The sequence below is a fragment of the Kaistella solincola genome (genome assembly GCF_000812875.1).
Lineage (GTDB): Bacteria > Bacteroidota > Bacteroidia > Flavobacteriales > Weeksellaceae > Kaistella > Kaistella solincola.
Window position 1 is genome coordinate 461373 of sequence record NZ_JSYK01000003.1, and the last position, 461373, is coordinate 922745.

The following is a 461373-nucleotide window of genomic DNA, read 5'->3' on the forward strand; positions in this document are numbered from 1 at the left end:
TTTATCCCGAACCGGCGACGGATAAGAAGGTATATTTTACAAGCTACGACATGGTTCAAACTGAAATCAGCAGAGTGGCGAAAGGTCCGAATGTGAACATCCGAAACTTTGGAAAAGTAAATGTTTTTAATGAATATTTCGGGCGCGGACTGTCGTCAATCGTTTTTCAGGAAATTCGCGAAAGCAAGAGTTTAGCGTATTCGGCTTATGTTTCCTATTCTGCGAACGGCGAGCTCAATCATCCGGATTACATCACCACATACATCGGAACGCAAACCGACAAACTGGCGGAAGCGGTGAATGCGATGGAAGATTTAATGGCAGATTTACCACAAATTCCGGCGCAGTTTCAGAACGCTAAAAATTCGGCTTTAAAACAGATTGCGGCGGGAAGAGTTAACCGCACCAACATATTTTTTAACCGTTTAAACCTGAAAAAATTGCAGATTGACTATGATTTGCGGAGAGATATGTATCAGGAAATTCAAAGTTTAACACTTGAAGATCTTACGGATTTTTACAATAACCAAATGAAACCGCTGCAATACAATACCGCGATTTTAGGTAAAAAAGAAAACCTGGATTTTACGGCGCTGAAAGGTTTAGGAGAATTTCAGGAGCTGACTCTGGAAGAAATTTTCGGTTATTAGAAGAGAAAAATTAGCCGTTAAAAGCGGCTTTTTTTTTAAAATTATAAAATGGGTGATTTCACTTTAAAACTTTGGGCGTTTTTCGCTAGAGCCGTCACTTCTTTTTTGACGAAGTTTGTAAGGCAGTAGAGGTATCTTTTTAGATATTGCACAAAAAACACAAACTGATAGTGATGAAAACCACGATTCCGGATTATTATCCGGAATTTTTTTTGGCAAAATCTGGTCATTTAAGGCCGAAAAAACCTCGAAGAAAATCTTCGAGGTTTTATTAAATTGTGGAAATGGTTTATTTTACAATTTTCATTTCTTTTAAAAGCCATTTTGCATCAGCGTATTTATCAACGATGAACAGAATATATTTCGTGTCCACCATGATATTTCGGCTGAAACGCGGATCGAAATTAATGTCGCTCATCGTTCCTTCCCATTGTCTGTCGAAATTCAGTCCGATTAAATTTCCGTTCGCATCAAGCGCCGGACTTCCGGAATTTCCACCGGTTGTATGGTTTGTCGCGGTGAAGTTCACCGGAACATCGCCGGTTTTGTCTTTGTAGACGCCATAATCTTTCGCGTTGTATAAATTCACCAATTTTTTCGGTACATCAAATTCATAATCTCCAGGCACATATTTTTCCATCACACCTTCAAGATGCGTCTGGTAGCCGTAGTATACTGCGTCTCTCGGGTTCGAACCTTTCACCTGACCGTAAGTTACACGCAAAGTAGAGTTCGCATCCGGGAAGAATTTTCGGTCTTTGTCGGTTGCCATTTGCTGCGTCATAAACTTTGTTTGCAAAGCATCAATTTTAGTCTGAAGTTCCGCGTATTTTCCGTCAGTTGTCGTCATATAAGCTTCGCGCATTGCAGACGCCCACTGGATAATCGGATCATTTTTCAGGTTTTTAATGAGCTCTTTCGGGTTTTCAAAAACCTTATCGATATTCGAAATTGTAGTCGCACCGTTGATGCTTCCGCGTCCCGTAACCACCGAGTTTTTAGACCAACCCTCGACGATTTCGAGATTTCGGTTGACATCTTTTAGCTGGCTGAAATTGTTCGGAAGGAATTTTTCCGGAGTTTTTGCCGCATAAAGCGCCAATAATTCTGCAGTTACTTTAGCATCGAGCTCGCCGCTGTAATCCTGGTAGATATTAGATAATCTGCTTTTAAAACTTGCCATTGCCTGATCCGTCATTTTTCCTGCTTCATACGTTTGAATGAAATTCAGGAAATGATTCGCCAATGCCAAAGTTTCCGCATTTCGCGTAACTTCAGAATAATAAGCGCGGTTCAGAGCGTACGGCGCCTGCTCGGTGTACAACTGGTTCAGCTGATCGATGGTGGTTTTAATCTGAGGATTTTTTGCGATCAATGATTGTTCATATTTCTGCTTTTTACCCACCGCGTCAGATTTTTTCAAACCTTCCACTTCACCAATCCATTTTTTCCAGTAATTGGCTACAGAAGCGTATTTTGAAGCATATTTAATGCGCGTTTCGTTGTCGGTACGCATTTTTTCATTCAGCGTTTTCAGCGCAACTTCACGAACGGAAATCATTGCAGGATCAATTTCGGTCATGATTTTTTCTACCGCAATTGCCGGTAAATATTCGGTCGTTCTGCCCGGAAAGCCAAAAACGAAAGTAAAGTCGTTTTCCTGCTTGTCTTTAATGGAAACCGGCAGGAAATATTTCGGTTTGTACGGAATGTTGTCTTTGGAATATTCCGCAGGTTTGTTGTTTTTGTCGGCGTAAATTCGGAACATCGAAAAATCTCCGGTATGTCTTGGCCAAACCCAGTTATCGGTGTCGGAACCAAATTTACCAATGGAGCTTGGCGGCGCGCCTACCAAACGGATATCTTTGTAAGTTTCAATGATATACGCGTAATATTTATTTCCGTAATACACCGGTTTTATGACCACTTTTTGCCACGGTTCCAGCTTAAAACCAGCTTTTACATTTTCGAGATTTTTATTGATGAGGTCTTCCGCAGCTTTTCCGGTAAGCTTTTGCGTTCCAGCCAAAACGGGACCTGTAACTTCTTTGATGTCTGCGATGAAATCTACCGTTACACCGGGATTCGGCAATTCACCGTTCATATCTTTAGCCCAGAAACCGTCGGTCAAATAATCGTGTTCTACCGAAGAATGCTTTTGAATTTGACCGTAACCACAGTGGTGATTTGTTAAAAGCAAACCTTGTGGTGAAATAATTTCGGCGGTACAACCTCCATTAAACTGCACAACGGCATCTTTAATACTCGGTTTTGAAGGATCGAAAATATCTTTAGCAGAAATTTTCATTCCTAAATCTTTCATTTCTTTCTCATTAAGCTCTGTCGGAATCCACATTCCACCGTACTGTTGCGCAAAAGCCATCACAGCCGGAAAAAGTATTGCCGAAAGCAAAATATTTTTTCTATTCATTATTAAAAATTTCCCTAAAAATAAGAAATTTATATTTCACAGAAAATACCTGCTTTTTGCCCCAAATTTTCGGTTTTGCAAAACCAAAAAAAACACCGTTTTAAGCCGGAATTTTTTTAGTGTAAATCTTTTGCACAATAATTGGTGCTTCATTAAAACCGAAAAAACCATCATTTAACACCGAAAAAAATGGCAGAACTTTTATCGCAGCTTGTTTGGCTTTTTGTGCTTGCAATTCCCGTCGCGTGTGTCGCGTGGACCGTTACCCATGAAGAAATTTTCCGTGAACCGCGGGAATTTTGCGTGGAAAAATCGAAAAATTCCGACACGCTTTTAAAAAGGAAATTCTTTTACCTTTTCACCTGCGAATATTGCTTCAGCCATTATGTGACGGCGATTTTTCTTATTATTACCAAATATCAACTTCTGTTTGATGACTGGCGCGGTTATCTTATTTCTTTTTTCGCGCTTGTGCTGGTTGCCAATTTATATATGACGCTTTTTGGCTTGTTGAGACAGAATTTAAAAGCTGAAAAAATTGAAGCTAAACTGAAGGATAACGAGTGGCGCGAGGTGAAAGAAGAGAAAAATCTGTAAACGAGCGAGGTTAAAATTTCGCTTTTTTTGCTCAAAAAGCTCCTTTTTTTTAGATATATTTGATGGTGCAATTAATGTTGTACCAAAAAGCTCCTGTTTCAGCTGAAAATAACCTTTCAAAATTCTTTTGTCATGGAAAATGTACTTCCTTATTCCTTATTTACCGACGATGATATTTATCTTTATAGGGAAGGAACGCATTACCGCCTGTACGAAAAATTTGGGTCACATTCCGTAACTGTTGATGGCGCTGAAGGTGTATACTTTGCTGTGTGGGCGCCATTTGCAAAAGAGGTTTCGGTAATCGGTGATTTTAATGAATGGAACTCTGAAACGCACCGTTTGTTTCCGCGCTGGGACAGTTCCGGCATTTGGGAAGGTTTTATCGAAGGTTTGAACTGGGGTGATACTTACAAATACGGTATTCGCACCAAAGATGATATTTTGCTGGAAAAAGGCGATCCTTTTGCGCTGAGCTGGGAACAGAATGTTCAGGCAAGTTCTCTAATTTCAACAACATATTTCGATTGGACCGATAAAAATTGGCTGGAAAAACGGCAAAAAAGAAACTCGCTGGAAGCACCGATTTCTGTTTATGAAATGCACTTGGCTTCCTGGATGCGCGGAACGGACGATCCCGACCGGTTTTTCAGCTATCGTGAAATTGCGGAAAGACTCGTGCCTTACATCAAAAAAATGGGCTTTACGCACGTAGAATTTATGCCGGTGATGGAGTATCCGTACGATCCGAGCTGGGGATATCAGGTGACCGGTTTTTTTGCGGCAACTTCGCGTTTCGGTTCGCCGCAGGATTTAATGTTTTTAATTAACGAACTGCACCGCAACGATATCGGTGTTTTTTTGGATTGGGTGCCGTCTCATTTTCCGGGCGATGCTAATGGTCTTCATTTTTTCGACGGCACTTTTTTATATGAGCACGAAGATCCGCGCAAAGGTTTTCATCCCGACTGGAAATCATATATTTTTAATTACGGCCGGCCTGAAGTAAAATCTTTCCTCATCAGCAACGCCATGTTTTGGCTGGACCGTTATCACGCTGACGGTTTGCGCGTTGATGCTGTTACCTCAATGCTTTATCTGGACTATTCCCGAAATGAAGGTGAGTGGGAACCGAATATTTATGGTGGAAATATCAACCTGGAAGCGAAAGCTTTTCTGCAGGATTTCAATAAAGCTGTGTACGGCGCTTATCCCGATATTATGACCATTGCGGAAGAAAGTTCAGATTTTCCGCTGCTTACAAAACCTGTGCACGACGGTGGCGTTGGTTTCGGTATGAAATGGATGATGGGCTGGATGCACGACGCGCTGGATTATTTTAAAAAGGAACCCGAAAGCCGAAAATTTGAGCATAATAAACTCACTTTCAGTTCGGTGTATGTATATAATGAAAATTACATGATGCCGCTTTCGCATGACGAAGTGGTGCACGGCAAAGCGAGTCTCATCTATAAAATGCCTGGCGACGAATGGCAAAAATTTGCCAATTTAAGGGCGTTATTTTTACATATGTTTACCAATCCAGGAGCAAAACTGCTTTTTATGGGGAACGAATTTGCGCAGACGAGCGAGTGGAGGTTCCGCCATAGTTTAGATTGGCATTTGCTGGAATATCCGCTGCACAAAGGAATGCAGACTTTGGTGAAAGATCTTAATCATCTTTATCGAACGGAAACTTCGCTTTACGAAAACAATTTTTCACCCGAAGGTTTTGAATGGGTGGAAGCCAATGACGACAACAATTCCGTTTATATTTATTTGCGAAAAGCGAAAGCGGAAGCTGAGGTCATGATGGTTGTACTAAATCTTAAACCACATGTTTATCCGTACAAAATTGGTGTAAATGAAGGAACAAACTGGAAAGTCTTGTTGAATTCCGACGACGAAAAATATGGTGGAAGCGGCGTTGAGGCAACCATTTTAGACGAGCAGGATGATGAATGGATGTTTAGACCAAATTCTATAATTTTAGAATTACCGCCTTTGGCCGGTGTTATTTTAAAGCAAATTTTACCTGCTAAAACAGCAGAAAATCCGGAATTGGAAAAACCTGAAAAAACCTGATTTTAGACGTCAAAAAAATTCAGCTTGTACTTTTATGAAGATTTTCCACCTCTCTATCGAATGTTATCCCGTTGCCAAAGTTGGAGGTCTGGCAGATGTGGTGGGAGCTTTACCGAAATATCAGAATCAAATTGAAGATGTGGAAGCAAGCGTCATCATGCCGTGGTACAACAAACCTTTTGTGCACGAACATGAGTTTGAAACTGTTTTTACCGGCTGGATTCATGAATTTGACCAGACTTTGGAGGTTAATATTCTGAAAGAAAAATCGAAAGTTTTAGGATTTGACCTTTATCTCGTAAAAATTCCTGGGCTTTTAGACCGTGACAATCCGTACGGTTATTGGGATGAAAGTCAGCAGTTTCTGGCTTTTCAGCACGGCGTTTTGCATTGGCTGTCACAGATGAAAATCCGGCCGGATGTTTTGCATTGCCACGATTACCACACGGGTCTGGTGCCTTTTATGGTGGAACATTGCCCGGAATTTTCGTTTTTAAAAGGTATAAAAACCGTCGGAACCATTCACAATGGCGAATATCAAGGTCATATGACCTGGGAAATGGCGAAGTTTTTTCCTTGGTTTGACGGTACAAAACGTGGCTTGCTCGATTGGGATGGTTTGATAAATCCTTTGGCGACGATGATTAAATGTTGCCATGCTTTCAACGCGGTTTCTGTTGGTTATCTGGCGGAACTTTACCATAATTTCCGCGGTTTAGAAACTCTTGTTCAGCACGAACACGCCAAAGCTTTTGGTATTATTAATGGCATCGACACCGAAGTTTGGGATCCCCAGACCGATGCTTTTCTGGATTTTAATTACGGAAAACAAACTGCCGCACACGGAAAATTTCAAAATAAAAAAGCGCTGTGCGAAGAATATGGTTTAAATCCCGACTTGCCGCTTATTTCCTTTATCGGGCGTTTTGCCATTGAAAAGGGAGCAGATCTTTTACCTGAAATTGTGCGAAAAAGTATTCAGGAAACTTTCGGTGCGGTGAACATCATGATTCTCGGTTCCGGCGATAAAAATATCGAAAATCAGCTTTCCGGATTGTCTTATCATTTCTCGAATTTCGCGCTGGAATTGGGTTATAAAGAATCTCTGTCACACACAATTTACGCTTCATCCGACTTTCTTTTGATGCCGTCGCGCGTGGAGCCCTGCGGACTCAACCAGATGTATGCAATGCGCTACGGAACGGTGCCGATTGTGCGTTACACCGGCGGTTTACGCGACACTGTAGAAGATGTTTCCACTGGCGGCAGCGGCTTGAATTTTACCGAAGCCAACGCTAATTCTGCGGTGCACGCCATCCATCGGGCGTTGCATATTTTTTATCAAAGAGATTTGATGAGAAGTTTGGTGCATTCCAACATGAGTTTTGATTTCTCTTGGGAAAAATCTGCTGAGAAGTATTTGGAAATGTATAAAATTTAGGCATTTTAACGGCAAATTTTTATTAAATAAAAATTGGAAAAAAAGCCCGAAATAACCCGGAAAAAAGGCTTTTAAAAAAAGTTGTGGTACCAAAATTGCAAATCCGAAAGCTAAAATTTGATAATGCCAGTGATTTCTTTTAAAAAATACCTCAAATACCCGCTTTTTTTTCTTGTACTTTCCGCCGTTTGGCAATGCAACAAAGAATCCGCTCAGGAAACGAAAAAAACTGTAAACACCGATTCTATAGCTGCTGCTGAAAAAGCAGAATTCATCAAAGATTCCATCGAAAAAAATAAAATCACTTACACAACTTTCATTTTTCCCGAAAAAAAGAAAGATTCGGCTATGGAAGTTTTTACCGAGAAATTTTCTAAAGACGAGCAATACCTTATTTTAGCGCTGAACCGCCTTGACACCAAAAATAAATGGCGCGCCGATACTCTTTCAATTCCGGATAAATTCGACAAAACGCTGATGATTTACTCGCCGTTTCCACGCACTTTAGAAATTTTGAAAAAAGTGGATAAAATGGTGCTGTTTTCTTATCCGATTCAGGCCTACGCGCTTTACGAATTCGGAAATCTTATAAAATGGGGACCCACGAGTTTAGGTAAAAAAACGGCGCAGACAAAACGTGGTCTGATGTTCGCGAACTGGAAAAAGGAACTCGCGATTTCTACCGTGGACAGCGAGTGGAAGTTGCCCTATAACTTCAATATTCATAACCTTCTCGGCATTGGTTGGCACGAATATGATTTGCCCGGCTTTCCGGCCTCGCATTCCTGTTTAAGGTTGCTTCGGGAAGATGCGAAATTTCTTTATAAATGGGCCGACACCTGGAGATTAACCGATAATGGTGAAACGGTAAAAACCAACGGAACGCCTGTAATTGTTTTTGGTGATTATGCCTGGGGCAAAAGAAAACCGTGGAAATACCTGAAAAACGAACCGAAACTTACCGATATTTCAGCTGAAGAATTAACTGAAATTATTGAACCACATCTTGAAAAAATTCTCGAAGAACAGCAAAAACGGTTAGATTTTAAGAATGCTCAGGAAACTTCCTCATCCGGAATTTCATAATCTTCAAACTTCCTGATGGATTCTTCAGCAAAATTGCGAAGTTCCTCCATTTCATTTTTTGCCTGAAATTTCCCGATTCTGGCGGCTAAAAAAGTGAGTCCGAGACATGCCAGCATCACAAATGAAACCGGCAGTGCCCAGGTAAAATCGCTGCTTTTAATCTGCTTTTCTACATACCAAAGCGTAATTGCGATCATCCATAAAATTCCGAAAATGAAATTAAGGAACATGAAGAATGTCCAGACGGCGGAAGTCGGCCCGAAAATTCCGCGCACCAAAGTTTTGTTTTCCTCCGGATCGATTTCGGTTCTTAACGCGAGACATGGTTTCCAGTAATGGTTATTTGCGCTTTTTACGGTGATTATTACCGATTCGTTATTCACGTTTCCTTCAAAGCGGTCCGCATTTTCGTTCAAAAAATTTTTCAGATAAACCGTGTACTGCTCGCGCGAGATATCGGTAAAAATTTTAAATCGCGGGCGCGAACGGATTTGATCAATGACGGTTTGTTCAATTTTCATTCGTGATAAGGTATTGGATCTTCTAAAATTATGGTGAAAGTCATTATTTTGCCGTCGCGTTCTATTTCCAGATTCACCTTTGTGCCATCTTCCTCTTTAAACATGCTGTTTATTTTTTCCAGGTTTAAATCACCAACTTTTCTTTTATTTATAGAAATCAGCTGGTCCTTTTTCTTGATCCCAGCTTTTGAACAAGGCGAATCCGGGCGGCAGCCGGCGACCGAAAATTTCGGCTTTAAAACAAATTTATATTTGAAACCTTCAGAACGATCCAGCACAAGAATACCTTCAGTGGTCGTAGTCTCGCGCTTGGTTTCCACATTTACAAGGTCTTTCTGCCATTCCATGCCGTCGTGCTGAACATCGAGTCCGCTGCTATTGAAGAGAAACGGATCATTAAAATGGGTATTTTTTCTCAGAAAAACACGCTTGCCCGGATAATCAAAAATTATGGTAAACCGGCGGAGAATATCGTTGCCAATAGAACCTTTGCGGTCGGGAACCAGTTTTAAACTTTGAATTGAATACTCATCCGGCATGGCGGTCAAAGGTTTTTTAAAAACGAAATTGCCCAGGCTAATTTCATGAATCCGGCTGCGTTTACCGAAAATATCACCATTAAAGCCGCGTCCGAGATAATCATCAATATTCGGGCGGTTATACTCAAAATTTTTGATAAGCTTCGGAAAAAGCCAGACTGCATCGCTATTTCCTAAATCCAAAAGCATTTTAGATGAGGCTTTTTTTGAATTCATTTCAACATCAGCCATAATATATGGTTTTGAAATTTCGACTGAAATAGGAAATTCAGCGAATTTTTTCTGCCTTTTTTCGAAGGTTTTTTCGTTGTTATAAACCGTGATTTTTTTGCTGATGTAATTGATTTCGACCCCATGATCTTTAAAAAAATGATAACCCATAATTCCATTCACCGGAATGCCGACATGTGAAGAAAAATTGATGCTTTCATCGAGAATAATAAAAATAGCGTGGTTATAATCGGTAAAATCTTTCCCGATGCGCACCAGATTATTTTCCGAGCTTAAACCAACAATTTTTCCAGTTCCGCCAAGGCCGGAAAATGTTGTCTTTTCAACATCATTAAAGTTTACTTCTTTGCTGTCCAGACTGAAAAGTATGGTTTCCTTAACACCCGAATCCAGAAGAAATGTAAGATCCACACCATTAATATTCACCGGAATAAAAATGAGGTTGTTGATAAGCTGAAAAGAAATCACCGTTTTTTTTGGATTTTTAATTTCAAAATTGCCTTGGCAAAATGAAATAGAAAACAGAAAAAGAAACAGCATGCTGAAAAATTTCATCTAATGAAGATACGATTTTCCTATAAAATTGATAATTTTTTACTTGAATTTTTACAATGTCACGGCAAAATTTAACTTAAATTTGTGAAATGCAATACGAAGTTCAAACAGAAAAATTCCGCCAGTTAGTAGCCAATAAATTCCAGATTTATAACTCGCTCTTCATGAGTTTGCCTTACGACAAAATGTCAAATATCGGTATGTTGCTGCCGTTTTTATATGAGGAAAGCAAAGCCGGTTATGAGGGGGAAAAAAGTCCTGAAGAAATTGTGGAAGAATTTTTCCGCAAACACACCGATTTGAAAACCGAAGAGCAGAAAATCGAACTGCTTTTTAAAATCATACAATACGTTGAAAGACAGGTTGTTTTATACGACAGCATCGAGGACGCGGCTTTTCCACAACTTCATTCTGAAAGCGACGCTGGAACAATTTTGCAACTGCACGAGCGCGCGTTGCAGGAACATCAGCTCGGCGCAACACGAAAAAAGCTTGCTGATTTTGCTGTAAAAGTGGTATTCACCGCGCATCCGACACAATTTTATCCAAATTCGGTTCAAAGGATTCTCCACGATTTGCGATCTGTTATAACCAATGATTCCGTAAGCGAAATCGATATGCTGCTGCAGCAACTCGGCAAAACACCTTTCTTAAATATCGAAAAACCAACACCGCTGGACGAAGCGCTGAGTATTATTTTTTACCTGCGTTATGTGTATTACGACACTATTGGCGAGCTTTTCAAAAAGATAAAAAATGCCTTTGGAACGCGCAATTTTTCACCGGCGCCAGATTTAATTCAAATGGGTTTTTGGCCCGGCGGCGACCGCGACGGCAATCCGTTTGTGACGGCAGAAATCACCCAAAAAGTGGCTCACGAGCTGCATATTTCTATTTTAAAATCTTATTATGCACACTTGAAAAAGCTGCGCCGTCGTCTGAGTTTCCGCGGTGTTTCTGAGGTTTTAGATGGATTAAGCGATGATTTATACGCCGCTATTTTTGCCGGAAAATCCAACGTTACCGACGTACATATTTTAGCAAAAATAGAAGCAGCTGAAAAAATTCTGATAGAAAAGCACAACGGACTTTTTAAAAATATTTTAGATGATTTTAAAGACCGGGTGAAAATTTTCGGAACGCATTTCGCGACTTTGGATATCCGCCAGGACAGCAGAATTCATCAGGAAATCATCGATGAGATTTTAGCAAAAAAAGCCGGTTTTAGCGGCGAAAATTTTAGCTCCGAAGAAAAGCTGAATTGGCTGTTGACCACAGATACAGTGCTGAATCCAAACGATTTCGAAGGTTTGACCAAAGACACGCTCCAGAACGTTTGCAATATTAAAGAAATCCAGCAGAAAAACGGTGAGCGCGGTTTGCATCGCTATATCATTTCAAATTCCGAACACATTAAAGATGTGCTGAATGTTTTCGCACTTTTCCGGCTTTGCGGTTATAAAGATGAGGAAATCAACATCGATATCGTTCCGCTTTTTGAAACGATGGACGGTCTGGACGCCGCAGAAAATGTCATGAAACAATTGTATGAACTTCCGGTTTATAAAAAACACCTCGAAAAGCGCGGAAAAATTCAGACTATTATGCTGGGTTTTTCCGACGGAACCAAAGATGGCGGCTATCTGAAAGCCAACTGGGAAATCTATGAAACCAAAGAACAGCTCACCAAAATTTCCGACGATTTCGATTTAAAAGTGGTATTCTTCGACGGCCGTGGCGGTCCGCCAGCGCGTGGTGGCGGTAAAACGCATGATTTCTATGCTTCGCAGGGAAAAACCATCGCGAATCACCAGATTGAACTCACCATTCAGGGGCAAACAATTACGAGTGTTTTCGGGAATAAAGATCAGGCGAAATATAATTTTGAACAGCTTTTAACCGCTGGAATTGAAAACGATGTTTTCAAAAATTCTAAAAAAGATTTGAATCAAAACGAGCGAAAACTCATCGAAGAACTTGCGGAAATAAGTTTTAAAAAATATTCGGATCTGAAAGCGCATCCGCGGTTTGTGCCGTATTTGCAGGAAATGAGCACGCTGGAATATTACGGAAAAACCAATATCGGCAGCCGACCGACGAAACGCGGCGCAGGCGGAGCTTTAAAGTTTGAAGATTTGCGCGCCATTCCATTTGTAGGTTCGTGGAGCCAGCTTAAACAAAATGTTCCTGGATTTTTCGGGTTTGGTTTTGCACTGAATGAACTTAAATATGCCGGCAGATTTCAGGAGGTTAAAGACTTATATAAGGGTTCCGATTTCTTTAAAACCTTGGTTTTAAACTCGATGATGAGCATGAATAAATCCTATTTTCCGCTGACTTCATACATGAAGAAAAACGAAAAATTTGGTGAGTTTTGGGCGATAATTTTTGAAGAATATAAACTTTCGGAAAAGTTGATGCTGGAACTGACGGGTTTTGAGACTTTAATGGAAGAAGAACCGCTGTCGCGTTTATCAGTGAAAATGCGCGAAAAAATTGTTTTGCCGCTTTTAAGCATTCAGCAATATGCTTTAATTAAAATTCAGAAAGAAGAAGGCAACCGCGAAGCTTACGAAAAGCTCGTTATGCGGTCGCTTTTTGGAAATATCAATGCGAGCAGAAATTCAGCATAAAAAAGACCTTCAGTAATGAAGGTCTTTATGTTTATTGTTTAATCAGCTTTTCGACGTACTGGTTTTTGTCGGTTTCCACCTGTACGAAATAAAGTCCAGGCGGGAGCTGCTCAATATTATTAAATTTTTCCTGCTTAAAGCCGTAAATTTTTCTACCGGTAACATCAAATAAATTTACAGATTTAATTATTTCATCAGTTTTAATGGTAAAAGTTTTCACCACCGGATTTGGATAAATCTGAATTTTCCCGGTCTTGTTTTGGTCTCTGGTTGAAAGTGCTGCCTGCAGCGTTTTGGAAAAGTTTAATATTCCATAACCCATTTGGGGTGTAGAATCAGGATAAAGCGATGCATTTTCCCGCAAAAACTGGCTGATTTCGTCAACTTTTTTTTGTGGTAGCGCCTGCAAAAGACACGCAATTCCACCCGCTGCCAACGGCGCCGAAAAAGATGTGCCGCTGCTTGAAACCACTGAATTGTCATAGCCCATATAAGTTGCCGTTCCGCGTGCGCTGGCATCGGGTTTTACATGTCCTAAAGCATTCGGTCCGAAAGATGAAAACGACGAACTCGTACCACTTTCCGTAACTGCACCAACGGAGAAAACTTTTTCGTTATCAGCTGGTGTGATGATGTAATGCCAAGGTTTCAGCGCTTCATTTCCGGCGCTTGCAACCACGAAAATTCCTTTTTCTGTTGCGATTTGTGCCGTACGAGCAATGAACGAGGTTTTACCGTCCATATCGGAATATACAAGATTATAGCGTGGATCATCAAATTCATAATAACCGAGCGAAGTCGAAATAATATCAACGCCTTTACGGTCAGCTTCTTCAGCGGCTTCCGTCCAGTACAGTTGCTCTTCCGGGACTTCATTATCAGCATCTTCGGTTGCGTAAAGGTAAAAATCCGCATCCGGCGCGGAACCTACAAATTGGTTTTCAACATAAGCACCAATTACGCCCAAAACATAGGAGCCGTGATTGTTCAAAGTGTTGCTGTAAATAAAATTATTCTTGCCAATGAAGTTGTAACCGCCTTTAATCTGGCCGTTATTGCGAAGTCTGGCGTATACCGAACCTGTATCAACCTGTGGAAAACCGGTGTCAATCAGAGCGATCGTCACGCCTTTTCCCGTAAAACCAGAAATATGTAAGGGACGCAAATTAATTTGGTTAATCTGCGCCAGACCAACACCATAATTGAAATCGGTTTTGGCTGTGGCTTTTTTGAATTCCGCGAATTTATCTACTTTTTGCGCGATTAATTTCGCGGCCGCTGGATGTTTAATGAAACTTTCAACGGATTGTACATAGCTTTCCGCTTTTAAAGTTTCAATTTGCTCCCGCGTCGCGTGCAACGCCACACCGTTCATCCATTTCGAATAATCCTTGACGGTAAAACCTAAATCGGTGATGTTTTTAATATAAGCCGCTTCAATTGGCGCGTCCTGATCGTTCAGCGGAATGCTTAAACGTGCGCGCCGGTCCAAAGATTTTTGGGAAAGTTCAGAAGTTGGATTCGCGTAAAACGCGGCTTTGTTCGGTTTGTCTTTAAAATAAACAAAAACCAATTCAGTTTGTGCCGCAACGAAGTTGAAAATCAGTAGGATAAAAACCGATAGTACTTTTTTCATATAATGTGTTGAAGGAATAAAATTAAAGAAAAGTTCGTATTTCCTCCTATTTTATTTTTAAATAAAAATTGGCTGCTGTTTGAGCATTTTTTTGGAGTTTTTCTTTTAGTATTTCTAAAAAATTTGGTGCTTTAAGGGCATTTTTTTCTTTTTTGGCTAAATAAGATTTAGCTAAAATTTTTGCTTCCGTTTTAAAAAGCTTGGGAATATTAAGCTGAGGTTTACTTTTTTTGAAAATTTAATTTTGCTAAATTTGAGGAAATATTTTTTATGAAAAAAATTCAAATGGTTGACCTTCAAAGTCAATATTATAAGATAAAATCCGAGGTTGATAACGCAATTTTAAACGTAATTGATTCCGCTGCTTTTATCAACGGCCCAGAAGTCAAATTTTTCCAGTCTGAATTAGAACACTATCTCGATATAAAACATGTTATTCCGTGTGCGAACGGAACAGACGCGCTTCAAATCGCGCTTATGGCGCTGAAGTTAGAAGAAGGTGATGAAATTATCACCGCAGATTTCACTTTTGCGGCCACCGTGGAGGTCATTCACCTGCTTAAATTAAAAACAGTTTTGGTGGATGTAGATTACGGTACATTCACCATGGATACAGAGAAATTAAAAGCTGCTATTACCGACAAAACCAAAGCTGTTATTCCGGTACACCTGTTCGGGCAATGCGCGAATATGGAAGAAATCCTGAAAATTGCCAAAGAGCACAATCTTGCAGTTATTGAAGACAACGCGCAAGCGATTGGTGCTGATTTCACTTTTTCCGACGGAACGGTAAAAAAATCCGGCACGATGGGAACTATAGGGACAACTTCCTTTTTCCCGTCGAAAAATTTAGGTTGCTACGGCGACGGCGGCGCAATTATGACCAACGATGATGATTTGGCGCACCAAATCCGCGGCATTGTAAACCACGGAATGTACGAAAGATATTACCACGATGAAGTTGGTGTAAATTCTCGCTTAGACAGCATACAGGCGACGGTTTTACGAAAAAAACTGCCGCTTTTGGACAGTTATAACGAAGCAAGAAGAAAATCTGCTGATTATTATGACGAAGCTTTTTCGGGCCACGAAAATATTTTGACGCCTGAAAGAGCCGATTATTCCACGCACGTTTTTCACCAATATACTTTACGAATTCTAAACGGAAAGCGCAACGAACTGCAGCAGTTTCTGAGCGAAAAGGAAATCCCTGCCATGATTTATTATCCCGTGGCTTTGCGCAAACAAAAAGCCTATTTTCAGGAAAGCGACGATGCTGATTTTGAAAACACCGATAAATTGCTGGAAGAAGTAATTTCTTTGCCGATGCATACAGAGCTTGATGAAGTACAGCTGAAATATATTTCGGAAGCTGTTTTAGAATTTATGAATAAAGATTAAACACATTTTATGAAAACAATATTAGTTACGGGCGGGCTCGGTTACATCGGGTCACACACGGTTGTGGAACTTTTACAGAATAATTTTGAAGTCATCATCGTTGATGATTTATCCAATTCCGAAAAATTTATTTTGGAAAATATTGCCGAAGTAGCCGGTAAAAAACCCATTTTTTATCCTTTCGATTTAAAAAGAAAAGAGCTTCTGGCGCAACTTTTTGATGCTCATCAAATTGACGGCTGTATCAACTTCGCAGCTTTTAAAGCAGTTGGTGAAAGTCAGGAAAAACCTTTGGATTATTACGAAAATAATTTGTTTTCACTCATCAATATTTTGCAGGAGTTTAAAGCCAGAAATATTTCAAACTTTATTTTCAGCTCCTCGTGCACGGTTTACGGCCAGGCAGACGAGCAACCGATCGATGAAAATACGCCGCTGAAAATGCCGGAATCCTCCTACGGAAAAACGAAGCAAATGGGCGAAGAAATTCTGAAAGATTTTGCGGTCGCCTATAAAAAGAAAGTTTCATTGCTGCGCTATTTTAATCCGATTGGGTCGCACCCAACGTCGCTTTTAGGCGAATTGCCAATTGGTGTTCCGAACAATTTGGTCCCTTACGTGACACAAACCGCCTCTGGAATTCGTGAAAAACTGTCGATTTGGGGAAATGATTATCCTACTGAAGACGGCACCGCGATCCGCGATTATATTTATGTGGTAGATTTGGCAAAGGCGCACGTAAAAGCTTTGCAGAAACTTTTAGCCGAAATAGAAGAAACGGTTATCGATATATATAATCTTGGAACTGGCAAAGGTTCTTCGGTTTTGGAAGTGGTAAATGCCTTTGAAACTGCGAATGACGTAAAAGTGCCGTATCAGATTTGCGAGCGTCGTGCCGGTGACATTACCATCGCATATGCGAATGCTGATAAAGCCGAACGGGAACTGGGCTGGAAAGCCGAAACAACTTTGGAAGAAGCCTTACGAACAACTTGGGAGTGGCAGAAGTATCTGGAAACAAGAAATTAATATTAAAAAAAATGCCGTTTTAGCGGCATTTTTTTGAATTTGTATAATAGAAATTTGGCGGTAAAAACAGTGTTTTTTTGTTATTTAAAGAATTGAAAAAAATGTCGTTTTACCTTCTTTTTTTTACAGTCTTTAGTAATTCTTTGATCATTTTATTGATAAAAATACTTTGATTGTCCTGCAATTCTTTTTCGGCGTCGCCGGTAATTTTTTTTGACAGAATTATTTTCGAATTTTGAGCAAGCGCAATGTAAGCAAAGCAAGCGGGGACATTTTCTTCCGGAACAGGCCGCGCAAAACCCGTGATGCTGTAACCAAGCTCGGCGTTGAATTTTTCCGCGACTTCAAGCGCCATTTGCTCCGCGATTTCTTTGGATACCGCGTTGTTTTCTTCCGCAAAAATAGGGTTAATGTTGAGCTGTTTCGCTTTTTGTCCTACGTTATACACCGTCATTCCGCCCTGAAAAAAAGACATCGCCTGTTCTGCTTGCGATAAGGTATTTTGCAGAAGTCCGGCGGTGCAACTTTCCGCTACCGCGATGGTGAGCTTTTGGTCGCGCAGTACTTGTGACAATTCGCTTAATACTTTCTGGTCGGCAGTTTTCATTTCTTAAAAATTAGTTAAGCTTTTTAAATCTTGAAGTTATATGCTGTGGTTTGCCCAATTATTGCTGCAAAAGTTTTTTACAATTATGGTTCCAAATCCATGGTTGCGCCGTAAAAAATCACACCTAAATCCAAATAAATTATGAATCAGGCAGGAAATACCAAAAGCTTCTGGGAAAATCACATCAGCCCGGAAAAAACCAATGTGGACCACCAAAAATTTGATGTAATCATCATCGGCGCCGGAATTACGGGAATTACTTTAGCTAATGAATTACAGCAAAACGGCAAAAAGTGTTTAATCATTGAAAAAGAGCATCCTGGTTTCGGGACGACCGGCAGAACTACGGCGCATATCAATAATTTTTTCGATTCTTCCTACGATGATGTCATCAGCAATTTCGGTGAAGACAATGCAAAAGTTTTAGCAGACGCGGCGAAGGAAACCGTGAAATACATCAAGCGAAATGTACAGAAATATGGCATTGCCTGCGAATTTGCCGAAGTTGATTTTTACCTTTTCAGCAGTGAAGAAAATCAGAATAAAAAGCTTGAGGACATTCTGGAAGCACACCAAAAAGTTGGTATCGAAACAAAACCTACGCAAAATATTCCCTTTAACCTTCCGTTTGTAAAAGCTGTTGAAATCCACGGTCAGGCACAGTTTCATCCTTTAAAATACATCAGAGCTCTTTTAAAAGAATATGAGAAAAAAGGTGGAAAAATTTTAAACCAAACTCAGGTTAAGGATTGTACAGAAGAAAACGACGTTGTAAAAGTGGAAACTTCAGACGGAAAAACCTTTGAAGCAAAATCGGTGGTTTGGGCTACACACCACGCCACGGGTGACAGCCGCTTTAATCTACTTGTAGCGCCATACCGAAGTTATGCGATGAGCGCGAAGCTTTCCGGTCCGCCAAGCAAATTAGCGCAAACAGCTGACCTGGAAGAGCCATATCATTACCTGCGTTACCACAAATCCGACAACCAATATTATTTGATTGCGGGCGGATTTGACCATAAAACCGGTGAAGAACCGGATACCGAAAACCGTTTTAAAGAACTTGAAAAGTATGTGCGCGACCGCATAAAATTTGAGCATATCGAAAACCAATGGTCAGCGCAGTATTATATTCCGGCGGACGGTTTGCCGTACATCGGGAAGATGCCGGGCGAAGAAAACATTTACCTGTGCACCGGCTATAACGGAAACGGAATGAACTTCGGAACAATGGTTTCATTAATTATCCCGGATTTAATAAATGGTGTAGAAACTGACCTTTCAAAAATGCTGTCTCCGTCGCGCATTAAACCTGTCGCGAGCGCGAAGCAGGTAATTAAAGAAAATGTGGACACCGTTTCCAACCTTATAAAAGACCGTTTTAATCCTGACGAAATTTCAGATTTAGACCAAATTCCAAACGATGAAGGAAAGCTTGCAGATGTTGATGGTGACGCGTGCGCAGTATATCGGGATAAAAGTGGCTCACTGCATTTCTTCGATGCGAAATGTACGCACATGGGCTGCCACGTGCAATGGAACCCAAGCGAAAAATCCTGGGATTGCCCGTGCCACGGCTCACGTTTCGACGCGCTGGGAAAAGTGCTGATTGGTCCGGCGCTGAAAGATTTAGAACAGATAAATGCGGCACACGATAAAAATCATAAATAGCTGAATTTTAACCTACATCAACGTCCAACCATTTATATAGCGGTAAATTTGAGTAAATCTTAAAACAATTTATTATGAAAAAGTTACAGGATAAAGTCGCAATTATTACAGGCGCCGGATCTGGAATTGGACAAGCAACCGCATTGCTTTTCGCGAAAGAAGGTGCAAAAGTGACGGTGAGTGACATTAATGAAGAGCACGGAAATGAAGTGGTGGAAATGATAAAGAAAGAAGGTGGTGAAGCACTTTTTGTAAAAGCAGATTCTGCTAATATCGAAGATCACAAACGACTGGTTAAAGAAACGGTAGAAAAATTCGGTGGACTGCATATCGCGGTAAATAACGCCGGAATTGGTGGTGAAAGCAATAAAGTAGGAGATATGTCAACCGAAGGTTGGGAAAAAGTAATTTCGATCAACTTATCCGGAGTTTTCTACGGCATGAAATATCAGATTCCCGAAATGCTGAAATCAGGGAAAGGAAGTATCATTAATATTTCTTCCATTTTGGGGCAAGCTGGTTTCGGTGGTTCTGCCGGTTATGTTGCCGCGAAGCACGGCGTCGTAGGTTTAACGAAAACTGCGGCGTGGGATTATGGTAAAGATAATTTGCGTGTAAACGCTATCGGGCCAGGATTTATTTACACCGGATTGGTCAGTGAAGAAACTATGGGTAAAGAGGCGCTGAATATGCTGGAAGGCAAACACGCTTTCGGGCGCTTAGGTCAGCCGGAGGAAATCGCCAACATGTGTCTTTTCCTTGCTTCAGATGACGCTTCATTTGTCACCGGAAGTTATTACGCGGTGGACGGCGGTTACCTCGCTGTTTAAAAAACCTTTTAGAAAATTGAAAAATCAGGCTGTTCATGCCTGATTTTTTTTGGCTTAATGAGTTCAATTAAAATTTAAAAAAGAAAAAAATGCTGTCTTTAAGCGGAATTTTTTGAAAATTTTTAAAACAGAAAAATTCCGTGCTTTAGCAGCAAATTTTTGAAAAATTTAGACTGAAAAAAATGCCCTTTTAACGCCTAAAAAAAGTCCCGCAAAAAACGGGACTTTCATTATAATTTAATTCATCAATTACATTGGTGGACCTTGTTCTTCGTCACCGGCTGTATTGCTGTTAATGTCTTTTTTACGTTTCGGACCATCCACTTTATCACCTTGCTTGAAACGGTAGCTCAGTGAAATGCTGAACTGGCGCGGCTGCCACTGCATAAAGCTGTACTGCGAATACGTTGGCGTGGTGGTTAAATTCTCACGCGTTCTGGTGTTGAAAATGTCCTGAATGTTGAAGGAAATTGTGCCGTCGCCTTTCCAAATGGTTTGGCTCGCACCAAGATTCACAGCATACATTGGCTCTCTGGTTTGCGAAACGGTATTTTCAGCACCACGATAGAAGCCCTGGATTTGGAAACTTGTAGTTTTTGTTGGTTTGAAAGTACTTGTCAAACGGAATCTGGTAGAAAATCCGTCTCCGGAGAAATCGAAATTTTCATAAGAACCCTCGTTTTTATATCCGTAAAGATCTGCACTCGCCATCAATTTCCACCATTTGAACGGATCAAAAGTCGCATTGATGTCTACACCATATTGTGTTTCTGTACCAGCGTTCACCGGCATGGTGTAAATTACGGTATTTCCATCTGCGTTCAGGCCGCTGTATTGGTAGAAGTTAACTTCGTCCTCAGACTTTTTGTAATATAAAGTTGGGTTAAAAGTCACCTTGCTTTTCGATAAGCTGTAACCTAATTCGAAAGAGTTTTCGTAAGTCGGGTTCAAATCCGGATTTCCGCTGAATAAGTTTCTGTTGTTATTATACGACATAAACGGAATTAGGAAAAACGAGCGCGGACGGTTGATTCTTCGGGAATAATTTAAAAGCAACTGATTGTTTTTGTTTAAATCATAGCTTAAAAATGCACTCGGGAAGAATTTAAGATAATTCTTATCAACACTGATTTTTTCAGCATCGCTTACACGCTGGAAATCTACGCTGATGTCCGTATTTTCAGCTCTTAAACCCAATTGATAACCGAAATTATTGATTTTGCTTTTGAACTGTGCGTAACCTGCAAGCACGTTTTCGTTATAAGAAGTGGTACTGGTGAAATTTGGTAAAATTTCTACCGGACCATTATTTCTGCTCTCGTCTACGAAGTAATCGTAATCGTTTTTGTTCGCATCGAAACGCGCCCCCGCTTCAATTTTAGATGATTCACCAATCGGCAATTCATAATCTGCTTTTGCTAAATATTTGGTGTTATCCGAAGTGGTAAGAATGTTATTAAAACTGCTTGTAGCAACGTCAAATTCATTATCATAACCGTTTTCTGTAATGTAAGACGTTCCGTCGCTTTTGCTTTTCTGATAACTTCCCGCCAAAGAGATTGCCTGGCCGTTATCGTCGATTTTTAAGTCGTAACCCAAATCTCCCTGGAAAGAGTTGTTTACGCTGTTTCCGGTATTCAAACGGTTGGTAAACTGTTCCTCAATAGTGTACGGCACGTTTGGATAAGTTGCACTGTTGCGGTCTTTTTTAATAACGCTGTCGAAGTAATTGGTTTCGCCTGTAGATTCATTATTGAAAGTTCGAAACATTACCGACGCATTTAGCGAAGATTTGTCGGTTAAATCAACCACAAATCCTGTCGTTACGTTGTAATTTTTATTTTCACCATCGTTGCTTCCGCGCTGAATGGATTTCATTGAAAAACCGTCGTTCAATCCTGCAGGATCGAGGAAAGAATTAAATTCGGAATTATTTTGAGATTTATTTCTGCTGTAGCCGCCGCCACCATTGATGTAATACGTCCAGGCGCCTTTTCTCCAGCTTAAATTGGTATTCAAACGCGTTGTCGGCAAATAACCAACAGTTCCTTCAACACTACCGTTAAAACCAACTTTTTTTGATTTTTTCAGAATGATATTCAGGATTCCCGCAGTTCCGCTCGCTTCGTATTTTGACGACGGATTTGTAATTACCTCGATTCTTTCAATCTGGTCTGCTGGTATAGACTGTAATGCGTTAGCACCGTCATCAATTCCTAACATTGAGGAAGGTTTTCCGTTAATCAAAAATCTGATATTGGAATTTCCACGCATGGAAACGGTTCCGTCTGTATCAACATCCACGGAAGGTACGTTTGCTAAAACATCCTGAAGATTTCCGCCTTTTGCTACGATGTCCAAAGATGGATCATACACTTTTTTATCGATTTCCACGCGGTAAGCTTTGGTCGCCTGCGCGGTAATTACAACACCCTGAATGTCTGAAGTTTTGGTGTTGGTGATGGAAGCTTCCGGCTGCACGGTAAAGTTTCCGAGGTTGCCCGATGTAGAAATTTGCTTGTTAAGCGTTGATTTTTTAAAATCGATAGCTTCAACGATAATGTCGTAGTTTCCGGGAGTTAAAGCGATTTGGAAAGCGCCCTGTTCATCTGCCAAAGTGGCATCGCTGAACATTTTGTTCGCTTTGTTGCTGAAAGTTACTGATGCGTAAGGCACTGCCGCGTTTTGCGGTCCTACTACTTTTCCGCTTACGTTTATTTTTTCCTGTGCAAAAGCTAAACTTGCTGCACCTAAAACGAAAGCTAGTCCTAAAGTTCGTTTCTTAATGATGGATGAAATCTCAATCCTGTTCCTCATAATATTAGTTTATCCTTGTACTGATTACTTATTTCTATAAAAGTTAAAATAAATGTTTGTTTGAAAATTATCAAATTCAAAAAAAAACGGCTTAAAACACCGAAATTTCTCATTTTTTAAATTATCTGATGTTTTTAGAATTCAACCACTGTTGATAATCCTTCGCGTTTTTTGCGTGTTCGGTGTCACTTGCGGTGAAGCGGTGAAAACCAAGCCTGTCAGGATCTGCCGCCATGAAAATAAAATCATTTTTTTCAGCATTCAAAACCGCGTCTACCGAATTTTTATCGACCATACAAATTGGTCCCGGCGGAATACCCGCTGAAAAGTAGGTGTTGTATGGCGAAGCTTCGCGCAAATGCTTATATAAAACCCTTTTTATCGGAGTTCCTTCGAAATTATTCGCCTTGTTTACCGCGTAAATTACCGTCGGATCACTTTGCAGTTTCATACCTTTTCGGTGGCGGTTCAAATATAATCCTGCAACGGTTTTCATTTCATCCGGTTTACCTCCGGTTTCTTTGTAAACCAGCGATGCGAGGGCATAAATTTGGTCTCTGCTTAAACCGAGTTGCTTTTCTTTTGCTTTTCTTTCCGGAGTCCAGAAATCGTTATACTCATCTTCGAATTTCTTAAAAAATACTTCCGGCGTCACGGTCCAGAAAAAGTTATAGGTGTCGATGAAGAAATATTTTTTCAGATCTTCGGCGTTATTTAAACCTTTGTCTGCCGCAATTTTATTTAAATCTTTTGCAAAACGTAAGGAATCCAGCTCCGTTTTTTTTGCCACTTTTCCGATCATTTGGTAAACCGTAAAAAAATCCCCAATCCGGAAGGAATTTTCTGTTTGGTTCCCCGCTTTAATCATATTTACCAAATGCGTATTGTCTGTTCCGGTTTCAATTTTATAACGTCCGGCTTGGAAAAAGCGGTCCATATTCTTGTTTCTGGCAACTTCCTCGAAATCTTCTTTATTCTTCAGGAAAGGCGAAATTGAATCTAAAATCGATTCAAAATTTGCGCTGTGCGGAATTAAAACATAGCCTTCTTTCACCACATTATTGCCGTAAAATTTCTGGTAATACTTGTAGCCGAAAAAACCGCCGACCACCAAAATCAGAATTGCAATAATTGAAATAATTCGCCCGTTTTGTTTCATTTTTTTGTTGATATCTTATAAATCGAATTTTCCTTTAAAAACCTGTTTTGCAGGACCTTCGAGCCAAATATTTTTAAAGCCTTCACCGTCACGTTCCGCATAAACTTTCAGGTTTCCACCTAAAACTTTCACCTTCACCGAGGGCAATTTTTTATCTTTCAGGAAAACCAGTGCTGCTGCGGTAGCGCCTGTCCCACAGCTGAAAGTTTCATCCTCCACGCCGCGCTCGTAGGTTCGGATGAAAATTTCGTTATCCGCAACTTTTTGCACGAAATTTACATTGATTCCTTCCTCACAATAAGACGCTGAATTTCGGATTTTGTTACCCTTTTCCAAAACTTTATAATCTTTTAACATTTCTACAAACGTCACGAAATGGGGCGAACCTGTATTTAGCTCAAAATCACCATCAATTTTTTTAATGGAATCCACATCGATCATTTTAAGTTTAACCGTTCCGTTGTGAATTTCGGCTTCATGTAAACCATCGATGGCGTTAAAAGTGGTGTGATTCTCGAAAATATCCAGAAAGTGCGCGAAAGCCACGAGACAGCGGCCGCCGTTCCCGCACATGGTGCTTTCATTTCCATCGGAGTTGTAATACACCATTTTGAAATCCGCTTTGGGATCGTTTTCAAGCAGAATAAGTCCGTCGCCACCGATGCCGAAGCGTCGGTCGCATAAATTTTCGATGATTTCGCGCTCTTTCGGGAAAATAAGATCGCGGTTATCGATCATGACAAAGTCATTTCCGGTGCCCTGATATTTAAAAAATTCGATGGTATTTTGCATAAAAATTGTGGTTTTAAGCCCGAAATTTTGGGATTGCAAAGATACTCAATTCTTTATCAAAAGCCGAGCAGACGCATAGATTTCGTCAGTTGGCGTGATTGGCTTTAGGAGCCTTTTTCCATTCGATCAGGCCGGCGATGGCCATCACTGTAAAAACTACGTACTGAATAGAAGTGATTCCCAAACCTTTGTAAATCATCATCGGAATGCAGATAATGTCGCCGATGATCCAGAAAATCCAGTTTTCGATTTTGCGTTTTGCCATGAGCCACATTCCGACGAGGAAGATTGCCGTAGTGAAAACATCCAGCCAGTTCGCCCAATCTAAATGATATAAACCAAGTTGCACGTTTTGCATCGAAAATTTGTTGTCTATGAACGGCTTGTAATAATAAACCAAAGTGACGAGAATTAAACTCAGCGCAAATAAAATTCCGGCAAAAAACCACTCTTTTTTTGTAGCCCAGGAAACGTCAACATGAATGTGATCTTCGGAGCTTTTAGACCAAAGAATCCAGCCGTAGATGCTCATCACGGTGTAATAAAAATTGATCATCATATCGCCGAGCAAACCGAATTTGAACAGAATATAAACGTATAAAACCGTAGAAATTATCCCGGTCGGATAAACCCAAATATTTTTTTTAATTGAAAAATATACGCTTAAAACACCGAAAATTGTCGCAATGGCTTCGAGTGCAATTTGAAAATTATCGTAGGATTCGTAAGGTTTCAGGAAGAGTTCGTAGAAATTCATGACTTCAAAGATAAGTTTTTAGAAAAATAAATTTCAACTTACGAACAGAATTCTAAATAGCTATAAAAGAAAAAATGCCGTTTTAGCGGCATATTTTTACTTTAAAAAGAACGCGTCATTTTTTCGGCGCATTTTGGGCATATTTTTATATTTTCTGGTTTAAACTTGCCCAACCGCCGCCATTGTGCACATCTGTAAAACCATTTTTCTGAAGGATGGTTTTCGCTGAAGCGCTGCGCATTCCGGAAGCACAACAGGTGATAATGGTTTTATTTTTATCCTTCAGTTTGCCCAAATTATTTTCAAGCTGATCCACCGGGATATTCACCGAACCTTTAATATGTCCGCCTGCGTATTCGCCTTTGCTGCGCACATCTACGATTTTTGCACCGTTTTTTACCAGTTCGGCATAATCGGTTTTACTGAAACCCAAAAAATTATTAATTAGTTCTAACATTTTTTTAAAATTTAAGTTGTTTTGATGCAGCAAAAGTACAGCATCAAAATGCGGCGTACCGTAATCTTTATCACAGAAGCTGAATTTTGTTGCGCGAAAGCTTCAGAATTTTTTCTTTTTCCATTTGCTTTAAAACGCGGCTTGTGGCCTCGCGCGTAATGCCGAGCTCATCCGCGAGCTGCTGATGCGTCACCGAAATTTCTTTGGAATTATAAAGCTGCGCTTTCTGTCTGATGAGGTGCAGCAAACGCGCATCTGCTTTCTGAAAGGCCACGGAGTTCACCACATCCAGCAATTCTTCAAAACGCTTCTGATACAAATCGAAAATAAATGCCGTCCAGGCAGGATATTTTTTCACCCATTCTTTGGCTTTGTCTGTCGGAATCAGCATGATGTCTGCATCTTCTTCCACAATCGCTGTGATTTTTGAAGTTTCATTTTTCATTCCGGCCAGAATTGAAACGATGCAACTTTCGCCTGGCGTCAAATAATAAAGCAAAATTTCTCTGCCGTCTTCTTCGCTTCGGATTACTTTGATGCTGCCCGAAACCACCACCGGAATACTTTTGATATAAGCATCCATATTTACGATGGTTTCGCCGGCGGTAAAATGTTTCAGGTTTCCCGATGCTTCGATTTCCTTTACCAATTCTTCTTCAAAAATATCTTTTAAAATCATCCAATAAAGTTAACCAATTTTCAAAAGCAGCTTTTACCATTAAATCTTTTAAGTTTTAAAATGAAAAATGCGCAAATTCATTCTTTATCATGAAAGTCAGCTTTTTACTACTTTCAGTTGGCGATTGTAAAAGTTTTTTGAGGTAAAAACGTTAATAATTACTAAATTTTTATATTTTTGGAAATCTTAAACAAATAAAAAATGTCAAATCTTTGGAAAACGAAATCCCTCAGTCAGCTTTTAGAAACTGCCGAAGAATCAGAAAAAGGTCTTAAGAGAACGCTCAGCGCGACTTCTCTTGTAGCTTTAGGAATCGGTGCAATTATCGGAGCCGGACTGTTTTCTCTTACCGGAATCGCCGCTGCAGATAATGCTGGTCCTGCGGTAACTTATTCTTTTATTTTAGCTGCGCTAGGTTGTGCGTTTGCAGGTTTATGTTACGCTGAATTTGCCTCCATGATTCCGATCGCGGGTAGCGCATACACGTACTCCTACGCAACAATGGGTGAATTTATCGCCTGGATTATCGGTTGGGATTTGGTGCTGGAATATGCCTTGGGCGCCGCTACGGTAGCAGCTTCGTGGTCACAATATGTGGCGAAATTCCTCTTGACATTTGGCATCGAGTTACCAAATTCAGTTCTACATGGTCCTTGGGATGAAACTCCGGGTTATGTAAATTTACCTGCGATTTTAATTATTTGCCTACTTTCATTGCTTCTAATTAGAGGTACTAAAGAATCTGCATTTATCAATAACGTTCTCGTAATCCTAAAAGTAACCGTAGTTCTTGTGTTTATCGCACTTGGTTGGGGTTTCATCAATCCCGAAAATCATACGCCGTTCATTCCCGTGAATCAAGGTGAAGTTTTGATGAATCAAGGTCAAATGGGCTTTTTTGAGTTTTTCAACAGTGAATATTTCGGTCATTACGGCTGGAGCGGAATTTTACGCGGTGCTGGAGTTGTATTTTTTGCTTTCATCGGTTTTGATGCCGTAAGTACCGCTGCGCAGGAAGCGAAAAACCCGCAAAAAGGAATGCCAATCGGTATTATTGGTTCCCTGATCATCTGCACCATTTTATATGTATTATTTTCTTACGTTTTGACAGGTTTAGAAAATTATCTGAATTTCAAAGGTGATGCAAGTCCTGTAACTACAGCTTTTGCGAAAACCGGCTATACTTTCCTTAATTCAGCATTAACCATCGCGATTATTGCGGGCTACACTTCGGTAATGTTGGTGATGCTGATGGGCCAAAGCCGCGTTTTCTACAGTATGAGTATCGACGGTTTGTTGCCAAAATTCTTCAGCGATGTAAGCGAAAAGCGACACACTCCTTGGAAAACCAATCTTATTTTTATGGTCTTCGTAAGCTTGTTCGCAGGATTCGTACCGGTTTCAGATTTAGGTCACATGGTAAGTATAGGAACTTTATTTGCGTTTGCTTTGGTTTGTATTGGCGTCATCGTGATGAGAAAAACCAATCCAAATGCCGTGCGTGGTTTCCGCGTTCCTTTTGTCCCATTATTACCGATTCTCGGGGTCATAATTTGTGTAGCTTTGATGGCAGGTTTACCGATCGAAAGCTGGGAGCGTTTAGGAATTTGGCTCTTGCTCGGCTTGATAATCTATTTTGTTTACAGTAGAAAGCATTCGAAAATGAATCAAAAATAAAATTAGATCCCGCCTTTTTAGCGGGATTTTTTAAAAATAATCAACAATGAAAAAATTTTTGCTGTACATTTTTGCTTTTTTAAATATGTGGACTTTCGCTCAAAAAGTTGAAATTCAAACTTTGTTAAATGACAATATTTCCATTCGTGCTTTAGAAATCTGGGATGGAAAAGTTTGGTATTCCGGAACGGATTCAAAATTTGGTTATGTAAATCTATGCGATTCAACCGACAAAGAACAGGTGAAATTGTTCGAAAAAAATCTGCAGTTCCGGACTTTAGCTCAAAACCAAACGCATTTTTACGCCATCAATATTGAAAGTCCGGCGTACTTTTTTAAAATCCATAAGAAAACAATGCAGTCGGAAATCATCTACACCGATTCTGCAAAAAATGCCTTCTACGACGCCTTATTTTTTAATGGTGAAAACTTTTTCAGCTTTAGCGATCCCGAAGAAAATTTAAAGTTAAAACTGGCAAAATTTTCAGATCACAATAAGTTCGAAATAAATTTTCTTCACGATGAGGTTAAACTTAAAAAAGGCGAAGCCGCTTTTGCTGCAAGCAATACAAACATTGCCGGCTTTAAAAACAACATCTGGATTGCGACCGGCGGCATTGCTTCAAGGATTTTAAAACTAAACCTTACAACGGGAAAAATTCAAATTTTTGAAACGCCGTTCGTTCAGGGAACTTCTTCGCAGGGAATTTATTCCATTGATTTCTTAGATGAAAATTTTGGAATTGCTGTAGGCGGCGACTATACGAAACAAACGGAAGACATCAACAATATCGCGACGACAAAAAACGGCGGAAAAACCTGGCAAATTCAGGCTTCCGGAAAAAATGGCGGATACAAAACCTGCGTGAAATTCCGCCCGAATTCTAAAGGAAAAGATGTCATCGCCGTCGGCGACCAGAACATCGAATTTTCTGAGGACTACGGCAAAACCTGGAAAACCATTTCAGAAGAAAAAGGCCTCTACGTGTGCGATTGGATTGATGAAAATAACCTTGTTTTTGCCGGTAAAAACCGCATCATCAAGATGAAAATCAACGCAAAAACTAAATAAATTCTTTTCCAAAATTTATTTTAAACCTGACTAAACTCATTATCGCGCGGTAGAACTTTCGGTGTTTCCTTTCAGCATCGTTAACTTATTTTGTACTTTTGCACAGTGAAATTTCAAAACGAAATTCCGAAATAAAATCTACTTCCGATGAATTCTTTAATCGACAAATATAATATTCCCGGACCGCGCTACACCTCGTATCCAACCGTTCCTTTTTGGGACGACGCGAGTTTTACTGGCGATTTGTGGCAGCAGTCTGTCATCAAAACCTTTAATGAAACCAACGATACCGAAGGTATTTCGCTTTATATTCACCTGCCGTTTTGCGAGCAGTTATGCACTTTTTGTGCGTGCCACAAGCGAATCACGAAACAGCATTCCGTAGAAACGCCGTATCTGGAATCGGTTTTAAAGGAATGGGATTTATATTTAAAAGTATTCGGCAGAACACCGAAAATTAAGGAACTTCACCTCGGCGGCGGCACACCGACATTTTTCTCGCCCGCAAACCTCAGAATTTTGCTTGAAGGTATTTTTGCAAAAGCAGAAATCGCTGAGCATCCGGAATTTTCTTTTGAAGGTCACCCGAATAATACAACGCGGGAACATTTACAGACTTTATATGATCTCGGTTTCCGCCGCGCAAGTTTTGGCGTGCAGGATTATGACCCGAAAGTTCAGAAAGCCATCAACAGAATCCAGCCTTTTGAAAATGTAAAAAATGTGACGGAAATGGCCCGAGAAATTGGCTACAGAAGCATTTCTCACGATTTGGTTTTCGGTTTACCTTTCCATACCTGGGAAAAAATGGAATTTACCATTCGCAAAACTTTGGAGCTGAAGCCGGACCGTTTGGCGTTTTATTCTTACGCGCACGTGCCGTGGATTAAAGGCGTTGGGCAAAGAGGTTTCGATGAAAATGATTTGCCAAGCGGCGAAGAAAAACGTAAACTGTATACCAACGGAAAAAAACTGCTCGAAGAATTGGGCTACATTGAAGTGGGAATGGACCATTTCGCTTTGCCGCACGATGACCTTTACCAATCCATGATTTCAGGCGACATTCACCGGAATTTCATGGGTTACACGTCCAGCAAAACCAAACTGATGGTTGGTCTGGGAATGTCTGCGATTTCCGATTCCTGGTACGCGTTTGCGCAAAGCAATAAAACCGTTGAAGAATACCAGAAACTCGTGGAAGAAGGCATTATTCCTGTGGTTAAAGGTCACGTTTTAAATGAAGAAGATTTAATTATCAGAAAACATATTTTGAACCTGATGTGCCGTCTGGAAACTTCCTGGGATTTGCAGAACAGCTTCCCCGAAATTGAAAATTCACTGAAAGCTTTGGAAGAAATGGAAGCCGACGGTTTGGTGGAAATTTCAGGAAATTCCATTAAAATTACCGAAAAAGGCCGCGCTTTCACCAGAAATGTCGCCATGACTTTTGACCTTCGCATGCTTCGAAACAAACCTGAAACGCGGATTTTTTCAATGACGATTTAAAATAAAAGCGGCTGAAAAGTCGCTTTTTTAATATAATTATTTTTAAATGCCTCGTTTTCCTTTCCTTATATTTACTAAAAATTTGCCCAAATAACGCCCAAAAAATGTCATCAGAAAAAAATATAACTAAAAAAGCACGCCTTCACCCGCGAAATAAAAACCGCGAAAAATATGATCTGGAAGCTTTGCTTAAAGTTCAGCCCGACTTGGAAAAGCATATAAAGCCCAATAAATACGGCGAAAAATCGGTGAATTTTGCCAATCCCGCCGCGGTGAAACTTTTAAATAAAGCATTGCTTCACCATTATTATGGCATTGAAAAATGGGATTTTCCGAATGAAAACCTCACGCCGCCAATTCCCGGCCGCGCCGATTATATCCATTTTATGGCAGATTTGGTGGCGCAAAGCAATTTCGGAACGATGCCCGACGTTGAAAAAATCACCTGTCTGGATATAGGTATTGGTGCGAGCGCGGTTTATCCGATCATCGGTGTTGCGGAATATGGATGGAATTTTATCGGTTCAGATATTGACGAAAAATCCCTCGATTCTGCCCGGAAAATTGTAGAAGCTAATCCAAAGTTAGAAGATAAAATCACGCTTCGGCTTCAGCAAAATTCTGAGAATATTTTCACCGGAATCATTAGCGATTCCGAGAAAATTGACTTGACCGTTTGCAATCCGCCATTTCATGCAACACCCGAAGAAGCGGAAAAGGGTTCGCGTAGAAAAGTGCAAAATCTGGTCAAAAAGCAGGTAAAAAAGGCTGAGCTAAATTTTTCCGGACTTCAAAGCGAGCTGATTTACGAAGGTGGCGAAGCGGCTTTCATCCACAAAATGATGACCGAAAGCAAAGAATTTTTGGGAAACTGCTTTTGGTTTTCGACTTTGGTTTCGAAACAATCGAATTTGAAGGGAATTTATAAAACTTTAAATGACCTTGAAGTCACCGGGCTGAAAACTATTCCGCTCGGCACCGGCAATAAATCCAGCCGCATTATCGCCTGGACTTTTCTCACCAAAGAAGCGCAAAAAAACTGGCGCGAGACGCGCTGGCGTACAAAATAAATTGTCGGCTAAATGGGTGTTTTTTTCAAAATAAATTATTGATGAACACCGACGAAATTTTATTAAAACTAATTGAGTTAAATAAAACCAGCCAACTGCCGAAATTGAGCGCTCGGAAATGTTTAATGACGTTTCGATCTACGCCAATCATTTTATCGAAGGACTTTCTATGGTAAAAGCTTTTCGGGATAATGAAGTCGATTCGCTAAAAGATGTCTGGAAAAAGTGAAATAAATTTTTAAATTTATCATCAGCAAATCAAAAAAAATATGCCCCTAAAGCGGCATATTTTTTCATTTTGATGGACGGAAATTTAATTAAAAAAATTCCCGGTTAGAAGCATGAAATTTTTTAATTAAATTCCGGCGCTTTATTTTTGGTTGCTGCATTTACAAGTAAAAATCCGAGTGCGACACCGGCAGCGGTCATCATTAAAGTCTGCGTTTTTTTCGATGGTAATTTTACCGCCATTTCACCGTAAATCCGGTGCGGATCTTTCGATGGTCGTCGCACATTTCCGTCAGTGTTGGTATTTGCGTCGGGTTTCATATTGAGACGCAAAAGCGCCGATGCTGTATTGATGATGGTTTCCGGAAAAAAGCTATACATAATTTTCGCCATTTTCGCGTAACCGTCGGTGATCATGCTTTTTTGCGGATTTTTAGCCGCTTCTACCATATGCGCTGCCAGCTGTCGCGGATCTACGGAAAAAGGCGGAATTTTAAAATTGAGGCCGCTGTATTTTGCGGAATGCATATTTCCGGTGGACCGCTGAATTCCGGGATATAAACCGACGATGTGAATATTTGGTTCATTGGAAAGTTCGCCCTGAAGACCTTCCACCATACCGCGGATGCCAAATTTTGCTGTCGAATAAGCGGTGGAATAGGGCGCGGGCATCCAGCCGCCGATGGAAACATTATTGATTAAAACACCTTCGCCCTGCTTTTTAAAAATCGGAATGACGGCGTGTGCGCCGTGAACAAAACCCAGAAGATTGGTTTTAATGACCTGGCCGGTGGTTTCAATGGGAATTTCTTCGAATTTTCCGCTTGCCATTACTCCGGCATTATTCACCCAAACATCAATTCTGCCATTGAACTGCAAAGCTTTTTCAGCTAAATCCTGAACCTGCGAAGCATCGGAAACATCGGTTTGAACACCGAGAGCGACAACGCCCAAATCGTGGCAGAGCGAAACTGTTTCATCTAATCCCTGCTTTCCGCGCGCCGCGATAACGACGTTGCAACCTTCTAAAGCGAAAGCTTCTGCAGCTGCGCGACCGATGCCGCTGGTGCCGCCTGTAATAACCACCGTTTTGCCGTGTAAAGCGCCGTAACTGATGTCTTTATCTTTCATAATACCGGGTTTTTGTTTGTAAAAGAGGCATCAATTTTTATGCAACTTTCTGTTTTTCAGCTTTCGGAAGTTTTGATATTAAATTTAAACGCGAGAAAATTCGGCGTTAAAACGGTAAAATTTTCAGATTTAGCTGTTTTAAAAATTTAAAAAAAATGCCATTAAAGCAGGAAATTTTTAGCTGAGGGAATTTAAACCTGAAAATAGTTCTACTTCCAGATCGGAAAAATTTGCCCAAACACCGGCAAATTTTTCTGGTTTTATACTTTAAAATTAACAGGTACAAGTTTATATTTTAATTTCGAAAGGAAATTGTTAAAACATTCTTAATTATATTGAAAATCATTATATTTGCCGACTATAATTTTAATGTTGTAAACTATTAACAATGCAAGGAAAAGGACTTATTACGCTGGTTGCGATTATTCTGGGACTTATTTGTCTAAATGAATTGTTACCAACATGGTATGCTGGTAAAATCGAAAGGCAGGCAACTGCACTGGCTGGCGGTGACCCTGTAAAATATCAGAAAGAAATGGCTCGTCTTTCTAAAGACACGCTGAACCTGGGTTTTACAAAATTGTATTATTCGCGGGCGAAAGAAAGAGAAATGAAGCTGGGTCTGGATTTGAAAGGTGGTATTAACGTGCTGTTGGAAATCAATCAGAGAGATTTGGTTAATGATTTAACACAATACTCTACCAATCCAATTCTTCTGGAAGCCCTTGACAGAACGGATAAAGCGCAGAAAAATTCAACCAAAAATTATATTGATAATTTCTTTATTGAGTTTGATGCGGTAAATAAAGAAAAAGGTACCAACCTGAAACTGGCAGATCCGGAAATTTTCGGGAACACCAATCTTACCGAAATTAAATACAACTCTACCGACGAAGAGGTGAAAAATGTGGTAAGGGAAAAAATCAGTGCTTCGGAAGCTGCGGCGTATGAAGTTATCCGAACCCGTATCGATAAAATGGGTGTTACGCAGCCAAACGTGCAGCGTGTACCCGGAACCGGAAGAATTTCCGTGGAAATGCCGGGAAGTACAGATATAGACCGTGTAAAGAAAATGCTGGCAACCTCTGCAAAACTGCAGTTCTGGGAAGTACAGACTGTTCAGGAAGCAATTCCGTATTTGCAGCAATTGTCGACAGTAGTTCCGTTAAAAGCAGATTCTATTGGCGTGGCGAAAAATACGGATTTGATGAGTATGCTTCAGCTGAATTCCTTGCGTTCCAGCGGAGTTGGTAACGTAAAATTATCTGATACTGCAGCTGTAAATAAAATTTTAAATTCTACTGTTGCGAAAGAACTTCGTCCGGCGAACATTAAATATACCCAGTTTATGTGGGGATATAAACCGGAATCTAAAGACCCCAATAATTTAACGCTGTACGCGATCCGTGGAAATATCAACCAGAAAGCGCCGGTTGATGGTGCTGTAGAATCTGCGCGTGTAAACTACGACGAAATGGGTAGAGTAGTTGTCGACATGCAGATGGACTCCAAAGGATCTAAAGACTGGAAAGCCATGACTGCGAAAAACGTAAACAAATCTGTTGCGGTTACGCTGGATAATGTGGTGTACACCGCACCGAATGTAGTGAACGAAATTCCGAACGGAAGAACCCAAATTTCCGGAAACTTTTCTCAGGAAGAAGCTCAGGATTTGGTGAATGTTTTAGATGCCGGGAAACTTCCTGCGAGCGCGAAAGTGGTTCAGGCAGAGGTGGTAGGGCCATCACTTGGAGCAGAATCTGTAAGTGCGGGAATGTATTCATTCATCATCGCTTTCCTTATTATTATTTTATATATGTTGTTCTACTACGGTGGAGCCGGTGTTTACGCGATTATTGCCATTTCCTTTAACCTGTTCTACCTGATGGGAATTATGGATTCGGTAGATGCCACGCTCACACTTCCCGGTATCGCAGGTATCGTGCTTTCCATGGCGATGTCCATAGATGCGAACGTAATTGTATATGAAAGAACCAAGGAGGAACTCTTTGCCGGAAAAAATATTCGTGAAGCTTATAATGAAGGTTTCAAATCCTCGCTTTCTGCGATTATCGACGGTAATATTACCTCACTGCTTACTGCGGTGGTTCTCTATATTTTCGGAACCGGACCTATTCAGGGATTTGCGGTTACATTAGGAATCGGTATTATCCTTTCGATGTTTACGTGTGTACTTCTTACAAGAGTTCTTATTTTTAGCAGATTGGAAAAAGGAAAAACACTTTCAGTTTGGACTAAATTCAGTAAGAATATTTTTAGAAACTCATGGTTCGATTTCATTGGAAAAAGAAAATACGCTTATATTTTCTCCGGAATTCTAACCATAGTCTGTTTAGTTTCCATTTTCACGCAAGGGTTTAAATTTGGAGTAGATTTTCAGGGCGGAAGAAGTTATGTAGTACGATTTGTGGATCCGGTGGTGGCTGATGAGGCCGCTGTAAATTTAGAAAAACAATTTGTAGACGCAGAAGGGCAGAAAAATGCAGTCGACGTTAAAACATACGGAAATAGCAGCCAGCTGAAAATTACAACCGATTACAGGATTGATGAGGAGAGCCTCGAAGCTGATCAGGATGTAGAACGTAAACTCTTCGCTGGTCTCAAACCTTATCTCCCGACCAATGCAAAGCTTAGCGAATTCAAAGATTCGGGTAGTAATTATGGAATTATCAACTCAGTGAAAGTAGGACCGACGGTGGCAGATGATATTAAATCAGGCGGAGTAATTGCTTTGCTGGTCGCACTTGCCGGTATTTTCCTTTACATTCTTTTGCGATTCAAAAGATGGCAGTTTTCTACAGGAGCTATTGCATCTTTACTTCATGATGCCATCATAATTTTAGGAGTTTACTCACTTTTGAAAAACGTGATGCCATTCAATATGGAGATCAACCAGGATTTTATTGCAGCGATCTTAACCGTACTAGGTTATTCCATCAATGATACTGTAATTATCTTCGACAGAATCCGGGAATATTTAGGTGAGAAAAAAGCGGTTACTCTTGAAGGTTTGTTTAATGATTCCATCTCGAGTACATTAGGTAGAACCTTTAACACCGCCTTTATGACCTTCCTCGTTATTCTCGCTATTTTTGTCTTTGGTGGAGAAAATTTAAGAGGCTTTATGTTTGCGCTTCTGATCGGAGTCGGCTTTGGTACCTATTCCACCTGGTTTATTGCTTCTGCTGTATCTTATGATCTGCTTAAGAAAAAGGGTGTGGAAGGAACCAAGAAAAGTCTTATCGCTGAAAAACCTGTAGTGGTAGAAACTGGCGAGTAATCTTAAATTTATTATATCTGAAGTCCTTCATCCGAAGGACTTTTTTTGCTTAAATAGCAGCCTATTTTTTCAAAAAAAAGCGATATTTACTTCCGCAATGCAAAAAAAACAGAAATCTGCCGCAGTCGGTTTTATTTTTATCACCCTCATCATCGATATTACGGGGTGGGGAATTGTCATTCCGGTCGTTCCGAAACTAATCCAGGAGCTCATCCATAATTCCGATCTCAGCGTTGCGTCGCAATATGGAGGTTGGTTAAGTTTTGCTTATGCGGGGACGCAGTTTATTTTTGCTTCAATTTTAGGCGGACTCAGCGATAAATTCGGCCGACGACCGATTATTTTATTTTCGCTGCTCGGATTTTCAATAAATTTTTTGATTCAGGCATTAGCGCCTACCATTTTTTGGCTCTTTGTCGGCCGTATTTTTTCGGGTGTCACCGGCGCCAGTATTACAACAGCGAGTGCTTATATTGCTGATGTTTCCACCGAAAAAGACCGCGCGAAAAATTTCGGCTTAATTGGTGCAGCTTTCGGTATTGGCTTTATTGTGGGACCGGTAATCGGTGGTTTTCTCGGTCAGTACGGCGCGCGTGTGCCGTTTTATGCAGCTTCCATTTTGTGTTTGGTAAATTTCCTCTACGGCTGGTTTATTTTGCCCGAAAGTTTAGAAAAAAAAGACCGGCGAGAGTTCAACTGGCGCCGCGCAAATCCTGTCGGTTCGCTGTTGCAGCTTCGGAAACATCCGGAAATTCTAGGCTTAATTCTAACCTTGGTTTTTGTTTATATCGCCGGACACGCCGTGCAAACCAACTGGACCTTTTTTACCATGTATAAATTCGGCTGGACCGAAAAAATCGTCGGACTTTCTCTCGGAGCAGTTGGTGTAATGGCGGCGCTGGTTCAGGGTTATTTAATTCGTTTCATTCAGCCGAAACTGGGCAATGAGCGAACCATAATTTACGGTTTGTCACTTTACGCAGTGGGAATGATACTTTTTGCTTTTGCCAGTGAAAGTTGGATGATGTTTGCATTTTTAGTTCCATATGGATTGGGTGGAATTGCAGGCCCGGCGCTACAGTCCGTTATTTCAGCACAGGTACCGAAAAACGAACAGGGCGAATTGCAGGGTGCTTTGGCGAGTTTGGTGAGTTTTACCGCGATAATCGGTCCGCCGTTGATGACGAATATTTTCTATTATTTCACGCACGACGATGCACCTTTTAAATTCGCCGGAGCTCCGTTTTTCCTCGGATTTATATTAATGTCCATAAGCGCTGTGATGGTTTATTATTTATTTGAAAGCAGAAAAAAGCTTTAAACAGCGGCAAATAAATTTCATTTTTTAAAAACTGAAAGCTTGGTTTTCCCGTAAATTCTTTAAAATTAAAAGCCTTAATTTTTGCAATAAAATTTAAAAATGAAATCAGATATCATAATCTTTTGTAATTTTACGCCATGGAATTAAGCTTAGGAGAAATGCTTATGATTGCGCTGGCAATCGTGGTTTTATTTGGTCCCGATAAGTTGCCGCAAATCGCGCGCGATCTTGGTCAGGGAGTTCGGAAAATGCGCGGCGCCGTGGAAGACGTGAAAACCGAAATTTTAAAAGAAACCGATAATCCTGTAGCCGAAATTAAGCGCGAGATCGATAAAGTTAAAAAAGCCGCTCAGGATTACAACCCGATGGCGGATTTACCGAAAGATACAAACGCTGTTCCTGCAGAACCAAAAATTAACCTTGCTGACGACGATTCCCACGACGGACCGGTAAGCCGCTAAAATGTACGAGCTTATTCAGCAAGATAGAAAACTGTTCTTGGAACTCAATAATTTGGGTTCCACTTCTTTCGACCAGTTTTGGATTATGATGTCTTCAACCTGGATTTGGGTACCGCTTTATGTCATATTTTTTTACCTTTTATTAAAAAATTTTTCCGTCCGAAATCTCGTATTTATTTTAATATTCGTCGCGCTTGGCGTTACGGTTTCCGATCAGCTGGCGGGAGTTTTTAAATCCGGAATTGGGCGTTTGCGGCCGTGTCACGATCCGGCATTTACAGGTTTAATGCGCGCCGTAAAATGTGGCGGAAAATTAGGTTTTTATTCCAGCCACGCTTCAAACACTTTTTTCATCGCTACTGTGATGAGTTTTCTACTTTCGAAAAAAATGCCCGTTTTGCCCTATATTTTATTCTTTTGGGCAGCCATGGTTTCTTTCAGCAGAATTTATTTGGGTGTACATTTTCCGATGGATATTTTAATGGGCGCTGCAGTGGGATTTTTACTCGGCGGTTTTTTCAGCACACTTTGTTTTAAAGTCATTCACCGCCAGAAATCGGTTTAAAAAATACCTGCTTTAACGGCAAATTTTTCGGTTTTGATTAAATTTTCAGCACAGCGTAAGAGCGTTCTTTCTTTTTCCTATCTTTGCTTTTATGTCAGAAAATAACGATAAAAGGCTTTTCCTCATTGATGCTTACGCGATGATTTTTCGCGGCTATTACGCGCTGATACGCAGTCCGCGTATTACAAGCAAAGGCCAGGATACTTCCGCAATTTTTGGTTTTACCAATTCTTTAATTGAACTTATCCGGCGCGAAAGACCTTCGCATTTAGCCGTGGTTTTTGATGTTGGTCAGGCAAGTGTCCGCACCAATGATTTTGCCGAATATAAAGCCAACCGAAACGAAACGCCGGAAGCCATAAAAACCGCGATTCCTTATATTCACCGCATTCTCGAAGCCATGCATGTGCCGATTCTTGGTCTGGAAGGTTATGAAGCAGATGACGTCATCGGAACCATCGCCTGCAAAGCTGAAAAAGAAGGTTATCAGATCTTTATGGTAACGCCGGATAAAGATTTTGCACAATGCGTTACCGAAAATATTAAAATCTATAAACCGGGTTTAAAAGGCGCGGAATTTGAAATTCTGGGCGTTGAAGAAGTAAAAGCGAAATACGAAATCGAAGATCCGAAACAGGTCATCGATTTTCTCGCGATGATGGGCGACGCCGTTGATAATATTCCCGGTTTGGAAGGTGTTGGTGAGAAAACGGCTAAAAAATTCCTGAAAGAATACGGCAGCATCGAAAATCTTCTCGCAAATACGGCAGATTTAAAGGGTAAAATTAGAGAAAAAGTTGAAAATTCTGCGGAACGCGGTATTCTTTCCAAAAAATTAGCTACCATTATTTGCGACGCGCCCATTGATTTTCATGAAGAACAATATGATTTGGAAGAGCCTGATTTTGAAAAAGTTAAAGAAGTTTTCGATGAAATAGAATTCCGACGTTTATACGAAAATCTCTACCGCGCTTTCGCTCCAAAAACCGAATTTGAGACGCAAAGCATTAGTCCCGTTCAGGCAAAAACGCAAAAAAGTGGAGAACAGTCCCTGCAGCTGGATTTATTCGCGAATTTCGAAGAATTGAATGAGGCGATGACCACCAAAGAAACAGCTGCGGATAATGATCATTTATACCAATATATAAATTTGGAAAAAGGGCAGTATTTGCTCGCAAAAAATTTGGTGGCACAAAAAGCAGTTGCTTTTGATGTTGAAATTTCTTCGCTCAACGAAATGGAAGCAGAAATCATCGGCATCAGTTTTTCCTATCGAAAAGGTCTTGCGTATTATGTTCCGCTTTCGAAAAACCGCGACGAAGCGTTGGAAACTTTGGAAATTTTCCGGCCTTTTTTCGAAAAAGAAGAAATTTTAAAAATCGCGCATCATCTGAAAGAAGATTATAAAATTCTGGAACTGTACGGTATTTCGGTGAAAGGCGCTATTTTCGATACGATGATTGCGCATTATTTGCTGAATCCGGACGGGCGCCACACCATGGATTATCTGGCGGAAATGTTCCTGAATTACAAACCGATTTTGCTGGAGTCTTTAATCGGAAAAAAAGGTAAAAATCAGGGAAGTTTCGATTCGCTTTCAATTGAAGAACAAACGCAATACGCTGCTGAAGATGCTGATCTGACCTTTCAGCTTTACCAACTTTTCGCACCACAGCTGAAAAAAGAAAATCTCGAAGATTTATTTTTTAAAGTGGAAATGCCTTTGATGAAAGTCCTGGCGGATATGGAACTTGCGGGAATTTCACTCGATAAAGATTGGCTGGAGCAGGAAAGTAAAGACCTTGAAAACGATTTGCGAATCCTCGAAAAAACGATTTTTGAAATGTCGGGTGAAGAATTTAACATGAACTCACCGAAACAGTTGGGCGAAGTTTTATTCGAAAAAATGCAGCTTGACCCGAAAGCTAAAAAAACAAAATCCGGTCAGTACGCAACCTCCGAGGATATTTTGCAAAAACTTGCCGCGAAGCACGAAATAATTCCACATATATTAGAACACCGAACTTACCAGAAATTAAAATCCACTTATGTCGATGCTTTGCCTTTGCAAATTGACAAAGATGATAACCGGGTACACACCAATTTTTCGCAGACTACGGCCGCAACAGGACGATTGGCAAGTGTAAACCCAAATCTCCAGAACATTCCGATCCGGACGGTGCGCGGACAGCAAATTCGTGGCGCTTTTGTCGCCAATCCCGGAAACAAGATTATTGCAGCGGATTATTCTCAGATCGAATTGCGCTTAATTGCAGCGATTTCCGAGGAAGAAAATATGATTAAAGCGTTCAAGGACGGTGAAGATATTCATGCTTCAACCGCTTCCAAATTATTTGGTATTCCGTTGGAAGAAGTCACCAAAACGCAGCGTTCACAGGCAAAAACGGTGAATTTCGGAATCCTGTACGGTCAGGGCGCATTTGCTTTGGCGGAGCAAACCGGACTTTCCCGCAAGGAAGCCAAGGAAATGATAGAATCATATTTTGAAACTTATCCGAACTTAAAAAAATACATGGGCGGACAGGTTGTAAAAGCGCAGGAAATGGGTTATGTGGAAACGATTCTGAATCGTAAACGACATTTAAAAGACATCAATTCCGCTAATTTTGTGGTAAAAGCACACGCTGAAAGAAATGCGGTGAACGCGCCAATTCAGGGCAGCGCTGCCGATGTCATTAAATTAGCGATGATTAAAATCCACGAAGAACTTAAGAATCAAAATCTGAAAACCAGAATGTTGCTGCAGGTTCACGATGAGCTTGTTTTTGAAGCTCCGGAAGACGAGCTGGAAACTGTGACGGCTTTAATTAAAAACGAAATGGAAAATGCCTACCAAACCAGCGTGCCGCTTTTGGTGGAAGTTGGCGTGGGCGATAACTGGCTGGAAGCACATTAAAATTGAATTTTCGAGCTTAAAGCACGGAATTTTTTGATTATAAAAAGTAAATAAATTCTTCAAATTTAAATTCTGAAATTATGAAAGCAGTAGTTCTTTATGAAAATCCGGAATCCAATATGGAGCAGTTTATGGAAGCTTTTCCGCGTCATCAGGCGGTGGAAGATGAGTTTGTAAAAGCCGGAAAAGTCCTCGGCATCGGTGTTTTTACAAATCCGGGTGAAGGTGCCATGGCGATTTTCGTAGACAGAAATTCTGCTGAAGAATTTGTAAGCCGCGACCCTTTCGCTGCGGAAGGTCATTACACCAAAGTCACCATCAGAGAGTGGGACGACGAAATGGCGAAGTAAATGAGATTTCTGATTGTAATTCCCACGCACAACGAAGAGAAAAATATTCTTTTCACCCTGAAATCACTGGAAAAACAGATTTTCCGGGATTTTTTCTGCGTGGTCGTGAACGACGGTTCCACCGACAAAACGCGAGAAATCGTGCAGGAATTTATTCAGCAAAAGGAAAATTTTAAGCTTTTAAACTTAGAAAAATCACAACACGAACCAGGCGCAAAAGTGGTGCGCACTTTTAATAACGGTCTGGACAGCGTTGATATCAACGATTTTGAGATAATCTGCAAATTCGATGCGGATATTGTTTTTCCTGCAGATTATCTGCTGAGAATCAACAAAGTTTATGAAACACACCCGAAAGTGGGAATGGCTTCGGGCTTGGTGAAAATTAAAAAGGCGGTATTTGAAATCGCTTTGGCTTTTGATTTTAAAGATGAAAAACATCAGTGGAAATTTGAAAATCTGTCTTCAAAAAATCATGTCCGCGGACCGATAAAATCCTATCGGAAAGAATGTTTTCAGCAAATGAACGGTTTGCGGCCGGTGTTAGGTTGGGACAATATCGATGTGATGCTCGCGAAAAAAAACGGCTGGGAAACTTTTACAATCAAAGATTTGTGGGTGAAACATCTGCGGCCCACCGCATTTCAGTATAAAAACCAAAAAGCTGAAAAACTGGGCGAATATTTCTACAATATTGGTTTAAATTTGCCTTTGACCATAATTTCTTCCGGAAAATCAGCTTATAAGAACAAATCGGTTTCCGAATTTTTCACCACTTTAAATTCTTTTTTAAAGCAAAAAGGAAAAAAAAGCCTCTCGGAGGAGGAAATAAAATACATCAGAAAATTACGTTGGAACCAAATATTTCAAAGAAAATAAAAATGAAAAAAATTATATTTTTTAGCGCGGTATTTTTTTCGCTGTTGTTTTCAGCACAAAAAAATGCAGATTTAATCATCACAAATGCGAAAATTTATACTGTAAACGACAAGTTTGATATCGCGGAAGCCATGGCGATTTCAAACGGAAAAATCCTTGCTGTCGGTAAATCTGCAGAAATTTTAAAGAATTATAAATCAGCAAAAACACAGGATTTACGAGGAAAAATTGTATTCCCGGGTTTAATTGATGCGCACTGTCATTTTACTGGTTTTGCGACTGATAAATGGAAAAGCCAGCTATGGGGCACAAAATCCTGGGACGAAATCGTTGGCAGAATCACGGAATATGCTAAAACTGCACCACGAGAATGGATTTACGGCCGCGGTTGGGATCAAAACGATTGGGCGATGAAAGAATTTCCAACTAAAGAAAAACTCGACCAGCTATTTCCCGATCGTCCGGTTTTCCTGAAAAGAATTGACGGTCACGCGGCGGTTGTAAACCAAAAAGCTTTGGATATTGCCGGAGTTACTGTAAAAACTAAAATTACCGGCGGAGAAATTGAGCGAAAAAACGGCAAATTAACAGGAATTTTGGTGGATAACGCCATGGATTTGGTTGAAAAACATATTCCGGCTATTGAAGACGAAATGGCAATCCAATATTTTGATGAGTTGCAGAAAGAGTGCTTTTCTTACGGTTTAACTTCGGTGCACGATTGCGGAATTACCGAAAAGACACTTGAACTTCTTGAAAAGGCGCAGTCGCAAAACGCTTTACAAATGAAAGTTTTTGCTTTGCTGGAAGACAATCCCAATTATTACGACCGTTGGGTAAAAAAAGGACGTTACAGCAACCAAAATATTACTGTTGGTGGTTTTAAAGTGTATTCGGACGGCGCGCTTGGTTCGCGCGGCGCCTGCTTGATCCACGATTATTCCGATAAAAAAGGCTGGAAAGGATTTCTGTTAAGCGACCAGGAACATTTCCGCGCGTTAGCGAAAAAGCTTAAAAACAGCAATCTGCAAATGGCGACGCACGCAATTGGAGATTCCGCAAACCGCGTAATTCTTCAGATTTATGGTGAAGTTTTAGGCGCAAAAAATGACCGAAGATGGCGAATTGAGCATGCACAGGTTGTCGATAAAAATGATTTCGCGCTGTTTGGAAAATATTCCGTAATTCCTTCTGTGCAGCCGACACACGCGACTTCCGACATGTATTGGGCTGAAGACCGTTTGGGAAAAGAAAGGTTGAAATTTTCGTACGCGTATGAAGATTTATTGAAGCAAAACGGTTGGCTGCCGCTGGGTACCGATTTTCCAGTGGAAGAAATCAGTCCGCTGAAAACGTTTTATTCCGCGGTGGCGCGAAAAGATGCTGAACATTTTCCAGCGACTGGATTTCAGCCTGAAAACGCGTTGACGCGCGAGCAGGCGCTACGCGGAATGACAATTTGGGCGGCAAAAGCAGCTTTTCAGGAGAATGAAATTGGAAGTCTGGAAGCCGGAAAATCTGCAGATTTCATCATCGTTGATCAGGATTTAATGACCGTTCCGGAAGTTAAAATTCTGGAAACAAAAGTTCTGGAAACCTTCAGCAACGGTAAAAAAGTTTTCTAAAAGCTTTGAAAAAAATCGCTTATATCGAGCTTGATACGCACGCTGAAATTGCGCGAAACTTTATGGATCTGATGCAGGATTCCAGTGAATTTTCGGTGGATTTTTACTTTTCCGAAAAAATTTTCAAGCTAATTGGCAAAAACGATTCGCATATTTTTGTCGTTAAAATTGATGAGCTTTTAAGAAGTTTAAAAGAGAAAAAGTACGATTTGGTCATCATCGGAACGGTACATCGGTATTTTAATTTGTTTAATGCAATCGCGGCGAATTTCAACGCGGCGATCGTTGTTCATAACGTGAATTTTACGAAAATTTCGCCTTTTCAGCTGCTAATAAATATCTTTGAAAAAGACGTCAAATACCGGCTAAAATTAGCTTCAAAGGAAGGTTTGTTTTCTGCGCCGGAAGTCTTTAGAAATGCAAAAAAACTGCTGGTTTTGGACCAAAATTTAATTCAAAAAAATTCGGTCTTTTTACCCGTTTTTTTTACAAAAAAATATGATGATTTAAAGGCTGAAAAGTTCACCATTGTTATCCCAGGAGCGGTTTCGCAAAAGCGGCGCGATTATAAAAAAATATTGGGTGAATTGGGCAAATTTTCTGATAATAATTCAAAGCAAAAGCTGGAAATTATTTTTCTCGGAAAAGCGGAAAATGAAGAACTTTCCTGGATTCAAAACTTTGAAAAGACAAAAACAGAATATATTTCACTTCACTATTTCACCGGAAAAGTTCCGCAAAATATTTTTGATGAATGGATGCGGAAAGCTGATGTTTTGTGGTGTCCGATTCAGCGCGAAACGGAATTTTTCAGCAACCGCGAAATCTACGGCGAAACCAAAATGAGCGGAAATATTGGCGACGCAATTAAGTTTGGAAAAGTTGCTTTCTTCCCGGAATATTATCAATCGAAGTTTGAATTCATTAAAAATGATGATTCGCTGGAGAAAATTTTCGGCTTTAAAATGGCAGATTTTTTCGATTTTCAAAGAGAATTCAACCGCGAAAAAGTGGCCGCGGATCTGGAAAAAGTTTTAAATTCTTTACTTTAAAACTTAAAAACACTGCGGAAAAATCTGGCGTTCAGATACTCTTCGAGCGGGAAAATTTTCATGACGTGATTCGCGCCGAAAATAACCATCAGGACAAAGCCGGGTTTGTACATCAAGTTCAGGAAATTGCTGTCGGTTTCCGGTAAAATAATCGCAACGGTGCTCGCCAGTGTGCAGATGATAAAAACGTACATCATTTCGATGGTTAGCGGAAAAACATTGAATTTTACGTAATTAAAATAGATTTTTATCAAGTTAAATAAAGTGAGCGAAATAGCCGTTGCCATTGCGATACCGATGATTCCCAATTCGGTTTTTGTGAGGAAAAGGTAGTTTAAAACAATGGTGGTAATCGCTAAAAACAGCATCACCACAATGTTGAAACGATAGTATTTCGAGAGCGAAATGATGTGTCCGTTGAAGCCGGTAGCAAGATCGAAAACCATCGCGAAACCTAAAATCCAAACGACCGGTTCGGCCTGACGAAGCTGCTCGCCGTTTTTGATAAAGTTGCTTAAATACGGGAAGCCAACGAGAATGCAGGAAAATAAAACCGCTCCTAAAAAGAATAAGGTCAGTGATGTTTTTTTATGAAAACGGTCCAATTCCTCGAAAGCGTTGTCGGAAATATTTTTATTGATAATCGGCGCTGAAATATTGAAAATTCCCATTTGCGGAATTAAAATAAAGGACAAAATCGATAAAATAATGCTATAGACGCCGTTTTCTTCGAAGTTTAAAAATTCGCCGATCATGAAATTATCAACGCGGAAAGCGATGTAATTTCCGATGTTTCCGAGAAATCCGTAGAAGCTGTAATTCAGGATTTCTTTCCACAAATGGTCTTTGCGAATATAATCTTTGCTAAAATCCGGTGTAAATTTTTCAAGCTTATTGGCGTAAAAAAAATAGCCCACAAAGGATAAAATAAACATTCCGATAAAAAAACCGTAAGCGCCTTTTTCGGAAATTCCTAAAAAGAAGAAGAGAACAAAAGCCCCTAAATTTGCGATTTTTGGGAAAAGATTTTCGAAAATATTCGGAACAACAATCCGCTTAAAATTGGTGATATATTTATTGAAAACCGCGGAAAGCGCCATTATTAAAATGAGCGGCAAAATGAGCCGTTTCATCTTCCAAAGTTCCAGCGTTTTAAAACCAGGGAAAAATTGGAAAAAAAGAAAGAAAAAGAGGCTAAAAATTAGAAAGTTAATTACAATCCCGACGAGCGAAAGTGAGAGCAAATTTTGATTTTTACCCGCTTTTTTAGCCTGCAGAAAAAATTTAACATTTGAGAAAGAAAGTCCGAAAACCACGACGGGTAAAAGCATTTCTGCGGTCGGCATAATGTAGCGTAGTTTTCCGTAAAATTCCATGTCATACGGAAAAACGAAAATCGCGGAAATGGTTCCGAGTAAAAAACCGAAATATCCAATCAAAGAATATTTAAATCCTTGCCTGGCAACTACGCTCATCGTTTCATTCTATTTTGAGTGGTGAAATTGCCTATGAGCAGCGCTTTTGCGATGAATTTTTGGTGAGAACCAAATGTTATTAAACTGAAAAAAAATGTTTGCGGCATTAACTGCATTTTCAAAAGCAAAAAACAAATATAGTAAAATATGTTAAATATTTGTTAAAATGGAAGACTTGCCACAGAATATTTCGTGGTTACGGGCAATTACTTTATTTTTAAAGATTGGAAAAATACCTGCTAAAATGCCACTTTTTCTTATTTAAACGTTAAAAAAATACAATGAAAAAATATTTATTTTTACTGCTGATTGGCCTTTTAAGTTCATGTTCTGCGCTGAAAAATACCAGCGAAAAACCATTTGTCTGGGAAGGCGCCAATGTATATTTTCTGCTGACCGACCGTTTTAAAAATGGAAATCCGGACAATGATGTGAATTTTAATCGCACAGAAAAAGCTGCTGTTTTACGCGGTTTTGAGGGAGGAGATTTACGCGGAATTATCCAGAAAATTGATGAAAATTACTTTACTGACTTAGGTGTAAACGCCATTTGGATGACGCCGCTTGTGGAGCAAATTCACGGTGCGACAGATGAGGGAACGGGAAAAACGTACGGTTTTCACGGCTATTGGGCAAAAGACTGGACCGCGCTTGATCCGAATTTCGGTACAAAAGCAGATTTGCAGGAATTGGTTGAAAAAGCGCATAAAAAAGGTATTCGAATTGTTTTAGATGCCGTAATCAACCACACCGGACCGGTAACAACAGTTGACGCGGCTTACCCAAATTCCTGGGTTCGAACTTCGCCAACCTGTACCTACAATAATTATCAAAATACGACGGCCTGTACTTTGGTCGCCAACCTTCCGGATATTTTAACCGAATCTGACCAACCGGCGGAACTGCCGCAAATGTTGGTTGAAAAATGGAAAAAAGAGGGGAGATATGAGGCAGAAATGAAATCGCTTGACGAATTTTTTGCGCGCACGGGCTATCCGCGTGCGCCGAAATATTATATTATGAAATGGCTGGCGGATTATGTGGAAACTTTCGGGATCGACGGTTATCGCGTAGATACAGTAAAACACACGAACGAAGATGTCTGGAAAGATTTCCAGAAAGTTTGTCAGGAAGCTTTTGATATTTACAAAAGAAAAAATCCGGAAAAAGTGCTGGATAACAACTTATTTTTCACCGTTGGCGAAGTTTACGGTTACGGAATTTCCCAAAAGCAGGATTATAATTTTGGCGATAAAAAAGTGAATTATTATCAAAATGGCTTCAAATCATTAATCAATTTTGATTTTAAAGGCGACGCCAATAAACCCTACGAAGAACTTTTCTCAAATTATTCAAATTTGCTGAACGGCGATCTGAACGGAAAAACAGTCATGAATTACCTTACTTCGCATGACGACGGTTCGCCTTTCGATAAAGATCGAAAAAGAACCTTCGAAGCAGCCACAAAACTACTTTTAACACCGGGAATTTCCCAAATTTATTATGGTGATGAAAGCGCACGCGATTTAACAATTGAAGGCGCTGAAGGCGACGCTACTTTGAGAAGCAATATGAACTGGAATGATTTGCAAAATAATGCGGCGACGCAAAAACTCGAAGAACATTACCAGAAATTAGGGAAATTCCGGGCGAATCATCTGGCGGTGGGAGCGGGCGTTCACAAAAATTTAGGAAATAGCGCGCAGTATTGGTTTTCCAGAAGTTTTACGAAAGACAATTTCACCGATAAAGTTGTAGTTGGATTGGATTTGCCAAAAGGTGAAAAAATGGTGAATTTGGGCGGAATTTTTCCTGCGGGAACCAAATTACGCGACGCATATTCCGGGAAAACAACCGTGGTTTCTAAAGGTAATTCAGCAAAAATAAATACTGATTTTACCATTGTCTTATTTGAGAAAATTTAAAATAATTAAAAACTAAAAAGTTTTAGAATACAAAAAATGAAATTAAAAATAACAGTTTTAAGCATACTTGTTTCAGTGTCGCTTTTTGGTCAAAAAGTTCCGACCACCAGCAAAACTGAGTTTTCAAAAGAAGCTTTAGCGCAAAAAATTACCGCTTTAGACGGCAAAAAATTGCAGATTGCAGAAATCCTGAAAAAACATGAAGGCAGAATTTTAATTATCGATTTTTGGGCAAGCTGGTGTCGTGACTGCATTTTGGCTTTGCCATCTACGAAAGAATTAAAGGAAAAAAATCCCAAAATTGATTTCGTTTATTTTTCGCTTGACCGTTCGCATGAGCAATGGAAACGCGGTTTAGAAAAGTATGAGATTATTGGCGAAGAAAATTATTGGTTTGATGAGGGCTGGAAAAATAATTTCAATAATTACATCGATTTGAATTGGGTGCCGCGTTTTATGGTCATCGACCAAACAGGAAAAATTGCAAAATATTACGCAATCAGCCCGAACGATCCTGATATTCAGAAAAAAATTGATGAACTGAAAAAGTAAAAAAAAAAGCGGATATTTTTCCGCTTTTAATTTGGTATTTATTTAATAAAAATTCGGTGCTGTTTAGGCAGATTTTTTTGTTTTTCTAAAAACTTATTTTATTGAAAAGGTTCGCCCAAAAAATCGTTTAAAGGTTTCATGGCTTTGTAAACTTTAGCAAAGTTTTTCGCGGCGCCGGTTTTCATCAAAACTTCATCGGAAACCGGATGACTTACGGTGAAACTTTTCAGTTTCAGAAATTCTGCCATTGGATGGTCTTTTTCAAAACCGGTCGGAATTCTTTTCAGTTTGCTTTCTACACTCAAGCCGCGGAAATTATTTCGGAAAGTTTCTTCTTCCAGAATATTTTGAAAAATCTGGTCATTTAGCTCGATATTTTTTCTAATTTCTTTTAATACCGCTGATTCCGGTTGGTAAACCCCGCCGGCAAGAAAAGATTTTCCCGGCTCGATGTGTAAATAATAACCGGCTTTTTTACCTTTTCCCATTCCTAAACTAATGCCGAAATTGGTTTTGTATGGTTGTTTATTTTGTGAAAATCGCGTGTCGCGATAAATTCGGAACAAGGCTTTGTTCGCGTCAATTTTCAAGATGTCTTCATCAAATTCACCAATTTCCGTGATGAGTTCATCGACAAAATCAACCACGTTTTCTTTGGCTTTCAGGTAAAGTTCTTTATTTTCATTAAACCAGTCGCGGTTGTTATTTAGCTTTAATAAATTTAAAAAACTGAGGGTGGAACTTTTAAGCGATTTCATGATGAATTTTAATCTTTAAAATTAATAAAAAAAATAGCCGCTAAAACGCCCAATTTTTTCAATTATTGAAAATTGAAGAAAAGCGCGCTAATATTATCAATTTTAAAAACGTATCTTTGCACCCAATTTATAGACGATCTTTTACATGAATTTATTTACGGAGACCAATTTAAGTCCTGAAATCTTGAAGGCAATTGGCGAACTGGGCTTTGTGAGCCCAACAGAAATCCAAAAACAGACTATTCCTTTTATCTCTACAGATATACGCGATCTTATCGCACTTGCGCAGACGGGAACAGGCAAAACAGCAGCTTTTACGCTTCCGATTTTGGATATGATTGACGACGGGAGTCGCAAAATCCAATTATTGGTGCTTTGTCCAACCAGAGAACTTTGTTTGCAAATTACCAAAGACATTACTAATTATTCGAAATACATGCGAAACATCAAAACTACAGCGGTTTATGGTGGAAGCAGTATCACTGATCAGATCAGATCGTTGCGGGACAAACCACAAATTGTGGTGGGAACTCCGGGACGTGTTATCGATTTGATCAACAGAAAAGCACTTGATTTCTCGGAAATCAGATGGATGATTCTTGATGAAGCTGATGAAATGTTATCAATGGGTTTCAAAGATGATTTGGAAACAATCTTACGCGAGACGCCTGATACAAAACAAACTTTCCTTTTCTCGGCAACGATGAACAGAGAAGTTGAAAGAATTTCTAAAAACTATTTGACCGATCCGCACCGTATTGTTGTGGGATCGTTGAATGAGGTGAAGAAAAACATCAAGCACGAATTTTACGTGGTAGGTTACCGCAATAAAAAAGAAGCCCTGAAAAGATTGATCGATGCAAATCCGAATCAATATTCAATTATCTTTTGCCGAACCAGAATGGAAACTCAGGAAGTCGCAGATTTTTTGATGCAGAACGGTTATGCTGCAGATGCGCTTCATGGTGATTTGTCACAGGCGCAGCGCGACACGGTTATGAAAAAATTCCGACTGAAAAACATCGATATTTTGGTGGCGACTGATGTTGCTGCGCGAGGTTTGGATGTGAATTCACTGACTCACGTAATTCACTTTTCGTTGCCTGATGATCCGGAAGTTTTTGTTCACCGAAGTGGTAGAACTGGCCGTGCCGGAAAAGACGGAATTTCAATTGCTTTGATTAAACCGGAAGAATCAAGAAAATTAAAGCAGATTAAACAATCTACGAAAATTGAAATCGTAGAGAAGAAAATTCCGACAGGAAAAACGATTATCGAAGCACAGGTTGCCGGCGTTTTCGAAAAACTCTTTACCGAGCACGAAAATTTGGTAGAATTTGATAATGAATTAATCCCAGATTTATCTGCTTTTACAAAAGAAGAATTGGTGCACCAAATGTTGCAGCTGCAGTTGAGAGATATGGCGCTATATTATAAAGATAAAGACGATTTGCTGGAGATTAAATTCAACAGCGATGACCGTGGCAGCGATAGAGGCCGTGACCGTGGCAGAGGAGACCGCGACGGAAGAGGCCGCGACCGCGATCGTGGTGGTGACAAAAGAGATGGTGGAAACCGTTTTTCTTCAAACAGAGACGGCGGAAGTCGTGAATTTAGCAGAGACCGTGATGGTGGAAACCGTGAATTCAAGGAAAGAAAGCCGCGAAAAAATAACGGCGATATGGTGCGTTTTTTCTTTAATCTCGGAAAAAGAGATCATCTGAAAAAAATCGATATGTTGGAAATTATTAATAAAGCGACGACAAAATCGAAAAAAAGACCAGACATCGGTGATATTGAAATTTTAGAAAAATTCTCCTTCTTTGAAGTAGAAAAATCTTATAAAGATGAAGTTTTGAAAGGTTTGGAAACGCAGAAATTTAAAGGTAAAGAGCTGCGCGCAGAAGAATCGAAATAATTCCGCTTAAAATTATAATGAAAACCAGTTGCTCTGCAGCTGGTTTTTTTTGTTTTAAATTATAATTTCAATGTTAAGGAAACTTAATATAAAAAGGTACATCGTATCAGTCTTTTTCCGAAATTTGCAAAACTAATCTCTAAACGAAATAAAATGGGAATCGGAAATATTTTTAAAATGTTCCAGCCAAAAGACAAAGTGTTTTTTGTACTCTTCGAAAAAGTAGCGGCAGAACTTGTTGCCATGTCAAAAGAATTTCATGAAAGTTTGCTGGATTTCGATATCAATGACGACACGATGTTGCAGCACATGAGCGATTACGAACACCGTATGGACGATTTAACCCACGAAATTTTCGTGCAGTTGGGCGAGAATTTCATCACGCCATTTGACCGCGAAGATATCAGCCATTTGGCAAGCGGTTTAGATGATATTGCCGATTATATGTACGCATCAGCAAAATACATTTACCTTTATAAAGCGCCACTTGATCCGGCTTATACAGAATTTACGCTTTTGATTTACAAATCGTGTCTAGAAGTTCAGAACGCAATTAAAAACCTAAATGATTTCAGAGATCCGAAAGCGGTGAAAGAATCTTGTATTAAAATTAACTCCTTTGAAAACATCGCAGACGATGTCCTGAGCCAGGGAATTGTAAAATTGTTTGAAACCAATGATGCGATTACCATTATTAAAGTAAAATCTGTTTTTGAATATCTGGAAATAGTGACCGATAAAGCAGAGGATGTTGCAAATACGATTGACAGTATTTTAATTAAATACGCTTAGTCTATTCCCTAAATTTTAATAATAAAGAATGGATTTACCAATTCTACTTGTAATCATCATTGTTTTAGCTTTAATTTTTGATTACATCAATGGTTTTCACGATGCTGCGAATTCAATCGCGACCATCGTTTCAACCAAAGTTTTAACGCCGTTTCAGGCGGTTCTTTGGGCTGCAGTCTGGAACTTTGCTGCTTTTTTCCTGGCCGCTTATGTTATCGGTGAATTTAAAATAGGTAATACAATTGCGAAGTCGGTGAACGAAAATTTCATCAATCTTGAAGTGATTTTTTCCGGGTTAATTGCGGCAATTTTTTGGAATTTGCTAACCTGGTGGTTTGGCATTCCGTCTTCGTCTTCACATACGTTGATCGGTGGATTTCTCGGCGCAGCGCTTATGTTTGCGTTGGTTTCAGATTATGATGCGGTCGCGCTTGCCAATCCTGGTTTGGGATTCTGGGATAACCTGATGCTCGCATTTAAGCAGCTGTTTACCCAGAATGTGGTGAAATATGACAAAGTAATTCCGATTTTCCTCTTTATATTTTTAGCACCAATGATTGGTGGAGTCATCTCGATTTTAATTACACTATTCATCGTAAATGTTTCTAAAAAGGCCAGTCCACGTAAAGCGGACAACGTTTTCAAAAAGCTACAGTTGGCATCTTCGGCACTTTTCAGCTTGGGACACGGTACCAATGACGCGCAAAAAGTAATGGGGATCATCGGTGCGGCGGTAATCTACCACCACACGCAAACTTTGCAGGATCCGGCATATTTGAACTTAGACAGCACACACCAGTTTAATTATTTCGTAGAACATTATTTCTGGGTGCCTTTTACCTCATTTTTAATGATTGCTTTGGGAACCATGAGCGGTGGTTGGAAAATCGTGAAAACTATGGGAACCAGAATTACCAAAGTTACGCCATTGGAAGGTGTTGCCGCGGAAACTGCCGGTGCAATTACGCTTTTCATTTCGGAACATTTCGGTATTCCGGTTTCTACAACGCACACCATTACCGGTTCAATTATCGGTGTTGGCGTTACAAAACGAGTTTCCGCAGTTCGCTGGGGAATTACCGTAAGCTTGCTTTGGGCGTGGATTTTAACCATTCCAATTTCAGCTTTCGTGGCAGGAATAACTTATCTGATCGTTACTTTCGTCAGCTAAAAATTTTAAATAAATGTTACAAGCCGCTTCATCCGAAGTGGCTTTTTTGTTGGCATTTTAATAAGCAAAGAATTATTTTAAATTGTATTTTTGCACAAAGAAGAATTTTATGCAGTTTTTAGATGAATATCAGGCGATGGTCGCGAATGCTATTGAAAAATATATTTTCAAAGATAAACCTGAAGAGCTTTACGAACCGATGAATTATATCATTTCGCACGGTGGCAAAAGGTTGCGCCCCATGATGGTTTTAATGGCTTGTGAAATGTTCGATGGCGATTTAAAAAAAGCCCTGAAGCCTGCTTTAGCAATCGAGTTTTTCCATAATTTCACCTTGATTCATGATGACATTATGGATGAAGCGCCGCTGCGCCGCGGGAAACCTACCATTCATACTTTGCATGGAATAAACGTCGGAATTTTGTCCGGTGATGCATTAATGTTCAAAGCGCTGAAGTTTTTCGAAAATCTTGAACCGCATTTGTACAAAGCGTGTATGCGCGTTTTTATCCACACCGGATTGCTTCTGTGCGAAGGACAGCAATACGATATTAATTTTGAAACTCAGGAAGAGGTAACCTTCAACGATTACATTCGGATGATTTCTTATAAAACCGGGATTTTAAGCGCTTCTTCGTTTGAAATCGGCGCATTAATCGCCGGTGCAGATTTTAAAGATGCAAAAGCTATTTTCAATTTCGGGAAACATGTCGGGATAGCTTTCCAGATTATGGATGATTATCTGGATGTTTTCGGAAATCAGGAACAAATCGGGAAACAGCACGCCGGCGATATTTACGAAAATAAAAAAACAGTTCTTTATCTTCTTGCCAAAGAACACGGGACTGAAGAAGAACGAAAAGAACTGGAATTCTGGTATTCGAAAAAAACCGATAATATTGATAAAGTTTACAGCGTTGAAAAGATTTTCCGTCGTACAAAAGTTGATGAAAAAGCCTTGCAACTGATTCAAAAACACAATGAACTGGCGCAGGAATATTTAAATAAAATCAGCGTAACCGACGCGAAGAAAAAACCGTTCATCGAACTGGCAAATTATCTTTTACGCCGCGAAAGCTAAAATGTAAATTCAAAAATTACCGCTTAAAACACCTAATTTTTAAGATTTAGCAAAATGAAATTCCGCACAGAAGTAGAAATCCAAAATTCCGAAACAAAAATAGAAATTGAAGACCAGGTGTTTTCAATAGGTTCCTGTTTTGCCACGGAAATAAACGATTTGCTGCAGACCGGTCAAATTCAGACATTCAACAATCCGTTCGGGACGATTTTTAATCCGTTTTCCATAAATAATTCGATAAAAAGGTTGCACGATGCCCGATTTTATTCCGAAGAAGATTTAATTAGTTTTAATGAAGAGGTGATTTCGCTTGATCATCACACTTCGTTCAATTCGCGGTTTTTACACCAGACTTTAGACAAAATAAACTCGCAGATTGAAGCCGGAAACCAATTTCTGCAAAATACAAATTGGGTGCTGATAACGTACGGAACTTCATTTATCTATGAATTTCTGCCGAAAAAAAAATTAGTTGCTAATTGCCACAAAATTCCCGGAAAATATTTCGAGAAAAGGTTGCTCACGCATCTGGAATTGACGGATTCTATTTACGAAACCATTGTGAATTTAAAAGATATCGCGAAGCCGAATGTTCAGATTTTATTTACGGTTTCGCCGGTTCGGCACACCAAAGACGGTTTGGCTGAAAACAGTTTAAGCAAAGCGAAACTCATCACGGCGATTCACGAAATTTTACCGCAGTTTGAAAATTGTCACTATTTGCCGGTTTACGAGATTTTAATGGATGATTTGCGCGATTACCGTTTTTACAAAGAAGATTTGATTCACCCGAATACTCAAGCTATCAATTATATTTGGGAAAAATTCGGAAATGCTTATTTTTCCGATGAAACCATGGATTTTGTGGAAGAAAATTTCAAAATAAATAAAGCTTTAAGTCACAGAAATTCCGACAAAAAGAACCCAAAATACCAGGAATTTTTGGAAAAGCTCAATCAAAAAATTGCAGCACAGCAAACTAAAGTGAAGCATAAGATTTTTAATCAATAGTCAGTAATTAGTGGTCAGTAATCAGTAATCAGTAATCAGAAAAAGACGGTATGCATATTCTGAAATTCGAAGATATTATTGCATGGCAAAAGTCGCAAATATTTGCTGGTGAAATTTATGATGCTTTTGGCGATTTAAAGGATTGGGACTTTCGAAACCAGATTTGCCGTGCAAGTGTTTCGATGTCAAATAATATCGCGGAAGGTTTCGACCGCAGCAGCAATGCGGAATTTGTTCGTTTTCTGTACTTTTCCTTAGGTTCTGCAAGCGAGGTGAAATCAATGTTGTATTTATCGCTTCGATTAAAATATCTAACTATTGAAAAGCAACAGATTCTTCTCAATGACGTCACTGAAATCTCCAAAATAATCACCGGCTTAATTAAATCTCTTAAAAAATAAGTACAGTACTATTTTGTATTTTTCTGACAACTGACAACTGACAACTGACAACTGACAACTGACAACTGACAACTACTATTATGATCGATACACACACTCACCTATATTCTGAAGAATTCGATGAAGATCGAAATGAAATGATTGACAGAGCGCTGAAAAAAGGTGTTTCTAAATTTTATCTGCCAGCGATTAATTCTGAAACTCACGAAAAAATGCTCAATTTAGAAGCAGAATTTCCCGGAAAAATTTTTTCGATGATGGGACTTCATCCGTGTTATGTGAAAAACGAAAATTGGGAAGAAGAACTGGAAGCGGTGTATAAATACCTGAACCAACGAGAATTCGCCGCAATTGGCGAAATCGGAATTGATTTGTATTGGGACAAAAACACGCTGGATGTTCAGGTAAAAGCTTTCGAGCAGCAGATCGACTGGGCAATTGAAAAAGATTTACCAATTGTCATCCACACGCGCGAAAGTTTTGCTGAAACTTTCGAAGTGCTAAATCGTAAAAAACACCCTAAATTACGCGGAATTTTTCACTGCTTTTCCGGAACTCTGGAACAGGCAAAACAGGCAATTGACCTTAATTTCCTTCTCGGTATCGGTGGAGTAGTAACTTTTAAAAACGGAAAAATTGACCAGTTTTTGGGCGAAATTCCTCTAGATAAAATTGTGCTCGAAACAGATTCGCCCTTTCTCGCGCCAGTGCCGCACCGCGGAAAAAGAAACGAAAGTTCTTACCTCGATTTGGTTGTAGGAAAACTGGTGAATATTTACAACAAAGATTTCTCCGAAATTGACCGAATTACAACCGAAAACGCAGAAAAGTTGTTTGCATAAATTTCATTTAAAATCAAAAAAAACCGGCTTTTAACAGGTGAAAAAGCCGGTTTTTATTTTTGAAAATTTCTATCTGTTCCGCGTAAAATTGCTTTTGTTATTCGGCTTTTTACTGTGGCTGTTATTTGCAGGAGCCTGAGTTCTCGGACGGAAAGGTTTATTGTTGGAATCTCTTTTTTCTACCACCAAATTATCGGTGTGAAACGGATGATTTTTTTCCACCGGAATTTTCTTACCGATGAGTTTTTCCGTGTTTTTCAGGTTCAAAAGATCCAAACCATCAACAAAGGAAATTGAACTTCCTTCCGCGCCTGCTCTTCCGGTTCTGCCAATTCGGTGAACATAGGTTTCGGAAACATCGGATAATTCAAAGTTTACGACATATTTCAAGTCATCGATATCAATTCCGCGCGCGGCGATGTCGGTTGCGACCAAAATTCGGGTTTTCCCTGATTTAAAGTTGGTCAGCGCGTTTTGTCTTTGATTTTGCGATTTATTTCCGTGAATGGCTTCCGCAGAAATTTTATGACTTTGCAGTTTTCTTGCAATTTTATCGGCGCCGTGTTTGGTGCGTGAGAAAACCAGAACAGATTCTTTAATATCCTGCTGAAGGATATGCGTTAAAAGTTCCAGCTTGTCATTTTTATCGACAAAATACACTTTCTGCTGAATGGTGTCTGCCGTTGCGGAAACCGGCGCAACTTCAACCTGCACAGGATTTGTCAGCATGGAGTTTGCGAGTTTATTAATTTCTTCGGGAAAAGTCGCGGAGAAAAACAAAGTTTGTCTTTTTGCCGGAAGCAATTTGATAATGCGCTTTACATCGTGAACAAATCCCATGTCCAGCATTCTGTCGGCTTCGTCTAAAACAAAAACTTCAAGATGTTTTAATGAAATAATACCTTGTGAAATAAAATCCAATAAACGTCCTGGTGTAGCCACCAAAATGTCAACACCACGACGAAGTGCAGTTTCCTGTGCGCCCTGCTTTACACCACCAAAAACGACAAGATGTCGCAATCTTAGGTGTCTTCCGTAGGATTTAAAACTTTCGTCGATCTGTATTGCTAATTCGCGCGTTGGCGTAAGAATCAGCACTTTGATATTATTATTTTTTTGCTGCTTTTGCGCCAAATTTTGTAAAATCGGAATTGCAAATGCTGCAGTTTTTCCGGTTCCGGTTTGTGCGGTACCAAGCAGATCTTTGCCCTGTAAAATATGCGGAATTGATTTTTGCTGAATGGGTGTTGGTTGTGTGTAACCTTCTTCCTGAAGCGCTTTTGCGATAGGATCAATTAAGTTTAAGTCGGAAAAATTCAAATGAAATGTTTTTAATTAAAATGAAACTCGTGTCATTCTTTTGGTATGTGACGAAGAAAATGAAGTAAAAAACTTTTAGAGTTTTCAGTTCCGCAGGAAAGCGGATTCATTAAGAATGACTACGTCCATAAAAAATCCTTCCGCGAGGAAGGAATTTGGTGGTGCAAATATAGTTTAAATATTTTTAGCAGCGATTATTTGGGAATTATTCAATTTTAGACCAGGTTTCGCTGGTTCTTAAACTATCGAAAAACTCATACAACTTTTGCAGTTGCGGTGTGCCGTGCTTTCCATAATCTTCAATTTTTTTCACTGTTCCGTCCGGGTAAGTTATCGTTAAATAAGCAGTTGGTAAATCGGTCACGTTTTTATTGCCGTAGAAATTTTTCAGATTTTTTGCCTTTAAAGCGGCGAATTTTTCCATCAACTCTGAATATTTTTCCGCATCAATTGTTCCTTTAAAATTTCCTTCATTTTCCTGCGAATCTGTATCCCGCGAAAAATTAAATCTTTCAGCCTCGAAAATTGCTGATCTGTCGGCATTAATTGTCATTTTATAAATCGGACAAAAACCGAAACACGCGCCGCTTTCATACTTAATGGTCATATATTCGGTATTTTTTCGCGAAGTACAGGTTGTTAAAAATAAAAGTGAAAGCAGACTGAAAAGGTATTTCATAAAGTGTTTTTGGTGGAAACTCAACTATTATTCCAAAAAAAAAAGACCTGCGCGATGCAAGTCTGTATTTTTAAAAAAAATGCCGTTTAACCGTGTAATTTTTTCCAGATGGCATCTTTCAGTTCCATCAAACCTTCCTGCGTGACCGCGGAAAAGAAAATCGGTTGTCGATTTTCCGGAAATTCCTTTAAAATTTCGGTTTTAAGTTCGTCATCAAGCAAATCAGCTTTTGAAACCGAAATGATGTAATCTTTATCTACAAGCTCCGGATTGTATTCTTTAAGCTCGTTTTCTAAAATTTTAAATTCCTGAAAATGATCTTCAGAATCAGCCGGAATTAAAAATAAAAGAATGGAATTTCGCTCGATATGTCTTAAAAAGCGGTGTCCTAAACCTTTTCCTTCGGCAGCTCCTTCGATAATTCCGGGAATATCTGCCATTACGAAAGATTTGTAGTTCCGGTAATCTACAATTCCTAAATTTGGTGTTAAAGTGGTGAAGGCATAATCTGCAATTTTTGGTTTTGCTGCGGAAACTGCTGCCAATAAAGTCGATTTCCCAGCATTGGGAAATCCAACCAAGCCTACATCTGCCAAAAGTTTCAATTCAAAAGTAACGTAACCTTCTTCGCCGGGCAATCCGGGTTGCGCGTAGCGAGGAGTTTGGTTGGTGGAGGATTTAAAATGCTCATTTCCTTTGCCGCCTTTACCGCCGTGCATGATGATAATTTCCTGCCCATGCTCCATGATTTCAGCAATTATTTCACCTTCTTCATTTTTTGCAATGGTTCCCAAAGGAACATCGATGTAAACATCTTCACCGTAAGCTCCGGTAAGTTGGTTTTTGCTTCCGTTAACGCCGCGTTCAGCTTTAATATGTCGGGTATAACGCAGCGGAAGTAAAGTCCACTCGTGGGAATCACCTCGTAGGATAATGTGACCGCCGCGGCCGCCATCTCCACCATCGGGACCGCCTTTTGGAACATATTTTTCCCGGTTAAGGTGTGCGGAACCTGCGCCGCCGTGACCACTTTTACAATGGATTTTTACGTAATCTACGAAATTTGACATTTTGTGTTTGTTTTCTAGCCGGACTAAATCTTTAAGTAAGATTTTAAATCCTTAATCCTGCACTGAGGATTTATTTTTCAGTTTTGTCACTTCGGCAAAAAGTTTTTCGGAAATTTCGGAAATATCACCAACTCCGTTTATTTCCACATATTTTCCCTGTTCTTTGTACAATTCTGCAACTTCGGCAGTTTTAGAATAATATTCAGCGATTCTGTTTGCAATAATCTCTTTGTTGGAATCATCTTTTCTACCGCTTGTTTCGCCTCTTTTTAGCAGTCTTTCTACTAAAATTTCATCATCTACCACAAGCGAAAGACAAATATCGATGGAACTGTTTAAGACTTCTTTTACAATGGTTTCAAGCGCTTCGGTTTGTGTTGCGGTGCGTGGGAAACCATCAAAAATATATCCTTCTGCGTCGCACGGTTTGTTTAATTCATCAATCAGCATATCGATGGTTACCTGATCTGGAACGAGCTCACCTTTTTCAATATACGATTTTGCCAAGGTACCTAAAGCCGTATCATTTTTCATATTGTACCGGAAAAGATCGCCGGTTGAAATTTGCTTCAGGTTAAATTTTTCAATTAAATTCTGCGCTTGTGTACCTTTTCCGCTTCCGGGAGGACCAAAGAGAACGATGTTTATCATTTTATCAGATTATATTAGTGATTGATTCTTCCTTCTGCCAGTTGATATAAATCCGGAAGATTTCTACCCAATTCATCGTAATCAAGACCATAGCCAAGGACGAATTTGTTCGGAATTTCCTTTGCCACATAGTCAATTTTAAATTCCTTTTTATATACATCGGGTTTCAGTAAAAGCGAAGCAATACGTAAAGATTTTGGGCGCTGCGTATTTTTAAAATATTCAAATAAACTTTCAATCGTATTCCCGGTGTCCACAATATCTTCCATAAGGATGATGTGTCGGCCTTCAACTTCTTTGGTCAGGTCCATTTTTTTATAGACAATTCCGGTAGAAGTGGTGCCGGAGTATGAACTCATCTGGATGAAAGCGATTTCACATTTTCCCGGATAATGCTTTAAAAAATCGGAAAAAAACATGATCACACCGTTTAAAACTCCAATGAAAACAGGCGTTTCATCTTTGTAATCCTCGTAAACCTTTAAAGCGAGATCTTTAATGATGGTTTGTATTTCATCATGAGTAAGATAGGGTACGAATTCTTTATCGTGAACTTTTACTACTTTCATTTGATTTTTAAAGCGCAAATTTACGGAATTTATTCGAAACGTAAGTTTTCTAAATGCATTCAATTACAGCGTTTCTGCCGAAATAGCGCCATTAAATTTGTTCACCTTTATTATTAAATCTATTTTTGTAGCAATCTAAAAAAAGTAAAAATATGGCAACTTACGTTGTGGTTGGTCTTCAGTATGGTGATGAAGGCAAAGGTAAAATTACGGACGTACTTTCGGCAAAATCCGATTACGTGGTGCGCTTCCAGGGAGGTGATAATGCGGGACATACTGTATACGCCGGAGAGGAAAAATTTGTCTTGCACCTTCTTCCGTCCGGGGTTTTACAATGTCCGGGCAAATGCATCATCGCAAACGGAGTGGTGGTAAACCCAAAAGCTTTCATGCACGAAATTTCCCAGATTGAAGAGAAAGGAATGCGCACCGACCACGTTTTTATCAGCCGCAGAGCACACGTAATTATGCCTTACCATATTTTGCTGGATACTTACCGCGAAGAGGAAGAAGGTGGAACACAAATCGGGACCACAAAAAAAGGAATCGGGCCTTGTTATGAAGATAAAATTGCTCGCGTCGGAATCCGGATGGTGGATTTGCTGAATCCTGAAGTTTTAGCCGAAAAAATCCGCAAAAACCTTAAAATTAAAAATTCACTTTTTGAAAAATATTTCGAAAAACCAGGCATTGAGTTCGAAGAAATTTATAAAGAATTCCTGGAAATCGGTCAGAAATTAAAACATAGAATTGTAGATACCGAAGTTGAATTAAATCAGGCAATCCACGAAGGTAAAAATATATTGTTTGAAGGCGCGCAGGCTTTAATGCTTGATATTGATTTCGGTACTTATCCTTACGTAACGTCGTCATCGCCTTCTACTGGCGGAGTTTGCACAGGCGCAGGTGTGCCGCCGACAAGCCTTCAGAACTTAATCGGTGTTGCAAAAGCATATACTACGCGAGTTGGTAACGGACCTTTTCCAACGGAACTGAATGATGAACTTGGAGAAAAAATGCGCAAAGTAGGGCAAGAATTTGGTGCGACTACTGGAAGACCAAGAAGAACTGGCTGGCTCGATTTGGTTTCATTAAAGCACGCTACAATGATTAACGGAATTAACAATCTTGTAATTACCAAACTCGATGTGCTTTCCGGGATTTCTTCTTTGAAAATCGCGACAAAATATAAAACCGAAGACGGTAAGATCATCGATTATTTCACTTCTTCCACCACAAAGCTTTATAATTACGAACCGATTTATGAAGAATTGGAAGGTTGGGATGAAGATATTTCCCACGCAAGAACTTACGATGAACTTCCAAACAACGCGAAAAAATATATCGAATTTATCGAGGATTATTTAGGAATCAATGTTTATTTGGTTTCCGTGGGCCCGGAGAGAAGTCAGAATATTATCCGAAAAGAATTATTTTAAGCTAAAAGGCACTTTTTTTTCGATTTTTCAATATAAGCCACCAATTCCTGGTGGCTTTTTGCTGTTTTTTATTGAAATTATTTATTCGTTATGTATTGCTTTATTTTATTTAAAATTTGGTAAAAAATTGGTTTAAAATTTGATAAATATTTAGCAGTTATTTTATATTTCAACAAATACAATAATCCGTAGTTTTTTAGCAAATTTTTAAACGTTTTAAATTTTAAATGATGAAACCTCTACTTCAAAACCAGGAATTTCAGCTCGACGAAATCCTCTTCGAGAACCGAAACAAAGCGTACGGTGCTTATGTTTTAAGACATGACGCTGACCGGATTTTAACCAAAGCATTTTTTTTAGGAATTGGGCTTTTTGCCGCGTTCGCGATCACGCCGTTGGCAATTAGCGCATTTTCTGCTCCCGCAGTGGAAGATATTCTGACAACAGCTCCGCCAACAATTTTAAAAAATGTTGACCGTGTGGAGGATCCTGAAGTTCAGCCGGTTAAACCTGAAATTAAAGTGCCCGTAAACACCGTGGATTCTCGCGTAGTGACACCCACAAGAAATGCAAAAGTTGAAACCGTGATGCCAAAGCAAACGGAAAAAGTCGATGCTGTTTTAGGAACTGAAAATATCAGCGGTAAAGCACCGGAAATTTCCTATCAGGCGCCGCCAACAACAACAATCGGTACTGCGACTCCTGAAATTACTGTCCCAAAACCAGTTGATAATTCACCAAAAACGCAGGTTGATGTTCAGGCGGTTTTTAACGGTGGAATTGATGCTTTCCGCAACAAGGTCATCAACAATTTTGATACTTCCGTGATGGAAGGAACGGGCGAAGTGGTGAGAACAACCGTGGTTTTCATCGTTGAAAAAGACGGAACCATCAGCGAAGTAAAAGCAACCGGACCAAACGTAGATTTTAACCGCGCCGCAGAAAAAACCATCCGTTCAGTGAAAGGAAAATGGACACCGGCAAAAATAAAAGGCGACAATGTGAGAAGCTATTTTAAATTTCCAATCTCCATGCAGTTTGAATAAATTCCGGGCTAAAACGGCATTTTTTTACTTATCCACAAAAGATTAACTTTTGTGGATAATTATTTGGTGCTGTAACGTGCTTTTTTACAGCATTTTAACTTTATCTTCAGCATTGTCATTTCTTTAAAAATGATAAAAAAGTGTATTTTTGGAAATTAAATTTTTATAATGGCGAAAATCATCGGAGTTGCTAATCAAAAAGGTGGTGTAGGTAAAACCACCACGGCGGTAAATCTTGCTGCAGCATTGGGCGTTTTAGAGAAGAAAATATTGCTCATTGATGCAGATCCGCAGGCGAATGCAACCTCAGGTTTGGGTATTGATGAGGCAAATTTTTCCACCTACAATTTATTGGAACACAGCGCAGATGCGCAGCAATGCATACAGAAAACGGCTTCGCCGAATTTGGATATCATTCCGTCACATATCGACTTGGTGGCAGCTGAAATAGAGCTAGTCGATCGCGAAAACCGCGAATATATGCTTCGTAAAGCATTGAATACAATTCGCGATCAGTACGATTATATTATTATCGACTGTGCGCCGAGTTTAGGTCTCATTACAGTAAACGCTTTAACAGCAGCTGATTCGGTGATTATTCCAATTCAGTGTGAATATTTCGCGCTCGAAGGTTTAGGGAAACTATTGAACACGATTAAAAATGTTCAGAAAATCCATAACAAAGATTTGGATATCGAAGGTTTATTGCTCACGATGTTCGATTCGCGTTTGCGACTTTCAAATCAGGTCGTGGAAGAAGTTCACCTGCATTTTCCCGAAATGGTTTTTGAAACAATTATCAGCAGAAATGTACGTTTAAGTGAAGCACCGAGTTTTGGTGAAAGTATTTTGAATTACGATGCCGAAAGTAAAGGCGCGATTCAGTATTTGCAGCTTGCCGAAGAGGTTTTGCTTAAAAACACAAAAAATTAATGAATTTGTAACCAAATTTGTACATTGGATTTTGCTTCACAGCAAAACTCCGGAAAATACTCTAACATGAAAGATAAAAAAAGAGCAATGGGCCGCGGTTTAGGTGCAATTTTAAGCGCCGAATCACAAGCCTCTGTAAATTCAGCGACAGACGAAGGTGCAGATAAATTTGTTGGAAATATTATGGAAGTGGCGTTGGACGACATTGATCCCAATGCTGCGCAGCCACGAACTTATTTCGATGAAAAAGCTTTAAATGATTTAGCACAATCCATCAAAAACTTAGGTTTAATTCAGCCGATAACGCTTCGGAAAGAAGGCAGCCGCTTTATCATTATTTCCGGTGAAAGACGTTTCCGCGCCAGTAAATTGGCTGGTTTAACCAGTGTTCCCGCGTATATCCGTTTGGTGAATGACCAGGAATTGCTCGAAATGGCTTTGGTGGAAAATATCCAACGAGAAGACTTGGACGCGATTGAAATTGCGTTGACTTACCAACGTTTGCTTGAAGAAATCGGTCTTACGCAGGAATCCTTAAGCCACCGAATTGGTAAGGAAAGAAGCACCATTACCAATTCCATCAGATTACTAAGACTTTCACCAGACATTCAAAACGCGATTCGCAGCGGTGAAATTTCCGCCGGACACGGTCGGGCGCTTGTCAGCATTGAAGATGCGGAACTTCAGCAAAATTTATTCAAAAAGATTATTGCCGGAAATTTAAGCGTTCGCCAAACCGAACAGGAAGCTGCAAACCTGAAAAATCCGAAAACAGCAAATCCGAAAAAAACAGCTGTTTTGCCCAATATTTATAAAAAAGCAGAAAAAAATCTGGCTGATATCTTAGACGTTAAAGTTGAAATTAAAACGGCTTCAAACGGCAAAAAAGGTAAAATCGTCCTGGATTTTAAAAACGAAGAACAGCTGGAACAAATTCTTTCACACTTTAATTGATGCATAAAAACTTTGCTTTTTTCTGTTTTTTAATTTCATCAATGCTTTTCGCGCAGATAAGCCCAAAGGATACCATTCGGGTAGAAAATTACCCAACCGATTCGGTTTCTACGGTGAAAAAACCAAGCGAAATCGAAGTATATTCAGACATTAAAGCAGCGAACGCTCCGACCAAGACCATGAAATTTAACCCGACACGCGCCGGCTTGTATTCTGCGGTTTTACCTGGTTTAGGACAATATTATAATAAGAAATACTGGAAAATCCCGATCGTTTGGGGCGCAATTGGTACCGGAGTAGGAATTACGATGTGGAATCAAAAACAATACACACGCTACCGAAATGCTTTTGTAGCCGAATTAAACGGCCAAAAGCACGAATTTTCGGATATCCCAGGTGTTACAAAAGAGGTTTTGGGCCGTACGCAGGACCGGGTGAAAAGACAGCGAGATTACGCCATTGCCATCACCAGTCTTTTATATGTTTTAAATATCGTAGATGCCGTCGTGGATGCGCATCTTTACGAAGGTAGAAAAGATCCGGATCTGGCGGTAAAACCTACGGTGATTTTCGATGAATTCGGAAAAAACGCCTCCAACGCAGGTCTTAGTTTGAGTTATAATTTTTAAAGATCTTTTTGATATAAAATCATGAAAATAGCATTAGTTGGATACGGAAAAATGGGCAAAATCATCGGAGAAATTGCAGAAAAAAAAGGTCACGAAATTGTGGCGCGGCTGAACGAAACTCCGACGGCTGTAAATCTGAATAAACCAGATGTTGTGATTGAATTTTCGAATCCCGAAGTTGCTTTTGAAAATATAAAGATTTGCCTTGAAAACCAGATTCCAGTAGTTTGCGGAACAACCGGCTGGCTGGACCGCAAAAGCGAAATTGAGGAAATTGCAAAGCAAAATCACACCGCTTTTTTATACGGTTCAAATTTTTCCTTGGGCGTTAATTTATTTTTCGCTTTAAATGAAAAATTAGCTGCTTTAATGAAAGATTTTCCGGAATATCAGATCCAAATGGAAGAAATTCATCATACCCAGAAAAAAGATGCGCCAAGCGGCACCGCGATTACTTTAGCTGAAGGAATCATTAAAAATGATTCGCGCTTCAGCAGCTGGAAGCTCGAGGAAACTAACGAAAGTGAACTTGGAATTTTTGCCGTTCGGGAAGATGAGGTTCCGGGCACGCACAGCATTTTTTACCGAAGTGAAGTTGATGAAATTGAAATAAAACATACCGCTTACAACCGAAACGGTTTTGCTGTTGGTGCGGTAATCGCCGCTGAATGGATTGTCGGTAAAACCGGAAATTTTTCAATGCAGGATGTACTTTTCAGCAAGTAGATTTGCTTTCTGTAACAATATATCGCTTTTCTAAACTAATAGCGTAAGCAAAACAATATGAATTACTTTCTTACTTATTTGATCTATGTGATTATCCTTTCCGTTTTAATGGGGATTTCTACGTGGAAGCTTTTCAAAAAAATGGGCTACAACCCACTTTTTTCTTTTATACCGTTTTACAATTATTATATCATTCAGAAAGAAACCGGTCACCCGAAATGGTGGGTAGCGCTGGCATATTTACCGATTGTAGGTCCAATTATGATGACAGTTTTCCATTTGTTTTTAATGAAACATTTCGGTAAGTCAAGTTTCGTACAAAAATTATTGACGGTTATTTTGCCATTTTTTTACATGGCGTACGTAAACTATTTCGAGAAACCGGAGGTTGAAACTGAAGATGATTTATATTTAACAACTGAAGAAAAAGAAGACAAGAAAAAGGAAACTTTTGTTGGTTCCATCACTTTTGCGGTGGTTTTCGCAACGGTAATTCATGTTTTCGCTACGCAGCCTTTTGGTATTCCGACAGGTTCTATGGAAAGAACGTTAATGGTTGGTGATTTCCTTTTTGTAAATAAATGGACCTACGGTTTTCGCCTGCCGATGCGGCCTTTAGCAATACCATTTTTGCAGGGAACCATTATGGATACAGGCGAAAAAGGAAATCCGAAAGATGATCCAAAATCTTACGTTGAAGCTGTAAAATTACCTTACCAAAGAATTTTTCAGTTTAAAAAGCCGCAAAGAAATGACATTGTGGTTTTCAACTATCCGCAGGATTCCGTGCACATCGCCACAGACCGAAAGGATCCGTATGTGAAAAGATGTGTGGCCGTTGCGGGCGACGTTTTGGAAATGCGTGCCGGTAGACTTTTCGTGAACGGAAAACCTGAAGTGGTTTTAGGCGATCAGCAAAAACAGCATAAATATATCGCAACTACCGGCAGCCAACTGGACATTCCGGCTTTGTATAAAATTTACGGTTTTCTGCCGGTGCAGGAAATTCAGACCGAAAGCGGCTTTATTTATGATTTTCAGGGACTTACAGATAAAACTGCTAAAGAAATTGGTGAGCTTCCGCAAATCATCGATTTAAAAGAACATATATGGGACAAGGATTCCGCTGCAATTTCTTATAAAATTAATGCTGAACGCGATGCCTACACCAAAAATATTGACACTACACAATCTATTTTCCCGATTAGCAAAAAATGGAATCAGGATTGGTACGGACCGTTAAGAATTCCGAAAAAAGGTGATGTTGTGCAGTTGAATCAGGAAACTTTGCCGGAATACCGCTGGATTATTTCGGAATATGAAGATCATCATTTGGAAAATAAAAATGGTAAAATTTATATCGACGGAAAAGAAACCACGCAATATACCATCGAACAGGACTACTATATGATGATCGGTGACAACCGCGATGCCTCTTTGGACGCCCGTTTTTTTGGATTCGTGCCGGAAGAAAATATCGTGGGTTCGCCAATGTTCACCTGGTTAAGTGTGGAAGGACTTTTCGCGGATAACAGTTCTACTTACCAACCGGCTGGAAAAACCATTCGCTGGGACCGCATGTTTAAAGCCACAAATACCGGGGAAGCAGAAAAAACTTCCTATTGGTGGGTCGCCGCGCTGCTGCTGCTCGTGTTCTTTGGCTGGGATTACATCATGAAGCTTTTTAGAAAAAAGGAAACAGAAGATTAAATAAAAGCGCGGTTATTCGCGCTTTTTTTACCTTAATTTTACAAAATGAAAATTTTATTACCCGTATTTTATTTACCGCCAATTTCCTGGTTCAGTGTTTTTTTAGCGCCTGAGAATGAAATTATTTTTGAACAGTTCGAGAATTTTCCGAAACAGACTTTCCGTAACCGTACAAATATTTATGGTGCAAACGGCAAATTATCGCTGATTATCCCGATGAATCATAATGGCACTCGCGTGATTAAAGATATTGAAGTTTCAACGCGGGAAAAATGGCAAAAACTGCACTGGAAGTCGGTAAAAACTGCTTATCAAACCACGCCATATTTCGAATTTTATGAAGATCAGCTTGAAGAAATCTACACTTTTAAGACAAAATCTCTGCAGGAATTTAACTTACACGCGCTGAAAGTCATCCAAAAGATTCTGAAAACTGAAAAAAAATATGCTTTTAGCTCGGAATATTTTGCTGAACCGGATGCTGTGGATTACCGCAACCACTTTTCAGCAAAACAGGCTTCAGAGCAGGTTTTTGAAGAATATTTCCAGTCCTTTTCAGATAAATACGGCTTTCTTCCGGATCTTTCAATTCTGGATTTAATTTGTAACAAAGGTCCGGAATCTCTTACTTATATTAAAATTCAACATAAATCAATCATATGAAAAAAATACTTATTGCGGCGTACTTCATGACAGGTTTCGCCACTTTCGCACAAACAACGGAGACCCCTTTGGATCCGATGAAGGACCAAAAATTAATGACCTGGTATCATGAGGATTTCGGTTCTTCCAATGTTTATGGTGTGAATACACAGAACGCTTATAAATATCTGGAATCTAAAGGTTTGAAGCCAAAACCTGTTATTGTTGGTGTTCTGGACAGCGGGGTGGAAGTGGATCATCCGGGTTTGGTAAAAAATATGTGGAAAAACCCAAATGAAGTTCCGAATAACGGTAAAGATGATGACAAAAACGGTTACATCGATGATGTTTATGGCTGGAATTTCAGCGGCGGAAAAAACGGTGACATCGACGTAGATAATATGGAAGTAACGCGGGTGGTGAAAAAGTATCAGTCGGTTTTTGAAGGTCCTGACTCTGCGAAAAATAAAGAAAATCAGGCTAAAATGCCGGAAATTTTTGACATGTATATGAAGTCAAAACAAATTTTCACCAAAAAAAGCATCGACGCAAAACAAAACTACGAAACTTATAAAAGAATCAGTGATAATATTCCGGCCATCATTTCAATGTTGAACGGACAGAATTTAACTCCGGTCGCTGTTGCTGCATTAAAGCCAACAACACCGGAACAGGCGATGGCAGTTTCTGTTTTAAGTCAAGTTGTGCGTGATCCGGAAATTACCGGAAAATCACCTGCTGAAGTTCAGACTTTTTTAACTGCTGAAATGAAAGAAGCTTTGGATTATTATGGTCCGCAGGCAACAAAACAGTATAATTTAGATTATGATCCGCGTGCTGAAATCGTGGGCGATAAATACGACGATTATTCTGAAAGATATTATGGCAATAACCATTTCGAAGGTCCGGACGCTACTCACGGAACCCACGTTGCCGGTATCATCGCCGGATTACCAAACGGTGAACATGTACAATATGGTGTAGGATATAAAACTGCCAAAATCATGACCGTTCGCGCTGTGCCGGATGGTGATGAGCGTGATAAAGATGTTGCAAATGCCATTCGATATGCGGTAGATAACGGTGCTAAAATTTTAAATATGAGTTTCGGGAAACCTGTTTCACCCGGGAGAGATGTGGTGTGGGATGCTTTTAAATATGCAGAAGACAAAGGTGTTTTGCTTGTAAAAGCCGCAGGAAATGAAAATGAAAATATTGCAGAAAATGTGTATTTTCCTACGAATTATAAAAAAGCAACAGACGAAAAACCGTTCATCAATAATATGATTGTGGTAGGTGCGTCAACAAACGATAACGAGTTTTTGCGTGCAGATTTCTCTAACTACAACCAGAAGATGGTAAATGTTTTTGCACCAGGTTCAAAAATTTATTCAACCGTTCCGGATGGTAAATATGATTATTTGCAGGGAACGTCAATGGCTTCACCTGTCGTTGCTGGCGCAGCTTCGATTTTAATGGCTTATATGCCGAATCTTACGCCGCCGCAAGTGATTGAATCACTGGTGAAAACCAGCAATAAATCTTCAGTTAACGCAATGATTAATTCAAACGAAAATAACAGATTTGATTTAATTTCAGAATCCGGTGGTGTGATCGATGTTCGCAAGGCTGCAGAATATGCTTATACGCATTTCTATAAGCCAACGCCAACGAAAATAATTCCGGCTCAAAACAAAAGAGCGAAGGTGAAGAAATAAAAATTCCGAGCTTAAATTACCAAAAAATCCGATTCGTCGGATTTTTTTGTTTATTTATTAATGGCACGGTTTTTTGTAGTTAGAAAGCACAATTAATTTTACACTATGAAAAATTTACTATTAGCCGGAATATTTGGAGCAGCTCTTACTGTTTCCTGTTCCACTGCAAAAACCGCACAGGCAAACCGTGCAGAGTTTATGAATTTGAAAGGAGATTGGGAAATAACCAGCGTTAATTACGATAACAACTATAAAGTAAAACCATTTGATGAAAACGCTGATGCCCAATGTTTCGTTGGCAGCCACTGGACTTTAGTTCCTAATAACTGGACCGGAACATACATGATTAACGGAGGTGCAGATTGCCCAAGCGTTATTCAGCCTATCAAGTTTGAAGTGGTAAACGGCAACGAATTTAAATTTAAAAAACTGGTAGAAGGTTCAAAAGCGAAAGAAGTAGTTTCGGGATATTCTTTGAATTTAATAAACCAAACCGATAATCAGTTCAGTCTGGAACAAAGTGTTCCTGCAGACGGACAAAATGTAAGAATCGTTTACAACTTCGAAAGAACTTCAGCGAAATAATCTATAAAAATACAATTATGAATCTTTTTAATAAAACAAATATTGCAGCGTTATTCATCTCAACATCTTTAATGATGACCAGTTGTGACACTGTAAAAAACGCAAATAATCAACAGAAAGGTACCGTAATCGGAACAGCTGCAGGTGCAGTAATCGGAGGTATTATCGGTAATAATGTAGGAAAAGGTAAAAATGCACCCGTAGGAGCAGTTCTTGGTGGTATAGTTGGTGGAGTTGCCGGTAACGTAATCGGCGGAAAAATGGACAAACAGGCCAAAGAAATTAAAGAAACTTTACCTGGTGCCGAAGTAGAAAGAGTTGGCGAAGGTATTAAAGTAACCATGAAAGAAAATATGGTGAACTTTGGTTTCGATTCTTCTACGCTTTCATCCGCTGCACAGATGAACCTTGATAAACTAGCTGAAGTGCTGAAAAATAACCCGGATACCAACATTAATATTTATGGGTATACAGACAGCAAAGGTACAGACAGCTATAATCTTTCACTTTCAGATCGTAGAGCAGCAGCTGTAAAAGCCTATTTGGTTTCCAAAGGTCTTGACGCATCCCGAATGATTACCATGGGACGCGGCGAGCAGGAACCTGTTGCTACGAACGATACTGAAGAAGGAAGAGCTCAGAACAGACGTGTTGAATTTGCAATTACTGCAAATGAAAACATGATTAATGACGCTAAAACCGGAAATTAATTTCCGAAAAACATATCACTTTTAAATCCGCTTCGGCGGATTTTTTTATTATAAAATCACTATTTTCGCAACTGATTCTAATTGAATGAATAAATATCTAAAACTGCTGCGCGTGGAGCAATGGGTGAAAAACCTTTTTGTTTTCGCACCTTTGTTTTTTTCCGGAAATATTACCAACGTAGAGCTTTTAACTAAAAGCATTTTTGCTTTTATTACCTTTTCTTTTGTTGCCAGCAGTATTTATATCATCAATGATTATTCGGATATTGAATCAGACCGCAAACATCCCGAGAAAAAAAACCGTCCGCTCGCCAGTGGAACCATTTCCAAAGCCACCGCAAAGGTTTTTCTGATAATTTTACTTGCACTCGTTGTTATAACGATTTTCACCATGCAAACGTTATTCGCTACAGATTATTGGCAGTTTGCGGTGATTATTTTGTTCTACTTTGTTATGAATCTTGCGTACACTTTCAAGCTGAAGCATGTCGCAATTGTTGATGTCTGCATCATTGCAGTTGGATTTGTTTTGCGGGTTCTTGCCGGAGGTTATGCCAGCGGAATTTTGATTTCACAATGGGCAATTTTGCTGACTTTTGTATTAGCCCTGGTTTTGGCCCTTGGAAAACGACGTGGCGAACTTGTTAATGCCCAGGTTTCCGGGCGAACCAGAAAATCACTGGACGGTTACAATGTTCAGTTTGCAGATATCGCGCTTTCGATAAGTTGCGCGCTTGCGATTGTGTGTTATTTAATGTTTACCTTGTCGCCAGAAGTGCAGCAGCGCTTTCATCCGCGCGTTTTTTATACCGTTTTCTTTGTGGTTTTTGCGTTTTTACGTTATCTTCAGCAAACTTTGGTGTACAATAAAACCGAATCTCCGACCAAAATTATCTACAAAGACCGTTATATTCAGGTGACATTGGTTTTTTGGCTCGCGGCATTTTTACTTCAAATTTATTTTAAATAAATAATTACAGATGAAACCGAATTTCAAGCGACAGGTATCGAATTGGGGTAATTTTCCCGTGGTGGAAAAAGAAATGCGGAGCGAAAATTCTTTAGCAAAAATTCAGGAATTTGTGCGGAATAACCACGAAATTATCGCGCGTGGAAACGGCCGCTGCTACGGCGATGCAGCTTTGGCTGAAAATATTTTTTCCACCAAAAGATTAAATAAATTTATAACTTTCGACCGTTTGAACGGTATTATTGAATGCGAATCTGGTGTTTTGCTTTCCGAGGTTTTAGAAGTTATCATTCCGCAGGGTTATTTTCTGTATGTAACGCCCGGAACCAAATTTATCACCATCGGTGGTGCGATTGCGTCCGATGTTCACGGAAAAAATCATCACGCAGAAGGATGCTTTTCGGAATATGTTCTGGAATTTTCATTATTAAATGAAAACGGTGAAGTTCTGAATTGCTCGCGCAGCGAAAATGCTGAAAAATTTTGGGCTACCATAGGTGGAATGGGACTTTCCGGAATTATTCTTTCCGCGAAATTCAAACTGAAAAATATTGAAACTTCCTACATCCGTCAGGAAAGCATTAAAGCCGAAAATCTCGATGAAATTTTCCAGCTTTTTGATGAAAGCGAATCCTGGACATACAACGTCGCCTGGATTGATTGCCTGCAAACCGGTGAAAATTTAGGCCGCAGTATTTTAATCCGCGGCGAACACGCTTTTAAACAGGAACTGCCGAAAAGTCTTCAAAAAAATCCTTTAAAGCTCGAAAAAAAAATATCCCCTAAAATCCCCTTTTTTTTCCCGGGTTTCGTTTTGAATAACCTCACGGTGAAACTGTTTAATTTCTTCTACTTCAAAAGACAAAGGCCGAAGGTGGTGAAAAATTTCGTGCATTATGAGGCATTTTTCTATCCTCTGGATGTGGTGACGGATTGGAACCGCATTTATGGTAAAAACGGATTTATCCAATACCAACTTGTTTTACCCAAAGAAACCGGCAAAGAAGGCATGAAAATAATTCTTGAAACCATCGCAGAAAGTGGCAACGGCTCTTTTCTGGCGGTTCTGAAACTTTTCGGAGAGCAAAATAAAGAATCTTACAACTCGTTCCCGATCGAAGGTTACACTTTGGCGCTGGATTTTAAAATGAATGCAAAACTGAAAAATCTGGTTGAAAAGCTCGATAAAATTGTAGAAAGTTATGGCGGCAGAATCTATCTCACCAAAGATTCCATGAGCAAGCCGTCCCTTGTAAATTATCTGAAAAACGTGAATAATTCGAAGTTTGTGTCACTTCAGTCGAAAAGAATTCACAATGGTTAAAAGCGGAAAATTTGCCCAAAAAGCCGTTAATTTTTTAAAAATGAAAAGAAAGATATGATTGTTTTAGGAAGCAATTCCGACGTTGCGCAGGCCTTCGTAGAAAAGTTGCTAAATTCGGGTGAAAAGCACTCCAAAATCTTTCTGTTTACCTCTAACCGCGAAACCACGGAAAAATTCGCGAAACACCTGGAAGTAAAATACGTTCAGCAATCTGAAATTATTGAACTTGATTTGCTTCAGCCAATCGATTATTCGATTTTTGAAAATATCAGTTCGAATTTGCTTTTCTGTGCCACCGGATTTTTAGGTTTAGGAACCGAAGAAGGTCTTTACGACAACCGAAATACGCAAAATATCATCGATATAAATTACGCAAAATTAATTCCGGTTTTAAATTATTTTGCTGATAAAATGGAAAGAAAACGTTCCGGAATGATGATCGTGCTTTCTTCAGTTGCGGGCGATCGCGGCAGGCAAAGCAATTTTATTTACGGCAGCGCAAAAGCTGGTTTGACGGCGTATCTCAGCGGTCTGCGAAATTATCTGCATTCTAAAAAAGTTCACGTTTTAACTGTAAAACCTGGTTTTATGGCAACAAAAATGACCGAAGGACTTCCGCTGAATCCGAAATTAACTGCAACACCAAAACAAGCCGCCGACGCAATTTATAAAGCGTATAAAAACGGTCGAAATACTGCTTATGTTTTGCCGGTTTGGGGTTTAATAATGTTGGTTATCAGGAATATACCGGAATTTATTTTTAAGAAATTAAAACTTTAATATGAAAAAATTATACTGTTTTGATTTCGACGGAACGTTAACTTACAAAGACACCATGTTTTTGTTTTTGAAATTTTATAATTCAACCAAATTTTACGTTCAGTTTGCGAAACATATTCCGCTTTTTGTTTTGTTAAAATTAAATTTAATGGACGCTGAAAAGGTGAAAAAAAGTTTTATTTCTTCTGTTTTAAAAGGGGAAAGCCGGAAAAATATCGAGCTAAAAAGCCAAATTTTCTTCGATTTATTTCACGGAAAAATTCTGCGCGAACATGCGTTGGAATTCATTAAAAATATAGACAGAACACAAACGGAAAGTTTTTTAGTTACGGCTTCGCTGGACATTTGGGTAAAACCTTTTGCAGATTATTTAAAAATGAATTTACTTGCCACACAAGGCGAATTTATCGATGAGAAATTCACCGGAAATTTCCTCGGAAAAAACTGTAATGGTGACGAAAAGGTAAATCGGATAAAAATGGCTATTTCGGGCCGAAAATTTGACAAAATAATTGCCTTCGGCGATACCGAAGCGGACCGGCCCATGTTGAACTGGTCAGATGAAGGTCATTATAAATTTTTTCATTAAATTTAACCTCCGAAAAATATATTAAGAAAAAGGCTCAATGAATAAGATTTATTTGGATAATGCAGCTACAACACCGCTTTCCGAGGAAGTTATAGATACGATGGTGGCGGTATTGAAAACCAATTACGGCAACCCGTCTTCCACGCACAGTTTCGGTCAGGACGCGAAAATTCTCCTCGAAAATGTCCGCCGGGAAGTTGCAAATTATCTGCACGTTTCGCCGGCAGAAATTATTTTCACCTCGTGTGGAACCGAGTCGAACAATATGATTATTAAATCGTGCGTCAACCATTTGGGTGTGGAGCGCATCATTACTTCGCCGCTGGAACATAAATGTGTCGCGGAAACGGTGCTCGACATGAAGAAAAGAAAAGGTGTTGAAGTGGTTTATCTTCGCCCGGACAGCAAAGGTGATATCAGCTTAAATGATTTAACCGAAGCGCTTCAGAAATCTGAAAAGAAAACCTTGGTTTCGCTGATGCACGCAAATAACGAGATCGGTAATTTGCTGGATATTAAAAAAGTTGCGGAAATCTGCAAAGAAAATAATGCGCTTTTCCATTCAGATACCGTACAGTCTATGGCGCATATGGAGCTTGATTTTTCCGATATTAAAGTAGATTTTGCTTCTTGCAGCGCGCATAAATTTCACGGTCCGAAAGGCAGCGGATTTGCGTTTGTGAGAAAATCTTCAGGTTTAAAAGGGATTATTACCGGCGGACCGCAGGAAAGAAGCTTGCGTGCAGGCACCGAAAATGTGTGCGGAATTGCCGGGCTTGGTAAAGCGCTGGAACTTTCCGTAAATCATATGGAAGAATATTCCACCCATATTAAAGAAATTAAAAAATATGCGATTGAGCAGCTAACGCAAAAAATCGAGGGTGTAAAATTCAATGGCAGAAGCGCCGAAATGGACGCGAGTTTATATACGGTTTTAAGCGTACTTTTACCTTTCAAAGATCCAATGATAGGTTTAAAGCTCGACATGAAAGGCATCGCGATTTCGCAGGGTAGCGCGTGTTCGTCAGGAGCTTCAAAACCTTCGATGGTGATGATGATGATTTTGGATGAAGAAGAAATGAATAATACAACTCCGCTCAGAGTTTCCTTCAGTCATTTGACGACGAAAGAGGAGATTGATGCTTTGGTAATGGCACTTGAAGGCATTGCGGAAAGTTTCAAAATAGAAAATCATGATATTGAACATAGATAGGGACATCGTGCAATTAAAGGGAAAATTGTAAATTTGTCTTTCGAAATAACTTAAAATATAATAAAAATGGCATTAGAGATTACAGATCAATCGTTCAAAGAAACGGTATTGAATTCAGATAAACCGGTGTTGGTAGATTTTTGGGCAGTATGGTGCGGACCGTGCAGAATGTTGGGACCAATTATCGAAGAGGTTGCTACAGACTTTGATGGCCGTGCAATCGTAGGAAAAGTAGATGTAGATAACAATCAGCAGGTTTCTGTGGATTATGGAATCCGAAATATTCCTACCGTTTTGATCTTTAAAAATGGCGAAGTGGTGGATAAAATCGTTGGTGTTGCATCGAAAGAAGTGATCACCGAGAAATTATCTGCACATTTGTAGAAAATAACAACCTTGAAAATGAGTGCTTTCCTAATAAGGAAAGCATTTTCTTTTAAAAATATTTGTAGGCTGTTATAAAAAGTGTATTTTTGCACTCACCAAAAAGAAAGAAGTTCTTTTTATTCTAAAGATCCGGTAGTTCAGCTGGTTAGAATGCCGCCCTGTCACGGCGGAGGTCGCGGGTTCGAATCCCGTCCGGATCGCAAAAAGTTTACAATTACTTTTCAAAAAATTGATCCGGTAGTTCAGCTGGTTAGAATGCCGCCCTGTCACGGCGGAGGTCGCGGGTTCGAATCCCGTCCGGATCGCGAAAATCTCTCAATTTAATGGGAGATTTTTTTGTTCTAAAAAGTTTTCTGAATTTTGATATTTCTTCCTGCTATTTGGGCAAATTTTTCCGTTTTTAATTTTTCCACTTTTCTACTAAAACCGTTTTGGAAATTCCATAAAAATTTGCTGCTTTTCAGGCATTTTTTTTAGTTTTAAATTTTTTTAGCTTCAAACGATTTTATTTTAAAATTCATCGAAAAAAATACTGTGCTGTTTAGGCAAATTTTTACCTTTTAAAATTTGCAACACTTTGTTTCAGAAATTACATTTTAAATTGTTTTGAAAAATACCGGCCTAAATGAGCAGATTTTTTCATTTGGCAACGTGCGTTAATTTTTCTTAAAGCCCGATTATTCCGCGGTTTTTATTTGTAATTCTTGCCAAAATTGACTAATATTGTTAGCAATCACACCATCTAACAAAAAAGTCTTCTATGAAACCCAGTGTAATATCGATAGTTCTCGGCGGCGGTAGGGGAAGCCGATTGTTTCCGCTCACCAATACCCGGTCAAAACCCGCGGTGCCCATCGCAGGAAAGTACCGCCTGGTGGATATCCCGATTTCCAATTGCCTGAATTCTGGGTTCAACCGAATTTTGGTGCTTACGCAGTTTAATTCGGCTTCGCTTAATTCGCACATCAAAAACTCTTTTCACTTTGATATTTTCAGCAAAGGTTTTGTTGATATTTTGGCCGCTGAACAGAACGTGGAAAATGACCAGTGGTACCAGGGGACAGCCGATGCGGTACGCCAGTCCATGAAACATCTGGATAAATATGAATATGATTATATTTTAATTCTTTCCGGTGATCAGTTATATCAGATGGATTTCCGGGAAATGATCGATTTCCACTGTCATAATAAAGCAGATATCACTATTGCAACAATTCCGGTAAACGGGCAGGACGCGACAGGTTTTGGTATTTTGAAATCTGATGATGACGGTAATATCACCTCTTTCATTGAAAAACCAAATGAAAATGTGCTTCACGAATGGAAATCTGAAGTTTCTGAAGAAAATAAAACCAAAGGCAAAGAATATCTGGCTTCGATGGGAATTTATGTTTTCAGCAAAACCGTTCTTAAAACCATGTTTGAACGAGACCCTGGCGACGATTTTGGTGGTGAACTTATTCCGAACGGCATCGGGACGTATAAAACTTTAAGTTTTCAATATGAAGGTTACTGGACAGATATCGGAACTATACAGTCTTTCTTCGAGGCAAATTTAAATCTAACCAGAAATTTCCCTGATTTTAATTTATTCAGCAACAGACCCATTTATACACGCGCGCGGATGTTGCCGCCGTCGAAAATTCTGGGTTCGTACGTAAGTAAAGCTATTTTTGGTGACGGCTGTATCGTAATGGCCGATAAAATCGAAAATTCAATTGTTGGAAACCGAAGTCGAATTGATAAAGGAAGCACTTTAGTAAATACCTATATGATGGGCGCGGATTTTTATCAGGACACCAAAGAAATTGTGCAGAACGATGAGAACGGGAGTCCAAATGTTGGTGTAGGTAAATACTGCTACATTGAAAGAGCTATTTTAGATAAAAACTGCCGAATCGGTGATAATGCGCGGATTATTGGCGGTAATCATCTACAGGATGGTGATTTTGAAACCCATTCTATTAAAGACGGAATTGTAGTGGTAAAGAAAAATGCAGTTATTAATCCGGGAGTGCAAATTCCATAAAAATTTTTAAATAAAACTGAACGGCGGTTATTTTACCCCCGTTTTTTTTCTGCGTACGTTTTATGTATTTTTGCGCCATGCGCTGGATAAAAATTGCTCTTTTTCTTATAATGCTTTTAGGCATCGTTTATGCGGTGTTGATGTTTTTCGCTCCTGAGAATAAAAATTTTACGGTAGAAAAAGAAATAAATTATCCTGTCGAAAAAGTTTTTCCGCAGTTTAATAATTTGCAAAATTTTGCCCTTTGGAACAGCTATTTTTCTGATAATAAAAATCTGTCGTTGGAGTTTTTTACGCCATATGACGGAAAGGGAAGTTCTTTTACGTTTCACGATCCAAAAGACGAAGACGTCAGCGGCGAACTTTTCATCAGATATTCAAACCCACATAAAACTTTAAAATTTCAGCTTTATGAAGGCAAAAAAAATACGCCTTACCAGCTGAATTTTAAATTTGTGCCTTTGGGCAACAAAACGAAAATCACCTGGTTCATCCACACACCAAAACAATCATTTCTTAAACGTTCACTGAATTTAATTTCGGAAGATGTCTGGCTGGAATCTGTCGATAAAAGCATGACCAATTTATCGAATTTACTTGGCAAAAAAATCCAGAAAGAAGCGCAGCGCGAAAACCTGAAATTCGACACCATTACCGAAGAAAATCAGGAAAGCCTGATTTTGGTCGGGATCAATGTTTCCACTAAAAACAGCAGAGATGGTTTTTTCAAGAATATCGTTGTTAATCACAACAAGGTTTTAAACTTTGTGAAGATGGATTTAGGTAAAAAAGATGACGAGTTTGGCGAACCAGTTTTAATTGCGACTCCGGAATATTATAAAGATAAAGAGGTTTCTTATTTTTATGGCGTTCCGTTGCCGAAAAAAGAGTCTGTTTCGGACAATAATTTTACCTTCAGAACTTTAAATCCTACGCGGACATTTGTAACTTATTATCGCGGAAGTTACGCCGGGCGCGTGAAATCTATACAGCAACTCGTCAGCAAAGCAAAAAAAGACACCTTACGTAATGGAACGTTACAGGAGACTTTTTTAGAAGAGCCAAATTCCGCTTCGGAAGTGGTGCTGAAATTATCTTTGCCGGTTTATAAATAAAAGCGCCGCGCGCCTTTTTATCTGCGGATTGCCTTCGGTACTTCACTTATTTTTGTTAATTTTGTTCTTTAAATAAAAACCAACAGTTAATTTGTAAATAATGGACAAATTTTCATTCCTAAACGCTGTACACTCGCAGTTAATAGAAGACTTATATCAACAATATTTAAAATATCCCGACTCGGTGGAGCCCTCCTGGAAAGCATTTTTCCAGGGATTTGATTTTGCACTGGAAGGTTACGGGGAAGATATGATAGCCGATTCGTCGGAAAAGGCAGTTTCTGCTCCGGTTCAGATGGCAAACCAAGCGGCGGCAAATGGTAAGATTCCGAATGAAATAGAAAAAGAGTTTAAAGTTTTAAACCTCATTGAAGGTTACCGTCATCGCGGTCATTTATTTACGCACACCAATCCTGTGCGCGAGAGAAGACAGTACGAACCAACTTTAGCTATTGAAAATTTTGGTCTGTCAAAAGCAGATTTAGGAACGAAGTTTAATTCTGCAAAAGAAATCGGTCTTCCAACTGCGGTTACTTTACAGGAAATTATCGACCATTTAGAGCAAATTTATTGCAAATCCATTGGTGTGGAATATATGCACATCAATAACGTTGAAGAGCGCAAATTTATCCGTGAGTTTTTGCAGGTGAATAAAAACCGTCCGCAATTAAATGCCGGTGAAAAGACTGAAATTCTGGAAAAATTAAACCAGGCTGTCGCTTTTGAAAATTATCTGCACACCAAATTTGTGGGTCAGAAAAGATTTTCACTTGAAGGTGGCGAATCATTAATTCCGGCACTTGATCAGTTAATCACAAGATCTTCTCAGCATGGCGTGGACGAAGTGGTTTTGGGAATGGCTCACAGAGGCCGTTTGAATGTGCTGACGAATATTTTTGGAAAATCCTACAAACAGATTTTTTCCGAGTTTGAAGGCAAAGAATTTGAAGAAGACGTATTCTCCGGCGACGTAAAATACCACTTAGGTTCTTCGAAAAAAATTAAAACCGCAAACGGCGAAGAGGTTGCAATTAATTTAACACCAAATCCGTCACATCTTGAAACGGTTGGTGCGTTGGTTGAAGGAATTTGCCGCGCAAAAGTTGATAATAAATATAAAGATTTCGCGAAAGTTTTACCGATCGTCATTCATGGTGACGGCGCTATTGCGGGTCAGGGAATTGTGTATGAAGTTGCGCAGATGATGACTTTGGAAGGTTACAGAACCGGCGGAACGGTGCATATCGTTGTAAATAACCAGGTTTCGTTCACCACCAACTATTTGGATGCAAGATCATCAACGTACTGTACCGATATTGCAAAAGTTACAGAATCTCCTGTGATGCATGTAAACGCAGACGATGTGGAAGCTGTGGTTCATTCGATGAGGTTTGCGGCAGATTTCCGGGCGAAATTTGGTAAAGACGTATATATCGATCTTTTAGGCTATAGAAAATACGGTCATAATGAAGGTGATGAGCCAAGATTTACCCAGCCACATTTGTATAAATTAATTTCAAAACATCCAAATCCAAGAGAGATTTACAAAGAGCAGCTAATCAGCGAAGGTATTGTTTCAAAAGAAATTCTTACCAAAATGGAATCGCAGTTCAAAGAACTTTTGGATGCAGATTTTGATGCTTCGAAGGAAATTGAAAAAAACACCATGGACCTCTTTATGGCTGATGACTGGAAGCAATATCCAACTTCGGTAAAAGGTGCAATGGTGGCGAAAATTGATACCACATTTGATATTTCCAAGTTAAAAGAATTGGCGGTTCAAATGTCCACTTTACCAAAAGATAAAAAATTCATCAGCAAAGTTTCGCGGCTGTTTGAAAACAGGTTGAAAGCTATTGAAGCTGATAATTTGGATTGGGCACTTGCGGAATGGTTGGCGTACGCTACTTTGCTAGCCGAAGGTAACAACGTACGAATTTCCGGTGAAGATGTAGAAAGAGGAACTTTTTCTCACCGTCACGCTATAATCAAAACTGAAGATGCCGAAGAAGAATATATTCCACTTCGTCACATTTCCGAAAACAGATTTGATATTTACAACTCGCACCTTTCAGAATATGGAGTTTTAGGCTTTGATTATGGTTATGCGATGGCGTCACCTAACACGTTAACGGTTTGGGAAGCACAGTTTGGTGATTTTATGAACGGAGCGCAGATTATTATCGACCAATATTTGGTTGCTGCCGAAGAAAAATGGAAAATTCAGGCTGGTTTGGTCATGCTTTTACCACATGGTTTTGAAGGTCAGGGTGCAGAGCACTCGTCCGCGAGACTGGAAAGATTTTTGACACTTTGTGCAAACGATAATATTGTGGTGGCAAATGCCACGACACCGGCAAACTATTTCCACCTTTTGCGTCGACAAATGAAATGGAATTTCCGCAAACCACTTGTGGTAATGTCTCCGAAATCCTTGTTGCGTCACCCGAAAGTGATTTCAAACTTTGAAGAATTGGCAACCGGTCATTTCCAGCCGATCATCGATGATGCGACTATCGACGCAGCTAAAGTGGAAAAATTAGTGCTTTGTTCCGGTAAAATTTACTACGAACTTTTGGCTAAAAAAGAGGAATTAAACTGCGAAAATATTGCATTGGTGAGATTAGAACAGCTTTATCCTTTACAGAATGATCAAATTGAAGAAATTTTAAATAAATACAGCTCCAGAAAACAATTGCTTTGGGTTCAGGAGGAACCGGAAAATATGGGCGCGTGGAGCTATATTTTACGGAATTTCCGAAACACCGGAATCGATGTTATTGCACCGGTTCAAAGCGGAACGCCGGCGCCGGGAAGTCATAAAATGTTTGAAAGAAACCAAAATGACGTGATAAACCGGGTTTTCGGCCGTCAGGATGCACCCGCGAAAAGACCTGTAACGGCTTAATTCAGAAAAAAAATTACTTCAATAAATCATTTTAAATAAACTAAAAAAAATATATCCGATGTCAATATTAGAAATGAAAGTTCCATCTCCGGGAGAATCAATCACAGAAGTTGAAATCGCGACGTGGTTAGTTAAAGACGGCGATTATGTAGAAAAAGACCAACCCATCGCAGAAGTAGATTCAGATAAAGCTACGCTGGAACTTCCGGCAGAAGAAAGCGGTATTATCACCCTTAAAGCCGAAGAAGGTGAAGTGGTAGCAGTTGGTCAGGTTGTTTGTCTGATTGACCGTGATGGTGCTAAACCTGCGGATTCGGCGCAAGAAAAAACCGAAACTAAAGCTCAAGAACCTGCAAAAGAAGCGCCGAAAGCTGAAGCTCCAAAAACGGAAGCTCCAAAGGCTGAAGAAAAACCGGCAGCTACTTACGCAACAGGAACTCCAAGCCCGGCGGCTAAAAAAATATTGGACGAAAAAGGCGTAAAAGCTGATCAGGTAAACGGTTCCGGAAAAGATGGAAGAATCACCAAGCAAGATGCGGAAACTGCATCAATTCCGGCAATGGGTTCTGCAGATTCTACTTCGGGTTCCAGAGCAAGCAGCACAACCAAACTTTCTGTATTGAGAAGAAAAGTGGCGGCACGTTTGGTTTCAGTGAAAAATGAAACTGCAATGCTGACAACTTTCAACGAGGTTGATATGTCCGAAATTTTCCGCCTTAGAAAGCAATATAAAGAAGAATTTGCACAAAAGCACGGCATTGGTTTAGGCTTTATGTCATTCTTTACAAAAGCCGTTACACGCGCCTTGCAAATGTATCCGGATGTGAATGCGTCTATCGATGGCGATTTCAAAACTAATTACGATTTCTGTGATATCTCAATCGCAGTTTCCGGACCGAAAGGTTTAATGGTTCCGGTTTTGCGAAACGCAGAAACTATGTCTTTCCGCGGAGTGGAAAATAATATTAAAAACCTTGCAGAAAAAGTACGCGACGGTAAAATTACCATTGATGAAATGACCGGCGGTACATTTACAATCACCAACGGTGGAGTATTTGGTTCCATGTTGTCTACACCAATTATCAACCCGCCACAGTCTGCGATCTTAGGAATGCACAACATCATTCAAAGACCGGTTGCTGTAGACGGACAGGTTGTTATCCGCCCGATGATGTACGTGGCAATGTCTTATGACCACAGAATTATCGACGGCCGCGAATCCGTAGGATTTTTGGTTGCAGTGAAAGAAGCAATCGACAATCCGGTACAGTTCTTAATGGATGGTGATGAGAAAAAAGGTCTTGAACTTTAAGATTTTAAAATATTTTTTCTAAATAAATGAATCCCGTCTATAAAGGCGGGATTTTTGTATAATCTGAATCTAAATTTTTGCCATGTTTTCTACTATATCTTTTGACATAAAGGTTTCTGTTTTTCCTCAATATGATATAAAGAACAGCTTTCCTTCTGAAAACCGCTTTGTTTTCCGGTATAACATTACAATCGAAAACCTCGGCAAAGAGCCAATACAGCTGCTCCGCCGAAAATGGTTAATTTACGATCTTGGTTTTGGATTTACGGAAGTGGCAGGCGAGGGCGTCATCGGTTTAACTCCCGAAATTCTGCCTGGCGAAGATTTCACCTACTTTTCCAATGTCATGCTGCGCTCCGGCGTAGGAAATATGAGCGGAATTTATTACTGTAAAAATCTCGCGAACAACGAAGAACTGGAAATTGCAGTTCCGAAATTCAGTCTTGTGGCAGATGTTCTCACCAATTAAAATTCAAATTTTACCGGTTATTTACCTATAAAATCTTCAAATTTTTTTTCAGCACTTCGTGCACTTCATCGTTTCTCGTCAGCATCAGTTGGTTGAAAGCCAACAGAGAAATTTTCGCACACACTTCTGCATCATCGCCCGCGCGGTGATGGTTAAACGAAAGGTTGTGCTGTTCCGCTAAACTTTTTAGCCCATATTTTGGCAAATTTTTCCAGGATTTCTTGGCTAAAGAAATACTGCACAAGTACGTCAGTTTAGGTTTAAAGAAGCCATAATGGTCCAGACAGCTTCGCAAAACTCCAGCGTCAAAACCGGCGTTATGAGCGATCATTAAGTTTCCGTACATGAGATCCTGTGCTTCGTGCCAAATGTCCTCGAAAGTCGGTGCGTCTTTTACTTCTTCCGGACGAATGCCGTGAACATCAATATTTCTTGGGTGAAAATAAGGGAAACTCGGGGGTTTGATAAGCCATGTTTTGGTAGAAACTATTTCGCCGTTTTCTACCACGCAAACGCCCATCTCGCAGGCAGAATTCCTTTCGTGCGTCGCGGTTTCAAAATCGATGGCGCAAAAATTAAGCATGTAGATAAGCGTATTTTTCTATTAATTTCATTCGGAATTTTTCTTTGAAATTATTTTGTTGATGAACTTTTAGAAATCAGGATTTTATCCACGCGTTGCTTGTCCTTACTGATGATTTCCAGCTCCAGATCATCAACATTAATTTTATCACCAACTTCGGGCGAGCCGCCGCGTTCATTCAGAAAAAAGCCTACGAGAGTGGTGTAATTATCTTTATTATCGAACTGATAATCGAGGTCAAAATATTTCAGGAATTCAACCAGCGGAAACTGCGCATCAGCAATCCAGGAATTTTCATTTTTCTTTACAATTCGGTAATCGAAGTTTTCGGATGTCGCCGTGTTTCCAACCAAAGCGTCCAGAACATCGTGCATTGTGGCGATTCCCAACGTATTTCCATATTCATCGATAACAATTCCGTGGTGATTTTTTTCTTTTTTAAATATTTCCAGCACGCTGTAAGCGTAAGAATTTTCATTAAGGAAAATCGGCTGCCGCAGCAATTTTTTAAGCTGGAAATTTTGCGCATCCGCAACCGGAAAAATATCTTTCATCGTCACAATACCGATGATGTCATCCAAATTATTTCCGCTTGTAACCGGATAAAAATTGTGTTTTTCTTTCGTTATTTTTGCTAAAATTGATTCCAGATTTTCTTCGATGCTGAAAAAAGTAATCGCAGTTCTGTGCGTCATCAGCGTGTTGATTTTCCGGTCGCCAAGTTCAAAAACGCGTTCAACAATATTGTGCTCAATTTTATCAATTTGTCCTTCCATGGCGCTTTCACGCACGATAGATTTTATTTCTTCTTCGGTTACAATGCTGTCCGATTTGCTGTCGATTCCGAAAATTTTTAAAAATATATTGTTTGAAGTGGTCAATAACCAAACAAACGGCGACGTTATTTTGGACAGAATATCCATGGGTTTTGCCAGAGTAGTGATGATTTTTTCAGGAAAAGTCATCGCAATTCTTTTCGGCAGCAATTCACCTAATAAAATCGATAAATAAGTGATGAAAATTACGATTCCAACGGTTGCTAACGGTTTCGAATATGGTGCTAAAAAAGAAAACTGATCAAGGAATCCTTTAAAATCATTGGTTAGCGTATCGCCGGAATACACCCCAAGCAAAATCCCGATTAAGGTAATTCCAATTTGAACGGTCGATAAAAACTTGGTTGGATTTTCACCCAGTTGAAGCGCTTTTTTCGCGCCGGCGCTGCCTTTTCTTTCCGCGCTTTCGAGCTTGAATTTCCGCGAAGAAACCAGCGACATTTCCGACATCGCGAAGATACCGTTCAGCAGAATAAGTAAAATAATGATGAGTAATTCCATTCAAATTTTTAATTATCACAAAGATAATTTTTTTGATCTTATTAAATTTCGGCTGGATTATTAGCTTTTAAATTTTGAAAAATGGAACTTCTAAAATTTTTCCGTGCTAAATGACCAATTTTTTCAAAAAGAAAAATCTTGTTGGAAACAAAACAGAAAAATTCCGTGCTGTTTGGGCGAATTTTTCCGATTTAGCTTTTAAGGAAATTTTTAAAAACCAACCATTTAGCCTGATAAAATTTCGAAATCTGGTTTTTTTGGCGTCTTTTCAATGTTCCGGGAACTTGCGCATAAAATGAAAAATGTGCCCGAATAACCGCCAAAAAATGCAAAAAACCATTTTTTAAACCGAAATAAATTCCAGCAAATCCATCTAAAATGAAGCGTAACAGTAAAATCCAAAACGCTTTCGGAAAAGGCAGATTTTTCAGCAACATCGATAGATTGTTCCGGACATTCAGGAAAGTTTTTTGTGAACTTTGTTTATTTAATGTTCCTCCTCCTACGTGATAAACGGTGGACTTTCCAGTGTAAAATATTTTTCGTCCGGAATTTTTCAAGCGCCAGCACAAATCGATTTCTTCCTGATGTGCGAAAAATCTTTCATCAAAACCATTGTGTGCCCAAAAATCCGCTGAACGAATAAAAAAACAGCAGCCCGAAGCCCAGAAAATTTCGGTTTCATCGTCGTACTGACCTTCGTCTTTTTCGATGTTTTCAAAAACGCGCCCGCGGCAGTACGGAAACCCGAGATTGTCGATCAAGCCGCCAGCGGCACCGGCAAATTCGAAATATTCACGGCGGTTAAAATCTAAAATTTTCGGCTGTATAGCGGCAATTTTTTCATTTTTTTCAAAAAGCTGAAGAACTGGCTGCAGCCAGTTTTCGGTAACTTCAACATCCGAATTCAGCAAGCAGTAAAATTCGTGCTTAATCTGTTTTAAACCGTTATTATAGCCGCCGGCAAAACCATGGTTTTCGGTATTTAAAATAACTGAAACCTCCGGAAATTCAGCTTTTAAAAATTCGACAGAATCGTCGGTAGAATTATTGTCGATGACGTACAAATCGGCGCCGGCAGAATGCTGAATGACGTTGGACAGAAATTGTTCTAACCAGGATTTTCCGTTCCAGTTTAAAATTACGATTGCTAAATTCAATTTTTTAAAATTTTCAGGGCAGTTCAGGCAATTTTTTCCATTTCTTTTATGGCGTGCTGATATTTCCAGCGCCGGTGCGACCACAGATAATTATCCGGTCTTTTTTCGATGGTATTTTCAAGCAGATTGTAGAACTTTTTCACCACTTCGTGTTCCACGAATTTTTCGCCGTCGGGGTAAATCCGGTAATAATTAATCTGATAAAAACCTCGCTTCACTTTTTTCATTTCACAAAAAACAAACGCAAGATCCATCCGAGTGGAAAGTTTGTCATAACCCACAAAAGCGGGTGTTTTTTGGTTTAAAAAATTCAAACCGTACGTCACTTCCGAATGATGCGGCGTCTGATCGGCCACGAACATGTAAATAGAATCGCCGTCATTAGGATTCCGGAAAATATGTCGGATGACTTCTTTGGCTTCCAGTGCCGTGTTTCCAAAGCGGCTTCGCAGGTTTTTCATCTGCTCTTCCCAAAAACCACTGTTCACTCTTCGATACACCGGAAAACTGTTTTTTTGCGGAACAATCAGCGCCAGCGTATTGTACCATTCCCAGTTAAAAATATGTCCGGAAAGCAGAATTACATTTTTATTTTCGGCCACTGCCTCTTTAAAAATATCCTGGTTGAGGTGCTGAACCCGGACGCGCAGTTCCGTAGCAGAAATGGTAAAAGTCTTGAATGTTTCTACAATATAATCGCAGAAATTGATATAAAATTGTTTCTGAATTTTTTTGAGCTCTTCGGCAGATTTTTTCGGGAACGAGTTTTGCAGATTGGTTAAAACCACTTTTTTTCTGTACCCGATGATGTGAAAACTGAGCAGAAACAATACATCGGAAACGACGTAAAGTACGCGCAGTGGCAAGCGGGAAAAAAGTAAAATAATCTGGAAAATAAACTTCATAATGGAGTGCAAATTTAATGATAATAAAGTTTATTCTTTAACCAAAATTTGGTATTTTGCAGAGATTAATAATTATCAATCACGATGAAAAAACAAACTTTACGAAGCCTTCTGCTTGCCGGGCTTTTAATTTCCGGAATTGCATGTTCTCAAAAAAGTGAAAATACAGCAGTAACAGAAACTTCTAAAGACACCGTTACGCAAACTTCCGCCGATTCTGCGACAGCTCCTGTAGATAGTGTAGCGTTGAAAGAAGCGAAAAAGAAAGCGGCAGCAGCAGAAATTGCAAAACTTCCGAAACCATATAATGATAAGGAAAATGCCGAGGCGAAAATTGCAGAGCTTGTAAAACAGGCAAAAGCTGAAAATAAAAATGTAATGATACAGGCCGGCGGAAACTGGTGTATCTGGTGTTTACGTTTTAACAATTATGTGCAAACCACGCCGGAACTGAAGCAGGTTGTTGACAAAAACTATATTTATTACCACCTGAATTATTCGCCGGAAAACAAAAACGAAAAAGTTTTTGCTAAATATGACAATCCAGGCGAGAAATATGGATATCCAGTTTTCATCGTTCTAGACCAGAATGGCAAGATGATTCATACGCAGGACAGCGCGGTGCTGGAAGAAGGAAAAGGCTACAGCCTGGAAAAGGTGAAAGCATTTTTTGAAAAATGGGCGCCAAAAGCTTCCTAAATATTAAAAATCCCGCCAATTATGACGGGATTTTTTTATAACAATTTTTTAATCCACTCCAGTTTTTTCTCGCTATACGGCGGATATTTCAGGTCTGGTTCTCCCCATGTTGCACGCGACAAAACTGCTTTTTTATGTGAAAAGGCGTCGAAACCATATTTGCCGTGATAATTTCCCATTCCGGAATTTCCTACGCCGCCAAACGGCAAATGGTCGTTGCTTAAATGCATCACCACATCATTAATACAGCCGCCTCCAAAAGAAATTTTGGAAACAAACTGCTCTTTTTCCTCGGATTTATCCGTAAACAGATAAGCTGAAAGTGGTTTTTCATAAGCAGCAATTTGGCTTAAAGCATCATTAAAATTTTTAAAGGTCAGCACCGGAAGAATCGGTCCGAAAATTTCTTCCTGCATTACCGCGTCGTTCCAGGTAACGTCAGCTAAAATTGTCGGCTCAATGAACCTTTTTTCTGCATTTGAATTTCCCCCGATATAAACTTTTTCGTGATCAATTAATTGAAGCAGACGCTCGAAATTTCTATCATTAATTATTTGCGTATAATGCTCAGAATCTGGCTGATAATTGTATTTCTGAATGTAAGATTTTAAAGAATCCAAAAAGCTAACTTTCACTTTTTCATCAACCAGAATATAATCCGGCGCCACGCATGTTTGTCCGGCATTCAGGAACTTGCCCCAGACAATTCTTTTTGCTGCGACTTCGAAATCGGCAGAAGACGTTACAATTGCGGGACTTTTTCCACCTAATTCTAGCGTTACCGGTGTTAAATGCTTCGCCGCAGCTTCGTAAACGATCTGACCAACACGCGGACTGCCGGTAAAAAATATTTTATCGAATTTCAGTTTCAAAATTTCAGTAGTTTCCGCTACACCGCCTTCAGCAACGAAGAGAAATTCTTGCGGAAAATTTTCATTGATGACTTTCGCCATCGCTTTCATGGTATTTTCCGCAATTTCACTTGGTTTCACGATACAGGTATTTCCTGCAGCAATCGCTGCCACGACAGGAGATAAAGAAAGCTGATACGGATAATTCCACGCACCGATTACCAGACAATTTCCGAGCGGTTCAGAATAAATTTTGCTTGAACCGAGCTGATTGGCGAGATTCGTTTTCGCATTGTCGGGCCGCATCAACGATTTTAGATTTCCCAGAAAATAATCAATGTCTTTTAAAACGAAAGAAATTTCGGTGGTTAAAGTGTCGAATTTCGACTTTCCGAAATCAGCGTAAATCGCTTCGTAAAGCAAATCATCATTTTTTACGAGCAAATCGCGCATTTTTTCCAGATTTCTCTTTCGGAATTTATAAGCCTTCGTTTGCTGACTGTTAAAAAATTCTTTCTGCGCAGCTAAAATATCTTGAAAATTCATTACTTTTAGTTTCTGTTTATAACAAATTTACCGTAAAAATTTTACATCGTCCGCAAATGGATTTTAAAAATAAAACTGTACTCATAACCGGAGCTTGCTCTGGAATCGGAAAAATTATGGCGAGAAAATCGCTTGAACGAGGCTGTAAAAAATTGGTAATTTGGGACATCAGCGAAGAAGGTTTAAGCAAAACCAAAGAGGAATTTGCTAAAATCGGTGGTGAAATTTTCACGTACCAAATAGATCTTTCAAATTTGGACAGCATTAAAATCCAGGCGCAGCGCGTTCGAAACGACGTTGGCGCCGTTGATGTTCTCATCAATAACGCGGGAATTGTGGTAGGAAAATATTTTCATGAACATACGCACGATCAGGTTCAGAAAAGCATGTCGGTTAACAGCAATGCTTTAATGCATACCACTTTGGAATTTTTACCCGGAATGATGGCTAATAATTCTGGTGCAATCTGCAATATTGCGTCATCCGCCGGTTTAATTTCAAACCCGAGAATGTCGGTTTACGCGGCATCAAAATGGGCAGTAATTGGCTGGGGCGATAGTTTGCGTCTGGAGATGAATCAGTTAAACAAAAATATTTCGGTAACCACCATCATGCCGTTTTTCATTAATACCGGAATGTTCGATGGTGTAAAATCGAAATTATTGCCGATTTTAGAACCTGAAAAAACCTCCGAAAAAATAATTTCCGCAATCGAAACAGAAACCAAAATGCTGGCGATGCCGCTTCCGTATTGGTTTATCCGTTTTTCGCAGGGGATTTTACCAATTCCGACTTTTGACTGGGTAATGGAAAACGTTTTCGGGATTTACGACACGATGAAGGGATTTACCGGGCGCAAATAAGTTTTAAGGCTCGGATTTTTTACTTAAATTTGTGCCAGTAAAAGTAAAAAGAAAGAATGAATTCCTACAAAAATCCTCTCGAGGAACGCTATTCAAGCGAGGAAATGCTCTATAATTTCTCTCCCAACAACAAATTTCGGAACTGGCGAAAACTTTGGATAGCTTTGGCTGAAATCGAAAAAGATTTAGGCCTCGACATTTCCGACGAGCAAATCATTCAACTTAAAGAAAACGCGGAAGAAATAAATTACGAAAAAGCCGCAGAATACGAGAAAAAATTTCGTCATGATGTGATGGCACACGTTCATACGTACGGCGACGCGGCACCTTTGGCAAAAGGAATTATTCACCTCGGCGCGACTTCCGCTTTTGTTGGAGATAATACGGATTTGATCCAGATTCGCGACGGACTTTTGTTACTTCGGAAACAAATGGTGAACGTGATGAAAAATCTTTCGGATTTTGCTCTTCAGTACAAGGATTTACCGACTTTAGGTTTTACACATTACCAGCCGGCGCAGCTTACGACCGTAGGAAAACGTGCAACTTTGTGGCTTCAATCACTACTTTTGGATTTCGAAGAACTTGAATTTTTCATCGAAACTTTAAGATTTCGAGGTGTGAAAGGAACTACCGGAACGGCGGCAAGTTTTTTAGAGCTTTTCGACGGAGATTATTCCAAAGTAAAACATCTGGATAAGGAACTTTCAAAGCGTTTTGGTTTTGACAAAGTTTTCGGTGTTTCCGGCCAAACTTACGACCGAAAAATTGATGCGAAAGTGGTAGCGTTGCTGTCGAATATAGCACAGTCCGCCCATAAATTTACCAATGATTTACGGCTTTTACAGAATTTAAAAGAAATTGAAGAGCCTTTCGAGAAAAACCAAATCGGTTCTTCGGCGATGGCTTATAAAAGAAATCCAATGCGATCTGAACGGATTGGTGCTTTGGCAAAATTCGTGATGTCTTTATCTACAAGTTCGGCTATGGTTGCTTCTACACAATGGTTTGAAAGAACTTTGGACGACTCAGCCAACAAGAGATTAACCATTCCACAAGCATTTCTCGCGGTGGACGCGATTCTGATGATTTGGAACAATATTATGAACGGAATTGTGGTGTATGAAAACCGCATCAAGAAGCATATTATGGAAGAACTTCCGTTTATGGCGACGGAATATATCATTATGGAAGAAGTGAAAGCCGGCGGCGACCGTCAGGAAATTCACGAAACCATCCGCGTTCATTCGATGGAAGCTTCGAAAAAAGTGAAGGAGGAAGGCAAAGAAAATGATTTGCTGGAAAGAATTTTAAATGACCATTCGCTGAAACTGGACAAATCCAAATTAATGGAAGTCCTCGATCCGAAAATGTTCATCGGTTTTGCGCCAATTCAAACTGAAGAATTTATTGAAAATGAAGTCACGCCGATCCTGAAGAAGTACGCCGACCTTATCGGGCTAAAGGCCGACCTTAAAGTTTAAAAAATATGCAGTCTTTTGGCTGCTTTTTTTTTATAATTTTATTGAAAAATTTGCCCAAAAAGCGCCCAAAAAATTAGTAAAGACAAATTCCTGTTATAAAAAGTAAAAATGAAAAAAAGAATCTTCGTAGAAAAAAAAGGAATTTTCGATGTTGAAAGTCCTTTGATTTTTAATGAAATAAAAAATATTATTCCCACGATTGAAAATGTAAAAATTTATAATATTTACGATGTTTTCGGAGTGAATGAGGAGGAATTTTCGAAAGTTATTACGAACACTTTTGTAGATCCGGTGACCGATATTCTGCACGACGAAAATCCGGCAAAAAATGCCTTTTTTGCCACGGAATTTTTACCCGGACAATATGATCAGCGCGCCGATTCCGCGCAGCAGTGCATTGCACTACTGACTGGAAATGAGAACGGTAAAGTACGAAGTGGCAAACTCTTCGAACTTTTTGGTGTTTCTAGTTCAGAGGTTGAAAAAATCAAAGATCATTTGATTAATAAAGTTGAATCCCAGCTTAAAGATTTATCGAAACTGGAAATTCCAAAGGAAGAAACGCCGGATCCGGTTTTGGTTCACGAAGGATTCATCGATTTTTCTGCCGCGGAATTGGCAAATTTTTACCAAAATCATGGTTTTGCTTTAGGTATTGATGATTTAGAATTTATCCAGAATTATTTCAAATCAGAAAGCAGAAATCCGACTGAAACGGAACTAAAAGTTCTCGATACGTATTGGAGCGACCATTGCCGACACACCACTTTTGAAACTGAATTGACAGATATTCAGTTTAATGGTGAGTTTAAATCGACTTTAGAGAATATTTTTAATGACTATTTAGAGAAAAGAAAATTTTTAGGTCGGGAAGCAAAACCAATTTCTTTAATGGATTTAGCTACTGTTTGCGCCAGATATTTTCATAAAATGGGAAAACTGGAAAATTTGGTCATTTCGCAGGAAATAAATGCGTGTACCATTGAAATTGAAGCAGAATTCGACGGAAAAAAAGAACCGTGGTATCTGCTCTTTAAAAATGAAACCCACAATCACCCCACAGAAATTGAACCTTTCGGCGGTGCATCCACGTGTTTGGGCGGCGCCATCCGCGATCCGTTGTCCGGCCGTGCCTTCGTTTATCAAGCGATGCGTCTTTCCGGCGCAGCTGATGTTTTGGAACCGATTTCTGAAACTTTACCCGGAAAACTTCCGCAAAGAACAATCACGAAACAGGCCGCAAACGGCTATTCTTCCTACGGAAATCAGATTGGTTTAGCCACAACTTTGGTGAATGAAATTTACCACGACGGCTATAAAGCAAAAAGAATGGAAGTTGGTTTTGTCGTGGGTGCGGTGAAAAAAGACTGGGTGAAAAGAGAAGAACCAAAATGCGGTGATCTTGTAATTTTGCTTGGTGGTGCAACCGGAAGAGACGGCGTGGGCGGCGCGAGCGGAAGTTCTAAAGTTCAGGACGAAACGTCGATTCACACCTTGTCAACCGAAGTTCAGAAAGGAAATGCGGTTGAAGAAAGAAAAATTCAAAGACTTTTTCGAAATCCGGAAGTAACCAGATTAATTAAAAAATCGAATGATTTTGGTGCAGGCGGTGTGTCCGTGGCAATTGGTGAAATTGCTGATTCACTGGAAATTAACCTTGATATTCTGCCTTTAAAATATGAAGGTTTAAACGGAACTGAACTCGCTATTTCGGAATCTCAGGAGCGAATGGCGGTCGTCATTGAAGCTGCCGACAAAGAAAAGTTCATCAGTTTTTGTGAAAAAGAAAATATTAAAGCAGTTGAAGTTGCAAAAGTAACCGATTCTGGCAGGATGCAGATGTTTTGGCAAAACCAAAAAATTGTCGATTTAAGCAGGAAATTTTTAGATACCAACGGCTGCGCGAAAAGACAGCATGCTGAAGTTTGGCATTTGAAACCGGTTGAAAATAAAAATTTAGCCTTTAATGAGGCAAATTTCTTTAAATTACTTTCAGCTAAAAATGTGGCTTCGCAAAAAGGTTTGGCGGAAATGTTCGATGCTTCTGTGGGCGGAACAACCGTTGCGATGCCGTTTGGTGGAAAGCATCAGCTGACCGAAATGGAAGGAAGCGTGCAAACTTTGCCGGTTTTAAATGCGAAAAACGTAGAAACCGTGTCGCTGGCAAGCTGGGGTTTTGATGCTGATATTTCCGAGCAAAATTCTTTGGTTGGCGCTGCAAATGCCGTGGTAGAAAGCGTTGCCAAAATTGTGGCCATGGGCGGCGATTATAAAAATATTAGATTAAGCTTTCAGGAATATTTCGAAAAACTCGGAAATAACCCGGAAAAATGGGGAAAGCCACTGGCATCTTTGCTTGGAGCTTATGATGCGCAGATGAATTTTGAACTGGCTGCAATCGGTGGAAAAGATTCGATGAGTGGAAGTTTTCATGATATTCACGTGCCGCCAACTTTGATTTCATTTGCGTGTGCAAATGGTGAAAAGAAAAATATCATTTCACCAGAGTTCAAAAAAACGGGTAATAAACTGTATTTATTTCAGCATATTCCGCAGGAAAATGGATTGCCGAATTATCGGGATTTGAAACAGATTTTCGATTTTATTTTTGAAAATATTAAGTCGAAAAAGATCGTTTCGGTAAAGACGGTTAATGAAGGTGGAGTTGCAGTTGCTTTAGCAAAAATGAGTTTTGGAAATCATTTGGGAGCAGAAATTAACGTTTCGGAAGATGTACTTTTAACGAAAAATATTGGCAGTTTAATCGTTGAAAGTTCTGATGATTTAGTAAGTAATTTACTTCAAGCTATTGGTGAAGTTTCAAATTCAGAAACTTTGAAAATCAATAGTTTAGATTTCAATATCGAAAAATTACTTGAAGTATGGATGGGAACTTTCGAAGAGCTTTTCCCAACTACGGAAAAAACAAAAGTTGTGGTTGAAATTGATTTAAAACTGAATTCAGTTCAGCCAAGAACAATTCATATTTTGGAACACAATTTAGCTGCACCGAAAGTTTTTGCACCTATTTTTCCGGGAACAAATTGTGAAAATGAAACGCAAAATGCTTTCAGAAAAGAAGGTGCCGAAGTGTCATCGTTGCCGCTCATTAATCTTAATCATCAGCTTTTAAATGAAAGTTTGGACGCCTGGATTTCGGAAATTAATCAAGCACAAATTTTGGTTTTGTCGGGCGGTTTTTCGGCGGGTGATGAGCCGGACGGTTCGGCGAAATTCATTGTGAATGTTTTGAAAAACGAGAAAATGAGAAATGCCGTTCATCAATTATTGGAACGCGACGGAATGATTCTCGGGATTTGTAATGGTTTTCAGGCTTTGGTGAAATCCGGTTTGCTGCCGTATGGTGAAATTCGGGATTTAAATGCAGACTCGCCAACATTAGCACACAATGCAATCGGCCGTCATATTTCGCAAATGGTGGATGTGAAAGTAGCTAATGACGATTCACCGTGGTTGAAAGGCATGAAAGATCAGGTTTTTACCATTCCGATTTCGCATGGTGAAGGCCGTTTTATGGCATCTGAAGCGGTGATTAGGGAACTATATGAAAATGGGCAGATTGCCACACAATATATTGATGATGCTGGAAATATTGCGCACGGGATGCCGTTTAACCCGAATAATTCTTTGTTTGGAATTGAAGGAATTACCTCAAAATCGGGCAAAATATTTGGGAGAATGGGACATCCGGAACGTTTTGCCGAAGGTTTAATGAAAAATATTCCGACTGCCAATTACCATAATATCTTTAAAAATGGGGTGGAATATTTTAAATAGTATTTTTTATAAGTATTTTTGCTTATAATTACAATTTATTAGTAATTTAGCTTATATTTTAAAAGCTCATCCAGTTAAAAATTATTAGGTAAAAACCTTATATTTTCAGTTTATTAGGAGAATTGCTTATATTTGTCTTATGATTGCAATTATTACCGGTGACATCATTAATTCCCAAATGTCCGATTCGGAACTTTGGCTGCCCAAACTGAAAGATTTGATGGCAAGCTGGTCCGAAAGCCCCGAAAATTGGGAAATTTACCGCGGCGATGAATTTCAGCTGAAATGCAGCGTGGACGAAGTTTTCCGCAAAGCACTATTGCTAAAATCACTCATCAAAACTTTTGAAAATCTGGATGTCCGCCTTGCAATCGGTATTGGAAATGAGGTTTTTCTTTCTGAAAAAATTACAGAATCCAACGGTTCTGCGTATGTAAATTCCGGAAGGTTGCTCACGGAAATAAAATCGCAGGGAAAAACACTCGCAATACAAACCGAAAACGACAAAGTTAACCGCGATCTGAATATTTTGTTCAAATGGGCGGCAATCGATTTTGACAACTGGACAGCCGCAACCGCAGAAATCATCCATCAACTTTTAGTGAATCCCGCGCTTACACAGGACGAACTCGCCAAAGCGCTGAATATTACACAATCGTCAGTAAGTCAGCGGCTTAAAAGGGCGAATTTTGATTTGTTACAGGAAACCGACCAGTTTTTCCGAAAGAAAATCGCCGAACTATAAATGATTTTTATTCCTCTCATAATGGCACATTTAATTGGAGATTTTATTCTCCAGCCCAATTCTTGGGTCGCCGATAAAGAGCGGAAAAAAGGGCAAAGCATTTACCTTTACCTTCACGTAATTTTACACGTTTTTCTCACCTATATTTTGCTCTGGGATAGGAATTTATGGTGGATTGCCCTGACTATCGGCGTTACGCATTATCTTATCGATTGGGCGAAACTGCAGTTTCAAAATCCAAAAACCAAAAGAACCTGGTTTTTTATCGATCAGGCCGCGCATATTTTTGTAATCGCGATATTATCCGTTACTTATTTTCCGTTTTTAAGGTGGGAAGACTTTATAAATTCCCGAAATTTGAGCTTAATAACGGCGATAATTTTTCTCACCGTACCTTCGTCGATATTTATCAAAAACATAATTTCCATATGGACGCCGGTAACGGTGGAGCACAGCAAATTACAGACGGAATCGCTGGTGAACGCCGGAAAATACATCGGAATTTTAGAAAGACTGCTCGTTTTTGTTTTTATTCTTGTGGATCATTGGGAAGGCGTCGGTTTTATGATCGCGGCGAAATCAGTCTTCAGATTCAGCGATTTGGCAGAAGCAAAACAGAGAAAACTCACCGAATATGTGCTGATTGGAACCTTGTTAAGTTTCGGAATAGCAATTTTAACGGGTATATGGGTTAAAATTTAAAAAAAATAAAATCTAATAAAAAGTAAAAATGACAAAAGGAGCAATGCTTTATGAAGGAAAGGCAAAGCAGGTTTTTGAAACAGATAATCCCAACGAGGTAATTGTCCGTTTTAAAGATGATGCAACCGCCTTTAATGCACAGAAAAAAGGAAATGTGGACCTTAAAGGTGAAATGAACAATGCCATAACGACATTGATTTTCGAATACCTCAACAAAAAAGGAATTCCTACTCATTTCATCCGGAAAATTGATGAAAGAGAACAGCTGGTGAAAAAAGTGCACATCATTCCTTTGGAAATGGTGGTGCGCAACTATTCTGCCGGAAGCATGGCGCAGCGTCTTGGAGTTGCAGAAGGTATCAAATCGCCGGTTACCATTTTTGATATCTGCTATAAAAAAGATGAGCTCGGCGATCCGCTGATTAATGATCACCACGCGGTTTTTCTAGGTGCTGCCACTTATGAAGAACTTGATGAAATGTATGAATTGACCTCTGATATCAATGATATTCTGATTGAACTTTTTGATGAAATGAATATTATTTTGGTCGATTTCAAGATTGAATTAGGGAAAGATTCCTCCGGCAAAATAATTTTAGCCGACGAAATTTCTCCCGATACTTGCAGACTTTGGGACAAGGACACCATGAAAAAACTGGATAAAGACCGTTTCAGACGCGATCTGGGTGAAGTTACCGAAGCATATGTGGAAATTTACGAACGATTAAAAAAGGTCTTAGTGAAATAAATTATTTCAGAGACACCAGAAATGAAAGATATACAACAGCACAGAGAAGATTATTTAAACCATTTTAAAGACGATGTCTACGAGCGGAATATCTTAAAAAAAGAAGATCCGTTCGATGCTCCGCAGGAGGAATGCGGAATTTTCGGGCTTTATTCCGATAATGATGTCGATACTTTTTCGCTTTCGCAGTTTGGGCTTTTCGCGCTGCAACACCGCGGTCAGGAAGCGTGCGGAATTTCTGTGATGAATCACGGCAAAATTTTCAATATTAAAGACGAAGGTTTGGTGCTCGATGTCTACAAAGACATCCGCCACCCCGAAACTTTTATGGGAAATTCTGCCATCGGGCACACCAGATATACGACCGCCGGCGACAAAAAGAAATATAATTTTCAGCCATTTTTCGCCAAAAACGAATATGATCAGATTATTCTTTCTATTGCGCACAACGGAAATCTCACCAATGCTTATGAGCTGAAAAAGGAACTGGAAGCTGAAGGTGTTGTTTTCAAAGCAACTTCCGATTCTGAAGTTATTTTAAGGTTAATCCAGAAAAACCTCGATTTAGGTTTACGTGCAGCAATTAAAACCACAATGGAAAAAATTGAAGGCGCTTATTCCGTTGTCGGTATGACACGGAATAAATTCTTTGCTTTCCGTGATTTTCACGGGATACGCCCGCTGGTTTTAGGTGCAATTGATGAGAAAACTTATGTTGTAGCTTCGGAATCTGTAGCTTTAGACGCGGTCGGAGCGCAGTATGTGAGAGATATTTTACCGGGCGAAATTGTTTACACCAACGAAAACGAAACCGGTCTGCACAGCTTTTTGGTGAAGGAAAACTGCGAAAAAAGAATCTGCGCTTTTGAATATATTTATTTTGCGCGACCCGATTCGGTAATGGAAGGTATTAATGTTCACGAAATCCGGGAAAAATCCGGAGCTAAAATTTGGGAACAGGCGCCTGTTGAGGCAGATATTGTCATCGGCGTACCGGATTCCGGTGTTCCTGCGGCAATCGGTTTTTCAATCGCATCGGGGATTCCATTCCGTCCGGTATTGATTAAAAACCGGTACATCGGCAGAAGCTTCATCGTTCCCACGCAGGAAATGCGCGAGCGGATTGTCAACCTGAAATTAAATCCAATTATCTCTGAAATAAAAGGCAAACGTGTAGTAATTATTGATGATTCCATCGTGCGCGGTACAACATCCAAACGTTTGGTGAAAATTCTGAAAGAAGCCGGTGTGAAAGAAATTCACTTCCGAAGTGTTTCGCCACCGATTATTGCACCATGTTATTTGGGAATTGATACGCCGTCGAAAGACGATTTGATTTCAGCCAACATGAGCGTGGAAGAATTGCGACAATATTTAGGCGTTGACACGCTGGAATTTTTAAGTATGGAAAATCTAAAAATCATTCTGGGAAGTTCCAACCACTGTTTCGGTTGCTTTACGGAAGTTTATCCGGTTCCGGCAGGCCCGGTTCCTGATTATACAGACGAATAAAATGCAAAAAGGTTGGAAATAATTTCCAACCTTTTCTTTGATATATATGGAGTGTTTTTTCTTAGAACTTGTAAGCCAAACCTACTTGGAATACGTTGTTTTTCACAGCGTCACCACTTGCTCTGTCTTTCATAATGTCTGTTAAACCTGCAACATATCTCGCAGTTAAACCAACTTGCGGAGTGAAATAATACCCGGCACCTAAACCAATACCTGCGTTAAATGAGTTGAAATTGTCTTTGTCTAACTCGCTTTTCACACTGTTTTGAGTTGTACCATTTTCAGTATTTTTTCTCTTATCTCGCGCGCTAACTAACAATCCGAATTCCGGACCAGCTTCTAGATAAAATGATGGAGTTGCGTTATATTGGAACATCACCGGCAATGCTACATAATCTAAATGTCTTGCATACTCTGTTCTGTATGTTGTGTTGTTCACATCAAATTCATTTAAAGTAACTTTAGATCCCAAGTTGTTATAAATTAACTCCGGCTGAATGCTGAAATTTTCTGCAATTGGCGCATTCATAAAAATACCTGCATTATAACCTATTTTTGATCCCTGGTCGCTTAAGTCAGCATCTTTTGATAAAGATGAAACGTTCATACCCGCTTTAATACCAAATTGTTGTGCAAATGTTAATGAACTAACTACTACTGCTGCACTTAAAAATAACTTTTTCATAATCTTAAATTTTCGAATTAAATTTTTGTTTTCGATAATAAACTTTTTAGTTATTAAATTTTAAAATTCTTAAAATTTTTCTCACTAAAAATATTCACTACCACTTCATTTTTTTAAATTGTTTTACGGCAGAGTATTGACAAACGCTGTGCCAAAAATTCGAAATTTCCTTGAAAATTAAACGTATGTTTAAAATAGTAGTTGTGTAATTACCTGATTGACAAGTACTTAAAGATGTAATTTTAACATTTCCAGCACGGGTAATTGATGTTGTCTAAATAAAAAATTTGCTGCTTTTTAACCCAAATTTTTATAAAAATTCAATGCTTGGAGAATATTTTCGGTCAAAACCGACACGTCAAAAGTAGATTTTCCGATCGAAGTTACTAATGAAAATTTAATGCTTCCAGCAGCATTTTTTTTGTCATTCTTCATTAAATCCACAATTTCGTTATCATTAAACTGCGCAATCGCAATAATTGGGAAAAACTTCAGAATTCCTGCTATAATTTCTTCGGTTTCTTCTGCAGATAAAAGGTTTTGAAGAAAAGAAAGCTGCGTTTCGCAAATCATTCCAAGCGCTACCGCTTCGCCGTGAAGAATTGGCGTAGTGTTTTTCAGGAAAAGACTTTCCAGCGCGTGACCAATGGTATGACCGAAATTTAAAGTCTTCCGGATATTTTCTTCGCGAAAATCTTCAAGGACAACGTTTTCCTTAATTTTCATCGAAGTTTCAATAAATGGATATATATTTTCTGGCAGCAATTCGGGCAAATTTTTCAATTCTTGCCAATGCTTTTTATCGGCGATCAAACCGTGTTTCAGCATTTCCGCAAAACCGCTGCACAATTGCGCAAAAGGTAAAGTTTTCAGAAAATCTGGATAGACAAAAATTTCTTCCGGCTCTGCAAAAGTTCCGATGATATTTTTTAAAAACTGATGGTCAATACCGGTTTTTCCGCCAATGGAGGCGTCGCACATTCCCAAAAGCGTTGTGGGGATGTTGATGAATTTAATTCCTCTCTTATATGTCGACGCCACAAAACCGCCCATGTCGGTAATCACTCCGCCGCCCAGGTTAATCATCAGCGCTTTGCGGTCGGTATTAAATTCCGTCAGGATTTCCCAAAGCTGCGCTGCCGTTTCCAGCGTTTTCATTTCTTCGCCGGCTTCGATTTCAATGATTTCAAAAGAAATTTCGGTTTCCAGATTTCCCAACAAAACGGGCAAACAAAATTCGTGTGTATTTTCATCCACCAAAATCAAAAGTTGGGTCGGATTTAACTGCTGAATAAAAGTATTAAGCTGCGTGAAATTTTTGTCTAAAACTGAAATCATTGACCTGAATTTTATCACAAAATTAAACTTTAATTTAGTTTAGCAATTCACCGAGTATTATTAAATTTGTTTCAATTAAAAATCAATATGAGCATTTTCGATAATACCCAAATTGCCTTTGCCGACAGAACCGACGCACAGCTGAAAAAAGCCTACTGGATGTTCAAAGCTATTGAACAGCCTGCTGTAACCAACATGGGAATCTCTGTGCTGAATTTTACCGTAAAAAACAACGTTCCTTTTGTGAACTCAATTGTGCGCAATACACTCTTTGAGCAGTTTTGCGGTGGTGAAACCCGCGAAGAAAGCATGAAGGTGGTAAAACAGATGTTCAAGCACCACGTGGGCAGTATTTTCGATTATGCGATTGAAGGAAAAGCCGAAGAAGCGGTTTTTGATCACACTTGCGAAGAAATTAAGGAAAATATCAAATTTGCCGAAGGAAATCCTGCTATTCCGTTTGTGGTTTTTAAGCCTACAGGTTTTGGCCGTATTGAAATTTATGAAGAAGTTGGTAAAAATGTAGAACTCACCACTTCTCAGAAAGAAGAGTGGGCCAGAGTGGTGAGAAGATACAACGAGGTTTGCCAAATGGCTTACGACCGCAATGTGGTTTTGATGATCGATGCTGAAGAAACCTGGATGCAGGATTCTACCGATCAGCTCGTAACCGATATGATGGAAAAATTCAACAAAGAAAAAGCCATCGTCTGGAACACACTGCAAATGTACCGTACTGGCAGACTGGAATATCTTGAAGAAGATTTGCGTAAAGCAAAAGAGAAAAATTACTTTTTAGGTTACAAGTTCGTGCGCGGTGCTTATATGGAAAAAGAGCGTGAGCGCGCGGCAGAAATGAATTATCCGGATCCAATTCAGCCCACAAAACAGGCGACAGACGATAATTACAACGCGTCCATCGAATTTGTTTTGAATAATTTAGATGTTGTTTCCGGCTTTTTTGGTACACACAACGAAAAATCCACCGAACTAGTGATGGACAAGATGAAAGCTGCCGGTTTGCCAAATGATCACCGACAGATTAATTTTGGCCAGCTTTACGGCATGAGCGACAATATCACCTATTACCTCGGCGCAGAAAAATATAATGTTTCCAAATATTTGCCTTATGGCCCGGTGAAAGATGTGGTGCCGTATTTAACCCGTCGTGCGCAGGAAAATACTTCGGTTGCAGGACAAACCGGACGTGAACTCGCGCTGATCGCAAAAGAATTAAAAAGACGGAAAAAATAGGAATTACAGTTTTTTCCAAAATGAAAAAAAAGCGGGTTTTAGCCCGTTTTTTTTGCTTTTAATTAATGAATTTTTGCCGTAAATAATTCTTAAATTTGTAATTCACCGAAGTTGAAGTTTCAAAATTCTTTACTGTCACTTGAAATTTGCCCAGATCATTTTACCGCTTAATCTGAAAGGAACTTTTACCTATAAAGTTCCCGATGAGCTTGTGGAGGTGGTACAGCCGGGAATGCGCGTGCTGGTTCCGTTCGGTGGCAAAAAAATCTACACGGGCATTATTCAGAAAATTCATGCGGACAGACCGGAAAATTTCGAACCGAAAGAGCTCATCAATATTCTGGATGAATCGGCGATTTTACCGCCTGAACAGCTGAAATTTTGGTCCTGGCTTTCGGAATATTATTTGTGCAATATCGGCGAAATTTACCGTTTTGCTTTTCCGGCTTCATTAAAACTTGAAAGCGAAACCTATTTAAAATTAAAGCCGAATACGGCCATAGATTTTCAGAATCTGGATGTAAACGAAATGTATCTCATTCAGGCGCTGGAAGTGCGTCAACTCATTAATCTCACCGAGATTGAAGCTTTTATCCCGAAGCGAGATATTGTAAAAACCATCAAATCGCTCATCGATCTGCAGTACATTGAAATTGATGAAAAAATTGCGGAGAAATATAAAGCAAAAGAAGTTTCGTTTGTAAAAATCAATACCGAAAAAGTTGCGATTGATGATTTGGCGCAGGTACTTTTAAAACTAAAAAAATCGCCCAAACAGCAGGAACTTTTCCTTATAATCCTCGAAAAGGAAACCGAAAATCCACAGCAAGCCATCCGGAAATCTGAGCTTTTTGAAGACGGAAATTACGCGCATGCGCAGCTGAAAGGTTTAATTGAAAAAGAGCTGGTCATCGAGTATGTTTTGCAAAAGGACCGATTGCAGGGTTTTGAAGGTGAAGTTGAAGATTTGGAAACGCTTTCTGAAACGCAGCTCAATGCAAAATCCGAAATAGACCAAGCTTTTGCGGAAGGTAAAAATGTACTGCTTCACGGCGTTACATCTTCCGGAAAAACGCATATTTATGCCGAAAAAATCGAAGAAACTGTCGCTGCTGGAAAAAATGCGCTTTTACTGCTGCCCGAAATTTCGCTGACCAAGCAAATCGTTCAGCGTCTGGAAAAAAAATACGGGCAAAAACTGGGCTTTTATCACCAAAAACTCACCGATTTCGAACGTGTAGAAGTCTGGCAAAAAATTAAAAACAACGAGATTTCGGTTCTCATCGGAACGCGAAGCGCGCTTTTTCTGCCTTTTCAGAATTTAGGCTTAATCGTTGTCGACGAAGAACACGATTCCGCTTATAAACCAAAAGAAGTTTCACCGTATTTTAATGCTAAAGATTCCGCGCAGATTGTAGCCGATTTTTATAACGCGAAAGTAATTTTAGGTTCCGCAACACCGTCAGTGGAAACGTATTACGCGGCGCAGAAAGGAATTTTAAAATATGTGCATTTAAAAGAGCGTTTTGGCGCGGTAAAAGTCCCAACTTTCGAGCTGATTAATTTTAAAGAAGCACAAGACTCCAAAAATACAGTCGGAAATTTCTCTTTTAAACTCATTGAAGAAATCCGTTCGCAGGTAGAGAATGAAAAGCAAACCATGATTCTCCATAACCGCCGCGGCTACGCGAATGTGGTGGAATGTGAATCTTGCGGTTACGTAAATTATTGCTCAAACTGCGATGTGGTGATGACTTACCATAAGTTTTCGAATGAGATGAAATGTCATTATTGCGGCCAGAAAGCTGCAAAACCTAGAACCTGTCCGAAATGCAATTCTGAAAAACTGAATGTCCGTGGCGTCGGTGTGGAACAAATTCATGAAGAAATTTCGAATATTTTTCCCGAAGCTGAAATCGATCGGATGGATGTTGATTCCATGCGCCGAAAGTTTGCCTACGAAAAACTTTACGAAAAATTAGAAACCGGCGAAACTGATATTTTGGTTGGGACGCAAATGATTTCTAAAGGTCTCGATTTCGATAATATTGAACTTGTGGCGATTCCAAAAGCAGATTCTATGCTTTATGTACAGGATTTCCGTGCTGAAGAACGCGCATATCAGCTTATTACGCAGGTTTCCGGCCGTGCGGGAAGATTGTCGGGCGAAGGAAAAGTGCTGATCCAGACTTTTAATCCCGAACATTCGGTTTTCCAGATGTTGCAGGAAAATGATTCAGCAAATCTGTTTGAACATTTGCTCACGGAACGCCGAAAATTTAATTATCCGCCTTTCGTAAAGCTGATTATGATTGAGCTGAAGCACCGCCGCGAAGACAAAGTGGACCGTGCTTCGCAGTTTTTAGGTTCGGTTTTGCGGAAATATTTGCCGGAAGAATGCATTCTTGGGCCGGAAAAAGCACCTATTGGAAAGCTTAATTTAATGTATCAGTACCAAATTCTTTTAAAATTACCGCGCGGTAAGAAATATGAGGAATTTAAAAATTTACTGTTAAAAAGTCTGGATGAATTTGCTGAAATTAAGGCTTATCACTCCATCAAAAAGCTGATATTTGTTGACTTTTAACAAATTTTAACAGAAAATCGGTTCTTTTACAATTCCTAATTCATTGTTAATCAACAATATTTTATATTTTTGAGCGTTCCTAAAATGACTTTTCAAAAGCTGCTTTTGACAAGTCATTAAAACTCGATAATCAAATAATTTTTTAAATGATTAACCTTAAAAAAACGCTGGTTTCATCCGCTCTCGCAATTTCTGCAATTGCTTTCGGACAGGGAACCTTTACTTCTTCCAATTATCCGCAATCTTACGACAACCTAAACGCCAATACTTCCGCTGAAAAACTTTTAACCGCAAAAGAACTCGTCGATATTAAAATAAATTCGATGATGAACGACCCGGTTTTAAGAAATGCTGACTGGGGTTTTGTCATCTTCGATCCGAAAACAAAAAAAATCGTAAGTTCTTACAACGAAAATGCTTCTTTAATTCCGGCTTCCACGACAAAATTGCTTACAACCGATACTGCGATGGGTTTGCTTGGTGAAAATTTCCGTTGGGTAACACAACTGGAGTACTCCGGTACTATCGATGAAGCAGGTGCTCTGGAAGGCAATCTTTACGTGGTTGGCAGTGGCGATCCGTCGCTTGGCACCAATAAAGCGGGTGCTTATTCTTACCGCGAGATCGTTGCCGATTTTATTGGGGCGATGTCTGCAAAAGGAATTAAAAAAGTCAACGGAAATATTATTATCCAGACGGCTTTATTTAAATTAAATAAAACCCAAAATCTCCCGGAAAATATCGTTTGGTTAGAAAACGGCAGCTATTATCTCCCGGTTGGTACCACGAAAGAAATAAATCCGCAAAATGAGCGGCTCATCGCAAAACAGGCAAATCCTTTTGCTGAAAATAAAAACTACTATTACATTTCACCATACATTGGTAAAATGGTGTACGCCGATAAGTTTGACGGTGGTTATTTAACCACAAAATTACCAGATGCACCTGCATATTTAGCAAATACTTTAAGAACTACAATGCTGAAAAGCGGCATTGGCATCAGCGGAAAAGTCGTTACAAAGATGGCTGATCCGGAACCGGAAAGCAGAAATCTCCTAACCTCATACCAGTCCCCAACTTTAGCTGAAATCGTGATGTACACCAATCAGCACAGCGATAACGCTTTGGCAGAAGCAACTTTGCGAATGGTCGGTTTCCAGAAATTTGGTGACCAAACTTTGGAAAGTGGTAGAAATGCCGTGATGACGCATTTAAAAAGTGTTCACTTCGATGTTGAAGGCTTGAATTATTACGATGGAAGCGGCCTTTCCCGCAGTAATGTGGTGACGCCGATTTCGCAGGTGAAATTTCTTACCAACCTGATGGGCGAGAAATACTACAGGTCGTATTTCGATTCTTTGCCGATTGCCGGACAAACCGGAACATTGAAAAAAATGTTTTATTCCGTGGGAAATGGGCAGATTTTTGCAAAAACTGGAACTTTAAATAAAGTGAAAACACTCGCTGGTTATATGAAAACTAATTCCGGTAAAACCTTGGTTTTCTCCTTATTGATTAACAATTACGCAGGTTCGGTGGACCAGGTGAAATCCAGAATGGAGCAAATTCTGGAACCGGCTTTAAGTCTGTAAATCAAAAAAATAAGTACAAAGACCTCCCAATTTTTATTGGGAGGTTTTTTTTATCTTTATATAAAATACAGCGATGAAAAAACTTTATTTATTAACAGTCATTTCCATTATTAATTTAAGTTTTGCGCAGACAGCAAATTCTGCTATAAAAGACCTAAGTAAAAAAGAAGGTGAACAGTATTCGAAAATGATTAATTATAATGTAAATCCAAATACATTAAATTATAATCTCACTTATCAGCGGCTGGAACTCGATTTGGATCCAGCCGTGCGTTATGTAAGCGGAACTGTCACCAGCCATTTTGTTCCGACCGAAAATATTTCCTCTATTTATTTCGATTTTTCCAATACGCTGACGGTTTCGGAAGTGAGATACCACGGCGTAAATCTGAAGTTTACGCAGCTGCCAACCAAAGAAATTAAAGTAGATTTTTTAGCTGCTATTTCGGCTAAAATTTCCGATTCTCTGTCGATAACGTATTCAGGTGTTCCGGATACTTCTGGAAGTGCCGGCGATGCTTTTACCGTTTCACTTCAAAGCGGAACTCCGGTACTGTACACACTTTCCGAACCGTACGGAGCGCAGGAATGGTTTCCGACGAAACAGAGCATGAATGACAAGATTGAAAAAGTTGACCTTAAGATCACAACGCCTAATCAATACAGCGTTGCGTCCAACGGAAAATTGTTTTCCGAAAAGCTTACTGGCGGCAAAAAACTCACCTTCTGGCAAACCAATTATCCGATTCCCGCTTACCTCATTGCGCTCGGAATTACCAATTATACCAAGTTCAATGACACAATGGGAAATCCGCCTTTTCCCTTTGTGAATTATGTTTATCCGTCCACAGCCGCGAATTCAACGACGATGAGCAATATCAACTGGACCAAAGACATGATGAACCTTTATGAAGAATATTTTGGCGCTTATCCGTACCGAAACGAAAAATACGGTCATATGCAGTTCGGCTGGGGCGGCGGCATGGAACACGCCACCATGTCTTCCATGGGATCTTTTCAAAAGTCACTCATCGCACATGAACTCGCACATCAGTGGTTTGGCGATAAAGTGACCTGCGGCCAGTGGAATGATATCTGGCTTAATGAAGGTTTTGCGACCTTCGGTGCACACCTCGCTAATGAAAAATTACTGATGACAAGCGACCAGTTCCGGAGTTTTCTGAGTTCAGAAATTAACTATATTACAAGCGCGCCGGGCGGAAGTGTTTACGTGCCGGAAAGCGACTTAGGAAATGTTAACCGGATTTTCGAGAGCCGTTTGAGTTATTCCAAAGGAGGTTTTGTGTTGCGGATGTTGAAATGGATTTTAGGTGAAGAAGTTTTCTATCAGGCACTGAAAGATTATCATAGTCAACCCAATTTGGCTTACCAGTACGCGGTTACCGAAGATTTTAAAAATTCATTATTAAAATCTACCGGCAAAGATTTCACCGGATTTTTCCAGGACTGGATTTACGGTGAAGGCTATCCTTCTTACCAAATTAAATGGAACCAAACTTCGGATAAAATACTTCGGTTTAAAGTAGGACAAACACAAAGTCATCCTTCAGTAGATTTCTTTGAATTGCCATTGCCAATAAAAATTACCGGCTCTTTGGGCGAAATTTTAGAAATTTCTTTGGATAATCAGTTTAATGATCAAACCTTCAGCATTCCGGTGAATTTTACAGTGGCATCAGTAGAGTTAAACCAAAGCAAACAAATTATTGAAGACAATTCCACGGTGGTGAAAGATGCTTCAATACTCGGAACTGTGGAGCCAAATAAAAAAGCTTTGGTTTTATATCCCAATCCAGTTCACCACACGCTTTCAATTTCCGGGTTGGAAAAAGTGGAAGATTTTCAGATTTACAGCCTTGATGGTAAACTTTTAAAAACCGGAAAAGTGTCAGCGGAGCAGTCCATCGATGTTTCAAAACTTCCGAAAGGTGGTTATGTTTTAAAAATCACCTCTAAAAGCTTTAAATTTATTAAAGATTAAATTCACCATGAATTCATAATATAAAATTCAACCACGGAAAAATAACCCGCTAAAAGGGCATTTTTTCTTAAATTAGCCATTGTAAAAAATAAATTATGATATCTACTCAATTTCTGGAGAACCTGCAAAATGAATTGCAAAATATAAAAAAGGACGGTCTTTTTAAAACCGAACGAATCATCACTTCGCAGCAATCTGCGGTGATTGAAGCCAACGGTAAAACTTTGCTGAACTTCTGTGCCAATAATTATTTGGGACTTTCAAACAACAAAGAAGTGATGCAGGCGTCGAAAGATATGGTGGACAGTCACGGTTACGGAATGTCGTCGGTGCGTTTTATTTGCGGAACTCAGGATATTCATAAAGAGCTGGAAGCTAAAATTTCTAGATTTCTCGGTCTTGAAGACGCGATTTTATACGCGGCGTGTTTTGATGCAAACGGCGGAGTTTTCGAACCGTTGTTTACCGAAGAAGACGCAATTATTTCTGATGAGCTGAACCACGCATCAATTATCGATGGTGTGCGCTTATGTAAAGCAGCACGTTACCGCTATAAAAATAACAATATGGAAGATTTGGAAGCGCAGTTGATCGAAGCTTCCAAAAAAAATCATCGTTTTAAAATTATCGTGACTGACGGCGTATTTTCAATGGACGGAATTGTTGCCGATTTGAAAGGCGTTTGCGATCTGGCCGATAAGTACGGTTGTTTGGTAATGGTGGACGATTCGCATGCCACGGGATTTATCGGAAAAACCGGCCGCGGCACGCACGAAGCTAACGACGTGATGGGCAGAGTAGATATCATCACCTCAACTTTAGGAAAAGCTTTGGGTGGTGCTTTGGGCGGATTTACCTCCGGAAAAAAAGAAATTATCGATATGTTGCGCCAGCGTTCGCGCCCTTATTTGTTTTCGAACTCATTAGCTCCCGGAATTGTAGGTGCAGCAATTAAAGTTTTGGATATGATTTCCGATGATACTTCGCTTCGCGATAAAGTCATGGAAAATGCGGAATATTTCCGGACTGAAATGAAAGCCAAAGGTTTTGATATTCCGGATGGCGATGCAGCAATTGTTCCCGTAATGCTTTACGACGCGCCTTTAGCACAGAAAATGGCGGAAAAACTAATGGATGAAGGCATTTATGTAATCGGATTTTTCTTTCCGGTTGTGCCTCGCGACAAAGCAAGAATTCGTGTGCAGCTTTCCGCAGCGCATACCAGAGAACAACTGGACAAAGCGATTGCAGCTTTTGAAAAAGTTGGGAAGGAGCTCGAAGTTATTTAGTTTGAATTAAAGTCATAAAATAAAACCTTCATTTTTTGAGGGTTTTTTATGGTTTTTTTTGAAATTTTCTGAAACGGAAAGTTTTTTCAAAGCTGAAAATTTTGACTATGTTAGCGCAATAAAATCAAAATTTAATGTTCAGCAAACACGAAGCACAGCAGCTGCGAAAAGAATTCTGGATTGCTTTTGGCAAAAGTTTTCCAAGAAAATGGATTTTGTATGATACAAAAATCAAGGATTTTTCCTTTAAATTTTATGCAGATAACAAAAAAGCTGAGGTCTCGCTGGACATTGAAATGAAAGATGAACTTTTCCGGAATGCCTATTTCGAAAAATTCTGGTCGTTGGAAGCTTTGCTTGAAGAGCGTTTAGGCGAAGTTCAGAAAGACGAATTTTACACACTGGAAAACGGCAAAATAATTGCGCGATTCTGGGTAACCAAACAAAATGTTTCCATTCTAAATAAAAATACCTGGCAAAGTATTTTCGAATTTTTCGTGGATAAAATGGCAGGCTTTGAAGAAATTTATTACGAATACGAAGATTTCATCAAAGACGTTTAAGAAATTTCTATTCAAAAGTTCTTTTTCGCCACCAATAAAAAATTCCGCCTAAAAAGGCAATAATTCCTAAAGGTAAAAGCAAATTCAGCCATTGCCAATAGGATTTTTCTTCATCGATAAGATTCCGGTCCAGCAGGCGCGCTTCGATGTCGCGGTTGCGTAATTCCATTAAATTGGCGTCATCAAGCAAAAAATCAAGCGCATTTCGCAAAAACTGCGCATTGCCATAGGTTTGCTTCGTAAGCATATCTTCACCCAGCGGCAAAGGATTTCCTTTGTACATTTGGTTTCGACCAACGTCGCCATCGGAAATTACAATCATTTTATTTTCCGGGCTTTCTGACCTAAAATTCGGAAAATTGTTTCGTTCACTTCTCGCGGAATACGCAGATTTGAATTTACCTTCCAAACTCACCGCAAAAATTTTCGGTGTTGTTGGTCTTTCAAACTCGCTTAAGGAATCGGTGCGCACAATTTCGCCAAGCGCGACATAATTCGGAACCTGTTTTACCGTAGTGCGTTCGCTGGATTCAAACAAAACATTTGTTTTAATATTGGGTCGGCCTAAGGTATCGATTGGCGTTGGAAATTCAAATTTAACCGGATTGATGTTTTTGGTGATCGGGTTATTATTTTCAGCAATTCCCAAAGCAAAATACGGCCATAAAAAGCTGCTGTATTGCGGATTCCCGGCAACTTCACCAGAAACAATGCGAATCAGCGCCGATTTTTTAAAATCCTTAACCAAAGCAGAATTAATCCGGATTCCGTAATTGAAAAAGAAATCCGTCATATTGATGTCGCTCGGGTACGCCATGATTTTCTTCGCCTGAAAAAGCGTGTCCATTTCAGCATTTACGGCATCAATCATCCAAAGCGTTTTACCGCCGTTCATAATATATTGGTCCAATAGCACTTTTTCACCTTCGGTAAAAGCTTTTCGCGGCTTTGCAATAACCAGCGCGTCCATATTTTTCAGCACTGGCAAATCTGCGTAGGTGAGTTCGGTTTTATTTTGTGGAATAATCGGTCCTGCGTTGTAATTTTCCAGCGCGATTTCCATAAAGCCGGAAAACTGGTCAGGTCGCAATTCATCTTGATTTATCAGCACACCTACATTCTTTTTGCTTTCGGTAGTTAAGCTTTTAATGGTCGAAATGAAATTATATTCCAGATTTTCTACCGAACGTGTCAGCTGTTCATCAGCATTAATGCCTGACTGCGTGATGATTAGCGGAATAGAAGTGCCGTGCGAATTATATTTCAGCGCAGCGTACGGAAACATCACGATTTCGGAAATTTTTCCGTCTTTCATGTCCGGCAGAATAGAAGGCTGCATGCCCATCGCGAGCAAAGTGTCTTTCGACATTTTTGTTTTTATGGGATCGATGAAGCGGAAATCAATTTTTGGATTGATTTTACGGAATTCTTCGAGCATAAAGCGCGTTTCATTTTGAATCTGGCGAAAACTTGCCGGAAAATCGCCTTCCAAATAAACGTCGATTTTCAGCGGATTTTTTACCGATTCTAGAACTTTTACCGTGGAATCAGATAAGGTGTATCTTTTTTCCTGTGTTAAATCTATTCTTTTACCAAAAATACCGAAAGCTCCCAACACCAAAATCAGGGCAAACAGCAGGTAAAAAATTTGTTTCTTTTTCATTGATAACAGCACTAAAAATAGAAGTTACTTTTTCTTTTCCACGATGATTTTCGCAGAAAATAAAAAGATAAAAATAAAAAGCAAAAAGTAAAAAACGTCTCGGGTGTCGATCAGGCCACGCGTGAAAGACAGAAAATGTTTGTAAAAACCGATGTTTGAAAGGTAATAATCTGCGGCGCCAAGCAATTTATAACTCGCCAGCTGTTCAATCCCAAAATAAAGCAGAAAAGACAAAAGTACGCCGAGCAAATACGCCATAATTTGGTTCGGAGAAATAGCTGAAGCAAAAGTTCCGACGGAAGCAAACGCGCCAATCAGCAAAATTGTGCCGAAATAGCTGCCAAAAGTTGCGCCCATATCAATATTACCTTCGGTGATACCCAAAACGTACACCGTGTACAGGTAAATGATGGAAGGAATTAAGCATAAAATTCCGAGAACCCAAACTGCGAAAAATTTGCCCAATATAAGGTCAGAAATTTTCAAAGGTTGAGAAAAAAGCCAGCTTAAAGTTCCGGACTGTTCTTCTTCAGCTAAAGTTTTCATCGAAAGTGCCGGAATTATTAAAAGCATCAACCATGGAACCAGCACAAAATAACTTTGTAAAGTCGCGGTACCAATATCGAAAATATTGAAATCGTTTTCGAAAAAAAACAGGAATAGAGTGCCGATTAAACTGAAAGCTGCGATGATGATCCACGCGCTCCAGTTTCCAAAATACGTCCAAAGTTCTTTTTTAAATATTGCAAACATAGTGCAGCAGCGCTTTTTAGCTTTAGTTAGATTTCTTTTTATTTACCAGTTTCACCGTCATCATGATGCTTCCGACCAAAACGACAAAACCGAGAATTAATTGCCACCGATATTCAATCACCATCGATTTTAAAATAACCGTAAAAACCACCAAAAAAAGAATAAATGTCGCTATTTCATTCGCCTGACGAAGCTTTATATTCGCCATCGGGAAATTTTCGCCGTTCAGTGATTTCATTTGTAGCACTTTTTTCCAGCACCAAAAATGATAAGCCGCTAAACCGAGCAAAAAGGTAAGTTTAAGGTGAAACCACGGCGTTTTCATCAATCCAAAATTCAGGAAAATCAATGTAAGTCCCGAAGCCAGCATGATGACGCCCGCCGGAACGGTGATGATGTTCCACAAACGCGTCGTCATAAAAACGTATTGCTCGCGAAGAATGGCTTTTTTCTGGTTTTCAAATTCGTCGGTGTCCTTATAATATACAAAAAGCCGGACGAGATAAAAAATCCCGGCAAAATAGCTTACCATAAAAATGATATGAACAGCTTTGAGTATGGTATATAACATGGAAAAATTTGAGCACAAAGATAATATTTATCTGAGGAATAAAGAACTTCAGCACCTATAATAAAAACGAAAAAATTTGTCCTTATAATGGCAAATTTTTCGGTGTTTTATTTTTAAAAAAAAGCGCAAAATAATGCCGAATTTTTTCGGTCACTTTAATTCTGAAATTCCACGAAAATCTTTTCCCCGACCTGAAGGCCGAATAAAGTTCGCGCGCCGTTATCGCGATTTCCTTTATAGATCGTGAGTTCCAGCAAACCGGCATCGTTGAAAACTGCCGCAGCCCGACCGTGAAATTCATTTTCGCGGCTCCAGTCGTAGACAATATCGGTATAACGCGTATGAATTTTCGGCAGTGCGAGATTGCGGAATTTAACCATGAAATTATCATAGCCGATACTGCATTTTTCGAAAAATTTCCGGTTAATGTTTGATACCACATTTCCGAAATTATCCACATACAGAATTTCGCCCACCACAATTCCTTCGCTTTCATTAAAAACTGCGTGAGGAAATGAAAGCTGTTTGGGGTTTTTAAACTTGCGTCCGATAACTTCCGGCAAACCACCGTTTTGAAGGTGAACTGCAACCGGCGCGAAAATATCGGTAGAGGTGAAGTGAATATCATCTTCGTAGCCGCTGTTAAAGGTTATTTCATACACCGAATCGGGTTTAACATCGTAAAAAATCAAACTTAAAATTCCATTGTCCGCGGCAATGAAATAATGGTCGCCGGATTTGTATAAAATAAACTTGCGTTGCGGCGTATGAAAACTATCCACCGAGATAATATGCACGGTGCCTTTCGGAAAAAAAGGATAAGCGTTCCTTACGATATACGCGGTCTGCAGCAGGTTATAAGCCTGGATTTCATGGGTGATGTCTACAATGTTAACATCTGGTTTCAGAGTTAGGATTTTACCTTTCACCGCGGCCACGCGATGGTCAACCAGTCCATAATCGGAGGTAAAAGTGATAACTGCCATGTATGTTTTTTGGGATTCACAAATTTAGTTTAAATATAATATTTTAGGCACCATTGTGGATAAGTAACAGTTTTATTTAAAATAAAAATGATACTTTTATTAAAAATTTATTCAAAAATTCTATTTATATGTTTGAACTCAGCTACGAAATTACCGGAGTAGATTCTAAAAATTTTTACGGCGTAAACAACCAATATTTTAATTTGCTGAAATCGCAGTTTCCTACTTTAAAAATTACCGGCCGAGACCACTCAATTTTTGCAAAAGGAAATCAGGCCACGTTGGACATTTTCCGCCTGAAACTCGATGATATCGTCAGCTTTTTGGCTCAAAACCATTCCATGACTTTAAAAGATGTTGAGGGAATTCTGAACTTCAAAGACGAAGAGGAAAAACAGCTGGTATTTGACCAGGATTTTATTGTAAAAGGCGTAAACGGCAAAATAATAAAAGCCAAAACCACCAATCTGAAAAAACTGGTGAAAGTTTCGGAAACCAAAGACATGGTATTTGCAATCGGGCCCGCAGGAACCGGAAAAACGTATACCAGTGTCGCGCTCGCGGTGAAAGCTTTGCGCGATAAGGAAGTAAAACGAATTATTCTGACGCGACCCGCGGTAGAAGCTGGTGAAAGTTTGGGTTTCTTGCCAGGCGACCTCAAAGAAAAGCTCGATCCGTATTTACAGCCGCTTTACGACGCGCTGCGTGATATGATACCGCATGAAAAACTGGAAGGTTTTATGGAAAAGCGAGTGATTGAAGTGGCGCCGCTTGCCTTTATGCGTGGCCGGACCTTGGACGAAGCTTTTGTAATCCTGGATGAAGCGCAGAATACCACCCATTCTCAAATGAAAATGTTCCTGACCAGAATGGGAATGAACGCAAAATTTATCATCACCGGCGACCCAAGTCAGGTAGATTTACCGATGCGGCAGAAATCCGGCTTAAAAGAATCCATGAGGATTTTGAAAGATGTGAACGAAATAGGTTTTGTACATTTAACTGAAGAAGATGTTGTCCGTCATCCCGTGGTTCGAAAAATTATCAATGCTTACGGAAAAGAAGAAGCGCGTCAGCGGGAAGAATAAGATTTTAATTTGAAAATTTGAAAATTTGGGAATTTTGAAAAAAAAGGCTGAAAAGCAGCAAATTTTTCCAATTTTCTTTTTCAAAATTTTATCGAATTAAAGTAGAAAATTTCATTTTGAAAAACTGAATTTTTTGCCGTTTTAACACGGAATTTTTTCCAAATCTGGGTTTTCGTCCTCAAATTAAAAATGATATTTTTGAAGAAAATTAATAGTTTATGAAAAAAGTATTACTTGCTTTTGCCATCATTTTTTGTGGATTGGCCAATGCGCAGGTGAAATTCGGGATTAACGGAGGTTTTTCTTCGGCGACGGTTTCCGATGATTTTGCGGATCTCAGCGCAGGATATTACGCCGGCGTTTTTACCGAATTTGGAATTCGAGGTTTTGCAACGATGCAGCCCGCGCTGAATTATGTAAGGTTTAACGACGATTCTTTCGTGCAGATTCCCGTGATGGCGAAATTTTATTTTCTACCAAAAATCAATGTACAGGTCGGGCCGCAATTTGCCTTTCGTCTCGGTGATGTTCCCGACACGATAAACAAAACAAATTTTGGTGCAGCAGTAGGATTTGGGGCTGATCTTTTTTCCGGATTGCTAATTGAAGCGCGTTATGCTTTTCAGCTTAATAATGCATTTAAAAGTCCGGCAAGCGGGCAGAAACTTCATTTCAATCTTTTTAATGTAGGTTTAGGTTTAAGACTTTAATTTAAATATTTAAACAAAGAAATCCCGAATTTAGCAATTCGGGATTTTTATATGTTTTAGCTCGGTATTTTTTCTGAAAGCTATTTTCCGAAAAGATTTCCACCCATTCCAGGCATTTTCGGCATTCCTTTGCTCATCATTTCCATCATCTGTTTTCCTTGTGGTCCCTGCATCATCTTCATCATTTTGCCCATTTGCTCGAATTGTTTCATCAAAGCATTTACATCTTCAATTTTTCTTCCGGCTCCTCTTGCGATACGGTTTTTTCTGTGGGTATTGATGATTGACGGTCGGCGTCTTTCTTCTGGCGTCATGGAGTGGATAATTGCTTCGATGTGTTTGAATGCATCGTCCTGAATATCAACATCTTTCATGGCTTTTCCAACTCCGGGAATCATTCCCATCAAATCCTTCATATTACCCATTTTTTTGATCTGATTGATTTGCTTGAGGAAATCATCAAAACCAAATTCATTTTTGGCAATTTTTTTATGAAGTTTTTTTGCTTCTTCTTCGTCGAACTGTTCCTGCGCGCGTTCTACCAAAGACACAACATCACCCATTCCAAGAATTCGGTCTGCCATCCTTTCCGGATAAAACACATCCAGGGCTTCCATTTTTTCGCCGGTAGAAATGAATTTTATTGGCTTTTCTACCACCGAACGGATGGTTAATGCAGCACCACCACGCGTATCACCATCTAATTTTGTGAGGACAACACCATCAAAGTTTAAAGCTTCGTTGAATGCTTTTGCGGTGTTCACAGCATCCTGTCCGGTCATGGAATCTACCACAAAAAGCGTTTCATCTGGTTTGATGAAATAATGAACCGATTTAATCTCGTTCATCATTTGCTCATCAATCGCCAAACGACCTGCGGTATCCACAATTACGACATCGTGGTTATTTTCTTTGGCAAATTTTACGGCATTTTCTGCAATTGAAGACGGATTTAAAGCGCCTACTTCGGTGTAAACAGGAATCCCAACCTGCGATCCTAAAACTTTCAGCTGCTCAATCGCGGCCGGGCGATAAACATCACACGCTACCAAAAGCGGCTTTTTATTGCGTTTTTGCTTTAGAAAATTCGCGAGCTTTCCGGAGAAAGTGGTTTTACCGGAACCTTGCAGACCAGCGATAAGAATGACGCTTGGTTTTCCGGAAAGATTAATGCCTTCCTGTGTGGAACCCATCAATTCCACCAATTCGGTATGAACGATTTTGGTCATCAACTGTCCCGGCGTTAAACTGGTCAGAACATTTTGACCCAAGGCCTGGTCCTGAACTCTTTTCGTAAGGTCTTTTGCTACTTTATAGTTAACATCGGCATCTACAAGCGCGCGACGGATTTCCTTTACCGTTTCGGCAACGTTTATTTCGGTGATTTTTCCGCGCCCGGAAATATTATGAAGCGCTTTATCTAATTTATCCTGTAAACTGTTGAACATAATTTATCTTTAAGAATTGCAAAAATAAGGATTTTCGTTCAATTATGGTAAAGTTGCTTATTTTTGAACCATGAATATTACGGAATTTATATTTTTAATCATTTCTGCTGCAATTCTTAATGTCGCGGTTTTTTTTCTGTTCAAAAAATACATTTTCCGCATGGAAAATCCTGCGATGAAATTTTTGGGACTTAATATTATCAAAGATTTGATTTGGGTGGTTTTTTGGCTGAGCAGACTGGAAAATACCACGGAGAGTTTTTTGGCGGTAATCGGGGTGTTTTTGGTGATGTCTATTTTCCTTTATTTTAAAGTAATACAGATGCTGAACAGGTCATAATTTTTTCCTGATAAAAATCAATTTTTAGTATTGGTAGGTTTTAATTAATTCAATATATTTGCAAACCGATAAATTTGACTTATGAACAAGAGAATTTCTTCTTTATTTTTGGTTTTATTTCTAACGCTTTCAGGTGTTTCTACTTTTGCACAGCAGCCGGCAGAAGCACACGGAGCGGAAACTTTGGAGCAGAAAATTCAGGAAGATAATAAGGAATTCAATGCCAAAGATATGATCATGAGCCACATTAGCGATGCTAATGAATGGCACCTGTGGACGCTGAATGAAGGAACGCCGGACGAAAAACACGTTTCTATTCCGCTACCGGTAATCATTAAAGATAAAAACGGTATTCATACGTTTATGTCAAGCGCTATCGCACACGGTCATGAGCACGACGGTTACACTTTGGATCACGGAATTGTAAAATCCACCCAAGGTTTAGAGCAAGCTAAATTATTTTCGGTTTTAAGCGGAAAACATACTTCAGAAACTGCTTTTTACGATTTTTCAATTACAAAAAACGTAGCAGCGATTTTTATTTCTGTTATCTTCATGTTGTTGATTTTTGTCGGAATGGCGAGAGGTTATGCTAAATCATTGGTGCCGAGTGGTGCTGGAAGATTTATGGAGCCTTTGATTATCTTCATCCGTGATGAAGTGGCGATCCCAAATATCGGTGCGAAAAAATACAAGAAATACATGCCTTATTTATTGACGGTATTTTTCTTTATCTGGATTAACAACATGTTTGGTTTAATTCCGTTCGCACCGTTCGGTTATAACTTAACCGGAAATATCGCAACAACGGCGGTTTTAGCAATCATTACACTTTTAATTACCATTTTCAGCGCGAACAAAGATTACTGGAAGCACATTTTCATGCCGCCAGTGCCGTTATTGCTGTATCCGATTATGGTTCCGATTGAGATTATCGGTGTTTTCACCAAACCATTTGCCTTGATGATGCGTCTCTTTGCGAACATTACTGCGGGTCACATTATGATTTTGGCGATTATGTCTTTGATCTTTATTTTTAAAACGCCGTTGTTAGGTTTTGCTTCCGTTCCACTGGGATTATTTATCTCAATTCTGGAATTGTTGGTAGCAGCTTTACAGGCATATATTTTTACGGTTCTTTCGGCATTATTTATCGGAATTGCTGTGCAGGAGCACGAGCACGAAGGAGCACATTAATTTTAGAAACATTTTTTTAACCTATATATATTTTTATTATGGAAGAGATTTCACAAGGGGTAGGACTTATTTACGTAGGAATCGGTTTAGCAGTATTAGGCGTAGGTCTAGGTATTGGTAAAATCGGTGGACACGCAATGGATGCTATCGCAAGACAACCGGAGCAAGCAGGTAAAATCCAGGGAGCAATGCTTATTGCTGCTGGTCTTATCGAGGGTGCTGGTTTGATCGCGATTATCTTCGGAGCGTTCGTAAAATAAGAAACCTCAAAAACAAATTCTTAGCAGCGCGGTTGGCTCTGCTAAGGATTTTTTAAAATTCCATATAGAAAAAAAATTAAAAAATTACAATTATGATAGAACCGGGAATAGGCTTATTGTTTTGGATGACTTTAACCTTCTTAATCCTTTTACTGATATTGGCGAAATTTGCATGGAAACCAATTTTAGGTGCGATTAATGAAAGAGAAGTTACGATTGTAGATTCACTAAACCAGGCTAAATTAGCGCGTCAGGAAGTTGAAAACCTAAAAGCTGAAAACGATATCATCATCCGCGAAGCGAAAGTTGAGCGTGATCAGATCTTGAAAGAAGCAAGAGAAATCAAAGACCGTATTGTAGGTGAAGCAAAAGATGCAGCGAAAAATGAAGGTGATAAAATGATTGAAGCGGCACGACAAACCATCCAGGCAGAAAAATCTGCTGCGGTTGCCGACATTAAAAACCAAATCGGTACTTTATCTGTTAACATCGCCGAATCTATCTTGAAAAAGAATTTGGATAATGACAGCGCACAGGATGATTTGGTAGCAAATATCCTTAATACTTCTAACTTAAACTAAAATGGTTACCAGTAAAGTAGCAAAAAGATATGCTCAGGGTCTCCTGAATTTCACGCAGGAAAGCGGCATTACTGCTTCTGTCTTGCCGGAAATGAAAGATCTTGTAAATACCATTGAGAAATCGCGCGAGTTGCAGAACTTTTTCGGCTCTCCAATCGTGGATTTGAAAAAAAAGGTCAGTATTGCACGGGAAATTTTTAAGGATTTTTCGCCGGTAACGCGCAATCTTTTAGAGATGGTGATCAAGCACGGCCGGGAAGCTCATTTGCGCAATATCGGCCAGGAATTCATCAATAAAGTGGAGGATATGAACGGTGTACAAAGAATTACTTTAACATCGGCGACAGCACTTTCACAGGAAAATATTCAAAATATTTTGAAATCCACTGATTTAGTGAATCATCAAAATCAGTTTGAGGTAAAATCCATCATCAACCCAGAAATTTTAGGAGGATATATTTTACGCGTTGGTGACCAGCAGGTTGATGCATCGGTAAAATCGAAATTGAACCGACTGAAAAAAGAATTTCAATTAAACTAAAAGACAAAAAAAACCATAAAATGGCAGAAATAAATCCGGCAGAAGTATCTGCAATTCTTAAACAACAGCTCGCCAACTTCGAGACACAATCAAATGTAGAAGAAGTAGGTACCGTATTGACAATCGGTGACGGTATTGCCTTGGTGTACGGTCTGGAAAACGTACAGTACGGGGAATTGGTAAAATTCCAGAGTGGTGTGGAAGGTATCGTTTTGAATCTTGCAGAAGACAATGTAGGGGTCGCTCTTTTGGGTGAATCTAAGTTGGTGAAAGAAGGTGATACAGTAAACAGAACCAACAGAATCTCTTCCATCAATGTAGGTGAAGGAATGTTGGGTAGAGTAGTTGACACCCTTGGTAACCCTATCGATGGTAAAGGACCAATTGCTGGTGAAACTTACGAGATGCCTTTGGAAAGAAAAGCTCCGGGTGTAATTTTCCGTCAGCCCGTAACCGAGCCATTGCAAACAGGTATCGTGGCGATTGATTCCATGATTCCGGTTGGTAGAGGACAGAGAGAGCTAATTATCGGTGACCGTCAAACCGGGAAAACCGTAGTGGCGATCGATACTATCATCAATCAAAGAGAATTTTATGATGCAGGTGAACCTGTATTCTGTATATATGTTGCGATTGGCCAAAAAGGTTCAACCGTTGCGCAAATCGTAAAAACATTAGAAGATAAAGGTGCTTTAGCGTATACTGTGATTGTTGCGGCTAACGCTTCTGATCCAGCTCCAATGCAGGTTTACGCGCCGATGGCGGGTGCTGCAATTGGTGAGTTTTTCCGTGACACTGGTAGACCGGCTTTGATTATCTATGATGATTTATCAAAACAGGCGGTAGCTTACCGTGAGCTTTCATTATTGTTAAGAAGACCACCGGGCCGTGAAGCTTATCCAGGTGACGTTTTTTACCTTCACTCCAGATTATTGGAAAGAGCTGCAAAAGTCATCAAAGATGATAAAATTGCTGCTCAGATGAATGATTTACCAGATTCTTTGAAACCTTTGGTTAAAGGTGGTGGTTCCTTAACTGCTTTACCGATTATTGAAACTCAGGCTGGTGACGTTTCTGCATACATTCCAACCAACGTAATTTCGATTACCGACGGTCAGATTTTCCTGGAGACCGATTTGTTTAACTCTGGTGTTCGTCCGGCAATTAACGTAGGTATTTCAGTATCTCGTGTGGGCGGTAACGCGCAGATCAAATCAATGAAAAAAGTTTCCGGAACATTGAAATTAGACCAGGCGCAGTACAAGGAATTGGAAGCGTTCGCGAAATTCGGTTCTGACTTAGATGCTTCTACGCAAGCTGTAATTTCAAAAGGTGAAAGAAACGTGGAAATCCTGAAACAGCCTGTAAACTCTCCACTTCCTGTGGACAGCCAGGTAGCAATGATTTACGCAGGAACGGAAAATTTATTGAGAAATATTCCTATTCATAAAGTTAAAGAATTCCAGAAAGAATACGTGGAATTTTTAAGATCCAAACATCCTGAGACAATGGCAGCTATAAAAGCTGGTAAAATCGACAACGATATTACAGGAGTTTTGAAACAGGCAGCTACAGAATTGGCTTCAAAATATAATTAATTTTAGTTGATGGTTTTTGGTTGATAGTTGACGGAATTTTTCTAAAGCTAGCAGCCAACAACCGACAACCAACAACTATAGTTTATGGCAAACTTAAAGGAAATACGCGGTAGGATTACTTCAATCTCTTCCACGATGCAAATTACAAGTGCAATGAAAATGGTTTCTGCAGCAAAGCTGAAGAAAGCCACTGATGCCATTGTAATGTTGCGCCCTTACTCGGAAAAACTTCAGGAAATCATTGAGAATGTAAGTTCTACAACAGATCTTGAAGGTGTTTCTACCTACACCGAAGTACGCGAAGTTAAAAGAGTACTTTATATCGTAGTTACTTCCAACAAAGGTCTTGCAGGTGCTTTTAACTCTTCGGTTATCAAGATGCTGAACCAGAATTTAGCAAACACTGCTGAAGAAGTTGAGATCCTTACCGTTGGTAAAAAAGTTTTTGATGCCGTTCGTCGCAGCCGAAAAGTGTACGACAACCAAAGCGGTATTTTCGACGGTATGTCTTTCGAGGTAGTTTCTAATTTTGTGGAAAATGTGATGCGCGATTACCGCGAAGGGCACTTCGACAAAGTGTATGTGATTTATAACAAATTCATCAACGCAGCAACACAGGAAGTACAGACTGAGCAGATTTTGCCAATCAAGATGCCGGAGATAAAAGAGGCTTTAAACACCGATTATATTTTCGAGAAAAATGCTAAAGAAATTCTTGACGTTTTAATGCCAAAATCCATTAAAACCCAAATTTACAAAGCGGTTTTAGATTCTATAGCATCAGAGCACGGCGCGCGTATGACGGCGATGCACAAAGCAACTGACAACGCAGAAGCGCTTAGAAATGACCTGAAAATATTTTACAATAAAGCGCGTCAGGCAGCAATTACCAATGAAATTTTGGAAATTGTTGGTGGTGCAGAAGCACTGAAGAATTCGTAAAAAATTCCCTGCTTTAACGGCAAAAAATTTAAGAACATCTATTCATTTAGATGTTCTTTTTTCTTTGTAGTCAATTTATTTACAGCATAATATCTAAATCGTTATTCGCAAAAAAACGTATCTTTGTAGCAATATTTTTTTAAATTTCTAAATGGATTCGGACATACTCAAGCTGTTATTAGCTGTATTTTTAGTATTACTCAATGGTTTTTTCGTAGCCGCAGAATTCTCAATTGTTAAAGTTCGTTATTCCCAAATTCAGCTGAAAGCCGCCGAAGGTCATTCCATGGCAAAGCAGGCGGAACACATTATCAAACATCTGGACGAATACCTTTCTGCCACGCAGCTGGGGATTACTTTAGCCTCTCTTGCCTTAGGTTGGGTGGGAGAAAGTGCCATGCATCACGTCATTGAAAATATGTTCCATTATTTTGATATCGCGGTGCCAGCAGCGACGGTTACTACCATTTCATTGGTCATCAGTTTCCTCTTAATTACGGTAATGCATATTGTTTTTGGTGAATTAATTCCGAAATCCATCGCGATTCGTAAATCAGAAGCTACGTCGATGGCGATTGCCATGCCGTTGCGTATTTTTTACACGATTTTCAAACCGTTCATCTGGACGATGAATAAAATGTCGAACGGCGTTTTACGTTTAATGAAAATTCATCCCGCATCCGATCAGGAAATTCACTCTACCGAAGAATTGCAGCTTTTGGTAAAACAGTCCGCAGATTCGGGTGAAATTGAAGAAGAAAATTACGAAATCATTAAAAATGCTTTTGATTTTACAGATCATTCCGCGAAACAGATTATGGTGCCGCGACAGAATATTTCCTCCATCGATTTAGATGAGCCGGTTGAAGATATTATTTCAATTATTATGGATGGCGGTTATTCCAGACTTCCGGTGTACCGCGATTCCATCGATAATATTATTGGGATTTTTTACGCCAAGGAAATTATCCGCGAATATGTGAAAAGCAAAGGTAATATCACGCACGCTGATTTGGAAAATTTAATGCGCGACGCTTTTTTTGTCGTAGGAAGCAAGAAAATTTCTGATTTATTGAAGGTTTTCCAGCAAAAAAAGCAGCATTTAGCCGTAGTTATTGATGAATTTGGCGGTACTGAAGGTATTGTCACGCTCGAAGATATTTTAGAGGAACTCGTGGGCGAAATTCAGGATGAGGAAGACGACGAGGAAAAAATCGTCGATAAGGTCGGAGAAAATGTTTTCTGGGTAAAAGCTACGCAGCCTTTGGACGAAATCAACGAAAAACTGCCGAAGATGTTCCCGCTTTCTGAAGATGGTGAGTATAACACCTTGGCGGGTTATATTTTACATGAACTGGAAGATATTCCGGGCGAAAACCAGGAATTTGTTATCAACCATTATCAGATAAAAATTCTGAAAATGCAGAATAAAAGTGTAGATTTGGTCGAATTGGTCTATGAAGAACCCAATATTTTAAGCGACCTGGAAAACGAGATGGGCGAAATTTAATTTAAAAAATACCAGTTTTTAAAATTAAAAAAATGAAAAGGAAAATGTACGAACCAAAAAATATCAGAGATTACGAAAATCCACAGCGCGAGTACGAAGAAGAAGTTGCGCTCCTCGAAAGAGAAGACGAAGTTTACAAACTCGTTTTGTGGAATGACGATGTCAACACTTTCGATTATGTCATCGAAGCTTTAGTGGAAATTTGCGAACACACGCTGGAGCAGGCCGAACAGTGCACAATTCTCGTGCATTACAAAGGCAAATGCACCGTGAAAACGGGAAGTTTGGAAAAACTTAAACCCATGCACGAAAAATTATTAGCACGAAGTTTAACTTCAGAAATTGTTTAAACCAAAGTTTCGGATTTCGAAACTTTTATTTTATAAAGAAATATGAGTCCTGTTTTATTAATCATCATCGCGGCAACCGCGCTTATCAGCTATTACGCGTTCAGCAACCAAAGTATTTTCGAAAAATACAAGTTTAATGTCGGCGCCATAAAACGCGACAAAGAATATATTCGCTTGCTTTCCGCAGGATTTCTCCATGCAGATTTAATGCACCTTTTGTTCAATATGATGACGCTCTATTTCTTCGGGCCCATCGTTATTGAAGTTTTCGGAACTTTCGGTTTTTTAATCATCTATTTCGGCTCCATTTTACTCGGAAATATTTTCTCGCTTTATCTTTACCAAAATCAGTCCTGGTATTCTGCAATCGGCGCCAGCGGAGGCGTTTCCGGGATTTTATTTGCTTCAATTGCGATGATTCCTGATCTCGGATTGTACCTGTTTTTCATCCCAATCGCGATTCCGGGTTATATTTTCGGTACACTGTATTTTGCCTATTCGGTGTATATGATGCTGAATCCGCGACAGCACGACAATATCGGCCACGCGGCGCATTTGGGTGGTGCATTTTTCGGCTTGGTTTACGCGATTTTGGTGCAGCCGGAACGTGCGCTTCACAACATTATGTTTTTGGGAATTATGTCGCTGCCGCTGCTGTATATGGCGTATATGGTTTTCGTGAAAAAGAAAATCGGGTAATTTAGGAGCAACAAGGTTTCGCACCTCCCGAAGATTACACCCGCTTTCCGCTGTATCTTTTTTTCGTCCTTCGTCCTCAAAAAAGGATGCCGCTGCAATCGGGGCTAGAATTCCACATTTTTTTTCCCCTTGAAAAGTCCAAAAATTTCAGAAAACAACCTTAATTACACCAAAAAATTTGCCGCTTTAGCGACAAATTTTTTGGTTTTTTATAACCGTTAACCCTTAGTTTCAGCTTTCAACTCTCAACTCTCAACTGTCTTCATTCCCCACACAAATCGCTCATGCCCCGAAATATCTTTTACAAGTTCCACTTCACTCAAAACATCAGCAAAAAGTTCCGAGGTTTTTTTACCAAACTTTTGGTTGATTTCCAGAAAAACCAAACCGTCTCCGCTTAAAAATTCTCGGCAGTCTTTGGCTATTTTTTCGTAAAATACCAAAGCATTTGAAGTTGGAGAAAACAGCGCTATGGTCGGTTCAAACTCTTTTACGGATGCTGCAATTTCGTTTTCTTCCTCAATTCCGATATACGGCGGATTCGAAATAATCACATCGAAAACTCCCGTCAGATTTTCTTCCAAATAATTTTGGTGCATAAAATTGATTTCAACATTATGGAAATCTGCATTTTTTCGAGCAATTTTCAACGCATTTTTTGAAAAATCCAGCGCGGAAATTTCGGCTTCCGGAAAATGTTTTTTCAGCATAATCGGAATAATTCCGCTGCCGGTGCCAATATCCAAAACCGAAAAATTTGCTCTTTTAGCACCGAATTTTTTTATTTTTTCAATCGCGAGTTCCAGCAACTCTTCAGTTTCTGGCCTCGGAATCAATACATTTTCATCTACAAAAAACTTCAACCCAAAAAATTCGGTTTCACTTAAAATCTGCTGATAGGGTTTACCAGTTTTAAGCTCCGAAATAGCTCTTTCAAATAGCGCCGTTTGCGGTGCTGAAAGTTTAAGCTGCTTTTGTGCCCGTTGCTGTATGGTATTTAATTCAAAATATTTTTCAGCAAAAATTTCGAACAAAATTTTGCTTTCCGCTTCGGAATATTGCCCGGAAATTTCGTTTATAAAATAGGTTTTCAGTTTTTCCAGCGTCATTTTCTGCGGTTTTTATTTTTTAAATATAATTTCTTTTTTGCTGAAAACCAAAGCTATTTCGGGAATTTTATATTCATTTTTTAACACTCTTTTTGCTCGGAAACTGCTTCTTTTGAAAAATAATTTCAGTATTTTTGAAAAAATTGAGAGATTGAAAATGAAGAGATACCTGATAATCGCTTTTTCCGCCGCGGTGTTGGTTTCGTGCGGTTCCGCAAAACCTACGGTGGTGAAAAGAGAAGCACCAACAAAAACCGTAAAGCGTGCTGAAAACCTCAAAGTGCTGGAATCTTACTATTCCGGAAAAAACTCAGCTTTAGTAAGCGAATTAATCAAAGATGCTCATAAATATCTGGGCGCACCGTACAAATATGCAGGAAATACCTCTTCCGGTTTCGACTGTTCGGGTTTGGTAGTCAAAGTTTTCGATGAAAACAAGTTAGATCTGCCACGCCGCTCCGAAGACCAGTCCAAAAAAGGCGTTGAAATCAAAATCAAAGAAGCAAAACCCGGCGATCTTGTATTTTTCGCAACTTCCGGCGGGAGCCGCGTTACACACGTGGGCATCGTAAATGATATCGGCCGCGACGGCGAAGTGAAATTTATTCATGCGTCTACTTCCAAAGGCGTTATTATTTCTTCGCTTAACGAAAAATATTGGAACAACGCTTACCTTTTCGCGCGCAGAGTTTTGTAAATTTGCCGCTTGAAAATCATTAAAAAAAAATAAAAACTGATGTTACAGCAAACCATAGAAAATATCTGGGATAACAGGGAATTGCTTCAAAATGAAGACAGCCAGAAAGCCATCCGCGAAGTCATTCGCCAGCTGGATTTAGGTGAACTCCGCGTTGCGGAACCAACTGATAACGGCTGGAAAGTAAACGAATGGGTGAAAAAAGCCGTCGTAATGTATTTCCCGATTCAGAAAATGGAAACTATCGAAGTTGGCCCGTTTGAGTTTCACGATAAAATGCCTTTAAAAAGAAATTATGCGGAAAAGGGCGTGCGCGTTGTGCCGCATGCAGTGGCGCGTGAAGGTGCATACATCGCGTCTGGTGTAATTTTAATGCCGTCTTACGTGAATATCGGCGCTTATGTGGACTCCGGAACCATGGTAGATACGTGGGCAACTGTTGGAAGCTGCGCGCAGATCGGTAAAGATGTACATTTAAGCGGTGGAGTAGGCATTGGCGGTGTTTTAGAACCGTTGCAGGCCGCTCCCGTAATCATCGAAGATAACGTTTTCGTAGGTTCGCGCTGCATCGTTGTGGAAGGCGTTCACGTGGAAAAAGAAGCGGTTTTAGGCGCAAATGTTGTGCTTACCGCTTCCACAAAAATAATCGACGTTACAGGCGAAACGCCGGTGGAAATTAAAGGCCGCGTGCCAGCGCGTTCTGTGGTTATTCCGGGCAGTTATACTAAACAATTCCCGGCAGGTGAATTTCAGGTGCCTTGCGCGCTGATCATCGGACAAAGAAAGGAATCTACTGACAAAAAAACATCCTTGAACGACGCTTTGAGAGAAAATAACGTCGCTGTTTAAAATAGAATTTTGAAAAAATAAGCTGTTAAAATCCCATTTTTTTGGGATTTTTTTTGGGCAAATATTTTCTTTAAAATTTATAAAAATCCAAAAAAATACCTTTTTTTAGCACTAATTTTTTTTGGTTAAATAAATTAACACGGTTGAAAATCAAATGTTTACAAAATATATAAAATTGTTCTTGCGAGTTAAAATTTTTATTAGATATCTTTGCAGAGTTAAAAAGCATGAAAAATACATTCACTTCAATCCATCATCATCATCTCATCCAAAAGACGAGTTGATTAATTGTGGTCGAAAGTGACTAAAAAAATAATAAAAACCGTCTGAACAAAGACGGTTTTTTTTATGCAAAATTGAAAACATTTGTTCAGGCACCAATTTCCAGATTGATATGAGCAAATTAAAAATCGCAATTCAAAAAAGTGGACGCTTAAGCGAAAAATCTCTTGAACTTTTAAAAGAATGTGGAATAAAATTTCCCGATTTTAAAAGCAAACTTAAAAATTCTGCTACCAACTTTCCCTTAGAAATCCTTTTTCTACGCGACGATGATATTCCGAAATATGTGGAACAGGGAATAGTAGATATCGGCATCATCGGCGAAAACGAAGTGCTGGAACAGGACAAAAATGTGATAGTCGTGCGAAAACTTGGTTTTGCAAATTGCCGCCTTTCGCTCGCCATTCCAAAAGAAACGGACTATAGCAACCTTAGTTTTTTCAAAGGTAAAAAGATTGCGACTTCTTATCCGACCATTGTCAGAAATTATTTTGAAAATAAAAATATTTTTGCTGAAATCGTGGAAATTTCCGGGAGTGTGGAAATCGCGCCGAGCATCGGTCTGGCAGATACCATCGCCGATTTGGTGAGTTCCGGCGGCACGCTTTTGCACAACGGATTAAAAGAAGTTGAGGAAATTCTGCGTAGCGAAGCCGTTTTAATTTCCAACGAAAATTTGCCTGCAGAAAGCGAAATAATTCTGGAATCATTTCTGTTTCGGATTCAGGCGGTGGTTAATTCGCGGGAAAATAAATACATTTTGCTTAATGCACCAAATGAATCGCTTGATCAAATCATTAACATTTTGCCCGGCATGAAATCGCCTACCGTTTTGCCACTGGCGGAATCTGGGTGGAGCAGCATTCACTCCGTAGTGCGCGAAAATGAGTTTTGGCAAATTATAGACGAGCTGAAAAAGTGCGGTGCTGAAGGAATTTTGGTTATTCCAATTGAAAAAATGGTTTTGTAAATTCAGAAATTATGAAAAATATACTGAAATACCCGGCAAAAAATACGTGGGAAATTCTTTTACAGCGGCCTGTTCTTGAGAAAGCTAACTTGCGAAATACCGTTCAGGAAATTTTCAGTGAAGTTAGAAATGCTGGTGATTTTGCCTTAAAAAAATACTCCGAAAAATTCGATCAGGTAAACCTAAAAAATTTGGCCGTTTCACCGGAAGAAATTGAATTTGCGACAAAAGAAGTTTCCGATGAATTGAAGAATGCAATTGCGCAGGCAAAGGAAAATATTTTTAAATTTCACTTTGCACAAAAGGAAAAATCCGTAGAAATCGAAACGACAGAAGGGGTGGTTTGCTGGCGCGAATCCCGACCGATTGAAAAAGTTGGTTTGTATATTCCAGGCGGCACGGCGCCGCTATTTTCAACGGTTTTGATGTTGGCTATTCCCGCGCAAATCGCGGGCTGCAAAGAAATAATTTTGTGTACGCCACCGCAAAAAAACGGCACCATCAATCCCGCGATTTTGTACGCGGCGAGCTTATGCGGAGTTTCAAAAATCTTTAAAGTGGGCGGCGCGCAGGCAATTGCTGCACTGACTTTCGGCACCGAAAGCATTCCTAAAGTTGACAAAATTTTCGGTCCCGGAAATCAATATGTTACACAGGCAAAACAGTTGGCAACGGAATATAATGTTGCAATCGATCTGCCGGCCGGTCCAAGTGAAGTTTTGGTGATTGCCGATGAAAGTGCAAATCCAACATTTTGCGCGGCCGACTTGCTGTCCCAAGCGGAACACGGAACCGATTCACAAGTGATTTTTATCGCGACAGATGAGCAAATTTTAGAAGAAACTTTAGCTGAAATTGAAAAGCAGGTTTTGGAACTTCCTCGACGGGAAATCGCAAAAATTACCCTGAATAGTAGCCAATTTATTTTGGCGAAGTCCGTGGAACAAGCAATTGAAATCAGCAATTTTTACGCTCCGGAACACTTAATTTTAGCGGTTGATAATCCACGAAATTACGTTTGCAAAATCACAAACGCGGGTTCTGTTTTTCTTGGAAATTATACGCCGGAAGCGGCCGGAGATTACGCAAGCGGAACGAACCACACTTTGCCGACGAATGGTTTTGCGAAAAATTATAGCGGCGTTTCGCTCGACAGTTTTGTGAAAAAAATGACGGTTCAGGAAATCTCAAAAAAAGGAATTCTGAAAATCGGAAAAACCATTGAAGTTATGGCCGAAGCGGAAGGTTTGTTCGCACACAAAAATGCAGTTTCATTGCGCTTAAAATCACTTCAAAATGGAATTTAATTTAGAAAAATTGGTGCGACCACATTTAGCAAGTTTAAAATCTTACCAGACTTTGCGCGATTTTTACATGCGCGAAAAAATGACCTTTTTAGATGCTAATGAAAATCCATTTGGTGAATTCAACCGTTATCCGACCGGAAATCCGCTTGAATTAAAGAATAGATTAGCTGAAATAAACGGCGTTAATGCCGCAAATTTATTTTTAGGAAACGGAAGCGACGAACTTATAGATCTCATTCAGCGGCTATTCTGCGAACCTGGGAAAGATGCTATTTTGGTGATGAATCCGAGTTTTGTGATGTATGAGATTTATGCGAAAATGAATAATCTGCAGGTTGAAAAACTCGATTTAAATTCAGGTTTTCAGCTGGAAAAAAATACTTTTTTGGAAAAAAATGCTCAAAGAGCAGCCAAAATTTTATTTCTGTGTTCGCCGAACAATCCAACCGGAAATGCTATTGAAAATCTGGAATTTTACATTGAAAACTTTAATGGAATTGTGGTTGTTGATGAAGCTTATATTGAATTTTCAGCTCAGGATTCAGCTGTGAAACTTTTAGCAAAATATCCAAATTTAATCGTTCTGAAAACTTTGTCAAAAGCTTATGGAATGGCGGGTTTGCGCATCGGAATCGGAATTGCGTCTGAAGAAATTGCAGATTTTTTCAACCGTTTTAAACCGCCGTACAACATCAGTTCAGAAAGTCAAAAACTTGCTTTAGAGCAGCTAAAAAAATCGGTGCAAATTGAGGAAAAAATTTCAAAAATTCTGGCTGAAAAAGAACGTTTAAAAAGAAATTTAGGACAAATTTCGGAAATTGTAAACATTTACCCTTCGGAGGCCAATTTTTTTCTGATCGAATTTAAAGATGCTGAAAAAGCGTATCAAGTTTTACTTGAAAATAAAATTCTGACAAGCTTAAGACATCCGGCTTTAAAAAATTGTCTTCGCATCAGCGTCGGAACAGCTGAAGAAAATTCCAAATTACTAAATGTTTTAGCACAAATTTAATTATGAAAAAAGTATTATTCATCGACCGCGACGGCACATTGATTATTGAACCGCCGACAGATTTTCAGGTTGATTCTTTAGAAAAACTGGAATTTTACCCAAAAGTCATTCAAAATTTAGCGAAAATCGTAACCGAACTCGACTACGAACTCGTGATGGTTACAAATCAGGACGGTCTCGGAACTGATTCTTTTCCCGAAGAAAATTTCCAGCTTCCACAGGAAAAAATGCTGAGAACTTTGGCCAATGAAAACATCATTTTTTCGGATATTTTAATCGATAAAAGTTTTGAGGCAGAAAATTCCCCGAATCGCAAACCGCGAACCGGAATGCTTCAGAAATACATCTTTGGAAATTACGATCTCGAAAATTCTTTCGTTATCGGTGACCGCAAAACCGACGTGGAACTTGCGAAAAATTTAGGGACAAAATCAATTTTTATTGGTGAAGAAAATCCTTACGGCGCCACTTTAACCACCAAAAACTGGGACGAAATTTACCGGTATTTAAAGCAAATTCCGCGAAAAGCAAAAGTTCAGCGAAAAACCGAAGAAACAGAAATTTCCATCGTACTCCATCTTGACGGAAGCGGAAAATCTAATATTAGAACCGGCTTGGCGTTTTTTGACCATATGCTGGAACAGATTTCAAAACACGGTAATTTCGATTTAGAAATCACAGTAAACGGCGATTTAGAAGTTGATGAACACCACACTATTGAAGACACGGCGCTGGTTTTAGGAACATGTTTCGCGGAAGCTTTAGGCTCGAAAAAAGGAATTGAACGCTACGCTTTTGCGCTGCCGATGGACGATTGTCTCGCGCAGGTTGCGTTGGATTTTGGCGGACGCAACTGGCTCGTTTGGAACGTAGATTTCAAACGCGAAAAAATAGGCGATGTGCCTACTGAAATGTTTTTTCACTTTTTCAAATCTTTTACAGACACCGCGAAATGCAACCTGAACATTCAATGTGAAGGCGATAATGAACACCACAAGATAGAATCAATTTTCAAAGCTTTTGCTAAAGTTCTGCGAGATGCCGTAAAGCAAAATCAAAATAATTTCTCCATACCAAGCACAAAAGGAACCTTATGATTGCAATTATTGACTATGTCGCCGGAAATGTAAAATCTGTACAAAATGCCGTAGAAAAACTGGGTTTTGAAACCATCATCACTTCAGATTTTGAGGAAATTAAAAACGCTAAAAAAGTTATTTTTCCTGGTGTTGGCGAAGCTTCCACGGCGATGAAATATTTGAAAAACTTGAAACTGGACGAATTAATTCCGAGCTTAAAGCAGCCTTTTTTGGGAATTTGCTTGGGCCAGCAACTGCTCTGCAATTTTTCGGAAGAAGGAAACACAAAATGTCTCGGCATTTTCGACTTAAATGTCAAAGGATTTCCCGCGACCGACATTGTGCCGCACATGGGCTGGAATAATTTACAGCAGATTAACGGTGAATTATTAGCTGGAATTTCCGCCGACGATAACTTTTATTTCGTGCACAGCTATTACTGTGAAATTGGAAAAAATACGACATCAACTTGCGATTATATTTTGCCTTTCAGCGCGACTTTGCAAAAAGATAATTTTTACGGAACGCAGTTTCATCCGGAAAAATCCGGTGCTGTAGGAGCAAAAATTTTAGAAAATTTTTTGAAGTTAAAATAAAAGACTTTAACCATAAAAGTAACTAACAAATTACGCGAAAGTACGGTGGTTTAAAAAAAATTAAAAATGAAAATAATTCCAGCTATTGATATCATCGACGGAAAATGTGTGCGCCTCTCGAAAGGCGATTACGAAACGAAGAAAATCTATCATGAAAATCCGCTCGACATTGCAAAAGAATTTGAAGCCAACGGAATTCAATATTTACATGTCGTTGATCTCGACGGTGCGAAAGCGAAGACTATTAAAAACCTGAAAACGCTTGAAATTTTGGCTGCTAAAACGGCATTAATTATCGATTTCGGCGGTGGAATAAAATCAAGACAGGATTTAAAAAACGCTTTTAGTGCCGGCGCAAGTCAGGTTACGGTTGGAAGTATTGCCGTAGAAAATCCGGAAATTTGTGCCGAATGGCTCGAAGAATTTGGTGCGGAAAAATTAATTCTCGGCGCTGACTGTTTAAATCGGAAAGTCAAAACTTCCGGTTGGCTCACGGAATCTGATTTGGATGTTTTGGATTTTATCCAGGATTATCAGAAAAAGGGAATTCAATCGGTAATCTGCACCGATATTTCCAAAGACGGAATGTTGCAGGGGCCGTCTTTTGAGCTTTATACGGAGATTTTAAAACAAACTAAAATTGATTTAATAGCAAGCGGCGGAATTTCATCCATCGAAGACGTAGAAGAATTGAAAAATATCGGCTGTGCCGGCGCCATCATAGGAAAAGCTTTATACGAAGGAAAAATTTCCTTAAAAGAACTCCAAAAATTTTTATAAATGTTGAAAAAAAGAATTATTCCGTGTCTGGATATCAAAGACGGGAAAACGGTAAAAGGAGTTCAGTTTGAAGATTTACGGATCGCCGGCGATCCCGTGGAACTCGCAAAAAAATATGTGAAAGACGGCGCTGATGAATTGGTTTTTCTGGATATCACGGCGACTTTGGAAGGCAGAAAAACATTGATCGAACTCGTAGAAAAACTCAGTTTGGAAATCAATATTCCGTTTACAATTGGCGGTGGAATTTCATCTGTTCAGGATGTAGAAGCTTTATTAAAAGCCGGTGCAGATAAAGTTTCGCTCAATTCCGCGGCGGTTCGTCGGCCAGAACTGATTCGGGATATCGCGCAGCAATTCGGTAATCAATGCGTTGTGGTTGCCATTGATACGAAAAATATTGCGGGTGAAGATTTTGTTTTCATCAGCGGCGGAAAAATTCAGACCCAACTGAAAACTTTGGATTGGATTAAAGCTGTAACTGATTTAGGTGCAGGTGAAATTTTACTTACTTCAATGGATTTTGATGGTACAAAAAATGGGTTTGACATCCGCATGTTGCAGAATGTTGCAGAAGTTTGTCAGCTTCCGGTAATCGCATCCGGAGGTGCCGGAAAAATGGAAGATTTTACGGAACTTTTTAATGAGACAAAAGTCACCGGCGGTCTGGCAGCGAGCATTTTTCACTTCAATGAAATTGCGATTCCGGAGCTTAAAAATTATTTAAAAACGCAGAAAATAAACGTACGATGAAATTAGATTTTGAAAAAGGAAATGGTTTGGTTCCCGCAATTATCCAGGACAGCTGCACGCAGCAGGTTTTAATGTTGGGTTATATGAACGAAGAAGCGCTGGAACTTACAAAAAGCGAAGGAAGAGTTCACTTTTTCAGCCGCACCAAAAACCGGATTTGGCTTAAAGGTGAAACATCGGAAAATTATCTTTTCGTAGAAAACATTGCGGAAGATTGCGATTCCGATGCGCTTTTAATTCAGGTAAAACCGGCGGGAAATGTGTGTCATACCGGAAGTTTCAGCTGCTTTGGTGAAAAAAATTCCAAAGGTTTTCTGTATGAATTAGAAGAAAAAATTTCGGGTAGAATCGACCAAAAATCCGAAAATTCCTACACCTACGATTTGTTTCAGCGCGGCATCAACAAAGTGGCGCAGAAAGTAGGAGAGGAAGCCGTGGAACTTGTGATAGAAGCAAAAGACGATAATGCAGAGCTTTTTAAAAATGAAGCTGCCGATCTCATGTATCACTTTTTAATTTTGTTGAAAGCAAAATCATTTTCGCTAAGCGATATTGAAGAAGTTTTGCTTGCTCGTGATAAAAAATAAAAAAATAGCCGTTTTTTGCCCAAAAAAAAAGAAATCCCGCATCATAAGATGCGGGATTATAATTGATAACAAAAATTTTACATTTATTTTACTTGATCTACAATTGCTTTGAACGCTTCAGGGTGATTCATTGCTAAATCAGCTAAAACTTTTCTGTTCAATTCAATATTGTTAGATTTTAGAGCGCCCATAAACTGGGAGTAAGACATCCCGTGTTCTCTTGCACCCGCGTTGATACGCGTGATCCAAAGGCTTCGGAAGCTTCTTTTCTTTTCTTTTCTACCGCGGTAAGCATATTGCATTGCTTTTTGCACGGCGTTTTTCGCTACGGTCCAAACATTTTTTCTTCTACCGAAAAAACCTTTCGCCAGCTTAATTACTTTTTTTCTGCGAGCTCGGGAAGCTACGACATTTACTGATCTTGGCATAATTTAAATTTGTTTTTTTGAAAAGGGCGTTCGCCGTGGCGAAACTTTTTTGCACCGTTTCAGGGTTAAAATTTCTGAATTTCTGGAATCCTTATAAACCGGTTGATTTATAAAAACTACTTTAAAGCTAATTGGCGTAAAACACTTTTTTTGTCCACTTCAGCCACGTAAGAAGTTTGCGTAAGATTTCTCTTTTGCTTGGTTTCTTTTTTGGTCAAGATGTGGCTTTTGAAAGCACCTTTTCTTTTAATTTTACCGGTTCCGGTAAGCTTAAAACGCTTTTTAGCACCTGATTTAGTTTTTAATTTTGGCATTACTTGCTGCTTTTATATTGTTATCAATCTCTTTCTGTCGCGCGTAGAAAGCATCTTGAGAGATATTTCCACGTTTTTCAGACTGCAAAAGTACGAAATTTCGTGCAAATACGAAAAGATATTTGGTTTAAATATTTGCGGGTTTTGGGCGTGTCCGTTGGTCGCTCATTATGGCGCTCGCTGCGCTCGCGCCACCATTCGCTCCCGCCGGCCGGGCTTTCCGCTCATACTCCTCGGTCCGGCGCGGCCTTTAGGCTGCGCCGGACCTGCGGGGTAACCGCTGCGATCCCTCACGCAGCTTGACTTTAACTCGATATTTTTTTAAATCAATAGCCAATTAATACGCAGTAAGATCCAATTCATTCGCGTCATAAAAAATCATAAAATTTGGGATTTTCCGGTCGAGCGGTCTTGCTTTTGATGCGGATTTCACCATACACCAAAAAAATATACGAATATGTTAGCAATGAACTTTCGCGGCCCATACCGCGTGCGTGCCGACCGCAATATGCCCGAGCCGCAAATCGAACATCCGGAAGATGCAATTGTCAAGGTTTTAAGATCCTGCATTTGCGGTTCCGATCTGCATTTATACCATGGCCTTGTTCCTGATACCCGTGTCGGGAGTACTTTCGGCCATGAATTTATTGGCGAAGTAGTAGAAATCGGTTCCGGCGTACAGAAATTAAAGGTAGGAGATAAAGTCATGGTACCTTTTAATATTTCCTGCGGCAAATGTGCCTTCTGCAAACAAGAACTCTATGGCAACTGCCATGAATCGAATCCTATGGCTACAGCAGTAGGAGGAATTTTCGGATATTCACACACCGCCGGAGGATATCAGGGCGGGCAGGCGGAATATGCGCGCGTTCCTTATGCCGATGTCGGTCCGACTGTAATTCCGGACTGGATGGATCCTGATGATGCCGTTCTCTTGACCGACGTGGTACCGACAGGTTATCAGGCGGCGGAAATGGCGGGAATCCAGACAGGAGATACAGTGGTGGTCTTCGGTGCCGGACCAATTGGGATTATGGCTGCAAAATCTGCCTGGCTTTTTGGTGCCGGACGGGTTATCGTAATTGATCATATTGAAGAAAGACTGGAGTTTGTCGCCAGATATGCGCAGTGCGAAGCCTACAATTTCAACAGCATTGGCGATCCCGTGGTTTTCATCAAGACACAAACCGACTCGCTCGGTGCGGATGTCTGTATTGATGCTGTGGGCTGTGAGGCAAAAGGTAACACGATGAACACGCTTTTGGGAATTAAACTAATGTTGCAGGGAGGTTCTACTACAGCACTTCACTGGGCAATAAATTCCGTTAAAAAAGGTGGAATCGTTTCCATAGTAGGCGTTTACGGACCTATCGATGCTTTGGTTCCAATTGGAAATGTAGTAAATAAAGGAATTACCATTCGCGCCAATCAGACAGCCGTGAAACGTCATCTTCCAAAGCTGATCGAGCATGTGAAAAACGGTATCATTAATCCGAAGGAAATTATTACACACCGGATACCGCTTGAGGAAATGGCCGACGCTTACCATATATTTTCCAACAAGCTGGATGGCTGTATTAAAACCGTTTTAATTCCGCCCACAGCTTAAGAAGTGTTTAACATTAAAAATATCACAACATGCATACAGATGAAACCAAGCCTTCAGACTTTAAAAAAAGTCAACCGGCAGATCATAGTCATATAAAAGGTTGGGGCATAGATGCCGACCCGCAGAACGATCCCACTTATCCCATTAAAAAGCGGACGAACGAAGAACATGAAGGTTACGCGTGGGATAGGCCCGTGCAGCAAGAAACCGATGTTGAAATCCTGAAATCCGTGGAAAGGCCGAACTTAACTGCAGTTTTTGGTACCGCAGCACCGCCACATGGTGTAGCCGGGAAAATCCGGGAATATGCTTTTAAATACAGTGAATCCAGCTACGGCAGATGGCTTCCGCTTATGTTGGCGGACCGGGTTGGAGTAGTGGAAGGCATTATTGACGACTTTACGAAAGGTCATATCCCGAACGTTGCGGCTGAATTGGGTTGGCCCGGCGAATGGAAATACAACAAGAAAGGTTTTATTATAAAAATCGCGGTTGCAGCTGCGGTAACAGCAGTTGCCGTAAGTGTCCTGAGCTCGAATAAAGACAAGGAGGACTGATAGTTTTTAAAATATATTTCTAAATAAAAGAGACTTTTTCAGGTCTCTTTTTTTGTTTTGGGCGGTCCGTTGGTCGTTCATTATCGCGCTCGCTGCGCTCGCGCGACCATTCACTTCCGCCGGCCGGGCTCTTCGCTAATACTCCTCGGTCCGGCGCGGCTTAAAGGCCGCGCCGAACCTGCGGGGTAACCGCTGCTATCCCTCACGCGGTCTTGACCAATAATAAGATTCTTGTTAACAATTTGTTAAAATTGCTTATATTTGAGATTGTCGCGCGTTATGGTGATACAAAAAAAAATTAGTATGGGTATAGACAACATAAGACAATTTATAAAAGAAAAAGCAGAGCAATTCGGCGCGAAAACAGAACACGAGTTCAACAAACCCTATGTAGAAAGAAACAATACCGGTCAGGAAGCACTTAAAGACAACGGCGCATATTTTGGTTTCATTCATCCGGAAGAAGAAGCCTCGGGTCCTTTCCACGACTTTTCATTAACTATTTTTCCAAACGATCAAAATAAACCATGGTTAGTTTGTCTCGGAATTGGCTCCAGCGGATTTAAAAACGACTATGAACTTGCAACCTATCCCGGATTAAGAAGATTGTTTTCAAAGCTAACTGATGAACGCGGATTTTGCAAATCTGACTTTTCAGACATCGAAACTAGTCTAGCTAAATCAATTACTGGTAGTCTGGACTTACAGCACATAAAAAACACCATTAAAACTTACACCAAAGTTTTACCGACTTGCCAAATCGTTGATGACCCGGAGAGCGAAGAAGGAAAACAAATTATTGCAGCCTTTGTGGCTGGTTATTCTAAACTTAGAGATTGGCCTTCCAATAAAGACCATAGAAAAGCAGTTTCAGAAGCTTTACAGCCATTTTTAAAAACAGAAACAATTGATGAAACAGAAGAAATCAATAATCTCTTAAGCGAAAGAAAGTACATAGTTCTTCAAGGGCCTCCAGGAACTGGAAAAACAAGAACAGCAAAAAGTGTTGCTGATAAAATAGGTACAAAAACTTTCTTCACTCAATTTCACGCAGAGACAAGTTACTCTGATTTTATTTTCGGAATCAGACCCGACACAGAAAACGAAGAACTGAGATACAAAGAAAATTTAGGCAGCTTCTCAGAGGCTTTAAAATATGCCGTTGACCATAGCAATGAAAAAGTCATTTTAATCATTGACGAGATAAACAGGGCGAATCTTTCAAATGTATTGGGACCTATTTTTTACCTTTTTGAACATAAGATGGACGTTTCGAATGTTGAGATTGAAATTGCTCCCAACTTCAAAGTAAATCAACTACCCGAGAACTTTTCTGTAATTGCCACTATGAACACTGCCGACAGAAGTTTGGCCGTTGTTGATTTTGCCCTAAGAAGACGCTTTGCGTGGTACACTCTAAAGCCAAAAGCCATAAAATCGAGACAGTTTTATAACGAAGACTTTAGCAGGATTCAAGAAATATTTGACTGGTATGCCTCAAGTACTGAATTGAACTTGCAACCTGGTCAAGGCTACTTCATTGCTGACTCCGAAGATGAAATGAAAAATCGTATTCGTTATGAAATATTCCCTTTGATTAAAGAATATTTACAAGAAGGACTTTTGCGAAATGCTAAAGAAGAGTTCAATAGTTATTTCTCGACTAGAATAAATCTATCCCTTTTTGAATGATCAAGCCATTAGATGTTTTTTGTGAAATTCCTTGCCTAACCGAACAATCAAAACAGTTAGGTGGAGTGGCTTTGCAAAAAAAGTGGTTCAAATCAGCTGACAAAAGAATTATTGGTCAATACCTCCAGAAATTTATTGACTACAACTCTGACCAATTTAAATTTCTAGGTGTTCAGCCATATATAATTGGCTCAGACCAAAGCACCGCACTAACATTCCGTTCATCTGGTTTTATTGGCTCTATTCCTTTGAGAGCTTCTGACACTGGAAAGCAGATTGGTGATTTTGTAGTTATGCCTAGGTTTACTGGGCGAGACAGATTTGAGGACTACATAGAAATCCTAAATCTACTTGGAACTGAAATTAGTCCAGAGTTCATTGACAGTTTACCATTGGCATCAGGTAAAAATTTCAGACCGCCATTGTATTTGGAGGCTGTAAAATTCATAGCAGCTCTTGAAAAACTGACAATGAGGCCGTGGAGAAAGTTTGACAATATTGAAAAAGTTTCAAGTCAGCCTACTGGTCAAATTAATTGGACAAAATATATCAACAACGAATACAAAGTAGAAAATAGGCTAAAATTCCCATCAAGAACAAATGTTTTAAGTGAGTTTCATTCTGAATATTCGCAAATTAGATATGTCTTTGACATTTGTAAAAGTGAATTACTTTCAGCCAATACACCGCAGAGAATTAAGAACACTTTGCAAACCAAATTGAATTTCCTTGAAGAACGTTTGTATCATCACAAACCAAAAGCAACTAATAAAATCATAATACGGTTTTCCGAAAGTCCAACAGCGAAAGCCTGCAAGGAACAAGCAAATAAAATCTTAAACTTTAACCTTGTAGACAGCACCGCTTGGCGAGTTGACTTTTCAGATGTATTCGAAAAATTTATACAACATATTTTTAAGGAAGCTGCAAAAGAAACTGGTGGACGACTGTATTCCAACTACAAGTTCCACTCTAGGACTTCAAAACACTACTCTTGGGAACTTAAGCATATCGAACCGGACGCAATTTTTCAGAAGGAGAATGTTTTGGTTTTTATAGATGCCAAATACAAATCAAATTTGTACAACAAGTTTGACCAAAGTGAAATTCTGAAAGAAGACCACAGACACGACTTACATCAAATAATGGCTTACTCCTCATTCAGTAAGACAGACTATAAATTTGGTTTTCTTTGCTACCCATCGGCCCAAATTGAATTGAAAACTATTGAATATAAAAACGGAATAAACGATGTAGGAAATACAATAATGATTTTAGGTGTTCCGTTAAAAAAAGACAGTATTAAAGAAGCAAAAAAATTATTGACAAGTCGGCTAAACGAAATTGAAAATAGCATACTCATACGATAGTTACGATGATGCAAATTTTTAGCAATTAAAGTTGCCCTTCAGTGTTAACTTCTCATAATTAAAAAAATGCCCCAAATAACCCTCAAAAAAGTCACCTTAGAAAACCTCACGAAATTGCAGGAAATTAGCCGGCAAACTTTTGAGGAAACTTTTGCACAGCAAAATTCTGCAGAAGATATGCAGAAATATTTAGCGGAAGCCTTAAGCACGTCGCGCTTAACAAAGGAACTTTTGGAGGAAAATTCAGAATTTTATTTCGCGCTGGGCGGCACAAAAATTACCGGCTATATCAAGCTAAATTCCGGAAATTCCCAAACAGAACTTCAACACGAAAATTCCCTCGAAATTGAAAGGATTTATGTCTTAAAAGAATTTTTGGGTAAAAAAGTCGGACAAATTTTATTCAACCACGCGCTGCAGATTGCAAAAGAAAAAAAGGTGGATTTTGTATGGCTTGGCGTCTGGGAAAAAAATGAGCGCGCTATTAATTTTTACCTCAAAAACGGCTTCGAAAAATTCGGTCAGCACAGCTTTTTCCTTGGCACCGACGAACAGACCGATATTATGATGAAACTGAAAATAACTCACGATTCATAAAAAGAAATAATTGCGCGTGCGATTTTTTTGTATTTTTAATTATCTGAAATTTTAAATTCAAAAAAACCCATGAAAAGAAGCGATTTTTTAAAAAACTCAGCTTTGGCCGCGCTTGGTGTCACCACGATATTTGCCACAAACTCCTTTACCGAAAAAAAAGCCAGTTCTAGCCCGGAAAAAATCATGGATGAATCTAACGATAATTTTGAACTGGATGAAATATCCATTGCTGAACTTCAGGAAAAAATGGCGAAAGGAACGTACACTTCGGCGCACATTACCCAACTTTACCTGAACCGCATTGAAGCAATTGATAAAAACGGCCCGATACTAAATTCAATTATAGAAATAAATCCGGACGCTTTAAACATTGCAAAAGCGATGGATAAAGAAAGAATAGAAGGTAAAATACGCGGTCCGCTGCACGGAATTCCGGTTGTCATCAAAGACAATATTGATACGGCAGACAAAATGATGACAACGGCTGGCGCGCTTGCCATGCTTGGAAATTATGCCAAGAAAGATGCTTTTATTGTAACGCAGCTCCGAAATGCCGGCGCTGTAATTATTGCGAAAACCAATTTAAGCGAATGGGCAAATTTTCGCTCCACGAATTCGTCTTCTGGTTGGAGCAGCAGGGGCGAGCAAACCAAAAATCCTTATATTTTAGATCACTCGCCGTGCGGCTCAAGCGCAGGTTCGGGTTCTGCAGTTGCTGCCAATCTGTGTGCAATTGCGGTCGGCACAGAAACCGATGGTTCCATCACCTGTCCGGCTTCGATTAATGGTGGAGTAGGCATAAAACCTACGGTTGGTTTGGTCAGCCGCTCCGGGATTATTCCCATTTCTAAAACTCAGGATACCGCAGGTCCGATGACACGCACCGTTACCGATGCCGCAATTCTTCTCGAAGTTTTAGCAGGTGTTGACGACGCTGATGCGGTGACTAAAGAAAGCCGAGGTAAAAATACCGCCTACACGAAATTTTTGACCAAAGACGGTCTGAAAGGAAAAAGAATTGGCGTTGAAAAGAAAAAAATTACCAATCAGTTTTTGAATGAATTACAGCAAAAAGCAATGGAAGTTCTGAAAAATCAGGGCGCAACGATTGTGGAGCTCGAATATGTCGACAGCATCAATAAACTCGGAAATGATGAATTTGAAGTTTTGAAATATGAGTTTAAAGACGGTGTGAATCAATATCTTTCGACCGCGAACGCTAAAATGAAAAGTCTGGCCGATGTCATTAAATTCAATAAAGAAAATGAAGACACCGCGATGCCGACTTTTAAACAGGAATTGCTGGAACAAAGTGAAGCTAAAAAAGATTTGAAAGATCCGGTCTATCTAAAAGCGGTAAAAAACAGCCACGAAGGTGCGAAAAAAATTATTGACACTGCAATGAAGAAATATAACCTCGACGCTTTCGCCGGTTTAACAATGGGACCTGCCTGCAGCATCGATGTGATTTACGGCGATAAATGGGGTGAAGTTTCGCTCACCGCACCGGCTGCAATGAGCGGTTATCCACACATTTCCGTGCCATGTGGTAAAGTGTATGATTTGCCAGTTGGTTTATCCTTTTTCAGCGGCGCTTACCGCGAAGGTGAAATTATCGCGATGGCCTACGCTTTTGAACAGGCGACGAAACACCGTGTAAAACCGGAATTCAAAAAAGCTTTTTTGCTTAATTATTAATTATTAGTTATTAATGGATGCGAGGTGCAGGAGCGAAAATGTCTTGCTATAAATTCAAAAAAAAGGAGGCTAAAAGCCTCTTTTTTTTATATTTTAGTTTCACGTTGCATTCCCATCAGCATGTCATCACATCAATGAATCAGCAATTAAATCTATTTTGCCGGTTTCTTCGGACTCATCATCATAATCATTCTTTTGCCTTCTAGTTTCGGCAGCTGATCAACTTTTCCAACGTGTTCCAATTCCTGCGCTAATTTTAAAAGCAAAATCTCGCCCTGATCTTTAAATATAATGGAACGTCCTTTAAAGAAAACATAGGTTTTCAGCTTTGAACCTTCTTCTAAGAATTTTTCGGCGTGTTTCTTTTTGAATTCGTAATCGTGCTCATCTGTCTGAGGACCAAACCGAATTTCTTTTACGACAACTTTTACCTGCTTGGCTTTAAGCTCTTTCTGCTTTTTTTTCTGCTCGTACAGGAACTTTTTATAATCCAGGATTCTGGAGATAAAAGGTTCTGCTTTATCTGAAATAACCACCAAATCCAAGTCCTGATCTTTTGCTATTTCTAGAGCTTTTTCTAGCGGATAAACGCCGGGTTCCACATTATCACCTACCAAACGTACTTCTCTTGCACGGATTTTTTGATTAATCTGGTGCAAATCTTCTTGAACACGTCTCTGTGGACCTCTACCTCTGTAATGAAATTTTTGTGCTATGGTGTCTATTTTAATTGGTTAATTTCCTGTAAATTTTTCTAAATTTTTGCTTCTTTTTTGAAGTAATTAATGAAGTCCTCAACGCTCATAGCGCCCAGGTCGCCTTCGCCACGTCTTCTAACAGAAACTGTGCCGTTCAGTTCTTCATTTTCACCAACGATAAGCATGAAAGGCAGTTTGTTAATTTCTGCATCCCGGATTTTTTTGCCGGTTTTTTCATTGCGTTCGTCAATCAAGCCACAAATATCGTGATTTTCCAGCAATTGTGAAACTTTTTTTGCATAATCCACATATTTTTCGCTGATCGGTAAAATAGTGAATTGGTCCGGTGCCAACCATAATGGGAAATCACCCGCAGTGTTCTCCAAAAGGATTGCGATGAAGCGTTCCATAGAACCGAATGGAGCTCTGTGAATCATCACCGGTCTGTGTTTTTCGTTATCGCTGCCGTTGTACCACAAATCAAATCTTTCCGGTAAATTGTAATCCACCTGAATGGTTCCAAGCTGCCACTTTCTGCCTAGCGCATCTTTCACCATAAAGTCGAGTTTCGGTCCGTAGAAAGCGGCTTCTCCGGTTTCGATCACGTAGTTCAAACCTTTTTTCTGCGCGGCCTGAATAATGGCGTCTTCTGCTTTTTTCCAGTTTTCGTCGGTGCCGATGTATTTTTCTTTATTTTCCGGATCGCGTAAGGAAACCTGCGTTACAAAATCTTCAAAACCTAATGATTTAAATACATAAAGCGTTAAATCGATAACATTTTCAAATTCCGCCAGCAACTGGTCTGGCGTACAGAAAATATGTGCATCATCTTGCGTAAAACCGCGAACTCTTGTCAAACCGTGAAGTTCGCCGGACTGTTCGTAGCGGTAAACCGTTCCAAATTCCGCAAAACGCTTGGGTAAATCTTTATAAGACCACTGTCCGACTTTATAAATCTCGCAGTGGTGCGGGCAGTTCATCGGTTTCAGCATAAATTCTTCACCTTCATTTGGTGTTTTGATTGGCTGAAAACTGTCTGCGCCATATTTGTCCCAGTGACCTGAAGTCACATATAATTCTTTCGCACCGATGTGTGGTGTCATCACAAATTCGTAACCGGATTTTTTCTGCGCTGCAGAAAGAAATTCTTCCAGTTTTTTTCTTAACGCAGTTCCTTTTGGTAACCAAAGTGGTAAACCTGCGCCAACCTTTTCAGAAAACGCAAAAATTCCGAGCTCTTTGCCTAGTTTTCTGTGATCTCGACGTTTTGCTTCTTCTAATCTTTCAAGAAACTCTGTTAAATCTTTTTGTTTCGGGAAAGTGATTCCGTAAACTCTGGTGAGCTGTTTGTTTTTTTCGTCGCCGCGCCAATAAGCGCCGGCAGCGTTCAGTATTTTTGCAGCTTTTACAATTCCGGTCGCCGGAATATGGCCGCCTCGGCATAAATCGGTGAAGTTATCGTGAGTTACAAAAGTAATTTCTCCGTCGTTCAGATTGCTGATCAATTCAGTTTTGTACGGATTGTCGGCATATTCTTTTAAAGCATCAGCTTTTGAAACCCGATATAAACTGAAAGTTGAATTTTTCTTGGCATTTTCGAGCATTTTTTTCTCGATTTTCTCAAAGTCTTTTTCCGACAAAGTTTCGTCGCCGAAATCTACATCGTAATAAAAACCTTGTGCAATTGCCGGTCCGATGGTAAGTTTCGCGTTCGGATAAAACTCCGTAATCGCCTGCGCCAAAAGGTGTGCGGAAGAATGCCAAAAGGCTTTTTTTCCCAAATCATCATTCCAGGTAAGAAGTTGAATCGCAGAATCTGTGGTTATCGGCGTGGTGATTTCTACCTGCGTTCCGTCTACAATTGCGGAAATGGTATTTCTGGCCAAACCTTCACTTATTGATTTTGCGACGTCCAGCGGCGTTACCGCGCTGTCAAATTCTTTGATGCTTCCGTCCGGAAGAGTGATTTTTATCATTTTTTTAGGGAAAAATTTAGCAGCAAAAATACGAAATTTTCGGGATTATTTTTGGTAATCGCACAGCTTTTCGAAGAAGCGGAAAATAAACTTCTAGCCCCGATTGAACGGCGTGTCTGAGCTCTCCCGATTCATCGGGAAGCGAGTAGTATAAGCGGGTTGAAATGGTGAAAGAATGCAAAATCGTGTTGCTCCTAAAAAAAAGACCTCAAAATTTTGAGGCCTTTTTAATGGTTTTTCGTTTTTAATTTTCGTTTCCTTGAGAATCCATGTCGTTTTCCATGCCGTCATAGGTTTTGGTGTACGTACGGTTTTCATCGATGAAGTAGAGATTATTTTTTGCTTTGCTGATGATTCTGGCGCGTTCTCTTTCGCTTAAATCTGCGCTGGAAGTCCGCGCTTCATCCTGATAGCGGTCTTTGGTAAATTCATTTACGTCAATCGCGCCATTTTCGTTCATAATGTCGCGCGCTCTTTCGGCTTTGTCCATGTCATCCGCGTACACGGTAACGATATTGCTTTTGGTGCCGGCGTAGCTGTATTTTTGTCTTTCATCATCGTCGTCACCGAAAAGCCAGTCCCAAAAACCCGAAGTATTTTTGTCCTCGGTAAAATTGTAAGTGGCGGAAGGATTATCGTGGTCGCCGGTGGTAGAGTAGCGCGAAACCTTGTAATCATCCTGGGTGAAACCGGAATTATTGAGTTTGTTTGCCGCCTGGTCGGCATCTTCATTGGTCGGGAACATTCCCACAACGGTGTATGACATAATTTTGATTTTTGCGTTAAAAATTTGTGATTTGGTTACTAACGTGCATCAAAAATCGTGACAAGGCGCTCAATTAGCGGAAACTTTAGAAGTTTTTAACAACTGCAGAAATATTTTTTAGCTGCTTTACGGGCATTTTTTTTCGTTTTCAAAAAATCGAAATTTGGGGCGTTTTAGCGCCGTTTTTTTTTGAATTGAGGAATGTTTAAAATTTTAAAATGAAAAAATTAGCTGCTTTAACGGCTTTTTTTAAAACTAAATTTTTGGCTGTTAAAAGCACAAAAAAAGCGAAAATTACTTTTCGCGATTTTTTTCAGTATTGTCGGTTTTTCCGTCCGGATTTAATTTTGAACCTTCTTTGACTTCTTTTTTCACTGTTTCTTCAGATTTTACTTTTTCGGAAGATGCGGGAATGTTCGGAAAATCCTGATTTTGCTTTTTAACATCGGATTCAATTGTTTTTTTGGTTTCGTCGTGGTGCATTGTTTTGTTTTTTAGGTTTTGCTGAGATCAAGTTGACCGGTTTGGTCTTCGATGGTGTAGTTCAAAGCCTTTGCCAAAACAAAAATTTGCTCCAGATTTTCCAAAAGTTGTTTTCGGCCTTCCGCTCGCAAACGGTTTTTATTTACGGTTTTGTAGGCGTTTTCTTTTGCGGATTTTGTCACTTTTTGAAAATCTTTGTCGGTAAAACGGTCAAAAAATGAATCGTCCATGGACTGAATTTCCACGCTTGGAATGATGCGGATTTCAGCAGTTGGCAATTCTTCAATTATTAGTTTTTTGTTGACCGAATCTACTTTTACCTTCATTTTGTTCAGATCATAAGAAACCTGCGCGTTGGTTTTGGTAAAAGTGATGAGCTCTTTTTCCGCCGCCGGGAAAATGGAGCTGCCCAAAATCTGTGAAGTGATTTTGGTTTTCTGCATACTGGAAAAATCCTGCTCCATAACGACCATTTTGTTCATTTTCCGAATTTGGTTCGTGATGATGTAATAATCATTCTGCACTTTGTCTTCCACTTTTTTGGTCATGGTATTCCACACCAAAAATAGGAGTAGCATCAGCGCCCCGCCGCCCAGAAAGAAGAAAAGTGGTTGGTTTTTTCTCAATTTATTTTAAAATGTCGGTTATTGAGGTGTTGTCTTTTTTGATGATTTGCAGTAAATCTCTTTCAAGGTAGCCGGTGCTTGGTCGTTCAATAATTCTGCCAATTTCTTTGCCGTATTTTGTTACGATGATCGTTGGTACGCGCTGGATGTTGTAAGGACCTTCTTCACCGCTTGGTGATTCATATTTTCGGTTCACGGCGATCATCGTCAGTTTTGAATCCGGAAAACCTGTGGCTTCCAAAATTTTGAAAAAGCGCGGAACTTCACGGTGACTGTCGCCACACCAGGTTCCCATGACCAAAACCATATTGTAAGAATTCAGTTTTTCTTTTTTAAGCTCAGCGACGGTTTTTTGGTCGAGCTGGTATTCATCGTGCTCGAAATTATACCACTGGCTGTAAGGTTCTTTCAACAATTGGTCTTTTGACTGGTGTCCTAAAAGCATTTTACCGTCATTTGTGGTTTCTACTTCACGATTGATTACCACTTTTTGCGAATCGCAGGACTGAAAGGTCAGGATGCAAGTAGCCGCTGTAAATATAATTTTGGTAAATTTTTTCATATAAAATTTCTCTTATTTTAATTTTCTAAAACCGATTGTAAATCTGCCGGCGAATAATATTTGTTTTTCAAAACTTTGTGATCTGCGCTGCGGTGAACATTAATTTTTTCACCGGAAATTTGCGCGTACGCCGTCTCGCCTTTTTCTTTGTAAAACTGAATGGTTTCTTCCGCTTCACTTTCAGTATTACAAGCTTTCGAAATATTCGAACGGTGAACTTCGTTAAATAACGGAACAAATTTTTCGCCCAAACCGAATTCCAAAACCGCGCCGCTTAGTACATACTGCAAATCACACAACGCATCTGCAATTTCCACTAAATTATTTTCGGCAATTGCTTCCTTCAGCTCGTTTAATTCTTCCTGCAACAATGAAATTCTTAGTTCGCATCTTTCCGGGCTTGGGATTTGTGGTGCATCTAAAATCGGTGCGTTAAAAGTCCGGTGAAATTCAGCAACCTGGTTCAGTGAATCTATTTTTTCCATTCAATAATTTTAAACAAATATAAACAACGAAGTCGATAATGTGAGAGGTGAACAATAATTTTTTAGCTGCTATTTCAGCCTTTTTTTTCATTTTACTGATTTTATAAAACAAAAAAAACACCGATAAATCGATGTTTTTTTCAGTTTTTCATTTTCCTTATTTTGAAATCTCGCGGCCGATAACCAGTCTTTGGATTTCGGAAGTTCCTTCACCAATTGTACATAATTTGGAATCTCTGTAATATTTTTCTGCCGGGAAATCTTTGGTGTAACCGTAGCCACCGAAAATCTGTACCGCGTTGTTTGCGATTCTTACACAAGCTTCAGAAGCGTACAGTTTTGCCATTGCGCCTTCTTTCGTCATCGGCTTTTTAGCGTTTTTAAGGTCAGAAGCTCTTCGGATCAAAAGTTCCGCCGCATCGATTTCAGTTGCCATATCTGCAAGCATGAAGTTGATCGCCTGGAACTGGTTAATCGCTTTCCCGAACTGATGTCTTTCCAACGAATATTTTAAAGCCGCTTTGTAAGCACCTCTTGCAGTTCCTAAACTTAACGCCGCAATAGAAATTCTACCACCGTCCAGAATTTTCATCGCTTGTTTGAATCCGGAACCTACTTCGCCCAAACGGTTTGCATCCGGAACGCGAACATTATCAAAAATAAGCTCGGCGGTTTCCGACGCGCGCATTCCTAATTTATTTTCTTTTTTTCCGGAAGTAAATCCGGCCATTCCTTTTTCTAAAACAAAAGCGGTGGAATTATTTTTTGCGCCTTTTTCGCCTGTTCTTGTCATTACCACGGCAATATCGCCGGAAATCGCGTGTGTGATAAAGTTTTTCGCACCGTTGATAATCCAGTCGTTGCCGTCTTTAACAGCAGTTGTGCTCATTCCGCCGGAATCCGAACCAGTGTTGTGTTCTGTAAGTCCCCACGCGCCGATTACTTTTCCGGACGCTAATTGTGGCAACCATCGGTGTCTTTGCTCTTCGTTTCCAAACTCATAAATATGGTTTGTACACAATGAATTGTGCGCCGCAACCGACAAACCGATTGATGGGTCAACCTGCGAAATTTCGTCCAAAATCGTTACATATTCGTGATAACCTAAACCAGAACCGCCGTATTCTTCAGGTATTACGATTCCCATAAAGCCCATATCGCCGAGCTGATGGAATAAGTCTACCGGAAAAGTCTGGCTTTCATCCCAATCCATAATATTCGGACGGATGTTTTTTTCTGCAAAATCCCGCGCGGTTTCTGCAATCATATCAAGGTTGTGAGTTATCTCGCTATTCATAAATTATATTTGCTCCCAAAGATAAATAAAATGAACAAAGCATTAAAATATTTCTACAGCTGCGACCAGTTTATTTTTTCGGCGCTAAAACACCTAATTTTTTGCTTTTAAATTTTTAAAGTAAAAGTTATTTCAGATAAAGCCTCATCTTTTTTTCAACGTCAGCTTTTAGGTTCAGGCTTTTAAATATTTTCTTTTCATCTTTTGATGAAATGCGGTAATAAACAATTTTATCGGCGTAATATCTGAAGTACGGATGACTTTTCAGCCATTCTTCCGGCGCGTCGAGGAGCGAAAACCGTTCTACATTTTCTGTGTTTAAAGGTGCTATTTCCACCAGTTTCTGTGCTAAATTTTTATCAATATTATAAGTTTCCAAAATCTGATTTTTTGCCATAAAACCGCCCAATTTTTTTCTGAAACCTAAAAAGCTTGCGGCGCTTCTTTCATCAAAACCAAATTCTATAAGCTGGTTAAAGGTAATTTGGTTTAAATCTGTTTTGCTGAAATCGGTTGGATTTGTGGCAAATTTTTGTAAATTGTTTTCCGTGCGGTTTGCAGAATTTTCGGTGGTGTTTGAGGCAAATTTTCTCTCTTTTATATTTTCCGGATTTAAAACGATAAACGGTTTCAAAGCTTCAAATTTTTCAGGTGAAATCACAAAACAGCGCGCGATGTCTTCTAAATTTTTAAAACTGCCTTTCAGATTCCGGTCGCGGTAATTTATAATAACCTGCGCTTGTTTTTCCGAAAAACCAAGATTTTTCCAACCGACCAGATCGGTGATATTCGGGTCGAAAGGTTCATAACTGATATCCTTTTTTTCTGCTTTAAAATCTTTAGAAATGAAATTTTTTGATGTTGCAGCTTCCGCCGATGATTTTTCCGGTAAAAGCAGATATGGCGCGAGTTTTTGAAAATTTTCCGCGCTGATTACAAAACATTCACCAAATTTTTCTTTGCTGTGAAAACTTCCGCCGAGATAATTTTTATATTTTAAAATGGAAGTTGCCTGCTTTTCCGAAAATCCTAAATTCACAAAATCAGCAGAAGAGTAGTGGTCGGGATTAAATTTTCCGGGTATTTTGAGCGTTTTTTTGGTGGAAAATGAATTGCCGGAATAAGCAAAATTTGGACGGTCGCTATTGTAATTGCTTACAAAACTCGCAGATTTTTTGTTTCCGGAAACTTCTTCGGGCAATAAAATATACGGTTCAAGTTCCGAAAATTTTTCCTCCGAAATCACATAGCATTTCTGAAGTTCTGCTTTAGAATGAAAATTTCCGCCTAAAACCGACTTATATTTTAAAATGGTTTGCACTTGCTTTTCCGAAAAACCCAGCTGCTGCCATTCTGCCGCGCTTAATTCATTTGGATTAAAGTCCGAAAGCGAAGATTTCGTGTCGCTTCTGATTTCAGAAAATGTGTCTGGCGCATTTTCTGTAGCCTGCGTGTTGTTGAAATAAAATAAACCGGCGACCAGAAAAACGCCGGAAGTCGCGAAACCAAGAATATAGTTTTTCGCGGAAGAAAATTGTATTTGTAATCTCATTGGGTATTTTTGGTAAAAATATTATGTTAAATGAATTGCCATACTGCGAGATTCACTTAATTTTTACCGGTGAAAACACCCAATTATTCGGGTTTGTCCGCGAGAGAGTCTTTGAGTTTTATTAATTCTGCTTTTACAAAATTCAGCCTGTCAATCATCGAAACCGTTTCCGAGATCTTCGAATTCGTCGCCAGCGCAATGCGCGCGCCATCCAGCGTGTAACCTTTTTCTTTCACCAAATGATAAATAATCTGCAGATTTTTAATGTCTTCGGGCGTAAAATATCGGTTTCCTTTCTTGTTTTTTTTGGGTTTAATGATGGGAAATTCCTGCTCCCAGTAGCGGATCAGAGAAGCGTTGACATCAAAAGCTTTTGCAACTTCGCCAATGGAATAGTAGAGTTTATCTGGTAAATTGAGTTTCATTTTTTAGGAGGTAACTGAGCAAATTTACATAAAATAACGCGGAAAAACTGTGCTGAAAATCAGCAATTAATAGGCGATTTCAATTTTCAGTTTTTTGTTTTTCAGCCTTTGATTTTCTAAAGTTTTTAAAAGAGCCACCATTTTTTGGCGGTTCACCGCAACGTAAGAAGTTGTGTCTTTTACTTCGATTAAACCGATATCGTCTTTTTCCAAACCACCTTTTTTAATCAGAAAACCTACAATATCCACTTTGTTTACTTTGTCTTTTTTTCCTGCGCTGATGTAAAGCGTTAAAAACGGCGTTCGCGCGGGCAGTTTGTAGTCTTGCGTAAGTTTTTCTTCGGCAACGGTCTTTTTAATGAAAGGAAAATTTTCGTCTTCGGTCATTATTAAATAGACGAAACCTTTCGCGTTCATTCGCGCGGTCCGTCCGTTTCGGTGAATAAAAGCATCTTCTTTCGGTGGTAACTGGTAATGTACAATCGATTCCACTTCCGGAATGTCGAGGCCGCGCGACGCCAAATCGGTGGTGATTAAAATTCGCGAAGAATCATTTTTAAATTTCAGCAGCGCGCGCTCGCGTTCGTCCTGTTCCATGCCGCCGTGAAAGGTTTCGCGCGAAATTCCTTTCTCCTTTAATAAAGCAGAAATCCGATCGACAGCATCGCGGTGATTACAGAAAATTAAGGTTCTTTTGTTGCCAATTTTACAGAGCAGATGAAATAATGTGTCGAGCTTTTCCTCCGATGTCGTCATCACTTTCCGAAGCTGAAAATCCGGTTTTGATTCCTGAACTTTCAGAAAATCTATTTTTTCCGCGTTTTCAATTCCGGTGAACTTTGGAATTTCTGCCATCGCGGTTGCGGAAGTCAAAATTCTTTGGGAAAGATTCGGCATCGCTTCGATGATGTAACTCATATCATCATGAAAACCGAATTCCAAAGCCTTATCAAATTCATCAAGCACCAAATTTTCGATGCTCGAAGGATCAAAATTTTCATTTTTTAAATGATAGGCTATTCTTCCGGGCGTGCCGATTAAAACCGCGGGTGCTTCGACGAGATTGTTCATCTCAATCTTTTTATCGTGGCCGCCGTAACACACGGTAACTTTAAAATCGCTGCCAATGCTTTTAAAAACCTGTTCGATCTGTAACGCAAGTTCGCGAGACGGAACTAAAATCATCGCCTGAATTTCCGATCTGTTCTTATTCAAATTCCGAAGGACAGGAAGCAAAAAAGCCAAAGTTTTTCCGGAGCCAGTGGGCGAGAGCAAAATAATATCTTTGCCTTTTTCTGCGGCTTTATAGGTGGTTTTTTGCATTTGATTCATGTCCTGAATCTGCAGGTTTTCGTAAATTTTCTGTAAGTCCATTTTGCAAAGTTAAGAGAAAGCTTTGCTAAAAGTGTTTTTTAATTAAAATTGGTGAAGAATTTTACCGGTAAATAAGGCAAATTATTAATATTTGTCGTAATTTTGCACCACTTTTTGTGGAAGTCCTTGGCGAAGTTAAAACATTAACAACTAACATCTTCTGTATTTTTCAATATCCCACATTAAGCCATTGATTGAAATTACAGGATACAAATTTTTTTATTATGTCAGAAACGACAACAAAAGAAGAGGTTCTAATGAACCAAAACGTAGCTCCGGAACAGTTTGACTGGGATTCATTTGAATCAGGTCTTGATGCTGAATCCAGACAGGAAAAAAGTGATTTGGAAGAAATCTACAACGGATCTCTGAGCAATCTACAGGACAACGACGTACTTATTGGTAGAGTTGTAAGACTTACCGACAAAGAAGCGATTGTTGACATCAACTTTAAGTCTGAAGGAGTTATTTCTTTAAACGAATTCCGTTACAACCAAGGTCTTGCAGTAGGTGATGAGGTTGAAGTAATGGTTGACAGAAGAGAAGACAAATCAGGTCAGTTACAGTTATCTCACAAAAAAGCAAGAACGCTTAAAGCTTGGGATAGAGTAAATGAACTTCACGAAACTGGTGAAATCGTTAACGGTTTTGTAAAATCAAGAACCAAAGGTGGTATGATCGTAGATGTTTTAGGCATCGAAGCATTCTTACCAGGTTCACAAATTGATGTGAAACCAATTAAAGATTACGATCAGTTCGTTGGTAAAACAATGGAATTTAAAGTTGTGAAAATCAACCCAGAATTTAAAAACGTTGTAGTATCGCACAAAGCATTGATCGAAGCAGATATCGAAGGTCAGAAAAAAGAAATCATCGCACAGTTAGAAAAAGGTCAGGTATTGGAAGGTACTGTTAAGAACATCACTTCTTACGGTGTATTCGTAGATCTTGGTGGTGTTGATGGTTTAATTCACATTACCGATCTTTCTTGGAGCCGTGTAAACCATCCATCAGAAATCTTAGAGGACGGGCAAGTTGTAAAAGTTGTTATCCTTGATTTCGATGATGAGAAAACAAGAATCCAATTAGGTATGAAACAGTTGGAAGCTCATCCTTGGGATGCACTTTCTGCTGACATGAAAATTGGCGACAGAGTAAAAGGTAAAGTAGTAGTACTTGCTGATTACGGTGCGTTTGTAGAAGTTGCGCCAGGTGTTGAAGGTTTAATTCACGTTTCAGAAATGTCTTGGTCAACTCACTTAAGAAGTGCAGGTGATTTCGTAAAAGTAGGAGACGAGGTAGAAGCTGAGGTTTTAACTTTAGACAGAGAAGACCGTAAAATCTCTTTGGGTATGAAGCAGTTAAGCCAGGACCCATGGTCTAACATCGAAACTAAATATCCGGTAGGTTCAGAGCACACAGGAATTGTAAGAAACTTTACAAACTTCGGTGTATTCGTAGAATTGGAAGAAGGTATTGATGGTTTGATCTACATCTCAGATCTTTCCTGGACTAAAAAAATCAAGCATCCATCAGAATTCTGTGCAGTTGGCGATAAATTAAAGGTAGTAGTTCTTGAGTTGGATACAGCAGCAAGAAGACTTTCTTTAGGTCACAAACAATTACAGGAAAATCCTTGGGATAAATTTGAAACCAAATATGCTGAAGGAACTGTACACGCAGGGACAGCAACAGAAGTATTCGACAAAGGAGCTCAGGTTCAGTTCGAGGATGCAGAAGTTGAAGCTTTCTGTCCGTCAAGATTATTAGAGAAAGAAGATGGCTCTAAAATCAAAAAAGGCGACAGCGCAGAGTTCAAAGTAATCGAGTTCAACAAAGAATTCAAAAGAGTAGTAGTATCTCATACAGGCATCTTCAGAGACGAAGAGAAGAAAAACGTAAGAGAAAACACTTCCAACAATGCAAACAAATCTACAGGATCTTCAAACAACGAAGAAAAATCCACATTAGGAGATCTAGACGTATTGGCAGAATTGAAAAAGAAAATGGAAGGTAAATAATCCTTTGCAAATTCTATATATAAAGAGCGCCTCATTTTTATGAGGCGTTTTTTTATTGTCTTTACTTTTAAAAGCTTGGAATCTTGAATTTAAAACTGAAAAATTTGCCGCTAAAACAACCATTTTTTTCATTTTTACCCAAATACCTTTAACGAACTTTTACCTCCAAAAAATTCCGCATTTTTGATTAATCTTTTGTGGTTAAAACATTTTCTCCAAAGAAAAAATTCGCCGCTAAAACCATCATTTTTTTCATTTTTACCCAAACACCTCTAATAAACTTTTACATCCAAAAAAAATTCCGCTCCTTTGATAATCTTTCGTGGTTAAAAATTTTATCCAAGCAAAAATTCCCCGCTAAAACCATCAAAAATCTCATTTCAACAACAAGTCGTAAATGTAAAGACATTCCCTTAAAAAAAACACAACAAACCTCCGCCGAACCAAATTATTCACTAATTTTGAAAGCGAAATCCAACAATTATGACAAAAAAATTACTCTCAACATTATTAATATGTTTTGTACTGTTGCTCTTCGGCCAAAAAGTGCCGGAAAATGCAATGCCGGGGAAAGTATTTCCACTCAACACCACAGAGTTTTCTGCGCAAGTTAAAAGCGCAAATTCAGCTAAAGGCAAATCTGATCTTACCATCAAATTGCCGCTGAAAGACGGTCGTTTGGAAACTTTTACACTTACCCAAAACGACCTTACGAAAAACACCAGCCTTTCCATCAAAACTTTTGACGGAATTTCAAAAGACGGAAAAACCACATTAAAACTTTCCTTTTTCGGCGACAAAATCAACGCGATTATAAAATCTGCCGACGGATATTTTATGCTGGAGCCGTACGAAACCCAAGCCAACGAATACCGGTTGTACAATATGTTTGATGACCTCGGCGGAAAAGTGAGCTGCGGCATCGATCAAAGTTTGGAGCTGAAAAGCGAGTTTGAGGAAATTAAAAAGCAGGCAAGTGTTTTAAAATTAGCTTCTGCGCCATATTTTCCGTACGGAAATACTTTAAGGAAATTCCGCATGGCGATTGCGACAACCGGAGAATTCACCCAGAAATTCGGAAGTCAAGATAATGCTTTAGCCGAAGCGTTGAATATGCTGAATCTTATCAATCTTGTTTACGAAACAGAACTATCAGTTAGTTTTGTGGCGATTGCGGAAACTTTAAACAAAACCTTAATCTTCCCGAATCCTACTACCGATCCGTTTACCGTGAGTTCTACTTTTGCGAGCGCCAACAATTCGCAGGCAGGTTTTACCACGATGAACAACAACGCAACTTTGCCGTACTCAAAATACGATATTGGGCACACTTTCAATATTATGGAGAGTTCCGAAAGAACTGCGCAGGGGCAGGCCGGTCCGAATCCTTGTACTCCCGGGTCCAGCGCGCGCGCCTGGAGCCAATGGACGGTTTCTATGCCGCGCGGTGCTACTGCCAACCTCATTATTCACGAAATGGGGCACCAGTTTTCAGCCTGGCATACATATAATGCCGTGGGTGGAACTGTAGGTTCAGAAACTTTCTGTACAAACGGTTGGGACAGTACTTCCGCTGTAGAGCCGGGCTCCGGAACCACCATTATGAGCTACGCGAGCAACTGTAAAGTACCGGTAGACCAAACCAATTCCGGCAAAAACCAGCTTAATTATTTCAATGCTAAAAGTTTAGACCAAATCCTCTATTCTTTAGCAAACAGAGCTACCTGTTTCACCACTACACCAACCGGAAATACACCACCAACTGCCAATGCTGGAGTGGATATTGTAATTCCGAAAAATACACCGTTTAAACTAAAAGGTGCAGCCAGCGATAAAGACGGAAACGTTTTAAGTTATACGTGGGAACAGGCTGACGTAGCAACTGCTTCGGACAAAGGTGCTTTTGGTTATAATGTTGTGGGCGTAGGTGGATACACGGCGGTAAACAGTACAACTGCGCCACTTTTTCGTAGTGAACAGACTTTGGAAAACACCGAACGGACTTTTCCTAAAATTACGTATATCATCAATAACAATAATATCGCGCCGGATACCGATGCAGAAGCTTTACCGCAAGTAGCGCGAAATATGAAATTCCGCTTTACCGTTCGTGATAACCAAATCGGTGGCGGCGGTGTGGATTCAGATGAAATGGTTGTCCGTGTAGATGCTTCAGGTCCGCTGAAAGTAACTTCGCAAGGCACTGCTTCAACCACTGCTGCGAATAGCGCGACCAACGTAACGTGGGACGTTAACAACACGCAAACCATCAAAGACCAGGTAAATATTTTACTGTCGGTTGATGGTGGCTACACTTTTCCTTATATGTTGAAACAGAATACGGCAAATGACGGTGCGGAATCCGTAACAATTCCAAACGTCCCGGGAACCGATAAAGCAAGAATTAAAGTTACCGCACTATTAGGTGGCGGTGCCGAATTTTTCGATGTTTCAGCAGCTAATTTTACGGTTACCAATGCGGCCTGTAGCGCCCAGTCTACACTGATCAGCCCAACAACCGCGATCAATACCACCACCGGAAATACCTTGGCAAACTTAAATATGACCGCGCCGACGGTGGGAAATCTGGGATATTTTGCAGCTTCGGCGATAAATGTTTCCACAACCACGGTGTTGCGTACAAGATTGGTGACATATACCGACGAAACCATGACCACACCTAAATATCTTGGAAGCGCAAATTCTGTTTTGAAAAGAATCCGCGTTACAAAAACCGGTCAGTACACTATTACAAACAGTGGCAGTTTCCTGATTATGTCGATTTACACTGCTGATCCAACTTCTGCTATTCGAACCAGCGCAGAAGCATTGGCAAGTTTTGTGGCTTCAAACGCTTATGAAACAGCCACGCCGAATACCTACAGCGCATTCAACACCTTAACTGTTACGCTGAATGAAGGTGTAGATTACTACATCACTTTTAATAATTTTTCAAGTGGTGATCCGGCAGCAACTTACAATCTGTCTTTCAGCGGCGACGGTTCTTTCTATGAAGTTACCGATTTTGCGACCACAAGCAACGCGTACACTTTCATCGCGGTGGATGCAAATAACAAAATTGTCGCGCAAAGCCCAACAGCAGATTTCAGAACACTAGTAGGTGGAACGTATACCATTTATGGTCTGTCTTACCTGAAAACCGAAGATCCGAAAACCTTTGTCGGAAAAACCAAAGATGAGGTCTTGATGAATTGCGCCTTAACCAGTGATAACAGTAGAACATTAGTCTTAAGCTGTACCGCGCCGGCAATTACACAACAACCCGTTTCGGTTACCGGAAATATCGGTTCCAAACAGACGTTCACTGTAATCGCAAGCGGACCTGCAACTTACCAATGGTATAAAGACGGCGTTGCGCTTGCAAACCAAACCACCAGTACATTAACCATCAACAGCGTTCAGAAAACAGATGAAGGTTCTTATTACGTTGTGGTTTCCAACGCGACCTGTACCGTAACTTCGGATACTGTAAAACTTACGCTCGCGAACATGGGAACCGTAGATCCTGATCAGGCTGAAGATTTTGTACTGTACCCGAATCCGGTAAAAGATGTTTTGTACATTAAAACATCCAAACCGGCGGACAGAATCGAGATTTACGACATGGCTGGCAGACTTGTAAATGCGCAGGTTCTTTCGTCCGAGAGTATTTCTGTGGCGAGGCTGCAGCGCGGCGTATACGTGGTGAAAATCCTGCATAAAAACGAAACGGTGAAAATGCAGAAAATAATTAAAGAATAGTCTAACCCAGAGCCACAGCATGTGGCTCTTTTTTTGTTTATGAACTGAAATGAAAATACTTTTTATCAATTTTTTCCTGCTTTTTTTAACATCCTGCGCAACCGCGCAAAAAACTGAAGATATGCAGATTGTCAAGGAATTTCCTTTTTCCGGTGAAAATCTGTTCAGGGAAATTGAGAAAAAAGCGGCAAAAGTAGAGCAAATAAAAGACATCAAAATAACTTTACCGACGCCGGCTGGCGACGAAGAGTTTAAGCTGATGGAATACAATCTTGGCGAAAAAAGAGTTCCGGGATTTTATACCTTTCGCGGTGCTTCTGCGGACGGACAGAAAATCCTCACTTTAACCGTAAAACCGAAATCGATGAGCGGGATGATCAGATATAACGCTGAAAATTTCTACATCGAAAAGGTGAAAAACGCTAAAAACAAATACCAGCTTTATTTACCAAAACCGGTTAAAAATCAGGAAAATGACGCTTTGAAATAATTTAAAAAAATGAAAAATTGGCCATTTTAACGGCATTTTTTTTAATGAACCTTGACGTGGCGCCTTGTTAAATGAAAATTTTGGCTGTTTTTTCGGGATATTTTTGCGGCGTGATATTGCAGCCAGACTTGAACGAGTTGTTTTTGCGCAGTATAGCGCACAAAAAAACGGGAGTGCAGGCATAAATGAGCTAAAAGCAAAGGCTTTTATCAAAATTTACGAACGTAGTTCAAAGCTGCCCAAATTAATCAGTATCAACAAAAGTATTTTCAAAAAAAAGGTGCAAATAGCAGGTAATTTTTTGAAATAAACTTTGGGGTGGAGTTTTGCTAAAATGATTTAGAAATTTTTCACCATTGCTATTTAGGAATTTTTAAGGGCTTTAAGGCGGTAATTTCTTTTTTCATCGATAACAGAATTTCTTTAATTCCAATCATATCCAACGGACTTTGGTCGGGTTCTTCGGTATTGATGCTGCATGCATACTCCCAGATTTCTAGGATTTGTGAAAGCTTGATTTCGTACGGTTCATAAAAATCATTATCCGAACTTACCATAATATTTTTTCCGGTTTTTTTGTCCAATCTTTTATAAACCACTCCTTCATTTCGGGTAATGAAAATATAAGTTTTGTTGTTTTTAAGATCATTGATGTTTTCTACATATTTCCCCACGATGAAAGTTCCGTCCTTAAAAGGCGGCATGGAATCTCCGCTTGCCGGAAAAGCGCGGAATTTTCCATTGCGCAGAAAAGGCAGGGAAATGGTCTGAAGTTTCTCAATATATTCCGGGTCGCTGTATCCTTGCAAATAGCCCATTTTGGCTTTTTCTGAGATAATTTCTATCTTATTTTCACCTTTTTCGTCTACGGTAATCGGCAGGATAATCCGGTTGTCTGGCAATTTCATCATTTTTTCTAAAGGGTACTTCCGCAAATCTGTGCCCACCATTAAATCAATGCTTACGCCGTAATATTTCGACACGCGTATCAGGATTTCTATGGGTGGTTCTGTACCGCCATCTTCATATTTAGCGTAGCGCCCGCGCGTGATAAGAAGGGCATCCGCGATCTTCTGTTGCGAATATTTCTGCTGACCTCTCAAATACCGCATATTTTCTGATAAAATTGACATTGCTATAAATTATAGCAACAAATATACATAAATTAGATATAAATTATACTAATTTTGAACCCATGGAAAGAGCGATTGTACATATGGACTTAGACACTTTTTTTGTCTCCTGCGAAAGGTTACAGGAATCTAAACTTCAAGGAATTCCTGTAATCATCGGTGGTGGCGAGCGTGGCGTGGTGGCTTCGTGTTCCTATGAAGCACGTTATTTCGGCGTACGTTCTGCCATGCCCATCAAGATGGCAATGAAGTTATGCCCTGACGCGAAAATCATCCGTGGTGACTATGAACGTTACTCCAAATTCTCCCGCGAGGTCACCGAAATCATTCAGGAAAAAGTTCCGGTTTTAGAAAAAGCCAGTATTGATGAATTTTATTTGGATCTTTCAGGCATGGACCGGTTTTTCGGCTGTTACCAATGGACGCAGGAAATTGCCGAAGCCATAACCAAAAATACCGGCTTGCCCATCAGTTTTGCTTTGTCTACCAATAAAACCGTTTCTAAAATCGGTACCGGCGAAGCCAAACCGCTTGGCAGGTTTGAAATTCCCGCCCACAATGTACATTCTTTTCTCAATCCGCTTTCTGTAAGGAAAATTCCTATGGTTGGCGACGCTACTTTTCAGCTGCTTTCTCGCGTGGGAATTCGTACTATTCAAACTTTAGCAGAAATGCCCGTGCTGGTTTTGCAGCAAATGATGGGTAAAAACGGCAGCGAGCTCTGGAAAAAAGCCAACGGAATTGATCTGACGCCCGTGGTTCCGTATTCCGAAAGAAAATCTGTATCCAGTGAACATACTTTTACCAATGATACGATGGATATTTTCGAGGTGAAAAGAATAATTTCGGGAATGGCAGAAGCTTTAGCATACCAACTTCGCCAGGAGAAATGGCTGACTTCTACGGTGGTTTTGAAGATCCGCTACGCCAATTTCGATACAGAAACCAAACAGTGTAAGATTTCTTATACCTCTATTGATCATACTTTAGCAAGGGTTGCGCTGGATTTATTTGATAAATTGTATAAACGCAGAATGCGCCTGCGCCTCATCGGTTTGCGTTTTACCAATCTGGTGCACGGGACCTATCAGATGAATTTATTTGAAGACAGCGAAGAGTTGATGAATCTCTATCAGGCCATGGACCGCATGAAAAACCGTTTTGGCGAAAATGCACTAGGCCGTGCCTCGGGATTTAAACTAATGTCTTAAAAGAACACCATTTTTTTCATCAAAGGATTTCAAAAAACCTGAAAAAGCCCCGAAAATTTGTTCATCATGTTAGTTCTTGAATCTTGGTTCCACACCAACCTCTAAAATCTAAAACCGTGTTTCTCAATTCCCACACTTATCATAGTTTACGTTACGGCACGCTTTCCGTTGAAGAACTTGTGAAGCAAGCCGCCGAAGCCGGCGTGAAAGAATTGGTTTTAACTGACATCAACACGGTCACCGCGATCTATGATTTTAAAAAAGAATGCGAAAAAGCCGGCATTAAACCTATTGTAGGTGTAGAAATTCGGAAAGAAAAACGTTTGCTTTATATTACCATCGCGAAAGATGAAACCGGGATTGCTGAAATCAACCGTTTGCTTACCAACCACAATTGCGAAGGAGCGGAATTGCCCGAATTTTCGCCGCATTTTGACCAGGTTTTTGTGATTTATACTTTAAGCAATTTCCCAGAAACACTCAATGAAAATGAATTTATCGGCGTTCGGGCAGAAGAACTGAATTTTTTAATCCGGCCGGAATTGAAAAAATTTTCAGAAAAAATAGTCATTTTGCACCCAATAACTTTCAAGACAAAAAAGGAGTTCAATCTGCACCGGATTCTACGAGCGATTGACCAAAATACCTTGATTTCTAAACTTGCTAAAAACGATTGTTGTTCCCGGAATGAAGTTTTTGAACCGGTTTCCACGCTTTTGGAAAAGTTTAAAAGATATCCGAAAATCATTCAGAACACCCGGAATATTTTAGATGTCTGCGTCTTTAATTTTGATTTTAAAACACCGAAAAACAAAATTTGCTTTACCACGGATAAAAAATCGGATGATGTGCTTTTAAGAAAATTGGCTTATAAAGGCCTGAAAAAACGATATCCGGAAAAATCACAAATCGTTCTGGACCGTATGGAAAAAGAATTGCAAGTCGTCAGCGAAATGAGTTTTTCGGGTTATTTCCTCATTACTTTAGATATTGTTAAATACAGTATGAGCCGTGGTTTTTTGCATGTTGGGCGCGGCAGTGGCGCCAATAGCATCATCAGTTATTGTCTGGGAATTACAGAAATTTGCCCCATTGAGCTTAATCTTTATTTTGAGAGATTTCTGAATAAACACCGGAATAATCCGCCGGATTTTGATATTGACTGGAGTTGGCGCGAGCGGGACGAGATTATACAATATATTTTAGATCGATACGGAAGGGAGCATGTGGCTTTTTGTGGTACCAATGTCGAATTTAAATACCGTTCTATCTTTCGGGAAGTGGGGAAAGCTTTTGGTTTGCCGAAAGAAGAACTGGATGTTTTGGCAAAAAATCCTATGGAGATGCACGACGATAATAAAGTGGTGAAACTTATACAAAAATACGGCGTTTTGCTCGAAAAATTTCCAAACCAGCGCAGCATGCATTCCTGCGGAATAATTATTTCTGAAGAACCTATTACCAATTACAGTGCTTTGGAAATGCCCCCAAAAGGTTTTCCGATTGTGCAGTTTGATATGAATGTGGCGGAAGATATCGGTTTTGAAAAATTTGATATTCTATCTCAGCGCGGTCTTGGAACCATAAATGATACGCTGAAACTCGTGCACAAAAACAGAGGAATCACTATTGATATTCACAACACGCATCTTTTTAAAAATGATAAAAGCTGTAATGATTTTTTAAGCATCGGGAAAACCATCGGCTGTTTTTATATTGAAAGTCCTGCGATGCGCGGATTATTACGCCGTTTGAAATGTCAGGACTATATCACTTTGGTAGCGGCTTCGTCCATTATTCGTCCCGGCGTGGCGAAAAGCGGCATGATGAAAGAATATATTTTCCGGCACAACAATCCCACGAAATTCGAATATTTTCATGAGGTTTTTGAAGAACAGCTCGGTGAAACGTATGGGATTATGGTTTATCAGGAAGATGTGATTAAGATTGCACTGCATTTCGGTGGCGTATCTGCCAATGACGGTGATGTTTTGCGGCGAGCCATGAGTGGCAAAAGCCGCTCGTTGAAAAAACTGCAGCAAGTAAGAGATAATTTTTTTGAATCCTGCGCCCAAAAAGGTCATCCGGAGCAATTGTCGCAGGAAGTTTACCGCCAGATAGAGTCATTTGCAGGTTATTCTTTCTGCAAAGCACATTCCGCGTCCTATGCGGTGGAAAGCTACCAAAGTTTATATTTAAAGGTGAATTATCCGATTGAATTTATGGTTTCCGCCATCAATAACGGTGGCGGTTTTTACCGTACCGAAGTGTATGTGCATGAATGTAGAATGGGCGGCGGAAAAATTCATAATCCGTGCGTGAACCGAAGTTTATTTGAAACCACGGTTTTTGGTGACGATGTTTTTTTAGGTTTTATGCACATTGAAAAGCTGGAAAGCCGCATTACGGATTTTATCCCGGAAGAAAGGGCGAAAAATGGTGATTTTACGTCGCTGGAAAATTTTATCAAACGCGTTCCGGTGGGAATTGAAACTTTGCAGACGTTGATTTTTGTGGGTGCTTTCCGCTTTACCGGAAAACCAAAAAATGAGTTGCTGATTGAAGGCAGATTGTTGATGATCCACTTCCAGCCGGAATATCGCCTGCCCGCTTTTTTTGAGACGCCCGTGCCGGAATATCAACTTCCGCAACTAAACCGCAATAAGTTTGAAGATGCTTTTGATGAAATAGAAATTTTGGGATTTGCCGTTTCCTGTAGCCCGTTCGATCTGTTACAGACCAAATTCCGGGGAAAAATAATGGCGACAGATTTAGTGAAATTTCATAAAAAACAGGTGAAAATGCTGGCCTACCTGATTTCGCGCAAACACGTTCCCACCAAGAAAGGAACGATGTTTTTCGGAACCTGGATTGATGTTGAAGGAAACTTTTTCGATACGGCACATTTCCCAGATAATTTACAGAAATATCCTTTTCAGGGTGGCGGCTGCTATTTGTTATTGGGCCAGGTGGAAGTGGATTTTCATTTTCCCACGATTACGGTTTTCAAAATGGCAAAGATGCCCTTTATCCCGGATCCGCGGTATGCAGAAGACAAGGAAAAAAGCTATGAAGTGCACAAAAAAATCAACGAAGATGTAAGTATGACGTGGAGAAAACCTTACCCGCAGGAACATGAAATTGGTTTGCCACGAAATAAAATGGTTTTGAAATAATCTAGAAAATTAAAAAATTGGCCATTTTAACGGCATTTTTTTTAATAAACTTTGACGTGGCGCCTTTGTAAAAATGAAAAAATTTGGCTGTTTTTGCGGGATTTTTTTTCAAATAATAACTCACATTAAAAACCAAAAGAATTCCCTTTTAAGCACGAAAAAACCCATCAAAATGAATTGATGGGTTTTTGTATTGTAACCGAAATTACTTTTTGTAAGAAGCGTCTTTAATTCTCGCTTTTTTACCTCTAAGGTTTTTAAAGTAGTAGATTCTTGCTCTTCTAACTTTACCTCTTCTGTCAATTTCAATTTTTTGCAAAGCGGGCAAATTCATTGGGAAAACTCTTTGTACACCTACATCACCACTCATTTTTCGGATGGTAAAAGTTTTGGTAGCTCCAGTTCCTCTGATTTGTAGCACTACACCTTTAAAGAACTGAGTTCTTGTTTTAGCGCCCTCTTTAATCTCGTAGTACACCGTGATGGTGTCACCGGCTTTGAATTTTGGGAATTCTTTTTTTGCAATGTACTTGTCTTGCACGTACTGTAATAAATCCATTTTTCTTGTAAAAAATTTGTTTTGTCAAGCTAAGCAACGTTCACGCCCTTCGTCAGAGGTTGGTTAACAGGCTGCAAAAATACTATAAATATTACTTTCTGCCAACACTTTAGCAAAAAAATCTACAGCAGAAAAATTCCCGGTTATTTTGCCATTTTTTCCATTCTCTGCACTTCCTACTTTTTAATTCATCCGTCATCCGTCATCCGCCATCCTTTATCCTTTATTCTCTCAACTATCACTGTTTACAGCGTGTCCCTTACTCGGTCATTACGCGCTCGCTGCGCTCGCGCTCCATTCCTCGTTCGGGCCGGGCTGTACGCTATATCTTTTTTCCGGGTTTTACCCGGCAAAAAAGGATGCCGCTGCCATCCCTCACGCGGGCAGCGCCGCGGTAAATTTCCGCATTTCTGCAGCAGGTCTGGGGAAATTCCAAAAAAAAGCGTAAATTTCTACCACAAATTTTCATACTTTCTCATGATCGATAAAAGAGTAAAAAACGTGCAGGAAGCCATTGCCGGAATTAATGATGGTATGACGGTAATCGTGGGTGGCTTTGGCCTTTGCGGTATCCCTGAAAATTCCATTAATGCCTTGGCAAACAGCCAGGTTACCGACCTTACGTGCATTTCCAATAACGCGGGTGTGGACGATTTCGGACTCGGATTGCTGTTACAGAAAAAACAGATCAAGAAAATGATTGCTTCTTATGTCGGCGAAAACGCGGAGTTTGAGCGCCAAATGCTTTCCGGCGAATTGGAGGTTGAACTCACGCCGCAGGGAACTTTAGCCGAAAAATGCCGCGCGGCACAGGCTGGGATTCCGGCTTTTTATACACCAGCAGGTTACGGTACCGAAGTCGCGGAAGGTAAAGAAACCAAAGATTTCGATGGTAAAATGCATATTCTAGAACACGCTTTCAAAGCCGATTTTTCCATCGTAAAAGCCTGGAAGGGCGATTATGCCGGAAACCTGATTTTCAAAGGCACTGCGCGCAACTTCAACGCACCCATGGCTGGCGCGGGCAAAATCACCATTGCCGAAGTGGAAGAACTGGTAGAACCGGGCGAACTTGACCCGAATGAAATCCACATTCCGGGAATAATGGTCCAAAGAATTTTCCAGGGCGAAAAATTCGAAAAAAGAATTGAGCAACGCACGGTTAGAAAAAGAGATAATTAAATCAATAAAAATAACGGGCTTTTTGCCTGTTTTTTTTGGTTTTAACCAATTGCTCCAACTTTCCTTTCCCCAATCTGCTGTCGCCACATCGCGTAATACAAACCTTTTAAATCTAACAGATTTTCATGCGAACCGGTTTCAATGACTTTTCCGCGTTCTAAAACGTAAATTCGGTCCGCGTGCATAATTGTGCTGAGACGGTGAGCGATCAAAACCGTTATTTGCTCCTTCTGATCAGAAATTTCCCGGATTGTCCGCGTAATTTCTTCTTCTGTAATGCTGTCCAGCGCAGAAGTCGCTTCATCGAAAATCAACAGATGCGGTTTTCGCAACAAAGCCCGTGCAATGGCAATTCGCTGCTTTTCTCCGCCGCTTAATTTTAATCCGCCTTCACCAATCACTGTATTGATAACGTTTTCCGCACGTTGAATTAAACCAGTAGCACTGGATTTTTTCAACGCCATTTCCAAATCTGCTTCGCTCGCGCCCGGACTTACAAACAGCAGATTTTCTTTAATTGTTCCCGCAAAAAGCTGCGTATCCTGTGTTACAAAACCGATTTGGTTCCGTAGTTCATCAAAATCAAATTCATTTCCGTTGATATTGTTGTAATATATTGCACCTTCTTTAGGACGGTAGAGGCCAACAAGCAGTTTCACCAATGTACTTTTTCCGGCGCCGCTTGGTCCCACAAATGCAATGGTTTCACCATTTTTCACTTCAAAAGAAATATCGTTCAACGCTTTATAAGCTGCAGATTGATGCTGAAAAGACACTTTTTCAAACCGGAGTTTTTCAATAGCACCAATTTTTTTCGGCAGTTGTGGTTTTTCTTCCGCAGGTTTTTTCATTAAAGTATCGAAATTGTGCAGTGATGCCTGAGCTTCGCGGTAAGAAATAATAATGTTCCCGATTTCCTGCATCGGTCCGAAAATAAAAAAACCGTAAAACATCAGCGACAAATATTGTCCCGGCGTCACAACATTTTTAAAAATCAGATAAAGCAAAGTGAACGTAATCATCTGTTGCAGAAAATTCACCATCGTGCCCTGAATAAAACTCAGCGAACGGATGCTTTTCACTTTCCGCAGTTCCAGACCTAAAATTTTATACGTATTGCTGTTCAGGCGTTTCACTTCCTGTTTCGTAAGTCCCAGACTTTTTACGATTTCTATATTTCTTAAGCTTTCGGTCGTGCTTCCAGCTAAAGTATTGGTTTCCGCCACGATGGTTTTCTGGATATTTTTAATCCTTTTACTTAATAAATTGGTGATGAACGAAATGATGAAAATTCCCACGACATAAACCGGCATAATAGACCAATGTAGCTGTATCGCGTAAATGGAGACGAAAATAATGCTGACTAAAATTCCGAAAAATATATTGATAAAGTTGGTAATAAATTTCACCGAATCTTCGCGGACTTTCGTTAAAATAGATAAAGTCTCACCACTTCGCTGATCTTCAAATTCCTGAAAAGGCAGCGCCATGGAATGCTGCAAACCATCGGTGAAAATATTCGCACCGAATTTCTGCGTAATCACATTCACCACATAATCCTGAAAAGCTTTTGCAATGCGGCTCACCATCGCAGTTCCGATGAGCAAACCCAAAAAATAAAAAACGCCGTGGTAAACATCGGTGCCGTATAGATAGTCGTTCAGGCTACGAGCAAGCAGTTTTTCTTTATCGAAAAAGTTCGGGTGTGTTACGAGCTGATCCAGAATATTTCCCGTAATCGCAGGGCCAAACAAAGAAAAAACCTGGTTTACAGTCGCCAGAAATAAGGATAAAATGAGCAACCACTTGTGCGGTTTTAAATATTTTAAAAGTGTCTTCATCAAAAAATTTGTAGTGCAAAATTAGAGTTATTTATGGATTTGTTTTGGTCACACCATAGATTGTCGTAATACCATTTGTACAACCAGTGAAAAAGCAATAAATTGCAGTTCAACTTAAAAACTATGCTCACAAAAGAACAGATCGCCCAAAGAATTTCCAAAGAAGTTAAAGACGGATATTACGTAAACCTCGGTATCGGCATTCCGACTTTGGTTGCAAACTTCGTGTCTCACGACCTTTCAGTAGAATTTCAAAGTGAAAATGGCGTGCTTGGCATGGGACCTTTTCCGTTCGAAGGTGAAGAAGATCCGGATTTGATAAACGCCGGAAAACAGACGATTACAACGCTTCCGGGCGCTTCGTTTTTCGATTCAGCTTTTAGTTTTGGCATGATCAGAAGCCAGAAAGTGGATTTAACCATTCTCGGTGCGATGGAAGTTTCCGAAAACGGCGACATTGCCAACTGGAAGATTCCGGGCAAAATGGTGAAGGGAATGGGCGGCGCGATGGATCTCGTGGCTTCCGCCGAAAATATCATCGTTGCGATGATGCACGTGAACCGCGCGGGTGAGAGCAAAATTCTGAAGAAATGCACCTTGCCGCTGACCGGCGTGGGTTGTGTGAAAAAAGTTGTTACCGAACTGGCGGTTCTGGAAGTTACACCACAAGGTTTTAAGCTTCTGGAAAGAGCGCCAGGCGTTTCTGTTGAAGACATTAAAAAAGCCACCGAAGCCGATTTAATCATCGAAGGTGAAATCCCGGAAATGCAATTTTAATCAAATCATTTTGCAATAAAAAAAATCCTTCTCAATTTTGAAAAGGATTTTTTTTTGGCGTTAAAACGGCTTTTTTTTCGATTTTATCTAAATTATATTTTCTGGAAAATCTGCTTAAAAAGGCGGAAAAATTCAATTATTAATTTTGAAAATTTTGTCGTTTTATACCCGAATTTTTTTAATCCAAAACTATTTTAAAATTTCTTTTAAAAACATCAAAGTGTGCTCCCAGGCTCTTTTCGCCATCACTGGATTGTAGTCTGCTGATGCCGGATTGGTAAAAGTGTGTTTGGAGTTTGCGTAGGTAATAATTTGCCAGTCAGCTTTTCCATCGCGAAGTTCCTGCATGAGCTGTGCGTAATCTTCAGCAGAAACACTTTCGTCCTCTGCCGGATGTTCTACTAAAATTTTAGCCGTTATAGGCCCATTTTTTCTGATTTTATCTTTGGCTAAACCACCATGAATGGAAACTACACCCACGACCGGTAAATTTCCGCGCGCGGCTTCCAGAGCACCGCTACCACCGAAGCAATAACCAATCACCGCAATTTTTTCCGGGTTTGCGCCACTCTTTTTCAATTCCTCCAGAGCAAGCATAATTCGTTTTTGGTACGCTTCGTAATTTTGCTTATAATAACCCGCAGTTTTTGCGGCAGAAGCGTTGTCCGTTGGGATATTTCCTTCACCATAAATATCGGCGATAAAGGCAATGTAACCTTGCTTTTCCAACTCGGCTGCAGCCATTTTTGCTTCATCGTCAATACCTTTCCAGGCTGGTAAAATCAGCACGCCGGGAAGTTTTTTACCCACGTTGGAGGTTACCAAACCGTTCAGTTTCTGCGCGCCGTCTTTGTACGCAACTTTTTTTAAATCCTGGCTGTACATTTTTCCTGAAATCATAAATAATCCTGCTAATAAGAGTGATCGTATCATAATGGTAAATTTTGTTGAGGATAAAATTACACACAAACTTCCTTTTGTGAGCTGACAATCATCGAAATTGATAAATCTGATGAGAAACATCCCGAAAATTTTCGGTTTCGTGGTTTAAATTTAAAGCTAATTTTTTAAAATATTTGTAATTTTAAATTCAATTTAAAATCATGGCAAAATATAAAATCCAGAAATCACCCTTCGTCGTTCCAACCCCCGACGGAAAACTCATCGAAGAAATTTGGGGCAATTCCACCGGAAATTCCGGAATTTCCATCGCGCACATGGTGGCTCCGCCAAACTGGAGCGAACCTTTCCAAACGCCGGATTTCGATGAATTTACCTACATCATTAAAGGTAAAAAGCAGTTTGAAATCGATGGTGAAACCGTGGTTTTGGAAAGCGGCCAAAGCATTTTAATTGAAAAAGGTGCGCGCGTGCGGTACAGCAATCCCTTTGAAAATCCGTGCGATTATCTCGCGATTTGTCTGCCGGCTTTTTCGATGGAACTTGTAAACCGCGAAGAATAATTTTTAATTATTAATGGTGAAATGCTGAATACTAAAAAAACAGTGTTCAAGCACGGAACTTTTTAAATTCAGCTAAGTTATTTTGCAAAATTTGGTATTACTTTTTCAGGAAAATGTGCCAAAATAGCACCAAAAAAATAGTTTTAAACCTTTTTCAAGCTGGTTTTTTTCGAAAACAGAATGTATAAGATGGTGAAAATCACCAGAATATGCAGGTAATAAGATTTGAAAACCAAGTCGGTATACTGAATCTGGAATTTGCTTAAAGAAATTAAAATCAAGATTTGCGCGCCGTACGGAATTAAACCCTGGATATAGCAGGAAAAAATATCCAGTACGGAAGCTGAAGTTTTCGGTGAAAGTTCATATTTATCGGTGATTTCTTTCGCAATTTTTCCGGAAATTAAAATCGAAATGGTGTTGTTGGCGACGCAGAGATTTGCAGAACTCACCAAACCGCCGATGCCGAGCAGCGCGGTTTTCTTTGAAGAAATAATCTTGCTGATTTTATTCAGAAGGAAATTAATTCCGCCGTAATGTTCCACCAAAGCCGCCAGACCGCCCGTGAGTAGCGAAAGAAAGAAAATTTCGGTCATGCTGGTGAAACCTTCGTAGCTGAGTTTTGAAAAACCCATCACATCGAATTTTCCTAAAAAAATGCCCAAAACACCGGAAAAAATTATCCCGGCAAATAAGGTCACGAAAACGTTTACACCGATCACCGCTAAAACAATTACCAGCAAATACGGCACAATCAGAAATGCGTTGATTTCACCACTTGGCTGAAAAACCGTCGCCTGAGTTTCGGAATTTAATCCGATGACAAGCAAGATAATCAAACTGAGCACCGCGGCAGGAATTGCAATTTTCGAGTTTTCCCGAAATTTATCTTTCATTTCACAGCCCAAACTTTGTGTCGCGGCAATTGTTGTATCAGAAATAATCGAAAGGTTATCGCCAAACATCGAACCGGTAAGCAGCGCAGCACCGATTAAACCCAGCGGCAAATTGCTTTTTTCCGCGAGATCGATGACGATGGGCGCGAGGGTTACAATTGAACCAACCGAAGTTCCCGAAGCGAAAGACAGAAAACAAGCGATTACAAAAATGCCCGCCGGAAAATAATCCGGTGAAAGGTAGGTAAGTCCGAGATTTACAATCGCGTCAACACTTCCCGAAGCTTTCGAAACTGTAGCAAAAGCGCCCGCCAAAAGGTAAATAATGCACATGGTGAGGATTTTCCCGTCGCCGCAGCCTTTCAGAAAAATATCGGTTTTATCGTGGATTTTTCCTTTAAAAATGATAAACGCCGCCGCAATGCCAACCATCGCCGCAATCGGTGACGGAAAGGCGTAAAAATCATTGTTATAAATACCGAAACCGAGGAAACACGCCACAAAAATAAGCAGCGGTAAAATAGAAATAAAAGAAGCGTTTTTCATTAAAAAATTAAAAAGTTGCAGGTAAAAATTGGTAGTGATTATCGGCAAATTTCGCAAAAATATGTTGTATTCCGTTGCTTAAAATAATTTCTTCCGCGCCGATGATGGAATTGTAGCGCGCGGTTTGCTCAAAAGTTTTTTCGGTCAGCTTGATGTGCGGTGCTTTGCATTCCACTAAAATCTTCGCAACTGTTTTTTCAGTGACGAGCAAATCAATTCTTTTCGTAGTTCCGTTTAAAACCAGCTTTTTTTCCAGAATTAATGAAGATAAATTTCTGCCTTTAATGATGTGGAAATAATGCAGCCAATGTTGTCGTACCCATTCTTCCGGCGTGAGCAGAAGCCAGGATTTGCGCGCCAAATCATAAATAAAAAACTTATCTTTGTCTGTCCTGATTTCAAGGTCAAAGGTGTTTTCAAAATTCAGTTTCGGCAGGTTCATTTATGAAAGAATTAGATTTAATCCTCAAAAATATCAAAAATAAAGAGCTTTTGCCGATTTATTTTTTTCATGGTGAAGAACCTTTTTTCATAGATGTTGCCCTGAAAGCTTTTGAAAATGAAGTACTTTCTGAAGATGAAAAAGCCTTTAACCAAACCGTTGTTTACGGCAAAGACACCACTTTCAGCGAAGTGCTTTCCCTTGCGCGCCAATTCCCGATGATGGGCGACAAGCAGGTGATTATATTAAAGGAAGCGCAGGAAATAAAACTCACCGAAAACGAAGCCACCGCCTTAAAATTATACAGCGAAAATCCAGTAGAATCCACACTTTTGGTGATAGGTTACAAATACAAAAAGGTGGATTCGCGCAAAGCTTTTACGAAAGTGCTGGGCAAGAAAAATATGCTGTTTTTAAGTGAAAAAATTAAAGATTACAATATTCCGAAATGGATTGAAACGGAATTAAGGACTTTAAACCTGAAATCAAAACCGAACATTCCCATGTTGCTGTCACAATATTTGGGCACCGATCTTTCGCGGATTTCAAACGAGCTGCAGAAGCTGAAGATGATTCTGAAAAACGGCGAAATTTTGGACGAAAAAACCATCGAAACGCATATCGGCATCAGCAAAGATTTCAATATTTTTGAGCTCATTAAATCTTTAGGTAAAAAAGATGCGGTACAATCGTATAAAATCGCGCATTTTCTGGGGAAATCGCCGAAGCAGAATCCATTTCCTATGATGATGGGAAATCTCTATAATTTCTTTTCGAACCTCATTATTTTTCACACCATGAAAGGCGAAGCGCCGCAAAATCAAGCCGCAGTGATGGGAATAAATCCGTATTTCATCAAGGATTTTGGTGAAGCTGCACGGTTTTACAACCTGAAAAGCGCCACGCGTATTATTTCGGTTCTGCGCGAAATGGATTTGAAAAGCAAAGGTTTAGGCGCTGTCAACATGACAGAAAATGAACTGCTGAAAGAACTGGTTTACAAAATTCTGCACGTGGACCAATACAAGGTGAAATTGTAGTAAAGTATTTTTCGGGCGACTTTATCCGCGCTCCGTTCCCGCTTTTTTGCTCCGCTTCGCTCCGCAAAAGAGCTCCACTCAGCTCGGGTCGCAAAGCCGTCTTTTTTAAAAATATCGGCATAAAACGACAAATTTTTCAGTTTTAGGAAAAGCCGCAATTTTTTAATCATTGAAAAAATTCATCGGTAAATAATTCGGTAACCGAAAATAAATCACGATTTTTGAAACTTTAAAAATTCGACCTCAACCTTAACTTTTATTAATGGAAGAAAATATTTTAGATTGCGTAATTGTAGGTTCCGGACCTTCCGGTTTTACCGCGGCAATTTACGCTGCACGCGCAGATTTAAAACCTCAATTATACACCGGTCTCGAACCTGGCGGCCAGCTTACTACAACCACCGAAGTGGATAATTTCCCAGGCTACGCCGATGGCGTTACCGGTCCGCAAATGATGATGGACCTGCAAAAACAGGCTGAAAGATTCGACACCAAAGTTATCTACGAAATGATTACCAAAGCTGAATTTTCTACTGAGGTTGGCGGCGTACACAAACTTTGGGCAGGTAAAAAAGAAATTCTGGCACGAACTGTAATTATTTCTACCGGCGCAACCGCGAAATATTTGGGTTTAGATGACGAAAAAAAATATTCCGGCGGCGGAGTTTCTGCCTGTGCAACCTGCGACGGATTTTTCTACAAAGGGAAAGACGTCATCGTAGTAGGTGCCGGCGATACCGCAGCCGAAGAAGCAACTTATCTGGCAAAACTTACAAATAAAGTGACTCTTTTGGTTCGTAAAGACCATTTCCGCGCTTCAAAAGCGATGATTCACCGCGTGAGCAACACCCCAAATATCGAAGTGAAATTCAACCACGAACTCATCGGAATTCAAGGTGAAAATAATTTGGTAGAAAGGGGAGTGGTGATCAATAATCTTACTCAGGAAAAATCTACGATTGATGTTCACGGAATTTTTATCGCGATCGGTCACAAACCGAACACCGAAATTTTCGCGGGGCAAATCAACCTCGACGAAAATGGTTACATCAATACCATTCCGGGCACTACTTTAACCAATCTTCCTGGCGTTTTTGCGGCAGGCGATGTGCAGGACAGTCATTATCGTCAGGCGATTACAGCGGCAGGAAGCGGCTGTATGGCGGCGATGGATGCTGAGAAATATTTAGCAGGTCTGGAATAAATTTTAGCCGGTAAAAGCATGAAAAACCTATTTTATATATTCATAGGTGGCGGATTAGGAAGCGTTTTGCGCTTCCTAATTTCGAATTATACCCAAAAGCTGGGGAATTTCAACTCATTTCCGCTCGGAACATTTGTGGTAAATATCGTCGGGTGTTTTTTAATCGGTGTTCTAGCTTCTTATTTTCTGAAAGTTGACAATTACCTCAAATTTCTTTTGATTACCGGTTTTTGTGGTGGTTTTACCACATTTTCTGCTTTTTCTGCTGAGAATTATTCTTTATGGCAAAGCGGAAATTATTCGATGCTGCTGATCTATATTTTTGTGAGTGTGGCGTTGGGATTATTGGCGGTTTTCCTGGGTTTTCAGGTAGCTAAAAATTAATTTTTCCTTTGACGGTGAGGTGTTTACCACTTTTTTCAATAAAAAATTTGGTCACAAGGGAAAAGCTAATTATATTTGCACCACTGAAAATGAGAAATCACTTTCACTGGAGGAATGGCAGAGTGGTCGATTGCGGCAGTCTTGAAAACTGTTGACTGTAACAGGTCCTGGGGTTCGAATCCCTATTCCTCCGCTGGTTGAGAAACTAGAATACATCAAAAGCCTTTAAATACTAGTGTTTAAAGGCTTTTTTGTATTTAAGGAGGTATCAAATAATACCAAATTAATACAAATCAAAAGGGAGTACCGAGGGGAGTACTTGCAAAATGTAACGAGGTACTCACCGCTCTTTTGCAAATTTATTTAGTACATTCCTTGAAAGTTTACGACCAAAATATTGAATCGTACAGCTATCTTTTAAACAACAGAAAAAACATTACGTGCGAAACGCTGATGAACAAGTTTTTAGGTATTGAGGAACGGACGGTAACCTTAATTGAAGCCTTTACAGATCAAACGGCGAGGAGGCAGTACTGAATAAGGTCGGCTGCGTATTATACGAAAAAATGTTCAGGCACTACACCAAAAAGCAATGGGATAAATACCCCGAGGAGCTGCACGCATCAGTACTGGATCGTATTCCAGTTCGTGATAATTTCGATGACCGTTATTTTTCAGACAAGTATCAGGCTCTTCCAAAAGGCGGCTATACTCAACTTTTTGAAAGAATGCTGAATAATCCTAACATAATGGTGTTACTAAATACAGATTATTTTGAGGTGGAGGAGCAGTTGGGTGACTATGACAAACTTTTTTATACAGGTCCGATTGACCGGTTTTTCCGGTTTAAATCTGATTTAACTCAGAAATTAGAATACCGTTCTATTAATTTCGTAACAGAACAACTGGATCAGGAGTATTTTCAGGAAAACTCAGTGGTCAATTATCCCGGACCTGAAGTGGAATATACCAGAATTATAGAATATAAACATTTTGGTAATCAACAGTCAGAGAAAACCTGTATCGTCAAGGAATTTACAGTTGATGAAGGTGAACCTTATTATCCGGTGCCTAACGATAAAAACCAGAAAATTTACGAACAGTATAAGGCAGAAGCAGATAAACTCACCGATGTTTTCTTTGTCGGTCGCCTCGCCAACTATAAGTATTTTAATATGGACCAGGCTTTCAGGAACGCTCTGGACCTGTTTTTTCAACTTGAACGTAAAGATGTTTTGAAACCGGCCAATGTCGCATCAGCGAAATAAGCTATATGGATCTGAAAAGCTCTTTTTCCCTTTCTCCTGTTTAAACTTGTTTTATGATTTTGATTTTTTTAAACTGAAGGCAATTTTACATATTGTTACCAAAGTCGGGAAATGGAGCGGCCACCTCCATTTTTTATCATGTGATGTAAGTCTCTGGTGGCTGTCTTCAAAAAATTTGCCGTCTTAGAGGCCTATTTTTCAATTTTCCCTTTCCCCGAATTTCCCTAAATTCGTTCTTTACACCAAAAAAATGAATGAAAATATTTTAGGTCTCGTCGCCGGCGGCATTACTTCCGTGGCAATGCTGCCCCAACTTCTCAAAGTACTGAAAGAAAAAAATGTAGAAGATATTTCTTTGATGATGATCGCCGTGCTCATAATCGGCCTCTCGCTCTGGGTTTGGTACGGATTTCTGAAAGACGAGCTCCCGATAATTTTGTCCAACGCATTTGCCGTTTTGGTAAATCTTGCTCTTTTAGCGGCATATTTCCGGTACCGCCAGAAATAGTTTTTACTTATTATTTGGGCAGCTTTATCCGCCTTCCACTCCCGCTTTTTTGTTCCGCTGCGCTACGCAAAAAGAGCTCCGTTCAAGTCGGGCTGCAACCTCGCGCCGCAAAAATTCCCCGCTAAAACAGCCAAAATTTCCATTTTAACCAAACAGCTTTGGTGAACTTTATTTCTCAAAAAAGACCTCTGCTTTGTTTTCTTTTGTGGTTAACAAATTTGGTTCAGGCAAAAATTTCCCGCTAAAATCACCAATTTTTTAGTTTTAGCAAAGCGCCGCACTGCACCGCTAAGTAGCAATTCGAAAATCTGAAAATTAAAACATATATTTAGACTTCAAAAAAATAAACATGAAAAAATCCAGCTATTTTATTCTGCCGCTCGCCTTGGCGCTTTTCCAAAGCTGCGCGGTGAATATGTCTTATTCCGGTTCGGCGTTTAAGAAATCCTTCAACTCCATCACCGCCGATGAACTGAAAACTCACCTTTACGTAGTTGCCGGCGACCAAATGGAAGGCCGCGACACGGGAAGTGAAGGCCAGAAGAAAGCCGGCCGCTATCTCATTGGCGAATATCAAAAAATGGATATTTCGCACCCGAAATCGATGACGTCTTTCTATCAGCCGCTTTCCTCTGAAGCTTTGAAAGGCCGTCGTGCCGCTTTGCCGCCGTCTGACAATATTTTGGCTTTTATTGAAGGCACCGAAAAACCTTCGGAAGTTATCGTGATTTCCGCGCATTACGACCACGTGGGAATGAAGAACGGCGAAATCTACAACGGCGCAGATGACGACGGCAGTGGAACAGTGGCGCTTCTGGAACTGGCAGAAGCTTTTCAAATGGCGAAAAAAGCCGGTAACGGTCCGAAACGCTCCATCTTATTTCTTCACGTTACCGGCGAGGAACACGGACTGTTAGGTTCGAAATTTTATGCTGAAAACCCGGTTTTTCCTTTAGCAAATACGGTGGCCGACCTTAACATTGATATGATTGGCAGATGCGATGCAGAAAATTGTGGTAAAGATTACGTGTATGTCATCGGCTCTGATATGCTGAGCACTGAACTCAAAAAAATAAATGAAAAAGCCAATAACGAAACGGTAAAACTGGAACTGAATTACAAATACGACGATCCAAATGATAAAAACCGTTTGTATTATCGTTCAGACCATTATAATTTCGCGAAAAACGGGGTTCCTGTAGCGTTTTATTTTGACGGTATTCACGAAGATTATCATAAACCAAGTGACACGCCAGACAAAATTGATTATCAAGCTTTGCAGAAGCGTGCGCAGCTGGTTTTTGCAACCGCCTGGGAATTGGCAAACAGAAAAGACAGAATTGTCGTAGATAAAAAATAAAAAAACCTTGAAATAACCGGTAAAATCTGGAAAAATTTCCTGCTTTTTACCGGTTTTTTTAAAAATAGCTTCACCGGGAATCGAACCCGGATCTAAAGTTTAGGAAACTCTTGTTCTATCCGTTGAACTATGAAGCTGAAAATATTGCCGCTTAAAGGCGGCTTTTTTTTGCTTTTGCTTAAAATTAAGCATGCTTAAACTTTACCGCAGCCGCCGCGGTGCGAGCTTTTACAGCAGCTTAAAATTTGCTATTGCAGCTTTTCCAGCAAATATTTTCCGGTAAAAGATTGCTTATTTTTCACCAAATCTTCCGGTGTGCCGGCGAAAACAATTTCACCGCCATATTTTCCGGCTTCCGGGCCGATGTCGATAATATAATCGGCGGTTTTTATAATATCCGGCTGATGCTCAATCACAATCACCGAATGTCCGAGTTCTATCAAAGCTTGCAGCGATTTCAGAAGTTTATTGATGTCGTGAAAATGAAGTCCGGTAGAAGGTTCATCAAATATAAACAGCGTTTTATCCGTCGTTACGCCTTTCACCAAAAACGAAGCTAATTTCACGCGCTGCGCTTCACCGCCGGAAAGGGTAGAAGAGCTTTGGCCAAGCTGAAGATAACCGAGACCAACTTCCTGCAGAGGTTTTAATTTGGTAACGATTTTATGTTGATCATTATCGGTGAAAAATTCCAAAGCTTCGTCCACAGTCATGTGCAGCACATCTGAAATATTTTTTTCATCGAATCTGATTTCCAGAATTTCGTTTTTAAAACGCGTGCCATGGCAGGTTTCACATTCAAGATCGATGTCCGCCATAAACTGCATGGAGACGGTGATTACGCCTTCACCTTTGCATTCTTCGCAACGCCCGCCATCTACATTAAAAGAAAAATGTTTTGGCATTAAACCCTGCATTTTTGCGAGTTTTTGCTTCGAAAATAAATCGCGAATGTCGTCGTAAGCTTTTAAATAGGTTACAGGATTCGAGCGCGACGATTTTCCGATCGGATTTTGGTCGATAAGCTCAATATTTTTAATGAGTTTCGGTGGAAATTCTACTGAGTCATAATCACCTTTTTTACCGCCCATTCCGAGCTGAATCTGAATGTCGGTGGTCAGAATTTCTTTCATTAAAGTTGATTTTCCGCTGCCCGAAACTCCCGTAATCACCGCCAGACATTCAAGCGGAATATCTACATCAATATTTTTAAGGTTATTTTGGCGTGCACCTTTAATGTGGATCCATTCTTTAGGTTTGCGGCGCTTTTCCGGGACTTTAATCTCCAGTCTACCGGTCAGATATTTCGAGGTTAAAGTATCAGCATTTTCAAGCTCCGTAAAATCACCGGCAAATACCAAATCGCCGCCTAAAAACCCGGCTTCAGGTCCGATGTCGATGATGTAATCAGCAGCTTTCATCACATCTTCATCATGTTCTACCACAATAACGGTATTTCCCAAATCACGCAGATTTTTCAATACTTCAATTAAATTTTCGGTGTCGCGCGAGTGTAAACCAATCGAAGGCTCATCTAAAATATAAATGGAGCCAACAAGCGAACTTCCCAGCGAAGTCGCAAGGTTAATTCTTTGACTTTCGCCGCCGGACAAGGTGTTTGAAGTTCGGTTGATGGTGAGATATCCCAAACCAACTTTATCTAAAAATTCCAGGCGCGTGGTAATTTCGTACAGCAGTCTTTTCGCAATTTCCGCGTCATGTTTGTTCAGTTTGATGGACTTCATCAACGGTAAAAATTCATCCAAAGGCAGCTCAATCAATGACTGAATGTTGTGTCCGTCGATTTTCACCCATTTTGTTTCTTCGCGCATGCGCAAACCTTCACACGTTGGGCAAAGCGTTTTACCTCGATAGCGAGAAATCATAACGCGGTACTGAATTTTATAGAGATTTTCCTCCAACATTTTAAAAAAACTGTTGATGGACGGAAAACTTCGTGTGTTGTCACCTTTCCAAAGAAAATTTTTCTGCTCTTTAGTCAGCTGGTGATACGGCTTGTGAACCGGAAAATCTTTCGCGGTTTTAATGAAATTCCGTTTCCATTCGCTCATGCTTTCACCTTTCCAGCAGGCAACGGCGTCTTCGAAAATGGATAAATTCTTATTCGGAATCACCAAATCTTCATCAATACCGATGACTTTTCCGTAACCTTCGCATTCCGGACACGCGCCGTAAGGATTATTAAAGCTGAAAAAATGCACGTTTGGCTCCATAAATTCCATTCCGTCGAGCTCGAATTTATTCGAAAATTCGGTAATTTTTCCGGTTTCAATGTTTTTCAGCGAGCAATAACCGTGACCTTCGTAAAACGCCATTTGGATGGAATCTGCCAACCTTTGAAGAAAGCTCTCATCATTTTCGTAGCTGAAACGGTCCAGAACGAGGTGGATTTCCATATCTTTTTCCGGAACGAAACCAAAACTTTCGAGATCTTCAATCCCGGCGACATTTCCATTGACTTCCAATCGTGTAAAACCCGAAAGTTTCAGCGTATTCACCTGTTCGGCAAATTTTGAAACTTCAAAACGCAATGGTGAACGCAGCAGAAAAGTCTGGTTTTCATTACTTTCGATGAAATTAATGACATCGGTAACCGAATCTTTTTTAACCTCATTTCCGGAAACCGGCGAAAAGGTACGTCCGACACGCGCAAAAAGCAATTTCAGATAATCGTAAACTTCCGTGGAAGTTCCGACCGTAGAGCGCGGATTGCTGGAAATTACTTTTTGCTGGATGGCGATGGATGGCGCCAAACCTTTAATATCATCAACTTTTGGCTTTTCCAATTTCCCCAAAAACTGGCGCGCGTAAGAGCTTAAACTTTCTACGTAACGGCGCTGTCCTTCGGCGTAAATGGTGTCGAATGCCAGCGAAGATTTTCCACTTCCCGAAACCCCCGTAATCACGACGAGTTTATTTTTAGGAATCAGAACATCAATGTGTTTCAGATTGTTAAGGTGTGCGTTTTTTACGTACAGGAACTTTTTTATATCGATATCTGCAGGTGCAATCATGTGTTCAATTAAAGCTTACAAAATTACGGATTTTTTGAGAGAAATATTCTGCGGCAAATTTGGAGTTTAAATATATTTTCGCAATCTTTGTTAGACAAATAAAGTAATAATCTCATGAGAAAAATTCTGAATGATTTGATTACACATTTGATGAAAAAAAGGTAAAGGTTAAAAAAGGAAAAAATGCAATGCAGGCGCGTTGCATTTTTTTTGGCTGCAAATTGCCCAATTTTCTGAAATTGAAATTAATCTAAAAATAGTTGTTTTATTGTCATATTCTTAAATATATTTGCCGTCGAAAATTATAAAAAGCAGCATTATTAAAGATAATATGGATTTTTATAAAATTAAAAAATTTGCATAAATAACGGCAAAAAAATTTCTATATGAAAAAAATAACACCAACTGTTTTAGCCTTTTTTACCGTTTTTGGAATATCAGCACAGGAAAAAGAAAGCAAAATTGAACAAGTTACCGTGCAGGGAAAATTTCTGGAGCTTCCGGTGCAGAAGGTGAATGAAAACATCACCGTAATTTTAAAAGCTGAAATCAGCGCGTCGCCCGCAAAAAGCGTGGAAGAACTATTAGCTACAGTTACCGGTTTTGATATCCGCCGCCGTGGTGGAAATGGTGTGCAGGCTGATGTTTCGCTGCGCGGAAGCAGTTTTGAGCAGGTTTTGATTTTGGTGAATGGAATCAGGATTAATGATTCGCAGACCGGTCATAATTCCATGAGTTTGCCCTTTGATATTTCCGCTGTTGACAAAATTGAAGTCATAAAAGGTCCGGCAGCACGGCGTTTTGGTCAGAATGCTTATGCAGGCGTCATTAATATTATTACAAAACCCAGCTCCGAAGATGTGGTAAATATTTCCGGGAGCGGCGGCGATTTCGAAACGTACAGTTTAGGACTGGGCGCGCAGTTCGGGAACGAAAAATTTTCGAATCTTTTTCAGGCAAATACTTCGTCTTCCGAAGGTTACCGTCATAACACCGATTATAAAATTAACCAGCTTTTTTACCAGAATCAATACCAAATCTCGAACGGAAAACTGAAATTTCAAGCGGGATTTCAGGAGAAAAAGTTCGGTGCTAATGGCTTTTATGCGTCACCTGCTGCGACCGAACAATATGAAGAAACTCAGGCTTCTTTGGTAAGTTTTGGTGTGGAGAAAAAGTACGAGCGCTTTAATTTAAATTCAAATTTATACTGGCGCAGAGGGCAGGATCTATATCTGTTCAACCGTGCAAAACCGGAGATTTACCGCAATATGCACGTCGGAAATAATGTTGGTGCAGAAGTTAACGGCAGTTTTACTTCAACTTTAGGTACAACTGGTGTGGGCGTGGAATTGCGGAAGGAATTTTTATCAAGTAATAATCTAGGGGACCGTGAAAGGTTTTTAACACAGGTTTTCTTTGAACATCACTTTTCGTTATTTCAGGAAAAAATGCAGATTTCACCGGGAATTTCCTGGGCGAATTATGCTGGCGTCGGCGATTTTTTCTATCCAGGTCTGGATGTCGGATTTGACATTGATGAAAACAACAAAATCTACGGAAATATCGCCAAAGTTAACCGCATCCCAACTTTCACTGATTTGTATTACGTAAGCAAAACCGAGAAAGGAAATCCGGATTTAAAACCTGAAAATGCGCTTTCCACTGAAATCGGTTACCGTTATCAGAAGAAAAATTTTCTGGGCAAGATGAGCCTTTTTTCGCGAAATTCTGAAAACTCCATCGATTGGATAAAAGAAAGTGCTGATGATATTTGGCGCGCGGAAAACATCGGAGCGATTAATACCAAAGGTTTTGAAGTTGAAATTAATCACCGTTTTGAAGGTGTTTTCGCCGGTTATTCGTTGGGTTACACGTACATCGACAGCGAGCTGAAAAATCCACAGAATTTAATTTCGCGTTATGTTTTGGAAAATTTAAAACATCAATTTGTAGCAAAACTGGAAAACCGGGTCTTAAAAAATTTTACAAATCAGCTAGTTTACCGCTATAACGAAAGGGTGACGACCGGAAGTTATCAGCTGCTTGATGAGAAATTCAGTTATGATTTTAAAAATTTAAACCTGTATATTTTAATTAATAATATCACAAATACCAGATATACCGAGACTTTTGGTGTGCCGATGCCGGGCCGCTGGTTTCATGTTGGTTTCACGTATAAATTAGCACTTTAGATAAAAGCAAAAAAAATGCTAATTTTACAGGTAAAATTTACTGAATGTCAAAACGAGTTCTTTTTTTACTCAGTTTCTTAATATTTCTCAGTGTTTCTGCCCAGAAAGAACATATTTCGAGCTTTAACGTTATTACCATTGACTATAAAATCAATGATAAATGGTATTCGTATGTTGAAGGTCAGCTTCGCGGTATCGAAGATTTTTCTTATCCGGACTATTACGAGCTGAAAGGTGGAGTAGGTTATAAAATCACGCCGAACAACAAATTTTTGGTGGGAATTGGGCGCTACGGCAATTACACAAACCGTTCTTTTGTGAAGGAAGAATTCCGCATTTGGCTGCAGGATATTCAGGATTTGCATTCTGGAAGATTTAAATTTGAAAATCGCGTAAGAGCAGAAAAAAGCTGGTTTTATGAACCAAAAAAAGATGCGACTTCGGACCGGATCCGGCTGCGTTACCGCCTGAATATTTCGGCGCCGCTGAACAGCAAAACTGTAGAACCGGGAACCATTTCCGCCAATGTTTACGATGAAGTTTTCTTCATACCGGCTGATGAAGTTTGGTTTGCACGGAACCGCGTTTTCAGTGGTTTGAGTTACCAGATTGATGACGTTTTTGCGTTGTCTGGCGGCTACCTTTGGCAAAGAGAATTTTCATCAAAAGGCAATAGAAATCTGCACTTTCTCTACCTCGCCTTATCGGTAGATATCGATCCATCAACCTGGAAAAAAAATGATTTGCAAACCGCAGATTAATGTTAGTATCTTTTTAGGACTTCAACTTTTTAGGCGCCGTAATGTTGCATTTTTTCGGGGTTTATTTTATATATTTGTGAAATTAATAATAATTGAGTTTTATGAAATTTATTGTTTCCAGTAGTGAATTGCAAAAAGCCTTGCAAACCGTAAGCGGCGTTATTTCGAACTCGCAGTCGCGGCCTATTCTTGAGAACTTTTTATTTGAAATCGAAAAAGATGTTCTTAAAGTTACGGCTTCGGACGGAGAGACAACTTTGATAACTTCACTTGATGTAAAATCTGACGCGGAAGGAAAAATTGCCGTTCCAGCCAAGATTTTTCAGGAATTTGTAAAAACCTACGGGGAACAGCCACTTACACTTTCGATTAAAGATTCGGAAGACGGAAACGGAAAATTGCTCGAAATTTTAGACGAAAAAGATAATTTCGCGGTAGCGCTGGACCACGCTGAAGATTATCCAGAAATTCCGGAATTTGATGCTTCACAGAAAGTGACGATTTCTGCAGGAATTTTATCCGAAGCTTTAAGCAACACATTGTTCGCAACAAGTAATGATTCTCTGCGTCCGGTAATGACAGGCGTACTTTTCCAGTTTAAAGAAGATGAAACCAATTTTGTTTCTACAGATTCTCACCGTTTGGTGGTTTATAAAAGAACCGATTTAATCAACGCGGAGCCGGTAGAATTCATTATGCCGAAAAAACCGCTGTCGATTTTCAAAAGCATTCTGGCGTCTTCCAGCGAAGATGTTGCGATTGAATTTAATGAAAATATGGCAAAATTCACTTTCGGAAATAATATCTGGATTTGCCGTCTAATCGATGGAAAATACCCGAATTATTCTGCGGTAATTCCGAAAGAAAATCCGAATGTTTTAACCATCAACCGTAATTTATTATTAAGCTCAATCAGAAGAGCTTCGATTATGTCGAATAAATCTACGAATCAGGTTCGTTTCAAACTTTCCGGAAATATTCTGCACCTTCATGCAGAGGACACCGAATTTGCGAACAAAGCAGATATGCAGATTCCGTGTGATTACAATGGTGAAGATATTAATATCGGTTTTAGCTCGAAATTTTTGACCGAAATGTTGTCGGTTTTATCTGCAGACGACATTACCATGAAAATGTCGCAGCCGAACCGCCCGGGAATTATCGAACCGGTAGACGGTCTGGAAGACGAAGAAAAAATCCTGATGCTTTCCATGCCTGTCATTGGAATGTAAAATTTACAAATCAATATTTTTAAAATATACCGATTGAGATTCAATATTTTTGAATCTCAATTTTTTTTTAACCTTCAGAATCACGATATTTGCCACTTTCTTATTTCAAAATTTTAGTTGAAATCTGAATTATAATTTACAATTTACAACAGCAATGAAAATCTCTAATAACTGGCTTAAAGACTATATTTCTACGGATCTGAAAACCGAAAAAATTGGTGAATATCTTACCGACATCGGTTTGGAAGTGGAAGGAATTGAACAGTTCGAGTCTGTAAAAGGCAGTTTGCAAGGTATTGTCGTTGGCAAAGTTTTAACCTGCGAAAAGCATCCGAATGCTGATAAATTAAAGGTAACTACTGTTGACATCGGTTCTGGAACACCGTTGCATATCGTGTGTGGCGCACCGAATGTTGCTGCCGGACAAACCGTTCCAGTTGCCACCGTTGGAACTACAATTTACAAAGGCGGTGAAAAACTGGTGATGAAAGAAGCCAAAATCCGTGGTGAAAAATCTCAGGGAATGATCTGTGCTGAAGACGAGTTGGGTTTAAGCGACGATCATGGCGGAATTATGATTTTGGATGAAACAAAATATGAAATCGGAAAAAATTTCGCTGATTATTTTGAACTGAATAATGACGCGGTGTACGAAATCGGGCTTACCCCAAACAGAACCGACGCGATGTCGCATTACGGAGTTGCGCGTGATCTGAACGCTTATTTATCTACACATCAGATAGCTTCTGATTTCCATAAAGTTGCTGAAAAACCTTTGGTAAGCGAAGGAAATCATTCCTTTAAAATTGAAATAGAAAATACCGATTTAGCACCGAAATATTTAGGTGCAATCATCGAAAATGTGAAAGTTGAGACTTCACCGGATTGGTTGAAAACGCGTTTGCAGGCGATTGGTTTAAGCCCGATTAATAATATCGTGGACATCACCAATTATATTCTGCATTCCTTCGGGCAGCCGTTACACGCTTTCGATGCTGATAAAATCAGCGGAAAAAAGGTAAAAGTTGGTGTAAGCGCGGCAGGTACAAAATTCACAACTTTAGATGGAGTGGAGCGCATGCTGAACGGCACCGAAATTATGATTAAAGACGGAAAAGATACACCAATGTGTCTTGCCGGAGTTTTTGGTGGCGCCACGTCTGGCGTTTCAGATTCTACGAAAACCATTTTTCTGGAAAGTGCTTATTTTAATCCGGTTGGCGTTCGGAAAGGTGCAAAATTTCATGCGCTGAATACCGATGCGTCATTCCGCTTTGAACGAGGCGTAGATCCCAATATGACCAAAATTGCTTTATCGCATGCGGTGAAACTCCTTGAAGAAATTGCGGGCGGAAAACTGGTTGGTGAAATTTTGGAAAATTATCCAGCAAAAATTGAAGATCATTATATCATTCTAAGATTTTCAAAAATTGAGCAAATTCTCGGTATAAAAATCCATAAAGAAAAAATTAAAGAAATTTTAAAAGCTTTGGATATCGTTGTTTTAAACGAAATTCAAAACGGGCTGGAAATTTCTGTGCCGCCGTACCGCGCTGATGTTACGCGTGAAATTGATGTGATTGAAGAAATCATGCGGATTTACGGTTATAACAAAATAGATTTTCCACAAAAACTGTCATTTACGCCGGTAAAATTAAGCTTTAACGACCAGGATGCATTGGAAAATTCCTGGGCTCGCACTTTGCAAAGCAACGGTTTTTACGAAGCGATGAACAATTCCCTCACTTCGGTGAAAGATGAAACCAACGCGGTGAAAATTTTAAATCCTTTAAGCAGCGATTTACAGTTTATGCGAAAATCTTTGCTGGAAGGTCTTTTGCAGAACGCGGATTACAATATCAAAAGGAAAAATCCGAACATTAAGTTTTTCGAACTCGGAAAAGTTTACCACAAAACTGAGAAATATGAAGAGCGCAAGCAGCTTGCGATTTTAGTTTCCGGCAGAAATGCGTCTGAAAACTGGCTTCAGCCAAAATCAGCGACAGATTTTTACCATTTAAAATCTTATGTGAAAATTTTGCTGGATTCGCTGCCGGTAGAACTTGAGGAAAAAGTTCTGGAAGATTCTCGATTTTCCGATGCTGTTGAATTGTCTGTGGGCGGTAAAACTTTAGCACGATTAGGTAAAGTTTCACCAGTATTGCTTAAAGATGCGGACATCGATCAGGAATGTTTTTACGCAGAAATCGAGCTTGAATTAAGTCAGCAACTTCGCGCAAAAACCAATCTGAAATTCAAGGACATTCCTAAATTTAATAAAACGCGGAAAGATTTGGCTTTGTTGGTTGATAAAAATATTTCTTACGCTGATCTGTATAAATCCGCGCGGAAAAATCCATCAAAATATCTAAAAAACATCAATCTTTTTGATGTGTACGAAGGCAAAAATTTACCGGAAGGTAAAAAATCTTACGCGATGAGTTTTGAATTGCTGAATGAAGAAAAAACCCTCGAAGACAAGGATATTTCTGAAGTGATGAATTCTTTAATTAAAACTTTCAAAAAAGAATTTGCCGCCGAACTTCGTTCTTAATTCAAATTTAAAATCTAAAGCATCTTTCACTAGGATGCTTTTTTTGTTGCATTAAAAGCCGTCGTTCTCGCTCACTTCAAGATTATTTGCTTAAATTTGACTTACAAAATTTACACAATGAAAGCATTTCAAAATTTCTCCGCTTTTCAGGTTGTCCGCAATATTTCGCTGGCGGTTGCATTTTCAGCAACAGTTGCGTCCTGTACAACAATGTCTTCTTCAAGATCGAAAGTCGGGACTTCACAGGCTAATATTACCAATACAAAATGGACGTTGGCTGATGACGTAAAAGGTAAAAAACCGACATTGAATATAGAATCAGGAAGAATTACCGGAAATGGCGGCTGTAACAGCTATTTCGGAGATTTGATGCTGGATCCGACGGTTGGAAATTTTTCTACCAAAAATATCGGTTCCACCAAAATGGCGTGCGAAAATATGAGCGTTGAAAGCAACTTTTTCAGCATGTTGGGCGAGACCACAAAGTATGTGGTGAACGGAAATACGCTGGAACTGTATAAAGATAATCTGCTGCTTTTAAAATTTACAAAGCAGTAAATTTTTAAAAAAAAAAGGCAATATAACGGCAAAAAAAAAGGAACTCAAATGAGTTCCTTTTTTTTATTCTTCGTCTTCTTCTTCTTCATCATATTTCGCGAGCTCTTCGTCGCACCATTTGAAGGCAGCTTCTACAACCTTGGTTGCTTCATCAGCTACGGTTTCTTCGTCGTCACCGTCCAGGTCATCGAACCATTCAACTTCTTCTTCCTCAACATTCAATACAAATCTTGGATACTCCGTGTGTACCACAAATAAATCTTCAGGAAAATCTGAATTGTCTGCTAATAAAAATTTTGGTAATTTCATTTTTCTTATGTTTAAAAACTGGTTCAAAGGTAATCATTTTAATTGAAAACATTTTCGCGGAATTTTCGAAAAATTGCCCCGATTAACGCCCAAAAAATGACTGGTAAAATTTGTCTTTCTTATTTCAAAAACATTTTCGAAACCTTTTCTGCTTTTTTGCTTTCGGCGTAATCATAGAAGCCTTCACCCGATTTTACACCGAGTTTTCCGGCCGTCACCATATTTACCAACAAAGGATTCGGCGCATATTTCGGATTTTTAAAGCCGTCGTACATCACATTTAAAATCGCGAGGCAAACATCCAAACCGATAAAATCTGCCAGTTGAAGCGGTCCCATCGGATGAGCCATTCCGAGTTTCATCACCGTATCAATTTCTTCCACGCCAGCAACGCCGTTGTATAAAGTTTCGATGGCTTCATTAATCATCGGCATCAAAATTCTGTTCGCCACAAAACCCGGATAATCGTTCACTTCGGTCGGAGTTTTTCCTAAAGTTTTGCTCATTTCGAAAATTTCCTCGAAAGTTTCTTTGGAAGTAGAGTAGCCTTTGATGATTTCTACGAGTTTCATAATCGGCACCGGATTCATGAAATGCATGCCGATTACTTTTTCCGGTCTTGAAGTTACCGACGCTATTTTGGTGATCGAAATTGATGAAGTATTGGTTGCCAAAATACAGTTTTGCGGCGCGAGTTCATCCATTTGCTTGAAAATTTTAAGTTTCAAATCGATGTTTTCTGTTGCGGCTTCCACAATGAGATCGGCGTCGCCGGCAGCATCTTCCAGCTTGGTAAAAGTAGAAATTTGCCCTAAAGTGCCGGTTTTTTCTTCTTCACTTAAATTTCCTTTTGCGATCATCCGGTCAAGATTTCCGGTGATGGTTTTTAAACCTTTTTGCAAGGCTTCGTCTGAAACATCTACCAGTTTTACCTGAAATCCTTTCTGCGCAAAAGTGTGTGCAATGCCATTTCCCATGGTTCCGGCACCGATAACTACAATATTTTTACTCATATTATTAGGTGATTGAGACTTTTAAGTTTCTCTTAATTATTTTTAAATTTTAGCGGCTTTAACGGCCTTTTTTTTATTTTTGACTAATAGTTTTTAGTGTAGGTTTTTCCCTGAACTAAAAGCTCCGCGGCACTGTCCGAAGTCTTAAATTTCGTTTTAATGTAAGTCCGCGAACCATCAACTCTATTAATGAAAACACCGAAATGCAAATGTGGTCCGCTGGAAAATCCCGTATTTCCGCTTAAACCGATGAGTTGATTTTGCGCCACAGCATCGCCTTTTTTTACCAGCGCACCTTTATATTTCAAATGTACATAATCCGCGAAAGTGCCGTCGCTGTGCATGACGGTTATTTTATTATTGAATTCCACACATTTAAATTCCGGGCAACTCGCCGTGTTATTGTCAACAACGCTGACGACAATTCCGTCGCGGGCGGCTAAAACTTTGTCGCCAATTTTCAAATCAAAATCCAGCGCTGAAGTGTTCTGATGCGAAAATTTGCCGTTATAACCCTGAAAAATTAAATGCGATTCGCCGGTTGGGAAGGGAAGTGAGTATACAAAGTTTTCATCGAAATTTTCCTGTAAAGAATTTCCAAAATTAAACATCGTGGAATACGAAAACTGGTTCGCTTCGTTTGGTTTTAAAGTGGTGAGTTTTGCAATTAAAAATTTTTCGGTTTTCGCCGGAATAACAACGATTGATTTGTTTTCTAAAGTGGATGTAAAATTCTTTAACTTAAAATCAAACTGCGCGGACATTGGCATTACTTCATGATTATCAGCGTAAATAAAAACCTCACGATTGATAATTTCATTATAAAACCTGACGTCCCACTTCTGTTGTGAAAACAGAAAAAAATGGCAAAAAAGCAGGTAAAAAGTGAATAGTTTTTTCATTTAAAAGTCATTGCGAGGAATGAGGCATGAATGACGAAGCAATCATCAGAATTAGCATATTAGCATATTTTCAAATTAACTAATTAATCTTACAATTTCCAGCGCCACTTTCAAAGCTTCGGTGCCGTCTTCAAGCGAAACTTCCACTTTTTTATTTTCAGTGATTGCATCCGCAAAACTTTCAAGTTCATCTAAAATTGCATTATTCGGCTGAATATTGGGATATTCAAAAATAATCTGATTTTTTTCGCCTTCGGCATTTTCGATAATCATATCAAAATCGCTCGGCGTTTCCGGCGCCGGTTTCATACGGATAACTTCAGCTTTTTTCTCCAGAAAATCCACCGATATATATGCGTCCTGCTGGAAAAACCTTGATTTTCGCATCGCTTTCATTGAAATTCTCGAAGTTGTTAAATTCGCTACACAACCATTTTCAAATTCAATTCTCGCATTGCAGATGTCCGGAGACTTTGAAACTACAGAAACGCCGCTGGCGTGTATGTTTTTCACCTTTGATTTTACAATCGACAGCAAAATATCCAGGTCGTGAATCATTAAATCCAAAACCACCGAAACGTCCGTCCCGCGCGGATTAAATTCCGCCAGTCGGTGAATTTCGATGAACATTGGATTTTTAATATAATCTTTAGAACCGATAAACGCAGGATTATATCTTTCCACATGGCCAACCTGCGCGTGAATATTGAATTCGCGGCATTTGTAGAGAATTTCTTCTGCCTGTTTTAAAGTTTGCGTTACAGGTTTTTCGATGAAAAAATGAATTCTTTTTTCAATGGCTTTCATCGCGTAATCGTAATGGTATAAAGTCGGCGTTACAATATCCAGCATTTCAATTTCCGCGAGTAAATCATCGAAATTTTCGAAATAACGGTAACCGAATTCTTTTTCGAGTTTTCTGCCGTTGTCTGCATCCGCGTCATGAAAACCAACCAGGTCATATTTTTCGGATTGCTGCAATAATTTCAGATGGATTTTTCCCAAATGTCCGGCGCCAACTAACCCTGCTTTCAGCATAAATTACTAATTTCGGTAAAGATAAAAAAAGAAGTTAGAAGCTAGAGACCGGAAGGTAGAAAATTCTAAATTCTAAATTCTCTTTTCTAAGTTCTAATTCCTATTTTTGTGAAATGCAGGATTCTTACGTTCACAAAGGAAAACGGAAAATATTGGTGGATTATCTCCGGAATAAAATCGGGATTAATGATGAAAAAGTACTTTCCGCAATTAATATGGTGCCGCGGCATCTTTTTCTGGAAAGCGTTTTCGAGGATTTTGCTTACGAAGATCGCGCTTTTCCCATTTTGGCGCATCAAACCATTTCGCATCCGTCCACCGTTGCGGAACAAACGGCGCTTCTGGAGCTTAAAGAAAAAGAAAAAGTGCTTGAAATCGGTACCGGTTGTGGTTATCAAACCGCGGTATTGGTTGCTTTAAATGCGACGGTTTACACCATCGAAAGACAGAAAGAACTGCATGAATTTGCTCAGAAAAAACTCCGCGAACTGCGTCTGCGACCAAAATTTCAAAGTTTTGGTGACGGTTTTTTAGGTTTGCCCACTTTTGCGCCTTTCGATAAAATTTTGGTTACCTGCGGTGCTGAAGTTTTACCGACGGAGCTATTACACCAGCTTAAAATTGGTGGAAAAATGGTGATTCCGTTAGGAAAAACCGATGAGCAGATTTTAATGCGATTTACCAAAAAATCAGAGCGCGAGTTTGAAAGGGAGGAGTTTGGCGCGTACAAATTTGTTCCAATGCTGAATGATACCAATCATTAAAAAAATACTGACATAGCCCGAAATTTTTTTAAAACCTAAAAATTTGCCCTTTTAACGGCAAATTTTTTTTATGACCGTTTGGCTAATAAATGTCATTTTATTTAATTTAAAAAAGACTGGGCAAATTCGCTCATTCAAATTATACGTTGTATTTTTGCAAGCGTTCAGATTTATTCTAAATAAAATCAAGCTGTGGCGAAAAAAAATACGTTTTCAGCAGGAAATAAATAAAAATTTTTTGATTCTCATGAAAAAACTTCAAGATATCATTATTTCGACCAGGACAATGGCGGTTCTCCTTTTAGTTTATGCATTCGCAATGGCCCGCGCCACCTTCCTCGAAAATGATTACGGAACACCAACTGCAAAAGCTTTGATCTACGAAGCGAAATGGTTTGAAGTTTTAATGCTCTGGCTGATTCTTAACTTTATCGGAAATATCAGCCGCTATCGCCTTTGGCGCCGCGAAAAATGGCCGGTTTTGGTTTTTCACCTTTCATTTGTTTTAATATTTTTGGGCGGTGCAGTAACGCGATACATCAGTTTTGAAGGGATCATGCACATTCGCGAAGGCGAAACCACCAATGAAATTGTAACGGACAAAAATTTCTTTAAAATTCAAATCGAGGAAAAAGGTGATGTGCTGAATTATCAGGATGTTCCATATTTAATGTCGCCGCTTCACAAGAATTTCAACGCGAGCTATGATTACCACGGAAAACAGATTTCTGTAAAAACCGTAGATTATATCCAGAGAAAAAAGGACAGTTTGGTGCTGGATCCGGCAGGAACAGAATATTTACATATCGTTTCCACAGGACAAACCGGCCGCGAAAATATTTATATTAAACCGGGGGATTCCAAACTGGTTAACGGAACTTTGGTTTCTTTCAATCGAGCGATTGACGGCGCCGTGGAATTTAACAATACCAACGGCACTTTGCTCATTAAAACACCTGTTGAAGCGGAATATATGACGATGGCATCGCAGGCAAAAGGAACAACGAAGAAAGATGAATATCAGCCTTTGGTTTTGCGGAGTTTATACACCGTAAATGACCTGAAACTTGTCGTTCCCGAAGGTTTGGCGAAAGGAAAACTCATTGCTTATGAAGGTGACCGTAAAAAAGATAAAGATGTTTCGGATAATTTGCGTGTAGAACTACAAGGGCCAAAATCGAAATTATTGGTTGATTTGCCGGTAGAAAAAGGAAATCCAAACGCGTTTAAACAGGTGACTTTGGACGGAATGAATATTATTTTAGGTTTCGGTCCGAAAGTTTATACGACGCCTTTTTCCTTGAAATTAGATGATTTTGTAATGGAAACTTATCCGGGAAGTTCTTCGCCAAGTGCTTATGAAAGCCATGTTCAGATCATTGACAAAGGAAAACAAACGCCTTACAAAATTTATATGAATCACGTTTTGAACCACGGTGGCTACCGGTTTTTCCAAGCGAGTTTCGATCCGGACCGACAGGGAACCGTACTTTCTGTAAACCACGATTTCTGGGGAACACTGATTACTTACATTGGTTATTTCTTCCTGTTTGGTGGAATGTTTGTGATTTTCTTCTGGAAAGGAACACATTTCTGGAAACTGAATTCAATGTTGAAAAACGTGAGCAAAAGAAAAGCAGCGACCGTACTTTTGGTTTTAATGACGTTGAACTTCAATGCACAAAAAATCGAAACACACGGAACTACCGACGGTTCAGGTGAAATAACACATTCTGCTGATGACGGACACGGTCACGGCGCCGCAGATTTATTGACCGCGGAACCAACACCAAAAAAACCACAAAATTCTTTGGCTTTAAGATCGCCAACGCCAATTACCGCTGATGTAATAATCGCGAAAAATACAATTGATAAAGAACACGCAGACAAATTCGGATATTTATTGGTTCAGAACTATGAAGGTCGAATTGTTCCGATGAACACCCAGGCTTTGGACGTTCTGAGAAAACTGTACAAAAAAGATGCATTCCGCGGAACTGATGGAAAATCGCTTACCGCAAACCAGTGGTTTCTATCAATAAATACGGATACTGCAAGCTGGACGATGGTTCCTTTAATTAAAGTTGGAACCAAAGGCGGCGATGAACTAAAGAAAAAAACCAAGGCAAATGAAGATGGTTACACCGCGTTGATGTCGCTTTTTCCTGCTGACGAAACTGGTGCTTTGCATTACGTTTTGGAGGAGGATTATCAGGAAGCTTTCCGTAAAAAACCGGCAGACCAAACGAATTACGACAAAGAAGTAATTGCTGTAAATGACCGTGTTCAGGCTTTCAATGAGTTTTTCAGCGGACAGTTTATGCGCATCGTTCCGGTACAGAATGATCCAAACAATACGTGGCATTCGTGGTTAGACCAAAATTTCGAACCGGATATGGAATCCCAGAAAGTAATGGGCCCTTATTTCAGCGAAGTTTTATCGGCACAAAAATCAGGAAACTGGGCAAAAGCTGATGCTGAACTGGCAAAACTGGAACAGTACCAAAAAACCTGGGGTAAAAATGTAGTTCCAAGTAAGTCAAAAGTTAAGTTGGAAGTTTTGATGAATAAAGCAAACATCAACTTTTATTTATTGATGTTTTATTCGGTAATTGGTGGTCTACTCTTGCTTTTAGGTTTCATCGAATTGTTTAAACCGAATAAGATTTTAAATAAAACGATCAAAGGATTAATTCTTCTAGGGTTGGTAGGTTATTTTCTTCAGTTTTTAGGTTTGGTTGGTAGATGGTATATTTCTGGTCATGCACCTTGGAGTAACGGTTACGAAGCAATTATCTTTATTTCCTGGGTTGGTATTACTGCAGGTTTGTTATTATACCGAAACTCAAACGCGCTTATTCCGGCAGCAGGATTTATGGTTGCGGTAATCATGATGGGCTTTGCGCACGGTGGTTCCGCACTTGATCCGCAAATTACGCCACTTGTTCCGGTATTAAAATCGTATTGGTTGATTATTCATGTCGCGATTATCACCTCGAGTTACGGTTTCTTCGGACTTTCCATGGTGATCGCGATGATTGTGCTTTTCTTCTATATTTTCTCAAACAAAGAGATTTATAAATTACATAACGAAACTACAATTAAAGAATTGACCATCGTTTCGGAAATGTCGCTGACGATTGGACTTTATGCTTTAGTTGTTGGTACTTTCTTAGGCGGAATCTGGGCGAATGAATCGTGGGGTAGATATTGGAGCTGGGATCCAAAGGAAACCTGGGCTTTCATTTCCGTGATGGTTTATGCCTTTGTTTTGCACATGCGTTTGGTTCCAGGCTTGCGCGGCAGATGGGCTTTCCACGTAGCAGCTTTATTTGCAATCAGCAGTATCGTGATGACGTATTTCGGAGTAAATTATTATCTCTCAGGACTGCATTCTTACGCAGCTGGCGATCCAATTCCGGTTCCGGCTTGGGTGTACATCGGCACCGCATTTATGTTTGCACTGGCCATCATTTCTTATCTGAAATACAGAACTTTGAAAAAATAAAAATAAAATCCCGAAAATATCATTCGGGATTTTTTCGTCGCTAAAAAGAATATTTTAAAATCATTTAATATTCCTTATTTTTGGGAAACTAAAATTTTACCTGCATTTTGAGCACTTTTCTTACGATTCTCGGTTTTAATTCTGCCATTCCAACGGTGAATTCTGCGCCTACCGCGCAGTTTTTGGAGATGGACGAACGCAGTTTTCTCATCGATTGCGGTGAAGGGACTCAGGTGCAGTTAAGAAAGGCGAAAGTGCGTTTTTCGAAGGTGAACCACATTTTTATATCGCATCTGCACGGCGACCATTGCTTTGGTTTGCCAGGTTTAATCGCTTCTTTTCGGCTTTTGGGCAGAGAAACTCCGCTTCATGTTTACGGACCGCTCGGAATTAAGGAAATGCTTGAGACTATTTTCCGCTTAAGCGAAACGCACCGCGGTTTTGAGGTTGTTTACCATGAACTTCAAAGTAAGGAATCGGAAAAAATTTATGAAGATAACAGGCTGGAAGTTTTCACCATTCCGCTGAAACATAGAATTTATTGCAACGGTTATCTGTTCCGCGAAAAACCGAAAGAGCGCCATCTCAATATGGCGGAAGTTTCTAAATATCCGGAAATTGAAATCTGCGATTACCAAAATCTGAAAAACGGAAAAGATTTTATTTTAAGCGACGGTTATGTGCTGAAAAACGAAATTTTAACCAAAGAGCCGTCAAAATCTGTCTCGTACGCTTTTTGCAGCGACACCAGATACACTGAACAAATTTTGCCTTTAATAAATGAAGTTGATGTGTTGTACCACGAATCAACCTTTCTTCATGATTTGAACGAAATGGCAGATTACACCGGACACACCACCGCGCTGGAAGCCGCTCGAATTGCACGAAAAGCAAATGTTGGCAGATTGATTCTTGGGCATTTTTCGAACCGTTATCATGATTTGAATGTTTTTTTAAACGAAGCTCGCGAAGTTTTCCCGAACACCGAATTGCCAAAAGCGCTACAGCCGGTTCAGATTTAATTTTTTTTGAATGGAAAATGCGGAAAAAAAATTTGCTAATGAAGCTTTTTTAAAAGAATTCCTCGATGAAAAAGTGAATTTTTACAATAATTCAGATTTTGTAAAAGATGATCCGATTCAGATTCCGCACCGTTTTTCATTGAAACAGGATATCGAAATTTCCGGTTTTTTAACGGCAACTATTTCCTGGGGAAACCGAAAATCCATCATCAATGATGCTGAAAAAATCCTTTCCTGGATGGGAAATTCGCCACACGATTTTATTCTGAATTACACCGAGAAAGATTTCGAAAGATTTAATCATCAGTCCGTTCACCGCACTTTTAATAAGGAGGATTTACAATATTTTACCGAAAGTCTGCAACGGCTTTACCGGAAAAATTCGTCGCTTGAAGACCATTTTTTTCTAAAAAACGGTGAAACCAATTTTTACCACAGTTTAGAACGTTTCCGCTCGGAATTTTTTCAGAACGACGAAAAACACCGCAGCATGAAGCATGTAAGTTCCACCTACAAAAATTCCTCCGCAAAGCGGCTGATGATGTTTCTTCGCTGGATGGTAAGACAGGACAAAAAAGGCGTGGATTTCGGGCTTTGGCAAAACATCAATCCGAAATTTCTTTCTGTTCCGCTCGACGTGCACACGGGAAATATTTCCCGCAAACTGAATCTGATTTCGCGAAAGCAAAATGACTGGAAAACCGTCGAAGAAATGGACGTTATTTTACGTAAATTCGATGACCGGGATCCTGCGAAATATGACTTCGCGCTTTTCGGTTTAGGCGTTTCCAAAGACTTTTAAAAATGTTGAAAAAATGAAGACGAGAGAAGAAAAAAACAAAGAAAAAGTAGATTTTTTGGTCCGCGTCACCGATGGTGTCATGTGGTGGATTGGCTCCATTCCTTCGCTGATCGTGCATTCTTTGCTTTTCTTAACCGCGTTTTTATTGCCAGTTTTCGGTGTGGTGGAATTTGACAAAATGCTTTTGGTTTTAACCACGGTTTTGTCACTCGAAGCAATTTATCTCGCCATTTTCATTCAAATGTCTGTGAACAGAAGTCAGGAACACATTGAAGATTTGAAGGAAGACGTCAATGAAATTCAGGAAGATATTGAAGATATTCAGGAAGACATTGAGGAAATTAGTGAAGATATTGATGATATTCAGGAAGATATTGAAGATATCGCTGAAGATGAAGACGAAGAAGATCATAACGAGCGCGCGCGCAATGTTATGCTGAAAAGTAATGTTGCTACAAACAAAACGCAGATTACCTCTTTAAAATCAAAGATTTCGGAACTGGAGCAGCTTTTGGAACAATTAAAAAAAGAGGACAAATAACCGCCAAAAAATAAAAAACCATTTCAAATGAAATGGTTTTTTAGTTTACAAATTTGCTTTCCAGAGAATGGTAAAACCAATAAAATCTGTAACCGACAATTCTTCCGCTCTTTTTGCCATAAATTCGTGATTTAACAAGGCCTCAGGAATATTTAAAATTTTGAGAGAATTCGACAGTTTTTTCCGTCTTTGCCCAAAGCCTGCTTTTACAATTTGCTTGAACAGAACTTCATTTCCTGCCAGACCGGCTTTCGGATTTCTCGTCAAACGAATTACGCCGGATTTTACTTTCGGTGGCGGATTGAAAACATTTTCATCCACCGTGAAAAGATATTTTACATCGTAAAGCGCCTGCACGAGCACCGATAAAATCCCGTAATCTTTTGTGCGCGGCACCGCGGCGGTTCTTTCCGCAACTTCCTTTTGAAACATTCCGACCATTTCCGGCACATTTTCGTAAAAATCAATGATTTTAAATAAAATCTGTGACGAAATATTGTACGGAAAATTTCCGATAATCGAAACTTCATCAACGAAAGTTTCCGCCAAATCGATTTTCAGGAAATCACCCACAAAATGCGCGTCATCCAGCGTCGGATAATTCTTTAATAAATATTGAATAGATTCTGTATCGATTTCCGCCAGGAAAAGTTCAGTATCTTTTTCTAAAATATATTTCGTCAGAACGCCCATTCCGGGACCCACTTCCAGCGTTTTGCTTCCGGTTTTATACGTAAGTCCTTCTACAATGTTTTTGGCAATATTTTCATCCGTCAGAAAATGCTGACCCAAATGTTTCTTCGCTCTTACGCTCATGGAAGATTTTTTTTGATAATTAAAAACGCGCTGAAAACCTTTAAATAAACGATTTTGCAGAAATGGCTTTAAGTTTTTTTTAACACCTATTTTCCGCGTTTCTCCGCAAATTACGGAAGTTTTTTTCTATTTTAGCAGAAATTTTTTAATTAATGGCTAAGACAGTTGAGGATTTTAACAAGAGACGACTTCGCTCCAGCAATATTACCGTAGTTATCAGCATCGCGCTGGTTTTATTTTTACTGGGTTTAATGGGGCTTATTTTGATCAACGCTCAAAAGTATTCCGATTATATCAAAGAGCAATTGGTTGTTAATGCCTATTTCGATGAAAATTACGATGTGAAAGATTCCGTAAAGATTGCAAAACTCGAAGAAGAAACTTTTAAAAAAATCCAGACTTTAACGCCGGTAAAAAGAGCCACCTATATTTCGCGAGAAATGGCGGCTGAAGAAGCCCGAAAAAGTATGGGGATTGAAAGCAGCGCGCTTTTCGAAGAAAATATTTTCCCATCTTCAGTAGAAGTTGCCTTAAAACCGGAATATGTAGATCCTGCAAAAATTGACGAAGCCATCAAACAGATAAAATCTACCAAAGGCATCACCGATGTGAAAAATAACAGCACGCTGATGGTGGAAGTTTACAACAACCTGAACAATATTTTAAAATGGATTTTAGGATTTTCAGTGCTGTTTTTAATCCTTGCCGTTGTGCTGATTAACAACTCCATCCGCTTGAAAATATTCTCAAAAAGATTCATCATCAAAACCATGCAGCTTGTTGGTGCAAAACGCCGTTTCATCCTCAAGCCGTTTATCAAAGAAGCCATCATTCTTGGTGTTATCGGCGCGGTTTTAGGCTTGGCGGTTTTGTTTGGCGCGTGGTATTATTTCATCACCCAAATCGGGACACCGTTTGCGCAGGACAATAACCAGCTGATTATATTAGTCGTCTGCATCTTCTTTGGCGGTATTTTAATTACCGTTTTAAGCACTATTTTTGCAACATGGAGATTCTTACGTTCTAATGTAGATGACCTTTATTATTCATAAAAATGAGCAAAAAACACCAAAATAACGCCGAAAAAATATACACCGAACCGGCTAAAGAAAACATCGGTTTCTACTTCGGGCGCGAAAATTACAAATGGATGCTTATTGGGCTTGCCTTAATTTTACTCGGATTTCTGCTGATGATGGGCGCCGACGCTAATACCGTAGACGGAAAATTCGATCCTAACGCTTGGAACGAATCTATTTTTTCCATCCGCCGAATTCGCATTGCACCGCTGTTGGTTGTCGCCGGTTTTGCAGTAGAAGTCTACGCGATTCTTAAAAGAAATAAGGCGTAAAAACACTGAAATTTTCCGTTTTGCCTGAGCTTTAAACTCGGGCAAAATTTTTATAATCATACAATTTTTCATGGATTTAATCAAAGCAATTATTATTGCAATCATCGAAGGACTTACCGAATTTTTGCCGGTTTCTTCCACTGCACACATGATTTTCACCAGTTCACTTTTTGGCATTCAGGAAGACGAATTTGTAAAGATGTTTCAGGTTTCCATTCAGTTTGGGGCAATTCTGGCGGTGGTTTTTCTGTACTGGAAGAAGTTTTTCGATTTCAAAAACATTCACTTTTATTTCAAACTCGCGCTTGCGGTAATTCCTGCGCTTGTTTTGGGAAAATTATTTGATGATAAAATCGAAGCCGTTCTCGGTGATCCCGTTCCAATAGCGATTGTATTGATTTTGGGTGGCGTCGTTTTGCTTTTCATAGACAAACTTTTCAAAGTACACACGGTGGACGACGAAAAAGACATTTCGTACAAAAGCGCCCTGCTCATCGGTTTTTGGCAATGTCTGGCGATGATGCCGGGCACCAGCCGAAGTGCCGCCTCAATTATCGGTGGAATGCAGCAGAAACTCACCCGAAAAGCAGCTGCCGAATTTTCGTTTTTTCTGGCCGTTCCTACCATGCTTGCGGTTACGGCATATTCTGTCTTTTTAAAAGACTGGAACCACGCCGGAGCCACGCAAAAAGGGTACGAATTGCTCATGCAGGGCAACAATTTGATGCTCTTCGCGGTCGGAAATATTGTGGCGTTTATCGTGGCGGTTTTGGCAATTAAATTTTTCATAGGCGTGCTTACGAAATACGGTTTCAAACCTTGGGGTTGGTACCGCATCATCGTTGGGATCGTGCTTTTAATTTATTTTACGCAGTTTCAGTAATTTTTTTTGGGCAGCTTTTTCCGCCCTCCGTTCCAGCTTCCGCCGCGGCGTAGAGCTCCACTCAGGTCGGGCTGCAGATTTCGCTTTTTTAGCTATTATTTTTTAAAATGAAAGACTCCGATTTTTTAGAAGGCCAAATCATTCTCCTCGACAAACCGCTGGACTGGACGAGCTTTCAGGCCGTAAATAAACTGAAATACAAACTGAAAAGCGAGTTCAATCTGCCGAAAAAATTCAAAATCGGTCACGCTGGAACTTTAGATCCGCGCGCTACGGGACTTTTAATCGTTTGCACCGGAAAATTCACCAAAATAATCCCCGAAATTCAGGACGCGCCAAAAGAATATTTAACAGAAATAAAAATCGGTGTTCAAACCGAATCTTACGACACCGAAAAACCGGAAATTCTTCCTCAAGATATTTCAGGCGTTACTGAAAATCAGATTCACGAAACTTTAGCTAAATTTATCGGCGAAATCGACCAAAAACCACCGATTTTTTCCGCGGTAAAAATCGATGGAAACCGAGCCTACGACCTTGCGCGCAAAGGCAAAGAGGTCGAAATGAAATCGCGCAAAACCACCATCAATTACATCGAAAACATTGAAATCGATTTGCCGTTTGTGCGTTTCATCGTTGGCTGTTCCAAAGGTACTTATATCCGAAGTTTAGCACACGACATCGGGCAGGAATTGGGCGTTGGCGCTTATTTAACCAATTTGCGAAGAACAAAAATCGGTGAATATTCCATAGAAAATGCAAGCGCCGAATATTTGGAAAATGATTACAGCTTCCATAATTTTAAAAATTAATTTAATTTTAATTTGAAAAATTTGGCCCTAAATGCACAAAAATTTTAAAAATGGCTTCCGAAAAAACCAGAATAAATAAATACCTCTCCGAAGTTGGATTTTGCTCGCGTCGCGAAGCAGACCGTTTGTTGGAGCAGGGTAGAATCACAATCAACGGCGTGGTTCCGGAACTCGGCACCAAAGTTTCCGACGAAGACGAGATTTTTGTAGATGGAAATTCCATCAGAAAAACCGAGGAAGATCACGTTTATATTTTGCTCAACAAACCTGTCGGCATCGTTTGTACCACAGATACCAAACGCGAACGCGACAATATTGTAGAATTCGTCAACCATCCAAAAAGGATTTTCCCAATCGGACGACTCGATAAACCAAGTGAAGGTTTGATTATTTTAACTTCCGATGGCGATATTGTGAACAAAATTTTACGCGCGCGAAATAATCACGAAAAAGAATACATTGTACGTGTCGACAAGCCGATTACGCCGAAATTTTTAATGCAGATGCGCGGTGGAATTCCAATTCTTGGTACCATGACCAACAAATGTCTGGTAGAACAAATCGATAATTTATCTTTCCGGATAATTTTGACTCAGGGTTTAAACCGACAAATCCGCAGGATGTGTGAATTTTGTGGCTATGAAGTAAAAAAGCTGAAGCGAATCCGCATTATGAATCTCAAGCTTGATCTTCCCGTTGGGAAGTGGCGCGATATTACACCAGCTGAAATGGCGGAACTCGAAAAACTCTTGGAAGATTCGGACAAAACGGTTTCCTAATATTTTTCCTTTAAATAAAGATAAGCGGTCAAATATTTGTTCAGCCTTTTCAGATCGCGCTCTGTAAGCGGCTGTGTAAAGCGTTTCAGATCCATATTATCTTCGAGATCATAAAATTTCACCGTCACCGCAAGCCGTGACTTTTCAATTTGGTGGATAAAATCGGTGTAATCCATGTCTGAAGGCGACTTCGTCAGACATTCGACCGCGAAAACGATATGGTTTGGAAATCCTTCTGCTAAAAGATAATCCAGCGAAATTTCCGGACAGTCTTCAATCACATCGTGCAAAACACCGACGATTTTTTCATCGTACGCTTTCCCTAAATTCATCACGCGAATTACATGGCCAATGTACGGCGTACCGAATTTGTCGGTTTGTCCTTTGTGCGCCTTCTGCGCTATTTTTATAGCTTTATTCAGCATTTCATTTTTAGTCATCGTCATATATTTTATGATACTAAAATAAAAATTTGCCGCTAAATGAGCTTATTTTTTCGGTTTTATTCTTCCACAATTGTGGCTTCGGCGGCGTTTGTCTGCACTGATTCAATTCCGTTTTCGAGGCCGCTCGGCGTTTCATACCTTTCGCTGGTTCCTAAAACCTGGCCGTTCGACGCTTTCAAAGTAAAATAAAATTTGCCGTTAGAAGCGGTAATTTTTTCAAATCTCGAATTGTCCGCCGCGTTTTTTTTCACCGATTCAATGCCGTTCTTGCATGCGGTTTTCGATTTGTAGCTTTCGCTGGAGAGAATGACGTGTCCGTTTCCGGCCTTCAGATTAAAATGGTAGGCACCATTTTTTCTGGACGAAATAATAAATTTTCCCATGGTTGTGTTTTTTGTAATATAAAATTACAAATATAAATTCCACATTTAGTACTTTTTTTTACTTTAAAGCACTGATTTTTCGGGGCTTAAAATAAGCTTATTAATTTTTTAAATTTTGCCGCGTTTGCAATAGGACTTTTTCTGAAAGTTAAAAAACAAAAAAAATGGGCTTTTAACGGCAATTTTTTTTAAATTTCAGAAACGCGGATTTTCATTAAAACAGAAAAAAATGCCGTTTTAGTTCCCAAAAAATATTTATTTGTTTTTACTAATTTTACCAGGTTAAATTTCCCGCCATGAATTTATCACCGGAAGGCCAAAAACTTTTTAATAAACTGATTTCTGAGATGTTGGAAGACGGCTTTGTGAGAGTGAGCGACTACACTTTCTACAAAAAAATGGGGAATATGACGGTGTCTTTGGGCGATCACGCGCTGAAATTAATTCACCAGGGAAAATGCTACGGCATTATTCCGGAGCGCGAATTTCTGAAACTTTCGAATGGTTTTGAACCGATTTTGTCTCAGGTAAAATATCTTCTGGCTTTTGCAATGCGCCAGGATATGAACCGTTTTATGAACTTTCTCTCTACTTACTTTCTGAATTAAAAGCAGCTTTTCTTTTAATTAATGGAAAATTTATTCGCTGCTGTTTTGGAATTTTTTTTCAAATTTCCGAAAACAAAATTTTACTTTTCTACAGCGACCAAATATTCCGGATCTTTGATGATATTTACATCAATCACCGCTTCGGCATTGCTTAAAAGCCGGATACAATCAGCGCTGAGATTTTGCAAATGAACTTCTTTGCCAACTGCGCTGTATTTTTTAGTTAAAGTATTCAGCGCTTCAATCGCCGACATATCTGCGACGCGCGAATCTTTGAAATTGATGACAACGCGCTGCGGATCATCCTCAATTTTAAATTTCTCCGAAAAAGCCATCACCGAACCGAAAAAAAGCGGTCCGTAAATGTCGTAATGTTTGGTTCCTTCCGCATCGAAATAAGTGCGCGCACGAATTCTTTTAGCACTTTCCCACGCAAATACCAATGCGGAAATAATAACGCCAACAAGCACTGCCAAAGCTAAATTATGTAAAATCACCGTGATTACAGCAACTAAAATTCCCACAAAAATATCGTGTTTCGGCATTTTATTTAAAATCCTGAAACTTGCCCATTCAAAAGTTCCGAGAGCGACCATTATCATCACACCAACCAGCGCTGCCATCGGTAAACGCCCAATTATTGGCGCACCAAAAAGGATGATGAGCAAAATGGTAATCGCGGCAATAATCCCGGAAAGTCGTGCGCGGGAACCGGCAGATAAATTGACGAGCGTCTGCGCAATCATTGGGCAGCCGCCCATCCCGAAGAAAAATCCATTAGCAATATTCGACGTTCCCTGCGCGATACATTCACGGTTGCCGTTTCCGCGTGAACCGGTGATTTCATCGACTAAATTTAAAGTCAAAAGACCTTCCGTTAAACCTACGGCAGCAAAAATAAGCGAGTAGGGCAGAATTACCTGAAAAGCTTCGAGGTTAAATGGAATATTAGGGACGTGAAACGGTGGAAAACCGCCTTCAACAGAGGCAATATCCTGTACCGTTTTCGTTTCAATACTGAAAATGACGACCAGTGCAAAAACAACTATAATCGCAACAAGTGATGCCGGGATTTTCTTTGTGATTTTTGGAAATAATACGACAATCGCAATCGTTAAAGTCACCAAACCCAACATGATATATAATGCTTCGCCTTGAAGCCAGGAAAAGGTGCCGTTGGAAATGATTTTAAACTGATCGAGCTGCGACATGAAGATGATCACCGCCAGACCGTTAACAAAACCGTACATCACAGGCTGCGGAACGAGGCGAATGAATTTGCTGAATTTAAAAATGCCTATTAAAATCTGGATGATTCCCGCTAAAGCGACAGCTGCAAAAACATATTCGAGGCCGTGGGAGCGCATGAGCGCGATGAGCACAATGACCGTTGCACCGGCGCCGCCGGAAACCATTCCTGGTCTGCCACCAAAAATTGCAGTGATTAAACCAGCGATGAAGGCCGCGTACAATCCGACTAAAGGCGGAAAACCTGCTAAAATGGCAAATGATAGCGACTCCGGAATCATGGTCATAGCGACCGTTAAACCCGCTAAAATTTCAGTTCGGTAATCTATTTTTTGGGAGAAATCAAAAAGGTTGAGTGCTATTTTCATGTAATTTTTGCCGGTGTAAAAATCAAGTTTAAGCTTTAAGCTTTTTTGAACTTTTAATTTTAATCGAATTTTTTTTCGGGTATTTTGGCAAAAAATGCCGTTTTACCTCGATATTTTTCAACGGTGGCAAAAATACTAAAAAATAATGTGCTGATTTTCTGGAAATCGATTAAGCTAAATCCCGGTTCTCAAGCGGAATCGAAGATTGCAGTTGCCGGACAAATTCCTGCAGAAAAGGAAAAGTCTGGATATCGTCGTCGAGTACAAATCCGTTGTAAGTTGTGACATCAAGGTCGATCGTGCGTGGCGCGTTTTTATTTTCGGTACGGACTCTGCCCAAAAGTGCTTCAATCTGTTTCAAATGCATTTTCAGCTCCGAAAGACTTTTTTTAGTCCGTAGTAGAATGGCGCCATTTAGAAATTCTGGCTGAGATTTAAATTTGAGTGGTTTTGTTTTTAAGAATTCGGTGCGCTGCATTATAAAACCGCAATCCTGAAGCAATTTTAGTGCGTCGGAAAAATTTTGCTCAGCGTTTATATTTGAACCTAAAGCAATTATTGCGGTGTTATAGCGGTCTTTTCCGTCGATTTTTACCATTACAGTATCGGCGAAACGCAAAGCATTTGGTTTTTCAATTTTCACTGAAATATCTTCTAAACCAACTGCGGAACTTTGAATATGAGTGTAAATTTTTTCGGCTAATGTTTCGAGCAAAAAGTAACTTTTATTTTCGACAAGTTCGATGATTTCTTTTGTAATCGCTTTATAATCAACCGCATACTGAATGTCATCAGAGTCAGAAGCTGCGCAGGTGTCATATTTAAATGAAAAAGAAATCACCAAATCCTGCAATTTTTCGGTTTCCCAATCCATGAAGCCGATAAATGCGCGCAGACGCAGATTTTCAACTTTTATAGTGGACAACTTAGTGTTAGAAGTCGCGCTCATATTTTCTGAGTTTAATGGTTTCTGAATTAAATATATTTTGAAAAAATTACCTGTTTAAACGGCAAATTTTTCTAAACCAAATGTTCGCCACCGTCGATGAACAAGGTTTGACCGGTGAAAAATTCGCTGTCTAATATAAATTGAATCGCCTTGGTTATTTCGCCCAAATTCCCGATTTTTTTCAAAGGAATATTTTGCGCAAGATTTAGCAGATAATTTTCGTCTTTACCTTCGGGCGGTAAAATCAAGCCTGGCGCAATGCCATTTACACGGAAATTCGGCGCTAATTCTACAGCGGAAATTTTGGTAAATTCCTGCAGCAATTTCTTGCTTAAAATATAATCGAGGTGTACGGTTTGGTTTTTAGAAACTTTGGTATCTATAAAATTAATAATATTTCCGCTTTTGTAGACGCGCGCAAAAGCTTTGGTCACAAGGTAGGCATTTTTGAAATTGATATTGAATTCCTTTTCTAAAAGCTGACTTCCGGGCAAGCTAAAATCCGATGGAACGAAGTCTGAAGCGCAGTTTACGAGAATATCCAAAATGATATTTTTGTGCTTTAGAGAGCGGAAAATTTCATCAAAATCATTGTCGAATAAAAAGTTAAATTGAAGAAGTTCGGCTTTAACGCCGTTCTGCATTTCTTCGATTTCTTTCTTCAGTTTTTCGGCTTTTTCCGCGGAGGAATTGTAGTGCAAAAGCAGGTTGTAACCTTGCGCTGCGAGGTGGAGCGCAACGGCTTTACCAATACGGTCCGCACTGCCGGTAACTAAAGCATAATTTTTCATTTGGTTTTTTAGAAATATAAATGTACGACATAAATCGAAGCGGAAATATTGGCGCGGTTATTTAAAATCTATGAGGGTGAAAGTTTTGGTGAATTAGAGCTTTAGTATTTTAATGGGAATGTTGCTCAGTTTTTATGTCTAAAAAAAAGTGCCCTTTTAACCCCGGATTTTATCAATTGCTTCTGCAAGCTGATGATCTTTTTCGGTAATTCTATTTCCCGCATCGTGGGTGACTAAAGTGATTTTAACCTGGTTATAAGAATTTGACCAATCCGGGTGATGCTGCATACTTTCCGCTACCAGGGCAACTCTGGTCATAAATGCGAATGCTTCTGAAAAATCTTTAAACTTAAAAATTTGCTCCAATTTGCCATCTTTTTCTGTCCACATGATTTTAATTTTTTAAATTTCTACATTCAGTTTCTCAATCTTTTTCCGGTTTCCGACTACCCACACAATATCATCAAGTTGTAGAACTTCGGAAGATTCGGGGTTTAAGATGCGCTGTTCTCCGCGTCGAATAGCGATTACTAGACCATCGGTTTTATCACGGATACCGGATTCCTGAATGGTAAGGCCTTTTTTGGCTGAATGATGGTTGATGAGAATTTTCCCGAGTTTGATATGATCGATATTTTCTTCCTCGACAATTTGCTGACTGTCAAATACAGGTTTGAAAACCTGAAACTGATCGTCAGTCGCAATTAAACCAACTTTATCATAAGGCATCAAAACCTGGTGGCGATCAGGTGTATGAATGAGTTTTCCGCCGCGGCGGATGTAGCCAATGTTTATACCATATTTTTCGCGCCATTGAAGTTCTACCAAAGGTTTCCCGATATAATCCGCGAGCGGTTTCACTTCCAGTTCAATAATATGAACGTCCCAAGCACCCAAACTTTCTTTGATATTGGAATTTCCGGCAATAGAGGTTGAAACGCTTGTTTCCACACTTTCACGGTCATTCAGGTTGGTGATAAATCGTTTTTCCAGGCGGTTGTAAAATCTGTTCAGCCTTTTGGAGAAAATTACCATTAAAATAATAGCGAGCGGAATGGTGATAAAAAATGAAAGTGAAGTCGAAGCAAAACGGTTCAGGAAAAAACCAAGAATACCAATTCCGATTGCAAAACGTACAATTTCTATGATTAAAAGCGGACCGCGATTGTATTTTGTTTTCGTCCAAAGTTCACGATACGCTGACGAACTCGGTCGTTTCACCATTAAAGCCCATAAAAAAGGTAAGATAAAAAGTATTGGAAGAGAATTTCCGATGATATTTTTCAGGTTGTTGCTATCCAAATTTTCATTAATAGCCGGGATAATGAACCTTGCAAAAAGCAAAAATATAGCGACGATTACAATTCCATTAATCACGATAATTCGCGCGTAATTCTTCAGAATTGTTTTCCAGCTGTTTTCAGCTTGAATATTTTGAGTGTTCGAAGAATATTGGTTAATTCTGTCTATATATTTCGGCGGCACCACTTTTACAATCCAGTTGTACAAAGGTTCCGAAAACTTAATTAAATATGGTGTGGTGAAAGTCGTGATAGCGGAAACTCCCACAGCAACAGGAAACAGAAAATCTGATATAACGCCGAGCGAAAGTCCTAATGTTGCCACAATGAAGGCAAATTCACCGATTTGCGCCATACTCATTCCGACCTGTATCGACTGTTTTAACGGCTGTCCTGAAAGCAGCGCGCCCAGTGACGAACTGAAGAGTTTGCCGAACAACGTCAGCAGCGTCACCACGAAAATTGGCCACGCGTACAAAATCATTGCTTCGTAATCGATCATCATTCCGACGGACACGAAAAATACGGCGGCAAACAGGTCTTTCACAGACTTTAAAGTGTGTTCTACTTTTTCTGCTACAGTGGTTTCAGCGATTATTGAACCCATGACAAATGCACCGAGTTCTGCAGAAAAACCAACTTTTACAGCGATTAAAACCATTCCAAGGCATAAACCAATTGATAAAATCAGCAGGATTTCGTCATCAACCAGCGGTTTTATTTTTTTTAGTAAAGTCGGAACGAGAAATATCCCAAGAAGAAACCATAAAATAAGGAAAAACAGCAGTTTTACCACGGTAAAAAGAATTTGGGAACCTTCGAATTCCTTCGTAACGGCGATGGTTGAAAGCAAAACCATGAGGAGAATGACCACAATATCTTCAACCACCAAAACGCCAAAAACCGTTCGCGCAAAATTCTTCGTTTTTACACCAAGTTCGTCGAAGGCCCTGATAATAATGGTTGTGGACGAACTGGCAAGCATTCCGCCCAGAAACATACTGTCCATAATGCTCCAGCCGAGCCAGCGCCCGGTAAAATATCCGGCGACGGTGATGAAGAAAATTTCCACAAAAGCCGTGATAGAGGCGGAGCCACCAACGTTCATCAGTTTTTTAAAGCTGAATTCGAGGCCGAGGCTGAAGAGGAGAAAAATCACCCCTATTTCTGCCAAAGTTTTAATGTTTGCGCCATCTACAACTGAAGGGAAAATGTTGAGGTTTGGACTTACAAGAAAACCTGCGATAATGTAACCTAGAACCAGCGGCTGCTTGATTTTCCGGAAAATAATCACGACAAATGCCGCAACAATTAGTATCAATGCTAAGTCTTCAATCAACTTCGGTAAATGTCCCATCTTTCGTAAAAATCTGTATTTTCCCAAAAATACTGAAATGGATCAGCTTTTCAAAGCATTTTTAGTATTTATAAAAGGAAATTTAGCTTGCGGAACTTTCTACAAATTATTTTTAAATTATACTTTCGAAAAGCATTAAGCAAAAATTTGGAAAAAAATGCCTTTTAAGCGGCGAATTTTTCAAAAAACGATTTGTGAAGTTTAGTAGAAGCAGAAATTAAAATTCGAAAAAAATGCCATTAGAGCGGCGAATTTTTTTCTTATTCAAATCAGCAAGATTTAATAAAAATCAGCAAGTAAAATTTGAAAAAAACATGCCTTTTAGCGGTGAATTTTTTCTTCATTTAAATTAAATAAAAAAAAACGCCCCGAAATTCGGGGCGCCTCTCCACATGTTCAAACTATTTCTAGTAAGATCCTTTTTCCACGAAATGCGCTGCAATTTTTTCGGTAAGTGCAACCACATTTGGCATATTGGTATATTTTGTAAATCTGCGCAGTCCGGAAAGCATCATGCGCTGCTCGTCGCCTTCCGCGAAAGAAACAATTCCTTCTTTTGCCGCAGCGGTAATAGCTTCGACAGCTTTGTAAAGATTTAAGCGCGCCATTGAAGCCTCAACAGAATCGGTGTCGAAATGTTTTTCGGCACGTAAAACTGCTGATTCTGCCATATAAATCTGGTTTAGAATTTCCGAAGCGTTCAGTAGCAAATGCTGCTGTTTTTCGATTTCCATCATGTACTTCTGAAGCGCCGCGCCGGCAACCATCAAAAATACTTTTTTCAGATTGTGGATAATTGCTTTTTCTTCGGACATATAAGCGGAATAATCCGGAACTTCGAAAGACGGAATCCCCATCAGTTCTTTACCGATTGCCATGGCAGGTTTCAGTAAATCAAGCTCGCCTTTCATGGTTTTTTTGATCAACATTCCTACAGCAAGAAGTCGGTTGATTTCATTAGTTCCTTCGTAAATTCTGCTGATTCTGGAATCTCTCCAAGCTGCTTCCATCGGAGCATCTTCTGAAAAGCCCATTCCACCATAAATCTGAATTCCTTCGTCTGCGATATGTTGTGTCAAATCTGAAACATAAACTTTCAAAATTGAACATTCTACCGCATATTCTGCCAAAGCGCTCAATTCCGCTTCTGCGTGGGACATTCCGCTGGAAATGAATTCTTCAATTTTATCTTCTACATTTTTAGCGGCTCTGTAAGCTCCTGCTTCAGAAACGAAAATTCCTGTGGACATTTCGGCAATCTTCTTACGTATCGCGCCAAATGTGGATATAGAAACGCCGAATTGTTTTCTTTCATTCGCATAGTTGATTGCCAATGATGTGATTCTTCTCTGCCCGTCAATATTTGCTGCTGCTAATTTGATACGGCCTGCGTTCAGTGCATTGATCGCGATTTTGAAACCGTTGTTTCTTTCGCCCAATAAATTTCCTACCGGAACTTTCATATCATTAAAGAAAACCTGGCGGGTAGAAGAGGAGCGAATTCCTAATTTGTGTTCTTCTTCACCCATTGTCATGCTGTTTGGATCTTCCAGTTCCGAACGGTTGATGACAAATCCGGTAATATTTTTGTCGTCATCAATTTTCGCGAAGAAGGTAAATGTGTCTGCAAAACCTGCATTTGAAATCCACATTTTTTGTCCGTTGATGATGTAATGTTTTCCGTCTTCAGAAAGTTTTGCTCTCGTTTTACCTGAATTGGCATCAGATCCTGCATCGGGTTCTGTTAAACAATACGCGCCAAATTTTTCACCTGTTGCTAAGGCGGGCAGATATTTTTGTTTCAACTCTTCTGTTCCATATAAAAGGATAGGCAGCGTTCCAATTCCGGTGTGCGCGCCATAAGCTGTCGCCAGAGAACCGTTTGCGCCGGAAACCGCATCACAAACCAACATGGTACTTACGAATCCCATTCCCAGACCGCCATACTCTTCGGGAACTGCAATCCCCAAAGTTCCCATTTCGCCTAATTTGCTCATGGTTTCTTCGGTTAAAGCGTAATCTTTTTTCTCGAAACGCTCTCGGTATGGAATGACGTCTCTTTCTATAAATTCAGTTACCGATTCACGAAGCATTTTTTGCTCTTCGGACAGTTCTTCTAAACTGAATACTTCTTGCGCAGGAATATCTTTGATGATGAATTCACCGCCTTTTAAAATTGTTTGTGTATCGCTCATTATTTGTAATTTTAAATTTTAGATTATAGATTTTAAATTAGATTCGCTGTTATAATTTTTCAGATGTAGTTTTAAAGATTCAGATTGTCTTCTTTATTGCTCATTTCATCTAAAATTTATAATTTAAAATCTAGACTTTTTACAGAAGTTCAAAAATACTCGCTGCCCCTTGGCCTGTACCTACGCACATCGTCACCATTCCGTATTTCATGTTGCCGCGTTTCCTCATCTCGTCGAGAAGCTGAACGGTCAGTTTCGTTCCGGTGCAGCCGAGCGGATGACCCAGAGCGATGGCGCCGCCGTTGACATTTAAAATATCCGGATTTAAACCAAGTTCCTTTTTAAGTGCGACAGATTGTGAAGCAAAAGCTTCGTTTAGCTCAATCAAGTCGATGTCTTTTAAGTCTAAACCTGCCTGTTTTAATGCCTTTGGAACGGCATATAGAGGTCCCATTCCCATGATGCGTGGTTCTAAACCTGCCGCTGCATAAGCAACAAGTCTTGCTTCAGGTTCGAGACCTAATTCTTTCACCATTTCTTCGGACATTACAATTACGAATGCAGCGCCATCACTCATTTGCGAAGAATTTCCCGCAGTAACTGATCCGCCGTTTGCGAAAACCGGACGCAGTTTTGCTAAACCTTCTAAACTTGTATCTTTTCTCGGGCCTTCATCAACCGAAAAATCGAATTTTTTGGTCTGCATTTTCTGGTTTTCATCCAGAAAATTGTATTCAACCGGAATTGGGACGATTTGATCTTTAAATCTTCCTGTTTCGTTTGCTTTTAAAGCTTTTTGATGGGAGTCATAAGAAAATTGATCCTGCTCTTCTCGGGAGATTTTGTATTGGTTTGCGACTTCTTCGGCGGTGTAACCCATTCCCCAATAATAATCGGGATTGGATTTTGCCATATCGCTTTCCGGAACCGGCTTGTAACCGCCCATCGGGATATATGACATGGATTCTGTTCCACCGGCGATAATACAGTCCGCCATTCCGGCCTGGATTTTAGCGGACGCAATTGCAATGGCTTCGGAACCCGAAGCGCAATATCTGTTCACGGTAACGCCGGGAACCTGATCCGTATTTAACCCCATTAAGGAAATTAATCGCGCCACGTTCAGACCTTGTTCGGCTTCCGGCATCGCATTTCCGACGATTAAATCATCAATTCTGTTTTTATCGAGTTGCGGCACGGCAGTCATTAGTTTTTCTATGACCGTTGCCGCCATGACGTCGGGACGTGTGAATCTCAAACTTCCTTTTGGCGCTTTGCCAACGGCCGTTCTAAAACCCTTTATTATATATGCTTGTCTTGACATTTCTAAAATTTTTAAAATTAATTTCTCAATGGTTTTCCTTTCGTCAACATAAACTGAATTCTTTCCAAAGTTTTTCTTTCGCCGCAAAGCTGTAAGAAAGTTTCTCGTTCAAGATTCAATAAATATTGTTCGGTGACAACGGTTGGTTCCGAAAGGTTACCACCTACAAGAACGTTGGCTAATTTATCCGCGATTAGTTTATCGTGTTCCGAAATATATTTTCCGGTTAACATTTGGTCTGTTCCAACCAGGAACATTCCCAGCGCGTCGCGACCTAAAACTTTTACTTTCTGTTCAATTGGCTGTGTATAACCGTGTTCTGCTAAACTTAAAGCCAGCATTTTTGCAGTTTTAATCTGGCGGTTTTTGTTTACCACCACGATGTCTTTATGGTCTTCCAAAATTCCCATGTCGTAAGCTTCGTAGGCTGAAGTCGCTACCTTTCCCATCGCGATGTTCATGAACATATCGCGTAATCTGTTGTTTTTAACATCATCAGAGTGGAATTCTCTTGAAACTCTCAGCGCCATTTCTTTGGTGCCACCACCGCCGGGAATTACACCAACTCCGGTTTCCACCAAGCCGATATAGGTTTCAGCTGCTGCAACAACGCGATCTGCGTGCATCGTCATTTCGCAACCACCACCAAGTGTCATTCCGTGTGGTGCAACGATGACAGGAACTGAGGAATAACGAACGCGCATCATCGATTTCTGGAAGTAGGCGATTGCCATATTCAAATCATCCCAATCCTGATCGATTGCCATCATTAAAATCATGGCTAAATTGGCTCCGACGGAGAAATTTGCGCCTTGATTTCCGATTACCAAACCGTCATAATCTTTTTCGGCGAGGTCGATTGCGCGGTTCAAACCGTCCAAAACTTCACCGCCAAGCGAATTCATTTTCGACCGAATTTCAAAATTGATGATTCCGTCGCCTAAATCCTGAATCGCAGAACCGGAATTGCTCCAAAGCGTTTTGTTTTTTCTGATATTATCTAAAATGATGAAATCTTCCTGTCCCGGAATATTGGTGTAATTGCCGGAATTTTTATCGAAGTAAATGCTTTGACCTTCCTCATTAACTTTATAGAAAGATTCTACATTTCTTACCCAGTCCGAAACTTCATAACCGGCTTCCTTGGCAAGTTCAATTCCTTTTTGAACGCCAACAGCATCCCAAATTTCGAAAGGACCATTTTCCCAACCGAAACCAGCACGCATCGCATCATCAATTTTGTAAACTTCATCAGAAATTTCCGGAACTTTATGCGAAACATACGCGAACAAAGCACCAAGTGATTTTCGGTATAATTCTGCAGCCTTATCTTTTCCGCCGATGAGAACTTTAAATCGGTCGATCGGTTTATCGATATTTTTTGTCAGCTCCAGCGTTGGAAATTCAGACTTTCCCTGAAGTTCGTACTCCATGGTGTCTAAATTCAGCCCATGAATTTCCGATTTACCTTCCGCGTTTTTAATTTTTTTGTAGAAACCTTGTTGAGATTTAGAACCCAACCATTTGTTTTCTACCATTTGCTGTACGTAATCCGGAAGTTTGAAAACGTCGTAATATTCGGTCGCTTCCATATTACTTTCACGAACGCCGTTCGCAACCATGACCAAAGTATCCAGTCCAACTACATCTGCAGTTCGGAAAGTTGCAGATTTTGGTCGGCCAATAATTGGTCCGGTAAGTTTATCAATATCAGAAACGCTTAAGCCTAAACCTTTAATCTCATGCAGCAAATTCATCATCGAAAAAACACCGATTCTGTTCGCAATAAATGCCGGCGTGTCTTTCGCTAAAACCGTGGTTTTTCCCAGAAATTTTGCCCCATATTCCATGTAAAATTTAATAATTTCAGGATCAGTTTCGGGCGTTGGAATAACTTCTAAAAGTGGCAAATAACGAACTGGATTAAAGAAATGCGTTCCCGCAAAATATTTTTTGAAATCTTCGCTGCGTCCTTCAATTAAAAAATGAATCGGAATTCCGGAAGTGTTTGAAGAAACCAAAGTTCCCGGTTTTCTGTGCTGTTCAATTTTCTCATAAACCGATTTTTTGATGTCGAGTCTTTCCACCACAACTTCAATAATCCAATCGGTTTTTTTAATTTTTTCCAAATCATCATCGAAATTCCCGACCGTAATTCTCTCCGCAAATTTCGGTGAATACAAAAGCGCCGGACTGGATTTCTGTAATTTCACAAAATTCTCTGTCGCAATTCTGTTTCTTACAATTTTATCATCTTTGGTCAGACCTTTTTTCAGCTCTGCTTCGGTCAGTTCAAAAGGAATAATATCCAGCAAAAGCACCTGAACACCGATGTTGGCGAAATGTGCGGCAATACCGGACCCCATAATTCCTGAACCGAGAACCGTTACGTGTTTAATTCGTCGTTTCATTGATTTTTATTTTTTGTTATTTAATTCGTTTGCAATTTTCAAGATGTCGTTCATTACGTTTTTAAAAATTTCCAGCTTTTCAGCCGGTATTTTTTCTGCAACTTTTTTATTAAAGGTTACCACCGCGTCTTTTGAAAGATTTCGTGAATTCAAACCTTTTTCGGTGAGTTTTATAATAACTTCGCGTTTATCGGTGGTGGTTTTCTCTTTGTAGATGTAGCCGTTGTCTTCCAAAAGCTTAATGATTCGCGTCAGCGAAGTAGGCTCAATCGCCATTTTCGGTCCGAGATTCGTGCTTCTCGTACCGTCTTTCGGATCGATTTTTAAAAGGGTAAGCGCCTGTACGGCGGTCGCGTCGTGATCTTGCGCCAATTCCGAATACATTTTCGAAACGGCAAGCCAAGTAGATTTCAAAATAAGATCTACATTTTCAACTTTATCAGCAGTAGGTTTGTTCATAATATCTTAATACCTGGTTTAATCCAAAGATAGAAAATATTATGCATGCATAGTATATCGCTGAAGTTAATAATTTGTTAAATGTTGATGCTCAGCGTTTTAATCGATATGATTTGCATAGTACTATGCATGCATAATACTTTAAAAATGCTGAAAAAATCAAGTATTAATAACGTTTTGAAAGGAACTGTCCGATTTCGGTAAAAGATGCGCAGTTTATTTGTAAATCATCGCTGGAAATTACCCAAATGCTGTTCTGAAATGTAAATTCAAGTTCAGAAAGGTTTTTTGGGAAGTTTTTTTGCAGAAAAGAGTACAGCATTTCTTTGTGTAAATCCGGCGCTGCGATTTTCGGTGGAATGAAACTTTCTGTAAAATCGAAAAGTCCGGGATTCAGCAATTCGTCATGTTTCAGCAAAATTTCTTCCGCAATTCCGGCTTCAATTTTTTGGTCGTGCAGCAGCCAAATTTTGTTTGCGAATTCTTTTGCCAAACGCCAGTCGTGCGAGGAAAAAAGAATCAGTTTGTTTTTTGCTTTAGCCAGGTTACGAAGAAGTTTCAGGATGATGATTTTGTTTTCTTCGTCCAAATGCGTTGTCGGTTCATCCAGAATGATAAAAGGAGAGTTTTGGGCCAAAGCGCGGCCAATAAATGCTTTTTGAAGATTTCCATCAGACAGTTCGTGCAGCGGAAAATCAGCGTAACTGCTTAAATTTAAACTTTTAATGATTTCTTCAACTTCCTGTTTGTCAGCTCGATTTAGTTCAAAATAGTATGGATAATGAATATATTTTCCGAATGAAATTAAATCGCGCAGTGTATAATTTTGCGGAATTGCAGACTTCGAAAAAACAACCGTGGTATTTTCCGCAATTTGCTGATGCGTGCTGATTTTGATGTTCTGTCCATTAATAAAAATTTCGCCTTGTAACAGCCGATTTTGGTTTAAAATACTTTTAATCAAAGTGGTTTTACCCACGCCGTTATTCCCGATCAATAAGCAGATTTCGCCCAAATCCAAAGAGGTGTTGACCTCTTTGATTAAAGGTTTCCGGTAACCGATCGTGGCATTTTTTATTACTAAAAACATCTTTAATTTTTTCGGCGCTATTTGGCTAAATTTTTCTGCTTTTCAACATCATCATTAAAATGACCGGAATCCCGAAAAGCGAGGTGATTACATTCAACGGAAATTGCGTGCTTTCGGAAATGATGGAGAAAAATTCCATGATTAAAATTCCTAAAAGCATATTTAAAATCCACTGTTGCCAAAGTTTTGCGGGATTGTAAATCATACGCGAAAAGTGCGGAACCACAATCCCTATGAATAAAATTGGACCTAAAAACGCCGTCACAGAAGCGGAAAGGAGCGATGAGGCAATAATAATTAAAAATTTCAAGCTTCGTAAGTTCACGCCTAAACTTTGCGCATACGCAGAACCTAAAGAATTTCCGATTAAAGGTTTTATGCTTTTAAAACTTAAAATCAATCCAAAAAAAACGATAGCTACCAAAATATAAATCTGGCTTCGCGAAACCTGATTATTAGCGCCAAAACTCCACAGAATATAGTTTTTTAAGCTTTGGTTTTCCGCGTAAAACTGCAAAATCGAAACAACGGCGCCCGCCAGAGCAGAAACCAAAAATCCGAAAATGATGAGGAAAGATTTATCCTGAAATTTACCCGAAAAAGCCAGCAAAATAAACATTAAAACTAAACTTCCCGTAATGGCGGAAAAACTCAGAAAACTGTTTTGAAGGAATTCTGGCAGCAGAAAATCCTGCGAAAAAAAGATGTAAAACGCTACGCTCAAACTCGCAACCGACGTAATTCCCAAAACCGACGGTCCTGCCAGCGGATTTTGAAAATATTCCTGCAGCAAAAAACCGGAAGTTGGTATTGCCACGCCCGCCAAAAGCATTACGATAACCCGGTTTACGCGCAATTGTGCAATTTGTGAATTTGCAGAACTTGACGAGAAAAAATCAGAAAAATTTAAATTGAGAAATCCGATATTCAAATTCACGAAAAGCGAAACGATAATTCCAATGACCAATAATAAAGTCAGGATTTTAAAATCTTTGGTCATTGCTGAAGATTTCTCAATTTAAAAATTTGCCGTTAAAACCGCCTTTTTTTTCAAAATGGCTTTTGCGATTATTGGTGAATTAATTGAAAGAATTTAATTTTTCGGTAAGCATTTCCTCGCTCATTGAACCTAAAGTTTCATCGGTTTTATCGCCTTTTCTCATTAGTGTAAACGGGATTGCGCCGCCGTCCCATTTCTTGAAATTTTTTGGGAAGAAATCCGGTGTTATTTTAGAACCGTCCAAAAGCACCACGTTCGGTGAAAGTTGAAATTTTTCTACGAATTTAGGTACCACTTCATCCCAATCCGAACGCTCATCAAGACTTACAAAAGTGAATTTTACTTTTTGGTCTTTCATCTCCGCCATTTTCGCTTTAAAATGCGGAATTTCTTTTACACAAGGTCCACACCAGGTTGCGAAAAAGTTTGTTACATATAAAGTGTCATTATTTTGTTTGCCCAGCATTTTCGAAGCTTCTTCCGGCGTCCATTCGACTTTATTGAATGGTAGGGCTACTTCTTTAACTTCATTTACCACCACTGCAGAGGAATCTACGGTGCTGGAATCTGTGGTTTCCTCGACTTTCGTTTCTTTGTTACAAGACACGATTATGGTGAGAAGCAGTAAGCTTGAAATGATTTTTTTCATTTTATTTTTGTTATTTTTGAGTCATTAAAATCATGGAAAATCTCTCATCTAAGGCCCGACAAATAGAATTTCACAGGCTAAAATTAACGAAAAAGGAACAACTGACCAAAAGCATCTTTTCGCTGGAATTTGAAATTCCTTCGGACTTGAAAGCAAAATACAGTTTTGCAGCCGGCCAGTATGTTTCAGTAAAATTTTTGTGGAATGGCGAATGGATTCAGAAAGATTTTTCGATGACTTCAGCGCCGTTTGAAAAAAAAATCGCTTTAGGAATAAAGGTCAACAGCAACGAAAGTCCCGTTAATACCTTGATAGAAAATATTCAGGTAGGTGGAGAAGTTGAAGTTTCGGTGCCGCGCGGGCGTTTTACTTTGGTTTCAAAACCACACGAATTCAGGACAATTGTTGGTTTTGCCGGCGGCATCGGCATCACACCTATTTTAAGCCATTTTAAAAATATCTTGCACAACGAACCACGCACGCGACTTTTTCTGTTTTATGGAAACAAAACCGCGGCAGATGTTGCTTTTGGTGAAGAACTGGAACAATTAAAATTTAAATATCACGACCGTTTTGAAGTTTATCATTTTTTTTCGCGAGAAAAAGTCGGCAACGGGATTTATGAAGGCAGACTGGATGAAAAAAAAGTTGCGCTTATCATTAACCAATTTCTTTTGCTGGATGATACCGACGAAGAAAGCACGATTTGGGACGCCGTGGACGAAGTGCTGATTTGTGGTAAAGGCGAAATGATAAAATCTTTGGCAAACGCTTGCTACAAATACGGAATTCCGAAAAAAAATATTCACTTTGAACTTTTTGAAGAATTTAACGAAGATATTTTTCCGGTTGAAAAAGAATTTCCTTTGCTTGAAAACATCGAAGTTGGATTTAAACTTCTGGGAATTCACCACGAAACCACTTTAGCAAATAATAAAATGCGTCTTTTGCAGCAGCTTTTAATTCAGGGTTTTCCGGTGCCGTATTCCTGTAAATCCGGAATTTGCGGCAGCTGCGAATGCATTTTGGAAGACGGCGAAGTGGAATTGCTGGAAAATGAATATCTGACAAAAAAGGAGGAATCAGCCGGTAAAATTTTAGCCTGCATGTCGGTGGTTTTAAGTAAAAAAATTAAAGTAAATTTCGATTTGGTTTAAAGTGGTTTGAAGAAAATTTTAGACATAATAAAATCATTTTTCAGTTTGGTAGAAATTGGAATTTTGTTGATGATTCTCGCAAACATTTGGGTTTACGCGGTCACCAACGGACGAACTTATACCAAAATTTCTAAAATCCCACCGCGCGAAACAGCTTTGGTTTTGGGAACTTCACCAAAAATGCGCTCCGGACTTTCCAATCCGTATTTTACTTCGAGGATGAACGCCACGGCGCTTCTATACCATCACGGAAAAATCCGGAAAGTCATTGTTAGCGGCGAAAAAAGCCGTGGTTACGACGAGCCCGCCGCGATGAAAAATTACCTTGTTTATCAGGAAGGCGTCCCGGCGAATATTATTATTGAAGATCCAAAAGGTTTTAAAACCCAAGCAAGCATAAAAAACTGCATGGAAGTGTATCACGAAAAAAATGTCATCATCGTATCGCAGGGTTTTCACAATTTGCGCGCTTTGTTTTACGCCAGAAATAACGGCATGAATGCGCTGAGCTTTGATGCGCAGGACGTTTTGGCAAATCAAAGTTATTACAGAAATCAGTCACGGGAATTTTTGGCTCGCGTTGTGGCGGTGATTTATTACATTTTCAACATCGAAAAAGATCCGATAAATCAGCTGTAAATTGTGGTGATTTCCGCGGAGATTTGGCGCAAAATCCTATATTTGTAAAAACAAATTTATGCTCGTTATAGGAATTGCTGGCGGAACCGGCTCCGGAAAAACCACTGTAGTCAACAAAATTTTACAGCAACTCAATACCGAAGGTGTAAACGTGCTTTCCCAGGATAACTATTACCATGACAACCAGCATCTTACCTTGTCTGAAAGGGAAATGCTGAACTACGATCATCCGAAATCTATAGATTTCGAATTGCTCATAAAACACGTAAAAGCTCTGAAAATGGGCGAAAGTATCGACCAACCTTTGTACTCTTTTGTAACACATTCACGTACCGGTGATCATGTTTCCATTGAACCGAGAAATGTTTTGATTGTGGAAGGAATTTTGGTTTTGACGAATCCTGATCTTTTAAAAGAATATGATCTTAAAGTTTTCGTTCATGCGGATTCTGATGAAAGATTAATTCGCAGGATTCGCCGTGATACGCAGGAAAGAGGTCGCGATTTGCAGGAAGTTCTGCACCGTTATCAGACGACTTTGAAACCGATGCATCAGGAATTTATTGAACCATCGAAAAATGAAGCTGACCTTATTGTGCCGAATATGAAGCAAAACACGGTAGCTATTGATTTTCTTTCCACCGTCATCAACAATACGCTGAAAAAAACACATTAAAAAATGGAAGATTTAATAAAAGAAATCAAGCCGAAATCAGCCGGTATGAAATTCTTTCAAAAGTTTGTCATCAATAAATATTTTGTGACCATTTTTTTGTTTTTGGTTTGGATGGTATTTTTCGACAGTACGTCGTTTTTGGTTATCAATGAACTGAACGGCGAAGTCAATAAATATGAGGACCAACTTGCTTATTATCAGTCAGAATACAAGAAAAATGACGATTTTTACAAAAAGCTGATGAATAATAAGGAGGAAAAAGAAAAGTTTGCGCGCGAAAATTATTTCATGAAAAAGCCGAACGAAGAAATTTTTATTTTGGTTGTCGACAGCGCGAATGCCGTAAAAAAATAAATTAGAACAATTTTTTGGCTGCAAAATGACGGTTTTTTTGTGAATTTATAAAGTAAAATATGTTTGAAAAAGTAGCGCTGCAGGATTGGGAAAATCTGGTTAAAAAGCAGCTAAAAACCGACGATATTTACAAGGTTTTGTCCAAAGACAATCTAGAAAATATTACCGTAAAACCATATTACGACACGGTTGAAAATCCGTTACCGAATTTACCAAAAGTTGAAGAATCGACCCATCTAGTTTCGAAATATCATGAAAGTGCGGAAGAAAATGTTTTCGCTTTTCTGCTCGACGAAAACGTGGAAGATTTAACCGAAAAAGTAATTTTCGTAAATAATGCCGATTTAGCTGAACATATTTCGCTGGAAGACACCAACCGTTATTTTTCGCTCATCGATATTTTTTCCGGTGAAAATGGTGAAATTAATGAGCAATTGGGCAAAGAACTTTTAGCAAAAAATTTCGAAAGAAATATTGCAATTGATATTTCGCTGCAGCAAAATGCTGGCGCTTCCATAATTCAGCAACTTGCATTCGCGCTTGGAAAAGCTAAAGATGTGGTAGAAATTTTTGGTGCGGAAATTCTATCAAAATTAGTTTTCAAAGTAGCTGTCGGCAGCCATTACTTTTTCGAAATTGCAAAAATTCGGGCTTTAAAGCTGCTTTTTTTTCAGTTTAGCAAAGCGTATAATTTAGAAGAAATTCCGTTTATTTTTGCGGAAACGACCTTAAGAAATAAATCGAAAGCTGATGCTGAAAATAACCTTATCCGTTCTACATTAGAACTTTCCGCTGCCATGATTGGTGGTGCTGACGCAGTTTTCAGCAACGATTATCAGCTTGAAAAATCCAATTCGGTTTCCGAGGAAATTTCGTTTAAACAGCAAATCGTTTTGGCGTATGAAAGCATAATTAATGTTTTCGACGACGCGGCAAACAGCAGTTATTTTGTGGAAGATGTCACGCAGCAACTCGCAACAAAATCGTGGCAAGCTTTTCTGGAAATGGAAGAAAATGGCGGTTATTGCGAGCTTTTGCAAGCTGGAAAAATTCAAAACCAGATTTATGAGCACGCGGTAAAAGAGCAAAATTGGGTGGAAGAGGGTAGAATAAAAATCATCGGTGTGAATCTTTATCCGAAATCTGAAAAGAAAAAATCTGCGGAACAAATGTATTCGAAAAGCGAAATTAAAGCGGTTCGTTTAGCGGAAATGTTTGAATAAAAATTAGAAAAAAAGCGCTGTTTTGGCGGTAAAAAATATTCTTAAAATAGAAATACAGGATTATATCAATGCAAATCTAAACACAGATTTGCATTCTTTATTGCTGAAAAAATCGCCGTTTCCCGAGGTTTCGATGCAGGAAATTGTGCAGCAGATTAAAGGTAAAAAAGTTGCGCAGAAAAAATTTAATTTTTTGCTCAAAGAAGGTGTTATTTTTCCACCGAACTTAAATTTGGAACAGGCGTCTTCACAAGCAACGGCGGAATTTAAAGCTAAAAATCTTTCCGGGAAAAGCTTTGTTGATTTAACTTCAGGTTTTGGAATTGACGCTTACTTTCTTTCCCAACATTTCGATGAAATTATTTTGGTGGAACAAAATTCGGGACTGCTTGAAATCGTAAAGCATAATTGGAAAATTCTGGGCAAAAAGGCCGTTTTTTTTAATAATTCTTTAGAACAGTTTATAGCGGAAAATCATCGGAAATTCGATTTGGTTTATCTGGATCCGGCGCGACGAGACGCGCAGAAAAACAAAAAATTTCTGCTCGAAGAACTGTCGCCGAACCTTTTAGAAATTCAGGAAAATCTGCTCAAAATAGCGCCAAAAATTTTGGTGAAACTTTCACCGTTAATCGATATTTCTTATCTGATTTCGGTGTTGAAAAATATTTCGGAAATTCAGATTATCGCAGTTAGAAATGAAGTAAAGGAACTTTTGGTTGTTTTGGAGCCGGAAAAAAATTTGGTTTCACCGGAAATAATTTGTACTAATTTAGAAAGCGAAGACGCAAATTTTTCATTTAATTATGACGAAGAAAAATCGGCAGTTTCAGCTTTTTCAGAACCATCAAAATATATATACATCCCGAATAACGCGGTTTTAAAATCGGGTGGTTTTAATATTTTATCTGAAAAACTAAATATGCTTAAACTTGCACCAAACACGCATTTTTACACATCAGATGATTTAATCGAAAATTTTCCGGGAAGAGTTTTAGAAGTCGAAATCATTGATTCCAAGCAAATAAAAAAAGGGGAAAGCTTCAATATAATTTCTAAAAATCACCCGCTTTCGCCGGAAGAAATTAAAAAGAAATACAAAATTAAAGATGGCGGCAGCCGCTATTTAATTTTCACCCAAACGCAGAAAAATAAAATTATTTTTAGGTCTTTTTAGAAAAACCTGAAATTTCTTGGGCAAAATGGTAATATTTCATACTTTTGGAGCAGCAAATTTTTTAAAGATACATCTTAATCAAGTAGATATGAAAAAAGTAATTTTAGGCGTTGCAATAGCGGGTTTGGCGATGAGTTGCCAGAAAATTCAGCCAGGCGGCAACAAGGCAATTTTGCAGATGGAGGAAGGTACGGAGCATTACGGTTACGATATGGTGACCAATACGCCATCTACCGCGGTGAAAAGCACCAAAACCACAGCAGAACTTCCGGCAGGTGATTCTTTGCGAACTGCGACTATCGGCGCAGTGGAAATCTCAAAAGACAGCACACAGCAGACAACGCCCGCAGAACCTGCTGCTACAGAAACGAAATAACCATTATTGGAATATATTAAGGAAATGTCTTGCTTCTGCAGGACATTTTTTTTATTTTTACAAGATTCGTGAAACATTAAAAATTTAATAAAAATATAATGCAGGAAACATTAAATTACATTCAGGAAAATAAGCAGCGCTACGTAGATGAACTTTTCGAGTTGCTGAAAATTGCTTCCATCAGCGCCGATCCAGCTTATAAAGGTGAAGTGCTGAAATGTGCTGATGAAGTTGCCACTTTCTTGAAAGAAGCCGGGGCAGATGCCGTGGAAGTTTGTCCTACAAAAGGTTACCCGATTGTTTACGGCGAAAAAATCACCGATAAATCTTTGCCGACGGTTCTTGTTTACGGTCATTACGATGTGCAGCCGCCGGATCCGCTTGAGCTTTGGAAAAAACCACCTTTCGAGCCTTATATTGAAAAAACCGAACTTCACCCTGAAGGCGCTATTTTCGCGCGCGGTTCTGCGGATGACAAGGGCCAGTTTTTCATGCACATCAAAGCTTTTGAAGCCATGATGAAAACCAATACTTTGCCTTGTAACGTGAAATTTGTTTTCGAAGGCGAAGAGGAAGTTGGCTCCAAAAATCTTGAAGGTTTTGTTAAAGAAAATAAAGAGAAATTATCATGTGATGTTATTTTAATTTCCGATACGCATATTTATTCTAATGATCAACCAACTGTTACAACCGGTTTGCGAGGTTTAAGTTATGTTGAAGTTGAAGTTGAAGGTCCGAACCGCGATCTGCATTCCGGGCTTTATGGTGGCGCGGTACCAAATCCAATTCACGTGTTGTCTAGAATGATTGCAGATTTAATCGACGAAAACGGTCATATTAAAATCGATGGTTTTTACGATAATGTGGAAGAGGTTTCTACGGACGAGCGCGCCGAAATGAACAAACTGAAAGACGATCCGGAAAGCTTTAAAAAATCAATTGGTTTGAGTGGAGTGGAAGGCGAGACAGGTTTCACCACTTTAGAAAGAACTTCCATCAGACCGACTTTAGACTGCAACGGAATTTGGGGCGGTTATATCGGTGAAGGCGCCAAAACTGTAATTCCGTCCAAAGCATTTGCGAAAATCTCAATGCGTTTGGTCCCGTACCAGACTCCGGACGAAATCACCGAAAAATTTACTGCTTATTTCAACAAAATTGCGCCAGACAACGTGAAAGTAAAAGTTACACCACATCACGGTGGCATGCCATACGTTTTGCCTAGCGACACCAAAGAATTTGCTGCCGCGAAAAAAGCCATGGAAACTGCTTTTGGTAAAGAAGTTTTACCGTATAGAAGTGGTGGAAGTATCCCGATTACAGCAATGTTTGAAGAAGTTTTAGGTTCAAAATCGGTATTGATGGGCTTTGGTTTAGATTCCGACGCGATACATTCGCCAAATGAACATTACGGTTTGTACAATTTCTACAAAGGAATTGAAAGCATTCCGCTGTTCTTCGAAAATTATGCGAAAGGATAATTTTGAAAAAAAACGCCTCTTTTGGGCGTTTTTTTCTCTTTTAGAAAGATAATAGTTATTCAGAAATAATTAAAAAATAAGCCTTTAAAACGGCAATTTTTAAATTTTAAAAAATTAAAATATAATGGAAAATAAAGTCGCTTATATAACAGGTGGAACAAAAGGAATCGGTTTGGGAATTGCGCAAGTGCTGCACGATCATGGAATTACCGTGGCAATTTCAGCAAGAAATAATGACGATGCGCTGAATGTTGCTGCAGAATTGTCATCAGCTGATGCTCCGGTTTTTGGTTTGAGTTCCAACGTTCGAAATTTTGAAGATGAAGAAAAAGCCGTCGCGGAAATCATTAATAAATTTGGCAGAATTGATTACGTTATCGCGAATGCAGGAGTGGGGATTTTCAAGCCGGTTGATGAACTTTCGCTGGAGGATTGGTCTGCGATGATTGACACCAACCTGAACGGAATTTTCCATACGCTGAAAGCTTCGGTGGAAGAACTGAAAAAATCTGAAGGTTATTTTATCACAATTTCCAGCCTTGCAGGCACTAATTTTTTCGAAAAAGGTGCGGGTTATAATGCTTCGAAATTTGGTGCGGTCGGTTTTACACAAGCCGCAATGATAGATCTTCGAAAATATAATATCAAAGTTTCTACCATTATGCCCGGTTCTGTTGCAACTCACTTTAACGGCCACACCCCGTCCGATGCCGACAGCTGGAAAATTCAGCCGGAAGACATCGGACAGTTGGTTTTGGATATTTTAAAAATGAATCCGCGCACCTTACCAAGCAAGATTGAAATTAGACCTTCAAAGCCAAACAGTTAATTATGTAACCAATATTAAATATTAAATGTACTATGCATGCATAATATATTTTTTATTTATCTTAGCAGAACTTAAAACAAAAATATTCGCACATGAAAATATTAGTTTGTATCAGTAGTGTTCCAGATACTACGTCTAAAATTAATTTTACAGCAGATAAAACTGCTTTTGACAAAAACGGCATTCAGTGGGTGATTAATCCGTTGGATGAATTTGCGCTTACAAAAGCCATTAAATTGCAGGCAAGTGGTGCTACAGTAACAGTTTTAAATGTTGGTGAAGCTTCTACCGAAGCAGTGATCCGAAAAGCTTTGGCAATTGGTGCAAATGATGCAATCCGCATAAATACGGAGCCAAAAGACAGCTTTTCTGTAGCTAAAGAAATTGCAAATGTTGCTAAAGACGGCAATTATGACCTTATTCTTTGTGGCAAAGAGTCTATCGATTATAATGGCGGTTCAGTTCCGGGGATGGTTGCACAATTATTAGACCAGCCTTTTGTTAATGCATGTGTTGGTTTAGAAGTTAACGGTGCTGAAGCAACTGCAATCCGTGAGATTGAGGGTGGTAAAGAAACCATTTCGGTAAAACTTCCGGCGGTTATCGCGGGACAGAAAGGTATGGTTGATGAAAAAGACCTGATTATTCCTAACATGCGCGGAATTATGTCGGCAAGAACCAAACCTTTGCAGGTTTTGGAGCCCGTAAGCACTGAAGTTCGTGTTGAAGCGGTTTCGTACGATTCAGTTCCGGCAAGAGCTGCGGTGAAAATGATTTCTGCGGACAACCTGGACGAACTGGTAAGATTACTTCACGAAGAAGCGAAAGTAATTTAATTTTAAATTTTTAAAAACACCTAAAATGGCAATATTCGTATACGCTGAAAATATAAACGGTATTTACAAAAAGGCAGCTTTTGAAGCAGTTTCTTACGCAAAATCAATCGCTGAGAAAAACGGCGAGTCTGTAACTGCGGTTTCAATAAACCCAACCGACTCTTCCGAGCTATTATATAAATATGGCGCGGAAAAAGTAATAAATATTAAGGATGAAGGTCTGAAAAATTTCAGCGCAAAAGCTTACGCACAGGCAATGAATGAAGTGGCAGACGGCAACATTATCGTATTTCCTCACACCACAGACGCTTCTTCGGTAGCACCAATGCTGGCGGTGATGAAAGATTTTTCCTTAATCACCAACGCTTTGGAAACTCCGGAAAGTCTTTCACCTTTTCAGGTAAAAAGACGTGCGTTTTCCGGTAAAGGCGTGATGCACGCAAAAGCTGATGCTTCCGGTGTAATCGTAACGGTTTCTCAAAACGCTTTCGGCGTGAAAGAAAATCCGGTTGCAGGTTCCGAAGAAGTTAAAGATTTAGCAGTAACTAATGAAGACACCAAAGTCTTGTCGCATGAACAAAGCTCCGGAAAACTGGACTTGAAAGAAGCGGAAGTCGTAGTTTCTGCCGGTCGTGGAATGAAAGGTCCGGAAAACTGGGGAATGATTGAAGATTTAGCAGCAACTTTAGGTGCAGCTACGGCTTGTTCAAAACCTGTTTCGGATATCGGATGGCGTCCTCACTCTGAGCACGTGGGCCAGACCGGAAAAGCAATTTCACCAAATCTTTATATCGCCGTTGGTATTTCGGGTGCGATCCAGCATTTAGCTGGGGTGAACTCTTCAAAAACCATCGTGGTGATAAATAATGATGCGGAAGCACCGTTCTTCAAATCTGCGGATTATGGAGTAGTTGGGGATGCTTTCCAGATTATACCGGAATTAAATGCAAAAATTAAGGCTTTAAAAGGCTAAAAAATTCCATTTCAAATAATGAATAAAACGCTGGAATTGCTCCGGCGTTTTTTGTGCTTAAAAATATCCGGTTAAAAATAGGTTTTTTTTACTATTGCTAAAAAAATAGTACATTTACTAAAGAAGCAAATATATTAACTGATTAAATATAAACAATGGGCATGTTCGTTTGGAATATGGCAATTTCATTCCAGATATTGTTTATTATTTTAAGCAGTGTAATTTTCGCCTATCTGCGCGACAAAACTTTCAGATATTACATGCTTTACAACAGTTTTCTGCTGTTGTATCTGTTAACGCGCGACGATTATACGTACTTCACTTTTGAATATTGGGTGGCAGATTTTCTTGGTTTTAGAAATGCCGAGGTATTTACGCATATTCTGAACTTTTTTATTCAGATTATCTTTTACCATTTTTACTCGCTTTTTGCCCTTCATTTTCTGGATTTAAACCGACTAACGAGGAAATATTTTTTCACGGTGGTGAAAATTTTACGGGCTTTATTGCTGTTTTTTTTCGTTTTCGGCATTATCACGTATTACTTAACAGACTCCGATCTGTATATTTCGCTGTACACTTTCCTGTATTTGCCGATCATGCTGACGATATTTGTGATTACGGTGATAAAAGCTTCAAAATATTCCGACAAACACAAGCATTTTTTTCTCATTGGGGTTTGCGCGTACGTAGCTTTTGCGCTGACTTCCTTTATCGGAAGTTTTGTTCCGTCGCTAAATATTCCTCTTCCGATGGCCTTTTTTTACACCGGAATTGCCATTGAAACCATATTTTTTAGCCTCGGGCTCGCTTATAAAGTGAAACTCATTAATGATGAAAGAAACCGCGTACGAAATTTGGTGACGCGCCATAAACATCAGCAGCATATTACGAAACTTCAGGGCTTGCTTGAAGGTGAAGAAACCGAAAGAAAACGTTTAGCACAGGAACTTCACGATGGAATTGCGGGCGATCTGTCGGCAATAAAATATAATTTGAACAATTTAAAAGTCGAAAATAGAATTTCGGAAAAAACCGAACTTTTAGACGATATTTTAGTCACCATTGATAAATCCTGCCGGCAGATCCGCGAAATTTCTCACAATCTTTCGCCGTCTTCAATTGCTAATTTTGGTCTTTTTGGCGCTACAGAAATCCTCTGTAAAAACATTGAACAGCTGTATCACATCAAAATAGATTTTACCTTCCCCGAAGAGGAACTGGAACTTGCTAAAAAGACTGAAATTCATGTTTACCGGATCATTCAGGAATTGCTGAATAACGTTGTAAAACATTCCGAAGCAAAAACCGCCAGCGTTGAAATTTTATATAACGAGCCGTACTTGATGATTACCGTAAAAGACGACGGAAAAGGCTTTGATGTGCATGCCGTTTCCAACGGAATTGGACTCAGCAATATTCTTTCGCGTGTACGATTTTTAAATGCGAGGCTGAAAAGGGAAAGCAGTCCAGCGGGCACGCAGTTTATGATTACCGTTAATTTAAACCAGTTTCCGGAAGACTCAGAAGCGGAAAATTCCGCCAAAAATGCATTAAAAACCGCGAAAAAAAATTCTTAATCTAAAAAATCAATTATATTTGTACTTATGGATTATAAAAAACTAACCATTCGCGGAATTTCGTACAGCCAGACGCAATCCGGTGCTTATGCACTGCTTCTGGAACACGAAGAAAGCAATGTAAAACTTCCTGTAGTCATAGGTAATTTTGAAGCGCAGGCGATCTCGCTCGGTTTAGAAAAAGATATTCACCCGCCGCGCCCGCTAACGCACGATTTGTTCTCGAAATTTATTTCTTCAGCTAATTACGAAATCACTTCGGTGATCATTTATCAGATTATCGACGGTGTTTTTTTCTCCAACATCAATTTTAAAAATAAAGAATCCAACGAAGAATTAATTATGGATGCGCGCACTTCCGACGCCGTAGCGATGGCGGTTCGTTTTGAAGCACCAATCTACACAACCCAGCAGGTTTTAAGCGAAGCCGGTATTCTTTTGGAACTTGAAGATGTTTCTAAACAGGATACACCATATGAAGAGGTTTCGGAAGGAAATTTATCGAGTTTAACACTCGAAGATTTACATAAACTTCTGGAAGATGCCGTAAAAGATGAAGATTTCGATGCTGCCTTGGAAATCCAGGAGGAAATTAAGCGGCGCAAAAAGAAAATAGACTAATATCACAACGATTATATGAATTTAAAATTACGTCTTACCGTACTGTCTTTTTTACAATTTTTTGTCTGGGGCGCGTGGCTTATCACCATAGGAGTTTATTGGTTCGGTACGAAACAGTGGGGTGGAGAAGAATTTGGGAAGGTTTTTGCTACTTTAGGAATCGCTTCGCTTATTATGCCCGCTATTACCGGAATCATCGCCGACCGTTGGATCAATGCAGAAAAACTCTTCGGAATACTTCATATTTTTTACGGAATTACCTTGTGTTTTTTACCGGCGGTCACTTCACCGGACAATTTCTTTTGGGTGATGCTTTTGGCAATGATGTTTTATATGCCAACCATTTCACTTTCCAATTCCATTGCATATTACATTCTGAAAAATAACAATTATGACGTGGTGAAAGTTTTCCCGCCGATTCGGGTTTGGGGAACTATTGGTTTCATCGCCGCGATGTGGATTACCAATTTAACAACAGGTAATAAAGATTCCGGCTCTCAATTTTATATTGCCGCTGTTGTCGCGATTTTTTTAGGAATTTACGCATTTACTTTACCGAAATGTCCACCGCAAAATTTAATTCCGGAAGATGCACCATTATCTGAAAAATTAGGCTTAAATGCTTTTTCGCTGTTCAAGGATTACAAAATGGCGCTTTTCTTTTTGTTTTCAATGTTTTTGGGTGCGGCGCTTCAGCTTACTAATATGTACGGCGATACGTATCTGTCGGATTTCGGAAAAATACCGGAATATGCTGACAGTTTTGTGGTAAAACGCTCAACATTAATAATGTCCATTTCCCAGATTTCAGAAACACTGTTTATATTGGCAATTCCATTTGCTTTAAAAAGATACGGTATTAAAAACGTAATGTTGATTTCGATGTTTGCCTGGGTTTTACGTTTCGGTTTTTTCGCCTATGGTGGACCGGAAGGTTTTGGTTTAGGTTTGATAATTCTTTCATGCATCGTTTACGGAATGGCGTTCGATTTCTTCAATATTTCAGGTTCACTTTTTGTTGAAACCACTACTGATTATAAAATTCGCTCTTCAGCTCAGGGACTTTTCATGATGATGACCAACGGTTTTGGTGCCATTATGGGAAGCTTGCTCAGCGGCTGGCTTATTCAGGAATTTTTCACCCATGAAAACGGTGATAAAATGTGGCACGAAATCTGGCTGGTTTTTGCGATTTACGCATTGGTGATTGCGCTGCTGTTTAGCGTGATGTTTAAGCATAAACACGATCCTGAAGCAGTTGCAGATTTAACACTTTAATTAATTTGCCCTTAAAACACACTTTTTTCAGAGTGTGTTTTTTTTTGTAATTTGGCGTACTCTAAAATTTAAAAATAAATCAAATGAAAGAAGTATTCATCGTATCTGCAGTGCGGACTCCAATGGGAAGTTTCCTGGGAAGTTTAGCTGATGTTCCTGCAACAAAACTAGGTTCAACTGCGATTAAAGGTGCTTTAGATAAAATTAATCTTGATCCGAAACAGGTTCAGGAAGTGTATATGGGAAATGTTTTACAGGCTGGCGAAGGTCAGGCTCCTGCAAGGCAGGCTGCGATGGGTGCAGGTTTGTCTAATGAAACACCAACAACCACTATCAACAAAGTTTGTGCTTCCGGAATGAAAGCGGTAATGATGGCTGCTCAGTCCATTAAAGCTGGTGATCAGGATGTAATCGTAGCGGGTGGAATGGAAAATATGTCTTCTGTACCGCATTATTTCAACGCCAGAAAATCGACCAAATTAGGTGATGTAAAAATGACGGACGGAATGGTACACGATGGTTTAACAGATGTTTACGGAAAAGTACACATGGGAGTTTGCGCTGAAAAATGTGCCGCAGAACATGGTTTTTCGCGTGAAGATCAGGATAATTTTGCAATTGAATCTTACAAAAGATCTGCAAAAGCCTGGAGCGAAGGTAAATTTTCTGATGAAGTGGTGCCGGTAGAAATTCCGCAAAGAAAAGGTGATCCAAAAATTTTCAGCGAAGACGAGGAATTTAAAGCTGTTAATTTCGAAAAAATTGGCACTTTAGCAACCGTTTTTCAAAAAGAAAACGGAACTATAACTGCTGCAAACGCTTCAACATTAAACGACGGCGCCTCTGCGTTGGTTTTGATGTCAAAAGAAAAGATGGAGGAGTTAGGTCTAAAACCTCTTGCCAAAATTATCTCTTACGCTGACGCTGCGCACGAACCGGAATGGTTTACCACCGCACCGTCGAAAGCGTTGCCAATTGCTTTAAGGAAAGTAAGTATGAAACTTTCCGACATCGATTATTTCGAGTTCAATGAAGCTTTTTCGGTTGTAGGTTTAGCTAATAACAAAATTTTAGGTCTTGATGCTGCTAAAGTAAACGTAAATGGTGGCGCGGTTTCTTTAGGTCACCCGCTTGGAAGTTCTGGTTCCAGAATTATTGTGACTTTAATTAATGTTTTAAAACAAAATAACGGTAAATACGGTGCAGCTGCAATATGCAACGGTGGCGGCGGCGCTTCAGCTATTGTAATTGAGAATTTATAAACAATAACCACTTAATAACCAAGCCATTAAGAATTACTGTGGATTTTTTCCGCAGAATCTTAATGGTTTTGTTATTTTTGTTAGAATAATTTTAAAATAATGCCGGAAAAAGAAGATTTACCTCCTAAAAATATCAAGAACAATCCGAAAATCATGAAAGCCTGGGCGCTGTACGACTGGGCAAATTCGGTGTATTCTTTGGTTATTACGTCAACCATTTTTCCAATTTATTATTCCATTCTCACCACCGCTTCCGAAAAAAGCGAGTATGTGGCGGAAACAGGTCAATGGATAAAGGTTCCGGTGCGGCACATGATATCAATTTTTGGTAAAGAATATCAACCCGACGCGATTTATGGTTATTCACTCACCATTTCATTTTTAATCGTGGTTTTACTTTCGCCGTTTCTATCGTCGTTAGCGGATACCATCGGTAATAAAAAATCATTCCTTCAGTTTTTCTGTTATCTCGGTTCAACTTCATGTATGGGACTGGCGATGTTTACCGGCATGGAAAACGTCTTTTTAGGTTTGCTTTTCAGCATTACCGCAAGTGTAGGTTTCTGGGGAAGTTTGGTGTTTTATAATTCCTTTTTACCGGATATTGCAACGCCCGACAAGCAGGATGCGCTGTCGGCCAAAGGTTACGTTTATGGCTATCTGGGGTCCGTGGTGCTTGTAATTATTTGCCTTGTGCTTATTCAGGTTTTTGCGAAAAATGCCGAAGAAGCCAAAACTTATACCCGAATTTCTTTCCTTTTAACCGGCGCGTGGTGGTTTGTTTTTGCACAATATACTTTTAAACATTTACCGCAATTCGGTAATATCAAAGAACAGCTGCCGAAAGATTTGGTTTTGCTGAACTACAAAAACATTTTTAAAAAGCATGAGGAGCAGGGCGGATTTTGGGAGGTATTAAAGGATAATTTTCATTTTTATCTGGACATTGCCCGTCAGAGTTTCCGCGAACTTTTCAAGGTTGGAAAAACCTTGTTTGCAGACCGTAATCTGAAATTTTTCCTGTCCAGCTTTTTCTTTTACAGTGTCGGCATGCAAACCATTTTCTTGATGGCAACACTTTTCGGTAAAAGTGAAATAAATCTCGAGCAGGACCGGCTTATTATGGTTTTATTGCTTATTCAAATTGAAGCCATCATCGGAGCACTTATTTTTTCGCGTTTATCCCGACGAATTGGTAACAAAAATGTGATTACAATCGCAATTGCTTTGTGGATTGTCGCTTGTCTTTCTGCATTTTATCTGAACAAAGAAAACCCGAATGTTGAATATCAGTTTTACGGAATTGCCGCTATTATAGGTTTGGTGATGGGCGGTTTGCAGGCAATGTCACGCTCTACATACTCGAAACTTCTGCCGGAAAACAGCATGGATAACACTACTTATTTCAGTTTCTATGATGTTTTGGAAAAAATCGCAATCATTATCGGAACATTTATTTTTGCCACGATGATTGAGCAATATCACAATATGCGCTTCGCGGCACTGTCGATGACGTTGTTTTTTGCGATCGGACTTATTCTAATTCGCTTTTTAAAATTAAAGTCGAATAATAAAGCTGCGGTTTAATAACTGACATTCAACACCTTTGGCTTATATATTGTTAGTTGATTAGCAATTTCTAATCAAATTTTTTGTAATTTTGCATCAACACAATTGAGCAGTTTAAATTAATGGCAAATCCTCTATTTTACGCGAAAATCCTCCTTTTTGGAGAGTATGGTATCATCGAAAATTCTCACGGATTGACGGTGCCTTACAGCTTTTATAAAGGAACACTGAAGTTTTCCCATTTAAGCAGCGATTTCGAAAAAAAATCGAACCTTTCCCTTCAGAAATATTCCGATTATCTTGAGAAATTAGACCTGCCAAAATCTTTCGAACTCAATATTTCAGAACTAAAAAAAGACATCGAAAAAGGCCTTTTTTTTGATTCCAACATTCCGCAAGGTTACGGCGTAGGAAGCTCCGGTGCCATGGTTGCAGCAATTTTCGAAAGATATTCTAAAACTGATTTTACACCTGACAGTATTTCCAAAGACCAACTGATGAATCTGAAAAGAGTTTTCGGTGAAATGGAAAGTTATTTTCACGGAAAAAGTTCGGGTATAGATCCGCTGATTTGTTACATGAATCTACCGATTCTTATCGAAAGCAAAGAGAACGTAGATAAAGTGTCAATTCCCGCTAGTCAGGAAGGAAAAGGCGCTATTTTCCTTATTGATTCCGGAATGACCGGCGAAACCGGCCCGATGGTGCAGATTTTCTTTGAAAAAATGAAAACCGAAGGTTTCCGCAAAACTATGAAGGAAGAGTTTATTCGCTATAACAACGCCTGTATCGACGCATTTCTGAAAAAAGAAATGACGCCGCTCTTCAAAAACTTAAAAAGTCTTTCCGTGTGGGCGTATGAACATTTTAAACCGATGATTCCCGAAAGCATTTATAAAGCCTGGAAAAACGGTCTCGATACCAACGCATATTATCTGAAACTGTGTGGCAGCGGCGGTGGTGGCTATATTCTTGGTTTTACAAAAGACTATAAGAAAGCCGAAAAGATGCTGGAAGGTTTTCACAAAGAAGTCATTTACAGGTTCTAAAAAACTCGAGCCAAAAAGCCACATAAAATGTATTTACCTAAGTGACTTTCCGGCGCATGAAAAATCCTTTGGTTTACCGCTTATCGCAGTTTATCGCCTTTTTAATGGGCGCCAAAGTTTTCGTCACTTTACTTTTAACATTCGCTTTATACGTTTCCACTTTTTTTCTGTTTAACCAGGAAGAAAGCCTGCGCGAATTTGTTTTTGATCTGCGCGTTCACGGGATTATTTTCTGCACCATTTTAAGCGTTTTAGCGGGCGGAATTATCAACCAGTTTTACGACCGCGAAAAAGATCAGATCACAAAACCCTTCCGAACGAAACTGCAGAATTTCCTGAAACAGAAATATTTCCTGTACGCTTACCTGATTTTAAATTTATTCTCGCTTACGCTGGCGGTGCTTATTTCAGAGCGCGTTTTTATTTTTTTTCTCATTTACCAGTTTTTGATGTGGTTTTACAGCCACAAACTCAGCAAAATTCTGGTGCTGAACAACATCACTTTCGTCGGACTCACGCTGTATCCGTTTTTCGGCATGCTCGTTTATTACCGAACGCTGTCGTTGTACATCATTTTGCTTTCGGTTTTTATCTTTTTGATGTTGCTTATCATCGACATTATTAAAGATACACTCACCAAAAACGCGGATAAAATTTTCGGTTACGCCACGATTCCAAATTCGTTCTCTCAAAAAATTACCCGCTATTTGCTCGTTTTTTTGCTGATTTCTGTAATGGTAACCTGCGGTTGTATTATTTATATTAAAGGTTTGGGTTCCATAATGAGCTATTATTTTGCTATCAGTATTTTGGTGCAGATTGTTTCGGTTTTTCTGATTTTAATTAAAGTAAAAAATGGCAAATTCCTCAATTTAAATTTAATGAGGATTTGGATTTTTATTGGAATTCTGGCCATGCTCGCGAACGGAATTAAAAGTTATTACTTCTACTAATTTCGAAAAATTCGGTCTTAAAAAGGCAGATTTTTTGGTTTTGATATATTTTACCTCTCAAACGTTACGACCGATAATTTAAAAATAGCGTATCTTTGCAGATAAAATTTTTCGGAAAAATGAGCAGAGACAGCAATGGTAATAAAAAAGCACGCATCAGCAAAATTTCTAACAAAGGAAGTTCTGCAAAACCGCGTGCGACAAAGTCTGCGCGACCACGTGCTGAAAAACCTGTAGAAAAACAGGAAGCAAAAGAACCGAAAGCGCCAAGAGAACCGCGCCTTTTATCGCAGTCTGAAGCAAGATCTTACGAAAAAACTTTCAACAAACCGGCTTCCCGAAAAATGGGGAAAAGAATCGGAAAATCTTTTGATTCTAGTTCAAAATTGGAAAAAACTGGTGACAAAAAGCCATACAAAAAACCTTTCGTTCCTGTAGATCAAGCTGAAAAAACACGTTCATATGTACAGAAAAGAAGGTTCGATAAATTAGCAAAAGAAATTCCGAAAGAATCCATCCGTTTAAATAAATACATCGCGAATTCCGGCATTTGTTCACGTCGCGAAGCTGATGAACTCATCACTCAGGGACTTGTTCAGGTGAACGGTCAGGTAGTGACTGAAATGGGCTATCAGGTTCAGAAAACCGATAAAGTTATTTTTGACGGTCAGGGGATTACACCGGAAAAACCGGTTTATGTTTTATTGAATAAACCAAAAGGCTACATTTCTACGACCAAAGATGAAAAAGCGCGTAAAACCGTAATGGATTTGGTGGCAAATGCTTCGCCGTACCGCTTATTTCCTGTCGGCAGACTGGACCGTTCAACCACGGGCGTAATTTTGCTTACCAATGACGGTCACATGACGAAAAAGCTTACGCATCCGTCATTCCAAATGAAAAAGATTTATCACGTTACTTTGGATCGAAAACTGGACCGTGCAGACCTTAACGCAATCGCAGAAGGAATCCGTCTGGAAGAAGGCATCGCAGAAGTTGATAATATCTCCTACATCGAAGGAAAACCGAAAAATGAAGTCGGTATCGAGCTTCACATCGGATGGAATAGAGTAGTGCGCCGAATTTTCCAAAAATTGGGTTACGAAGTTGAACTTTTAGACCGCGTAATGTTCGCCGGTTTAACCAAGAAAAATATCAAGCGTGGTCACTGGAGAATCCTCACAGATCTGGAAGTGAACAATTTAAAAATGCTTTAAAAAGTCCGAGCTAAAACGACTTTTTTTGTGGATTTGCAAAACAGGATTTTTAAGCCAAATAACACGAAATTTTTTAAAACCATATTTTCATCAAAATAAAAGAGACTTTGAAAAAGTCTCTTTTTTAATTTAAAAATTTACGCTGGTACTTTCGGGTTTTCCTCACGATCCCAGAAACGGTGCAGTTTGATATTTTCTACCAGTTCCGCTAAATCTCCGTTCGTAGTAACACCTTTCGCCGGTAGTTTTACTTCCGGAATTGCTTTATTTAAAAAATCAGAAGCGTCTTCAGCTGTTGCTATTGGCTTACAATGTTTATAAGCTTCTGCTACGAAATGCAGCGCATCCGGATTTCCAGCAAGCGTTTCCGTACTGTTTCCACCAGCGACATACACTGCATCAAAAACTACCGAAGCAGCCGTTAGCAAACTTTCATCAATTGGATATTCATCACCTGAAATGGTGCTCACAAAACCGTGATGCGGAGCTATAACAGAAACCATTGCTCCCATATCGCAAAGTTCTTTTTTTACTTTCGTAAAGGCTTCATCATTTACACCATCGGCGGTTAAAATGGCAATTCTGCGCGCTATAATATTCGTCGGCAGTTTATTCGCCATGCTTAATGACGGCGCGTCATTCACGGGAAGTTTGTTTTTAAAGGAATGGTAATGCTCCAGATCTGCACCTGCCGGAATTCCGTCCGTAATCGGCTGTGGTAATCTTTCGGGAGTTAGACCTAAATTTTTCCCCACGATTTGCGACAATTCTTCATTAACTTCTAACAGCATATTTACCACGCGCTGACGGATCGGAACGATTTTCACTTTTCCTAACTCAAACGAAAACGCGTTTTGAATGTGTCTTTTTTCAGCATCGGACATGCTTTGGTAAAACAAAGCCGGTTGGCTGAAATGATCGAAAAAACTTTTGCTGCGTTGACGGATTTTTGAAGCATCGATGCGTTCTTCAAACGATGAAAATCCACCTTCCGAAATCATTGCCTGGAACGGACAGCCGCCTCCAATCGAATTTGGATTATAAGACACTTTTCCTTTGTTAATCTGCATTCTGTGCATTCCGTCTCGCTGGTTATTTGTAACTTCCGGAATGGATTTATTAATTGGAATTTCATGGAAATTAGGCCCGCCTAATCGTGAAATCTGCGTATCAGTATAAGAAAATAGTCGTCCTTGAAGTAGCGGATCGTTGGTAAAATCGATGCCAGGAACCAAATGTCCGGGGTGGAAAGCAACCTGTTCAGTTTCAGCAAAGAAATTATCCGGATTTCTATTCAAAGTCATTTTCCCTATTATCTCTACCGGAACCATTTCTTCCGGAATTAATTTCGTCGGGTCCAGAAGATCGAACGGAAATTTATACTCGTCTTCCTGCGCCACAATCTGCACACCGAGTTCCCATTCAGGATAATGGCCTTCATCAATCGCTTCCCAAAGATCGCGTCGGTGATAATCAGTGTCTTTTCCAGCGATTCTTTGCGCTTCGTCCCAAGCCAGACCTAAAACACCTTGTTTTGGTTTCCAGTGAAATTTTACAAAATGCGACTTTCCTTCATCATTAATAAATCGGAAAGTGTGAATACCAAACCCTTCCATGGTTCGTACACTACGTGGGATACCACGGTCACTCATTTTCCAAATTACGTTGTGCATGGTTTCCGGCATCAAAGAAACAAAATCCCAGAAAGTGTCATGTGCTGACGCCGCTTGTGGGATTTCATTGTGTGGTTCGGGCTTTACAGCATGTACCAAATCTGGAAATTTAGTCGCATCCTGAATAAAAAATACCGGCATATTATTTCCTACCAAATCATAATTTCCTTCCTGCGTATAAAATTTTACCGCAAATCCGCGCACATCTCTCGGCATATCTGTAGAACCTCTCGATCCCTGTACGGTGGAAAAACGGGCAAATACCGGTGTTTTTATGGAAGTATCATTCAGAAATTTTGCTTTTGTATATTTTCCCATCGGTTTGAACAGCTCGAAAACGCCATGTGCGCCGGAACCTCGTGCGTGCACAATTCTTTCCGGAATTCTTTCGTGGTCAAAATGCGTAATCTTTTCACGCAGTATAAAATCTTCCAAAAGCGTCGGTCCGCGGTCACCGGCTTTTAAAGAATTTTGGTCGTCATTAATTTTTAAACCCTGGTTGGTATTTAGAAATTCGCCCTGGTTATCAGTCGTATACTTGCCGAGCTGTTCTTTCTTCGGATTAGCTCCGTTTTCAAATGGTTCACTTTCGTTTATTTTCATCTTGTCTTTTTTTAATGTTATTTGGTCTTTACTACACGGCATTTAGATCTTTTGACTGAAGTTTTCCGTCTACAGCTTGAGAATTTAAGTTGGTATCCGCAATGTAGCTCAGTAAAGTGTCAGACTTTTTTTCTTCACCTAAAGTTCGGAGCAGTAAATCCAAAGCAGTTCGTTCATTTAAAGTTTTCGCAAAAGCAGCTAAAGTTCCGTAAGATGCAATTTCGTAATGTTCCACTTTTTGCGCGCTTGCAATAATTCCGGCGTCGCGAACCGGACCTTCCACGGTAGAATTCATCACCTCATTTCCTTCGGTAATAATTCCTTCAATTGCCGGACATTTTTTGCCTTCTGCTTTTTCGCCGAGCGATTCAAAAACCATTTCCAGACGCACAACCTGTTCTTTGGTCTGCGCTAAATGATCTTTAATTGCGGTTTTTAGTTTTTGGTTGGTTGCCTGCTCGAACATTACTGGCAAAGTTTTCACGAGCGCATTTTCTGCATAGTAAATGTCCTTCAGACTGTCGAGAAAAAGTTCCCGAAGTGTGCCTGCTACTTCTGATTTTTGTGATGATTTTTTCTTTGTTTCCATTATTTGTGAATTTATTTGGTGTTAAAAAGCTATTTTTTTGCGTTTCTTTCTTTGATTTTAAACAGCTAAACTTTTCGAATTTCCAAGAAAGTTTAAGCAAAACACGGAACAACTTTTAAACCAAGTTGATGCTGTGTCTTTAATTTAGATTACGACTAATTAAAGAACTGCATGTTTGTAAAATCAAAACAAAAAAAACGCCGCTAAAACCGCAAAATTTTTCGATTTGATGAACTGAAACAAAATAGAAAAAAGTGCTCATTTAGCTCCGAAAAAATTTAAATAAATATTTTAAAACGAGTTACGCCGAAAAAATTTTATTTTGAAAACGTAAATTCTTCCCGCTGAACTGGTGTTTTTTCGCATATTTCATTAAACTCCTCAATCGAAGAAAACTGCAGCTGTTCGATAATTTTATATTCGTAAAAAGCTTTGAAAGTCTCGTTTTTAAAAACCCACGGTTCCACGCCGATTAAATTCTCGGCTTTATAAAAAGTTTGATTCACCACACCGTCCGGACCTTCAGAAATCTCCATTTTGCGGCCTTCCGGCTGTATTTTATCCATGCAAATCAGCAAAGAAAATGCGTCGCACCATTCCACAAAGCGGTAAATCCGTTCCGCATATTTTTGGTCTATGCTCAAAGATTTCAAAATAACCCGACGGTTTTTTTCCTGCTCTTTCAGGAAATTTTTCAGGTTTTCATCTTTTTTCCTTTCTTCTTCACCAAAAACAAAATCAATGTGCATCGATGTTAAAAGCGCATTCAGCTGACTTTTTGCCGTCGCAAGTTCCATCACGCTTAATTTCTGCTTAATATCGGTTTTTTTCTTGCCGTCTTCTATTGCAAAATGACGTGGCGCGCCGGCTTCCGTGAGGTTTTTACTTTGCTGCGTTTCGGCAGCACCGTCGTCGTGTTCTGCAATTGCAATCAGCGTCGGGACCATGATATCATTTGGTAAATCAATATCATATTGGTACGCCAACATCGCTGCAAGCAAACCATGCGAGCGTTGATTGATGATTTTCCAGCCTTTGCGGTGCGAAGTGACAATCATTATTAATTATTTAGCAGAAATTTAAACAGCAAAAATTTGACGTTATTCCTCGGTATTTTTTGGTTTTGTCCGAACGATGAAACGCAGCGCCATATCTTTGGTGAAATAGGCCGTGGTCCAGTTATACAGCGTGCTGATGCGGTTTCGATAATTGATAAGCGAAAGCAGGTGAATGAAAAGCCACATCGCCCAGGCGATAAATCCCGAAAAAAACATTTTTGGTTTCGGAAATTCGGCAACGGCTTTATTTTTTCCAATAATTGCCATCGAACCTTTGTCGTGATAGCTGAAAGGTTTTGGCGTTCCCTTTTGAAAACCTTCCAGAAAGTTTTCAGCTAAATTATCAGCCTGCTGAATCGCGACCTGCGCAACCTGCGGATGACCTTCCGGAAAATTGGGATCGGCGGTCATTAAACTGGTGTCGCCTAACGCGAAAATATCATCGAAGCCGACGAGTCTGTTATAGGCATCAACAATTAATCTTTTTCCGCGGCCATAAGCTTCCTGGGGTAAACCTTTAAAAATAATGGCAGTGACACCCGCTGCCCAGATTAAATTTTTTGTTGGAATAGATTCGCCGTTTTTAAACTGCACAGCATCATCTTTAAACTCGGTGACCATGGTATTGAGCTTAATTTTAACGCCCATCTCGGTCAGTTTTTTATAAGTGTATTGCTGCGATTTTTCGCTCATCGGCGTAAGTACAGCGTTTAAACCATCGACAAGATAAATTTCACCGCCGGCGCCTTTCAGCTCCGGATAATCTTTGGCAATGATATTTTTTTTCATTTCGGCAAACATTCCGGAAATTTCCACGCCAGTTGGACCGCCGCCCGCAACCACAACGGTTAACAATCTTTTGCATTGTTCCGGATCGGTTTCGCGCGATGCCATTTCCAGCCGTTCCAATAAAGTGTTCCGCATGGAAAGCGCATCGGAAACTGTTTTCATTGGTATGGCGTTTTCTTCAATACTTTTAATCCCGAAATAATTCGTGACGCAACCGGTTGCTATAACCAAATAATCGTAGGAAACTTCGCCGGTGGAAAGCATCACTTTTTTTTCTGCAGGAAAGATTTCTTCAAGCTCGCCCAGTCTGTACCGAAAATTTTTCTTTCCGCGGAAAAGCAGCCTGTACGGATAGCAAATGCTTGACGTTTCCAAATATCCCGTGGCAACCTGATAAATTAAAGGCGGAAAGAAATTGTAATTGTTTTTGTCCACCAGCGTGATTTCAAAACCGGGTTTATCAGCAAGCTTTTCAGCGAGGTTTACGCCGGCAAAACCACCGCCGATAATCAGTATTTTTTTTCGGTCCATACTCATTTTAATTTTTTTTAAATAAAATTTTTACCTGCTTTAAGGGGCAATTTTTTAAGAAGGAAAGGTTAAAACGTGGCTTGAAAATTATCCGTGTTGTTTAAGGTAATTTTCCTTTTTTAGCTTGAAAACGGTTTTAAAAATCATCATACTTTATGCCATTTCCTGGCGAAATAAAAATAGTGTTTTACTATTCAGCACATTATGTTTCGGCATTTTGAGAAATTCGCGCCGTTTAGCAGCCAAAAAATTTCGCTGAAATGAGATTGAAAAACTGGTTTGGTACAACAAATGATGCAACTTTTAAAACATTAAAAAATTAAAGGTGATGAAAGCAAAAATTATTACCGCAGTTTTATTTGGACTCGTGCTAAGCGCCTGTTCCAAAAATGAATCGAATTCCAATACCCAGCCAGCGGATTATGCGGAAACGCGTGATGCTTTAATTCAAAACAGAGCAAATGACTCTCTCGCGGGTGACAGCATCGATAGCGCAAACGGACCGACCGCAATGCCGCCGCAGGAAAAACGTCCGGACACAGAACCTTAACCCTTTCAAAAATATGCTAAAAGTATTCGAAGAATTTTTCGGATACTTTTGGTATGCTTTGACCTTATAATAAATGGATCAATTTTAGTTATTAAAAATATCAGGATTTAACACCCAAAAATTTTATATGATAGAAGCCAGCGAATATTCATTTGATTTAAAGCAAATGTTGTGGGGAGATTTCGGTTTACTGATTTATCTGGAAGTCGTCCTGAGAATCCTCGTCATAATGGTTTACACCATTTTAATGATCCGCTGGATTGGCAAAAGAGTAGTGGGCGGACTGGGCAGCTCCGATATTTTGCTGATCGTCGCCATGGGAAGCGCGGTGGGCGACGCAATGTTGTACCCAAGCATTCCGCTGAGCATTCCACTGACGGTGATTACCTTAATTGCTGCTTTCCAAAAATTGTACGTTTATGTCGGAATTAAATACCAACCCGTGCGGAAAGTCACACACCCGAATGTGATGAAATTGGTGGAACACGGAAAGCTGCTTAAAGAAAATTTCGAAGTAGATGATATTGATAAAAATGAAGTTTTCATGCTTCTGCGCCAGCACGGAATTCAATATTTATCTGAAGTTGAGCACGCATATTATGAGCAGTCGGGTGAACTGAGTGTTTTTAAGTATGAAAATCCTCCGGTACTGGAAAATTCAATTTTACCGGAACATTTATCGGATCAAAATTGATTCATGACAAAAAAAACCGGCTATTTGTGGGGTTTTTTTTACTTTTTTAAATTTCAAAATTATTCAACAGAGCTAACTGAATACTGAATTGGTTTAAAACTACCACCGTTGCTGTCTTCCGCGGAACATGCTGTTAAACAAACCAAAAGATCCATTTGAGCTTGAAATTTCACATAATCACCAGCTTTTGAAGTTGGAGGTAAAACTGAAATCCTTCCTTTTTCGTCAAACTGAACGTTCATAAAAATGTTGAACGCTGTAGGAATATCATCCTGTTTAATGCCCATCGGTGCTAAGTTTTTTGATAAATTTTCGAGACAGCTGGGATGATAGCCTTCGTAATTATACATAATTTCAAAAGTTTCTTTGCTGCATGGTGCCAGTAGAAAATCATTTCTGCCGTTGGTGTCTTCCAAAATTTCCATCATTTTTCGGGAACGGTTGCTCCACAAAAAATTTCCGGTGCTGATTAAAATTGATTCTTCAAAATCCAGCGTTTTTCCCGAAGATAATTTTTCATTAAAATCATTTGCATTGAACAAAACCATGTCGCTTACCTGCATTCCTTCCGGATCAATTACCGTCAGAATTTCACCTTTTTTCAGGTAAAATGCTTTGCCGCTTTGTTCTTCGATTGTACAAATTTCGCTCATCAATTTTTATTTAAGAATGATGGAAAGGACATTTCCAATTTTTTTCTACATTTCTGCCGCTATATTGTTTAGCTTCGGAATCCTGACCGAAATCCCGCAAAACCGGATTGATTTCACCCTGTAAATCGGCATCATTCTGACGAATAGTATCCCGAACGGTTTCATAAGTTCCCATTTCGCGCAGCTTTTCAAATTGGTGATGAAGATTGAAAACAAAAGTCGGATACGGCGCCCGACGTGCAAGTCTTGAACTTTTTGAATGCATTCCAATGATGTAAAACGCTCTTCCACCTAAACTGAAACTGAAATTGGGATTTTCCGGATCGTCACTTACACGCGGATCCCATTCCTGATCGTCCAGCTCGTGAAGTTTTTGCAAAGAATTCCACAAGGCTTTTTCAAAACTAATTTCATCATCGAATGTATTTTTAGGAAAAACCGCTAAAAAAGATTCAAAATTATTTCCTTTGAAATCATAATTTTCAAGATAATCTTTTAAATCCGAAAGCAGTTGCTGCAATTCCGACGGATCTTCCATATCGTCGTAAACACCGAGTCGGTAATTTTCCATTTTGATAATGGATTTCGCCATGATGCACGGATGTTCTTCGTTATCTATAAAATTTCTAAAATCTTTTTCTATCTTTTTTAATTTTGGATGGGTTTCTACAGTTGTATTCATCTTTTTCGTGATTTTATAATGAAATTGGCAAGATTTCGATAGCATTTCAGTAAATCAAAAAGCAGTTATTTTCGAAGAGGTAATGGAATATTTTGCAGTAAATGCCGCGAAAATCTCTCTTGCTTATTCCAAGGAATTCGTCTGAAACCTTCACAAATTATACCAAATAAAAATTTTTCGCCGTATTTCAGGCGTTTTTTTAAGATTCAGCAATTTGTTATTTAAAACAGAAAAAGCGCAAAAGCTTTTTTTTGCGCTTTTAAAGTCTAATTTATTGAAATTTAATCACCAGTTTCCGAGTGTGCTGAATCTACAGGTTTTGATTGTGAAGAACCTTTTTGCCTTAGAAAAATGGAAAGGATGATGATGGCGAAAACTGACAGAAATTCGCTTTGCCAGTTTTGGAAAGACTCAAACCAAAGCCGCGAGCTGGCAATATATTCCTGCCAGTTTTCCAAAGGTTTTCCTGTGAGTTGGTTTTCGGTATTTGCATCTTTCAGACTTCCATAAACGTGAAGCATGAAAGATAGAATAAACAGAATAAAAAGCGAAATAGACAGCGAGTTTTTATAGATTTTTAAAATAATTCCGCCTTTTCGGACAGCCCACGGCGCATCTTTTTTGTCGGGTGAAGGCTCTTTATCAACAGGATTTTCCTCATCGAATTTCTTTGATTCCGAAGAACCTTTTTGGTAAAGAAAAATGGTGAACCAAACCAAAAGTGCCATTTGAAGAAACTCACTTTCCCAGTTTTCAAAAGTGGCTTCGATGAAATGTCCTGAGGTTAAATATTCGCCTAAACCAACAACGTGGCCGCCCCATTCCTCGAGGTTTTTGTTATACTCCTGAATGCCTAAAACAATCTGTCTGGTAATGCTGAGTAAAAAAGGACGAAAAAAACGGTAGAAAGTCGGTTCTCAAAAAAGAATTTTTTCATTTCTGTATTTTATGATTTGGTAAAAGCGAAAATTTGCCGCTTTAAGCGGCAAATTTTTAATTAATTTCACTTCTCTTTTTCGGCATATCGATGATTTCCGCCTGACGTTTGGAATGTTCCCGAATGTAAACTTCTTTTCGCAAATTGGTACTTGAAAAACGGTGGCGACGGGTGTTGTAGTAGAGTCTGATATTTTGTGATTCGCAATATTCACGTCCCGTAAAGTTTTGATCTTTATATTCATCACCGATGATGCGCACATCAATTTTATAAAGTTTTAAAATATCTTCCAGATCTTTTTCCGTGGTGTATGGAATAATTTCATCCACGTATTTGCATGCGTGAAGCTGAATGTAACGTTCAACTACAGTTTGCGTCGGTTTATTTTTTTCTGGCCTGTCGATGGTCGGATCGGTTTGAAGTCCGACGATCAGATAGTCGCACTGCGATTTTGCTTCTGCCAACATTCTTACGTGACCGGCATGTAGCAGATCGAAGCAGCTAAAAGTGATTCCGACCATATTCCCTGATTTATTATTTGTTTTTTCCATAATAGTGTTTTTTTAGTCTTTTAAGCTGTCGCCATAAAGTTTAGTTTTTGTTGTTGGCGCTCTAGACATTCAATGTATTCCGGCGCCGGAATACGGTTTCCTTTTTCATCCAAATCGAAAAGTCCGCAGTTGCTGTAAACCGAAAGATTGTCCCAGTCGGGACGGTCTGTAATCGGGTAAATGCATACGCCGTGGAAATCTACACCGCGCTGATGAGCCAATAAAACCTGAGCTGTAATTTCATCCAGCCACTGTGCACGACCTTCACCGAAATGTCCGGTTTCGGAGAGAAAAATAGGTTTTTCATATCTGGTATAAGCTTGTAACAACAGTTCATTCAGCTCAACTCTTTCATCATTTACATCCGGCCAGGCGAGACTTTTATCTTCACCGCGCCATTGGCAGTTCCAGTAATAATTGAAGCCGAGAATTTCAAGGAAACTTTCATCACCACCTAAATCCGGACACATGCGGCCTGCGATTATGTCCATTGCTTCAAACTGGTATTGATTTCTTCGGTAAAGATGTTCGGGATCATCACCATCGTCATGAATAAGCACAAGCGGCTCTACCAAAACGATTTTACAGGTCGGATCTTCTTCTTTTAGGACTTTTATTCCTTTAATTGCAGCTTTACATAAATGGTATTTGATGTCCCAACCATTATGTGTTGCGAAAGGTACGGTGCCGCGCGCTTCACCTGATAACCACGATAAAAAACTTATTTCATTTATTGGAACCACATAAAGTGTTTCGTCGCACGTCAGGCGGTAAAACTGCGCAAAAGCGCGGCAAAGATTTTCAAAACGCTGCGCGAAATGAGGATGCGTCGGGAAAAGCCCGTCGGGATAACCAAAATGAATGAGATCCCAAATAATTTGAATACCGAATTTTTCAGCGGTTTTTATACGGTTTAAAACTTCAGAAAAATCATAATTTCCGGGCGATTTTTCGACCTTGCTCCAGCAGATTCCTTCGCGCACAGTGAAAATTCCCAATTCTACTAAGTTTTGGTAATCTTCATAAACGCGAACGTCGTGCTGTGTTTCCTGCAGCAGATTTACGCGGTCACCGTGGCGGTTAATGTGGTCTGCACACTCAAAACCACCCATGAAAAAACTTTTAAAAATGTAATTTGATTTCATATCCGCATTTCTAAGGTTTCAAATAGTTCCAAAGCATTTTTAAATGCCTGATCCATATTAAAATATTTATAGTTTGCTAAACGTCCTACGAAATATATGTTTTCCAGTTTATCCGCTTCCTCCTTATATTTATTATAGATTTCCTGATTTTTTTCATTCGGAACAGGATAGTAGGGTTCGCCACTATCCACCGTATATTCCTTTACAATACTGGTCTTGCTGGATTGCTGATGACCGAAATGTTTGTATTCAATAATTCTGGTAAAATCTACCTCTTCACCCGGATAATTTACGACCGAATTTTCCTGGAAATATTCCAGATCCAAATGCTCGGTTACGAAATTTATGGAACGGTATTCCAGCTTTTCCATCAATTTGTTTTCAAACTCAAAAAAACGGTCAATTGGCCCGGTATAAAATAGCTTTTCATAGACGCCAACCTGATCTTTAACATCGAAAAAGTCTGTATTTAAAAGCACTGTAATATTCGGATGATCCAGCATTTTTTCGAATAGCTGCGTATATCCACCAACTGGTAAAGCCTGGTGTTTGTCGGAAAAATAACGGTCATCGTAATTATGGCGCACCGGAATTCTCTCTAAAACCGAGGCATGCAGTTCTTCCGGATATTTGTCCCATTGCTTTTTGGTGTAATGCTTGAACATTTTTTCATAAAGCACTTTTCCCACGCGGTTTAAGACAGCTTCTTCACCATTTTTAGCATTTTCAAACGGCGTTCTGTTTTCTTCCAGCCATTGCTGCATTTCCTCCTCAGATTTTATGTTGGTATTGAAGAGGGTATTTACGGTGGTGATATTAACCGGAATAGGAACCGTTTTACAGTCAACACGTGCTATTACACGGTGATGCCAAGGATACCACTCGCTAAACCGGTTTACATATTCCCAAACCTGCTCATCATTGGTGTGAAATAAATGAGCGCCATATTTCGAGACCAATATTCCGTTTTCATCATATTCGTCAAAGCAGTTTCCTGCGATATGATATCTTTTTTCAATAACCAAAACCTGTTTTCCAATAGACGCATAACGTTCAGCTAATGTGGCACCGGAAATACCGGCGCCAATAATTAAAACATCATAATCGGTCATGCTATTGCTCTTTTTATCATTAGACGCATATTTTCTGCAGTGGAATCCCAGGACGTTTTTTGTAAAATTTCCCGGTATTCGCGCCTAAAATTCTGTTTTGGATTTTCAATGGCGGTGATGAAATCGTCCGCGTCTTTTATTAAAGTTACGCAATTGCTGTAATCGCGCGCTACATCCTTAATTTTGGTAGAAATAATTGGTTTTTCTGCCGCCATATATTCCAAGGTTTTTGTAGGGCTGATGAATTTTGTAGAATCGTTTAAAGCGAAAGGCATCATTGCAACATCAAAATATTGAAGATAGCTCGGCAATTCGTCGTAAGATTTCATACCTAAATAATAAATGTTTTGCGCGCGTGGCAAGTCGCTTTCTTCAATTTTACAAAGGGGACCAATCATCACGAAAGAAGCATCGGGACGTTTTGCTGCGGTTTCCCGAATTAGATTCAGATCAATTCTTTCATCAATCACGCCGTAATAGCCAATAATTGGTGAGGGAATTCCCTCTAAATCCAAAGGTTTTGCATTATTTCTGCTTGAAAAGTGTGAAATATCAACGGAGCTCGGGAAACAGAAAACGTTATGGTGTTTTTGCTTTTTGGATTCGTACAGCGATTTTCCGCCGGTATAAACAACGTCCGCAGCGGCTAAAAGTTGCTGCTCCTGCTCCAAAAGTTTGCTCGAGGCGCCTTTAAATAAAGAAAGCTCATCCATGCAGTCATAAACAACGCTTTCAAAATCTAAAGTTTCTAAAACCGGCACAAACGCCGCCGAGTAAAACCAGCCGAGGGAGAAATCTGTATCTTTTAAATGTTTCTTAAGGTAAGGCCCAATTTCATCGATGTGGTCAACAGCAGGTTGACAAACATCGATTTTAGAATCTAATTTTCGGACAGAAAAAACCGATTTTTCCTCATTTCTTTTGAGCGGTTCTTCTACGACCAATATTTTATAATCTTTCGCCAGGCGGCTGATGATGTGTTGTGGTCTTTGGTAAACAAAATCCCAGCGAAGATGACAGAAGACAATCATGTCATACTTCTGGAATCCATTTTTTGAATGGTTTTTCATAGCGTTTGTGTTTATAGTTTTAATGTAGAGCTGAAAACAACTTAGAACGTTGTTTTGGTAGTTTTGCAGAAACAATTAATATACCAAAATGCGAAATCAATAATGTTTTTGATTATGACTTTATTATATAGCAGTAACTTGCTTATTAGCTATATTATTTATTAATTATAGCTTTTAATATGATTAAATTCTTAATTTAATTTTTTTTGTGCAAAAATTTTTTATTTGCAGCCCTATTTCCATTAATTAGTCATAAGGTCAAAAATATAATTTTGGAAAAAAAAGGGTCTTTTAACAGTAAATCTTTAGAAAAATTTTCCTGGTTTGCTTAAAATGTGCTTATAAAAAAGAAAGATTTAAAGCAAAAAAAAACGCTCCGTTCGGAGCGTTTGAATTATTAAATTTAAATGTAACGCAATTCTCTAATAAATTAAATTCCGTCAATAATTTTATTAAGAGTTTCTGAAGGTCGCATGGCATCATCGGTTTTGTCGGTATCCGGGAAATAGTAACCGCCAATATTCTGAGGTTGTCCTTGCGCACCAATCAATTCTTCATTGATTTTCTCTTCATTTTCGAGCATTGCCTTTGCCACCGGTCCAAAAATTCCTGCTATTTCAGGGCTTTTTTCCTGATTTGCCAAAGCTTCTGCCCAATACATTGCAAGATAGAAATGTGAGCCTCTGTTGTCGATGGAACCGATTTTTCTTGAAGGTGATTTATCATTAGCCAAGAATTTTTCATTCGCAACATCCAAAGCATCCGCTAGAATCTGGGCTTTTTCGTTATTTTGAGTTTGTGCTAAATGTTCCAAACTCGCCTGCAAAGCCATAAATTCACCGAGTGAGTCCCAACGTAAATATCCTTCGCTGATAAACTGCTCAATGTGTTTTGGTGCTGAACCTCCAGCGCCTGTTTCGAAAAGTCCGCCGCCGTTCATCAATGGAACTATCGAAAGCATTTTTGCAGAAGTTCCAAGCTCAAGAATAGGGAAGAGGTCGGTAAGATAATCTCTTAGCACGTTTCCGGAAACTGAAATCGTATCCAAACCTTCGCGGATTCTACCTAAAGTAAAAGTCATCGCATCTTCAATATTCATAATTCTGATATTAAGTCCGCTGGTGTCGTAATCTTTCAGATATTTTTCAACTTTTTTAATCATTTCACGGTCGTGCGCACGATTTTCATCTAACCAGAAAACTGCTGGTGTATCCGATAATCTGGCTCTGTTAACCGCCAATTTTACCCAATCCTGGATCGGCAAATCTTTCACCTGACACATTCTGAAAACATCGCCTTTTTCAACCGGCTGTTCCATAAAGACATTTCCGTCCGCATCAGAAACTTTTATTGTTCCGGCAGCATTCATCTGGAAAGTTTTGTCATGTGAACCGTATTCTTCAGCTTTTTGAGCCATCAAACCTACGTTTGGAACAGAACCCATTGTTCTTGGATCAAGCGCGCCGTTTTTCTTCATATCTTCAATAGCAGCCTGGTAAAAACCAGCATAAGAACGGTCCGGAATCATCGCTACGGTGTCTTCTTCACCTCCATCTTTGTTCCACATTTTACCGCCGTTTCTGATCAATGCCGCCATCGATGCATCAACGATAATATCTGAAGAAACATGGAAATTTGTAATCCCTTTATCAGAATTTACCATCGCGATTCTTGGGCCGTTTTCAATAGCTTCCGCGATAGCAGCTTTAATTTCATTTTCCTTCGGATGACCGGAAATTTTTTCAAAAAGCGTTGCTAAACCAAAATTTGGATCGATATCTAATTCTTCAAAAACGTCCTTATATTTTTCGAAAACAGCTTTAAAATAAGTTTCTACAATAGCTCCGAAAATAATCGGGTCAGAAACCTTCATCATCGTAGCTTTTAAATGTCCGGAAAGTAAAACATTTGCCGCTTTAGCTTCCTCTATTGCATCTGCAACAAAACCTTTCAAAGCGGAAAGACTCATTACGGCGGTGTCGATGATTTCACCTGCTTTTAAAGGTGCAAGTCCTTTTAATTCTTTTACAGAATTGTCTTCACCAAAAAATTCAATTTTAAATTGCGAATCTTTTTCAACAGTCATCGATTTTTCGGTACCGTAAAAATCACCTGCTTTCATATGAGCAACAATGGTTTTTGAATCTGCTGACCAAGCGCCCATTTTATGTGGATTTGCTTTTGCGTAATTTTTTACAGCTCGCGGTGCACGACGGTCAGAATTTCCTTCTCGTAAAACCGGGTTTACGGCGCTTCCTAAAACTTTTGCGTAAGCACTTTTAATTTTTTCTTCTTCCGGGTTTTTTGGTTCCGCAGGATAATTTGGCACTGCAAAGCCCTTTTTTTGCAATTCAGCAATTGCTTCGGTGAGCTGAGGAACCGAAGCAGAAATATTCGGTAATTTAATGATGTTTGCTTCCGGTGTGGTTGCGAGCTGACCTAATTCTGCCAACGCGTCTTCCACTTTTTGGTCTTCACTTAAATAAGAGGAAAAATTTGCCAGAATTCTACCGGCAAGGGAAATATCTTTAGGAACAATTTCGATGTCTGCGGATTTTGCAAAAGCTTCTACCATCGGTAAAAAAGAATGCGTTGCCAACATGGGTGCTTCGTCTGTCCACGTATAAAAAATTTTTGATTTTTCTGCCATTATAATCGGTTTTATTTATTAAAATTGAGATGAACAAAAATAGGGAATTTTGGTCAATTTTTACCTGCATTCCGGGGCAATTTTCCGGCTTTAGAAATACTGAAAATGGTTAAAGGTTATTCGTTTTTATTTGTTACATTTAAATTTCATTTAAAAATATGGTTAAATACGCTTTGTCTTTTTTATTTCTCAGTCTTTCATTTTTACTGAATGCGCAAAATCACCGAATTTTCTACGAATATTCCTTCAAAATGGATTCTTTACACCGGGAAAATGTCGTGAAAGAATTAATGGTTTTAGATATTACCAAAAATGGTTCAAACTATTACAGCCAGGAAAAATTTGTTTATGATTCACTTGTAAACGAACAGTTTGCGCGTGCAAGAGCGACGCAGTCGAACAATATCAATTTATCGAAAATCCCACGCAAAGCGAAAGTTTCGCACACAGTTACAAAAAAATATCCTGCTTTTGAAGCTGTTTTTCATACCAGCATTAATGGTGATAATTTCGTGATAAAAGAAACCGAAAAGCAAAATTGGAAGATTTCACCGGAAACCTCGGAGATTGGTGGAATGAAAGCGCAAAAAGCAACAACAGATTTTGGTGGTAGAAAATGGGTCGCATGGTTTACAAATGAAATTCAGTTTCAGGACGGACCGTACAAATTTCACGGTTTGCCAGGTCTTATTTTAAATCTTGAAGATGAAAAAGGTGATCATATTTTCAGATTTGCAGGAAGCAAAAAAATGCCTCAGAAGGCGGTAATTTTTCCGGAAACGAAAGAAGATGAACTTCTTATTACGAAAGAAAAATTTAAGCAACTTTGGAGAGAATATCTAAAAGATCCGGCTAAAAAAATCCGGCAAATGCTTGCCGATAGTGAAGCGCAGATCAGAGTTACCGATCAGAACGGTAAAGAACTTTCTAATAGCGAAATAATACGCTCGCGTGAACAGCGTGCTAAAGAAGCTTTAAAGAAAACAAATAATTTTTTAGAGCTCAGTTTATATCGTTAAAAATTAGCCGCTAAAAAGGCAAAAAATAAATTTTTAACTTTGGGAAAACCCATAACTTTAGAGCGTGATTTAATGGATAAAAATATGCCGCTAAAATGGCAAAAAAAAGAGATTTCAATTGAAACCTCTTTTTTTATTTTTTAATCGAATAAGTCTCTCACTTTATCGAAAAAAGTTTTTTCCTTGCCCGAAGGTTCCGCCAACATTTCACCGTTTGCCAGCTGCTTTTCGAAAAACTCACGCTGCTCTTTGGAAAGATTTTGTGGCGTCCAGACATTGATATGTACAAACATATCGCCTTTACCATAGCTATCAATACTTGGTAAACCTTTGCCGGATAATCTTAGGATTTTCCCGGACTGTGTACCCGCATCAACTTTAATTTTCACTTTTCCGCCAACAGTCGGAATTTCTTTGTGCGTTCCCAAAGCTGCTTCCGCAAAAGAAACATACAGTTCCTGGTGAAGATTGTCGCCTTCGCGCTTGATTGAAGCATCTACTTCTTCTTCCACCACGACCAACAAGTCGCCGGGAGTTCCACCAAATGGTGCATCGTTTCCTTTTCCGCGAACATTTAGCTGAATGCCTTCACGTGCGCCTGCAGGAATATTGATAGTTACTTCTTCGTCTTCTTTAATTAAACCTTGCGCATTGGCACCGGCCGGAATTTTATCGGCAACTTTCCCAATTCCCTGGCAGGTTGAACAGTGCGTTTGAGTCTGCATTTGCCCGAACATGGTGTTCATCACTTTTACCTGAACACCGGATCCACCACAGGTTGGGCAGGTTTTGGAAGTTGCGCCAGCGGCCAACTTCATTTTTTTTACTTTAATGGTTTTCTGGGTGCCATTCACCATTTCTTCAAGATTCAGCTTAATGCGTACACGTAAATTACTGCCGCGAGACTGCTGTCTTTGCTGTCCGCCGCCACCGCCGAAATGCCCACCAAAAATATCCCCGAATTGCGAGAAAATATCATCCATGTTCATTCCGCCGCCGCCGAAACCGCCGCCGAATCCACCGTTTCCACCAAGTCCGGCATGACCGTACTGGTCGTAGCGCGCTTTTTTATTGCCATCGCTCAGGACTTCGTAGGCTTCTGCAGCTTCTTTAAATTTTTCTTCAGCAGTTTTGTCACCCGGATTTTTATCTGGGTGATATTTAATAGCCATTTTTCGGTAGGCTTTTTTTATTTCGTCTGCTGAAGCGCTTTTAGTAATTTCTAAAACTTCGTAATAGTCTCTTTTTGACATAATTGTATGAGGTGAATTTCTTCCGGTCAATTACGAACCGATTTTAATTTTAAGGAATAATTGGGTGAAGTTTTCCACCAAAGTTTTTAGTTTCCGGTTACTACTTTTGCAAATCTGATGACGCGGTCTGCAAGCTGATAACCAGTTTCAATAACATCGACCACTTTACCTTTCAGCTCTTCTGATGGCGCCGGAATTTGCGTAATCGCTTCGTGAATGTCCACATTAAAATCATCACCAGGCTGAACTGAAATAGCTTTCAAGCCTTTGTCTTCCAATTTGTTTTTCAGTTTGCTGTAGATAAGCTCAACGCCTTTTAAATCAGCTTCATTGCCATTTTTCTGGATTTCTTTCATTGCTCTTTCGAAGTCATCAAGGACATCAAGCATGGAAACCATTAAATCCTGATTTGCGTACTGAAAGAAGTCCATTTTTTCTTTGGACGTTCTTTTCTTATAATTTTCGAATTCAGCAAAAAGTCGGATATAGCGGTCTTTTTCCTGCGCCAAAAGGTCTTCATTAGAAGGCGTAGCCTCAGAATTTTCCGGCTTTTCAGCCTGATTTTTTTCATTTAGATTTTCATTGATATCTAAATTTTCGTCCTGCATATCTTTATTTTCTGACATAATATTAATTTTAATATCGTACGCTTCGCAAAGATTTAGCCAAATACGACATTAGGACAATTCGGCAGAAATTTGTTAAAATAAAGTCTTATTTTTCAAAAAATGTCTGAATCAGCAAATAAATATTGAGGATAACAATAATGCCCGAAATTATCCAGACCAAAATTTTCAGCCACGGTTTGTTTACAAATTCGCCCATTTTCAGTTTTGAATTGGTAAACATTACAAGGGGAATTACGGCAAAACTCAGCTGCATTGAAAGAATTACCTGACTCAAAACCAGCAAATCCATCGTTCCTTTTTCACCATATAAAATGGTTACAATTAGAGCCGGAACTACAGCGATTAACCGTGTAATCAATCGACGAAGCCATGGTTTTAATCTGATATTCAGAAAACCTTCCATGACAATCTGACCCGCTAAAGTTCCGGTTAAGGTTGAATTTTGGCCCGAAGCTAAAAGTGCGACGGCGAAAAAGATACTGGCTAAAGTCGTACCTAAAATCGGCGCTAACATTTCGTGCGCATCGTGAATATCGGCAATATCTTGGTTTCCGGTGGTATGAAAAGTTGCCGCTGCAACAATCAAAATCGCGGCATTGATGAAAAATGCCAAAAACAGCGAAATAGTGCTGTCTAAAGTCGCAAATTTTATGGCTTCTTTTTTTCCGGCGCTGTCGCGAGTATAATCCCGTGTCTGGACGATGCTGCTGTGAAGGTAAAGATTATGAGGCATAACAGTAGCGCCTAAAATACCAATCGCTAAATACAGCATCGACGGATTGGTGACCACTTCTTTTTGCGGAATCAAACCGTGCAAAATCGGGAAGACATCGGGTTTGCTTAAAATAATTTCGTACGCAAAAGCGCCTAAAATTACAATGGTTAAACCCGCCACGATGCTCTCTAAAATCCGGAAACCTTTAGCCTGAAGAAAGAGAATAATAAAAACATCAACAATGGTAATTGCAACGCCCCACGTTAACGGAATTCCGAAAAGCAAATTCAGTGCTATGGCGGAACCGATAACTTCTGCTAAATCGCACGCAGCAATCGCAATTTCACAGAAAATCCACAAAATAAAGTTAGTGGTTGGTGTAAAATGATCCCGGCAAGCTTGTGCTAAATCGCGCTCGGCAACAATTCCAAGTTTCAAAGACAAATGTTGCAAAACCATTGCAAATAAATTGGAAATCAACACCACCGAAAGTAGCGTATAGCCAAACTGCGCGCCGCCCGCAATATCCGTTGCCCAGTTCCCGGGGTCCATATAACCCACGGCGATCATTAAGCCGGGACCAGCAAAAGCAAAAAATTTCCGCCAAAAACCGGCATTTTTTGGAATTTTTACAGACGAGAAAACTTCCGGTAAAGAGTTGGAATGTTTATCCCGCCGCCAAGCTTTTTTAATAGATGTCACAAATGTTAGATTAGTCTAACAAATGTAAATAAAATTTTGGTTTAGAGCACAAAAAAAATCCCGATTAAATCGCGATTTTTTTAAATATAACCCTTAAAAATTATTTGGTAAAACGAACGGCCATTTTTCTGTCAACAGCTCTTTCAGCATCAGAAGCGTCCGCCGCAACAGTTGCAAACTCACTACCGTAACCTTCTGCACCGGTAATTTGTGCTCCAACGCCCAATCTGGTTAATTCAGATTTAATGAAATCTGCACGCTGTTGAGATAATTTTTTATTTGCTGCAGCATCGCCGGTATTGTCGGTATAGCCACCAATTTTAATTTTTGCATCCGGATAAGCTTTTAAAATTTCTGCTAAGTTTTGAATCTGACCTTCCGAACCTGGCTCCAGTTCAGTTGCGGAACCCATTTTGAAGTTTACATTATCGAAGCTGTACCATTTATCTTTTAAAGCGGCATCGTCTGCAGCATTTTTATAGCTGTCTGATTTCAAGAAAGTGATCATTGAAGCTTCCATACCGTTTTCATAACCTCTCAACTTTTTACCATTAAGATCGATGTCGGACATTGTTCCGGTGGTTCCAACCATTGACGAATCAGTCATTGTGGTATTTATCATCGCGGTATCGGAATCAACATAGGTTGAATCTGTGGTCGTGGTAATGGTTTCGTCAGTTGGTTTATCGCATTGTTTCCAAAGGAACCAGCCCGCGAGAAGCAACAATAAAAGTGGCAGTAACCATTTCCAGATTGAGCCCCCATCGTCGGTTCTGATAGGTTCAGTGGTGACGTGGGTTTCGCCAGCTCTGTTTACCTCAACTTTTGGTTCGTCGTAAGTTGTGGTGGTAACTTTCTCCGCACCGGTCGGATTATAAGCGTCTCCAATTCCCAACGAAGCTAAAGATAAACCTGCGGGAAGAAGCGAAGAAACAATGCCTTTTTGATCCTCAAGCAGGTTGGTAATGCCATTTTCACCCAAGTTATTTTCTGCCGCGTACTTGCTGATTGTCCCAACTGCTGCGGCAACAACCATATTTAAAAGCGAGCTCGAAGTGGTGTTGTTTACACCGGAATAGGTTGAAACGGAATTTACCACACCTGTAATTTTATCGCCAAAAATAGCAGATAAAATATTGGTAATGGTAGTATTTCCTGTCGTGCTTCCTAGAAGATTTCCGAGCAAATCGTTGGACGATGCACCTCGGATTCCGTCAATCACTTCAGGTCGGTTTGCGTTATTCGCCATACCGCCAACAACTGCCGGAAGTAAAGCACTTATTGCTTTTGAAATTCCTGATTCGCTTTCACCATACTGCGTGGAGGCTTGCGAAATTAGTGACGGGCCAAGTTGTCCTTTAATAAGATCAATAATGTTGAGTGCCATAATAGTTTATTTTAAATGTTAATGGCATTTTGCATACAAATCTTAATCCAATTCTGTGTTTGGATTACGATTTATACAAAAATTAACATCTATTATGGAATTCTCGTAAAGTTTAGTATGCTTTGGCAAAAATAACCCGCTGTTTTGAGGTTTTTTTAGAAATTAGCGAAACGCCTTCTTCAAGTTTGTTATCTAAAGGAATACAGCGAATCGTAGCTTTGGTTTCATTTTTAATTTGCTCTTCTTCTTCAGCTGTACCATCCCAGTGCGCGGAAATAAAGCCACCTTTTTCAGCCAGTACTTTTTTAAATTCATCGTAGCTGTTAACTTCTGTTACATGAGAATTACGGAAGTCTAAAGCTTTTTGATAAATATCTTTTTGCATGGTTGCAAGCAAATGTTCAATATAGTTTTCGATATTTTCGATCGGCTGCGTTTCTTTGGTTAAATTATCGCGTCGCGCAATTTCAACCGTTTTATTTTCCAGATCTCTGGCGCCCATCGCAATTCGAACCGGCACACCTTTCAGCTCATATTCAGCAAATTTCCAGCCCGGTTTATATTCGGTTCTGTTGTCATATTTTACCGAAATTCCTTTAGCTTTTAATTTTTGCTGAACATCGAAGGCAACTGCATTAATTTGTTCAAGCTGTTCTTCACCTTTGAAAATTGGCACGATTACCACCTGAATTGGTGCAAGTGAAGGTGGAAGCACCAAACCTAAGTCATCGGAATGGGTCATAATCAAAGCGCCCATCAAGCGCGTAGAAGTTCCCCAGGAAGTCGCCCAGGCATATTCAATTTTACCTTCTTTATTGGTGAATTTTACATCAAAAGCTTTGGCAAAGTTCTGGCCCAAAAAATGCGAAGTTCCCGCTTGCAAAGCTTTTCCGTCCTGCATTAGAGCTTCGATACAATATGTTTCTACCGCACCGGCGAATCTTTCGGATTCGGTTTTAAGACCTTTAATAACCGGAATCGCCATAAAATTTTCTGAAAAATCGGCGTAAACATCAAGCATTTTTTCGCTTTCTTCAATCGCTTCATCCTGTGTTGCGTGTGCTGTATGACCTTCCTGCCACAAAAACTCCGTAGTCCTTAGGAAAAAACGCGTTCTCATTTCCCAACGAACGACGTTGGCCCACTGGTTGATCAGGATTGGTAAATCACGGTAAGACTGAATCCAGTTTTTATAAGTGCTCCAGATTATCGCTTCCGAAGTTGGGCGCACGATAAGTTCTTCTTCAAGCTTCGCTTCAGGATCAACGATGAGTTTTTTTGGATTGTCTGGATCGGTTTTTAACCGGTAATGAGTTACTACGGCACATTCTTTAGCAAAACCTTCTGCATTCTGTTCCTCGGCTTCGAAATAACTTTTCGGTATAAAAATCGGGAAATAAGCATTTTCGTGTCCGGTTTCTTTGAACTTTTTGTCCATTTCATCCCGCATTTTTTCCCAGATTGCGTAACCGTAAGGTTTGATAACCATACAGCCGCGCACGCCGGAATTTTCTGCCAAATCAGCTTTAACTACCAATTCATTATACCATTTGCTATAGTCCTCAGCTCGGGACGTAAGTTTTGCCATTATATTTTTAACTTTGAATTTAACTTATAAGCGCTTTTTATATCTAATTTTAAACGCGTATTTTTACGCACTTTTGTGACCAATAACTTGGTACACTTTTGGTGCGGAATGCAAATATAAATCAATTAAAACTTTTTCACATTATCATGAAAAACATTACCTATAAAAATTTGAGATTTTTACTTCCTAAAACCGCTTTGATGGCGATTGCCGGAAGTTTATTTCTTGCCTCCTGTACCACCACTTTGGGCGGTTATACGGAGACCGACGGTGTTTATTATGACCCGTCTACAGATACCTTGCCGGAAGGAATGATGAACACCGAGGGAAACCGAATTGGTGAATATTATGATTATCAGGCAAATGACGATCAAAACAAATATCTGAATGTTGAAAACAGAAACCAGCGCTGGCAGGAGTCCGACGACTCTGATTGGGGTAATTTCACGGGTACAGATACCTACTATTCCAATGACAGTTGGAGCTATCCCTACGGAATGTTTCCCGGTTATGGTTTTGGATTAAGTTACGGTTGGGGTTATGGCGGATATTACAGCCCGTGGGGATTTGGTTATAGTCCGTTCAGCAACTACTACGGATACAACAGCCCTTATTATGGTTACTACAATCCTTACTATGGTTATTATAATCCTTACGGTTACGGATATTATGGCGGTTATAACCCATATTATTCACCATACGGATATGGCTACGGCTACAACAGTTATAACGCACCAAGATTAGAGTACAAAAGAAGTGGTGCAACGAACAGTTTCCGCGACGGCAATAATGAAGTAAGAAGAAGTTCTAACCAAACCAACGGTTTTAGAAATAATAATCAGATCTACCAAAACAGCACACAGCAAAGAAATACGCAACAACCGAGATACAGAACTGCACCTCGTACAAACGATAATCAGAGCTCACCACGAAGACAAGCTGTTCCGCAATCTTATGAACCTTCTTACCGAAACAATTCAAACGACAACTCTTACAGATCATCTGGCCGTTCCGGTAGTTTCGAGTCCGGATCCAGCACCAGATCTTCCAGCAGTTCGTCATCACGTAGTGGTGGATTTAGAAGATAATAACTTTAGCAAGTAGAAAAAAATGATAAAAAAATCTTTAATAGTACTCGGAATTTCTGCAGCATATTTTATGAATGCGCAGGATATTTCGACTTTAAGAAATACCGTAGATGTTTATTCCAATTCCGCTTTAAACGGTAGCGCAAAATATAATTCCATGGCAGGTTCCATGGGCGCGCTGGGCGGTGATGTTTCGGTATTAAACTCAAACCCAGCAGGTATCGCTGTAAGTATCGCAAGCGAATTTTCCGGGACTTTGGCAATTGAAAATAATAATAATAACACCACTTTCGGAGGAAATTCACTTGATTACAAAGTAAATAAAACCGACATTGGAAATATCGGCGGTATCGCAGCTTTCCGAATTGAAGGTGCTACACCGTGGAAATTTGTTAACATCGGAGTAAATTATTCCAACCAATCTTTAGAAGATTATTCAGAAACTCCGGGCAATTCTGCTATTAATTTCGATATATACGATAATAACGACCAGCTTATCGACAATATCGCGTTCAACGGTCACGCTTACAACCGCTACGGAAATTTATCAAAAATGAGTTTCGCCGTTGGTGGAAATTATGATAACAGATTTTATGTAGGAGCCGGAGTAAATTTCCACACCGCAACTTTAGATCAGTATGACTCCGCAGCTTTTTCTTCTAACCAAGCTACGACAACGGAAGTTTACAATAATCAGTTTACACCCTTTTCCGAAACTTCAAGCGGATTTTCAGCAACAGTTGGTGTAATTGGAAAAATAAATCCGATGTTTAGATTAGGTGCCGCTTTGGAAACCCCGACATGGTGGCAAATTGCCCGTGTTTACAACGAATACGAAAATCCGACTGACGGAACTTATGGTGAAGACCGAAATCTTACCACACCACTAAAAGCAACTTTAAGTGCGGCGTTTGTTCCAAACAAAAATTTGGCGCTAAACGTGGACTATTCCTTAGGTTTAACAAAAGCTAAATACAAGGTTTACGGCGATGCCGAAACAGAATTAAACAGTTTCATCAACGATAATTCCGCAAATCTTTCTGAAATTAAAGCTGGTGCGGAATATCGCTACGCAGGTTTACGTCTTCGTGCAGGTTACGGTTATGCAACCAGCCCTTACGATTCCAGTAGTATTTTAGCTTATAATGATGGTGGAACGTCTGCAAATTCTTCTTACGATAATTTATTTGTCGGTAAAAGATCCACAATCGGTGCAGGTTTAGGTTATGATTTTAAATCGTTTTATATCGATGCAGCGTACCAAAATGTAAGTTCAGATTACAGAAGTCCGTTTTTAGCCAATACGTATTTTTCAGATAATTATATTGTAGAATCCGATGCAGCAATCGTTTCTGATGTAAAAAACACCAAAGATAATTTCTTTATTACCTTAGGTTGGAAGTTTTAATCAAAAAAGAAATTCAAGAAAAAAGGCCCTTTTAGGGTCTTTTTTTTTAATGATGGTGGAAAAGGTGACCGGTCATTGCCAGCAAGACACCCAGCATAACAAGCCCAATTTTTCGCCAGTCGACGTTGTGATTTTTGCTGCTTTCGAAAATTATAACCGAAGAAATATGCAGAAAAATACCGCCTACAACGGCCAAAAAATAAATTTCCCAATTTGGGTTGAAGTATCTGCCAAGAATTAAACCTAACGGCGAAGCCAGCGCAAACAGCGAAATTATCAAAAGCGCCGATGCTGAAAATTTGTGATTTTTTGCCAAAAAAGCGCCCAAAATAAATGAAATCGGTAAGTTGTGAACCAAAATTCCCGTCAGATACGGACTCAAAATTTCCTGTTCGTTCGCTAATGGAATTCCTTCCAAAAATGCGTGAATAAACATGCCGATCATCAGAGCCAGAGGCAAAATATTTTTACCTTCGGTATGATGGTGGAAATGTCCGTGCTCAAAACCTTTTGTTAAATTTTCCAGAAGCATTTGCAGCAAAACGCCGCCAATAACCCACAAACCAATATTGCTGTGTTCTTGCGCGTAAACCTGCGGGAAAACCTCGTTCAGGCAGATTGTTATTAAAAATCCGGCGCTGACAATCAGTAAATTTTTAGCAAACTTCTCCCGGTTTCCGAAAAATTTTCCCAGAAAAACGCCTATTAAAACGCTTAAAATTAATAAAGCTACAATCATTAATCTTTGTTAAAACCTTTTTTCTTTTTAAAAATATTGATGCAGCGCGGCGACGTATTATCCTTAAAATCATTTAGATGATAATCACCAAAAACAGCCTGGCGTTCAAAACCAAATTCTGCCGCATATTCACCTATTTTTTCCAAAGTGTGAAGTTTCACCTTTTCAAAAAAATGAAATTCTTTGCCGTTTTGGCTGAAAACAATATCCTTGATCACATGTTCGTCTTCAATTTTCTTTTTGATGTGAAAATCAATTCCGCCTTTTGTAAATTTTTCTGTAGGAACCAAAGTATTTTCCACCCATTTCGCATTCAAAAAATCGAGGACAAAGAAACCATCATCATTTAAAGACTCGCTGATGGATTTGAAAACTTTTTTGTCATCTTCGGGATCTTCAAAATATCCGAAACTTGTAAAAAGATTGAAAACCGCATCTACTTTTTCAGCTGAAACCAACGGAATAATAGGATTTCGCATGTCGTGAACACCAAACTTTAAGGTTGGATTTTCGAATTCTATGTTATGCTGAATGCTTTGTTTGGACAGGTCAACACCCAAAACTTCAAAGCCCATTGTATTTAAAAATATTGAATGGCGGCCTTTTCCACAAGCTAAATCGATGATTTTCGCGGGTGGCGATAATTGTAACTCTTTGACTAATAGGTTAATGAAGTTTTCAGCTTCTTCGTAATTTCTGTCATTATATAATATGTGATAATAAGGAGTATCAAACCAAGTTTCAAACCATGCCATAGTGCAAAAATAACTAAATTTGCCGAAATAATTCCGCTGCAAAATCATGACACAGCCGAAAGGGTAGCAAAACCAAATTTATGAATACAGAAAACTTAAAAATACAGATTAAAACATTTTTCGGACTCGAAGAAATTTTGGCAGAAGAAATTAAAAAACTGGGTGGAAAAGATGTCGTGGTAAAAAACCGCGCCGTAAACTGCGAAGGCGATTTGGGTTTTCTGTACAAAATAAATTATTCGGCACGAACCGCATTAAAAATTTTAGTTCCGGTTCTTACTTTCAAAGCCTGGGACGAAAACCGTTTTTACGACAAACTTTTTGATTTTCCGTGGGACGAATATATGACCGTGGACCAAAGTTTCGCTATTGATACCACCATTTATTCCGAAAGATTTTCGCATTCGCAGTTCATGGCTCAAAAAATGAAAGACGCAATTGTAGATTTTTTTAAATTTAAATACAACAAAAGACCGAATGTCGATACACAGCAGCCTGACATTAAATTGCACCTGCATATCGACCGCGAATTGGTTACCATTTCGCTTGATTCTTCCGGCGAGCCTTTATTTAAAAGAGGTTACCGAAAAGAGCAAGGCGAAGCGCCGTTAAACGAAGTCTTAGCTTCCGGAATGTTGCAACTTGCGGGCTGGGACGGAAAAGGCAATTTTCTTGACCCAATGTGCGGTTCCGGAACATTGCTTATAGAAGCTGCGATGATTGCACTGGATTTGCCGGCGCAGATTTTCCGTAAAAGATTTGGTTTCCAGAATTGGCTGAATTACGACGCGGAATTATTTACAACCATAAAAGAAGTGCGCATCAATCGGGTTAAAGAGTTCACCGGAAAAATCGTCGGCTACGATATCGATCCGGATATGCTGCATTCTGCGCGCGTCAACATTGAATCCGCGGAGCTTGAAGATGTAATTGAAGTTCGTCACCAGGATTTCTTCGAATCAAAAAAAGAATTATTTCCGCTGATGATGGTTTTCAATCCACCGTATGATGAAAGAATCTTCATCAATGATGATGAATTTTACAGCAAAATCGGCGACACTTTCAAGAAAAATTATCCAAATACTTTGGCGTGGTTAATTTCCTCAGATTTAGATTCTTTGAAAAGAGTAGGCCTGCGACCTTCCAGAAAAATTAAACTTTTCAACGGTAAGTTAGAATGTCGCTTTATGCAGTACGAAATGTACGAAGGCACTAAGAAAATCCATAAATTACAAGACGAAAATTAGAAATAATTTGAAAATTTGGAAATAGTGAAAGTGAAATTACACGCTCAGATTTTCAAATTCTCAAATAAATATTTCCAAATTAGCACATTCTCAGATTGAATTCCATTTCCCTCATCATCGCCATTTATAACCGGAAAGACGAACTTTTCGAATTGCTGAATTCTTTGTCGCATCAAACCGATAAAGATTTCGAGGTGATTATTGTCGATGACGGTTCGTTGCTTGATTTGCGGCACACAACCGAATTATTTAAAGATAGTCTGCAGATCGAATTTTTCCGCAAAGAAAATTCCGGTCCCGGACTTTCGCGAAATTTCGGTGCTAAAAGGGCGAAAAATGACTGGCTCGTTTTCGTGGATTCCGATGTGATTGTAGAGACAGATTATATTCAAAACATTAAAAAAAACCTCGCTGAAATTCCTTGCGATGCTTTTGGCGGCGCAGATAAAGCGCACAAAGGTTTCAATCTCATGCAGAAAGCCATTTCATATTCCATGACTTCGGTTTTCACCACTGGCGGAATTCGCGGCAACAAGAAAGCCGTGACCAAGTTCCAGCCACGAAGTTTTAATATGGGCGTGCGAAAATCGGCTTTTGAAAAAGTTGGTGGTTTTTCCGAAATGCGCATTGGCGAAGATCCCGATCTTTCAATGAAACTTTGGGAAATCGGCTTTACAACAGCGTTTTTTGGTGATATTGGCGTTTACCACAAACGCCGTGTGGACTTTGGCAAATTCTCGAAACAGGTTTATCAGTTTGGTTGCGCGCGGCCGATCCTTAATCAGCGTCACCCGAAATTCGTTAAAATTTCGTTTGCATTTCCGTCACTTTTTCTGCTTGGTTACATTTTGGGTTTCATCCAGTATTTTTTCTTGCGAAACGGTTTAATCCTCGGCTTTTACGGATTGTATACCTTTCTCGTTTTTTTTCACGCGCTTTTCGTGACCAAAAACATCAGCATTGCCACGATGGCGATAATTTCCACCTACATCCAAATGTTTTCCTACGGCTACGGCTTTTTAAAATCGTGGATTCTACTCAACATTTTCCGGCAAAAACCCGAAGAAGCTTTCCCTGCGCATTTCCACAAATAGATTTTTGGAAAAATTTGCCGCTAAAGCAGGTAATTTTTTCATTTTAGATTATTCAAAAATTTGCCGTTAAAGCAGCTAATTTTTGGTTTTAAATTAAAGCAGTTTTTAAGCAAAAATAAGCACTTCGGTAAAACAGAAAAATAAGCCGTTAAAGCAGGTGATTTTTTGGTTTTAAGTTAAAGCAGTTTTTAAGCAAAAAATAAGCACTTCGGTAAAACAGAAAAATAAGCCGTTAAAGTAGGTAATTTTTTGGTTTTTGGGCGCCATTTCCGGCTTTCACTACTCGCTTTTTTTGGCGGCGGCGGAGCCGCCGCCAAAAAAGAGCTCAAACATGCCGTTCAATCCGGCGCGCAACATCAGCCTAAAAACCCTATTTTTGCAAAAAGAAAAAGCATGCAGAATTACCTCGAATTTAATTTTAAAATACAGCCGCTTCAACCGTGGAATGAAATCCTCATGGCAGAACTCATCGAAATTGGTTTCGACAGTTTTACCGAAGAACACGACGGAATTTTAGCCTATATTCAGGGAGATTTATTTCAGGAAGATGCATTGCGCGATATTCATTTGCTGCAAAATCCGGAAGTTCAGGTTTCTTATACCTTTCAGGAAATGCCGAATATCAACTGGAACGAGGAATGGGAAAAAAACTTTTCGCCCATCAATATTGAAAACCAGGTTTCCATTCGCGCGGAATTTCATGAAAATCAAAATTTACCCTACGAAATCATCATCCAACCGAAAATGTCTTTCGGCACGGGCCATCACGCGACTACCTATTTGATGATTCAGCAAATGCTCGACATGGATTTCGAAAACAAAAAAGTTCTTGATATGGGATGCGGAACGTCGGTTTTAGCCATTTTTGCAAAGCAGCGCGGCGCGGGAAAAACCGTCGCAATCGACATTGATGAATGGTCAGTAGAAAATTCGCGCGAAAATGCCGCCAGAAATACCGTTGAGCTTGAAATTTCACAAGGCACCGCCGAAGATTTAGGCAGCGAAAATTTCGATATTATTTTAGCCAATATCAACCGCAATATTTTAATTTCCGATATTCCGACTTACGTTTCGGTTTTAAATCCGGGAGGACAATTATTGCTTTCCGGTCTATGTTTTTTCGATGTAGACGATATTCTCGAGGTTTGTACGGCACAAAATTTAATTTTAAAAAAGAAAATTCAGCGCGAAGAATGGGTTTCTCTTCTTTTAGAAAAATAAAAAATCCTGCGATAAGCAGGATTTTTGTGACCTCGACAGGATTCAAACCTGTAACCTCCTGAGCCGTAATCAGGTGCGCTATTCAGTTGCGCCACGAGGCCTTTTTTTAGGTCTGCAAATATAACAATTTTTTACTTTGATTAGAAAATGAAATCGCTTTTTTTTGCCTTTTTTTCGCTTTTTTTTGTTTTTTCCTGTAAAAAGCAAGATTCAAGTTCCACCACAGATTGGGAAATTATCTCCAAAAATGTACAGTTTAAAACGGTTGACCAAGTTTTTCATTTAAAATCAGGGAAATTCACCTACGAGATATCTGAGAAAAATTTGCCGTTTAAACGGGTAATTTTGCTGAATGCAAGTTTGGTCGGCTATTTCACCGAACTGGGTTTAGAAAACAAAATCGTTGGAGTTTCCAGTCCGGAATATATTTTTTCGGAGAAAATTCATCAGATGCTGAAAACCAGAAAAGTTCAGAATATCGGCAATGAACAGAAATATGACGTCGAAAAAATTATCGCCTTAAAACCGGACGTTATTTTCACCAACTATATTTCGAGTTTCGACAATACTTACGATTTACTTCGAAAAAACGGAATTGAGATTATTTTTCTTGATGAATATCTGGAGCAGAATCCTTTAGAAAAATCGAAATATTTGCTGCTATTTGGGCAAATTTTTCAAAAACAGCAAGAGGCATTTTTAGCTTTTAATCAAATAAAAACCAGCTACGATTCTTTGAAAATTTTAGCAAAATCAGCTCCCGAAAAACCCCTTGTGCTGGCCAACGAAATGTACGGAAACCAATGGTTTTTGCCAGGTGGAAAATCCGGTCTTGCACAATTTATTTCAGATGCAAACGCGTCATACATCAATGCTGAAAATGATGACACGAACGCCGTGCCACTAAGTTTCGAAGAAGTTTTTGCAAAAGGAAAAAACGCTGAATATTGGGTGAACGTGGGAAACCATCAGACCAAAAAAGGATTGCTGCAAATCAACCCCAATTATACAAAACTGCCGGTTTACAACAGCGGAAAACTTTACACCGTAACTGGTCGAGAGCGCGGAAAAGCCAACGATTATTTCGAAAGCGGAGTAGTGCGCGCCGATTTGGTACTGAAAGATTATATTAAAACTTTTCACCCAGAAGTATTACCGGAATATAATCTTACCTATTTAAAAGAGCTGAAGTAAATAATATTTCTATTTTTGCACGTCGAAAAACTGATGCACCGCCATGTGGAAAAAAATTAAAAAATTCATTTACATTCTCATTTTAGCAAATATTCTCTTCATTGTTTGGGGGAAATTTTTCAATCCGCCAATAACTTTTACCCAAATTGGCGGGCTTGTAGAATTTGGAAAACTGAAAAGAGATTATGTTTCGTACGACGAAATGGGAAGCAATGTGAAGAAAGCTGTTGTCGCAGCAGAAGACCAGAGTTTTTTTTCGCATAATGGTTTTGATTATAAAGCTATTCAGAAAGCGATGGAGCACAACGAAAAAGGTAAAAAACTACGTGGTGGAAGTACAATTTCTCAACAAACAGCCAAGAATATTTTCCTTTGGCAAGGCAGAAGTTGGATTCGTAAAGGTTGCGAAGCGGTTTATACTTTCATCATCGAACTGGTCTGGGGCAAAGAGGTGATTCTGGAAAGATACCTGAATTCCATCGAAATGGGACGTGGCGTTTTTGGTGTGGAAGCCGCATCAGAATATTATTTTAATAAATCATCCAAAAATCTGACAAAAAGCGAAGCTGCCTGGATTGCCACCATTCTACCAAACCCGAAAAAATACGACCCGAAAAATCCGTCTGCTTATCTGTCTAAAAAACACCGGTGGATCATGCGCCAAATGAATAATATCGCGCTAAAATAATTATCTTTACCGGAATATTATGGCATTTGAATTTCGACATAAAGAGAGTTTCAGCACGGTTCTCATCAAATATTTCAGTTTCAAAAATGAGACGAAATCTTTTGAGCCGCTTACTGAAATTCTTCGAAGCGTTCGAAAAATCAATTTCCAGGAAGTGCTTGCATTTTTGCATGAAAACGAAGAAATCACCGATAATTTCTCCTACTATCTCAAAAATTTATTCGACGGAAAACCTTTTAATCTTTCCTTAACCGAAGCCAATATTTTATCGGAAAATGCCTTTTATCCGGAACTCAAAAAGAGAATTCTGGATAAATTATTGCCGAATGTGGAAAACGAAGATACCGTGTGGTATTTGGTTGACAGTGTTTCGGTACGGCCAAAAGCTGATTTGGAATTTTTTAAAAGCCTGGATCAGGATTCTTTCAGCGAGCTTTTCCGACTTTTAAAAATTGATGAGTTAAGCTTGAAAAAAAGCGTAAAAAGAGAACTTCTTTTTTCGCTGAATATTCTTTCCTGGCGGATTATAGGCAACGCCCTCGATGTTCAGGTGGTAAATATGGCGCCGGAATACCGGGATTTCGATAACCCGTTTGTGGCGCTTCAGAATGAAATTGATCTGCTGAATGAAAGTTACAAAGAAGATCCGGACTTTTTTCTGACTTCCAAAAGTGTGAACTACAAGCAGATCAGAATCTACATGAAACAGTGTTTTGATTTTGTTTCGCTGGCGTTCAAAAACTCTTCAAAATACGGTATTTCAGGCAAGATAAATCAGGCTTTACTGAAAACACGCCAGCAGCTGCAGCGCATGTCCGACATTCTATCGATGATGGTTTTTGACAGCGAAGAAGATGTCATTAAAAATTCTAAAAAGCTCATATTCAAAATTTTAGAATATAAATCGCATAAAAATAATCTTCGCGAACTGATTTTGGACAGTACCACGCTGAAATCGCACCTTATTACTAATCACACGGCGGAAACGGGCACCCATTATATCACTTCATCGCGAAAGGAATATCTGAAATTGCTGTGGAAAGCGAGCGCGGGTGGAATTATCATCGGTGCGTGCAGCATTTTGAAAATTTTGTACAGCGACCTGCCGAGCAGCGAATTTGGACACGCCGTAATCTATTCGCTTAACTATGCGATGTGTTTTGTCGTCATTTATCTGATGGGCTACACCATTGCCACCAAACAGCCGGCGATGACGGCGGCAACGATGGCGAAAGTGCTTTCTGACGGTAAAAACACCAAAAAGAACTATGTTGATTTTGCGCATTTTGTTTCGAAACTTTTCCGCAGCCAGTTTATTGCTTTTGTCGGAAATGTTTTTGTAACCTTTGCGGCGGCGCTGGCAGTAATTTATGGCCTGGATGTTCTTTTCAATTACAATTATGGTTATGAAAAAGCCGATATGCTGTTTCATAACATCAATATGTTTGAATCGAAAGCATTGCTTCACGCGTCTATAGCCGGGGTTTTTCTGTTCTTTTCGGGCATTATTTCCGGAAATGTTGGCAACAGTTCGGTGTTTTATCAGATTCCGAAAAGGATTGCCAAAAATCCACTTCTGAATTATTTTTTAGGTGAAAGAGTTTCCCGGAACCTGTCGGAATATTACGCCAGAAACTGCTCAGGAATCGTTTCTAATTTCTGGTTCGGTGTTTTTTTAGGCGTTACAGGACCGGTCGGAAAGTTCCTGGGACTTGATATTGATATCCGTCACATCACGTTCTCCACCGGAAATTTTGCAGCGGCTTTGTACGGAAAAGATTTTAATGTTGACTATTATACCTTTTGGATTTCCCTAATTACCGTGGGTTTAATCGGGTTTTTTAATTTTGCTGTAAGTTTCGCATTATCAATGATTTTGGCGTTCCGTTCGCGGCAGATCAACAGCGATGAATTAAAAGAAATTTACCGGGAAATTATCCGGTATTTTATGAAAAATCCGTTTCGGTTTTTCCTGCCGATCCGTTCTACACTCGATGGCAGCGGACGGAAAATGGTGGAAAATACGGTGGTTACAAAACCAGAAGATCGCTAAAATTTTCGGCACCGAATTTTTCCTGAAATTTGGCCAGATAAAAACTTTTTCGCAAGCGAAAATCATTTTTAAGCAATGGTGAATTTACCCTGATTTCCAAAATTTTGCGGTTTAAATTCACAGATTCAATTTCATTGAAAAGGTCGTCATTCAGATATTCGTGAAGCAAATCTTTCACTTCGAAAGCCAGCAATTTATCTTCAAAACCGTACAGCCTCGCAAAAGATTTTACGAGCTCGGAAGACTGATATTCGCGTTTCTTCTTTTTCATTCGATTTCAAAAATTTTGCTTTCCTCGTTGATTCTTTTCACGATATTTTCCGTGCGTTCTTTGCTCGTGTCTGTGATGAAAATTTGGCCGAAATGTTCCTTATTTACGAGTTCAATTAATTGAGAAACGCGCGAATCGTCCAGTTTATCGAAAATGTCGTCCAATAAAAGAATTGGTGTTTTTCCAGTTAATGCTTTAATTCTGTTCATCTGCGAAAGTTTCAGCGCAATCAGGAAAGATTTTTGCTGTCCCTGGCTCGCGGTTTTCCGCATTGGCGAACCGTTCATTTCAAAAAGCAAATCATCTTTGTGAACACCTTTAGAAGTATAGGTTAAAACGCGGTCGCGGTCCAGATTTTCTTTAAGGATTTCTGGAAAATCTGCCTGAAAAAGGTCAGATTTATATTGAACGGAAACTTCCTCATTATCGTGCGAAATCACACGGTAATAATTTTGTATAATCGGAATCATCAAGTCCGTAAACTGTTTTCTTTTTTCAAAAATCCGCGTTCCGAATTTGGTTAAAGGTTCATCATAAATTTCCAGGCTTTCAGCATCGAAAAATCTGTTTTTAGCAAAACTTTTTAAGAGTGAATTTCTTTGCTGAACCGTTTTCTGGTATTGAATTAAATTAAAAAGATAATCCGCATCCGTCTGAGAAATCATTGAATCCAAAAACTTCCGGCGGCTTTCTCCCGCGTCGGAAATTAGATTGGAATCGTATGGGGAAATTATGACGCTTGGTAAAAAACCGATATGATCTGCAATGCGGTTGTAAATTTTGTCGTTTTTCTTCAGTATTTTTTTGGTTTCTTTCGGCTGCTGAATTTGAAGAATATTGTCTTTTTCACCATCAAAAATTTCCGCCTCTAAGGCGAAAAAATCCTGATTTAGCTTAATGTTATTCAAATCCGTATTTCCCAGAAAACTTTTGGCAACCGAAAGATAATGCAGCGCGTCCAGAATATTGGTTTTTCCCACGCCGTTATTGCCCACAAAACAGTTGATTTGCGAGGAAAAATCGAAGTTTTGCGCCGAATGATTTTTAAAATTAATTACTGAAAGTTTGCGGATGATCATTCGTCAAAAATACTTCATTAAAATGATAATTAAAAGCGGCAAACCCGAACACGTTTCCACCCAAAAAGAAAAGTAGGAATCTTTATTGGTTTTTTCGGAAAAATAAATAAGCAGAAAATTGCAGACTGACGTCAGAAAAAATGCAATGCAGAATAAAATTTCCAAAGAAAATGCAGCTATTATTAAGCTTAAAAACACCAGAAAATAAGCAAAATATTTGGTGTTCTGCACACCGATTAAGCGCGGAAAAGTCACCACCGTGTCCGAGTCCATATCACGGATGTCGAACGGTAATACCAACGCGGTAATAAATAACCAGCTTATCCAGAAAATTTCAGCATTAAATTCGGGTAAAATTAACCAGGAATTAATTAAAGCCCAGGTTAAACCGACGTAAAAGATTTTAAAAAGTGGAATTTTACGCACAAAAAAGGTCAGAAAAGTGCTGTCGTATAAAAGTCCTAAAACTACGATGATCAGCCATTTTATAAGTCGATTTTCATTGTGATTATAAAGAATTAAAATGGCAGAAAGAATGCCGCAAACCACGTTAAATGCTAAAATTCGGTAAAATAATTTTCCGGCATTTTGATATTTGGTATAAAGATAGCCACTGAAGTAGGTGATAAATATTAAAAGAATGGTGGGAGCTTTAACCAGATTTTGCTCCAGCATAAAAAAAACAGCCAGCGAAGTTCCCATCACGGAAACGTAAATTTGACTGTCTATCACGTATTTTTTTAGTAAATTTAAAATCTGCATTCCGTGCAAATTTAACCAATAAAACCTTTTAGTATCCTAAATTGGATTCAAGCACCATTATATGAAAAAATTCACCAAGATTCTCAGCCTTCTCATTTTTTTCGCTTTCTGCTCGGGACTTTTCGGGCAAAAATATTACGATGAACAATGGAAAAAAGTTGCCGAAAATTATAAGTCCGGAAAATACAAATCCAATTTACCACTCATTTTAGAAATCCAGAAGAAAGCTATGAAAGATGACAACACCGTTCAGCTTATACGCTCTTTGAAAGCGGAATTCAGCATTGTAAACCAAACTGGAGATGATGAAAATAATGACGCTGCAAGCCGGTTTTTTTCTAAACTTTCAACCTTTGGAAATGAGCTGAAAGGCGAGCAGAAGTTGGTTTATGAGGTGCTTTTAGGTGAATTTTTCAGCGAATATTATGATGATAACTTGTGGCAAATAAATCAGCGTACAAATTTTAATTCGCAGGATTTTGCGCAAATAGAAACGTGGAGCAAACTTGATTTTAAAAACTTTTTAAGCAAACATTTCGCGGAGCTTGAAACTAAAAACGCAGAATTAGCAAAAATTCCGCTTTCAAAATATCAGCAAATTTTCGACGAATCTGAAAACGCGGAATATTTCCCGACTTTTTTTGAATGGAATGCTTTAAATGAAATTGAGTTTTTAAAAAGTAATGAACTTTTTACACCAAATGAATTAAAGGTAAACCAAGCGAAAATTTCCCAATTATATGCTGAGCTGATTCAAAAAAATACTGGCAATTCGAAGCTTTTTTTTCAACATCAAAAACTGGAAGACGAGTGTGAATTTACCAACTGTGAAAATAAAGAAGAACTGCTGCGAAATTTGTTGAATTCATCCACAGAAGGCGATTATAAAGTTGTGATTTATGGTGACCTTATTCAGGAACTTACGGAAGAACAAAAGTTCAGCGAAGCATTGATTTTAATTAAAGAAGCAAAGCAAAAATTTGGAAAATCAAAGTTGATTAATCATATATTAAATCAGGAAAACTCCATTACACAGCCGGTTTTATCGATTCATTACGAAACGCACATGCAAGCAAATTTGCCGATTCATTTTGTTGCTGAAGCTAAAAACGTATCCCAATTTTCGCTGAATATTTATGAAGTGAAAAATGACGAGCAGAATTTTCTGCAATACGTCACCAATTCTTACGATAAAAACCGTTTTGCAGCGGTGAAAAAAACTTTAGTTCGGAAAGAAACCTACGCTTTGCCGATGCTGAATGATTTCAAAACGCATAAAACTTCACTCGAAATTAAGCCGCTTACCTCCGGAATTTATTTAGCAGAATATGTGGTTGATGGCGCCATTCAGCAAAATTTTTATTTTATCGCGACCAATTCACGCATTATTTTTAACAAAAAAAATGACCAAAAAGCAGCCAAAAACCAGCTGAAACTGGTGAGCCGCGAAAACGGAAAATCTTTGCCAAACAGCAGCTTAAAAATTTATGAATTTGTAGACAGAAAGACTGCGACAGCTTTCGATTCAAAAACCGACGGTTCCGCGATTTTCAATTTTCCGGTTTCTAAAAATCACCGTAATTACCGGTATTATTTGGTGCAGCAGCCGGCGACAAATGATTATAACTTGATGCAGGCCTACGGCGAAAACTATTATAATGAACCGAAAAAAGCAACACAACAAAATTTGGCGCAAATTTTTCTGGACCGCGCGATTTACCGGCCGGGGCAAACCGTTTATTTTAAAGTCATCAATACCAAATTGCTGCAGGAAAACGAGTCTGTAGCCGCTGGCATTTCACAAAAAATTACTTTGCGCGACGCCAACGGTGAGGATGTTTCTACGCAAACTTTTACAACAAACGAATTTGGTTCTTACAACGGCAATTTCATTTTACCGAACGGAAAATTAAACGGTCAGTTTTCGCTTCAGGTGAGAACGGATGATTTGGATCGTGAAGCAACAAAATATTTCGGAGTTGAAGAATATAAAAGACCAAAATTTGAAGTCACCATCGATCCGGTAAAAGACGAATATAAATATGGTCAAACCATCGAAATAAAAGGAAAAGCCGTCATGTTTTCCGGTGTTCCTCTCAGCAACGCTACCGTAAATTACGAGATTAAAAAACGCAATATCCGCTGGATGTACTTTTATTGGTTTCCTCGAGGAAACGATAACCAAAATTCGATTTTAGGTGAGGTGAAAACCAACGAAAAAGGGGAGTTTACCATTAGAGTTGCGCTTGAAAAAGATGAAACTTTAAAGGGAATTCAAATTGATAATTACGAAATTAATGCTTCGGTCACTGACATCAATGGTGAAACGCAATCAGCTACCGAAAATGTGAAAGTTGCATCAGTTTCGCATTATATTAAAGCTGATGAAATTAAAGATTCTTTTACAGATGAACCCGTAAAAATTAAGGTTGAAACCAAAAATTATAACGACCAGAATTTAGCGAAATCATACCACGTAAAACTGTCAAAGCTTGAAGGTGAAGAAAGAATTTTCCGTTCAAACTTTGAAAATGAGATTCAGAATTTACCGAAATTTTCAAAAGCAGAATTCGTTCAGAAGTTTCCTCACGATTATTTTTCAGTCGAAGAAAAAGAAGCCAAAACTAAAAAAGTGGTTATTGAAAAGACGCAAGAACCAACCCAAGATAAGGAACAAATTTTAAATCTTGGTTCCTTAGCTGCCGGAAAGTATAAGCTCGAACTTTATAATATTGAAGAAAAAGACACGATTAAAACCCAAAAAATATTTGAAGTTTTCGATAAAAGATTTTTAACCGATTCGCAAAAACCTTTCCTGAAAGTTCTTCAGCCAAAGCTGGAATACGGCAGGAATGAAAAAGCGAAAATTTACGTTTATTCTGCTGTGCCGGATGCTTTGGTAAATATTTACCTTCAAAACGGAAATGGAGAAACGGTGACCGAGCAAAAATCTCTAAAAAACGGAGTTTTAGCATATGAAGTTGCTTTTCCGACAGATGAAAGTATTAACCAGATTAATCTTCAGTTTCAGCTCGTGGCTTTCAACGATGTGAAAACCGAAAACCTGAATTTAGCAATCAGCTCCGACAAAAAACCTTTACGGATTCAAACGTTAACTTTCCGCGACAAGCTGCAGCCAAACTCGAAAGAAAAATGGACGGTGAAAGTCCTTGGCGATGAGAAAGAAAAAGTAAATGCGGAAGTTCTCGCAAATATGTACGATAAATCTTTGGACCAGTTTGCGGGCAATTCTTACTCATGGCAGCAGATTTACCGCAAATATTTTATTATGAATTCTTACGCGGTTCAGGATTATTTAGCACAGGCAAATTACAGCAAAAGAGTTCCTTATTTGAATCAGAAAAATATCAATATTCCAAATTTTAATTGGTTTGATGGAAATATTTATAGAATGTATAATAGCGTTTCTGCTCCTATGCCTACAGCGGTAGAAATGCGTGATTCGAAGGCGATGGAGGAAGTGGTTGTTACCGCATTAGGAACAAAAAGACAAAAGAAAAGTTTAGGATATGCTACCGATTCTGCTAAAGCGCAAGAAATTGAAAGTGTGATTTTAAAGAAAGATTTAGATAAAATCCCGGTTCGCCAAAATCTTAACGAAACCGCGTTTTTCTACCCGAATTTGCTGACTGATAAAGACGGGAACGTCACTTTTGAATTCACCTCGCCGGAAGCTTTAACACAGTGGAAACTCATGTTTCTTGCGCACACCAAAGACGCCAGAAGTGCAACTTTAGAAAAAACAGTCATTACGCAGAAAGAATTTTCGGTAACGCCGAATTATCCAAGGTTTTTGAGAGAAGGTGATGAATTGAATCTGCAATCTAAACTTTCGAGCTTGGTTGCTAAAAAACTCAGCGGAACGGCACAACTGCAGATTTTAGATGCTTTTACAAATGAAGATATTTCGGATAAATTTAGTTTAAACGAAACTCAAAAATCTTTTAACCTGAATGAAAACGGAAACGAAGTTGTGAACTGGAAAATAAAAGTTCCGAACCACGTTTCCTCCATAATCATAAAAATAGTCGCTAAAGCAGGTAATTTTTCCGACGGCGAACAAATGGCAATTGCCGTTTTACCAAACAGAATGTTGGTTACCGACACCGTTCCAATTTTTGTGAAAGAAGGACAAACCAAAACTTTCACTTTAGAAAATTTAGCAAAAAATGCCTCTACAACGGCAAATAATTTTTCAAACACTTTGGAACTGACCACAAATCCGATCTGGGAAATTTTGTTCGCTTTGCCAAGTTTAAAAAATGACCAGAACAATTCTGCCGACGTTATTTTCAATAAATGGTTTGCCGATGTTTTGGCGGCAGAAATCTTCAAAGCCAATCCGAAGCTGAAAACCGTTTTCGAAGAATACCAAAGTAAAGGTTTGCTGACTTCAAACCTCGAAAAAAATCTGGAACTTAAACAGCTGCTTTTGGAAGAAACGCCGTGGGTTTTGGAAAGCCAGAACGAGACCGAGCAAATGCAGAAAATCGCAAGATTATTCGATGCCAATACGATGAGAAATTCCATTAATGATGATTGGGCAGAATTGCAAAAACTGCAAAATCCTGACGGTGGATTTTCCTGGTATTCCGGTTATCCGAGTTCCTATTCGACCTCGCTCTACATTCTGAAAAACCTCGGCAGAATCAATGTCTGGCTGAAAGGCAATACAGCGGATTATCAGTCTTCTGAGCAAAAAGAACTCGTGGCAAAACTCATTAATTATGTCGATCAGGAAGTTCTGAAATATGGCGAAATCGACAAAAAATTTGTTGTAAATAATTTCGTCCTCGATTATCTGGATACGCGCAATTATTGGGAAAAAGAATTTCCTTTAAAACAAAAAGGCGCGGCGCTGAAAAATGCCGTTATTTCAAAGGCAAAAACAGAAAAAATCACCGATTTTACCTTCTTTGGTTTGCACCGTTTAGCGCTTTTGTTTAATAATTACGGTCAAAAAAATATCGCGAAAAAATTCCTGACTTACCTTAAAGAAACTTCGACAGACACTGAAACGCAGGGCGTTTATTGGAAGCAAAATTTGAATGACTGGGGCTGGTATTCTTCGAAAACGGTGAATCACGCGGGCGCTTTGGAAGCTTTCGAAAAATTGGCGCCTCAAGACGTTAATTTTATCGAAGAACTTAAAATCTGGCTTATCACCCAGAAAGAAGTCAATTCCTGGGGAAGTTCTCGCGGCACCGCCGAAGTTATTTTCACAATTTTAAATTCCGGAAAATCCTGGACTACGCCGGAAAGTGACAAAGCCACAATCATCTGGGGCGGTAAAGAACTCGCCAACGCAGATTCCGCAGCAACAGGATATGTGAAAAAAACTTTAAAATCTGCTGAAATAAATAAAAATTTAGGGACGGTAACCGTTACCAAACCTGGTTCGGGCATCGTGCAAGGTGGCTTGTTCTGGCAGTATTACGAAGATTTAGACAAAATAAAATCCTCAGAATCTTACCTTTCAATCACCAAAGAACTTTACAAAAAAGTGAAAACCGTAAATGGCGAAGAATTGGTAAAAATCAACACAAATTCACCACTGAAGGTTGGCGATAAAGTAACGGTGAGAATGATTTTAAATACCGACCGCAACATGGAATACATTCACCTGAAAGACATGCGCGCGGCAGGTTTCGAGCCGCTCAGCGTAATTTCCGGCTACGACTGGAAAAACGGCCTCGGCTACTATCAGTCCACGAAAGACGCCTCGACGAACTTCTACATCGAGTACATGCCGAAAGGAAAATACGTCTTCGAGTACGACTACATTTGCAACGCTTCGGGCACTTTCAGCAACGGCATCACAACGCTGCAAAATTACTACGCACCGCAAATGAACGCGCATACGAAAGGCACGAAAATCACCATTTCCGAGTAAAGTCATTGCGAGCAACGAAGCAATCGCACAACCAAATCCGTTTCATTTTGAAGCGGATTTTTTTGGGCCATCCCGAAAAATTACCGGCTTTAACCGGCAATTTTCGGGACCGCGCTTTCCATTGCAATCTTTTTTATTTCCCGCCGCTTTTGCCTTTTCCGATAAAAAAGGATTTCCATTTCAATCGCTTGTCCAAAATGCCGTTTTCAGAAAAAAGGTCGTTTTAACCTGATATTTTTTAAATATATTTGTTAGAAACAAAAACCAGAAAAATATGCAGGACGTTTTCAATGCGCAGCAGGCACAGAATTATATTGACAGAATAAATAAATTAACACCTTTCGCCGTACCAATTTGGGGAAAAATGTCGGTGGACCAAATGCTGGCGCACTGCAATGTAACTTACGAAATGGTGTACGAACCGCAGAGACACAAAAAACCCGGCGGTATTGCCAAATTTATTTTAAAACGTTTTGTAAAAGCCAAGGTTGTTGGTGAAAAAGCGTATTCTCAAAATTCACCAACAGCTCCGCAATTTATTATTAAAGAGCGTCAGGATTTTATCCTGGAAAAAAAGCGCCTTATCGGCTTCATCCAGAAAACACAGCAGTTGGGCCGCGAAGCTTTTGACGGAAAAGAATCTTTCTCTTTCGGAAAACTCAGCGCGCAGGAATGGAATAATATGTTTGCCAAACATTTAAACCATCATCTTGAGCAATTCGGTGTCTAAAATTTAAAAACACAAAAAAATGAAAAAAATCTTCTTTCTTTTAATTTTGATCAGCAGTTTTGTAACTGCGCAAATGCCGAATATTTCCGAAGTTTGGATGAACCATTCCAAGCCGTACACGGGAACCATCGGTCCGGAAAAAATGCCCATTAAGGTCAAAATAAATCTGTCGCAGCAAAACCGGAAAAATGACCAGCAATATTTTCTGTCCGGAAACACTTTGGTTAAAAATAATTTAAGCAAATTCGAAGGAAAACTCACACTCACCAAATACAAAGACGGCAAAAAGAGAAATATGGTTTTTGGTGAATACGAACTTGCGGAAGAACCGAGCGGTCCGCATTCCGGGATTTTTACCGGCAAAATGATTTACACCTTTTTCTGGAACAAAAAAACGCAGCAAATTGAAAGACAGTTCGTCGAATTTGTCGGCGAGTGGAAAAGCTACGACGGAAAATTAACCTACAAAACCAACTGGACAAACCAGTGATAATGGTTAATTATTAATGGTTAAATATTAATTGTTAACTATCAATTACCAATTATCAACAATTAACAATTAAAAAAGTGGACATAGAAATCATAGATTTTGAACCGCAATACCGCGACGATTTTAAAAACCTCAATGTAGAATGGCTGCAGAAATATTTTGTTGTAGAGGATTTTGATGAACATCAGCTTTCAAATCCCGAAACAGAAATCATCGCTAAAGGCGGCAAAATTTTTCTTGCAAAAGCCGGCGATAAAATTGTTGGAACAGCCGCACTGTTAAAAGAACACGACGGTTACGAACTTGCAAAAATGGCGGTAACTGAAAATTTTCAAGGTCAAGGCATCGGCAAAATTTTAATGGAGCATTCGCTTCGCGAAGCTAAAAAATTAGGGCTCGAAAAGTTGATTTTACTTTCCAACCGCAGCTTAAAACCCGCACTTGCGATGTATGAAAAGTTTGGCTTTGTAGAAGTTCCGCTGGATGAAGAAACTCCTTACGAACGCGCAAACATCAAAATGGAACTGAAAATTAATTATTAATTGTCAACTCTCAACTATCCATTTATCATTAAAAATTAATCACTAATAAAAGCATGGCATCAATTAACGCGTATTTAACCTTCGACGGCAACTGCGAAGAAGCTTTCATTTTCTACAAATCCGTTTTTGGCGGAGAATTTCCGATGGTCGGCAGATTCGGCGATATGCCGCCCGCAGAAGGAATGCCACCACTTTCGGATGACGTGAAAAGCAGAATCATGCACATCACGCTCCCGATTTCCCAAGAAACCATTTTGATGGGCAGCGACACCATGCCGGGCGTGCACGAGCACCAGGTTGGCAACAACATTTCGCTTTCTATAAACACTGATTCCCGCGAAGAAGCAGACCGCGTTTTCCACGGGCTTTCTGTCGGCGGAAATGTTACAATGCCGCTTTCCGACACGTTTTGGGGCGCTTATTTTGGGATGTGGACGGACAAATTTGGCATCAACTGGATGGTGAATTACGACGATCCGTCAAAAGTTCAGGCACACTAAATTTTTAGGAGCAACACGGTTTTCGCTTCTTTAAAAATTTCAACCCGCTTTCCGCTGTATCTTTTGCTGCACTTCGTTCCGCAAAAGGATGCCGCTGCAATCGGGGCTGGAAGTCCGGTTATTTTATCTTTCGAAGAAACCAAAAAATCTGCTCCTAAAGCAGGCAAAAAAAAGCCGGAAAAATTTTTTCCGGCTTTTTTAATCAAATTTTGAAATTTCTTACACGTTGGTGTTTTCCAAAATCACCGCGTAACCCTGTCCAACACCGATGCACATTGTTGCTAAGGCGTATTTTTTTCCGGTTTTATTCAGTTCCAGAGCAGCGGAGTAGGTGATTCGCGTTCCACTCATTCCCAGTGGGTGACCAAGTGCAATTGCACCACCGTTGATATTCACGCGTGGATCGTCGTTTGCAATTTCTAGCCCTTTCAATACCGCAATGCTTTGAGCGGAAAACGCTTCATTAAGTTCGATAACGTCCATTTGTTCCAAAGTTAGATTTGCTCTTTTCAACGCCAGTTTTGTAGCATCCACCGGACCGATTCCCATAATTCTTGGTTCCGTTCCGGTCACGGCGGAAGTCACGACTTTTGCCAAAGGCTTCAGATTATATTTTTCAATTGCCTCATCGGAAGCAATGATTACTGCGGCTGCACCGTCATTAAGTCCTGACGCATTTCCGGCGGTAACCGTTCCGTTTTCCTTTACAAATGCAGCGCGCAGTTTACCTAAAATCTCCATAGTGGAGTTGGGCTTAATAAATTCGTCCTGATTTACCACGGTTGGGTTACCTTTCCTTTTTGGAATCACGATATCCGAGATTTCTTCGGCTAATCGTCCACTGTCCTGCGCCTTTTTAGCTTTTTGCTGAGAGTTTAAAGCAAATTCGTCCTGCTCTTCGCGCGAAATATGGAACATTTCAGCCAAATTTTCAGCGGTTTTCCCCATTGCATCGGTGCCGTACATTTTTTCCATTTGCGGGTTGATGAAACGCCAGCCAAAACTCGTGTCGTACATTTTCTGATCCGTTCCAAAAGCATTTTCAGTTTTTGAAATTGCGTATGGTCCACGTGACATTCCTTCCACGCCGCCGGCGATAAAAAGATCGCCTTCACCTGATTTTATTGCGCGCGACGCCTGAACGATTGCGCTCATTCCTGATGCGCACAACCTGTTTACGGTTTCGCCCGGAACCGTTACCGGAAGTCCTGCCAAAAGCAGCGACATTCTGGCTATATTTCGGTTGTCTTCACCGGCCTGGTTTGCGCAGCCGATAATTACATCATCAATTTTATCAACCGGAACATTCGGATTTTTTTCAATTAAACTTTTAATTACGGACGCCATTAAATCATCGGTTCTTACCGGCGCCAGACTTCCTTTAAAATTCCCAATTGCAGAGCGGGTTCCATCAATAATATATGCGTTTTTAGTTGTCATCAGATTTAATTTTTCAAGTCTTAAAGATACGTTTTTTTTAATTTTTTAAGTTTCGTCATTGACTCTGTCCCCAATCTTCAAAATGTTTTTATGTAAAAATTTGGCCATAGAGCCGGTAAAAATCACAACCAAAAGTCCGATTGTACACCCAACCAGAACCGAAAGAAAGCGATCTATCGATGCCATAAAACCGTCGTTTGGTTTTTCAATCAGAATTATAATAATGGCAACGACCGCGGTGCGCGAAACGTTCAGCAGATTAAATAAATTACACAGCAAGGCTGCAATCAGAATTCCAACCAAAATTCTGTAAAAAATATCTACGGGCAAAGCAATCACCACGAACGCAGATAAAGCACCGATTAAGTTGGCTTTTACACGTTCCATCGTCAGGCGTGGAGAATCTTTGCCTTCCGGCGAGATGACCAGCATAATTGAAAGCAACGCCCAAAAAAGATCGAAATTTGGAAATTGTTTCATGAGCCAAAAACCAATTGTAAATCCCACCCAACACCGGAAAATATAAATGATGATGGGTGAAAAAACAAAGTTTCTAAAGCCGGTAATTGGGCTCATAATTAAAATTTAATTTCGAAAACAGCCGTGCTTTTGCAAAAGCTTACTGCAGTTTTTCTTCGAATTTTACGGCAGTTTTTTCGCGTATTTCTTCAATGGTTGCACCGGGTAATAATTCGGTTAAAGTTAGTTTACCATTTAAATAGCGGAAAACCGCCAAATCAGTAATCACCATGTCTACCGCACCTTTCGTGGTTAATGGCAAGTCGCAAACGGGAACTATTTTCGAAGTTCCGTCTTTTTCCGTGTGCATCATGGTAATGATGAGTTTTTTCGCACCGGATGCTAAATCCATGGCGCCGCCAACTCCCAAAAGAGGTTCGCCGGGAACAGCCCAGTTTGCTAAATTTCCGGCTTCGTCAACTTGCAAACCGCCCATAACTGCGGTATCTACGTGACCACCGCGAATCATTGCGAACGATTCCGCGCTGTCGAAATAGCTGGTTCCCGGAAGCGCGGTTACAGGAATTTTACCCGCATTTACCGGATAATCCATTGCGCCACCGCCGTCTTGTGGAACGGGACCTACGCCGAGCATTCCGTTTTCGGTGTGTAAAATTATTCCGTGTTCGGGTGTAATTAAATCAGCTACTAAGGTTGGAATTCCAATTCCTAAATTCACGACTTCGCCTTTACGCAGTTCAGCTAAAGCGCGTTTTGCCATATTCATCCGCTTTTCGGAAACTACTTTCGATTTATTTACTGAGCCAGAACTTCCCAATTCTTCCAAAGTGGTGTGCGCCTGTACCAAATAATCAACGTAGCAGCCTTGCGTATGAATATTTTCCGGAGCAATTTCGCCAACTTCTACGATTTCCTCAACTTCAGCTATGACCAAATCTGCGGCGGTCGCAAAAGCTTTATTAAAGTTCTGCTCCGTCATTCGATATTGCAGATTTCCGGCGGCATCAGCTTTCCAGGCGCGGATAAAAGCTACATTTCCACGAATTGCGGGAACAAAAACCATTTCTTTTCCGCTGATAACTTTGGTTTCTTTGCCTTTAGCAATTTCGGTTCCTGCGGCGGTTACGGTGTAAAAACCACCAATACCTGCACCGCCTGCGCGCACCGCTTCAGCTAAAGTTCCCTGCGGAATAAGCTCATATTCCACATCACCATTTTGTGCGGCTTTCACCGCTTCGGGATTGGACGTGAAAAAGGAACCGATCATTTTTTTTAACTGTCCGTTTCGCAAGAGCCGGCCACCACCTAGACCGGGTTCGCCAACATTATTTCCGATAAATGTTAAATCTTTGGTCTCCGTTTCCGCAAGCGCGTGCATCAGGTGAACCGGATTTCCTGTCATGCCAAAACCGCCTTGCAAAAGTGTATCACCACTTTTTACGAGTTTGGCAGCTTCTTTTGGACTTATTTGTGGTACATTTTTCATTACTTGAATTTTAAATTTTAATCAAATGGTTTACAATAATTTAAAATGATTGCAAAAGACACTTCATATTTTTTTGCCCTTAAAGCGGCAAATTTTTCTTTATTTCAAAAAATTCAGCAGAGCGTCATTAAATTCTTTTGGACATTCAAAAGCCGATAAATGTCTTGCATTTAAAATTATATGCTGAGAATTTTTAATGAGTTTCTGCATCTTATTTCCGTCATCAAGGGTAGTTACCGGATCTTCACTTCCCGAAATAATTAAAACCGGTTTTTCGATGTTTTTTATCTCTTCACTAAAATCTGCATCGCGAACCATAGCGCAACATGAAGAATAACCCTGGGCTGAATTTTTTTTGAAATTTTCTAAAATTTGCTGAACTTCTTCAGGTTCGTTTTTAATGAAATCATCGGTAAACCATTTTTCGGCTGTGTTTTCGGCAACATGTTTCAGTCCTTTAGTTTTAACAATTGAAATTCTCTCGTTCCAGCTTTCCTTTGTTCCGATTTTCGGTGAAGTATTGCACAAAACGAGTTTTTCAATTCGCTCACCGGCATTTAAAGCAAGCCATTGCCCGATTAAGCCGCCCATCGATAAGCCGCAAAAAATAAAGCTTTTAACGCCTAAAATCTCGGTGAGTTGCAAAATATCATTACCTAAAATCTCGGCAGAGTAGTCGCCTTCGGTGGTTTCGCTTTCGCCGTGACCGCGTGTATCGGAAAATAAAATGTTGAAATGTTTCGACAACTCATTTTCCTGCTTCGCCCACATGGAATAATTCGTACCGAGCGAGTTTGAAAAAACCAAAGTTTCAGCATTTCTGTTGTCGAGGAATTTGTAACTTAAAACAGCTTTATTGACGGTTATTTTGGGCATTTTTTCTGATATTTATAAATTGCCAAAACTCCGCATCCGAAAATGAAGAGTTTGGTAGAATTGCTATTTCAGTGAACTACGCGTTTTCGTAAGAAGCTCTTGATCGGTGATTTTCACCATCATCCGGCGCTTTAACTTCTTTAATTATGGAGAAATTGAAAGTTGCATGTGCGTAAGGTTCTTTTTCATAACCGTTTGCTTCCGCTTCTTCGGCAGTATGTCTACTGATGTGTGGAACGAGTTCGTCGCGCGTTGCAAAAGCAAAATCGTCATAGGTTAACGGATCGCCTTCAATATTGATTTGCGTTGTGAGTTTGCGGTAGTACGGATGTGTCACAAAAAAATGGATGTGCGCTGGTCTTGCGCCATGTCTTCCAAGCATCGACATCAGCCTTTCAGTAGGGCTTCCCGGAGGGCACGCGTATCCTGGCGGAACAATGGTTTTGAATTTATATTTACCATCCGCTCCAACTTTGATCGCGCGTCGTAAATTGAATTCCGATTGCGAAGTATCGAAATAGGAATACATTCCGTTTCCGTTGCAATGCCAAACCTCAAGTAAAGCACCTTCGACAGGATTTCCCTGAACATCTTTTATCTGACCTTCCATATAAAACCTTTCCAAATCTCGGTTTTCTTCCGGGTCATTTTCAAGCTCCGCGTAAGATAGGGTTTCCGGTGCACCGGCAACGTAAAGCGGACCTTCAATGGTTCTTGCAGTAACGCCTTCAATACCGGCTTCTTTGTCTGCCTGATCTTCCATCACATCGATAAAATGTTCAATTCCGGTTCCGGCGAACACCAATCCCCATTGGTTTGTTTCGCCCACTTCACGCAGAAAATCGGCGGCGTGCCACATTTCTTCGGAAGTGATATTAAGGTCAACCATTGCATAAAATAGATCTTTCAGCAATCGGTTAGTGATTTCTTTCACGCGCGGATTTCCGGCTTCAGCGCTTTCTTTAGAAACTATTTTGTCGTAAACTTCGTCTATCTGTTCTCTTGTCAACATAATTCGTAATTTTTTTATTAATATTCTTTTGATTATAGTAAATTTTCTTTGATGGCATTTGGGTGTTTGCAAATGCTTGTCACTTTTATATTCATGTATGGGAAAAGTGGGAGAGAGCTGATGATTTCATGCAGTTCTTCCGGACTTTCAACATCCAGTATGCTGATATTAGAATATTTTCCGGCCACACGCCAAAGATGTTTCCACTTCCCGGAATTTTGCCATTTTTGAGACGTCTCTTTTTCTCTTTCAAGGAAGCTTTTTAACTTGTCTTCATCCCAGCTTTCAGGGATTTTCACATCCATTTCTACTACGTATACCATGATTTATTTTCTTTTGTAATGATTTAATTTATCGGTGTTAATCTCGATTCCGAGACCCGGACTATTCGGGACGGAAAGTTGGCGGTCTTTGAAAACCATCGGGTTGGTCACAATATCGTTCGACAAAAGCAGCGGCCCGAAAAGTTCCGTTCCCCATTGCAGCTTATTAAAGGTGCTGAAAACATGCGCTGATGCAATCGAACCAATGGTGCCTTCGAGCATTGTGCCGCCGTAAAGCGCAATATCTGCAGCATCGGCAATGGCTGCTATTTTCGCGGAATTGTACAAACCTCCGGCTTTCATAATTTTAACAGCGAAAACGCTTCCACCACGAATTTTTGAAAGTTTCATCGCATCTTCAGTGGTTGCAACAGCTTCATCTGCCATAATCGGAACATGGAAAAATTCGGTTAAGCGTGCTAAACCGTCAAAATTGGTTTTTATGATTGGTTGTTCAATTAAGTCTACACCGTTTTCCTGTAAAACTTTAATCCAGGTTTTTGCGGTAAATTCGTCCCAGGCTTGGTTAATGTCAACCGTAATTTTAATGTTTTCGCCCAGCGCTTTTTTAATTGCGACAACGTGTGCAACATCTTTTTTTGGATCGTTACTGCCGATTTTGAGTTTAAAAGTGTCATGCCGGTTGATTGAAATTAAATGCTGAGCTTCCTCGATATCTTTTTCGGTATTTCCACTTGCTAAAGTCCATAAAACCGGAAGTTTTGTGTTAACCGAACCACCCAAAAGCTGTGCAACAGAAAAACCAAGCCTTTTTCCCAAAGCATCAAGCAAGGCGGTTTCTATTCCGGCTTTTGCAAATGTGCTGCCTTTCACATTTTTATTGATATCAAGCATTAAAGCATTGATATTTGAAGCATCTTTCCCGCTCAGTAATGGCGAAATATATCGCTCGATGGTGAGTTTCATCGCCTCCGGAGATTCCGGACCGTAGGTCATTCCGCCAATTGTAGTTGCTTCGCCCCAGCCGATAATTCCGTCGTCCGAGGTAATTTTAATGATTACCATCGTTTGGCTCATCATGGTGGCCATCGAAAGTTTGTGCGGACGGATGGTCGGCAGTTCAATAATGTCCGCTTCAACGCTTATAATTTGGGGAAAATCTGCCATTAGTGCTCGATATTTTAAAGTTAAATTGCTGTAACTTAATTGAATACCGAATTTACCACTCTTATTTCCAGGAAAATAGGATTTTTTCAATTATTACTAGGATAAATTGAAAATACCAGAAAAATGGGCGGTTTAAAATGCGATTTTAAAAGAAGATGAATTGCTGGTTAATTATAATTTGCGCGGTATTGTTTCGGCGTTTGTCCGGTTTTCTGCTTGAAAAGTCGCGCAAAGTAGCTCGGATCATCAATATCAAACTGATAGGAAACTTCGGAAATGCTGTATTCCATATTTTTCAAGGTTGATTTGATGTTCAAAATCAGGAAATCCAGGATGACTTCTTTCGGCGTTTTACCGGAAATCGTTTTGCAGATTTGGCTGAGCGACGCTACAGAAATTCCGAGCTCGGAAGCGTAATCTTCGATTTTTTTCTTAATGGAATTATTTTCCTGAACCAGTTTTTTAAATTTTCGGAAAACCTTTCTTTCGTTCTGATTCAGCGTGTGAATCTGCGTTTGGTGCGCCTGGCTGATGCGGTAAAGCCGTAGTAAAAGCATTCCAACCAGATATTGAAGTGCCAAATCTTTGCCCGGAAGCTGGTTTTGATATTCGAAAATACATTTTTTAATTGTCGTATAGGCGTCCTGAACGAGCTGATTTTCCTGATTGATTTCGGTAATGCTGATGGTGTCGAGTTCGTAAATTACCGCCACATCAAACTTCAACATCTGTTCCACTGCATTCGCGGAAAGCGAAATGAGATAACCTCTGGAGCCCGGCTCAAACTCCAAACCATGAAGTACAGATTGCGGAATCGTGAGAACGGAAGGCTTTGAGACGGAATATTTTTCGTTGTTCGCCAAAAGCTTAATTTTGCCCTTTTCAAGCACGAAAATTTGGAACAAATTGCGGTGCGCGTGCGATTTTATGGAATATCCGGATTTGCTGAAAACATCGTCCAACGGAATAATATTGATCATTTCACGTACCAACTTTATCGATTGCTCGCCATAAACACCGTTGTAGTAAACCTTTTGACCCATTTTTTAAAATTACAAAAAATCCGGCACAAAAAAATTTGCCGTTAAAAGGGCAAATTTTTCATTTTCTAAATGCTTATTTGATGAATTCCAGCAGCGGTTTTATAAATCGCTCAAAAACTTCAATGTGTGGCGAATGTCCGACGTTTTCCAGCTCCACGAGTTTTGAACCTTTAATTTTTTTCTGGGTTTCTTTGCCTAAATTCTGGTAAAGTCCCATCAGCGGCTGCAACTCCTTTGGCGCATTTCCTTTGCCTATCGCGGTTCTGTCCCGCGTACCGATGATTAAAAGCGTTGGCGCTGTAATTTTTTCAAAATCGTCAACCACAGGTTGCGTGTAAATCATATCGGTGGTCAGCGCGGCGTTCCAGGCAGTTATCGGGAAATCTTTTGAAATCGTCCAGCCAGCTAAAAGATTCAGCCACGGGTCGTATTCAGGTTTCCATTTTCCGTCGTAGTAAAATTTCAGCTGATAATCTTTGTAGGAATGGTAGGTGTTTTTAAGCTCGGAAGCGTACAATTTATCGATGTTTTGGTATGGTGAAAAGTTCCGGTAATCTTCCAGACCAATCGGGTTTTCAAGAATTAATTTTTCGACTCTTTCCGGATACATCACCGCCATTGTCGTCGCCAACATTCCGCCCATGGAATGACCGAGTACAATAAATTTTTCAATTTTTAAATCATCTAAAATAATTTTGGTATTTTCTGCAAGTTGCTGAAAACTGAATTGATACTGTTTCGGTTTCGACGATTTCCCGAAACCAATCTGATCCGGCATAATGACCCGGAAACCTTCTTTTAAGAGCGCTTTCGCGGTTTGTTCGAAATAGTAGCCGTTGAAATTTTTACCGTGAAGCAAAACGATGGTTTTACCGTTTGGTTTTTCCGGTTTTGCATCCATGAAAGCCATTTTCAAGTTTTGTCCTTGGTTTTTCACTTCTTTAAAATGAACCGGAAACGGATATTTTACAGTAGTCAGCTCCGCATCCAAAGGGTGAAGTTTAGAAAGATTCTGTGCATTGCAGGAAATGAAAAACAGAAAGAACACGGAAAAAATTAGCTGCTTAAATGACATTTTTTTGAATTTCCTCAAATTTACGAAACTATTTTTTTAGCCTTAAAAACACTAAAGATTTTAAAATTAAGGTTGGGCGGTGGCAGTTTTAAATTTAAATAAATGGATAACGCTGCTGGTTACTAAAACAACCGCTGCAATAATCGCGTAAGTGTTAACGACAGAATTGGTGTCGCTGTTTGACTGCGCAATTGCGACAAAAGCCCAGGCTCCGACAAATGCGAAAAACGGAGCATTTTTTCTCCACGTCATCAATAGATGAATAACAGTAGCAATGCTGATTAGAATAATGGTCCAGGCCGCTTCCGGAATGCCGAAACCGTTCCAGCCAATTTTTTGCAGCCAGGAAGCGGTGGCAACAATCAGCGCAACACTCATCCAACCGGCGTAAATTTGAAAAGGAACGTTGATTAACCACTTTTTTAAGCCGCTTTTAGCAAAATCTAAAGCAGGTATTAAAATCATTAGCAAAGAAACCATCGCGACAATTAAAATTAAAACTGAAAAACCGGCGAAACCATACAACCAGACGACGATCCAGGAACAGTTTGCGACGCAGGAAAGAACGAACCACCAACCCATTTTTTCTACAAATTTGTCAGTGTCGTTTTTTTCGGGTTTAAATAAACTTCGGCCGGTATAAATTACGAAAGCCAGCATGAAAAGATAGATCAAGCCCCAAATCGAAAAAGCATAACCTGCGGGTGTAATTAAAGTTTTGTATTGGTCGGAAACATCACCGATCGTTTTAGCGTCGAAAATGCCCGTGTTGCTTAAATAATTGAAAATAATGGTGAAAACTAAAGCGAAGCCGTTGGCAATCTGTAATGTTTTTTTCATTGTTTAGTTTTTTTAAAATTATAAAAAAAAGCTGTTTTAACAGCATATTTTTTTAATTCAAAGAAATTCGTTCCAAACGGTTAATCGTAAGCTTCCCACCAATTTTCATAAGTTTTGGTGTCATCCTGCCAATGAACAATTTCACCAATTTTAGGCGTTATAAGCGGTAATTTTTCGGTTTTGTTCAGTTCGGTAATTTTTTTCAAAGGTTCTTTCCAGCCGTGCAGCGAAAGCTCAAATTTAGAATTGTGAACCGGAATAATGTGCTTCGCGTTTAGGTTTTTCGCCGCCACCAAAAATTCTTCCGGAAGGATGTGAATATAGCGCCAGTCTTTGTTGTATTGCCCCAATTCTAAAATAGCGAGCTCAAAACCACCGTGTTTTTTTCCGATTTTTTCAAAATGATCATCAAAACCGGAATCGCCGCCGAGATAAATTTTTCGCTGTGGTGTTTCGAAAACAAAACTTGCCCAAATTGCCTGATTTCTTTTGAATGTTCTGCCGGAAAAATGTCGCGCTGTTTCGGCATATACTTTATAACCGTTTCCTAAATCTGCGCTTTCGCCCCAGTCCAGTTCGATAATTTTTTCAGGCTTATAACCCCAATATTCCAGATGTTCGCCTGTTCCCAAACCGGTGATTACCTGCTTGACTTTCGGCAGCAGTTTTGTCACGGTTTCGTAATCGAGGTGATCCCAATGATCGTGCGAAATTATAAGATAATCAAGCTCCGGAATGTCGTCTGTCGTGTATACATCTGAACCTCCAAACGCTTTCGTGGTGAATGAAAATGGTGAAGCATTGCCGCTCAAAACCGGATCAACCAGAATTTTTTTGCCGTCAATCTGCAGAAAATAGGAGGAATGTCCCATCCAAACGTAAACATTTTCATTCGGATTTAAATTTTTTAGATTGCTTTTGGTGAAATTGAATTTCTGCTGCGGTTTGGCATTTCCATTTTTACCAAACAAAAAGCGGTACATCACTTTCGGCATCGAAGTATCTTCCGCGAGTTGCGGCGTAAAATTCAGATTGTCAAAACTATTATTTATATAATGCGGCGACTTTTTAATTCTTTCCAAGCGCTTTCCCGACGGCGCTTTCCCGAATTTGGGGTGCTGCAAAATAAAATAGCCGGAAACCACCAAAACTGAAATTAATATTAAAACTGCTATCATAATTTTCTTCAGAACTTTCATTGACTTCGGTTAATTTCGTTCACTTTTAAAATATAAAATGAATTAAAATTTTACATTTAAATGCGCACAAATGTAATTTAAAATTAAAGAATGAATTAAATCAGGCGAATACTTTTATCTATGTTTGAAATTTGTGGTAACTTTAATATCATCTATAAAAAATTACTGTTATGCACGAAAATGTGGTTGTAAAAAAAGAAATCAATGCGCCGGTAGAAAAAGTTTGGCAGGCTTTGACTGATAAAGCACTGATGAAAAAATGGTATTTCGATATTCCGGATTTTGAACTGGAAACTCATAAGGAATTCAATTTTTATGAGCCGGGCGATGCTAAAAAATATCACCACCGCTGTGAAATTTTAGAAATAATTCCTGAGCGCAAGCTAAAGCATACCTGGACTTATCCCGAACTTTCGAAAGACAAAAGCATTGTGAAATGGGAGCTTGAGCAAGACGGAGACAAATCTTTGGTAAAAATCACGCATAAAGGCCTCGAAAATTTTAAGCACCTCGGCACCGACTTTCAAAAGGAAAGTTTTAACAACGGTTGGACGGAAATTTTAGGTAAAAATTTAAAAGAATTTGTAGAACAGTAAAACGAAAAAAAACGGTCAAATAGGCCGTTTTTTTATTTTTTATTTTTGAAGTTCCGTGCTTTCCAGATTTCTTTTCTGCACTTTTTTGAAGGTGTAGGCACACATCAAAATGCTGAATTCATACAGCAAAAGCAGTGGTAAAGCCGCCATCATCATGCTTAAAACATCTGCGGGCGTTATGATCGCTGCGACAACCATGATTAAAACAATGGCGTGCCTGCGATATTTTCGCATGAATTGCGGCGTAAGAATTCCAATGGAAGTAAGGAAATAAACAATCACCGGAAAAAGGAAAACCAATCCCATTCCTAAAACAATCTGCATAAATAAAGTGGTGTAATCTGTCAAATCAAAAAGCTGCGTGATGCTGTCTGAAACTTTGAAAAGCAAACCAAAATTTATAGCGAAAGGCAAGATTAAAAAGTAGCCGCAAAGAATTCCAACCGCAAATAAAATCCAGACAAAATTGATTAAGAAAACCGAATTTTTTCTTTCTTTCGGGTGTAAAGCCGGCGAGATAAAGCGCCATAACTCCCAGATTAAATAAGGAAAAGCTGCCACCATTCCACCGAAAATAGAAACTGCCATCATGACGTTGAACTGCTCGAAAAGTTTTTTCTGCTGAACGGCAAAATTTCCGGGAAGCGTGATGCTGTTTTCACCGATGAGTTCGCGCGAAAAATGATTCACCACACGGAAAGTTAAAAAATCATTGCGTGTAGGCCCGAAAAAAATATGGTCCATAATCCAGTTTACATTGAAACCGATAACGATGGCACAAACCACAATCGCAATGAGAGAACGGACTAAATGTGCTCTTAATTCACCTATATGCCCGAGAAAGGACATTTCTTTTTTTTCGGTCACGAAAATTTATTTTAATTATGTACGAGTCCGCCGGTAAAGCGGTTTTTTCTGCAGTTGCGAAATTATAAATTAATTGCTGAATAATTTTAATATGTTCCAAATATTATAATTCTAAAAATTCCGTGCTTTTTGACCGTTTTTTTTCGAAATGGCTAGAAATCGGCAAGTGCTAATTAATTCCTTCATCCAAAAGCCGGTGAATATCAATAATACCGAAATATTTTCCGTTATCAGTCACGATAAGCTGTCCGATATTTTTATCTTTTAAAATCTGCATCGCTTCTTTTGCTAAAGAATTTTTATCCACGCTTTTCGGATTTTTGCTCATAATATCTTCAGCTTTAAGCTCCGTAAGATCACGGTCGCTCAGGAGCATCCGCCGTAAATCGCCATCGGTAATTACACCGGTAATTTTTTCAGCATCCGTAACCACCGTAATACCGTGCTTAGAACTGCTTACGGAAATAATAATGTCCCGCACCGAAGAATCCGGTGAAACCTGAGGTTTTTGCGGTGATAAAAACTGTTCAACCTTGGCCGTAAGATTTTTACCTAAACTTCCGCCGGGATGAAATTTCGCAAAATCGTTTTCTTTAAAACCATTGAGTTCCATTAAGCAAACCGCCAATGCATCTCCTAAAGCCATTTGCACGGTAGTTGAACTTGTTGGTGCCAATTTGATTGGACAGGCTTCTTTTTCAACGAAAGTATCTAAAATAACAACTGAAAATTCGGCTAACTTGCTTTTTGCATTTCCGGTCATTCCAATTAATGCTGCGGAATAATCCTTTAAAAATGGTAAAAGCGTCACAATCTCCGGCGAATTTCCGGAGTTGGAAATACAAAGTACAACATCGGATTTTTGAATAACACCCAAATCACCGTGAATTGCTTCCGAAGCGTGTAAAAATTGCGCGGGCGTTCCTGTAGAGTTTAGCGTTGCCACCATTTTGTTGCCAACGTGCGCCGATTTGCCAATTCCTACGACAATTAATTTTCCGGAGCTTTTATTGATGATTTCTACCGCGCGTACAAATTCGGAATCAAGACGGTTTTTTAGGGCTTCAAGCTCGGCGATTTCAACGGAAAGTGCGTGTTGAGCGAGGTTTAGAATGTTCTGAGTATTCATTAAATTTGGTAAAAATTTGCCATTTTAGGTCCTATTTTTTTTGGTAATAAATTCTAAGCTCGCGTTTTTTCGTGAAACAGCACAAATGCTTCGGTCGTGATAAAATCGCAAAGTAGGACTAAATTGTAATTTTAATTTTTTAACTTTGGTTACAATGCAAATTTAGGAAACAATATCTATCTTCTTAGATTAATTCTAAATTTTTGAGCGGCGATGTTTTAGACGAGGAAAGAGGAGCCGTTATATAAATATGAAATTGAAAATGAAAACATCCAATACCGATTTATCCAAAGAGCTCAAGAAATATTTCGGTTTTTCCACATTTAAAGGTCATCAGGAAACCATTATAAAGACGCTGCTGGAAGGTAAAGACGTATTCGTGCTGATGCCGACAGGTGGTGGAAAATCACTTTGCTATCAATTGCCCGCCCTGATGTCGGACGGAACTGCGATAGTGGTTTCACCGCTTATCGCGTTGATGAAAAACCAGGTGGACGCTATCAACGGACTTTCATCTGTGGAAGGTGTCGCACACGTTCTGAATTCTTCTTTAAATAAAACCCAGACGAAACAGGTTTTTGATGATATCCGTTCTGGTGTTACAAAACTTTTATATGTTGCGCCGGAATCTTTAATTAAAGAAGAATATCAGGAATTTTTAAAAGAAGTTGAAATTTCTTTCGTCGCCATCGATGAAGCGCACTGTATTTCCGAATGGGGACACGATTTCCGCCCGGAATACCGGAATTTGAAATCGATAATCGATAAAATTGCCGATGTTCCCGTAATTGCTTTAACCGCGACGGCTACTCCGAAAGTTCAGGATGACATTCAGAAAACTCTGGGAATGAACAATGCCGTGGTTTTCAAAGAAAGTTTTAACCGCCCGAATCTTTTTTACGAAGTAAGACCAAAGGTAAATATCGACCGCGAAATCGTAAAATTCATCAATGCACGAAAAGGTAAATCCGGAATTGTGTACTGTTTAAGCCGGAGAAAAGTGGAAGAATTTGCGCAGGTTCTTCAGGTAAACGGAATTAATGCTTTGCCATACCACGCCGGTCTCGACCAAAAAACGCGCGTCATGAATCAGGATAAATTTCTGATGGAAGATGCCGACGTCATTGTTGCCACCATCGCTTTCGGAATGGGAATCGATAAACCCGATGTGCGTTTTGTGATTCATTACGATATCCCGAAATCGCTTGAAAGTTATTATCAGGAAACCGGCCGCGCCGGAAGAGACGGCGGCGAAGGTTATTGTCTGGCTTTTTACGATCCGAAAGACATTGAAAAACTTGAGAAATTTTTAGCACAAAAACCAGTTTCGGAACGTGAGATCGGTTTGCAGCTTTTAAATGAAGTCGTGGGTTATGTGGAAACATCGATGAGTCGCCGCCAATATATCCTGTACTATTTTGGTGAACAGTTCGACCCGAAAAACGGTCAGGGCGCAGGAATGTGCGACAATGCTGTAAATCCGCCGGTGCTGAAAGATGCGTCGAAGCAATTGATTACGCTCTTGCAATTGGTGAAAGACTTAGAGGAAAAATTTAAAACCAAAGATTTAATCGCGGTGATTGTCGGTAAAGAAAATCCGGTCACAAAATCCTATAAATTAGAGACCACAAAACATTTTGGCATCGGAAAAATAGAAAACGAAAACTTCTGGAAAACCATTATCCGCCAGGCGACCGTGCAGAATTTCCTTCAAAAAGATATCGAGACTTATGGCGTTTTAAAACTCACCGAAAAAGGTCAGAAAGCGCTCGCAGAAAAGAAAGAGAATATATTTTTCATTGCCGAAGACCGCGAATATAACCTCGAACAAACGAAAGCAAATGCCGATAAAGGTCAGTCTCAAGCGAGCGGCGGCTTAGACGAAGTTTTATTTTCGCAGCTAAAAGAACTGCGGAAAAACGTAGCGAAAAAACTTGGAAAACCACCGTACACCATTTTTATGGATCCGAGTCTTGAAGATATGACAGTTCAATATCCGATTACGGTGGAGGAAGTTGGTAATATTTACGGTGTTGGCGACGGCAAAGCTAAAAAATACGGAAAGGATTTTGCGGATTTTATCAGGAAATATGTCGAAGAAAATAATATCGAGCGGACGCAGGATATGGTGATGAAAACCGTGGCGAACAAATCCAGCCACAAAGTTTTTATTATCCAGAGCACCGACAAAAAAATTGATCTTGAAGACATTGCGAAAGCGAAAAATCTCTCCATGGACGATCTTTTGAAAGAAATGGAACGCATTGTTTATCAGGGAACTAAACTGAATATTGATTATTATATTGACGAAAATTTTGACGAAGATATTGTGGAAGATTTTATGTCTTTTATGGGCGAAAGTGAAAGCGACAGCATGAAAATTTTGCTCGCAGAATTTGGTGATGATCTTAGCGACGAAGAAGTTCGGATGTTGCGTATTAAATTTATTTCAGACGTAGCAAATTAAAAAAATGAAAAATTCATTGTTGGAAGCCCGAAAAAATCTCATCGGCTGGATTGAAAGTTTGGATGATGCTGAGGTTTTGCAAAAACTAATTGACATTAAAAATTCGGCAAGTTTAGAGAAATGTGCCACAAACATCAATTCCGAAAAAATTGAAGAAAAGGATTTCGACCAGCAATTTGCGGCAGGAATGACACCAGATGAACTTCTGGAAAATATCGCTTCGCATATCGAGTCGATTGATTCCGAAGAAAACATTTAGCTGTTTAGCAAAAAATGCCCGTTTTAACCGCCAATTTTTATTGATAAACCTTTAGCGAAATATTGTAAATTCGCATTTAGCCTTGTCATCGTTTCAAAAAACTGACAAGGTTTTTTTTCTCAAAAACATGAAGAAGACCGTCATTTTATTTATACTTCCGGATTTGGAAATGGGCGGCGCAGAGCGTATTGTCACGACAATTGCGAACCATCTGTCACGCGAAACCTTCGATCCGAAAATCCTTCTACTTCGCAAAGAAGGCGGTTATCTGGAAATTTTGAAAGATGATGTAGAAATTATTGACATTAAAACACCCAGAATCCGAAATTCTTTACTTCCGATTTTAAGAGAAATAAAAAGCCGAAAACCGGATATTGTTTTCAGCGGCTTCGGAGAAGTTAACGCTTATTTGGCACTTTTTATCAGAATGTTTCCGAAAATTAAATTCGTCGCGCGCGAAACCAATGTGGTTTCAAAACACGTAACGCGAAAAGAAATTCGCTTTTTCTATCGCTTTTACAACAACTACGATCAAATCATTTGTCAGAGTGACGATATGAAAAATGATCTTATTGAAAATTTCAACCTTAAACCGGAAAAATTAATTAAAATCAATAATCCGGTGGATTTTGAATTTATCGAACAAAATTTAGCAATTTCTGAAAAACCCGAAGCTTTTAGAAATGATTTTAGAAATGTTGTCGCAATTGGAAATCTTTCAGCGCGAAAAGGTTTTGATAATTTGCTGAAAGTTTTCAGCCATTTAAAAAAGGAGAAAATTCTGCTGCATATTTTGGGCGATGGGCGCGACAAAGATTTACTTCTTCAGATGAAAAAAGATTTAAATTTAGAAAATGTAATCTTTCACGGACAGCAAAAAAATCCGTATCAATACCTGAAATTTGCGGATCTTTTTATTCTTTCTTCGCGTTACGAAGGTTTTCCGAATGTGCTTTTGGAAGCCGGCGCGTGTGGTACTTTTTCTTTAGCAAATAACTGTCCGGGCGGAATTTCAGAAATTATTCAAGCCGGCATAACCGGTGTAATTGCTGAAATTGAAAAAAGTGCCGATTTTGCGGCTAAAATTTCTTCGCTTCTAACACAAAATCAAGATTCTACAGAAATTAAAAATTCTATTTCATCACGCTTTTCGAAAGAAATAATATTAGAACGATACACAGAGGTATTAAAAAAATTATAAAGTGAAATATTTCAATTTGTTTTTTTTTGCAACTATTCTATCATGTTCGCCGTTTTTAAACAAAGAAAAAAATGTAGAGTTTTCCGTTGTTGAAGGTAAAGTTCTATTTTCGAAAATGGAGTCGGTTTTATTTGATAAAGAGAGCGCGAAAATATCAAAATTTTCAGATTCTTGCAGAAACAATAGGTTAAATTGTTACTACGACAATGAAACTTTTCCGGCAACATTTCCCGGTGGAATGAATAGATTTACAACGGAATTTTATGATAATTTTAGAATTAAAAAATCTACGAAACCGTCTGATATTAAGGTTAGGATGATCATTGGAAAACAAAATAATATTCAACACGCCGAAATATCCGGTTTTAAGGATGAAAAAATGAAGAGTGAAATCAAAAGAGTTTTAAAATTACCGAATTTAAATAAGTGGCACTCTGCGAATACCATATTGGGAAAGTCTGATTATGAAATAATTTTCTTAATAAAAATTAAATAGTGTACAACAATTAAATCTATTTTACTCTCTTATTAAAAAAAAATTATTTCAAAAAAAATACGACGAACTTTTCCAAATTTTATGATTGCGCTCACAAGCTAAAATCCAAAATTTGTAAACTTTTGGAAGTTGTGGAAAACTTATTGGATTGCTTTTTAAACAGTTATCGTAAAAGTTTTGTAAACTTTATGTCATCTGAATAATCTTCTATATATTTAAATTCTGAAACTAGAAAATATATGGAAGCAACTCTATCTTCAAAAAAAATTATGACTTTTACGTACGATGAAGCTTTTCAGGCTTCTTTAGAATATTTCGGCGGCGACGATTTAGCAGCTAAAGTTTGGGTCAGCAAATATGCACTGAAAGATTCTGACGGCAATATTTATGAGCAAAATCCGGACGATATGCACCGCAGAATTGCTTCGGAAATCGCCCGAGTTGAAGAAAAATATCCAAATGCGCTTTCTGAAGATAAAGTTTTCGACCTGATCAAAAATTTCAAATATATCATTCCGCAGGGAAGTCCGATGACGGGAATTGGCAATAATTTCCAGATCGCGTCGCTTTCGAACTGTTTTGTAATCGGTAGCGGCACGCAAAGCGATTCTTACGGAAGCATCATGAAAATTGATGAAGAGCAGGTTCAGCTGATGAAGCGCCGCGGTGGAGTAGGTCACGACCTTTCCAACATCCGACCGAAAGGTTCCGCGGTGAAAAATTCTGCGCTGACTTCCACAGGTTTGGTTCCGTTTATGGAAAGATATTCCAACTCCACGCGCGAAGTTGCGCAGGACGGCCGCCGCGGCGCGCTGATGCTTTCCGTTTCCGTAAATCACCCCGATTCTGAAGATTTCGTGAACGCAAAACTGGAGCAGGGAAAAATTACAGGTGCTAATATTTCGGTGCGAATTGACGATGATTTTATGAAAGCCGTCGTCAATAAAGAAAATTACATCCAAAAATATCCGATTCACAGCAAAAATCCAAAATTTCAAAAAGAAATAAAGGCGGTCGAATTATGGAATAAAATCATCCACAACGCTTGGAAATCTGCTGAACCGGGAATTCTTTTCTGGGACACCATTATCAATGAATCTTTGCCGGATTGTTACGCAGATCTCGGCTACGAAACGGTTTCCACGAACCCGTGTGGTGAAATTCCTTTGTGTCCGTACGATTCATGTAGACTGTTGGCGGTAAATTTATTTTCATATGTTGAAAATCCATTCACGAAGCAGGCAAAATTTAATTTTGAGCTTTTCGAAGAACATGTCGGTTACGCGCAAAGAATGATGGACGATATTATCGATCTTGAAATTGAAAAAATCGATGCTATTCTGGCTAAAATTGAAGCTGATCCTGAAGGCGAAGAAATTAAAGCGACTGAGAAGAATCTGTGGTTAAAAATTCGTCAGAAAACAATTGAAGGCCGTAGAACCGGTGTTGGAATTACCGCAGAAGGAGATATGCTTGCAGCATTGAATATTCAATACGGAAGTAAGGAAGGAAATGAATTTTCGACTTTGGTGCATAAAACTTTAGCGTTGGCGGCGTACCGTATGTCTGTTGAAATGGCGAAAGAACGCGGAGCTTTTGCAATTTATGATGCGAAAAGAGAGGAAAAAAATCCTTTTATATTAAGAATTAAAGAAGCAGATCCGAAACTGTATGAAGATTTAAAAAAATACGGCCGAAGAAATATTGCGTTACTGACAATTGCGCCGACCGGCAGTACTTCGTTGATGTCGCAAACCACTTCCGGTATTGAGCCGGTTTTTCTGCCCGTTTATAAAAGACGCCGAAAAGTAAATCCAAACGATCAGGACATTCGTGTAGATTTTGTGGATGAAGTGGGAGACTCGTGGGAAGAATATCTGGTTTTTCACCACCGTTTTAAAGAATGGATGGAAGTTCAGGGAATAGACACCGAAAAAAATTATTCTCAGGAAGAATTGAATAAAATTATTGAGCAGTCACCATACTTTAAAGCAACTTCCAATGATGTGGATTGGTTAAGCAAAGTGGAAATGCAGGGCGCCATTCAGAAGTGGGTGGACCATTCCATTTCGGTAACGATCAATATACCCAATGATGCGACGGAAGAACTCGTAAATCAGCTTTATATCAAAGCCTGGGAAGTAGGCTGTAAAGGCGTAACCGTTTACCGTGATGGTTCGCGTTCCGGTGTTTTGATTTCCGCAGATGATAAAAATGAGGAAAAAGCCGAAATGATTACTCCGGTTTTCCCGACCAAAAGACCGCATATTTTAGAAGCTGATGTGGTGCGTTTTCAAAATAATAAAGAAAAATGGATTGCTTTTGTCGGTTTAATTGAAGGGAAACCTTATGAAATTTTTACAGGTCTTGCTGAAGATGAAGAAGGAATTGCCGTTCCGCGCTGGGTGAATGAAGGCGTGATTATTAAAAACCAGGACGAGAACGGAAAATCGCGCTATGATTTCCAGTTTAAAAATCTGCGTGGTTATAAAACTACCATCGAAGGACTTTCGCATAAATTCAAGCCGGAATTCTGGAATTATGCAAAACTGATTTCGGGAACTTTAAGACACGGAATGCCGATTGAAAACGCAGTTGAGTTGATCAATCGTTTGGAGCTCGATTCAGAGTCCATCAACAACTGGAAAGCTGGTGTGGCGCGCGCGTTGAAACGCTATATTCCTGATGGAACGGAAGCTACAGGAAAATGTTCAAACTGCGGCTCAGACCAGGTGGTTTATCAGGAAGGATGTTTGACGTGTAAGAATTGTGGAAATAGTAAGTGTGGGTAATGTCATTGCGAGAAGCGTAACAAAGTGGAGCGAAGAAGCAATCTGTGGATATCTTTAAAAAAAAGGCACTAAATGCGCCTTTTTTTTCTAAGGTTTTTTATATATTAAAATTTTCATTATATTAGAGATAATGGGAGATAACCAAAACTCCTTCTTAAAATATTTAATGGCTAATGTTTTTAAAATCGGTGATACTTATTATTACCAAAATTCGCCAGTCAAAATTATTTCAATTATTAGCAATGAGATTGTTGAAATACTTGGCGAAAAAAAAGGGATTCCCTTTAATGTAAAGGTTCCCATTTTAGATTTGAAAAGTGAATTAGATAAAAAAGAACACTTTTTCTTTTAATTCGGATTTAGAACTTCTGCGAAAAGTTCTAAAAGCAAATGTACTAATGTATTGGGAAGCCACAAAATTTGTGGCTTTTTATTTTATGATCTCGTAATCGTAAATTATTTTTTGAATTTAAAAATATCAAAATTAGAAATCAAAATTTTTAGCCCTGATTGAACGGCATGTTTGAGCTCTCCCAAGCGCGGGGAATGCGCGGCGGGAAGCGAGTAGTGAAAGCAGGTTCCCGGCTCCACTGAATACTTGCTTGTTAAATTCCAAGTTTTCATAGTCATTCGTTCCTAATTCCTCGCAATGACATCAGCGGAAAATCTTGGCAAAACCACGGCGCTCCACGCGGAATAATTTCGTAAATTTGTGCTACTTTTAATAAAATCATAAAAAGATAAATATGAGTCAATTTGATGTGACCGTTATCGGTTCCGGTCCTGGTGGTTATGTTGCGGCAATTAGATGTGCGCAACTGGGTATGAAAACAGCGATTATCGAAAAATATCCGGTTTTGGGCGGTACTTGCCTCAACGTAGGTTGTATCCCGAGTAAGGCGCTGCTGGACAGTTCGGAGCACTTCGAAAACGCGAAGCACAATTTTGCCAACCACGGAATTATCATCAATGAGCCTAAGGCCGACTTGTCCCGAATGATTGAGCGAAAAAGAGAAGTGGTGGACCAAACTACGAAAGGAATCCAGTTTTTGATGGATAAAAACAAGATCACGGTTTTCGAAGGCGTGGGAAGTTTTGAATCGCCGACTCAAGTTAAAGTAACAAAAAATGATGGCTCTACGGAAACCATCGAATCGAAATATTCTATTATTGCAACGGGTTCTAAACCGAGCACTTTGCCGTTTATTACCTTAGATAAAGAAAGAATTATTACGTCTACAGAAGCTTTGGAGCTAAAAGAAATTCCGAAACACCTCATCGTAATCGGTGGTGGAGTAATTGGTCTGGAACTCGGTTCTGTTTACAAAAGACTCGGCGCTGAAGTTACTGTGGTAGAATTTATGGATAAAATTATCCCGACCATGGACGGTGCTTTATCGAAAGAATTGAATAAAGTCCTCAGAAAGCAGGGAATGAAATTCAACCTTTCAACAGGAGTTCAGTCGGTTGAAAGAAATGGCGATACCGTAAAAGTTACCGCGAAAGACAAAAAAGGTGAAGAAGTAACTTTTGAAGGTGATTATGTTTTGGTTGCCGTGGGTAGAAAACCTTACACAGACGGACTTGCGGTAGAAAAAGCGGGCGTTGATCTTGACGAAAGAGGAAGGGTGAAAGTAAACGAACACTTGCAAACCAATGTTTCCAATATTTACGCGATCGGTGATGTGGTTGTAGGCGCAATGCTGGCGCACAAAGCTTCTGAAGAAGGAACTTTGGTTGCAGAACTTATTGCCGGACAAAAACCGCATATCAATTATAATTTAATTCCGGGCGTGGTGTACACCTGGCCGGAAGTTGCCTCAGTTGGTAAAACCGAAGAGCAACTGAAAGCGGAAGGTGTAGCCATAAAAATTGGTAATTTCCCGATGCGCGCTTTAGGAAGAAGCCGTGCTTCCGGTGATGTTGATGGTTTCATCAAAGTAATTGCAGACGAGAAAACCGATGAAATTTTAGGTGTTCACATGATCGGCGCGAGAGCTGCAGACTTAATTGCCGAAGCTGTTGTAGCGATGGAATACCGCGCAAGTGCTGAAGATATTTCCAGAATGTCTCACGCGCACCCGACGTACGCTGAAGCCATGAAAGAAGCTGCACTAGACGCAACCGGAAAAAGAGCTTTGCATTTCTAAATCTTAAATTGCTATAAAAATTAAAAAGAGAAGTTTCGGCTTCTCTTTTTTTGGCTGTTATTCAGGTCTTTTTTTCGTATTTAAAGTTGGGTTTGATTTCCTTATTTAAAAAAGTGCCTTTTGAAAAAGCGGCGCGAAAATCATCGAAAATTTCCTGCGGAACATCAAGATAATCATAAACTGCGCCCGAAACATACACAATCGTAAGAATTTGCTGTTCCGGTTTGTAGAAATATTTTTTAATTACAGAAGACGGCATTGCTTTGTTTTTAAAAAATCAAATATTTACCGTTATTCAGGCATTTTTTTCCGATTTAACTCGTTGCGCGTATGAATCGATGCTTCATAAACTTTCTTCCGGAGTTGCTGAATTTTTCCGACCGGCTGCAAGATTTCAGGATTTTCAAATGGATTAAAATTAAGATTTTCAACTGCCGGATCATCGGAATTTAAAAAGGCAGCTTTTGGAATTTTAATTTTTCCAAGGCAAAATTTTGGCGCTTTTTTCCAGTCTTTTTTTAAATTATTTATGGGTTGATTTTCCAGATTTTCACACATTTCAATCATTAAATTAAATGAAGATTCGCGCGAAGCTAAAAACCAGTTAATTGAATCTTTCTGCGGTTCGCCGCGGCCGATTTTTGAGCTGATATTTTGCGGTTCCACACTTAATTTCATCATATAATCGCCGAGCCGATAACATACAATTCCGGAATATTTGAAGGAAAAGAAAAAATCTTTTGAATGTTTTAAAAAATGAAAAGTCCGTTTTGCTAAATCAGCAGAAAACATATCGATCGCAAGCGAAAACCCATTGGTCAGCAAATGCGGAAGGTCTAAAGCTGAAACCAAAAAATTATCCTGTTTGGTGACCAAAAAAGTATTTACCGAAGTGAAAAACTTCAGGAAGACGGATGGCGAATTGGTCGGAAAAAGCGGAAAATTCACCAACGGAAAATTTGCCTCTTTTTGCCCGAAATTTTTGAATTTAACCGAAAAACCGTAAACCGGAATTTCCCGTCCTTTTTTATTGATAACAAGATTTGCATTTGAAAATCTCAGCAAAAGTTCATATTCTTTCTGGTTGAAAATTTTGGTGATAAAATCGGGTAAATTTTCCGAAATTTCTAATTTCGCTTTTACCGTGGCGTAAGTTTTTGAGTGCGCATCGCGCGTGGCATAATTTACGTCGCTGATTGCCGCAGAACTTTCGATAAATTTCTGAACCGATAGCAAAGCTTTGTCGAGATCGGCATTTTCCTGCGCTGAAAGTTGGTTAAATTCCGGTGAAAATTTTTGGAGCGAATTCATGCTTTTTTTCGAAAAACGCAGCAACAACCATTCCCTAAAATTCCTCGGAAAATACCTTATCTTTGCGTTTTATCATTAATCACATTTATCTACGCCTTTATGAACCTCGGAAAAACTCAAATTTTAAAAATCGCTGAAAAAAATTATTCCGGACTTTTTCTTGAAGATGAAGCAGGCGAACGCGCTTTTTTGCCGAAAATTTTTGCTTCCGAAGATGCAGAAATTGGCGATGAGATGGAAGTTTTCGTCTATCAGGATGATGATAAATTAAAAGCAACGACAGAAAAACCACTCGCTGAAATCGGTGAATACGCCGTGATGACTTGCGTGCAGAGTTTGCCAAGCGGCGCTTTTATGGATTGGGGAATTATTAAAGATCTTTTTGTTCCGTACAAGCAGCAACGCGCGAAAATCGTAGAAGCAAAGCGCTATTTGGTGCATGTTTACATTGATGAATTTTTAGGTTTAATTACCGGAACCACGCGTTTTAAGAAAAATCCGAGTTACGAAAATCTGCCTTTTGAAAAAGGTGAAAAGGTGAATTTAATTATCGCCGGCGAAAGCGAACTTGGCTGGAATGTGGTCATCAACAAAAAATACATTGGCTTAATTTACACTTCCGATGTTTACAAAAAATTATTTCCGCTTTCGGAAGAAACTGGTTTTATAAAAAGCATCCGCGAAGATGGAAAAATTGACGTAACGCTTCAGCCGGAAGGTTACGATAATATTGATGAATTCCAGAAAATAATTTTGGATAAACTCGAAGTGAATTATGGTCTGATTTACCTTTCCGACAAATCTACGCCGGAAGAAATAAAAGACGAACTGCAGATGAGTAAGAAAAATTTTAAAAAAGCCATCGGCGGATTGTACCGCGATAAGAAGATTGAAATTTTAGAAGATAAAATTCGACTCTTAGAAGACGGCGAATAGAAAATTTCAGAAAAAAGGTAAAAAAGGAGCGGAATATTTTCCGTTCTTTTTTGGTTATTGAAGCGTAAAATTCATTCCTTCCTCACCAGTAAAATCCAGTCGTCTTCAAGCAATTTATAACCAATATCATAAATGAAACGGTATTCCGCGCCGTTTTTATAAACTATTAAAGATGTAAAATACTCAAAATCAAAACCTTCCGCCAGCAGTTTATTGCGCGTGGTTTTAGCTTTTCCTTCTTTGTACGGTTGCTCGCTTAAAATTCTGTGGTTTTTGCGCAGCTTATTATTGATGTTGCGCATCAGGTTTGATGAATCTTTATTGTGCTTATTATTGTAGGCATTCCGGCACCCATCGTTGCAGAATTTTTTATCGCTTCTGCCGATTATTTTTTCGCCACATTCCAGACAGTTCTGCATAAAAATCTATTGATAATCAAATATATAAAAAATATCCGCTTACAAACGGATATTTTTTTGACGGTTAAAACGGCAAATTTTTGTAAAATTTCAAAGTGAATGTGAAGCGCTTTTCTGCAAATATTTTCTCCCGCTTAAACAGCACATTTTTTTGATTTTGCTTAAAGTTGCATAAATAAGTTCTTAAAGTGCTTAAAATTGCTTAATGCATTTTAGTGTTTTCCATTTCGTCCATGGCAATGGTTGCGTGCGCATAAGCAGCACCGGCGCGCATTTCCGCGGCAACCCAAATCGCTTCCATTACTTCTTCTTTGGTGGCACCTTTCCGCAATGCAGTTTTAGAATGTGACCGGATGCAGTACGGACATTGCGTTACGTGCGCCACGGCAACAGCAATCAGTTGTTTGGTTTTTTCGTCTAAAGCGCCGGCTTCAAATATGGTTTTGCTGAAATTCCGCCAGGCTTCAACATTTTTCGGTGCTAAAGCGGCCTTTTTTTCTAATATTTCATTTGTTGTTTCCGGATATAAATTGTGGTTTTACATTGGTTGAATTTTGGTTATTTATTTTTCTAAAAACTGTCGTAACACATACTGTAAGATTCCGCCGTTTCGGTAATATTCTATTTCAATCAGTGAATCCAAACGTGCGATGACATTAAATTTAGTTTCATCTCCGTTCATGCTTTTTGCGGTTATCTCAATTTCTTTCAAAGGTTTAATGTCTTCCGCAATTCCGGTAATCGAAAATATTTCTTTCCCGGTGAGTCCGTGACTTTCTGCGGTGTCGCCGTTTTTATATTGAAGCGGTAAAACACCCAATCCAACTAAATTACTTCTGTGAATCCGCTCATAACTTTCAGCCAAAACAGCTTTAATTCCTAAAAGAAAAGTTCCTTTAGCTGCCCAGTCGCGCGAAGAGCCGCTGCCGTATTCTTTTCCGGTCAGCACGATTAATGGCGTTTGCGCTTCTTTATATTTAACCGAAGCTTCGTAAACGGTCATTTCTTCGCCGGTAGGTAAGAATGTGGTGTAGCCGCCTTCTTTTTCCGCCAGTTTATTTTTAATTCTCACATTTGCAAAAGTTCCGCGAACCATCACTTCATCATTTCCTCGGCGCGAACCGTACGAATTAAATTCTTCTTTTGGAACACCCCGGCTTAACAGATATTTTCCGGCGGCAGAATTTTCACTGAAAGCTCCGGCAGGCGAAATATGATCAGTCGTTACGCTGTCGCCCAAAAACAACAAAGCGCGGGCGTTTTCAATGTCTATCAACGGCTCAGTTTCCGAAGGTAAATTGTGGAAAAACGGAATTTCTTTAATGTAAGTCGAATCGTCATCCCATTTATATAATTTTCCGCCGGGAATTTCCAGATTCCTCCAGATTTCGTTACCATCAAAAATTTCATCATAATTTTTAGCAAAATCATTTGGTGATAAAACTTTGCTTAAAATTTCATTGATTTCTTCATCCGAAGGCCAGATGTCTTTCAGATAAACGGGCTCCTGATTGGAATCGAAACTAATCGGTTCGGTGGTTAAATCAATATCCACGCGGCCTGCGAGCGCATAAGCGACGACCAACATCGGCGACATTAAAAAATTCATTTTAACCTGCGGATGAATCCTGGCTTCAAAATTCCGGTTTCCGGAAAGTACCGAGGTTACAATTAAATTATATTCGTCCACGGCTTTTGCAATTTTCGGTGCTAAAGGCCCGGAATTTCCGATACACGACGTACAGCCATAACCGACCAAATGGAAATGCAAAGCTTCCAAATCTTTCAATAGATCTGCTTTTTCAAGGTAATCGGTCACTACTTTAGAGCCCGGCGCCAGCGAAGTTTTCACCCAGGGTTTTACATCAATACCGCGTTCACGTGCTTTTCGTGCCACCAAACCGGCTCCGATCATCACAAACGGATTTGAAGTATTTGTACACGAAGTAATCGCTGCTATTGCAACAGCTCCGTCCGACAGCATGAATTTTTCATCACCTCGCGTAATCCAGACATTTTGCAAACCCTGTTTGCTGTTGGTTTCAATTTCTTCGTTTCTCGCGAGCGCTTTAGATTCCGGCACCGGTAAATCGCCACCTTCGTTATCAAACCGCGTAATAGATTTTTCGATTTCGCGGTCTTCCCAAGTGATGTAATGTCTGTTGAATGAACTGTGTAAAAGCTCGATGAATGTGTTTTTAAAATCTTTTAAAAGTATTTTGTCTTGCGGTCTTTTTGGTCCTGCAACGGTCGGTTCAATGGTGGAAAGATCGAGTTCTACCACGCTCGTGTACGTGATTTCGTCTTCGTTTTCCCGCCAAAGCATATTGTTTTTGCAGTATTTTTCAACCAAGTCGATTTGGTTTTCGGAACGGTTGCTTTTCCGCATATATTCCAAGGTTTTGTCGTCGATAGGGAAGTAGGTGATGGTGCAGCCAAATTCCGGCGACATATTTCCGATGGTAGCGCGGTCAGGTACCGAAAGATTAGCTAAACCGGGACCGAAAACTTCAACAAATTTTCCGACCACACCGAATTTTCGGAGCAAGTTGGCAATAGTTAAAACCAAATCTGTAGCAGTAGAACCGAGCGGAAGTTTTCCTGTAAGTTTTAAACCAATTACTTCCGGCATAATAAAATAAAGCGGCTGACCGAGAATTGCGGCTTCGGCTTCAATACCACCAACGCCCCACGCAACTACGCCAATACCATTCACCATCGGAGTGTGACTGTCGGTTCCCACTAAAGTATCGGGAAAAACTTCACCATTTCTTTCAATGACACCTTTCGACAAATATTCGAGGTTAATCTGGTGACAAATTCCCATTCCAGGCGGCACGACACTGAAATTGTCAAATGAGTTTTGCGCCCATTTCAAAAACTGGTAGCGTTCTTTATTTCGCTTGTATTCCTCTTCAATATTTCTGGCGTAAGCGCCTTCAGTTCCGAAATAATCAACTTGAACGGAGTGGTCAATAATCAAATCAACAGGAACCAGCGGATTAATCGTGTCTGGATCTTTACCTTTTCTTGCGACTTCCGCGCGAAGCGCCGCAATATCTACAACCGCCGGAACTCCGGTGAAATCCTGCATTAGCACGCGCGCGGGCTTGAACGGAATATCTTTATCTGAAGCTTTTGGCGACCAAAAAAGTAAAGTCTCAATATTTTCTTTGGTAATGGAAAAACCGTCGTAATTACGAATCGCATTTTCCAGAAGAATCCGGATGGAAAAGGGTAGCTTGTCGATCGGAAATCCCTGTTTTTGAAGTTCCGGAAGGCTAAAGTAGCTGAAATTTCCGTCTGCTGTTTGTAAACTTCTTTTGATTTGAAAAATATCTCGCTCCATAATTTTGAATTTTTAATGAGATTCGGAAATGGTGAAATGGTCGAATAAGGAAGATTTTTCTCTGTTTAGAAAAAGCAAAAATCACCTGTTTTAGCCGGTAAAATTTCGGGCTTAAACGGCTAAAATTTCACGCTATTCTCAAAGATAAGAAATTAAGGAAAGCAAAAGTAAAATTTAGCAGACTTTAGCAATTGAGGTTCAGGATTTTAAATCTAAAAACTTGGCAGTTCTTAAATAAAAAAAAAGCCGCTTAAACAAGCAATTTTTTCAAATTGACACGTCACTTTTAAAAACCGAGTTAATTTAAAACAAAAAAATATCCGCCTAAAAGCGGATATTTTTACGAAATAGATTTGATGAAAAATTACTCGGTGTGACCGTACATTTCGTTATACAAGTTGATGTATTTTTCCTTCACCGCTTTTCTTTTCAGTTTCAGCGTTGGAGTTAGTAAACCAAGTTCGATTGACCAGATATCGGGCGTCAGTTCAAATCTTTTAATCTGTTCCCAGTTTCCTAATTTGGTATTCAGATAATCGATTTCTTTTTTGATTCGCTCTTTCAATTCCGGACTTTTTACGATTTCCGCCGGTGTGTCACCAATTTTCAGTTCTTTTCTTTCTGCCCAGTTTTTAATAAAATTGAAATCCGGCTGTACGAGCGCGGTTGGCATTTTTTCGCCGTCACCAACTACCATAATTTGTTCGATAAATTTCGAAGCTTTCGCTAAATTTTCAATAACCTGCGGCGCAATATATTTTCCGCCCGAAGTTTTGAACATTTCTTTTTTCCGGTCGGTAATGTGCAGATAACCTTCGTCATCAATATGTCCGATGTCACCGGTTTTGAAATAACCTTCTTCGTTAAAAGCTTCATTGGTCATTTCTTCATTTTTAAAATAACCTTTAAACACCGAAGGACCCTTCACTGTAATTTCACCGTCTTCCTGGATTTTCACATCCAAGTTATCCAAAACATGACCAACGGTACCGATTTTTATTTTTCCGAAGCTGTTCACCGAAATCACCGGTGAAGTTTCTGTCAGGCCATAACCTTCCAAAATCGGGATTCCGGCATTTTGGAACATTTTATTTAATCTTGAAGAAAGCGCAGCAGAACCTGAAACGAGCGTGATGATATTTCCGCCTAATCCTTCGCGCCATTTAGAAAATACGAGTTTATCAGCGATAATCTCTTTCAAACCGGAAGGTTTTCCGATTTTTTCTTTCGCTTTATTGACACCTAACGCCCAAAGAAAAATTTTCGATTTTAAACCGCCGGCGCTGGTTCCCTTGTCATAAATTTTATCGTACACTTTTTCGATAAGCCGTGGCACCACAGACATGATATGGGGCTGAACTTCTTTGATGTTTTCGCCCATTTTATCAATGCTTTCCGCAAAATAAATCGCGTAACCATTATATTGATAAAGATAAAAAAGCATGCGCTCGAAAATGTGGCAAATCGGCAAAAAACTCAGGATTTTGATGTCGCTAAATTCCAATCCTTTTACGCGCGGAATTCTGGGGTTGGAAGCCAAGACATTAGAAACGATATTTTGGTGGGTCAGCATGACGCCTTTTGGTCTGCCTGTCGTTCCGGAAGTATAAATTAATGTCGCTAAATCCTCGGAATTTATTGATTTTGCTAAATCGTCAACTTCATTTTGCGTGGTATCGTCTTTTCCTAAATCGATAATCTCTTGCCAGTTTGCTGCGCCGTCAACCTGTTCGAAGGTGAAAATACCTTGCAGACTCGCCACATTTCCTTTAATTTTCTGAACTTTATCGTAAAGCTCTTTATCAGAAACAAAACAATATTTCACTTCTGCATTATTAAAGATAAAATCATAATCTTCCGAGGAAATACTAGGGTAAACCGGTACGGAAATCGCGCCGATCTGTGAAATTCCCAAGTCCATAACCGCCCATTCTGTCCTTGTTGCCGTAGTAATAAGCGCAATTTTATCGCCGGGCTGGATGCCGAGTTTTAATAAACCGCGAGAAATTTTATTTCCCTGGTTAATAAATTCGGCTGTTGATATTTTTTCCCACTTTCCATTGTGTTTGGTTACAAACATGTCATCCCGGGAATAATTTTCCAGAGCGTGATGTGCGAAATCAAAAATTCTTTTTATTGACATATCAGATATTTTATAGAGGATAAATTATGAAATTTGTAAACCTTCATGGTTTTATGTAAAAATATCAAATTTATTTAAACCTGCAACAAGTATTGTGAGGTAAATTTTAAATAAGTTTTTTACTTTTTAGAAATATTGTAAATTTACGGTCTAACAATTTTTTATTTTATGGATTTTAATTTATCTGAAGAACAGTTGATGATTCAGCAAGCCGCCAGAGATTTTGCACAAACCGAACTTTTACCCGGCGTTATCGAGCGAGACAACCAACAGAAGTTTCCCTACGAACAGGTAAAAAAAATGGGCGAATTGGGACTGCTCGGAATGATGGTAGACCCGAAATACGGCGGCGCCGGAATGGACAGCGTTTCTTATGTGCTCGCAATGGAAGAAATCGCGAAAGTTGATGCGTCAGCAGCCGTAGTAATGTCTGTTAATAATTCTTTGGTTTGCGCAGGATTGGAAAAATTCTGTAACGAAGAGCAAAAAATGAAATACCTGAAACCACTTGCAAGTGGCGAAGTAATCGGTGCTTTTGCGTTGTCGGAACCTGAAGCGGGATCCGATGCGACTTCTCAGCAAACAACTGCTGTTGACAAAGGTGATCACTATATTTTAAATGGAACGAAAAACTGGATTACCAACGGTGGTAACGCGACTTATTATATCGTAATTGCGCAAACAGACCCGGAAAAAAAACATAAAGGAATTAACGCTTTTATCGTGGAGAGAAGTTGGAAAGGTTTTGAAATCGGTCCGAAAGAAGATAAATTAGGAATCCGCGGAAGTGACACGCATTCGTTGCTATTCACGGACGTTGTCATACCAAAAGAAAACAGAATTGGTGAAGACGGTTTCGGCTTCAACTTTGCAATGGCTGTGCTTAATGGCGGCCGCATCGGTATTGCGTCTCAAGCTTTGGGAATTGCTTCCGGCGCGTACGAACTTGCATTAAAGTATGCGAAAACCAGAAAAGCTTTTAAAACGGAAATTATCAACCACCAGGCAATCGCTTTCAAACTTGCAGATATGGCAACATCCATTATGGCTGCCAGAATGTTGTGCTATAAAGCAGCGGTAGAAAAAGATGAAGGAAAAGATATTTCGGAAATCGGTGCGATGGCGAAATTATACGCTTCACAGGTTGCAATGGACACTACAATTGAAGCAGTGCAAATTCACGGTGGCTACGGTTATGTAAAAGAATACCACGTAGAAAGAATGATGCGCGATGCGAAAATCACTCAAATCTACGAAGGAACTTCCGAAATCCAGAAAATCGTAATTTCACGAAGTATTGCTAAAAATAGCTAAAAACCTTTTCTTATGAAAAAAATCTGGATTGTTATCATCGCCGTGCTTCTCGTTTTGGGAATTTTCGTTTGGTACAAATACTATTTTGTTTTCGCGGAAGGCGTGAAATCCGGATATTTAAATTATGCGAATAAAAAAGGCTATATTTTTAAGACCTACGAAGGAAAACTTATTCAGGAAGGTTTCGGCCGCGGAAAAACCGGCGCGCTGACCAGCTATGAATTTGAATTCTCTGTGGAAAATGAAGCAATTTTTAAGCAACTTGAAGAAAACAGCGGCAAGCAGTTCGATTTACATTATAAGGAATACAACGGCGCTATACCGTGGCGCGGAAATACGAAATATATTGTCGACCGAATCGTGAATATGAAATAAAAAGAAAATCCTTTCAGCAATCTGAAAGGATTTCTTATTTTTAAAGAATGAAAGAATATATACTTCAGAAAGAACGCATTTTCCATTTCCTTTCTTTGGCGCTTATCGCCGGCTCGCTGTTTCTGCCGGATCCCATCCACAAAATTGTCGTGCTGGAAACAGGAATTTTAGGACTTCTGATTTTATCCTCCTTAAAACGGCAAAAAATCCTGGTCCTCATTTATCTGTTTTTATTCTTCGCGGCGGGAATTTTCTATTATTTAATCACGGAAGGCAAACTTCATTTTTAAATTTTTGAAGATGAAATACTTTTTACCTTTTACCATTTTAATGAGCGTATCTTTCCAAAGTCAGTTTTTGCCGAAGCTGACGGATGAAATTTCCCTAAAACTTGCGGAAAAACCTTTGAAATGTATCAATCAGGAATTTCCGAATAAAACTGCGCATATCATTAATAATGCGACTGAAGTTTCGCTTTCTCCCAGCCAGCTGCATCCCAGTTTTTACGGTTGTTTCGATTGGCATTCTTCGGTTCATGGACATTGGATGCTCGTGCGCTTACTGAAAACCAAACCACATTTAGAAAATTCTGAGGAAATTTTTAAAATTCTGGAAAATTCATTTCTGGAAAAAAACGTGCTGGAAGAGGCAAAATATTTCACGAAATACGACATCGCCGCAAACTTCGAAAGAACGTACGGCTGGGCGTGGTTGCTGAAATTAGATGAAGAACTAGCGACTTGGAATCATCCAAAAGCTAAAATTTGGCATCAGAACTTAAAACCTTTAACCGCCGAAATTCTGCGTCTGTGGAAAGCTTATTTACCAAAACAAACGTATCCAAACAGAACCGGCGTTCACCCGAATTCGGCATTTGCAATGGCTTTTGCGATTGACTGGGCACGCGCTTCGAATGACAAAGTTTTCGAAAATCAGTTGATAGAAAAGTCAAAAAACTTCTATTTAAACGACCAGAAAACTCCGGCATATTTGGAACCCGACGGCAGCGATTTTTTCTCACCAAGTTTAGAAATCGCCGACTTAATGCGAAGGATTCTTCCGCAGAAAGACTTTGTAAAATGGCTCAACAAATTTTACGATAAAAAAAGTGTGGAAAACATTTCGCAGATTCCGGTCATCAGCGATATTAATGATTTCCAAACCGTTCATTTGGTCGGACTTTCGTTTAGCAGAGCCTGGTGCATGAAAGGCATTGCAAAAGCGTTACCGAAAAATCACCCGCTAAAATGGCATTTTTCTGAAACTTCCGACAAATTTTTAGCGAACGCCTTGCCGTTGCTTTTTCAGGGAAATTACGGCGGCGACCATTGGCTCGCAAGTTTTGCAGTCTACGCGATGGAAGAATAATTCTTAAAAAATTAGCCGCTAAAAGCCTATTTTTTTGGTAAATACTTCGAATAGTCTGGTTCTGAATCTTCCGTTTTTGTGTTGCTATTCTTTGGCTTTTCATTCAGATTTTCTGCCGGCTTTTCGTCTAGATTTTCTATATTTTCAGTAGTCGGAATAGGTGGCGATTTTTGTTGATTTTTCGTTTTAAAATAAATGAGAAAAATAATTCCACCAAACACAAACACTGGCCAGAAGGGCAAAAGTGCTAAAAATATTTTCTCCAAACCCTCAAAACCACTATTGAATGCGCTCGAAGACTTGCTGCTAAAAGAATCATTTTCGTCCGCTTTTTCCGGTTTCTCAATGGTAGAATTTGGCATTCCGCTCGCTAAATCATGATTTTTCTGGATAAGCGTAATTTCCACGGAACCACTTGTATTGCTCATTAAATCTGAACCACGTGAAGTTGTATTTTTCAGCGTGACATCACCCAATTGCGCCGAAATACTCTGTACAAAATAATCGAAATCGCGCATCGGAATTCGCATTTCCAAATTTTCTTTTTTAATTCCTTCGGAAGTGGTGAAATTTTCGGAAACCAAATTTCCGTTGCTGTCGCGAAGCTGCTGACGTAAAAGTGCTTTTGCATCTGAAAGGTCTTCAACTTCAATTTCAAGAAAAGTTTTCTTAATCAACGGATCTTTTGGCGTCGGATTTACAGCAGTTTCCTCACGCTGAACTGGCGGTGCCGAAGGAGTTTCGGGTTGCGCTTCTTTTTTTTCCTGAGTTTGCTTTAAAATTCGGTCTGCAGTTTTGGATAAAACCGCAATGGCATTTTCACCATTTTTCAAAAGTTGGCTCGCAGAATCTAAAGTTTTTGCGACTTCGGTTCCGGTTTTTACGTGTTTCGTAATTTTCGTGATTTCTTTGTTCAGCGAATCGATTCGCCAGCTGCCGGATTTCAGCGTGCTGTCAATTCTTTTCGTCTGTTTTTCAATTTTCGGAATAATAACTTTTTTCGCTATTCCGTTGGAATCGCTGATGTTTTTAGAAATGGAATCTAAAGTTTTCAGACCGTCATTCGCTTTGGTAAAAAGGCTGTCGGCACGTTTAATCGTATCGGTTGTTTGTGTAAATTCTTGTTTTGAGCAGGAAAAAATTAAAAAAAACAGCAAAATAACCGGAAATATTTTTTTCATCTTTTATTTAAAATTTTGGTCCCCGAAAGATAATCAAATTGTATTCCTTTAAAAACGAAAAAAGACTCTTTAAATTACTAAGAGTCTGTTAATGAGTCTTTTGAAAATTAATTTTACAAGAACTTTACAAAATTATGAATTCTCAAATTCGCTGATGAAATGCAGTTTCACGTTCGGGAATTTTTCCTGAGTCATATGAATCGTAAACGACGAATCCGCAAGGAAAACACGTTGGCCATATTTGTCGCGTGCCATAAACCGCTGTTTCAACCGCGCAAATTCCTGGAATTCTTCAGATTTTTCATCCGCTTCAATCCAACACGCTTTATGGATGGAAAGTGGTTCGTAGGTACATTTTGCGCCATATTCATGCTCCAAACGGTATTGAATAACTTCGTACTGTAAAGCACCGACAGTCCCGATGACTTTTCGGTTGTTCATTTCCAGAATAAAAAGCTGCGCCACACCTTCGTCCATCAGTTGGTCAATACCTTTTGCAAGCTGTTTCGCTTTCAACGGATCATCATTGTTTATGTATCGGAAATGTTCCGGCGAAAAGTTCGGGATTCCTTTAAAGCTTAATTTTTCACCACCAGTCAAAGTATCTCCAATCCTGAAATTTCCCGTGTCGTGAAGCCCGACGATGTCGCCTGGAAAACTTTCATCAACCACTTCTTTTTTGTCGGCGAAGAAAGCGTTCGGCGAAGAAAATTTCATTTTTTTATTTTCGCGTACAAGCAGATAATTTTCATTTCTTTTAAAGGTTCCGGACACGATTTTTACGAAAGCCAGACGATCGCGGTGTTTTGGGTCCATATTGGCGTGAATTTTAAAGATAAAGCCGGTAAAATCTTTTTCTTCCGGCTTTACGAGGCGCGAATCGCTTTCTTTCGGCTGCGGATTTGGCGCGATTTCGATAAACGCATCGAGCAGTTCGCGAACTCCAAAATTATTTAAGGCAGAACCGAAGAAAACCGGCTGCAAATCGCCGTTCATATAATTTTCGCGGTTGAATTTCGGGTAAACTTCCTGGATGAGTTCCAGTTCTTCGCGCAAAGTTACCGCAGCTTTTTCACCAATCGCTTCATCAACCTTCGGATCGTTGATGTCATCAAATTTTACCGCCGTTCCAATGCGTTGTTTTTTTTCTTCTAAAAAGAGCTGAATATTATTTTCCCAAATATTATAAATTCCCTGAAACTCGCTTCCCATACCAATCGGCAAAGAAAGTGGCACGACAGACAACCCGAGTTTTTGTTCCACCTCATCCAACAAATCGAACGCGTCTTTTCCTTCGCGGTCGAGTTTATTGATGAAAACAATCATCGGAATATTGCGCATTCTGCAGACCTGAACGAGCTTTTCAGTTTGTTCTTCCACACCTTTGGCCACGTCTACCACCACGATCACCGAATCTACCGCAGTTAAAGTCCGGTAGGTATCTTCAGCGAAATCTTTGTGACCAGGCGTATCTAAAATATTGATTTTGTGATTTTTATACTCAAATGCCAACACGGAAGTCGCCACAGAAATACCTCTTTGGCGTTCAATTTCCATAAAATCGGAAGTTGCACCTTTTTTAATCTTATTGGATTTTACAGCGCCCGCTTCCTGAATCGCTCCGCCAAAAAGCAAAAGCTTTTCTGTAAGCGTGGTTTTTCCGGCATCAGGGTGGGCAATAATTCCAAAGGTTTTTCTTTTCCCTATTTCTTTTAGTAAATCTGACATAATTATATTTGAGAGTGCAAAAATCGCTTTTTTTTATGGAAAATGAAAATGGGAAAAAAGTGCTATAATGCGGCAAATTTTTAATTTTTAAAACCAGTTTAGTTTCCCATCGCTTTAATAAATTTATCTTTGCGTAAATTATTTTTGATGAACCAAAAATCACCAATTCCTCAATTCAATTTCGATTTTGAAGGCGCCATTGCACTTATTTTAGGCGGAATTGCCGGTATCACCTTAATTTCTTTTATCAATGTTGCGAGTGTTTTCGGGTTAAATACCAATTTGCAGTATGGCGATTTATTCCTTTTACTATCAAATTCTGCGATGTTTTTGGGTGCAATTTTTTTCTTTGATTATTTTATTTGTCGTCGCAGAACCGGAAAAAAACTGAACTTCAATTTTTCGCCCACGAATTTCATGACCTACGTTTTGATTTTTCCGATGATGTTGGGAATGATGTTTATCGCAGAATTTGTCACCGCACAAATTCCTATTACTGGTCCCTTTTTCGGCAAATTTTACGATTATTTTTCCCGGTTGATGGAGCAGATGACGTCAAATCCCGCAACGCTCATTGTACTTGCAGTATTTATGGCGCCGCTTTTCGAGGAAATTATTTTCCGCGGAATTATTATGAAAGGTTTGCTGAACAAAGGCGTGCGGCCGTTTTATGCGATTTTGATTTCGTCCGTAACTTTCGGATTGGTACATGGTAATCCCTGGCAGTTTGTAGGCGCGGTGATGCTCGGCTGCGTTTTAGGGCTCGTTTATTACAAAACAAAATCACTGCTTTTACCGATTTTGCTGCACGCTTTCAATAATCTGTGTTCCAGCATTTTGCTTTTTTATACCAAAAGTGAAAGTTTTGCGGACGCCGCAAAAATGTCCGAATGGGTTTTTCTCGGCATCGGCATCGTTCTGTTTACCACATTTTATATTTTATTTACCCGAAAATATCGGGTTCACTATCAAGACCAATAGTCATTAATTAAATTGAATTATGAAGAAAGAAATTCTTGTCGCGACACACAATCAACATAAAAAGGAAGAAATTCAGCAGATTTTAGGTGATAATTTTAAAGTCACATCGCTCACTGATTACAATATTCATGATGAGATTGTGGAAGACGGAAATACCTTTCACGAGAACGCGCGCATAAAAGCTGAATATTGTTTTAAAACCACTGGAAAAGCTAGTCTTGGTGATGATTCCGGCTTGGTTGTAGATGCGTTGGACGGCCGTCCTGGGATTTACTCTGCGCGGTATGCCGGCAAACACGATTTTGCAAAAAATATGGCCAAAGTACTGGGAGAAATGGAGCACGAGGAAAACCGAAAAGCTTATTTTGTCACGGTAATGTGCTTAATGGATGAAAACGGAGTTCATTATTTTGAAGGAAGAATTTACGGACAGATTCGCAGAGAACTGAGCGGTTCGGAAGGCTTTGGTTATGATCCCATTTTTCAGCCGGACAATTACGAAATTACTTTTGCAGAAATGCCCATGGAGGAGAAAAACAAAATCAGTCACCGCCGGAAAGCCATCGATCAGTTGCTGGATTTTATGGCGGAAGAAGTTTAGAAATTCTGTAAAATTTACCCAAAAAGCGGCCAGTTTTTTTGATCTAAAAACCGTATTTTTGCACTCACTATATTTAAGAAGATGTTAGAAAAAATAGATGAACTGTTGGTGGAAGTGGGAAATTTCCAGTCTGCAAACAAAGATGAAATTGAACAGTTCCGAATAAAATTCAGCGGAAAAAAGGGCATTTTAAATGATATTTTTTCTAAGTTTAAAGATGTCCCGAGCGAGCAGAAAAAAGAATTTGGTCAGAAAATAAACACGCTTAAACAGGCGGTAGAAACCAAACTCGTGGAGCTGAAAAATTCTTCGACATCGCAGATTATTCTGGAAAAAGATGACCTTACAAAACCCGGTTATCCATCGGAATTAGGTACGCGGCATCCGATTAATTTAGTGAAAAACCAAATCATCGAAATCTTTCGTTCTATTGGTTTTGCGGTAGCAGACGGCCCGGAAATCGAAGATGACTGGCACAATTTTACCGCGCTCAATTTGCCCGAATATCACCCGGCGCGCGATATGCAGGACACTTTTTTCATTGAAACCGATCCTGATATTTTGCTGAGAACGCACACTTCATCGGTGCAGATACGCTATATGGAAAATAATGAGCCGCCGATGCGTATCTTGTCGCCGGGCCGCGTTTTTCGGAATGAAGCAATTTCAAGCAGATCTCACTGTATCTTTCATCAAATTGAAGGACTTTACATCGATCAGAACGTAAGTTTCGCGGATTTGAAACAAACGATTCAATATTTCACAACGGAACTTTTCGGAAAATCAAAAATCAGGTTGCGTCCGTCTTATTTCCCGTTCACAGAACCTTCCGCGGAAGTTGATGTATATTGGGGTTTAAATTCCGAAACCGATTACCGAATTACAAAAGGAACAGGTTGGCTGGAAATTATGGGCTGTGGAATGGTGGATCCCGCGGTTTTAACCAACGTAAATATCGATCCAGATAAATTTTCAGGTTACGCTTTCGGAATGGGTATCGAAAGAATTGTAATGCTGCTTTATCAAATGAGTGACATCCGCATGTTTTTCGAAAATGACATCCGAATGTTGCAGCAATTTAAAAGTTTGTAAAACCAAAAAATTTGGCCTTTTAGCGGCAAATTTTTCTTAAATATAAAAGCTTCCGGAAAATCCGGAAGCTTTTTCTTTAGTTATGAAGAGAAATTTAGCTTTTCTGTTTGAACCAGTTTTTCGCCTGATTATAATCGATGTAATAAGAAACTTTTAAACTGAGCGTGTTGTTCATGGGTTCATTAAATAAATTACTGAAGTTTTTGCCGAAATTTATTCTGGAATAATCCAGATAGTTTTGAGCGGCATTTTGGTACAACAAAGTCAGCTGACTGCCTGGCGCAAACCACCAGGAATAGCGCATATCAACATTCCAGGAATTGTAGGTTTGGTTATTTTTCGAATAATTATCAACAGGTGTTACAAGCCCGTTTTCTTCTAAAGTGCCGAATTTCGTGTAATTCACTTCGGTGTAATAATGTCTTAAACTGAAGGTCAGCGCCATTTTATTGTTGATGGTATATTTCGATGATAAACCATTAATTACCGTACTTCGGTTTCGGTTTCCGATGTAAATGGTGCCCAGATTTTCACCCGCAAAACCCTGTTCCTGATTGCTCAGCTGAACGTTGGCATTGTAATTCAAAGAAAAATGGTCATTTAGCCGGTAATTTATTCCAAGGTCATTGTTCAGGCGATATCTGCCGGTTTGGTCGTACGCGTAATAATCAACGCTGAAATTGTAGGTGAATTTTTTGCGGTTGTCGGAATTAAACCAAATCCAGGGATTGATAAACGCCGGAACATAAAGGTATTTTCCGAAAACGCGCGGCTCATACAGATCATTTTCGCCGTTCGGTGTCAAGAGCAAACCTGCACCGAAGTTCCGGAACTTTTTATCCTGAAAACCAATGCTGTTGTGAATTTCAAACGATTTAAATAAATCCGTTTCAAGTCTTCGGGCATAATTAATATTGATGTTCAGATTTATATTGTTAAAATTTTTCGATGGCTGTAACATACGGTAACCGTAATTTCCGCTATATCGAACATAATTGGTTTGGCCGGTGTAGCCCAAATCATCGATGTTGTAGTCTTTCGAAACCGCCTGAAAACCAGCCTGATAAGTGCTTTTGCCATAAATTTTTGCGAGACCGGCGTTAATGTTTGTTCCAAAGTCGCTGTTGCCGTCCCTAACATAACTACCTCGCACGGCACCGGAAAAATTGTATTTATTTTTTTTGTCGGTTAAATCCACCAAAAAAGCCGTGGCATTAGCATCGCGGAAATCGCCGGCGCGGGTAACATTGGTATTGATTAAGGAAACCGAGGAATTGCCGTTAAAACGCTGGTCGAAAACAAATACGTTGTAGTTGGCCAAAGGTTCTACTGTTTCTGTGCGGATTTCGCCGGTAACATTATTTTTAATGTCAACCTCTGTTTTTTTCGTGATTGCATTAAAGAAACCGATTCCCAAACCTTTATTTGTACGTCCGGAAATTTTTGTCGCGTTCAGTAACTTTACTTTCTGTAGGTTTTCAACTAAAGTTTCGTCCTCACTCAATTCCGGATATCTCGACGGATAATCGCCTACACGACGCGAATAGAAGAGATTTCCTTTGCTGAAAAGTTCCGTTCCTTCCGTGAAAAAGGAGCGTTTTTCGGAAAATTGCTGCTCAAAAGGGCCTAAATTTAAAATATTGTCATCAAAAGCAGTTTGTCCAAAATCCGGAATTAAAGTGGTGTCCAAAGTAAAAGCATCATTAATCCCGTATTTCACATCCATTCCGCCATTCACAATGGTGGAAGTTTTGCCGTCGAAATTATTTAAATAAGTCGAAAAGTAGGGAAGAAAGGAGAGTCGGAGCGGCGGCTGAATGTTTTCAATTCCTTGCAGCACGCCGTCGTAAAGCAGAAAAGAACCTTTTTTATTATCGATGAAATTCCAAGTGGATTTTACTTTTGTCCGGTTAATGAGGCGAACGAAATTCAATCCCCATTCCTGAATATCCTTTTTCGGAAAACGCAACTCGGAGTAGGGAATTTTCAGCTCGGCTGTCCAGCCTTCATCGTCGATATTTGTGCCGCTGTACCACACGGCGCTCCAGTTAGAATCTTCGCCGTAATCGTTGGTCATTTTCGCATCGAACTGCACGCCGCTCGGCATTATGATAAACTCCAGACTTTGCTGGTGGTCGTTGTAGCCATTAATAACCACATCGAAAAAGTCATCATTTCCCACATTGTCCCGTTCTACCAGTTCTTTTGCTATTTTACTTGGTTCCGGATCGTACATTTTAGCACCGAAATAAATACCAGTATCGTCGTACAAAACACGAACTTCCGTACGGAACTCATGTGCTTCAGGGTTTCCGTTTTTTGGTTGAAATTCAACAAAATTCCGTGCTACAGCGGCATTTTTCCAAACTTCTTCGTCCAGGTGTCCATCGATCTTTATAGGCTGATCAATTCTGGTAATCTGGATTTTTTTCCGGCTGATACTGTCGTTTTTTACGGTTTGTGCGTGCGCGCCGGCAAAAGATAAGAAGAGAAAAATGGTGGCACTCGTTAGCTTCATGGTTTGTTTTAGTGATAAGACAACCGCGAAACCGTTTTTGTTACATCAGCTTTATATTTTTCACAAAAAAAAACGGTTAAAAGACCGTTTTTTTTATTTTAGCTAAATTATTTATGTTTTATTTCGTGAAGTTCAACGGATATTTCACTTTATGGAAAGAATCGATGGCTGCCACTAAAGAACCTACCACAAGTTCAGCTTTTATAGAAAGTGGCACGTGGTTACGGTCATTGCTGACGTACAATGTAACACCTTCTTTATCTTTGAAAACGCGGCCGCTCATTACCTGGGGAATAATTTTCAAGCTGTTGATATAACCAAATTTGGTTTTAATATTTTCAGTTCCTACAACTTTTAGCTGAAACGGAAACATTTCATCATCAATCCAAATATTCATTTTTTTGATGGTGCCCACTTTCAGTTCGTCCTGATCCAGACTTCGCAGATAGTAAAACGCGGACAACATATCCTGAATTCCCCTCACCGATTTTTCTACCGTAGTTTTGTTTTTTTCTTTATCGGTAAGCAAAACCGTCTGGTTTTTATGATTAAAAACCGTTTCGTAATGCTGTGTGTAGTTTCCTTCTTTTACGTTTCGAACGTAAAAACTCGGCAAACCGGTATTGTAGTTGATAAAACTTTCGTAATTATCTTCAACTTTAAAGAAAGCCCGCACCGCACCGGTTGTCCTTCCGTAGCCTTTTACGTAAAAGTGGGGTTCGCCTAAATAAGTGGTTTTTAATGTGGTTAAAGTTGCCGTTCCGGCGTTCAGCGGTCCGTAGTGAATTCTGTATTTCAGCACTTCGCCGGTCTGAATATTATTGAGTTTTTGTCCGAAAATCTGTGTAAGGAACAGAAGTGCAGACAGCAAAAAAATCTTTTTCATGGTCATGCTTTTGCAAAATATTTGCCATACTGCAGAAAATGCCTTTTGGTAGCGTAGTTCTGTGAAATTATTCATCGGCGGGCATTTACAAATCTTTTAATTTTTCGTAAATTTGCACAATTATTCTCTAAAAAAATATTTTTAATGATTACAACTGATATATTGATTATAGGAGCTGGTCCCACAGGACTTTTTGCAGTTTTCGAAGCCGGTTTGCTAAAATTAAAATGTCATATCATCGACGCACTTCCACAGCCTGGTGGCCAGTTAACTGAACTTTACCCGAAAAAACCCATTTTTGATATTCCCGGATTTCCGTCCATTAATGCCGGCGCATTGGTGGATAATTTAATGGAGCAAATTAAGCAATTTCAGCCAGGTTTTACTTTAGGTGAAACTGCGCAAAAGCTTACTAAACTGGAAGATGGCACTTTTGAAGTCATTACCAATAAAGGAACGGTACACCACGCTAAGGCAGTTGCAATTGCTGGTGGTCTCGGTACTTTTGAGCCAAGAAAACCGGTACTGGACAACTTGGCAGATTATGAAGAAAATGGTGTTGAATATTTCATTAAAGAACCCGAACATTTCCGAAATAAAAAAGTCGTAATTGCCGGTGGCGGAGATTCGGCTTTGGATTGGAGCATCTTTTTAACCGACATTGCGAGTGAAGTTACTTTAATTCACCGTAGAAATGAATTCCGCGGCGCCTTGGATTCTGTAGAAAAGGTGCAAGCGCTGAAAGATCAGGGGAAAATTCACATGGTGACACCTGCAGAAGTTCGTGGCCTGAAAGGCGACGGAAAATTAACCGCAATTACCGTGGAAAAAGACGGAGAAATTTTCGACCTTGAAACCGATTATTTTATTCCGCTTTTCGGTCTTACACCGAAATTGGGCGATATCGCAAACTGGGGTCTGGAGATCGAAAAAAACGCAATTGTAGTGAATAATGCTTTGGATTATCAAACCAATATTCCTGGTGTTTATGCCATCGGCGACGTCAATACCTATCCGGGAAAACTTAAACTTATTCTGTGCGGTTTTCACGAAGCAACTTTGATGTGTCAAAGTGTCTACAACATGCTGAATCCAGGCAAAAAATTCGTTTTGAAATATACAACAGTCAGCGGAATTGATGGTTTCGACGGAAGCCGAAAAGAAGCTGAAAAAGCAGTTGTAAAAAAAATCGACTAATTCAGCCTTTTTTTCATTTAATTAAATTTTCCAAAAAAAAATGCAAGATATCACGCTAAAAATTACCGACCGAAATGGCGATATTCATGAAGTTGTAGCACCAACTGATATGTCTATGAATTTAATGGAAGTTATCCGCTCGTATGAACTTGCAGAAGAAGGAACAATCGGCGTTTGCGGCGGAATGGCCATGTGCGCCTCGTGTCAGGTTTATGTTTTGGAAGGTTCCGAAAACCTACAGGAAATGGGCGACGAAGAAGATGCAATGCTCAGCGAAGCTTTTCACGTTGAACAAAACAGCAGGCTCGGTTGTCAGATTCACATCACCGATGAGATTGACGGTTTGGAAGTTCAGATCGCGCCGTATCCATAAAAATAAAAATTTGCCCTTTTAAGGGCATTTTTTTTTGCTTTTACACCATCACGAAATTCCATTTTTCATTTCGATTACTTTTCTTAATTTTGAGAAAAGCACCAAAATATGAAAATTGCAACCTACAATGTAAACGGCGTTAACGGCAGATTGCCAGTCCTTTTAAAATGGCTTGCGCAAGAAAAACCCGATGTGGTTTGCCTGCAGGAACTGAAAGCGCCACAGGAAAAGTTTCCTGAAAATGAGTTGTTGGAAGCTGGTTATCATTCGATTTGGCTCGGACAAAAAAGCTGGAACGGCGTTGCAATTCTCACCAAAGATGAAAAACCAAAAGTCCTGAAAACTGCTTTACCCGGAAATGAAGATGATGCTGCAAGCCGATATCTGGAAGTTCAACTGGAAAAACTGACCTTAGTCTGCATTTATTTACCAAACGGAAATCCAGCGCCGGGACCCAAATTTGATTATAAAATGAATTGGTTTCAGCATTTTGACGCGCAGGCAGAAGTGCTCATCAGCTCGGGAAAACCGGTGGTTATTTGCGGAGATTTCAACGTAATTCCAACCGAAAAAGATGTTTATAAACCCGAAAAATATATCAAGGACGCGCTGTTTTTTCCCGAAGCTAGAAAAGCTTATCAGGAAGTTTTAAACCAGGGCTGGACAGATGCAATTCGCTATTTATTTCCAAACAAAATTATTTATACTTTCTACGACTATTTCCGCAAAGCTTATGAACGCGATGCCGGAATCCGAATTGATCACATTTTGCTGTCGCCGTCGGTGCTTCCACATTTAAAAAATGGTGGAATAGATAAAGAAGTTCGCGGTTGGGAAAAATCAAGCGACCACGTTCCAACCTGGATTGAATTAAACGATTTTTAAAGCGCTGTAAATGAAAATATTTAAATAAAAAAATTACCGGCTAAAACCGGTAATTTTTGTGATTTATATTAAAGACCTGGTTTTTCATTTTTCAGAATTTTCATCACAATCAATTCTTCTTTTGTTAAACCGGATTTTCCGTCATCGATCTCAAGTTCGTCCAGTTCGTCCAGATATTTTTTAATCGAATAGCTTTCGTACAGATTCAAAATCAGCGGATGAATGTAATATTTTCTACAAACCGTGCTTGTATTGCCGAGTTCGCAGGCGACAAGTTCAATCGCTTTTTTAATTTTTGCTTTTTGCGTCGTTTTTTCATCCGGATCAGTTGCGGCTTCAATTTCTTTAAAAGCAATCAGCGCGTTCACGGTTCCGGACCAGGTTCGGAAATCTTTTGCGGTAAAATCTTCACCACTTATTTCCTTGATATATTCATTTACCATTCCGCTTTCTATTGCGTGGCGTTTACCGTCATCGTCGTAATATTGGAACAGTTCCTTGCCGGGAATATCGCGGCAGTTTTTCACCGCAATAGCAAGTTTTCTGTTTTTAAGGTCGATGTCGTGGTAAACACCTTTTTTACCTTTAAAAGAAAATTTAATCTTTTGGCCGGTAATATTTACGTGTTTATCTTTTAGCGTCGTCAGACCAAAAGAACCGTAAAGCTTTTCATAAATATTATTTCCAATGCGGATGTTCGTGCGTTCCATCAAACTCACCACCAAAGCCAAAACTTTTCTTTTGTCGAGATTCCTCCGTGACAAATCTTTTTCAAGCTGAAGACGAATGGTTGGTAACGTTTCACCAAACTGAAGCATCCGGTAAAACTTGGTGTGATTTCTAAGCGCATTCCAAACCGGGTGATAGCGGTATTGTTTCCGGCGCTTTGCGTCAATTCCGGTAGCCTGAAGGTGACCGTTCTGCAAAGCACAAATCCAGACATCTTCCCAGGCGGGAGGAATTGCGAGCTTTTTTATGCGCTCCAGTTCCTCCTTATCTTTTACCTTTTCGTCACCGAGAAAATAAGTGAAATTTTTGCCTCTTTTGCGGCGGGAAATTCCCAGAGTTTCGCCATCATTTGAGTACACCAGTTTCACTGCTTTTGCAGATTTTACCGGGTCTTTCATGATTTTAATGATTTTCGCCGGGCTTATTTTCGCGATAAGATCTACGCTGGGAATATCTGCGTTCATCGTTTAGTTTTTACCTCGCGTAAGTAGCCAAATCACGATGGCGATAACAGCACCGATTAAGAAAAATGCCCACCACATTCCGGCTTTGAAAATCGTGCCTATGGCGTCGCAGCCAGTGAAGGTAAGTAATGCGAAAACAGCTAATGTAAGAAATGTAAACTTTTTCATAATTGTATTTTTTTAATGTTTATAAATGTTTCAATTTAAACTCTGTGGTTATCCGGCCGCCAGTTTTTGATTGATTTTTTAATTTCATTTCCGCTTAAATTTCCAGAAAGCGCTTTGTCTAAAAGCACTTTAAATTCATCATCATAAGCAAAACGCAATGCAGCAATTTGCCCGAACGAAAGTTTGTTTTCTACCTCATCAGAACTTTTACCAAACAGTTCGAAATAACGCTGCTTGAATTCCACTCTGATAATCCGGTCTTGGTTTCCCAGCGCGTAATGTTGGCGCAGCATCAAAGTCAAATAAATAAACAGGAAAATAATTATTGAAAATAATGCCCAAACGAGGTCATTTTTTTCATCTGTAAAATATTTCCGTACACCGAAAATCAGCAGAAAAGCCAGCAGCGGAAGAAAAATGAAATGGTGCGGCGGGTAAAATTTTCTGTGGTTTTTATAGTTTTGATTCTGCATTTTTTAAGCATATCAAAAAATTAACCATTGTTAACTTTTGCCTGAATTAATGAAAAATTCGGTGTTATTTGGGCATTTTTTTCGGATTTTGCTAAATGGTATAATTTAGAATTAAAGCCAAAAAAAACCGATGCATTTTTTTTTGCATCGGTTTTAATATTTTAGCAAAAGGTTTAGTCGAAGCCGCCTTTTCTTGTAGGTTCTTTCACTTCCGGCCACTTCGCTGGTTCGCCGTTACGGTCCAGCGGAAGTTTAATTTTTTCTGCATAAGCTTTTTCCGGGTCTTCGCTCGCCATATAGGTTAAAATGGCGATCGTAGCAACATTGCTTTTCAAATCATCAAAAACAATCTTGTCGTAAGTATCGCGGTTCGTGTGCCAGGTGTAAGCGCCGTAATCCCAGCTCAAAGAACCGAGCATAAATGCGGGAACGCCCGCCGCAACAAACGAAGCATGATCCGATCCGCCACCACCAGGAAAGCCCGGATAAGTGGTTTTGATGTCTTTGGTTAAGTCCCGTGGAACGGCGCTCAGCCATCTTCCCATATAATCATACGCGTTAAGGAAACCCTGTCCGCTGATATTCGTGATTCTTCCGGTTCCGTTATCCTGATTAAAAACCGCCTGCACGTTCGGCATTTCGTTTTTGTGTGCAGAAACGTAACCGCGCGAACCGTTCAAACCCTGTTCTTCACTTCCCCAAAGCCCCACGATAATCGTTCTTTTCGGGTTTGGATATAATTTTTTCAGAATCCGGGCAACTTCCATCATGGTAATTGTTCCGGTACCATTATCAGTTGCGCCGGTGCCGCCATCCCAGGAATCGAGGTGCGCAGATAGAATTACATATTCATCCGGTTTTTCAGTTCCTTTAATTTCCGCAACGGTATTGAAAGTAGGAGCGGAGCCTTTGTCTTTTGACTGCGCCACCAACTTTAATTTCGGAGTAGTAGCATGCTGAATCATTCGGTAAAGTTGGCCGTAAGCTTCGAGTGAAACATCAAAAACCGGAATTTTTTTCGTGCCTGCATTAAAGATTTTATTCACACCAAAACCGCGTGACCAGTAGGAAGAAAGGATTCCTGCCGCGCCTGCTTGTTCGAGTTTTGCATTCAGTGTTCTGGAAGTTTCGCCGGTCGCCGTAATGGATTTTTGCCATTCTTCCGCCGCAGCCTGGGTTTCTTTCTTCATTTTTTCGTAAGATTCCGGCGTGGCAAATTCTTTCCAGTTTTCGTCTGGCCGACCAGTTGGCTGATATTGTGAAACCATTACCAGTTTTCCTTTCACTTTCGGCAACCATTGATCGAATTCACTTTTATCTTTAAAGGTCGGAAGCATAATCACATCGGCGATCACGCCTTTTGCAGAAGTTGCAGGGCTGAAGGCAAGCTGCATCCCTTCAATCGATTTCACGTACGGCGAAACCATTTCAATGGAAGAAGTTCCTCTTTCCCAGGATTTCCAGTCGCCCCATTTTTCATTTTTTGCCGCAATCCCCCAGTTTTCAAAACGTTTTACCGCCCAGTCGTGCGCCTGCTGCATTTTCGGACTTCCAACAAGTCGCGGTCCGATGCCGTCTAAAAGTTCAAAAGCTAAAGTTTCAAGCTGTGAGTTTTGGTAGGTTTCATCCATGATGGATTTTACCATTTGGTCTTTGGTCTGCGCATTGAGTCCGACGGCAAAAACCGTTGAAACCAAGAATAATTTCGCGTAATTCTTCATAGAAAATAATTTTCCGATGAAGATAGCAAATTTTTACATTCTGTCTCTCCGTAGAAAATAGCATCGTTGAGCTACTTAAAAATAAAATTTTTGTATTTTTATAAAAAATACAGATTATGAACTTAATTATCAGATTACTCGTAACGGCGGTTGTCGCGTTTTTTCTAACCAAGATTTTAACCGGCGTGCACATTGACGGATTTTCAACAGCGTTGGTTTTTGCGCTGATTTTAGGTGTTTTAAATCTAATTGTAACGCCCATTTTAAAGATTTTGGGTTTGCCGTTGACCATTCTTACGCTGGGACTTTTTTCCTTAGTCATCAATGCTTTGGTAGTTTTACTGGCGGCGAAGTTCGTTCCGGGAATGACCATCGATGGTTTTGGTTGGGCGTTTATTTTCAGTATCGCGCTTTCGCTCATCACTTCTTTAGTTAGCGGAATATTTTCTTCCGGTGATTAGCGGCTTTTTTTAAATTTCTAAATCAATCTCAGATAATGAGTTTACTTCCGCGTGGTAAATTTTTAAAATTTGCCCTGTTTTGCTCGATATTTTTGCTTTTCAGCACAACTTTTTTTGACGCCGGAATTTTCCTGGATTTTACACCTGACGATAATATTTTTAAAAATTAAAAGAAATGAAGGAATTTAAAACTGCTGAAATGGACGGCCGCACCAAATTGCTTACCATAATTTTGCTTGTATTGTTGCCCTTGCTGGCCATCAGTTCGTTTTTTATCAGACCGCAAAAGCTGTCAATTTCGCTGCTTTTAACTGTTGTATTTATAGCGGTTATATTTATTTCCTATGCTTTTGTGCCGAAAAGAATTGCACTGTCGTCAGAGCAGATTTTAATTCAAAATTTATTCGGTGCGGTTGTCATTAATTTAAATGAAATTAAAAGCGTGGAAGAGCTGAAAAAAACAGGCCTGAATTTGAGAACTTTTGGTGTTGGTGGTTTGTTCGGCTATTTCGGTTACTTCAACGGCCGCGATGTTTGGTATGTTACCAACATTTACAAAAAAGTAAAAATCACCTTGAAAAGCGGCAAAATTTATATGCTTTCACCTGAAAATCCCGAAACGTTTGTAGCTGAAATTCAAAAAATATCGGCTTAAACAGGCTAATTTTTTATCTTTGTCTGTCTGCCTTTGCAGAAAATAAAATCTTTTTTTATGAAACTAAAACATACTTTGATCGCCATTGCTGCGCCTTTTCTTATGAATGCACAAAATGTGATGACGCCCGAAACGCTTTGGACGCTGAATAAGTTGGGAGTTACTGCCGTTTCGCCGGATCAGTCATCTTTAATTTACAGCGTGGGAAAAACCGACCTGAAAACTGAAAAAACCAACAAAAAGAATTACTTTTTAAACATCAAAAATGCGCAGGCAACCAATCTTGACTTAGGAAAAAAATCGCTGATTCAATGGGATAAAAACGGAATTTATGCACAAGCAGACGACAAAATTTATTTGTCTAAAGATGCCGGAAAAACCTGGTCTGAATTTTATACCATCGGGAAAGTCGACAATATTGTGATTTCGCCAGACGGTAAAAAAATCGCTTTCAGCAAAGAAGTTTTGGTTGAAAAAGTGATGGGTAAAGATAAATATGACGACGTGCCGAAAACCACAGCGCAAATTTATACCGATTTGAATCACCGCCACTGGGATTATTTTAATGAAGGAAAATACAACCACGTTTTTGTGGTAAACACCGCCGAAAAAGTGGAAGCTGCTAAAGATTTGCTGGAAGGCAAAACTTTCGATGCGCCACAGCGGCCTTTCGGTGGAAGCGAAGATTTTGTCTGGAGCCCGGATTCTACAGAATTGCTTTACGTTACAAAAGCATTGAGCGGAAAAGAATATGCAAAATCTACAAACACCGATATTTTCGCTTATAATGTAGCTACCGGCGCGGTAAAAAACCTGACAGGAAGCAATAAAGGTTATGATGTTTCGCCACAGTTTTCACCGGATGGAAAATATCTGTCCTGGATGTCCATGGAAAGAGAAGGTTATGAAGCTGATAAAAATGATATTAAAATTCTCGAGTGGAAATCAGGTCGCGTTTCGAATCTGACTTCGAAGTGGGATGAAAGCGTTGCCGGATCTGTTTTCTGGGCCGAAGATTCTAAAAATATTTATTTCACCACACCGTGGCGCGGAACGAAACAGCTGTTCTCATTAAACCCTAAAAACCAAAAAATTACCCAGATTACCTCGGGAAATTTCGACGTTAATGATATTTATGCCTTAAATAAAAACAATCTACTGGTTTCCAGAACCGACATGAATCACAATGCGGATCTGTTCAATGTTGATGTTAAAAAAGGCACTATGACTCAGGTTACGGAAGTTAATAAGGAGAATTACGCTATAATTACGCCGTCTAAAACCGAACTTAAAATGGTGAAAACCACAGACGGCAAGGAAATGGGCGTGTGGTTTATTTATCCGCCAAACTTTGATCCGGCGAAAAAATATCCAACTTTATTATATTGTCAGGGTGGACCGCAATCGGCGCTTACACAGACTTTCAGCACAAGATGGAATTTTGCTTTGATGGCGGCAAACGATTATATCATTGTAGCGCCAAACCGTCGCGGAATGCCGGGCTGGGGCACAAAATGGAATGAAGAAATTTCTAAAGACTGGGGCGGGCAAGTGATGGACGATTATCTTGCAGCTGCTGATTACGCGAAAACTTTACCATATGTTGATGGTGACAGAATGGGCGCAGTTGGTGCAAGTTACGGTGGATACAGCGTTTTTATGCTTGCCGGAATCCACGAAAACCGTTTTAAAACATTCATTGCACACGACGGTCTTTTTGATATGAAATCCTGGTTTTTAACTACAGAAGAACTTTGGTTCGCGAACTGGGATTTGGGTGGTTCGCCTTACGACATTCCAACGCCGAAAGCGTACACGAAATTCGATCCATCGCAGCCGGAGTATGTGAATAAGTGGAATACACCAATTATGATTATTCAGGGTGGGATTGATTACCGCGTGCCATATGAGCAAGGTCAGGAAGCTTTCCAGGCGGCGCAGCTGAAAGGTTTGAAATCGAAATTCCTCTATTTCCCCAATGAAAACCACTGGGTTTTGCATCCGCAAAATGCCTTGGTTTGGCAGCGGGAATTTTTCTCCTGGTTGAAAGAAACATTATAAAAAAAAGAAGTTCAGAAAAATCTGAACTTCTTTTTTTTGCCCTTGTTCTAGTTTTTTTTTTTGATATTTTAAAGCTCTGCGCGAACTTTGAAAGCAGCGGCTAACTTCATCGTGATTTGGTCAGCGGCAGGTTTGCTTCCCTGAACTTCAATAACCAACGAATTTCGGTCGCTTCTGAAATATTCCACGATTTCTACATCGCTGGTATTGAAGACGATTTCGTTTGGATTTATATTATTTTCCACGGTGGCGATAAGTTTATCCGGGAGATTGCTTCCTTTAATGTAAATTCTCGCGTTTTTTATGACGTCCAGTTTTGTTCCACCTGTAGAACTTACATATATTGCAGTCAGCTTACTCATTTTCACCGACTTTAAATTTGCCACTGAATATTTGGGATTGTACGCTTTGATTTCATTATCAAGGTTGATATCCATATGAATTTCCGGCGATTTCGTATATGAAGTGGTGCTTACAGCAGCAAACGGCACCGTCATCTGAGTTGAATAAGGAACTTCAAATGGTGGTAAAACATCTAATACAGAGTTTACGATGTCACGGCAACTGGTGAGAAAAATCAGAGCGACCATTCCCATAAATAATGATAATCTTTTCATAATGTTCTATTTTATAATTAAACACGCTTACATTTATCAAGCCAATTTGCTGTAAAACTAAAAAATGTTGCTTTCTATACCATTTCATTTAATAAAATTTAAAGAATGAAAATCAAACTTTCTATAAAAAATTCCGTGTTATTTCGGCCTTTTTTTTCTGGTTTTGCTAAAAGTTGCTTTGATTAAATTTTAAAAATGGAAAAAATGCCATTTTAGCAACAAATTTTTCTGTTTTATGTAATTTCAAACAGCTTTATAATTGCGAATTTTTCAGCTGCTTGACTTCCGCTTTCAAATGTCGTATATTTGCACTCCGAATTTCCAGAGATTTCGGAGTAATTTTTAAACCGTAATTTAAAAAATGAAAACATCTGATTTTAACTTCGATTTGCCCGAAGAACTTTTGGCAGAACATCCCGCAGAGCACAGAGACGACGCAAAACTCATGGTTTTGAACCGTGCTACACAAACGATCGAACACCGATTATTTAAAGATGTCGTAGATTATTTCGAAGAAAAAGACCTCTTCATATTCAATAATACCAAAGTTTTTCCGGCCAGATTGTATGGAAATAAAGAAAAAACCGGCGCAAAAATCGAAGTTTTTCTTTTGAGAGAACTTGATAAAGAAACTCGCGTTTGGGACGTTTTGGTGGATCCGGCGCGAAAAATCAGAATCGGAAATAAATTATTTTTCACGGAAGACGAAGGTTTGGTAGCTGAAGTTATCGACAATACCACTTCAAGAGGACGAACTTTAAGATTTTTGTACGATGGTTCTTACGAAGAATTCCGTGCGAAACTGAAAGAATTGGGCGAAACACCGCTTCCGAAATATTTTAAAAGAGAAGTTGAACCAGAAGATGCAGAGCGTTATCAAACGATTTATGCGAAGCACGAAGGCGCTGTTGCAGCTCCAACTGCAGGTTTGCACTTTTCGCGTCATTTGATGAAAAAACTGGAAATTAAAGGAATTGATTTCGCTGAAGTTACACTTCACGTTGGTTTGGGAACTTTTAACCCAATTGAAGTTGAAGATTTGTCGAAACATAAAATGGAATCTGAAGAAGCGATTATCGACCAGAAAAACGCGGATATCATTAACAAGGCGGTTTCCGAGGGAAGAAGAGTTTGCGCTGTAGGAACAACTACAATGAGAACGATTGAAACTTCAGTTTCTTCCAACAAAAAAATCGGGCCTTACCACGGCTGGACCAACAAATTTATTTTCCCGCCGCACGAATTTGGTGTTGCAAACTGTATGATCACCAATTTCCACATGCCAAAATCTACATTAATGATGATGATTGCAGCATTTGCCGGGAAAGATTTCCTGATGCACGCTTACGAAGAAGCTATCAAGCATAAATATAAATTCTATTCTTACGGTGACGCGATGCTGATTCTGTAAGAAGCTGTAAATGAAGGATTTAAATTTTAGATTAAATTCATTTCGATGTTTTTAATCTAAAATTTTATCATTTTAAACCAAAAATTATTTTGAAAGATATCCGAACATTGTCGCTCGACCAACTGCAGGAATATTTTGTTTCCCTAGGCGAAAAACCTTTTCGCGCAAAACAGGTGTATGAATGGTTGTGGAACAAAAATCTGCATTCCATTGAGGAAATGACGAATCTTTCTAAAGATTTACGCGACCGCATTGCTCAGGAATATCTCATCAATCCGATTTCCGTAGACCAACTTCAGAAATCTACCGATGGAACCATCAAAAACGGTGTAAAACTGCACGACGGTCTTTTGGTAGAATCAGTTCTAATTCCTACTGAAACGCGGACCACAGCTTGTGTTTCGTCACAGGTTGGCTGCTCGCTGAATTGTGAATTTTGTGCCACAGCGCGCCTCAAAAGAATGCGAAATCTGGAAGTCGCGGAAATCGTAGATCAGGTTGCACTCATCGATAGACAGAGTAAACTGTATTTCGACCGGCCACTTTCCAACATCGTTTTTATGGGAATGGGAGAGCCGATGATGAATTACAAAAATGTGGTGGAATCCATCCGGAAAATTACGGATCCCAAAGGTTTAGGAATGTCTGCGCGTCGAATTACCGTCTCCACTTCCGGTATTCCGAAAATGATTAAAATGCTCGCAGATGAAAATCTGCGTGTAAATCTGGCGCTTTCTCTGCATTCAGCAATTGAGAAAAAAAGGAACGAAATCATGCCTTTTTCGGATAAATTTCCACTGACTGATATTTTGGATTCGCTGAAATATTGGTATGAGAAAACCGGAAATATTATTACGTTTGAATATTGTGTCTGGAAAGGAATCAATGATCAGGACGAAGACATTAAAGCACTCATCAGATATTGTAAGCAGATTCCAAGCAAGGTGAATCTCATTCAGTACAATCCAATTGGTGACGGAAAATATGACCAATGCAATAAAGACGCAGAAGAAAATTACGTACGTCAGCTGGAAAAAGCCGGAATTACAGTGCTGATACGAAGAAGTCGCGGTGGTGATATCGATGCTGCCTGCGGACAACTTGCTAATAAAAGCAGTGAGTAATGTTTTCGCACATCGGGAAAACCAGAACGCCAGCGCATAATCTTGGGATTGCGTCTTTGCTCTCTTTTGTTGCCGGTTTGGTGAATGTCGTCGGATTTTTTTCAGTACAAAAGTTAACCACAAATGTCACCGGCCATTTCGCTTTTTTCGTGGACGAAGCTTTTAAGCTGAATTTCCAAAACGCTTTACATGTTGCCCTTTTCGTTTTTTTCTTTTTTTTCGGGGCTTTTTCGGCAAATTTTATGGTAGAAACATATTCCCGAATCCGCGAAAATGAAACCTACGTTTTTCCAATTCTTACCGAAGCTTTTATTATCGCGGTCATCGCATTCACCGGAAACTATTTGATCCGTGAAAATCCCGACGTTATCGCATTCAGTTTGCTTTTTGCGATGGGAATGCAAAATTCACTGGTTACAAGTATTTCAAAATCGATTGTTCGAACCACGCATTTAACCGGAATGTTCACCGATTTGGGCATCGAATTTTCACAGCTGTTTTTCTACAAAGACAAAAGCCACAAAAGAAAATTACTAAGATCCATCGGTTTGCGACTGACCATTATCTGGATGTTTTTCGCGGGCGGAGTCTGCGGCGGAATTTTATTCGAAAGTTTCGGAATAAAATCGCTTATCCTCGGCTCAATAATTTTGCTTGGCGGTCTGACATACGATTTTATTAAAATTAAAATGTTGCTTTTGCACCGCAGACTGAAATGAAAAAATTTGCCGCTATAATTGCCTTTTTTTGTGTTTTAAATATTTCAGCGCAGCAAAGATACGATTGGTTAAAAATCAACCGTTTTCGCGTTGCACATTTATCCGATTCGCTGAAAGAAAATTCCGGGCTGGAATTCATTAACGGACGGCTTTTTACTTTAAACGACAGTGGAAATCCTTCTGATTTATTTGAAATTGATGAAGTTTCCGGAAAACTAAAAAAAGTTTTTCCCACCAACATCAAAAATATTGACTGGGAAGCTTTGGCTGCGGATTCTGCAAATCTGTATATCGCCGATTTTGGTAATAATGAGGGCACTCGTAAAGATTTAGCAATTTATAAAGTTCCCGTGACGGATTCTTTAGCTTTAAATTCCGTTCAGAAAATTTCCTTTTTTTACCCCGAACAGCAGGATTTTTTCCCAAAACCGCTCAACAACAATTTCGATGCGGAAGCGATAATTTTTCTGAACGGGAAACTGCATATTTTCACCAAAGAATGGCAGTCAAAAGCGACAACGCATTATATCATTAATCCGGAAATTACTGAAAATCAGCCTGCGCAAAAAATAAAAAGCTTCAATACAGGTTTTACGGTAAGTGACGCTGCGTATTTTGCGGGAAGACTTTACCTCGTGGGTTATACCAAAAAAACCGAAGTTTTTCTTTCAATTTTCTCAGAAACAGAACAGGGGATCTTTTTCAACAAAAACCCCAAAACTTTTTACCTCGGCAGCGCTTTAAAAATTGGGCAGATTGAAGGTTTAGCCGTTAATGAAAAAGGTATTTATCTTGCCGGTGAAGAACTTATTTTTTCAATATTTAAAGCAAAGCCGTACCTTTATTTCATTTCACACGAAAAAATAAAATAAATGTCCGCCAGCGCGGAGTTTATGAAGGAAATTCTTTATTTATATTTATATTTGTGTGAACTTACGAAATGCGAAAACCTTACTTCTAATTTGTGGCAAATATTGTAGCAGAAATTAAGAATCCGATCGATGCGGAAATGAAACTTTTTGAACAGAAGTTTTATGAATCTATGCAAAGCAATGTTGCGCTGCTCGATAAAGTCACGCGGTTTATTGTAACGACCAAAGGCAAGCAGATGCGTCCGATGTTCGTGTTTCTGTGCGCAAAACTTACCGGAGAAGTTAATGAAAAATCATTTCGTGGCGCCTCGATGATTGAACTTATTCATACCGCGACTTTGGTTCACGATGATGTCGTGGACGAAAGTTTTAAACGGCGCAACTTCTTCTCAATCAACGCGTTATGGAAAAATAAAATAGCTGTTTTAGTGGGCGATTATCTGCTTTCTAAAGCAGTTTTACTTTCTACAGACCATAAAGATTACGATTTGCTTGCCGTAATTTCGCGCACCATTCGCGAAATGGCGGAAGGTGAACTTTTGCAGCTAGAAAAAGCCAGAAAACTGGATATTACCGAAGATATTTACTATGAAATTATCCGGCAGAAAACGGCGACTTTGATTGCTGCATGTTGTGAAATCGGTGTTTTATCAACAAGCAGCGACGAAAATTTAGCCACTAAAATGCGCGAATTTGGAACGTACACCGGAATGGCTTTCCAGATTAAAGATGATCTTTTCGACTATTTAACTTCGAATATTATCGGTAAACCTGTCGGTATTGACATTAAAGAGAAGAAAATGACTTTGCCGCTGATTCACGCGCTGAGAACTGCCACAGAAAAAGACCGTTCCTATTATTTCAATACGATTAAACGCTATAATAACGACAGCAAACGCGTAAAAGAACTCATTGAGTACGTAAAAAAATCCGGCGGACTGGATTACGCAATCATTAAAATGAAAGAATACCAGCAAAAAGCAAAAGATATCCTGGAAGAATTTCCCGAATCAGAGGCGAAAAAATCTTTGCAACTCATGCTGAATTACGTCATCGAAAGAAAGTTCTAATTCTTTCTAAGATTTTTTCGCCACTAAAATGGCATTTTTTACTTAATTTTTAAATCTGCGTTATTCAAACGCAACGAGTTCAAAATTACGGATACCGAACTGAAACTCATTGCGGCCGCCGCAATCATTGGGCTCATTAAAATTCCGAAAATCGGGTAGAGCAATCCTGCTGCAACAGGAATTCCTAAAGTGTTGTATATAAAGGCGAAAAAGAGATTTTCCTTGATATTTTTTAGCAGCTTTTCGCTTAAAATTTTCGCTTTTGCAACGCCCAAAATATCGCCTTTTAAAAGCGTAATTTCTGCACTTTCTATAGCAACATCAGTTCCCGTTCCCATCGCAATACCAACGTTTGCCTGAGCTAAAGCCGGCGCGTCATTAATTCCGTCGCCTGTCATCGCCACGATTTTTCCTTCAGCCTGAAGTTTTTTAATTTCCTCCATTTTGTCCCGCGGCTGGCAGTTCGCGAAATAGGTTTTAATACCGAGTTCGTCCGCGACAGCTTTCGCTGTATTTTCATTGTCACCGGTCATCATCACCACTTCGATGTTGTGTTCGTGCAGATAATCGATGGCTTTTTTGGAACTTGCTTTAATATTGTCTGAAAAAGCAAGCATTCCCAAAACTTCATTTCCTTTCGCGAGGTAAGAAATGGTTTTTGCGCGGCTTTTTCCGGAGTCTACCTGATCCTGCAAATTTTGCGGAACCGAGAGGTTAAAATGTTCCAAAAGCGCGGCGTTGCCCAAAAGAATCTGTTCACCTCCGATTTTTCCTGTTACACCTTTACCTGAAATATTTTCGAAGTTTTCAACTTTTTCAAAATCGCTTTTTTCATTTTTAAATTCCTGCAAAACCGCATTTGATAGCGGATGTTCCGAGTTTTGGTTTAATGAAGCCGCCAGCTTTAAAATAAGTGCACGGTTGCTGTTTCCAACGGAAATCACTTCATCAAGTCTGGGTTTTCCTTCGGTCAAAGTTCCGGTTTTGTCGGTAATCAGCACGTTTACTTTGTGCATCTGTTCAAGTGCTTCAGCGTTTTTAATTAAAATACCATTTTTTGCGCCTTTTGCAATTCCGACGGTTAAAGACATCGGTGTTGCCAAACCAAGCGCACACGGACATGCGACAATCAGCACCGCAACGGCATTTACAAAAGCATAAATTAAGGCATTTTCACCGCCAAAAATTCTCCACAAAACAAAAGTCAAAATTGAAATTCCAATGACGGTCGGAACGAAAACTTTTGAAATTCGGTCTGCTAATTTCTGGATTGGCGCTTTGCTTCGGCTCGCGTCATTTACCATTTTAATGATCTGCGAAAGCAACGTGTCCGCACCGATTTTTTCAGCTTTCATTAAAAATGTTCCGTTTCCGTTTATTGTTCCGGAAGTAACCATTTCGCCGCTTTTCTTTTCCACCGGAATGGGTTCGCCGGTAATCATGCTTTCATCAACATTTGAATTTCCTTCTGTAATCTTACCGTCAACCGGAATTTTTTCGCCCGGTTTCACACGCAAAATACTGCCAATTTTTACCTCCGAAAGTGGCACTTTTTTCTCAATATTATCAATGATTAAATTTGCTTCAGCTGGAGAAAGATTCATCAGTTCTTCGATGGCTTTTCCGGTTCTCTGGTGCGCACGCGCTTCAAGCATCTGACCTAAAATTACCAACGTCAGAATCACACAAACCGACTCAAAATAGAGTGGTATGCTGCCACCATGCCGGATTTCGTGCGGTAAAATATCCGGAAAAAACATCGCAACAAGGCTGAATAAAAATGCAGCTGCAGAACCCAACGCGATCAGTGAAAACATATTAAGATTCCAGGTTTTAAAAGAAATCCAGCCGCGTTTCATCAAAAACCAGCCAGCGTAAAATATTACCGGAATGGAAAGTAAAAGTTCAATAAAAGCCTGTGTTTGACCGGAAAAAGGGAAAACATACCACATTCCGCCCATTGATAAAATGAAAACCGGAATGGAGAAACCCAAAGCAATCAGAAACTTTTTCCTTAAGTTTTTATAGGTATCATCTTCACCGCCTTCGTCGTTGTTTCCGGGAATTCTTACGAGGTCCATTCCGCAAACCGGACAGCCGACATTAGAATCGTAGAGTTTGTCACCTTCGCAAAACATCGGACAGTAATATTTTCCGACGTTATTTTCCTGGTGGATAGCGCTTGGTTCTTCAATATGCTTGTGAGAATGGGAATGCGGCGCGGCAGAAGCAACCAATTCTTCCGTAATTTCCTCCAAATGCATGTGGCAAACGGGACAGCCAACATCGGAAGGGTAAGTTTTATCACCTTCGCAGAACATCGGACAGAAATAGTCACCTATTTTTTCAGGGAAGCTTTCTGGTAAATTTGTTTTTGAAAAAGTTTGCGGTTTATCCTTATAATCAGCTCTTTCCTCGATCGGAACCAGATACATATTGCAGACCGGACAACGTTGTCCCGGCGAAAAGTACACTTTTTCACCTTCGCATTCCATTGGACAATAATAAACGGAACTTGGTGAAATTCTTTCGGAAGGCGGCGTATGTTGATGTTTATCCATTTCTAAAATTTATAAAGCAAATTTCCCCATTTTTCGCGAAAAGCTGTTATAAATATACGGAAGAAAGTTATAAAATTCAGATGCTGTCGAGCGGGAGGCGGTTTTTTACTTTCAGTGTTTTGAACGCCGATGGTGTAAAACCTGTGGTATTTTTAAATTGGGATGATAAATGCTGAACACTTTTATACCCGAGTTTGTTAGAAATTTCGGTTAGCGAAAATTCGTCGTATAAAAGCAGTTCTTTTACCTTTTCGATTTTTTGAAGGATGAAAAACTGCTCCAAAGTCACGTTTTCATTTTGGGAAAATGTTTTCGAAATCGCGCTGTAATCTTTCAAAAGTTTTTCGGCTAAAAATTTAGACAGAACAAAATCTTCAGAAATGTCCAGTTCATTAATTTTTACTATTAAGACTTTCTTGACTTTTTCAATGATCTTTTTGGAAGCATCTTCCAGAATTTGAAAACCAATTTTCTGCAACTGCTGATCAAGGTTTTGTATTTCTGTTTTGTTTAAATTTTCCGTGGTTTCAACTTCACCTAAATGCACAGCAGCAACCGGAACCTGCAGATCATTAAAAACCTTTTCCACCGCAGAAATACAGCGGTTGCAAACCATATTTTTAATGTAAACTGTCATTATAAATCCGGTTTTAATCGGTCGGAAATAAACTCGATTTTTGTCTTGCCATGTCTGGTTGGTTTTCCATCTAAATTCACCCCCACGAAAATTATTTTTTCAATGGTGATGATGGTTTGCCGCGTCATCATATTGCGGACATCGCAGGTTAAAGTGATCGAAGTATTTCCAAATTCCGTGGCTTCAATTCCTATTTCGATAATATCGCCCTGACGCGCGGAACTTACGAAATTGATTTCCGAAATATATTTAGTTACACAACGCGGCGTTTCAAGCTGAACGATTGCGTAAAGTGCAGCTTCTTCATCAATCCATTGCAGCAATCGGCCGCCAAATAAGGTGTGATTCGGATTCAAATCTTCAGGTTTAATCCATTTTCGGGTATGATAGTTCATGTTTTTGGTTTTATATTATCGTGTAAATACAAGTTTCGTATCGCTCGACAAATACTCGGCGATATAATATTTTTCGAGGTTGAAGGCTTTCAGTTCGTCCAGCGTCTTCACGTTATTTTCCGCGCAGAAACGGGCCACCAGGCCGCGCGCATGCTTGGTATACACTACAATTTGTGCAAGCTTTCCTTCGCGGTAATCGTAAAATTCGAAATCAATGACGGGCGCTTTGATTTTTTTCTTGTCTAATACTTTAAAATATTCTTTGCTGGCGAGATTCAGCACCACATCTTTTGATTTCAGTTCGCTGTTAAGTTCCTCTGTGACTTTTTCTGTCCAGAATTCGTAGAGGTTTTCGTAACCTTCGAACTTGAATTTTCTGCCCATTTCAAGACGGTAAAGCATAATGCGGTCGGAAGGTTTTAAAAGCCCGTACAATCCGGAAAGCATGCGGTAATTTTTTTGGAGGTATTTGATGCTTTTTTCGTCTAATGTCTTTGCATCCAAACCGCGGTACACTTCACCGGCAAAAGCCATCAGCGCTGGTGCAGATTCTGTGGCGGAAGGATTTGCTTTCCATTTTTGGTTGCGTTCCCAGTTTTCATCAGCAAGTTTGCTGGAAATTTCCATGAGATCCGCTAAATATTTTGGTGATTTTTGCTTTAAAGTTTCCTGAATCAGTTCAGCTTCTTTGATGAAATGCGGTTTTGTCATTTTCAAAAAAGGGCTGGAACCTTCAATATTCATAAGCTTTGCGGGCGAGGTGATGATTTTCATATTTTATAAAAGACCGTAAAAATTAAAAAAAAGTGCTCTAAAGCAGCTAAGAATTCCATCCCGACCAGAGTGGATCCCGATGTAAAATCGGGAGGGAACGGAGGGGGGAAAAGATGGCCAAAAAAACTGCTAAAATTCTCCTTTTCCCTGACGGATAATTTCGGGTTCGCTACCGGTTAAATCTACGATTGTGGACGCCACGTTGTCTCCGTAGCCGGAATCGATGACGATATCCACCAAATGATCGTACTTTTCAGCAATCAGCTCGGGATCGGTGGAGTATTCGATAACTTCGTCGTCATCTTTAATTGAAGTGGATGCGATCGGATGACCCAATTTTGCGACAATCATTTGTGGAATAGAGTGGTCGGGCACGCGGATCCCGACGGTTTTATTGCCTTTGTACGCGAGCGGCAGGCTTTTGTTGGCTTCCAGAATAAAGGTGAACGGGCCCGGCACATTATTTTTCAGATAGCGGAACGTGCTGGTGTCAATCGGACGCGTAAATTCCGAAAGATGGCTGAGATCGTTGCAGATAATAGAAAATTGGGCTTTTTCGAGCTTAATTTTTTTGATCTGCGCGAGTTTTTCCATGGCGCGAATATCGAAAATATTGCAGCCCAAAGCGTAGACCGTATCGCTTGGATAAATGATGAGACCGCCGTTGTTGAGCGTTTTCACCACTTCGGCAATGAGGTTTTCCTGTGGATTTTCGGGGTAAATTTTAAGAATTTTTGCCATATACAAATTTAATAAAAATTAAGCATTAAAGCATTTTGGTAAAAAAAGGTGAGTTTGGTGAAAGGCGAGATTTCCCCAAAACCTTCACCAAGGCGTATAAAAAAAGAGAACCACTGCTGTGATTCTCTTTATTTAGTAGCGGAGACACGACTCGAACGTGCGACCTCCGGGTTATGAGCCCGACGAGCTACCTACTGCTCTACCCCGCGTTATTGTGATGCAAATATACAACATTTTTGTGAAAATCCAAATCTTGAGAAAAATTTTGCCCATAGAATGGTATTTTTTTTCAGTTTAGATTTATTGCTACAGAAGTTGGCTCAAAATCCTTTCGCTTAACATGGTGAAAATTCGCTTGTTATATGCTTTATCATCCAAATTGTATATTTCAAATTCTTCCGCCGTCAGCATTCCAAGCGTCAACCCAAGGCAGATATTTTTCAAATTCGCATCTCTCTGAAAACTTTGATTAATGAAATTTCTTTTCTTTTCCGGATTTAAAGAGGTGAAATCCAATTTCTGCCGCGCTAAAAATGCTTTGTAAAAAGCCAGAAATATTTCATTTTGTAATTTTAAAATCGGGCGCAAAACTTCGTTTTGAAATTTCTCCACCGCGGTGCTTTCTTCAAAAGTTGGTATTTCTAAAACTGTACGTAAATCTTTTTTGGTAATCATTTTAAAGGCTGTAATTTCACCAAAAGTAGACATTAATTCCGCAAAAGTTGGGAAGTGGCGATTGGTAATTCCGATTCTTTACCGCTTCTAACGGCAAATTTTTTAAAAATATAATTTCTAATTTTGAATTAAATTTTTGAATCATGTGCTATTACGTTTCGAATCAGCTGACGCGAAAGGAAATGAAAGACACTTTCGGCGTGACGTTTGAAGGTCCGGATTTTCAGGGTTCCGAGTTTACGAACGGATTTTCTTTTCCGAAAACGCCGGTGATTCTGGATGAAAACCCTGATGTTGCTGTTCTCGGCGCCTGGGGACTGCTTCCGTGGTGGGCGAAAGACCGTGGTCCACAAAAAAATACGCTGAACGCAAGAATTGAAACTTTAGCCGAAAAGGCGAGTTTTAAAGATTCGGTTTCAAAAAGATGTCTGGTTTTGGTCCACGGTTTTTACGAGTGGAAGCAGCTGGATGCGAAAGGTAAAAAGAAAGAAAAATATTTTATCCGCCTGAATAATGGTGAAAAACCGTTTGCTTTGGGCGGAATTTATAACTTCTGGACCGATCCGAAAACCAACGAGCTGCTCACGAGTTTTTCAATTGTAACCTCGGGTGCGAATGAATTTATGAGCGAAATTCACAACACGAAGGATCGAATGCCTTTGGTTTTAGCAAAAAGTGCTGAAGAAGCGTGGCTTTCTGAGCGTTCCGTCGATGATTTTGTTTTTCCGAATTACGATCCGGATTTGGTTGCAATTAATTTAGACGCATCATCAACTCAGCTTTCTCTGTTTTAGAATTTAAAAAATTTGCCGCTTTAGCAGCAAATTTTTTCTTTTCTTATTTAATGATTTTACCGTCGTAGGCGCTTTCATTTCCTAATCGGTCTACGGATTTTACCGCAACGGTATTGAGTTTTTTCCCGTTTTTAATTAAAGGTAAAGTTTCAGATATTCTACTTTTTTCAATGATTTGAGTTTCCCAAACATCACCATATTTAGCATATAAAATCCATTGAAAAACTTCAGTAAAATCCTTGGAATTCCATTTTGCAACAGCTGAAGTGCCGGATTTTTCGATGTATAAAAGTGGTTTTTCTAAAGGTTCGGTTTTAATCCATGGCGTCAAAGGTACGAGAGCCGGAGTTTTGTAGGCCTGGCTTACGGCGCTTAACATCGCGGGGGTTTTTGAGAGGCCGTCTACGCTATAATGAATTGTGCCGGCGGCGTCTTTTAAAACCGATCTTGTTGTATTGATTTGGCTTACGATTTCTGCTGGTCTATCGGACACACCATTTAAACCAACGGTATTTATTCCGGGGTAAAGATGCCTTTTTTGTGAATTTTCACTTTCCCACCATTTTAGCAAAGCCGGAAAACTTTGCGGACCATCGTTTTTCCAGTAGAGTTGGGGCGAAAAATAATCCAGCCAACCTTCATTTAACCACAATTTTGCATCTGCGTAGAGTTCATCATATTGTGAAGAACCTTTTATGCCTTCCGGAAAACCGGGTTTCCAAATTCCGAAAGGGCTGATACCGAACTGCACGTAGCTTTTTTCGGCTTTTATCTCGTCATGAATTCTTTTGATAAATTTATTCACGTTCGCGCGGCGCCAGTCTGCTTTAGATAAATTTCCGCCAGTTTTTTGGTACATATTCCAGGTTCGGTTGTCGGGAAAATCTTTACCGCCGTTGTATTCACGGTAGGGATAAAAATAATCATCGATGTGCACCGCATCAATATCATATCTTTTTACCAGATCATTGATTACTTTAGAAACGTGATCCTGGGTTTTTTCATCCGAAGGATCCATCCAGTGCATTCCGTTTTTAAGCTTAATGATTTGCTCCGGCATTTTTTTAACTAATGATTCAGAAGTAATTGCGCCGCCGGTGGTGTGATGCGCGCGGTAGGGATTTAACCAGACGTGAAGTTCCATTCCGCGTTTGTGAGCTTCTAAAATCCAAAATTCCAATGGATCATAATAAGGTGTTGGCGCTTTACCAATTTCGCCTGTTAAGAAATACGACCACGGCTCAATTGTGCTGTTATACATCGCGTCCGCGGAAGGTCGTGCCTGAAAAATTACAGCGTTAAAATTGGCGTTTTTCAGCAAATCTAAAATTTTCAGCGCTTCCACTTTTTGCTGTTCGGTAGAAAGATTGTTTCGTGAAGGCCAGTTGATATTGGCAACGGTTGCTACCCAAGCTGCACGGAATTCGCGGTTTACTTCCGGGAGATTCAGCTTTAAAACTTCAACTTTTGGTTCGGGCACTTTTGGTGTGACTGGTTTTGTGGTAACCACCGGTTTTTTGGCGGCTGTTTTAGGCTTTTTTGGCGTACCGCAGGAGGTAAATAAAACAGCAATTGCAAGCAGGAGTGCGGACGGTGAAATTTTTATGTGCATGCGCAAAAATAGCAATATAATTTAAACTAAGGTCAAAATCAGGTTTAACCAAAAAAGTTATCTAAAAGCAAAAATACTTGGCAAGTAATGTGTTCAGCCAAAAAGTAATTCCCTGTTTTTCAGCAATTATTCTTTTTTATCGCGCGTGCGAAATTATGCATTACATTAAAACTTCTCCAAATTTATTATGTTAAATTTAGCGGAAATTTGCTAATGTTTTTAACTCTTACTTAACTGTATGTTAACACGTTATAACAAATTTTGGTATATCTTCTGTTGCTGGAAAAGCCTAACCAAAAAAACATTATTATTATGGCAACAAGAGGTAATTCCGGTTCAGGAAGATCTAATTCTTCATCCGGTAGAGGTAATTCAGGAGGAAGAAGTCAGGAAGAAGATTTCGACTTAGAAGAAATCTTCCAACAGGCCTATGAGGATGGATATGAAGATGGCTACGCCGACGCGCAGGCAGACGAAGATTATGATGATGATTATGAAGACAGCTATGATGAATGGTATGAAGAATACGAGGACGATGATGAGGACTACGATGATGATGAAGAAGACGATGATGAAGACGACAGAAGAGGAAACAGCGGCCGTGGTTCATCCCGTAGCGGATCTGGCGGCGGTAGAGGCGGCTCAGGCGGCGGACGTGGCGGCTCCGGTGGAGGACAAGGTGGAAGCAGAGGCGGTGGTTCCGGTGACGGAAGAGGCGCCCGTGAAGGTCATCCGTTCTTTGGAAACCAGTATACATCTGGTAGAGGACGTTCCGGTGGAGGCTCAAGAGGTGGTTCATCCGGAGGTTCAGGAGGTGGAGGTTCACGTGGCGGTTCATCGGGCGGCGGTGGTCGTGGCCGTGGCGGTTCATCCGGTGGTGGCAGCGACAGAAGAGGTGCCCAGGAAGGTCATCCGTTCTTTGGAAACCAATATACATCCGGTAGAGCAGGTTCCGGCTCGAGAGGTGGCTCACAAGGTGGCGGCTCTCGAGGTGGAAGTTCAAGAGGCGGTAGCCAAGGTGGCGGTTCCAGAGGAGGATCACAAGGTGGTGGCTCACGAGGTCGTGGTAATCAGCAAAGAGATAGCCAGCGTAGATTTACATCCGATGGTAGAAGCAGCAGAGGTAGCGGTTCCGGTAGAAGAGGAGGTTTCGGTAGCCGTGGCGGAAGAAATTCTTAACTAAATATATAAGGCCGGCTATGATGGCCGGCTTTTTTAAATTAACGCATTAAAAAAGAAAAATTATGGATTCCGATAATACAAAAACAGCAAACACTTCAGCAGAAGAAACACAAAAAGCCGGAACAAAAAAAAGTGCTTCCGGAGCAGCTAAAAACAGCAGTACCAATTCAAGCAGTTCTGCATCATCCGGTACATCTGGTTCATCTACTTCTAGCCCTTCATCAATGCAGAATTCGCAAACTTCCGGTCCAAAAGATTACAGTCAGGAAGCGACTAAAGACGGTCCGCTTTACAAATTCTTCCTCGATGGTTTGAAAGATATGTACTTTTCTGAAAAGCACATTCTGGAAGCATTACCAAAAATGAAAGCTGCAGCAACTACAGAAGAGTTGCAGGAAGCTTTTGAAGATCACCATTTGGTAACTCAAAAGCAGGTTTCACGTCTGGAGAAAGTTTTTAAAACAATTGAAGAAAAACCTGAAGGTAAAAAATGCGAAGCCATCATTGGTATTGTAAAAGAAGGCGAAAGCATTATTCAGGAAACTGAAGAAGGCACAATGACCCGCGATGCCGCGCTGATTATTGCAGCACAAAAAGTAGAGCATTATGAAATAGCATCTTACGGTGGTTTGGTGGCCTTAGCTGAAACGCTGAATTTAGACCGCGCCGCTGATTTGCTTCAAACAACACTGGAAGAAGAAGAAGAAACCGATCTCGACTTAACTTATATTGCTGAATCATTCATTAATTTCCGCGCAGCGGACGAAGATGACGATGACGACAGCGAAGATTATGAATACGATGATGACGACGACGACCGCGGTCTGATTTTATAAACTTTTAAACATAAAGCAAGCTTTCAAGCTTGCTTTTTTAATTAAAACTAAAGTAAAGAATAAAAGAAAAATTTCCGGCTTAAACGGCATTTTTTTTCAAAATTTCTTTGCTTAAATTTTTAAAGCTAAAAGCAAAAAAAAGCCCCAAAACGGGGCTTTTTTTTATTTATAGCAGAAGTGATTTTTATCCTTTCGCTCCTCTTTCAATACGTTTTCTTTCGTTTTCAGAAAGTACTTTTTTACGCATTCTGATGAAGTTCGGTGTAACTTCAATCGCTTCGTCGCCCTGGATATATTCCATACATTCTTCCAATGAGAACAAAATTTTCGGTGCAATGCTGCCGTCCTTATCTTTTCCGGAAGCACGCATATTGTTCAGCTGTTTAGCTTCCACGATGTTTACCACCAAATCTCCAGGTTTGTTTTGCTCACCGATAATCATTCCTTCATAGATTTCCTCGCCCGGATCAACAAAGAATTTACCCCTGTCCTGTAATTTTGCAATTGAATATTCAGTAGCAGGACCTTGTCCTTTGCTTACCAAAACTCCAACCAATCTTCCAGGAATTGAACCTTTGAAAGGTTTATAATCTACGAAACGGTGCGCCATAATTGCTTCACCTGCAGTTGCGGTCAACATTTGCGAGCGCAAACCAATCAAACCTCTGGAAGGAATTTCAAATTCCAAATGCTGCATTTCGCCTTTGGTTTCCATAATGTGAAGATCACCTTTTCTTTGTGTTGCCAAATCGATAACTCTTGAAGCATATTCTTCCGGAACGTCAACAACCATAGATTCATACGGTTCAGATTTTACGCCATCAATTTCTCTCAAAATAACCTGTGGCTGGCCAATTGTCATTTCGTAACCTTCTCTTCTCATCGTTTCGATTAGAACAGAAAGGTGAAGAATACCACGACCGAAAACCAAAAATGTATTTGCGTCTTCTGTAGGTTCAACTCTTAAAGCTAAGTTTTTCTCCAACTCTTTCATCAACCTTTCTTTCAGGTGATTAGAAGTTACATATTTCCCGTCTTTTCCGAAGAAAGGCGAGTTGTTGATGGAGAATGTCATGTTCAAAGTCGGTTCATCAATTGCTGTACGTGGCAACGGATCTGGATTTTCAAGATCAACGAAAGAATCGCCAATCTGAAATTTATCAAAACCAACAATTGCACAGATGTCACCTGCTTTTACTTCCTGAACTTTCTTTTTACCAAGACCTTCAAAAACGTATAATTCTTTTACTTTTCCTTTAATAATGTTTCCGTCTTCCTGCGCAAGACCTATCCATTCAGATTCTTTTACAGAACCTTGAGTGATTTTTCCAATTGCAATTCTTCCCAGGAAAGAAGAGAAATCCAATGATGTAATCTGCATTCTAAGCGGACCTTCTTTAGCTTCCGGCGCCGGAACATGCTCTAAAATTCCGTCTAATAGCGGGAAAATATTTTCTGTCGGTTCCAATGAAGTATTGAACCAACCTTGCTTTGAAGAACCATAGAATGTTGGGAAATCCAATTGCTCTTCGGTTGCATCAAGGTTAAAGAACAAATCGAAAACCTGATCGTGAACTTCATCCGGTCGACAGTTTGGTTTATCAACTTTGTTGATGACAACAACTGGTCTTAAACCTAGTTCCAAAGCTTTCTGGAGTACAAAACGCGTTTGTGGCATCGGACCTTCAAATGCATCAACCAAAAGAAGTACACCGTCTGCCATTTTCAAAACACGTTCTACCTCACCACCGAAATCGGCGTGACCAGGCGTATCAATTACGTTAATTTTGGTGTCCTTATAAGTAACCGAAATATTTTTTGATAAAATGGTAATTCCACGTTCACGTTCCAGATCGTTGTTATCCATGATAAGATCACCTGATTCCTGATTTTCGCGGAAAACACTGGTAGCGTGAATGATTTTGTCAACCAAAGTAGTCTTTCCGTGGTCAACGTGCGCAATAATTGCGATATTTCTGATGTTTTGCATATTCGTTTTTTGACCGTGCAAAAGTAATCTTTTTTGGTGAAATAACTTTATAAGTTTTTCAATTTAATAAATTTTTATGTTAATTTTTGGCGAAAGTTGAATGCACGTTTAAAAATTAGCTGCTAAAACGCCTAATTTTCTGCAATTTATTTATAATCAAATGGTTATCGGAAAAAGCTAAAATGAAAAAAATGCCGATTTAAGGGCAAAAAAAGAGACCTCACGATCTCTTTTAAAATATTCTCGGTAAAAGTTTTGAATTTAATTCGTTTTCAGATAGTTGTAAATACTGTCTTTCAGGTGAACTCTTTTTCTTCGGAGGTCGGTTAAATGCTCGTCGGTGGTGTGGTTTTGTTCACCTTCTTCGTAGTGCTGTATGAGCGCGTTTATCTCTTCATAATTCACGTACATTTTTCGGAAAATGTCGTCATTCAATTTAAATTCTGCGATTTTTTCTTGCGCTTCGGGAAATTCCTGAGTAAGGGTGTGATTTTCCATGACTTTAAATTTTAATTATTTTATGAAATAAAGTTAGCTAAAAATCACTTGATAAAAACGAAAATTTCCTCCATTTTTGCTGATTTATTTCAGTTTTAAGGAAACCTATTTTTTCAGCTTCACGTAAATTTCACCTTTCTTTTTTCCATTAGCGCCCTTTTTGAAAACGTTTACCGATTCTATTTTTGCAGGATCTATCTTTTCCATTTCGGCTTTCGTAGAAGCTTTTCCGTCAATATAAATATCGATTTCGTCGTTCACGTTAAGATTGGGATTTTCGTTTGTGGAAGTGGCGTTGGTATTATAATTAAAATTTATACCGTCTTTCAGCTGCGAATTTTTTACCGCTTCTTGGGCCTTTTTTTCTGCGTCAGCAATTTTCGCTTTAAACTCCGGAGAATTCACCATTTTCTCCGCTTCTTTTGCTTTCATCTCGGCGTTGGCAATTTGCTTTTTAAATTCCGCAGAGTTGAATTTTTTAGCCGCTTTTTCGGCATTTTTTTGCGCTTCTTTAATCTGTTTTTTAAATTTTGACGAATTCACATATTCTTCCGCTTTTTTTGCGTGAATTTCTGCGTCTTTCATCTTGTTTTTAAAATCGTCGGAATTGTAATAAGCACCTACTTTCGCGTAAAGCTGATCCATATCGCCAAACTTTTGCTCCAGCATTTTTTCGATGTTTTTAAAATCTTCTTTACCGTAAATTTCATCTATTTTCGAGCTCAGATCATTTATTTCCAGATTCAGAGCTTTAAATTTTGGACTTTCAAAATCCATTTTGTCTGTTAATTTTTGCAATTCCTGAGTTTTTTGGTGCAAACGTTCTTCAATTTTTCGCGCTTCATCGCTTTTTTCATTTAAGTGTTCCTGCAAAGGCTGAATTTCCTGCTGTTTTTCGGCAATCTTTTGCTGAACATTTTCCAGGGATTTTTCGGTCGTAATATTTTGCTCCTTATTATTAGGAGTAATAGTGTCGGCTTTTAACCTGAAAACCAGTTTTTCAACTTTAAGGTTGGATTCTTTAATTTCTTTATTTTTCGCATTCACCAAATAGAAGAAGGCAAGCAAAAATAATAAGGGCAATGCGGCGATTCTGCGCGCATAACTGAATTTTGTCTTTGATTGTTTAAGCATTTTTAATCTTTTTTTGAGGTTAGAACTTAAGAACGGACTCGTTGCAGGTAACTGTTTTCCGGAAAAGTGACTTGCCAAAAGCATCTGCGCAAATGCTTTCGTGTCCGAGTTTTTTAAGGCTTTTCGGTCAGCAAGATATTCGTGGATTAATGAAATTTCTTTTTTGATGAAGTAAAAAAACGGATTGAACCAAAAGAGGGAAGTGGCGACTTCTAAAAATATTTTGTCCCAGGAATGTTTCTGCTCGATGTGCACCATTTCGTGTTTCAGAATCTGTTTGCCTAAATCTGACTGAAGCAAAATGGAATCTTTCCAGAAAAGATTTTTGAAAAAAGAAAACGGCGCTTCGGGCAAATTTGTGTGATAAAAGCTGATGCCTTCGAAATTTTCTTTTTTAAATTTCTTTTTCAGGCTTTCAATTTTAGCTAAACCATACAGAAATTTAACAATGAAAAAAGAGGCAATTAAGCCGGTAAAAATTGCTATAAGGGAAAAATAATCGAAATTTTGATTTACATTTTTACTTGATTCAGCAATATTTAAATTGTTTAATATTAAGTAGATATCACCATTTACTTCAAGTGTAAAATAACTTACTTTCAGCAAAGGCAAAATCATGCTGATGACCACCGCCGCAATTAGATAAAAGCGGTTGTAATGGTGAAAAGTTTTGTCTTTCAGAAAGAGCTGATAATAGAAAAACAGCACACCAGAAGTCAGAATAACTTTGCCGGAATACATTAAAATTTCCATCAGTTTTTGTTTTTGAGTTCGTTCAGAAGCATTTCCAGATCTTCGACGCTTATCTCATTTTTTTCCACTAAAAAAGAAACTGCATTGGTGTAAGAACCTTCAAAATAATTTTTTACCAGGCTTTTCATCGTTTTTCCGCTGTATTTTTCTTTGGAAATTAGCGGAAAATATTGGTGCTGCCGTCCGAAAACTTCGTAATCAACAAAGTCTTTTTCCTTTAAAACTTTTAAAATTGTAGAAACCGTATTGGTGTGCGGTTTTGGTTCTGGAAACTGCTCTAAAACATCTTTCAGAAACGCTTTCCCCAAATCCCATAAATACTGCATCACCTGTTCTTCGGCTTTCGTCAACTGCGAAATTTTCATATCACTATTTATTTAGTGATACAAATGTAGATTTTTATTTTGAATGTACAACTATTTTTATAGTGATAAATAAAAATATTATTTAATGAATTGATTTTCAGTTAGAAAAACCTTTATTATAATACTTCTGTGGCAACACATCTGATAAAGCAGTTGACGTCTGATACTACGGCTGAAAATCCATAAAAATCATTTCATTAAAATTAAAAATTTGCCGCTTTTAGGGGCAAATTTTTTTATATAGAAAATCGTTCAAAATATTTATCTTTGCACACGCTCAATTCAAGGTTTCTGCCAACGGAAATCTAAAAATTTAACCTCACAACGTACGATATGAAATGTGGAATTGTAGGTTTGCCAAATGTCGGTAAATCAACCCTTTTTAACTGTTTAAGCAACGCCAAAGCGCAATCGGCAAACTATCCTTTCTGTACCATCGAACCGAATTTAGGAACGGTTTCCGTACCGGATGAAAGACTTTTCGTGCTGGAAAAACTGGTGAATCCCGAAAGAGTTTTACCTGCCGTTGTGGAAATCGTAGATATCGCAGGTTTGGTGAAAGGCGCGAGCAAAGGCGAAGGTTTGGGAAATAAATTCCTTGCAAATATCCGAGAATGTGAAGCGATTATTCACGTTCTTAGATGTTTTGAAGACGGAAATATTGTACACGTTGAAGGAACAGTTGATCCGCTTCGTGATAAAGAAATCATTGATATTGAATTACAGCTGAAAGACATTGAAACTTTAGCTAAAGCTGTAGAAAAAGCAAAAAAGTTCATCAAATCCGGTAAAAAAGATGATGTGATGACTTACGAAACTTTGCTTAATCTGCAGAAATTTGTGGAAGAAGGGAAAAATGCGCGTGAATTTCCGACGGATGATTTTTCTTCTACAATTATTGCTGATGTTCAGTTATTGACAAACAAACCGGTGCTTTACGTTTGTAACGTGGATGAAAATTCCATAAAAAACGGCAACGACTGGATCGCAAAAATCGAAGAAATGGCGGCTAACGAAGGCGCTGAAGTAGTAGTTTTAGCGGCGCAAATTGAAGCCGACATCAACGAACTGGAAACTTTCGAAGAAAGAGAAATGTTTTTGGATGAACTGGGTTTAACTGAACCCGGCGTAAACCGATTGATCAGAAAAGCTTACGACTTGCTGAAACTGCAAACTTATTTCACCGCAGGTGTAAAAGAAGTTCGCGCCTGGACCATCGGAAAAGGTTGGACCGCGCCACAGGCTGCTGGCGTTATTCACACCGATTTCGAAAAAGGATTTATCCGCGCGGAAGTCATTAAATATGAAGATTTTGTAAAATTCGGTTCTGAAGCAAAGGTAAAAGAAGCCGGAAAACTTTCCGTAGAAGGTAAGGAATATATCGTTCAGGACGGCGATATGATGAATTTTAGATTTAACGTGTAAAAACGGCAAATTTTTTAAAAATATCAAAGCGGACTTCGGTTCGCTTTTTTTTGCCCCTAAAAATGGCAAATTTTTCAAAAAATATTTTTGTAAATTGTGTCAAATTTAAAATATGAATACCAAAAAAGTAGCAGTTATAGTCGGCAGTTTGCGCAAAGAATCTTTTAACCGGAAAGTCGCGAAAGAAATGATTCGCCTGGCGCCGGAAGGTTTGGAACTTCAAATTGTTGAGATAAAAGATCTTACCTTTTTCAGCGAAGATATTGAAAACAGTCCGCCACAAACCTGGACGGATTATAAAAATCAAATTCAAAACTCAGATGCCGTTTTGTTTGTTTCGCCCGAATACAACCGAACCATTCCCGGCGTGCTGAAAAACGCTATGGAAATCGGAGGAAGACCACCGAAAGAAAATTCCTGGAAAGGAAAGCCGGGCGCTGTTGTAACCGTTTCTCCAGGCGCTATTGGCGGGATGGGAAGCAACCAAACCATCCGCGTGGCAGCTGCAAACCTTCATATTTCGATGATGACGCAGCCAGAAGCGTTTATCGGAACCATTAAAGACAAATTACAGGAAGACGGCGTAACCGTTGACGAAAAAACAGCAAAATTTCTGGTTACTTTCCTTGAAGCTTTTAAAAGCTGGATTGAAAAATTTTAGCCGTTAAACGGGTATTTTTTTTGAAAAAGCAAAGCAGCTTTAAAAATTTTCCACAAAACTTTTGAAATTGCTTTGCTTTCACTATTTTTGTGAGTTGCCGAAAATAAGGCACGGTCCAAAAATAGAATGAGCGAAAACACCACAGTAAATTACTCCGAAGACAATATCAGAACCCTCGATTGGCAGGAACATATCCGGATTCGTCCGGGAATGTACATAGGCAAATTGGGCGACGGTTCTTCCGCAGACGACGGAATTTATATTTTGCTCAAAGAAATCATCGATAACTCCATCGATGAATTTGTGATGAAATCTGGTAAACGCATCGAAATCAAAATCGATGAAGGCAAAGCCACTATTCGTGATTACGGGCGCGGAATTCCTTTAGGTAAAGTTGTTGACGCCGTTTCAAAAATGAATACCGGCGGAAAATATGACTCCAAAGCCTTCAAAAAGTCCGTTGGACTAAATGGTGTCGGTTCCAAAGCCGTTAACGCGCTTTCTGAATATTTCCGTGTTACATCCATCCGCGATGGTAGAGCCAAAGTTGCGGAATTTTCTAAAGGTTTAATTACCGAAGATTTTAAAGAAAAAGATTCTACCGACCGAAACGGAACAGAAATTACTTTTATTCCGGATTCCACCATTTTTACGCATTTCAAATTCCGGAAGGAATACATAGAAAAAATGCTGAAAAATTATTGTTACCTGAATCCGGGTTTAAAAATAGTTTTCAATGGTGAAACCTATTTTTCGGAAAATGGTTTACGCGATTTGCTTCAGGAAGAAATTGAAGGGGAAATCCTTTATCCAATTGTGCATTTGAAGGATGAAGATATCGAAGTTGCGATTACGCATTCCGATAAATCTCAATCTGAAACCTATTTTTCTTTTGTAAACGGACAAAACACTACACAAGGTGGAACGCACTTGAATGCTTTCCGCGAAGCGTATGTAAAAACTATCCGCGAATTTTTCAATAAAAATTTCGAAGCTGCTGATATCCGAAAATCAATTATTGCGGCGGTTTCTATAAAAGTAATCGAGCCGGTTTTCGAGTCGCAAACCAAGACCAAATTGGGTTCCAACGAAATGGAACCCGGAAAAGAAACGGTGCGGACTTTTATTCTGAATTTTTTAAAGAATAAACTCGATAATTATCTTCACCAGAATACGGAGATTGCGGAAGCGATTCACCGCAAAATCATTATTTCTGAAAGAGAAAGGAAGGAACTTTCCGGAATTCAAAAATTAGCTCGTGAAAGGGCCAAAAAAGTTTCGCTTCACAACAAAAAATTGCGCGATTGTCGCCAACATTATAACGATCAGAAAGCTTTGCGAAAAGCCGAAACGATGATTTTTATAACCGAAGGTGATTCTGCTTCCGGTTCCATTACCAAGTCTCGCGATGTGGAAACGCAGGCTGTATTTTCTCTGAAAGGAAAACCGCTGAACTGTTACGGCCTAACGAAAAGAGTGGTGTACGAAAATGAGGAGTTCAACCTGTTGCAGGCCGCGCTAAATATTGAAGATTCTCTGGAAGATTTGCGTTTCAACCATGTAATTATCGCAACCGATGCTGATGTTGATGGAATGCACATCCGACTTTTGATGATTACGTTTTTTCTGCAGTTTTTCCCGGATTTAATCAGAAACGGTCATCTTTATATTTTGCAGACGCCGCTTTTCCGCGTGCGAAACAAAAAGGAAACGCGCTATTGTTATTCGGAAATCGAAAGGTTAAAAGCTTTAGACGAATTGGGAAAAAACCCCGAAATAACCCGGTTTAAAGGTTTAGGAGAAATTTCACCGGACGAATTCAAACATTTCATCGGAAAAGATATCCGTTTGGAGCCTGTAGTTTTAGGAAAAGACCAAACAATCGATCAGATTTTGGAATTTTATATGGGAAAAAATACGCCGGACCGTCAGCAGTTTATTCTGCAGAATTTGGTAGTGGAAGATCCCGACATTGATAAAAAAGAAATTATTGCGGAAGCAGAAGTATAAATTTAAAATTTAACGTAGGAGGTTATAATGAGGTTAAATAACAGGAATAAAGCTGGTTATTTTCAGTTTTTAAGCATTTTGGTTTTAATGGTTTTGGTGGGTGGCATTGTGTTGTATTTTATTGACAGGAGTAATGAACGTATCAATTTAGGTTCGGTATTATTATTAATTATTCCGCTGTTTTTTGCCCTTATTTTTTACCTGCGCGGAAGCCAGATTTTTGAGTATGACAGTGATGGTGAAGCCTTAAATTTCCGCAACAAAAACGTTGTTTTTTTCCTGAATAAAGCCAAAAGCGACGAATTCCCGAAATATAAACTGTTGGATTACGAAATCGTAAATCTTATTTTGTACAAACGACTGTATGTAACCATCAGCAGTAAAAAAAGCAAATCTGTAATTTTAAAATACGACATTTCGTATCTCTCCGGTAAAGAATTAGACGACCTAAAGTCCTCGCTAAAAAAGGTCCTAAGTAAAAACAAAGAATAAAGAGCGCGAGCGCTAGAGAATGGAAGAAAACAACACGCACCACGAAGAAACGCTGCGCAAAGTCAGTGGTTTATATCAGGATTGGTTTTTAGATTATGCCTCGTATGTCATTTTAGACCGGGCAATTCCTTCTATTTTTGATGGTTTCAAGCCGGTGCAGCGCCGCATCATGCATTCTATGCGCGAGCTTGAGGACGGCAGATATAATAAAGTTGCCAACGTTGTTGGGAACACCATGAAATACCATCCGCACGGCGATGCTTCTATTACCGACGCCATGGTGCAGTTGGGCCAAAAAGAGCTTTTAATTGATACGCAGGGAAACTGGGGAAATATCTATACCGGAGATTCTGCAGCGGCAGCTCGATATATTGAAGCGCGCTTGACGCCATTTGCTTTGGAAGTTGTTTTCAACGCAAAAACCACGCACTGGGCAAAATCTTATGACGGCAGAAATAATGAGCCTGTAGATTTACCGGTAAAATTTCCTTTGCTGTTGGCTCAGGGTGTTGAAGGTATTGGTGTGGGTTTGTCTACGAAGATAATGCCGCATAATTTCAATGAATTAATTGAGGCTTCTATCGCGCATTTAAAAGGCAAAAAATTCCAGATTTTCCCAGATTTTTTAACCGGCGGAATGTTGGATGTTTCCGGATACAACGACGGTGAACGTGGCGGAAGAATTCGGGCGCGCGCGAGAATCATTCAAAAAGATAAAAATACGCTGTGCATCATTGAATTGCCTTTTGGTAAAAATACCGGCGATCTTATCGATTCTATTATTAAAGCCAATGAGCGCGGCAAAATTAAAATCAAAAAAATTGAGGATAATACCTCGGATAAAGTTGAAATAAATATTCATCTGAATAACGATGCTTCACCGGACCGAACGATTGATGCGCTGTACGCTTTTACCGATTGTGAAATCCCGATTTCACCGAACGCGTGCGTAATTGTCGGTAATAAACCGATGTTTCTTACTGTTTCGGAAATTCTTCGACAGAATACCGATCACACCGTTTCATTGCTGAAAAAAGAGCTTGAAATTGAGCTTCACGAACTTCAGGAAAACTGGCATTTTTCCTCATTGGAGCGCATATTTATCGAAAACCGGATTTATCACGACATCGAAGAAGTAAAATCCTGGGAAGAAGTTATTTCAACCATTGACAAAAGCTTAAAACCTCACACATCGCATCTTTTGCGAGCTGTAACTGAAGAAGATATTGTCCGTTTAACCGAAATCAGAATTAAAAGAATTTCGCGTTTCGATCTGGATAAATTCAAAGAAAATATTCTGGCGCTTGAAGGAAAAATAGAGCAGGTAAAATATAATCTGGAAAATTTAATTCCATATTCCATTGCGTATTACACCAATATCCTAAAAAAATACGGCAAAGGAAAAGAGCGTAAAACTGAACTACGCATTTTTGACACCATTGATGCGACCAAAGTTGCGGTGGCGAACGAAAAATTCTATGTGAACCGCGAAGAAGGTTTCGTGGGAACTTCATTGCGAAAAGACGAATATCTGTTTGACTGTTCGGACATCGACGATATTATCACGTTCCAGAAAGATGGAACGATGAAAGTGGTGAAAGTGGAAGCGAAAACTTTTATCGGTAAAAACATAGAGCATGTTGCGGTTTGGAAGAAAAACGACAAGCGCACGGTTTATAATATGATTTACCGCGAGAGCAAAGACGGAGCGTATTATATGAAAAGATTTTCGGTAACCGGCGTTACGCGAAATACCGATTATAAGTTAGCTTCTGATAAAAAAGGTGCTGAAATGCTATATTTTTCGGCAAACCCGAATGGTGAAGCGGAAAAAGTAAGCGTAATTTTGAAGTCAAATGCGAGAGTTCGGAAAAGTAAAATCGACATCGATTTTTCGGATATGGCGATAAAAGGCCGCGATTCCAAAGGAAATTTAGTCACGAAATATCCGGTAAAAAAGGTAGATTTAAAGGAGGAAGGACATTCGACTTTAGCGCCGCGGAAAATTTGGTTTGATGAAACGGTTCGCCGCTTGAATGCCGACGCGCGCGGAACTTTACTCGGAACTTTTAAAGGTGATGACAAAATTCTCACCATCAATGCTGAAGGCGATGCAAAACTCGTGAGTTTCGATTTAAGCAACCGTTTCGATGGTGAATATCTCGTTTTTGAAAAATGGAAACCAGAGCAAGCGATTACGTGTATATATTTTGACGGTGAAAAGCAGATTTATTTTATAAAAAGATTTTTGCTGGAAAACACTTTGAATGTTCAGCATTTTATGCCTTCAGAGCACCCAAAATCTTTTATTGAAAACATCATCGTTTCTGATAACGCGACGGCAGAAATAATTTTTGCTAAAGAGAAAGGAAAGGAGCGCGAGCCTGAAACGGTTAATATCGATCAATTTATTTCCGTTAAAGGAATTAAAGCACTCGGCAACCAGTTTATAAAAGATAAAGTAAAAGCCATCAATATAACGGTTCCGGAAGTTACCGAAGAAATCCACGAAGGTTTCGATGTGGTGGAAGCAACCGAAGGTCACATCAGCTTTATCGATGAAGATGTGAAAGACGAAGATTTCCCGGAAGAAGGAACAATTGGTGATCTCTTCGATTTTCCCGGCTAAAACAAGGTTTTTTTTGATTTTACCAAAAGTAAATTTTAAAAATCGGAAGAATGTAAAATAAAAAAAAATCGCAGTTAAACTGCGATTTTTTTTTATTAGAACGGATAGCCAAAAGCAAAGTTCAGCACCGGTTTCAGCGGTTGCCATTTGCTGATCACCCAGCGGTCGCCAATTGGTCTGTTCGGGTCGTACACTTTATAAGCTGCGTCCAGACGTAGCGTGATATACGCCACATTGATGCGGACACCAACCCCGGTTCCAACGCCCATTTGCGACAGGAATTTATTAAATTTAAAAGCGTCGCCAAAGCCGTTGTCTTTCAAGCTCCAGATATTTCCAGCATCAACAAACGCGGCGCCTTCGAACATTTCGTTGAACGGCATACGATATTCCACATTGGTGGTCAGCTTCACATTGTCCATAATATAAGCACGGACTTTTTCGTCAAGCTGAGAATCCGCGGGACCTAAGCCGCCGAAAACACGCCATGCGCGAATGTCATTGGAGCCACCATTAAAGTAAGAACGCACAAACGGCATCGTATCAGAGTTCCCATACGGAATACCAACGCCAATAAACTGGCGCAGCGCCAAAGTATGTTTGTCATTAAAAAAAGTGAAATATTTACGGACATCAAAATCAAATTTCACAAACTGCGAGAACGGAATATTAAACGCTTTTTTTGTTGGTTCTGCAAGCACGCCATCTTCCTGTGGTTTTCTGGTGAAAAGCCCGAGCGCGTTTCCAGCCACTTCAAATTTCGCGTTCACGTAAAAAGGATTGTGTCTGTCTTTTTTACCGATTTCATTATAAATAAAATTATAAATCATCGACGAAATCAGGATATTTTGTGTCTGGCGGTCTTTATTTATTAAAGTCTGGCGGAAGGTGTTAAAATCATTCATCTGATCTTCAGAAAGACCAGTTTGAAATGCGGTATCATCAACAATGGTAGAAGAAAGTTCGTCTGAAGAAATTCGTCCTTCGGTAAAATCATTATAAAGTTGCGGCGAATAAAGCTGGAAAATTTCATTCCGAATCTCCGCATCGCGCGGAAAATAATCGTAATAACGGTCTTTGTTTCGGGTGAAACTTAACTGCGTGTTGAAAATTGAAAGCCGGTGAGATACAATATCGTTCACATTCGCAAAATAATTTAAACTTGCATTAAAACCAACTCTACCCAGACCGATATTGTTTTGAACGCTTGTCCCCAGAATTACAGACGAAGTAGGAGAGTAGCGTTTCGGAATAAGCTTCCAGGTTTTGAACGGCATTAATAATCGAGGAACATTTAACGCAGCCTGTGCGGAAACTTCGTATGCTAAAGCGCGCTTATCATTTTTTTTCGGGCTTACGACAGAGCCAAAAATCCCGGAAACACTGGTTGTAAGGTTTTCTGCGCCGCCAAAAACATTACGTGTCGTAAAATCCACGGACGGTGAAATACCGAAATTTAAAATCTGTGAATAATTAATATCTGTCGCAATTTTAAGATCAAACTTCGGCAGCGGCGCGAGATAATAGCTGACGTCCAGAACGCTGTCATTTTCTTTGCGCAAAATTTCATCATATTTTATCACGCTGAAATTGTTCATCGAAGCGATATTTCTTTTGGTAAGATCAAGATTTTTTTGGTCGTAAATCTCACCTTTTTTCAAGATTATCGGACGCCACAAGGACATGGTTTTGTATTGGTCATCGAGTTTGTAAAAATTGATGCCTAACAGGGAATCTTTTTCGGTATCTACGGTGTCTGCAACTTTTTCGAGCACGTGAACTTTGATATCACCGATCGTTGTAAGTTTGTAAGGAGAATCGGTGCTGTCTTTGTGGATATCCATAGTAAGCGGCACATTTTTTCTGCTTTGCAGGGTATCGGCAGTAAAATAAATCTCTTCGTTGGAATTATTGAATTTATAGTAGCCCGTGCTTTTCATTAAATCATTAATGCGCTTCACCTCATCCTCCAAAACTTCCTGATCTAAAATATTGTTGCCGCGCACCAAACTTTTTTCGAGGTTTTGCTCATAAATATTTTTAATCGCCGGATCGGGAATATTGTAATAATAATCGCTGATATAGGTAGGATCGCGGTGCGTGATGAGATAATTAACCTTTGCTTTCTTCGCTGCGGAATCCAAATCATGACTGAATTTCACATCGGTGTCCCAATAACCGCGGTAGACTAGATATTTTCGGATAGAATTTGCACTTTCTTCAGTTCTTCCCTGATCTAAAATTACCGGCGGCTGGCCAATATTATGCAGAAATCTTTCGAAAAAAAGACTTTTGCCTACATATTCCGGGTGATCGTATTTAATGAAAAGCGAGTCGCGAAGATCCTGGTCTCTCGCCTCCGCGGGATACGTCATATATTCGGTGAGAATGGAATCGTATTTCGGGTTGGCCGCGTTGTACATCCACAAACCTACAGGGAAAAGAAACAGCTGTTTTTTGTTTGGTTTTTGGCTGACGTGTGCAGCAATTTCATCTTTAAAAATTTTGCCGTCTTCAAAGATATATTTGTTTTTTACCAAAAGATATTCGCCGTCGGGAACTTTTTTCGTAGTGCTGCACGCATATAAAAAAAGCACGGTCATTGCAGATGCGGTAAATAAGTAATACTTTTGAAAATATTTTGCTAAATGCTTACGGCTCATAAAATAAAAGTTTTTCAATCACTCGATAAAAGGAAGTTCAGACAAAAATACAATTTGTTTTTGGTTGAAGGTAATAAAACCATTAAAGAAATACCGGCTTCAAAGTTCAAAATTCAGGAAATTTTCTCGCTGAATCCTGAAGATTTAAATTTGAAAAATGCAAAAATTTCACAAATAAATGCCGTAGAGCTCCGAAAAATTAGCTTTTTGCAAAACCCAAAAGATTCAGTTGCCGTTTGCGAAATTCCTGAAAGCAAACAACTTCCACAAAGTGGTGTTCAGCTGGTTTTAGACGGAATTCAGGATCCGGGAAATCTTGGTACAATCATCCGTTTGGCAGACTGGTTTGGTATTTCGCAAATCATCTGCAGTGAAGACACCGCCGATTTTTACAATCCGAAAGTTATACAGGCGAGTATGGGTTCTTTTCTACGTGTAAATATGGTTTATACCGATATTCAAAATTACCTTCAGCAAAGTATGGCGCCAGCAATCGGAACGGACATGGTGGGTGAAAATCTGTATGCCTGTGATTTTCCGGAAACCTTCAATCTCGTCCTTGGAAATGAAGGCAATGGAATTCGGGAAAAAACGGCCGAATTGCTCGGAAAAAATATTACAATTCCACGTTTCGGAACTTCACAATCAACCGAAAGTCTGAATGTTGCCATGTCAGCCGGCATCATTTTAGGCCACATATTCAGCAAAAAAAATTAGCCGTTAAACGACTATTTTTTTTCTAAATTAATTGTTCGAAGCTTGAAGTAGTTTGGGCTTTTTGGTATTCTTCCAGTTTTTCACGGATAAAACGCAACGCTATTGGTGCAATATAAATTAGTGCTAAACCGATTAATTTTTTCTTCCAGCTGGTGTCCTGTAAACTTTTTCTGGCGAAATTTCCGATAAAAGTCACAGCACCGATTTTCAGTGTGTTTTCAATTACGTTTACGGTAGCGTCACTATTGGCAATACCTGCAAAGGCGTTTTTACTGAAAACGTTTTCTTTCACGCTGTTGGAAATTTCCTTTACAATTTCGTTGGTTTTTATGCTTACAGAAGTGTCGCCATCTTCAGTGGGCACTTCTTGCAGAAATTTGTCTGTAAAACCGTGTGTTATTGCGCTTAGGCTTTCCTTGGTATTTTCGAAAGTCAGCAAATCCTGCAAATCATCAACTTCTTTTTTCAGAAGCTGTTTTTTTTGCCGAAGCTCTTCTAAACTGTTATATTTTGCGCTCATTTTTACGAATTTATTAATTTAACAATTTTATCTGCCACAGAATTGGTAATGGATTTTCGTGCCAAAAAGACCACAATTAATATTAATAAATATAAACCTGCCATTATGAGAATTCCGTAGGCGTAATTTCCCATCCAATAACCGATAAGCAAACCGAGACCAACGTTGAAAAGAATGATAAAAAATAAAAAAGCAATGGCTATGATGGAAAAAAATGCAATAGTCCCAACTGTTAATGAGGACTTTTCTGTAGCCTCCATTTTAATTAAATCTATTTTCTTGGAGACGAATTCTTTGATGATTTCTACCATAATATTTTTTTTAAAGTTACAAAAAAAGGAACTTAAAATAAAGTTCCTTTTTAATTTAGGAAGTGTTTGAAGATCAATTAAGATCTCATACCGCCTAATTCATTTTCTACATCTCCTACAACATCTTTAGTTGTATTAACAGCCTGGTCTTTATATTTGTCATAACCATCTTTTACCGAAGAAACTACCTTGTCAGTGGTTTCTTTAACCTGAGTTGAAATGTTGTCATATTGATTTTTAACTTTTCCGGAAACTTCGTCATAGCGTTCCATTGCTTTTTCCGAAACTTTGCCGTATTGATCAACTGCCTGGTCTTTCAATTCGTTGGCTTTGGTTTTAATTTTTCTTCTTGTTTCAGCACCTTCTTCCGGAGCGTAAAGCATACCTAATACAACACCTGCTGCTGCGCCAGCTAACAAACCTGCTAATACACTTGCTGAGTTACTACCTTTTTTCGACATTTTAGTTATTTTTTAATGTTAATAAATTTTACGTTAATGGCCTTTAAAACCATATACCCACAGGGTTGCAATTAATATACCAATCAAAAATGATGTCTCTTAAAATTTTGTTAAAATCCGGCAATATGGGAAAGTATCAGGTCAATCGTCTCTTTTTTGGTTAAATTGGTGTTGTCTATCACAATAGCATCGTTTGCTTTTTTCAGCGGCGCGACTTCTCTTTCGCTGTCAATTTTATCGCGTTCAATAAGGTTTTTTCTTACGGTTTCCTCATCGGTTTCAATGCCTAATTTCTGAAGTTCCAGAAACCTGCGTTTCGTGCGTTCATCGATGCTTGCGGTGAGAAAAAATTTATAATCTGCATTTGGTAAAATTATGGTCCCAATATCGCGGCCGTCCATAATTACGCCACCGTCCGCTGCAATTTTTCGTTGCTTTTCGAGCAAAAAATCCCGAACTTCCTTTTGGCGCGCGATTAAGCTTACCTGTTGGGAAACTTCATTAGTCCGGATTTCCTTCGAAATATCGGTGCCGTTTAATAAAACTGTCAACTCGTCTTCAACCTGTTTAAATTGTAAAGTAATCTCATGAAACCTTTGAAATAAATTTTCGAGGTTAATCTGGCCATTTTCTGAAATGCAGTTTTTAATCGCAAAATAGGTAATGCCACGGTAAAGTGCACCGGTATCCAAATGAACGATACCCAACTGGTGCGCTATTATTTTTGAAATGGAACTTTTGCCGGTGGAAGAGTAGCCGTCGATGGCAATTACAGGTTTTCTCATGCCGCAAATTTCCTTAATTAAATTGAAATTAAAAAATATATGTTTTTAAGGCGGAAAAAATAAGAAATGCAGCTTTTTACCTGCGGTTTCCGGCAACTTCTATCATGTCGAGCGTAATGCCGAGCATATTCATATTCGATGAATTATGGTAACGCACATGCGCATAATCAAATCTAAAACTCGAAATCTTGATGCCGAAGCCGGCAGAAAGTCCTGAGAAACTTCTTTGATCCATTACAGCCAGTTCATTCCCGCGTTTTACGTTATAGCCTAATCGAAGATTAAAAGCCTGCTGCGGAAAAAGTTCGGCGCCCAGCGAAAAATGGTCGGCAACTTTCCGACTCCAGTTTATTTCCTGCCCGTTGTTATTGTAATCCTGGGAAATATTGAGTTTTTGAAGGTCGTGTGCTGTAATCGTCAACGCGACCGGAAATTGATCTAAAATTTTGGTGTAGCCTAAATCCACGCGAAATGCAACATTTTCCCGTGTTCCGTTATAAGATTTAAACTGATAACCGAAATTTCTGAAAACCAAAGCCAAAGTTTCATTGCTTTGTTTGTTGTGATACGTAATTCCGGCGTTTGCAACTACCGCCATCGAGGTGTAATTATCGATTTTTGAAGTCACAAAATTCGCGCTTCCGCCAATAGTAAAATCTTCTTCAAACTGATAGGCGTAGGATAAACCGACGAGCGCATCCATCGCGGAAAAATTTCCGCTGATTTCCGCACTTTCGTCCGTACGCGGAATATCACCATAATTAATGTATCGCGCGGTAACACCAACCAAATGACCATATTCCATATCGCGGACATAGCTTAAAGTTCCGTATTGTGAACCCGCGAGGTAAGAAGAATAATTTACGGCCAACATTTGATCCTGCTCGAGATTCATCAAACCCGGATTCACCGCCGTAAAACCCACATCGAAATCACGTACCGAAACAGCATCACCACCCAAAGCTGCCTGTCTCGCGGAGACCGGAACATTTAGAAAAGGGTAGACATTCATGCCTTCCTGCGCCGGCAAAACACCTGCTAAAAAAATAAGGGTAAAAAGGAGGTTTTTTTTCAAAGGAGTAATTCTTCAACAAAAATAATTTATTTGGCTATTTTGCAAAAATAATCCTTTGTAAATATAAATGTATTAACGAGATTATTTGCTATTCCTTATATTTGCACCATTAAAAAGTAACAAAGCACTAAAAATGAAATACAACCGAATTCTACTTAAACTCAGTGGCGAAGCCCTTATGGGAAACCGACAGTACGGAATTGATAACGACCGTTTAAAAGAATATGCAGCCGAAATTAAAAAAGTAACCGATCTTGGTTGCCAGGTTGCAATTGTAATTGGCGGCGGTAATATTTTCCGCGGTTTAGCAGGCGCAGCTACCGGAATGGATAGAGTTCAGGGAGATTATATGGGGATGCTCGCCACCGTAATCAACGGTATGGCACTACAGGGCGCTTTGGAAGATGCCGGAATTTTCACCCGACTGCAAAGTGCGATTGAAATGGATAAAGTTGCCGAACCTTTCATTAAACGAAAAGCCGTGCGACATCTGGAAAAAGGGCGTGTAGTAATCTTCGGTGCCGGAACCGGAAACCCGTATTTTACCACCGATACTGCAGCAACTTTACGCGCAATTGAAATTGATGCGGAAGTGATTTTGAAAGGAACACGTGTTGATGGAATTTACGACAGCGACCCGGAAAAAAATGCTGATGCAGTGAAATTCAATAATTTGACTTACGATGAAGTTTTCGAAAAAGACCTGAAAGTAATGGATATGACCGCATTTACTTTGAGTCGCGAAAATAATTTGCCTATTATTGTGTTTGATATGAATAAAGCCGGAAATTTGCTGAAAGTCGTACAGGGCGAAAACGTCGGGACTTTGGTAAATTTGGAGCGAGTGGAATTGTAGACTCAGTATTACTTTAGAAATTAAAAAATAATGGAAGATTTAGAACTCATTGCCGACATGACCAAACAGGAAATGGATGCGGCACTTAAACATTTGGACCATGCATTTCAGAAAATCCGTGCGGGCCGTGCTTCTACAGCCATGGTACAGGACGTTATGGTAGAATATTACGGCGCACCAACACCGCTGAACCAGGTGGCGAACGTAATGGTACCGGACGCGATGACCATTTCTATCCAGCCGTGGGATAAAACTGCTCTTGGTCCGATTCAAAAAGCGATTGTAAACTCTAACCTCGGATTTGCGCCGTCTAATAATGGTGAAAATATTATTTTAAATGTTCCGCCTTTGACGGAAGAGCGCCGCCGTGAATTGGCAAAACAGGCTAAAGCTGAAGCTGAAGCAACCAAAATTACCGTAAGAAACGCGCGCCAGGAAGGCATGAAAGATTTGCGAAAACTGGAAGGTGTTTCCGAAGATTTAATTAAAAATGAAGAAGCCAAAATTCAGGAGCTTACTGATAAATACGTGAAAATGTGTGATGATTCTTTGAAAGTAAAAGAAGCTGAAATCATGAAGGTTTAATGAAAACCGAATATATTTTAAAGCCGTTTCAAGTTTGAAGCGGCTTTTTCTGCTTTCTGCTAAAATGAAAAAAAATGCTGTTTTAGCGGCTATTTTTCTGCGAAACTGAAAATAGCGCCGAGCTTGATTTTAGAATAACCGTTGGATTTTATTTTTGAAGCATTAATCATCGCCTGCGCTAACGTTTTTGTTGGTAAAGGTTTCTGGCTTTTCAGCAAACCCAGAGAATTGAAAAATTTCACCGTTTTAGCGCCCAAAATTTCCGCCGGTCTTTCAGAATTTTTCCGGTCCAGCATTCCCGGTTGAAAAATTGTAAGTTTTTCAAAATGCAGATCTTTAATTTTCTGCTCCAATTCGCCTTTCATGCGCGAATAGAAAATGTTTGATTTTGCATTTGCGCCATACGACGAGATCAAAATAAAATCTTCAACGCCGTTTTCTTTTGCATTCTTAGCGAAATTATATTGGTAATCCACATCGATTTTATACTGATTTTCTTTGCTTCCGGCCGCTTTTAAAGTAGTGCCAAGACAGGAAAAAGCAACGTCACCTTTAATTAAATTCTTCCATTCTTCCGGCTGATCAAAATTTACAACGTGTATTTTCACCTTGTCGGAATTTAAATCAACATCTTTCCGCACGAAAAGATGAACTTCGGAAAAGCTGTTGTCTTCTATTAAAAGCTGAACCAAATCTTTACCCGTAGCGCCGGTCGCGCCGATTACCAATGCTTTCATAATTTTAATTAAATAGTGCGTGGAAAAATTTCCCCTTAAATATACTAATTTTGTTAAAAAGCCGAAAATGGATGTTACCGAAATTTTAAGTCACTGCCAAACCAAAAAAGGTGTTGAAGAAACTTTTCCGTTTGGTCCGGAAGCGCTGGTTTTAAAAGTTGGCGGTAAAATGTTTATGCTGATTGCTTTGGAAAGTCAACCTTTAACAATTTCTGTAAAGACACATCCGGAATGGAGCGCTGAACTCCGCGAAAAACATCCACAAATTGCGGGCGCTTATCACATGAACAAAACGCATTGGAATTCCGTGGTGTGCGAAGGTTTGAAAAAGGAATTGATTTTAGAAATGATTGATCATTCTTATGACTTGGTATTTTCTTCGTTGACGAAAAACCAAAAAAATGCAGTAAATAAAAGCTGATTTTTTTAACCGAAAAAATTACCGCTTAAAACGGCAAATTTTTTAATTTTTCTAAATCAGGGTTTCAGCTGCGTAGAAATCTTCGGTCCGCTTTTTATCGTCGTCGAGTTTTTCGATGAGTTTTTCCAGACTTTCAAATTTTATTTCGTCGTGAAGAAATTCGCGGAAAGCAACTGTAATTTCTTTGCCATAAATATCTTCATCGAAATCCAGAATATAAACTTCCACCGTTTTTTCGGTTCCACCAACGGTAGGATTTGTGCCAATGCTCAACATTCCTTTATATTGCTCGCCGTTTAGAAAAACATCGGTAATATAAGCGCCTTTTTTCGGTAATAATTTCAGGCTTTCAACATCAATATTTGCGGTTGGATAACCAATAGTTCTGCCGATTTTTTTACCGTGAACCACTTTTCCGGACACCGAATAATGATAGCCCAACATCAGATTTGCTTCGGCAATATCGCCTTCGAGTAGCGCATTTCGAACTTTCGTCGAAGAAATATGTTTGTTATGAACATTCACAACTTCCATTTTTTCCACTTCAAATCCAAGCTCCGGTGCTAATTTTTCGAGCAGTTCGTAATTCCCGCTTCTGTCTTTACCAAAAACGTGGTCGTAACCGACAATCAAATGTTTAATTTGAAGTTTTTCCACCAAAACCTTCCGAACAAATTCTTCACCGGTAAGATTTCGAAAATCCTGATCAAATTCCTTCAAAAAAAGATTTTCAATGCCGAAATTTTTAAGAAGTGTAGTTTTTTCGTCAAGCGTGTTGAGTAGTTTTAAATCATCTTCCGGATTAAAAATAAGGCGCGGATGCGGCCAAAAGGTGAGAATTCCGCTCTCCAGGTTTTTTGCTTTTGCCACCGCTTTCAGCTGGTTGATAATGCTTTGGTGGCCGCGGTGCACGCCATCAAACATACCGATGGAAAGTGCTAAAAAAGATTGGAAAGACGAAGGCTCGAAATTTTCGTGTATTTTCACCTGAAGTTCATTAAGAATGAAAGAAATTACCTGCTAAAAGCAGCAATTTTTACTTTGTGCAAATATGACAAAAATCTTCTTTTAAACCAATTGCAAATTTGGGAAGTTTCATTATATTTGCACACACGAAAAAAATCAGCAATGGCAAACCAAATTAAAGGAAAAATTTCTCAAATTATTGGCCCGGTAATCGACGTATTATTTACTGATGCGGCAGAACTTCCTAGCATTTATGATGCTTTGGAAATTACAAAAACCGACGGTACTAAAGTAATACTTGAGGTAGAACAACATATCGGTGAAGATTCTGTAAGATGTATCGCAATGGATGCGACCGACGGTCTGCAGAGAGGTCAGGAAGTAATTTCCCACGGCCGACAAATCACAATGCCAATTGGCGATGCCGTTTATGGGCGTTTGTTTAATGTAGTTGGTGATGCTATCGACGGTATTCAGCAGGTTTCTAAAGAAAACGGTTTGCCGATTCACAGAGAAGCTCCAAAGTTTGACCAGTTAACCACTTCAGCAGAAGTACTTTTCACCGGAATTAAAGTTATCGATTTGGTAGAACCATATTCTAAAGGTGGTAAAATTGGTTTGTTCGGTGGTGCAGGTGTTGGTAAAACAGTATTGATCCAGGAATTAATTAATAATATTGCGAAAGGTCACGGTGGACTTTCGGTTTTCGCCGGTGTAGGTGAAAGAACCCGTGAAGGAAACGACCTTTTGAGAGAGATGCTGGAATCAGGCATTATTAAATACGGTGACGAATTTATGCACTCCATGGAAAACGGCGGTTGGAATTTATCAACTATCGATCTGGAGCAAATGAAAGATTCTAAATGTACTTTCGTTTTCGGCCAGATGAACGAGCCACCTGGAGCAAGAGCACGTGTTGCTTTGTCCGGTCTTACAATCGCAGAATATTTCCGTGATGGTGATGGACAAGGTCAGGGTAGAGACGTCTTGTTCTTCGTTGATAACATTTTCCGTTTTACACAAGCTGGTTCTGAGGTTTCTGCACTTTTAGGACGTATGCCGTCTGCGGTAGGTTACCAACCAACTTTGGCTTCAGAAATGGGTGCGATGCAGGAACGTATTACATCAACTAAAAACGGTTCAATTACTTCAGTTCAGGCGATTTACGTACCTGCGGATGATTTAACGGATCCGGCGCCGGCAACAACTTTTGCCCACCTTGATGCAACTACGGTATTGGACAGAAAAATTGCTTCATTAGGTATTTACCCAGCGGTTGATCCATTGGCTTCAACTTCCCGTATTTTGACTCCGGAAATCTTAGGTGACGATCACTATGACTGTGCACAGAGAGTTAAAGAAATTCTTCAGAAATACAAAGCTTTGCAGGATATCATCGCGATTCTTGGTATGGAAGAACTTTCCGAAGAAGATAAATTATCTGTATACCGTGCCAGAAAAGTTCAGCGTTTCTTATCTCAGCCTTTCCACGTTGCAGAACAGTTTACCGGTCTGAAAGGAGTTTTGGTTGATATTAAAGACACCATCAAAGGATTTAATATGATCATTGACGGTGAGTTAGATCATTTACCTGAAGCTGCTTTTAATCTTAAAGGTACCATTGAAGAAGCGATTGAAGCAGGTGAGAAAATGTTGGCGGAAAACGCGTAATTAGAAATATAGAATAAAGAAAAAAGAGGCAAGACATTCTCAATCTTTTTTCTTTTCTCTTTACTCTTTAATCTGAGAAATAATGAACATCAAAATATTAACTCCGGAATTCGTAGTTTTTGAAGGCGAAGTGAAATCGGTTTTACTTCCGGGTAAAAGCGGTGAATTTCATATCATGAAAGATCACGCGGCGATTGTTGCTTCCCTGAACGGTGGTAAAGTTAAAGTGTTTACCAACGACATTCCAGAGCAATTTGCGAATCATTTCACGCGCGAAAACGAGAAAGAAAGCGTGTTTTCTTTTCCGATTAAAAGCGGAGTGATAGAATACAGCAATAATAAAGGAATTATTTTGGCAGAATAATTTGCCGATAGACAATCTAAAAATCTCGTTCTGAAAAGAGCGGGATTTTTTTGTTTTAAAAGATATAAAAAATCTAAAATTTGGGCAAAATTGGGCCGAATTTTACACCGGTTAACAGCGTAATTTTGCACCAACAGGGCAGAACTATTATGAAAAAGTTCTATTTATCGAAATTACTTTTCAATCTCATAAAGTCTTATGAGATAGCAAAAGAACAGGATAAATTAGTGGAAACAGAAGAGTCACCAAATTTATTTCGTCCAAGACCTTTCGACGCTCTTACAGATAGTATGTTAGATATTGATCAAGTACTGAAGGATTGCGAAAACTACGTAAACCAATATGTTACCATAGTTCAAAACAAGGAAGAAAGTGCTGATATGAATGATTTTGCAGAATATTCAACCTTGCTTGGAAACGGGCGTGAACTCGCGAAAAATTTAAAAATAGCAAAAAGTAAAAACAAACTATCTCCCAACCAGGTGAAAAAATTGCAACAAATCCAAGCTAAATTAGCTGAAGCTATGGATAAGAAATGTAATTAAATTTTTTTGCTCTTCATTACCAATTTAGCTCAAACATTCTATAATTTAAAGTCGCAAAACAGTATTATTTAGTTACCGAAAGAACAAAAGCCGACAAAATTCCCAACGTAATTCCAATCTTTTGGTAGTGGCTTAAGCTTTCCTTGTGATAAAACTTCGAAATAAGCAAACCCAGGACAGGCTCGATCAATCCGATAATTGCGAAGAGTATTATACTCATATTCGAAAGCGCAAAATTCAGACAAAATGTGCCTAAAGTGCCCAGAAAAATCAAAAGTCCGATTTCTCTTTTTGTGGTTGGTGTTATATTTTTAAAATCAATTTTGGTGGGATTCACCAAAAATAAAATACAACTCAGCGTACACACCGTAAATTCCAAAACAGCGCAGAAAAGCACCGGACCAAGTTTATCGATAAAAGGCACGTAAAAATAAGCGGTTGACCAGAATATTTTTGCCAAAACGGTGTAAAGCAAACCTTTCGATAAAAGCGATGTTTTTTTCGTTCTGCCGGACATTTCAATAAGCGAAACGCCGATGAGGACCACGATGCACAGAAAAACCTTCAATGCAGAAATTTCTTCTCCATAAAAAAAATATCCTGCCGCAACGCCAATGATTAAGCCGATTTTCCCAAAACCAATCGTGTTGGAAATCTGCGTGTGTTTCATAGATTGCAGAAAGAAGAAAAGGCCAAAATAATTTACAGCGCAGATTCCTGCAGTTTGCACCAAATCTACCCACGTAAATTGAGTTGTCGGAATAATCTGAAGACCAGTCAGCACAAAATAACTAACTAAAAAAATCAGAAAACAGCACAAACTACGGATAATAATCAGCGGTAATGTTCCCAATTCATTACGCGGATTTTTCCAAAGTACATTTGTGGTCCCGTAGCTGATGTGGCCGAGAATTGTAATTAGAATGGCTAACACTGAAATCTATTTAAAAAAGTGTACTGCGTTTTTGCAATCAGAAAATCAAATCTTAGCTTTAAATCTTCACGCTTTGGAAAAAGATGCTTACCCAGGCGATAATATTGCAGCTCGAAATAAATTTTACAGTCGAAAGGAAAATTTTTACCATCATTAATGTCGATGGGCAAACTCTCAAATATTGTTACAGCGTCGCCTCTTTTACCAAGATAGAAAAGCGTGATTGCGCGCGTTATTTTATACAGAAAAATATTTGCCTGTAAATGCGGATTTTCTTCCGCAAATTCGCTCAGTTGCTTTTCCGTGGGAATCTCCTTAAAACACGCATCCGCGTCCTCATAGCGTTCTATAGCATTCAGCGCACTGCTTACATAGGTCCGGAAAATAAGCTGTTCTGCAAATAAAATTCCGCCATTTTCAGGCAAATTTTTTAATTCATAACTGGCGCTGATTTGGTCACCGGTGCTTTTTTGTTCCTGCAAAAACATATAAAAATATTTTGCAATGGTATATCTGGCTTCCGGAAAAGCCATATATACATCGCTTTCTTTCCGCATCTTGACGACCTGCAGCTCAATTTTTTTCATTAAATCAGCCGCGTCCTCCAGGTTCAGTTTTTCCGACATAAACCTGCCATAAAAAACAAAAGAATATGCAAAAACTTTTATGTGCGCATCTTTCGTGATTTTTACAAGTTTCAGTAAAGCATCCTGATATTCTTTTTGCGCCGCTTTTTCGTAAAAAGGATGCCAGGCAAGCACGTATTCCAGCGCCTCCTCATTGTCCGCGAATCGTTTGATGAATTCCTGCAGATTTTTTGGATTTGAAAGGATTTTTTCAGCAAAATAGAAGTTCGCCTTTTGGAAAATTCGGTCGTTTAAACGCGTTCCTTCACCTTTTACCAGACCATAATAAATATCAAGCAATTCGAAATCCAGTGAAACTTCGCCATTTTGAAAATTATCACAAAAATCCTGAAAATCCCGGTAACCTAATCTTGCAGAAATTAAATTGAGCGTTGATAGCCGCAACTGGCTGCTGTTCTTTATTTTACCTAAAAACCGCCGTAAAGAATTCTTTGAAACACCAATATTGCTGGCAAGATTTTCCAACCCTTTTGTGGTTGAAATATTGCTGAAATATACTTTTTCAAACTCCTTGCGCAAGCTATTGATCATGTTGCAAATTAGTATATTTTATAATAATACTGCAACTATTTTGGGCAAATTTGGGCAAAAATTCTCATCATATAAGCCCTTATCTTTGTCACATCTAAAAAACACACTACTATATACCTAGAAAATCCCGCTACACAAATAGCGGGGTTTTTGTATTTAAGGAATTCGGAAAAATTTGCCGCTAAAACGGCATATTTTTTAAAAATTCCTAAAGGTTTAAAATTACACCGTTTTCTTTTAGTTGCTGCAGCGGTTTTGAAAACCAGAACAATTCAAAATTTTCAAAGTGTTCTTCGAAATTATTTTTTAGCTGCTGTAAAGTGATTTTTTTCGGATTTTCTGTGGAGTTTTCTTCGAAGATTTTTAGCAGCCATTGGGCTTTATTTTTTTCCAAATCTATTTTTACAATATTGGTTTTCAGGTGAAAAGTAAGTCTTGTAAAAGCTGTGGTATTTCCTTTTTTTGTTTTTTCAAAGTCTTCAGCGAGCACATTTTTCACCAGAAAAACGAGTTTTGAATTTCCTTTAAAGGCAAAATTTTCTTCTTCCAAAAGACAGTCATGAATATAATCTGGATGAATGGTGGTCTTGGGAGTTTTAAAATCAAACCATTCTTTCAGCGGCAAATCGAAGTTAATGCCGTGCATATAATTGAACAGCGATTTCTTTAAACCAAAACTGAATTTATTGTGATCAATTCCAGACTCGTCGATAAAATACACATCATTATGCGCAAAGTGAATTTCTTTTTTTACCGGCTGTACGCCGTATTTTTCTGGATTTTGCCCGATCGGTGAATGCGCAGTCAGCGAAAACTGATGCCAGAAACCGCTTTGCACAATTCCCATTTCAAAAAGCTGTCTCACCATTTCCAGAGAATCGATGGTTTCCTGCTCGGTCTGCGTCGGAAAACCGTACATCAAATAGGAGTGTACCATCACGCCAGCTTCGGTGAAATTTCTGGTAACTTTCGCCACCTGATCTACCGAAACGCCTTTGTCGATGAGTTTCAGCAAACGGTCACCCGCAACTTCCAAACCGCCGGAAACGGCAACTAAACCTGACATTCTGAGTAAAAAGCATAAATCTTTACTGAAGCTTTTTTCAAACCGAATATTGGTCCACCAAGTGACGACCAAATTCCGGCGTAAAATTTCCAGCGCAACTTCACGCATCAAAGCCGGCGGCGCAGCTTCATCCACGAAGTGGAAACCAGTTTCGCCGGTTTGTAAGATAAGTTCTTCCATGCGATCGACGAGAATTTTTGCTGCAACCGGCTCGTAAAGTTTCACGTAATCCAGTGAAATATCGCAGAAAGTACATTTTCCCCAATAGCAGCCGTGCGCCATCGTCAGCTTGTTCCAGCGGCCGTCGCTCCAAAGGCTGTGCATGGGATTTGCAATTTCAATGACGGAAATATATTTATCCAGAAACAAATCGCTGTAATCCGGCGTACCGATAAACGCCTGGCGGTAATCGTTTTTTAAAGTATTATTTTTATAAGTTACCGTACCATTTTCTAAAACAAATGTTCTTTTAAACTCGCTTTCGGAAGTGCTTTTGTTTGCAATAACATTTTCATAAACCAGTTCAAGCGGTAATTCGCCATCGTCCAAAGTGATGAAATCAAAAAATTCAAAAACGCGCGGATCTTTCAATTCACGCAATTCGGTGTTCGGAAAACCGCCGCCCATTACAATTTTAATGTTTGGATAGTTTGCTTTGATGAACTGCGCGCATTTAAAAGCGGAATATAAATTCCCCGGAAAAGGCACGGAAAAACAGACCAGTTTAGGCTGAAAAATCTGCACTTTAAGCGCCAATAATTTTAAAGTAAAATCGTCGGTGAAAGTTTGTGGCGAATTTAATTTTAAATAAAGCTCGTCGAAAGAATTCGCACTTTGCCCGATGCGTTCCGCATATCTGCTGAAACCGAAATCCGCATCGATATTGTCAACGATATAATCTGAAATATCTTCCAGATACAAAGTCGCCAAATGTTTTGCTTTATCCTGCAAGCCCATATTTCCGAAGGCAAATTCCATATCGTCGAGCTGATTGAAACGTGAGCCTTCCGGTAAAAAATTCATGGTGCAGATTTGCCGCGCCAAAGTCGGGTTATGGTTTTGAAGAAAAAGCACGACCTGATCGATGGTTTTAATGTATTCTTCACGAAGTGAAAAAATTCGCCGCGAATTGGCCGAAATTTTATTTAAATCAATTTCTTTCGCAAAGATTTTTTTGAGGCCATTATTAGAAAAAATTTCCAAAATCACTTCAATTCCCAAATCCACCTGATGGCTGCTGATATTTTTGGTATTCAAAAACCCTTTGATATAAGCGGTCGCCGGATATGGCGTGTTCAATTGGGTAAATGGGGGAGTGATGAGGAGAAGATCTTTCAAGCGTTTTCTTTTTGCAAATTTATTTTAATTCTTTGGAATTCGGGCAATTGGCGCAAAACCAAAAAAAACCGCTTTTTAGCGGCTTTTTTTATCTTTTAATTTTACAAGTCGAAATCCCCGGCAGCTTCGGGTTGATATAAAACTTCATCGATGACGATTTTAGTCATTCCGGAAGGAATTAACCAGTCGATTTCATCACCAACACGATAACCGATCAGTGCTGACGCTACGGCAGAAAAAATGGAAATTTTCTTTTGTTTTAAATCGGCGTCCGCCGGATACACCAACTGAAATTCCATATTGGTTTTGTTATTCTGAAAGTGAATTTTCACAATAGAATTCATGGTCACCACATCTTTATCAATGTTTTCCTGATCAACAATTTTCGCTGATTTCAGTTCCGACAAAAGTTTTTCCGCTTCTTCTTTTTTAATGCTGTTGCGTGCTTTCGCTTCTGTAATCGAGCGGTTAATTCTATTATAATCCTGCTTGGTAATTATTACTTGTTTCATAATTAATGAGTTTTTTTGTAAAAAAAACCGCCTGAATTTTTCAAGCGGTTTATATAGAAATAAATCTGAAAAATTCTTAGCTGCTTTTGAACTGAAGGTTTTGCTCTTCCAATAATTTTTGCTCTTCTTTTTTGTAAAAACCGGAAACTAATTTTTCGTGAATTGCTTCGAACGCTGCCAAAGTTTCATTGATTTCAGAATCGGTGTGAGAAGCGGTTGGAATTAAACGCAACAAAATCATTCCCTTCGGAATTACCGGATAAATTACAACTGAGGTAAAAATACCGAAGTTTTCTCTTAAATCACGTGAAAGCAAAGTTGCTTCAACGGTAGAACCTTCCATCATCACTGGCGTTACACAGGTATTGGAATTTCCTAAGTTGAAACCTCTTTCTTTTAAGCCGTTTTGTAATTTGTGCACATTTTCCCAAAGTTTCGCTTTGATTTCCGGTCTTGAACGAAGCAGTTCCAGTCTCTTCAGACCACCGATAACCATTGGCATCGTTAAAGATTTTGCGAAAACCTGTGACCGCAAATTATATTTTAAAATTCTGATGATGTCTGCATCCGCCGCGATAAACGCCCCGAAACCAGCCATTGATTTCGCAAAAGTTGAAAAATATACATCAATCTGATCCTGGCAACCTTGCTCTTCACCTGCGCCTGCGCCGGTTTTTCCTAAAGTTCCGAAACCGTGCGCATCATCCACCAAAAGACGGAAATTAAATTTGCTCTTTAAATCACAAATTTCTTTGATTTTTCCCTGCATGCCGCGCATTCCGAAAACACCTTCGGTAATTACCAAAATTCCGCCGCCCTGTTCTTCAGCAACTTTGGTTGCTCTAACGAGGTTTTTTTCTAAACTGGCGATATCGTTATGTTTGTACGTAAAGCTTTTCCCCATGTGAAGTCGCACACCATCCACAATACAGGCGTGAGAATCGGAATCGTAAACAATAACATCATGACGGCCAACCAATGCATCGATGGTGGAAACCATTCCCTGGTAACCGAAATTTAAAAGGTAAGCAGCTTCTTTGTCTACAAATTCTGCCAGTTCTCTTTCTAACTGCTGGTGCTGTTCAGTCTCACCGGACATTGCGCGCGCGCCCATCGGGTAAAACATTCCGTATTCTGCGGCAGCTTTTGCGTCGGCTTCTAAAACTTCCGGATGGTTGCAAAGTCCTAAATAATCGTTTGCACTCCAGAAAATAACTTCACGTCCCTGAAATCTCATTCGCGGGCCGATAGGACCTTCTAATTTTGGAAATACAAAGTAACCTTCTGCATAGTCCGCAAACTGGCCCAAAGGACCCGGATTTTCTCTAAGACGCTGGAAAATATCTGTCATTATTTTATATAATTTTTAAAGTATCAAAGTTAATTAAATTAAAGTAAAAAAACCTTCTGTACAACGACAAAAAGGTTTTGTAATCTTGCTATGCACAGGATAATTTATTTAATAATTTCAGTTTTGTACACTTCGTCGTAATTGTGTACGCAATTATTAACAAATCCCTGTTCCGCCATCCATTCATCACTGTAAACTTTTGTGATATATCGTGAACCGTGATCCGGAAAAATTGCCACGATCAGGTCGGTATTTTTGAAAGGATGCGAATTGGCGTACTGCAAAAGTCCTTGTGTCACAGCTCCGGATGTATAGCCGCCCATAATTGCTTCTTTCAAAGCGATTTCACGTGTTCGGTACGCGGACATTTCGTCGTTAACGCGAACAAATTCATCAACTTTATCAAAAAGCAAAGCTCCTGGAATTAAATTTTTTCCCATTCCTTCGATCTGGTACGGATGAATATCTTCCTTATGAATCTCGCCGGTTTCATGAAAACTTTTTAAAATAGAGCCTGAAGCATCAACACCTATGATTTTAATATTCGGATTTTTTTCTTTCAAAAATTTTGCTGAGCCCGAAAGTGTTCCGCCGGTTCCGGTGCAAGCGAAGAGATGTGTAATTTTACCTTCCGTCTGTTCCCAGATTTCTGGTCCGGTGGTGCGGTAATGCGCATCAATATTCAGCTCGTTGAAATATTGGTTGATATAGATGGAATTTGGTGTTTCCGCCGAAATTCTTTTTGCAACTTCATAATAGGAGCGTGGATCATCTGCAGCCACATTCGCTGGGCAAATATAAACCGTAGCGCCCAAAGCTTTTAAATAAGCAATTTTTTCCTTTTTCGTTTTATCGCTTACGGCTAAAATACATTTATAGCCTTTGATGATACAAACCATCGCGATAGAAAATCCGGTGTTACCCGACGTGGTTTCCACGACGGTAGAACCGGGTTGTAAGAGCCCTTTTTTCTCCGCTGCTTCAATAATGTGAAAGGCAATTCTGTCTTTGGTAGAATGCCCCGGGTTATATGACTCCAGTTTCGCATAAACAGTCGCCGGAATATCCTTTGTAACCTCGTTCAGTTTTACCAAAGGAGTGTTACCGATTAAACCCAGAATATTATCGTAAACATTAGTCATGGTACTTCTTTTTTCTCTATAAAATCGATTGCAAAAATACTAAAAATTTAATAACTTAACAATTTCTGTCCAAGTTTGTCACAACCTGGCAGTGTAAAATCCCATATCCTTAAATCTAATTAGCTATAATTAAGTACGTCACAAAAACTAATCGCAGGTTTAAATTTTGTTAAAAAGATTAGATAATAAGTTAAAAACGCTATTTTCGCAAGATTGAAATTAAACTATGAAAAATTGGTCCTTTAAGCAATGGAATACCATCATCGGATGGGTTGTTTTTACCATCGCATTTTTTACCTATCTCTCGACAATCGAACCGAATTTTAGTTTCTGGGACACGGGCGAATATATTTCGTCCGCGGTAAAGCTGGAAGTGACGCACGCCCCGGGCGCAGCGCTTTTCCAGATTGTTGGTGCAGTTGCGGCCATGTTTGCTTTTGGCAATGTGGAAAATTATTCGGTGGTGATTAATGCCATGTCTGCTTTATTCAGTGCTTTTACGATACTTTTTCTGTTTTGGATCATTACCCATTTGGTGCGCAGATTATTGCACAAAGAGTTTAGCGATGTCACCAAACATCAGGAAATTTCAATATTGTTTGCCGGCGTCATCGGCGCTTTGGCTTTTACTTTTTCCGATACATTTTGGTTTTCCGCCGTTGAAGGTGAGGTTTATTCCATGGCGACACTGTTTATTGCGCTTTTGGTATGGCTGATTACTAAATGGGAAAACGAATATCACGCACCGGATAACGAGCGTTGGATTATTTTGATATTCTTTGTCATCGGCTTATCTATCGGCGTTCACATGATGTGTATGCTAGCGATTCCGGCGATTTGCTTTATTTATTACAGCAGAAATTATGAGTTTTCCTGGAAATCTTTTCTGTGGGCAAACCTTATTACACTTTTTATTTTAGCAATAGTTTTCAAAGGAATATTTCCCCTTATAATGACCATTTTTGGCCGTTTGGAAATTTTCGCGGTAAACGGTCTCGGACTTCCTTTCCATTCCGGAACGGTAATCGCGTTTATTTTATTGACCGCTATTTTCTACTACGGCTTAAAATATGCCCGAAAAACCCGCAAAAATATTTACCAGACCATCGCGCTTTCGGTAATTTATATGATGATTGGTTTTTCTTGCTGGATGGTAATCCCAATCCGTGCAAATGCAAATCCGCCGATGAACCTGAACAATCCGGATACCGCCATCGGAATGCTGGATTATTACAACCGTGAGCAATATGGTGACTGGCCCACGGCTTATGGCCAGAATTACACCGCTTATTTAGATGCGAACGGAATTCAGAAAAATGAAGACGGAAGTTACAAAAGCAATAAAACAGGCGTTGTTTACGAAAAAGACGAAACATCCGGAACTTACCGCCAGGTTGGTGAACGCTTTAATTATGTTTACAGCGACGACCATGTAAGTTTACTTCCGCGCATGTTCAGCGAGGATAAAGCTGTGATGCAAAATTACATTTCGATGTACGGCGCACCGGATTTTTCTTTTAATTACGATAATCCTGAACTTGCAGACAGTCCCGAAGCTAAAAAAATATTTGAGGATCTACGCCGAAAATTTGATGACGGAACCATCAAAGCGCAGGATTATCTCGAGGTTAAACCTTATAATTTAATAAATGTCCAGCGGCCATCTTTAGGTCAGAATTTAGATTATTTTTTCACCTTTCAGAACGGCTATTATTTTGTACGCTACCTGATGTGGAATTTTGTAGGTCGCCAGAATGACCTTGAAGGAAATATGGAAAATAACCGCGGAAACTGGATTTCCGGCATTTCTTTCATCGACAATGCGCTTTACGGCGACCAATCAAAAATGCCGGCTAAATTTAAAAATGACAGCACCGTAGTTTTCTTTTTCCTTCCATTGCTGTTAGGAATCATCGGTTTCTTTTTCCAGCTCAACCGGGATTTTGGGCGCTTTTATGCCATTTTATCGCTGTTTATCATTACCAGCGTCGGAATTATTTTCTACACCGGTGTGAAACCTTTTGAAGTTCGGGAAAGAGATTACGCAATGGTGGGTTCATTTTTCGCGTTTTCAATCTGGATCGGTTTAGGCGCAGGCGCCATTCTCTGGTATTTGCAGGAAAAAATAAAATCCAACGCCTTGAATATTGGCGCAGGAGTAATTTTACTCGGGATTCCATTAATGATGGGCTTTCAGAATTATAACTTTCATGACCGCAGCGAACGGTATGCGGCGTACGATTATGCTTATTCAACTTTAAAATCTTTACCGAAAAACGACATCCTCTTCGTTTACGGCGATAACGACACCTATCCGATCTGGGGAATGCAGGAAACATCGGGCTTGCGCGATGATGTAAAAGTGGTGAATTTCACCTTGCTTTCCACGCCATGGAATATCGATCAGGTTAAAAGACGAACTTACAATTCAATGCCGGTTCCCTCGGTATTTACTCACGAGGATTACCGCGACGGCACCAACGACCAGATCTATCTGATGACGCCGAAAGACTGGGAAAATATTTTTGCTAATTTAAAAGACCAGGGCGCGCCGGAAACTGCATTCGCAAATTTCAGAAAGTATCTCACCAATGATTCCATGACGGTAAAAGAAGCCGTGAATTTCATTAAAAATAAATCTGAAGAAAAAGATGAGATTTTAAAAATGATCTTCGGTGATGAAAAATATGAAAAATTCAATTTTCTGCCAGTTTCTAAGTTTATTTTGCCTGTAAATAAAGCTAATGCCGTAAAATCCGGAACGGTAAAAGCACAAGATTTAGCACAGGTCGAAGATCAAATTACCATACAGTACAAAAGCTCGAGCATGTTCAAAAACAACCTGATATTGCTTGATATTTTAGCAAATTTCGACTGGAAAAGACCGATAAATTTCTCTTCTGGCGGAATTTACGATCCGGAAAACATCTTCTATTTAGGCGATTATTTGCAGTTTGACGGTTTCAGTTACCGTTTGGTTCCCATAAAAACTTTGGAGCGCGAAGATGGCGAAATGGGTAGAGTAGATGCGAATTCTCTTTACAATATTGTAAAAAATTACCGATGGGGCAATTTCAAAGATTTGAATGTTCATTTTGATGAAACCTGTACGCAGAACATTGTAAGCTACCGAAGTTCGGCAAGCCGCGCTGCAGAAGCTTTGGCATTGGCTGGTGAAAAACAGAAAGCGCTTGAAATGCTTGATTTAGCTTCGCGAGAAATTCCGGTGCAGAAATATAATGATCCACGATCGTTGAGTTCCATGGTGTATGGCTATATTGTTGCGGGGCAGGAGCAAAAAGGTTTGAAACTCGCAGAAGAACTAAAAAAAGGAATTTTCAGCGAGTACGATTACTATACAAGTTTAACCGAACAGGAGCAGCGCTTTGCAGCACGCCAGATGCGCACAAAACCAATGGAATATTCACTTGTGGTTGGTGCTGTTGCTGATGCTTATGAAAAAAGCGGCCAGAAAAATAAAGCGTATGATTATCTCGTAAAATCTCTGGAACCGATTGATAAGAAATTCAATAATTTCATTTTGGATTTGCAGACCATGGGCAAAGAAAAAGCCTATAACGAAGCAGAAAAAGTACAGAAAATAACGCCGTTTTACACCTATCTTTTCGATGTGATGAATCCCTACGATTCTACTTACGCTAAAGAAAAAGAAAGTCAGATTACCGCGGCAATAATGAAAGCTACACAGTAATCTGTCTTAAAATATTAATTTTAAAGAGCAACCAGGTTGCTCTTTTTTTATCTTTAAAAAAAAATTAAAAATGAAATATTGTGCTTTTCTGCGCGGAATAAATGTCAACGGAACCCGAATGAAAATGGCTGAAGTTTGCGAGGTTTTCGAAAATTGCGGTATGCAGGAAGTTTCCTCGGTTTTAGCCACCGGAAATATTTTGTTTTCCTCGGGAAAGAACGAAGCTGAGCTTAAAAATATTCTTGAGGAAAAACTCAGTTCACACTTCGGTTACGAAGCATTTTTGTTTTTAAAAACGGAAAACGAGGTAAAAGGAATTTTGGAAAAAAACCCCTTTCAAGCAGCCAATAATTTTCACCACTATGTTTTTATCACTTCCGAAAATACCGCTTCACTTTTAAATGAAAAATTTGAAATCTGTCAAAAAAGTGAAGGTGAAAAAGGAATTCTTCTCGCTGATGTTTTTTACTGGCAGGTTGAAAAAGGAAACACGCTGGATTCTGATTTTGGTAAAATCCTTGGCAACAAAAACTTTAAAGAAAAACTCACCAGCAGAAATATCAACACGCTGGAAAAAATTGCGCTGAAATTTTAGCTTTAGCAAAAACTAAAAAAAGCCTCAAATAGCGGGAAATTTTTTCAAACAGAAAATCCGTATTTTTGCACCTATCAATTTCCTTTAAAAACGATTATCATGATTCAGTATTTAGAAAATATTCACCACAAAGATTCGAAAAACTTTTTTCTCATCGCCGGTCCGTGCATTATCGAAGGTGAAGAAATGGCGCTGAACATCGCGGAAAAAGTCGTGGAAATGACCAACAAATACCAAATCCCGTATATTTTTAAAGGAAGTTTTAAAAAAGCCAACCGCAGTCGCGTAGATTCATTTACCACGATTGGCGAAGAAAAATCTCTGGAAATTCTAAAAAAAGTTGGTGAAACTTTCAATATTCCAACCACCACAGATATTCACGAAAATGAACATGCAGCTTTAGCAGCAAATTACGTTGATGTCCTTCAAATTCCGGCTTTTTTGGTTCGCCAAACCGATTTGCTCATTGCCGCAGCAAAAACCGGAAAATGTGTAAGCTTGAAAAAAGGTCAGTTTCTTTCACCGGAATCCATGCAGTTTGCGGTAGAAAAAGTTCATGATTCGGGCAATCAAAAAACTGCGATCATCGAACGCGGTAATTCTTTTGGTTACACCGATTTGGTCGTAGATTTCCGTGGAATCCCGACAATGCAAAATTATGCGCCGGTGATTTTGGATGTCACGCATTCTTTACAGCAGCCGAACCAAAGTTCGGGCGTAACCGGCGGCCGACCGGAATTAATTGAAACCATTGCAAAAGCAGGTATTGCGGTAGGCGCGGACGGACTTTTCATTGAAACACATCCGGATCCAAGCTGCGCACTTTCAGACGGAGCGAATATGCTTCGACTTGACAAACTTGAAGAATTGTTGCAAAAACTAACAAGAATAAGGGAAGCGATTTTATAATCGCTTTTTTTCTTAGGTTTTTTAAGCAGAATTAAAAATTACCGGCTTAAAGCACCGAATTTTCCTCAATGAAATTCTATGATTTTTGTTATCTTTAAAATCTAGATTTTTCCCCTTGAAAAAAATAAAAATTCTCGTCTTTTTGCTGCCAATTTTTGCTTCCTCGCAAATAAGTTTAAAAGTTTTGGATGAAGCAGGTCGCCCGGTTTCTAAAGCAAATGTTTCCTATAACAATCTAAATTTTTCCACCGACCAAAATGGTTTTTTAAGCATTCCAGTCGCTGATTCGGAACAGATTTTACGGGTTGAAAAGGCAAATTTTTCTGGTTTTTCTAAAACGGTAAAACCGAACCCGAAAGTGCAGAATATTACGGTTTTGTTTCTTGATGCAAACCGGGAAGTCGCGATACAGGAAGTTGTTTTTCAGAAAAAGGGAAAACCGAAAATCACCGATTTAACCTCGGTTGAAATTTCTGCGAAAGAAGCACAGCAGGTTGCCTCGCTTTCGGGGGGTGTGGAAGGGCTTTTGAAAACTTTACCTTCGGTAAATTCCAACGCTGAACTTTCGTCGCAATACATGGTGCGCGGTGGAAATTATGATGAAAATCTTATTTACATTAATGATATTGAGATTTATCGCCCGTTTTTAATCCGGAATTCTCTGCAGGAAGGTTTAAGCATCATCAATCCGGATATGGTGCAATCGATCAATTTTTCCGCTGGTGGTTTTGAAGCCAAATACGGCGATAAAATGTCGTCCTCGTTAAATATCTATTATCGTCAACCAACGAAGTTTGAAATTTCCGGTGAGGCAAGCTTAATCGGCGCAAGACTTTCCACCGGTTTTGCGTCTAAAAATCAAAAGCTTTCCGCACTGTTTTCGGGAAGATATCGAAATACCAATTTGGTTTTGAATACGCTGAATGAAGAAACCGATTTTAATCCGCAATATACCGATTTTCAGAGTTATATCAATTATAAATTTAATGATAAATGGGCGGTTTCATTCATCGGATATTGGAGCAAAAATGATTATGAAATGCTGCCGAAAGCCAAAGACGTGGAATTCGGAACTCTGCAAACGCCATTAAAACTGACAGTTTTCTATGACGGAAAGGAAGACGATCAGTACAAAAATATGATGGGAACGGCTTCCCTTCATTTTAAGCCGAACAAAAAATGGTCTTTTAGCCTCGATAATTTTGCATATCAAAACCGCGAGAGAGAATATTATTCTGTGGCGTCAGGTTATTTGCTTCAAACTTTTGATCCGGTTACCGGCGCGCCCGTAACTTCGTATGACGTGGGTGGCCAGATCGATCACGCGCGCAACGATTTGCAGGTAAAAACCTACGGTTCGCAACTGAAAGGGAAATTTTCACCAACCGTGAATACCGATTTTGAAGCCGGTTTTAAATTCGAAAAGGAAAATCTGAAAGACCTTACAAACGAGTGGCAACTCGTGGATTCTTTAGGTTATAGTTCGCCGCGTGATTATGCAAATCCAGGGACTTTAGACACTTCAGATCTACGTTTAAAATACCATATTTCCGGGCAAAATAACATTCAGCCGACACGTCTTTCCGGTTATGCGCAGTATTCCACGAAATTTTACTGGAATGAAAACCGCGTTTTTGTCAACGCCGGTGTTCGCGCTTCGCATTGGGATTTCAATGATGAAACCATTATTTCACCACGCGCGCAAGTCGCTGTAAAACCAGATTGGGAGCTGGATATGCTGTTTAAACTTTCGGGCGGAATTTATTACCAGGCGCCATTTTACAAAGAGATTAAAGATGTAGATGGCAGTTTTAATCCAAATATAAAATCTCAGCGTTCGCTTCAGCTTATTTTCGGAAATGATTTTGAATTTAAAATGGCAGACCGTCCGTTTAAGCTGACAACGGAAGCGTATTATAAAAAAATGGATCATTTAATCCCGTATTATCTGGATAATATCAGAATCCGCTATTCCGGGAAAAACAATGCTGAAGGTTACGCATACGGTTTGGACACGCGACTTTTCGGTGAATTTGTTCCAGGTGTAGATTCCTGGATTTCTGCCAGCTACGCGCGGGTTTTTGAAAATATTAATGATAAAGGTTACATTCCAAGACCGACCGATCCACGTTTCCGGTTTTCGATGTTTTTTCAGGATTATATGCCGAAATTTCCTTCGATGCGAGTGAACCTGACTTTGATGTATTCAAGCGGTCTGCCGAGTGGAACACCTGTGACTTTTAAGGCTGATGGAACGCCGGACTTCGAAGCTCCATACCGTTACCAAAAAACATTACCGTCTTACAAACGTGTGGACATTGGTTTGTCCAAAGTTTTTATCGATCAGAAAGACCATAAAATAAATGGTGCTTTTTGGGAAAATTTTAAAGAACTGACTTTAGGTGTTCAGATTTTCAATGCATTTAACATTAATAATACCGTTGCGAATCAGTGGGTAAATGATGTGAATTCGGGTTATATTTATCCAGTTCCGGTGCGGTTGACCGGACGGTTTTTCAATGTAAAACTGGATTTTAAGCTTTAATTCAAAACGAAAAAAATGCCGCTAAAGCAGCATTTTTTTTGATTTTATATTTTATTACGTAATTTATTGCTCCGAATCTGTTTCCGAATCCTGATGAGAAATTGTGTCGTACAAATCTTTCCGGCGGTCGCTCATCGTGCGTACAGCACCGTAATGATGCAGTTCTTTCAGCAGATTTAGATCAACATCAACAATTAGTGTAGATTCCGTATTTGGTGTTGCTTCACCTTTTATCGCGTTGGACGGGAAAGCAAAATCCGAAGGCGTGAAAACCGCAGCCTGACCATACTGGATATCCATATTATTTACACCCGGCAAATTTCCCACACAACCTGCAATTGCGACGTAACATTCGTTTTCAATCGCTCTTGCAGAAGCGCAATTCCGCACGCGCATATATGCATTTTGAGTATCGGTTAAATACGGAACAAACAATATTTTCATGCCTTGATCCGCTAAAAGTCGCGGCAATTCCGGAAATTCTACATCATAGCAAATCACTAAACCAACTTTTCCGCAATCGGTGTCGATGACTTTTATAGAATTTCCGCCTTTCATGCCGTAATATTTTCTTTCGTTCGGCGTGATGTGGACTTTTCGGTGTTCATCAATTTTTCCGTCGCGGTGCAGCAAATAGCTAATGTTGTACAGTTCCTCATTTTCCACCAAAGGCATGCTTCCACCAACGATGTTGATGTTGTACGCAATCGCGAGCTGAGACAGTTTATTCTTAATATCTTCCGTAAGTTCAGCCAGTTTGAACATGCTGTCTCTTTCGCTCAAATGGTTGAAAGGCGCAAGCAACGGCGTATTGAAAAATTCCGGGAACATGATGAAATCCGATTTGTAATCCGCCATCACATTCACGAAAAATTCTACCTGCTCATAAAAAGCGTCAAGGTCTTTAAAATGCCGCATCTGCCACTGAATTAAGCCCAAACGGATTACAGAATCCTGCATGGTGTTGGGTTTTTTGCTGTAATAGATGTTGTTCCACTGCATCAAAACCGCGTTTTCTTCGGAATTTGCGTCTTCGGGCAGGTAATTTTTCAGCACCCGAATTGGCAGAAAATTATTCGCAAGCTGGAAACTTAAAACCGGATCATAAATTTCTTTTTTTCGAACCTGCTGAATATATTGGCGTGGCGATAATTCTGCGCTGTATAAATGATAATTCGGAATTCTACCACCAATAATAATGGATTTTAGATTTAATTTTTCACACAAATCTTTACGCGCATCGTATAAACGCCGTGCGAGCCGCAATTCGCGGAATTCCGGATCAACGAATATTTCAATTCCGTAGAGAACATTTCCGGTTTCTGAATGAGTGTTAAAGGTATAATTTCCCGTGATTTCGTTATAAGTATGATCGTCGCCAAAGAGCTCGTACTGAACTTTCAGCGCGAGACAAACCGCGGCAATTTTTCCATCGACGGTGATGCAAATTTGACCGTCGGGAAAAATTTTTATGAGCTTTTGAATGCTTTTTTTGGACCAGATGCTTTCGGACATTGTAGGATACGCTTTCTGCATGGTTTCCCGCAATTCATCATAATCATAGATTTCTAAATTTCTAATATCGATCTGCATTTTCTTAAATTAAATTTGTTAAACAATAAGTCCGGACGAATGATCGTGCGAACTTCCGGTGGCTGAAGCCAAGGTGTTTATTTCATTTTTAAAGCGCAAAACGCCCATAAAAGCAAAGATGAGCGCTTCTTTAAAATTAATGATTTCGGCACCAGGAATAATGATTTCAGCATTTGAATGAATACTAATTCTTTCAATCAAAAATTGGTTGTAAGTTCCGCCGCCGGAAAAAAGCACCTTTTTAAGGCCGAATTTTTCGAAAACCATCGCAATCTGCACTGCCGCGTGTTCCGTAAAAGTTGCTAAAATATCAACACTTTTTCCGTTTTTAAACAATGAAAAAATATGTTCGGAAACCCATTCAATTCCGAGAGATTTTGGTGGATTTTTCTGGTAAAATGACAGCTTGTTCAGCTTTTCTAAAAGCTCTGTGTTGACTTTCCCGCTTCGTGCAAAATCGCCGTTTTCATCAAAATTTTTACCTAGTTTCTGAGCAAATTTATTCAAAACAATATTGACGGGACAAATATCGAACGCTACCCGGCGCTGATTTTCTTTAAATGAAATATTCGAAAAACCGCCAATATTCAGGCAAGCGTCGTATTCTGAAAATAATAGTTCATCTCCAATCGGCACCAAAGGCGCGCCGTTTCCGCCCATTAAAACATCCTGACTGCGAAAATCATAAACTACGGGAATTCCGGTTAAAATTTTAATAGCTCGTCCGTCACCAATCTGGACCGTAAATTTTTTTTCGGGCTGATGAAAAACCGTGTGACCGTGCGAAGCAATTAAATCGATGTTTGTAAGCTGAAATTTTTCGATAAATTCCAGAACTTTTTCACCCAAATAAAAACCGAATTCTGAGTGAAGTTCGAAAAGTTCTTCAGCAGAAATTTTCGTGGCATTTCGAAGCTTTTTTTCCAATTCTTCCGAATACGGAAAAGTTTCAGCATTTAAAATTTCGAAATTCCATTTTCCAAAATCATCTTTTTCAAAAGCTGCGTGACAGATATCGAGGCCATCGAGACTTGTTCCGGACATTAAACCTAAAGCATGAAAAGTCATAAAATGAATTTTTGAAGGTGAGGAAAATCGAAAAAATTGCCTGCTTTAACGGCCTTTTTCCGGAATTTTCTGCGCGTTGATATCTCCGGAATTATTGAAAAAAGTGTATTCAGAAAAATCATCTTTAGCTTTCATTCCGTTCGCGCCAACGAGCGTAGAGCCGTCTTTGTCGGTTACATAAACCGTGTCCGTCGTGTAGATCAAGCGTTTCACCTGATCCCAATATACGGACTGCATGGCGAACATTTGGTTTTCATTACTTACAATTCGTACGTTTCCTTTGGCTTCGTAGAATTTTTTAACTTCATTAAATTTCGCATATTTCGCCGTAATTTTTCCTGGTACATTCGGTTTTTTTTTGTCGTAAAAAAGAATGTTTATTCCTTTTCGCGCCACGATGTACGGCGAATCTATATATTCAAATTTTTCAATGAGTGGAGCAGTGGCACGCAATTTCACCATTCCCGAATCGCGCTGCACGATATTCGCGTTGTAAATAATCTGCGACGGGAAATTGGTATTTCGGTTTTTGTTGATTTTCGTAAGGTCTTCTTCGCAGGAAATTAAACCAAAAAATATAGCACAACCCAGAAGGGCGGCTATATTTTTAGATTTTATTGCAGTTCGGAAACTCATTTTCTAATCATAAAGTCGTTTATTAAACCACTTATCTGCAAAGTTAATTCCTATTCTCAGGTTAATGAAATTCTGGCTGATTAAATTGTTTTCAAGCGTTCCGCGTTTTCCCAGTTCCAGGCCTAGATCAATTCCGCTCATGCGGCTCGCGCTATTACTGTCAAACGGAAAGTGCATGCCGCCGGTAATCGCAAACTGGTTAATATCCGTTCCGTTCAGCTGAAGATTTCCTTTTTCATAATACGCTCCGTAACGGTAAGTTACACGGGAAAAATAGCTGCGGAAATTGTTGAAATTCGGGATAAACCATCCACCCGCAGAAATTTTATAAGAATCTTGATAAGAGAACGGCTGACCTAAATATTGTACTGTTTCACCTTTTTTGTAATCTACCTGCGTACCGGCAAACCATTTACCATCTTTACCTAAACCGGCACCAACAGACACTTCCATCGGAATCAGGTTTTTGTCTTCGCTGGCGCTTTCTTCAATAATGCTTTCGTTAGTTTTTATCTTGCCTGGCGCGTAAAAATAGGTGCTGTTTTTATAAGTGCTTTCCATTTGGCCGGTATTTCCGAAGGAATAGGTCGCACCAAATGTCAGTTTTTTATCTTTTTCTAAAGCTTTCTGATACGCGGTTCCTAAAGTAAAATTAAAGGTTTTTATTTTATTTCGGGTTTCGTAACCGTTAATCAGCTCCGCGTTGCTCGCAGTAACTTCATTGATATCATATAAATTTCCAAAATAGAAATTGGTTCTTGCGCCTAAAGCAAACTCCGGTGAAATTTGATAGGAAAAAGCCGCCTGAATCATGTTCAAACCACCTTCGCCGCGGAAACTGCTCGCCGTAATGTCGCCGTTTTCGTTTTTTTCCTCCGTAAGGACTTCATATTTTTTCGAGCTGTAAGGCTGGTAACCCAAACCGAATTTCACTTTTGGTGAAAGCGGAAAAGCAAGCGAAATGTTGGATAAATAAGTGGAATGCTTTGTAGAATTGGCGTCGTTATAATCGGATTTGAAAAAATTATTTTCGTTGGTTCCTTCAACTTTAAAACTGGTAAGTCCTAAATTTTTGTTCGCCGCCGGATTGCTGAAGTTAAAACTGTTGTTAAAATCCCAGACATACGCGGTAGAAACACCACCCATTGAATTGATATCTACGGTATTGTCGTACTTTACATCTCCAATTCCGAAGGCAGCGTAAGGCGAATTACCAATCGATTGGGCATTTATAAAATAACCTGCCGCGATGATCGGTAATACAAAAAATCTTTTCATTCTCTATTTTTAAAAATAATGCGCAAATATCTTAAATAATACTGAACTGTGAAAGCACATTTGGTTAAAGTTTGTTAAGCTTAAATACGCAAATCTGTACTGAATTTTAAAAAAAATGCCATTATAGCAGCAAATTTTTAATTCAGAAAAACGGCGTGATTTTTACCGAAAATGTAATCGGAGAAAATCTGTCGCTTGAACGGCAAATTTTTCTGCTTTTCAAAGAATTTAGAAGTTCAGAAAAATGAAATTTTAAATTATCTTTGAAGCATGAATTGGGAAGATATTGTTGGTCAGAACAGCTTGAAAAAACTGCTGAAAGAAAGTATTGAAAACCGCCGTGTGAGCCACGCACAGCTTTTTATCGGTAAAGAAGGTTACGGAACGTTGCCACTCGCGCTGGCTTTTGCTAAAGAAATCCTGACCCGTGAAAATGAAAGTGCTTCCTCTAAAGTCGACAATCTGAATCACCTCGATTTACATTTCAGTTTTCCCGTTTTCAAATCCGATAAAACTGGCTGGTCTTCGCAGTTTTTCGAGGAATTCCGCGATATGATTTTAGAAAATCCATATTCTAATGCTGAAGACTGGAACGCGATTTTGGAATCGGAAAATAAACAACTCACCATTTACGCTGACGAAGTTGATGAAATCAACAAGAAATTTGCGCTGAAAAGTTTTGAAGGCGGCAGCAAAATCCTCATCGTTTGGCAAGCTGACAAAATGAACACCGAAGCGGCAAATAAATTCCTGAAATTCCTGGAGGAACCGCCAAAAAACACCTATATCATATTAATTGCAAACGACGCCGGTGACATGTTGCAAACCATTCTTTCGCGCACGCAGCTTGTTGAAGTTCCACAAATTTCCGACGAATATTTAAGCACAGCACTTCAGAAAAAATTCCGTGCTGAAACGGCAAAAATTTCCGAAATTCTGTTTCAGGCCCAGGGAAACTGGAACACCGCGCAAAAACTCATGACTGTCGAAAACGAAAGTTCCGAAAACGAAGAACTTTTTATCATGTGGGTTCGCGAAGCTTTTCAGGTGAAAAAGAAACCGGAATTTCTGAAAAATATCGTGCTTTGGGGCCGAAAAATTTCACTTTGGAACCGCGAGAAACAAATGAATTTCCTGGAATATTGTGCTGAAATGTTCCGGCTCGCGCTGCTGCAGAATTACGGTGGCGAAGAATTGGTATACAAGAAAATTCAGTCGGGCGGATTCAAATGGGAAAGCTTTTCAAAATTCATACACGGTGCAAACATCGAAGCTATTTTAGAAGAAATTTCCGAAGCTAATTATCACCTGGAACGCAACGGAAATCCGAAAATAGTTTGGACGGATCTGGGAATAAAACTTTCGCGCTACATTCATAAAGCAGCGTAAATAATAATAAAATTCGCCGCTATTTGGCCAATAAATTCAAAAATTCCTGTTCATCTAGAATTTCGATGGTGCCAATTTCCTGCGCTTTTTTAAGTTTGCTGCCGGCTTTTTCACCAACGACCAGATAATTAAGATTTTTAGACACGGCGGAAATATTTTTTCCGCCGTTTTTTTCTACCATTTCTTCGGCTTCTTCACGTGTAAAAAGCGAGAGTTTTCCGGTAAAGAGAAAGGTTTTATTTTCTAAAACCGTGCTTAAAAGTTTGTTTGAGTTTTTACCTTTTTCCAGTTGGACGCCGTAAGATATCAGCCGTTCAAGCATTAAAATATTTTCCGGATTCTGAAAGAAATTCACGATGCTTTCTGCAATCTTTCCGCCGATATCTTCCACCTGAACGAGTTCCAGCGCAGTTGCTTCTTTTAAAGCTTCAATGCTTTCAAAATTTTTCGCGAGTTTTTTCGCAACGGTTTCACCTACGTGCTTGATTCCAATGCCGAAAAGTACTTTTTCAAAAGGAATTGTCTTGGATTTTTCAATTCCGTCAATAATATTCTGCGCAGATTTTTCGCCCATTCTTTCCAGTGGCAAAATCTGCTCTTTGGTTAAAGTGTAAAAATCTGCCGGATTTTCGACCAATTTTTCACGATACAATTGTTCGATCGTTTCAGCGCCTAAATTTTCGATATTTAAAGCTTTTCTCGAAACATAGTGAATCATTCGTCCTACAACCTGCGGCGGACAATGCAAATCATTAGGGCAAAAATGTATGGCCTGATCTTCAATTTTCACCAACGTTGTTCCGCATTCCGGACAATGCGTGATATATTGGATTTCCCGGTTTTGTGGGTTTCTTTTTTCCTCGTTTACACCGACAATTTTTGGTATTATTTCACCGCCTTTTTCCACATAAACGAAATCGTGCTCATGCAGTTCCAACTTTCTGATGATATCTTCGTTGTGCAAACTTGCTCTTTTTACGGTGGTTCCAGCGAGTAAAACAGGTTTTAAATTTGCCACCGGTGTAATTGCACCAGTTCGGCCGACCTGATAGGTTACGGTTAACAATTCGGTTTCAACTTTTTCAGCTTTGAATTTATAGGCCATCGCCCAACGCGGAGATTTGGCTGTGAATCCGAGCTGCGACTGCTGTTTAATGGAATTTACCTTCAGCACAATTCCATCGATTTCGAACGGAAGATCGTGTCGCGCTTCATCCCAGTAATTAATGAAATCCTGGATTTCAGTTAAATTCGTGCACAATCTTGCCTGATCTGAAACTTTAAACCCCCATTTTTTTGCATTTGACAATAATTCCCAGTGTGTTTGCGCCGGAATTTCGGTAGAAATAAACTGATAAAGTACCGCCGAAAGTCCGCGCTTTCGAACTTCTGCGGAATCCTGCATTTTCAAGCTTCCGGACGCGGTATTTCTCGGATTCATAAACAAATCCAAACCTTCTTCCTCGCGGCGCAGATTTATTTTATCGAAGTTTTTCCTAGTTAAATAAATTTCGCCACGCATAAAAAATTGTTTCGGAAATTCACCTTTTAAAGTCAAAGGAATATCAGAAATCGTTTTCACGTTCGCGGTAATTTCATCGCCTTGAAAACCATCGCCACGTGTCACCGCTTGTTTGAGCTTTCCGTTTTCGTACAAAATCGAAATCGAAGCACCGTCATATTTCAGCTCCGCCACAAATTCCACAGGTTCGTCAATGACTTTAATAATACGTTTTTCCCAGTCCGCCAAATCATCAAAATCATAAGAATTGTCCAGCGAATACATTCTGAACTGATGTTGAACCGTCGGAAAATTTTTGGTGATCTCACCGCCAACGCGCAAAGTGGGAGAGTTTGCATCATAAAATTCGGGATGGGCGATTTCAAGGTCCTGAAGCTCTTTTAATTTCTGGTCAAATTCAAAATCCGAAATCGTCGGCTGATCTTCAACGTAGTAATTGTAATTATGCTGGTGAAGTTCTGTGCGCAGCGCTTCAATTTTTTCTAAAATTTTTTCGGACATAAATGGCGGTATTTCTACAAAAATAGGGAATCATTTAAAAATTTTCGGGCCGATTTTTCTTTTTTTTGAAATTTAAATTGATGGTCTAAATATTGTCGCGTAATAATTTTTCGCCGATTAACGCTGAAATTTTCACGAAGGAATTAAAAATTTGCCGTTTATATGGCATTTTTTTCCACTTTTTCTAAAATTTTGATGATGCAGAAAAAAGACGTTCTTTGAACAACGAAAAATTGAAATGATTGCACGTAATTTTAATTACAGAGGACACAAAGAATTCACGCAGATTATTTTCGCTTTGTGCACATTGAAAAAATCTTTGTGCACTTTGTGGTTAGATAAAAACTTTTGCAACTTTGTGGTTAAATTAAAAAAATATGCCGCTAAAGCAGCATATTTTTCATTTTCAATTAAGACGAAATTTGTTTTAGTTCTTCAACATTTCTTCAATCTTTTTGGAAAGTTTTTCCGCATTCGGAAGCATTTCTTTTTCCAAAACCAAATTGATCGGAACGGCAGGTAAATTTAAAGATCCCATGGCTTCCACCGGTGCATCCAAATACTGGAAACAGTTTTTAGAAATTCGGTGTGCAAAAGCTTCAGCAAAAGAATTGTTCAGCTGTTCTTCGGTTAAAACCAAACATTTCCCGTGAATTTTTACGCGTTCAAACACCAGTTTTTCATCCAAAGGAATTAAGGTTCGCAAATCGATAATTTCAACTTGTCCGGAGAAATTTTTCGCGGCTTCTTTCGCCCAATAAATTCCCATTCCGTAAGTCACAATCAGCATTGTTCTGCCTTTTTCTGTTTCTTCCGGGTTGGCGTTCAGAATTATATTTCCTTTTCCGAAAGGCAAAATATAATCTTCAGCCGGCTCAATGGTTTTTGCTTCTTCGGTACCCGGAACTTTACTCCAGTACAAGCCTTTATGCTCCAGCATTACCACCGGATTTGGATCGTAAAAAGCAGCTTTTAACAAACCTTTAAAGTCCGCAGCGTTGCTTGGATACGCGATTTTTATTCCTTTAATATTGGCTAGAATACTTTCAACACTTCCGCTGTGGTATGGACCGCCGCCGCCGTAAGCACCAATCGGCACGCGAATAATGTTGCTCACTGGAAACTTTCCGTTACTTAAATAGCAGGATTTCGAAATTTCAGTAATCAGCTGGTTAATGCCGGGATAAATATAGTCAGCGAACTGAACCTCAACAATTGGTTTTAAACCAACCGCGCTCATTCCGACTGTGGAACCAATGATATACGCTTCCTGAATCGGAGTATTAAATACGCGTTTATTGCCGAATTTTTTACCTAAAGTCACCGTTTCGCGGAAAACTCCGCCGATTCTTTCACCGACATCTTGGCCATAAAGCAAAGCTTCCGGATGTTTCCACATCAATTCCTGAATCGCGTGAATTGCAGCGTCCACCATGACGATTTTCTCCTGACCTTGAGGTTCACGCTCACCAACTTCTTCTGTAATCGGTGTCGGCGCGAAAACGTGATCTTCAACAGACTGCGGAAGCGGATCTTCGGCTGCAAGCGCTTTTTGGAAAGCTTGCTCAACTTCCAGGCGCGCCTTCTTTTCTATTTGTTTTAAAATTTCTTCGTCGATGCCTTCTTCCAGCAATCTTTTTCTGACAATATTACCCGGATCTTTTTCGCGGTGTTTCGCCAGATTTTCCTCATCTCTGTAAAATTCGCGGCGAACGCCGGAAGTGTGATGCCCAATTAAAACGGTGCTGGCGCAAACCAACATCGGCTTTCTTTCTTCGCGCACGAAATCAACGGCTTTTTTCATCGCTTCAAAGCTCGCTTCGAAATCGGTTCCATCGACTTTCATTCTGTTTAAACCAACAAAACCCGCGGCGAAATCATAAGCATCTGAAGTCCGCGCTTCTTCTTTGGTTACAGAAATTCCCCATTCGTTGTCCTGTACCAAGAAGATAATCGGAAGCTGATGAAGTGCCGCAAACTGAAACGCTTCAGAAACTTCCCCTTCTGTAATAGAATTATCACCGAAACTGCAGACTACAACCGGATTATTTTCGAAGGTTTTCAGCTTAAATTCCTGGATATATTTAATTCCCTGCGCAACGCCGGTGGTTGGAATGGCCTGCATTCCGGTGGCAGAACTTTGGTGGATTATTTTAGGCAGATTTTCAGCGCGGCTTGACGGATGTGAATAATAAGAACGCCCGCCGGAAAACGGGTCGTCGGCTTTTGCCAAAAGTTGAAGCATCAGCTGATAAGGTTCGAAACCGATGCCCAGCAGCAAACTTTCATCACGATAATAAGGTGAAACCCAATCTTCTTTCGTCAGTTGATAAGCTGTAGCCAGTTGGATGGCTTCGTGTCCTCGGGAGGTGGAATGCACGTATTTGCACAGATTTCGGTTTTCTTCGTACACATCAGCGGTGGCTTTTGCAACCATCATATGCTTAAAAGCTTTTAAAAAAATATCCTGAGAAACGCTTTCTTTCTTAATAATTTCCATAGAAAACAAAGATAAAAATTTTAGCAGAAGAAAGTCAAACTTTTGAAATTTAAACCAAAAACCTGATAAAAAGCGGGTAGAGACATTTCTAAAACGCAACTTTTTTTTGAAGTTATTTTAAAGTAATTTTACCGAAATTATTCTCTTCAATGTATTTGATTTTCGATACCGAAACTACGGGTTTACCTAAAAATTTTAACGCTCCGATTACCGATTCCGACAACTGGCCAAGAATGGTTCAGATAGCCTGGCAATTGCATGCAAATGACGGAGCGTTGCTCGAAAATCAAGATTATATCATTAAACCTGAAGGCTACGATATTCCGTTTTCTTCTCAGAGAATTCACGGAATTTCTACAAAAATAGCAACCGAAGAAGGTCGTGATTTAAGCGAAGTTTTAAATGAATTTCGCGAAGCGATAAATAAAGCGAAAGTCGTCATCGGTCATAATATTATTTTTGATTATAATATCGTGGGCGCGGAGTTTTTCCGCAAGCAGATTGAGAACAATCTACAAAGTTTATCTTTTGCTGATACGATGCAGATTGGAACAGATTTCTGCCAGCTCGGCGGTGGAAAAAGCGGAAAATTTAAGTCACCGAAACTCGAAGAACTTTACGAAAAATTATACGGCGAAAAATTCGATGAAGCACATAACGCGGCGGCTGACGTAAATGCGACAGCGCAGGTTTTCTTTGAGATGAAGCGTATCGGAATTATTCCGGCTGAAACACTTAAAATTTCTCAAATTGAACTCCAGGAGTTTATCGCCGCAAATCCGAGTGCGATAAAACCTTTTCCAATTGTGATTCGTCGCCAGGTTGCCGCTTCAATACTGAAGAAAAATACGGTTCACTTTGGTGACACTGATGAAATTGAAATCGGCAGCTATTTCAATTTCCACAATCATAGTATTTATTCGTCTTTGCAGGCTTCAACAAATATTGGTGAACTGATTACAAAAGCGCTTGAAAATAACCTTCCGGCCGTTGGAATTGTGGATTTGGGCAATATGATGGGCGCTTTTAAATTCATTTCTGAAGTTGAAAAAGCCAACAGTGCAATTAAGAAAAATTACGGAGAATATCAGGCAAAAAAACAGAAAGCGGAAGACGAAGGAATTGTATTTAATGAAACTGAACCGCGCAAAAATCCGTTAATCCCCATTATCGGCTGCGAATTTTATTTGTCCGACCGGCCGGAGCAGAAACAATTTACCAAAGACGATCCGGACCGCCGAACTAATATGGTGCTTTTAGCGAAGAATTTTCAGGGATATAAAAATCTTGCAAAACTCTCCAGTTTAGGTTTCGTGAACGGATTTTATTTCGGTGTTCCGCGGATTTCGAAGCAGATGATTGCGGAATATAAGGAAAACCTAATTGCAGTTACCTCCGGAATTACAGGTGATATCCCGAACACCATTATGGAATTTGGAGAGCAGAAAGGTGAAGAACTTTTTCAATGGTGGAAAGAAACTTTTAAAGATGACTTTTATGTTCAGCTTCAAAATCATGAACTCGAGGAAGAAGAATATTTAAATGATGTCCTGCTGCGGTTTGCGGAAAAATATGAAGTTAAATTTTTGGCGCAAAATGAGACTTTTTACACCGAAAAATCCGAGGCACACATTCAGGACATTCTGTACTGTATCAAAGATGGTGAAAAACTTTCCTCGCCGGTTGGTAAAGGTTTCGGGAAAAGACGCGGTTTGCCTTCCCAGGAATTTTATATTAAAAATACCGAGCAAATCAAACAAAGTTTTCGACAATTTCCGGATGCTTTTGAAGCGTACGACGAATTCTTGGCGAAATTCGAGCCTTTTACATTAAAAAGAGATGTTTTGTTGCCGGCGTTTAAAATTCCGGAAGAATTTCAAAGTACGGAAGATGAATATGATGGCGGAAAAAGAGGTGAAAATGCGTACTTAAGATATTTGACTTATAAAGGTGCTGCCGCGAGATATGCTGAAATCACCGACGAAATTCACGAACGACTTGATTTCGAGCTTGAAGTTATTGCAAATACCGGCTATCCGGGTTACTTTTTGATTGTTCAGGATTTCTGCAATGAAGCGCGGAAAATGGGTGTTTGGGTCGGGCCGGGACGTGGTTCTGCTGCGGGTTCTGCCGTCGCCTATTGCACCGGAATTACCAATGTTGATCCAATAAAATATGACCTGCTTTTTGAGCGTTTTCTTAATCCGGAACGTGTATCGATGCCGGATATCGATATCGATTTCGATGATGAAGGCCGCGATAAAATCATCAAATGGGTAGTGGAAAAATATGGTAAAAATAACGTGGCGCAAATTATCACTTACTCGGTTTTAGGTGGAAAATCTGCGATTAAAGATGCTGGTCGTGTTTTAGATGTTTCGATTTCTGAAACCAACAACATCGCAAAGTTAATTCCGACGACACCCGGAATGAACATCGCAAAAGCTTTTGCGAAATTTGAAAAACTGGCGCCCGAAGATAAAATGCTGGCGCAGGAAATGAAGGATATTTTGGCAAATCCACAGGATGACCGTTACGAAGTTCTTGCTGCGGCGCAGAAAATGGAAGGTTGCATTCGAAATACCGGAATTCATGCCTGTGGTGTAATTATTACGCCGGAAGATATTTCGAATTTGGTTCCGATCACCATCGCCTCGAAAGATGCTGATATTTTGGTGTCACAATTCGATAACTCGGTGGCAGAAAGCGCCGGGTTGCTTAAAATGGATTTTTTAGGCTTAAGAACTTTAACCATAATTAAGCACGCTATAAAGCTTATCAAGCAAAAACATGGTATTGAAATAGATCCGGATACCATTCCGCTGGATGATGCAAAAACTTATCAGCTTTTTAAAGAGGGTAGAACAATCGGAATTTTTCAGTATGAAAGTCCCGGGATGCAGAAGTATATGCGCGAGCTGAAACCTACGGAATTTGCTGATTTGATTGCCATGAACGCGCTGTACAGGCCTGGACCAATTAAATATATTCCGCTCTTCATCAACCGTAAGAACGGAGTGGAAGAAACGGTGTATGACCTTGAAGAAACTGAGGAATTTTTAAAGGAAACGTACGGAATTACGGTTTATCAGGAGCAGGTAATGTTGCTTTCGCAAAAACTCGCCAATTTCACCAAAGGTGAAGCCGATACTTTGAGGAAAGCCATGGGTAAAAAACAGCGTGATGTGCTGGATAAAATGTACCCAAAATTCATCGAAGGTGGAAAAAGCAATAATCTTGATGAAACCAAGCTTAATAAAATCTGGAAAGACTGGGAAGCTTTTGCGGAATACGCTTTTAATAAAAGTCACTCCACCTGCTACGCGCTGATCGCTTATCAAACCGCTTATTTAAAAGCCAATTATCCGGCAGAATACATGGCGAGTGTAATGTCTAATAACATTAACAATACCAAGCAAATCACCCTGTTCATGGAAGATTGCAAGGCAATTGGTGTGGATGTTCTGGGACCGGATGTGAACGAATCTCAATACGCGTTTGCAGTGAATGAAAAAGGACAAATCCGTTTTGGTTTGGGCGCCATAAAAGGAATTGGTGAAGGCCCGAGTGAAGCGATTGTTGAAGCACGAAAAACGGGAAGATTTAAAAATATTTACGATTTTTTCGAGCGAATTCCGACTTCGCAGATGAACAAGCGTGTTGCGGAAAGTCTTGTAGTTGCCGGCGCTTTCGACGAAGTAGACCGTTATCACCGTGCGCAATATTTTGACATTGATAATTCCGGGAAAACAAATATTGAACGTTTAATCCGCTACGGGCAGAGTTTTCAGGATAACAAAAACGAAATTGAAAATTCGCTTTTTGCTGATTTCGCGGATGAAGTCCAAATTGAACAGCCGAAACTGAATCCGGCGCCGGAATGGCAAAACATGCACAAACTCAATAAAGAAAAGGAAATTATAGGTTTTTATCTCTCTGCGCATCCGTTGGACGAATACAAATATCAGTATCAGTTTTTGCAGGGCGCACTCAGCAAAAAAGCGATTTTGGAAGATAAAAAAGAAGAAACCGTAGAACTGGAAAAAGTAGTTTTACCGCTCGAAATTTCTGGAGGTGAAGAAAGCGATGAAGATGCTTTGGATTTACCGGCCGAAATTTTAGGTGAAGATGAACAACTCATCGAAGAACCGACAAAAATCGTGGAACCGCGTGGAAACTTTAATTTCCTGAACCTCGATGAAATTGAAAGTTATAAAAATTCGGTTTTTGGGAATAATCAACCGGATTTATTTAATAATGATAAGCTGACCTGGAAAGAAAAACAGGCGATGAAAAATAACACGCCGGAATATATGGTCGCTGGTTTGGTTACAGAATACACCATAAAAGACGGCAAAAATAGCGGTGAAAAAGTGGCTTTTTTAATGCTGGAAGATTACAGCGGAAGTTACTCTTTTCGTTTGGGCGACCGCGATTACATGAAGTTCCGGGATAAAATAGATGTGCAGCGTTTTGTAATTTTCAAAGTGAAATTTTCCCAAGCCAATGACGGCCGCGTTTTCGTAAATATTACCGATGTTACCGATCTTAAAGAAGCTTTTGAAAAGTTTGCAAAAAAAATGACCGTCGTAGTTGATGTTAATGATTTACGCAAAGAAGACGTAGAGTTTTTCCGGAACCAGTTTGGTGAACACAAAGGTGAACAGAAACTGAACTTTTTCATTAAAAACCCGGCTGATGAAAGTCAGCTTGAAGTCATGAGCATGCAAACCAATATCGAGGTAAATGGCGATTTAATCGGTGTTTTCAATGAAATGCAGAAATACCAGATTTTTCTAAATTAGAAAAAAACCTGCTTTTAGCCCGGAATTTTCCTATTTACAACGCGGAATTTTTTACCGTATTTTAACCCTTTTTATTACTAATTTCAAGTTCATTGCTTTAAAATCTTAAATAAATTTATAATTTCGCGGAAAACATCCATGAAACCGAAAGTTATTCTTTGCGGCGACGGCGGTGAAAATTTCGAGCAATTAAGGCCTTTTTTTGAGAATTTAATTCTCAATGATGAATTTGGTGTTGAAAGGATTTCAGATATTTCTGTACTTCCGGATTTACCACAGAACGAGGACAGCGTTTTGTTTTTAAATTCGAGTGGGTTTCCAGCGGAAGAGCTTATCAATTTAATTCAAAATTTAGTCCGGAAAAATCCGTGTTTGAAAGTTATAATTTTTGCTGTTGATCTGGAAATGGCCGATGTCAAAAAACTTTTCGAAAAAGGAATTAAAGCTTATGTCGGCAAAAACGCATCTTCGGCGGAATTAAAAGAAGCTTTTACCGAAGTGCTTTCCAGTAAAATTTATATGACCGATGAGGCGAAAAACCGGCTTGTACATTTTGTATGCGAGGTGGAAGATGCTGAAATCCGGATCCATAAACTGAGCACCGAAATTACTCGGCGCGAAAGAGAAGTTTTAAATTTGGTTTGTGAAGGTTTCCGCACCAAAAAAATTGCCGATCAATTAGGAATTAGCCCGCACACGGTGGAATGTCACCGCCGGAATATTATGCACAAATTCAAAATCCGTAATTCTGCAAACCTCATAAAATTCGCAAGGGAAAATCATCTAACGGAAAGATAAAAGTAGATTTTAAAAAATTCGGGCCAAAAAGCGGCTTTTTTTTCAAATTGGATAACTCGAAAATAAAACGCGTTTTCAAAATTTTATTTAAAAAAATTCGGTCTTAAAACGGTAAATTTTTATGATTTGGAAAATTTAAAAAAAATATTATCTAAAACAGTTTATAAAAAATTCATAAAAAGCATTAAAAAACCAAGAAACTATTTTCGTTTCTTGGTTTTTTTTGTACCTTTGCTGCCGAAATTATGGAAGAAAATACAGAATTTTTAGTAAAAGCATCGGAGCTTTTTTTAGAACATGGCGCTAAAACGGTGACAATGGACGACATATCCAAAGCGTTCGGCATTTCTAAAAAAACGCTTTATGTAAAGTACAAGAATAAAGAAGAGCTGATAGAAGCGGTTCTTCATTTTAAACTTGATGAAATTATCACCAGACTTCGGTTTCTGGACGATCAGGTTGAAAACGCGGTGGAGAGGATGTTTTGTCGTGATGAACAGATTGATAAAGTTGCAGATTCCAACAACAGTTTGCTGATCAAGCAGCTTTTTAAATATTACCCGTCGATTTTCAATAAACACATGCTGGAATTTGCGGAAAAATTTTCGCAGGTAATGATTCATAATATCGAAAAGGGCAGAGCGCAGGGTTACTACCGCACCAATTTCGATGCGGAAGTGTATGCGAAATTTTTTCTCCAGCTCATCATGTCCATGGAAAGCTCAATTTATCTGGACCCGAACGTCATCGATAAAGTTTATTACAAAAACGAGCTGATGAATATGTATATGTATGCAATTACCACAGAAAAAGGAAAAGAAATCTTAAAAAAATTAAATAAATAGTATGAAAAAAGTAGCACTAAGTCTTCTTTTTTGCGGTGGTTTGGTTTTCGGTCAGGAAGTGAAAGTTCTTACACTCTCGGAAGCCATTTCTTATGCGCTGCAAAATAAAGCAGATGCTAAAAAAGCGCAACTGGACATTAGAAAAGGCGATGCGCAGATTGCGGAAATAAAGTCGCGCGCGTACCCAAACATTTCATTCAGCAGCAATACAACGTATAATCCGCTGCAGCAGGAATCTGTTTTACCAGGTGAAATTTTCGGTCAGCCGGGCCAGCAGGTGAAAGTTGCTTTTGGCCAAAAATGGGTTTCCAGCAACAATATTCAGCTATCGCAGGTACTTTTTAACCAGGCAGTTTTTACCGGCTTGAAAGCAGCAAAAAGCACGAAAGAGTTTTATATCATCAATGCAGAGCTTACGCAGGAACAGATTGTAGAACGAGTTGCAAATGCCTATTACGATGTTTACAAAAGCGAACAAATGCTTCGCAACGCAGAAAGCAATGTTGAAATTACCAACGCGACCAGCAAAATCATCAAAGGATTATTTGACGCGGGACTTGCGCGAAAAATTGATTATGATCGAACTACAGTAGCGAAAAATAATTTGACCTCAGCACAGCAACAGCTCATCAATGCAGTTCAGTTAAGTGAAAACGCACTGAAATTTATGATCGGAATGCCAATGTCGCAGGAAATTACTTTACCGGAGGAAACTTTCGATCCGGCAATTTTACCGGACAGCGATCCCGGAAATTTTGAAAACCGAACAGAACTGAAACTGGCAAATAAACAAATTGAACTGTTGGAATGGCAAAAAAAAGCCACCAAAGCCGAATATTATCCGACAGTTGGTTTAAATGCGAATTACGGTTATCTAGGTCAGGGTGCTAAGTTTCCTTTGTGGAACGGTTCAAGCAACGGCGTGTATTGGTCAGATTTAGCATCGGTTGGTTTACAGATTAATGTTCCGATTTTTAATGGTTTTGCAACAAAAGCGCGTGTAGAGCTCAATGAAATTGATATTGAAAAAGCGCAGGCTGATTTGCAGGAAACCAAATTAGGTTTGGATTTAGCGCACAAAAACGCAATGACATTGCTTACAAATAATATGGTCAGCATCAATGTACAGCAGGAAAATTTAAAACTTGCAGAAGAAGTTTTAGCAAACACCAGAGCTAATTATAAATACGGTTTGGCAACTTTGAATGACATTTTAGACGCTGAAAGAGATCTTACCGATGCTAAAAATAACCTTACAAAGGCCAAATTAGATTACAAACTCGCTGAAATAGAATTACTGAAATCCCAGGGCAAACTCAACACATTAAAATAATAAACCAGAAAATGAAAAAGAGAACTTTATATACAATTTTAGCAATTATCGTGGTTGCGGCGGGTTTCTACTTTATTCTTCAAAATAACAAGAAGAAAAACGAAGCTGAAGTTGCCATTGTTGCAGAAAAAAATGCTGATGTTGCAGTGCGTACAGCAACTGTAAAAAAAGAGGAAATTAGCGGCGAATTTTCTTTGAACGGAACTTTTTTACCGAATAAAGCGAGCAAAATTTCTGCGGAAATCAACGGACAGTTAATTGCACTTTACGTAAAAGAAGGAAGTTACGTGCGCGCAGGACAAAGCATCGGCAGACTTGCAGGTGAAAAACTCAACGTGAATGTTGATAACGCAAAAGCCAATTTAGCTCAGGCTCAATCTGCTCTCAGCCGCTACGAAGCTGCGTACAAAACCGGCGGTGTTACAGCTTTGCAGTTGGATCAAGCCAGACTTCAGGTAAAAAATGCAAGATCTCAGGTGCAATCCGCACAACTACAATCCGGTGACACCAATATTATTTCAAAAATTGGCGGTATTGTGAACCAAAAATTTGTAGAAGTTGGTGCTGTTTTAGCGCCGGGAAATCCGATTGTAGAAATTGTGGATATTTCTTCGGTTAAATTAAAAGTTGATGTTGACCAGTCTTTGGTAAGCCAGCTTGCGGTAGGAAATACGGTAAAAGTAAAACCGGATGTAATTGACGGTGCTATCGATGGCCGAATTACCTTTATTGCACCTGCTGCGTCCGGAGCTTTAAAATTCCCGGTAGAAATTACAGTTCCGAACAGTTTTAATAAACTCAGAGCCGGAATGTACGGAAGCGCAATTTTCAACAATAATGGTGAAAACAGTGTTTTGGTGGTTCCGCGTGATGCTTTTGTAGGCAGTGTAAGCGATAATTTGATTTTTGTGGTGAAAAACAACGTCGCTTATTTAACCAAAGTACAAAGTGGCCTGAACTACGGCGACCGCGTTCAGATTCTTTCAGGTTTAAAAGAAGGTGACTTGGTAGTAACCAGCGGACAGATAAATCTTACTGATAAAACCAAAATCAGAATTTTAAAATAATCGATTAAATAAGAATATGAAATTAGTAGAAGTATCGATTAAAAGACCCAGTTTGGTAATCGTAATGCTTGCCTTACTCATCATCGGAGGACTTTTCAGTTACAGCCAACTTAACTATGAGCTGATTCCGAAGTTTGAGGTTAAAGTAGTTACCGTTTCCACAATTTATCCCGGCGCTTCACCTTCCGAGGTGGAAAGCACCGTTTCCAGAAAAATAGAGGATGCAATTTCGTCGTTGGAAGGAATTAAGAAAATTCAGTCCAAATCTTACGAAAGTTTGTCGGTCGTAATCATTCAGTTTAATAATGAAGCCGACGTAGATTTTGCTTTGAATGAAGCGCAGCGGAAAATTAACGCCATTCGTTCCGATCTTCCCGACGACATTGAAGAACCGTCGCTTTCCCAGTTCTCACTCTCAGACATGCCGATTGTGAGCATGGGAATCACTGCGAATCTTACCCAAAGTGAATTATACGACCTGATCGATCAGAAAATTCAACCGGAATTTTCCCGAATTCAAGGTGTGGCAAAAGTAAATATTGTCGGCGGCCAGGAAAGAGAAATCCGTGTAAATCTGGATCAATATAAATTGGAAGGTTACGGGCTAACTATTCCACAAGTTCAGCAAGTTATTTCAACTTCTAACCTAGATTTCCCGACGGGAAGTTTGAAGACACGTGCGAACAGTACTTTAATTCGTCTTTCCGGCAAAATTAAAACGGTAGATGAACTGAGAAATTTAATTATTTCTTCAGTTAACGGACAAACTGTTAAGCTTTCTGATATTGCTGAAGTTCAGGACACGCAGAAAGAAACCGACAAAATAGCACGTATTGATCAGCAAACCACAATTCTATTGCAGGTTCAGAAACAAACCGACGCCAACGCAGTGGACGTTAGTGAGCGCGTGCGCAAGAAAGTGGAAGAAATGGAAGTTCAGTACAAAGCGCAGAATTTAGAGGTGAATATCGCGAATGACACCTCGTTATTTACGCTGGAAGCGGCAAACGCGGTAATTAAAGATTTATTTATCGCCGTAGGTTTGGTTGCTTTTGTAATGCTCTTCTTCCTTCACAGTTTCCGGAATGCGCTCATCGTAATGGTGGCAATTCCAACTTCATTGATTGCGACTTTTATCGGCTTGAATATTCTCGGATATTCATTAAACCTAATGAGTTTACTGGGACTTTCACTTGTTGTTGGTATTTTGGTTGATGACGCGATTGTGGTCATCGAAAATATTCACCGACACATGGAAATGGGTAAAAACAAGGTGCGCGCAGCCTACGACGGTGCATCTGAAATCGGTTTTACCGTAACTGCAATTACTTTGGTTATCGTGGTGGTATTTTTACCGATTGCCATCAGTAACGGTTTGGTTTCCGACATCATCCGCCAGTTTTGTGTCACGGTAATTATCGCGACCATGCTTTCGCTTTTGGTTTCATTTACCGTGGTTCCGTGGCTTTATTCCCGATACGGAAAATTAGATTTAATCAGCAAAGATTCTCTTTTCGGTAAAATCATCTATAAATTCGAGGCTGGATTGGCAAAATTTACCGATTTCATCACCGGAATTTTAACCTGGAGTTTAGGTCACAAAATCAAAACTTTCCTTATAGTCATCGTACTTTTTGTTTCAAGTATTTTGCTTGTGGCTTTTGGTTACATCGGTTCCGACTTTTTCCCGGGAACAGATAAGGGTGAATTTTTGGTTCAGATAGAAATGCCGAAAGATGTTTCAATTGAAGAAACCAACTTTATGACTCAGAAAGCCGAAGCTTTTCTTCGGAAAGATCCTGCGATTACAAGCATGATTACCACCGTCGGACAGTCCAGCACCGGAATGGGTGGCGCGCAGGCGACGAATTACCAGTCGGAAATCAGTTTGAAACTCATTGATCAGTCTGAAAGAAATGCCAGTTCAAAAGTGTACGCGGCAAGAATCAAACGTGATTTGGAAAAAGAATTAGTTGGTGCGAAAATCACCACAATTCCAATCGGATTTATGGGCGCGGAACAGGCACCATTGCAAATGACTGTTGTAGGACCAAATCTTGACGAGGTAATGGCTTACGCGAAACAGGCGGAAGCACAGCTGAAATCCATCGATGGTTCGTCAGGTGTTGATCTTTCCGTAAAAGAAGGAAATCCGGAAATTATGGTGAGTGTTGACCGCGATAAAATGGCACTTTTAGGTTTAAATGTCGCTACGGTTGGTCAGACTTTACGAACTGCATTCAGCGGAAATGACAACAATAAATTCCGAACCGGAAACAGCGAATACGACATCAATATTATTTTAGATGAAGCGTACCGTAAAAGCATTGATGATGTAAAAAACATCAATTTCGTCAACAATGCCGGCGAAAGAATTCAGCTTTCTCAGTTCGCGGAAATCACTAATTCTTCGGGTCCTGCATTGCTTGAAAGATACGACAGATCACCTTCAGTAACCATCAATTCGCAGGTTGTGGGTAAAACCACGGGAACTTTGGCTGCAGAATGGGAAGCTAAAATGGCAAACGTGAAAAAACCTGCTGGCGTCACTTGGATTTGGGGCGGAAATATGGAAAACCAAAGTGAAGGTTTCGGAACTTTGGGAGTTGGTTTATTAGCCGCAATTCTCTTGGTTTACATGATTATGGTGGTGCTTTACAACGATTTTGTGAAACCGTTCATCGTACTGTTTTCAATTCCGTTATCGTTTATCGGTGCGCTTTGGGCACTAGCTTTAACAAACCAGAGTTTGAATATTTTCACCATTTTGGGTGTAATTATGCTGATTGGTTTGGTGGCGAAAAATGCGATTTTACTAGTTGATTTTACGAATCACCGAATGGCCAAAGGTGAAACCATTAATAATGCTTTAATCCAGGCAAATCACGCGCGACTTCGTCCGATTTTGATGACGACCATCGCGATGGTTTTCGGTATGCTTCCGATCGCAATGGCGTCGGGCGCGGCAGCCGGAATGAACAATGGTTTGGCAATCGTAATTATCGGCGGACTGTTATCATCGCTTTTCTTAACATTAATTATCGTTCCGGTGGTTTACTACATTGTGGTGAAACTGGAAGATCGATTTGCAAGCAAAGAAAAAGCAAATTACGAAAATCTGATGGTGGAAGATTACAAACATATTCACCCGGAAAACGAAATCGAATTCTAACGAATAACATTAAATTTAAAGACGCTTCGGATTATCTGAAGCGTCTTTTTTAATTTTTAAAAATGAAATTTTTGCCCGTTTTAGCACGGAATTTTTTGAATTTAAAGTGTTAACTTTTCTATTTTAAAACTGAAAAATTTGCCATTTTAATCCGGTATTTTTTGGATTTAATGAAAGTCACCTTTAATCGAAGATATTTAAAATCGAAAAAATTGCCGTTTAAGCGCGCTATTTTTTTGGTTTAATGAAATTCAGATCGAATTGAATGCTTTTCTAAAAAAGAAAAATTTGCCATTTTTCTGCCTAATTTTTTTCAGTCTAATGCAATCTAGATCGAAATAAAAAGAATTTCTAAAATGAAAAAATTTGCTGTTTTAACTGATATTTTTATCTGTTTTATTGGAACTCTGCTTTGATCAAAGTTAATTTTAATCGAAAAAATTTGCCGTTTTAACGCCCGATTTTTTATAATTGATGCGCATTTATTTTTTTCTGCGACAGCGTCAGAAATCTTTTAACCAAAAGCACTGCAGAAATCGTCAATCCAAGTCCGAGCGCGATCCACATTCCCCAGGCGCCCATTTTCAAGGTAACACACAGAAAATAACCGAGCGGAATAGTGATAATCCAATACGCGATAAAAGTAATAATCGACGGTATTTTTACATCCTGCATGCCGCGCAGACAACCAAGCGCGACAATCTGAACACCATCAGAAAGCTGGAAAAGTGCCGCAATAATCAACAGTTTTGAGGCGAGTAATATTACTTCTACATCTTCTTTTTGAGTGAAAAAAGTCGGTAAAATATTTCTGCCGAAAATAAAAAACAGACCGCACAAAACCATAAAAAGAAATACGATTTTCAAATTATTAATGCCGACGCTTTTTAAACCGATAAAATCGCGCTCACCTGATTTTCGCCCAATCATTACCGTTGACGCCACGCTAAAACCGATACACAAATTGAAAGTAAAAGACGCCATCGATAAAGCAATCTGGTGCGACGCAATATCTTTTGCTGAAATTAGTCCGCAGATAAATGCCGCGCCGGCAAACGCTGTAACTTCGAAAAACATCTGCAAAGCCGTGGGAAAACCAATTTTCACCATCTTGCGGAACATGTCTTTTGAAAATCCTTCAATTCGCAGGTAAAAATCTTTAATGTAGCGGCGCGTACCTTCTTCTTTCAGCAAAACGTAATACAGGAAAACCATCATGAAAACTCTTGCGATTAAGCTCGCCAGCGCGGAACCTTTTACGCCCATTGGTGGAAAACCGAACATTCCTTTAATAAAAACGTAATTCAACGCGATGTTAATGATATTCGCGAAAATCGTTGCTTTTGTGACTCCAATGGTAAAAGACAAACCTTCGGAAACTTCACGTAAAGTCTGAAACACCATAAACGGCAAAATACTGATCGTCATAATCGCCAAAAAGCTGATCGTGTCCGGAATAATTTCTGGCGGCTGATCCATGTGATAGAGCAGTGGCAAAGCCAGCAAAAGCACGATGGACAGCAGTAAACCAATTCCTAAATTAATGACAAAACCATGGCGAAAAACCGAATTGATCGTTTCGTGGTCGTTCACAGAATGCGCTTCCGAAACCAACGGCGGAATTGCCAGTGAAAAACCGAGCGCGAAAACAAATATCGAAAAGAAAACCGCATTTCCCAGTGAAACCGACGCAAGCGCCTGCGCACCAAGCAATTTTCCCACAATAATATTGTCGAATAAATTCACGGAAACCTGACCGACCTGCGTAAGCATGACTGGCAACGCGAGCGTAAGTAAAGATTTGGTATGTTGGGAATTGAGAAATGCCATGGCGCGGAAAAATTTCGGCAAAAATACTGCAATCTTTCTGCTTTTTTGCTATTTAATGGTTTTCTTTTCAGCAGTGAAATTTGGAAATAAAATTAAAATAAAAAAATGCCTCTGTTTGGGCATTTTTTTTTGATTTTGCAAAGTGTGAAAATTTGCTGCTATTCGAGCATCTTTTTCAAATTCAGCGCGTTATGAATTGCGGCGACACCAAAAGTATTATTGAAAAATAGGTAGGAAGTTCCGCTAAATTTTTTCACCTCGTTTGCGAATTTTTCAAGTTCTTCATCGGAATAACTCGATTTAAACATTTCCGGGACACCGTGAAATCGGTAATACGCAAAATGCTCGTCATTAATTATGAAATCATCAGGAATGTTTTTCGGAATTGAGACACCACAAAAAATTAGGCTGTTTTTACCCAAAATTTCTTTTATCTCATTATTCCACCAAGATTCGTGACGGAATTCCACCACATTTAAATATTTTTTATCGACAGTTTTCAGCACTTTTTCCAGATTTTCCGGCGTATTCTTAAATGACGGCGGAAGCTGAAACAGGAAACCCGCTAATTTGTGCTGAAGTCCGGCGGAAATATGATCACAAAATTCCGCCGTTTGCGACAAAGTATTTTCTAGTTTGCCGACGTGCGTAATCGCTTTGGGCATTTTAATAAAGATTCTAAAATCATCTGTGGTGTTTTCGCGCCATCTCTCCAAGGTTTTTGCCGTAGGTTTATGGTAAAATGTGGAATTAATTTCCACCGTTTTAAACTTTGTAGAATAAAACTCAAGATAATCCCGGGAAGCTAAATCTTCCGGGTAAAAAGTTCCTTTCCAGTAGCCCACGGAAAAGGAAGAGCAGCCGATGAGCACGTCACTCTTCTTCATACTTAATCAAGCCGCTGGTAAAACCTTCCCACTGAATTTTACTTCCCAGCAGCATTCCGCCAAGGGCAACAATTTTATCCCGGATTTTTTCCAGAAGCGTGTGGTCATCGGTGTTCGGCGTTTCATTTCTGGCATGAACTTCGGCACAAACTTTTGTTCCCTCGCGTTTGATGATGAAGTTTGAAGTTGCGTCGGAATCCAGAAAATGTTTGGTGTCATTTTCCGGTTTTGTCGGATTTTGACTTGGGCGGACTTTAATAAAAACCGATTCTTTTGCAGGCGTTATTTCTTCCTGAATTTCCTCAATCTGCACCCAATCGTAACCATCATCGGAATTATGCAGAAGCGGAACTTTAATTTTAATAAAATGATTCACCTTCGGTTCTTCCAAAGTTAACTCGCCATTTTCATCGCGCAGGGAAAACTCTGCTTTTTCTTCGCCTGCAAAAAACTCCCACGAATTTACATCGAGGAAGCGTTTGCGTACGGTTTGAAAATGCTGCATTGCTGCCGCATCATCATCAAAAATAATTTCAGAATAAGCGTCGGTTTGCGCACCTTTAAATTGGGGTGGAATTTTTGGGTCCATCGCTTTAAAATTTAAAAATTATTATTTAGAAAATTCTTCAACAATTCTTTTGTTAAAAGCCGGTAAATCTTCGGGTGAACGGCTTGTGGTTAAATTACCGTCAGTTACCACTTCTTCATCAACCCAATTTGCGCCAGCGTTTTTCAAATCGGCAGAAACTGAATGGTAAGAAGTCATTTTTTTACCGTTTACAACTTCAGCATTAATTAAGGTCTGCGGGCCGTGGCAAATTGCTGCAACAGGTTTTTCAGCAGAGAAGAAATCTTTAACAAATTGAACTGCTTTTTCACTTCCGCGCACCGTATCCGGATTGATAACGCCGCCCGGCAAGAGCAAAGCGTCGAATGAACTCGCACTTGCTTCATCAACGATTTGATCCACAGAAACAGAATCACTCCATTCGTGATCTTTCATCGATTTAATTTTTCCGGGCTTTAAGGATATAATTTCTACGGTCGCACCGGCATCTTTCAAAGCTTTTACGGGGCTTTCCAATTCGGACTGTTCGTAACCGTCTGCCGCAAGAACCGCGACTTTTTTATTTGATAAATGTGACATTTGATTTTAATTTAAAAATGATATTTTGAATTTGTGTTTTTTAAAAAAAGGCCGAAATAGCAGAAAATAAAAGCGGCAAAAGCCGCTTGTTTGTTTATTTTGCTTTCAGATTAATTTCGGTTTTCGCCAGCTTCGTTAAATCTTTATCGCAGGTTTTTTCTTCGTTTAAGGTTTCTAAGAGTAATTTTAAAACTTCTTTTTCACCCAAAAGTTTCGCGTAAGTTGCTAGCGTTCCGTAAGAAGCAATCTCGTAATGTTCCACTTTTTGCGCTGCGGCAATGATTGCAGCGTCGCGAACAGCACCAGGCTCAGTTTCTTCCATGATGCCTTTTGCTTCTTTCAGCAAACCGTCCATTGCGTCGCATTTTACAGCTTCCGGTTTTAGTTTTAAAGCTTTGAAAGCGCCTTCCAGTCTTTTCACCTGCATTTCAGTTTCGCTTAAATGTTCGTTTACAGCGGCTTTTAAAAGTGGCGATGTGGAATTTTTGGCCATTTTAGGCAGGTTTTTTACCAATGCTTTTTCTGCCCAATACATATCTTTCATTCCGTCAACCATAAAATCTCTCAATTTTTCAGCCGCGTCTGCTTTCGGTGCAATTTTTCCTTTGGATGTCGTTTTCGTTGCCATAATAGTATTTTATAATGTTAATGTGTTTTTAAAATTTTTAATGAAAAGTGTGCGGAAGGAAATCCGCGAACCTGTTTTTTAGAAGCATCTTGTATGCCAAAATATTGTTGATGAGCCATTAACGCAAAATTTAAAACGAAAAAATTACCTGTTTAAACGGCTAATTTTTTCAAAATAAAAAATCCGGTATTGTAAAATACCGGACTTAGTTTAATTAAGAAAAAGGCTGAAAAGCGGGAAATTATTTTCTGACGAAACTTTCTACGTCGCTTGCTGTTACAGGACTTGAACCTAAGATAATTAAACGCTCGATCACGTTTCGAAGTTCACGGATATTTCCGGTCCAGTTGAAGTTTTTTAATGCGTCGATGGCATTGTCATCGAAAGTTTTTAGCGCAGTGCCGTGTTCATCGGAAATAATTTTAGCAAAATGTTTCACCAAAAGCGGAATATCATCTTTTCTTTCGTCAAGTGACGGAACATAAATTTCGATCACCGAAAGCCTGTGGTAAAGATCTTCCCGGAATTTTCCTTCAGAGATTTCCTTTTGCATATTCTTGTTGGTTGCCGCTAAAACGCGAACATCAACCTTAATTTCTTTATCACTTCCGACAGGTGAAACTTTGCTTTCCTGCAGCGCGCGCAAAACTTTCGCTTGTGCAATCAGCGACATGTCACCAATTTCATCCAGAAAAATCGTACCGTTATTCGCAAGTTCAAATTTTCCCTGCTTGTCCTTTATAGCTCCAGTAAAACTTCCTTTAACATGCCCAAATAATTCTGATTCAATAAGTTCCGATGGAATCGCAGCACAGTTTACCTCAATCATCGGACCTTTGCTGCGGTCACTTTGTGCGTGAATTGCGTGCGCTACCAATTCTTTCCCGGCGCCGTTCGGTCCGGTGATTAAAACGCGCGCGTCCGAAGCAGCTACTTTTTCAATCATACTTTGAATTTTCTTCAAAGCAGGCGATTCACCAATCATCTGGTATTTTTTATTCACCTTCTTTTTTAAGGTTGAATTTTCGGTTTTTAAATGCTGATTGGTTTTCTGTAAATTTCTTTTATCTAATGCATTGCGAACGCTTGTTATCAAACGGTTGATATCAATTGGTTTCGAAATAAAATCGTAAGCGCCGTCCTTTAAACAATCCACAGCCGTATCAATATCAGCGTGCCCGGAAATCATCACAAAAGTGGTATCGGGTTTCAGCTGAAGACTTTGTTTAAGCAGCTCTGTACCGGAAACTTTAGGCATTTTTATATCGGAAACCACCAGCGCGAAATCCTCTTTTTCAATTTGTTTTAAACCTTCTAAACCGTCATCAGCAATCACGAACTCGTAATCGGGCAATTCTTCGGAAAGTATGCTTTGCAGCACGCCGGAAATAGCTTTTTCATCTTCAACAATTAAGATTTTCTGCATCAGTAAAATTTTATGGATTTTTTTAAGTTATTATAGTAAGCTGGGTTACAAGCAAAAATCGTACCCCGAAACGGCTACTTTTCTGGCTTTCGGCTGCCAAAAATTGCAGAACCGATGCGCACCGAAGTTGCGCCACATTCAATCGCGAGTTTATAATCATTGCTCATTCCCATCGACAGTGTAGAAAGTGGTTTTTGCGCGGACAATTCATCGAAAAGGTTTTTCAACACTGCAAACTCATTTCGAACCTGAGCTTCATTCTCGGTAAAAGTTGCCATTCCCATGAGACCGTTTATTTCGATATTAGGATAATTTCCGTTGAGATACTCAGAGAAAATTCCTTTAGCTTCGGAAGGTTCAAGACCATATTTCGTGTCTTCCTCAGCAATTTTTACCTGCAATAAGACCTTTATTTTCCGGTTATGCTTTTCAGCCTGTTTATCAATTTCTTTTAGAATTTTTCGAGAATCTACACTTTGAATGGTGTCGATGAATTCCGCAATATATTTTACCTTATTCGTCTGCAAATGCCCGATCAGATGCCAGTGAATATCTTTTGGCAACTCATTATATTTCTGTACAAGTTCCTGCACTTTATTTTCCGCAAAAACGCGGTGACCTAAGTTATAAACGCGCTCAACCGTTGCTGCATCATAGGTTTTGGAAACTGCGACCAGCTGCACATTTTGTGGCAAATCTTTTACGATATTGGAATAATTAGCTTCGATACCGGCTGGTTGTTCCATCATTTTAGTAAAATTCTTTAAAGAATATGTTAAATAATTCTTCAAATTTACCCTTTTTCCCCCGGAATTGCAAAGCAACAGCTATATATAAGATTTAACAGTTTTCTGCAATTTGGGTGATTTCACCTATTACTATATAATTATTAATGATACATTTGTTTTAAAGAGGATTTCCTGTTAAAAAAATACATCCATGGATCGGATTAAAGTCGCTATTGTTGATGACCATCAGCTTGTTTCCAAAGCATTGGAAAACATGATTTCGCTTAGTCCGGATTATAAAGTAGTTATGAACTGCTACAATGGTGAAGATTTCCTGAATAAGCTGAAAGACCAGACTGACATGCCCGAAGTCGTTTTGATGGACATTAATATGCCCAAAAAAAACGGCGTTGAAACCACGGCAGAAGTTACCGCAAATTATCCACAGGTTAAAGTCATCGCGCTGACGATGGAAGATAACGAAAGCACCATTATCAATATGCTGAAAGCTGGTGCCAAAGGTTATCTCCTGAAAGATATGTCGCCGGATATTCTTTTCAACGCTATTAATATTGTGCACGAAAAAGGTATTTTTTACACCGACATCGTTACACAGAGCCTGCTGAAAATTCGGACCGAAGAAAAAGTGATGCAGGAAATAAGCGAAACGCTTAAGGAACGCGAAATAGAATTTATAAAAAACGCATGTTCCGAGTTAACTTATAAAGAAATTGGTGAACAGATGTGCGTAAGCCCAAGAACAGTTGACGGCTACCGGGATTCCGTCTTTGCGAAATTAAATGTGAAGTCGCGCGTAGGAATTGTTTTATTTGCTATTAAACACAAGCTAAATTAAAAATGGGTGTTTTCACTCTTTTTTTGCCTTGTTTAATGCTGTAATATTGTCCTAATCATAAGAACACAAATAATGAAAAATGAGTAGGAGCCGGTTTTTAGCCGGCTCTTATTTTTTTAAAACCTTTAGAAAAAAAATTTTATAATTCTAAAAGTTTTTTTTGCAACAGCGCCATTCCTTCCGTTGCGGTCGTTTGGTAAAAATGGAAATTTCCACCAAAATTCATCGGAATTTCCGGATCAATGACGTAAATTTCGCAGTCTGGTGAAACGTCATAAAGCAATCCCGCGGCCGGATAAACATTTAACGACGTGCCGATTACCAGAAAAATTTCCGCCTGCTGGACCAGTTTTATTGCTTTTTCCATTTCGGGCACCATTTCACCAAACCACACGATATGCGGCCGTAATTGTTGTCCGTTTTCGCTTAAATCTCCAATATTCAAATCTTTTTCCCATGGAATTATACCCGAGTTGGAATTTACGGGCCGCGCTTTTTTCAGTTCACCGTGAAGGTGCAAAACATGAGTTGAACCTGCGCGTTCATGAAGATCATCAACATTTTGCGTGATGATATTTACCTCAAAATCCCTTTCTAATTCTGCTAAAATTTCATGGGCTCTGTTTGGCTGCACTTCCAGAAGTTGCCGGCGCCGCGCATTGTAAAAATCCAGGACCAATTGCGGATTCCGCGCGAAACCTTCGGGGCTTGCAACATCTTCCACGCGGTGTTCTTCCCATAAACCATTGGAATCGCGAAAAGTTTTAACGCCACTTTCTGCTGAAATCCCGGCACCCGATAAGACCACTAATTTTCTTTTCACCTTTTCTCTTTAAAAATTGAAATTATAAAAAAAATGCCTGTTTAACGGCAAAAAAATCTTTTTTAACTTTGTGGTACTTCCGTAAACCATGATTCAAAACAAAATAAATTTAAAAATTCGTCCCGCACAAACAAACGATATTCCGGAAATCTGGAAAATATTACAACAGGCTATTGCCTTGCGACGGGAAGATGGAAGCCCACAATGGCAGGACGGTTATCCCAACGAGGAAATCGTGCGCAAAGACGTTGCCGAAAACCATGGTTATGTTTTTATTTTAAATGAAAAAATTGCCGGTTATGCAGCCATATTTTTCGATCTTGAACCAGAATACGAAGTACTCAAAACCTGGGAAAACACGCCGCCTTATGCCGTAATTCATCGTGTAGCTGTAGGTTCAGATTTTTTAAAAAAAGGCATTGCGACGGAAATTTTCCGGCTGATAGAAAAACTGGTTATTGAAAAAGGAATTGAAAGCATTCGCGTTGATACCATTTTCGATAATTTGGGAATGCTTCGGATTTTCGAAAAGCTTAATTACACCTATCGCGGTGAAGTTTATTTCCGTGGTTCGGCGAGAAAAGCTTTTGAAAAAAAACTGTAAAAAGCCAAACTTGAAAAATTTGCCAAAATAGCACTGAATTTTTCGGTAACGCCGCTCAAATCACTAAATTTGTAATTCAACAATAATTTATTTCCATGTCAAAAAAAGCAATTTTAGCAATTTTAGACGGTTGGGGTTTAGGCACCGATCCCAAAATTTCCGCCATCGCACAAGCAAACACACCATTTATCGATTCGTGCTACGAAAATTTTCCGCACACGACGCTTGAAGCCAGTGGTATTGCGGTAGGTTTGCCGTTTGGACAGATGGGAAATTCGGAAGTTGGCCATATGAATCTTGGCGCAGGACGCGTAGTTTACCAAAATCTTGTGAAGCTGAATATGGCGGTGGAAAACGCCACACTTGGAAAAGAAAATGTAATCACCCGCGCTTTTGAATACGCGGCGGAACACAAAAAGCAGGTGCATTTTATCGGCCTTGTTTCTGATGGTGGCGTGCATTCGCACATCAATCATTTAAAAGGATTATTAGCCGCGGCGCATGAATTTGGCTTGGATAAAAATGTTTACGTACATGCTTTTACCGACGGCCGCGACTGCGATCCGCATTCGGGTAAAGGTTTTCTGGAAGATTTAATACATCACATGAACCAGACGACTGGTAAACTTGCGACCGTTATCGGCAGATATTACGCGATGGATCGTGATAAAAGATGGGAACGCGTGAAATTAGCCTACGACGCGATGGTGAAATGCATTGGCGAACCAAGTTTAGATGTGCTGCAAACCATAGAAACCTCTTACCAAAATGGAATCACCGATGAATTTTTGAAACCGATTATCGCTTTGCGCGACGGAAATTTGCCAATGACAAAAATAGGGCAGGACGACGTGGTTTTCTGCTTCAATTTCCGTACAGACCGCGGACGCGAAATCACGCAGGCGCTTTCCCAGGAGGAATTTTCAGAGTATGGAATGCACCCGCTGAATCTTTATTACGTTACGATGACGAATTACGATAAAGATTTTAAAAATGTAAAAGTAGTTTTCAATGAAGATGTTTTGCAGGAAACCATGGGTGAGGTTTTGGCAAAAAACGGCCGCACGCAAATACGTGTAGCTGAAACGGAAAAATATCCGCATGTAACCTTCTTTTTTTCCGGCGGACGCGAAGATATTTTTGATGGTGAAAGACGTTTGCTTTGTCCAAGTCCGAAGGAAGTTCCGACTTACGATTTTAAACCTGAAATGTCTGCTTTTGACATCACCGAAAAAATATTGCCCGAAATTGAAAACGAAACAGCAGATTTTATTTGCTTAAATTTTGCAAATGCGGATATGGTGGGCCACACGGGCGTTTTTGATGCGGCGGTAAAAGCTGCGGAAACCGTTGACCAATGCATCCAAAAAGTAGCGACAGCAGCATATGAACATGGTTACGCGGTTTTTATTCTGGCTGATCACGGCAACTCCGATGTAATGATGAATGATGACGGTTCACCAAACACGCAGCATTCGACGAATTTAGTTCCGTTAATTGTAATGGACAAAGCTAAAACGTGGCAATTAAAAGCCGGAAAATTAGGCGATATAGCACCGAGTATTTTGAAAGTAATGGGTGTACCAATTCCGGAGGTGATGACCGGCGATATTTTGGTGGAATAAAGTAAATCTAAAATTTTGGAAAGCTAATTGCTAACAAAAAGATTATAATTGATTATTAGTCAATAAATTCGGATAATTTTTAATTATTAAATTCGTTATGCAGTAAATAATAATTTTAATTTATATTTGCAAATTATAAAAAAAGGCAGAAAAATGTACGATAAATTAGTGAGAATTGAGGTAATGAGAACTTTAGGAAAAGATGTGGACAATTTTATCTCATCTTACCTGACTCCCGTAGAAAAAATTTGGCAACCTACGGATTTCCTGCCAGATCCAAGTGCCGACAGTTTTAAATATGATGTGGAAGAACTGCAAACCTACGCGCGGGAAATGGGTTACGATCTTTTCGTTACTTTAATTGGTGACTGTATTACCGAAGAAGCGCTGCCAAGCTACGAATCATGGTTAATGGGTGTAGATGGCGTTAGTGTGGAAGAAAGAAGTGGCTGGGCGCAATGGGTGCGCAGCTGGACCGCAGAAGAAAACCGCCACGGCGACCTTTTAAACAAATATCTTTACCTCTGCGGCCGCGTAAATATGCGCGAGGTGGAAATCACCACCCAATATTTAATTCAGGATGGTTTTGACATTGGCACAACGATGGATCCTTACAGAAATTTTGTTTATACAAGCTTTCAGGAAACTGCTACAAATATTTCTCACCGTAGAGTAGGCTCACTAGCAAAGCAGTCCGGAAACACCAAACTTTCACGCATGTGTGGTGTAATCGCTGCTGACGAAGCTCGACACGCGAAAGCCTACAAACATTTTGTTACCAAAATTTTCGAACTCGATCCTTCCGAAATGATGCTGGCTTTTGAAGATATGATGCGCAAAAAAATTGTTATGCCTGCACATTTGATGCGCGAATCGGGCCAGACCGCAGGTGAGCTTTGGGATCATTTCTCAGATGCAGCACAGCGAGCAATGGTTTATACCGGTCAGGATTACATTAATATCTTAAGTGATCTTTTGGACGAATGGAAAATCGAGCACTTCTCAAATTTAACAGAAAAAGCCCAAAAAGCTCAGGAATATTTGGTGAAATTACCTTCACGACTTCAAAGAATTACCGATAGAATAGCAACACCGGATTTAGAATATCAATTTAAATGGGTTAAATCGTAAGATTTTTCGTTTTTACTAAATAATGCAGGAATTAAATCCTGCATTATTTTTTTACTTTTTCATAAAGAACCGAAATTTAGTACCTTTGCAGTTCTGAATTTAAATATAATGACCAACAGCAAGAAATTAGCGATTGATTTTGACGGAACCATTGTCGATGATGCATATCCCGGAATTGGAAAACCGAAAATATTTGCTTTTGAAACGCTGAAAAAATTACAGTCGGAGGGTCACCGCTTAATTTTGTGGACTTTTCGCCACGGAAAAACGCTCGATGAAGCGGTAGAATTTTGCAAAAAAAATGGTGTTGAATTTTATGCGGTAAATTCCAGCTTTGAAGGCGAAATTTTTGATAACACTCAGGCTTCGCGAAAAATTGATGCTGATTTGTTTATCGATGACCGAAATCTTGGTGGTTTTCCGGGTTGGGGCGAAATCTACAACATCATCACCGAAAGAATTGAATTTCGGGTAGAAGGCAGAGAAGTTTTGCCTTATTCTAAAATTAAAAAAGAAAAAAAGAAAGGTTTATTCTGGTAAAAAATATCCAGCTTTTTTCATATATTTTTACGTTTTGATACAATTAAAAACCATAGAAGAACTCCGCTTGATGCGCGAAAGCGCGCAATTGGTTTCCAAGACTTTGGGTATGCTTGCAAAAGAAATCAAGCCCGGAGTTTCCACTTTACACCTCGATAATTTAGGTGGCGAATTTATTCGCGACCACGGCGGCGAACCGGCATTTTTAGGAATGTACGGTTTCCCGAAAAACCTTTGTATATCACCAAATGCCGAAGTTGTTCACGGCATACCAAACGAAAAACCGCTAGAAGAAGGCGATATTTTGTCGGTAGATTGTGGTGTTTATATGAATGGTTTTTACGGCGATCACGCCTACTCATTTGCGGTGGGAAATATTGCGCCGGAAACCGAAAAACTTTTGAAAGTCACCAAAGAATCTCTGTACAAGGGAATCGAACAATGCGTTCGTGGCAAAAGAGTAGGAGACATTTCAAACGCAATCCAAACCTACTGTGAAGCTCACGGTTACGGTGTTGTGCGCGAACTGGTTGGTCACGGCCTTGGCAGAAAAATGCACGAAGATCCGCAAGTCCCGAATTACGGACGAAAAGGCAGCGGTAAAGTTTTGAAAGACGGTATCGTACTCGCGATTGAACCGATGGTAAATTTAGGTACAGAAAAGGTGAAATTTCACAGCGACGGCTGGACGGTAACTTCAAAGGACAATTCACCATCAGCACATTTCGAACATGACGTTTGCATCATTGCCGGGAAACCCGTTTTGCTTTCAACTTACCGATATATCTACGAAGCGCTGGGAATAGTAAGCGATGAGGAAAAACCATTTACAATGGCTTTTTAATGAAAAAAATAGCAAAATTTCTACTCAACAAAGTTCCAAGACCGCTGTTAATCAATTTGAGTATTTTGCTGCGCCCTTTCATTTATTTTATTTTTAAAGGTGACCGGTTTACCGATCCAATCGACGGTAAATCTTACCGGAAATTTTTGCCTTACGGCTACGGAAAACAGCGTGAAAATGCACTTTCACCCGGAACTTTAAGCTTGGAAAGACACCGCCAAATGTGGCTTTACCTTCAAAATGAAACCGAGTTTTTCACCAAAAATTACAAGGTTTTACACATTGCGCCGGAGCAAGAATTTCTAAGAAGATTTAAAAAACTGAAAAATCTCGATTATATTTCCGCTGATTTATTCTCACCAATCGTAGATGTAAAAGCGGATATTTTAGATTTACCTTTTGAAGACGAGAGTTTTGATGTCATTTTTTGCAACCACGTTTTGGAACATATCGAAAAAGATGCGCAGGCGATGAGCGAACTTTTTCGGGTGATGAAAAAAGGCGGTTGGGGAATTTTTCAGGTTCCCTTAAAAAATTCTTTAGAAAAAACCTACGAAGATTTTTCCATTACCGACAAAGCTGAAAGACAGAAACATTTTGGCCAGTACGACCACGTACGCTGGTACGGAATGGATTATTTTCAGCGGCTGGAAAACGCCGGTTTTTCTGTAGATATTAATTATTATTCTAAAAAATTTACCGCAGAAGATCGGAAAAAATTTGGTCTTTTAGAAAGCGAGATTCTTCCGGTCGTTAAAAAGTCCTAATTATTTTTCAAGGTTTTGTAAAGCTTTCAGCATGTCAATGCCTTTGCCTAAAATCGGTTTAAACAAATCTCCTTTTTCCTGAATTCGATCTAAAGCATTGTGAATATTGAAATCTGTAGGTTTTAAACCTGATTTTACTTCCTCCCAGTTTAGCGGCATGGAAACCGGCGCACCAGGTTTTGGTCGAATGCTGTACACACTTGCTAAAGTCTGGCCGCCGCGGTTTTGCAGGTAATCCAGATAGATTTCGTTTTTTTCTCTTTTCTTTAAACTTCTTTCAAGCGTGGTAATTTCCGGCACCAATTGCTGTACTTTCTGCATCAGAAGGTGCGCAAAGTTTTTTACCTGCTCATAGTCATATTTTCCGCCCATCGGAATAAAAATATGGATGCCGGAACTTCCGGAAGTTTTGCAGTAACCTTCAATTTTCACCTGATTCAGAACTTCTTTTGTTGCCAGCGCAACTTCTATAACATCTTCAAAAGTATTGCCTTCCGAAGGGTCCAAATCCAGCGCCAGCCAGTCCGGAAATTCCAAATTATCAATTTTAGAATTCCAAGGATTTAGGTCGATACAGCCGAGATTATTTAAATACGCAATATCCGCCGCGCTATTGCAGACCAAATACTGAATGTCTTTTTCGTTTGATTCCGAAAAAATCGTTGCTTTTTCAATCCAGTCCGGAGCGCTGTCACCAGCATCCTTGTGGTAAAAACTTAAACCGCTGATACCGTTTGGAAAACGGTTTAACGATTGTGGACGGTTTTTTAGATGAGGTAAAATATATTTTGCAACAGACTGGTAGTATTCAACCAAATCGCCTTTGGTAATGCCGCTTTCAGGAAAGTAAACTTTGTTTTGGTTCGTTAATTTTACCGTATGTTTTCCTATTTTTTTCTCCTGTTCATTCTCGCGTGCTTTTTTCGTAGTTTTCGTTTTTGAGGATGAAACTTTCTTTTCTGCAGTTTCTACTTCTTCCTTTTTTTTCGGTGCTTTTTTGGCACTTTTTTCCGGTTTTATACCTTCACCTAAAGACGTTTTTTTTATGTCTACCTTTTCTTTGTCTGCGCGGATTCCAAGGAAAACGGGATGACGGAAAATACCGTCGCCGGTTTTTTCGGTGAATTTTATTTCGCAGACAATTTCAGGTTTTACCCAGGTTGCTTTGGTGTTGGTTTTCGGAACATCTTTGAAAGGTGCTTCAGATGTAATTAAAGGTTCGAAAAGCTCGTACAGTTCTTCAAGTTTTTTATTGCTGAAACCCGTGCCCGCGTGACCGCAATATTGCAGTTCACCATTTACATAAGTGCCCAGAATAATAGCACCGAACTGTTTGCGGGAACCTTTCGGTTCGGTAAAACCACAAATCAGCACATCTTCGGTTTGCTGAAATTTAATTTTAAGCCACTCCGCACTGCGCGCGCCTTCGGTATAAGTGCTCGTAATTTTTTTAGCGATCATTCCTTCGAGGTTCATCTTTTCAATTTGGTCGAAAAAGTTTTTGCCCTTTTCGGGAACGTGCTCGCAATATTTTACGACATCATTTTCAACCAATGCGTCTTTAAGCAATTCTTTTCGTTCAAGTAAGGTCAAATTTTCGGTAGATTTCCCGTTCAGCCAAAGCAAATCAAAAACCTGGTAAGTCATCGCCATATTCGGATGATCACCAATTTGCTGCAAAGCCTGAAAATCCGGCTGACCTTTGGAATTAAAAGCCACAATCTCTCCATCCAAAACCATGGGAAATTTCTGATCTTCGAGCGCTTTTGAGATTTTAGAAAACTTTTCGGAAAACGAAAGTCCGTTGCGAGAATAGAGAAGTTTGGAGTCTTCTCGCAAATCTGCCACCGCGCGATAACCGTCCCATTTTATTTCGAAAACCCAGTCTTTGCTGTCGAAAGCTTCATCACCAACCTGAGCCAACATTGGTTTGATGAAATCTTTCAGCTTTTTTTCACCGGTAAGCGCAGGTGTAAAATTCTGATATGGTTTTGTGGAATTTTCAGTTGTTTTTACCGTTTTTTTTTTGGAAGGTCGGTTTTCCTCCCGCTCAGTAACTTTGGATTTTTTCGGAACGTGATCTTCAGAATCATACTCATCTAAAGCAAATTTATCTTTATGCTTAATTAGCAACCACGCATTATCATCTTTTGGATTTTTAATTTTTACAAGGGCAAATTCACCTTTTAATTTTTTACCATGAAGAATAAATTTCAACGATCCTTTGTGCAGCTCGCTGCGCATAACCAAATCATCAGCTTTTCCTTCTGCTTTTTCTAAAGGTTCATAAGTGCCGGAATCCCAAACTTCAACCTCGCCGCCACCATAATTTCCTTCGGGAATACTCCCTTCAAAATCGCGGTAAGAGTAGGGGTGATCTTCGGTCATCATCGCCAGGCGCTTATCTTTTGGGTTTAATGAAGGACCTTTCGGCACCGCCCAACTTTTCAGCACGCCATCCATTTCAAGCCGGAAGTCGTAATGCAAGCGCGTTGCAGAATGCCGCTGAATTACAAAAATAAGTTTGCCCTCGCTTTTTTTGGTTTTACCTTCCGGCTCCGATGTTTCCTCGAAATTCCGTTTTTTATTGTATTCTTCAAGTGGCATATCAGGAGACTTTTTTGGTTTTTTTAGAACTTTCCAAACTTGCTTTAAGCTGCGCCATCAAATCCACAACTTTTCCGGTTTCTTCCGGCTCCTCGTCGGTTTTTTTCACTTTTTTACCTTTGGCTTTGCTTTCGATAATTTTCAGCAAATCTTCGTTGTAAGTATCTTCGTAAGCTGCGGGATTAAATTTTTCTGAAGTTTGCTCAATCAGCGAAATTGCCATTTTCAGCTCACCGGCTTTTGGATCTTTTGCCGGCGGTAATTTCAGATCTTTGTAATCGCGGATTTCCTGCGCAAAACGCAAACGGTTTACAATTAAAATTTCGTCCTGATACGGACGAATCATGCCGAAAATTTCTTTGTCGCGCATGATAAAAGTACCAATACCGGCTTTTTTGGTTTCGCTTAATGCTTTCAGCAATAAATTGTAGGCGTTTTCGGCATTTTTTTGCGGTTCCAGAAAATAGGGGACTTCAAAATAAACCGAATCTATTTCCTCTTCCTGAACAAACTGTTCAATGGAAAAAACCTTGGTTTTTTCTGGTGCGACGGCGGCGTAATCTTCAGGTTCCAGAATTACATAATTGCCGTCGATCATATAGCCTTTCACAATATCAGCATACTTAACTTCCTTGCCGGATTTCTCGTTGACCCTTTTAAATTTGATATTTGCGTGGTCGCTTTTATCCAACATATCCAAATCTAAATTGGAATCCTGCACTGCAGAATACATTTTTACCGGAATATTTACGAGACCAAAACCTATTGCACCGTTCCAAATCGCCTTCATAATTACATTTTTAATGATTTGCCGTAATGAAATAATTATGCCTTTCTGCTTACTGCTCACCAGATTACATTTTTGTGGTATAGAAATTTTCGGTGCTGTTTGGGCTTTTTTTTTAAATCTTTAAAAAAAGGTACACCGGCTAAAATTCCTTAACTTTGTTCACTTTAAAAAATTGAAAATTTTGAGCGCACATAAAGCAGGATTTGTAAATATAGTCGGGAAACCAAACGCAGGAAAATCTACACTTCTCAACCATTTGATGGGCGAGAAACTCGCGATTGTCACCCAAAAAGCACAAACCACCAGACACCGTATTTTCGGGATTTATAACGAAGAGGATTTGCAGATTGTCTTTTCAGATACGCCGGGAGTATTAGATCCGAAATACGGACTACAGGAAAAAATGATGGATTTTGTAAAAGATTCGTTGCAGGATGCCGACGTTTTTTTGTTCATTGTTGATATTACCGACCGCACGCCGCCAAGCGAATTTTTAATTGAAAAACTCAACAAAATTCCGGTTCCCGTTCTTATTTTGGTGAATAAAATTGATGCTTCAAACCAAACCGATTTGGAAAAAGTGATGGAGGAGTGGCATGAACGCATTCCGAAAGCTGAAATTTTACCGATTTCCGCATTGACAGGATTTAATACCGACGTTATCTTACCAAAATTAAAATCTTTATTACCGGAAAATCCGCCTTATTACGATAAAACGCAATACACCGACAAGCCTGAACGCTTTTTTGTGAACGAAGCAATACGCGAAAAAATATTGTTGAATTACGAAAAAGAAATTCCTTATTCTGTGGAAGTGGTGACCGAAATGTTCAAGGAAAAAGAAGGAATTATCTTCATTGATGCGGTAATTTATGTTGAAAGAGACACGCAGAAAGGAATTATCATCGGCCACAAAGGTGATGCAATAAAAAAAGTGGGTACAGAAGCACGACTCGACCTTGAAAAATTCTTTGATAAAAAAATTCACCTGAACCTTTTTGTAAAGGTGAAAAAAGACTGGCGCAAAAACGACCGTGACTTAAAGAATTTTGGCTATAGATAGCAGTTGTAGGAAATATTTCTTACTTTAGTCTCTTTTTAAAATTTTTATCACTAAAAATACTTCAATGAGCTACTTTACTTCTGTTAAGGACAATCCGGAAATTAATAATATCATCATGCTATTTGCCCGTATTTTTGCGGGCGTTTCCATGATCATGCTTCACGGTTTACCGAAACTGATGCTACTTTTGGGTGATAAGGAAATACAGTTTTTCAACTTCTTGGGAATAGGGATGAAAGCGACTTTAATATTGGCCATCATCATCGAGCTGATTTGCTCTTTTTTACTGATTATTGGGCTTTTTACGCGCGGTGCGGCGTTGGTTTTAGCTGCCATCATGTTTATCGCAGCTTTCGTGGTTCACTTTTCGGATCCGTTCAGCGTACGCGAAACCAGTTTACTTTATTTAACCATTTTTGCGCTCATTTTTACATTTGGTCCAAGATATTTTTCGGTGGACCGAATGATTTCCAGCCGCAGAGATTCTTCCTGGTAAAAGGCGATTTTTTTTGCTTTTAGATAATTAACCAACTTTTATAGTTGGTTTTTTTTATGCCGTTTTATATGTTGTAAATAAGACTAATTTTTAATAGTTTTGAGAAAAAAGTATTCATGACAAAAACCTTAATCACCGTAGCACTCCTTTTCATAGGTTTTGCGAGCGCCCAGGAAAACATTTCATACCAGAAACCTTCTGCGGAAATTCTGAAACTTGCAGATTACGAGCGCGCACCATCTGTAATGATGGACAGCAAGCGCGACTATATGATTTTTTCGTACCGTCCAACTTATAAATCTCTAGACGATTTAAATCAGGACGAAATGAAACTCGCGGGTTTACGCGTGAATCCGGTAACCAATATTTCAAGTTCTATAACTTATGTAAACAATCTGAAAACCAAAAGGTTAAAAGACAAAACCGAACTTCAGGTTAAAGGTTTACCTGCAAACGCTAAAATTGCATACATGAATTTTTCTCCTGATGAGAAAAAAATGGCTTTCACCAATACAAGCGCAAACGGGGTAGAACTTTGGATTTTAGATTTAGCCACAAACACCGCGAAAAAAATATCTACTCAGCCGCTAAACGCGAATTTAGGAATGCCGTTCACTTGGATGGCAGATTCTCAGCATCTGATTGTAAAACAAATTCCTGCCAACAGACCGGAATTAATTGATGATAAGAAAAGCTTACCGACGGGTCCAACAGTTTCCAATTCTGACGGTAAAGTTTCGCAAAACAGAACGTATCAGGATTTGCTGAAAAATCCGCAGGACGAAGCAAACTTTGAGACTTTAGCAAAAGCTGAACTGGTAAAAATTGATATTGATGGCACTCAGGAAAAATTTAAGCCTGCAGAAATTTATTCCTCGATGAGTTTTTCACCGGACGGTAATTATCTGATGCTGACGACGATTCAAAAACCGTATTCCTACATCGTTCCGCTCAACCGTTTCCCCATGACTTCTACCATTTACGATAAAGACGGAAAATTGGTAAAAACCGTCAACGAAACGCCTTTAAATGAAATTATGCCGAAAGGTTTTTCCTCGGTAAGAAAAGGTAAAAGAAATATGTCGTGGCGAGATGACCAACCGGCAACATTGGTTTACGCTGAAGCTTTAGACGGCGGTGATCAGTCGAAAGATGTTGAATTCCGTGATGAAATTTTCCTTTGGGAAGCGCCATTTACCGCCGCACCGAAATCGTTTTTCAAAACCAAGCAGCGTTTTAACGGTATCGAATGGTCGAACGGGAATTATGCCGTTATTTCCGATGATTGGTACGATACCAGAAACACAAAAACCTATTTGATTAACCTCACAGACGGAAGTTCAGCAAAAATTGATGACCGAAATTATCAGGACGTTTACAGCGATCCGGGGAATTTTGCGGATACTAAAAACAAATTTGGGCGATATGTAATTGATGTTCAAAACAATACCGCCAAACTGGTTGGTGCCGGTTTCACCAAAAACGGACAGTTTCCGTTCATCGATGAAGTGAATTTAAGTACCTTCGGAAAGAAAAGAATTTATACTTCAAAACTTAAAAATTCTAAAGAAAGTATTGTTGATATTTTGGATAAAAACAATGTTTTGGTTGTGGAGCAGTCCGCGACATTATATCCGAATTATTTCATCCGAAATTTAAAAAGTGGAAAAGCAGTTCCTGTTACCAACTTCGACAATCCGTTTGAAAGCATTAAAAACGTTTATAAAGAGGTAATTACCTACAAAAGAAATGATGGTGTAGTGCTCAGCGGAACGCTTTATTTACCGGCAAACTACGACAGAAAAAACCACAAAGAAAAATTGCCGCTATTGATCTGGGCTTATCCAACGGAATATAAAGACAAAAATACTGCTGGACAAAGCACGCAAAATCCGAACGATTTTACTTTCCCAAGCTATGGTTCCTTTATTTACTGGGTTACTAAAGGTTACGCGGTGTTGGATGATGCTTCGTTCCCAATTATTGGTGAAGGAAATACCGAACCAAACGACACTTTTATCACACAACTGATCGCGAATGGTAGAGCAGCAATTGATGCGGTGGAGAAATTAGGTTATCTCGACCGAAATAAAGTGGCTGTTGGCGGACATTCCTACGGCGCATTTATGACGGCGAACTTGCTTACACATTCAAAAGATTACGCCTGTGGCATTGCGCGAAGTGGCGCGTATAACAGAACGTTGACGCCTTTTGGTTTCCAGAGTGAGCAGAGAAATTACTGGGACGTTCCGGAAATTTACAACACAATGTCGCCATTTATGCAAGCAGACAAAATGAAAACTCCGTTGTTGCTGATTCACGGTGAAGCGGATAACAATCCGGGAACATTTACCTTGCAAACTGAAAGATATTTTCAGGCGCTGAAAAATCTTGGTGCACCTGTTAGAATGGTTCTTTTACCAAAAGAAGCTCACGGCTACGCAGCAAAGGAAAATGTTTTGCATACGTTGTGGGAACAGGATCAGTTTTTAGAAAAATGCTTAAAATAGCAGCGAAAAAAAGCCTTCCGGACTGGGAGGCTTTTTTAATTTCTATAGCTTGATTAATTGCAATGAAGCCAGGAATGGAAATTATGTACCAAAAAACTATATTTAAAAGTCAGAAACAAATTCAATTTAACATAATATAAATTATAGGCGTTTTTAGAATATAATTTATTGCCGCTTATTTCAGCATATTTTTTTGATTTACCATTGTAATGCTAAAGCTTACAGCGAAAAATTTTCGCCTGATTGTGTACTTTGAATCTATGGATACAAAATTAATTCTACCCCCGAAAAAAATTCCTTCCTCTTTGAGCAAATTTTTCAATTTTAAATTTACCACAAAGAATTAAAAATCAAAATTTTGAAAAATTCCGCTTTATTCGGGCATTTTTTTCGGTTTTAAGTAAAGCCAAATCAGCACTTCAAAAAATTTACTTAAATTTAAATCTCAAAAAAAACTACAACAATAAACTTATGAAAAACTTTATAGCGGCATCAGCAATTATTCTGTTTGCACTCGCTTGTGAGAAAAAAGCAGATGAAACGGTGGTTACAAACCAGTCCAACCAGGATTCTATGGTGATTCCGGAGTCCAACGAAGCGGTGGAATCCTCCACGCTTCAAACCTGTTATATGGAAGCTATTGGAAAAGATACCGTTTTCCTTTCACTGGAAGATAATCTCGGAACTTTCATCGGAAAAATGCGCTATAAAAACTTCGAAAAAGACAGCTCTCACGGCGATATAATGGGAAGCCAAAACGGCGACACGCTGAAAATTGTGTATACTTTTCAGGCGGAAGGAACAACTTCTGAACGCGAAATTTATTTCCTTAAAAAAGACGGTTCACTCCTCGAAGCTACCGGTTTATACGATGTTGACGGCATCAAATCCGTTTACGCGAAACCCAACGAACTGAAATACGATGGTCATGTTTTAAAACAAACCGATTGTACGGATTTCGATAAAAATTTCGTGCTTAAATAACCAATTTTTCCGTTTTACCGAAATATCATTCACAATATTTTTCCAGCTTTTTAAATTATCTTAAATTAGGCAAAACAACAATTTATGTCTTACTACCCTTTGACTTCCATCCCTGATTACTACGGAATTGACAGCTTATTAACTGAGGAACACCTGCTTATACGGCAGTCGGTTCGCGACTGGGTTGAAAGTTTTGTAATGCCGAAAATTGATGACGCGGCGCAACATCATACTGACATTCCGGATTTAATGAAAGAATTGGGAAAAATCGGTGCTTTAGGGCCATATATTCCTGAAGAATACGGCGGTTCCGGACTTGACCAAATTTCCTACGGAATCATTATGCAGGAATTGGAGCGCGGCGATTCTGCCGTACGTTCCGCAGCTTCCGTGCAGAGTTCTCTGGTGATGTTTCCGATCAATGAGTTCGGTTCTGAAGAGCAAAAGAAGAAATATCTTCCACAGCTTGCTTCTGGTGAAATGATAGGTGCTTTCGGGCTTACGGAACCAAACCACGGCTCCGATCCGGGTTCGATGGAAACTTATTTTGTGGACAAAGGAGATCATTATTTATTGAATGGTGCAAAAATGTGGATTACCAATGCTCCGCTTTGCGATATTGCGGTGGTTTGGGGCAAAAATGAAGACGGAAAAGTTCAGGGTTTAATCGTTGAACGTGGTTTTGAAGGATTTTCAACGCCGGAAACTCAAAATAAATGGTCGCTTCGTGCTTCCAAAACCGGTGAATTGATTTTTGATAATGTAAAGGTTCCGAAAGAAAATCTTTTACCGAATGTTATCGGTTTGAAAGGTCCACTCTCCTGCTTAAATTCCGCCCGTTACGGCATTTCCTGGGGCGTGATCGGTGCAGCAATCGACTGCTATTGCACGGCTTTGCAATATGCTAAAGAACGAAAACAGTTCGGAAAATCAATCGCTTCTTACCAGTTGCAGCAGAAAAAATTAGCTGAATTTCTGACCGAAATTACAAAAGCACAGTTGCTGTGTCTGCAGCTTGGAAACTTAAAAAATGCACACAAAGCAACGCCAGCACAAATTTCCATGGCGAAACGGAATAATGTAAAAATGGCTATAGAAATTGCGCGCGAATCACGGCAAATTCTTGGCGGAATGGGAATTATGGGCGAATTCCCGATGATGCGCCACGCCGCAAATTTGGAGTCGGTAATTACCTACGAGGGCACTCACGATATTCACCTGCTAATAACCGGCATGGATATTACGGGCATCAACGCTTTTTAAATTAAAACCTTCAACAAAAGTTGAAGGTTTTTTTTACCAAGTTACTTTTTCGGTTTCTTTAAAATATTTTTCCGGGTCCAGAATTTCCTGAATTAAATTTCGGATAGATTTCATCGGCTGTTCCAGCAGATTTTCCGAAATTTCCGTTTTATCGAAAATGCTTAAAAGCTGCACACCCTGATTGGCTTCGGCAAAACTCCAGATTCCGCACTGCACGCGTTTATCGACAATTGTCGGCGAATGAATTGCAGCGTATGCGTAAATACAAAGCTGAAGCGCCTGTTTGCGGTCATCTTTAAAAAATATCTTTTCAAGCTTTTCTTCGTCTTCCACTTTTTTTGGCTGTGAAATGGCCAGATTTTTCGTTTTTGCTGTTTTATAATCGATGATGCGGAGCTCTCCGTTTAAGCGGTCGATTCTGTCAATAAATCCATAAAACGAAACATGATCTGTTTTATCTTCGTTCAGATAAAACGGAATATTTTCAAACTGCTCTTCAATACCGATTATTTCTAAAGAGTTTCCGCCTTTAACCAGATCAAGATCGTAATTTACAATCGTCCGCACTACCCTTTCCGCAATCGATTTATGGATGAAATTCATACCTTTTTCGTAAAAATCAAGCTGATGATTCATTTTAATAATCGACGTATTTACGATGTCGCTGATTTGGGAAGAAGAAAATTCCAAATCACTTGCAACCAATTGTTTACCTACCAGTTTTTCATATATAATCTGTAAAGAATAATGAACGAGATTTCCGTAACTGCGCTGCGACAGTTCTTCTTCAATTTCGCTGGTTTCGCGTGTTCCCAATATTTTTGTCAGATAAAAATCGATCGGATTGTAAATATATGAAGTCAGATGTGAGGCTGAAACGCGGCTTTTCCATTCTTCCAGCTTTTTTAAAACCGAAGCTGTTTTTTCGATTTCAATGGCTTCTTTATTGATCGGTTCGGACGTGTTTTCTATGATGATGTTCTCAATCTGGTGATGGTTGTCTTCAATCTCCAGTTGCGTGATAAAACGGCTTTTTTCGCCGGTATTTACACCGGAACTTAAAGCATTGAAAAGCAGGTGAACATTCGGTGAACATTGGATAAGCCGGTAAAAATGGTAGGCATAAATGCTGTCATTTTCTAGGAAAGTATGAAGATTAAAATGGCGACGAACGTCGAAAGGCAGATAAGTGTTCTGCGAATTGCCCAACGGAAGTTTCCCTTCATTAGCAGACAGCAAAATAACATTTTCAAAGCACAGCAAACGCGTTTCCAGCAAACCCATCACCTGTAAACCTTGCAGCGGTTCTCCTTCAAAATCGATGGTTTCGGAATTTACAAGCTGGTTGATGAGCACTTCCAGCGTGTCCATTCCCATTGCAAAAGTGTACGGTGAAAGCTGGTTTTTAATGATTTTAAAACTCTTTTCAAAGTGCGAAATACTTTCGTACAAAATATCGTCTATTTCCCGGAATTTCAGTTCATAACAGAACGAAATAAGCTGGTCCAAAAACGAAATGATGCCAGCAGGTTTTTCGAATAAATTGAAAAAGGAAAGCTCGTTTAACAGTTCTCTAAACTGGTTTTTTCCAATGTAAACAATGTTTCGTTCTTCAATATTTGCTTTAAAATTCAGGATAATCCGTTGGTCAACTTCATTATTCGGCAGTTCTTCCAAAACCGAAAGCACATCATTATAATAGTAAGACGAATCCTTTTTTTCCAGCTGCTTTTGGAGGTAAAAAAGCTGTTTTACCGCGTTGCTGAAATTCAGGTTTTTAAGCGGAAAACCCATTGTAATATTCAGATAATTTACGCTGCTCAGCGCATCGAGGCAGGTTGGCAGCAAATTTTCGTCCAGAAGAACCACCGCGGTTTTCGAAAGATTTGGATCATTAATGTTTTTAAAAATGTCCGGCAAAACTTTCGCCTGGGTGATGTTGCCGGAAACTTCATAAACTTTGATGTTTTTCGGTTGCGCAAAATCATCATCTATCCAGCGGAATTCGCGGCTGTCATTAAATTCTTTCCAGGTTTTAATGTCGCGCAGAAATTTTCCTGCTTCCTGGCGCAAATCGTTCATATAATATTCGTCGGTATGGAAAAAACATTGCGCTTTATCCCATTGTAAAAGGTTTCGCACGAGTTTTTCCTCAACTTTGGTGAAGGCATTAAACCCGCAGAAAACAAATTTATTTGCCGTTGTTTGGGCAAATTTTTCGGTTTTACCTTTCACGGTTTCATGAATCATTCCGGAAGTTGCCCAGTTTTTCTCCGCCAATTTCTGTTTTAAGATCGGTAAAAAATGGTTCATTTTCTGCCAAAAATTCAAATATTTATGCCGCGGCAAATCCGTAGTATCACCAAGGTTTTCAGACCAGTTTTTAATGCGTTCTTCGTCGAACATATATTCCAGAACGGCTTTGTCGGAATCCGTAAATTTCAGAATATCATCCCAATCTTTTAAAAGCGTCGGAAACCATTTTAAGAAGCCGGCAAAATCTTCACCGGGATAAATTTCCCGATAAACATCAAAAGCAAAAAGCCATAAGGCAATTCCTTTCACCGGTTGCTTCTCAGAAATCTGCACAATTAAATCTTCAATCGTATAAAAATTGGGCAGCAAACCTGAATATTGTCTTTCCTGCAGAATTCTTTTAATGAAAACAATGGGTCTTTTTCCCGGCAAAACAATGGAATATTGTGAAAGATCTGCATTTTGATCCAGCAGTTCGGTTATAATTTTATTTAAAAATTGCATAAAAATTTCGGGGGTATTTGGGCAAAAAATTTTAATTCTGCTTTGCAGCAGAATTGCTTTTCTAAAAACTTAAAAATAAGGATTTTCTCAATAAGTAAGCATTTTTATAAGAAAGAAGTTTTGCAAAAAAATGCCTTTATAGCAGCCAAAAAAGTGCTTACAGAACGGTAATTTTTTTCTCAATCCAAATTGCTTTTCCCGCGGAATTTAAACCATTAAAAAATTTAAAGAAATACGTTCCGCGCTGCTGCGGCCGAAAATTTATCTGAGAAAAATGTACTTTTTTTTCACCGCACGCAGCTTCCGTCGTGAATTTGTATGAAGTTACATCGCGGTTGAATTCATCGGCATAAATATAATCGTAGCCGTAAAATCCTTCGCAGCTGTAATTAAATGTAGAAAAAGTCTGAATTGCCTGAATGCTGAAAAGTGCCATCGTGTCCTGCTCAATTTTCACGCTGTCTATCTGCACCGCGCCGGAGCTGTTCACATACGCGCGCTCATTACGGTCGTTACAGCGAAGCACGCATAACAGCAACAGAAAAATTGCAACGTAGTGTAAAGAATTTTTCATAAGCTGGCATTTTGGAAGGTCACTTATAAAACGAACAAAAACAGGAAGTTAGGAAAGAAAATTTTCCTTTGATAAATATACTACTTTTTTGGTTTCAAAAAATTCACTTTCGAAATAATTTTGAAGTGGAAAAATTTCGGTTTTCAGCCCGGCAAGTTCTTCGGTTAAGTCGCCACCTTTCAGGTATAAAACGCCGTTACGTTTTGCATTCAGGTTTTGTTTTTCGAATTTTCCCTTTAACCAGGTTAAAAAAACGGGCATCTGCGTCACCGCGCGACTTACCACAAAATGAAATTTTTCTTTCAGTTCTTCAGCTCTTGTATGAATTGCAGTCACATTTTGCAAACCTATTCCCTCGGAAACTTCTTTCACCACCGTAATTTTTTTACCGATAGAATCCACCAAAGTAAACTGCACTTCCGGAAAAAGAATCGCGAGCGGAATTCCTGGAAAACCGCCGCCTGTACCAATATCTAAAACTTTTGTACCGGGAACGAATTCCATCACTTTTGCGATGCCTAAAGAATGCAGAATATGTTTTTCGTACAGCGAATCCATATCTTTTCGGGAAATCACGTTAATTTTTTCATTCCATTCCGCATACAATTCTTCGAGCTGCGCGAACTGATTTTTTTGTTTTTCTGAAAGATCTGGAAAATACTTTTCTATTAATTCTACCGGCATTTAGCAATTTTTTACAAAAGTATGAAAGCTTTTTAGAAAAGTTTCTTTTTGCGGCGTCGAAGTAAAAATTTAACTTTGAAATACTTTAAAATAATTATGAATAAATATTCTGACCGACTGCAAAGGCTCAGTTTTTCGCAGACTTTTGTAATGAGCAACAAAGTTCGGGAAATGAAAGCCGCTGGAATTGATGTGATCAGCCTTACTTTGGGCGAACCGGACTTTGACGTTCCGGATGATATTAAAACAGCAGCTTTTGCCGCAATTGACCAAAATTTCAGCCACTACTCGCCGGTTCCCGGTTTTATGGATTTGCGCCAGGCTATTTGCGAAAAATTGCAGCGCGATAATAATCTACAGTATGAACCGTCGCAGATTTGCGTTTCGAATGGTGCAAAACAGTCTATTTTAAATGTTCTGGCAGCAATAATTAATGATGGTGATGAAGTTATTTTGCCGGCGCCCTTCTGGGTAAGCTACGAAGAAATGGTGAAAATGATGGGCGGCACGGGAATTATCGTGAATACCAGCATAGAAACTGAGTTTAAAATTACGGCACTGCAGCTAGAAAAAGCAATTACACCTCGAACAAAAGCCCTGCTCTACAGTTCGCCTTGTAATCCATCCGGAAGTTATTATACCTACGAAGAGCTTGAAGCGCTCGCAACTGTGATCGCAAAACATCCTCAGATTACAGTGATTTCGGATGAGATTTACGAATACATCAATTACGACGGAAAACATACTTCTATCGCAGAATTTCCGCAGGTTTACGAACAGACGGCGGTAATTAATGGAATGTCGAAAGCTTTTGCGATGACGGGGTGGCGGATTGGATATTCGGCGTGTCCGAAATGGCTGGCGCAGGCGTGCGAAAAAATTCAGGGACAGATGACGAGCGGCGCGAATACCATGGCACAAAAAGCTTCAATTACCGCGCTGAAAACCGATCCGTCGAACTACGATTATATGATTAAAGAATTTAAAAAAAGACGCGAAATCGTGTATTCTTTAATGAAAGGAATTCCGGGTTTTAAGGTGAATTATCCGAAATCAGCATTTTATTTCTTTCCGGATATTTCTTATTATATCGGTAAAACCATCAACGGAAAACCGGTTGAAAACGCGGATGATTTCGCGATGATTTTGCTTGAAAATGCGCACGTTGGTGCTGTTGGCGGTGTCTCTTTCGGAAATCCAAACTGCGTGCGGTTTTCTTACGCCGCGGCAGAAAAAGATTTAATGGAAGCAATGCGGCGCATCAAACATTTTCTGGAAAATGCAGAAATTTTCTGAGCTATTTGCACAAAAAAAACCGGTTTAAAATTTAAGCCGGTTTTTTTATATTTTTTTGAAGAAATTAAAACTTAATAATGTCTTTCATTTTTTCGTTTTCCTCGTTTACCATATCATCGTCAACCAAAATTTTACCGGAATGTTCATCGATAATAATTTTTTTACGTTGTGCGATTTCCATTTGCTTTTGTGGCGGAAGCGTAAAGAACGATCCTTTCGGCGCACCTCTTTCCAAACCTACAACTGCTAAACCGGTTGGAGAGCTGGTTCTGATTCGTTGGTAAGACGCCAACAAACGCTCATCGATATTTTTCGCAAATTCCTGTGATTTTGCAAGTAAAAAATCTTCTTCTTTCTGAGTTTCCGAAACCAAATTTTCAAGCTCCTCTTTTTTGAATTTCAAGTGGTTTTTTAATTCTTCGATTTTGTTGGTCAACTCCTCCAAAGTTTCGTTTTTATGGCTAATTTTTGCACCAAATTCACCAATTCTTTTCTCCGCCAACTGAATTTCTAAATCCTGGAATTCAATTTCTTTTTCCAAAGATTCAAATTCTTTATTGTTGCGAACGTTATCTTGCTGCGTCTTGTATTTTTCAATTAAAGATTTCGCATGATTGATCACTTCATTTTTGGTGTTAATTTCCTCATTTTGAAGTTTGATTTCGCTTTGAAACTTTTCAGCTCTTTTTTCCAGACCTTCAATTTCAATTTCCAGATCTTCTACTTCAATCGGCAATTCACCGCGTGTGCTGCGGATTTCATCCAAACGGGAATCAATAATTTGAAGATCATATAATGCTCTAAGTTTATCTTCAACGGATATTTCTACAGTTTTTTTTGCCATATTTTTATAAAAAATAGTTTACAGGGTTGGTTTTCTCGGTAGATTTTGAGATCGCAAAGGTAGTGAATTTTTGTGATAAAATTTCAACTAAATGCTCAGTTACAAATTGTTCAGATTCAAAATGTCCGATGTCGCACAGCAATATTTTGCCTTCGCTGCGGAAAAAATCGTGATATTTTAAATCTCCGGTTAAATAAGCATCACAACCTGCAGAAAGCGCGGCTGATAAACCGCTTGCTCCACTTCCACCCAAAACTCCGACGCGCTTAATTTTTTTACCGGTAAAATTGGAATGTCGAATGATTTTTAAATTAAAAGTTTTTTTAACAAATTCCAGAAAAGTATTTTCATCCATTTTCTCGCTTAATTCGCCAAATCTGCCTAAACCTAAATACTGGTTTTCATTTTCAATTTTAATAATCTGATAAGCAACTTCCTCGTACGGATGCGCATTTTTCATAGCTTTAACGATGCTGTTTTTCTTATAGTCTTCAAAAACCACCGAAAGAACCAACTCATCCGTATGCTCACATTTGTTGATTTCACCTTCATACAGATCTGCACCCGGTTTTGGCTTAAAACTTCCTTTCCCCGGAATGGTAAAGCTGCATTCTTCGTAGAATCCGATATTTCCCGCGCCGGCTTTAAACAAGGCATTCTTCACTTCGCTTGCATTCTCTGGCGGAACATAAAGTTGTAAGATCTGAAGTTTATGCGCAGAAGGAATCAAAATTTTCTGGCTTAAAAGACCTAATTTTTCACAAATTTTGTAATTGACACCAAAATAATCATTATCAAAAGCGGTATGAATCGCATAGATTGCAATTTTATTTTCAATCGCTTTCAGCACCGTTTTTTCAACATAATTTTTGCCGGTAATGCTTTTTAAACCTGAAAAAATAATCGGATGAAATGTGACAATTAAATTTAAATTCTTTGTAATAGCTTCATCAACAACATTTTCCAAAACATCATGGCAAACCAAAATTCCCGTAACTTCGCGTGAAGGATTACCACAAAGCAGCCCAACATTGTCAAAATCTTCAGCTTGCGCTAAAGGAATGAGCTTTTGCAAGCCTTCTATTACTTCATTAACTGTCATTTTATTATGTTTGTAGCGAATTTAGCGATTAATTTTAAATTCTACCGATACGAGTGATGGAAAGAGAACACGATTTTATTCCCGAAAGAAAAAAGTGGAAGCGCCAGCTTTTCCGTATTATTTTCAAATCGGACACCCGGCTCGGAAAGCTGTTCGACCTATGTTTGCTTGTATTGATTTTCCTCAGCACTTTCATTGTGATGATGGAAAGCGTGGATATTTACGATGCAAAACTCCATAATCTCTTCGTAATTTTAGAAATCATCATCACCGCGTTTTTCACGGTGGAATATATTCTCCGCATTATCACTTTGAAGAACAAAAAAGCCTACATTTTCAGCTTTTTCGGGATTATTGATTTTCTTGCGATTTTACCTTTTTATTTAAGCCTCTTTTTCCCGATCACGAAGTATTTCCTTATCCTTCGGATGTTGCGCATGCTAAGGATTTTCCGCATTCTCAACCTGATGGATTTTATGAACGACGGTTATTTCATCATTCGTGCTTTAAAGCACAGCTCGCGGAAGATTTATATTTTTCTACTCTTTTTGATGATTTTTTCTGTAATTATCGGTTCGATGATGTTTATGGTTGAAGGTCACCGTGATGGTTTTGAAAGTATTCCGCAAAGTATTTACTGGGCGGTAGTAACGGTAACTACCGTTGGTTACGGCGATGTTTCGCCCGGAACTCCACTGGGAAAATTTCTTTCGATATTATTAATGTTAGCCGGTTATTCCATTATCGCAGTGCCTACCGGAATTGTCACCGCTGAAATGCGGAACAAGCGCCAAAACCTTGAGAAAGTTTGCCACCGTTGCGGTAATGATGATATTGACGACGACGCACGCTACTGCAAAATCTGCGGCGAAAAAGTAGTGAAAGATATCACTCCGGAATAAAATCTAAAACTTTTTTAGCTGCTTTTCGGGCATTTTTTTCAATTTTTAAAATCCCGGATAATTAAATATAAAAAAGTGCATCGTTTGATGCACTTTCTCATTTGTGTTTTTAGAAATATTTAGTCTTTAAAAAGTGAGACTCTTGTAAAGGAATCAATAGTGACGTTAACGTTAATATCTGCGGACAGTGTCAGCTGATAACCCTGGCCGGGCGCCAGACTATCAGGATCGGCAATGGTATAAAAATAAAAGGTGACCACATTTCCCGGTGAAAAATTAGACGCCGCTGGTATCATTCCAATTGAATTTACGATAAAACCCGAAACCGTATTCTGGAATTTAGCGTTTATTGAACCAATTGAACCGGAGTCTGCGTTCGCATACAAAACCAATCTCCAGATATGAACCTGCCCGCCAATATCATTTTCCCTGAAACGGCCGTTTGGCGAGTTCAGATAAATATACGGAGTTTTGTCAGCTACATTCGGTGTAGTTTCCGGCCAGCTTGTAGTTGGTGATGGCGCAAAATTTAAGGGGGTTTGATATAAAACCTGCTGCTCCGGTCCGTAAGTGCCATGCGCAGCTTTAAGATAAAGTGTCGGTTTCAACTGACCGGCGCCGCCGGAAAGAATTTTCACCACGCCATCATTACCTGCTGCGGAAGATGTAGGAACAAATATTTGTTTCCATAAAGTCCCATCCCAATACTGGAAGGCGTTTGCTGTAGTATTGAAAATTAAAGTTCCTTCAGTTAAAGCAGCATTTGCAACACCGGCAGGCGGTACCGTTGCCGGATTGTTGTCGGCGAGATTGGTGTCCCGCTGAGCGTCTGTTAGTTTCGGGATTAATATCCCTTTGTCGTTGGAATGGATGTCTAAAACCGTAGCGCCATTCGGTGTGGTAGTATTAATGCCGACCTGAGCATAGCTGAAAATGCTCATCGCAGTTAATACTGCAATAGTAAATTTCTTTTTCATCTTTGTGTGTTTTGTTTTACGAAGTTAAGGCCAAGGAACCCCAATGTATTGCAGTAAAAACACCCATTTATGAAAAAATTTGCCGCTCAAAACACCTTTTTTTTAAAACTTTCGGTGTGCTCCAATTATTATAAAACTTTAAACAAAGCAAACTTTAAAAATTAAAAGCCGGTGAAAATAAATCACCAACGGAAAATATTTTTAAACAAATCACAAATAAAAAAAAACACTCCAAGTAATTTGAAGTGTTTTTATAAAAATTCGGTTAAATAACCGGTAAAATTATTTTGCTGATTTAATGTCCACCAACTGAACATCGAATATCAACCAGGCATTTGGTGGAATTACACCACCGGCACCACGTGCTCCATATCCTAATTCAGATGGAATTAGCAAAGTCGCAGATTCTCCTTCTTTCATCAAAAGAATACCTTCGTCCCAACCTTTAATTACCTGACCAACACCAATTGGTATAACGATCGGTTCGTTTCTTTTAAATGAAGAATCGAATTCAGTTCCGTCAATCAGTTTACCGGCGTAATGCACAGCTACTTCATCACCAACATTTGGTTTGGCACCGTCCGTAGATTCTGTAATTTTATAATACAATCCGGATGGTGTAACCTGCATTCCGGCTTTTAAATCATCAACCATTTTCTGCTGATTCGCAGCAAATTCTTCCGCTTTTTTCTTTTTTTCAGCTTCTAACTTTTCAAGAATGGCTTTATTATTTTCTTTGATTTTGCCTTTTCCTTCGCTGAAAATTTTTGCTGGATCGTAGTTTTTATATTCATCGCCTTTAGTGAAAACAGAAACTTTTTCTAAAACCACATCGGTTTTTGGTTTATCCTGCGCACCTTTTTCTACGTTTGCGATGGAATCGATAACTTCAATACCATTGATCACTTTTCCGAAAACGGTGTGTTTTCCGTCTAACCAAGGCGTAGCAATTTCAGTAATGAAAAACTGAGAACCGTTCGTGTTCGGACCGGAATTCGCCATTGATAAAATACCTTTTCCGGTATGTTTAAGATCATTTTTTTCGTCATCAAATTTATAACCTGGATCACCCATTCCGGTTCCTTTCGGATCACCTCCCTGAATCATGAAATCCTTGATAACACGGTGAAAAATAGTACCGTCGTAAAACGGGACACCTTTGCCTTTCGATTTGTTATCAATTTTTCCTTCAGCTAATCCTACAAAATTCGCCACTGTAACGGGTGCTTTTTTGTCTTCAAATTGTACAATCATATTTCCTTTAGAAGTTTGGAAATTGGCGTACAGGCCATCTTTTAAGCCTTCGTAAGTTTCTTTGTCTACATTCATTTTTTTATAAATTGGGGTGCAACTTGTGAGTGATATCGCTGCAAAAGCGATGACTAATTTTTTTATCATTTTCTACAAAACTTTGAGTTTTACAATGAGCGGCATATCGTTGGAAATTTTGTCTCCATCGCCAACAGCGCCGTACGCAAGCGCGGACGGAATCAACAGCGTTACCTCTTCACCTTCGTTCATATAACGAAGCGCGTCTTCGATGGGTTTTAATTCCTCAAAACGGCCAAAATTTACATTTAATTTTTTTACGGGTTCGTCATAAAGTTTCACCCAGTCGAAATCGTAAATTTCATATTGGTAAGAAATCAGATCACCATTGTTTTTTCGCGGCCGGGACTGCAAATTTTCCATATTTACCCAGTAGTTCAAACTGGTGCTGTAATATTTTTCCGGCTGTGATTTTATCCAGTCTTCAATCTGACTTTTTTCCAGGTTATTCAGCACTTTTGTACGGTTTTTAGAAACCTGCATTTCCTGTTCGCTCAGCGATCGGCTCGCAGGCGAATATTCCGGCTGGTGCTGTACGCAGCTTGCTAAAAAAAAGAGGACAAAAAGAGGGAAATACTTCATAAAGCTTTTGCGAAATTACGCATTTCAGCGCAAATGTTAAAATCAAAAGCCGGGAACCTCAATTCCCGGCTTTTATTTTATTTAAAATTTCTGAAAAATCTTAGAATTTTGGCTCTACTTTTACTCTCCAACCGAAAGTATCTTCAGCATTATTGGTTTGGATATCAACCAAAGCTTTCTGCAGCTGCAAAGCGAAACTTTCTTCCAAAGTCAGTTTTGGTAATTCCAGTTTCTCACCTTTATAACCAATTGCTTTGAAGGCAGAAGTTACTACCGCAGTACCAACGCCCCAGATTTCTTTTAAAGTTCCGTTTTTATGAGCTTCAACAACAGTTTTTACAGATACAGGTTCAACTCTTAAATCAATTCCTTTCTTTTCTGCAAGTTTAATGAAACTGTCGCGTGTAATACCGTCCAGGATTTTTTCTGATGTTGGCGGCGTATAAATAGTGTCGTTAATTCTCACGAAAACGTTCATCGTTCCACTTTCTTCGAAATATTCATGGGTGGAATCGTCAGTCCAGATAATTTGCTCGTATCCTTCCTCATTCGCCAACTGAGTTGGGTAAAAAGCAGCGGCGTAATTACCGGCAGCTTTTGCGAAACCTACTCCACCATTTGCAGCTCTGGAATAATAATCAGAAATTTTCACAGCTACTGGCTCAGAATAATAGCTTTTTGCAGGTGTTGCAACAATTGCAAACATATATTTATTAGCGATTCTCGCTTTCAAAGCTTCTTCAGTAGCGAAAATAAGCGGTCTGATGTACAATGAGTTTCCTTCACCATACGGAATCCAATCGCGGTCTACATCTACTAACGCCTTCAAACCTTCCAAAAACATTTCCTCAGTAACTTCCGGCATTGCCAAACGGCTGGCGGATTTATTGATACGCGCAAAATTCTTCTCCGGACGGAAAAGGAAAATGTCGCCATCCTTATCTTTATAAGCCTTCATTCCTTCAAAACATGCCTGTCCATAATTTACACCCATCATAGCTGGTGAAAAAGGCAGCGGTCCGTAAGGAACCAATTTCACATCACCCCACTTCCCGTTTTCGTACTCACAGATAATCATGTGATCTATAAATGTATTTCCGAACGAAAAATTATTTGGATCAAAAGAAGAAATCCGTGGATTAGTAGATTTTTGAATTATCATTTTTAAAATTATTTTTGATGTTCTACAAATTTAATATAATTTTTTACATTTCAAAATTTTAAATTAATTTTGGAAAAATTTGGCATGAAAAGGGAAATAAAAACCACTTCCGACGGCAGTAAGACTTTATATATCAATGCTTTAAATGAAAGCTACCACTCACACCACGGCGCGCTCCAGGAAGCACAACACGTCTTTATTGATAATGGACTAAAGTTGATAAATAATTACGAAATAAATATTCTTGAACTTGGTTTCGGAACAGGACTGAACGTTTTAGTAACAATTAATGACTTTTTGAAAAATGGTAAAAAGAAAAAAATACACTATTTTACCCTGGAAAAATATCCCGTAAACGCGGAAGAACTTAAACTGCTGGATTACAGCGAATTTTTTGCCGATTTAGCCGTTAAAGAATCTTTTGCGAAAATCCACGAAGCAGAGTGGAATATTGAAACCGAAATTCAGCCGAATTTTTTTCTGACCAAATTCAAAAGCGATTTTTTCGCCCTTCCAGAGCTGAATTTTCCCAAAATAGATTTGGTGTATTTCGACTGTTTCGGCGCGCGCGTGCAGCCGGATTTATGGGAAAAACCACTTTTCGAAATGGTCGCAGATAAAATGGCTGATGGCGCTTTGCTTACCACCTATTCGTCCAAAGGAAGCGTGCGCAGAATTTTGCAGGATTTAAATTTTAAAGTGGAAAAAAAAGCCGGTCCGCCCGGAAAACGGGAGATGATCAATGCGATAAAATTTTCCGAAAACAAATAATTTCTAAATTAGCTAACTTTGTTTAATTCAAAGATGATTTCATGATCGACAAAATAAATGTGCGCGTTTATGTGGCGCTGCTGAAAGATAAAAAAGTACTGGGTTTACACGAAGAATATGTAGGCCAACAGCTGCTGAAATTTCCCGGCGGCGGTTTGGAATTCGGCGAAAGCGTTCTGGAATGTCTCCAGCGCGAGCTTGAAGAAGAGCTGAATATTAAAGCGAAAAATATCACGCATCTTTATACGCAGGAAAATTTCATCGTATCAAAATTTCGCGACAATGAGCAGCTTTTAAGCATTTACTATGAGGGAGAAATCGCAGACGAAAAAGAACTGCTCATCATGGACCCATGCATCGAAAAATTAGAATGGATTTCCCTCAGCGAAGAAAATCCATTTTTATTACCTGTCGATAAAGTAGTTTTTGAACTGCTTAAAGAGAAATATTTATAAAATTTCGTTCAGCATTTTTGCAAGACGCAGACCGCCGTACAGAAGCTGTCTTTCCAAAAGCGGCTCAAATTTATAATTATAATCGTAAGAATAAGCGGCATCCGGTTTTGTATTGGCATAGATGCGGTTCGCAGCTTTGTGACTGTCGAAAAGCCAGTCTTCCAACGTTCCGTTTTGAATTGTTTTTACTTCCTGTTTAGATTTTTTATCTAAAACTTCCGCAAATTCGGTGTAGCTGTAATTTTGGAATTCTACAAGTTTGGTATCCCATAAGGAGTGAAGATTGGTGTTGTCGCCGAAAAATTTCAGTTTCACTCGGTTTCCACCTAAATCTTCAGCGCGTCCCACGTGCATCGGCTGCGCCGCATCGCCCATTAAATGGATCAGAAAACGCAAAGCAATTTCTCGGTCCTTCGGAGCCGTTTTTTTGTCTTTTATCTGGTTCGCCAAAGTTTTAATTTGGGTGTACATATTAGGTCCCGCCTGACTTTCCAAGGAATCTTTAAACTGCTTGAGATTAGATTGTGGGCTGATATTTACATAATGCCACACTTCGGTAGGTTTCCAGACGCCTGTTGTATCAGATTTTATCTGATCCGGCCAGTTTGCCCAATACGCCAGTTTTTGGTCGCCGATAATTTTTTTCAGATTACGTTTGGCTTTTGCTGATAAATGCTGCTCTGCAATTTCTGCAACAACACGGTGGCCCGTGGTTCCCCAACAATACGCAAGGTTAAAACTTAAAAGTGCTAAAAGAACGAAAGTGCTCTTTATTGATATTTTCATACTATTTTTTTACTTTAAAACTTAAATAGCCGGGATAAGGCTGCAAGTAACCACTATTCCAGTTATGTTGCAAGAGCGATTCAATAAATTCGTCACTTCTGTCTTTGTGCGGATCATAAGGTTGTTTAATACTTACATCGGCAATATTACCTTTTACATTCCACCAGAAAGCGCTCCAGCCGCCGCGAAGTTCTCTGATGATGTCGTAAACAGTTTTGCCGGTAGCACGGTTCATCAGTTTCGCAAAAACGCGGCCTTCTGTTGTAGTAAGGTCGCGGAGCTGCATTTCATATTCATCAGCTAATTTTTGCTGGCGTTCATTCACGTATTTTTTTTGTGCATTTTTATCCATTTGGTTTAGTTCCGTCTGGATATCTTCGTATTGTTCTAAAGCTGTTAAAAAAAGTGGATAAACTCTGTTTAATTTTTTATTGAGAAAAAAGTAGTAATTCTGGTCAAGTTGATTATTGAATTTCGGCTTATTTAGCAGAATTAATTCGTCCATAACAACTACATTTTCACCGTCAATTTCGTAGATTCTGGCTTTTTGGCTCGCGTCGTAGTAATATTTATTGCCGAACTGGTCGGTTTTCAGAAGTTCCGGAGGATACTCGCTGATGGGTTTTACTCTTTCTATGACCTGTGCGTTTAGACAAAGTCCGAAAAACAGGACAAAGAGTAAGACTATCTTGTTAAAATTCATTATTTTTACCTTCTTTTAAATCAAAATTTAGTCAAACAAAAGTCATTCCTTTCTATGAAATTTGCAAATAAATCTCTAAAGTTTTTAGAAGAATATTTAAACGTCGCATCGCCAACAGGTTACGAGCACAACGGCCAGAAAATCTGGATGAATTATCTTAAACCTTACGTTGATAAAATTGAGGTTGATCATTACGGAACCTGCTACGGAATCATAAATCCGGAAGCCGAATTTAAAGTTGTAATTGAAGCGCACGCGGACGAAATTTCCTGGTATGTGAATTATATTACCGATGAAGGTTTAATCTACGTCATCCGGAACGGTGGTTCTGACCAAATGATTGCGCCGTCGAAAGTCGTGAATTTGCATGGTGAAAGAGGAATTGTAAAAGGAGTTTTCGGCTGGCCCGCGATTCATACGCGCGGTGTAAATTCCGACGAGCCGGTTCCGAAACTCGAAAATATATTTATCGATCTTGGCTGTTCAAATAAAAAAGAAGTTGAAGAATTGGGCGTTTTTGTCGGAACGATGATCACTTACCCAGATGAATTTTTCCAGCTTAATGACAAATATTTCGTTTCCCGCGCGCTTGATAACCGGATCGGAGGTTTTATGATTGCTGAAGTCGCCAGACTTTTAAGCGAAAATAAAAATACGTTGCCTTTCGCTCTTTATATCACCAATTCTGTACAGGAGGAAGTAGGTTTGTACGGTGCGGATATGATTGCGGACACCATAAAACCAAATATCGCGATTATCACCGACGTTACACACGACACTTCAACGCCGATGATCGAAAAAAAGAAAGAAGGCGACCAAAAATGCGGCAGCGGTCCGGTGATTACCTTTGCACCTAGCGTTCACCACAATATTCGTGAACTGATTGTACAGACCGCTAAAGAAAAAAATATTCCGTTCCAAAGAGCCGCTGCAAGCCGTGCAACCGGAACCGATACCGATGCTTTTGCACATTCCAACGGTGGAACGCCGTCCGCACTGATTTCTTTGCCACTGCGCTATATGCACACAACGGTGGAAATGGTTTCAAAAGAAGATGTAGCCCACGTAATCGACCTGATTTATGAATCTTTGCTCAAAATCGAGCCGAAAATGAATCTGAAATATCACCAGTTAGCGGAAACAAATTAAAACAGAAAAAATTGCATGAAAACAAGATTAATTGCTCCTTCCCTGCTTTCCGCAGATTTCGGGAATTTACAGAGAGATATCGATATGCTGAACCATTCGCAAGCGGACTGGCTGCACGTCGATGTGATGGACGGCCGTTTTGTGCCGAATATTTCCTTTGGTTTTCCGGTGATGAAAACGGTTAAAGAACATTCCACCAAATTCATCGATGTACATTTGATGATCGTAGAACCGGAAAAATACGTGGAGGAATTTATCGACCTCGGAGCTGATCTCGTATCTGTACATTATGAAGCCAGCGTTCACCTGCACCGCACGATTAATTTAATTCAGCAAAAAGGCGCTAAAGCCGGAGTGGTTTTAAATCCGTCGAGTCCTGTTTTGCTTTTGGAAGATATTATTGCAGAAGTAGATTTGGTCTTGTTAATGAGCGTAAATCCGGGTTTTGGCGGCCAGAAATTCATCGAAAATACTTACAAAAAAATCGCCGAAACCAAAGATTTAATTTTATCGAATAATTCCACCGCGCTGATTGAAGTGGATGGTGGCGTTAATCTGGACAATGCTTCGAAACTTTTTGCGGCCGGCGCCGATGTTCTGGTGGCGGGAAATGCAGTTTTTTCCTCAGACAACCCGGAAAAAATCATCGAGCTGCTTAAGTTTTAATACCAAACAATCTTAAACAAAAAAAAAGCCCTTATTAGGGGCTTTTTTTTATTAATAGCTACACAGCAAAAATTTGCCGTTAAAAGGCGATATTTTTAGAAAATTTCTTTTCCAGCAAAATGGAAACTTGCTTCGATTAAAGCGTTTTCATCGGAATCCGAACCGTGAACAGCGTTTTCACCAATGCTTCTTGCAAACATTTTACGGATAGTACCTTCTGCAGCTTCCGCAGGGTTTGTAGCGCCGATTAAAGTTCTGAAATCTTCAACAGCGTTATCTTTTTCCAAAACAGCTGCAACGATCGGTCCTGAACTCATGAATTCGACCAATTCTCCGTAAAACGGTCTTTCAGCGTGAACTTCGTAGAATTTTTTCGCATCGGCAACGGTAAGTTGGGTTAATTTTAAAGCGTTGATTTTGAAACCTGCTTCAGCAATTTTCCCTAAAATAGCACCAATGTGACCATCTGCAACCGCATCTGGCTTAATCATGGTGAATGTAATTTTATGTGACATATCTCTTGTTGTATTTGGCTGCAAAATTACAAAAACTTTTAGAATACTGCGCGGAAAATCTCATCAATGCTCGGAAAATCCTTTGGCACGAAACTTGTAAATTTTACCACGATTCTCATGTTTAATTTGAGTTTTCATGGTTATTAGTTTTTACCCAGCCTTGGCTGGGTTTTTTTATATCACGTTATTTTCGTCGGCTTCTTCCATAATTTTCACGTACGTGGAATATCTGCTTTCCTGAATTTTTCCCTTTTCTACGGCAGTTAATACCGCACATTTCGGTTCATTCAGATGCATGCAGTTGTGGAATTTACACTCTCTGCCAATTGCAAAAATTTCAGGAAAATAATGCTGAATTTCTTCCTTTTCCACATCGATCATCGCAAATTCACGCACGCCCGGCGTATCGATAACACTTCCGCCGAAAGTCCAGAAATGCATCTGCGCAAAAGTCGTGGTGTGTTTTCCTTTTAAATGAGTTTCGGAAATTTCGGATGTTTTCAGATTTAAATCCGGCTGTAAAGCATTCACCAAAGTTGATTTTCCACTTCCGGAATGACCGAAAAAAACCGATACTTTATCTTTAATTGTTTGTTTTAAAACTTCTAAATTCAGTTGCGAATAAGAGGAAATTTCCAGAGAATCGTAACCAATTTCGTTATAAATTTCAGCGATAAAACGTGTTAATTCTTTTTCCTCGTCGGAAAGAACATCCATTTTATTGAACAAAATCAGCGGTGTGATGTTGTACGCTTCACAGCAAACCAAAAAACGGTCGAGAAAACCAAGTGAAGTTTCGGGATGTTTTAAGGTGAAAATAAAGCACGCCAAGTCGATATTTGAAGCAATGATATGCGCTTCTTTCGAAAGGTTTACGGATTTCCGGATGAGGTAATTTTTCCGCGCATCAATTTTAGTTATCCAGGCAACGTCATCCTGCTCCAAAGAAAATTCCACATGATCACCCACAGCCAAGGGATTGGTTAAACGCGTTTTTATCAGCTTAAATTTTCCGCGGATGCGGGCCTCAAAAAACCTACCCGATTCTGCTTCTAAAACCTGGTACCAGCTTCCGGTGGATTTTGTGATAAGTCCCTTCAATGCGAATTTTTATTTTAAATACTGTTTTGAACCTCGATGGATTCTTCGTGAATTGCCTTGAAAACCTTTTCAATGAATTCTGCGGACATGCCGGATTCATCAGCTTTTTGGTTTGCGTATTCAGTAATGACTTTCCATCTTTCCGGCTGAAAAATGGCAATATTATTCTCTTTTTTTAGATTTCCGATTTTTTCGGAAATCTTCATTCTTTGACCCAAAAGTTCAATCAGCTGAAAATCCAAATCCGAAATCAAAGTACGGTGACGGCCCATTTCGCCTTCAAAAGCAGATATATCGGAAGTTCGGAGTTGTAAATTTCCTACCAATTCTGCTAAAACTTCCGGCGTAATCTGCTGCGAAGCGTCGCTCCATGCTTCATCAGGATTGCGGTGCGTTTCAATCATCATTCCTTCATAACCCACATTCAGCGCTTCCTGCGCAACACCAGCTAAACCCGTGCGGTTGCCACAAATATGCGACGGATCCACAATTACCGGAATATTTGGAAATTGGTTTTTAAAATCCAAAGCGATTTGCCAGTTAGGCACGTTACGGTATTTCGTTTTCTGATACGTAGAAAAACCGCGGTGAATTACTCCTAAATTGGTGATATTCTGACCTAATAATCTCTCCAGTGCGCCCACCCACAAAGCTAAATCAGGATTTACGGGATTTTTAACCAAAACCGGTTTGTTGGTACCTTTTAAAGCTTCAGCAATTTCCTGAACGGTGAACGGATTAACGGTGGAACGCGCGCCAATCCAAAGAATATCCACATCAGCTTCCAAAGCCGCAGCAACGTGATGCGCATTCGCAACTTCGGTGGCAGTTTTAAAACCGTATTCCTCTTTTACTTTTTTTAACCAGTTCAAACCAATTACGCCTACCCCTTCAAATCCGTTTGGTTTCGTTCGTGGCTTCCAGATTCCGGCACGGAAAATAGGAACCGGCGCGCCGGATTCTTTAATTCTTTTCGCCGTTTCCAGCATTTGTTTTTCGCTTTCAGCACTACACGGGCCAGCTATAATCAAGGGTTTCGGAAATTCATCCACCCAGGTATTTTTTAAATCTTGTAAATTCATCTTTGAAATTGGGAAATGGGTACTTTAATTAAAATCCAGTTTAAAAAGATCGTCTAAATCTTTTAAAACCGGGTTAATTTCCGCAAATTTATTGAAAATCTTTCGTTTCGTGATGATTTCTTTTTTCATCGTAACGTCCAACTGATATTCTATTGAAATATTGAAGTGGTTAACTTTCCGCATAAAATGGTTAAAAAAC

410 protein-coding genes and 6 tRNA genes (2 of these 416 running past the window's edge) are annotated in these 461373 nt (G+C 39.4%); 236 read left to right on the forward strand and 180 right to left on the reverse strand.

All coding sequences use genetic code 11. From position 1 onward, the window contains the following. Nucleotides 1-650 carry the 3' portion of a M16 family metallopeptidase gene (locus tag OA84_RS06170; protein WP_039343853.1) on the forward strand. It extends 2233 nt beyond the left edge of the window, so the window shows 650 of its 2883 coding nt (coding positions 2234-2883); its start codon lies off the left edge, out of view; the stop codon is at nucleotides 648-650. A gap of 289 nt (nucleotides 651-939) precedes the next feature. On the opposite strand, the gene OA84_RS06175 is transcribed toward OA84_RS06170, so the two are convergent. Next, nucleotides 940-3081 carry a S46 family peptidase gene (locus OA84_RS06175; protein WP_039343856.1) on the reverse strand — a complete coding sequence of 714 codons (2142 nt, stop codon included), beginning with the start codon at nucleotides 3079-3081 and terminating at the stop codon, nucleotides 940-942. A gap of 189 nt (nucleotides 3082-3270) precedes the next feature. Between OA84_RS06175 and OA84_RS06180 the strand changes: the two genes are divergently transcribed. The 4 genes from OA84_RS06180 (at nucleotide 3271) to OA84_RS06195 (ending at nucleotide 8290) form a co-directional block, all read left to right on the forward strand. Beyond that, nucleotides 3271-3678 carry a hypothetical protein gene (locus tag OA84_RS06180; protein ID WP_039343858.1) on the forward strand — a complete coding sequence of 136 codons (408 nt, stop codon included), beginning with the start codon at nucleotides 3271-3273 and terminating at the stop codon, nucleotides 3676-3678. A gap of 132 nt (nucleotides 3679-3810) precedes the next feature. Then, on the forward strand, nucleotides 3811-5763 hold the full coding sequence (glgB, locus tag OA84_RS06185; protein WP_039343859.1) for a 1,4-alpha-glucan branching protein GlgB: 1953 nt from the start codon (nucleotides 3811-3813) through the stop codon (nucleotides 5761-5763). 34 nt (nucleotides 5764-5797) lie between these two features. Further along, nucleotides 5798-7204 (forward strand): glycogen synthase, encoded by a 1407-nt coding sequence (locus OA84_RS06190; protein ID WP_039343861.1) that lies wholly within the window; start codon nucleotides 5798-5800, stop codon nucleotides 7202-7204. A gap of 123 nt (nucleotides 7205-7327) precedes the next feature. Then, nucleotides 7328-8290, forward strand: coding sequence for a L,D-transpeptidase (locus OA84_RS06195; protein ID WP_052252136.1), 963 nt, complete (start codon nucleotides 7328-7330; stop codon nucleotides 8288-8290). On the opposite strand, the gene OA84_RS06200 is transcribed toward OA84_RS06195, so the two are convergent. Continuing rightward, nucleotides 8260-8811 (reverse strand): hypothetical protein, encoded by a 552-nt coding sequence (locus tag OA84_RS06200; RefSeq protein ID WP_039343863.1) that lies wholly within the window; start codon nucleotides 8809-8811, stop codon nucleotides 8260-8262. The two genes, OA84_RS06195 and OA84_RS06200, sit on opposite strands and share 31 nt — an antisense overlap. Then, nucleotides 8808-10136 carry an aspartyl protease family protein gene (locus tag OA84_RS06205; RefSeq protein WP_039343865.1) on the reverse strand — a complete coding sequence of 443 codons (1329 nt, stop codon included), beginning with the start codon at nucleotides 10134-10136 and terminating at the stop codon, nucleotides 8808-8810. The genes OA84_RS06200 and OA84_RS06205 overlap by 4 nt, the downstream gene beginning before the upstream one ends. An 89-nt stretch (nucleotides 10137-10225) precedes the next feature. On the opposite strand from OA84_RS06205, the gene OA84_RS06210 reads away from it, so the two are divergent. After that, nucleotides 10226-12769 carry a phosphoenolpyruvate carboxylase gene (locus OA84_RS06210; protein ID WP_039343867.1) on the forward strand — a complete coding sequence of 848 codons (2544 nt, stop codon included), beginning with the start codon at nucleotides 10226-10228 and terminating at the stop codon, nucleotides 12767-12769. A 31-nt stretch (nucleotides 12770-12800) separates the two neighbouring features. Here OA84_RS06210 and OA84_RS06215 read toward each other — a convergent pair whose 3' ends face one another. Then, nucleotides 12801-14405 (reverse strand): S8 family peptidase, encoded by a 1605-nt coding sequence (locus OA84_RS06215; protein ID WP_039343868.1) that lies wholly within the window; start codon nucleotides 14403-14405, stop codon nucleotides 12801-12803. A 270-nt stretch (nucleotides 14406-14675) separates the two neighbouring features. Here OA84_RS06215 and OA84_RS06220 point away from each other — a divergent pair, with 270 nt between their 5' ends. Together OA84_RS06220 and galE are read left to right on the forward strand one after the other, a co-directional pair. Continuing rightward, nucleotides 14676-15806, forward strand: a complete 1131-nt coding sequence (locus OA84_RS06220) for a DegT/DnrJ/EryC1/StrS family aminotransferase (RefSeq protein ID WP_039343870.1) — start codon at nucleotides 14676-14678, stop codon at nucleotides 15804-15806. Nucleotides 15807-15815: 9 nt separating this feature from the next. Then, nucleotides 15816-16835: a UDP-glucose 4-epimerase GalE gene (gene galE / locus OA84_RS06225; RefSeq protein WP_039343872.1), complete on the forward strand. Its 1020-nt coding sequence runs from the start codon at nucleotides 15816-15818 to the stop codon at nucleotides 16833-16835. 109 nt (nucleotides 16836-16944) lie between these two features. Here galE and OA84_RS06230 read toward each other — a convergent pair whose 3' ends face one another. Beyond that, a complete protein-coding gene (locus OA84_RS06230) occupies nucleotides 16945-17442 on the reverse strand; it encodes a CinA family protein (RefSeq protein WP_039343874.1) in 498 nt (165 codons plus the stop codon). Between the two features lie 141 nt (nucleotides 17443-17583). Between OA84_RS06230 and OA84_RS06235 the strand changes: the two genes are divergently transcribed. Beyond that, entirely contained in the window at nucleotides 17584-19113 is a 1530-nt protein-coding gene (locus OA84_RS06235; protein ID WP_039343877.1) for an FAD-dependent oxidoreductase, read from the forward strand. A gap of 74 nt (nucleotides 19114-19187) precedes the next feature. Next, on the forward strand, nucleotides 19188-19943 hold the full coding sequence (locus OA84_RS06240; protein ID WP_039343879.1) for an SDR family NAD(P)-dependent oxidoreductase: 756 nt from the start codon (nucleotides 19188-19190) through the stop codon (nucleotides 19941-19943). A 249-nt stretch (nucleotides 19944-20192) separates the two neighbouring features. Here the strand turns inward: OA84_RS06240 and OA84_RS06245 are convergent, their stop codons facing one another. From OA84_RS06245 to OA84_RS06270, 6 genes are all read right to left on the reverse strand, one after another. Beyond that, nucleotides 20193-22760, reverse strand: a complete 2568-nt coding sequence (locus tag OA84_RS06245) for a TonB-dependent receptor (protein WP_039343881.1) — start codon at nucleotides 22758-22760, stop codon at nucleotides 20193-20195. A 121-nt stretch (nucleotides 22761-22881) separates the two neighbouring features. Beyond that, entirely contained in the window at nucleotides 22882-23919 is a 1038-nt protein-coding gene (gene mltG, locus OA84_RS06250) for an endolytic transglycosylase MltG (RefSeq protein WP_039343883.1), read from the reverse strand. Nucleotides 23920-23934: 15 nt separating this feature from the next. After that, a complete protein-coding gene (gene dapF / locus OA84_RS06255) occupies nucleotides 23935-24711 on the reverse strand; it encodes a diaminopimelate epimerase (RefSeq protein ID WP_039343885.1) in 777 nt (258 codons plus the stop codon). An 85-nt stretch (nucleotides 24712-24796) separates the two neighbouring features. Then, the gene (pnuC, locus tag OA84_RS06260) at nucleotides 24797-25468 is read right to left on the reverse strand and encodes a nicotinamide riboside transporter PnuC (RefSeq protein WP_039343887.1); all 672 of its coding nucleotides are present in this window, start codon (nucleotides 25466-25468) and stop codon (nucleotides 24797-24799) included. Nucleotides 25469-25613: 145 nt separating this feature from the next. Further along, on the reverse strand, nucleotides 25614-25925 hold the full coding sequence (locus tag OA84_RS06265) for a rhodanese-like domain-containing protein (RefSeq protein WP_039343889.1): 312 nt from the start codon (nucleotides 25923-25925) through the stop codon (nucleotides 25614-25616). A 70-nt stretch (nucleotides 25926-25995) separates the two neighbouring features. Next, the gene (locus tag OA84_RS06270) at nucleotides 25996-26604 is read right to left on the reverse strand and encodes a Crp/Fnr family transcriptional regulator (RefSeq protein WP_039343891.1); all 609 of its coding nucleotides are present in this window, start codon (nucleotides 26602-26604) and stop codon (nucleotides 25996-25998) included. 201 nt (nucleotides 26605-26805) lie between these two features. Here OA84_RS06270 and OA84_RS06275 point away from each other — a divergent pair, with 201 nt between their 5' ends. The 4 genes from OA84_RS06275 (at nucleotide 26806) to rlmF (ending at nucleotide 31929) form a co-directional block, all read left to right on the forward strand. Further along, entirely contained in the window at nucleotides 26806-28281 is a 1476-nt protein-coding gene (locus tag OA84_RS06275) for an amino acid permease (protein ID WP_039343893.1), read from the forward strand. Nucleotides 28282-28327: 46 nt separating this feature from the next. Beyond that, nucleotides 28328-29353, forward strand: a complete 1026-nt coding sequence (locus OA84_RS06280) for a WD40/YVTN/BNR-like repeat-containing protein (RefSeq protein ID WP_039343895.1) — start codon at nucleotides 28328-28330, stop codon at nucleotides 29351-29353. A gap of 147 nt (nucleotides 29354-29500) precedes the next feature. Continuing rightward, complete coding sequence (hemN, locus tag OA84_RS06285; protein WP_039343897.1) at nucleotides 29501-30859, forward strand: oxygen-independent coproporphyrinogen III oxidase; 1359 nt, start codon at nucleotides 29501-29503, stop codon at nucleotides 30857-30859. A gap of 104 nt (nucleotides 30860-30963) precedes the next feature. After that, a complete protein-coding gene (gene rlmF, locus OA84_RS06290; RefSeq protein WP_039343899.1) occupies nucleotides 30964-31929 on the forward strand; it encodes a 23S rRNA (adenine(1618)-N(6))-methyltransferase RlmF in 966 nt (321 codons plus the stop codon). A gap of 351 nt (nucleotides 31930-32280) precedes the next feature. On the opposite strand, the gene OA84_RS06295 is transcribed toward rlmF, so the two are convergent. Further along, on the reverse strand, nucleotides 32281-33288 hold the full coding sequence (locus OA84_RS06295; protein ID WP_039343901.1) for an SDR family oxidoreductase: 1008 nt from the start codon (nucleotides 33286-33288) through the stop codon (nucleotides 32281-32283). Nucleotides 33289-33676: 388 nt separating this feature from the next. Between OA84_RS06295 and OA84_RS06300 the strand changes: the two genes are divergently transcribed. The 9 genes from OA84_RS06300 (at nucleotide 33677) to OA84_RS06340 (ending at nucleotide 45759) form a co-directional block, all read left to right on the forward strand. Continuing rightward, entirely contained in the window at nucleotides 33677-36589 is a 2913-nt protein-coding gene (locus OA84_RS06300) for a protein translocase subunit SecDF (RefSeq protein WP_039343903.1), read from the forward strand. Between the two features lie 97 nt (nucleotides 36590-36686). Then, entirely contained in the window at nucleotides 36687-37910 is a 1224-nt protein-coding gene (locus OA84_RS06305) for a TCR/Tet family MFS transporter (protein WP_039343905.1), read from the forward strand. Between the two features lie 137 nt (nucleotides 37911-38047). After that, entirely contained in the window at nucleotides 38048-38371 is a 324-nt protein-coding gene (locus OA84_RS06310; RefSeq protein ID WP_039343906.1) for a Sec-independent protein translocase subunit TatA/TatB, read from the forward strand. A gap of 1 nt (nucleotide 38372) precedes the next feature. Then, on the forward strand, nucleotides 38373-38936 hold the full coding sequence (locus OA84_RS06315) for a phosphatase PAP2 family protein (protein ID WP_039343908.1): 564 nt from the start codon (nucleotides 38373-38375) through the stop codon (nucleotides 38934-38936). A gap of 91 nt (nucleotides 38937-39027) precedes the next feature. Beyond that, entirely contained in the window at nucleotides 39028-41853 is a 2826-nt protein-coding gene (polA, locus tag OA84_RS06320) for a DNA polymerase I (protein WP_039343910.1), read from the forward strand. Between the two features lie 80 nt (nucleotides 41854-41933). Beyond that, nucleotides 41934-42203 carry a YciI family protein gene (locus tag OA84_RS06325; RefSeq protein ID WP_039343913.1) on the forward strand — a complete coding sequence of 90 codons (270 nt, stop codon included), beginning with the start codon at nucleotides 41934-41936 and terminating at the stop codon, nucleotides 42201-42203. Then, nucleotides 42204-43082, forward strand: coding sequence for a glycosyltransferase family 2 protein (locus OA84_RS06330; protein WP_039343914.1), 879 nt, complete (start codon nucleotides 42204-42206; stop codon nucleotides 43080-43082). It begins immediately after the preceding gene. A 2-nt stretch (nucleotides 43083-43084) separates the two neighbouring features. Continuing rightward, nucleotides 43085-44707 carry an amidohydrolase gene (locus OA84_RS06335; protein ID WP_039343916.1) on the forward strand — a complete coding sequence of 541 codons (1623 nt, stop codon included), beginning with the start codon at nucleotides 43085-43087 and terminating at the stop codon, nucleotides 44705-44707. Nucleotides 44708-44712: 5 nt separating this feature from the next. Beyond that, entirely contained in the window at nucleotides 44713-45759 is a 1047-nt protein-coding gene (locus OA84_RS06340; protein ID WP_039343917.1) for a hypothetical protein, read from the forward strand. Here the strand turns inward: OA84_RS06340 and OA84_RS06345 are convergent. Further along, complete coding sequence (locus OA84_RS06345; protein WP_039343918.1) at nucleotides 45756-47234, reverse strand: lipopolysaccharide biosynthesis protein; 1479 nt, start codon at nucleotides 47232-47234, stop codon at nucleotides 45756-45758. The two genes, OA84_RS06340 and OA84_RS06345, sit on opposite strands and share 4 nt — an antisense overlap. 281 nt (nucleotides 47235-47515) lie before the next feature. On the opposite strand from OA84_RS06345, the gene OA84_RS06350 reads away from it, so the two are divergent. After that, complete coding sequence (locus OA84_RS06350; protein ID WP_039343919.1) at nucleotides 47516-49159, forward strand: alpha-amylase family glycosyl hydrolase; 1644 nt, start codon at nucleotides 47516-47518, stop codon at nucleotides 49157-49159. A gap of 36 nt (nucleotides 49160-49195) precedes the next feature. After that, entirely contained in the window at nucleotides 49196-49711 is a 516-nt protein-coding gene (locus OA84_RS06355) for a TlpA family protein disulfide reductase (protein ID WP_039343921.1), read from the forward strand. 98 nt (nucleotides 49712-49809) lie between these two features. Here the strand turns inward: OA84_RS06355 and OA84_RS06360 are convergent, their stop codons facing one another. Then, entirely contained in the window at nucleotides 49810-50469 is a 660-nt protein-coding gene (locus tag OA84_RS06360) for a DUF2461 domain-containing protein (protein ID WP_039343923.1), read from the reverse strand. Nucleotides 50470-50614: 145 nt separating this feature from the next. Between OA84_RS06360 and OA84_RS06365 the strand changes: the two genes are divergently transcribed. From OA84_RS06365 to OA84_RS06395, 7 genes are all read left to right on the forward strand, one after another. Then, nucleotides 50615-52387, forward strand: a complete 1773-nt coding sequence (locus tag OA84_RS06365; protein ID WP_039343924.1) for a DEAD/DEAH box helicase — start codon at nucleotides 50615-50617, stop codon at nucleotides 52385-52387. 153 nt (nucleotides 52388-52540) lie between these two features. Then, nucleotides 52541-53179, forward strand: a complete 639-nt coding sequence (locus OA84_RS06370; protein WP_039343926.1) for a DUF47 domain-containing protein — start codon at nucleotides 52541-52543, stop codon at nucleotides 53177-53179. A gap of 28 nt (nucleotides 53180-53207) precedes the next feature. After that, on the forward strand, nucleotides 53208-54350 hold the full coding sequence (locus OA84_RS06375) for an inorganic phosphate transporter (RefSeq protein WP_039343928.1): 1143 nt from the start codon (nucleotides 53208-53210) through the stop codon (nucleotides 54348-54350). 109 nt (nucleotides 54351-54459) lie between these two features. Further along, the gene (locus OA84_RS06380; RefSeq protein WP_039343930.1) at nucleotides 54460-55431 is read left to right on the forward strand and encodes a polyprenyl synthetase family protein; all 972 of its coding nucleotides are present in this window, start codon (nucleotides 54460-54462) and stop codon (nucleotides 55429-55431) included. A 54-nt stretch (nucleotides 55432-55485) separates the two neighbouring features. Then, complete coding sequence (locus tag OA84_RS06385; RefSeq protein ID WP_039343933.1) at nucleotides 55486-56442, forward strand: GSCFA domain-containing protein; 957 nt, start codon at nucleotides 55486-55488, stop codon at nucleotides 56440-56442. A 50-nt stretch (nucleotides 56443-56492) separates the two neighbouring features. Then, nucleotides 56493-56843: a four helix bundle protein gene (locus OA84_RS06390; RefSeq protein WP_039343935.1), complete on the forward strand. Its 351-nt coding sequence runs from the start codon at nucleotides 56493-56495 to the stop codon at nucleotides 56841-56843. Nucleotides 56844-56923: 80 nt separating this feature from the next. Beyond that, nucleotides 56924-57685: a TatD family hydrolase gene (locus OA84_RS06395; protein WP_039343937.1), complete on the forward strand. Its 762-nt coding sequence runs from the start codon at nucleotides 56924-56926 to the stop codon at nucleotides 57683-57685. A 69-nt stretch (nucleotides 57686-57754) separates the two neighbouring features. On the opposite strand, the gene OA84_RS06400 is transcribed toward OA84_RS06395, so the two are convergent. The 5 genes from OA84_RS06400 to OA84_RS06420 all read right to left on the reverse strand — a co-directional run bounded on the left by OA84_RS06400 (nucleotide 57755) and on the right by OA84_RS06420 (nucleotide 61974). Beyond that, nucleotides 57755-59005 (reverse strand): DEAD/DEAH box helicase, encoded by a 1251-nt coding sequence (locus tag OA84_RS06400; protein ID WP_039343939.1) that lies wholly within the window; start codon nucleotides 59003-59005, stop codon nucleotides 57755-57757. A 205-nt stretch (nucleotides 59006-59210) separates the two neighbouring features. Further along, entirely contained in the window at nucleotides 59211-59684 is a 474-nt protein-coding gene (locus OA84_RS06405; protein WP_039343941.1) for a DUF6438 domain-containing protein, read from the reverse strand. Between the two features lie 86 nt (nucleotides 59685-59770). Beyond that, complete coding sequence (obgE, locus tag OA84_RS06410; RefSeq protein ID WP_039343943.1) at nucleotides 59771-60754, reverse strand: GTPase ObgE; 984 nt, start codon at nucleotides 60752-60754, stop codon at nucleotides 59771-59773. Between the two features lie 51 nt (nucleotides 60755-60805). After that, the gene (locus tag OA84_RS06415) at nucleotides 60806-61405 is read right to left on the reverse strand and encodes an adenylate kinase (protein ID WP_039343946.1); all 600 of its coding nucleotides are present in this window, start codon (nucleotides 61403-61405) and stop codon (nucleotides 60806-60808) included. 14 nt (nucleotides 61406-61419) lie between these two features. Further along, on the reverse strand, nucleotides 61420-61974 hold the full coding sequence (locus tag OA84_RS06420) for a phosphoribosyltransferase (protein ID WP_039343948.1): 555 nt from the start codon (nucleotides 61972-61974) through the stop codon (nucleotides 61420-61422). A 152-nt stretch (nucleotides 61975-62126) separates the two neighbouring features. Here OA84_RS06420 and OA84_RS06425 point away from each other — a divergent pair, with 152 nt between their 5' ends. The 24 genes from OA84_RS06425 to apaG all read left to right on the forward strand — a co-directional run bounded on the left by OA84_RS06425 (nucleotide 62127) and on the right by apaG (nucleotide 86162). After that, nucleotides 62127-63413 carry an adenylosuccinate synthase gene (locus OA84_RS06425; protein ID WP_039343950.1) on the forward strand — a complete coding sequence of 429 codons (1287 nt, stop codon included), beginning with the start codon at nucleotides 62127-62129 and terminating at the stop codon, nucleotides 63411-63413. Nucleotides 63414-63640: 227 nt separating this feature from the next. Then, nucleotides 63641-64459, forward strand: a complete 819-nt coding sequence (locus OA84_RS06430; protein ID WP_052252137.1) for an energy transducer TonB — start codon at nucleotides 63641-63643, stop codon at nucleotides 64457-64459. A 168-nt stretch (nucleotides 64460-64627) separates the two neighbouring features. After that, nucleotides 64628-65392 carry a ParA family protein gene (locus OA84_RS06435; RefSeq protein ID WP_039343952.1) on the forward strand — a complete coding sequence of 255 codons (765 nt, stop codon included), beginning with the start codon at nucleotides 64628-64630 and terminating at the stop codon, nucleotides 65390-65392. A gap of 66 nt (nucleotides 65393-65458) precedes the next feature. Continuing rightward, on the forward strand, nucleotides 65459-66346 hold the full coding sequence (locus OA84_RS06440) for a ParB/RepB/Spo0J family partition protein (protein WP_039345784.1): 888 nt from the start codon (nucleotides 65459-65461) through the stop codon (nucleotides 66344-66346). After that, nucleotides 66346-66975, forward strand: coding sequence for a DUF5683 domain-containing protein (locus OA84_RS06445; RefSeq protein WP_039343954.1), 630 nt, complete (start codon nucleotides 66346-66348; stop codon nucleotides 66973-66975). The genes OA84_RS06440 and OA84_RS06445 overlap by 1 nt, the downstream gene beginning before the upstream one ends. Nucleotides 66976-66996: 21 nt before the next feature. After that, nucleotides 66997-67701 carry a 4-hydroxy-tetrahydrodipicolinate reductase gene (dapB, locus tag OA84_RS06450; protein WP_039343956.1) on the forward strand — a complete coding sequence of 235 codons (705 nt, stop codon included), beginning with the start codon at nucleotides 66997-66999 and terminating at the stop codon, nucleotides 67699-67701. A 57-nt stretch (nucleotides 67702-67758) separates the two neighbouring features. After that, on the forward strand, nucleotides 67759-69411 hold the full coding sequence (gene lepB / locus OA84_RS06455) for a signal peptidase I (RefSeq protein WP_039343958.1): 1653 nt from the start codon (nucleotides 67759-67761) through the stop codon (nucleotides 69409-69411). Between the two features lie 45 nt (nucleotides 69412-69456). After that, nucleotides 69457-70074 (forward strand): WbqC family protein, encoded by a 618-nt coding sequence (locus tag OA84_RS06460; protein ID WP_039343959.1) that lies wholly within the window; start codon nucleotides 69457-69459, stop codon nucleotides 70072-70074. Next, nucleotides 70071-71771, forward strand: coding sequence for a S8 family serine peptidase (locus OA84_RS06465; RefSeq protein WP_039343960.1), 1701 nt, complete (start codon nucleotides 70071-70073; stop codon nucleotides 71769-71771). Before OA84_RS06460 ends, OA84_RS06465 begins: the two co-directional genes overlap by 4 nt. 105 nt (nucleotides 71772-71876) lie before the next feature. Further along, nucleotides 71877-72356, forward strand: coding sequence for a lipocalin family protein (locus OA84_RS06470; RefSeq protein ID WP_039343961.1), 480 nt, complete (start codon nucleotides 71877-71879; stop codon nucleotides 72354-72356). A gap of 17 nt (nucleotides 72357-72373) precedes the next feature. Next, nucleotides 72374-73066 carry an OmpA family protein gene (locus tag OA84_RS06475; RefSeq protein WP_039343963.1) on the forward strand — a complete coding sequence of 231 codons (693 nt, stop codon included), beginning with the start codon at nucleotides 72374-72376 and terminating at the stop codon, nucleotides 73064-73066. Between the two features lie 85 nt (nucleotides 73067-73151). Then, complete coding sequence (locus OA84_RS06480; protein ID WP_039343965.1) at nucleotides 73152-74036, forward strand: decaprenyl-phosphate phosphoribosyltransferase; 885 nt, start codon at nucleotides 73152-73154, stop codon at nucleotides 74034-74036. A gap of 10 nt (nucleotides 74037-74046) precedes the next feature. Next, nucleotides 74047-75360: an FAD-binding oxidoreductase gene (locus tag OA84_RS06485; protein ID WP_039343967.1), complete on the forward strand. Its 1314-nt coding sequence runs from the start codon at nucleotides 74047-74049 to the stop codon at nucleotides 75358-75360. Between the two features lie 54 nt (nucleotides 75361-75414). Then, on the forward strand, nucleotides 75415-76140 hold the full coding sequence (locus OA84_RS06490) for an SDR family NAD(P)-dependent oxidoreductase (RefSeq protein ID WP_039343969.1): 726 nt from the start codon (nucleotides 75415-75417) through the stop codon (nucleotides 76138-76140). Nucleotide 76141: 1 nt separating this feature from the next. Next, complete coding sequence (locus tag OA84_RS06495) at nucleotides 76142-76729, forward strand: HAD family hydrolase (RefSeq protein WP_039343971.1); 588 nt, start codon at nucleotides 76142-76144, stop codon at nucleotides 76727-76729. A gap of 37 nt (nucleotides 76730-76766) precedes the next feature. Continuing rightward, nucleotides 76767-77942, forward strand: coding sequence for a cysteine desulfurase family protein (locus OA84_RS06500; RefSeq protein ID WP_039343973.1), 1176 nt, complete (start codon nucleotides 76767-76769; stop codon nucleotides 77940-77942). A gap of 66 nt (nucleotides 77943-78008) precedes the next feature. After that, complete coding sequence (trxA, locus tag OA84_RS06505) at nucleotides 78009-78326, forward strand: thioredoxin (protein ID WP_039343976.1); 318 nt, start codon at nucleotides 78009-78011, stop codon at nucleotides 78324-78326. Between the two features lie 129 nt (nucleotides 78327-78455). Next, nucleotides 78456-78529: transfer RNA gene (locus OA84_RS06510), tRNA-Asp, on the forward strand. A 31-nt stretch (nucleotides 78530-78560) separates the two neighbouring features. Continuing rightward, nucleotides 78561-78634, forward strand: a tRNA-Asp gene (locus OA84_RS06515). Nucleotides 78635-79089: 455 nt separating this feature from the next. Next, nucleotides 79090-80358, forward strand: a complete 1269-nt coding sequence (locus OA84_RS06520; RefSeq protein ID WP_039343977.1) for a glucose-1-phosphate adenylyltransferase — start codon at nucleotides 79090-79092, stop codon at nucleotides 80356-80358. Nucleotides 80359-80468: 110 nt separating this feature from the next. Continuing rightward, nucleotides 80469-81473 carry an SRPBCC family protein gene (locus OA84_RS06525; RefSeq protein ID WP_233701826.1) on the forward strand — a complete coding sequence of 335 codons (1005 nt, stop codon included), beginning with the start codon at nucleotides 80469-80471 and terminating at the stop codon, nucleotides 81471-81473. Nucleotides 81474-81573: 100 nt separating this feature from the next. Next, complete coding sequence (locus OA84_RS06530; RefSeq protein WP_039343980.1) at nucleotides 81574-84381, forward strand: 2-oxoglutarate dehydrogenase E1 component; 2808 nt, start codon at nucleotides 81574-81576, stop codon at nucleotides 84379-84381. A gap of 58 nt (nucleotides 84382-84439) precedes the next feature. Then, entirely contained in the window at nucleotides 84440-85693 is a 1254-nt protein-coding gene (gene odhB / locus OA84_RS06535; RefSeq protein ID WP_039343982.1) for a 2-oxoglutarate dehydrogenase complex dihydrolipoyllysine-residue succinyltransferase, read from the forward strand. 82 nt (nucleotides 85694-85775) lie between these two features. After that, the gene (gene apaG, locus OA84_RS06540; RefSeq protein ID WP_039343984.1) at nucleotides 85776-86162 is read left to right on the forward strand and encodes a Co2+/Mg2+ efflux protein ApaG; all 387 of its coding nucleotides are present in this window, start codon (nucleotides 85776-85778) and stop codon (nucleotides 86160-86162) included. Nucleotides 86163-86187: 25 nt separating this feature from the next. On the opposite strand, the gene OA84_RS06545 is transcribed toward apaG, so the two are convergent. The 4 genes from OA84_RS06545 to OA84_RS06560 form a co-directional block, all read right to left on the reverse strand. Then, nucleotides 86188-86745, reverse strand: coding sequence for a 3'-5' exonuclease (locus tag OA84_RS06545; protein ID WP_039343986.1), 558 nt, complete (start codon nucleotides 86743-86745; stop codon nucleotides 86188-86190). A 50-nt stretch (nucleotides 86746-86795) separates the two neighbouring features. Beyond that, nucleotides 86796-88082, reverse strand: coding sequence for a hemolysin family protein (locus OA84_RS06550; protein WP_039343988.1), 1287 nt, complete (start codon nucleotides 88080-88082; stop codon nucleotides 86796-86798). 191 nt (nucleotides 88083-88273) lie between these two features. Beyond that, nucleotides 88274-89242 (reverse strand): glycosyltransferase family 2 protein, encoded by a 969-nt coding sequence (locus OA84_RS06555; protein WP_039343990.1) that lies wholly within the window; start codon nucleotides 89240-89242, stop codon nucleotides 88274-88276. 23 nt (nucleotides 89243-89265) lie between these two features. Then, entirely contained in the window at nucleotides 89266-90147 is an 882-nt protein-coding gene (locus OA84_RS06560; RefSeq protein ID WP_039343992.1) for a lysophospholipid acyltransferase family protein, read from the reverse strand. An 84-nt stretch (nucleotides 90148-90231) separates the two neighbouring features. On the opposite strand from OA84_RS06560, the gene OA84_RS06565 reads away from it, so the two are divergent. Further along, the gene (locus tag OA84_RS06565) at nucleotides 90232-90846 is read left to right on the forward strand and encodes a thioredoxin family protein (protein ID WP_039343994.1); all 615 of its coding nucleotides are present in this window, start codon (nucleotides 90232-90234) and stop codon (nucleotides 90844-90846) included. 35 nt (nucleotides 90847-90881) lie between these two features. Here the strand turns inward: OA84_RS06565 and OA84_RS06570 are convergent, their stop codons facing one another. Continuing rightward, nucleotides 90882-92243 carry an aldehyde dehydrogenase gene (locus OA84_RS06570; protein ID WP_039343996.1) on the reverse strand — a complete coding sequence of 454 codons (1362 nt, stop codon included), beginning with the start codon at nucleotides 92241-92243 and terminating at the stop codon, nucleotides 90882-90884. A gap of 56 nt (nucleotides 92244-92299) precedes the next feature. Between OA84_RS06570 and OA84_RS06575 the strand changes: the two genes are divergently transcribed. The 7 genes from OA84_RS06575 to purF all read left to right on the forward strand — a co-directional run bounded on the left by OA84_RS06575 (nucleotide 92300) and on the right by purF (nucleotide 102095). Further along, nucleotides 92300-93106: an SDR family oxidoreductase gene (locus tag OA84_RS06575; RefSeq protein ID WP_039343998.1), complete on the forward strand. Its 807-nt coding sequence runs from the start codon at nucleotides 92300-92302 to the stop codon at nucleotides 93104-93106. A 56-nt stretch (nucleotides 93107-93162) separates the two neighbouring features. Continuing rightward, a complete protein-coding gene (gene purB / locus OA84_RS06580) occupies nucleotides 93163-94590 on the forward strand; it encodes an adenylosuccinate lyase (RefSeq protein ID WP_039344000.1) in 1428 nt (475 codons plus the stop codon). Between the two features lie 108 nt (nucleotides 94591-94698). Beyond that, nucleotides 94699-98388, forward strand: a complete 3690-nt coding sequence (locus OA84_RS06585) for a phosphoribosylformylglycinamidine synthase (RefSeq protein WP_039344001.1) — start codon at nucleotides 94699-94701, stop codon at nucleotides 98386-98388. Between the two features lie 139 nt (nucleotides 98389-98527). After that, nucleotides 98528-99133 carry a SatD family protein gene (locus OA84_RS06590; RefSeq protein ID WP_039344003.1) on the forward strand — a complete coding sequence of 202 codons (606 nt, stop codon included), beginning with the start codon at nucleotides 98528-98530 and terminating at the stop codon, nucleotides 99131-99133. Further along, nucleotides 99134-99835: a DUF3307 domain-containing protein gene (locus tag OA84_RS06595; protein ID WP_039344005.1), complete on the forward strand. Its 702-nt coding sequence runs from the start codon at nucleotides 99134-99136 to the stop codon at nucleotides 99833-99835. Nucleotides 99836-99863: 28 nt separating this feature from the next. Continuing rightward, complete coding sequence (gene purC / locus OA84_RS06600; RefSeq protein WP_039344007.1) at nucleotides 99864-100583, forward strand: phosphoribosylaminoimidazolesuccinocarboxamide synthase; 720 nt, start codon at nucleotides 99864-99866, stop codon at nucleotides 100581-100583. A gap of 21 nt (nucleotides 100584-100604) precedes the next feature. Next, complete coding sequence (gene purF, locus OA84_RS06605) at nucleotides 100605-102095, forward strand: amidophosphoribosyltransferase (RefSeq protein ID WP_039344009.1); 1491 nt, start codon at nucleotides 100605-100607, stop codon at nucleotides 102093-102095. Between the two features lie 61 nt (nucleotides 102096-102156). Here the strand turns inward: purF and OA84_RS06610 are convergent, their stop codons facing one another. Together OA84_RS06610 and aroB are read right to left on the reverse strand one after the other, a co-directional pair. After that, nucleotides 102157-102780 carry a porin family protein gene (locus OA84_RS06610; protein WP_039344011.1) on the reverse strand — a complete coding sequence of 208 codons (624 nt, stop codon included), beginning with the start codon at nucleotides 102778-102780 and terminating at the stop codon, nucleotides 102157-102159. Nucleotides 102781-103077: 297 nt separating this feature from the next. After that, nucleotides 103078-104118: a 3-dehydroquinate synthase gene (gene aroB, locus OA84_RS06615; protein WP_039344013.1), complete on the reverse strand. Its 1041-nt coding sequence runs from the start codon at nucleotides 104116-104118 to the stop codon at nucleotides 103078-103080. An 87-nt stretch (nucleotides 104119-104205) separates the two neighbouring features. Here aroB and OA84_RS06620 point away from each other — a divergent pair, with 87 nt between their 5' ends. The 6 genes from OA84_RS06620 to OA84_RS06645 all read left to right on the forward strand — a co-directional run bounded on the left by OA84_RS06620 (nucleotide 104206) and on the right by OA84_RS06645 (nucleotide 113405). Further along, nucleotides 104206-105372, forward strand: a complete 1167-nt coding sequence (locus OA84_RS06620) for a proline dehydrogenase family protein (RefSeq protein WP_039344014.1) — start codon at nucleotides 104206-104208, stop codon at nucleotides 105370-105372. Nucleotides 105373-105511: 139 nt separating this feature from the next. Further along, nucleotides 105512-107959: a replication restart helicase PriA gene (gene priA / locus OA84_RS06625; RefSeq protein WP_039344016.1), complete on the forward strand. Its 2448-nt coding sequence runs from the start codon at nucleotides 105512-105514 to the stop codon at nucleotides 107957-107959. A gap of 146 nt (nucleotides 107960-108105) precedes the next feature. Then, on the forward strand, nucleotides 108106-109551 hold the full coding sequence (gene dacB / locus OA84_RS06630; RefSeq protein ID WP_039344018.1) for a D-alanyl-D-alanine carboxypeptidase/D-alanyl-D-alanine endopeptidase: 1446 nt from the start codon (nucleotides 108106-108108) through the stop codon (nucleotides 109549-109551). A gap of 73 nt (nucleotides 109552-109624) precedes the next feature. Further along, nucleotides 109625-111553 carry a M1 family aminopeptidase gene (locus tag OA84_RS06635; RefSeq protein WP_039344019.1) on the forward strand — a complete coding sequence of 643 codons (1929 nt, stop codon included), beginning with the start codon at nucleotides 109625-109627 and terminating at the stop codon, nucleotides 111551-111553. Nucleotides 111554-111648: 95 nt separating this feature from the next. Next, nucleotides 111649-112842 carry a glycine C-acetyltransferase gene (locus OA84_RS06640; protein WP_039344020.1) on the forward strand — a complete coding sequence of 398 codons (1194 nt, stop codon included), beginning with the start codon at nucleotides 111649-111651 and terminating at the stop codon, nucleotides 112840-112842. 134 nt (nucleotides 112843-112976) lie between these two features. Further along, a complete protein-coding gene (locus OA84_RS06645; protein ID WP_039344022.1) occupies nucleotides 112977-113405 on the forward strand; it encodes a DUF4268 domain-containing protein in 429 nt (142 codons plus the stop codon). A 7-nt stretch (nucleotides 113406-113412) separates the two neighbouring features. On the opposite strand, the gene gldG is transcribed toward OA84_RS06645, so the two are convergent. The 4 genes from gldG to OA84_RS06665 all read right to left on the reverse strand — a co-directional run bounded on the left by gldG (nucleotide 113413) and on the right by OA84_RS06665 (nucleotide 117378). After that, on the reverse strand, nucleotides 113413-115068 hold the full coding sequence (gene gldG / locus OA84_RS06650; protein WP_039344023.1) for a gliding motility-associated ABC transporter substrate-binding protein GldG: 1656 nt from the start codon (nucleotides 115066-115068) through the stop codon (nucleotides 113413-113415). A 24-nt stretch (nucleotides 115069-115092) separates the two neighbouring features. Beyond that, the gene (locus tag OA84_RS06655) at nucleotides 115093-115821 is read right to left on the reverse strand and encodes an ABC transporter permease subunit (RefSeq protein WP_039344025.1); all 729 of its coding nucleotides are present in this window, start codon (nucleotides 115819-115821) and stop codon (nucleotides 115093-115095) included. Between the two features lie 22 nt (nucleotides 115822-115843). Next, nucleotides 115844-116392, reverse strand: a complete 549-nt coding sequence (locus OA84_RS06660; RefSeq protein ID WP_039344027.1) for a CopD family protein — start codon at nucleotides 116390-116392, stop codon at nucleotides 115844-115846. A 155-nt stretch (nucleotides 116393-116547) separates the two neighbouring features. Then, complete coding sequence (locus OA84_RS06665; protein ID WP_039344029.1) at nucleotides 116548-117378, reverse strand: SAM hydrolase/SAM-dependent halogenase family protein; 831 nt, start codon at nucleotides 117376-117378, stop codon at nucleotides 116548-116550. A gap of 128 nt (nucleotides 117379-117506) precedes the next feature. Here OA84_RS06665 and OA84_RS06670 point away from each other — a divergent pair, with 128 nt between their 5' ends. After that, nucleotides 117507-118466 carry a PhoH family protein gene (locus tag OA84_RS06670; protein ID WP_039344031.1) on the forward strand — a complete coding sequence of 320 codons (960 nt, stop codon included), beginning with the start codon at nucleotides 117507-117509 and terminating at the stop codon, nucleotides 118464-118466. A gap of 218 nt (nucleotides 118467-118684) precedes the next feature. Beyond that, complete coding sequence (locus tag OA84_RS06675; RefSeq protein ID WP_039344033.1) at nucleotides 118685-119176, forward strand: porin family protein; 492 nt, start codon at nucleotides 118685-118687, stop codon at nucleotides 119174-119176. An 80-nt stretch (nucleotides 119177-119256) separates the two neighbouring features. Here OA84_RS06675 and ffh read toward each other — a convergent pair whose 3' ends face one another. After that, complete coding sequence (gene ffh, locus OA84_RS06680; protein WP_039344035.1) at nucleotides 119257-120624, reverse strand: signal recognition particle protein; 1368 nt, start codon at nucleotides 120622-120624, stop codon at nucleotides 119257-119259. 70 nt (nucleotides 120625-120694) lie between these two features. On the opposite strand from ffh, the gene OA84_RS06685 reads away from it, so the two are divergent. The 10 genes from OA84_RS06685 to OA84_RS06730 all read left to right on the forward strand — a co-directional run bounded on the left by OA84_RS06685 (nucleotide 120695) and on the right by OA84_RS06730 (nucleotide 128642). Continuing rightward, complete coding sequence (locus tag OA84_RS06685) at nucleotides 120695-120964, forward strand: hypothetical protein (RefSeq protein ID WP_039344037.1); 270 nt, start codon at nucleotides 120695-120697, stop codon at nucleotides 120962-120964. 81 nt (nucleotides 120965-121045) lie between these two features. Then, the gene (gene atpB, locus OA84_RS06690) at nucleotides 121046-122161 is read left to right on the forward strand and encodes a F0F1 ATP synthase subunit A (protein ID WP_039344039.1); all 1116 of its coding nucleotides are present in this window, start codon (nucleotides 121046-121048) and stop codon (nucleotides 122159-122161) included. Nucleotides 122162-122199: 38 nt separating this feature from the next. Beyond that, entirely contained in the window at nucleotides 122200-122421 is a 222-nt protein-coding gene (locus OA84_RS06695) for an ATP synthase F0 subunit C (protein WP_052252138.1), read from the forward strand. A 92-nt stretch (nucleotides 122422-122513) separates the two neighbouring features. Continuing rightward, nucleotides 122514-123002 carry a F0F1 ATP synthase subunit B gene (atpF, locus tag OA84_RS06700; protein WP_039344041.1) on the forward strand — a complete coding sequence of 163 codons (489 nt, stop codon included), beginning with the start codon at nucleotides 122514-122516 and terminating at the stop codon, nucleotides 123000-123002. 1 nt (nucleotide 123003) lies between these two features. Further along, nucleotides 123004-123543 (forward strand): ATP synthase F1 subunit delta, encoded by a 540-nt coding sequence (gene atpH, locus OA84_RS06705; protein WP_039344044.1) that lies wholly within the window; start codon nucleotides 123004-123006, stop codon nucleotides 123541-123543. Between the two features lie 20 nt (nucleotides 123544-123563). Beyond that, on the forward strand, nucleotides 123564-125141 hold the full coding sequence (atpA, locus tag OA84_RS06710; RefSeq protein ID WP_039344046.1) for a F0F1 ATP synthase subunit alpha: 1578 nt from the start codon (nucleotides 123564-123566) through the stop codon (nucleotides 125139-125141). Nucleotides 125142-125225: 84 nt separating this feature from the next. Beyond that, the gene (atpG, locus tag OA84_RS06715) at nucleotides 125226-126083 is read left to right on the forward strand and encodes an ATP synthase F1 subunit gamma (RefSeq protein WP_039344049.1); all 858 of its coding nucleotides are present in this window, start codon (nucleotides 125226-125228) and stop codon (nucleotides 126081-126083) included. A gap of 151 nt (nucleotides 126084-126234) precedes the next feature. Further along, nucleotides 126235-127593, forward strand: a complete 1359-nt coding sequence (locus OA84_RS06720) for a hemolysin family protein (protein WP_039344051.1) — start codon at nucleotides 126235-126237, stop codon at nucleotides 127591-127593. 32 nt (nucleotides 127594-127625) lie between these two features. After that, on the forward strand, nucleotides 127626-127943 hold the full coding sequence (locus OA84_RS06725; RefSeq protein WP_084060870.1) for an ATP-dependent Clp protease adaptor ClpS: 318 nt from the start codon (nucleotides 127626-127628) through the stop codon (nucleotides 127941-127943). Nucleotides 127944-127985: 42 nt separating this feature from the next. Next, complete coding sequence (locus OA84_RS06730) at nucleotides 127986-128642, forward strand: rhomboid family intramembrane serine protease (protein ID WP_039344053.1); 657 nt, start codon at nucleotides 127986-127988, stop codon at nucleotides 128640-128642. Between the two features lie 245 nt (nucleotides 128643-128887). On the opposite strand, the gene prmC is transcribed toward OA84_RS06730, so the two are convergent. After that, nucleotides 128888-129751 carry a peptide chain release factor N(5)-glutamine methyltransferase gene (prmC, locus tag OA84_RS06735; protein ID WP_039344055.1) on the reverse strand — a complete coding sequence of 288 codons (864 nt, stop codon included), beginning with the start codon at nucleotides 129749-129751 and terminating at the stop codon, nucleotides 128888-128890. Nucleotides 129752-129908: 157 nt separating this feature from the next. Between prmC and OA84_RS06740 the strand changes: the two genes are divergently transcribed. From OA84_RS06740 to hisIE, 10 genes are all read left to right on the forward strand, one after another. Further along, nucleotides 129909-130448, forward strand: coding sequence for a C40 family peptidase (locus OA84_RS06740; RefSeq protein WP_039345792.1), 540 nt, complete (start codon nucleotides 129909-129911; stop codon nucleotides 130446-130448). A gap of 36 nt (nucleotides 130449-130484) precedes the next feature. Next, nucleotides 130485-131297, forward strand: coding sequence for a 2,3,4,5-tetrahydropyridine-2,6-dicarboxylate N-succinyltransferase (locus OA84_RS06745; protein ID WP_039344057.1), 813 nt, complete (start codon nucleotides 130485-130487; stop codon nucleotides 131295-131297). Nucleotides 131298-131691: 394 nt separating this feature from the next. Then, on the forward strand, nucleotides 131692-132549 hold the full coding sequence (gene hisG, locus OA84_RS06750; RefSeq protein ID WP_039344059.1) for an ATP phosphoribosyltransferase: 858 nt from the start codon (nucleotides 131692-131694) through the stop codon (nucleotides 132547-132549). Nucleotides 132550-132560: 11 nt separating this feature from the next. Further along, entirely contained in the window at nucleotides 132561-133856 is a 1296-nt protein-coding gene (gene hisD, locus OA84_RS06755) for a histidinol dehydrogenase (RefSeq protein WP_039344061.1), read from the forward strand. Further along, nucleotides 133846-134868, forward strand: coding sequence for a histidinol-phosphate transaminase (gene hisC / locus OA84_RS06760; RefSeq protein WP_039344063.1), 1023 nt, complete (start codon nucleotides 133846-133848; stop codon nucleotides 134866-134868). Before hisD ends, hisC begins: the two co-directional genes overlap by 11 nt. A 2-nt stretch (nucleotides 134869-134870) precedes the next feature. Beyond that, nucleotides 134871-135965 (forward strand): bifunctional histidinol-phosphatase/imidazoleglycerol-phosphate dehydratase HisB, encoded by a 1095-nt coding sequence (gene hisB / locus OA84_RS06765; protein ID WP_039344065.1) that lies wholly within the window; start codon nucleotides 134871-134873, stop codon nucleotides 135963-135965. After that, nucleotides 135962-136543: an imidazole glycerol phosphate synthase subunit HisH gene (gene hisH / locus OA84_RS06770; RefSeq protein ID WP_039344067.1), complete on the forward strand. Its 582-nt coding sequence runs from the start codon at nucleotides 135962-135964 to the stop codon at nucleotides 136541-136543. The genes hisB and hisH overlap by 4 nt, the downstream gene beginning before the upstream one ends. 66 nt (nucleotides 136544-136609) lie before the next feature. Beyond that, nucleotides 136610-137323 carry a 1-(5-phosphoribosyl)-5-[(5-phosphoribosylamino)methylideneamino]imidazole-4-carboxamide isomerase gene (gene hisA, locus OA84_RS06775; RefSeq protein WP_039344069.1) on the forward strand — a complete coding sequence of 238 codons (714 nt, stop codon included), beginning with the start codon at nucleotides 136610-136612 and terminating at the stop codon, nucleotides 137321-137323. Then, nucleotides 137324-138076, forward strand: coding sequence for an imidazole glycerol phosphate synthase subunit HisF (gene hisF, locus OA84_RS06780; RefSeq protein ID WP_039344071.1), 753 nt, complete (start codon nucleotides 137324-137326; stop codon nucleotides 138074-138076). It begins immediately after the preceding gene. Then, nucleotides 138073-138663: a bifunctional phosphoribosyl-AMP cyclohydrolase/phosphoribosyl-ATP diphosphatase HisIE gene (gene hisIE / locus OA84_RS06785; protein ID WP_039344073.1), complete on the forward strand. Its 591-nt coding sequence runs from the start codon at nucleotides 138073-138075 to the stop codon at nucleotides 138661-138663. Before hisF ends, hisIE begins: the two co-directional genes overlap by 4 nt. A gap of 83 nt (nucleotides 138664-138746) precedes the next feature. Here the strand turns inward: hisIE and rplT are convergent, their stop codons facing one another. Then, complete coding sequence (gene rplT / locus OA84_RS06790; RefSeq protein ID WP_039344075.1) at nucleotides 138747-139091, reverse strand: 50S ribosomal protein L20; 345 nt, start codon at nucleotides 139089-139091, stop codon at nucleotides 138747-138749. Nucleotides 139092-139207: 116 nt separating this feature from the next. After that, entirely contained in the window at nucleotides 139208-139405 is a 198-nt protein-coding gene (rpmI, locus tag OA84_RS06795; protein WP_027377392.1) for a 50S ribosomal protein L35, read from the reverse strand. Between the two features lie 466 nt (nucleotides 139406-139871). Here rpmI and OA84_RS06800 point away from each other — a divergent pair, with 466 nt between their 5' ends. The 6 genes from OA84_RS06800 to OA84_RS06825 all read left to right on the forward strand — a co-directional run bounded on the left by OA84_RS06800 (nucleotide 139872) and on the right by OA84_RS06825 (nucleotide 146928). Next, a complete protein-coding gene (locus OA84_RS06800) occupies nucleotides 139872-141014 on the forward strand; it encodes a zinc-dependent alcohol dehydrogenase (protein WP_233701828.1) in 1143 nt (380 codons plus the stop codon). A 29-nt stretch (nucleotides 141015-141043) separates the two neighbouring features. Beyond that, on the forward strand, nucleotides 141044-141571 hold the full coding sequence (locus tag OA84_RS06805; protein ID WP_052252139.1) for a hypothetical protein: 528 nt from the start codon (nucleotides 141044-141046) through the stop codon (nucleotides 141569-141571). A gap of 303 nt (nucleotides 141572-141874) precedes the next feature. Then, complete coding sequence (locus OA84_RS06810) at nucleotides 141875-143263, forward strand: McrB family protein (RefSeq protein WP_039345799.1); 1389 nt, start codon at nucleotides 141875-141877, stop codon at nucleotides 143261-143263. Beyond that, nucleotides 143260-144633, forward strand: coding sequence for an McrC family protein (locus OA84_RS06815; protein ID WP_039344080.1), 1374 nt, complete (start codon nucleotides 143260-143262; stop codon nucleotides 144631-144633). The genes OA84_RS06810 and OA84_RS06815 overlap by 4 nt, the downstream gene beginning before the upstream one ends. 66 nt (nucleotides 144634-144699) lie before the next feature. After that, the gene (locus OA84_RS06820) at nucleotides 144700-145230 is read left to right on the forward strand and encodes a GNAT family N-acetyltransferase (RefSeq protein WP_039344082.1); all 531 of its coding nucleotides are present in this window, start codon (nucleotides 144700-144702) and stop codon (nucleotides 145228-145230) included. A 69-nt stretch (nucleotides 145231-145299) separates the two neighbouring features. Further along, complete coding sequence (locus OA84_RS06825; RefSeq protein ID WP_039344084.1) at nucleotides 145300-146928, forward strand: amidase; 1629 nt, start codon at nucleotides 145300-145302, stop codon at nucleotides 146926-146928. A gap of 152 nt (nucleotides 146929-147080) precedes the next feature. Here the strand turns inward: OA84_RS06825 and infC are convergent, their stop codons facing one another. From infC to OA84_RS06880, 11 genes are all read right to left on the reverse strand, one after another. Beyond that, entirely contained in the window at nucleotides 147081-147587 is a 507-nt protein-coding gene (gene infC / locus OA84_RS06830) for a translation initiation factor IF-3 (RefSeq protein ID WP_039344085.1), read from the reverse strand. Between the two features lie 95 nt (nucleotides 147588-147682). Continuing rightward, nucleotides 147683-149602 carry a threonine--tRNA ligase gene (gene thrS / locus OA84_RS06835; RefSeq protein WP_039344087.1) on the reverse strand — a complete coding sequence of 640 codons (1920 nt, stop codon included), beginning with the start codon at nucleotides 149600-149602 and terminating at the stop codon, nucleotides 147683-147685. A 244-nt stretch (nucleotides 149603-149846) separates the two neighbouring features. After that, nucleotides 149847-150368, reverse strand: a complete 522-nt coding sequence (locus OA84_RS06840) for a hypothetical protein (RefSeq protein WP_039344089.1) — start codon at nucleotides 150366-150368, stop codon at nucleotides 149847-149849. Nucleotides 150369-150662: 294 nt separating this feature from the next. Then, nucleotides 150663-150851, reverse strand: a complete 189-nt coding sequence (locus OA84_RS06845; protein ID WP_039344091.1) for a hypothetical protein — start codon at nucleotides 150849-150851, stop codon at nucleotides 150663-150665. 11 nt (nucleotides 150852-150862) lie between these two features. Next, nucleotides 150863-151429, reverse strand: coding sequence for a DUF4230 domain-containing protein (locus tag OA84_RS06850; RefSeq protein ID WP_156965066.1), 567 nt, complete (start codon nucleotides 151427-151429; stop codon nucleotides 150863-150865). A 49-nt stretch (nucleotides 151430-151478) separates the two neighbouring features. Next, the gene (locus OA84_RS06855; protein ID WP_039344095.1) at nucleotides 151479-152039 is read right to left on the reverse strand and encodes a TlpA family protein disulfide reductase; all 561 of its coding nucleotides are present in this window, start codon (nucleotides 152037-152039) and stop codon (nucleotides 151479-151481) included. Nucleotides 152040-152056: 17 nt separating this feature from the next. Beyond that, the gene (locus tag OA84_RS06860) at nucleotides 152057-152524 is read right to left on the reverse strand and encodes a pyrophosphohydrolase domain-containing protein (RefSeq protein ID WP_039344098.1); all 468 of its coding nucleotides are present in this window, start codon (nucleotides 152522-152524) and stop codon (nucleotides 152057-152059) included. A gap of 157 nt (nucleotides 152525-152681) precedes the next feature. Continuing rightward, nucleotides 152682-153821, reverse strand: a complete 1140-nt coding sequence (locus OA84_RS06865) for an acyl-CoA dehydrogenase family protein (protein WP_039344100.1) — start codon at nucleotides 153819-153821, stop codon at nucleotides 152682-152684. A 127-nt stretch (nucleotides 153822-153948) separates the two neighbouring features. Continuing rightward, nucleotides 153949-155373 (reverse strand): helix-hairpin-helix domain-containing protein, encoded by a 1425-nt coding sequence (locus OA84_RS06870; protein ID WP_039344102.1) that lies wholly within the window; start codon nucleotides 155371-155373, stop codon nucleotides 153949-153951. Between the two features lie 83 nt (nucleotides 155374-155456). Beyond that, nucleotides 155457-155798, reverse strand: coding sequence for a MerR family transcriptional regulator (locus OA84_RS06875; RefSeq protein WP_039344104.1), 342 nt, complete (start codon nucleotides 155796-155798; stop codon nucleotides 155457-155459). Between the two features lie 66 nt (nucleotides 155799-155864). Beyond that, nucleotides 155865-157172 carry a DEAD/DEAH box helicase gene (locus OA84_RS06880; protein ID WP_039344106.1) on the reverse strand — a complete coding sequence of 436 codons (1308 nt, stop codon included), beginning with the start codon at nucleotides 157170-157172 and terminating at the stop codon, nucleotides 155865-155867. Nucleotides 157173-157396: 224 nt separating this feature from the next. Between OA84_RS06880 and rpsA the strand changes: the two genes are divergently transcribed. The 3 genes from rpsA (at nucleotide 157397) to OA84_RS06895 (ending at nucleotide 163445) form a co-directional block, all read left to right on the forward strand. After that, complete coding sequence (gene rpsA, locus OA84_RS06885) at nucleotides 157397-159193, forward strand: 30S ribosomal protein S1 (protein ID WP_039345802.1); 1797 nt, start codon at nucleotides 157397-157399, stop codon at nucleotides 159191-159193. 483 nt (nucleotides 159194-159676) lie between these two features. Continuing rightward, nucleotides 159677-162955, forward strand: coding sequence for a reprolysin-like metallopeptidase (locus tag OA84_RS06890; protein WP_084060872.1), 3279 nt, complete (start codon nucleotides 159677-159679; stop codon nucleotides 162953-162955). A 121-nt stretch (nucleotides 162956-163076) separates the two neighbouring features. Next, entirely contained in the window at nucleotides 163077-163445 is a 369-nt protein-coding gene (locus tag OA84_RS06895) for a hypothetical protein (RefSeq protein WP_156965045.1), read from the forward strand. A 359-nt stretch (nucleotides 163446-163804) separates the two neighbouring features. Here the strand turns inward: OA84_RS06895 and OA84_RS06905 are convergent, their stop codons facing one another. After that, complete coding sequence (locus OA84_RS06905) at nucleotides 163805-164578, reverse strand: XRE family transcriptional regulator (protein WP_039344115.1); 774 nt, start codon at nucleotides 164576-164578, stop codon at nucleotides 163805-163807. A gap of 62 nt (nucleotides 164579-164640) precedes the next feature. On the opposite strand from OA84_RS06905, the gene dinB reads away from it, so the two are divergent. Both dinB and OA84_RS06915 read left to right on the forward strand, forming a co-directional pair. Continuing rightward, nucleotides 164641-165789: a DNA polymerase IV gene (gene dinB / locus OA84_RS06910; RefSeq protein WP_039344117.1), complete on the forward strand. Its 1149-nt coding sequence runs from the start codon at nucleotides 164641-164643 to the stop codon at nucleotides 165787-165789. Nucleotides 165790-165905: 116 nt separating this feature from the next. Then, entirely contained in the window at nucleotides 165906-168965 is a 3060-nt protein-coding gene (locus OA84_RS06915) for a DNA polymerase III subunit alpha (RefSeq protein ID WP_039345805.1), read from the forward strand. Nucleotides 168966-169170: 205 nt separating this feature from the next. Here OA84_RS06915 and rplS read toward each other — a convergent pair whose 3' ends face one another. Then, nucleotides 169171-169524 carry a 50S ribosomal protein L19 gene (rplS, locus tag OA84_RS06920; protein WP_039344120.1) on the reverse strand — a complete coding sequence of 118 codons (354 nt, stop codon included), beginning with the start codon at nucleotides 169522-169524 and terminating at the stop codon, nucleotides 169171-169173. Nucleotides 169525-170001: 477 nt separating this feature from the next. On the opposite strand from rplS, the gene OA84_RS06925 reads away from it, so the two are divergent. Then, a complete protein-coding gene (locus OA84_RS06925; protein WP_039344122.1) occupies nucleotides 170002-170706 on the forward strand; it encodes a CoA transferase subunit A in 705 nt (234 codons plus the stop codon). Between the two features lie 41 nt (nucleotides 170707-170747). Here the strand turns inward: OA84_RS06925 and OA84_RS06930 are convergent, their stop codons facing one another. Next, nucleotides 170748-172547: an ABC transporter ATP-binding protein gene (locus OA84_RS06930; protein WP_039344124.1), complete on the reverse strand. Its 1800-nt coding sequence runs from the start codon at nucleotides 172545-172547 to the stop codon at nucleotides 170748-170750. Between the two features lie 123 nt (nucleotides 172548-172670). On the opposite strand from OA84_RS06930, the gene OA84_RS06935 reads away from it, so the two are divergent. After that, nucleotides 172671-173324, forward strand: coding sequence for a CoA transferase subunit B (locus OA84_RS06935; protein ID WP_039344127.1), 654 nt, complete (start codon nucleotides 172671-172673; stop codon nucleotides 173322-173324). A gap of 189 nt (nucleotides 173325-173513) precedes the next feature. On the opposite strand, the gene OA84_RS06940 is transcribed toward OA84_RS06935, so the two are convergent. After that, nucleotides 173514-174257 (reverse strand): dienelactone hydrolase family protein, encoded by a 744-nt coding sequence (locus OA84_RS06940; protein ID WP_039345809.1) that lies wholly within the window; start codon nucleotides 174255-174257, stop codon nucleotides 173514-173516. Nucleotides 174258-174427: 170 nt separating this feature from the next. On the opposite strand from OA84_RS06940, the gene OA84_RS06945 reads away from it, so the two are divergent. Continuing rightward, complete coding sequence (locus OA84_RS06945; RefSeq protein ID WP_039344129.1) at nucleotides 174428-174787, forward strand: cupin domain-containing protein; 360 nt, start codon at nucleotides 174428-174430, stop codon at nucleotides 174785-174787. 143 nt (nucleotides 174788-174930) lie between these two features. Here the strand turns inward: OA84_RS06945 and OA84_RS06950 are convergent, their stop codons facing one another. Together OA84_RS06950 and OA84_RS06955 are read right to left on the reverse strand one after the other, a co-directional pair. Further along, nucleotides 174931-176229 (reverse strand): Na+/H+ antiporter NhaC family protein, encoded by a 1299-nt coding sequence (locus OA84_RS06950; protein ID WP_039345812.1) that lies wholly within the window; start codon nucleotides 176227-176229, stop codon nucleotides 174931-174933. A gap of 7 nt (nucleotides 176230-176236) precedes the next feature. Continuing rightward, on the reverse strand, nucleotides 176237-176671 hold the full coding sequence (locus OA84_RS06955; RefSeq protein WP_039344131.1) for a type I restriction enzyme HsdR N-terminal domain-containing protein: 435 nt from the start codon (nucleotides 176669-176671) through the stop codon (nucleotides 176237-176239). A 2-nt stretch (nucleotides 176672-176673) separates the two neighbouring features. Here OA84_RS06955 and holA point away from each other — a divergent pair, with 2 nt between their 5' ends. The 8 genes from holA to OA84_RS06995 all read left to right on the forward strand — a co-directional run bounded on the left by holA (nucleotide 176674) and on the right by OA84_RS06995 (nucleotide 182435). Continuing rightward, nucleotides 176674-177711 (forward strand): DNA polymerase III subunit delta, encoded by a 1038-nt coding sequence (holA, locus tag OA84_RS06960; protein ID WP_039344134.1) that lies wholly within the window; start codon nucleotides 176674-176676, stop codon nucleotides 177709-177711. Between the two features lie 262 nt (nucleotides 177712-177973). Then, nucleotides 177974-178915 (forward strand): thioredoxin-disulfide reductase, encoded by a 942-nt coding sequence (gene trxB, locus OA84_RS06970; RefSeq protein ID WP_039344137.1) that lies wholly within the window; start codon nucleotides 177974-177976, stop codon nucleotides 178913-178915. 18 nt (nucleotides 178916-178933) lie between these two features. Then, a complete protein-coding gene (gene crcB, locus OA84_RS06975) occupies nucleotides 178934-179299 on the forward strand; it encodes a fluoride efflux transporter CrcB (RefSeq protein ID WP_039344139.1) in 366 nt (121 codons plus the stop codon). Nucleotides 179300-179407: 108 nt separating this feature from the next. Then, a tRNA-Ser gene (locus tag OA84_RS06980) sits at nucleotides 179408-179492 on the forward strand. A 182-nt stretch (nucleotides 179493-179674) separates the two neighbouring features. Next, complete coding sequence (locus OA84_RS11490; protein WP_156965046.1) at nucleotides 179675-179836, forward strand: hypothetical protein; 162 nt, start codon at nucleotides 179675-179677, stop codon at nucleotides 179834-179836. A gap of 29 nt (nucleotides 179837-179865) precedes the next feature. After that, a complete protein-coding gene (locus OA84_RS06985; RefSeq protein WP_084060874.1) occupies nucleotides 179866-180567 on the forward strand; it encodes a UDP-galactopyranose mutase in 702 nt (233 codons plus the stop codon). A gap of 250 nt (nucleotides 180568-180817) precedes the next feature. Continuing rightward, nucleotides 180818-181075 carry a SemiSWEET transporter gene (locus OA84_RS06990; RefSeq protein WP_039344141.1) on the forward strand — a complete coding sequence of 86 codons (258 nt, stop codon included), beginning with the start codon at nucleotides 180818-180820 and terminating at the stop codon, nucleotides 181073-181075. Nucleotides 181076-181424: 349 nt separating this feature from the next. Beyond that, a complete protein-coding gene (locus OA84_RS06995; protein ID WP_039344143.1) occupies nucleotides 181425-182435 on the forward strand; it encodes a M28 family metallopeptidase in 1011 nt (336 codons plus the stop codon). Nucleotides 182436-182500: 65 nt separating this feature from the next. Here the strand turns inward: OA84_RS06995 and OA84_RS07000 are convergent. Together OA84_RS07000 and uvrA are read right to left on the reverse strand one after the other, a co-directional pair. Further along, nucleotides 182501-182572, reverse strand: a tRNA-Arg gene (locus OA84_RS07000). Between the two features lie 111 nt (nucleotides 182573-182683). Further along, nucleotides 182684-185470, reverse strand: coding sequence for an excinuclease ABC subunit UvrA (gene uvrA, locus OA84_RS07005; RefSeq protein ID WP_039344146.1), 2787 nt, complete (start codon nucleotides 185468-185470; stop codon nucleotides 182684-182686). 386 nt (nucleotides 185471-185856) lie between these two features. Here uvrA and OA84_RS07010 point away from each other — a divergent pair, with 386 nt between their 5' ends. From OA84_RS07010 to OA84_RS07030, 5 genes are all read left to right on the forward strand, one after another. Continuing rightward, nucleotides 185857-187665, forward strand: a complete 1809-nt coding sequence (locus OA84_RS07010) for a TonB-dependent receptor plug domain-containing protein (RefSeq protein ID WP_039344148.1) — start codon at nucleotides 185857-185859, stop codon at nucleotides 187663-187665. Nucleotides 187666-187709: 44 nt separating this feature from the next. Then, nucleotides 187710-188426 carry a DUF2490 domain-containing protein gene (locus OA84_RS07015; protein WP_039344150.1) on the forward strand — a complete coding sequence of 239 codons (717 nt, stop codon included), beginning with the start codon at nucleotides 187710-187712 and terminating at the stop codon, nucleotides 188424-188426. Nucleotides 188427-188527: 101 nt separating this feature from the next. Then, nucleotides 188528-189658: a DNA polymerase III subunit beta gene (gene dnaN, locus OA84_RS07020; protein WP_039344152.1), complete on the forward strand. Its 1131-nt coding sequence runs from the start codon at nucleotides 188528-188530 to the stop codon at nucleotides 189656-189658. A 154-nt stretch (nucleotides 189659-189812) separates the two neighbouring features. Next, on the forward strand, nucleotides 189813-192212 hold the full coding sequence (pheT, locus tag OA84_RS07025) for a phenylalanine--tRNA ligase subunit beta (RefSeq protein ID WP_039344154.1): 2400 nt from the start codon (nucleotides 189813-189815) through the stop codon (nucleotides 192210-192212). Nucleotides 192213-192329: 117 nt separating this feature from the next. Next, on the forward strand, nucleotides 192330-192770 hold the full coding sequence (locus OA84_RS07030; protein WP_052252141.1) for an META domain-containing protein: 441 nt from the start codon (nucleotides 192330-192332) through the stop codon (nucleotides 192768-192770). A 63-nt stretch (nucleotides 192771-192833) separates the two neighbouring features. Here the strand turns inward: OA84_RS07030 and OA84_RS07035 are convergent, their stop codons facing one another. The 4 genes from OA84_RS07035 to OA84_RS07050 all read right to left on the reverse strand — a co-directional run bounded on the left by OA84_RS07035 (nucleotide 192834) and on the right by OA84_RS07050 (nucleotide 196032). Beyond that, nucleotides 192834-193079: a hypothetical protein gene (locus OA84_RS07035; RefSeq protein WP_039345821.1), complete on the reverse strand. Its 246-nt coding sequence runs from the start codon at nucleotides 193077-193079 to the stop codon at nucleotides 192834-192836. A gap of 119 nt (nucleotides 193080-193198) precedes the next feature. Further along, the gene (locus OA84_RS07040; RefSeq protein ID WP_039344156.1) at nucleotides 193199-194092 is read right to left on the reverse strand and encodes a 3-hydroxybutyryl-CoA dehydrogenase; all 894 of its coding nucleotides are present in this window, start codon (nucleotides 194090-194092) and stop codon (nucleotides 193199-193201) included. 83 nt (nucleotides 194093-194175) lie between these two features. Continuing rightward, nucleotides 194176-194994, reverse strand: a complete 819-nt coding sequence (locus OA84_RS11605) for a M23 family metallopeptidase (protein WP_052252142.1) — start codon at nucleotides 194992-194994, stop codon at nucleotides 194176-194178. A 75-nt stretch (nucleotides 194995-195069) separates the two neighbouring features. Next, complete coding sequence (locus tag OA84_RS07050; RefSeq protein WP_039344158.1) at nucleotides 195070-196032, reverse strand: Gfo/Idh/MocA family protein; 963 nt, start codon at nucleotides 196030-196032, stop codon at nucleotides 195070-195072. Between the two features lie 113 nt (nucleotides 196033-196145). Between OA84_RS07050 and OA84_RS07055 the strand changes: the two genes are divergently transcribed. The 5 genes from OA84_RS07055 to OA84_RS07075 all read left to right on the forward strand — a co-directional run bounded on the left by OA84_RS07055 (nucleotide 196146) and on the right by OA84_RS07075 (nucleotide 202669). Next, the gene (locus tag OA84_RS07055) at nucleotides 196146-196796 is read left to right on the forward strand and encodes a protein-L-isoaspartate(D-aspartate) O-methyltransferase (RefSeq protein ID WP_039344160.1); all 651 of its coding nucleotides are present in this window, start codon (nucleotides 196146-196148) and stop codon (nucleotides 196794-196796) included. A 247-nt stretch (nucleotides 196797-197043) separates the two neighbouring features. Further along, on the forward strand, nucleotides 197044-200304 hold the full coding sequence (gene ccsA / locus OA84_RS07060; RefSeq protein ID WP_039345828.1) for a cytochrome c biogenesis protein CcsA: 3261 nt from the start codon (nucleotides 197044-197046) through the stop codon (nucleotides 200302-200304). A 107-nt stretch (nucleotides 200305-200411) separates the two neighbouring features. Next, nucleotides 200412-201326 carry a ribonuclease Z gene (locus OA84_RS07065; RefSeq protein WP_039344162.1) on the forward strand — a complete coding sequence of 305 codons (915 nt, stop codon included), beginning with the start codon at nucleotides 200412-200414 and terminating at the stop codon, nucleotides 201324-201326. A gap of 10 nt (nucleotides 201327-201336) precedes the next feature. Further along, the gene (locus OA84_RS07070; RefSeq protein WP_039344163.1) at nucleotides 201337-202128 is read left to right on the forward strand and encodes a TIGR02757 family protein; all 792 of its coding nucleotides are present in this window, start codon (nucleotides 201337-201339) and stop codon (nucleotides 202126-202128) included. A 13-nt stretch (nucleotides 202129-202141) separates the two neighbouring features. After that, nucleotides 202142-202669: a coiled-coil domain-containing protein gene (locus tag OA84_RS07075; RefSeq protein ID WP_039344166.1), complete on the forward strand. Its 528-nt coding sequence runs from the start codon at nucleotides 202142-202144 to the stop codon at nucleotides 202667-202669. A gap of 45 nt (nucleotides 202670-202714) precedes the next feature. On the opposite strand, the gene rsmA is transcribed toward OA84_RS07075, so the two are convergent. Further along, entirely contained in the window at nucleotides 202715-203485 is a 771-nt protein-coding gene (rsmA, locus tag OA84_RS07080) for a 16S rRNA (adenine(1518)-N(6)/adenine(1519)-N(6))-dimethyltransferase RsmA (RefSeq protein ID WP_039344169.1), read from the reverse strand. 152 nt (nucleotides 203486-203637) lie between these two features. Between rsmA and OA84_RS07085 the strand changes: the two genes are divergently transcribed. The 5 genes from OA84_RS07085 (at nucleotide 203638) to rluF (ending at nucleotide 207310) form a co-directional block, all read left to right on the forward strand. Then, nucleotides 203638-204537 carry a cell division protein FtsX gene (locus tag OA84_RS07085; protein ID WP_039344170.1) on the forward strand — a complete coding sequence of 300 codons (900 nt, stop codon included), beginning with the start codon at nucleotides 203638-203640 and terminating at the stop codon, nucleotides 204535-204537. A 2-nt stretch (nucleotides 204538-204539) separates the two neighbouring features. Then, entirely contained in the window at nucleotides 204540-204836 is a 297-nt protein-coding gene (locus tag OA84_RS07090) for a DUF3098 domain-containing protein (RefSeq protein ID WP_084060876.1), read from the forward strand. 70 nt (nucleotides 204837-204906) lie between these two features. Next, nucleotides 204907-205719 carry an undecaprenyl-diphosphate phosphatase gene (locus tag OA84_RS07095; RefSeq protein ID WP_039344172.1) on the forward strand — a complete coding sequence of 271 codons (813 nt, stop codon included), beginning with the start codon at nucleotides 204907-204909 and terminating at the stop codon, nucleotides 205717-205719. Between the two features lie 107 nt (nucleotides 205720-205826). Then, nucleotides 205827-206531, forward strand: coding sequence for a tRNA pseudouridine(55) synthase TruB (gene truB, locus OA84_RS07100; protein WP_039344175.1), 705 nt, complete (start codon nucleotides 205827-205829; stop codon nucleotides 206529-206531). Nucleotides 206532-206581: 50 nt separating this feature from the next. Then, on the forward strand, nucleotides 206582-207310 hold the full coding sequence (rluF, locus tag OA84_RS07105) for a 23S rRNA pseudouridine(2604) synthase RluF (protein ID WP_039344176.1): 729 nt from the start codon (nucleotides 206582-206584) through the stop codon (nucleotides 207308-207310). Here the strand turns inward: rluF and OA84_RS07110 are convergent. After that, nucleotides 207307-207750, reverse strand: coding sequence for a phosphohydrolase (locus OA84_RS07110; RefSeq protein WP_394332714.1), 444 nt, complete (start codon nucleotides 207748-207750; stop codon nucleotides 207307-207309). The genes rluF and OA84_RS07110 overlap by 4 nt on opposite strands. A 62-nt stretch (nucleotides 207751-207812) precedes the next feature. Next, entirely contained in the window at nucleotides 207813-208139 is a 327-nt protein-coding gene (locus OA84_RS07115; protein ID WP_039344180.1) for a YegP family protein, read from the reverse strand. A gap of 296 nt (nucleotides 208140-208435) precedes the next feature. On the opposite strand from OA84_RS07115, the gene OA84_RS07120 reads away from it, so the two are divergent. Further along, nucleotides 208436-208747: a hypothetical protein gene (locus OA84_RS07120; RefSeq protein ID WP_039344182.1), complete on the forward strand. Its 312-nt coding sequence runs from the start codon at nucleotides 208436-208438 to the stop codon at nucleotides 208745-208747. An 80-nt stretch (nucleotides 208748-208827) separates the two neighbouring features. Here the strand turns inward: OA84_RS07120 and OA84_RS07125 are convergent, their stop codons facing one another. The 12 genes from OA84_RS07125 to OA84_RS07185 all read right to left on the reverse strand — a co-directional run bounded on the left by OA84_RS07125 (nucleotide 208828) and on the right by OA84_RS07185 (nucleotide 223889). After that, a complete protein-coding gene (locus OA84_RS07125) occupies nucleotides 208828-210363 on the reverse strand; it encodes a SulP family inorganic anion transporter (RefSeq protein WP_039344184.1) in 1536 nt (511 codons plus the stop codon). A 169-nt stretch (nucleotides 210364-210532) separates the two neighbouring features. Then, nucleotides 210533-211312 (reverse strand): 2-amino-4-hydroxy-6-hydroxymethyldihydropteridine diphosphokinase, encoded by a 780-nt coding sequence (folK, locus tag OA84_RS11215; protein ID WP_052252143.1) that lies wholly within the window; start codon nucleotides 211310-211312, stop codon nucleotides 210533-210535. A gap of 71 nt (nucleotides 211313-211383) precedes the next feature. Then, nucleotides 211384-212103 carry an SDR family oxidoreductase gene (locus OA84_RS07140; RefSeq protein WP_039344186.1) on the reverse strand — a complete coding sequence of 240 codons (720 nt, stop codon included), beginning with the start codon at nucleotides 212101-212103 and terminating at the stop codon, nucleotides 211384-211386. 156 nt (nucleotides 212104-212259) lie between these two features. Beyond that, entirely contained in the window at nucleotides 212260-212493 is a 234-nt protein-coding gene (locus tag OA84_RS07145) for a 4a-hydroxytetrahydrobiopterin dehydratase (RefSeq protein ID WP_039344188.1), read from the reverse strand. 12 nt (nucleotides 212494-212505) lie between these two features. Next, on the reverse strand, nucleotides 212506-214761 hold the full coding sequence (locus tag OA84_RS07150) for a cation:proton antiporter domain-containing protein (protein ID WP_039344190.1): 2256 nt from the start codon (nucleotides 214759-214761) through the stop codon (nucleotides 212506-212508). A 407-nt stretch (nucleotides 214762-215168) separates the two neighbouring features. Continuing rightward, a complete protein-coding gene (locus OA84_RS07155; RefSeq protein ID WP_039344192.1) occupies nucleotides 215169-216956 on the reverse strand; it encodes an acyl-CoA dehydrogenase family protein in 1788 nt (595 codons plus the stop codon). A 139-nt stretch (nucleotides 216957-217095) separates the two neighbouring features. Continuing rightward, entirely contained in the window at nucleotides 217096-218280 is a 1185-nt protein-coding gene (locus OA84_RS07160; protein WP_039345840.1) for an acetyl-CoA C-acyltransferase, read from the reverse strand. Between the two features lie 17 nt (nucleotides 218281-218297). Beyond that, nucleotides 218298-220691, reverse strand: a complete 2394-nt coding sequence (locus OA84_RS07165; protein ID WP_039344195.1) for a 3-hydroxyacyl-CoA dehydrogenase/enoyl-CoA hydratase family protein — start codon at nucleotides 220689-220691, stop codon at nucleotides 218298-218300. Nucleotides 220692-220697: 6 nt separating this feature from the next. Continuing rightward, nucleotides 220698-221150 (reverse strand): MarR family winged helix-turn-helix transcriptional regulator, encoded by a 453-nt coding sequence (locus tag OA84_RS07170; protein ID WP_039344197.1) that lies wholly within the window; start codon nucleotides 221148-221150, stop codon nucleotides 220698-220700. A gap of 166 nt (nucleotides 221151-221316) precedes the next feature. Further along, nucleotides 221317-222240, reverse strand: coding sequence for an ABC transporter ATP-binding protein (locus tag OA84_RS07175; protein ID WP_039344198.1), 924 nt, complete (start codon nucleotides 222238-222240; stop codon nucleotides 221317-221319). Nucleotides 222241-222265: 25 nt separating this feature from the next. After that, nucleotides 222266-223240, reverse strand: coding sequence for an iron ABC transporter permease (locus tag OA84_RS07180; RefSeq protein ID WP_039344200.1), 975 nt, complete (start codon nucleotides 223238-223240; stop codon nucleotides 222266-222268). Nucleotides 223241-223319: 79 nt separating this feature from the next. Continuing rightward, nucleotides 223320-223889 (reverse strand): TlpA family protein disulfide reductase, encoded by a 570-nt coding sequence (locus OA84_RS07185; protein ID WP_039344201.1) that lies wholly within the window; start codon nucleotides 223887-223889, stop codon nucleotides 223320-223322. A 32-nt stretch (nucleotides 223890-223921) separates the two neighbouring features. Between OA84_RS07185 and OA84_RS07190 the strand changes: the two genes are divergently transcribed. The 19 genes from OA84_RS07190 to OA84_RS07280 all read left to right on the forward strand — a co-directional run bounded on the left by OA84_RS07190 (nucleotide 223922) and on the right by OA84_RS07280 (nucleotide 243139). Then, nucleotides 223922-225046, forward strand: coding sequence for a 2Fe-2S iron-sulfur cluster-binding protein (locus OA84_RS07190; RefSeq protein ID WP_039344202.1), 1125 nt, complete (start codon nucleotides 223922-223924; stop codon nucleotides 225044-225046). Between the two features lie 69 nt (nucleotides 225047-225115). After that, nucleotides 225116-225685 (forward strand): SanA/YdcF family protein, encoded by a 570-nt coding sequence (locus OA84_RS07195; protein ID WP_156965067.1) that lies wholly within the window; start codon nucleotides 225116-225118, stop codon nucleotides 225683-225685. 40 nt (nucleotides 225686-225725) lie between these two features. After that, nucleotides 225726-226361 (forward strand): uridine kinase, encoded by a 636-nt coding sequence (gene udk, locus OA84_RS07200; protein ID WP_394332718.1) that lies wholly within the window; start codon nucleotides 225726-225728, stop codon nucleotides 226359-226361. A 3-nt stretch (nucleotides 226362-226364) separates the two neighbouring features. Beyond that, a complete protein-coding gene (locus tag OA84_RS07205) occupies nucleotides 226365-226715 on the forward strand; it encodes an FtsB family cell division protein (protein WP_039344205.1) in 351 nt (116 codons plus the stop codon). Nucleotides 226716-226774: 59 nt separating this feature from the next. Beyond that, nucleotides 226775-227938 carry a methylmalonyl-CoA mutase family protein gene (locus tag OA84_RS07210; RefSeq protein ID WP_039344206.1) on the forward strand — a complete coding sequence of 388 codons (1164 nt, stop codon included), beginning with the start codon at nucleotides 226775-226777 and terminating at the stop codon, nucleotides 227936-227938. A 22-nt stretch (nucleotides 227939-227960) separates the two neighbouring features. Further along, complete coding sequence (locus tag OA84_RS07215; RefSeq protein WP_039344207.1) at nucleotides 227961-229115, forward strand: THUMP-like domain-containing protein; 1155 nt, start codon at nucleotides 227961-227963, stop codon at nucleotides 229113-229115. An 88-nt stretch (nucleotides 229116-229203) separates the two neighbouring features. Further along, nucleotides 229204-229491: a hypothetical protein gene (locus OA84_RS11220; protein ID WP_052252144.1), complete on the forward strand. Its 288-nt coding sequence runs from the start codon at nucleotides 229204-229206 to the stop codon at nucleotides 229489-229491. 98 nt (nucleotides 229492-229589) lie between these two features. Further along, on the forward strand, nucleotides 229590-230972 hold the full coding sequence (locus OA84_RS07225; protein WP_039344208.1) for a dipeptidase: 1383 nt from the start codon (nucleotides 229590-229592) through the stop codon (nucleotides 230970-230972). Between the two features lie 124 nt (nucleotides 230973-231096). Continuing rightward, entirely contained in the window at nucleotides 231097-231801 is a 705-nt protein-coding gene (locus OA84_RS07230; RefSeq protein WP_039344210.1) for an SDR family oxidoreductase, read from the forward strand. Between the two features lie 92 nt (nucleotides 231802-231893). Beyond that, nucleotides 231894-232637: an electron transfer flavoprotein subunit beta/FixA family protein gene (locus OA84_RS07235; protein ID WP_039344212.1), complete on the forward strand. Its 744-nt coding sequence runs from the start codon at nucleotides 231894-231896 to the stop codon at nucleotides 232635-232637. A gap of 25 nt (nucleotides 232638-232662) precedes the next feature. Beyond that, a complete protein-coding gene (locus OA84_RS07240) occupies nucleotides 232663-233610 on the forward strand; it encodes an electron transfer flavoprotein subunit alpha/FixB family protein (protein ID WP_039344213.1) in 948 nt (315 codons plus the stop codon). Nucleotides 233611-233771: 161 nt separating this feature from the next. Further along, the gene (locus OA84_RS07245; protein ID WP_169743482.1) at nucleotides 233772-235190 is read left to right on the forward strand and encodes a sensor histidine kinase; all 1419 of its coding nucleotides are present in this window, start codon (nucleotides 233772-233774) and stop codon (nucleotides 235188-235190) included. A 27-nt stretch (nucleotides 235191-235217) separates the two neighbouring features. Then, entirely contained in the window at nucleotides 235218-235811 is a 594-nt protein-coding gene (locus OA84_RS07250) for a bifunctional nuclease family protein (protein ID WP_039344216.1), read from the forward strand. A gap of 15 nt (nucleotides 235812-235826) precedes the next feature. After that, nucleotides 235827-237089: a nucleoside permease gene (locus tag OA84_RS07255; RefSeq protein ID WP_039344218.1), complete on the forward strand. Its 1263-nt coding sequence runs from the start codon at nucleotides 235827-235829 to the stop codon at nucleotides 237087-237089. An 83-nt stretch (nucleotides 237090-237172) separates the two neighbouring features. Further along, the gene (locus OA84_RS07260; protein WP_039344220.1) at nucleotides 237173-238351 is read left to right on the forward strand and encodes an acetyl-CoA C-acyltransferase; all 1179 of its coding nucleotides are present in this window, start codon (nucleotides 237173-237175) and stop codon (nucleotides 238349-238351) included. A 99-nt stretch (nucleotides 238352-238450) separates the two neighbouring features. Continuing rightward, nucleotides 238451-239938 (forward strand): MFS transporter, encoded by a 1488-nt coding sequence (locus OA84_RS07265; RefSeq protein ID WP_039344222.1) that lies wholly within the window; start codon nucleotides 238451-238453, stop codon nucleotides 239936-239938. Nucleotides 239939-240042: 104 nt separating this feature from the next. Further along, a complete protein-coding gene (locus OA84_RS07270) occupies nucleotides 240043-240969 on the forward strand; it encodes a mevalonate kinase family protein (protein WP_039344225.1) in 927 nt (308 codons plus the stop codon). Nucleotides 240970-241025: 56 nt separating this feature from the next. Further along, a complete protein-coding gene (locus tag OA84_RS07275) occupies nucleotides 241026-241922 on the forward strand; it encodes a UbiA family prenyltransferase (RefSeq protein WP_052252145.1) in 897 nt (298 codons plus the stop codon). Between the two features lie 119 nt (nucleotides 241923-242041). Beyond that, on the forward strand, nucleotides 242042-243139 hold the full coding sequence (locus tag OA84_RS07280; RefSeq protein WP_039344229.1) for a pseudouridine synthase: 1098 nt from the start codon (nucleotides 242042-242044) through the stop codon (nucleotides 243137-243139). A gap of 137 nt (nucleotides 243140-243276) precedes the next feature. Here OA84_RS07280 and OA84_RS07285 read toward each other — a convergent pair whose 3' ends face one another. The 4 genes from OA84_RS07285 to OA84_RS07300 form a co-directional block, all read right to left on the reverse strand. Continuing rightward, on the reverse strand, nucleotides 243277-245415 hold the full coding sequence (locus OA84_RS07285) for a catalase (RefSeq protein ID WP_039344230.1): 2139 nt from the start codon (nucleotides 245413-245415) through the stop codon (nucleotides 243277-243279). Nucleotides 245416-245446: 31 nt separating this feature from the next. After that, the gene (locus OA84_RS07290; protein ID WP_039344232.1) at nucleotides 245447-246004 is read right to left on the reverse strand and encodes a YciE/YciF ferroxidase family protein; all 558 of its coding nucleotides are present in this window, start codon (nucleotides 246002-246004) and stop codon (nucleotides 245447-245449) included. Between the two features lie 317 nt (nucleotides 246005-246321). Next, nucleotides 246322-247062, reverse strand: a complete 741-nt coding sequence (locus OA84_RS07295) for a DUF3891 family protein (RefSeq protein WP_039344234.1) — start codon at nucleotides 247060-247062, stop codon at nucleotides 246322-246324. Nucleotides 247063-247104: 42 nt separating this feature from the next. Further along, entirely contained in the window at nucleotides 247105-248382 is a 1278-nt protein-coding gene (locus OA84_RS07300) for an NAD(P)/FAD-dependent oxidoreductase (RefSeq protein WP_156965068.1), read from the reverse strand. 328 nt (nucleotides 248383-248710) lie between these two features. Between OA84_RS07300 and OA84_RS07305 the strand changes: the two genes are divergently transcribed. After that, nucleotides 248711-248932, forward strand: a complete 222-nt coding sequence (locus tag OA84_RS07305) for a hypothetical protein (protein ID WP_039344238.1) — start codon at nucleotides 248711-248713, stop codon at nucleotides 248930-248932. 127 nt (nucleotides 248933-249059) lie between these two features. Beyond that, nucleotides 249060-249626: a DUF421 domain-containing protein gene (locus OA84_RS07310; protein WP_039344240.1), complete on the forward strand. Its 567-nt coding sequence runs from the start codon at nucleotides 249060-249062 to the stop codon at nucleotides 249624-249626. Between the two features lie 59 nt (nucleotides 249627-249685). Here the strand turns inward: OA84_RS07310 and OA84_RS07315 are convergent, their stop codons facing one another. The 8 genes from OA84_RS07315 to OA84_RS07350 form a co-directional block, all read right to left on the reverse strand. After that, nucleotides 249686-250279: a DUF1989 domain-containing protein gene (locus OA84_RS07315; protein WP_039344242.1), complete on the reverse strand. Its 594-nt coding sequence runs from the start codon at nucleotides 250277-250279 to the stop codon at nucleotides 249686-249688. 10 nt (nucleotides 250280-250289) lie between these two features. Beyond that, a complete protein-coding gene (gene gntA / locus OA84_RS07320; RefSeq protein ID WP_039344244.1) occupies nucleotides 250290-250961 on the reverse strand; it encodes a guanitoxin biosynthesis heme-dependent pre-guanitoxin N-hydroxylase GntA in 672 nt (223 codons plus the stop codon). Nucleotides 250962-251242: 281 nt separating this feature from the next. Then, nucleotides 251243-251836, reverse strand: a complete 594-nt coding sequence (locus OA84_RS07325; RefSeq protein ID WP_316930514.1) for a DUF6766 family protein — start codon at nucleotides 251834-251836, stop codon at nucleotides 251243-251245. 118 nt (nucleotides 251837-251954) lie between these two features. Next, nucleotides 251955-252449 carry an adenylyltransferase/cytidyltransferase family protein gene (locus OA84_RS07330; protein WP_233701830.1) on the reverse strand — a complete coding sequence of 165 codons (495 nt, stop codon included), beginning with the start codon at nucleotides 252447-252449 and terminating at the stop codon, nucleotides 251955-251957. A gap of 20 nt (nucleotides 252450-252469) precedes the next feature. Then, nucleotides 252470-253594 carry an alpha-amylase family protein gene (locus OA84_RS07335; RefSeq protein ID WP_039344246.1) on the reverse strand — a complete coding sequence of 375 codons (1125 nt, stop codon included), beginning with the start codon at nucleotides 253592-253594 and terminating at the stop codon, nucleotides 252470-252472. Continuing rightward, nucleotides 253591-254706 (reverse strand): UDP-galactopyranose mutase, encoded by a 1116-nt coding sequence (gene glf / locus OA84_RS07340; RefSeq protein WP_039344248.1) that lies wholly within the window; start codon nucleotides 254704-254706, stop codon nucleotides 253591-253593. Before glf ends, OA84_RS07335 begins: the two co-directional genes overlap by 4 nt. Beyond that, a complete protein-coding gene (locus OA84_RS07345) occupies nucleotides 254703-255776 on the reverse strand; it encodes a glycosyltransferase (RefSeq protein WP_039344250.1) in 1074 nt (357 codons plus the stop codon). The genes glf and OA84_RS07345 overlap by 4 nt, the downstream gene beginning before the upstream one ends. A 430-nt stretch (nucleotides 255777-256206) precedes the next feature. Further along, nucleotides 256207-258426, reverse strand: a complete 2220-nt coding sequence (locus tag OA84_RS07350; RefSeq protein WP_039344252.1) for an NADP-dependent isocitrate dehydrogenase — start codon at nucleotides 258424-258426, stop codon at nucleotides 256207-256209. Nucleotides 258427-258584: 158 nt separating this feature from the next. On the opposite strand from OA84_RS07350, the gene OA84_RS07355 reads away from it, so the two are divergent. After that, entirely contained in the window at nucleotides 258585-259445 is an 861-nt protein-coding gene (locus OA84_RS07355; RefSeq protein ID WP_039344255.1) for a GLPGLI family protein, read from the forward strand. Between the two features lie 140 nt (nucleotides 259446-259585). On the opposite strand, the gene dnaJ is transcribed toward OA84_RS07355, so the two are convergent. The 5 genes from dnaJ to proS all read right to left on the reverse strand — a co-directional run bounded on the left by dnaJ (nucleotide 259586) and on the right by proS (nucleotide 265719). Further along, a complete protein-coding gene (gene dnaJ, locus OA84_RS07360) occupies nucleotides 259586-260698 on the reverse strand; it encodes a molecular chaperone DnaJ (RefSeq protein ID WP_039344257.1) in 1113 nt (370 codons plus the stop codon). 86 nt (nucleotides 260699-260784) lie between these two features. Continuing rightward, on the reverse strand, nucleotides 260785-261324 hold the full coding sequence (locus OA84_RS07365) for a nucleotide exchange factor GrpE (protein WP_039344259.1): 540 nt from the start codon (nucleotides 261322-261324) through the stop codon (nucleotides 260785-260787). An 88-nt stretch (nucleotides 261325-261412) separates the two neighbouring features. Beyond that, nucleotides 261413-262744, reverse strand: coding sequence for an Nramp family divalent metal transporter (locus OA84_RS07370; protein WP_039344261.1), 1332 nt, complete (start codon nucleotides 262742-262744; stop codon nucleotides 261413-261415). A 100-nt stretch (nucleotides 262745-262844) separates the two neighbouring features. Then, on the reverse strand, nucleotides 262845-264131 hold the full coding sequence (locus OA84_RS07375) for an OmpA family protein (RefSeq protein ID WP_039344263.1): 1287 nt from the start codon (nucleotides 264129-264131) through the stop codon (nucleotides 262845-262847). Nucleotides 264132-264243: 112 nt separating this feature from the next. After that, nucleotides 264244-265719 carry a proline--tRNA ligase gene (gene proS / locus OA84_RS07380; protein ID WP_039344265.1) on the reverse strand — a complete coding sequence of 492 codons (1476 nt, stop codon included), beginning with the start codon at nucleotides 265717-265719 and terminating at the stop codon, nucleotides 264244-264246. Between the two features lie 146 nt (nucleotides 265720-265865). On the opposite strand from proS, the gene OA84_RS11225 reads away from it, so the two are divergent. Both OA84_RS11225 and OA84_RS07390 read left to right on the forward strand, forming a co-directional pair. After that, entirely contained in the window at nucleotides 265866-266807 is a 942-nt protein-coding gene (locus OA84_RS11225) for a hypothetical protein (protein ID WP_156965047.1), read from the forward strand. Between the two features lie 22 nt (nucleotides 266808-266829). Next, nucleotides 266830-268215 carry an OmpP1/FadL family transporter gene (locus OA84_RS07390; protein WP_039344266.1) on the forward strand — a complete coding sequence of 462 codons (1386 nt, stop codon included), beginning with the start codon at nucleotides 266830-266832 and terminating at the stop codon, nucleotides 268213-268215. 46 nt (nucleotides 268216-268261) lie between these two features. Here OA84_RS07390 and OA84_RS07395 read toward each other — a convergent pair whose 3' ends face one another. Both OA84_RS07395 and OA84_RS07400 read right to left on the reverse strand, forming a co-directional pair. Next, nucleotides 268262-268954 carry a ZIP family metal transporter gene (locus OA84_RS07395; RefSeq protein ID WP_039344268.1) on the reverse strand — a complete coding sequence of 231 codons (693 nt, stop codon included), beginning with the start codon at nucleotides 268952-268954 and terminating at the stop codon, nucleotides 268262-268264. Next, nucleotides 268954-269709: a class I SAM-dependent DNA methyltransferase gene (locus OA84_RS07400; RefSeq protein WP_039345848.1), complete on the reverse strand. Its 756-nt coding sequence runs from the start codon at nucleotides 269707-269709 to the stop codon at nucleotides 268954-268956. Before OA84_RS07400 ends, OA84_RS07395 begins: the two co-directional genes overlap by 1 nt. Before the next feature lie 80 nt (nucleotides 269710-269789). Here OA84_RS07400 and OA84_RS07405 point away from each other — a divergent pair, with 80 nt between their 5' ends. The 3 genes from OA84_RS07405 (at nucleotide 269790) to prmA (ending at nucleotide 273271) form a co-directional block, all read left to right on the forward strand. Next, complete coding sequence (locus OA84_RS07405) at nucleotides 269790-270956, forward strand: THUMP domain-containing class I SAM-dependent RNA methyltransferase (protein WP_039344270.1); 1167 nt, start codon at nucleotides 269790-269792, stop codon at nucleotides 270954-270956. A 95-nt stretch (nucleotides 270957-271051) separates the two neighbouring features. Continuing rightward, nucleotides 271052-272050 carry a glycosyltransferase gene (locus tag OA84_RS07410; RefSeq protein ID WP_039344273.1) on the forward strand — a complete coding sequence of 333 codons (999 nt, stop codon included), beginning with the start codon at nucleotides 271052-271054 and terminating at the stop codon, nucleotides 272048-272050. 393 nt (nucleotides 272051-272443) lie between these two features. After that, nucleotides 272444-273271, forward strand: a complete 828-nt coding sequence (gene prmA / locus OA84_RS07415) for a 50S ribosomal protein L11 methyltransferase (RefSeq protein ID WP_039345851.1) — start codon at nucleotides 272444-272446, stop codon at nucleotides 273269-273271. A gap of 27 nt (nucleotides 273272-273298) precedes the next feature. Here prmA and OA84_RS07420 read toward each other — a convergent pair. Continuing rightward, nucleotides 273299-273372: transfer RNA gene (locus OA84_RS07420), tRNA-Arg, on the reverse strand. Between the two features lie 46 nt (nucleotides 273373-273418). Between OA84_RS07420 and OA84_RS07425 the strand changes: the two genes are divergently transcribed. The 3 genes from OA84_RS07425 to OA84_RS07435 are packed head-to-tail and all read left to right on the forward strand — an operon-like array spanning nucleotide 273419 to nucleotide 277206. Further along, a complete protein-coding gene (locus OA84_RS07425) occupies nucleotides 273419-274465 on the forward strand; it encodes an ABC transporter substrate-binding protein (protein ID WP_039344275.1) in 1047 nt (348 codons plus the stop codon). A 43-nt stretch (nucleotides 274466-274508) separates the two neighbouring features. After that, the gene (gene mtgA / locus OA84_RS07430) at nucleotides 274509-275153 is read left to right on the forward strand and encodes a monofunctional biosynthetic peptidoglycan transglycosylase (protein WP_039344276.1); all 645 of its coding nucleotides are present in this window, start codon (nucleotides 274509-274511) and stop codon (nucleotides 275151-275153) included. 19 nt (nucleotides 275154-275172) lie between these two features. Further along, the gene (locus OA84_RS07435) at nucleotides 275173-277206 is read left to right on the forward strand and encodes a recombinase (protein ID WP_039344278.1); all 2034 of its coding nucleotides are present in this window, start codon (nucleotides 275173-275175) and stop codon (nucleotides 277204-277206) included. Here the strand turns inward: OA84_RS07435 and OA84_RS07440 are convergent. The 3 genes from OA84_RS07440 to OA84_RS07450 are packed head-to-tail and all read right to left on the reverse strand — an operon-like array spanning nucleotide 277184 to nucleotide 279318. After that, nucleotides 277184-277477 carry a hypothetical protein gene (locus tag OA84_RS07440; protein ID WP_039344280.1) on the reverse strand — a complete coding sequence of 98 codons (294 nt, stop codon included), beginning with the start codon at nucleotides 277475-277477 and terminating at the stop codon, nucleotides 277184-277186. The two genes, OA84_RS07435 and OA84_RS07440, sit on opposite strands and share 23 nt — an antisense overlap. After that, nucleotides 277474-278556, reverse strand: a complete 1083-nt coding sequence (gene recF, locus OA84_RS07445; RefSeq protein ID WP_039344283.1) for a DNA replication/repair protein RecF — start codon at nucleotides 278554-278556, stop codon at nucleotides 277474-277476. Before recF ends, OA84_RS07440 begins: the two co-directional genes overlap by 4 nt. A 3-nt stretch (nucleotides 278557-278559) precedes the next feature. Beyond that, a complete protein-coding gene (locus tag OA84_RS07450; protein ID WP_039344285.1) occupies nucleotides 278560-279318 on the reverse strand; it encodes a UbiA prenyltransferase family protein in 759 nt (252 codons plus the stop codon). 61 nt (nucleotides 279319-279379) lie between these two features. Between OA84_RS07450 and OA84_RS07455 the strand changes: the two genes are divergently transcribed. The 5 genes from OA84_RS07455 (at nucleotide 279380) to OA84_RS07480 (ending at nucleotide 287494) form a co-directional block, all read left to right on the forward strand. Next, on the forward strand, nucleotides 279380-285232 hold the full coding sequence (locus OA84_RS07455) for an alpha-2-macroglobulin family protein (protein ID WP_039344288.1): 5853 nt from the start codon (nucleotides 279380-279382) through the stop codon (nucleotides 285230-285232). 274 nt (nucleotides 285233-285506) lie between these two features. Continuing rightward, on the forward strand, nucleotides 285507-285962 hold the full coding sequence (locus tag OA84_RS07465) for a DinB family protein (RefSeq protein ID WP_039344294.1): 456 nt from the start codon (nucleotides 285507-285509) through the stop codon (nucleotides 285960-285962). A 19-nt stretch (nucleotides 285963-285981) separates the two neighbouring features. Beyond that, nucleotides 285982-286452 carry a hypothetical protein gene (locus OA84_RS07470; RefSeq protein ID WP_039344296.1) on the forward strand — a complete coding sequence of 157 codons (471 nt, stop codon included), beginning with the start codon at nucleotides 285982-285984 and terminating at the stop codon, nucleotides 286450-286452. A 77-nt stretch (nucleotides 286453-286529) separates the two neighbouring features. Beyond that, complete coding sequence (locus OA84_RS07475; protein WP_039344300.1) at nucleotides 286530-286994, forward strand: GNAT family N-acetyltransferase; 465 nt, start codon at nucleotides 286530-286532, stop codon at nucleotides 286992-286994. Between the two features lie 53 nt (nucleotides 286995-287047). Further along, nucleotides 287048-287494: a VOC family protein gene (locus tag OA84_RS07480; protein ID WP_039344303.1), complete on the forward strand. Its 447-nt coding sequence runs from the start codon at nucleotides 287048-287050 to the stop codon at nucleotides 287492-287494. Between the two features lie 219 nt (nucleotides 287495-287713). On the opposite strand, the gene OA84_RS07490 is transcribed toward OA84_RS07480, so the two are convergent. The 11 genes from OA84_RS07490 to OA84_RS07540 all read right to left on the reverse strand — a co-directional run bounded on the left by OA84_RS07490 (nucleotide 287714) and on the right by OA84_RS07540 (nucleotide 298375). Continuing rightward, nucleotides 287714-288934: an acetyl-CoA C-acyltransferase gene (locus OA84_RS07490; RefSeq protein ID WP_039344309.1), complete on the reverse strand. Its 1221-nt coding sequence runs from the start codon at nucleotides 288932-288934 to the stop codon at nucleotides 287714-287716. Between the two features lie 45 nt (nucleotides 288935-288979). Then, a complete protein-coding gene (locus OA84_RS07495; RefSeq protein WP_039344312.1) occupies nucleotides 288980-289510 on the reverse strand; it encodes an FUSC family protein in 531 nt (176 codons plus the stop codon). A 43-nt stretch (nucleotides 289511-289553) separates the two neighbouring features. Further along, complete coding sequence (locus OA84_RS11315) at nucleotides 289554-290900, reverse strand: 3-oxoacid CoA-transferase (protein ID WP_084060882.1); 1347 nt, start codon at nucleotides 290898-290900, stop codon at nucleotides 289554-289556. A 99-nt stretch (nucleotides 290901-290999) separates the two neighbouring features. Further along, nucleotides 291000-291776 carry a 3-oxoadipate enol-lactonase gene (gene pcaD, locus OA84_RS07505; protein ID WP_039344314.1) on the reverse strand — a complete coding sequence of 259 codons (777 nt, stop codon included), beginning with the start codon at nucleotides 291774-291776 and terminating at the stop codon, nucleotides 291000-291002. A gap of 76 nt (nucleotides 291777-291852) precedes the next feature. After that, nucleotides 291853-292788, reverse strand: a complete 936-nt coding sequence (locus tag OA84_RS07510) for a dioxygenase family protein (protein ID WP_221399750.1) — start codon at nucleotides 292786-292788, stop codon at nucleotides 291853-291855. Nucleotides 292789-292820: 32 nt separating this feature from the next. After that, nucleotides 292821-293111 carry a muconolactone Delta-isomerase gene (gene catC / locus OA84_RS07515; protein ID WP_039344317.1) on the reverse strand — a complete coding sequence of 97 codons (291 nt, stop codon included), beginning with the start codon at nucleotides 293109-293111 and terminating at the stop codon, nucleotides 292821-292823. A gap of 3 nt (nucleotides 293112-293114) precedes the next feature. Further along, entirely contained in the window at nucleotides 293115-294239 is a 1125-nt protein-coding gene (locus OA84_RS07520) for a muconate/chloromuconate family cycloisomerase (protein WP_039345860.1), read from the reverse strand. Between the two features lie 167 nt (nucleotides 294240-294406). Then, nucleotides 294407-295282 carry an AraC family transcriptional regulator gene (locus tag OA84_RS07525; RefSeq protein ID WP_039344320.1) on the reverse strand — a complete coding sequence of 292 codons (876 nt, stop codon included), beginning with the start codon at nucleotides 295280-295282 and terminating at the stop codon, nucleotides 294407-294409. 73 nt (nucleotides 295283-295355) lie between these two features. After that, nucleotides 295356-296357: an alpha/beta fold hydrolase gene (locus OA84_RS07530; protein WP_039344323.1), complete on the reverse strand. Its 1002-nt coding sequence runs from the start codon at nucleotides 296355-296357 to the stop codon at nucleotides 295356-295358. Between the two features lie 66 nt (nucleotides 296358-296423). Further along, entirely contained in the window at nucleotides 296424-297197 is a 774-nt protein-coding gene (locus OA84_RS07535) for a hypothetical protein (protein WP_039344326.1), read from the reverse strand. Between the two features lie 80 nt (nucleotides 297198-297277). Next, nucleotides 297278-298375: an MBL fold metallo-hydrolase gene (locus OA84_RS07540; protein WP_039345863.1), complete on the reverse strand. Its 1098-nt coding sequence runs from the start codon at nucleotides 298373-298375 to the stop codon at nucleotides 297278-297280. A gap of 191 nt (nucleotides 298376-298566) precedes the next feature. Here OA84_RS07540 and OA84_RS07545 point away from each other — a divergent pair, with 191 nt between their 5' ends. Then, entirely contained in the window at nucleotides 298567-298992 is a 426-nt protein-coding gene (locus OA84_RS07545) for an SRPBCC family protein (protein ID WP_039344328.1), read from the forward strand. Between the two features lie 39 nt (nucleotides 298993-299031). Here OA84_RS07545 and tatC read toward each other — a convergent pair whose 3' ends face one another. Together tatC and OA84_RS07555 are read right to left on the reverse strand one after the other, a co-directional pair. Further along, nucleotides 299032-299859 (reverse strand): twin-arginine translocase subunit TatC, encoded by an 828-nt coding sequence (gene tatC / locus OA84_RS07550; protein WP_185093402.1) that lies wholly within the window; start codon nucleotides 299857-299859, stop codon nucleotides 299032-299034. 169 nt (nucleotides 299860-300028) lie between these two features. Further along, a complete protein-coding gene (locus OA84_RS07555; RefSeq protein ID WP_039344331.1) occupies nucleotides 300029-300988 on the reverse strand; it encodes a KpsF/GutQ family sugar-phosphate isomerase in 960 nt (319 codons plus the stop codon). A 262-nt stretch (nucleotides 300989-301250) separates the two neighbouring features. Between OA84_RS07555 and recQ the strand changes: the two genes are divergently transcribed. The 7 genes from recQ to lpdA all read left to right on the forward strand — a co-directional run bounded on the left by recQ (nucleotide 301251) and on the right by lpdA (nucleotide 310353). Next, nucleotides 301251-303455 (forward strand): DNA helicase RecQ, encoded by a 2205-nt coding sequence (recQ, locus tag OA84_RS07560; RefSeq protein WP_039345869.1) that lies wholly within the window; start codon nucleotides 301251-301253, stop codon nucleotides 303453-303455. Between the two features lie 4 nt (nucleotides 303456-303459). After that, complete coding sequence (locus tag OA84_RS07565; RefSeq protein ID WP_039344334.1) at nucleotides 303460-303714, forward strand: hypothetical protein; 255 nt, start codon at nucleotides 303460-303462, stop codon at nucleotides 303712-303714. 127 nt (nucleotides 303715-303841) lie between these two features. Further along, nucleotides 303842-304915 (forward strand): glycosyltransferase, encoded by a 1074-nt coding sequence (locus OA84_RS07570; RefSeq protein WP_039344336.1) that lies wholly within the window; start codon nucleotides 303842-303844, stop codon nucleotides 304913-304915. 1 nt (nucleotide 304916) lies between these two features. Further along, complete coding sequence (locus OA84_RS11400; protein WP_156965048.1) at nucleotides 304917-305411, forward strand: hypothetical protein; 495 nt, start codon at nucleotides 304917-304919, stop codon at nucleotides 305409-305411. Nucleotides 305412-305650: 239 nt separating this feature from the next. Beyond that, nucleotides 305651-308203, forward strand: coding sequence for an adenosylcobalamin-dependent ribonucleoside-diphosphate reductase (locus OA84_RS07585; RefSeq protein WP_039344345.1), 2553 nt, complete (start codon nucleotides 305651-305653; stop codon nucleotides 308201-308203). A 130-nt stretch (nucleotides 308204-308333) separates the two neighbouring features. Further along, the gene (locus OA84_RS07590) at nucleotides 308334-308555 is read left to right on the forward strand and encodes a hypothetical protein (protein ID WP_039344348.1); all 222 of its coding nucleotides are present in this window, start codon (nucleotides 308334-308336) and stop codon (nucleotides 308553-308555) included. Between the two features lie 394 nt (nucleotides 308556-308949). Then, on the forward strand, nucleotides 308950-310353 hold the full coding sequence (lpdA, locus tag OA84_RS07595; protein ID WP_039344350.1) for a dihydrolipoyl dehydrogenase: 1404 nt from the start codon (nucleotides 308950-308952) through the stop codon (nucleotides 310351-310353). A gap of 61 nt (nucleotides 310354-310414) precedes the next feature. On the opposite strand, the gene OA84_RS07600 is transcribed toward lpdA, so the two are convergent. After that, entirely contained in the window at nucleotides 310415-310612 is a 198-nt protein-coding gene (locus OA84_RS07600) for a KTSC domain-containing protein (protein ID WP_039344353.1), read from the reverse strand. A 32-nt stretch (nucleotides 310613-310644) separates the two neighbouring features. After that, nucleotides 310645-311664 carry a catalase family protein gene (locus OA84_RS07605; RefSeq protein ID WP_156965049.1) on the reverse strand — a complete coding sequence of 340 codons (1020 nt, stop codon included), beginning with the start codon at nucleotides 311662-311664 and terminating at the stop codon, nucleotides 310645-310647. A 99-nt stretch (nucleotides 311665-311763) separates the two neighbouring features. Between OA84_RS07605 and OA84_RS07610 the strand changes: the two genes are divergently transcribed. Next, nucleotides 311764-312600 (forward strand): CvfB family protein, encoded by an 837-nt coding sequence (locus OA84_RS07610; RefSeq protein WP_039344358.1) that lies wholly within the window; start codon nucleotides 311764-311766, stop codon nucleotides 312598-312600. A 71-nt stretch (nucleotides 312601-312671) separates the two neighbouring features. On the opposite strand, the gene OA84_RS07615 is transcribed toward OA84_RS07610, so the two are convergent. From OA84_RS07615 to OA84_RS07630, 4 genes are all read right to left on the reverse strand, one after another. Beyond that, nucleotides 312672-313019, reverse strand: coding sequence for a hypothetical protein (locus OA84_RS07615; RefSeq protein WP_039344360.1), 348 nt, complete (start codon nucleotides 313017-313019; stop codon nucleotides 312672-312674). Nucleotides 313020-313221: 202 nt separating this feature from the next. Then, nucleotides 313222-313524 (reverse strand): carboxymuconolactone decarboxylase family protein, encoded by a 303-nt coding sequence (locus tag OA84_RS07620; protein WP_052252147.1) that lies wholly within the window; start codon nucleotides 313522-313524, stop codon nucleotides 313222-313224. Nucleotides 313525-313581: 57 nt separating this feature from the next. Beyond that, nucleotides 313582-316368 carry an aconitate hydratase AcnA gene (gene acnA / locus OA84_RS07625; protein ID WP_039344363.1) on the reverse strand — a complete coding sequence of 929 codons (2787 nt, stop codon included), beginning with the start codon at nucleotides 316366-316368 and terminating at the stop codon, nucleotides 313582-313584. A gap of 364 nt (nucleotides 316369-316732) precedes the next feature. After that, nucleotides 316733-318511, reverse strand: a complete 1779-nt coding sequence (locus OA84_RS07630; RefSeq protein ID WP_039344367.1) for an AMP-dependent synthetase/ligase — start codon at nucleotides 318509-318511, stop codon at nucleotides 316733-316735. Between the two features lie 168 nt (nucleotides 318512-318679). Between OA84_RS07630 and OA84_RS07635 the strand changes: the two genes are divergently transcribed. Genes OA84_RS07635 through OA84_RS07650 form a run of 4 tightly spaced genes read left to right on the forward strand, consistent with a single transcriptional unit; the run spans nucleotide 318680 to nucleotide 321568 of the window. Next, nucleotides 318680-319825 (forward strand): acyl-CoA dehydrogenase, encoded by a 1146-nt coding sequence (locus OA84_RS07635; protein ID WP_039344371.1) that lies wholly within the window; start codon nucleotides 318680-318682, stop codon nucleotides 319823-319825. A gap of 12 nt (nucleotides 319826-319837) precedes the next feature. Further along, on the forward strand, nucleotides 319838-320200 hold the full coding sequence (locus tag OA84_RS07640; protein WP_039344374.1) for a hypothetical protein: 363 nt from the start codon (nucleotides 319838-319840) through the stop codon (nucleotides 320198-320200). Nucleotides 320201-320247: 47 nt separating this feature from the next. Then, nucleotides 320248-320490, forward strand: a complete 243-nt coding sequence (locus OA84_RS07645) for a hypothetical protein (protein WP_039344377.1) — start codon at nucleotides 320248-320250, stop codon at nucleotides 320488-320490. Between the two features lie 10 nt (nucleotides 320491-320500). Further along, nucleotides 320501-321568, forward strand: coding sequence for a DUF2891 domain-containing protein (locus OA84_RS07650; protein WP_052252148.1), 1068 nt, complete (start codon nucleotides 320501-320503; stop codon nucleotides 321566-321568). Nucleotides 321569-321594: 26 nt separating this feature from the next. Here the strand turns inward: OA84_RS07650 and OA84_RS07655 are convergent, their stop codons facing one another. Both OA84_RS07655 and OA84_RS07660 read right to left on the reverse strand, forming a co-directional pair. Next, nucleotides 321595-322749, reverse strand: coding sequence for a DUF4349 domain-containing protein (locus tag OA84_RS07655; protein ID WP_039344380.1), 1155 nt, complete (start codon nucleotides 322747-322749; stop codon nucleotides 321595-321597). Nucleotides 322750-322881: 132 nt separating this feature from the next. After that, the gene (locus OA84_RS07660; RefSeq protein ID WP_039344383.1) at nucleotides 322882-324477 is read right to left on the reverse strand and encodes a peptide chain release factor 3; all 1596 of its coding nucleotides are present in this window, start codon (nucleotides 324475-324477) and stop codon (nucleotides 322882-322884) included. A gap of 147 nt (nucleotides 324478-324624) precedes the next feature. Here OA84_RS07660 and OA84_RS07665 point away from each other — a divergent pair, with 147 nt between their 5' ends. From OA84_RS07665 to pheS, 3 genes are all read left to right on the forward strand, one after another. Then, entirely contained in the window at nucleotides 324625-325458 is an 834-nt protein-coding gene (locus OA84_RS07665; RefSeq protein WP_039344386.1) for a CPBP family intramembrane glutamic endopeptidase, read from the forward strand. 19 nt (nucleotides 325459-325477) lie between these two features. Continuing rightward, nucleotides 325478-326059: an RdgB/HAM1 family non-canonical purine NTP pyrophosphatase gene (rdgB, locus tag OA84_RS07670; RefSeq protein WP_039344389.1), complete on the forward strand. Its 582-nt coding sequence runs from the start codon at nucleotides 325478-325480 to the stop codon at nucleotides 326057-326059. Nucleotides 326060-326140: 81 nt separating this feature from the next. After that, nucleotides 326141-327151 carry a phenylalanine--tRNA ligase subunit alpha gene (gene pheS, locus OA84_RS07675; RefSeq protein WP_039344392.1) on the forward strand — a complete coding sequence of 337 codons (1011 nt, stop codon included), beginning with the start codon at nucleotides 326141-326143 and terminating at the stop codon, nucleotides 327149-327151. Nucleotides 327152-327245: 94 nt separating this feature from the next. Here pheS and OA84_RS07680 read toward each other — a convergent pair whose 3' ends face one another. Together OA84_RS07680 and OA84_RS07685 are read right to left on the reverse strand one after the other, a co-directional pair. Next, nucleotides 327246-329669: a DUF5916 domain-containing protein gene (locus tag OA84_RS07680; RefSeq protein WP_039344395.1), complete on the reverse strand. Its 2424-nt coding sequence runs from the start codon at nucleotides 329667-329669 to the stop codon at nucleotides 327246-327248. 118 nt (nucleotides 329670-329787) lie between these two features. Further along, nucleotides 329788-330555 (reverse strand): DUF3108 domain-containing protein, encoded by a 768-nt coding sequence (locus OA84_RS07685; protein ID WP_039345877.1) that lies wholly within the window; start codon nucleotides 330553-330555, stop codon nucleotides 329788-329790. A 144-nt stretch (nucleotides 330556-330699) separates the two neighbouring features. Between OA84_RS07685 and OA84_RS07690 the strand changes: the two genes are divergently transcribed. The 3 genes from OA84_RS07690 to xth all read left to right on the forward strand — a co-directional run bounded on the left by OA84_RS07690 (nucleotide 330700) and on the right by xth (nucleotide 333010). Next, nucleotides 330700-331752, forward strand: a complete 1053-nt coding sequence (locus OA84_RS07690) for an NAD(P)/FAD-dependent oxidoreductase (protein WP_039344398.1) — start codon at nucleotides 330700-330702, stop codon at nucleotides 331750-331752. A 40-nt stretch (nucleotides 331753-331792) separates the two neighbouring features. Continuing rightward, nucleotides 331793-332125 carry a 2Fe-2S iron-sulfur cluster-binding protein gene (locus OA84_RS07695; protein ID WP_039344401.1) on the forward strand — a complete coding sequence of 111 codons (333 nt, stop codon included), beginning with the start codon at nucleotides 331793-331795 and terminating at the stop codon, nucleotides 332123-332125. A 108-nt stretch (nucleotides 332126-332233) separates the two neighbouring features. Next, nucleotides 332234-333010, forward strand: coding sequence for an exodeoxyribonuclease III (gene xth / locus OA84_RS07700; RefSeq protein ID WP_039344404.1), 777 nt, complete (start codon nucleotides 332234-332236; stop codon nucleotides 333008-333010). Nucleotides 333011-333078: 68 nt separating this feature from the next. Here the strand turns inward: xth and OA84_RS07705 are convergent, their stop codons facing one another. The 4 genes from OA84_RS07705 to OA84_RS07715 all read right to left on the reverse strand — a co-directional run bounded on the left by OA84_RS07705 (nucleotide 333079) and on the right by OA84_RS07715 (nucleotide 336565). Then, a complete protein-coding gene (locus OA84_RS07705; RefSeq protein ID WP_039344407.1) occupies nucleotides 333079-334203 on the reverse strand; it encodes a DNA topoisomerase IB in 1125 nt (374 codons plus the stop codon). A gap of 3 nt (nucleotides 334204-334206) precedes the next feature. After that, nucleotides 334207-334371, reverse strand: coding sequence for a phosphatidate cytidylyltransferase (locus OA84_RS11320; RefSeq protein WP_084060887.1), 165 nt, complete (start codon nucleotides 334369-334371; stop codon nucleotides 334207-334209). Nucleotides 334372-334406: 35 nt separating this feature from the next. After that, on the reverse strand, nucleotides 334407-334844 hold the full coding sequence (locus OA84_RS07710; RefSeq protein WP_039344410.1) for a DUF6526 family protein: 438 nt from the start codon (nucleotides 334842-334844) through the stop codon (nucleotides 334407-334409). A 173-nt stretch (nucleotides 334845-335017) separates the two neighbouring features. Then, nucleotides 335018-336565 carry a M20/M25/M40 family metallo-hydrolase gene (locus OA84_RS07715; RefSeq protein WP_039344412.1) on the reverse strand — a complete coding sequence of 516 codons (1548 nt, stop codon included), beginning with the start codon at nucleotides 336563-336565 and terminating at the stop codon, nucleotides 335018-335020. Nucleotides 336566-336681: 116 nt separating this feature from the next. On the opposite strand from OA84_RS07715, the gene OA84_RS07720 reads away from it, so the two are divergent. From OA84_RS07720 to OA84_RS07730, 3 genes are all read left to right on the forward strand, one after another. Continuing rightward, nucleotides 336682-337026, forward strand: a complete 345-nt coding sequence (locus OA84_RS07720) for a phage holin family protein (protein WP_039344415.1) — start codon at nucleotides 336682-336684, stop codon at nucleotides 337024-337026. 175 nt (nucleotides 337027-337201) lie between these two features. Further along, entirely contained in the window at nucleotides 337202-337681 is a 480-nt protein-coding gene (locus tag OA84_RS07725) for a PH domain-containing protein (protein WP_039344419.1), read from the forward strand. A gap of 57 nt (nucleotides 337682-337738) precedes the next feature. Continuing rightward, on the forward strand, nucleotides 337739-339742 hold the full coding sequence (locus OA84_RS07730; RefSeq protein WP_039344421.1) for a S9 family peptidase: 2004 nt from the start codon (nucleotides 337739-337741) through the stop codon (nucleotides 339740-339742). A gap of 68 nt (nucleotides 339743-339810) precedes the next feature. On the opposite strand, the gene OA84_RS07735 is transcribed toward OA84_RS07730, so the two are convergent. Continuing rightward, nucleotides 339811-340359, reverse strand: a complete 549-nt coding sequence (locus OA84_RS07735) for a hypothetical protein (RefSeq protein ID WP_156965050.1) — start codon at nucleotides 340357-340359, stop codon at nucleotides 339811-339813. 361 nt (nucleotides 340360-340720) lie between these two features. Here OA84_RS07735 and queA point away from each other — a divergent pair, with 361 nt between their 5' ends. The 5 genes from queA to OA84_RS07760 all read left to right on the forward strand — a co-directional run bounded on the left by queA (nucleotide 340721) and on the right by OA84_RS07760 (nucleotide 345555). Then, nucleotides 340721-341770, forward strand: coding sequence for a tRNA preQ1(34) S-adenosylmethionine ribosyltransferase-isomerase QueA (gene queA, locus OA84_RS07740; protein ID WP_039344427.1), 1050 nt, complete (start codon nucleotides 340721-340723; stop codon nucleotides 341768-341770). Nucleotides 341771-341859: 89 nt separating this feature from the next. Beyond that, nucleotides 341860-342894: a 23S rRNA (adenine(2503)-C(2))-methyltransferase RlmN gene (gene rlmN, locus OA84_RS07745; RefSeq protein ID WP_039344430.1), complete on the forward strand. Its 1035-nt coding sequence runs from the start codon at nucleotides 341860-341862 to the stop codon at nucleotides 342892-342894. After that, on the forward strand, nucleotides 342894-343613 hold the full coding sequence (locus OA84_RS07750; protein WP_039344433.1) for a YoaK family protein: 720 nt from the start codon (nucleotides 342894-342896) through the stop codon (nucleotides 343611-343613). The genes rlmN and OA84_RS07750 overlap by 1 nt, the downstream gene beginning before the upstream one ends. Continuing rightward, complete coding sequence (locus OA84_RS07755; RefSeq protein WP_052252149.1) at nucleotides 343610-344485, forward strand: hypothetical protein; 876 nt, start codon at nucleotides 343610-343612, stop codon at nucleotides 344483-344485. Before OA84_RS07750 ends, OA84_RS07755 begins: the two co-directional genes overlap by 4 nt. 92 nt (nucleotides 344486-344577) lie before the next feature. Next, a complete protein-coding gene (locus OA84_RS07760) occupies nucleotides 344578-345555 on the forward strand; it encodes a polyprenyl synthetase family protein (protein ID WP_039344436.1) in 978 nt (325 codons plus the stop codon). Between the two features lie 38 nt (nucleotides 345556-345593). Here OA84_RS07760 and OA84_RS07765 read toward each other — a convergent pair whose 3' ends face one another. From OA84_RS07765 to OA84_RS07795, 7 genes are all read right to left on the reverse strand, one after another. Beyond that, nucleotides 345594-348116 (reverse strand): copper-transporting P-type ATPase, encoded by a 2523-nt coding sequence (locus tag OA84_RS07765; RefSeq protein ID WP_039344439.1) that lies wholly within the window; start codon nucleotides 348114-348116, stop codon nucleotides 345594-345596. Between the two features lie 76 nt (nucleotides 348117-348192). Further along, nucleotides 348193-348753 carry a helix-turn-helix domain-containing protein gene (locus OA84_RS07770; RefSeq protein WP_039344441.1) on the reverse strand — a complete coding sequence of 187 codons (561 nt, stop codon included), beginning with the start codon at nucleotides 348751-348753 and terminating at the stop codon, nucleotides 348193-348195. Continuing rightward, nucleotides 348753-349148, reverse strand: a complete 396-nt coding sequence (locus tag OA84_RS07775) for an acyl-CoA thioesterase (RefSeq protein ID WP_039344443.1) — start codon at nucleotides 349146-349148, stop codon at nucleotides 348753-348755. Before OA84_RS07775 ends, OA84_RS07770 begins: the two co-directional genes overlap by 1 nt. Nucleotides 349149-349163: 15 nt before the next feature. After that, nucleotides 349164-349922, reverse strand: coding sequence for a peroxide stress protein YaaA (gene yaaA, locus OA84_RS07780; RefSeq protein ID WP_039344445.1), 759 nt, complete (start codon nucleotides 349920-349922; stop codon nucleotides 349164-349166). A 129-nt stretch (nucleotides 349923-350051) separates the two neighbouring features. Then, on the reverse strand, nucleotides 350052-350663 hold the full coding sequence (locus OA84_RS07785) for an L-threonylcarbamoyladenylate synthase (RefSeq protein ID WP_039344447.1): 612 nt from the start codon (nucleotides 350661-350663) through the stop codon (nucleotides 350052-350054). Between the two features lie 136 nt (nucleotides 350664-350799). Next, a tRNA-Met gene (locus OA84_RS07790) sits at nucleotides 350800-350872 on the reverse strand. A 97-nt stretch (nucleotides 350873-350969) separates the two neighbouring features. After that, a complete protein-coding gene (locus OA84_RS07795; protein WP_052252150.1) occupies nucleotides 350970-351371 on the reverse strand; it encodes a hypothetical protein in 402 nt (133 codons plus the stop codon). A gap of 110 nt (nucleotides 351372-351481) precedes the next feature. Between OA84_RS07795 and OA84_RS07800 the strand changes: the two genes are divergently transcribed. Beyond that, nucleotides 351482-352132 carry an SOS response-associated peptidase gene (locus tag OA84_RS07800; RefSeq protein WP_052252151.1) on the forward strand — a complete coding sequence of 217 codons (651 nt, stop codon included), beginning with the start codon at nucleotides 351482-351484 and terminating at the stop codon, nucleotides 352130-352132. A 43-nt stretch (nucleotides 352133-352175) separates the two neighbouring features. Here the strand turns inward: OA84_RS07800 and OA84_RS07805 are convergent, their stop codons facing one another. Then, nucleotides 352176-353642 (reverse strand): glycoside hydrolase family 10 protein, encoded by a 1467-nt coding sequence (locus OA84_RS07805; protein ID WP_316930487.1) that lies wholly within the window; start codon nucleotides 353640-353642, stop codon nucleotides 352176-352178. Nucleotides 353643-354056: 414 nt separating this feature from the next. Between OA84_RS07805 and OA84_RS11405 the strand changes: the two genes are divergently transcribed. Both OA84_RS11405 and OA84_RS07815 read left to right on the forward strand, forming a co-directional pair. Beyond that, nucleotides 354057-354923, forward strand: a complete 867-nt coding sequence (locus OA84_RS11405) for a hypothetical protein (protein ID WP_156965051.1) — start codon at nucleotides 354057-354059, stop codon at nucleotides 354921-354923. Between the two features lie 65 nt (nucleotides 354924-354988). Further along, nucleotides 354989-355762 (forward strand): ferritin-like domain-containing protein, encoded by a 774-nt coding sequence (locus OA84_RS07815; RefSeq protein ID WP_084060889.1) that lies wholly within the window; start codon nucleotides 354989-354991, stop codon nucleotides 355760-355762. Between the two features lie 184 nt (nucleotides 355763-355946). On the opposite strand, the gene typA is transcribed toward OA84_RS07815, so the two are convergent. The 4 genes from typA to OA84_RS07835 all read right to left on the reverse strand — a co-directional run bounded on the left by typA (nucleotide 355947) and on the right by OA84_RS07835 (nucleotide 360502). Then, entirely contained in the window at nucleotides 355947-357752 is a 1806-nt protein-coding gene (gene typA, locus OA84_RS07820) for a translational GTPase TypA (protein WP_039344456.1), read from the reverse strand. A 261-nt stretch (nucleotides 357753-358013) separates the two neighbouring features. After that, nucleotides 358014-358250 carry a DUF465 domain-containing protein gene (locus OA84_RS07825; protein ID WP_039344459.1) on the reverse strand — a complete coding sequence of 79 codons (237 nt, stop codon included), beginning with the start codon at nucleotides 358248-358250 and terminating at the stop codon, nucleotides 358014-358016. Nucleotides 358251-358355: 105 nt separating this feature from the next. After that, nucleotides 358356-360137: a M56 family metallopeptidase gene (locus OA84_RS07830; protein ID WP_039344462.1), complete on the reverse strand. Its 1782-nt coding sequence runs from the start codon at nucleotides 360135-360137 to the stop codon at nucleotides 358356-358358. Next, nucleotides 360137-360502 carry a BlaI/MecI/CopY family transcriptional regulator gene (locus OA84_RS07835; RefSeq protein WP_039344465.1) on the reverse strand — a complete coding sequence of 122 codons (366 nt, stop codon included), beginning with the start codon at nucleotides 360500-360502 and terminating at the stop codon, nucleotides 360137-360139. The genes OA84_RS07830 and OA84_RS07835 overlap by 1 nt, the downstream gene beginning before the upstream one ends. Nucleotides 360503-360835: 333 nt before the next feature. Here OA84_RS07835 and ychF point away from each other — a divergent pair, with 333 nt between their 5' ends. From ychF to OA84_RS07860, 5 genes are all read left to right on the forward strand, one after another. Beyond that, nucleotides 360836-361927 carry a redox-regulated ATPase YchF gene (gene ychF / locus OA84_RS07840; protein ID WP_039344467.1) on the forward strand — a complete coding sequence of 364 codons (1092 nt, stop codon included), beginning with the start codon at nucleotides 360836-360838 and terminating at the stop codon, nucleotides 361925-361927. A gap of 112 nt (nucleotides 361928-362039) precedes the next feature. After that, the gene (locus OA84_RS07845; protein ID WP_039344469.1) at nucleotides 362040-362588 is read left to right on the forward strand and encodes an NADPH-dependent FMN reductase; all 549 of its coding nucleotides are present in this window, start codon (nucleotides 362040-362042) and stop codon (nucleotides 362586-362588) included. 126 nt (nucleotides 362589-362714) lie between these two features. Beyond that, on the forward strand, nucleotides 362715-364598 hold the full coding sequence (locus OA84_RS07850) for a DNA topoisomerase IV subunit B (protein ID WP_039344471.1): 1884 nt from the start codon (nucleotides 362715-362717) through the stop codon (nucleotides 364596-364598). A gap of 27 nt (nucleotides 364599-364625) precedes the next feature. Then, nucleotides 364626-365090, forward strand: coding sequence for a hypothetical protein (locus OA84_RS07855; protein ID WP_039344472.1), 465 nt, complete (start codon nucleotides 364626-364628; stop codon nucleotides 365088-365090). Between the two features lie 19 nt (nucleotides 365091-365109). Next, nucleotides 365110-367719, forward strand: coding sequence for a DNA gyrase/topoisomerase IV subunit A (locus tag OA84_RS07860; RefSeq protein WP_039344474.1), 2610 nt, complete (start codon nucleotides 365110-365112; stop codon nucleotides 367717-367719). A 95-nt stretch (nucleotides 367720-367814) separates the two neighbouring features. On the opposite strand, the gene tamL is transcribed toward OA84_RS07860, so the two are convergent. Next, nucleotides 367815-370382 (reverse strand): translocation and assembly module lipoprotein TamL, encoded by a 2568-nt coding sequence (gene tamL, locus OA84_RS07865; protein ID WP_039344478.1) that lies wholly within the window; start codon nucleotides 370380-370382, stop codon nucleotides 367815-367817. Here tamL and OA84_RS07870 point away from each other — a divergent pair. Beyond that, nucleotides 370368-371099 carry a TrmH family RNA methyltransferase gene (locus tag OA84_RS07870; protein ID WP_039344480.1) on the forward strand — a complete coding sequence of 244 codons (732 nt, stop codon included), beginning with the start codon at nucleotides 370368-370370 and terminating at the stop codon, nucleotides 371097-371099. The two genes, tamL and OA84_RS07870, sit on opposite strands and share 15 nt — an antisense overlap. 22 nt (nucleotides 371100-371121) lie before the next feature. Here the strand turns inward: OA84_RS07870 and OA84_RS07875 are convergent, their stop codons facing one another. The 5 genes from OA84_RS07875 to porQ all read right to left on the reverse strand — a co-directional run bounded on the left by OA84_RS07875 (nucleotide 371122) and on the right by porQ (nucleotide 374251). Beyond that, entirely contained in the window at nucleotides 371122-371619 is a 498-nt protein-coding gene (locus tag OA84_RS07875) for a hypothetical protein (RefSeq protein WP_039344482.1), read from the reverse strand. Nucleotides 371620-371621: 2 nt separating this feature from the next. After that, nucleotides 371622-371930: a phage holin family protein gene (locus OA84_RS07880; protein WP_039344484.1), complete on the reverse strand. Its 309-nt coding sequence runs from the start codon at nucleotides 371928-371930 to the stop codon at nucleotides 371622-371624. A gap of 77 nt (nucleotides 371931-372007) precedes the next feature. Next, complete coding sequence (locus tag OA84_RS07885; RefSeq protein ID WP_039344487.1) at nucleotides 372008-372391, reverse strand: YtxH domain-containing protein; 384 nt, start codon at nucleotides 372389-372391, stop codon at nucleotides 372008-372010. 110 nt (nucleotides 372392-372501) lie between these two features. Beyond that, nucleotides 372502-373176: a (d)CMP kinase gene (gene cmk / locus OA84_RS07890; RefSeq protein ID WP_039344489.1), complete on the reverse strand. Its 675-nt coding sequence runs from the start codon at nucleotides 373174-373176 to the stop codon at nucleotides 372502-372504. A 76-nt stretch (nucleotides 373177-373252) separates the two neighbouring features. Beyond that, on the reverse strand, nucleotides 373253-374251 hold the full coding sequence (gene porQ / locus OA84_RS07895) for a type IX secretion system protein PorQ (protein WP_039344492.1): 999 nt from the start codon (nucleotides 374249-374251) through the stop codon (nucleotides 373253-373255). Between the two features lie 133 nt (nucleotides 374252-374384). On the opposite strand from porQ, the gene pyrH reads away from it, so the two are divergent. After that, nucleotides 374385-375107, forward strand: coding sequence for a UMP kinase (gene pyrH, locus OA84_RS07900; protein ID WP_039344495.1), 723 nt, complete (start codon nucleotides 374385-374387; stop codon nucleotides 375105-375107). 30 nt (nucleotides 375108-375137) lie between these two features. After that, nucleotides 375138-375692, forward strand: coding sequence for a ribosome recycling factor (gene frr, locus OA84_RS07905; protein WP_039344498.1), 555 nt, complete (start codon nucleotides 375138-375140; stop codon nucleotides 375690-375692). 89 nt (nucleotides 375693-375781) lie between these two features. On the opposite strand, the gene OA84_RS07910 is transcribed toward frr, so the two are convergent. Then, on the reverse strand, nucleotides 375782-376429 hold the full coding sequence (locus OA84_RS07910; protein ID WP_039344501.1) for an NAD(P)H-binding protein: 648 nt from the start codon (nucleotides 376427-376429) through the stop codon (nucleotides 375782-375784). Between the two features lie 67 nt (nucleotides 376430-376496). Here OA84_RS07910 and OA84_RS07915 point away from each other — a divergent pair, with 67 nt between their 5' ends. Continuing rightward, nucleotides 376497-376850, forward strand: coding sequence for an MmcQ/YjbR family DNA-binding protein (locus OA84_RS07915; protein ID WP_039345895.1), 354 nt, complete (start codon nucleotides 376497-376499; stop codon nucleotides 376848-376850). A gap of 51 nt (nucleotides 376851-376901) precedes the next feature. Here the strand turns inward: OA84_RS07915 and OA84_RS07920 are convergent, their stop codons facing one another. Further along, nucleotides 376902-377837, reverse strand: a complete 936-nt coding sequence (locus OA84_RS07920) for a bifunctional riboflavin kinase/FAD synthetase (protein WP_039344503.1) — start codon at nucleotides 377835-377837, stop codon at nucleotides 376902-376904. A 141-nt stretch (nucleotides 377838-377978) separates the two neighbouring features. Here OA84_RS07920 and atpD point away from each other — a divergent pair, with 141 nt between their 5' ends. The 3 genes from atpD (at nucleotide 377979) to OA84_RS07935 (ending at nucleotide 380396) form a co-directional block, all read left to right on the forward strand. Beyond that, entirely contained in the window at nucleotides 377979-379487 is a 1509-nt protein-coding gene (gene atpD, locus OA84_RS07925; RefSeq protein WP_039345898.1) for a F0F1 ATP synthase subunit beta, read from the forward strand. A gap of 82 nt (nucleotides 379488-379569) precedes the next feature. Further along, on the forward strand, nucleotides 379570-379851 hold the full coding sequence (locus OA84_RS07930) for a FoF1 ATP synthase subunit delta/epsilon (protein ID WP_039344505.1): 282 nt from the start codon (nucleotides 379570-379572) through the stop codon (nucleotides 379849-379851). 80 nt (nucleotides 379852-379931) lie between these two features. After that, nucleotides 379932-380396 (forward strand): hypothetical protein, encoded by a 465-nt coding sequence (locus OA84_RS07935; RefSeq protein WP_156965053.1) that lies wholly within the window; start codon nucleotides 379932-379934, stop codon nucleotides 380394-380396. A gap of 64 nt (nucleotides 380397-380460) precedes the next feature. Here the strand turns inward: OA84_RS07935 and OA84_RS07940 are convergent, their stop codons facing one another. The 6 genes from OA84_RS07940 to OA84_RS07965 all read right to left on the reverse strand — a co-directional run bounded on the left by OA84_RS07940 (nucleotide 380461) and on the right by OA84_RS07965 (nucleotide 387917). Further along, nucleotides 380461-381330: a DMT family transporter gene (locus tag OA84_RS07940; RefSeq protein ID WP_039344510.1), complete on the reverse strand. Its 870-nt coding sequence runs from the start codon at nucleotides 381328-381330 to the stop codon at nucleotides 380461-380463. Continuing rightward, nucleotides 381324-382508, reverse strand: a complete 1185-nt coding sequence (locus OA84_RS07945) for a hypothetical protein (RefSeq protein WP_039344513.1) — start codon at nucleotides 382506-382508, stop codon at nucleotides 381324-381326. Before OA84_RS07945 ends, OA84_RS07940 begins: the two co-directional genes overlap by 7 nt. A gap of 208 nt (nucleotides 382509-382716) precedes the next feature. After that, nucleotides 382717-384912, reverse strand: coding sequence for a B12-binding domain-containing radical SAM protein (locus OA84_RS07950; RefSeq protein ID WP_039344516.1), 2196 nt, complete (start codon nucleotides 384910-384912; stop codon nucleotides 382717-382719). A gap of 101 nt (nucleotides 384913-385013) precedes the next feature. Further along, nucleotides 385014-385424 (reverse strand): nucleoside diphosphate kinase regulator, encoded by a 411-nt coding sequence (rnk, locus tag OA84_RS07955; protein WP_039344519.1) that lies wholly within the window; start codon nucleotides 385422-385424, stop codon nucleotides 385014-385016. Nucleotides 385425-385500: 76 nt separating this feature from the next. Then, nucleotides 385501-386775 carry an aminotransferase class I/II-fold pyridoxal phosphate-dependent enzyme gene (locus OA84_RS07960; RefSeq protein ID WP_039344522.1) on the reverse strand — a complete coding sequence of 425 codons (1275 nt, stop codon included), beginning with the start codon at nucleotides 386773-386775 and terminating at the stop codon, nucleotides 385501-385503. A gap of 104 nt (nucleotides 386776-386879) precedes the next feature. After that, the gene (locus tag OA84_RS07965) at nucleotides 386880-387917 is read right to left on the reverse strand and encodes a PLP-dependent cysteine synthase family protein (RefSeq protein WP_039344525.1); all 1038 of its coding nucleotides are present in this window, start codon (nucleotides 387915-387917) and stop codon (nucleotides 386880-386882) included. A gap of 226 nt (nucleotides 387918-388143) precedes the next feature. Here OA84_RS07965 and OA84_RS07970 point away from each other — a divergent pair, with 226 nt between their 5' ends. From OA84_RS07970 to OA84_RS07985, 4 genes are all read left to right on the forward strand, one after another. Next, nucleotides 388144-391629: a glycosyltransferase family 117 protein gene (locus tag OA84_RS07970; RefSeq protein ID WP_039344528.1), complete on the forward strand. Its 3486-nt coding sequence runs from the start codon at nucleotides 388144-388146 to the stop codon at nucleotides 391627-391629. A 70-nt stretch (nucleotides 391630-391699) separates the two neighbouring features. After that, nucleotides 391700-392224: a DUF1697 domain-containing protein gene (locus OA84_RS07975; protein WP_039344531.1), complete on the forward strand. Its 525-nt coding sequence runs from the start codon at nucleotides 391700-391702 to the stop codon at nucleotides 392222-392224. 99 nt (nucleotides 392225-392323) lie between these two features. Beyond that, nucleotides 392324-393133, forward strand: coding sequence for a 3-deoxy-8-phosphooctulonate synthase (gene kdsA, locus OA84_RS07980; protein ID WP_039344533.1), 810 nt, complete (start codon nucleotides 392324-392326; stop codon nucleotides 393131-393133). A 358-nt stretch (nucleotides 393134-393491) separates the two neighbouring features. After that, nucleotides 393492-395678: a TonB-dependent receptor plug domain-containing protein gene (locus OA84_RS07985; RefSeq protein ID WP_052252187.1), complete on the forward strand. Its 2187-nt coding sequence runs from the start codon at nucleotides 393492-393494 to the stop codon at nucleotides 395676-395678. A gap of 63 nt (nucleotides 395679-395741) precedes the next feature. Here the strand turns inward: OA84_RS07985 and OA84_RS07990 are convergent, their stop codons facing one another. The 4 genes from OA84_RS07990 to OA84_RS08005 are packed head-to-tail and all read right to left on the reverse strand — an operon-like array spanning nucleotide 395742 to nucleotide 400253. Then, nucleotides 395742-397271, reverse strand: coding sequence for a carbon-nitrogen hydrolase family protein (locus tag OA84_RS07990; protein WP_039344539.1), 1530 nt, complete (start codon nucleotides 397269-397271; stop codon nucleotides 395742-395744). An 18-nt stretch (nucleotides 397272-397289) separates the two neighbouring features. Next, complete coding sequence (locus OA84_RS07995; RefSeq protein ID WP_039344542.1) at nucleotides 397290-398339, reverse strand: anhydro-N-acetylmuramic acid kinase; 1050 nt, start codon at nucleotides 398337-398339, stop codon at nucleotides 397290-397292. 45 nt (nucleotides 398340-398384) lie between these two features. Next, on the reverse strand, nucleotides 398385-398975 hold the full coding sequence (gene lptC / locus OA84_RS08000) for an LPS export ABC transporter periplasmic protein LptC (RefSeq protein ID WP_039344545.1): 591 nt from the start codon (nucleotides 398973-398975) through the stop codon (nucleotides 398385-398387). A gap of 3 nt (nucleotides 398976-398978) precedes the next feature. After that, entirely contained in the window at nucleotides 398979-400253 is a 1275-nt protein-coding gene (locus tag OA84_RS08005) for a membrane protein (RefSeq protein ID WP_039344548.1), read from the reverse strand. 270 nt (nucleotides 400254-400523) lie between these two features. On the opposite strand from OA84_RS08005, the gene OA84_RS08010 reads away from it, so the two are divergent. Next, nucleotides 400524-401642, forward strand: coding sequence for a DNA polymerase III subunit (locus OA84_RS08010; protein ID WP_039344550.1), 1119 nt, complete (start codon nucleotides 400524-400526; stop codon nucleotides 401640-401642). A gap of 19 nt (nucleotides 401643-401661) precedes the next feature. Here the strand turns inward: OA84_RS08010 and ligA are convergent, their stop codons facing one another. Next, nucleotides 401662-403665, reverse strand: coding sequence for an NAD-dependent DNA ligase LigA (gene ligA, locus OA84_RS08015; RefSeq protein ID WP_039344551.1), 2004 nt, complete (start codon nucleotides 403663-403665; stop codon nucleotides 401662-401664). A gap of 427 nt (nucleotides 403666-404092) precedes the next feature. After that, nucleotides 404093-406165 carry an alpha-ketoacid dehydrogenase subunit alpha/beta gene (locus tag OA84_RS08020; protein WP_039344554.1) on the reverse strand — a complete coding sequence of 691 codons (2073 nt, stop codon included), beginning with the start codon at nucleotides 406163-406165 and terminating at the stop codon, nucleotides 404093-404095. Between the two features lie 149 nt (nucleotides 406166-406314). Between OA84_RS08020 and dnaE the strand changes: the two genes are divergently transcribed. The 6 genes from dnaE to OA84_RS08050 all read left to right on the forward strand — a co-directional run bounded on the left by dnaE (nucleotide 406315) and on the right by OA84_RS08050 (nucleotide 418185). Further along, nucleotides 406315-410970: a DNA polymerase III subunit alpha gene (gene dnaE, locus OA84_RS08025; protein WP_039344557.1), complete on the forward strand. Its 4656-nt coding sequence runs from the start codon at nucleotides 406315-406317 to the stop codon at nucleotides 410968-410970. A 138-nt stretch (nucleotides 410971-411108) separates the two neighbouring features. Beyond that, nucleotides 411109-411768, forward strand: a complete 660-nt coding sequence (locus OA84_RS08030) for a LuxR C-terminal-related transcriptional regulator (RefSeq protein WP_039344559.1) — start codon at nucleotides 411109-411111, stop codon at nucleotides 411766-411768. A 245-nt stretch (nucleotides 411769-412013) separates the two neighbouring features. Beyond that, nucleotides 412014-412613: a TetR/AcrR family transcriptional regulator gene (locus tag OA84_RS08035; protein ID WP_039344562.1), complete on the forward strand. Its 600-nt coding sequence runs from the start codon at nucleotides 412014-412016 to the stop codon at nucleotides 412611-412613. 1 nt (nucleotide 412614) lies between these two features. Beyond that, nucleotides 412615-413946 carry a TolC family protein gene (locus tag OA84_RS08040; RefSeq protein WP_039344565.1) on the forward strand — a complete coding sequence of 444 codons (1332 nt, stop codon included), beginning with the start codon at nucleotides 412615-412617 and terminating at the stop codon, nucleotides 413944-413946. A gap of 11 nt (nucleotides 413947-413957) precedes the next feature. Then, nucleotides 413958-415013 carry an efflux RND transporter periplasmic adaptor subunit gene (locus OA84_RS08045; RefSeq protein WP_039344568.1) on the forward strand — a complete coding sequence of 352 codons (1056 nt, stop codon included), beginning with the start codon at nucleotides 413958-413960 and terminating at the stop codon, nucleotides 415011-415013. A gap of 16 nt (nucleotides 415014-415029) precedes the next feature. Further along, the gene (locus OA84_RS08050; protein WP_039344571.1) at nucleotides 415030-418185 is read left to right on the forward strand and encodes an efflux RND transporter permease subunit; all 3156 of its coding nucleotides are present in this window, start codon (nucleotides 415030-415032) and stop codon (nucleotides 418183-418185) included. Nucleotides 418186-418650: 465 nt separating this feature from the next. Here OA84_RS08050 and OA84_RS08055 read toward each other — a convergent pair whose 3' ends face one another. The 7 genes from OA84_RS08055 to OA84_RS08085 all read right to left on the reverse strand — a co-directional run bounded on the left by OA84_RS08055 (nucleotide 418651) and on the right by OA84_RS08085 (nucleotide 424852). Continuing rightward, complete coding sequence (locus OA84_RS08055; RefSeq protein ID WP_039344574.1) at nucleotides 418651-420015, reverse strand: MATE family efflux transporter; 1365 nt, start codon at nucleotides 420013-420015, stop codon at nucleotides 418651-418653. A 158-nt stretch (nucleotides 420016-420173) separates the two neighbouring features. Then, nucleotides 420174-420902 (reverse strand): DUF72 domain-containing protein, encoded by a 729-nt coding sequence (locus tag OA84_RS08060; protein ID WP_039344576.1) that lies wholly within the window; start codon nucleotides 420900-420902, stop codon nucleotides 420174-420176. Beyond that, complete coding sequence (locus tag OA84_RS11235; protein WP_052252152.1) at nucleotides 420889-421491, reverse strand: hypothetical protein; 603 nt, start codon at nucleotides 421489-421491, stop codon at nucleotides 420889-420891. The genes OA84_RS08060 and OA84_RS11235 overlap by 14 nt, the downstream gene beginning before the upstream one ends. Before the next feature lie 21 nt (nucleotides 421492-421512). After that, nucleotides 421513-422049: a type 1 glutamine amidotransferase domain-containing protein gene (locus tag OA84_RS08070; protein WP_039344579.1), complete on the reverse strand. Its 537-nt coding sequence runs from the start codon at nucleotides 422047-422049 to the stop codon at nucleotides 421513-421515. A 94-nt stretch (nucleotides 422050-422143) separates the two neighbouring features. Continuing rightward, a complete protein-coding gene (locus tag OA84_RS08075) occupies nucleotides 422144-422677 on the reverse strand; it encodes a YciE/YciF ferroxidase family protein (RefSeq protein ID WP_039344581.1) in 534 nt (177 codons plus the stop codon). A 241-nt stretch (nucleotides 422678-422918) separates the two neighbouring features. Beyond that, entirely contained in the window at nucleotides 422919-424103 is a 1185-nt protein-coding gene (locus OA84_RS08080; RefSeq protein ID WP_039344584.1) for a sigma-54-dependent transcriptional regulator, read from the reverse strand. A gap of 74 nt (nucleotides 424104-424177) precedes the next feature. Beyond that, nucleotides 424178-424852, reverse strand: coding sequence for a YggS family pyridoxal phosphate-dependent enzyme (locus OA84_RS08085; protein WP_233701831.1), 675 nt, complete (start codon nucleotides 424850-424852; stop codon nucleotides 424178-424180). A gap of 190 nt (nucleotides 424853-425042) precedes the next feature. Here OA84_RS08085 and OA84_RS08090 point away from each other — a divergent pair, with 190 nt between their 5' ends. Continuing rightward, complete coding sequence (locus tag OA84_RS08090) at nucleotides 425043-425687, forward strand: response regulator transcription factor (RefSeq protein WP_039344587.1); 645 nt, start codon at nucleotides 425043-425045, stop codon at nucleotides 425685-425687. 139 nt (nucleotides 425688-425826) lie between these two features. Here the strand turns inward: OA84_RS08090 and OA84_RS08095 are convergent, their stop codons facing one another. Then, the gene (locus OA84_RS08095) at nucleotides 425827-426510 is read right to left on the reverse strand and encodes an SIR2 family NAD-dependent protein deacylase (protein WP_039344589.1); all 684 of its coding nucleotides are present in this window, start codon (nucleotides 426508-426510) and stop codon (nucleotides 425827-425829) included. A gap of 88 nt (nucleotides 426511-426598) precedes the next feature. Between OA84_RS08095 and OA84_RS08100 the strand changes: the two genes are divergently transcribed. The 6 genes from OA84_RS08100 to OA84_RS08125 all read left to right on the forward strand — a co-directional run bounded on the left by OA84_RS08100 (nucleotide 426599) and on the right by OA84_RS08125 (nucleotide 432021). Next, entirely contained in the window at nucleotides 426599-427114 is a 516-nt protein-coding gene (locus OA84_RS08100) for a GNAT family N-acetyltransferase (protein ID WP_039344592.1), read from the forward strand. Nucleotides 427115-427209: 95 nt separating this feature from the next. Beyond that, nucleotides 427210-428739 carry a 2,3-bisphosphoglycerate-independent phosphoglycerate mutase gene (gene gpmI / locus OA84_RS08105; protein ID WP_039344595.1) on the forward strand — a complete coding sequence of 510 codons (1530 nt, stop codon included), beginning with the start codon at nucleotides 427210-427212 and terminating at the stop codon, nucleotides 428737-428739. A gap of 153 nt (nucleotides 428740-428892) precedes the next feature. After that, nucleotides 428893-429870 carry an acyl-ACP desaturase gene (locus OA84_RS08110; RefSeq protein ID WP_039344598.1) on the forward strand — a complete coding sequence of 326 codons (978 nt, stop codon included), beginning with the start codon at nucleotides 428893-428895 and terminating at the stop codon, nucleotides 429868-429870. A 108-nt stretch (nucleotides 429871-429978) separates the two neighbouring features. Further along, a complete protein-coding gene (locus OA84_RS08115) occupies nucleotides 429979-430410 on the forward strand; it encodes a BT0820 family HAD-type phosphatase (protein ID WP_039344600.1) in 432 nt (143 codons plus the stop codon). A gap of 34 nt (nucleotides 430411-430444) precedes the next feature. Further along, nucleotides 430445-431254: a type I methionyl aminopeptidase gene (gene map / locus OA84_RS08120; protein WP_039344603.1), complete on the forward strand. Its 810-nt coding sequence runs from the start codon at nucleotides 430445-430447 to the stop codon at nucleotides 431252-431254. Continuing rightward, a complete protein-coding gene (locus tag OA84_RS08125) occupies nucleotides 431254-432021 on the forward strand; it encodes a class I SAM-dependent methyltransferase (protein ID WP_039344606.1) in 768 nt (255 codons plus the stop codon). Before map ends, OA84_RS08125 begins: the two co-directional genes overlap by 1 nt. Here the strand turns inward: OA84_RS08125 and ligD are convergent, their stop codons facing one another. Both ligD and ku read right to left on the reverse strand, forming a co-directional pair. Then, complete coding sequence (gene ligD / locus OA84_RS08130; RefSeq protein ID WP_039344609.1) at nucleotides 432022-434628, reverse strand: DNA ligase D; 2607 nt, start codon at nucleotides 434626-434628, stop codon at nucleotides 432022-432024. Between the two features lies 1 nt (nucleotide 434629). Beyond that, nucleotides 434630-435418: a non-homologous end joining protein Ku gene (ku, locus tag OA84_RS08135; RefSeq protein ID WP_039344612.1), complete on the reverse strand. Its 789-nt coding sequence runs from the start codon at nucleotides 435416-435418 to the stop codon at nucleotides 434630-434632. A 181-nt stretch (nucleotides 435419-435599) separates the two neighbouring features. Between ku and era the strand changes: the two genes are divergently transcribed. The 5 genes from era to OA84_RS08160 all read left to right on the forward strand — a co-directional run bounded on the left by era (nucleotide 435600) and on the right by OA84_RS08160 (nucleotide 441734). Continuing rightward, entirely contained in the window at nucleotides 435600-436481 is an 882-nt protein-coding gene (gene era / locus OA84_RS08140; RefSeq protein ID WP_039345906.1) for a GTPase Era, read from the forward strand. 64 nt (nucleotides 436482-436545) lie between these two features. Further along, on the forward strand, nucleotides 436546-436977 hold the full coding sequence (locus OA84_RS08145) for a DoxX family protein (RefSeq protein WP_039344615.1): 432 nt from the start codon (nucleotides 436546-436548) through the stop codon (nucleotides 436975-436977). A 116-nt stretch (nucleotides 436978-437093) separates the two neighbouring features. Then, entirely contained in the window at nucleotides 437094-439487 is a 2394-nt protein-coding gene (locus tag OA84_RS08150; RefSeq protein ID WP_039344618.1) for an alpha/beta hydrolase family protein, read from the forward strand. A 471-nt stretch (nucleotides 439488-439958) separates the two neighbouring features. Beyond that, the gene (locus OA84_RS08155; RefSeq protein ID WP_039344621.1) at nucleotides 439959-440471 is read left to right on the forward strand and encodes a hypothetical protein; all 513 of its coding nucleotides are present in this window, start codon (nucleotides 439959-439961) and stop codon (nucleotides 440469-440471) included. Nucleotides 440472-440555: 84 nt separating this feature from the next. After that, complete coding sequence (locus tag OA84_RS08160; protein ID WP_039344624.1) at nucleotides 440556-441734, forward strand: acyl-CoA dehydrogenase family protein; 1179 nt, start codon at nucleotides 440556-440558, stop codon at nucleotides 441732-441734. Nucleotides 441735-441767: 33 nt separating this feature from the next. Here the strand turns inward: OA84_RS08160 and OA84_RS08165 are convergent, their stop codons facing one another. The 3 genes from OA84_RS08165 to rsmG all read right to left on the reverse strand — a co-directional run bounded on the left by OA84_RS08165 (nucleotide 441768) and on the right by rsmG (nucleotide 445752). After that, entirely contained in the window at nucleotides 441768-444494 is a 2727-nt protein-coding gene (locus OA84_RS08165; RefSeq protein ID WP_039344627.1) for a PD-(D/E)XK nuclease family protein, read from the reverse strand. A gap of 157 nt (nucleotides 444495-444651) precedes the next feature. After that, nucleotides 444652-445068: a hypothetical protein gene (locus OA84_RS08170; protein ID WP_039344628.1), complete on the reverse strand. Its 417-nt coding sequence runs from the start codon at nucleotides 445066-445068 to the stop codon at nucleotides 444652-444654. A gap of 48 nt (nucleotides 445069-445116) precedes the next feature. Next, nucleotides 445117-445752, reverse strand: a complete 636-nt coding sequence (rsmG, locus tag OA84_RS08175; RefSeq protein ID WP_039344631.1) for a 16S rRNA (guanine(527)-N(7))-methyltransferase RsmG — start codon at nucleotides 445750-445752, stop codon at nucleotides 445117-445119. Between the two features lie 96 nt (nucleotides 445753-445848). Between rsmG and OA84_RS08180 the strand changes: the two genes are divergently transcribed. Further along, complete coding sequence (locus tag OA84_RS08180) at nucleotides 445849-447048, forward strand: pyridoxal phosphate-dependent aminotransferase (RefSeq protein WP_039344634.1); 1200 nt, start codon at nucleotides 445849-445851, stop codon at nucleotides 447046-447048. Between the two features lie 64 nt (nucleotides 447049-447112). On the opposite strand, the gene OA84_RS08185 is transcribed toward OA84_RS08180, so the two are convergent. Together OA84_RS08185 and OA84_RS08190 are read right to left on the reverse strand one after the other, a co-directional pair. Then, the gene (locus OA84_RS08185; RefSeq protein WP_039344637.1) at nucleotides 447113-447892 is read right to left on the reverse strand and encodes a zinc ribbon domain-containing protein; all 780 of its coding nucleotides are present in this window, start codon (nucleotides 447890-447892) and stop codon (nucleotides 447113-447115) included. A 4-nt stretch (nucleotides 447893-447896) separates the two neighbouring features. Next, entirely contained in the window at nucleotides 447897-448994 is a 1098-nt protein-coding gene (locus OA84_RS08190) for a Nif3-like dinuclear metal center hexameric protein (RefSeq protein WP_039344638.1), read from the reverse strand. A 56-nt stretch (nucleotides 448995-449050) separates the two neighbouring features. Here OA84_RS08190 and OA84_RS08195 point away from each other — a divergent pair, with 56 nt between their 5' ends. Next, nucleotides 449051-449896 (forward strand): ion transporter, encoded by an 846-nt coding sequence (locus OA84_RS08195; protein ID WP_039344641.1) that lies wholly within the window; start codon nucleotides 449051-449053, stop codon nucleotides 449894-449896. Between the two features lie 119 nt (nucleotides 449897-450015). Here OA84_RS08195 and OA84_RS08200 read toward each other — a convergent pair whose 3' ends face one another. From OA84_RS08200 to OA84_RS08215, 4 genes are all read right to left on the reverse strand, one after another. Then, nucleotides 450016-450873, reverse strand: coding sequence for a hypothetical protein (locus tag OA84_RS08200; protein ID WP_039344644.1), 858 nt, complete (start codon nucleotides 450871-450873; stop codon nucleotides 450016-450018). A 282-nt stretch (nucleotides 450874-451155) separates the two neighbouring features. Then, nucleotides 451156-452202 carry a peptidylprolyl isomerase gene (locus tag OA84_RS08205; protein ID WP_156965054.1) on the reverse strand — a complete coding sequence of 349 codons (1047 nt, stop codon included), beginning with the start codon at nucleotides 452200-452202 and terminating at the stop codon, nucleotides 451156-451158. Between the two features lie 72 nt (nucleotides 452203-452274). Then, the gene (locus tag OA84_RS08210; RefSeq protein ID WP_039344649.1) at nucleotides 452275-452784 is read right to left on the reverse strand and encodes an FKBP-type peptidyl-prolyl cis-trans isomerase; all 510 of its coding nucleotides are present in this window, start codon (nucleotides 452782-452784) and stop codon (nucleotides 452275-452277) included. Between the two features lie 100 nt (nucleotides 452785-452884). Further along, on the reverse strand, nucleotides 452885-453946 hold the full coding sequence (locus tag OA84_RS08215; protein ID WP_039344651.1) for a branched-chain amino acid aminotransferase: 1062 nt from the start codon (nucleotides 453944-453946) through the stop codon (nucleotides 452885-452887). An 84-nt stretch (nucleotides 453947-454030) separates the two neighbouring features. Between OA84_RS08215 and mnmD the strand changes: the two genes are divergently transcribed. Both mnmD and OA84_RS08225 read left to right on the forward strand, forming a co-directional pair. Then, nucleotides 454031-454717, forward strand: coding sequence for a tRNA (5-methylaminomethyl-2-thiouridine)(34)-methyltransferase MnmD (gene mnmD, locus OA84_RS08220; protein WP_039345908.1), 687 nt, complete (start codon nucleotides 454031-454033; stop codon nucleotides 454715-454717). A gap of 41 nt (nucleotides 454718-454758) precedes the next feature. After that, nucleotides 454759-455172: an NUDIX hydrolase gene (locus tag OA84_RS08225; RefSeq protein WP_039344652.1), complete on the forward strand. Its 414-nt coding sequence runs from the start codon at nucleotides 454759-454761 to the stop codon at nucleotides 455170-455172. Here the strand turns inward: OA84_RS08225 and OA84_RS08230 are convergent. Continuing rightward, a complete protein-coding gene (locus OA84_RS08230) occupies nucleotides 455167-455958 on the reverse strand; it encodes a S1/P1 nuclease (RefSeq protein WP_039344654.1) in 792 nt (263 codons plus the stop codon). The two genes, OA84_RS08225 and OA84_RS08230, sit on opposite strands and share 6 nt — an antisense overlap. 1 nt (nucleotide 455959) lies before the next feature. Continuing rightward, nucleotides 455960-456661, reverse strand: a complete 702-nt coding sequence (locus OA84_RS08235) for a DUF4294 domain-containing protein (protein ID WP_039344656.1) — start codon at nucleotides 456659-456661, stop codon at nucleotides 455960-455962. Between the two features lie 54 nt (nucleotides 456662-456715). On the opposite strand from OA84_RS08235, the gene OA84_RS08240 reads away from it, so the two are divergent. Together OA84_RS08240 and rpe are read left to right on the forward strand one after the other, a co-directional pair. Then, nucleotides 456716-457810, forward strand: coding sequence for a M42 family metallopeptidase (locus OA84_RS08240; RefSeq protein WP_039344658.1), 1095 nt, complete (start codon nucleotides 456716-456718; stop codon nucleotides 457808-457810). A gap of 15 nt (nucleotides 457811-457825) precedes the next feature. Next, nucleotides 457826-458476 carry a ribulose-phosphate 3-epimerase gene (gene rpe, locus OA84_RS08245; protein WP_039344661.1) on the forward strand — a complete coding sequence of 217 codons (651 nt, stop codon included), beginning with the start codon at nucleotides 457826-457828 and terminating at the stop codon, nucleotides 458474-458476. A 95-nt stretch (nucleotides 458477-458571) separates the two neighbouring features. On the opposite strand, the gene OA84_RS08250 is transcribed toward rpe, so the two are convergent. The 4 genes from OA84_RS08250 to OA84_RS11555 all read right to left on the reverse strand — a co-directional run. Continuing rightward, nucleotides 458572-458991, reverse strand: coding sequence for a nucleoside-diphosphate kinase (locus OA84_RS08250; RefSeq protein ID WP_039344664.1), 420 nt, complete (start codon nucleotides 458989-458991; stop codon nucleotides 458572-458574). A gap of 174 nt (nucleotides 458992-459165) precedes the next feature. Next, nucleotides 459166-460092 (reverse strand): ribosome small subunit-dependent GTPase A, encoded by a 927-nt coding sequence (rsgA, locus tag OA84_RS08255; RefSeq protein WP_039344668.1) that lies wholly within the window; start codon nucleotides 460090-460092, stop codon nucleotides 459166-459168. A 14-nt stretch (nucleotides 460093-460106) separates the two neighbouring features. Beyond that, complete coding sequence (locus OA84_RS08260; RefSeq protein WP_039344670.1) at nucleotides 460107-461174, reverse strand: chorismate mutase; 1068 nt, start codon at nucleotides 461172-461174, stop codon at nucleotides 460107-460109. 24 nt (nucleotides 461175-461198) lie between these two features. Then, a protein-coding gene (locus OA84_RS11555) for a hypothetical protein (protein WP_233701832.1) crosses the window boundary here: on the reverse strand, nucleotides 461199-461373 show its end. It continues 467 nt past the right edge of the window; the window shows 175 of its 642 coding nt (coding positions 468-642); its start codon lies off the right edge, out of view — the gene reads right to left on this strand; the stop codon is at nucleotides 461199-461201.

Bases quoted from the DNA above. Each gene is read 5' to 3' on its own strand.
- rsmA (WP_039344169.1), bottom strand. From the start codon at position 203,485: ATGAGCGTAAGAGCGAAGAAACATTTGGGTCAGCATTTTCTGACGGAT.
- OA84_RS08235 (WP_039344656.1), bottom strand. From the start codon at position 456,661: ATGAATTTTAACAAGATAGTCTTACTCTTTGTCCTGTTTTTCGGACTT.
- OA84_RS08180 (WP_039344634.1), top strand. From the start codon at position 445,849: ATGAATAAATATTCTGACCGACTGCAAAGGCTCAGTTTTTCGCAGACT.
- OA84_RS06565 (WP_039343994.1), top strand. From the start codon at position 90,232: ATGAAAAAACAAACTTTACGAAGCCTTCTGCTTGCCGGGCTTTTAATT.
- OA84_RS06495 (WP_039343971.1), top strand. From the start codon at position 76,142: ATGAAAAAATTATACTGTTTTGATTTCGACGGAACGTTAACTTACAAA.
- OA84_RS07230 (WP_039344210.1), top strand. From the start codon at position 231,097: ATGGAAAATAAAGTCGCTTATATAACAGGTGGAACAAAAGGAATCGGT.
- OA84_RS06470 (WP_039343961.1), top strand. From the start codon at position 71,877: ATGAAAAATTTACTATTAGCCGGAATATTTGGAGCAGCTCTTACTGTT.
- aroB (WP_039344013.1), bottom strand. From the start codon at position 104,118: ATGATTTCAGTTTTAGACAAAAATTTCACGCAGCTTAATACTTTTATT.
- OA84_RS07715 (WP_039344412.1), bottom strand. From the start codon at position 336,565: ATGAAGAATTACGCGAAATTATTCTTGGTTTCAACGGTTTTTGCCGTC.
- OA84_RS06175 (WP_039343856.1), bottom strand. From the start codon at position 3,081: ATGAATAGAAAAAATATTTTGCTTTCGGCAATACTTTTTCCGGCTGTG.
- OA84_RS07635 (WP_039344371.1), top strand. From the start codon at position 318,680: ATGGATTTTAATTTATCTGAAGAACAGTTGATGATTCAGCAAGCCGCC.
- OA84_RS07705 (WP_039344407.1), bottom strand. From the start codon at position 334,203: ATGAACGCAGATATTCCCAGCGTAGATCTTATCGCGAAAATAAGCCCG.
- OA84_RS07050 (WP_039344158.1), bottom strand. From the start codon at position 196,032: ATGCTGAAAGCAGGGTTAGTTGGCGCCGGACATTTGGGAAAAATCCAT.
- rpsA (WP_039345802.1), top strand. From the start codon at position 157,397: ATGTCAGAAACGACAACAAAAGAAGAGGTTCTAATGAACCAAAACGTA.
- OA84_RS06995 (WP_039344143.1), top strand. From the start codon at position 181,425: ATGAAAAAATCCAGCTATTTTATTCTGCCGCTCGCCTTGGCGCTTTTC.
- mtgA (WP_039344276.1), top strand. From the start codon at position 274,509: ATGTGGAAAAAAATTAAAAAATTCATTTACATTCTCATTTTAGCAAAT.
- OA84_RS07205 (WP_039344205.1), top strand. From the start codon at position 226,365: ATGGAAGATTTAATAAAAGAAATCAAGCCGAAATCAGCCGGTATGAAA.
- OA84_RS07440 (WP_039344280.1), bottom strand. From the start codon at position 277,477: ATGAAAAAGAAGAAACGCGAATATCAGTCTTCCGAGCTCGTAAAATCT.
- rplT (WP_039344075.1), bottom strand. From the start codon at position 139,091: ATGCCAAGATCAGTAAATGTCGTAGCTTCCCGAGCTCGCAGAAAAAAA.
- OA84_RS07795 (WP_052252150.1), bottom strand. From the start codon at position 351,371: ATGTCTACTTTTGGTGAAATTACAGCCTTTAAAATGATTACCAAAAAA.
- OA84_RS08030 (WP_039344559.1), top strand. From the start codon at position 411,109: ATGAAACCGAAAGTTATTCTTTGCGGCGACGGCGGTGAAAATTTCGAG.
- OA84_RS07660 (WP_039344383.1), bottom strand. From the start codon at position 324,477: ATGTCAGATTTACTAAAAGAAATAGGGAAAAGAAAAACCTTTGGAATT.
- OA84_RS07090 (WP_084060876.1), top strand. From the start codon at position 204,540: ATGAGCAAAAAACACCAAAATAACGCCGAAAAAATATACACCGAACCG.
- OA84_RS07960 (WP_039344522.1), bottom strand. From the start codon at position 386,775: ATGACAGATATTTTCCAGCGTCTTAGAGAAAATCCGGGTCCTTTGGGC.
- OA84_RS07990 (WP_039344539.1), bottom strand. From the start codon at position 397,271: ATGCAGATCGATATTAGAAATTTAGAAATCTATGATTATGATGAATTG.
- OA84_RS06595 (WP_039344005.1), top strand. From the start codon at position 99,134: ATGATTTTTATTCCTCTCATAATGGCACATTTAATTGGAGATTTTATT.
- OA84_RS06405 (WP_039343941.1), bottom strand. From the start codon at position 59,684: ATGAAATACCTTTTCAGTCTGCTTTCACTTTTATTTTTAACAACCTGT.
- OA84_RS06675 (WP_039344033.1), top strand. From the start codon at position 118,685: ATGAAAAAAGTATTACTTGCTTTTGCCATCATTTTTTGTGGATTGGCC.
- OA84_RS07125 (WP_039344184.1), bottom strand. From the start codon at position 210,363: ATGAAAATAGCACTCAACCTTTTTGATTTCTCCCAAAAAATAGATTAC.
- OA84_RS06240 (WP_039343879.1), top strand. From the start codon at position 19,188: ATGAAAAAGTTACAGGATAAAGTCGCAATTATTACAGGCGCCGGATCT.
- OA84_RS07265 (WP_039344222.1), top strand. From the start codon at position 238,451: ATGCCGGAAAAAGAAGATTTACCTCCTAAAAATATCAAGAACAATCCG.
- OA84_RS06810 (WP_039345799.1), top strand. From the start codon at position 141,875: ATGGGTATAGACAACATAAGACAATTTATAAAAGAAAAAGCAGAGCAA.
- mltG (WP_039343883.1), bottom strand. From the start codon at position 23,919: ATGAAACAAAACGGGCGAATTATTTCAATTATTGCAATTCTGATTTTG.
- OA84_RS08035 (WP_039344562.1), top strand. From the start codon at position 412,014: ATGGAAGAAAATACAGAATTTTTAGTAAAAGCATCGGAGCTTTTTTTA.
- OA84_RS07870 (WP_039344480.1), top strand. From the start codon at position 370,368: ATGCTTACGGCTCATAAAATAAAAGTTTTTCAATCACTCGATAAAAGG.
- proS (WP_039344265.1), bottom strand. From the start codon at position 265,719: ATGGCAAAACTTACGTCCCGAGCTGAGGACTATAGCAAATGGTATAAT.
- OA84_RS06560 (WP_039343992.1), bottom strand. From the start codon at position 90,147: ATGAAGTTTATTTTCCAGATTATTTTACTTTTTTCCCGCTTGCCACTG.
- atpD (WP_039345898.1), top strand. From the start codon at position 377,979: ATGGCAAACCAAATTAAAGGAAAAATTTCTCAAATTATTGGCCCGGTA.
- OA84_RS06685 (WP_039344037.1), top strand. From the start codon at position 120,695: ATGAATATTACGGAATTTATATTTTTAATCATTTCTGCTGCAATTCTT.
- OA84_RS06800 (WP_233701828.1), top strand. From the start codon at position 139,872: ATGAACTTTCGCGGCCCATACCGCGTGCGTGCCGACCGCAATATGCCC.
- atpF (WP_039344041.1), top strand. From the start codon at position 122,514: ATGATAGAACCGGGAATAGGCTTATTGTTTTGGATGACTTTAACCTTC.
- OA84_RS08240 (WP_039344658.1), top strand. From the start codon at position 456,716: ATGAAATTTGCAAATAAATCTCTAAAGTTTTTAGAAGAATATTTAAAC.
- OA84_RS07770 (WP_039344441.1), bottom strand. From the start codon at position 348,753: ATGACAGTTTACATTAAAAATATGGTTTGCAACCGCTGTATTTCTGCG.
- hisG (WP_039344059.1), top strand. From the start codon at position 131,692: ATGAGCAAATTAAAAATCGCAATTCAAAAAAGTGGACGCTTAAGCGAA.
- gpmI (WP_039344595.1), top strand. From the start codon at position 427,210: ATGTCAAAAAAAGCAATTTTAGCAATTTTAGACGGTTGGGGTTTAGGC.
- frr (WP_039344498.1), top strand. From the start codon at position 375,138: ATGGAAGATTTAGAACTCATTGCCGACATGACCAAACAGGAAATGGAT.
- OA84_RS07975 (WP_039344531.1), top strand. From the start codon at position 391,700: ATGAAATATTGTGCTTTTCTGCGCGGAATAAATGTCAACGGAACCCGA.
- hisA (WP_039344069.1), top strand. From the start codon at position 136,610: ATGAAAATAATTCCAGCTATTGATATCATCGACGGAAAATGTGTGCGC.
- thrS (WP_039344087.1), bottom strand. From the start codon at position 149,602: ATGATAAAAATCACTCTTCCGGACGGAAGCATCAAAGAATTTGACAGC.
- OA84_RS07970 (WP_039344528.1), top strand. From the start codon at position 388,144: ATGAAAAATTGGTCCTTTAAGCAATGGAATACCATCATCGGATGGGTT.
- OA84_RS07260 (WP_039344220.1), top strand. From the start codon at position 237,173: ATGAAAGAAGTATTCATCGTATCTGCAGTGCGGACTCCAATGGGAAGT.
- OA84_RS06335 (WP_039343916.1), top strand. From the start codon at position 43,085: ATGAAAAAAATTATATTTTTTAGCGCGGTATTTTTTTCGCTGTTGTTT.
- OA84_RS06645 (WP_039344022.1), top strand. From the start codon at position 112,977: ATGTTCAGCAAACACGAAGCACAGCAGCTGCGAAAAGAATTCTGGATT.
- recF (WP_039344283.1), bottom strand. From the start codon at position 278,556: ATGATCATCCGCAAACTTTCAGTAATTAATTTTAAAAATCATTCGGCG.
- OA84_RS06205 (WP_039343865.1), bottom strand. From the start codon at position 10,136: ATGAAATTTTTCAGCATGCTGTTTCTTTTTCTGTTTTCTATTTCATTT.
- dapF (WP_039343885.1), bottom strand. From the start codon at position 24,711: ATGCAAAATACCATCGAATTTTTTAAATATCAGGGCACCGGAAATGAC.
- OA84_RS07075 (WP_039344166.1), top strand. From the start codon at position 202,142: ATGAAGACGAGAGAAGAAAAAAACAAAGAAAAAGTAGATTTTTTGGTC.
- OA84_RS11235 (WP_052252152.1), bottom strand. From the start codon at position 421,491: ATGGACCCAAAAATTCCACCCCAATTTAAAGGTGCGCAAACCGACGCT.
- OA84_RS07155 (WP_039344192.1), bottom strand. From the start codon at position 216,956: ATGAGCGATACACAAACAATTTTAAAAGGCGGTGAATTCATCATCAAA.
- yaaA (WP_039344445.1), bottom strand. From the start codon at position 349,922: ATGAAAATCATCACCTCGCCCGCAAAGCTTATGAATATTGAAGGTTCC.
- OA84_RS08210 (WP_039344649.1), bottom strand. From the start codon at position 452,784: ATGAAGTATTTCCCTCTTTTTGTCCTCTTTTTTTTAGCAAGCTGCGTA.
- OA84_RS07640 (WP_039344374.1), top strand. From the start codon at position 319,838: ATGAAAAAAATCTGGATTGTTATCATCGCCGTGCTTCTCGTTTTGGGA.
- OA84_RS08075 (WP_039344581.1), bottom strand. From the start codon at position 422,677: ATGGCAACGAAAACGACATCCAAAGGAAAAATTGCACCGAAAGCAGAC.
- OA84_RS06985 (WP_084060874.1), top strand. From the start codon at position 179,866: ATGTTCAGGCACTACACCAAAAAGCAATGGGATAAATACCCCGAGGAG.
- OA84_RS06375 (WP_039343928.1), top strand. From the start codon at position 53,208: ATGGATTTACCAATTCTACTTGTAATCATCATTGTTTTAGCTTTAATT.
- OA84_RS07115 (WP_039344180.1), bottom strand. From the start codon at position 208,139: ATGGGAAAATTTATTATTTCGTCCAGAAAAAATGGTGCCTACCATTTT.
- OA84_RS06280 (WP_039343895.1), top strand. From the start codon at position 28,328: ATGAAAAAATTTTTGCTGTACATTTTTGCTTTTTTAAATATGTGGACT.
- truB (WP_039344175.1), top strand. From the start codon at position 205,827: ATGAAAGACTCCGATTTTTTAGAAGGCCAAATCATTCTCCTCGACAAA.
- OA84_RS07750 (WP_039344433.1), top strand. From the start codon at position 342,894: ATGTTTTCGCACATCGGGAAAACCAGAACGCCAGCGCATAATCTTGGG.
- OA84_RS06660 (WP_039344027.1), bottom strand. From the start codon at position 116,392: ATGTTATATACCATACTCAAAGCTGTTCATATCATTTTTATGGTAAGC.
- OA84_RS07520 (WP_039345860.1), bottom strand. From the start codon at position 294,239: ATGGCAGATTTTCCCCAAATTATAAGCGTTGAAGCGGACATTATTGAA.
- OA84_RS07945 (WP_039344513.1), bottom strand. From the start codon at position 382,508: ATGATCAATAGCTTGCGCAAGGAGTTTGAAAAAGTATATTTCAGCAAT.
- OA84_RS11320 (WP_084060887.1), bottom strand. From the start codon at position 334,371: ATGAAAAAGTTTACATTTCTTACATTAGCTGTTTTCGCATTACTTACC.
- OA84_RS06880 (WP_039344106.1), bottom strand. From the start codon at position 157,172: ATGGACTTACAGAAAATTTACGAAAACCTGCAGATTCAGGACATGAAT.
- galE (WP_039343872.1), top strand. From the start codon at position 15,816: ATGAAAACAATATTAGTTACGGGCGGGCTCGGTTACATCGGGTCACAC.
- OA84_RS07255 (WP_039344218.1), top strand. From the start codon at position 235,827: ATGAATTTAAAATTACGTCTTACCGTACTGTCTTTTTTACAATTTTTT.
- OA84_RS07835 (WP_039344465.1), bottom strand. From the start codon at position 360,502: ATGAAAATTTCGCAGTTGACGAAAGCCGAAGAACAGGTGATGCAGTAT.
- kdsA (WP_039344533.1), top strand. From the start codon at position 392,324: ATGATTCAGTATTTAGAAAATATTCACCACAAAGATTCGAAAAACTTT.
- typA (WP_039344456.1), bottom strand. From the start codon at position 357,752: ATGCAAAACATCAGAAATATCGCAATTATTGCGCACGTTGACCACGGA.
- OA84_RS06415 (WP_039343946.1), bottom strand. From the start codon at position 61,405: ATGATAAACATCGTTCTCTTTGGTCCTCCCGGAAGCGGAAAAGGTACA.
- OA84_RS07600 (WP_039344353.1), bottom strand. From the start codon at position 310,612: ATGCCGTCTTCTGTAATTAAAAAATATTTCTACAAACCGGAACAGCAA.
- ligA (WP_039344551.1), bottom strand. From the start codon at position 403,665: ATGTCCGAAAAAATTTTAGAAAAAATTGAAGCGCTGCGCACAGAACTT.
- prmA (WP_039345851.1), top strand. From the start codon at position 272,444: ATGCAGAATTACCTCGAATTTAATTTTAAAATACAGCCGCTTCAACCG.
- OA84_RS07850 (WP_039344471.1), top strand. From the start codon at position 362,715: ATGAGCGAAAACACCACAGTAAATTACTCCGAAGACAATATCAGAACC.
- OA84_RS07555 (WP_039344331.1), bottom strand. From the start codon at position 300,988: ATGAATACTCAGAACATTCTAAACCTCGCTCAACACGCACTTTCCGTT.
- OA84_RS08055 (WP_039344574.1), bottom strand. From the start codon at position 420,015: ATGGCATTTCTCAATTCCCAACATACCAAATCTTTACTTACGCTCGCG.
- OA84_RS06875 (WP_039344104.1), bottom strand. From the start codon at position 155,798: ATGAAACTCAATTTACCAGATAAACTCTACTATTCCATTGGCGAAGTT.
- OA84_RS06315 (WP_039343908.1), top strand. From the start codon at position 38,373: ATGTACGAGCTTATTCAGCAAGATAGAAAACTGTTCTTGGAACTCAAT.
- OA84_RS06610 (WP_039344011.1), bottom strand. From the start codon at position 102,780: ATGAAAAAGTTATTTTTAAGTGCAGCAGTAGTAGTTAGTTCATTAACA.
- OA84_RS08045 (WP_039344568.1), top strand. From the start codon at position 413,958: ATGAAAAAGAGAACTTTATATACAATTTTAGCAATTATCGTGGTTGCG.
- OA84_RS07720 (WP_039344415.1), top strand. From the start codon at position 336,682: ATGAACTTAATTATCAGATTACTCGTAACGGCGGTTGTCGCGTTTTTT.
- OA84_RS07355 (WP_039344255.1), top strand. From the start codon at position 258,585: ATGGTTAAATACGCTTTGTCTTTTTTATTTCTCAGTCTTTCATTTTTA.
- OA84_RS07120 (WP_039344182.1), top strand. From the start codon at position 208,436: ATGAATTTATCACCGGAAGGCCAAAAACTTTTTAATAAACTGATTTCT.
- ligD (WP_039344609.1), bottom strand. From the start codon at position 434,628: ATGCCACTTGAAGAATACAATAAAAAACGGAATTTCGAGGAAACATCG.
- OA84_RS06190 (WP_039343861.1), top strand. From the start codon at position 5,798: ATGAAGATTTTCCACCTCTCTATCGAATGTTATCCCGTTGCCAAAGTT.
- purC (WP_039344007.1), top strand. From the start codon at position 99,864: ATGACAAAAGGAGCAATGCTTTATGAAGGAAAGGCAAAGCAGGTTTTT.
- OA84_RS06895 (WP_156965045.1), top strand. From the start codon at position 163,077: ATGCAGATTGTCAAGGAATTTCCTTTTTCCGGTGAAAATCTGTTCAGG.
- OA84_RS07530 (WP_039344323.1), bottom strand. From the start codon at position 296,357: ATGTCATTTAAGCAGCTAATTTTTTCCGTGTTCTTTCTGTTTTTCATT.
- xth (WP_039344404.1), top strand. From the start codon at position 332,234: ATGAAAATTGCAACCTACAATGTAAACGGCGTTAACGGCAGATTGCCA.
- OA84_RS07630 (WP_039344367.1), bottom strand. From the start codon at position 318,511: ATGTCAATAAAAAGAATTTTTGATTTCGCACATCACGCTCTGGAAAAT.
- OA84_RS06180 (WP_039343858.1), top strand. From the start codon at position 3,271: ATGGCAGAACTTTTATCGCAGCTTGTTTGGCTTTTTGTGCTTGCAATT.
- trxB (WP_039344137.1), top strand. From the start codon at position 177,974: ATGGAAGAAAATATTTTAGATTGCGTAATTGTAGGTTCCGGACCTTCC.
- OA84_RS07195 (WP_156965067.1), top strand. From the start codon at position 225,116: ATGATTCTCGCAAACATTTGGGTTTACGCGGTCACCAACGGACGAACT.
- OA84_RS06720 (WP_039344051.1), top strand. From the start codon at position 126,235: ATGGATTCGGACATACTCAAGCTGTTATTAGCTGTATTTTTAGTATTA.
- OA84_RS06300 (WP_039343903.1), top strand. From the start codon at position 33,677: ATGCAAGGAAAAGGACTTATTACGCTGGTTGCGATTATTCTGGGACTT.
- OA84_RS07210 (WP_039344206.1), top strand. From the start codon at position 226,775: ATGTTTGAAAAAGTAGCGCTGCAGGATTGGGAAAATCTGGTTAAAAAG.
- OA84_RS07345 (WP_039344250.1), bottom strand. From the start codon at position 255,776: ATGAAAAACCATTCAAAAAATGGATTCCAGAAGTATGACATGATTGTC.
- OA84_RS07860 (WP_039344474.1), top strand. From the start codon at position 365,110: ATGGAAGAAAACAACACGCACCACGAAGAAACGCTGCGCAAAGTCAGT.
- OA84_RS07855 (WP_039344472.1), top strand. From the start codon at position 364,626: ATGAGGTTAAATAACAGGAATAAAGCTGGTTATTTTCAGTTTTTAAGC.
- dnaJ (WP_039344257.1), bottom strand. From the start codon at position 260,698: ATGTCAAAAAGAGACTATTACGAAGTTTTAGAAATTACTAAAAGCGCT.
- OA84_RS07305 (WP_039344238.1), top strand. From the start codon at position 248,711: ATGAAAGCAAAAATTATTACCGCAGTTTTATTTGGACTCGTGCTAAGC.
- hisH (WP_039344067.1), top strand. From the start codon at position 135,962: ATGATTGCAATTATTGACTATGTCGCCGGAAATGTAAAATCTGTACAA.
- OA84_RS07245 (WP_169743482.1), top strand. From the start codon at position 233,772: ATGTTCGTTTGGAATATGGCAATTTCATTCCAGATATTGTTTATTATT.
- OA84_RS08160 (WP_039344624.1), top strand. From the start codon at position 440,556: ATGTCTTACTACCCTTTGACTTCCATCCCTGATTACTACGGAATTGAC.
- OA84_RS06230 (WP_039343874.1), bottom strand. From the start codon at position 17,442: ATGAAAACTGCCGACCAGAAAGTATTAAGCGAATTGTCACAAGTACTG.
- OA84_RS08260 (WP_039344670.1), bottom strand. From the start codon at position 461,174: ATGAATTTACAAGATTTAAAAAATACCTGGGTGGATGAATTTCCGAAA.
- OA84_RS07270 (WP_039344225.1), top strand. From the start codon at position 240,043: ATGGCAAATCCTCTATTTTACGCGAAAATCCTCCTTTTTGGAGAGTAT.
- OA84_RS06355 (WP_039343921.1), top strand. From the start codon at position 49,196: ATGAAATTAAAAATAACAGTTTTAAGCATACTTGTTTCAGTGTCGCTT.
- OA84_RS07170 (WP_039344197.1), bottom strand. From the start codon at position 221,150: ATGAACAAACCTACTGCTGATAAAGTTGAAAATGTAGATCTTATTTTG.
- OA84_RS07455 (WP_039344288.1), top strand. From the start codon at position 279,380: ATGAAAAAATTCACCAAGATTCTCAGCCTTCTCATTTTTTTCGCTTTC.
- OA84_RS06860 (WP_039344098.1), bottom strand. From the start codon at position 152,524: ATGGAAAAAATAGATTCACTGAACCAGGTTGCTGAATTTCACCGGACT.
- dapB (WP_039343956.1), top strand. From the start codon at position 66,997: ATGAAAATAGCATTAGTTGGATACGGAAAAATGGGCAAAATCATCGGA.
- tamL (WP_039344478.1), bottom strand. From the start codon at position 370,382: ATGAGCCGTAAGCATTTAGCAAAATATTTTCAAAAGTATTACTTATTT.
- OA84_RS06855 (WP_039344095.1), bottom strand. From the start codon at position 152,039: ATGAAAAAATTTACCAAAATTATATTTACAGCGGCTACTTGCATCCTG.
- holA (WP_039344134.1), top strand. From the start codon at position 176,674: ATGAAAGAATTAGATTTAATCCTCAAAAATATCAAAAATAAAGAGCTT.
- OA84_RS07775 (WP_039344443.1), bottom strand. From the start codon at position 349,148: ATGAACTATCATACCCGAAAATGGATTAAACCTGAAGATTTGAATCCG.
- OA84_RS08100 (WP_039344592.1), top strand. From the start codon at position 426,599: ATGATTCAAAACAAAATAAATTTAAAAATTCGTCCCGCACAAACAAAC.
- OA84_RS11315 (WP_084060882.1), bottom strand. From the start codon at position 290,900: ATGAAAAATGTACCACAAATAAGTCCAAAAGAAGCTGCCAAACTCGTA.
- OA84_RS08190 (WP_039344638.1), bottom strand. From the start codon at position 448,994: ATGACAGTTAATGAAGTAATAGAAGGCTTGCAAAAGCTCATTCCTTTA.
- OA84_RS06850 (WP_156965066.1), bottom strand. From the start codon at position 151,429: ATGCTACTCCTATTTTTGGTGTGGAATACCATGACCAAAAAAGTGGAA.
- OA84_RS07295 (WP_039344234.1), bottom strand. From the start codon at position 247,062: ATGATTGTCACTTCGCACCGCAAAGGCTGGAAAATCATCAATCAACGC.
- OA84_RS08205 (WP_156965054.1), bottom strand. From the start codon at position 452,202: ATGAATGTAGACAAAGAAACTTACGAAGGCTTAAAAGATGGCCTGTAC.
- pheT (WP_039344154.1), top strand. From the start codon at position 189,813: ATGAAAATCTCTAATAACTGGCTTAAAGACTATATTTCTACGGATCTG.
- OA84_RS07830 (WP_039344462.1), bottom strand. From the start codon at position 360,137: ATGGAAATTTTAATGTATTCCGGCAAAGTTATTCTGACTTCTGGTGTG.
- rsmG (WP_039344631.1), bottom strand. From the start codon at position 445,752: ATGCCGGTAGAATTAATAGAAAAGTATTTTCCAGATCTTTCAGAAAAA.
- OA84_RS07425 (WP_039344275.1), top strand. From the start codon at position 273,419: ATGAAATCGCTTTTTTTTGCCTTTTTTTCGCTTTTTTTTGTTTTTTCC.
- OA84_RS07570 (WP_039344336.1), top strand. From the start codon at position 303,842: ATGAAGAAGACCGTCATTTTATTTATACTTCCGGATTTGGAAATGGGC.
- OA84_RS07875 (WP_039344482.1), bottom strand. From the start codon at position 371,619: ATGAGCGCAAAATATAACAGTTTAGAAGAGCTTCGGCAAAAAAAACAG.
- atpA (WP_039344046.1), top strand. From the start codon at position 123,564: ATGGCAGAAATAAATCCGGCAGAAGTATCTGCAATTCTTAAACAACAG.
- OA84_RS07545 (WP_039344328.1), top strand. From the start codon at position 298,567: ATGCACGAAAATGTGGTTGTAAAAAAAGAAATCAATGCGCCGGTAGAA.
- rpe (WP_039344661.1), top strand. From the start codon at position 457,826: ATGAAAACAAGATTAATTGCTCCTTCCCTGCTTTCCGCAGATTTCGGG.
- OA84_RS08230 (WP_039344654.1), bottom strand. From the start codon at position 455,958: ATGAAAATATCAATAAAGAGCACTTTCGTTCTTTTAGCACTTTTAAGT.
- OA84_RS07160 (WP_039345840.1), bottom strand. From the start codon at position 218,280: ATGTCAAGACAAGCATATATAATAAAGGGTTTTAGAACGGCCGTTGGC.
- OA84_RS06460 (WP_039343959.1), top strand. From the start codon at position 69,457: ATGAAAATTTTATTACCCGTATTTTATTTACCGCCAATTTCCTGGTTC.
- OA84_RS06370 (WP_039343926.1), top strand. From the start codon at position 52,541: ATGGGAATCGGAAATATTTTTAAAATGTTCCAGCCAAAAGACAAAGTG.
- gntA (WP_039344244.1), bottom strand. From the start codon at position 250,961: ATGAATACAACTGTAGAAACCCATCCAAAATTAAAAAAGATAGAAAAA.
- OA84_RS06360 (WP_039343923.1), bottom strand. From the start codon at position 50,469: ATGAAATCGCTTAAAAGTTCCACCCTCAGTTTTTTAAATTTATTAAAG.
- OA84_RS06480 (WP_039343965.1), top strand. From the start codon at position 73,152: ATGAATAAATATCTAAAACTGCTGCGCGTGGAGCAATGGGTGAAAAAC.
- OA84_RS08150 (WP_039344618.1), top strand. From the start codon at position 437,094: ATGACAAAAACCTTAATCACCGTAGCACTCCTTTTCATAGGTTTTGCG.
- hisIE (WP_039344073.1), top strand. From the start codon at position 138,073: ATGAAATTAGATTTTGAAAAAGGAAATGGTTTGGTTCCCGCAATTATC.
- OA84_RS06935 (WP_039344127.1), top strand. From the start codon at position 172,671: ATGCTCACAAAAGAACAGATCGCCCAAAGAATTTCCAAAGAAGTTAAA.
- OA84_RS06640 (WP_039344020.1), top strand. From the start codon at position 111,649: ATGATATCTACTCAATTTCTGGAGAACCTGCAAAATGAATTGCAAAAT.
- OA84_RS06295 (WP_039343901.1), bottom strand. From the start codon at position 33,288: ATGAAAGATAAAGACATCAGTTACGGCGCTTTACACGGCAAAACGGTG.
- OA84_RS06210 (WP_039343867.1), top strand. From the start codon at position 10,226: ATGCAATACGAAGTTCAAACAGAAAAATTCCGCCAGTTAGTAGCCAAT.
- OA84_RS06465 (WP_039343960.1), top strand. From the start codon at position 70,071: ATGAAAAAAATACTTATTGCGGCGTACTTCATGACAGGTTTCGCCACT.
- OA84_RS08060 (WP_039344576.1), bottom strand. From the start codon at position 420,902: ATGAAGAAGAGTGACGTGCTCATCGGCTGCTCTTCCTTTTCCGTGGGC.
- OA84_RS06390 (WP_039343935.1), top strand. From the start codon at position 56,493: ATGCATATTCTGAAATTCGAAGATATTATTGCATGGCAAAAGTCGCAA.
- rpmI (WP_027377392.1), bottom strand. From the start codon at position 139,405: ATGCCAAAATTAAAAACTAAATCAGGTGCTAAAAAGCGTTTTAAGCTT.
- OA84_RS07330 (WP_233701830.1), bottom strand. From the start codon at position 252,449: ATGGAAAAAACAAATAATAAATCAGGGAATATGGTCGGAATCACTTTT.
- OA84_RS07400 (WP_039345848.1), bottom strand. From the start codon at position 269,709: ATGGCATGGTTTGAAACTTGGTTTGATACTCCTTATTATCACATATTA.
- OA84_RS07465 (WP_039344294.1), top strand. From the start codon at position 285,507: ATGCAGGACGTTTTCAATGCGCAGCAGGCACAGAATTATATTGACAGA.
- OA84_RS06425 (WP_039343950.1), top strand. From the start codon at position 62,127: ATGGCAACTTACGTTGTGGTTGGTCTTCAGTATGGTGATGAAGGCAAA.
- OA84_RS07525 (WP_039344320.1), bottom strand. From the start codon at position 295,282: ATGGGTCAAAAGGTTTACTACAACGGTGTTTATGGCGAGCAATCGATA.
- ffh (WP_039344035.1), bottom strand. From the start codon at position 120,624: ATGTTCAACAGTTTACAGGATAAATTAGATAAAGCGCTTCATAATATT.
- OA84_RS06330 (WP_039343914.1), top strand. From the start codon at position 42,204: ATGAGATTTCTGATTGTAATTCCCACGCACAACGAAGAGAAAAATATT.
- OA84_RS07190 (WP_039344202.1), top strand. From the start codon at position 223,922: ATGGAAAATCTCTCATCTAAGGCCCGACAAATAGAATTTCACAGGCTA.
- OA84_RS07275 (WP_052252145.1), top strand. From the start codon at position 241,026: ATGAAAAATCCTTTGGTTTACCGCTTATCGCAGTTTATCGCCTTTTTA.
- OA84_RS07145 (WP_039344188.1), bottom strand. From the start codon at position 212,493: ATGTGGACAGAAAAAGATGGCAAATTGGAGCAAATTTTTAAGTTTAAA.
- OA84_RS07250 (WP_039344216.1), top strand. From the start codon at position 235,218: ATGGATTATAAAAAACTAACCATTCGCGGAATTTCGTACAGCCAGACG.
- hemN (WP_039343897.1), top strand. From the start codon at position 29,501: ATGAATTCTTTAATCGACAAATATAATATTCCCGGACCGCGCTACACC.
- OA84_RS06905 (WP_039344115.1), bottom strand. From the start codon at position 164,578: ATGTCAATTTTATCAGAAAATATGCGGTATTTGAGAGGTCAGCAGAAA.
- OA84_RS07540 (WP_039345863.1), bottom strand. From the start codon at position 298,375: ATGATAGCAGTTTTAATATTAATTTCAGTTTTGGTGGTTTCCGGCTAT.
- OA84_RS06200 (WP_039343863.1), bottom strand. From the start codon at position 8,811: ATGAAAATTGAACAAACCGTCATTGATCAAATCCGTTCGCGCCCGCGA.
- OA84_RS07995 (WP_039344542.1), bottom strand. From the start codon at position 398,339: ATGACTTTTCATGCTTTAGGTTTAATGTCCGGAACAAGTCTCGATGGC.
- OA84_RS06870 (WP_039344102.1), bottom strand. From the start codon at position 155,373: ATGAGATTACAAATACAATTTTCTTCCGCGAAAAACTATATTCTTGGT.
- rluF (WP_039344176.1), top strand. From the start codon at position 206,582: ATGGCTTCCGAAAAAACCAGAATAAATAAATACCTCTCCGAAGTTGGA.
- OA84_RS07965 (WP_039344525.1), bottom strand. From the start codon at position 387,917: ATGACTAATGTTTACGATAATATTCTGGGTTTAATCGGTAACACTCCT.
- OA84_RS06545 (WP_039343986.1), bottom strand. From the start codon at position 86,745: ATGCTTAATTTTTGCGCCATCGATTTTGAAACCGCGACGCACGAAAGG.
- OA84_RS06665 (WP_039344029.1), bottom strand. From the start codon at position 117,378: ATGGCAGTTATCACTTTTACCTCCGATTATGGACTGGTTGACCATCGC.
- OA84_RS07150 (WP_039344190.1), bottom strand. From the start codon at position 214,761: ATGGGACATTTACCGAAGTTGATTGAAGACTTAGCATTGATACTAATT.
- OA84_RS07915 (WP_039345895.1), top strand. From the start codon at position 376,497: ATGGATGTTACCGAAATTTTAAGTCACTGCCAAACCAAAAAAGGTGTT.
- OA84_RS07590 (WP_039344348.1), top strand. From the start codon at position 308,334: ATGGGAGATAACCAAAACTCCTTCTTAAAATATTTAATGGCTAATGTT.
- OA84_RS06445 (WP_039343954.1), top strand. From the start codon at position 66,346: ATGCATAAAAACTTTGCTTTTTTCTGTTTTTTAATTTCATCAATGCTT.
- OA84_RS07710 (WP_039344410.1), bottom strand. From the start codon at position 334,844: ATGCAGAATCAAAACTATAAAAACCACAGAAAATTTTACCCGCCGCAC.
- OA84_RS07310 (WP_039344240.1), top strand. From the start codon at position 249,060: ATGATAGAAGCCAGCGAATATTCATTTGATTTAAAGCAAATGTTGTGG.
- OA84_RS08200 (WP_039344644.1), bottom strand. From the start codon at position 450,873: ATGAAAAAGAAATTTACTATTGCAGTATTAACTGCGATGAGCATTTTC.
- odhB (WP_039343982.1), top strand. From the start codon at position 84,440: ATGTCAATATTAGAAATGAAAGTTCCATCTCCGGGAGAATCAATCACA.
- OA84_RS07300 (WP_156965068.1), bottom strand. From the start codon at position 248,382: ATGGACCGAAAAAAAATACTGATTATCGGCGGTGGTTTTGCCGGCGTA.
- pnuC (WP_039343887.1), bottom strand. From the start codon at position 25,468: ATGAATTTCTACGAACTCTTCCTGAAACCTTACGAATCCTACGATAAT.
- OA84_RS11220 (WP_052252144.1), top strand. From the start codon at position 229,204: ATGAAAAAAGTAATTTTAGGCGTTGCAATAGCGGGTTTGGCGATGAGT.
- atpH (WP_039344044.1), top strand. From the start codon at position 123,004: ATGGTTACCAGTAAAGTAGCAAAAAGATATGCTCAGGGTCTCCTGAAT.
- OA84_RS07690 (WP_039344398.1), top strand. From the start codon at position 330,700: ATGATTACAACTGATATATTGATTATAGGAGCTGGTCCCACAGGACTT.
- OA84_RS06365 (WP_039343924.1), top strand. From the start codon at position 50,615: ATGAATTTATTTACGGAGACCAATTTAAGTCCTGAAATCTTGAAGGCA.
- OA84_RS07285 (WP_039344230.1), bottom strand. From the start codon at position 245,415: ATGAAAATAAACGAAAGTGAACCATTTGAAAACGGAGCTAATCCGAAG.
- OA84_RS06730 (WP_039344053.1), top strand. From the start codon at position 127,986: ATGAGTCCTGTTTTATTAATCATCATCGCGGCAACCGCGCTTATCAGC.
- OA84_RS06215 (WP_039343868.1), bottom strand. From the start codon at position 14,405: ATGAAAAAAGTACTATCGGTTTTTATCCTACTGATTTTCAACTTCGTT.
- OA84_RS06345 (WP_039343918.1), bottom strand. From the start codon at position 47,234: ATGAGCGTAGTTGCCAGGCAAGGATTTAAATATTCTTTGATTGGATAT.
- OA84_RS07650 (WP_052252148.1), top strand. From the start codon at position 320,501: ATGAAATACTTTTTACCTTTTACCATTTTAATGAGCGTATCTTTCCAA.
- OA84_RS07885 (WP_039344487.1), bottom strand. From the start codon at position 372,391: ATGTCGAAAAAAGGTAGTAACTCAGCAAGTGTATTAGCAGGTTTGTTA.
- OA84_RS06385 (WP_039343933.1), top strand. From the start codon at position 55,486: ATGAAATTCCGCACAGAAGTAGAAATCCAAAATTCCGAAACAAAAATA.
- acnA (WP_039344363.1), bottom strand. From the start codon at position 316,368: ATGGAGCGAGATATTTTTCAAATCAAAAGAAGTTTACAAACAGCAGAC.
- OA84_RS07815 (WP_084060889.1), top strand. From the start codon at position 354,989: ATGGATTCCGATAATACAAAAACAGCAAACACTTCAGCAGAAGAAACA.
- dacB (WP_039344018.1), top strand. From the start codon at position 108,106: ATGATTAACCTTAAAAAAACGCTGGTTTCATCCGCTCTCGCAATTTCT.
- purF (WP_039344009.1), top strand. From the start codon at position 100,605: ATGAAAGATATACAACAGCACAGAGAAGATTATTTAAACCATTTTAAA.
- polA (WP_039343910.1), top strand. From the start codon at position 39,028: ATGTCAGAAAATAACGATAAAAGGCTTTTCCTCATTGATGCTTACGCG.
- OA84_RS07585 (WP_039344345.1), top strand. From the start codon at position 305,651: ATGGAAGCAACTCTATCTTCAAAAAAAATTATGACTTTTACGTACGAT.
- OA84_RS06440 (WP_039345784.1), top strand. From the start codon at position 65,459: ATGAAAGATAAAAAAAGAGCAATGGGCCGCGGTTTAGGTGCAATTTTA.
- prmC (WP_039344055.1), bottom strand. From the start codon at position 129,751: ATGACGCTGGAAAAACTGAAAACCTATTTTATAAACGAAATTTCCGGG.
- OA84_RS06485 (WP_039343967.1), top strand. From the start codon at position 74,047: ATGAAACCGAATTTCAAGCGACAGGTATCGAATTGGGGTAATTTTCCC.
- pcaD (WP_039344314.1), bottom strand. From the start codon at position 291,776: ATGCCCAAAATAACCGTCAATAAAGCTGTTTTAAGTTACAAATTCCTC.
- OA84_RS06820 (WP_039344082.1), top strand. From the start codon at position 144,700: ATGCCCCAAATAACCCTCAAAAAAGTCACCTTAGAAAACCTCACGAAA.
- dinB (WP_039344117.1), top strand. From the start codon at position 164,641: ATGGAAAGAGCGATTGTACATATGGACTTAGACACTTTTTTTGTCTCC.
- purB (WP_039344000.1), top strand. From the start codon at position 93,163: ATGAATTCCTACAAAAATCCTCTCGAGGAACGCTATTCAAGCGAGGAA.
- lpdA (WP_039344350.1), top strand. From the start codon at position 308,950: ATGAGTCAATTTGATGTGACCGTTATCGGTTCCGGTCCTGGTGGTTAT.
- OA84_RS07335 (WP_039344246.1), bottom strand. From the start codon at position 253,594: ATGAAATCAAATTACATTTTTAAAAGTTTTTTCATGGGTGGTTTTGAG.
- OA84_RS07240 (WP_039344213.1), top strand. From the start codon at position 232,663: ATGGCAATATTCGTATACGCTGAAAATATAAACGGTATTTACAAAAAG.
- OA84_RS07645 (WP_039344377.1), top strand. From the start codon at position 320,248: ATGAAAGAATATATACTTCAGAAAGAACGCATTTTCCATTTCCTTTCT.
- OA84_RS08040 (WP_039344565.1), top strand. From the start codon at position 412,615: ATGAAAAAAGTAGCACTAAGTCTTCTTTTTTGCGGTGGTTTGGTTTTC.
- OA84_RS08125 (WP_039344606.1), top strand. From the start codon at position 431,254: ATGAAAAAAATAGCAAAATTTCTACTCAACAAAGTTCCAAGACCGCTG.
- OA84_RS06955 (WP_039344131.1), bottom strand. From the start codon at position 176,671: ATGAACCTGCCGAAACTGAATTTTGAAAACACCTTTGACCTTGAAATC.
- mnmD (WP_039345908.1), top strand. From the start codon at position 454,031: ATGAAAAGGGAAATAAAAACCACTTCCGACGGCAGTAAGACTTTATAT.
- OA84_RS06815 (WP_039344080.1), top strand. From the start codon at position 143,260: ATGATCAAGCCATTAGATGTTTTTTGTGAAATTCCTTGCCTAACCGAA.
- OA84_RS07055 (WP_039344160.1), top strand. From the start codon at position 196,146: ATGCAGGATTCTTACGTTCACAAAGGAAAACGGAAAATATTGGTGGAT.
- pyrH (WP_039344495.1), top strand. From the start codon at position 374,385: ATGAAATACAACCGAATTCTACTTAAACTCAGTGGCGAAGCCCTTATG.
- atpG (WP_039344049.1), top strand. From the start codon at position 125,226: ATGGCAAACTTAAAGGAAATACGCGGTAGGATTACTTCAATCTCTTCC.
- OA84_RS06310 (WP_039343906.1), top strand. From the start codon at position 38,048: ATGGAATTAAGCTTAGGAGAAATGCTTATGATTGCGCTGGCAATCGTG.
- OA84_RS06305 (WP_039343905.1), top strand. From the start codon at position 36,687: ATGCAAAAAAAACAGAAATCTGCCGCAGTCGGTTTTATTTTTATCACC.
- dnaE (WP_039344557.1), top strand. From the start codon at position 406,315: ATGTATTTGATTTTCGATACCGAAACTACGGGTTTACCTAAAAATTTT.
- OA84_RS07290 (WP_039344232.1), bottom strand. From the start codon at position 246,004: ATGGAAACAAAGAAAAAATCATCACAAAAATCAGAAGTAGCAGGCACA.
- hisD (WP_039344061.1), top strand. From the start codon at position 132,561: ATGAAAAATATACTGAAATACCCGGCAAAAAATACGTGGGAAATTCTT.
- uvrA (WP_039344146.1), bottom strand. From the start codon at position 185,470: ATGATTGCACCTGCAGATATCGATATAAAAAAGTTCCTGTACGTAAAA.
- OA84_RS06570 (WP_039343996.1), bottom strand. From the start codon at position 92,243: ATGAATTTTCAAGATATTTTAGCTGCGCAGAAAGAATTTTTTAACAGT.
- OA84_RS06825 (WP_039344084.1), top strand. From the start codon at position 145,300: ATGAAAAGAAGCGATTTTTTAAAAAACTCAGCTTTGGCCGCGCTTGGT.
- OA84_RS06490 (WP_039343969.1), top strand. From the start codon at position 75,415: ATGATTGTTTTAGGAAGCAATTCCGACGTTGCGCAGGCCTTCGTAGAA.
- OA84_RS06275 (WP_039343893.1), top strand. From the start codon at position 26,806: ATGTCAAATCTTTGGAAAACGAAATCCCTCAGTCAGCTTTTAGAAACT.
- OA84_RS06395 (WP_039343937.1), top strand. From the start codon at position 56,924: ATGATCGATACACACACTCACCTATATTCTGAAGAATTCGATGAAGAT.
- hisB (WP_039344065.1), top strand. From the start codon at position 134,871: ATGAAAAAAGTATTATTCATCGACCGCGACGGCACATTGATTATTGAA.
- OA84_RS06865 (WP_039344100.1), bottom strand. From the start codon at position 153,821: ATGAATAGCGAGATAACTCACAACCTTGATATGATTGCAGAAACCGCG.
- OA84_RS07565 (WP_039344334.1), top strand. From the start codon at position 303,460: ATGAAAAATTCATTGTTGGAAGCCCGAAAAAATCTCATCGGCTGGATT.
- OA84_RS07015 (WP_039344150.1), top strand. From the start codon at position 187,710: ATGTCAAAACGAGTTCTTTTTTTACTCAGTTTCTTAATATTTCTCAGT.
- OA84_RS08090 (WP_039344587.1), top strand. From the start codon at position 425,043: ATGGATCGGATTAAAGTCGCTATTGTTGATGACCATCAGCTTGTTTCC.
- OA84_RS07395 (WP_039344268.1), bottom strand. From the start codon at position 268,954: ATGATTGTAGCTTTATTAATTTTAAGCGTTTTAATAGGCGTTTTTCTG.
- recQ (WP_039345869.1), top strand. From the start codon at position 301,251: ATGAAAACATCCAATACCGATTTATCCAAAGAGCTCAAGAAATATTTC.
- OA84_RS07910 (WP_039344501.1), bottom strand. From the start codon at position 376,429: ATGAAAGCATTGGTAATCGGCGCGACCGGCGCTACGGGTAAAGATTTG.
- OA84_RS06325 (WP_039343913.1), top strand. From the start codon at position 41,934: ATGAAAGCAGTAGTTCTTTATGAAAATCCGGAATCCAATATGGAGCAG.
- OA84_RS07845 (WP_039344469.1), top strand. From the start codon at position 362,040: ATGAATACCAAAAAAGTAGCAGTTATAGTCGGCAGTTTGCGCAAAGAA.
- OA84_RS07765 (WP_039344439.1), bottom strand. From the start codon at position 348,116: ATGGATAAACATCAACATACGCCGCCTTCCGAAAGAATTTCACCAAGT.
- OA84_RS07605 (WP_156965049.1), bottom strand. From the start codon at position 311,664: ATGAATTCGCTCCAAAAATTTTCACCGGAATTTAACCAACTTTCAGCG.
- OA84_RS08215 (WP_039344651.1), bottom strand. From the start codon at position 453,946: ATGATAATTCAAAAATCTACTAATCCACGGATTTCTTCTTTTGATCCA.
- ychF (WP_039344467.1), top strand. From the start codon at position 360,836: ATGAAATGTGGAATTGTAGGTTTGCCAAATGTCGGTAAATCAACCCTT.
- hisF (WP_039344071.1), top strand. From the start codon at position 137,324: ATGTTGAAAAAAAGAATTATTCCGTGTCTGGATATCAAAGACGGGAAA.
- hisC (WP_039344063.1), top strand. From the start codon at position 133,846: ATGGAATTTAATTTAGAAAAATTGGTGCGACCACATTTAGCAAGTTTA.
- OA84_RS07825 (WP_039344459.1), bottom strand. From the start codon at position 358,250: ATGGAAAATCACACCCTTACTCAGGAATTTCCCGAAGCGCAAGAAAAA.
- OA84_RS07085 (WP_039344170.1), top strand. From the start codon at position 203,638: ATGGCTAAGACAGTTGAGGATTTTAACAAGAGACGACTTCGCTCCAGC.
- OA84_RS06435 (WP_039343952.1), top strand. From the start codon at position 64,628: ATGGCGAAAATCATCGGAGTTGCTAATCAAAAAGGTGGTGTAGGTAAA.
- OA84_RS07880 (WP_039344484.1), bottom strand. From the start codon at position 371,930: ATGGTAGAAATCATCAAAGAATTCGTCTCCAAGAAAATAGATTTAATT.
- OA84_RS06950 (WP_039345812.1), bottom strand. From the start codon at position 176,229: ATGAAAAACGCTTCTTTTATTTCTATTTTACCGCTGCTTATTTTTGTG.
- OA84_RS06525 (WP_233701826.1), top strand. From the start codon at position 80,469: ATGCTTTTAGGCATCGTTTATGCGGTGTTGATGTTTTTCGCTCCTGAG.
- OA84_RS08080 (WP_039344584.1), bottom strand. From the start codon at position 424,103: ATGCAGAAAATCTTAATTGTTGAAGATGAAAAAGCTATTTCCGGCGTG.
- OA84_RS07930 (WP_039344505.1), top strand. From the start codon at position 379,570: ATGAACATCAAAATATTAACTCCGGAATTCGTAGTTTTTGAAGGCGAA.
- OA84_RS07495 (WP_039344312.1), bottom strand. From the start codon at position 289,510: ATGAGCCCAATTACCGGCTTTAGAAACTTTGTTTTTTCACCCATCATC.
- OA84_RS06520 (WP_039343977.1), top strand. From the start codon at position 79,090: ATGAAACCCAGTGTAATATCGATAGTTCTCGGCGGCGGTAGGGGAAGC.
- OA84_RS07180 (WP_039344200.1), bottom strand. From the start codon at position 223,240: ATGACCAAAGATTTTAAAATCCTGACTTTATTATTGGTCATTGGAATT.
- glgB (WP_039343859.1), top strand. From the start codon at position 3,811: ATGGAAAATGTACTTCCTTATTCCTTATTTACCGACGATGATATTTAT.
- OA84_RS07755 (WP_052252149.1), top strand. From the start codon at position 343,610: ATGAAAAAATTTGCCGCTATAATTGCCTTTTTTTGTGTTTTAAATATT.
- OA84_RS06990 (WP_039344141.1), top strand. From the start codon at position 180,818: ATGAATGAAAATATTTTAGGTCTCGTCGCCGGCGGCATTACTTCCGTG.
- OA84_RS08115 (WP_039344600.1), top strand. From the start codon at position 429,979: ATGACCAACAGCAAGAAATTAGCGATTGATTTTGACGGAACCATTGTC.
- OA84_RS07730 (WP_039344421.1), top strand. From the start codon at position 337,739: ATGAAACTAAAACATACTTTGATCGCCATTGCTGCGCCTTTTCTTATG.
- OA84_RS07030 (WP_052252141.1), top strand. From the start codon at position 192,330: ATGAAAGCATTTCAAAATTTCTCCGCTTTTCAGGTTGTCCGCAATATT.
- OA84_RS07470 (WP_039344296.1), top strand. From the start codon at position 285,982: ATGAAAAAAATCTTCTTTCTTTTAATTTTGATCAGCAGTTTTGTAACT.
- OA84_RS07695 (WP_039344401.1), top strand. From the start codon at position 331,793: ATGCAAGATATCACGCTAAAAATTACCGACCGAAATGGCGATATTCAT.
- OA84_RS07225 (WP_039344208.1), top strand. From the start codon at position 229,590: ATGCAGGAAACATTAAATTACATTCAGGAAAATAAGCAGCGCTACGTA.
- OA84_RS07175 (WP_039344198.1), bottom strand. From the start codon at position 222,240: ATGTTTTTAGTAATAAAAAATGCCACGATCGGTTACCGGAAACCTTTA.
- OA84_RS06270 (WP_039343891.1), bottom strand. From the start codon at position 26,604: ATGATTTTAAAAGATATTTTTGAAGAAGAATTGGTAAAGGAAATCGAA.
- OA84_RS06380 (WP_039343930.1), top strand. From the start codon at position 54,460: ATGCAGTTTTTAGATGAATATCAGGCGATGGTCGCGAATGCTATTGAA.
- OA84_RS08085 (WP_233701831.1), bottom strand. From the start codon at position 424,852: ATGATGGAACAACCAGCCGGTATCGAAGCTAATTATTCCAATATCGTA.
- OA84_RS08110 (WP_039344598.1), top strand. From the start codon at position 428,893: ATGTACGATAAATTAGTGAGAATTGAGGTAATGAGAACTTTAGGAAAA.
- OA84_RS07685 (WP_039345877.1), bottom strand. From the start codon at position 330,555: ATGAAAAAGATTTTTTTGCTGTCTGCACTTCTGTTCCTTACACAGATT.
- OA84_RS06740 (WP_039345792.1), top strand. From the start codon at position 129,909: ATGAAGAGATACCTGATAATCGCTTTTTCCGCCGCGGTGTTGGTTTCG.
- OA84_RS06590 (WP_039344003.1), top strand. From the start codon at position 98,528: ATGATTGCAATTATTACCGGTGACATCATTAATTCCCAAATGTCCGAT.
- OA84_RS07140 (WP_039344186.1), bottom strand. From the start codon at position 212,103: ATGAAAAATTATGCTTTAGTTACCGGCAGTGCGGACCGTATTGGTAAA.
- cmk (WP_039344489.1), bottom strand. From the start codon at position 373,176: ATGAGAAAACCTGTAATTGCCATCGACGGCTACTCTTCCACCGGCAAA.
- trxA (WP_039343976.1), top strand. From the start codon at position 78,009: ATGGCATTAGAGATTACAGATCAATCGTTCAAAGAAACGGTATTGAAT.
- OA84_RS07390 (WP_039344266.1), top strand. From the start codon at position 266,830: ATGATAAAAAAATCTTTAATAGTACTCGGAATTTCTGCAGCATATTTT.
- OA84_RS07785 (WP_039344447.1), bottom strand. From the start codon at position 350,663: ATGGCAAAAATTCTTAAAATTTACCCCGAAAATCCACAGGAAAACCTC.
- gldG (WP_039344023.1), bottom strand. From the start codon at position 115,068: ATGAAAAAGAAACAAATTTTTTACCTGCTGTTTGCCCTGATTTTGGTG.
- OA84_RS06845 (WP_039344091.1), bottom strand. From the start codon at position 150,851: ATGCACCACGACGAAACCAAAAAAACAATTGAATCCGATGTTAAAAAG.
- OA84_RS06420 (WP_039343948.1), bottom strand. From the start codon at position 61,974: ATGAAAGTAGTAAAAGTTCACGATAAAGAATTCGTACCCTATCTTACT.
- OA84_RS06805 (WP_052252139.1), top strand. From the start codon at position 141,044: ATGCATACAGATGAAACCAAGCCTTCAGACTTTAAAAAAAGTCAACCG.
- rdgB (WP_039344389.1), top strand. From the start codon at position 325,478: ATGAAGAAAGAAATTCTTGTCGCGACACACAATCAACATAAAAAGGAA.
- OA84_RS06575 (WP_039343998.1), top strand. From the start codon at position 92,300: ATGGATTTTAAAAATAAAACTGTACTCATAACCGGAGCTTGCTCTGGA.
- atpB (WP_039344039.1), top strand. From the start codon at position 121,046: ATGAACAAGAGAATTTCTTCTTTATTTTTGGTTTTATTTCTAACGCTT.
- OA84_RS07800 (WP_052252151.1), top strand. From the start codon at position 351,482: ATGTGCTATTACGTTTCGAATCAGCTGACGCGAAAGGAAATGAAAGAC.
- OA84_RS08170 (WP_039344628.1), bottom strand. From the start codon at position 445,068: ATGAAAAATTCTTTACACTACGTTGCAATTTTTCTGTTGCTGTTATGC.
- OA84_RS06945 (WP_039344129.1), top strand. From the start codon at position 174,428: ATGGCAAAATATAAAATCCAGAAATCACCCTTCGTCGTTCCAACCCCC.
- OA84_RS11405 (WP_156965051.1), top strand. From the start codon at position 354,057: ATGGCAACAAGAGGTAATTCCGGTTCAGGAAGATCTAATTCTTCATCC.
- apaG (WP_039343984.1), top strand. From the start codon at position 85,776: ATGTTTTCTACTATATCTTTTGACATAAAGGTTTCTGTTTTTCCTCAA.
- OA84_RS06620 (WP_039344014.1), top strand. From the start codon at position 104,206: ATGAGCATTTTCGATAATACCCAAATTGCCTTTGCCGACAGAACCGAC.
- OA84_RS06670 (WP_039344031.1), top strand. From the start codon at position 117,507: ATGTTTGAACTCAGCTACGAAATTACCGGAGTAGATTCTAAAAATTTT.
- OA84_RS06220 (WP_039343870.1), top strand. From the start codon at position 14,676: ATGAAAAAAATTCAAATGGTTGACCTTCAAAGTCAATATTATAAGATA.
- OA84_RS08070 (WP_039344579.1), bottom strand. From the start codon at position 422,049: ATGTCACATTTATCAAATAAAAAAGTCGCGGTTCTTGCGGCAGACGGT.
- ku (WP_039344612.1), bottom strand. From the start codon at position 435,418: ATGAAGGCGATTTGGAACGGTGCAATAGGTTTTGGTCTCGTAAATATT.
- rlmF (WP_039343899.1), top strand. From the start codon at position 30,964: ATGTCATCAGAAAAAAATATAACTAAAAAAGCACGCCTTCACCCGCGA.
- OA84_RS07725 (WP_039344419.1), top strand. From the start codon at position 337,202: ATGAAGGAATTTAAAACTGCTGAAATGGACGGCCGCACCAAATTGCTT.
- OA84_RS08155 (WP_039344621.1), top strand. From the start codon at position 439,959: ATGAAAAACTTTATAGCGGCATCAGCAATTATTCTGTTTGCACTCGCT.
- catC (WP_039344317.1), bottom strand. From the start codon at position 293,111: ATGGTATACGTAGTAGAAATGGATGTGAAAATCCCTGAAAGCTGGGAT.
- OA84_RS06655 (WP_039344025.1), bottom strand. From the start codon at position 115,821: ATGTTTGCAATATTTAAAAAAGAACTTTGGACGTATTTTGGAAACTGG.
- OA84_RS07510 (WP_221399750.1), bottom strand. From the start codon at position 292,788: ATGTTGACAAGAGAACAGATAGACGAAGTTTACGACAAAATAGTTTCT.
- rnk (WP_039344519.1), bottom strand. From the start codon at position 385,424: ATGAAACAAGTAATAATTACCAAGCAGGATTATAATAGAATTAACCGC.
- OA84_RS06550 (WP_039343988.1), bottom strand. From the start codon at position 88,082: ATGGAATTACTCATCATTATTTTACTTATTCTGCTGAACGGTATCTTC.
- OA84_RS07435 (WP_039344278.1), top strand. From the start codon at position 275,173: ATGGCATTTGAATTTCGACATAAAGAGAGTTTCAGCACGGTTCTCATC.
- OA84_RS07035 (WP_039345821.1), bottom strand. From the start codon at position 193,079: ATGAAATTACCAAAATTTTTATTAGCAGACAATTCAGATTTTCCTGAA.
- OA84_RS07535 (WP_039344326.1), bottom strand. From the start codon at position 297,197: ATGAAAAAAACATTACAGATTGCCAACGGCTTCGCTTTAGTTTTCACC.
- OA84_RS07165 (WP_039344195.1), bottom strand. From the start codon at position 220,691: ATGAAACGACGAATTAAACACGTAACGGTTCTCGGTTCAGGAATTATG.
- OA84_RS06940 (WP_039345809.1), bottom strand. From the start codon at position 174,257: ATGATACGATCACTCTTATTAGCAGGATTATTTATGATTTCAGGAAAA.
- OA84_RS07610 (WP_039344358.1), top strand. From the start codon at position 311,764: ATGAACCTCGGAAAAACTCAAATTTTAAAAATCGCTGAAAAAAATTAT.
- OA84_RS07095 (WP_039344172.1), top strand. From the start codon at position 204,907: ATGGATTTAATCAAAGCAATTATTATTGCAATCATCGAAGGACTTACC.
- OA84_RS07375 (WP_039344263.1), bottom strand. From the start codon at position 264,131: ATGGCACTCAACATTATTGATCTTATTAAAGGACAACTTGGCCCGTCA.
- OA84_RS06725 (WP_084060870.1), top strand. From the start codon at position 127,626: ATGAAAAGGAAAATGTACGAACCAAAAAATATCAGAGATTACGAAAAT.
- OA84_RS07680 (WP_039344395.1), bottom strand. From the start codon at position 329,669: ATGAAGCTAACGAGTGCCACCATTTTTCTCTTCTTATCTTTTGCCGGC.
- OA84_RS07185 (WP_039344201.1), bottom strand. From the start codon at position 223,889: ATGAAAAAAATCATTTCAAGCTTACTGCTTCTCACCATAATCGTGTCT.
- OA84_RS07655 (WP_039344380.1), bottom strand. From the start codon at position 322,749: ATGAAAAAAATATTTCCGGTTATTTTGCTGTTTTTTTTAATTTTTTCC.
- OA84_RS06245 (WP_039343881.1), bottom strand. From the start codon at position 22,760: ATGAGGAACAGGATTGAGATTTCATCCATCATTAAGAAACGAACTTTA.
- OA84_RS07280 (WP_039344229.1), top strand. From the start codon at position 242,042: ATGAGCAGAGACAGCAATGGTAATAAAAAAGCACGCATCAGCAAAATT.
- OA84_RS07110 (WP_394332714.1), bottom strand. From the start codon at position 207,750: ATGACTAAAAATGAAATGCTGAATAAAGCTATAAAAATAGCGCAGAAG.
- OA84_RS06350 (WP_039343919.1), top strand. From the start codon at position 47,516: ATGAAAAAATATTTATTTTTACTGCTGATTGGCCTTTTAAGTTCATGT.
- OA84_RS07490 (WP_039344309.1), bottom strand. From the start codon at position 288,934: ATGACAACTAAAAACGCATATATTATTGATGGAACCCGCTCTGCAATT.
- OA84_RS08185 (WP_039344637.1), bottom strand. From the start codon at position 447,892: ATGGCAAAAAAAACTGTAGAAATATCCGTTGAAGATAAACTTAGAGCA.
- OA84_RS08195 (WP_039344641.1), top strand. From the start codon at position 449,051: ATGGAAAGAGAACACGATTTTATTCCCGAAAGAAAAAAGTGGAAGCGC.
- obgE (WP_039343943.1), bottom strand. From the start codon at position 60,754: ATGTCAAATTTCGTAGATTACGTAAAAATCCATTGTAAAAGTGGTCAC.
- OA84_RS08250 (WP_039344664.1), bottom strand. From the start codon at position 458,991: ATGTCACATAAAATTACATTCACCATGATTAAGCCAGATGCGGTTGCA.
- OA84_RS07480 (WP_039344303.1), top strand. From the start codon at position 287,048: ATGGCATCAATTAACGCGTATTTAACCTTCGACGGCAACTGCGAAGAA.
- OA84_RS06890 (WP_084060872.1), top strand. From the start codon at position 159,677: ATGACAAAAAAATTACTCTCAACATTATTAATATGTTTTGTACTGTTG.
- OA84_RS06235 (WP_039343877.1), top strand. From the start codon at position 17,584: ATGAATCAGGCAGGAAATACCAAAAGCTTCTGGGAAAATCACATCAGC.
- OA84_RS07070 (WP_039344163.1), top strand. From the start codon at position 201,337: ATGGAAAATGCGGAAAAAAAATTTGCTAATGAAGCTTTTTTAAAAGAA.
- OA84_RS08225 (WP_039344652.1), top strand. From the start codon at position 454,759: ATGATCGACAAAATAAATGTGCGCGTTTATGTGGCGCTGCTGAAAGAT.
- lptC (WP_039344545.1), bottom strand. From the start codon at position 398,975: ATGAGTTTCCGAACTGCAATAAAATCTAAAAATATAGCCGCCCTTCTG.
- OA84_RS06695 (WP_052252138.1), top strand. From the start codon at position 122,200: ATGGAAGAGATTTCACAAGGGGTAGGACTTATTTACGTAGGAATCGGT.
- OA84_RS06840 (WP_039344089.1), bottom strand. From the start codon at position 150,368: ATGTCATACACCGTTGTGGGAATGTTCCCGACCAATGAAGATGCCGAC.
- OA84_RS06585 (WP_039344001.1), top strand. From the start codon at position 94,699: ATGAAAAAAAGAATCTTCGTAGAAAAAAAAGGAATTTTCGATGTTGAA.
- OA84_RS08145 (WP_039344615.1), top strand. From the start codon at position 436,546: ATGAGCTACTTTACTTCTGTTAAGGACAATCCGGAAATTAATAATATC.
- OA84_RS07315 (WP_039344242.1), bottom strand. From the start codon at position 250,279: ATGAGCGAAATTTGTACAATCGAAGAACAAAGCGGCAAAGCATTTTAC.
- OA84_RS07615 (WP_039344360.1), bottom strand. From the start codon at position 313,019: ATGCAGAACTGTCTGGAATGTGGCGAAAAAATAATCGGCAGAAGCGAT.
- OA84_RS07665 (WP_039344386.1), top strand. From the start codon at position 324,625: ATGAACCAAAAATCACCAATTCCTCAATTCAATTTCGATTTTGAAGGC.
- OA84_RS06195 (WP_052252136.1), top strand. From the start codon at position 7,328: ATGCCAGTGATTTCTTTTAAAAAATACCTCAAATACCCGCTTTTTTTT.
- OA84_RS08010 (WP_039344550.1), top strand. From the start codon at position 400,524: ATGAATTGGGAAGATATTGTTGGTCAGAACAGCTTGAAAAAACTGCTG.
- ccsA (WP_039345828.1), top strand. From the start codon at position 197,044: ATGAAAAAACTTCAAGATATCATTATTTCGACCAGGACAATGGCGGTT.
- OA84_RS06265 (WP_039343889.1), bottom strand. From the start codon at position 25,925: ATGTTAGAACTAATTAATAATTTTTTGGGTTTCAGTAAAACCGATTAT.
- OA84_RS07365 (WP_039344259.1), bottom strand. From the start codon at position 261,324: ATGTCAGAAAATAAAGATATGCAGGACGAAAATTTAGATATCAATGAA.
- OA84_RS11225 (WP_156965047.1), top strand. From the start codon at position 265,866: ATGAAAAACATTACCTATAAAAATTTGAGATTTTTACTTCCTAAAACC.
- OA84_RS06635 (WP_039344019.1), top strand. From the start codon at position 109,625: ATGAAAAAACTTTATTTATTAACAGTCATTTCCATTATTAATTTAAGT.
- OA84_RS07350 (WP_039344252.1), bottom strand. From the start codon at position 258,426: ATGGCAGAAAAATCAAAAATTTTTTATACGTGGACAGACGAAGCACCC.
- OA84_RS07450 (WP_039344285.1), bottom strand. From the start codon at position 279,318: ATGCAGATTTTAAATTTACTAAAAAAATACGTGATAGACAGTCAAATT.
- lepB (WP_039343958.1), top strand. From the start codon at position 67,759: ATGAATTACTTTCTTACTTATTTGATCTATGTGATTATCCTTTCCGTT.
- OA84_RS11605 (WP_052252142.1), bottom strand. From the start codon at position 194,994: ATGAAAAAACTATTCACTTTTTACCTGCTTTTTTGCCATTTTTTTCTG.
- OA84_RS06530 (WP_039343980.1), top strand. From the start codon at position 81,574: ATGGACAAATTTTCATTCCTAAACGCTGTACACTCGCAGTTAATAGAA.
- OA84_RS08050 (WP_039344571.1), top strand. From the start codon at position 415,030: ATGAAATTAGTAGAAGTATCGATTAAAAGACCCAGTTTGGTAATCGTA.
- pheS (WP_039344392.1), top strand. From the start codon at position 326,141: ATGTTAGAAAAAATAGATGAACTGTTGGTGGAAGTGGGAAATTTCCAG.
- OA84_RS08005 (WP_039344548.1), bottom strand. From the start codon at position 400,253: ATGAAAAGATTTTTTGTATTACCGATCATCGCGGCAGGTTATTTTATA.
- OA84_RS08020 (WP_039344554.1), bottom strand. From the start codon at position 406,165: ATGGAAATTATTAAGAAAGAAAGCGTTTCTCAGGATATTTTTTTAAAA.
- OA84_RS06430 (WP_052252137.1), top strand. From the start codon at position 63,641: ATGATGAAACCTCTACTTCAAAACCAGGAATTTCAGCTCGACGAAATC.
- OA84_RS08165 (WP_039344627.1), bottom strand. From the start codon at position 444,494: ATGCAATTTTTAAATAAAATTATAACCGAACTGCTGGATCAAAATGCA.
- queA (WP_039344427.1), top strand. From the start codon at position 340,721: ATGAAAACATCTGATTTTAACTTCGATTTGCCCGAAGAACTTTTGGCA.
- OA84_RS07735 (WP_156965050.1), bottom strand. From the start codon at position 340,359: ATGAAAAGATTATCATTATTTATGGGAATGGTCGCTCTGATTTTTCTC.
- OA84_RS06925 (WP_039344122.1), top strand. From the start codon at position 170,002: ATGATCGATAAAAGAGTAAAAAACGTGCAGGAAGCCATTGCCGGAATT.
- rplS (WP_039344120.1), bottom strand. From the start codon at position 169,524: ATGGATTTATTACAGTACGTGCAAGACAAGTACATTGCAAAAAAAGAA.
- dnaN (WP_039344152.1), top strand. From the start codon at position 188,528: ATGAAATTTATTGTTTCCAGTAGTGAATTGCAAAAAGCCTTGCAAACC.
- OA84_RS06500 (WP_039343973.1), top strand. From the start codon at position 76,767: ATGAATAAGATTTATTTGGATAATGCAGCTACAACACCGCTTTCCGAG.
- OA84_RS07405 (WP_039344270.1), top strand. From the start codon at position 269,790: ATGAATACAGAAAACTTAAAAATACAGATTAAAACATTTTTCGGACTC.
- OA84_RS06930 (WP_039344124.1), bottom strand. From the start codon at position 172,547: ATGAAGACACTTTTAAAATATTTAAAACCGCACAAGTGGTTGCTCATT.
- OA84_RS07010 (WP_039344148.1), top strand. From the start codon at position 185,857: ATGAAAAAAATAACACCAACTGTTTTAGCCTTTTTTACCGTTTTTGGA.
- OA84_RS06475 (WP_039343963.1), top strand. From the start codon at position 72,374: ATGAATCTTTTTAATAAAACAAATATTGCAGCGTTATTCATCTCAACA.
- glf (WP_039344248.1), bottom strand. From the start codon at position 254,706: ATGACCGATTATGATGTTTTAATTATTGGCGCCGGTATTTCCGGTGCC.
- OA84_RS07040 (WP_039344156.1), bottom strand. From the start codon at position 194,092: ATGAGTAAAAATATTGTAGTTATCGGTGCCGGAACCATGGGAAATGGC.
- folK (WP_052252143.1), bottom strand. From the start codon at position 211,312: ATGAGCGCGACTTCTAACACTAAGTTGTCCACTATAAAAGTTGAAAAT.
- crcB (WP_039344139.1), top strand. From the start codon at position 178,934: ATGAAAAACCTATTTTATATATTCATAGGTGGCGGATTAGGAAGCGTT.
- OA84_RS07235 (WP_039344212.1), top strand. From the start codon at position 231,894: ATGAAAATATTAGTTTGTATCAGTAGTGTTCCAGATACTACGTCTAAA.